The 432,542-nt window shown below is 69.8% G+C and carries 412 protein-coding genes, 5 tRNA genes and 2 pseudogenes (1 of these 419 only partly in view); 243 read left to right on the top strand and 176 right to left on the bottom strand.

Going from position 1 to position 432,542, the window contains the following annotated elements; translation table 11 throughout:
* From DEU35_RS17030 to DEU35_RS05530, 9 genes are all read right to left on the bottom strand, one after another.
* On the bottom strand, positions 1-393 hold a 393-nt coding region (locus tag DEU35_RS17030; protein ID WP_116238821.1), incomplete at its 3' end, for a hypothetical protein.
* Between the two features lie 39 nt (positions 394-432).
* Positions 433-717 (bottom strand): WXG100 family type VII secretion target, encoded by a 285-nt coding sequence (locus DEU35_RS17025; protein WP_170210745.1) that lies wholly within the window; start codon positions 715-717, stop codon positions 433-435.
* On the bottom strand, positions 714-1,097 hold the full coding sequence (locus DEU35_RS17020) for a hypothetical protein (RefSeq protein WP_220340839.1): 384 nt from the start codon (positions 1,095-1,097) through the stop codon (positions 714-716). The genes DEU35_RS17025 and DEU35_RS17020 overlap by 4 nt, the downstream gene beginning before the upstream one ends.
* A 101-nt stretch (positions 1,098-1,198) precedes the next feature.
* On the bottom strand, positions 1,199-2,467 hold the full coding sequence (locus DEU35_RS05555) for a putative T7SS-secreted protein (protein WP_116238820.1): 1,269 nt from the start codon (positions 2,465-2,467) through the stop codon (positions 1,199-1,201).
* On the bottom strand, positions 2,464-2,745 hold the full coding sequence (locus DEU35_RS05550; RefSeq protein ID WP_116238819.1) for a hypothetical protein: 282 nt from the start codon (positions 2,743-2,745) through the stop codon (positions 2,464-2,466). Before DEU35_RS05550 ends, DEU35_RS05555 begins: the two co-directional genes overlap by 4 nt.
* Positions 2,746-2,895: 150 nt before the next feature.
* Positions 2,896-4,080 (bottom strand): FAD-dependent urate hydroxylase HpxO, encoded by a 1,185-nt coding sequence (gene hpxO / locus DEU35_RS05545; RefSeq protein ID WP_116238818.1) that lies wholly within the window; start codon positions 4,078-4,080, stop codon positions 2,896-2,898.
* Between the two features lie 8 nt (positions 4,081-4,088).
* Positions 4,089-4,409: a hydroxyisourate hydrolase gene (gene uraH, locus DEU35_RS05540; protein ID WP_103207010.1), complete on the bottom strand. Its 321-nt coding sequence runs from the start codon at positions 4,407-4,409 to the stop codon at positions 4,089-4,091.
* Positions 4,406-4,933: a 2-oxo-4-hydroxy-4-carboxy-5-ureidoimidazoline decarboxylase gene (gene uraD, locus DEU35_RS05535; protein ID WP_103207009.1), complete on the bottom strand. Its 528-nt coding sequence runs from the start codon at positions 4,931-4,933 to the stop codon at positions 4,406-4,408. The genes uraH and uraD overlap by 4 nt, the downstream gene beginning before the upstream one ends.
* 196 nt (positions 4,934-5,129) lie before the next feature.
* The gene (locus DEU35_RS05530; RefSeq protein WP_103207008.1) at positions 5,130-5,759 is read right to left on the bottom strand and encodes a helix-turn-helix domain-containing protein; all 630 of its coding nucleotides are present in this window, start codon (positions 5,757-5,759) and stop codon (positions 5,130-5,132) included.
* 160 nt (positions 5,760-5,919) lie between these two features.
* On the opposite strand from DEU35_RS05530, the gene DEU35_RS05525 reads away from it, so the two are divergent.
* The 7 genes from DEU35_RS05525 (at position 5,920) to DEU35_RS05495 (ending at position 15,601) form a co-directional block, all read left to right on the top strand.
* Positions 5,920-7,593: an NCS1 family nucleobase:cation symporter-1 gene (locus tag DEU35_RS05525; protein ID WP_181904577.1), complete on the top strand. Its 1,674-nt coding sequence runs from the start codon at positions 5,920-5,922 to the stop codon at positions 7,591-7,593.
* Positions 7,590-8,429, top strand: a complete 840-nt coding sequence (locus DEU35_RS05520; protein WP_116238817.1) for an aspartate/glutamate racemase family protein — start codon at positions 7,590-7,592, stop codon at positions 8,427-8,429. The genes DEU35_RS05525 and DEU35_RS05520 overlap by 4 nt, the downstream gene beginning before the upstream one ends.
* Before the next feature lie 51 nt (positions 8,430-8,480).
* A complete protein-coding gene (gene allB, locus DEU35_RS05515; RefSeq protein ID WP_116238920.1) occupies positions 8,481-9,815 on the top strand; it encodes an allantoinase AllB in 1,335 nt (444 codons plus the stop codon).
* Between the two features lie 44 nt (positions 9,816-9,859).
* Complete coding sequence (locus DEU35_RS05510; protein ID WP_181904582.1) at positions 9,860-11,014, top strand: acetamidase/formamidase family protein; 1,155 nt, start codon at positions 9,860-9,862, stop codon at positions 11,012-11,014.
* A gap of 241 nt (positions 11,015-11,255) precedes the next feature.
* Positions 11,256-12,893 (top strand): AtzH-like domain-containing protein, encoded by a 1,638-nt coding sequence (locus tag DEU35_RS05505; RefSeq protein ID WP_258873337.1) that lies wholly within the window; start codon positions 11,256-11,258, stop codon positions 12,891-12,893.
* Between the two features lie 175 nt (positions 12,894-13,068).
* Positions 13,069-14,301: an alanine--glyoxylate aminotransferase family protein gene (locus DEU35_RS05500; protein ID WP_116238816.1), complete on the top strand. Its 1,233-nt coding sequence runs from the start codon at positions 13,069-13,071 to the stop codon at positions 14,299-14,301.
* 16 nt (positions 14,302-14,317) lie between these two features.
* Positions 14,318-15,601: an allantoate amidohydrolase gene (locus DEU35_RS05495; protein ID WP_116238815.1), complete on the top strand. Its 1,284-nt coding sequence runs from the start codon at positions 14,318-14,320 to the stop codon at positions 15,599-15,601.
* A gap of 160 nt (positions 15,602-15,761) precedes the next feature.
* Here DEU35_RS05495 and DEU35_RS05490 read toward each other — a convergent pair whose 3' ends face one another.
* The 3 genes from DEU35_RS05490 to DEU35_RS05480 form a co-directional block, all read right to left on the bottom strand.
* Entirely contained in the window at positions 15,762-17,168 is a 1,407-nt protein-coding gene (locus tag DEU35_RS05490; protein WP_116238814.1) for a hypothetical protein, read from the bottom strand.
* Positions 17,165-17,683 (bottom strand): MarR family winged helix-turn-helix transcriptional regulator, encoded by a 519-nt coding sequence (locus tag DEU35_RS05485; RefSeq protein WP_103207002.1) that lies wholly within the window; start codon positions 17,681-17,683, stop codon positions 17,165-17,167. Before DEU35_RS05485 ends, DEU35_RS05490 begins: the two co-directional genes overlap by 4 nt.
* A 173-nt stretch (positions 17,684-17,856) precedes the next feature.
* Entirely contained in the window at positions 17,857-18,663 is an 807-nt protein-coding gene (locus DEU35_RS05480) for an isocitrate lyase/phosphoenolpyruvate mutase family protein (protein WP_116238813.1), read from the bottom strand.
* 374 nt (positions 18,664-19,037) lie between these two features.
* On the opposite strand from DEU35_RS05480, the gene DEU35_RS05475 reads away from it, so the two are divergent.
* Positions 19,038-19,895, top strand: a complete 858-nt coding sequence (locus tag DEU35_RS05475) for a PhzF family phenazine biosynthesis protein (RefSeq protein ID WP_116238812.1) — start codon at positions 19,038-19,040, stop codon at positions 19,893-19,895.
* Positions 19,896-19,969: 74 nt separating this feature from the next.
* On the opposite strand, the gene DEU35_RS05470 is transcribed toward DEU35_RS05475, so the two are convergent.
* From DEU35_RS05470 to DEU35_RS05455, 4 genes are read right to left on the bottom strand one after another with little or no spacing between them, the layout of a single operon-like run.
* Positions 19,970-20,326, bottom strand: a complete 357-nt coding sequence (locus DEU35_RS05470; RefSeq protein ID WP_116238811.1) for a DUF6188 family protein — start codon at positions 20,324-20,326, stop codon at positions 19,970-19,972.
* Positions 20,327-20,336: 10 nt separating this feature from the next.
* Positions 20,337-23,141 (bottom strand): molybdopterin-dependent oxidoreductase, encoded by a 2,805-nt coding sequence (locus tag DEU35_RS05465; RefSeq protein ID WP_116238810.1) that lies wholly within the window; start codon positions 23,139-23,141, stop codon positions 20,337-20,339.
* Positions 23,138-23,971, bottom strand: coding sequence for an FAD binding domain-containing protein (locus tag DEU35_RS05460; RefSeq protein ID WP_116238809.1), 834 nt, complete (start codon positions 23,969-23,971; stop codon positions 23,138-23,140). The genes DEU35_RS05465 and DEU35_RS05460 overlap by 4 nt, the downstream gene beginning before the upstream one ends.
* Before the next feature lie 3 nt (positions 23,972-23,974).
* Positions 23,975-24,589, bottom strand: a complete 615-nt coding sequence (locus DEU35_RS05455) for a pyridoxal 5'-phosphate synthase (protein WP_116238808.1) — start codon at positions 24,587-24,589, stop codon at positions 23,975-23,977.
* Between the two features lie 111 nt (positions 24,590-24,700).
* On the opposite strand from DEU35_RS05455, the gene DEU35_RS17515 reads away from it, so the two are divergent.
* Positions 24,701-25,723, top strand: a complete 1,023-nt coding sequence (locus DEU35_RS17515) for a methylenetetrahydrofolate reductase C-terminal domain-containing protein (RefSeq protein WP_116238807.1) — start codon at positions 24,701-24,703, stop codon at positions 25,721-25,723.
* A 145-nt stretch (positions 25,724-25,868) separates the two neighbouring features.
* On the opposite strand, the gene DEU35_RS05445 is transcribed toward DEU35_RS17515, so the two are convergent.
* Together DEU35_RS05445 and DEU35_RS05440 are read right to left on the bottom strand one after the other, a co-directional pair.
* Complete coding sequence (locus DEU35_RS05445) at positions 25,869-26,576, bottom strand: SDR family NAD(P)-dependent oxidoreductase (protein ID WP_103206995.1); 708 nt, start codon at positions 26,574-26,576, stop codon at positions 25,869-25,871.
* Between the two features lie 130 nt (positions 26,577-26,706).
* Entirely contained in the window at positions 26,707-27,213 is a 507-nt protein-coding gene (locus DEU35_RS05440; RefSeq protein WP_116238806.1) for a hypothetical protein, read from the bottom strand.
* A 195-nt stretch (positions 27,214-27,408) separates the two neighbouring features.
* On the opposite strand from DEU35_RS05440, the gene DEU35_RS05435 reads away from it, so the two are divergent.
* Positions 27,409-28,359, top strand: a complete 951-nt coding sequence (locus DEU35_RS05435) for an alpha/beta hydrolase (protein ID WP_170210731.1) — start codon at positions 27,409-27,411, stop codon at positions 28,357-28,359.
* Between the two features lie 64 nt (positions 28,360-28,423).
* On the opposite strand, the gene DEU35_RS05430 is transcribed toward DEU35_RS05435, so the two are convergent.
* The 4 genes from DEU35_RS05430 to DEU35_RS05415 form a co-directional block, all read right to left on the bottom strand.
* The gene (locus DEU35_RS05430) at positions 28,424-29,758 is read right to left on the bottom strand and encodes an MFS transporter (protein WP_103206993.1); all 1,335 of its coding nucleotides are present in this window, start codon (positions 29,756-29,758) and stop codon (positions 28,424-28,426) included.
* Between the two features lie 386 nt (positions 29,759-30,144).
* A complete protein-coding gene (locus DEU35_RS05425; protein WP_103206992.1) occupies positions 30,145-30,822 on the bottom strand; it encodes a GntR family transcriptional regulator in 678 nt (225 codons plus the stop codon).
* An 82-nt stretch (positions 30,823-30,904) separates the two neighbouring features.
* On the bottom strand, positions 30,905-31,381 hold the full coding sequence (locus DEU35_RS05420) for a ribose-5-phosphate isomerase (RefSeq protein ID WP_116238804.1): 477 nt from the start codon (positions 31,379-31,381) through the stop codon (positions 30,905-30,907).
* On the bottom strand, positions 31,378-33,141 hold the full coding sequence (locus tag DEU35_RS05415; RefSeq protein ID WP_116238803.1) for a dihydroxyacetone kinase family protein: 1,764 nt from the start codon (positions 33,139-33,141) through the stop codon (positions 31,378-31,380). The genes DEU35_RS05420 and DEU35_RS05415 overlap by 4 nt, the downstream gene beginning before the upstream one ends.
* Before the next feature lie 112 nt (positions 33,142-33,253).
* On the opposite strand from DEU35_RS05415, the gene DEU35_RS05410 reads away from it, so the two are divergent.
* The 4 genes from DEU35_RS05410 to DEU35_RS05395 all read left to right on the top strand — a co-directional run bounded on the left by DEU35_RS05410 (position 33,254) and on the right by DEU35_RS05395 (position 37,714).
* Positions 33,254-34,102: a sugar phosphate isomerase/epimerase gene (locus DEU35_RS05410; protein ID WP_103206989.1), complete on the top strand. Its 849-nt coding sequence runs from the start codon at positions 33,254-33,256 to the stop codon at positions 34,100-34,102.
* Between the two features lie 32 nt (positions 34,103-34,134).
* Positions 34,135-34,893 (top strand): SDR family NAD(P)-dependent oxidoreductase, encoded by a 759-nt coding sequence (locus tag DEU35_RS05405; protein ID WP_103207141.1) that lies wholly within the window; start codon positions 34,135-34,137, stop codon positions 34,891-34,893.
* Positions 34,894-35,209: 316 nt separating this feature from the next.
* Positions 35,210-36,586 carry an amidohydrolase family protein gene (locus DEU35_RS05400; RefSeq protein WP_116238802.1) on the top strand — a complete coding sequence of 459 codons (1,377 nt, stop codon included), beginning with the start codon at positions 35,210-35,212 and terminating at the stop codon, positions 36,584-36,586.
* Between the two features lie 333 nt (positions 36,587-36,919).
* Positions 36,920-37,714 (top strand): alpha/beta fold hydrolase, encoded by a 795-nt coding sequence (locus DEU35_RS05395; RefSeq protein ID WP_116238801.1) that lies wholly within the window; start codon positions 36,920-36,922, stop codon positions 37,712-37,714.
* Between the two features lie 233 nt (positions 37,715-37,947).
* On the opposite strand, the gene DEU35_RS05390 is transcribed toward DEU35_RS05395, so the two are convergent.
* The 7 genes from DEU35_RS05390 to DEU35_RS05360 form a co-directional block, all read right to left on the bottom strand.
* Positions 37,948-39,162: an MFS transporter gene (locus DEU35_RS05390; protein ID WP_116238800.1), complete on the bottom strand. Its 1,215-nt coding sequence runs from the start codon at positions 39,160-39,162 to the stop codon at positions 37,948-37,950.
* A gap of 127 nt (positions 39,163-39,289) precedes the next feature.
* On the bottom strand, positions 39,290-40,069 hold the full coding sequence (locus tag DEU35_RS05385) for a creatininase family protein (RefSeq protein ID WP_116238799.1): 780 nt from the start codon (positions 40,067-40,069) through the stop codon (positions 39,290-39,292).
* Positions 40,066-41,397 (bottom strand): FAD-binding oxidoreductase, encoded by a 1,332-nt coding sequence (locus DEU35_RS05380; RefSeq protein ID WP_116238798.1) that lies wholly within the window; start codon positions 41,395-41,397, stop codon positions 40,066-40,068. Before DEU35_RS05380 ends, DEU35_RS05385 begins: the two co-directional genes overlap by 4 nt.
* 90 nt (positions 41,398-41,487) lie before the next feature.
* Positions 41,488-42,666, bottom strand: coding sequence for a nitrate ABC transporter substrate-binding protein (locus DEU35_RS05375; RefSeq protein ID WP_103206983.1), 1,179 nt, complete (start codon positions 42,664-42,666; stop codon positions 41,488-41,490).
* A 119-nt stretch (positions 42,667-42,785) separates the two neighbouring features.
* Complete coding sequence (locus tag DEU35_RS05370) at positions 42,786-43,676, bottom strand: ABC transporter permease (RefSeq protein ID WP_103206982.1); 891 nt, start codon at positions 43,674-43,676, stop codon at positions 42,786-42,788.
* Positions 43,673-44,449 (bottom strand): ABC transporter ATP-binding protein, encoded by a 777-nt coding sequence (locus DEU35_RS05365; RefSeq protein ID WP_180993396.1) that lies wholly within the window; start codon positions 44,447-44,449, stop codon positions 43,673-43,675. The genes DEU35_RS05370 and DEU35_RS05365 overlap by 4 nt, the downstream gene beginning before the upstream one ends.
* Positions 44,446-45,705 (bottom strand): amidohydrolase family protein, encoded by a 1,260-nt coding sequence (locus DEU35_RS05360; protein WP_116238917.1) that lies wholly within the window; start codon positions 45,703-45,705, stop codon positions 44,446-44,448. Before DEU35_RS05360 ends, DEU35_RS05365 begins: the two co-directional genes overlap by 4 nt.
* Before the next feature lie 378 nt (positions 45,706-46,083).
* Between DEU35_RS05360 and DEU35_RS05355 the strand changes: the two genes are divergently transcribed.
* A complete protein-coding gene (locus DEU35_RS05355; RefSeq protein ID WP_116238797.1) occupies positions 46,084-47,325 on the top strand; it encodes an MFS transporter in 1,242 nt (413 codons plus the stop codon).
* Between the two features lie 20 nt (positions 47,326-47,345).
* Here the strand turns inward: DEU35_RS05355 and DEU35_RS05350 are convergent, their stop codons facing one another.
* From DEU35_RS05350 to DEU35_RS05335, 4 genes are read right to left on the bottom strand one after another with little or no spacing between them, the layout of a single operon-like run.
* Positions 47,346-48,281, bottom strand: a complete 936-nt coding sequence (locus DEU35_RS05350) for a PDR/VanB family oxidoreductase (RefSeq protein WP_258873335.1) — start codon at positions 48,279-48,281, stop codon at positions 47,346-47,348.
* Positions 48,282-48,289: 8 nt separating this feature from the next.
* Positions 48,290-48,916, bottom strand: a complete 627-nt coding sequence (locus DEU35_RS05345; RefSeq protein ID WP_116238795.1) for a helix-turn-helix domain-containing protein — start codon at positions 48,914-48,916, stop codon at positions 48,290-48,292.
* Complete coding sequence (locus DEU35_RS05340; protein ID WP_116238794.1) at positions 48,913-50,211, bottom strand: amidohydrolase family protein; 1,299 nt, start codon at positions 50,209-50,211, stop codon at positions 48,913-48,915. Before DEU35_RS05340 ends, DEU35_RS05345 begins: the two co-directional genes overlap by 4 nt.
* Positions 50,208-51,176 (bottom strand): XdhC family protein, encoded by a 969-nt coding sequence (locus tag DEU35_RS05335; RefSeq protein WP_116238793.1) that lies wholly within the window; start codon positions 51,174-51,176, stop codon positions 50,208-50,210. The genes DEU35_RS05340 and DEU35_RS05335 overlap by 4 nt, the downstream gene beginning before the upstream one ends.
* Before the next feature lie 51 nt (positions 51,177-51,227).
* Between DEU35_RS05335 and DEU35_RS05330 the strand changes: the two genes are divergently transcribed.
* The 5 genes from DEU35_RS05330 to DEU35_RS05310 all read left to right on the top strand — a co-directional run bounded on the left by DEU35_RS05330 (position 51,228) and on the right by DEU35_RS05310 (position 57,346).
* Positions 51,228-51,797, top strand: coding sequence for an NTP transferase domain-containing protein (locus DEU35_RS05330; protein ID WP_116238916.1), 570 nt, complete (start codon positions 51,228-51,230; stop codon positions 51,795-51,797).
* Positions 51,798-52,012: 215 nt separating this feature from the next.
* Positions 52,013-53,134, top strand: coding sequence for a multiple monosaccharide ABC transporter substrate-binding protein (gene chvE, locus DEU35_RS05325; protein WP_116238792.1), 1,122 nt, complete (start codon positions 52,013-52,015; stop codon positions 53,132-53,134).
* Between the two features lie 109 nt (positions 53,135-53,243).
* A complete protein-coding gene (gene mmsA / locus DEU35_RS05320; protein ID WP_103206975.1) occupies positions 53,244-54,773 on the top strand; it encodes a multiple monosaccharide ABC transporter ATP-binding protein in 1,530 nt (509 codons plus the stop codon).
* Between the two features lie 5 nt (positions 54,774-54,778).
* The gene (gene mmsB / locus DEU35_RS05315) at positions 54,779-55,999 is read left to right on the top strand and encodes a multiple monosaccharide ABC transporter permease (protein ID WP_103206974.1); all 1,221 of its coding nucleotides are present in this window, start codon (positions 54,779-54,781) and stop codon (positions 55,997-55,999) included.
* A gap of 135 nt (positions 56,000-56,134) precedes the next feature.
* The gene (locus DEU35_RS05310; RefSeq protein ID WP_103206973.1) at positions 56,135-57,346 is read left to right on the top strand and encodes an ROK family protein; all 1,212 of its coding nucleotides are present in this window, start codon (positions 56,135-56,137) and stop codon (positions 57,344-57,346) included.
* Between the two features lie 209 nt (positions 57,347-57,555).
* On the opposite strand, the gene DEU35_RS05305 is transcribed toward DEU35_RS05310, so the two are convergent.
* The 6 genes from DEU35_RS05305 to purS all read right to left on the bottom strand — a co-directional run bounded on the left by DEU35_RS05305 (position 57,556) and on the right by purS (position 62,297).
* On the bottom strand, positions 57,556-58,485 hold the full coding sequence (locus DEU35_RS05305) for a 2-hydroxyacid dehydrogenase (RefSeq protein ID WP_258873333.1): 930 nt from the start codon (positions 58,483-58,485) through the stop codon (positions 57,556-57,558).
* Positions 58,482-59,960, bottom strand: a complete 1,479-nt coding sequence (locus DEU35_RS05300; protein WP_116238791.1) for an FAD-dependent oxidoreductase — start codon at positions 59,958-59,960, stop codon at positions 58,482-58,484. The genes DEU35_RS05305 and DEU35_RS05300 overlap by 4 nt, the downstream gene beginning before the upstream one ends.
* Positions 59,957-60,451, bottom strand: a complete 495-nt coding sequence (locus tag DEU35_RS05295; RefSeq protein ID WP_103206971.1) for an ureidoglycolate lyase — start codon at positions 60,449-60,451, stop codon at positions 59,957-59,959. The genes DEU35_RS05300 and DEU35_RS05295 overlap by 4 nt, the downstream gene beginning before the upstream one ends.
* Positions 60,452-60,552: 101 nt before the next feature.
* Positions 60,553-61,257 carry a GntR family transcriptional regulator gene (locus DEU35_RS17395; RefSeq protein ID WP_116238790.1) on the bottom strand — a complete coding sequence of 235 codons (705 nt, stop codon included), beginning with the start codon at positions 61,255-61,257 and terminating at the stop codon, positions 60,553-60,555.
* A gap of 87 nt (positions 61,258-61,344) precedes the next feature.
* The gene (gene purQ, locus DEU35_RS05285) at positions 61,345-62,052 is read right to left on the bottom strand and encodes a phosphoribosylformylglycinamidine synthase subunit PurQ (protein ID WP_103206969.1); all 708 of its coding nucleotides are present in this window, start codon (positions 62,050-62,052) and stop codon (positions 61,345-61,347) included.
* Positions 62,049-62,297, bottom strand: a complete 249-nt coding sequence (purS, locus tag DEU35_RS05280) for a phosphoribosylformylglycinamidine synthase subunit PurS (RefSeq protein WP_056225673.1) — start codon at positions 62,295-62,297, stop codon at positions 62,049-62,051. Before purS ends, purQ begins: the two co-directional genes overlap by 4 nt.
* 234 nt (positions 62,298-62,531) lie before the next feature.
* On the opposite strand from purS, the gene DEU35_RS05275 reads away from it, so the two are divergent.
* The 5 genes from DEU35_RS05275 (at position 62,532) to DEU35_RS05255 (ending at position 68,624) form a co-directional block, all read left to right on the top strand.
* Positions 62,532-63,806, top strand: coding sequence for an ABC transporter substrate-binding protein (locus DEU35_RS05275; protein WP_103206968.1), 1,275 nt, complete (start codon positions 62,532-62,534; stop codon positions 63,804-63,806).
* Between the two features lie 79 nt (positions 63,807-63,885).
* A complete protein-coding gene (locus tag DEU35_RS05270) occupies positions 63,886-65,007 on the top strand; it encodes a carbohydrate ABC transporter permease (RefSeq protein ID WP_181904575.1) in 1,122 nt (373 codons plus the stop codon).
* Positions 65,004-65,909, top strand: a complete 906-nt coding sequence (locus DEU35_RS05265; RefSeq protein WP_116238789.1) for a carbohydrate ABC transporter permease — start codon at positions 65,004-65,006, stop codon at positions 65,907-65,909. Before DEU35_RS05270 ends, DEU35_RS05265 begins: the two co-directional genes overlap by 4 nt.
* 29 nt (positions 65,910-65,938) lie before the next feature.
* The gene (locus DEU35_RS05260) at positions 65,939-67,393 is read left to right on the top strand and encodes a glycoside hydrolase family 1 protein (protein WP_116238788.1); all 1,455 of its coding nucleotides are present in this window, start codon (positions 65,939-65,941) and stop codon (positions 67,391-67,393) included.
* A gap of 217 nt (positions 67,394-67,610) precedes the next feature.
* On the top strand, positions 67,611-68,624 hold the full coding sequence (locus DEU35_RS05255; RefSeq protein ID WP_103206965.1) for a LacI family DNA-binding transcriptional regulator: 1,014 nt from the start codon (positions 67,611-67,613) through the stop codon (positions 68,622-68,624).
* A 6-nt stretch (positions 68,625-68,630) separates the two neighbouring features.
* Here DEU35_RS05255 and DEU35_RS05250 read toward each other — a convergent pair whose 3' ends face one another.
* Positions 68,631-69,716: a sensor histidine kinase gene (locus tag DEU35_RS05250; RefSeq protein WP_116238787.1), complete on the bottom strand. Its 1,086-nt coding sequence runs from the start codon at positions 69,714-69,716 to the stop codon at positions 68,631-68,633.
* Positions 69,713-70,387 (bottom strand): response regulator transcription factor, encoded by a 675-nt coding sequence (locus DEU35_RS05245; RefSeq protein WP_103206963.1) that lies wholly within the window; start codon positions 70,385-70,387, stop codon positions 69,713-69,715. The genes DEU35_RS05250 and DEU35_RS05245 overlap by 4 nt, the downstream gene beginning before the upstream one ends.
* Before the next feature lie 154 nt (positions 70,388-70,541).
* Between DEU35_RS05245 and DEU35_RS05240 the strand changes: the two genes are divergently transcribed.
* The 3 genes from DEU35_RS05240 to DEU35_RS05230 all read left to right on the top strand — a co-directional run bounded on the left by DEU35_RS05240 (position 70,542) and on the right by DEU35_RS05230 (position 75,228).
* A complete protein-coding gene (locus tag DEU35_RS05240) occupies positions 70,542-71,750 on the top strand; it encodes a cation:proton antiporter (protein ID WP_258873331.1) in 1,209 nt (402 codons plus the stop codon).
* A gap of 97 nt (positions 71,751-71,847) precedes the next feature.
* The gene (locus DEU35_RS05235) at positions 71,848-74,412 is read left to right on the top strand and encodes a bifunctional lysylphosphatidylglycerol flippase/synthetase MprF (protein WP_181904574.1); all 2,565 of its coding nucleotides are present in this window, start codon (positions 71,848-71,850) and stop codon (positions 74,410-74,412) included.
* A 270-nt stretch (positions 74,413-74,682) separates the two neighbouring features.
* Positions 74,683-75,228: a hypothetical protein gene (locus DEU35_RS05230; protein WP_116238784.1), complete on the top strand. Its 546-nt coding sequence runs from the start codon at positions 74,683-74,685 to the stop codon at positions 75,226-75,228.
* An 86-nt stretch (positions 75,229-75,314) separates the two neighbouring features.
* Here the strand turns inward: DEU35_RS05230 and DEU35_RS17010 are convergent, their stop codons facing one another.
* From DEU35_RS17010 to DEU35_RS05215, 4 genes are all read right to left on the bottom strand, one after another.
* Positions 75,315-75,473, bottom strand: a complete 159-nt coding sequence (locus tag DEU35_RS17010) for a hypothetical protein (RefSeq protein ID WP_181904572.1) — start codon at positions 75,471-75,473, stop codon at positions 75,315-75,317.
* 99 nt (positions 75,474-75,572) lie between these two features.
* Positions 75,573-76,907, bottom strand: a complete 1,335-nt coding sequence (gene nhaA / locus DEU35_RS05225; protein ID WP_116238783.1) for a Na+/H+ antiporter NhaA — start codon at positions 76,905-76,907, stop codon at positions 75,573-75,575.
* Positions 76,908-77,058: 151 nt separating this feature from the next.
* On the bottom strand, positions 77,059-78,396 hold the full coding sequence (locus DEU35_RS05220) for a uracil-xanthine permease family protein (RefSeq protein WP_116238782.1): 1,338 nt from the start codon (positions 78,394-78,396) through the stop codon (positions 77,059-77,061).
* A gap of 122 nt (positions 78,397-78,518) precedes the next feature.
* Entirely contained in the window at positions 78,519-79,451 is a 933-nt protein-coding gene (locus DEU35_RS05215; RefSeq protein WP_116238781.1) for a phosphoribosylaminoimidazolesuccinocarboxamide synthase, read from the bottom strand.
* Positions 79,452-79,562: 111 nt separating this feature from the next.
* On the opposite strand from DEU35_RS05215, the gene DEU35_RS05210 reads away from it, so the two are divergent.
* From DEU35_RS05210 to DEU35_RS05200, 3 genes are all read left to right on the top strand, one after another.
* Complete coding sequence (locus tag DEU35_RS05210) at positions 79,563-81,329, top strand: BCCT family transporter (protein WP_116238780.1); 1,767 nt, start codon at positions 79,563-79,565, stop codon at positions 81,327-81,329.
* A 207-nt stretch (positions 81,330-81,536) separates the two neighbouring features.
* On the top strand, positions 81,537-82,160 hold the full coding sequence (locus DEU35_RS05205; RefSeq protein WP_103206955.1) for a PadR family transcriptional regulator: 624 nt from the start codon (positions 81,537-81,539) through the stop codon (positions 82,158-82,160).
* Positions 82,157-83,707 carry an MFS transporter gene (locus DEU35_RS05200; RefSeq protein WP_116238779.1) on the top strand — a complete coding sequence of 517 codons (1,551 nt, stop codon included), beginning with the start codon at positions 82,157-82,159 and terminating at the stop codon, positions 83,705-83,707. Before DEU35_RS05205 ends, DEU35_RS05200 begins: the two co-directional genes overlap by 4 nt.
* A gap of 163 nt (positions 83,708-83,870) precedes the next feature.
* On the opposite strand, the gene DEU35_RS05195 is transcribed toward DEU35_RS05200, so the two are convergent.
* Both DEU35_RS05195 and DEU35_RS05190 read right to left on the bottom strand, forming a co-directional pair.
* Positions 83,871-84,182, bottom strand: coding sequence for a hypothetical protein (locus tag DEU35_RS05195; protein WP_116238778.1), 312 nt, complete (start codon positions 84,180-84,182; stop codon positions 83,871-83,873).
* Positions 84,183-84,337: 155 nt separating this feature from the next.
* A complete protein-coding gene (locus DEU35_RS05190; RefSeq protein ID WP_116238777.1) occupies positions 84,338-84,694 on the bottom strand; it encodes a hypothetical protein in 357 nt (118 codons plus the stop codon).
* A 115-nt stretch (positions 84,695-84,809) separates the two neighbouring features.
* Between DEU35_RS05190 and DEU35_RS05185 the strand changes: the two genes are divergently transcribed.
* The gene (locus tag DEU35_RS05185; RefSeq protein WP_220340838.1) at positions 84,810-86,030 is read left to right on the top strand and encodes an ice-binding family protein; all 1,221 of its coding nucleotides are present in this window, start codon (positions 84,810-84,812) and stop codon (positions 86,028-86,030) included.
* 132 nt (positions 86,031-86,162) lie between these two features.
* Here the strand turns inward: DEU35_RS05185 and DEU35_RS05180 are convergent, their stop codons facing one another.
* The 3 genes from DEU35_RS05180 to purD all read right to left on the bottom strand — a co-directional run bounded on the left by DEU35_RS05180 (position 86,163) and on the right by purD (position 88,660).
* Positions 86,163-86,675 carry a GNAT family N-acetyltransferase gene (locus DEU35_RS05180; RefSeq protein ID WP_181904570.1) on the bottom strand — a complete coding sequence of 171 codons (513 nt, stop codon included), beginning with the start codon at positions 86,673-86,675 and terminating at the stop codon, positions 86,163-86,165.
* Positions 86,672-87,262 (bottom strand): class I SAM-dependent methyltransferase, encoded by a 591-nt coding sequence (locus DEU35_RS05175; RefSeq protein WP_116238774.1) that lies wholly within the window; start codon positions 87,260-87,262, stop codon positions 86,672-86,674. The genes DEU35_RS05180 and DEU35_RS05175 overlap by 4 nt, the downstream gene beginning before the upstream one ends.
* A gap of 126 nt (positions 87,263-87,388) precedes the next feature.
* The gene (gene purD, locus DEU35_RS05170; protein WP_103206949.1) at positions 87,389-88,660 is read right to left on the bottom strand and encodes a phosphoribosylamine--glycine ligase; all 1,272 of its coding nucleotides are present in this window, start codon (positions 88,658-88,660) and stop codon (positions 87,389-87,391) included.
* Positions 88,661-88,844: 184 nt separating this feature from the next.
* On the opposite strand from purD, the gene DEU35_RS05165 reads away from it, so the two are divergent.
* Positions 88,845-89,201, top strand: a complete 357-nt coding sequence (locus DEU35_RS05165) for a sterol carrier family protein (RefSeq protein WP_103206948.1) — start codon at positions 88,845-88,847, stop codon at positions 89,199-89,201.
* 130 nt (positions 89,202-89,331) lie between these two features.
* Here the strand turns inward: DEU35_RS05165 and DEU35_RS05160 are convergent, their stop codons facing one another.
* The 6 genes from DEU35_RS05160 to DEU35_RS05135 form a co-directional block, all read right to left on the bottom strand.
* Positions 89,332-90,264 carry a sugar kinase gene (locus tag DEU35_RS05160; RefSeq protein ID WP_116238773.1) on the bottom strand — a complete coding sequence of 311 codons (933 nt, stop codon included), beginning with the start codon at positions 90,262-90,264 and terminating at the stop codon, positions 89,332-89,334.
* Positions 90,261-90,911, bottom strand: a complete 651-nt coding sequence (locus tag DEU35_RS05155) for a bifunctional 4-hydroxy-2-oxoglutarate aldolase/2-dehydro-3-deoxy-phosphogluconate aldolase (protein WP_116238772.1) — start codon at positions 90,909-90,911, stop codon at positions 90,261-90,263. Before DEU35_RS05155 ends, DEU35_RS05160 begins: the two co-directional genes overlap by 4 nt.
* Positions 90,901-92,127, bottom strand: coding sequence for a D-mannonate dehydratase ManD (manD, locus tag DEU35_RS05150; protein WP_103206945.1), 1,227 nt, complete (start codon positions 92,125-92,127; stop codon positions 90,901-90,903). Before manD ends, DEU35_RS05155 begins: the two co-directional genes overlap by 11 nt.
* A gap of 201 nt (positions 92,128-92,328) precedes the next feature.
* The gene (locus tag DEU35_RS05145) at positions 92,329-93,729 is read right to left on the bottom strand and encodes an MFS transporter (RefSeq protein WP_103206944.1); all 1,401 of its coding nucleotides are present in this window, start codon (positions 93,727-93,729) and stop codon (positions 92,329-92,331) included.
* Between the two features lie 35 nt (positions 93,730-93,764).
* Entirely contained in the window at positions 93,765-94,769 is a 1,005-nt protein-coding gene (locus tag DEU35_RS05140; RefSeq protein WP_116238771.1) for an L-idonate 5-dehydrogenase, read from the bottom strand.
* Between the two features lie 42 nt (positions 94,770-94,811).
* Positions 94,812-96,299: a mannitol dehydrogenase family protein gene (locus DEU35_RS05135; protein WP_116238770.1), complete on the bottom strand. Its 1,488-nt coding sequence runs from the start codon at positions 96,297-96,299 to the stop codon at positions 94,812-94,814.
* Between the two features lie 146 nt (positions 96,300-96,445).
* Between DEU35_RS05135 and DEU35_RS05130 the strand changes: the two genes are divergently transcribed.
* Both DEU35_RS05130 and DEU35_RS05125 read left to right on the top strand, forming a co-directional pair.
* Positions 96,446-97,408 carry a LacI family DNA-binding transcriptional regulator gene (locus DEU35_RS05130; protein ID WP_103206941.1) on the top strand — a complete coding sequence of 321 codons (963 nt, stop codon included), beginning with the start codon at positions 96,446-96,448 and terminating at the stop codon, positions 97,406-97,408.
* A gap of 64 nt (positions 97,409-97,472) precedes the next feature.
* Entirely contained in the window at positions 97,473-97,808 is a 336-nt protein-coding gene (locus tag DEU35_RS05125; protein ID WP_116238769.1) for a potassium transporter Trk, read from the top strand.
* Positions 97,809-97,823: 15 nt separating this feature from the next.
* On the opposite strand, the gene DEU35_RS05120 is transcribed toward DEU35_RS05125, so the two are convergent.
* Positions 97,824-98,435, bottom strand: a complete 612-nt coding sequence (locus DEU35_RS05120; protein WP_116238768.1) for a zinc-binding alcohol dehydrogenase — start codon at positions 98,433-98,435, stop codon at positions 97,824-97,826.
* Positions 98,436-98,708: 273 nt separating this feature from the next.
* Here DEU35_RS05120 and DEU35_RS05115 point away from each other — a divergent pair, with 273 nt between their 5' ends.
* The 4 genes from DEU35_RS05115 (at position 98,709) to DEU35_RS05100 (ending at position 103,576) form a co-directional block, all read left to right on the top strand.
* The gene (locus DEU35_RS05115; RefSeq protein WP_116238767.1) at positions 98,709-99,560 is read left to right on the top strand and encodes an endonuclease domain-containing protein; all 852 of its coding nucleotides are present in this window, start codon (positions 98,709-98,711) and stop codon (positions 99,558-99,560) included.
* Between the two features lie 177 nt (positions 99,561-99,737).
* The gene (gene purM / locus DEU35_RS05110; RefSeq protein WP_116238766.1) at positions 99,738-100,880 is read left to right on the top strand and encodes a phosphoribosylformylglycinamidine cyclo-ligase; all 1,143 of its coding nucleotides are present in this window, start codon (positions 99,738-99,740) and stop codon (positions 100,878-100,880) included.
* Positions 100,881-100,886: 6 nt separating this feature from the next.
* Positions 100,887-102,362, top strand: coding sequence for an amidophosphoribosyltransferase (purF, locus tag DEU35_RS05105; protein WP_103206936.1), 1,476 nt, complete (start codon positions 100,887-100,889; stop codon positions 102,360-102,362).
* On the top strand, positions 102,359-103,576 hold the full coding sequence (locus DEU35_RS05100; RefSeq protein WP_116238765.1) for a CynX/NimT family MFS transporter: 1,218 nt from the start codon (positions 102,359-102,361) through the stop codon (positions 103,574-103,576). Before purF ends, DEU35_RS05100 begins: the two co-directional genes overlap by 4 nt.
* Positions 103,577-103,609: 33 nt before the next feature.
* On the opposite strand, the gene DEU35_RS05095 is transcribed toward DEU35_RS05100, so the two are convergent.
* The 3 genes from DEU35_RS05095 to DEU35_RS05085 form a co-directional block, all read right to left on the bottom strand.
* On the bottom strand, positions 103,610-104,362 hold the full coding sequence (locus tag DEU35_RS05095) for a L,D-transpeptidase family protein (protein WP_116238764.1): 753 nt from the start codon (positions 104,360-104,362) through the stop codon (positions 103,610-103,612).
* 82 nt (positions 104,363-104,444) lie between these two features.
* The gene (locus tag DEU35_RS05090; RefSeq protein ID WP_116238763.1) at positions 104,445-105,221 is read right to left on the bottom strand and encodes a hypothetical protein; all 777 of its coding nucleotides are present in this window, start codon (positions 105,219-105,221) and stop codon (positions 104,445-104,447) included.
* Between the two features lie 263 nt (positions 105,222-105,484).
* Positions 105,485-105,667 carry a DUF3073 domain-containing protein gene (locus DEU35_RS05085; RefSeq protein WP_056225789.1) on the bottom strand — a complete coding sequence of 61 codons (183 nt, stop codon included), beginning with the start codon at positions 105,665-105,667 and terminating at the stop codon, positions 105,485-105,487.
* A gap of 160 nt (positions 105,668-105,827) precedes the next feature.
* Between DEU35_RS05085 and DEU35_RS05080 the strand changes: the two genes are divergently transcribed.
* Positions 105,828-106,343: a universal stress protein gene (locus tag DEU35_RS05080; RefSeq protein ID WP_103206932.1), complete on the top strand. Its 516-nt coding sequence runs from the start codon at positions 105,828-105,830 to the stop codon at positions 106,341-106,343.
* Positions 106,344-106,347: 4 nt separating this feature from the next.
* Here DEU35_RS05080 and DEU35_RS05075 read toward each other — a convergent pair whose 3' ends face one another.
* On the bottom strand, positions 106,348-106,953 hold the full coding sequence (locus DEU35_RS05075) for a PadR family transcriptional regulator (RefSeq protein WP_103206931.1): 606 nt from the start codon (positions 106,951-106,953) through the stop codon (positions 106,348-106,350).
* A complete protein-coding gene (locus DEU35_RS05070) occupies positions 106,953-107,798 on the bottom strand; it encodes a DUF4097 family beta strand repeat-containing protein (RefSeq protein ID WP_103206930.1) in 846 nt (281 codons plus the stop codon). Before DEU35_RS05070 ends, DEU35_RS05075 begins: the two co-directional genes overlap by 1 nt.
* Positions 107,799-108,044: 246 nt before the next feature.
* Here DEU35_RS05070 and DEU35_RS05065 point away from each other — a divergent pair, with 246 nt between their 5' ends.
* A complete protein-coding gene (locus DEU35_RS05065) occupies positions 108,045-108,314 on the top strand; it encodes a Rho termination factor N-terminal domain-containing protein (protein ID WP_103206929.1) in 270 nt (89 codons plus the stop codon).
* A 4-nt stretch (positions 108,315-108,318) separates the two neighbouring features.
* Complete coding sequence (locus DEU35_RS05060) at positions 108,319-109,284, top strand: DNA topoisomerase IB (RefSeq protein WP_116238762.1); 966 nt, start codon at positions 108,319-108,321, stop codon at positions 109,282-109,284.
* On the opposite strand, the gene DEU35_RS05055 is transcribed toward DEU35_RS05060, so the two are convergent.
* Both DEU35_RS05055 and DEU35_RS05050 read right to left on the bottom strand, forming a co-directional pair.
* Positions 109,268-110,254: a cation diffusion facilitator family transporter gene (locus DEU35_RS05055; RefSeq protein WP_116238761.1), complete on the bottom strand. Its 987-nt coding sequence runs from the start codon at positions 110,252-110,254 to the stop codon at positions 109,268-109,270. The genes DEU35_RS05060 and DEU35_RS05055 overlap by 17 nt on opposite strands.
* Positions 110,251-110,742 (bottom strand): transporter substrate-binding domain-containing protein, encoded by a 492-nt coding sequence (locus DEU35_RS05050; protein WP_115916062.1) that lies wholly within the window; start codon positions 110,740-110,742, stop codon positions 110,251-110,253. Before DEU35_RS05050 ends, DEU35_RS05055 begins: the two co-directional genes overlap by 4 nt.
* 98 nt (positions 110,743-110,840) lie before the next feature.
* On the opposite strand from DEU35_RS05050, the gene DEU35_RS05045 reads away from it, so the two are divergent.
* Both DEU35_RS05045 and DEU35_RS05040 read left to right on the top strand, forming a co-directional pair.
* Positions 110,841-111,911, top strand: coding sequence for a LacI family DNA-binding transcriptional regulator (locus DEU35_RS05045; protein WP_116238760.1), 1,071 nt, complete (start codon positions 110,841-110,843; stop codon positions 111,909-111,911).
* Positions 111,912-112,016: 105 nt separating this feature from the next.
* Positions 112,017-112,673: a heme utilization protein gene (locus DEU35_RS05040; RefSeq protein ID WP_116238759.1), complete on the top strand. Its 657-nt coding sequence runs from the start codon at positions 112,017-112,019 to the stop codon at positions 112,671-112,673.
* A gap of 49 nt (positions 112,674-112,722) precedes the next feature.
* On the opposite strand, the gene DEU35_RS05035 is transcribed toward DEU35_RS05040, so the two are convergent.
* A complete protein-coding gene (locus DEU35_RS05035) occupies positions 112,723-113,559 on the bottom strand; it encodes an inositol monophosphatase family protein (RefSeq protein ID WP_116238758.1) in 837 nt (278 codons plus the stop codon).
* Between the two features lie 160 nt (positions 113,560-113,719).
* Here DEU35_RS05035 and DEU35_RS05030 point away from each other — a divergent pair, with 160 nt between their 5' ends.
* From DEU35_RS05030 to DEU35_RS04995, 8 genes are all read left to right on the top strand, one after another.
* Positions 113,720-114,664 (top strand): carbohydrate ABC transporter permease, encoded by a 945-nt coding sequence (locus tag DEU35_RS05030; RefSeq protein ID WP_116238757.1) that lies wholly within the window; start codon positions 113,720-113,722, stop codon positions 114,662-114,664.
* A complete protein-coding gene (locus DEU35_RS05025) occupies positions 114,664-115,500 on the top strand; it encodes a carbohydrate ABC transporter permease (protein ID WP_115916057.1) in 837 nt (278 codons plus the stop codon). The genes DEU35_RS05030 and DEU35_RS05025 overlap by 1 nt, the downstream gene beginning before the upstream one ends.
* 26 nt (positions 115,501-115,526) lie before the next feature.
* Positions 115,527-116,873: an extracellular solute-binding protein gene (locus tag DEU35_RS05020; protein WP_116238756.1), complete on the top strand. Its 1,347-nt coding sequence runs from the start codon at positions 115,527-115,529 to the stop codon at positions 116,871-116,873.
* A gap of 85 nt (positions 116,874-116,958) precedes the next feature.
* Complete coding sequence (locus tag DEU35_RS05015; protein ID WP_116238755.1) at positions 116,959-118,014, top strand: hypothetical protein; 1,056 nt, start codon at positions 116,959-116,961, stop codon at positions 118,012-118,014.
* A gap of 47 nt (positions 118,015-118,061) precedes the next feature.
* Positions 118,062-118,427 carry a CrcB family protein gene (locus tag DEU35_RS05010; protein ID WP_074696312.1) on the top strand — a complete coding sequence of 122 codons (366 nt, stop codon included), beginning with the start codon at positions 118,062-118,064 and terminating at the stop codon, positions 118,425-118,427.
* Positions 118,428-118,517: 90 nt separating this feature from the next.
* Complete coding sequence (locus DEU35_RS05005) at positions 118,518-119,447, top strand: carbohydrate kinase family protein (RefSeq protein WP_116238754.1); 930 nt, start codon at positions 118,518-118,520, stop codon at positions 119,445-119,447.
* A gap of 23 nt (positions 119,448-119,470) precedes the next feature.
* A complete protein-coding gene (locus DEU35_RS05000; RefSeq protein ID WP_116238914.1) occupies positions 119,471-120,091 on the top strand; it encodes a class II aldolase/adducin family protein in 621 nt (206 codons plus the stop codon).
* A gap of 1 nt (position 120,092) precedes the next feature.
* Positions 120,093-121,559, top strand: coding sequence for an aldehyde dehydrogenase family protein (locus tag DEU35_RS04995; protein WP_103206920.1), 1,467 nt, complete (start codon positions 120,093-120,095; stop codon positions 121,557-121,559).
* Between the two features lie 45 nt (positions 121,560-121,604).
* On the opposite strand, the gene DEU35_RS04990 is transcribed toward DEU35_RS04995, so the two are convergent.
* From DEU35_RS04990 to DEU35_RS04980, 3 genes are all read right to left on the bottom strand, one after another.
* Positions 121,605-122,927, bottom strand: coding sequence for an MFS transporter (locus DEU35_RS04990; protein ID WP_258873328.1), 1,323 nt, complete (start codon positions 122,925-122,927; stop codon positions 121,605-121,607).
* On the bottom strand, positions 122,879-123,949 hold the full coding sequence (locus DEU35_RS04985) for an alpha/beta hydrolase (protein WP_116238753.1): 1,071 nt from the start codon (positions 123,947-123,949) through the stop codon (positions 122,879-122,881). The genes DEU35_RS04990 and DEU35_RS04985 overlap by 49 nt, the downstream gene beginning before the upstream one ends.
* 143 nt (positions 123,950-124,092) lie before the next feature.
* Positions 124,093-124,728 carry a TetR/AcrR family transcriptional regulator gene (locus DEU35_RS04980; RefSeq protein ID WP_218026333.1) on the bottom strand — a complete coding sequence of 212 codons (636 nt, stop codon included), beginning with the start codon at positions 124,726-124,728 and terminating at the stop codon, positions 124,093-124,095.
* 56 nt (positions 124,729-124,784) lie between these two features.
* Here DEU35_RS04980 and DEU35_RS04975 point away from each other — a divergent pair, with 56 nt between their 5' ends.
* The 6 genes from DEU35_RS04975 (at position 124,785) to DEU35_RS04950 (ending at position 131,487) form a co-directional block, all read left to right on the top strand.
* Positions 124,785-126,206, top strand: coding sequence for an FAD-dependent oxidoreductase (locus DEU35_RS04975; RefSeq protein ID WP_116238752.1), 1,422 nt, complete (start codon positions 124,785-124,787; stop codon positions 126,204-126,206).
* Positions 126,203-126,646, top strand: coding sequence for a hypothetical protein (locus DEU35_RS04970; RefSeq protein WP_115916050.1), 444 nt, complete (start codon positions 126,203-126,205; stop codon positions 126,644-126,646). The genes DEU35_RS04975 and DEU35_RS04970 overlap by 4 nt, the downstream gene beginning before the upstream one ends.
* A gap of 3 nt (positions 126,647-126,649) precedes the next feature.
* A complete protein-coding gene (locus DEU35_RS04965; protein WP_116238751.1) occupies positions 126,650-127,546 on the top strand; it encodes an alpha/beta hydrolase fold domain-containing protein in 897 nt (298 codons plus the stop codon).
* A gap of 61 nt (positions 127,547-127,607) precedes the next feature.
* Positions 127,608-127,832, top strand: coding sequence for a hypothetical protein (locus DEU35_RS04960; protein ID WP_103206914.1), 225 nt, complete (start codon positions 127,608-127,610; stop codon positions 127,830-127,832).
* A 35-nt stretch (positions 127,833-127,867) separates the two neighbouring features.
* Positions 127,868-128,230 carry a fluoride efflux transporter CrcB gene (gene crcB, locus DEU35_RS04955; protein WP_103206913.1) on the top strand — a complete coding sequence of 121 codons (363 nt, stop codon included), beginning with the start codon at positions 127,868-127,870 and terminating at the stop codon, positions 128,228-128,230.
* Positions 128,231-128,325: 95 nt separating this feature from the next.
* A complete protein-coding gene (locus tag DEU35_RS04950) occupies positions 128,326-131,487 on the top strand; it encodes an efflux RND transporter permease subunit (protein WP_116238750.1) in 3,162 nt (1,053 codons plus the stop codon).
* A 319-nt stretch (positions 131,488-131,806) separates the two neighbouring features.
* On the opposite strand, the pseudogene DEU35_RS17390 reads toward DEU35_RS04950, so the two are convergent.
* From DEU35_RS17390 to DEU35_RS04940, 3 genes and pseudogenes are all read right to left on the bottom strand, one after another.
* Positions 131,807-132,430, bottom strand: a pseudogene (locus tag DEU35_RS17390) (DUF998 domain-containing protein); the annotation flags it as partial.
* A gap of 241 nt (positions 132,431-132,671) precedes the next feature.
* On the bottom strand, positions 132,672-133,577 hold the full coding sequence (locus DEU35_RS04945; protein WP_103206911.1) for an aldose 1-epimerase family protein: 906 nt from the start codon (positions 133,575-133,577) through the stop codon (positions 132,672-132,674).
* On the bottom strand, positions 133,574-134,206 hold the full coding sequence (locus DEU35_RS04940) for an antibiotic biosynthesis monooxygenase (protein WP_056225826.1): 633 nt from the start codon (positions 134,204-134,206) through the stop codon (positions 133,574-133,576). The genes DEU35_RS04945 and DEU35_RS04940 overlap by 4 nt, the downstream gene beginning before the upstream one ends.
* Before the next feature lie 401 nt (positions 134,207-134,607).
* Between DEU35_RS04940 and DEU35_RS04935 the strand changes: the two genes are divergently transcribed.
* Entirely contained in the window at positions 134,608-136,740 is a 2,133-nt protein-coding gene (locus DEU35_RS04935) for a DEAD/DEAH box helicase (protein ID WP_116238749.1), read from the top strand.
* Positions 136,741-136,812: 72 nt separating this feature from the next.
* Here DEU35_RS04935 and DEU35_RS04930 read toward each other — a convergent pair whose 3' ends face one another.
* A complete protein-coding gene (locus tag DEU35_RS04930) occupies positions 136,813-138,948 on the bottom strand; it encodes an intein-containing Rv2578c family radical SAM protein (RefSeq protein ID WP_180993389.1) in 2,136 nt (711 codons plus the stop codon).
* Between the two features lie 131 nt (positions 138,949-139,079).
* On the opposite strand from DEU35_RS04930, the gene DEU35_RS04925 reads away from it, so the two are divergent.
* The gene (locus tag DEU35_RS04925; protein ID WP_147301826.1) at positions 139,080-140,201 is read left to right on the top strand and encodes a D-alanyl-D-alanine carboxypeptidase family protein; all 1,122 of its coding nucleotides are present in this window, start codon (positions 139,080-139,082) and stop codon (positions 140,199-140,201) included.
* 261 nt (positions 140,202-140,462) lie between these two features.
* The gene (locus DEU35_RS04920) at positions 140,463-144,035 is read left to right on the top strand and encodes a S8 family serine peptidase (RefSeq protein ID WP_181904569.1); all 3,573 of its coding nucleotides are present in this window, start codon (positions 140,463-140,465) and stop codon (positions 144,033-144,035) included.
* 58 nt (positions 144,036-144,093) lie between these two features.
* Here DEU35_RS04920 and DEU35_RS04915 read toward each other — a convergent pair whose 3' ends face one another.
* Genes DEU35_RS04915 through DEU35_RS04905 form a run of 3 tightly spaced genes read right to left on the bottom strand, consistent with a single transcriptional unit; the run spans position 144,094 to position 146,060 of the window.
* Complete coding sequence (locus tag DEU35_RS04915) at positions 144,094-145,116, bottom strand: pirin family protein (protein ID WP_116238746.1); 1,023 nt, start codon at positions 145,114-145,116, stop codon at positions 144,094-144,096.
* Positions 145,113-145,523 carry a GNAT family N-acetyltransferase gene (locus tag DEU35_RS04910; protein WP_396652080.1) on the bottom strand — a complete coding sequence of 137 codons (411 nt, stop codon included), beginning with the start codon at positions 145,521-145,523 and terminating at the stop codon, positions 145,113-145,115. The genes DEU35_RS04915 and DEU35_RS04910 overlap by 4 nt, the downstream gene beginning before the upstream one ends.
* 15 nt (positions 145,524-145,538) lie before the next feature.
* Entirely contained in the window at positions 145,539-146,060 is a 522-nt protein-coding gene (locus DEU35_RS04905; protein WP_103206905.1) for a CGNR zinc finger domain-containing protein, read from the bottom strand.
* A gap of 25 nt (positions 146,061-146,085) precedes the next feature.
* Here DEU35_RS04905 and DEU35_RS04900 point away from each other — a divergent pair, with 25 nt between their 5' ends.
* A complete protein-coding gene (locus DEU35_RS04900; protein ID WP_116238745.1) occupies positions 146,086-146,280 on the top strand; it encodes a hypothetical protein in 195 nt (64 codons plus the stop codon).
* A 52-nt stretch (positions 146,281-146,332) separates the two neighbouring features.
* The gene (locus tag DEU35_RS04895) at positions 146,333-147,691 is read left to right on the top strand and encodes an FHA domain-containing protein (protein WP_116238744.1); all 1,359 of its coding nucleotides are present in this window, start codon (positions 146,333-146,335) and stop codon (positions 147,689-147,691) included.
* 114 nt (positions 147,692-147,805) lie between these two features.
* On the opposite strand, the gene DEU35_RS04890 is transcribed toward DEU35_RS04895, so the two are convergent.
* The 10 genes from DEU35_RS04890 to DEU35_RS04845 form a co-directional block, all read right to left on the bottom strand.
* Positions 147,806-149,134: a S8 family serine peptidase gene (locus DEU35_RS04890; RefSeq protein ID WP_116238743.1), complete on the bottom strand. Its 1,329-nt coding sequence runs from the start codon at positions 149,132-149,134 to the stop codon at positions 147,806-147,808.
* On the bottom strand, positions 149,131-150,459 hold the full coding sequence (gene eccB / locus DEU35_RS04885) for a type VII secretion protein EccB (RefSeq protein WP_103206901.1): 1,329 nt from the start codon (positions 150,457-150,459) through the stop codon (positions 149,131-149,133). The genes DEU35_RS04890 and eccB overlap by 4 nt, the downstream gene beginning before the upstream one ends.
* Before the next feature lie 3 nt (positions 150,460-150,462).
* Positions 150,463-151,797 carry a type VII secretion integral membrane protein EccD gene (gene eccD, locus DEU35_RS04880; RefSeq protein ID WP_103206900.1) on the bottom strand — a complete coding sequence of 445 codons (1,335 nt, stop codon included), beginning with the start codon at positions 151,795-151,797 and terminating at the stop codon, positions 150,463-150,465.
* A 77-nt stretch (positions 151,798-151,874) separates the two neighbouring features.
* Positions 151,875-152,162 carry a WXG100 family type VII secretion target gene (locus tag DEU35_RS04875; protein ID WP_103206899.1) on the bottom strand — a complete coding sequence of 96 codons (288 nt, stop codon included), beginning with the start codon at positions 152,160-152,162 and terminating at the stop codon, positions 151,875-151,877.
* On the bottom strand, positions 152,159-152,479 hold the full coding sequence (locus DEU35_RS04870) for a WXG100 family type VII secretion target (RefSeq protein ID WP_116238742.1): 321 nt from the start codon (positions 152,477-152,479) through the stop codon (positions 152,159-152,161). Before DEU35_RS04870 ends, DEU35_RS04875 begins: the two co-directional genes overlap by 4 nt.
* Before the next feature lie 45 nt (positions 152,480-152,524).
* Complete coding sequence (locus DEU35_RS04865; RefSeq protein ID WP_141376494.1) at positions 152,525-153,568, bottom strand: hypothetical protein; 1,044 nt, start codon at positions 153,566-153,568, stop codon at positions 152,525-152,527.
* Between the two features lie 356 nt (positions 153,569-153,924).
* On the bottom strand, positions 153,925-155,229 hold the full coding sequence (locus DEU35_RS04860) for a S8 family serine peptidase (protein ID WP_180993387.1): 1,305 nt from the start codon (positions 155,227-155,229) through the stop codon (positions 153,925-153,927).
* The gene (locus DEU35_RS04855; RefSeq protein WP_116238739.1) at positions 155,226-155,621 is read right to left on the bottom strand and encodes a hypothetical protein; all 396 of its coding nucleotides are present in this window, start codon (positions 155,619-155,621) and stop codon (positions 155,226-155,228) included. Before DEU35_RS04855 ends, DEU35_RS04860 begins: the two co-directional genes overlap by 4 nt.
* Positions 155,622-155,747: 126 nt before the next feature.
* Positions 155,748-156,026: a WXG100 family type VII secretion target gene (locus DEU35_RS04850; protein ID WP_103207114.1), complete on the bottom strand. Its 279-nt coding sequence runs from the start codon at positions 156,024-156,026 to the stop codon at positions 155,748-155,750.
* Positions 156,027-156,064: 38 nt separating this feature from the next.
* Complete coding sequence (locus tag DEU35_RS04845; protein WP_055831852.1) at positions 156,065-156,376, bottom strand: WXG100 family type VII secretion target; 312 nt, start codon at positions 156,374-156,376, stop codon at positions 156,065-156,067.
* Positions 156,377-156,667: 291 nt separating this feature from the next.
* Between DEU35_RS04845 and DEU35_RS04840 the strand changes: the two genes are divergently transcribed.
* From DEU35_RS04840 to DEU35_RS04800, 8 genes are all read left to right on the top strand, one after another.
* On the top strand, positions 156,668-158,032 hold the full coding sequence (locus tag DEU35_RS04840) for a hypothetical protein (protein WP_146035519.1): 1,365 nt from the start codon (positions 156,668-156,670) through the stop codon (positions 158,030-158,032).
* Positions 158,029-159,036 carry an RDD family protein gene (locus DEU35_RS17300; RefSeq protein ID WP_116238738.1) on the top strand — a complete coding sequence of 336 codons (1,008 nt, stop codon included), beginning with the start codon at positions 158,029-158,031 and terminating at the stop codon, positions 159,034-159,036. The genes DEU35_RS04840 and DEU35_RS17300 overlap by 4 nt, the downstream gene beginning before the upstream one ends.
* Before the next feature lie 47 nt (positions 159,037-159,083).
* The gene (gene eccCa, locus DEU35_RS04830; RefSeq protein ID WP_258027875.1) at positions 159,084-163,037 is read left to right on the top strand and encodes a type VII secretion protein EccCa; all 3,954 of its coding nucleotides are present in this window, start codon (positions 159,084-159,086) and stop codon (positions 163,035-163,037) included.
* Positions 163,038-163,132: 95 nt separating this feature from the next.
* Positions 163,133-165,172 (top strand): DNA helicase RecQ, encoded by a 2,040-nt coding sequence (gene recQ, locus DEU35_RS04825; RefSeq protein ID WP_396652079.1) that lies wholly within the window; start codon positions 163,133-163,135, stop codon positions 165,170-165,172.
* 375 nt (positions 165,173-165,547) lie between these two features.
* Entirely contained in the window at positions 165,548-167,650 is a 2,103-nt protein-coding gene (locus DEU35_RS04820) for an acyl-CoA dehydrogenase (RefSeq protein WP_103206893.1), read from the top strand.
* A 97-nt stretch (positions 167,651-167,747) separates the two neighbouring features.
* On the top strand, positions 167,748-168,323 hold the full coding sequence (locus tag DEU35_RS04815) for a DNA-3-methyladenine glycosylase I (RefSeq protein ID WP_116238736.1): 576 nt from the start codon (positions 167,748-167,750) through the stop codon (positions 168,321-168,323).
* A gap of 220 nt (positions 168,324-168,543) precedes the next feature.
* Complete coding sequence (locus DEU35_RS04810; protein ID WP_103206891.1) at positions 168,544-170,091, top strand: DEAD/DEAH box helicase; 1,548 nt, start codon at positions 168,544-168,546, stop codon at positions 170,089-170,091.
* A gap of 266 nt (positions 170,092-170,357) precedes the next feature.
* The gene (locus DEU35_RS04800; protein WP_103206889.1) at positions 170,358-170,750 is read left to right on the top strand and encodes a nuclear transport factor 2 family protein; all 393 of its coding nucleotides are present in this window, start codon (positions 170,358-170,360) and stop codon (positions 170,748-170,750) included.
* A 34-nt stretch (positions 170,751-170,784) separates the two neighbouring features.
* On the opposite strand, the gene DEU35_RS04795 is transcribed toward DEU35_RS04800, so the two are convergent.
* The 8 genes from DEU35_RS04795 to DEU35_RS04760 form a co-directional block, all read right to left on the bottom strand.
* Positions 170,785-171,261: a dehydrogenase gene (locus tag DEU35_RS04795; protein WP_103206888.1), complete on the bottom strand. Its 477-nt coding sequence runs from the start codon at positions 171,259-171,261 to the stop codon at positions 170,785-170,787.
* Positions 171,262-171,488: 227 nt separating this feature from the next.
* Positions 171,489-172,241, bottom strand: a complete 753-nt coding sequence (locus DEU35_RS04790) for an SDR family NAD(P)-dependent oxidoreductase (RefSeq protein ID WP_103206887.1) — start codon at positions 172,239-172,241, stop codon at positions 171,489-171,491.
* Positions 172,242-172,334: 93 nt separating this feature from the next.
* A complete protein-coding gene (locus DEU35_RS04785; RefSeq protein ID WP_116238735.1) occupies positions 172,335-174,092 on the bottom strand; it encodes a sodium:proton antiporter in 1,758 nt (585 codons plus the stop codon).
* A 62-nt stretch (positions 174,093-174,154) separates the two neighbouring features.
* The gene (locus DEU35_RS04780) at positions 174,155-175,408 is read right to left on the bottom strand and encodes a kynureninase (protein WP_103207109.1); all 1,254 of its coding nucleotides are present in this window, start codon (positions 175,406-175,408) and stop codon (positions 174,155-174,157) included.
* A 22-nt stretch (positions 175,409-175,430) separates the two neighbouring features.
* Positions 175,431-176,369 carry a hypothetical protein gene (locus tag DEU35_RS04775; protein ID WP_116238734.1) on the bottom strand — a complete coding sequence of 313 codons (939 nt, stop codon included), beginning with the start codon at positions 176,367-176,369 and terminating at the stop codon, positions 175,431-175,433.
* A 10-nt stretch (positions 176,370-176,379) separates the two neighbouring features.
* Positions 176,380-176,637, bottom strand: a complete 258-nt coding sequence (locus DEU35_RS04770; protein ID WP_103206884.1) for a glutaredoxin domain-containing protein — start codon at positions 176,635-176,637, stop codon at positions 176,380-176,382.
* A gap of 41 nt (positions 176,638-176,678) precedes the next feature.
* The gene (locus tag DEU35_RS04765) at positions 176,679-177,806 is read right to left on the bottom strand and encodes a glycosyltransferase family 2 protein (RefSeq protein WP_103206883.1); all 1,128 of its coding nucleotides are present in this window, start codon (positions 177,804-177,806) and stop codon (positions 176,679-176,681) included.
* Between the two features lie 174 nt (positions 177,807-177,980).
* Positions 177,981-179,135 carry a polysaccharide deacetylase family protein gene (locus DEU35_RS04760; RefSeq protein WP_116238733.1) on the bottom strand — a complete coding sequence of 385 codons (1,155 nt, stop codon included), beginning with the start codon at positions 179,133-179,135 and terminating at the stop codon, positions 177,981-177,983.
* A 107-nt stretch (positions 179,136-179,242) separates the two neighbouring features.
* Here DEU35_RS04760 and DEU35_RS04755 point away from each other — a divergent pair, with 107 nt between their 5' ends.
* From DEU35_RS04755 to DEU35_RS04745, 3 genes are all read left to right on the top strand, one after another.
* Complete coding sequence (locus DEU35_RS04755; protein ID WP_116238732.1) at positions 179,243-180,199, top strand: Gfo/Idh/MocA family protein; 957 nt, start codon at positions 179,243-179,245, stop codon at positions 180,197-180,199.
* A 41-nt stretch (positions 180,200-180,240) separates the two neighbouring features.
* Entirely contained in the window at positions 180,241-181,434 is a 1,194-nt protein-coding gene (chrA, locus tag DEU35_RS04750; RefSeq protein ID WP_116238731.1) for a chromate efflux transporter, read from the top strand.
* A gap of 103 nt (positions 181,435-181,537) precedes the next feature.
* Complete coding sequence (locus tag DEU35_RS04745; protein ID WP_116238730.1) at positions 181,538-183,121, top strand: AMP-binding protein; 1,584 nt, start codon at positions 181,538-181,540, stop codon at positions 183,119-183,121.
* Positions 183,122-183,192: 71 nt separating this feature from the next.
* On the opposite strand, the gene DEU35_RS04740 is transcribed toward DEU35_RS04745, so the two are convergent.
* From DEU35_RS04740 to DEU35_RS04725, 4 genes are all read right to left on the bottom strand, one after another.
* Positions 183,193-185,199: an MDR family MFS transporter gene (locus tag DEU35_RS04740; protein ID WP_258873325.1), complete on the bottom strand. Its 2,007-nt coding sequence runs from the start codon at positions 185,197-185,199 to the stop codon at positions 183,193-183,195.
* Between the two features lie 417 nt (positions 185,200-185,616).
* Positions 185,617-185,689 (bottom strand) — tRNA-Phe (locus tag DEU35_RS04735).
* Positions 185,690-185,753: 64 nt separating this feature from the next.
* Positions 185,754-185,827: transfer RNA gene (locus tag DEU35_RS04730), tRNA-Asp, on the bottom strand.
* A 30-nt stretch (positions 185,828-185,857) separates the two neighbouring features.
* Positions 185,858-185,930, bottom strand: a tRNA-Glu gene (locus tag DEU35_RS04725).
* 213 nt (positions 185,931-186,143) lie between these two features.
* On the opposite strand from DEU35_RS04725, the gene DEU35_RS04720 reads away from it, so the two are divergent.
* The gene (locus DEU35_RS04720) at positions 186,144-187,586 is read left to right on the top strand and encodes a M23 family metallopeptidase (RefSeq protein WP_116238728.1); all 1,443 of its coding nucleotides are present in this window, start codon (positions 186,144-186,146) and stop codon (positions 187,584-187,586) included.
* A gap of 60 nt (positions 187,587-187,646) precedes the next feature.
* Here DEU35_RS04720 and DEU35_RS04715 read toward each other — a convergent pair whose 3' ends face one another.
* Positions 187,647-188,180, bottom strand: a complete 534-nt coding sequence (locus tag DEU35_RS04715) for an inorganic diphosphatase (protein ID WP_103206876.1) — start codon at positions 188,178-188,180, stop codon at positions 187,647-187,649.
* A gap of 90 nt (positions 188,181-188,270) precedes the next feature.
* Between DEU35_RS04715 and tilS the strand changes: the two genes are divergently transcribed.
* From tilS to lysS, 13 genes are all read left to right on the top strand, one after another.
* On the top strand, positions 188,271-189,269 hold the full coding sequence (gene tilS / locus DEU35_RS04710) for a tRNA lysidine(34) synthetase TilS (protein WP_116238727.1): 999 nt from the start codon (positions 188,271-188,273) through the stop codon (positions 189,267-189,269).
* Between the two features lie 23 nt (positions 189,270-189,292).
* Complete coding sequence (gene hpt, locus DEU35_RS04705) at positions 189,293-189,844, top strand: hypoxanthine phosphoribosyltransferase (protein ID WP_103206874.1); 552 nt, start codon at positions 189,293-189,295, stop codon at positions 189,842-189,844.
* Between the two features lie 139 nt (positions 189,845-189,983).
* On the top strand, positions 189,984-191,987 hold the full coding sequence (gene ftsH, locus DEU35_RS04700; protein ID WP_103206873.1) for an ATP-dependent zinc metalloprotease FtsH: 2,004 nt from the start codon (positions 189,984-189,986) through the stop codon (positions 191,985-191,987).
* A gap of 6 nt (positions 191,988-191,993) precedes the next feature.
* Positions 191,994-192,581 (top strand): GTP cyclohydrolase I, encoded by a 588-nt coding sequence (folE, locus tag DEU35_RS04695; RefSeq protein WP_116238726.1) that lies wholly within the window; start codon positions 191,994-191,996, stop codon positions 192,579-192,581.
* A complete protein-coding gene (gene folP / locus DEU35_RS04690; protein WP_116238725.1) occupies positions 192,578-193,369 on the top strand; it encodes a dihydropteroate synthase in 792 nt (263 codons plus the stop codon). The genes folE and folP overlap by 4 nt, the downstream gene beginning before the upstream one ends.
* A complete protein-coding gene (gene folB, locus DEU35_RS17005; protein ID WP_103206870.1) occupies positions 193,369-193,734 on the top strand; it encodes a dihydroneopterin aldolase in 366 nt (121 codons plus the stop codon). The genes folP and folB overlap by 1 nt, the downstream gene beginning before the upstream one ends.
* Complete coding sequence (gene folK / locus DEU35_RS17000) at positions 193,731-194,258, top strand: 2-amino-4-hydroxy-6-hydroxymethyldihydropteridine diphosphokinase (RefSeq protein ID WP_103206869.1); 528 nt, start codon at positions 193,731-193,733, stop codon at positions 194,256-194,258. Before folB ends, folK begins: the two co-directional genes overlap by 4 nt.
* Entirely contained in the window at positions 194,255-194,740 is a 486-nt protein-coding gene (locus DEU35_RS04680) for a DUF3180 domain-containing protein (RefSeq protein ID WP_103206868.1), read from the top strand. The genes folK and DEU35_RS04680 overlap by 4 nt, the downstream gene beginning before the upstream one ends.
* Positions 194,741-194,924: 184 nt before the next feature.
* Positions 194,925-195,425 (top strand): PH domain-containing protein, encoded by a 501-nt coding sequence (locus DEU35_RS04675; protein WP_371861603.1) that lies wholly within the window; start codon positions 194,925-194,927, stop codon positions 195,423-195,425.
* A gap of 56 nt (positions 195,426-195,481) precedes the next feature.
* Positions 195,482-197,005 (top strand): PH domain-containing protein, encoded by a 1,524-nt coding sequence (locus tag DEU35_RS04670; RefSeq protein WP_116238911.1) that lies wholly within the window; start codon positions 195,482-195,484, stop codon positions 197,003-197,005.
* Positions 197,002-197,724: a DUF2520 domain-containing protein gene (locus tag DEU35_RS04665; RefSeq protein ID WP_103207102.1), complete on the top strand. Its 723-nt coding sequence runs from the start codon at positions 197,002-197,004 to the stop codon at positions 197,722-197,724. Before DEU35_RS04670 ends, DEU35_RS04665 begins: the two co-directional genes overlap by 4 nt.
* Positions 197,721-198,575, top strand: a complete 855-nt coding sequence (gene panC, locus DEU35_RS04660; RefSeq protein WP_103206867.1) for a pantoate--beta-alanine ligase — start codon at positions 197,721-197,723, stop codon at positions 198,573-198,575. The genes DEU35_RS04665 and panC overlap by 4 nt, the downstream gene beginning before the upstream one ends.
* Before the next feature lie 78 nt (positions 198,576-198,653).
* Positions 198,654-200,174, top strand: a complete 1,521-nt coding sequence (gene lysS, locus DEU35_RS04655) for a lysine--tRNA ligase (protein WP_103206866.1) — start codon at positions 198,654-198,656, stop codon at positions 200,172-200,174.
* Here lysS and DEU35_RS04650 read toward each other — a convergent pair.
* Entirely contained in the window at positions 200,125-201,288 is a 1,164-nt protein-coding gene (locus DEU35_RS04650; RefSeq protein ID WP_116238723.1) for a DUF4192 family protein, read from the bottom strand. The genes lysS and DEU35_RS04650 overlap by 50 nt on opposite strands.
* A gap of 134 nt (positions 201,289-201,422) precedes the next feature.
* On the opposite strand from DEU35_RS04650, the gene DEU35_RS04645 reads away from it, so the two are divergent.
* From DEU35_RS04645 to DEU35_RS04635, 3 genes are all read left to right on the top strand, one after another.
* Positions 201,423-201,620 carry a hypothetical protein gene (locus DEU35_RS04645; RefSeq protein ID WP_103206864.1) on the top strand — a complete coding sequence of 66 codons (198 nt, stop codon included), beginning with the start codon at positions 201,423-201,425 and terminating at the stop codon, positions 201,618-201,620.
* 64 nt (positions 201,621-201,684) lie between these two features.
* Positions 201,685-203,151, top strand: coding sequence for a cardiolipin synthase (gene cls / locus DEU35_RS04640; RefSeq protein ID WP_103206863.1), 1,467 nt, complete (start codon positions 201,685-201,687; stop codon positions 203,149-203,151).
* Positions 203,152-203,225: 74 nt separating this feature from the next.
* On the top strand, positions 203,226-203,948 hold the full coding sequence (locus tag DEU35_RS04635; RefSeq protein WP_147301825.1) for a hypothetical protein: 723 nt from the start codon (positions 203,226-203,228) through the stop codon (positions 203,946-203,948).
* Positions 203,949-203,969: 21 nt separating this feature from the next.
* Here the strand turns inward: DEU35_RS04635 and DEU35_RS04630 are convergent, their stop codons facing one another.
* Together DEU35_RS04630 and DEU35_RS04625 are read right to left on the bottom strand one after the other, a co-directional pair.
* Positions 203,970-204,203: a helix-turn-helix transcriptional regulator gene (locus tag DEU35_RS04630; RefSeq protein ID WP_116238721.1), complete on the bottom strand. Its 234-nt coding sequence runs from the start codon at positions 204,201-204,203 to the stop codon at positions 203,970-203,972.
* Entirely contained in the window at positions 204,200-204,826 is a 627-nt protein-coding gene (locus tag DEU35_RS04625; protein WP_116238720.1) for a hypothetical protein, read from the bottom strand. Before DEU35_RS04625 ends, DEU35_RS04630 begins: the two co-directional genes overlap by 4 nt.
* Positions 204,827-205,016: 190 nt before the next feature.
* Here DEU35_RS04625 and DEU35_RS04620 point away from each other — a divergent pair, with 190 nt between their 5' ends.
* On the top strand, positions 205,017-207,542 hold the full coding sequence (locus DEU35_RS04620) for an ATP-dependent Clp protease ATP-binding subunit (RefSeq protein WP_116238719.1): 2,526 nt from the start codon (positions 205,017-205,019) through the stop codon (positions 207,540-207,542).
* A gap of 67 nt (positions 207,543-207,609) precedes the next feature.
* Here DEU35_RS04620 and poxB read toward each other — a convergent pair whose 3' ends face one another.
* Positions 207,610-209,334: a ubiquinone-dependent pyruvate dehydrogenase gene (poxB, locus tag DEU35_RS04615; protein WP_116238718.1), complete on the bottom strand. Its 1,725-nt coding sequence runs from the start codon at positions 209,332-209,334 to the stop codon at positions 207,610-207,612.
* Between the two features lie 184 nt (positions 209,335-209,518).
* Here poxB and DEU35_RS04610 point away from each other — a divergent pair, with 184 nt between their 5' ends.
* On the top strand, positions 209,519-210,028 hold the full coding sequence (locus tag DEU35_RS04610; RefSeq protein ID WP_103206857.1) for an amino-acid N-acetyltransferase: 510 nt from the start codon (positions 209,519-209,521) through the stop codon (positions 210,026-210,028).
* Between the two features lie 60 nt (positions 210,029-210,088).
* Positions 210,089-210,763: a hypothetical protein gene (locus DEU35_RS04605; protein ID WP_174799656.1), complete on the top strand. Its 675-nt coding sequence runs from the start codon at positions 210,089-210,091 to the stop codon at positions 210,761-210,763.
* Positions 210,764-210,815: 52 nt separating this feature from the next.
* Here DEU35_RS04605 and DEU35_RS04600 read toward each other — a convergent pair whose 3' ends face one another.
* Positions 210,816-212,354, bottom strand: coding sequence for an amino acid permease (locus tag DEU35_RS04600; RefSeq protein WP_103206856.1), 1,539 nt, complete (start codon positions 212,352-212,354; stop codon positions 210,816-210,818).
* 146 nt (positions 212,355-212,500) lie between these two features.
* Between DEU35_RS04600 and DEU35_RS04595 the strand changes: the two genes are divergently transcribed.
* The 6 genes from DEU35_RS04595 (at position 212,501) to DEU35_RS04570 (ending at position 218,386) form a co-directional block, all read left to right on the top strand.
* A complete protein-coding gene (locus DEU35_RS04595) occupies positions 212,501-213,856 on the top strand; it encodes a glutamine synthetase family protein (RefSeq protein WP_116238717.1) in 1,356 nt (451 codons plus the stop codon).
* Positions 213,857-213,875: 19 nt separating this feature from the next.
* The gene (locus tag DEU35_RS04590) at positions 213,876-214,652 is read left to right on the top strand and encodes a gamma-glutamyl-gamma-aminobutyrate hydrolase family protein (RefSeq protein ID WP_371861600.1); all 777 of its coding nucleotides are present in this window, start codon (positions 213,876-213,878) and stop codon (positions 214,650-214,652) included.
* Positions 214,649-216,004 (top strand): aldehyde dehydrogenase, encoded by a 1,356-nt coding sequence (locus DEU35_RS04585; protein WP_116238715.1) that lies wholly within the window; start codon positions 214,649-214,651, stop codon positions 216,002-216,004. Before DEU35_RS04590 ends, DEU35_RS04585 begins: the two co-directional genes overlap by 4 nt.
* A gap of 118 nt (positions 216,005-216,122) precedes the next feature.
* On the top strand, positions 216,123-216,902 hold the full coding sequence (locus DEU35_RS04580) for a 3-oxoacyl-ACP reductase (protein WP_103206852.1): 780 nt from the start codon (positions 216,123-216,125) through the stop codon (positions 216,900-216,902).
* Between the two features lie 25 nt (positions 216,903-216,927).
* On the top strand, positions 216,928-217,644 hold the full coding sequence (locus tag DEU35_RS04575) for a FadR/GntR family transcriptional regulator (protein WP_103206851.1): 717 nt from the start codon (positions 216,928-216,930) through the stop codon (positions 217,642-217,644).
* A 331-nt stretch (positions 217,645-217,975) separates the two neighbouring features.
* Positions 217,976-218,386 (top strand): dehydrogenase, encoded by a 411-nt coding sequence (locus DEU35_RS04570; RefSeq protein WP_103206850.1) that lies wholly within the window; start codon positions 217,976-217,978, stop codon positions 218,384-218,386.
* Positions 218,387-219,073: 687 nt separating this feature from the next.
* Here the strand turns inward: DEU35_RS04570 and radA are convergent.
* Both radA and DEU35_RS04560 read right to left on the bottom strand, forming a co-directional pair.
* The gene (gene radA, locus DEU35_RS04565; protein ID WP_103206849.1) at positions 219,074-220,441 is read right to left on the bottom strand and encodes a DNA repair protein RadA; all 1,368 of its coding nucleotides are present in this window, start codon (positions 220,439-220,441) and stop codon (positions 219,074-219,076) included.
* Between the two features lie 257 nt (positions 220,442-220,698).
* Positions 220,699-221,652: an L-lactate dehydrogenase gene (locus DEU35_RS04560; protein ID WP_103207099.1), complete on the bottom strand. Its 954-nt coding sequence runs from the start codon at positions 221,650-221,652 to the stop codon at positions 220,699-220,701.
* A gap of 314 nt (positions 221,653-221,966) precedes the next feature.
* On the opposite strand from DEU35_RS04560, the gene DEU35_RS04555 reads away from it, so the two are divergent.
* The 4 genes from DEU35_RS04555 to DEU35_RS04540 all read left to right on the top strand — a co-directional run bounded on the left by DEU35_RS04555 (position 221,967) and on the right by DEU35_RS04540 (position 225,532).
* Positions 221,967-222,056: transfer RNA gene (locus DEU35_RS04555), tRNA-Ser, on the top strand.
* 1,027 nt (positions 222,057-223,083) lie between these two features.
* Positions 223,084-223,428: a hypothetical protein gene (locus DEU35_RS04550; RefSeq protein WP_116238714.1), complete on the top strand. Its 345-nt coding sequence runs from the start codon at positions 223,084-223,086 to the stop codon at positions 223,426-223,428.
* Positions 223,429-223,662: 234 nt separating this feature from the next.
* Positions 223,663-224,208, top strand: a complete 546-nt coding sequence (locus tag DEU35_RS04545) for a hypothetical protein (protein ID WP_116238713.1) — start codon at positions 223,663-223,665, stop codon at positions 224,206-224,208.
* A 43-nt stretch (positions 224,209-224,251) separates the two neighbouring features.
* Positions 224,252-225,532, top strand: a complete 1,281-nt coding sequence (locus DEU35_RS04540) for an MFS transporter (RefSeq protein WP_116238712.1) — start codon at positions 224,252-224,254, stop codon at positions 225,530-225,532.
* A gap of 26 nt (positions 225,533-225,558) precedes the next feature.
* Here DEU35_RS04540 and DEU35_RS04535 read toward each other — a convergent pair whose 3' ends face one another.
* The 3 genes and pseudogenes from DEU35_RS04535 to DEU35_RS04525 all read right to left on the bottom strand — a co-directional run.
* On the bottom strand, positions 225,559-226,584 hold the full coding sequence (locus DEU35_RS04535; protein WP_246078053.1) for an agmatine/peptidylarginine deiminase: 1,026 nt from the start codon (positions 226,582-226,584) through the stop codon (positions 225,559-225,561).
* 27 nt (positions 226,585-226,611) lie between these two features.
* Positions 226,612-229,485, bottom strand: coding sequence for an aminotransferase (locus DEU35_RS04530; protein WP_258873321.1), 2,874 nt, complete (start codon positions 229,483-229,485; stop codon positions 226,612-226,614).
* Positions 229,486-229,844: 359 nt separating this feature from the next.
* Positions 229,845-231,518 (bottom strand): annotated as a pseudogene (locus tag DEU35_RS04525) (amidase); the annotation flags it as partial.
* Between the two features lie 28 nt (positions 231,519-231,546).
* Between DEU35_RS04525 and DEU35_RS04520 the strand changes: the two are divergent.
* From DEU35_RS04520 to DEU35_RS04510, 3 genes are all read left to right on the top strand, one after another.
* Positions 231,547-232,227 (top strand): TetR/AcrR family transcriptional regulator, encoded by a 681-nt coding sequence (locus DEU35_RS04520; RefSeq protein ID WP_170210643.1) that lies wholly within the window; start codon positions 231,547-231,549, stop codon positions 232,225-232,227.
* A gap of 69 nt (positions 232,228-232,296) precedes the next feature.
* Entirely contained in the window at positions 232,297-232,977 is a 681-nt protein-coding gene (locus DEU35_RS04515) for a phosphatase PAP2 family protein (RefSeq protein ID WP_116238709.1), read from the top strand.
* A gap of 16 nt (positions 232,978-232,993) precedes the next feature.
* Positions 232,994-233,797 (top strand): DUF1206 domain-containing protein, encoded by an 804-nt coding sequence (locus tag DEU35_RS04510; RefSeq protein ID WP_116238708.1) that lies wholly within the window; start codon positions 232,994-232,996, stop codon positions 233,795-233,797.
* Positions 233,798-233,806: 9 nt separating this feature from the next.
* Here the strand turns inward: DEU35_RS04510 and DEU35_RS04505 are convergent, their stop codons facing one another.
* Positions 233,807-234,613, bottom strand: a complete 807-nt coding sequence (locus DEU35_RS04505; RefSeq protein WP_103206840.1) for a DeoR/GlpR family DNA-binding transcription regulator — start codon at positions 234,611-234,613, stop codon at positions 233,807-233,809.
* A 233-nt stretch (positions 234,614-234,846) separates the two neighbouring features.
* Here DEU35_RS04505 and DEU35_RS04500 point away from each other — a divergent pair, with 233 nt between their 5' ends.
* The 5 genes from DEU35_RS04500 to DEU35_RS04480 all read left to right on the top strand — a co-directional run bounded on the left by DEU35_RS04500 (position 234,847) and on the right by DEU35_RS04480 (position 240,181).
* Complete coding sequence (locus tag DEU35_RS04500; protein WP_103206839.1) at positions 234,847-236,139, top strand: sugar ABC transporter substrate-binding protein; 1,293 nt, start codon at positions 234,847-234,849, stop codon at positions 236,137-236,139.
* A 73-nt stretch (positions 236,140-236,212) separates the two neighbouring features.
* The gene (locus DEU35_RS04495) at positions 236,213-237,142 is read left to right on the top strand and encodes a carbohydrate ABC transporter permease (protein ID WP_103206838.1); all 930 of its coding nucleotides are present in this window, start codon (positions 236,213-236,215) and stop codon (positions 237,140-237,142) included.
* Between the two features lie 2 nt (positions 237,143-237,144).
* Positions 237,145-238,017 carry a carbohydrate ABC transporter permease gene (locus tag DEU35_RS04490; RefSeq protein WP_116238707.1) on the top strand — a complete coding sequence of 291 codons (873 nt, stop codon included), beginning with the start codon at positions 237,145-237,147 and terminating at the stop codon, positions 238,015-238,017.
* 35 nt (positions 238,018-238,052) lie between these two features.
* Positions 238,053-238,916, top strand: coding sequence for a ketose-bisphosphate aldolase (locus DEU35_RS04485; RefSeq protein WP_103206836.1), 864 nt, complete (start codon positions 238,053-238,055; stop codon positions 238,914-238,916).
* 20 nt (positions 238,917-238,936) lie between these two features.
* A complete protein-coding gene (locus DEU35_RS04480; protein ID WP_116238706.1) occupies positions 238,937-240,181 on the top strand; it encodes an ADP-dependent glucokinase/phosphofructokinase in 1,245 nt (414 codons plus the stop codon).
* A gap of 21 nt (positions 240,182-240,202) precedes the next feature.
* Here DEU35_RS04480 and DEU35_RS04475 read toward each other — a convergent pair whose 3' ends face one another.
* Positions 240,203-241,306 carry an FUSC family protein gene (locus tag DEU35_RS04475; RefSeq protein WP_116238705.1) on the bottom strand — a complete coding sequence of 368 codons (1,104 nt, stop codon included), beginning with the start codon at positions 241,304-241,306 and terminating at the stop codon, positions 240,203-240,205.
* 98 nt (positions 241,307-241,404) lie between these two features.
* The gene (locus DEU35_RS04470; protein WP_116238704.1) at positions 241,405-242,370 is read right to left on the bottom strand and encodes an alpha/beta fold hydrolase; all 966 of its coding nucleotides are present in this window, start codon (positions 242,368-242,370) and stop codon (positions 241,405-241,407) included.
* Between the two features lie 78 nt (positions 242,371-242,448).
* On the opposite strand from DEU35_RS04470, the gene DEU35_RS04465 reads away from it, so the two are divergent.
* Positions 242,449-242,688: a DUF3072 domain-containing protein gene (locus DEU35_RS04465; protein WP_115915964.1), complete on the top strand. Its 240-nt coding sequence runs from the start codon at positions 242,449-242,451 to the stop codon at positions 242,686-242,688.
* A 27-nt stretch (positions 242,689-242,715) separates the two neighbouring features.
* Here DEU35_RS04465 and DEU35_RS04460 read toward each other — a convergent pair whose 3' ends face one another.
* Positions 242,716-243,204, bottom strand: coding sequence for a MarR family winged helix-turn-helix transcriptional regulator (locus DEU35_RS04460; protein ID WP_103206831.1), 489 nt, complete (start codon positions 243,202-243,204; stop codon positions 242,716-242,718).
* A 135-nt stretch (positions 243,205-243,339) separates the two neighbouring features.
* Here DEU35_RS04460 and DEU35_RS04455 point away from each other — a divergent pair, with 135 nt between their 5' ends.
* Together DEU35_RS04455 and DEU35_RS04450 are read left to right on the top strand one after the other, a co-directional pair.
* Positions 243,340-243,867 (top strand): MarR family winged helix-turn-helix transcriptional regulator, encoded by a 528-nt coding sequence (locus tag DEU35_RS04455; protein ID WP_103206830.1) that lies wholly within the window; start codon positions 243,340-243,342, stop codon positions 243,865-243,867.
* 67 nt (positions 243,868-243,934) lie between these two features.
* A complete protein-coding gene (locus tag DEU35_RS04450) occupies positions 243,935-244,204 on the top strand; it encodes a three-helix bundle dimerization domain-containing protein (RefSeq protein ID WP_116238703.1) in 270 nt (89 codons plus the stop codon).
* A 1-nt stretch (position 244,205) separates the two neighbouring features.
* On the opposite strand, the gene DEU35_RS04445 is transcribed toward DEU35_RS04450, so the two are convergent.
* Positions 244,206-244,517 carry a hypothetical protein gene (locus DEU35_RS04445; RefSeq protein WP_116238702.1) on the bottom strand — a complete coding sequence of 104 codons (312 nt, stop codon included), beginning with the start codon at positions 244,515-244,517 and terminating at the stop codon, positions 244,206-244,208.
* A gap of 112 nt (positions 244,518-244,629) precedes the next feature.
* On the opposite strand from DEU35_RS04445, the gene DEU35_RS04440 reads away from it, so the two are divergent.
* Positions 244,630-244,947, top strand: coding sequence for a hypothetical protein (locus DEU35_RS04440; protein WP_056226105.1), 318 nt, complete (start codon positions 244,630-244,632; stop codon positions 244,945-244,947).
* A gap of 3 nt (positions 244,948-244,950) precedes the next feature.
* Here DEU35_RS04440 and DEU35_RS04435 read toward each other — a convergent pair whose 3' ends face one another.
* On the bottom strand, positions 244,951-245,277 hold the full coding sequence (locus DEU35_RS04435) for a hypothetical protein (RefSeq protein WP_103206827.1): 327 nt from the start codon (positions 245,275-245,277) through the stop codon (positions 244,951-244,953).
* A 118-nt stretch (positions 245,278-245,395) separates the two neighbouring features.
* On the opposite strand from DEU35_RS04435, the gene DEU35_RS16995 reads away from it, so the two are divergent.
* The 8 genes from DEU35_RS16995 to DEU35_RS04400 all read left to right on the top strand — a co-directional run bounded on the left by DEU35_RS16995 (position 245,396) and on the right by DEU35_RS04400 (position 254,483).
* Positions 245,396-245,539 (top strand): hypothetical protein, encoded by a 144-nt coding sequence (locus tag DEU35_RS16995; RefSeq protein ID WP_170210644.1) that lies wholly within the window; start codon positions 245,396-245,398, stop codon positions 245,537-245,539.
* A gap of 43 nt (positions 245,540-245,582) precedes the next feature.
* On the top strand, positions 245,583-246,260 hold the full coding sequence (locus DEU35_RS04430; protein WP_103206826.1) for a GTP pyrophosphokinase family protein: 678 nt from the start codon (positions 245,583-245,585) through the stop codon (positions 246,258-246,260).
* Positions 246,261-246,281: 21 nt separating this feature from the next.
* On the top strand, positions 246,282-247,136 hold the full coding sequence (locus DEU35_RS04425; RefSeq protein ID WP_103207097.1) for a transposase: 855 nt from the start codon (positions 246,282-246,284) through the stop codon (positions 247,134-247,136).
* Positions 247,133-247,621: a glutaminase gene (locus DEU35_RS04420; protein ID WP_116238701.1), complete on the top strand. Its 489-nt coding sequence runs from the start codon at positions 247,133-247,135 to the stop codon at positions 247,619-247,621. The genes DEU35_RS04425 and DEU35_RS04420 overlap by 4 nt, the downstream gene beginning before the upstream one ends.
* A gap of 81 nt (positions 247,622-247,702) precedes the next feature.
* Positions 247,703-249,925 carry a glycogen debranching protein GlgX gene (gene glgX, locus DEU35_RS04415; RefSeq protein ID WP_258027870.1) on the top strand — a complete coding sequence of 741 codons (2,223 nt, stop codon included), beginning with the start codon at positions 247,703-247,705 and terminating at the stop codon, positions 249,923-249,925.
* Between the two features lie 5 nt (positions 249,926-249,930).
* Positions 249,931-252,336, top strand: a complete 2,406-nt coding sequence (gene treY, locus DEU35_RS04410; protein ID WP_116238700.1) for a malto-oligosyltrehalose synthase — start codon at positions 249,931-249,933, stop codon at positions 252,334-252,336.
* A gap of 92 nt (positions 252,337-252,428) precedes the next feature.
* Complete coding sequence (treZ, locus tag DEU35_RS04405; RefSeq protein ID WP_116238699.1) at positions 252,429-254,180, top strand: malto-oligosyltrehalose trehalohydrolase; 1,752 nt, start codon at positions 252,429-252,431, stop codon at positions 254,178-254,180.
* A 117-nt stretch (positions 254,181-254,297) separates the two neighbouring features.
* Positions 254,298-254,483, top strand: a complete 186-nt coding sequence (locus tag DEU35_RS04400; protein WP_103206822.1) for a hypothetical protein — start codon at positions 254,298-254,300, stop codon at positions 254,481-254,483.
* Between the two features lie 12 nt (positions 254,484-254,495).
* Here DEU35_RS04400 and DEU35_RS04395 read toward each other — a convergent pair whose 3' ends face one another.
* The 4 genes from DEU35_RS04395 to DEU35_RS04380 form a co-directional block, all read right to left on the bottom strand.
* Entirely contained in the window at positions 254,496-255,542 is a 1,047-nt protein-coding gene (locus DEU35_RS04395) for a sodium:calcium antiporter (protein WP_116238697.1), read from the bottom strand.
* Positions 255,543-255,612: 70 nt separating this feature from the next.
* On the bottom strand, positions 255,613-256,428 hold the full coding sequence (locus DEU35_RS04390; RefSeq protein WP_103206820.1) for a TspO/MBR family protein: 816 nt from the start codon (positions 256,426-256,428) through the stop codon (positions 255,613-255,615).
* Positions 256,429-256,538: 110 nt separating this feature from the next.
* Positions 256,539-257,267, bottom strand: coding sequence for a glutamine amidotransferase-related protein (locus DEU35_RS04385; protein WP_103206819.1), 729 nt, complete (start codon positions 257,265-257,267; stop codon positions 256,539-256,541).
* 75 nt (positions 257,268-257,342) lie between these two features.
* Positions 257,343-257,933, bottom strand: a complete 591-nt coding sequence (locus tag DEU35_RS04380) for a LysR substrate-binding domain-containing protein (protein ID WP_246078059.1) — start codon at positions 257,931-257,933, stop codon at positions 257,343-257,345.
* Positions 257,934-258,103: 170 nt separating this feature from the next.
* Between DEU35_RS04380 and DEU35_RS04375 the strand changes: the two genes are divergently transcribed.
* Complete coding sequence (locus tag DEU35_RS04375; protein WP_116238696.1) at positions 258,104-258,493, top strand: DUF1304 domain-containing protein; 390 nt, start codon at positions 258,104-258,106, stop codon at positions 258,491-258,493.
* Positions 258,494-258,566: 73 nt separating this feature from the next.
* Here the strand turns inward: DEU35_RS04375 and DEU35_RS04370 are convergent, their stop codons facing one another.
* The 5 genes from DEU35_RS04370 to DEU35_RS04350 form a co-directional block, all read right to left on the bottom strand.
* On the bottom strand, positions 258,567-258,974 hold the full coding sequence (locus tag DEU35_RS04370) for a transferase (protein WP_103207095.1): 408 nt from the start codon (positions 258,972-258,974) through the stop codon (positions 258,567-258,569).
* A gap of 305 nt (positions 258,975-259,279) precedes the next feature.
* Positions 259,280-260,056, bottom strand: a complete 777-nt coding sequence (locus DEU35_RS04365) for a DNA-formamidopyrimidine glycosylase family protein (protein WP_116238695.1) — start codon at positions 260,054-260,056, stop codon at positions 259,280-259,282.
* Positions 260,049-264,731 (bottom strand): ATP-dependent helicase, encoded by a 4,683-nt coding sequence (locus DEU35_RS04360; protein ID WP_116238694.1) that lies wholly within the window; start codon positions 264,729-264,731, stop codon positions 260,049-260,051. The genes DEU35_RS04365 and DEU35_RS04360 overlap by 8 nt, the downstream gene beginning before the upstream one ends.
* A gap of 117 nt (positions 264,732-264,848) precedes the next feature.
* Positions 264,849-266,444 carry an ABC-F family ATP-binding cassette domain-containing protein gene (locus DEU35_RS04355; protein ID WP_116238693.1) on the bottom strand — a complete coding sequence of 532 codons (1,596 nt, stop codon included), beginning with the start codon at positions 266,442-266,444 and terminating at the stop codon, positions 264,849-264,851.
* A gap of 201 nt (positions 266,445-266,645) precedes the next feature.
* Positions 266,646-267,311: an alpha/beta hydrolase gene (locus DEU35_RS04350; protein ID WP_116238692.1), complete on the bottom strand. Its 666-nt coding sequence runs from the start codon at positions 267,309-267,311 to the stop codon at positions 266,646-266,648.
* 355 nt (positions 267,312-267,666) lie between these two features.
* Between DEU35_RS04350 and DEU35_RS04345 the strand changes: the two genes are divergently transcribed.
* Together DEU35_RS04345 and DEU35_RS04340 are read left to right on the top strand one after the other, a co-directional pair.
* On the top strand, positions 267,667-268,281 hold the full coding sequence (locus DEU35_RS04345) for an NUDIX hydrolase family protein (protein WP_103206812.1): 615 nt from the start codon (positions 267,667-267,669) through the stop codon (positions 268,279-268,281).
* Between the two features lie 80 nt (positions 268,282-268,361).
* On the top strand, positions 268,362-270,284 hold the full coding sequence (locus DEU35_RS04340; protein WP_116238691.1) for a M3 family metallopeptidase: 1,923 nt from the start codon (positions 268,362-268,364) through the stop codon (positions 270,282-270,284).
* A gap of 61 nt (positions 270,285-270,345) precedes the next feature.
* On the opposite strand, the gene DEU35_RS04335 is transcribed toward DEU35_RS04340, so the two are convergent.
* Positions 270,346-271,413 (bottom strand): low specificity L-threonine aldolase, encoded by a 1,068-nt coding sequence (locus DEU35_RS04335; protein WP_116238690.1) that lies wholly within the window; start codon positions 271,411-271,413, stop codon positions 270,346-270,348.
* Between the two features lie 127 nt (positions 271,414-271,540).
* On the opposite strand from DEU35_RS04335, the gene DEU35_RS04330 reads away from it, so the two are divergent.
* Together DEU35_RS04330 and DEU35_RS04325 are read left to right on the top strand one after the other, a co-directional pair.
* Entirely contained in the window at positions 271,541-274,717 is a 3,177-nt protein-coding gene (locus tag DEU35_RS04330; protein WP_258873357.1) for a DEAD/DEAH box helicase, read from the top strand.
* 96 nt (positions 274,718-274,813) lie between these two features.
* Entirely contained in the window at positions 274,814-276,187 is a 1,374-nt protein-coding gene (locus tag DEU35_RS04325; protein WP_116238689.1) for an MFS transporter, read from the top strand.
* Here DEU35_RS04325 and DEU35_RS04320 read toward each other — a convergent pair.
* Both DEU35_RS04320 and DEU35_RS04315 read right to left on the bottom strand, forming a co-directional pair.
* A complete protein-coding gene (locus DEU35_RS04320) occupies positions 276,184-276,888 on the bottom strand; it encodes an SDR family oxidoreductase (protein WP_258873319.1) in 705 nt (234 codons plus the stop codon). The genes DEU35_RS04325 and DEU35_RS04320 overlap by 4 nt on opposite strands.
* Positions 276,889-276,905: 17 nt before the next feature.
* Positions 276,906-278,303, bottom strand: coding sequence for a DUF6421 family protein (locus tag DEU35_RS04315; protein WP_116238687.1), 1,398 nt, complete (start codon positions 278,301-278,303; stop codon positions 276,906-276,908).
* 109 nt (positions 278,304-278,412) lie between these two features.
* Between DEU35_RS04315 and DEU35_RS04310 the strand changes: the two genes are divergently transcribed.
* The 3 genes from DEU35_RS04310 (at position 278,413) to DEU35_RS04300 (ending at position 280,885) form a co-directional block, all read left to right on the top strand.
* Positions 278,413-278,901: an Lrp/AsnC family transcriptional regulator gene (locus tag DEU35_RS04310; RefSeq protein ID WP_103206806.1), complete on the top strand. Its 489-nt coding sequence runs from the start codon at positions 278,413-278,415 to the stop codon at positions 278,899-278,901.
* Between the two features lie 99 nt (positions 278,902-279,000).
* Positions 279,001-280,170 (top strand): sensor histidine kinase, encoded by a 1,170-nt coding sequence (locus tag DEU35_RS04305; protein ID WP_258873318.1) that lies wholly within the window; start codon positions 279,001-279,003, stop codon positions 280,168-280,170.
* A 64-nt stretch (positions 280,171-280,234) separates the two neighbouring features.
* Entirely contained in the window at positions 280,235-280,885 is a 651-nt protein-coding gene (locus DEU35_RS04300; RefSeq protein WP_103206804.1) for a response regulator transcription factor, read from the top strand.
* Between the two features lie 11 nt (positions 280,886-280,896).
* On the opposite strand, the gene DEU35_RS04295 is transcribed toward DEU35_RS04300, so the two are convergent.
* On the bottom strand, positions 280,897-281,397 hold the full coding sequence (locus DEU35_RS04295) for a hypothetical protein (RefSeq protein WP_116238685.1): 501 nt from the start codon (positions 281,395-281,397) through the stop codon (positions 280,897-280,899).
* Positions 281,398-281,478: 81 nt separating this feature from the next.
* Between DEU35_RS04295 and DEU35_RS04290 the strand changes: the two genes are divergently transcribed.
* The gene (locus tag DEU35_RS04290; RefSeq protein ID WP_103206802.1) at positions 281,479-282,093 is read left to right on the top strand and encodes a 2-phosphosulfolactate phosphatase; all 615 of its coding nucleotides are present in this window, start codon (positions 281,479-281,481) and stop codon (positions 282,091-282,093) included.
* A 6-nt stretch (positions 282,094-282,099) separates the two neighbouring features.
* On the opposite strand, the gene DEU35_RS04285 is transcribed toward DEU35_RS04290, so the two are convergent.
* The 3 genes from DEU35_RS04285 to DEU35_RS04275 all read right to left on the bottom strand — a co-directional run bounded on the left by DEU35_RS04285 (position 282,100) and on the right by DEU35_RS04275 (position 284,107).
* Positions 282,100-282,588, bottom strand: a complete 489-nt coding sequence (locus tag DEU35_RS04285) for a SprT-like domain-containing protein (RefSeq protein WP_103206801.1) — start codon at positions 282,586-282,588, stop codon at positions 282,100-282,102.
* Positions 282,589-282,618: 30 nt separating this feature from the next.
* Positions 282,619-283,146: a tetratricopeptide repeat protein gene (locus tag DEU35_RS04280; RefSeq protein ID WP_103206800.1), complete on the bottom strand. Its 528-nt coding sequence runs from the start codon at positions 283,144-283,146 to the stop codon at positions 282,619-282,621.
* Between the two features lie 94 nt (positions 283,147-283,240).
* Entirely contained in the window at positions 283,241-284,107 is an 867-nt protein-coding gene (locus DEU35_RS04275) for a spermidine synthase (protein WP_103206799.1), read from the bottom strand.
* Positions 284,108-284,149: 42 nt separating this feature from the next.
* Between DEU35_RS04275 and pxpA the strand changes: the two genes are divergently transcribed.
* The 5 genes from pxpA (at position 284,150) to DEU35_RS04250 (ending at position 294,945) form a co-directional block, all read left to right on the top strand.
* Positions 284,150-284,902, top strand: a complete 753-nt coding sequence (gene pxpA / locus DEU35_RS04270) for a 5-oxoprolinase subunit PxpA (protein ID WP_116238684.1) — start codon at positions 284,150-284,152, stop codon at positions 284,900-284,902.
* A complete protein-coding gene (locus DEU35_RS04265; RefSeq protein WP_258873317.1) occupies positions 284,896-286,503 on the top strand; it encodes an urea amidolyase family protein in 1,608 nt (535 codons plus the stop codon). The genes pxpA and DEU35_RS04265 overlap by 7 nt, the downstream gene beginning before the upstream one ends.
* A gap of 272 nt (positions 286,504-286,775) precedes the next feature.
* Positions 286,776-290,273 (top strand): DNA-directed RNA polymerase subunit beta, encoded by a 3,498-nt coding sequence (locus DEU35_RS04260; RefSeq protein ID WP_116238683.1) that lies wholly within the window; start codon positions 286,776-286,778, stop codon positions 290,271-290,273.
* 56 nt (positions 290,274-290,329) lie between these two features.
* Positions 290,330-294,205 carry a DNA-directed RNA polymerase subunit beta' gene (rpoC, locus tag DEU35_RS04255; RefSeq protein WP_103206796.1) on the top strand — a complete coding sequence of 1,292 codons (3,876 nt, stop codon included), beginning with the start codon at positions 290,330-290,332 and terminating at the stop codon, positions 294,203-294,205.
* Positions 294,206-294,345: 140 nt separating this feature from the next.
* The gene (locus DEU35_RS04250; RefSeq protein WP_116238682.1) at positions 294,346-294,945 is read left to right on the top strand and encodes a hypothetical protein; all 600 of its coding nucleotides are present in this window, start codon (positions 294,346-294,348) and stop codon (positions 294,943-294,945) included.
* 22 nt (positions 294,946-294,967) lie between these two features.
* Here the strand turns inward: DEU35_RS04250 and DEU35_RS04245 are convergent, their stop codons facing one another.
* Positions 294,968-295,555, bottom strand: a complete 588-nt coding sequence (locus tag DEU35_RS04245; protein ID WP_103206794.1) for a hypothetical protein — start codon at positions 295,553-295,555, stop codon at positions 294,968-294,970.
* A gap of 119 nt (positions 295,556-295,674) precedes the next feature.
* On the opposite strand from DEU35_RS04245, the gene DEU35_RS04240 reads away from it, so the two are divergent.
* The 49 genes from DEU35_RS04240 to DEU35_RS04000 all read left to right on the top strand — a co-directional run bounded on the left by DEU35_RS04240 (position 295,675) and on the right by DEU35_RS04000 (position 337,531).
* Positions 295,675-296,754 (top strand): ABC transporter, encoded by a 1,080-nt coding sequence (locus DEU35_RS04240; RefSeq protein ID WP_103206793.1) that lies wholly within the window; start codon positions 295,675-295,677, stop codon positions 296,752-296,754.
* Positions 296,755-296,764: 10 nt separating this feature from the next.
* A complete protein-coding gene (locus DEU35_RS04235) occupies positions 296,765-297,247 on the top strand; it encodes a hypothetical protein (RefSeq protein WP_103206792.1) in 483 nt (160 codons plus the stop codon).
* 67 nt (positions 297,248-297,314) lie between these two features.
* Positions 297,315-297,977 carry a spermidine/putrescine ABC transporter substrate-binding protein gene (locus DEU35_RS04230; RefSeq protein ID WP_103206791.1) on the top strand — a complete coding sequence of 221 codons (663 nt, stop codon included), beginning with the start codon at positions 297,315-297,317 and terminating at the stop codon, positions 297,975-297,977.
* A 102-nt stretch (positions 297,978-298,079) separates the two neighbouring features.
* Positions 298,080-299,216 carry a serine/threonine-protein kinase gene (locus DEU35_RS04225; protein ID WP_103206790.1) on the top strand — a complete coding sequence of 379 codons (1,137 nt, stop codon included), beginning with the start codon at positions 298,080-298,082 and terminating at the stop codon, positions 299,214-299,216.
* A 14-nt stretch (positions 299,217-299,230) separates the two neighbouring features.
* On the top strand, positions 299,231-305,167 hold the full coding sequence (locus DEU35_RS04220) for an Ig-like domain-containing protein (protein WP_258873315.1): 5,937 nt from the start codon (positions 299,231-299,233) through the stop codon (positions 305,165-305,167).
* 49 nt (positions 305,168-305,216) lie between these two features.
* A complete protein-coding gene (locus tag DEU35_RS04215; RefSeq protein ID WP_103206788.1) occupies positions 305,217-306,182 on the top strand; it encodes a MoxR family ATPase in 966 nt (321 codons plus the stop codon).
* A 46-nt stretch (positions 306,183-306,228) separates the two neighbouring features.
* The gene (locus DEU35_RS04210) at positions 306,229-307,605 is read left to right on the top strand and encodes a DUF58 domain-containing protein (protein ID WP_258873314.1); all 1,377 of its coding nucleotides are present in this window, start codon (positions 306,229-306,231) and stop codon (positions 307,603-307,605) included.
* Entirely contained in the window at positions 307,602-310,112 is a 2,511-nt protein-coding gene (locus DEU35_RS04205) for a transglutaminase domain-containing protein (protein WP_103206787.1), read from the top strand. Before DEU35_RS04210 ends, DEU35_RS04205 begins: the two co-directional genes overlap by 4 nt.
* A complete protein-coding gene (locus tag DEU35_RS04200; protein ID WP_103206786.1) occupies positions 310,109-311,680 on the top strand; it encodes a DUF5684 domain-containing protein in 1,572 nt (523 codons plus the stop codon). Before DEU35_RS04205 ends, DEU35_RS04200 begins: the two co-directional genes overlap by 4 nt.
* Entirely contained in the window at positions 311,677-312,624 is a 948-nt protein-coding gene (locus DEU35_RS04195) for a hypothetical protein (RefSeq protein ID WP_116238680.1), read from the top strand. Before DEU35_RS04200 ends, DEU35_RS04195 begins: the two co-directional genes overlap by 4 nt.
* A 354-nt stretch (positions 312,625-312,978) precedes the next feature.
* A complete protein-coding gene (gene rpsL / locus DEU35_RS04190) occupies positions 312,979-313,347 on the top strand; it encodes a 30S ribosomal protein S12 (RefSeq protein ID WP_013584051.1) in 369 nt (122 codons plus the stop codon).
* Between the two features lie 5 nt (positions 313,348-313,352).
* The gene (gene rpsG / locus DEU35_RS04185) at positions 313,353-313,823 is read left to right on the top strand and encodes a 30S ribosomal protein S7 (protein WP_013584050.1); all 471 of its coding nucleotides are present in this window, start codon (positions 313,353-313,355) and stop codon (positions 313,821-313,823) included.
* Between the two features lie 86 nt (positions 313,824-313,909).
* Positions 313,910-316,024 carry an elongation factor G gene (gene fusA / locus DEU35_RS04180; protein WP_056226235.1) on the top strand — a complete coding sequence of 705 codons (2,115 nt, stop codon included), beginning with the start codon at positions 313,910-313,912 and terminating at the stop codon, positions 316,022-316,024.
* 161 nt (positions 316,025-316,185) lie between these two features.
* Positions 316,186-317,379, top strand: coding sequence for an elongation factor Tu (gene tuf / locus DEU35_RS04175; RefSeq protein WP_056226238.1), 1,194 nt, complete (start codon positions 316,186-316,188; stop codon positions 317,377-317,379).
* 177 nt (positions 317,380-317,556) lie between these two features.
* Positions 317,557-317,772 carry a hypothetical protein gene (locus DEU35_RS04170; protein WP_103206784.1) on the top strand — a complete coding sequence of 72 codons (216 nt, stop codon included), beginning with the start codon at positions 317,557-317,559 and terminating at the stop codon, positions 317,770-317,772.
* Positions 317,773-318,215: 443 nt separating this feature from the next.
* Positions 318,216-318,524, top strand: a complete 309-nt coding sequence (gene rpsJ, locus DEU35_RS04165; protein WP_013584016.1) for a 30S ribosomal protein S10 — start codon at positions 318,216-318,218, stop codon at positions 318,522-318,524.
* A gap of 8 nt (positions 318,525-318,532) precedes the next feature.
* A complete protein-coding gene (gene rplC, locus DEU35_RS04160; protein WP_056226244.1) occupies positions 318,533-319,192 on the top strand; it encodes a 50S ribosomal protein L3 in 660 nt (219 codons plus the stop codon).
* 2 nt (positions 319,193-319,194) lie between these two features.
* Positions 319,195-319,857 (top strand): 50S ribosomal protein L4, encoded by a 663-nt coding sequence (gene rplD, locus DEU35_RS04155; RefSeq protein WP_103206783.1) that lies wholly within the window; start codon positions 319,195-319,197, stop codon positions 319,855-319,857.
* A complete protein-coding gene (rplW, locus tag DEU35_RS04150; RefSeq protein ID WP_056226248.1) occupies positions 319,854-320,153 on the top strand; it encodes a 50S ribosomal protein L23 in 300 nt (99 codons plus the stop codon). The genes rplD and rplW overlap by 4 nt, the downstream gene beginning before the upstream one ends.
* A gap of 24 nt (positions 320,154-320,177) precedes the next feature.
* Positions 320,178-321,017 (top strand): 50S ribosomal protein L2, encoded by an 840-nt coding sequence (rplB, locus tag DEU35_RS04145; RefSeq protein WP_013584012.1) that lies wholly within the window; start codon positions 320,178-320,180, stop codon positions 321,015-321,017.
* 12 nt (positions 321,018-321,029) lie between these two features.
* The gene (rpsS, locus tag DEU35_RS04140; protein WP_013584011.1) at positions 321,030-321,311 is read left to right on the top strand and encodes a 30S ribosomal protein S19; all 282 of its coding nucleotides are present in this window, start codon (positions 321,030-321,032) and stop codon (positions 321,309-321,311) included.
* A gap of 22 nt (positions 321,312-321,333) precedes the next feature.
* Positions 321,334-321,732 (top strand): 50S ribosomal protein L22, encoded by a 399-nt coding sequence (rplV, locus tag DEU35_RS04135; RefSeq protein WP_013584010.1) that lies wholly within the window; start codon positions 321,334-321,336, stop codon positions 321,730-321,732.
* Positions 321,732-322,490, top strand: a complete 759-nt coding sequence (gene rpsC, locus DEU35_RS04130) for a 30S ribosomal protein S3 (protein ID WP_013584009.1) — start codon at positions 321,732-321,734, stop codon at positions 322,488-322,490. The genes rplV and rpsC overlap by 1 nt, the downstream gene beginning before the upstream one ends.
* Positions 322,490-322,909, top strand: coding sequence for a 50S ribosomal protein L16 (gene rplP / locus DEU35_RS04125; protein WP_056226254.1), 420 nt, complete (start codon positions 322,490-322,492; stop codon positions 322,907-322,909). Before rpsC ends, rplP begins: the two co-directional genes overlap by 1 nt.
* Positions 322,909-323,220 carry a 50S ribosomal protein L29 gene (rpmC, locus tag DEU35_RS04120; protein ID WP_103206782.1) on the top strand — a complete coding sequence of 104 codons (312 nt, stop codon included), beginning with the start codon at positions 322,909-322,911 and terminating at the stop codon, positions 323,218-323,220. The genes rplP and rpmC overlap by 1 nt, the downstream gene beginning before the upstream one ends.
* A complete protein-coding gene (gene rpsQ, locus DEU35_RS04115; RefSeq protein ID WP_103206781.1) occupies positions 323,220-323,546 on the top strand; it encodes a 30S ribosomal protein S17 in 327 nt (108 codons plus the stop codon). The genes rpmC and rpsQ overlap by 1 nt, the downstream gene beginning before the upstream one ends.
* Positions 323,547-323,581: 35 nt before the next feature.
* On the top strand, positions 323,582-323,950 hold the full coding sequence (gene rplN / locus DEU35_RS04110) for a 50S ribosomal protein L14 (RefSeq protein ID WP_013584005.1): 369 nt from the start codon (positions 323,582-323,584) through the stop codon (positions 323,948-323,950).
* 2 nt (positions 323,951-323,952) lie between these two features.
* Complete coding sequence (rplX, locus tag DEU35_RS04105; protein WP_094736303.1) at positions 323,953-324,312, top strand: 50S ribosomal protein L24; 360 nt, start codon at positions 323,953-323,955, stop codon at positions 324,310-324,312.
* Between the two features lie 2 nt (positions 324,313-324,314).
* Positions 324,315-324,905 (top strand): 50S ribosomal protein L5, encoded by a 591-nt coding sequence (gene rplE / locus DEU35_RS04100; RefSeq protein ID WP_103206780.1) that lies wholly within the window; start codon positions 324,315-324,317, stop codon positions 324,903-324,905.
* A gap of 93 nt (positions 324,906-324,998) precedes the next feature.
* Positions 324,999-325,397 carry a 30S ribosomal protein S8 gene (gene rpsH, locus DEU35_RS04095; protein WP_094736305.1) on the top strand — a complete coding sequence of 133 codons (399 nt, stop codon included), beginning with the start codon at positions 324,999-325,001 and terminating at the stop codon, positions 325,395-325,397.
* Positions 325,398-325,403: 6 nt separating this feature from the next.
* Positions 325,404-325,940, top strand: a complete 537-nt coding sequence (gene rplF / locus DEU35_RS04090) for a 50S ribosomal protein L6 (RefSeq protein ID WP_103206779.1) — start codon at positions 325,404-325,406, stop codon at positions 325,938-325,940.
* 2 nt (positions 325,941-325,942) lie between these two features.
* Complete coding sequence (gene rplR, locus DEU35_RS04085) at positions 325,943-326,302, top strand: 50S ribosomal protein L18 (protein ID WP_103206778.1); 360 nt, start codon at positions 325,943-325,945, stop codon at positions 326,300-326,302.
* Positions 326,299-326,979 (top strand): 30S ribosomal protein S5, encoded by a 681-nt coding sequence (gene rpsE, locus DEU35_RS04080; protein WP_056226274.1) that lies wholly within the window; start codon positions 326,299-326,301, stop codon positions 326,977-326,979. The genes rplR and rpsE overlap by 4 nt, the downstream gene beginning before the upstream one ends.
* Positions 326,979-327,164 carry a 50S ribosomal protein L30 gene (rpmD, locus tag DEU35_RS04075; protein WP_013583998.1) on the top strand — a complete coding sequence of 62 codons (186 nt, stop codon included), beginning with the start codon at positions 326,979-326,981 and terminating at the stop codon, positions 327,162-327,164. Before rpsE ends, rpmD begins: the two co-directional genes overlap by 1 nt.
* Positions 327,164-327,697 (top strand): 50S ribosomal protein L15, encoded by a 534-nt coding sequence (rplO, locus tag DEU35_RS04070; RefSeq protein WP_103206777.1) that lies wholly within the window; start codon positions 327,164-327,166, stop codon positions 327,695-327,697. The genes rpmD and rplO overlap by 1 nt, the downstream gene beginning before the upstream one ends.
* Positions 327,698-327,806: 109 nt before the next feature.
* The gene (secY, locus tag DEU35_RS04065) at positions 327,807-329,129 is read left to right on the top strand and encodes a preprotein translocase subunit SecY (RefSeq protein WP_056226277.1); all 1,323 of its coding nucleotides are present in this window, start codon (positions 327,807-327,809) and stop codon (positions 329,127-329,129) included.
* A complete protein-coding gene (locus tag DEU35_RS04060; protein ID WP_103206776.1) occupies positions 329,126-329,722 on the top strand; it encodes an adenylate kinase in 597 nt (198 codons plus the stop codon). The genes secY and DEU35_RS04060 overlap by 4 nt, the downstream gene beginning before the upstream one ends.
* A 1-nt stretch (position 329,723) precedes the next feature.
* Positions 329,724-330,563 carry a type I methionyl aminopeptidase gene (gene map, locus DEU35_RS04055; protein WP_116238679.1) on the top strand — a complete coding sequence of 280 codons (840 nt, stop codon included), beginning with the start codon at positions 329,724-329,726 and terminating at the stop codon, positions 330,561-330,563.
* The gene (locus tag DEU35_RS04050) at positions 330,563-331,264 is read left to right on the top strand and encodes a thioredoxin domain-containing protein (RefSeq protein WP_174799612.1); all 702 of its coding nucleotides are present in this window, start codon (positions 330,563-330,565) and stop codon (positions 331,262-331,264) included. The genes map and DEU35_RS04050 overlap by 1 nt, the downstream gene beginning before the upstream one ends.
* A gap of 49 nt (positions 331,265-331,313) precedes the next feature.
* A complete protein-coding gene (locus DEU35_RS16800) occupies positions 331,314-331,607 on the top strand; it encodes a hypothetical protein (protein ID WP_141375035.1) in 294 nt (97 codons plus the stop codon).
* A 239-nt stretch (positions 331,608-331,846) separates the two neighbouring features.
* Positions 331,847-332,068 carry a translation initiation factor IF-1 gene (gene infA, locus DEU35_RS04040; protein WP_013583992.1) on the top strand — a complete coding sequence of 74 codons (222 nt, stop codon included), beginning with the start codon at positions 331,847-331,849 and terminating at the stop codon, positions 332,066-332,068.
* A 59-nt stretch (positions 332,069-332,127) separates the two neighbouring features.
* Entirely contained in the window at positions 332,128-332,244 is a 117-nt protein-coding gene (gene rpmJ, locus DEU35_RS04035) for a 50S ribosomal protein L36 (protein ID WP_005050492.1), read from the top strand.
* Positions 332,245-332,386: 142 nt separating this feature from the next.
* Positions 332,387-332,761, top strand: coding sequence for a 30S ribosomal protein S13 (gene rpsM, locus DEU35_RS04030; protein ID WP_056226287.1), 375 nt, complete (start codon positions 332,387-332,389; stop codon positions 332,759-332,761).
* Between the two features lie 34 nt (positions 332,762-332,795).
* Entirely contained in the window at positions 332,796-333,194 is a 399-nt protein-coding gene (rpsK, locus tag DEU35_RS04025) for a 30S ribosomal protein S11 (RefSeq protein WP_013583990.1), read from the top strand.
* Between the two features lie 190 nt (positions 333,195-333,384).
* Positions 333,385-334,374, top strand: a complete 990-nt coding sequence (locus DEU35_RS04020) for a DNA-directed RNA polymerase subunit alpha (RefSeq protein WP_056226291.1) — start codon at positions 333,385-333,387, stop codon at positions 334,372-334,374.
* A 41-nt stretch (positions 334,375-334,415) separates the two neighbouring features.
* A complete protein-coding gene (rplQ, locus tag DEU35_RS04015) occupies positions 334,416-334,976 on the top strand; it encodes a 50S ribosomal protein L17 (RefSeq protein WP_116238677.1) in 561 nt (186 codons plus the stop codon).
* A gap of 88 nt (positions 334,977-335,064) precedes the next feature.
* Positions 335,065-335,922: a tRNA pseudouridine(38-40) synthase TruA gene (truA, locus tag DEU35_RS04010; protein WP_103206772.1), complete on the top strand. Its 858-nt coding sequence runs from the start codon at positions 335,065-335,067 to the stop codon at positions 335,920-335,922.
* 67 nt (positions 335,923-335,989) lie between these two features.
* Positions 335,990-336,682: an endonuclease/exonuclease/phosphatase family protein gene (locus tag DEU35_RS04005; RefSeq protein WP_103206771.1), complete on the top strand. Its 693-nt coding sequence runs from the start codon at positions 335,990-335,992 to the stop codon at positions 336,680-336,682.
* 219 nt (positions 336,683-336,901) lie between these two features.
* Positions 336,902-337,531, top strand: a complete 630-nt coding sequence (locus DEU35_RS04000; RefSeq protein WP_103206770.1) for a hypothetical protein — start codon at positions 336,902-336,904, stop codon at positions 337,529-337,531.
* On the opposite strand, the gene DEU35_RS03995 is transcribed toward DEU35_RS04000, so the two are convergent.
* Complete coding sequence (locus DEU35_RS03995) at positions 337,532-338,647, bottom strand: hypothetical protein (RefSeq protein ID WP_103206769.1); 1,116 nt, start codon at positions 338,645-338,647, stop codon at positions 337,532-337,534.
* Positions 338,647-340,314: a cell wall metabolism sensor histidine kinase WalK gene (locus DEU35_RS03990; RefSeq protein ID WP_258027866.1), complete on the bottom strand. Its 1,668-nt coding sequence runs from the start codon at positions 340,312-340,314 to the stop codon at positions 338,647-338,649. The genes DEU35_RS03995 and DEU35_RS03990 overlap by 1 nt, the downstream gene beginning before the upstream one ends.
* Positions 340,315-340,488: 174 nt before the next feature.
* On the opposite strand from DEU35_RS03990, the gene DEU35_RS03985 reads away from it, so the two are divergent.
* Positions 340,489-341,292 carry a fructose 1,6-bisphosphatase gene (locus tag DEU35_RS03985; protein ID WP_103206767.1) on the top strand — a complete coding sequence of 268 codons (804 nt, stop codon included), beginning with the start codon at positions 340,489-340,491 and terminating at the stop codon, positions 341,290-341,292.
* 16 nt (positions 341,293-341,308) lie between these two features.
* Here DEU35_RS03985 and DEU35_RS03980 read toward each other — a convergent pair whose 3' ends face one another.
* The gene (locus tag DEU35_RS03980) at positions 341,309-342,388 is read right to left on the bottom strand and encodes a hypothetical protein (protein WP_103206766.1); all 1,080 of its coding nucleotides are present in this window, start codon (positions 342,386-342,388) and stop codon (positions 341,309-341,311) included.
* Between the two features lie 145 nt (positions 342,389-342,533).
* Here DEU35_RS03980 and DEU35_RS03975 point away from each other — a divergent pair, with 145 nt between their 5' ends.
* Complete coding sequence (locus DEU35_RS03975) at positions 342,534-344,003, top strand: glycosyltransferase (protein WP_103206765.1); 1,470 nt, start codon at positions 342,534-342,536, stop codon at positions 344,001-344,003.
* Between the two features lie 91 nt (positions 344,004-344,094).
* Here DEU35_RS03975 and DEU35_RS03970 read toward each other — a convergent pair whose 3' ends face one another.
* Both DEU35_RS03970 and DEU35_RS03965 read right to left on the bottom strand, forming a co-directional pair.
* Positions 344,095-345,027, bottom strand: coding sequence for a response regulator transcription factor (locus DEU35_RS03970; protein ID WP_174799613.1), 933 nt, complete (start codon positions 345,025-345,027; stop codon positions 344,095-344,097).
* 121 nt (positions 345,028-345,148) lie between these two features.
* Positions 345,149-346,174 carry a glycoside hydrolase family 6 protein gene (locus tag DEU35_RS03965; RefSeq protein ID WP_116238676.1) on the bottom strand — a complete coding sequence of 342 codons (1,026 nt, stop codon included), beginning with the start codon at positions 346,172-346,174 and terminating at the stop codon, positions 345,149-345,151.
* A gap of 75 nt (positions 346,175-346,249) precedes the next feature.
* Here DEU35_RS03965 and DEU35_RS03960 point away from each other — a divergent pair, with 75 nt between their 5' ends.
* The gene (locus DEU35_RS03960) at positions 346,250-346,570 is read left to right on the top strand and encodes an ATP-dependent DNA ligase (protein ID WP_103206763.1); all 321 of its coding nucleotides are present in this window, start codon (positions 346,250-346,252) and stop codon (positions 346,568-346,570) included.
* A 6-nt stretch (positions 346,571-346,576) separates the two neighbouring features.
* Here DEU35_RS03960 and DEU35_RS03955 read toward each other — a convergent pair whose 3' ends face one another.
* Complete coding sequence (locus tag DEU35_RS03955; RefSeq protein WP_103206762.1) at positions 346,577-347,032, bottom strand: MarR family transcriptional regulator; 456 nt, start codon at positions 347,030-347,032, stop codon at positions 346,577-346,579.
* A gap of 189 nt (positions 347,033-347,221) precedes the next feature.
* Between DEU35_RS03955 and DEU35_RS03950 the strand changes: the two genes are divergently transcribed.
* Positions 347,222-347,548 (top strand): hypothetical protein, encoded by a 327-nt coding sequence (locus DEU35_RS03950; protein WP_103206761.1) that lies wholly within the window; start codon positions 347,222-347,224, stop codon positions 347,546-347,548.
* Positions 347,549-347,559: 11 nt separating this feature from the next.
* Here DEU35_RS03950 and DEU35_RS03945 read toward each other — a convergent pair whose 3' ends face one another.
* The gene (locus DEU35_RS03945) at positions 347,560-347,853 is read right to left on the bottom strand and encodes a hypothetical protein (RefSeq protein ID WP_116238675.1); all 294 of its coding nucleotides are present in this window, start codon (positions 347,851-347,853) and stop codon (positions 347,560-347,562) included.
* A gap of 167 nt (positions 347,854-348,020) precedes the next feature.
* Between DEU35_RS03945 and DEU35_RS03940 the strand changes: the two genes are divergently transcribed.
* From DEU35_RS03940 to DEU35_RS03920, 5 genes are all read left to right on the top strand, one after another.
* Positions 348,021-348,398, top strand: coding sequence for a hypothetical protein (locus DEU35_RS03940; protein ID WP_103206759.1), 378 nt, complete (start codon positions 348,021-348,023; stop codon positions 348,396-348,398).
* A gap of 7 nt (positions 348,399-348,405) precedes the next feature.
* Positions 348,406-348,948, top strand: a complete 543-nt coding sequence (locus DEU35_RS03935) for a 2'-5' RNA ligase family protein (RefSeq protein WP_116238674.1) — start codon at positions 348,406-348,408, stop codon at positions 348,946-348,948.
* On the top strand, positions 348,942-349,319 hold the full coding sequence (locus tag DEU35_RS03930) for a PPOX class F420-dependent oxidoreductase (RefSeq protein ID WP_103206757.1): 378 nt from the start codon (positions 348,942-348,944) through the stop codon (positions 349,317-349,319). The genes DEU35_RS03935 and DEU35_RS03930 overlap by 7 nt, the downstream gene beginning before the upstream one ends.
* Positions 349,320-349,580: 261 nt before the next feature.
* Positions 349,581-350,072, top strand: coding sequence for an FBP domain-containing protein (locus tag DEU35_RS03925; RefSeq protein ID WP_116238673.1), 492 nt, complete (start codon positions 349,581-349,583; stop codon positions 350,070-350,072).
* Positions 350,073-350,586: 514 nt separating this feature from the next.
* Entirely contained in the window at positions 350,587-351,492 is a 906-nt protein-coding gene (locus tag DEU35_RS03920; RefSeq protein ID WP_116238672.1) for a helix-turn-helix domain-containing protein, read from the top strand.
* 33 nt (positions 351,493-351,525) lie between these two features.
* On the opposite strand, the gene DEU35_RS03915 is transcribed toward DEU35_RS03920, so the two are convergent.
* The 3 genes from DEU35_RS03915 to DEU35_RS03905 all read right to left on the bottom strand — a co-directional run bounded on the left by DEU35_RS03915 (position 351,526) and on the right by DEU35_RS03905 (position 354,437).
* On the bottom strand, positions 351,526-352,491 hold the full coding sequence (locus DEU35_RS03915) for an LLM class F420-dependent oxidoreductase (RefSeq protein WP_116238671.1): 966 nt from the start codon (positions 352,489-352,491) through the stop codon (positions 351,526-351,528).
* Positions 352,492-352,606: 115 nt separating this feature from the next.
* Entirely contained in the window at positions 352,607-353,629 is a 1,023-nt protein-coding gene (locus DEU35_RS03910; RefSeq protein WP_116238670.1) for a TerC family protein, read from the bottom strand.
* Between the two features lie 238 nt (positions 353,630-353,867).
* Positions 353,868-354,437, bottom strand: coding sequence for a TetR/AcrR family transcriptional regulator (locus tag DEU35_RS03905; protein ID WP_116238669.1), 570 nt, complete (start codon positions 354,435-354,437; stop codon positions 353,868-353,870).
* 120 nt (positions 354,438-354,557) lie between these two features.
* Here DEU35_RS03905 and DEU35_RS03900 point away from each other — a divergent pair, with 120 nt between their 5' ends.
* Positions 354,558-357,167, top strand: coding sequence for an MMPL family transporter (locus DEU35_RS03900; RefSeq protein WP_116238668.1), 2,610 nt, complete (start codon positions 354,558-354,560; stop codon positions 357,165-357,167).
* 89 nt (positions 357,168-357,256) lie between these two features.
* Positions 357,257-357,448, top strand: a complete 192-nt coding sequence (locus DEU35_RS03895; RefSeq protein ID WP_103206750.1) for a hypothetical protein — start codon at positions 357,257-357,259, stop codon at positions 357,446-357,448.
* Positions 357,449-357,660: 212 nt separating this feature from the next.
* Here DEU35_RS03895 and DEU35_RS03890 read toward each other — a convergent pair whose 3' ends face one another.
* Complete coding sequence (locus DEU35_RS03890) at positions 357,661-357,903, bottom strand: hypothetical protein (protein ID WP_103206749.1); 243 nt, start codon at positions 357,901-357,903, stop codon at positions 357,661-357,663.
* Positions 357,904-358,014: 111 nt separating this feature from the next.
* Between DEU35_RS03890 and DEU35_RS03885 the strand changes: the two genes are divergently transcribed.
* On the top strand, positions 358,015-358,719 hold the full coding sequence (locus DEU35_RS03885; protein WP_181904567.1) for a triacylglycerol lipase: 705 nt from the start codon (positions 358,015-358,017) through the stop codon (positions 358,717-358,719).
* 9 nt (positions 358,720-358,728) lie between these two features.
* Here the strand turns inward: DEU35_RS03885 and DEU35_RS03880 are convergent, their stop codons facing one another.
* Positions 358,729-360,585, bottom strand: a complete 1,857-nt coding sequence (locus DEU35_RS03880) for a DUF2207 family protein (protein ID WP_181904566.1) — start codon at positions 360,583-360,585, stop codon at positions 358,729-358,731.
* A 78-nt stretch (positions 360,586-360,663) separates the two neighbouring features.
* Entirely contained in the window at positions 360,664-361,254 is a 591-nt protein-coding gene (locus DEU35_RS03875) for a MarR family winged helix-turn-helix transcriptional regulator (protein WP_116238666.1), read from the bottom strand.
* A gap of 80 nt (positions 361,255-361,334) precedes the next feature.
* Between DEU35_RS03875 and DEU35_RS03870 the strand changes: the two genes are divergently transcribed.
* Together DEU35_RS03870 and DEU35_RS03865 are read left to right on the top strand one after the other, a co-directional pair.
* Complete coding sequence (locus DEU35_RS03870) at positions 361,335-361,712, top strand: hypothetical protein (protein ID WP_116238665.1); 378 nt, start codon at positions 361,335-361,337, stop codon at positions 361,710-361,712.
* Positions 361,709-362,014, top strand: a complete 306-nt coding sequence (locus DEU35_RS03865; protein ID WP_103206745.1) for a hypothetical protein — start codon at positions 361,709-361,711, stop codon at positions 362,012-362,014. The genes DEU35_RS03870 and DEU35_RS03865 overlap by 4 nt, the downstream gene beginning before the upstream one ends.
* A 69-nt stretch (positions 362,015-362,083) precedes the next feature.
* Here DEU35_RS03865 and DEU35_RS03860 read toward each other — a convergent pair whose 3' ends face one another.
* Positions 362,084-362,311: a hypothetical protein gene (locus DEU35_RS03860; RefSeq protein ID WP_116238664.1), complete on the bottom strand. Its 228-nt coding sequence runs from the start codon at positions 362,309-362,311 to the stop codon at positions 362,084-362,086.
* Between the two features lie 413 nt (positions 362,312-362,724).
* Between DEU35_RS03860 and DEU35_RS03855 the strand changes: the two genes are divergently transcribed.
* Positions 362,725-363,405, top strand: coding sequence for a DUF998 domain-containing protein (locus DEU35_RS03855; protein ID WP_116238663.1), 681 nt, complete (start codon positions 362,725-362,727; stop codon positions 363,403-363,405).
* Positions 363,406-363,415: 10 nt separating this feature from the next.
* Positions 363,416-363,631: a hypothetical protein gene (locus DEU35_RS03850; RefSeq protein ID WP_116238662.1), complete on the top strand. Its 216-nt coding sequence runs from the start codon at positions 363,416-363,418 to the stop codon at positions 363,629-363,631.
* Here the strand turns inward: DEU35_RS03850 and DEU35_RS17385 are convergent.
* Entirely contained in the window at positions 363,606-366,077 is a 2,472-nt protein-coding gene (locus DEU35_RS17385; protein WP_116238661.1) for a LuxR C-terminal-related transcriptional regulator, read from the bottom strand. The two genes, DEU35_RS03850 and DEU35_RS17385, sit on opposite strands and share 26 nt — an antisense overlap.
* A 624-nt stretch (positions 366,078-366,701) precedes the next feature.
* Between DEU35_RS17385 and DEU35_RS03840 the strand changes: the two genes are divergently transcribed.
* Together DEU35_RS03840 and DEU35_RS03835 are read left to right on the top strand one after the other, a co-directional pair.
* Positions 366,702-366,977 carry a helix-turn-helix domain-containing protein gene (locus DEU35_RS03840; RefSeq protein WP_103206740.1) on the top strand — a complete coding sequence of 92 codons (276 nt, stop codon included), beginning with the start codon at positions 366,702-366,704 and terminating at the stop codon, positions 366,975-366,977.
* Between the two features lie 89 nt (positions 366,978-367,066).
* Complete coding sequence (locus DEU35_RS03835; RefSeq protein ID WP_116238660.1) at positions 367,067-367,420, top strand: hypothetical protein; 354 nt, start codon at positions 367,067-367,069, stop codon at positions 367,418-367,420.
* A 234-nt stretch (positions 367,421-367,654) separates the two neighbouring features.
* On the opposite strand, the gene DEU35_RS03830 is transcribed toward DEU35_RS03835, so the two are convergent.
* The 5 genes from DEU35_RS03830 to DEU35_RS03810 form a co-directional block, all read right to left on the bottom strand.
* Complete coding sequence (locus DEU35_RS03830) at positions 367,655-368,089, bottom strand: VanZ family protein (protein ID WP_103206738.1); 435 nt, start codon at positions 368,087-368,089, stop codon at positions 367,655-367,657.
* A gap of 60 nt (positions 368,090-368,149) precedes the next feature.
* Positions 368,150-370,156 (bottom strand): AarF/ABC1/UbiB kinase family protein, encoded by a 2,007-nt coding sequence (locus DEU35_RS03825; RefSeq protein WP_116238659.1) that lies wholly within the window; start codon positions 370,154-370,156, stop codon positions 368,150-368,152.
* Between the two features lie 278 nt (positions 370,157-370,434).
* Positions 370,435-370,659, bottom strand: a complete 225-nt coding sequence (locus DEU35_RS03820) for a hypothetical protein (protein ID WP_103207088.1) — start codon at positions 370,657-370,659, stop codon at positions 370,435-370,437.
* 194 nt (positions 370,660-370,853) lie between these two features.
* Positions 370,854-372,179, bottom strand: coding sequence for a UDP-glucose/GDP-mannose dehydrogenase family protein (locus tag DEU35_RS03815; RefSeq protein ID WP_103206736.1), 1,326 nt, complete (start codon positions 372,177-372,179; stop codon positions 370,854-370,856).
* Between the two features lie 76 nt (positions 372,180-372,255).
* On the bottom strand, positions 372,256-373,731 hold the full coding sequence (locus tag DEU35_RS03810; protein ID WP_103206735.1) for a sugar transferase: 1,476 nt from the start codon (positions 373,729-373,731) through the stop codon (positions 372,256-372,258).
* Between the two features lie 377 nt (positions 373,732-374,108).
* Here DEU35_RS03810 and DEU35_RS03805 point away from each other — a divergent pair, with 377 nt between their 5' ends.
* Positions 374,109-375,182 (top strand): PIG-L family deacetylase, encoded by a 1,074-nt coding sequence (locus DEU35_RS03805; protein ID WP_116238658.1) that lies wholly within the window; start codon positions 374,109-374,111, stop codon positions 375,180-375,182.
* 55 nt (positions 375,183-375,237) lie between these two features.
* On the opposite strand, the gene DEU35_RS03800 is transcribed toward DEU35_RS03805, so the two are convergent.
* Together DEU35_RS03800 and DEU35_RS03795 are read right to left on the bottom strand one after the other, a co-directional pair.
* Entirely contained in the window at positions 375,238-375,762 is a 525-nt protein-coding gene (locus DEU35_RS03800; RefSeq protein WP_103206733.1) for a YbhB/YbcL family Raf kinase inhibitor-like protein, read from the bottom strand.
* A gap of 70 nt (positions 375,763-375,832) precedes the next feature.
* A complete protein-coding gene (locus tag DEU35_RS03795) occupies positions 375,833-376,114 on the bottom strand; it encodes a hypothetical protein (RefSeq protein WP_103206732.1) in 282 nt (93 codons plus the stop codon).
* Between the two features lie 252 nt (positions 376,115-376,366).
* On the opposite strand from DEU35_RS03795, the gene DEU35_RS03790 reads away from it, so the two are divergent.
* Positions 376,367-377,437 carry a PIG-L family deacetylase gene (locus DEU35_RS03790; protein WP_170210569.1) on the top strand — a complete coding sequence of 357 codons (1,071 nt, stop codon included), beginning with the start codon at positions 376,367-376,369 and terminating at the stop codon, positions 377,435-377,437.
* Positions 377,438-377,453: 16 nt separating this feature from the next.
* On the opposite strand, the gene DEU35_RS03785 is transcribed toward DEU35_RS03790, so the two are convergent.
* The 3 genes from DEU35_RS03785 to DEU35_RS03775 all read right to left on the bottom strand — a co-directional run bounded on the left by DEU35_RS03785 (position 377,454) and on the right by DEU35_RS03775 (position 379,144).
* Positions 377,454-378,101 (bottom strand): response regulator transcription factor, encoded by a 648-nt coding sequence (locus DEU35_RS03785; RefSeq protein WP_103206730.1) that lies wholly within the window; start codon positions 378,099-378,101, stop codon positions 377,454-377,456.
* A 111-nt stretch (positions 378,102-378,212) separates the two neighbouring features.
* Positions 378,213-378,632: an organic hydroperoxide resistance protein gene (locus DEU35_RS03780; protein ID WP_103206729.1), complete on the bottom strand. Its 420-nt coding sequence runs from the start codon at positions 378,630-378,632 to the stop codon at positions 378,213-378,215.
* A 35-nt stretch (positions 378,633-378,667) separates the two neighbouring features.
* A complete protein-coding gene (locus DEU35_RS03775; protein WP_103206728.1) occupies positions 378,668-379,144 on the bottom strand; it encodes a MarR family winged helix-turn-helix transcriptional regulator in 477 nt (158 codons plus the stop codon).
* Positions 379,145-379,261: 117 nt separating this feature from the next.
* Between DEU35_RS03775 and DEU35_RS16990 the strand changes: the two genes are divergently transcribed.
* The gene (locus DEU35_RS16990; RefSeq protein WP_181904565.1) at positions 379,262-379,399 is read left to right on the top strand and encodes a hypothetical protein; all 138 of its coding nucleotides are present in this window, start codon (positions 379,262-379,264) and stop codon (positions 379,397-379,399) included.
* 59 nt (positions 379,400-379,458) lie between these two features.
* On the opposite strand, the gene DEU35_RS03770 is transcribed toward DEU35_RS16990, so the two are convergent.
* Positions 379,459-379,941, bottom strand: coding sequence for a PepSY domain-containing protein (locus DEU35_RS03770; RefSeq protein WP_116238657.1), 483 nt, complete (start codon positions 379,939-379,941; stop codon positions 379,459-379,461).
* Between the two features lie 141 nt (positions 379,942-380,082).
* Between DEU35_RS03770 and DEU35_RS03765 the strand changes: the two genes are divergently transcribed.
* The 4 genes from DEU35_RS03765 (at position 380,083) to glmM (ending at position 383,565) form a co-directional block, all read left to right on the top strand.
* Positions 380,083-380,919: an alpha/beta fold hydrolase gene (locus tag DEU35_RS03765; protein ID WP_103206726.1), complete on the top strand. Its 837-nt coding sequence runs from the start codon at positions 380,083-380,085 to the stop codon at positions 380,917-380,919.
* 334 nt (positions 380,920-381,253) lie between these two features.
* Positions 381,254-381,700 carry a 50S ribosomal protein L13 gene (rplM, locus tag DEU35_RS03760; RefSeq protein WP_094734663.1) on the top strand — a complete coding sequence of 149 codons (447 nt, stop codon included), beginning with the start codon at positions 381,254-381,256 and terminating at the stop codon, positions 381,698-381,700.
* 24 nt (positions 381,701-381,724) lie between these two features.
* Complete coding sequence (gene rpsI, locus DEU35_RS03755) at positions 381,725-382,195, top strand: 30S ribosomal protein S9 (RefSeq protein ID WP_058597862.1); 471 nt, start codon at positions 381,725-381,727, stop codon at positions 382,193-382,195.
* 14 nt (positions 382,196-382,209) lie between these two features.
* Positions 382,210-383,565 carry a phosphoglucosamine mutase gene (glmM, locus tag DEU35_RS03750; protein ID WP_116238656.1) on the top strand — a complete coding sequence of 452 codons (1,356 nt, stop codon included), beginning with the start codon at positions 382,210-382,212 and terminating at the stop codon, positions 383,563-383,565.
* Between the two features lie 105 nt (positions 383,566-383,670).
* On the opposite strand, the gene DEU35_RS03745 is transcribed toward glmM, so the two are convergent.
* Positions 383,671-384,600 carry a Ppx/GppA phosphatase family protein gene (locus DEU35_RS03745; protein WP_116238904.1) on the bottom strand — a complete coding sequence of 310 codons (930 nt, stop codon included), beginning with the start codon at positions 384,598-384,600 and terminating at the stop codon, positions 383,671-383,673.
* A 69-nt stretch (positions 384,601-384,669) separates the two neighbouring features.
* Between DEU35_RS03745 and coaA the strand changes: the two genes are divergently transcribed.
* The 8 genes from coaA to tsaE all read left to right on the top strand — a co-directional run bounded on the left by coaA (position 384,670) and on the right by tsaE (position 395,626).
* A complete protein-coding gene (gene coaA / locus DEU35_RS03740) occupies positions 384,670-385,623 on the top strand; it encodes a type I pantothenate kinase (protein WP_103206723.1) in 954 nt (317 codons plus the stop codon).
* Between the two features lie 363 nt (positions 385,624-385,986).
* Complete coding sequence (locus tag DEU35_RS03735; RefSeq protein WP_116238655.1) at positions 385,987-389,790, top strand: choice-of-anchor G family protein; 3,804 nt, start codon at positions 385,987-385,989, stop codon at positions 389,788-389,790.
* Between the two features lie 80 nt (positions 389,791-389,870).
* Positions 389,871-390,602, top strand: coding sequence for a DUF5819 family protein (locus DEU35_RS03730; protein ID WP_103206722.1), 732 nt, complete (start codon positions 389,871-389,873; stop codon positions 390,600-390,602).
* On the top strand, positions 390,599-391,636 hold the full coding sequence (locus DEU35_RS03725; protein ID WP_116238654.1) for an HTTM domain-containing protein: 1,038 nt from the start codon (positions 390,599-390,601) through the stop codon (positions 391,634-391,636). Before DEU35_RS03730 ends, DEU35_RS03725 begins: the two co-directional genes overlap by 4 nt.
* Before the next feature lie 10 nt (positions 391,637-391,646).
* The gene (glmS, locus tag DEU35_RS03720; RefSeq protein ID WP_103206720.1) at positions 391,647-393,497 is read left to right on the top strand and encodes a glutamine--fructose-6-phosphate transaminase (isomerizing); all 1,851 of its coding nucleotides are present in this window, start codon (positions 391,647-391,649) and stop codon (positions 393,495-393,497) included.
* Between the two features lie 103 nt (positions 393,498-393,600).
* On the top strand, positions 393,601-394,008 hold the full coding sequence (locus DEU35_RS03715) for a holo-ACP synthase (RefSeq protein ID WP_103206719.1): 408 nt from the start codon (positions 393,601-393,603) through the stop codon (positions 394,006-394,008).
* Entirely contained in the window at positions 394,005-395,126 is a 1,122-nt protein-coding gene (gene alr, locus DEU35_RS03710; protein ID WP_181904564.1) for an alanine racemase, read from the top strand. The genes DEU35_RS03715 and alr overlap by 4 nt, the downstream gene beginning before the upstream one ends.
* Positions 395,123-395,626 carry a tRNA (adenosine(37)-N6)-threonylcarbamoyltransferase complex ATPase subunit type 1 TsaE gene (tsaE, locus tag DEU35_RS03705; protein ID WP_371861576.1) on the top strand — a complete coding sequence of 168 codons (504 nt, stop codon included), beginning with the start codon at positions 395,123-395,125 and terminating at the stop codon, positions 395,624-395,626. The genes alr and tsaE overlap by 4 nt, the downstream gene beginning before the upstream one ends.
* Here the strand turns inward: tsaE and DEU35_RS03700 are convergent.
* Positions 395,604-396,572: an alpha/beta fold hydrolase gene (locus DEU35_RS03700; RefSeq protein ID WP_103206718.1), complete on the bottom strand. Its 969-nt coding sequence runs from the start codon at positions 396,570-396,572 to the stop codon at positions 395,604-395,606. The genes tsaE and DEU35_RS03700 overlap by 23 nt on opposite strands.
* A 65-nt stretch (positions 396,573-396,637) precedes the next feature.
* On the opposite strand from DEU35_RS03700, the gene tsaB reads away from it, so the two are divergent.
* The 4 genes from tsaB to DEU35_RS03680 are packed head-to-tail and all read left to right on the top strand — an operon-like array spanning position 396,638 to position 399,436.
* Positions 396,638-397,270, top strand: a complete 633-nt coding sequence (gene tsaB / locus DEU35_RS03695; protein WP_103206717.1) for a tRNA (adenosine(37)-N6)-threonylcarbamoyltransferase complex dimerization subunit type 1 TsaB — start codon at positions 396,638-396,640, stop codon at positions 397,268-397,270.
* The gene (rimI, locus tag DEU35_RS03690) at positions 397,270-397,875 is read left to right on the top strand and encodes a ribosomal protein S18-alanine N-acetyltransferase (protein ID WP_116238653.1); all 606 of its coding nucleotides are present in this window, start codon (positions 397,270-397,272) and stop codon (positions 397,873-397,875) included. Before tsaB ends, rimI begins: the two co-directional genes overlap by 1 nt.
* Entirely contained in the window at positions 397,875-398,975 is a 1,101-nt protein-coding gene (gene tsaD / locus DEU35_RS03685; RefSeq protein ID WP_116238652.1) for a tRNA (adenosine(37)-N6)-threonylcarbamoyltransferase complex transferase subunit TsaD, read from the top strand. Before rimI ends, tsaD begins: the two co-directional genes overlap by 1 nt.
* On the top strand, positions 398,972-399,436 hold the full coding sequence (locus DEU35_RS03680) for a hypothetical protein (protein WP_103206714.1): 465 nt from the start codon (positions 398,972-398,974) through the stop codon (positions 399,434-399,436). The genes tsaD and DEU35_RS03680 overlap by 4 nt, the downstream gene beginning before the upstream one ends.
* Positions 399,437-399,445: 9 nt before the next feature.
* Here DEU35_RS03680 and DEU35_RS03675 read toward each other — a convergent pair whose 3' ends face one another.
* A complete protein-coding gene (locus DEU35_RS03675; protein ID WP_116238651.1) occupies positions 399,446-400,633 on the bottom strand; it encodes a class I SAM-dependent methyltransferase in 1,188 nt (395 codons plus the stop codon).
* Positions 400,634-400,765: 132 nt separating this feature from the next.
* Here DEU35_RS03675 and groES point away from each other — a divergent pair, with 132 nt between their 5' ends.
* The 3 genes from groES (at position 400,766) to DEU35_RS03660 (ending at position 403,658) form a co-directional block, all read left to right on the top strand.
* A complete protein-coding gene (gene groES, locus DEU35_RS03670) occupies positions 400,766-401,062 on the top strand; it encodes a co-chaperone GroES (protein WP_039394204.1) in 297 nt (98 codons plus the stop codon).
* A 138-nt stretch (positions 401,063-401,200) separates the two neighbouring features.
* A complete protein-coding gene (gene rarD, locus DEU35_RS03665) occupies positions 401,201-402,142 on the top strand; it encodes an EamA family transporter RarD (RefSeq protein WP_174799616.1) in 942 nt (313 codons plus the stop codon).
* Positions 402,143-402,308: 166 nt separating this feature from the next.
* On the top strand, positions 402,309-403,658 hold the full coding sequence (locus DEU35_RS03660; RefSeq protein WP_116238650.1) for an ABC transporter substrate-binding protein: 1,350 nt from the start codon (positions 402,309-402,311) through the stop codon (positions 403,656-403,658).
* A gap of 543 nt (positions 403,659-404,201) precedes the next feature.
* On the opposite strand, the gene DEU35_RS03655 is transcribed toward DEU35_RS03660, so the two are convergent.
* From DEU35_RS03655 to DEU35_RS03640, 4 genes are read right to left on the bottom strand one after another with little or no spacing between them, the layout of a single operon-like run.
* Positions 404,202-404,924, bottom strand: a complete 723-nt coding sequence (locus DEU35_RS03655) for an ABC transporter ATP-binding protein (RefSeq protein WP_056226465.1) — start codon at positions 404,922-404,924, stop codon at positions 404,202-404,204.
* Positions 404,921-405,871 carry an ABC transporter ATP-binding protein gene (locus tag DEU35_RS03650; RefSeq protein WP_258873356.1) on the bottom strand — a complete coding sequence of 317 codons (951 nt, stop codon included), beginning with the start codon at positions 405,869-405,871 and terminating at the stop codon, positions 404,921-404,923. The genes DEU35_RS03655 and DEU35_RS03650 overlap by 4 nt, the downstream gene beginning before the upstream one ends.
* A 37-nt stretch (positions 405,872-405,908) precedes the next feature.
* Positions 405,909-406,892 (bottom strand): branched-chain amino acid ABC transporter permease, encoded by a 984-nt coding sequence (locus DEU35_RS03645; protein ID WP_103206710.1) that lies wholly within the window; start codon positions 406,890-406,892, stop codon positions 405,909-405,911.
* A gap of 7 nt (positions 406,893-406,899) precedes the next feature.
* Positions 406,900-408,216 carry a branched-chain amino acid ABC transporter permease gene (locus DEU35_RS03640; RefSeq protein WP_378712785.1) on the bottom strand — a complete coding sequence of 439 codons (1,317 nt, stop codon included), beginning with the start codon at positions 408,214-408,216 and terminating at the stop codon, positions 406,900-406,902.
* A 319-nt stretch (positions 408,217-408,535) separates the two neighbouring features.
* On the opposite strand from DEU35_RS03640, the gene guaB reads away from it, so the two are divergent.
* The 7 genes from guaB to DEU35_RS03605 all read left to right on the top strand — a co-directional run bounded on the left by guaB (position 408,536) and on the right by DEU35_RS03605 (position 417,828).
* On the top strand, positions 408,536-410,038 hold the full coding sequence (gene guaB, locus DEU35_RS03635) for an IMP dehydrogenase (RefSeq protein WP_116238648.1): 1,503 nt from the start codon (positions 408,536-408,538) through the stop codon (positions 410,036-410,038).
* A gap of 214 nt (positions 410,039-410,252) precedes the next feature.
* On the top strand, positions 410,253-411,941 hold the full coding sequence (locus tag DEU35_RS03630; protein WP_103206707.1) for an ABC-F family ATP-binding cassette domain-containing protein: 1,689 nt from the start codon (positions 410,253-410,255) through the stop codon (positions 411,939-411,941).
* 113 nt (positions 411,942-412,054) lie between these two features.
* Complete coding sequence (locus DEU35_RS03625) at positions 412,055-413,170, top strand: GuaB3 family IMP dehydrogenase-related protein (RefSeq protein ID WP_103206706.1); 1,116 nt, start codon at positions 412,055-412,057, stop codon at positions 413,168-413,170.
* A gap of 13 nt (positions 413,171-413,183) precedes the next feature.
* Entirely contained in the window at positions 413,184-414,053 is an 870-nt protein-coding gene (locus DEU35_RS03620) for an SURF1 family protein (protein ID WP_116238647.1), read from the top strand.
* 10 nt (positions 414,054-414,063) lie between these two features.
* Positions 414,064-414,585: a DUF3817 domain-containing protein gene (locus DEU35_RS03615; protein ID WP_056226492.1), complete on the top strand. Its 522-nt coding sequence runs from the start codon at positions 414,064-414,066 to the stop codon at positions 414,583-414,585.
* On the top strand, positions 414,582-416,162 hold the full coding sequence (gene guaA, locus DEU35_RS03610) for a glutamine-hydrolyzing GMP synthase (protein ID WP_103206704.1): 1,581 nt from the start codon (positions 414,582-414,584) through the stop codon (positions 416,160-416,162). Before DEU35_RS03615 ends, guaA begins: the two co-directional genes overlap by 4 nt.
* 298 nt (positions 416,163-416,460) lie before the next feature.
* Positions 416,461-417,828, top strand: a complete 1,368-nt coding sequence (locus DEU35_RS03605; RefSeq protein ID WP_116238646.1) for a glycosyltransferase — start codon at positions 416,461-416,463, stop codon at positions 417,826-417,828.
* Positions 417,829-418,031: 203 nt separating this feature from the next.
* Here DEU35_RS03605 and DEU35_RS03595 read toward each other — a convergent pair whose 3' ends face one another.
* Positions 418,032-418,745: an MBL fold metallo-hydrolase gene (locus tag DEU35_RS03595; RefSeq protein WP_116238645.1), complete on the bottom strand. Its 714-nt coding sequence runs from the start codon at positions 418,743-418,745 to the stop codon at positions 418,032-418,034.
* 69 nt (positions 418,746-418,814) lie between these two features.
* Between DEU35_RS03595 and DEU35_RS03590 the strand changes: the two genes are divergently transcribed.
* Entirely contained in the window at positions 418,815-419,372 is a 558-nt protein-coding gene (locus DEU35_RS03590; RefSeq protein ID WP_116238644.1) for a TetR/AcrR family transcriptional regulator, read from the top strand.
* On the opposite strand, the gene ligD is transcribed toward DEU35_RS03590, so the two are convergent.
* Positions 419,339-420,568: a non-homologous end-joining DNA ligase gene (gene ligD, locus DEU35_RS03585; protein WP_116238643.1), complete on the bottom strand. Its 1,230-nt coding sequence runs from the start codon at positions 420,566-420,568 to the stop codon at positions 419,339-419,341. The two genes, DEU35_RS03590 and ligD, sit on opposite strands and share 34 nt — an antisense overlap.
* 243 nt (positions 420,569-420,811) lie before the next feature.
* Positions 420,812-421,681, bottom strand: a complete 870-nt coding sequence (locus DEU35_RS03580) for a Bax inhibitor-1/YccA family protein (protein WP_103206699.1) — start codon at positions 421,679-421,681, stop codon at positions 420,812-420,814.
* Between the two features lie 142 nt (positions 421,682-421,823).
* Between DEU35_RS03580 and DEU35_RS03575 the strand changes: the two genes are divergently transcribed.
* The 4 genes from DEU35_RS03575 (at position 421,824) to DEU35_RS03560 (ending at position 426,170) form a co-directional block, all read left to right on the top strand.
* Positions 421,824-422,816 (top strand): glycerophosphodiester phosphodiesterase family protein, encoded by a 993-nt coding sequence (locus DEU35_RS03575; protein WP_116238642.1) that lies wholly within the window; start codon positions 421,824-421,826, stop codon positions 422,814-422,816.
* Between the two features lie 140 nt (positions 422,817-422,956).
* Positions 422,957-423,886 (top strand): NAD(P)/FAD-dependent oxidoreductase, encoded by a 930-nt coding sequence (locus DEU35_RS03570; RefSeq protein WP_116238641.1) that lies wholly within the window; start codon positions 422,957-422,959, stop codon positions 423,884-423,886.
* A gap of 131 nt (positions 423,887-424,017) precedes the next feature.
* Positions 424,018-425,085, top strand: a complete 1,068-nt coding sequence (locus DEU35_RS03565) for an ABC transporter ATP-binding protein (RefSeq protein WP_116238640.1) — start codon at positions 424,018-424,020, stop codon at positions 425,083-425,085.
* Complete coding sequence (locus DEU35_RS03560; protein ID WP_103207084.1) at positions 425,082-426,170, top strand: ABC transporter permease; 1,089 nt, start codon at positions 425,082-425,084, stop codon at positions 426,168-426,170. Before DEU35_RS03565 ends, DEU35_RS03560 begins: the two co-directional genes overlap by 4 nt.
* Positions 426,171-426,299: 129 nt before the next feature.
* On the opposite strand, the gene DEU35_RS03555 is transcribed toward DEU35_RS03560, so the two are convergent.
* Positions 426,300-426,509 carry a hypothetical protein gene (locus DEU35_RS03555; protein ID WP_116238639.1) on the bottom strand — a complete coding sequence of 70 codons (210 nt, stop codon included), beginning with the start codon at positions 426,507-426,509 and terminating at the stop codon, positions 426,300-426,302.
* 49 nt (positions 426,510-426,558) lie between these two features.
* A complete protein-coding gene (locus tag DEU35_RS03550; protein WP_116238638.1) occupies positions 426,559-427,554 on the bottom strand; it encodes a GTP-binding protein in 996 nt (331 codons plus the stop codon).
* Positions 427,555-427,633: 79 nt separating this feature from the next.
* On the opposite strand from DEU35_RS03550, the gene ykgO reads away from it, so the two are divergent.
* From ykgO to DEU35_RS03535, 3 genes are all read left to right on the top strand, one after another.
* Positions 427,634-427,756, top strand: a complete 123-nt coding sequence (gene ykgO, locus DEU35_RS03545) for a type B 50S ribosomal protein L36 (RefSeq protein ID WP_056226526.1) — start codon at positions 427,634-427,636, stop codon at positions 427,754-427,756.
* A gap of 91 nt (positions 427,757-427,847) precedes the next feature.
* Positions 427,848-428,156, top strand: coding sequence for a helix-turn-helix transcriptional regulator (locus DEU35_RS03540; RefSeq protein WP_103206693.1), 309 nt, complete (start codon positions 427,848-427,850; stop codon positions 428,154-428,156).
* Positions 428,153-428,449: a hypothetical protein gene (locus DEU35_RS03535; protein ID WP_103206692.1), complete on the top strand. Its 297-nt coding sequence runs from the start codon at positions 428,153-428,155 to the stop codon at positions 428,447-428,449. Before DEU35_RS03540 ends, DEU35_RS03535 begins: the two co-directional genes overlap by 4 nt.
* A gap of 89 nt (positions 428,450-428,538) precedes the next feature.
* Here the strand turns inward: DEU35_RS03535 and DEU35_RS03530 are convergent, their stop codons facing one another.
* Both DEU35_RS03530 and DEU35_RS03525 read right to left on the bottom strand, forming a co-directional pair.
* Positions 428,539-428,763, bottom strand: a complete 225-nt coding sequence (locus tag DEU35_RS03530; protein WP_103206691.1) for an RNA-binding S4 domain-containing protein — start codon at positions 428,761-428,763, stop codon at positions 428,539-428,541.
* 19 nt (positions 428,764-428,782) lie between these two features.
* Entirely contained in the window at positions 428,783-429,529 is a 747-nt protein-coding gene (locus DEU35_RS03525; protein WP_220340835.1) for a DUF2071 domain-containing protein, read from the bottom strand.
* 66 nt (positions 429,530-429,595) lie between these two features.
* Here DEU35_RS03525 and DEU35_RS03520 point away from each other — a divergent pair, with 66 nt between their 5' ends.
* Entirely contained in the window at positions 429,596-429,934 is a 339-nt protein-coding gene (locus DEU35_RS03520) for a metalloregulator ArsR/SmtB family transcription factor (protein ID WP_103206690.1), read from the top strand.
* A gap of 10 nt (positions 429,935-429,944) precedes the next feature.
* Here the strand turns inward: DEU35_RS03520 and DEU35_RS03515 are convergent, their stop codons facing one another.
* The 5 genes from DEU35_RS03515 to DEU35_RS03500 all read right to left on the bottom strand — a co-directional run.
* The gene (locus DEU35_RS03515) at positions 429,945-430,172 is read right to left on the bottom strand and encodes a toxin-antitoxin system, antitoxin component domain protein (protein ID WP_146035516.1); all 228 of its coding nucleotides are present in this window, start codon (positions 430,170-430,172) and stop codon (positions 429,945-429,947) included.
* Between the two features lie 185 nt (positions 430,173-430,357).
* A complete protein-coding gene (locus tag DEU35_RS03510) occupies positions 430,358-430,828 on the bottom strand; it encodes a helix-turn-helix domain-containing protein (RefSeq protein ID WP_218026306.1) in 471 nt (156 codons plus the stop codon).
* A 55-nt stretch (positions 430,829-430,883) separates the two neighbouring features.
* Positions 430,884-430,956: transfer RNA gene (locus DEU35_RS16985), tRNA-Met, on the bottom strand.
* Positions 430,957-431,049: 93 nt separating this feature from the next.
* Complete coding sequence (locus DEU35_RS03505) at positions 431,050-431,751, bottom strand: GntR family transcriptional regulator (protein ID WP_103206688.1); 702 nt, start codon at positions 431,749-431,751, stop codon at positions 431,050-431,052.
* Positions 431,732-432,542 carry the 3' portion of a DMT family transporter gene (locus DEU35_RS03500; protein WP_116238637.1) on the bottom strand. Its footprint extends 95 nt past the window's final position, so the window shows 811 of its 906 coding nt (coding positions 96-906); the start codon falls outside the window, past its right edge — the gene reads right to left on this strand; its stop codon occupies positions 431,732-431,734. Before DEU35_RS03500 ends, DEU35_RS03505 begins: the two co-directional genes overlap by 20 nt.

The raw sequence follows: 432,542 nt of genomic DNA, 5'->3' as shown, positions 1-432,542 counted from the left end.
ATCGGTCGCTTCGTCGAGTGCGAAGACCTCGTCGGGATACACGGTGGCCTTCCGTGTGCCGTCGAAGAAGGGGATGTCGACGGAGGGCTCTCCGGAGTGGTCACCGCCGTGGCCGACGATGTAATGCCGGTCTTGACCGTCGTCGTCGATCTTGTGCCATTCAATCGTCATCGCGTCGGAGGTGCCGGCGCATTGCAGGTACCGAGACTTCTCGCCTTCGTGGATGTGATGCGCGAAGTGAATGCCTTCGGGAATGGCGCCGAGTATGAATGTGGACCTCTCCCCCGGCCGGAGGAGGCCAAGAAGATGGGCGACTTGATCACGCGGGCCGCGAAAGTCGGAGCCGAATTCCATGGAGCTGCCATCCATCGTGTAGTAATAGCGCTGGGCCACTGCATCCTCCCTCTCACTATTGCTGACGTTGATGTGGACTCAGGTCCAGAGGCGAGTTACCAGCGCCTCAGCGGTCTCGAATGCCGAGCGCGCCGCATCCATCCCCGACGCCGCGTCAGCCAAACTCGTGTTCATGCGCTCGAGAGCGTCCGACCACTGTCGCTGGGCCGCGTCGTAGGCGTTTCTCGCGTCTCCTGTCCATTCGGCTCGGCCTGCGGCGACGGCGGCATCGAGGTCGTCGAGATGTCGCTCGATGGACACGGTTGCGTCGCGGAGCGCATCGATGAGCTCTGCATGGCGGTCGCCGTCGAAACGGATGGTCACGGCTGCGGTTTCGGCCAGGCGAGGTCGTACCAGCGCAACTCGTACGCGGACGGGATCTCGCCGGTCTCGTAGTAGTGGAAGAAGATGTCGGTCGCTTCGTCGAGTGCGAAGACCTCGTCGGGATACACGGTGGCCTTCCGTGTGCCGTCGAAGAAGGGGATGTCGACGGAGGGCTCTCCGGAGTGGTCGCCGCCGTGGCCGACGATGTAATGCCGGTCTTGACCGTCGTCGTCGATCTTGTGCCATTCAATCGTCATCGCGTCGGAGGTGCCGGCGCACTGCAAGAAGACCGGGCTTCCGCCCTCATGGAGGTAGTCGACAAAGTTTTTGGCATCGGGAATTGGCGCGAGCATCAGGGTGGACCGTTTGCCGGATTGCATCAGGGTGAGCAAGTTTTCCAGCAACTCTCGGGCTGGTCGTATTCGCGGCTTGAGCTCAGTCGAACGAGAGCCATCGACCGTGTAATAGTGCCGCTTTACCGTCATGGTACAACCGATATCAGCACGTCGGTGATTGTCATTTTCTGCCCCCTGATCGTAACGGTTGCAGGGTTGTCGGGGGAGATGGAATCATCGAACGATTTCTGGTTCTCTGCGTTCTTCATGTATTTCTCGTAACCCGTTCCACTCTTCACCTCGATGGCTGTATAAGTGCCGTCGTCGTTTTTTACATATCCGTCGAAGTAGCGTTGCTGGGTGGAGCCCTCGATCGAAGACCGAGCCCTCTGGCGCTCCACCGGGACCTTCAGTTCAGCTTCGACTTCATCGAGACCGATTTTTTCCTTATCTACCCACGGCTTGTTCGTTTGCCCATGCGCAAACTGCCCGTAGTCGTCACGGCCATCTCCTCGATCGGCCCCATGCTGCTTCTCCATCAGCATGACACCCGCGCTGCCGGTTGCCTCACCGGCCAGCTTCGAGGCGCCCGCGGCCGCCAACGCGCCGCCGGTCCCCGCGACGGCGACGCCACCGACGACCGCGGCCCCGCCCGGAACGCTTCCCACCCCGGTCGCGGCCAGCCCTCCACCACCGAGAGCTGTCGCGCCGCCGCCGATCATCATCGCCCCGCCACCCAGGAGAGCGAGGAGTGCGTCTGGATTGCGCAAGATGGCATTACCGACCGAGGCGGTACCGTTCACCAGGTTCGCCAGGGTGTCCCAGTGAATCTGGCCTTGCACGACGAGCGCTCCCAAGAAGAGCGCGCCGGCCCCTTCCCACGTGAGTGCTTCCGGCGGCGTGATCGCGGTCACCGCATGTGCGGCGGTGTCGCCCGCGTCTCGGACCTCGGACCGGGCATAGGCGAGCAAACTTTGCGCGTCACTTCGAGTTGCTGCGCCGGCGTCTGTGTAGAAGGGGACGATGCCTGTCGCGCCCGCCTGGCGTTCCGCCTGCCGGTAGCTCTCGACCCCTGCGGCCGTTTGCGCCTGCGCAACCTGCCACATGGCGATGGCATCGCCCGCCTTCTGCTGTGCCCACCCGAGTACGGTTGCGTATTCGTCTAGCGCGTCGGCTGCCGTGGTCAGTGACTCCCCCAGCTGTTGCCATTGCGTCCCCACGTCGGGGAGACGGGCAGCGAAGCCGTCCGCGGCTGCCCCTTCCCAGCCCTCCGGCGAGGGAAGGCTCGTTAGCTGAGCGGCGATGTCCCCCGCAGTACGTGCATTCTCTCGCCACCGCGATACGAATTCGTCCAGACCGCTCACCGACCCGGGGATGAGGTCGACCGGGTCGGACGTCTGCCCGAGTTCGCTCACCTCTCGACCGTCCCGCCGGGCACCACGAGGTCTTGATCGGTGCTCTCGTACAGGTCGGCACTCTGCCGGAGCCGCTCGACGAGGTGACCGAGGTCCTCGATCGCGCTTCTCCACGCTTCAGCCGTGTCGACCGCAAGAAGCGAGATAGCCTTCGCCGCGGCGGCGTGGCCGATATCGGCCGGACACGTCTCGACGAATGAACCCGCGGAGTCGCGCACACCCTCGATGTGCGCGGCGGTCGAGCGCAGAGCCTCAGGATCGACGGAGAATCTTGGCACGAGAGCCCCCTCTCGCCGACGAGGGTAATGCTTTGATGGCGCGAGCGCTGTTTTCCTTCGACTTCTCCTAGGAGGATTCACCCGGGTGAAACGTGAGTTCCCCGCACTCGCCCGGGATCGTTCCCTGTGGCAGCGGGGAGCCGGCGGTCCTCAGCGCATCACACTCGCGCCGAGCTCGACCGGACTGCCCTCGATGTTGCCGACGATCCCGCGGATCACGCCCGTGCCGTCTTCGCGGCGCAGGCCGTCGTACCAGGCCTGGGTCGCGGCGACGTCGAAGGCGTGGGTCTCGTGGGCGCGCTTGCGGGCGCGCAGCACGAGGTCGCCCGCGCGTTCGGTGCGGATGCGTTCGTAGCGCTTGAGCGAATCCTCGACGCCGAGGGTCGACGTGGCGAACACGATGCCGAGCGCGAAGCTGTCTTCGAGCGCCGAGCACGCGCCCTGCCCGATGTCGGGGGCGGTGTTGTGCGCCGCGTCGCCGAGGATCGCCACGCGGCCCCGCACCCACGTGTCGAAGGGGTCGATGTCCCAGATCTCCACGCGGTTGAGCGACTCGTCGGGGTCGATGCCGTCGAGCAGTGCCCGCACGCCCGGTGCGCCCCACGACCCGAAGGCGTGCTCCAGCGCCGCCATGCGGTCTTCGACCACGCCCGAGGGCCCGGGCACATCGACGAAGAAGTAGAAGCGGTCGCCCGCGACGGGCATCACGGCGCAGCGCTTTCCGTCGCCCACGTACGTCGTCCACTGGTCGAGCGGCCCGATCCGCTCGTCGGCCGCCACCAGGCCGTTGTAGTTCACGTACCCCGAGTAGGAGCGCTCGGGACGGATGCCGGTGGGCTCGGTGACGTAATCCCGCACGAGCGACCGGGCGCCGTCGGCTCCGATCAACAGCTCGGCGAAGTCGGTGGAGCCGTCGGCGAACGTGGCGGTCACGATGCCGTCGGCCTCGTAGACCCCGGTCAGCTGTTTGCCGAGGTGGATGTTGTCGGAGCCGACGGCATCCATCATCAGCTGCTGCAGGTCGGCGCGGGCGACGGGGTACGGGCGCTGGCCGGTCTGTTCGGTGACCGGGGCGAGACTGAAGCGGCACATCTCGTCGCCGGTGTGGCCGTCGTAGTAGGCCATGTCGTCCATGCGCCCGCCGAGGGCGGCGACCTGCGGGCCGAGACCGAGCCAGTTGAGCACCTTCACGCCGTTCGACCACAGTGACAGTGCGGCCCCGACCGGTCGATTCTCGCGCATGCGGTCGTAGACGACGACCTCGTGGCCGAGTTTCTGCAGGGCGAGGGCGGCGGAGGTTCCGCCGACTCCGGCTCCGATGACGATGACCTTCATGACGCTCCTCAGCTGCCGCGGTAGGTCGAGTAGGCGAAGGGGCTCAGCAGAAGCGGCACGTGCAGGTGCTGCTCGCCCGAGACGGTGAAGGCGACGGTGACCACGGGGTGGAACGACGGCACGTCGAGCCCACGGAAGTACGCGCCCGTCGCGAAGGTCAGCGAATAGTCGCCGTCGTCGAGCCGGTCGGGGCCGAGGGCCAGGCGCCCGTCGGCGTCGGTGGCCCCCTCCGCGACCGCCGTGCCGTCGAGACGGGCCAGCGTCACTGTAACGCCGGGCGCGGGCGTGCCAGCTGTGGCATCCAGGATGTGGGTGGTGACGTGGGTCATTCGGCGTCCTCGGGTTCGGCGGGAGCGTCGTCGGCGAAGGTGGTCCGCAGGCGCAGCAGCGCGATCTCGGCGAGCTGGCGGGTGGCCTCGATCGTCTCGGCGTCGGGGTCGTTGCCGAGCCGGCGCTCGAGCTCGGCGCGCATCTCGCTCGGCGTTCGTCCGGCGGCGCGGATGAGGAAGACGCGACCGAAGCGCTCCTCGTACGCGGCGTTGCCCGCGGCGATCGCGGCGACGTCGTCATCGGCGGCGGACGCCATCGAGCCCTGTTCGCGACGGGATGCCGCAGCCTCGGCGCCCTCGCCCGACACTCTCGCGCCGATACGGGGGTGGGCGTGGAGCGCTGCCTCGAGGTCGGCAGGCGACCACGCGGCGGCGAGGTCTCCGGCGTAGGCGGCGAGGGCGTCGACGCTCGCGTAGGGGCGGCCCGTGACGACGGCGTCGACCCAGCCCGGAACGTCGGCCCAGACGCGGGCGACGGAGACTGCTTCGGCATCGTCGGCGGCGTTGAAGTCGGAGAGGTGCATACGCGCCACGCTAGGCGGTGCGCGTTACGCGGCTGTAGCGGGATGTGTCGGCGATGTTGCTGTGGGCAACATCCCGGGCGGGGTTCGCGGTCATGAGAACAGGGGATGTCATGAGAACAGGCCGTTGCAGCCTGTCCTGATTGTCTTTCCTGTTCTGGTGACGCGAGACGCCGGGGGTGGCGAGCCGCGCCCTGCGTCAGGCGTGCACGATCAGCCAGTGGGCCACGGCGTCCGTGTCGCCGGTGTTGTGCAGGCGGTGGGGGACCGAGCAGGGGTAGCTGATGGCATCGCCGGCGCGCAGGATCACGCGCTCGGCCTCGAAGTCGATGGTCAGCTCGCCCGCGACGACCGTGCCGACCTCGTACCCCTCGTGGTGGAACAGTCCGTCGGCGCCGTGCGCGGCCGCTCCGGGCGGGTAGATCGACTCGAAGTAGTCGACGCCGGGAGAGGACCCCGGGGTGAGTCGGCGGAACGACACCCCGCTGTCGAGCACGATGTCGGGCGACTGGCCCGCGCGCTGCAGGGTGAATCCCGAGGGGCCGGCGGGTTCGACGGAACGACCGGATGCCGGGTCGAAGGCCGCGACGAGCGGAACGCCGAGGGCATCGGTGATGGCGATGAGGCGCGAGACGCTCGGCTGCATCACGCCGCGCTCGATCTGCGAGACGGCGCTGGGGGAGATGCCGAGGGTCTTCGCGAGGGCGCGTGCCGACATGCCGCGCGCCTGCCGCAGGTCGCGGATGCGGGTGCCGACGGAGGTCGTGGCCTCGGATTCGTGGGCGGCGGCGGCAGTCTCGACGGCGTCGGCGAGGGATGGCTGCGGCATGCCCCGAGTCTAAGGATCGCCGAGGGTGTGAAGGAGCGACTTCACATGCTCGTTACAAACGGGAAACAGCCGCGGTGATGTGAACCAATAACTTCACATCAGAGCTCCACTCCGGCCGCGGACTCCACGTCGTGGCATCCATCGTCCTGAGAGGATTGACATGACTTCGACCCCGCTCACCGGCCCCCACGATCTCGTGGAGGCCGCCGGCCACCCCCACGGGGGTGGCAACATGAAGCCCCACTACGACGATCGTCTCGCCAACGAAGACCTCGCGCCCCTGCGGAAGCAGAAGTGGTCGAGCTACAACATCTTCGCGTTCTGGATGAGCGACGTGCACTCGGTCGGCGGTTACGTCACCGCCGGTTCGCTCTTCGCGCTCGGTCTTCAGTCGTGGCAGGTTTTCGTCGCCCTCATCGCGGGCATCGTCATCGTGCAGGTCTTCGCGAACATGGTCGCCAAGCCCAGTCAGAAGACGGGCGTGCCCTACCCCGTCATCAACCGCGTGGTCTTCGGCATCCGGGGTGCGAACATCCCCGCGATCATCCGCGGCCTCATCGCCATCGCCTGGTACGGGGTGCAGACGTTCCTCGCGGCGGAGTCGCTCAACATCATCTTCCTGAAGTTCATCCCGGGCTCCGCGGCCCTGCTCGACGTCTCGTTCGCGGGCCTGTCGGCGCTCGGCTGGATCTCGTACGCGATCCTCTGGGTCGCGCAGTTCCTCCTCTTCTGGAACGGCATGGAGGTCATCCGCCGCTTCATCGACTGGGCCGGCCCCGCCGTCTACGTCGTGATGATCATCCTCGCCGTCTACCTCGTGTCGCAGGCCGGCGTCCAGAACATCTCCTTCACGCTCTCGACGACCCAGCTCGACTTCTGGGCGTCCATCCCGGTCATGTTCGCCGCCATCGCCCTCGTCGTGTCGTATTTCTCCGGCCCGATGCTGAACTTCGGCGACTTCGCCCGCTACGGCAAGAGCTTCGAGGCGGTCAAGAAGGGCAACTTCTGGGGTCTGCCGATCAATTTCATGTTCTTCTCGCTGCTGACCGTCATCACCGCGTCGGCCACCGTGCCGGTGTTCGGTGCGCTCATCACCGACCCGATCAAGACGGTCGAGCAGATCGACACCCCCTTCGCGATCCTGCTCGGCGGCCTGACCTTCGTCACGGCCACGGTCGGCATCAACATCGTCGCCAACTTCATCTCGCCCGCCTTCGACTTCTCCAACGTCGCCCCGAAGAAGATCTCGTGGCGCGCGGGCGGCATGATCGCCGCCGTCGGATCGACCTTCCTCATGCCCTGGAACTGGTACTCCAACGCCGACGCCATCCACTACTCGCTCGGTGTGCTGGGCGCGCTGATCGGCCCGCTGTTCGGCATCCTGATCGCCGGCTACTACATCGCCGCTCGCCAGCGGGTGAAGGTCGACGCGATGTTCACGATGGACACCCAGGGGCCCTACTGGTACCGCAACGGCTTCAACCCGAACGCGGTCAAGGCCGTCGTCTTCGCGGGTGTTCCGACGGTCGCGATCGCGATCTTCCCGAAGCTCTTCGCCGACCTGGGCCTGTTCGACATCGCCGCCATCAGCGACTACAGCTGGTTCATCGGCTGCGGTCTCGGCTACGTGCTGTTCCTGTTCTTCGAGCGTCTCGACCCCCGCATCCCGACGTTCGACGGCGAGACCGAGGGAATCTCCGACGGCACCGTCGACGGAGCCGCCGCCACGGCGGCATCCGAGCCGTCGGCCGTTTCGGCTCCGGTCGCCGTCGTGGCGAACACGGTTCCGGATGCCGCGGCCCCCGGTGCGACTTCTCGCGAGGCGCTCGCGTGAGGATCCTGCTCATCAACCCCAACACCTCCCGGGCGATGACCGCGAAGATCGCGGACGCCGCCCGGGGGGTGGCGGGACCCGGGGTGATCGTCGATGCCGTGTGCCCGAGCGTCGGGGCGGCGGCGATCGAAAGCCACACCGACGAGATCGCGGCGGCCACCGCCGTGGTCGAGCTGATCGCGGCGGACCGCGACGGATCCGACCCCGCAGACGCGTACGTGATCGCCTGCTTCGGCGACCCGGGGCTCGACGCGGCGCGCGAGCTGGTCGACGTGCCGGTGGTGGGCATCGCCGAGGCGGCGATGCACCTGGCAGCGGTGTCGGGGCGGCACTTCGGGGTGGTCACGACGCTCAGCCGGACGCTGGGGCGTGCGCACGACCTCGTGTCGCGGTACGGCATGGAGCGGGCGTGCGTCTCGCTCGCCGCGACGGGGATTCCCGTGCTCGACCTCGAGGACACCGACTCGCCCGCCGTGGAGACCATCGCGCGGTATAGCGCCGACGCGGCCGCCGGGGGCGCCGACGTCATCGTGCTCGGGTGCGCAGGCATGGCCGATCTCTGCATCGAGCTCACGGCACGCGTGGGTATTCCGGTCGTCGACGGGGTCGCGGCGGCGGTGGGCATGGCATCCGGGATGGTGCGCATGGGGCTCGGTACGAGCAAGCGCGACGAGTACGCACGGCCGCCGCGGGCCTTCGCCGGTGGCCTCGGAGTGCTGGGCGAGCGCGATGTGTCGCCGCACCCGTCGGCCGGTGGCCCCGGGGTGACTTCTGACGCGCCGGGGGCAGCGACACCGCCCCGCGCCGCCGTCGTCACCTCGAAGGTGTTCGCATGAATGTTGATGACGGTTACATCGGCGAAACGCGAGGCGCTTAGCGTGAACGGCATGAGCACCCGGATCGCCGCCCGCCGCGTCTTCGTCGACGGGGCTTTCGCGCCCGCCACGGTCGTCATCGACGACGGGGTGATCGACGCCCTCGAGCCGTTCGACGCCTCCGCCGACACGGTCCTCCCCGCCGACGCGGTGCTGCTGCCCGGGCTCGTCGATTCGCATGTGCATCTCGACGAGCCCGGCCGCACCGAGTGGGAGGGCTTCGCCACGGGCACCGCCGCGGCGGCCGCGGGAGGCGTCACCACGATCGTCGACATGCCGCTGAACAGCCTCCCCGTGACCACGACCGTCGAGGCACTGGATGCCAAGCGCCGGGCCGCCGCAGGAAAGCTCGCCGTCGATGTCGCGTACTGGGGCGGCGCGGTCCCCGAGAACCTCGGGTCGCTCCGTGCTCTCGCCGACGCCGGGGTCGTGGGCTTCAAGTGCTTCCTCTCTCCCAGCGGGATCGACGAGTTCGGCCATCTCGATGCCGAGCAGCTCGAGCGGTGCCTCGCCGAGCTCGCCGAGTTCGACGGGCTTCTGATCGTTCATGCCGAAGACCCCGCACATCTGCACGCCGACGGCCCTCTGGGGCAGCGCTACAGCGACTTCGAGGCCAGTCGCCCGCCGATGAGCGAGCGCGCCGCGATCCTCCGCGTCATCGACGCCGCCCGCCGCACGGGCGCCCGGGCGCACATCGTGCACGTGTCCGACGGGGGAGCGCTCGACGCCGTCCGCGCGGCGAAGGCCGAGGGCGTCCGCCTCACCGTCGAGACGTGCCCGCACTACCTCACGCTCGACGCGTCGGCGGTGCCGGACGGCGCGGGAGCGTTCAAATGCTGCCCGCCCATCCGCGGCGGCGCCAACCGCGACCTGCTCTGGGCGGGTGTCGTCGACGGCACGATCGAGGCGATCGTCAGCGACCACTCACCCGCAACCGTCGAGTTGAAGGGCAACCCCGACTTCGGTCTCGCGTGGGGCGGGATCGCGGGACTGCAGACCGGCTTGTCGGCCGTGCACACCACGGCCCGCGAGCGGGGACTCGCGTTCGAGTCGTTGCTGCCCCTGATGACGACCGGACCCGCGCGCATCGCGGGCCTCGAGGGGCTGGGCGTCATCGCCCCCGGCGCTCCCGCGCACCTGATGGCGTTCGCTCCTGACGAGGAGTTCACGGTGGATGCCGCGGCCCTCGAGTACCGCAACCCCGTCTCGCCCTGGCACGGTCAGACCCTCACGGGGGTCGTCCGCGAGACGTGGCTGCGCGGCGAGCCGGTCTACCGTCGCGGGGCCGCGGTGACCGAGCGTGAGGGGCGCGAGATCCTGCGCACGGCGACGGCGGTACAGGCGTGAGCGCCGCCACGGCGCCCGAGCCCGGCGCCCTGACCACGGCGGGGATTCCCGGGGGGACCCGTGTCCCCGCCGTGCCGATCCTGCAGCCCGGTGAGGGCCCCATCCCCGCCGCCCACTACCTCCCCGCCGCGCCCGACACCGTGCTGTGGGGACGCCTCCCCTGCGCGACCGACGCCCCCGTGCTCGAGATCTCCTCGGGCGAGAGCGTGACGATCGACACCGTGAGCCACGAGGGCATCCTCGACGACCAGGGCAAAGACCCCGCCGCGTACTTCGCCGCGCACGGTGTCGCCGCCGACGACGTGCTCGTCGACGCGATCGAGATCGCGGCATCCGTGGCTCGAGATCCCTTCGCCGACGGACCGCACGTCGTCGTCGGCCCGGTGCACGTGAAAGACGCGCATCCCGGCGACCTGCTCAAGATCACGGTCGAGTCGTTCGTCCCGCGCGTTCCGTACGGCGTGATCTCGAACCGGCACGGCAAGGGCGCCCTCGTCGGCGAGCTGCCCCGAGGCGAGCACAACGTCAGCGTGTTCGCCGCGGTCGCCGAGCGCGACGGCATCCTGCACGGCACGCTTCCCCTCGTCGAGGGAGGGGATGCCGTGGTGTCGTTCCCGCTCGCGCCGTTCCTCGGCACGATGGGGGTGGCCGTCGCCGGCGACGAGCGTCCGCACTCCGTCCCGCCGGGCCCCCACGGCGGCAACATCGACATCAACCTTCTCGTCGAGGGCGCGACCCTCTTCCTCCCCGTGCAGGTCGAGGGGGCGCTCGCCTACATCGGCGACCCGCACTTCGCCCAGGGCGACGGCGAGGTCGCGCTCACCGCGCTCGAGGCATCGCTGCGAGCGACCCTGCGGTTCGAGGTCATCCCCGCCGACGCCGCCCGCGCCGCTTTCGGTGAGGTCACCGGCCCGTTGGTGCGGACCCCCGACTACCTCGTGCCGACCGGGATGGACCCCGACCTCGACGCCGCGATGCGCGCCTGCGTGCGTTCGTCGCTCGCGCTGCTCGGTGGCCGATGGGGCATGGACGAGCACCTCGCCTACGCGTACCTGTCGGCGGCGACCGACTTCGACATCTCGCAGGTCGTCGACATCGTCTCGGGCGTGCACGCGCGCATCCGCGAAGCCGACTTCGTGGGTGTTCCGGCCGTGGAGCCCGAGGCATTGGCATCCGCTCCCGAAGGAGACGCCGCATGAGCCCCGTCCTCGCCGCCGCCCTGGCCCGCGCCGAGGCCGCTGACGCCGACTTGGCCTTCGACGCCCATGTCGCGCGCGCGCCGCGGGACGTCGACGCCGCGGGCCCGCCGTTCAGGCGGGGCGCCCCAGAGTCGGCTCCCTCCGGTCGAGTGTCCAAAACACCCGGACGATTTTCCTGGGTGTCCGGGTTTCTTGGACACTCAACGCAGCTGAGAGGCGGGCGACGCTCGTGACGGATGCCATGACTCCGCCGACCGAGACCGCCGCCGCCGGGTCGGTGCCGACCGGCCCCGCGCCCGAAGCTTCCGACACGGCGCCGATCCCCGCCGACCTCCGCGCTGCGTTCGACGCGTACGAGCGCGCGATCGTCGCGAACGACCTCGACGCGCTCGACGCCTTCTTCGCGCCCGGGCCCGACACCCTGCGCGGCGACCCGGCGGGACTGCTCGTCGGGCACGACGCGATCAGCGGGTTCCGCTCGCTGCGCGGAGGCGTGCCCCCGCGCGACATCGCCGAGGTGCACTACCGGCCGCTCTCGCCGGATGCCGCCCTGCTCATGTCGGTCTCGCGCTTCCACGGCGGAGGCCGCGGCCTGCAGACGCAGGTGTGGCAACGCCTCGACGGTCGGTGGCTCATCACCGCCGCTCACGTCGCGCCGCGCACGCCCCCGCTCGACAGGACCATCTGGCGCAGCGTCGGCGACCCCTTCCAGCAGGGCGCATGGGAGGGGCCGCTCGCGGGCCTGACCGTCGCCGTGAAAGACCTGTTCGCGATCGCCGGCTTCCGCATCGGCGCGGGCAACCCGACGTACCTCGAGCAAGCGCGACCCGAGAAGGCCACTGCCCCCGCCGTCGCCGACCTCCTGCGCGCCGGGGCGTCGCTGCGCGGGATCGCCCGCACCGACGAGTTCGCCTACTCGATCGCCGGAGACAATGTGCACTACGGCACCCCGCCCAACGGCGCGGTGGTGGGTGCTCTTCCCGGCGGATCGTCGAGCGGACCGGCATCCGCCGTCGCCCTCGGCCATGCCGATATCGGTCTCGCCACCGACACGGCCGGCTCGATCCGCGTGCCCGCGTCGTACCAGGGGCTCTGGGGCTTGCGCACGACCCACGACCTCGTGCCCCGGCAGGGCATGCTCCCCCTCGCGCAATCGTTCGACACGATCGGCTGGCTCACGCGCGACGGCGAGACGCTGCAGCGCGTCGCCGACTGGTGCCTGAGCTACGACGGCTCGTCCTCGACCGAGAACGTCCAGGGTGCCTCCGGGGAAGATCTCCCCTGGCGCTTCCTCGTGCCCGAGGAGATCCTCGCGTGCGTGGAGCCCGCGACCCGCGAGGCGTTCTCGCGGTTGCTCGCCGGGCTGTCGGCATCCGACGATCCGCCGCCGTTCCGCGCCGTGTCGAGTGGAGACCTGGATGCCGCGTTCACGGCGTTCCGCACGGTGCAGGGCGCCGAGGCGTGGCGCAACGACGGCGAGTGGCTGCGGGCGCACCCCGGGGCCGTGGGCCCCGCCGTGGCGGAGCGCTTCGAGATCGCCTCGCGCATCACCGCGGCCGACGAAGCCGCCGCGCGCGAACACCTCGAGCCGATCGCCGCGCATTTCGCCGAACTGGTCGACGGGGCCGTCCTGATCTTCCCGACCGTGCCCGGCCCCGCGCCGCAGCGCACCGCCGACGTCGACGCCGTGCGGGCCGCAACCCTGCGGATGACCGCGCCCGCTGCGATCGCGGGTCTTCCCGCTGTGTCGGTGCCGCTGCTCACCGTCGATGGCGCCCCGGTCGGGGTCTGTCTCGTCTCTCGGGCCGGTACCGATATCGCCCTCGTGCGCCTGGCCCGGCGCCTCGCCGAGGCCGCCGGCGCGGGGGTCGCCCAGTGAGTCGCGTCGTCCCGTCGTCGGGCCGTGCGAGACTCCTGACTTTCTCCCCCGTGGCGGCGGTGGCCCTCCCCGGGGTGGTGGCTGCCGTCGGTTCTTCAGGAGTTCGGCCCGCTCCGCCGCTCCCACCGTCTCGTCCCGCCCGCCCGAAGTCCCTGTCCCGCACCACGGAGTCCTGATGTCCCACCTCCCCGGCCCGATCGATCCGCCCGCCCGCCTGCTGATGGGCCCCGGCCCGATCTCGGCGTACCCCAGCGTGCTGCGCGCGATGGGGGCGCCGCTCGTCGGCCAGTACGACCCGTTCATGACGGCGACGATGACCGAGACGCAGGAGCTGTACCGCCAGGTCTGGGGCACGACGAACGACGCGACGTTGCTCATCGACGGCACGAGTCGCGCGGGCATCGAGGCCGCGATGGTCTCGCTCATCCGCCCCGGCGATCGCGTGCTCGTGCCCGTGTTCGGCCGCTTCGGCCACCTGCTGGCCGAGATCGCCGAGCGCGCTCTCGCCGAGGTCCACACGATCGAGGTGCCGTGGGGACAGGTCTTCCCGGTGTCGACGATCCGCGAGGCCGTCGAGCGGGTGAAGCCCCACCTCGTCGCGTGCGTGCAGGGCGACACCTCGACCACCATGCTTCAGCCGCTCGACGAGATCGGCGAGATCTGCCGCACGCACGGCGCGCTGTTCTACACCGACGCCACCGCTTCGCTCGGCGGCAACCCGTTCGAGATGGACGCCTGGGGCCTGGACGCCGCGACCGCGGGACTGCAGAAGTGCCTCGGCGGTCCCTCGGGCTCGGCGCCGCTGAGCCTCTCCGACCGCGCCGTCGAGGTGGTGCGCTCGCGCGCCCGGGTCGAGGCCGGAATCCGGGAGGAGGGCGATGCCGTGGCATCCGACTTCATCCGCTCGAACTACTTCGACCTCGCGATGATCCTCGACTATTGGGGACCCCGGCGCCTGAACCACCACACCGAGGCCACCACGATGCTCTACGGCGCGCGCCAGTGCGCCCGCGTGCTGCTTCTCGAGGGCCGGGATGCCGTGATCGAGCGCCACCGGCTGCACGGCGACGCGATGCTCGCCGGCGTCGAAGGCCTCGGGCTCACCGTCTTCGGCGACGTGGCCCACAAGATGACCAACGTGGTGGCGGTGGAGATCCCGGATGCCGTGGTCGGCGACGCCGTGCGCAGCGAGCTGCTCAGCGACTTCGGCATCGAGATCGGCACCTCGTTCGGTCCGCTCCACGGCCGCGTCTGGCGCATCGGCACGATGGGCTACAACGCCCGCACCGACGCCGTGCTGACCACCCTCGCCGCTCTCGAGACGGTGCTGCGGCGCCACGGTGCGGCGGTGCCGGCCAGCGGGGGCGTCGAGGCGGCCCAGGGCGTCTACGCGGCGGCTCGCTCGTGAGGCCGGGAGTTCGCGCGTGAGCACCGCCACCCGCCTGCAGGTCGCCCCCGATCTCATCGCGTCGGCCGCCCGCCGCGTCATGGGTCGCTGCGAAGAGCTGGCCCGCGTCACCTCGACGCCCGGGAGTATCACGCGCGTCTACCTCTCGCCCGAGCACGCCCGCGTGAACCGCCTTGCCGCCGAATGGATGCGCGAGCTCGGCATGACCACGCGCCAGGACGCGGCGGGCAACCAGATCGGACGCCTCGCCCCCGCCGGAGCCCCCGATGCGCCGGCGCTGCTGATGGGCTCGCACCTCGACACCGTCCCGGACGCCGGACGCTTCGACGGCATCGTCGGGGTGCTGATGGCGCTCGAGGTCGTGCGACTGATCCGCCGGGTCGACGCCGAGGGAACGGCATCCAGCCCCTTCCCCTTCGCGCTCGAGGTCGTCGCCTTCAGCGACGAAGAGGGCGCGCGCTTCGGCAAGGCCCTGCTGGGGTCGTCGGCCGTGGCCGGGCAGTGGGACGCGTCCTGGTGGGAGTTGACGGATGCCGACGGCTCGACGCTGCGCGAAGCCTTCCGCGAGTTCGGGCTCGATCCCGGCCGCGTGGGCGAGGCCGCTCGCCGCCCCGAGCAGCTCGTCGGGTATCTCGAGGCGCACATCGAGCAGGGACCGGAACTGCACCGCAGCGGGCAGGCGCTCGCCGCGGTGTCATCGATCGCGTCGGCCAGACGGTTCCAGCTCGTGGTCGAGGGGGAGGCCCGCCACGCCGGCGGCACGCCCTACGACATGCGCCGCGATGCCCTCCTCGGCGCGAGCGAGGCCGCCCTCGCGGTCGAACGCATCTGCCGGGGTGAGCACCACATCGTGGGTACCGTAGGCCAGCTCGAGGCCTTCCCCGGAGCCGTCAACGTCGTGCCGGGCGAGGCGCACTTCTCTCTCGACCTGCGCGGAGAGTTCGACGACTCCCGCGACCACGCGTGGGACGAGATCGCGCGCGAACTCGACGCCATCATGGGCCGTCGCGGGCTCCGCTGGACCGCGCGCGAGGTGCACAGCGCCCCGGCCGTGTTCTGCGCACCCCTGTTGCAGGACGTGGTGCGGGCGGGCATCGGCGGCGAAGCACCGACCCTCTTCAGCCGTGCGGGCCATGACGCGATGTCGATCGGCGCGATCACCGAGGTCGGCATGCTGTTCCTTCGCAACCCCGACGGCATCAGCCATCACCCCGACGAAGCCGTGGCCGGAGCGGATGTGGCGGCGGGGATCCGCGCGCTGGCCGAGGCGGTGCTGCACCTGGGGGCCGAGCGGCGCTGAGTTCCTCGTCGATCAGCGAGATGCCCGGGCAGTCGACATCGGTATCGCTCTTCGCCGTGACCGTGCCGTGCGGTGAGCAAGATCGACCGTCGTGGTCACCTGGCTGTACCTTCGCGGTGCGTTTGTGGTGCGAAACCGAACGGTTTCGCACCACCGTGCGTCAGGCCTTGATGAGGTGTCGCAGTGCTCGGGCTGCGGCGACGAGCTTGTTGAGCTTGTTCGGCAGTTTGACTTTGCCGAAGCTGTCGCTGGCGACCGGGCCGGCGAGGTGGTTTTGCAGGCGGCGGAAGCTGTCGATCTGGCGTGTCAGTAGGTCGATGTCCACGACGTCTTCGTTGGTTTCCGCGAGGAGGTAGAGGGGGCCGGTGACGAGGGCGATCGCGGGGATGCGGTGGTCGTAGAGCGGTTCGCCTTCGCCGAGGTGGATGAGGGCGCCGGGCTTGACGGGGTGGCCGGTCGGGTCGACGCCGTTCCACGTCGCACGGGCCAGATCCGCGAGTTCCTTGGTGGTGGCGTAGAGCAGTTCGGGTTCGAGTTTCCCGGTGGGGCCGTAGGTGCCGGTGGCGGGGTCGACGTCGTAGTGCTTCGCGCCGAGGTGTTCGATCGCCAGGCCAGCGACGGCGTGTAGCGGACTCCCGGTTGACCACATCTCTGGGTGCGCGTCCAGCCAGGCGGTGGTGGCTTGGCCGTGGGAGGTGACGGCGGGGATGCGGAGGTGTCCGGCGGTGTAGATGAACACGATGGTGCGGTTGTGGGGCGCTGCTGCGGCGTCACGCGCGAGGGTGAGTAGTCCGATGTGGCCGTTCTCTTCGACGGCGTTGCCGCCGTCGCTGTGGGTGACTACCAGGATTGCTTCGTGGGCGTCGCTCCCGGAGCCGGGGGAGACAGCCCAGAGGGTGTCCATCGTGGCGCCGGGCACTCGCTCGGCGGCGAGGACGACTGTGGCGGTGGCGCCGGCTTCGGCCGCGGCGACGAGCGCGTCGGCTTCGGACTCGGGAGCCCACACGGCCGGGATGCCCTGGTAGTCACGGGTGAACGGCAGGTACTGGGCGTGCGCGGCCCCATCGGGTAGGTCACGCCAGACAGCGATCACCGCTCGCACCCCGGCTGCGCACGCCTTCGCCAGATCGGTGCCGCCAAGCTCTGACCCGACAACGGGGTTGGCGATCGAATCGAACGGATAGGTGCCGTCCCACGTGTCGACCAAGAGGGAGGAGGGGACGTCGATGTTGCGCATCTCCACCACGGCGATCTTCCCCGCAGCGTTCGCCCACTTCTTGCGTCGTCCGCGGAGGAGGACGAGGGGCGCCGTGACGCCCTCCGGGGGTGTCTCGCCGGAGTAGGGCCACGCCGAGGAGAGTTTCACCGCGCGGCCGGCGACGGTGAGCGCGACGTTTTCCGGGGACACGTCCCAGCGTTCGAAGGAGTGCGGGTCACGGTGCACCTGGTAGCCCAGGTCGGTGAGGTCTTGAGCGACGTCTTCGATGAGCGCGCGGTGCGCGCTAGTGGCGGAGTTGCGCGGGCCGAGTTCGTGCAGTCGACGGATCCGTGCGGCGTAGTCAGTCATGAGACCTCCCGAACGTGAGCGCTCGGGAGAACGAGGGGTGGTGTGACATGCGCGAGGGCGTTGTTCAGTGCGGGTAGGTCGATGCCGCGCGCGGCGAGCTGAGCGGCACCATCGGTAGACGCTTGGGCAATGCGGGGCGCGACCGCCTCCGCCGCCTCGAGGCCGGCGGGGGTGAGGCGGACGAGCACGCGGCGCCTGTTCGCCTCGTCAGGGCGCCGCTCGACAAGTCCGCGGTTTTCGAGGTGGCGCACCCGGTGGGTTACCGACCCCGCCGTGATGAAGAGCTGTGCCTGAAGGTCGCCCATCGCGATGTCCACCGGCGAATACCTCCACAGCACGAACAGAACGTCCCACTCCCAAAGGTCCAGCTCACTCCCCGCCAACACCACTGCCGAGTAGGCGGCGAGGGTGCGGTGCGCGAGAAACAGTCGCCGGTTCAACTCCAACGCCGACAAGTCCGCGTCGGGGAACCGAGCACCCCAGGCCTTCAAAACCTCATCCATGGCGTCTGTCATGACACCTCCAAAACTTTTATATCAAAATGTCGCGTACGGCATGCGCATTGCTTTCCTCACGTCATCTGTACGGGGCAGGTGTGCTGCAGTACCGATCGGTTTCACGCCTCCGCGGGACCGTCGACGGGGCGCCGCACATTGGCGGGCCCGCCAGGCGCGAGTCGCTAGCCTCGTTAGATCAGCGAGTTCAGCTCGCCGTAAGCGACGGCCGGGGCCAAGGGCCCATACGTGCCAGCAGTCAGCAGCTCGGTAGCGGCCGATCGAGCAATCTCGTACGCGGCCTGTGCCATGCCCGAGCCGACGCTCACGCGGGCCACTCCGAGTTCCGAGAGCTGCGCGGTGTTCGGGGAGCCGGGACCTACCATCACGTTCAGCGGGCCGTTGATCGCCTCAGCCAGCGCCCTGATCGTGTCGGCGTCGCCAACTCCGGGTACGAAGACACCATCTGCTCCTGCTTCGAGGTACCGGTGCGCTCGGTGGAGGGTCTCAACGAGGCGCTGCTCCGGCGTGACCAGGCCGGCGAGGTACACGTCCGTCCGCGCGTTGATGAACATCGGCACCCCGGCGCGATCCGCTGTGCGTCGAGCCGCGCCGATACGAGCTATCAGCTCTGCTGGGGGCAGTGCGCCGTCCTCGATGTTGATGCCGACCGCACCGGCCTCGAGAACGGCGTCGACCGTCTGCTCCACGCCGTCTGCGTCATCGGCGTAGCCGGCTTCGATGTCAGCGGTGACCGGCACGGTGACCGCGCTTGCGATCCGAGCGAGTGCCGCGATGGCCTCCTCGCGCCCGAGCGCGTTACCGTCCGCATGACCGAGTGACCATGCGACACCTGCGCTGGTGGTAGCGATGGCTGGCGCACCCGCGCTCTCGACGAGTCGGGCGCTTGCTACGTCCCAGGCGTTGGCGAGAAGGAGCGGGTGTGCGGGGTTCTGGTGCAGCATGTGGAAGGCGGCGGCCTGCGTGGTTCTGTCGTTCATCTGCTCAGTTCATCCGAGCCGCGGTCCCGTTTCTGGCGGATATCGGACGACGCGGTCAGCGTTACAGCGGTCTCGATAGCCGATCGCCAGACGAGACGTCCGGCTGTGCCTCGTGACCGTGGTCAGCGATGGAGCTCGACGCCATCATGGGTCGTCGCGCGTTCCGCCGGACGGCCCGCGAGGTGCACAGCGCCCCGAGGCCGTGCTGCACCTGGGGGCCGAGCCGCGCTGAGTTCCGCGTCGAGCGTGATTCCCGGGCGGTCGCGACCGCTGTCGTAGCCCGCCCGTGCGCATGCCGCGCGGGCGCCCGGTTCAGGCCACGAGAACGCGGGTGGCCCCCTCGGTCACCGGGCGCCCTGCGGAAGAATCGAGTCATGACCCCCACCCCTGGCATCCTCGAACTCCTCGCTTTCGCCGCCGAGCCCGGCGGCGGCAACCCCGCGGGTGTCGTCCTGGATGCCGTGGGCCTCAGCGACGAGGAGATGCAGCGGATCGCGGCCGACCTGGGGCACCCCGAGACCGCGTTCGTCGGCGCCCGTGAGGGGCGCCGCGTCGCCGTGCGCTACTTCTCGCCCGATGACGAGGTTCCGTTCTGCGGGCATGCGACGGTCGCGACCGCCGTCGCGCTCGCCGAGGCCGAGGGGCCGGGGTCGTTCGTCTTCGACACGGCCGCGGGGGTCGTCGAGGTGACGACCGAGCGCGGAGCAGAGGGGCGTGTGACGGCCGGATTCACGAGCGTCGAGCCGTACGTCGTCGACCTCGAAGCAGACGTCGCCGACCGCCTGCTCGGTCTTCTCGGGCTCTCTCACGCGGACCTCGACGAGCGCATGCCGCTGGCCCAATCGTTCGCGGGCAACCTGCACCCGGTCGTCGCGGTGCGGGAGCAGCACACGTTCGATTCCTTCACGTTCGCGCCCGCACCCGTGCGCGCTCTGCTCGACGAGCGCGGATGGAAGGGCACGATCATCGTCGTCCATGTCGACGCTGCGATCGCCGACGGCGTGGTGATCGAGGCGAGGAATCTCTTCCCGGTGGCCGACATCACCGAGGACCCCGCGACGGGCTCCGCGGCGGCGTCGCTCGGCGCGTATCTGCGCGACCGCGTCGGCCTCCCGGCTCCGTTCGGATTCAGCGTCCGGCAGGGCCGACACATCGGTCGACCGAGCGTGCTGGACGTCGAGGTTCCGGGATCCGGTGGCATCGTCGTGCGGGGCTCGGCGACGCCCCTCTGAGCCGCGCCGGCGGGTCGTGCCCCTGCCGGGAACCGGAGGGCTCGGCGGGGCGACCCCGCAGACGCGACCAGCGATCACATGATCCAGATGCGCTCGCCGTGGTGCACGTCGAAGCACTCGTACGGGCCGAGGTCGTCGATCGCCCGCACGATCGTGCCGTTCTCGAACGTCAACGCGAGGCTCGAGGGCGCGTCGACCCGCACCGCCGTCACGGTCAGCGCGAGCAGGTCGAGCAGCGGCGCCGCGAGAGCGCGGGAGTCTTCGGCGGATCTCTCGTCGCCGCCCGGGACGGTCACGGCGAGCGGCCCCTCGACGTCGAGGCCCACGCCTTCGTCGAAGAACAGCGACACCTTGTAGCGGCCGAAGGTCACGGCATCCAGCCGTCGCCCCTCGAAGAAATCGAACGTCTCGTCCGCGGGAATGCCGTACACAGCGGTCAGCCTAGGCGGCGTCACCGCCGGCCAGCCGCCACACGCGGTCGCGCGAGAACGGCAGCTCGTACCCGCGTCGCCCGAGCGCGCGCGACACGGCGTTGCCGATCGCGGCTCCCACGGGGTTGTACGGCGACTCGCTCATCGACTTCGCGCCGAACGGACCCAGGGTGTCGTCGGTCTCGGCGAAGTACACCTCGGTGTCGGGCACGTCGGCGAACTGCGGCACGCGGTACGTGCGGAACACCGGGTTCTGCACGACGCCGTCCTCGAGGTGGACCTCTTCGTAGAGCGCCCCACCGAGGGCCTGGGCCACGCCGCCCTCGATCTGCCCGCGGCACTGCGCAGGGTTGATGACGACTCCGGCATCCGCCGACTGAATGGACTGCAGCACCTTCACCGTCCCCGTCTCGGGGTCGACCGCGACGCGCACGGCGTGCACGTTGAACGCGAGCGAACGGAAATCGCCGAACTCCGCGCCGTCCGCGGTGAGCTCTCCCGCGCCCCCGGCCTCGACGATCCGCGCCCACGAGACGACCTCACCTCCGGATCGGATTCCGGATGCCACGATCTCGGCCTCCGCGGCATTGCTCTGCGTGAGGTCGGCGGCGAGGGCGAGCATCCGCCGCTTCAGCGCGAGGCAGGCGCCGTAGAGCGCCTTGCCGGCGACCACCGTTCCCGCCGAGGCGAACGCTCCGGTGTCGTGGCGCACCGCGTCGGTGTCGGCGGCCCATAGCTCGAGCCGCTCCGGGGCCGCGTCGAGCACGGTCGCGGCGATCTGCCGGTGCACGGTCGAGGTGCCGTTGCCGAACTCCGCCGTACCCACGCGCAGCAGGTACGTGCCGTCGGGGCGCAGGGTCGCGCTCGTGTGGGCGATGTGCCCGCGTGGCGCCATGGTCGCGATCATCGCGGCGGCCATGCCCTCGCCGACGAGCCAGCCCGCCGGGGCCTCGGCGCCGTTGCCGCGCCGCAGCGCCTCCTGCGCGAGGTCGAGGCACTGGTCGAGACCGTAGCTGCCCCAGATGAGATCTTCCTCGTGGGGCTCCTCGCCGTCGTCGGGGTGCAGGGAGTCGCCCTCTCGGACGGCGTTGATGCGGCGCAGGTCGAAGGGGTCGATGTCGAGCGCTTCCGCGAGGGCGTCCATCGCGGACTCGACCGCGAAGACCACCTGCCCGAGCCCGTACCCGCGGAACGCTCCCGACGGCGGGTTGTTCGTGTAGACCGCCTCGGCGTCGATCCACTTCACCGGAACCCGGTACAGCGTCGTCGATTCGGCGCACGAGTGGAAGAGCACGCCGATGGCATGGTTGCCGTAGGCCCCGGTGTCGCTCAGCACGTCGATCTTCATCGCGGTGAGGGTGCCGTCGGCATCCGCTCCCAGCGTCGTCTTCACGCGCATCGGATGCCGGAGCGACGCCCGTACGAACTGATCGGTGCGCGAGAACTCGTAGGCGACGGGCCTGCCGAGCTTGAGCACGGCGAGGGCGGTGAGGTCTTCGGTGAACAGCTCCTGCTTGCCGCCGAAGCCGCCGCCGACGCGCGTCGCGTACACGCGGACGCGATCGCGCTCCAGGCCGAACACGTGCGCGAGTTCGTCGCGCGCGAGGAACGGCACCTGGGTCGACGAGCGGATCACCAGGCGCCCCTCGTCGTCGAGCCAGCCGATGGCGCCGTGCGTCTCGAGGGCCGCGTGCGTGACGCGCGACGACCTCCACTCGCCGGTCACGGTGGTGTGGCTGGCATCCAGGGCGGCCTCGATGTCGCCGCCGTGGCCCACGTGGAACCCGGCCACGACGTTGCGGCCGGCCTCCATCACGCGTTCGTCGGGTGTGCGTTCGGGATGCAGCAGGGGAGCACCGGGCTGACGCGCCTGCTCGGGGTCGAAGACCGCGGGCAGCACCTCGTACTCGACGGCGATCGCTCGGCATCCGGCATCCGCGGCTTCCGCCGTATCCGCCACGACCGCCACGACCCGCTGGCCCACGTGCCGCACGACGTCGTCGAGCATGCGCGTGTCGTCGGGGTCGTCGGTGCGGTGCTCGTGCCGGCCGGTCGAGTACCGCACGTCGGGGACGTCTTCGTGGGTGAACACGGCCACGACCCCGGGTACCGCGAGGGCATCCGCGGTGTCGATCGAGACCACGCGGGCGTGCGCGTGCGGCGAGGTCACGACGCGCAGCACGAGCGCCGGACCGCCGGGCACGGGCTCGTCGAAGGTGAACGGTTCGCGGCCCTGGACGATGCGCCGCGCGGCCTCGGGAACGGTGGAGGCGCCGACGCGTCCTGCCGGGGTCGCGGGTCCGGATGCCACCTTCTCGTCGTGACCGTCGCAGGAAGCGCCGCACGAGGAGTCGGGGGTTCGTGCGCCCGTCTCGCGCACCGGCCCGAGCACCGACGCCCGGATCGCCTCGCGGATCGGGCGGTACCCGGTGCAGCGGCAGAGGTTGCCCTTCATGCGGCGGTCGAGGTCGGGCAGGTCGTCGGCGGTGAGGGTGGATGCCGTGACGCTCATGCCCGGCGTGCAGAACCCGCACTGGAAGCCGAAGCCTGCCGCCAGGGCCTCTTGCACCGGGTGCAGCTCGTCGCCGGGGGCGAGGCCCGCGGCGGTGGTGATCGCGCGGCCCTCGAGCCGCATCGCGGGGATGATGCACGAGTGGGTGGGGGTCCCGTCGAGCAGCACCGAGCACGCGCCGCAGTCGCCGGCGTCGCAGCCCTTCTTCACCTCGACGTGGCCGGCCTCGCGCAGCAGCGTGCGGGCGCTCTGACCGGGACGGGGATCGACCTCGACCGGGGCGCCGTTGACCTCGAACCTCACGCGACGCCTTCCTGCAGCTCACGCGCGAACCGCGCGCGCAGTCGTTCGGCGAGCACGACGCTCACGCCCCGGCGCCAGTCCGCGCTCCCCAGGGGGTCGGTGTAGAAATCGCTCGCGGCGGCCACGGCATCCCGGAGCTCTCCCGCCCCGGGCACCTGCGGAAAGCGCAGCACGCGGGGCCGGCGCACCGCCGCCGTCACGACGAAGACGGCGGTGCCGTCGGGGTCGACGCGGGCCGTGACGACGGCCCCTGACCGGCCGAGCTCCGCGAGCGCGATCTTCTGCAGGCCGACTCGTGCCGTGAGCGCATGCAGCGGGATGTCGAGGGCGCGCACGACCTCGCCGGGCGCGAGGGAGGTCGCCGCGTTGTCGACGACGAGCTCCGCCACGGCCATCCGGCGCTCGCCGCCGTCGGGCGTCCAGATCAGGGCCGTGGCATCCAGGGTCGACAGGAGCGCGATCATGGCTCCGGCCGCGAACGCCTGGCAGACGTTGCCGCCGACGGTGGCGGTGTTCCAGATCTTGAACGAGGCCAGCAGGGCGTCGGCGCAGGGGCGCGCCAGGGCGAGCGAGGTCCAGGCCGGAGGGGCCTCGCGTTCGACCCACGCGAGGAGCCGTGCGATGGTGCACGTGGCGCTGATGCGCAGGCCGTCGTCGGTGACCTCGAGGTCGCGCCAGTCCAGGGTCGTGAGGTCGACGAACCCCGTGGTGCCGGGCTGGGGCTCGCTCATGATCCAGGTGCCGCCGGCGAGCACGACCTCGCCGGGCGCGAGAGCGAGATCGGCGCGCGTGCGCGCGGCGCGGTACGAGGTGACGGTCGTGATGTCCATGTCTCAGCCCGCCAGGATCCGGCCCGACCAGCGGCCGTCGGCGAGCGTGTAGTGCTGGCGCGTGCTCTGACCGATCGGGTCGCCGCGCCAGAACGTCAGCGTCACCGGGCGCAGCCGGAACCCGACCCACCGCTCGGGCGGGTCGAGCGCGGGGTGGGCGTCGGAGAACTCCGCCCACAGGTGGTGCCGCGCCTCGACCGGAAGGTGGGCGTTCTCGTGCGTGTTCAGCCATGCGAGCAGCTGCAGGTAACGGGATCGCTCCCGGTAGACGGCCGCCGCCTCGGCGGCGCTCACCTGCTCGACGATTCCGCGCACGACGAGCTGGCGGCCGACCTCGGGCCACGCCACGGCCATCGCCGCGACCGGGTTGGCGGCGATCTCGGCGACCTTCGTGCTCGCCGAGTCGGTGTGGAAGTAGACGCCCGTGGCATCCCGGTCGCTGATCAACACGTGCCGGAGCGAAGGGATGCCGTCGAGCCCGACGGTCGAGAGAGCGGCGAGGGGGCGCAGTTCCCCCTCGTGGGGCGGGAGCCACTGCTGGACGAGCTCCAGCGGATCGTCGACGAGCGCGTCGATGTCGTCGACGTCGGAACCGAACGTGGTGCCGGCCGTGATCATGGCCACCTCCGGGGGAGCTGCTGCGGGTATCGACGAGCGTAGGCAGCGCGCGTTTCGGCGATGTTGCCGCCATGAACATTCGTCGAAACACGCGCTCCCTACACTCCGGTCATGACCGTGCTGCCCCTGATCGACGCGTGCCCGAAGCGCATGGAGTACGGACCCTGCGGCGGGGTCGGCTTCGACGGATCGTGCGAGATCGACGCTGCCCATCGCTGCGCCTTCCTCGACCGGCCGACCGTCGCGTGGACGGGCGTCGATCGGTCCGAGCGTCCGGCCCCGGCGCCCCGCACGGCCGCTGCCGAGGCCACCCTCGCCGCCCTCGGCACCCGCCCCTGGGTGGTGGCCGACCTTCCTGCCCGCGCGCTCAGCGTCGCCTCGATCGACGCGTGCGCGGACGTGCTCTCGGGACCGGTGGATGCCGTTCTCGCCGGCGACGCGGGAAGCGCGCGGGTGCAGTTCCCTCCGGCGTATCGCGCGCATCTGCTGCAGCGGCGCGGCCTGCGCGTGTGGACCGGCCTGAACATGCGCGACCGCAACCGGGTGGCGATCGAGGGGGAGCTCGCCGCCCTCGCGGTCGAGGGGGTGGCGGGTGTGCACTGCGTCACCGGCGACCACACCCGCACCGGCCACCGGCCCGATGCCGCCCCCGTCTTCGACCTCGACTCCACCGAGGCCGCCGCCCTCGCCCGTGCCTCAGGTCACGTCGTCTCGGTCGCCGCCTCTCCCGCCGCGCCGCCCGTCGAGCGCCGCGCCGCTCGCCTGCGCGAGAAGCTGCGCGCCGGCGCCGACGTCTGCTTCGTGAACCACGCCGGCGGGGCGGCGCCCGTGCGCCGGTTCATCGACGAGGTGGGCGAGGGCGTCCGCTTCATCCCCTGCGTCCCCGTCGTGGTCGACCACGCGTCGGCCGACCTGCTGGAGTCGTTCACCACGCTGGTGCTGCCCGAGGGGTTCCTCGATCGCGTACGGTCCGCCCGCGACCCGCGCGCGGAGGGGATCGCCCTGGCCGTCGCGCTCGCCGAGGAGATGCTCGCGCTGCCCGGCGTCGTCGGGGTCAACCTGTCGGGCGGGCGTGACGGCGCCGAGGAATCGTTCGCCGAGGCGATGGCGGAGGTGGCGCGGCGGCTGCGATGACGGCCCGACCGTGGGTCGCGGCGGGCCATACTCCTGAGATTCCGCCGGTCGGGTGCCGCGGCGCGCCGATTCCCCGCGGCTCGAGCCGGCGCGGCTGACGTTTCTCAGGAGTTCCGCCCGGCTCGGGCGCGGCCACGCGCCCGCGTCAGTGCATGATCATGCCGCCCGTGACGTTGATCGCCTGGCCGGTGAGATAGCCGCCCGCGGGCGACGCGAGGAAGTGCGTCACCCCCGCCACGTCCTCGGGCGCGCCCAGTCGCCCGAGCGGCGACTTCGCGCTCCATGTGCGCACGTCGTCGTCGGAGCGGGTGTCGGCGCCCATGTCGGTGAGCACGTATCCGGGGCACACGGCGTTGACGCGCACACCGTGGCATCCCCACTCCTGTGCCCCCGCGCGCGTGAGCGCGACGACCGCGGCCTTCGATGCGGCGTAATGTCCCTCGCCGCCGCCGCCCTGTTTGGCGGCCATGCTCGCGATGTTGACGATCGAGCCGGCGCGCGCCTCGAGCATGACCGGCGCGACGGCCTGCATCGTCACCAGCGTCGCGCGGGCGTTGATGTCGAGCACGAGGTCCCAGTCGTCGACGGTGATGTCGAGGAGCGAGACGTGCTGGAACACCCCGGCGCAGTTGACGAGCACATCGATCCCCCCGAGCGCGGCGATCGCCTCACCCACCGCGCGGCGGGTGTCGAGGGGATCTCGCAGGTCGACGGAGAAGAAGAGGGATGCCGGCTCAGCGGCGGGAGCGCGACGATCGAGAACCGCGACCCGCGCACCGTCCGTCACGAACCTCTCCACGATCGCGGCGCCGATACCGCCGGATCCTCCCGTGACGATCACGCGCTGAGACATGAGGCTCCTTCCGGGGGGCGTCGGGTCGCCCTCGGCCGCACGGTACGCCCGTCGGTGATCGAGACGACGACGCCGCTGTTTCGGCGACGTAACGGGGCGGGCGGTGAGCGACGTCGTCGGGAGCCACCGCTCAGCGCGCGGTCGACGCCGCGAGCAGACCCCAGACGAGGGCCGCGTCGACCTCGATCCGCGCATCGGTCCCGCGCGAGCGCCACGCGTCGCGGTCGAAGACGTAGGCGCGCTCGACCTCGAGCACATAGAGCCGTTTGCGCGGGATGCCGGCGATCGCGGCGACCTCCGCCGCAAGGCCGGAGGCATCGACCGCATCGCGCGGCAGCCGTGCCGAGAGGACGTCGTGCACCGCTGCCCCGCCCACCTCGCGCGCGCGGAAGGCGAACTGCACCCCGTCGGCGTCGGAGACATCCGCCGAGGAGTCGTACACGACCCCCGACGCCACTCCCGCGGAGACGATCGCGCGCGCGTGCCGCGACTCTCGATCGGATTCGACGTAGAGGCCGCCCGGCAGCAGCCGGTACTGCGCGGCGGCGGTCCATGGCCCTTCGGCGTCGGCCGTTCCGATCACGACGAAGCGCTCCGCGGCGAGGATCCCGGCGGCGCGCTGTTCCGGCGAAGGCATGACGCCATCGTGCGGGAGCTGGACGACGCCCGTGTTTCGGCGGCGTGAAAGATGGTCGTCCGCGCCGGGTCGGCGGCATCCCTCGCTCTACGCTCGACTCACCGCCGCCCGCCGCCTTCCCGTCGAGTGTCCAGAATACGCCGCCACGGAAGAGCCCGCGCGGCGTGTTCTGGACACTTCGACAGAAGGGCACCCGTGGCCGACGCCGTGCACCCCGCGATCACCGACCTCGCCGTGCGCGCTCATCTCGAGCGCCTCGCCGCCCGGGCGGGCACGATCCCCTCCGGAGCGACGGATGCCGAGGGCGACGACGCCGCGCGCCTCTCGGAGCTGCGGGCGAACCCGTCGTGGGTCCGCGTGCCCGACGACGACAGCCTCGAATCGATCGACCTCGAGGCCGAGGGCCTGGCCCTGCGCCTGTACCGCCCGCGCGCCGAACACCGCGGAACCCTGGTGTTCGCCCACGGCGGCGGATGGGTCGCCGGAAACCTCGACAACAACGACGCCCTGTGCCGCGCGCTCGCGGTCGCCACCGGCACGCAGGTGCTCAGCGTCGACTACCGCCTCGCGCCCGAGCATCCCTTCCCGGCCGGCCTCGACGACCTCGACCGCGCGCTGCGCTTCGCCGCGACGGGGGCGGACGGACTCATCGACCCCGCGCTCCTCGGCGTCGCCGGGCACAGCGCGGGCGGCAACCTCGCGGCCGCGCTCGCATTGCGTGCGCGGGATGGCCGGGCTCCCGGCATCCGGTGTCAGGTGCTGCTGTGCCCGGTGCTCGACGCGCCCGATCCGACCCGTCCGAGCTATCGCGCCCACACCGACGACCTGCCGCTGACCGCGCGCGGCATGCAGTGGTACTGGGGGCTGTACGTCCCGGATGCCGTGGGCGCCGTGCCCGTCGGGGCGGCCCCGCTGCGTGCCCCCGACGTGGCCGGATCCGCACCCGCCGTGATCGTCGCCGCGGCGGTGGACCCGCTGTCGGACGAGGCGGAGGAGTACGCGGAACGACTCTTGGCCTCCGACGTCCCGACGACGTTCGTGCGCCGCGAGGGCGTGCCGCACCTCTTCCTGGTGTTCCCCTCGACGCCCGCGCGCGACGAGGTGCTCGCGCAGATCGGGCCGGCCGTGCGGGCGGCGTTCGTGTGACCCCCGGAGACGCCGGATGCCACGAACCCGGCGGGGTCCGTGGCATCCGGCGTCTCGAAGGGGGTCAGGCTCCGACGAGCTCGCGCTTGGCCTCCGCCTCGGCGACGTCGTCGGCCTCTCGGCGGCGGCGGCCGTTCGTCTCGGGAGTGAGGACGGCGGCGATGAGGCCGACCAGGCCGTAGAAGCTGAAGAGCACCGCCGGGCCCACCCACCCGAAGGCCTGGAAGAGGCTCACGGCCCAGAAGGCCGTGAAGCCCGACACGACCGCGGAGAGCTGATAGGCCAGCGAGGCACCCGAGGATCGCGTGCCGGTGTTGAACAGCTCGGGGAACCAGGACGCCTGCGTTCCGGCGAGGGAGTTCTGGCAGATCGCGAAGCTAAAGACGAACACCGCGACGATGAGCGGGAACACCCCGGTATTGGCGAGGAGGAACAGGGGGATGCCGGACAGCAGGATCATCGTCGTGCCGAAGACGTAGACGGGCTTGCGGCCGATGCGATCGGTGAGCCATCCCCAGAACAGTGTCGCGGGGAAGCCGACGAGTGCGGCGACGACGATCGCGAGGATGGTCTGCGACGGGTCGGCGAGCTGGTTGCTCTTGAGGTAGGACGACATGTAGGTGATGGCGATCGCGTACCCGGCGGTCTCGGCGATGCGCATGCAGAAGGCGCGCAGCAGGTTCTGCCAGTCGGAGCGCAGGACGCTGAGGAGGGGGTTCTTCTCGATCTTGCCCTCCTCCTTGATCTCCTCGAATTCGGGCGACTCCTCCACCTTCAAGCGGATGTAGAGACCGGCGAACACCAGCAGGGCGGAGAGCAGGAAGGGCGTGCGCCACTTCCAGTCGTCGGGCAGTCCCGAGCTGGCGAAGAACGCCAGGTTGGCCAGCAGTAGCCCCAGCGGGAAGCCCGCCTGCGGCAGAGCGCCGAACGCACCCTTGCGGCGCCAGGGGGCGTGCTCGTACGTCATGAGGATCGCGCCGCCCCACTCGGCGCCGAACGCGAGGCCCTGGATGATGCGGGTCACCACGAGCAGGATGGGAGCGGCGACACCGACCGTGGCGTAGGTGGGCAGGATGCCGATTGCGAACGTCGCGAGGCCCATGATGAGAAGCGAGGCGATCAGCACCGGCTTGCGGCCGATCTTGTCGCCGAGGTAGCCGCCGATGATGCCGCCGATGGGGCGGGCGGCGAAGCCGACGCCGAGCGTCGCGAACGACAGCAGGGTGCCCGTAAGGGGATCGGCGTCGGGGAAGAACGCCGTTCCGAAGTACAGGGCTGCGGCGGTGCCGTAACCGATGAAGTCGTAGTTCTCGATGGTCGTGCCGACGGTGCTGCCGGCGGCAACGCGCCAGCGGTGGGGAGTGCCGAGCACCGGGGTCGACGTCGTGGCCTGTGCCATGGGTCTTCCTATCTTCTTCGATAGCCTCCGCGTGCTCCATCGATGGAGACCGGCGGGCTGAACGCTCTGGGTTCGATTGTTAACAATGCAACAGTAGGACCCTGGGCGCAACACCTCAACGGACATTTTTTCCGGATGCCACTGTCCGCGGTCGCCGCGGGCGGGTGGCCGTGTGCCGTCGTGCGGAGTCGGGTGCCGCCGCATCCGTTCCGGGCGGCTGTGCGCGGCGTGTCGCCCGCGCGCTCCGCTGGACGGCGTGCCGCAGAGACGCCCGAGGGCCCCGCCCCGCCGGATGCCGCGCACCGCACTCCGCAGGACGGCGGGCCGACGAGGGGCAGGGGTTATCGCTTCGACGATCGGGCGGTCGTCGGGTCAGCGCGAGGGAATCAGGCCTCGACGCGGTCGAGCAGGCGCTCGACGGCGGCATCCATGTGTCCGCGCAGGAACCGACGCGCGGCGTCGGGGTCGCCCTCGACGAGGATGTCGACGAGGGGCATGTGCCGGTCGATCGACATGTTCGCCACCGCCACGTCGAGTCCGCCGCTGGTCAGCGCCGCGCGGGCGAGCCCGGCGACCCGCTGCCACGACTGCAGCAGCGTGGCATTGCCGCTCAGCTCGCACAGCGTCTCGTGGAAGGCGAGGTCGGCGCGCACGCGCGCGGCGAACTCCTCGGCGGCGTTCAGCGTGTCGAGGCGCTCACGCAGCACGGCCGCCGCGTCGGAACGGTCGTCGAAGGCGCAGATCTCCTCGCACGCGAGCGACTCGAGCGCGTAGCGCACGTCGAAGATCTCGCGGATGTCGGCGGCCGACACCACCCGCACCGACAGGCGTCCGCGCGAATCGGCGGCGAGCAGGCCCTCCTGCTGCAGGTGGCGCAGAGCCTCGCGCAGCGTGCCGCGAGACACTCCGAGCGAGTCAGCCAGCTCGATCTCGCCCAGGTGCGTGCCGGGGGCCAGCTCACCCGACGACACTGCGTCGCGCAGTCGCGTGAGGATCTGCTCGCGCAGCGTGTTGCGGCTCACACTGCCGAGACCGCGCAGCGCGCTCGAGGGGGAGGTCGGCATGGAGACCAACCTAGTCGCCGCTGCCGCGAGGGGCGTCACCAGGCGCCCGCCGCCCGCAGCCGGGACCGACGGGCGCGGCTCCTCACGCGGCTCCGGGTGCTTCGTACCCGCAGATCGCCGCGACCTTCTCGGCCGACGCCGACGACGGGTCGAAGCGGTACGTGAGCCACTCCCGCACGAGACGGCGCGCGAGCTCGAGTCCGATCACGCGCTGGCCCATGCACAGCACCTGCGCGTCGTTGGAGAGCACGGCGCGCTCGACCGAGAACGAGTCGTGCGCGGTGACGGCCCGGATGCCGGGCACCTTGTTCGCCGCGATCGCGACGCCCAGGCCCGTGCCGCAGATGAGCAGCGCGCGGTCGGCGCGGCCGTCGGCGACCATGCGGGCCGCGTCCACCGCGATGTGCGGATACGCGGTGTGGCCGTCGGCATCCACTCCCACGTCGACGACGTCGACGACGAGGTCGGATGCCGCGAGGTCGGCCTTGAGGGCCTCTTTGTAGTCGTAGCCGGCGTCGTCGCAGCCGATGATGAGGCGGAGGGGTTCGAGCGCGGTCATGAGTGTCCTTCCAGGATGAGCGGGAGCGCCGGGGTGGAGTCCCCGAGCGCGAGGTCGGTGAGGGCGGCGACGGCCAGCGCGAGCGAGACGGCGCCCGCGTCGGGGGTGCCGACGCTGCGTTCGGCGAGGGGACGGGCGCGGCCGAGGCGCGGCGTGAGGGCGGCGGTGGCGCCGGCCGCCGTGATCGCGGTGGCGCGGGCGGAGCGGAGGGTCGCGGCATCCGCGGGTCCGTCCGAGAGGGCCTCGGACCAGGGCAGCAGCACGTCGACCATGGTCTTGTCGCCGAGGGTCGCGCCGCCGGTTCCGGTGATGGCGTCGCCCCCGGCCCGCAGGGCCGTGATGAGGCGCGCGGTATCGGCGGACTCGGTGTCGCCGAGAGACGCGCCGACGGCACGCAGGGCTCCCCCCCACAGGGCTCCCGACGTGCCGCCGGCGACGTCCGACCAGGCGGTGCCGGCGCGGGCGAGCAGGGTTCCGGCCCCGGCTCCGCGCTCGGCGGCGGCTCGCGCGGCGTCGAGCGCCGCGCGAGTTCCGCGCTCCATGCCGATCCCGTGATCGCCGTCTCCGGCGACCGCGTCGATCCGCCCGAGCTCCACGGCATGGGTGGCCATCGTGGTGTGCAGCGTCTCGAGGGCGAGCAGCACCCCCGCGGCCAGGTTCTGGGCCTCGGGGGTCCCGGGCTCGATCTCCGCGCCCGAGACGACGGCGCGTCGGCGCAACTCGTCGCGGGCGTCGGCGTCCAGCTGCGCGGCGGGCCGGGCGCTGCCCTTGCGGTAGCCGGGCGTGAGGCTGGGCGAGGTCCACCGGCGCTCGAGCTCGTCGTCGAGCCAGACGAGCGTGAGCGAGATGCCCGCCATGTCGAGGCTCGTGCACAGCTCGCCGATGTCGGGGCTCACGACGGTGACGCCCGCGGCATCCAGCAGCTGCGACACGCGGCGCCACACGACGAAGAGCTCTTCGTACTTGACCGTGCCGAGACCGTTGAGCAGCGCGGTGACGCGCTGGCCGCGGGCCCGGTCGACGCCGTCGGGGAGCTCGTCGAGAAGCCGGTCGACGAGCATCGCGGCGAGGTCGTCGGCCGAGGCGATCGGCACGTCGTTCACGCCCGGTTCGCCGTGGATGCCGAGCCCCAGCGACATCATCCCCTCGGGGACGCGGAAGAGCGGCCCGTCGGCGCCGGGCAGCGTGCAGCCGTCGAAGGCGACGCCGAAGGTGCGCGTGCGGCCGTTCGCGTGGCGCCCCGCCGCGACGACCTCGTCGAGGGGGAGACCCTCGTCGGCGGCCGCGCCGAGCACCTTGAAGACGACGAGGTCGCCGGCGATGCCGCGACGCTTGTCGATCTGGTCGCGGGGGGCGCTGGCGACGTCGTCGGTGACGAGCACGATGCGCGCGTCGATCCCCTCGTCTGCGAGGCGCGTAGCCGCTTCGCCGAAGTGCAGGACGTCGCCGGCGTAGTTGCCGAAGGTGAAGATCACGCCCTGCCCGCGATCGGCGGCGCGGCCGACCGCGACCGCCTGCGAGGCCGAGGGTGAGGAGAAGATGTTGCCCACGACGGCGCCGTGCGCGAGGCCCGTGCCGACGAGGCCGCAGAACGCGGGGTAGTGGCCCGAGCCGCCGCCGGCGAGGACGGCGACGCTGTCGTAGGCGGTGCTGCGCACGACGCCGCCGGGCACGGGGGCGACCATGTCGGGGTAGGCGGCGGCGAATCCCTCGAGCATCTCGGCGGGGAAATCGGCCGGGTCATTGAACAGTCGGGTCATCGTCGACCTCCGGTGAGGAGCGGTGGAACACGTCCAGTGTTTGAATGTTAACAATAGAACAGATAGTGTCATCGTCAAGCCCGGATGGGCGTCACACTCGAGGAGGAGAACCGTGGCCGTCATCGACCCCCGCATCACGTGCTCGACCATCACGCTGCGCCACCTGCCACTCGCAGAGGCGCTCGCCGAGATCCGCGCCCGCGGCTTCGAGGGCATCGACCTCGGTGCCCTCCCCGGCGTCTGCGACCACGTGCCCTTCGAGCTGGACGAGGCGGCCGTGACCGCCGTGGCCGCCACCGTCGTGGCATCCGGTCTCCGCGTCCGGTCGGTGAACGCCGACGTGGGCGATCTCAACCACCCGGACTCCGGCGGGTCGGCCGCCCGCCGCGCCGCGCACGTCGACCGGCTGCTCGACCTGTGCGTCGCGATCGGGTCCGATGCGCTCGTGCTCCCCAACGGCGCGCAGGAGCACACCCCCGTCGTCGACCTCGACGCCGACCTCGACCTCGTCGCCGCGCGTCTCGTCGAGATCTCCGCGACCGCCCGCGCCCGCGGCGTCGAGCTGTGGGTCGAGGCACCGCACTTCTTCCGCCTCGCGTACGACCTCGACCGCGCGGGTGCCTTGCTCTCGCGTCTGCCCGCCGGGATCGGCGTCGTGCTCGACACCAGCCACATCGTCGCGGGAGGCGGCGATCCCCGCGACTTCCTCGACGCGCACGCCGCGCGCACGCGCCACGTGCACCTGCGCGACGCCGAGCCCGGGTACATCCATCACTCGATCGGCCGCGGACGGGTGGACTTCGCCGACCTCGCCGCCGCGCTCGCCGAGGTCGGCTACACCGGTGACCTCGCGCTCGAGCTCGAGACGCGCGATACCGCCGACGCCGATCGGGCGGATGCCGCCCGTGCCGCGGCCGAACACCTCAGCGCCCTGCTCGCCGCAGCGATCGTCCCCGTGTGACCAACGCCACCCGTTTCGAAGGAGAACACCCCATGTCCCAGCCCACCACCGCCGTCGTCACCGGCGCCGGCTCGCCCCGCGGTATCGGCCGCGCCACCGCTCGCGCGCTCGCCGCGACCGGCGCTCCCGTCGCCGTCATCGATCTGGATGCCGCCGCGGCCGAGGCCGTCGCTGCGGAACTCCGCGAGGAGTTCGGCGTCGAGGCGTTCGGCTACGGCGCCGACGTCACCGACGAGGCCGCGGTCGACGCTGTGGTCGCGCGCATCGAGAACGACCTCCCGCCCGTGGCATCCCTCGCCAACATCGCCGGGATCACCTCGCCCACGCGCTTCCTGCAGACGACGTTGGCCGAGTGGAACCGCGTCATGTCGATCAACGCCACGGGCACGTACGTCGTGACCAAGCGCATCGCCGCGGGCATGGCCGAACGGGGGTACGGCCGCATCGTCAACATGTCGTCGGTGTCGGCCATCCGCGGTGGCGGCGTCTTCGGCGGCGTGCCCTACTCGGCCGCGAAGGCCGCGATCCTCGGCTTCACCCGCGCCGTCGCGCGCGAGCTGGGACCGTCGGGTGTCACCGTGAACGCCGTCACCCCCGGCGTGGTGGCCACCGACATCCGCGCGGGTGCGACGAACGACGAACTCGAGGCGAAGCTCGCCGCCGACGTGCCGCTCGGACGTCAGGCGACGGCGGAAGACATCGCGAACCTCTTCGAGTTCCTGATGAGCGACCGGTCGGCCTACATCACCGGTGCGACCTACGACATCAACGGCGGCTCGCACATCTCCTGAGCCGCCCTGCCACGACGCCGCGCCCGCCCCTCGGGGCGGACGCGGCGTTCAGCGTGTGGGCGGTGCGCCGTCGCGCTCCGCCGGCACTCCGGTGCGCGCGGTCGGTCAGCCCGGGCCCACGCACTGCGCATGAGGGGGACGACGCTCTGCTCTGGCGCTGTGTTCGAGCACCCTCGTCCCACTTGTGGCGGGTTGAGGGGCGCTCCGTCGGCCATCTGTGGGACATACACCGGCGTAAAGGGGACGAGGGTCCCCGCAAACAGCCCGCCCCACGCCCGGAACACCGCAGAAACACGCCATTGTTACCGTCATCAACATGTCGCTCCTGGTCACGAACGCGCGTCTCATCACGGTCCCTGCGGGCACCGACGACCCCGGCTACATCGAGCGCGGCTACATGCTCGTCGAGTCCGGTCGCATCACCGCCATCGGCTCCGGCGACCCCGCCCCCGGGGTGACCGCCGACGAGACGCTCGACGTCGACGGCAAGTTCGTCGCCCCGGGGTTCGTGTCCTCCCACAGCCACCTCTTCACGAGCGGCTCGCGCGGACTCGGCGTCGACCAGACCCTCTACGGCTGGTGCACCTCGATGTTCAGCGTGCTCAACAACGCCTCTCCCGACCAGATCTACTGGGCGACGCTGCACGGCTCACTCGACTTCCTCGCCAACGGCGTGACCACCGCGTACAACTTCACCGACCCGCTCCTGCCGTGGGAGCCGATGGTCGACGGCAAGCGCGCCGACGGCGGCGGCATCCTGCGCGAGCATGCCTGGCACACCCGGCAGGCGGATGGATGCCTCGACGCCGGGCTCCGCTTCGTCGACTCGATCGCCCTGGATGCCACCGTCGGCACCGACGACGAGATCTTCGCCCGCTTCGAAGCCTCGCTCGACCACGTGCTGGCGATGAACCCCGATATCGCGCTCGGCGCCTCGATCATGGGCCAGGTCCAGTGGTCGACCCGGCCCGACGCCGCCGAGATCGAGGTCGCCGTCATGGACCGCTTCGGCGTGACCAACCAGGCGCACTTCCTCGAGACCTACGAGGCGATCGAGCACCAGCAGACGAAGTTCCAGCTGTACAAGAACGCCGGCGCCCTGCGCCCGGGCATGATGTTCGGCCACTTCATCCAGACGACGCCCGAGATCATCGCGGATGCCGCGGCGGGAGGCGCCAGCATGTCGTGGCAGCCCGCGTCGAACGGGCGTCTGGCCTCGGGTATCGCGCACGTACCCGAGATGCTCGAGCAGGGGATGAAGGTCGGTATGGGCCTCGACGACCAGGCCTGCACCGACGTCGCCGACCCGTGGCAGAACATGCGTATGGGCATGTTCATGCAGCGCGCCCGCACCCACGACCCGCTGTCGATGATGCCCGAGCGGGTCCTGCGTCTGCACACCCTCGGGGGCGCGGAGATCATGGGCGTCGACGACCGCGTCGGCAGCCTCGAGGTCGGCAAGTTCGCCGACTTCGTGGTCGTGGATCCGCGCAAGCCCGATGTGGGACCACTGTGGAACCCGGTCCGTAGCTACGTCCTCGCGTGCGGGCTGCGCAACCTGCAGCAGGTGTACGTCGGCGGCAAGCTCGTCAACGACCGGGGCGTCTCGACGAACCCGCTTGCCGAAGAGGCCACGCGCGTGCTGCACGAGGAGCTGCCCGCTCTGGCCGAGGAGTTCGGCGTCATCCTTTAGCCTGCGCCGACTCGCGCTGGCTCGTGCCGGTCCGCGACGGGCCGCCTCGCCGCGACGAACCATGCCGGCCGGGCCCCGACCGCGGCCGTCGGGCTCCGGCATCCGGGGTCTCTCTCGCCCACCCCGTCGAGTGTCTAGAACACGCCGCAGGGCGCGGGGCCCACCCCGCGCATCCTGGACACTCAACGCTCCGCCGCACACTGAGTGTCCGAAACACCCGGACGCGATGCCGCGGTCGTCCGGGTTTCTTGGACACTCGACGTCCCGCTCACTCGGCGTCTCGCGGGCCGCGCGCCCCTCGCGCTCGCGCGGGGGCCGTGCGAGCCTGGACGCATGCGCCGACGCATCGCGGGTCTCGACGTCCACACCTCGCTCGACGACCTCGCCGGCCGCGACGTCCTCCTCTGGCACCACGGCTCCCCGCAGACCGGTGCCATTCTCGCGCCGGTGCAGGCCGTCGCCGATGCTCACGGCCTCGCCGTCGTCTCCGTCGCGCGCCCCGCCTACGCCGGGTCGCCCCGTCACCCCGGCCGGACCGTCGCCGACGTCGCCACGGGCCTCGTTCCCGTGCTCGACGCTCTGGGGGTGGCATCCGTCGTCTCGGTGGGTGCCTCCGGCGGCGGACCGCATGCCCTCGCGTGTGCAGCGGCCATGCCCGGTCTCATCCGCGCGGTCGTCACCTTCGCGAGCCCCGCACCGTTCTCGGGCGGCGACTCCTGGTTCGAGCGCATGCGCGCCCCGGGCGGGCTGTGGGCCGCGGTCGAGGGCGAGGCGGCCCGCCGCCGGTTCGCCGAGACCGACGCGTTCGATGCGGAGCAGTTCGTGGATGTCGACTTCGCGGCGCTCGAAGGGGAGTGGGTCTCGCTCGGAGTCGATGCCGCCGCCGCGGAGGCGGAGGGCCCCGACGGGCTCATCGACGATGACCTCGCGTTCACGCGGCCGTGGGGCTTCGATCTCGCCGGGGTGTCGGCATCCGTCCTGCTGGTGCAGGGGGAGCGCGACCGCGTCATCCCTCCCGCTCACGCACGCAGGTTGAAGGCGGCCCTCCCTCACGCGACGCTCGACCTGCACCCCGCCGACGGTCACGTCTCGGTGCTGCGGCACCTGGGCGCCGCCCTCCGCCGTTGAGTGTCCAGGACACGCCGCTCCCGGGCGGACCGGAACGGCGTGTCTTGGACACTCGACAGTGTGTGCGGCGTCGTTGAGTGTCCGAAACACCCGGACGCGATGCCGCAGTCTTCCGGGTTTCTTGGACACTCAACCAACTCGACGCTCAACGTCGCGCTCGCCGAGCGTTCCGCTCACTCGGGAATCCGATCATCGGGCGGCCCGCGGGGCGGGCGCCCCACTCCCCGGGGGCGTCAGCGACGCCGCGCCACCCGCAGCAGCCCTTCGCCCGTTGCCGCGATCGCCGCGGCCATCGCCAGCGACACCGCGATGGTGACGAGGGCGGCCGCCGGGCCCGTGGCATCCAGAGCCGCCCCGGCGATCACCCCGCCGATCGGAACACCGAGCGACATCGCGGCCGTCGGGTAGGCGAGGGTCTCGGTCACACGGCCCTCGGGAGCACGGGCCGAGGCGACCAGGATGCCGCTGACCATCACCGGCGAAACCGCCAGCCCGAGGAGCAGGATGACGCCGAAGAGCACCGCCACCGACCCCTGCGCGAACGGCAGGCCGACCGCGACGACGCCGGCCAGCGTCGCGAAGACGATGAACCGTGCGGCGGCGGACAGTTTCCAGGCCCGCGCGCCGGTGATCACCGAGCCGATCGCGATCGCTACGGCCAACGCGCTGAACGCCGGGCCCGCGAGCCACGGCCGCTCACGCAGTTCGGCCCAGCCGACCAGGCTCACGTCGAACGACCCGAAGACGCCGCCGAGGGCGACGCAGGCGATCGCGATCGGGACGACCTCCGCGGGCGGGAGCACCAGCCCGCGCCGGGGGTCGCGCGGGGCGGGCGCGGGTTGCGTGCCCCGCTGTGCCGCGAGCCACACCCCGCCGATGACCCCCAGCCCGAGCGACCCGAGCATCGCCACGGCCGGATCGATCGCGGCGGCGACCGCGGTGATGGCGGGCGGTCCGGCGATGAAGACCATCTGGTCGGCGATCGTCTCGAGCGCCAGGGCGGCATTGCGCTGCGACGGAGGGGCGAGCACCGTCCACCGCGCCCGTACGGCCGAGGTGAGGTCGGGCGTCGACGCCCCCGTGATGAAGGCGGCGACGAGCCACGTCCAGAAGGGCGCCCCCGTCAGCACAAGGGCGAGGAACCCGGATGCCGCGAGCACGAGGCATCCGAGGGACGCCAGGATCACGCGCGACTGGCCGTGCCGATCCATGCGCGACGACCACAGCGGGGCCGCGATCGCCATGCCCCCGACCAGTGGTGCCACGACGAGCCCGGCCGAGGCGAAACTGCCGGTCGCGGCCGAGACGAGCAGGATGATGCCGAGCGAGAGGGTCGCTCGGGGGAAGCGCGCGAGGATTCCGGCGGCGACGAAGCTGCGCGCTCCGGGCAGACGCAGCACCTGGCCGTAGGCGCGGAGGCCCTGGCCGGTCTCCGCCGCGACGCTCACTCGCGCACCGCCGAGCCCGCGGCATCCCCTATCGCGTCCGCGTCGGCCGGTTCACCCAACCGACAGGATGGGCCAGACGCCGCAGATCCGGCGCCGAAACGCCGGATCTGCGGTACGGGGAACAGATTCACGCGGTGTAGTCGAATCGGCTGATCTCCTCGAGCGCTTCGACGACGAACGACACGCTGTCCTCGAACAGCTCCGCGCCGTGAGCGGCGTTCGCGCCGGTCGGGTCGCCGAGCACTCCCGTCGGCCCGAAGTCGTTCGAGAGCCACCCGAAGGTCACGGGCTTGCCGTTGAAGCCGATGTGACGGAAGTCGCCGATGTGCGCCGGCACGGTCGCTTCGAATTTCGACGCGTCGACGAGCTCGGGCCTCAGATGCATGATCATGCTCGTCTCGCCGTGGCCGGCGTGAATGCCCGTGCCGTGCTCGTTCGGTCCGCCGTCGGTGCCGTCGAAGGAGGGCACGCGCGCGGCCGGCATGAAGAACGTGCGCAGCCCGAATCGACGGCGCAGCTCGCGGTTGGCGACGTTGAGCAGGGCCACGTTCCCGCCGTGGCCGTTGAGGAACACGAGGGTCCGTGCACGGGTCGTGAGGATCGACCGGCCGATGTCGACGATGGTCTGCAGCATCGTCTCGGGGGTGAGCCACAGCGTGCCCGGTGCCCAGGAGTGCTCGTCGGACTTCGTGATCGACAGGGTCGGCAGCTGCCAGACGTCGAGGCCCATGGCCGCAGCCCGCGCGACGGCGGCCGTCGCGGAGGCCTCGGCGACGATGGCATCCGTCGCCAACGGCAGGTGCGGTCCGTGGTGCTCGATCGCGCCCGTCGGCAGCACGACGATGGAGTCCTCGGTCAGTGTCTCGGCGGCGGCGGGGCCGCTCAGCTCGGCCAGCAGACGGGTCATGAGATGATCGCTCCCTTGCGCGCTCCGGTGTAGTCGGGGTTGAGCTTGCCGGGGTTCAGCAAGCCGTTCGGGTCGGTGACGGCGGCGGTCTCGGCGGTCTGCTCGACATTGAAGTCGACGTTCCACTGATGCGGATTATGCACGCCGACGCCGATCGCGTTGAGCTCGGCGATGCCGCGGTAGACGTCCTCTTCACTCACGTAGGGCGCGGCGAGCATGCCGATGGGGAACGCCTTCGTCGACTCGATGTGGAGCTTGCCGCCCGCGAACACCGACTCGACGGCCTCGATGTCGTCGGCCAGGGGAGCGCCGGCGACCTCGAGGTGGAACACCTCGTGCTCCTGGCTCTTCTGGTACCACTCGATCGGGTGGTTGTAGCTGAGCATCGACAGGCGGATGCTGGCCTGCGGGCCCTCGCGGACCGCCTCGACGCGGCCGCCCGCGCCCTCGATGATCGCGGTCACGGTGTCGACCTGGGTGGCATCCAGGATCACCCGAAGACTGGAACGCCCCTCGGGAATGGCCTCGTCGGCGGGGAGGGATGCCGAGATCTCGGGCCCGTCTCCCGACACCAAACGCGGCGAGGGGTCGAGATTGCCGATGGTCTGCACGACCGAGAGCGTCCCGCCGAAATCGGGGAAGCTCGCCCACAGCCCGCGCCATTCACGGAGCGGCTCGAGGCGGACGGTCGCGCGCACGATGACGCCGGCCGTGCCGTAGTTGTGCACGTACTTCTGCGCCTCGTCGCCCTCGACGTGGTGGATCTCGGCGCTGCCGTCGGCGTGCACGACGTCGAGAGCTGCGACAAACCCGCGGTCGTTGGAGCCGTGCTCGATCGACCCGGTGCCGCCGGAGCCGCCCGAGAGGAATCCGCCGATGGTCGACTGCGCGGTCGAGGGGTACATCCACAGGGCCTGGCCGCTCGCCCACGCGGCCTGCTCGAGCATGACCATCGGGGTGCCGGCCTCGGCGGTGATGAAGCCGTCGCCGACCTCGACGATCGCCTTCGCCCGCGTGGTGTCGATGACCAGGCCGCCCTGCATCGGGATGCCCTGACCGTAGTTTCCGGTGCCCTTGCCGCGGACGGTGATCGGAACACCGTGACGGGATGCCGCGGCGACGGCCGTGGCGATCTGCTCGGCGTCGGCGGCGAACACGACGAGGTCGGCGAGACCGAGGGGAAGCTTGGCGGCGATGATCGGCGACATCGGGGAGCCGTCGATGCTGGCGCGCTCGCGGACGCGGGGTTCGGTGCTGACGGACGCGGGGCCGAGCAGCTCGAGGAGTTCGTCTTCGAGGGAGAGGACGCGGGTGGAGGTGTCGCTCATGGGGTGTCTCCGGGTAGAACGAGGTGCGGGTGTGGGGGAGTCCGGACCGACCACGGCCCGGCCCGCGCGAGGCGGACCGGGCCGGAGCGATCAGAACGAGATGCTCTTGTCGATGAACTCGTTCGTGTAGAGGTCGCCGACGGTGTAGCCGGACGCCGGCGGGGTGCCGAGGTCGGTGTAGACCTTGCTCGCCTTGGTGAAGAAGTCCTCGAAGCGGCCGTCGTCGAAGTTGCCGTAGGTGGAGTCGGTGCCGTTGCCGACCAGGCCGAGCTCCTTCTGCGTCTTCACGGAGTAGTCGGCCACGCCCTGCGTGTAGGTCCAGCCGGTGGCGTACTCGTCGACGAGCTTGAGGATGAGGTCGTTCGCCGCGGACGGGTCCTTGTAGTACGCGACGCCCGCCTTCTGCAGCACGGGGACGAGCTTCGACAGGCACGGGGCCAGTTCGTCGAACTTGTCGGCCTTGACCGACACCGACGACTGGTAGGTCTGCCATCCGGCGTCGTGGATGAGCGCGAACTTGACGGGCTTGCCCCAGGCCGAGACCTCGTTCTGGTACACGTACGGTTCGGCCGACGCGAAGCCCTGCTGCATGTCCTTACCGCCCGCGGCGACGAAGTTCGACGGCGTGCCGTCGTACGAGCCGTCGAGGATGTCGGGTGAGGCGAGTCCCGCGCTCTTGAGGTACTCGATGTACGCCGAGCCGTCGAAGTAGCGCCATACGCCCTTGTTCTTCTCGAGCGCGGGCTTGATGTCCTGGATGGTCTGGACGTCGGGGTAGGTCGCCGGGTCCCACATGACCATCGTCGGGCTGATGTCGAGCGGGGCGAAGACGGCCTTGGTCGGGGTGGTGCTCGAGAGCTGGATCGCCTCGTCGGTGCTGACGTAGCCGAGGGTGATCGAGTCGTCCTGGTACATCTGGGCCGACACGGTCTGGAAGCCGATCGCGGGGCCGCCGGCACGGATCTCGAGGTTGACGCCGGTGTACTCGCCGTCGGACATCAGCGGGCCGGTGACCGCCTTGGTGTTGGCGTCGACCGTGTAGTTGTCCTTGATCATCTCGTAGAGGTGACCGTGCTCGGCCTCGGGGTTCCAGTCCGTCTGGATGACGACGGTGGAGGGGCAGTCGGCCGAGAGATCGACCGAGCCGATCTGCATATCGGCAGACGAAGGAGCGGTTTCCGCGGCACTGCCGGCGCAGGAGCTGAGAGTGAGGGCGATCGCGACGGCGCCGGTGACGGCGGTGCCGCGGAGGAGGGTGGAGCGCTGCATGCTGGTTCGCTTTCTGTGACGGGTGGAGCTCTCGGGTGCGGGTGTTTCGGGTACGCCGGATGCCGCCCCCGTGCGTTCGCGCGGGAGGAGCCGTGGCATCCGGAGGTCGGAGAGTCGGGTCAGAGGGTGCTGTCGTACCAGCGCCCCACGGCCACCTTCGACAGCCAGCCGAAGAAGGCGAAGATCGCGACTCCCAGGAGGCAGGCCGCGAGGATCGCCGCGAACAGCTCGGCGCTCTGCAGACGCGACTGGTAGTTGGCGATCAGCGAACCGATGCCCGGCTCGCCGCGACGGAAGAAGTAGTCACCGACGATCGCGCCGATGACCGAGAGCCCGGCCGAGGTGCGCATTCCCACGAAGATCGAGGGCAGCGCGGCGGGCAGGGTGAGCTTGGTGAGGACCGTCCACTTGTCGGCCTTCTGCAGGCGGAACAGCTCGCGCTGCGACTTGTCGACCGACTGCAGGCCGAACAGCGTGTTCGACACCATCGGGAACAGCGAGATCAGCACGCAGACGATGACGCGGGCGAGGAACTCGTAGCCGAACCAGAAGCCGACCAGCGGCACGAGCGCGAGGATCGGGATGCACTGCAGCACCACCGCGTAGGCGTAGGTGGAGCGCTCGACCCAGCGGGCGAGCGACATCGCGATGGCCCAGCCGATGCCGATGATCATCGCGATCCCGAGGCCCGCGAGGGCGACGCCGGTGGTGCGGAACAGGGCGACCCAGATGTCGCTGCTCACCTGCGGGTCGAAGAAGCCCGAGGTGAACATCTCGTGCGGCATGGGCATGAGGAAGCCCTTACCCGAGGCGCTGAGCGTGATCGAGATCGCGTACCAGATGCCCAGCAGCACGACGAGGACGCCGAGCGGGGGGCCGAGCAGGGCGGCCCGCGCACCGAACCCGCGGCGGGCCTTCGCCGCGCGGGGGCGGGGCGGCTCGATGGGCGGAGTGGATGCCGCGGACTCGGCCGTGTCGGAGACGACGGGCTCTGCGGAGGTGGTGCTCATGAGTGTCCTTCCCGGAGGGCGTGGGAGACCTCGCCGACGAGCTTCGCGAATTCGCCCGTGTAGCGGATCTCGGGATCGCGGGGCATGTCGAAGGGGACCTCGAAGGTGTCGACGAGGTGGCCGGGGCGACCCGACATCACGACGACCTTGGTGGAGAGGTAGACGGCCTCGGAGACCGAGTGGGTGATGAACAGTCCGCCGAACTTCTGCGCGACGAAGATCTTCAGCAGTTCGTCGTTCAGGCGTTCCCGGGTGATCTCGTCGAGGGCGCCGAACGGCTCGTCGAACAGGAACAGCTCGGGGTCGAGGGTCAGCGACCGCGCGAGCGAGGTGCGCATCTTCATGCCGCCCGACATCTGCTTGGGCAGGTGCTTCTCGAAGCCGTTGAGGCCGACGAGGTCGATGGCCCACTGCGCCTTCGGTGCGCGTACGCGCTTGGGCTGCCAGTTGAGCTCGGCGAGCAGTTCGACGTTGGAGCGCACGTCGCGCCAGGGCAGCAGGGTCGCGTCTTGGAAGACGTAGCCGATGCGGTCGGTGGCCACGGTGGCGGTGCCTTCGCTCGCGGTCTCGAGACCCGAGGCGATGCGCAGGAGGGTCGACTTTCCGCAGCCGGAAGGGCCGACCACGCTGACGAACTCGCCGCGCTGAACGGTGAGGTCGACGCCGGAGAGGGCGGTGGTGCCGTTGGGGAACGTCATGGCGACGTTTCGGAAGTCCAGCAGCGGCGCGGTGGGATCCGCGACGGATGCCGGGGCGGGAGAGGCCAGGGTCACGGGGCGCTCACTTTCCGTTCGGGGGCGGGGAGGAGGGTGGCAAGAGCGGTCTGGGTCGAGACGGTGGTGCGGCTGACGAGCCGGCCGCGGTGCAGCACGACGCGATCGGCGCTGGCGAAGGCCACGGCGTCGCCGAGAGAGTCCGCTTTCACCGCCACGAGGTCGGCGCGGGCTCCGGCGACGGGCCCGGCGACCGGCAGTCCCATCACGTCGCGGGCGCCGACGGTGACGGCGTCCACGGCATCCGCGGGGGCGAGGTGGCCCGCGCTGACGAGCAGCGAAGCGGTCTCGAGGTGGTCGCAGCGACCCACCGGATTGAAGGGGTCGCGCACGTTGTCGGCACCCGCCGCGACGCGCACGCCGGCGTCTTTGAGCCGGCCGATCGGCGCGATCCCGCGCGGGACGGCGTGATCGGTTCCCCATCCCTGCAGGTACAGGTTGGTGATGGGGAGGGCGATGATGCCGATGTCGGCGGCGCGCACCTCGGCCGCGAGGCTCTCGAGAGCGGTCGCGGGCATCATGCTCAGGCGCACGCAGTGCCCCGCGGTGCGGGGGCGGTGCCAGCCGGTGACGGCCCGCGCGTACGCGGCGAGGGTATCCGCCCCGGCGAGGCTCTCGTCGGTGTGCAGGTCGAGTCCGACATCGCGGCGCCGAGCGAGCGCGATCAGACGCTCGAGGTCGGCGATCGGGTCGTCGGCGAGGTGCGGAGCCCCGCCCACGAGATCGATCCCGGCGTCGAGAGCGGCCTCGAACACCTCGTCGGGCACGGTGGGCCCGCCGAGGGCGACGAGCTCGAGGTCCATGATCCCCTCGAGCTCCGCGCGCAGCCGGACCAGAGCGCGCACGCCGGTCAGGGCGTCCTCGCCGCGCAGCAGATCCACGTGGGTGCGGATCGAGGTGATCCCGGATGCCAGCATCCGCAGCGCCGTGGCACGAGCGCGCTCGAGCGTGTCGTCTTCGTCGAGGGTCGCGGCGAACGCGTGCCAGCTCTCGATCGCGCTCTCGAGGTCGCCGAACGGGGGGTCGATGGCATCCCAGGACTGGGACTTGTCGAGGTGCGCGTGCGGCTCCGCGCCCGCGGCCGTGACGAGGTAACCGTCGAGGTCGAGGATCTCGCCGTCGGTCTCGGGGAGGGGACTGCCGGCCGGCACCACCGCGAGCACCTCGTCGCCATCGATCGCGATGTCGACGAGCGCGCCCGAGGCGAGGCGCACACCGCGCAGAGCGGCGATGGAGACGGGTGGAGCGGCAGACACGAGGGCCTCCGGAGGAGTCGAGAAGACAAGCGTCGGGACGGGAGCCACGGCAACGGGGCGAGCCGCTCGAGGCGGCTGCGTCAGTGTTGGTGTGACCAACATCCGGCGATGTTCCGATGCTAGGAACCACGCGTTTCCGCTGTATTTCCCCCGCGTGACCCTCTCGACAAAGTTGTCCGACAGGCGGCGGTATCCGCGCGCGTGCGTGCGACGAGAACAGGGGATGTCGCGAGGACAGGCCGATTTCGGCTCGATCGGCCTGCTCTCGTCTCCTCTCCTGCTCTCGTCACCGTCGTCGCCACCGCGCGTTCGCGAGCGCGCCGGCGCGGATGACAGGATCGTTCCGGCGCTGGACGCCCCGACCCCCCGGAGATCGCCGTGCTCGTCACCCCCGCCCCGCCCCGTGCCGCCCGCACGCCGGTGCTGCTCGGCACGCAGCTGATGTTCAACGTCGGCTTCTTCGCGGTCGTCCCCTTCCTCGCCCTCGTGCTCACCGCCGACTTCGGGCTGACCGCCGCCGCGGTGGGCCTCATCCTGGGGGTGCGGACCTTCGCGCAGCAGGGCATGTTCCTCGTCGGAGGGGTGCTCGCCGACCGCTTCGGCGCGCGCCGCACGATCCTCACGGGATGTGCGGTGCGCGTGCTCGGCTTCGCCACCCTCGCCCTGTCGCTGCTCACGCCTGCTCCGCAGCTCGCCCTTTTCATCGCGGGGACCGTGCTGACGGGCCTGGGCGGCGCGCTCTTCTCGCCGGGAGTCAACATCCTCGTGGCGGATGCCGAGCAGCGCCGCGCCCCGGCCGCGGGACACCGCGCCTCGCTGTTCGCATGGCTGAGTGTCGCGGGGGAGTTCGGGGCGGTGCTCGGCCCCCTCGTGGGTGCCGCCCTGCTGGGGTGGGGCTTCGTCGTCGTCGCGCTCGCCGGGGCGGCCCTCTTCGTGCTGATCGCGGTGTTCCTCGCGATCTCCCTACCGCGCCGGACGCCCGCGTCGACCGAGCGCGGGATCCACGGACGCTGGTGGTCCCTCCGCGATCGTCGCTTCGTCGCGTTCTCGGCCCTCCATGCGGCGGACCTGCTCGCCTTCAACCAGCTCTATCTCGCGCTCCCCCTCCAGCTCGCGCGCGCCGAGGCCGGCCCCGCGGTGGTCGCGGCGATGTTCGCGTGGGTCTCGGCCCTGACCCTCGTGCTGCAGCTGCCGGTCTCGCGCTGGTGTCATCGCGTGGGCGCGGCCCGCGCCCTGCGGGTCGGCTACGGGCTCTCGGCCGCGGGCTTCGTCGTGGTCGCCGCGAGTGCCGTTGTGCCTCTCGACGGCCCCGTGCTCATCGCCGCGGTGTTCGCCGCCGCCGGGCTCGTCATCGTCGGGCACCTCACGACGAACCCCACCGCGCAGGGCCTCGTTCCCCGCTTCGCCGGGGCGCTGCCGACGGGATCGTTCTTCGGTCTGCTGTCGACGTGCGGGGGTATCGCCGTGCTCGTCGGCAACGTCGCGGTCGGCGCCCTGCTCGGCTGGACCGCCGTCCCCGCGGCGGCGTGGGTGCTGCTCGCCGTTCCGCTCGTGGTCGCCGCCGTGTGGGCGCCTCGGGTCACGGCCTCCGCGGGTTCGGCCGACTCACTCTCGCGCTGACGACGCGCCATCGAGAGTCGTCACAGCTCGAGCGTGATCCGCGGGCAGGCCGCGCGCGAGACGCACGGCATCATCGAGCGGTTGGCATCCTGCTCCTCGGGGGAGAGCACGGAGTCGCGGTGCTCGATGTCGCCGTCGACGACGGCCACTTCGCACGTTCCGCAGGTGCCGACGCGGCAGCTCCAGGGCACGACGATGCCCTGCTCCTCGATCACGTCGAGCACCGAGCGCTCCGGAGGCACCGTCACCGTCAGCCCCGACATCATCAGGTCGACCTTGAACGGCTCGGTCCAGACGGGCGGGCCGAGCACTTTCGCCTCGAACCGCTCGACGTGCAGGCTTCCACGCGGCCACACCGACATCGTGGCATCCAGGGCCTCGAGGAGGCGGGCGGGTCCGCACGCGTAGACGACCGTGCGAGCCACCGGTGTGCCGAGCCGATCGGGCAGATCGAGTCGTCGTCCCTCGTCGGCCGCGAACACCTCGACGCGGGAGCCGTGCTGCGCCTCGAGCTCGCTGACGAAGGCCATCGTCGTGCGCGATCGCCCGACGTAGAGCAGCGTCCACTCGGCCCCGGCCGCCGCGGCGGCCTCGATCATCGGCACGATCGGCGTGATGCCGATCCCGCCGGCGACGAACACGTACGACCGTCCCGCGGTGGGCGCGAACAGGAAGTGGTTCGCGGGGCCGCGCACGCGCAGAGTCGACCCGACCCGGGCGTTCTCGTGCAGCCACACCGATCCTTCGCGCTCGCGGAGGACCCCGATGCGCCACGTGCCGCGTTCGGTCGGCGAGCCGCAGAGCGAGTACTGCCGTTCGATTCCGCCGGGCAGGACCACGTCGATGTGCGCTCCGGGCGACCAGTGCGGCAGCGTCCCCGTCGCGCGCTCGAGGTCGAGCACGACGACGCCGTCCGCGGCATCCCGGCGCTCTCGGACAACCGCGTCGAATGTCACTCCCGCACTCACGCGTCCTCCTGTTCGACCGCGTCGTCGGCGCCGCCGCCGTGCACGAGCTCTTTCACGATGAGCAACCGGTACACGGAGCCGTCGGGCGAGTACCAGCGGTGCGGTGTGCCCGACCGGCAGTACACCGAGTCGCCGACCCGCAGGGTGCGCTCGCCGAAGCCGCCGAACGAGATGACGATCGAGCCCTCGAGAACCGTGAGGAACTCGTCCTCTTCGTGCACGTAGTGATCGCCAGGAGTCGGATTCGACCCCGTGAACTCGAGGGGCTCGAACCGCCGCGGGCCCTCGGCCAGCAGCCGGGCGGTTCCCTCGGCATAGGGACCGATGACCCCCTCGTCGGCGGCCACGAACGAGGGCTCGGCGTCGTGGTCGGCGCGCGGCGGCTCCGACCCCGCGAGCAGCTCGACTCGGCTGGTGCCCAGCGCCCGGGCGAGCCGTTCGAGGCTCGCCATGCTCGGGCGCGCGAGACCGCGCTCCAATTGGCTGAGGAAAGGGTGCGACAGGGTCGCGGCCTCGGCGAGCTGGGTGAGGGTCAGCCCGCGCGCCTTGCGCAGCCCACGCAAGTGAGCGCCCAAGCGTTCGTCGCTGCTGGGGGTATCCATCACGGGGGCCATGGTGGTCATCGTTTCACCCTCTCGAACAATCGGGCGACGACCTCGCGTTCGTCGGCGCGGATCAGTCGGCCCTGATCGACGACGACGTGTCCGGCCACGAGGACGGTCCGCGGACGTCGGCCGGGTGCGGCCCACAGCAGTCCCGCCACGGGGTCGGCCACGCCGGCGTCGGCGACACCGGAGACGTCCCACAGGCACAGGTCCGCAGCCGACCCGGGGGTCAGACGCCCGAGCTCGGGGCGCCCGAGCCCGTCGGCCGATCCGGCGGTCGCCATCGTCAGGACGTCGGATGCCGGCAGCTGCGGCCCGACCAGCGCCGACACCTGCAGGGCAAGGCGCGCGTCGGCGAGCAGGTGCCCCGCGTCGTTGCTGCCCCCGCCGCTCGTACCGAGGCCGACGGCGACACCCGCGTCGAGCAGGCGCCGCACCGGCGCGACACCCCAGCCCATGGGCACGTCGCACCCGGGAGCATGGGTGGCCGAGACCCCGGATGCCGCGACTCGCGCGATCTCGTCGTCGGACACGTCGCACAGGTGGGCGAGGGTCACGTCGGGGGCGAGCCACCCCCACTCCTCGAGCAGATCGAGGGGGCGCTTCCCGTAGCGCGAGACGGCGATCTCGACGTCCACCACCTCGTTGGCCTGCGTGCGTCGGCGCAGGCCGTGGCGCTGGGCCACCTCGCCGAGCAGCGCGAACGTCTCGCGCGGGTCGCTGTGCACGCCGGCCGGTCCCACGGCGACCTGCAGCATCCCGTCGGCCGAGACACCGCCCGCGCGATTCGGGACGAGGGCCGAGACGATGTCCTCCGCCGATGCCGCCGCGGTCTGCGGGTCGTCGCGCGCCGCGCCGCGCACGAAGACGAGTCGCGCGCCGAGATCGGCCGCGGCGGTCGCCGCCGCGCGGGCCATCCCGACGGTGTCGGCGTCGGCGGGCCAGGTCAGGTGGTGGTCGGCGACGGTGGTCACCCCGCACAGCAGCGCTTCGGCGAGACCCGCTCGAGCGGCGAGACCGGTCAGTTCCGGGTCGACCCCCGCCGCGGTGTAGGCCGCCGCCATGGCGGGGAGCCATTCGCGCATCGGGATGCCGCGCGTGCCCGGCAGCGTGCGGAAGGCGGTCTGCAGCAGGTGGTGGTGGGCGTTGACCAATCCGGGCGTGACGACGCAGCCGGTGGCGTCGATGATCTCGGCGTCCGTCGTGTCGGCGCTCTCGACGACGACCCCGTCGGCGATCGTGACGTCTCCCTCGCGCACGCGCCCGGAGCCGTCGATCACCGCGATCGCGCCGCGGACGATGGTGACGCTCATGCGCTCCTCACAGCGCACGAGTCCCCGCCACTCGCGATCGCGTGCAGGCGGGGTCCGGCGGCCTCGCGCAGCGGTCGAGCGTCGGCGGCGTTCCGGGATGCCACGATCTCGGCGATCACCGACAGGGCCGTCTCCTCGGGGGAGCGGCCCCCGAGGTCGAGACCCAGAGGGGAGTGCAGGCGCGAGAGCTCGGCATCCGTCACTCCGGCGGCGCGCAGGAGCGCGGCTCGACGCGAGACGGTGGCGCGAGCGCCCATCGCTCCGACGAAACCGACCGGCAGGCGCAGCGCCGAGCGGATCGCGGGAACGTCGAGACGCTCGTCGTGGGTGAGCACGCACACGGCCGTGCGTGCGTCGGGGGAGGGGAGGGTATCGAGCACCTCGTGGGGTGCTCCGACGACCAGCTCGGCCGCGTCGGGGAAGCGGTCGCGGGTCACGAGGAGGGCCCAGTCGTCGCAGACGGTCACCGCGAAACCGGCGGCGGCTCCCAGTCGGCAGAGGGCGGCCGCGTGCTCGCCCGCGCCGAGGATGATCAGCCGCGGGGGAGCCGGTCGATGCAGCACGAGAGGCTCGTCCCCGCCGAGGTCGAGGCGCAGCGTCGCATCGCGACGGTCTCGGGCCGCCTCCAGGGCGGGGCGGTGCGCGTCTTCGACGCGATACGCGACGACGTCGACCGCGCCGCCGCACGCCAGACCGGCGGCGATCGGCGCGATCGCGTCGTCGGCGCCGAAACCGAAGCGCGCGCGACGGATGGTGCCGGTGCGCAGGACATCGAGACCGAGCATGACCGCGTCGTTCTCGACGCAGCCGCCCGAGATCGATCCGATCACCCGGGCATCTCTCGTGACGGCGAGGGTCGCGCCCACGCCGCGGGGTGCACTGCGCACGACCGCGGTGACCGTGACGGCCGCCACGGGCACGCTCGCGTCGAGCAGCGGCACCAGGTCGGGGGCCAGTTCGAGCATGGATGCGACCGTAATCGGGGCGTGTTTCGCGCACGCTACGCTGTCGTGACCATGCCCGCAGTCCCGCTCGGAACCGTGTCGGGCCTCGTCCTGGCCGCCGGGGCGGGGCGGCGGTTCGGTGGGCCCAAGGCCCTCGCGCGCACTCCCGCCGGCACGCCGTGGATCGCGCTCGCCACCCGAGCACTGAGCGAGGGCGGATGCCACGACGTCACGGTCGTCCTCGGCGCCGAGGCGGACGCGGCGAGCGCCTTCGTCCCCACCGGCGTCTATATCGTGCGAGCCGAGGATTGGGCGACGGGGGTCGCCGCCTCGCTGCGCGCGGGGCTGGGGGCGATGGCATCCGGTCCGTCGATCTCGGTCGTGGTGCTGCCCGTCGACACTCCCGACGTTCCTCGCGCTGCCGTCGCGAGGGTTGCGCGTCGAGCGAGCGCGGACGCTCTCGTGCAGGCGACCTACGGCGGGGCACCCGGTCACCCGGTGCTTCTCGGCCGCGATCACTGGGGGCCGGTGGCGGCCTCGATCCGGGGCGACATCGGCGCGCGCCCGTACCTCATCGCGCAGGACGCGCAGCTCGTCGAGTGCGGTGACCTGTGGTCTGGCGTCGACCACGACGAGCGCTGAGGGGCGCTCGCGCGCGACGTGTCACGGTCCGGTCACGGGCGCGGATGAATTTTGACGCGGCTATAGACAAAACCCCCTCCGGTGGATATTTTTTCGGAGCCGTCATAATTCGACGGACCAGAGTGCCGGGAACGAAGACGTACCCGATCCGACGCCGGGGAGGGCGCGGGTACGGATCGAAGGGTCCCTGCTGTTCAGAGAGGAACGCAGATCACATGCTGAAGAAAATCCTGACCGGTGCGGCCATCGCCGCACTCGCCGTGGGCCTCGGAGCGTGCAGCTCCACGCGCCCCGCGGACGGCGGTGGAGACGCCGCAGGTGGCGGATCGACCGAATGCAACGTCGGCATCGCCATGCCCACCCGCAGCCTCGAGCGTTGGATCAACGACGGCGAGCAGCTGCAGAAGAAGCTCCAGGATGCCGGGTGCACCGTCGACCTGCAGTACGCCGACAACAAGACCGACCAGCAGATCAGCCAGATCCAGAACCAGCTGTCGGGTGGCGCGAAGATCCTCGTCATCGCCGCGATCGACGGTTCGACCCTGGGCCCGGTGCTGCAGGAGGCCAAGTCGCAGAACGCCAAGGTCATCGCGTACGACCGTCTCATCAACGGCAGCGAGAACGTCGACTACTACGCCACGTTCGACAACTACAAAGTCGGAACGCTTCAGGGCCAGTACATCGAGTCGAAGCTGGGCCTGAAGGACGGCAAGGGCCCGTTCAACCTGGAGCCCTTCGCCGGAAGCCCCGACGACAACAACGCGAAGTTCTTCTTCGCCGGCGCGTGGGACGTGCTCAAGCCCTACGTCGACAAGGGTCAGCTGGTCGTCCCCAGCGGCAAGTCGCCCGCCAACGACGACGCCTGGGCGTCGATCGGCATCCAGGGCTGGGCGTCCGACAAGGCGCAGTCCGAGATGGACAACCGTCTCTCGTCGTTCTACGGCAACGGCAAGAAGGTCAACGTGGTGCTCTCGCCCAACGACAGCCTCGCCATCGGTATCGAGGCGTCGCTGAAGTCGGCCGGATACACCCCCGGCGCCGACTACCCGATCATCACGGGTCAGGATGCCGACAAGGCCAACGTCAAGGCGATCCTCGACGGTGCGCAGGCGATGACGGTCTGGAAGGACACCCGTGCCCTCGGTGACCGGGTCTTCACGATGATCCAGGAGCTGAAGGACGGCAAGGAGGTCGAGGTCAACGACACCAAGACCTACGACAACGGCAAGAAGGTCGTCCCCTCGTACCTGCTGACCCCCGAGGTGGTCACCAAGGACGACGTGCAGTCGAAGCTCATCGACTCGGGCTTCCTGAAGGCGTCCGACGTCGGACTCTGATCCACCCGGCGGCGGGGCGGGTTCGCCCGCCCCGCCGCTCCCCGTGCCGCCCCCCGGGCGGCGGAGCCGAAATGCCGCCCCACCGGCGGCGGAGGGACAAGCACACACCATGACCGAACCGATCCTGCGTATGTCGGGGATCTCGAAGTCGTTCAACGGGGTTCCCGCCCTGGCCGATGTGTCGATCGACGTCTACCGCGGCGAGGTCCACGCCATCTGCGGTGAGAACGGCGCCGGAAAGTCGACGCTGATGAAGGTGCTCAGCGGGGTCTATCCCGCCGGCAGCTTCGAGGGCGGCATCACCCTCGAGGGCGAGCAGATGGCCTTTCGCTCCATTAACGACAGCGAGGCCGCCGGCATCGTCATCATCCACCAGGAGTTGGCGCTCAGCCCGTACCTCTCGATCGCCGAGAACATCTTCCTCGGCAACGAGAAGTCGCGTCGTGGCGTCATCGACTGGAACGCGACCAACTCCGCGGCGGCCGAGCTGCTCAAGCGGGTGGGGCTGCGCGAGAACCCCGCGACGAAGATCTTCGAGCTCGGCGTCGGCAAGCAGCAGCTCGTCGAGATCGCCAAGGCCCTCGCGAAAGAGGTGAAGCTCCTCATCCTCGACGAGCCCACCGCCGCCTTGAACGACGACGACTCCGCCCACCTGCTCGATCTGATCGACCAGCTGCGCACGCAGGGCATCACCTGCATCATCATCAGCCACAAGCTCAAAGAGGTGCTGCGCATCTCGGATCGCATCACCATCATCCGCGACGGCCGCACGATCGAGACGATGCACCGCTCCGACGCCGACACCGACGAGGGCCGGATCATCCGCGCCATGGTCGGCCGCGATCTGAACAGCCTCTTCCCGCCGCGCGAGCCCGACATCGGCGAAGAGCTCTTCCGCGTCGAGAACTGGACCGTCCACCACCCCGTCGACACCGAGCGCGTGGTCATCGACGACGCCTCCTTCATGGTGCGCGCCGGGGAGATCGTCGGTTTCGCGGGCCTCATGGGCGCCGGTCGCACCGAACTCGCGATGAGCATCTTCGGGCGCATGTACGGCACCGGCATCTCCGGCGAGGTGTACAAGAACGGGCAGCAGATCGACGTCCGCACGGTGGATGCTGCGATCAAGCACGGCATCGCCTACGCCACCGAGGACCGCAAGAAATACGGTCTCAACCTCATCGGCGACATCCAGGTCAACGTCTCGGCCTCCGCTCTCGCCCGCCTCGCCCGCCTCGGTGTGGTCGACCGGTACCGCGAGTACAAGGTCGCCGATTCGTACCGCTACAAGATGAACATCAAGGCGCCCAGCGTCGCCGCGATCACGGGACGCCTCTCGGGCGGCAACCAGCAGAAGGTCGTGCTGTCGAAGTGGATGTTCACCGGGCCCGACGTGCTGATCCTCGACGAGCCCACCCGCGGCATCGACGTCGGGGCCAAGTACGAGATCTACGGCATCATCAACGAACTCGCGGCCCAGGGGAAGGCCGTCATCGTCATCTCGTCGGAGCTGCCCGAGGTCATCGGCCTCTCCGACCGCATCTACACGATCTCCGAGGGGCGCATCACGGCCGAGGTCAGCCGCGACGACGCCACGCAGGAGAACCTCATGCGGCACATGACCGCCGGAAGGAACTGACAGCAATGGCCACCGCATCCACCCAGACGGTCGAGGCACCGACGCAGCCGGGACCGCGACGTCGCGGCATCCTGTCGCGCATCAACTTCCGACAGTTCGGCATCCTCGCCGCTCTCGTCATCATCATCGTGCTCTTCCAGGTGCTCACCGGCGGTCGCCTGCTGATGCCCGGAAACGTCAACAACCTCATCCAGCAGAACGCCTACGTGCTGATCCTCGCGATCGGCATGGTGATGGTCATCATCGCCGGCCATATCGACCTGTCGGTCGGATCGGTCGTGGCCATGGTGGGCGCGATCGCGGCGATCGCGATGAACCAATGGGGTCTGCCCTGGTTCGTCGCCGTCCTGCTCTCGCTCGTCGTCGGCGCTGTCGTCGGTGCGTGGCAGGGCTTCTGGGTCGCGTTCGTGGGCATCCCCGCGTTCATCGTCACCCTGGCGGGCATGCTGCTGTTCCGCGGTCTCACGCTCGTCCTGCTCACCGGCGGCACCATCAGCGGCCTCCCCGACGGCTTCACGGCGATCGGCGCCGGCTGGCTGCCGCCGTTCCTCGGCTACCTCGGCAACTGGGACGCGCTGACCCTTGCGCTCGGCGCCATCGCCAGCGTGCTGCTCGTCGTGCAGCAGCTGCGCACCCGCGCGACGCTGCGCCGCCTCGAGCTGCCGCGCGAGGTCGCCTGGTCGTTCTGGGCGAAGAACGTCGTCGCAGTCGTCGCGATCATGGCCACCGCCTTCACGATCGCCGCCTACAACGGCACCCCCATCGTGCTGATCATCCTGGCGGTCCTTGTGCTGGCGTACACGTTCGTGCTCAACCGCACCACATTCGGTCGCCACATCTACGCCATGGGCGGCAACCTCTTCGCGGCCGTGATGAGCGGTGTCAAGACGAAGTGGGTCAACTTCTTCATCTTCGTCAACATGGGTGCCCTCGCGGGTCTCGCCGCCGTGGTCAGCACTGCGCGTGCCGGTGGTGCGGTGGCCTCGGCCGGTCAGAACTACGAGCTCGATGCGATCGCTGCGGTGTTCATCGGTGGTGCGGCCGTCCAGGGCGGTATCGGAACGGTCGTCGGCGCGGTCGTCGGTGGTCTGGTCATGGGCGTGCTGAACATGGGTCTGTCGATCCTCAGCGTCGACGCCGCGTGGCAGATGGCCATCAAGGGCATCGTGCTGCTCCTCGCCGTCGCGTTCGACATCTTCAACAAGCGGCGCAACGGCGGTGCGTGACCGGATGGGGAGCCCGGTCACCCGGCCGGCTCCCCATCCCGGCCGCTCCGGCCGTCGGCCGCGTCGCGTCGCCGTGCGTCGGCCGCGTGAACACTCCGGTCCCCTCGATGGGATGATGGGGGAGGTGCGCCTCTCATGACCCCTGCCGTGTTCGAGCCCGCAACCCCGCTCGCGCCGCCGGCTGGCCGTACGACGAACGACCTGATCCGTCAGCAGAACCTCTCGTCCGTCCTGTCGCTCCTCCACTCCCGGGGAGCGCTCTCACGCGCCCAATTGGGCGCCACGACCGGCCTCAACCGCTCCACGGTCACGGGTCTCGTCATGGAATTGACCGAGCTCGGCCTCGTCCGCGAGGCGCCCAGCGGGGAGCGCACCGGCAAGGTCGGTCGACCGACTCTCGACCTCGAACCCGAAGACCACGTCGCCGCCCTGAGCGTCCGCGCCGAACCGCACGCGGTGACCGTGGCCCTGGTCGGCCTCGGCGGGGTGGTGCACGCCCGTCTGCGTCACGACACCGCCACTGCGCCGGCGCCGAAACGGTTCGTCCAGATCGTCGCCTCGTCGGTCGAGGCGATGCGCGCCGACATCGACCGCCACTACCGCGTGGTCGGGGCCGGGCTGGCGGTCCCCGGACTCGTCAACGCCAACGGTTCCGTCCTCGTCTCGCCCACCCTCGGGTGGAAGCGCGATCCCGTCGCGGCGCGTCTGAGCGACGAGCTCGGGATGCCGGTGGCCGCCGGCAACGACGCCAGCATCGGCGCCCTCGCGGAGTCGCGGTTCGGCGTGGGCGTGGGCGTCGGCAACCTGCTCTACCTCGGCGGCGCGATGCACAGCATCGGCGGCGGTCTCATCATCGACGGCACCCTGCTGCGCGGGACGTCGGGTTACGCCGGGGAGCTCGGCCACACCGTCGTCGACCCGCGCGGACGCCCGTGCGTGTGCGGACGCCGCGGGTGCCTCGAGGCCGAGGTCAGCCTCGACCTGATCGAACCGCTGCTGGGGCGCCGCAAGCTCGACGAGGACGAACTCGATGTCGAGCTCGGCGTCGCCCGCAATCCCCGCGTGATGACCGAGGTGACGCGCCAGGTCGAGATGCTCTCGCTCGCCCTGACGAACTTCGTCAACGCCTTCGCCCCTGAGACGGTCGTGCTCTCGGGGTATCTCGGCGCGCTGCTGTCGGTCAGCCGCGAGCGTCTCGCCGACGCCGTGCGCGTGCATCCGCTGGGCGCCGAGGGCCGCACGATCCGTCTCGAACGCGCCCACCTGCGCTCGCGCCTCATGCTCGTGGGCCCCGCGGAACTGGCCTTCAGCGACCTGTTGGCCAACCCCGCCGGCTTCCGCGGCTGACCCCGCTCCCCCGCACGCAGCGCGCGTTGCGGGCCGCAGCGTCCGAATGCCCGCGTCCTCCCGTGAGTGTCCAAAACACCCGGACGAATTTCTGCGGCGTCCGGGTTTCTTGGACACTCGACGCTGGTGGCGCGGGCGCACGCTGCGTGCGGTCGCTCGTTGAGCGCGGCGACGGGACGTCGACGACGTTTCAGCGACGAGGGAGGCGGTCAGCCCCCGATCACCACATTCAGCGGCTCCTCGCCGCGGTGCAGGCGTTCGATCTGCTGACGCACCAAGCGTGCGATGCGGGGGCGCATGGCATCCGTCGTCCCTCCGACGTGCGGCGCGATGAGCACGCCGTCGAGGCTCCACAGCGGGTGGCCCTGGGGGAGAGGTTCGGGGTCGGTGACGTCGAGGGCGGCGCGGATCCGGCCGCGGCGGACGTGATCGACGAGGGCATCGGTGTCGATGAGCGGGCCGCGGCCGACGTTCACGACGAGCGCTCCGTCGGGCAGGGCCGAGAGGGCGCGGTCGTCGATGACGTGGCGGGTCGCGTCACCGCCCGGGAGGGACGCGATGACGATGTCGGTCTCGGCGAGCACCTCGTACAGCTTGCCGAGGGGGAACACCTCGACCTCGTCTTGCAGACGACCGTGCGAGGCGACGGCGCGCAGCTCCACCTCGAAGGGCTTCAGGCGTGCGGCGATCGCACGACCGACCCCGCCGAAGCCGAGCAGGGTCACCCGAGCGTCGGCCAGGCCGGGAGCACCGCCGCCGGTCCACTCGCCGCGGTCCTGCGCGCGCACGACCTCGGGCAGCCGTCGCTGGGCCGCCAACGCCAGGGCGACGGCGAGCTCGGAGGTGGCCGTCTCGTGCACGCTCGAAGCGTTCGCGAACACGATCCCCTCGGGCAGGCGCCCCTCGACGTTGTCATACCCGATCGACTGGCCCTGGACGAGTCCGACCTCGATCTCGGAGAGGCGCTCGATGACGTTGTCCATCGACATGTACGGGGGCACGACCATGTCGAAACGGTCGTGCGGTGCCGGTCCCGTCATGTCCCACACCACCACCTCGACGCCGTCGGGCAGCTCGTTCAGGTCGGCGCGGAGTTCGTCGGTGGGCACGGACACGAGGAGGGGGGTCGAGGTCGTCACCGCAGAGACGCTACCCCCGCCGTCTCGGTGGGCGTGGGAGGTTGCGCCCGGCGCCCGATGTGCACACCGACCGGCACGTCGTACGCGAGATATTCGCGCAGCAGGGCGTCGGCGTCGCGCTCGAACAACCGCCGCGACAGGGCGGCGGCGAGCTTCGTGGCCCCGCCGACGAGGCCGGGGATCTGGTGGCTGAGCATCCCCTGGCTCAGGCGTGCGCCGTGGTTGAACATGTGGATCCGAGAGAGGGCCGAGGCCTCCGGCGTGCTCCGGCTGACGAGACCGAAGTCGTCGTCGAGATACGGGAATGCCGCGAGACCGGGGTTCTGCGCCGTGGACGCGGGGTCGAGCCGGTCGCTCCACAGGACGGCATCCGCGGCGACGTTCGCCAGCTCGGGGCGCCGCGCGAGCTCTGAGACGATCCCGGTCGCCGCCAGCACGACGTCGTAGTGATGGATGCCGTGCGGCGTCGTCACGGCGATCTCGCTGCCCGTCCACTCCACGCTCTGCCACGGCGACGAGGTGAGGAAGCGGAAGGAGTCGAAGGCGTGGGCGCGCCAGAGGGCGTTCTGCGTGGCCGGTTGGTCGACCGCCGACAGGTGCACGTTGAAGGCCCACTTCTGCTGGTCGGTGAACGAGCCGTAGTTCTCGATGAGGCCGGCGAACTCCATCCAGCGGTAGGGGCTCACCTGCGGCATCGCCGGTCGACGCATGTGCACGTCGACACTCGCCGCTCCGTGCTCGAGAGCGGTCGCGGCGTTGTCGAACGCTCCCGTGCCCGCGCCCAGGATGCCGATGCGCAGCCCCGCGAGCACCTCGAAGTCGATGGCGTCGTGCGTGTGGTGTACGCGCTCGGCGGGAAGGTCGCGCAGGAGGGCGGGGATGTGTCGACCACCGGCCCCCTCGATGCCCGTGGCGAGCACGACGTGCTGCGCGGGCAGCATCCACTCGCCGTCGGGCCCGTCGAGGTGCATCTGGATCGGACCGTCCGCCGTGGTCGGTGCGAGCGACCGCACGCGGGTGGAGGGCACCACCGTCAGGGCGGAGACTTCTCGGTACCACCGCAGGAAGCCCTGCCACGCAATCGTGGGGAAGTACTCGATCGCCTCCCACGCGTCGATGCCGTACACGGCCTCGAACCAGGCCCGCGGGCTCACGGCGGGAGTGCCCCAGGTGGGCCATGCGATGTCTTTCGGAGTGCGCAGCGTGTGCATGCGCGCGTAGGTGGTCCAGGGGCCCGCCGCATCGGCGGGGGCGGCGTCGATCACCACGACGTCGTCGATCCCACGGCGTCGGAGGCCGCGGGCCAGAACGAGTCCGGCTTGCCCCGCGCCCACGATCACCACGGGACGGATGCCGTCCCGCGCACCGACCCACGAGCGTCCGTCGCCCGCGCTGAGGGCGCTCTGGTGCGCGGCCTCGCGTTCGAGGGCCGCGAGGCGGGCGTCGGAATCGGGGAGCGGGGTGAGCACGCTCACTCCCCGTCGATCACGACGCGAACGCCGAGGGTGTCGTCGAAGCGGTGGTTGTGGTGGTCGGTGACGTTGGTGTCGTCGAGCTCGAGGTTGACGAAGTCCATGCTCGGCTCGGCGAAGAAGGGGCCCGCGTGCCAGGTGCCCTTGCGCATCGTGATGGCCGTTCGCGGCGGGATGCGGAAGGCGCGGAGATCGTCGAGCGCCGGGGCCTCGATACCGGGGGCGGCGACGGCGATCGTCCACTCGACGTCTCCGACGGCCATGAGCGTCTGCGTGGTCTCGAGGTGGCGGGTCACGCGCACGAACTCCGGCGTCTTGTCGTCGAGGTGCATGAGGTAGAAGCGCGGGATGCCGTTCGACACGTCGAGCACGGCTTCCTCCGCGGTGAAAGGAGTGCCGTCCTCCATCGGCGTCAGGACGACGCCGAAGGGGTCGAACGACGCGGGGGTCACGGTTTCGGCGGTGAGGCGGTGGACGGTGAGGGTGTCGGACATGGCGGCTCGCTTTCGTCGGCTGATCCGACCGTACACTTGTCCAACAAGCAACGATTCAACTTGTCCGACATGTTCACCGCGCTGTTACGCCCGCGAAACGCTCACGACCGCACCCGGCGGATCAGGGCGTTGCGCAGTCCCTCCGGCGCGGGCAGCTGCACCTCTCGCGACCAGTACCCGATCGCGTCGTCGGCACCGTATCCGCAGTAGGTCATCTCGATGACCGGCGTGCCCGGCGAGCTCGACAGAAGCCGTGACCTCTCGGCATCCAGCCCGATCGCCTCCATCCACACGGTCTCCCACGCGACTCGTACGCCGTTGGCGGCTTCGGCGAGATCGAAGACGGGGCGGTGCGCGTCGAGCGTGGCGTCGCGCTGCAGGGGGACGAGGTCTTCCGCCAGGGCGTAGGGCGCTCTGTCGGCGCGCCACATCTTCACGGTGCGCAGGACCGGGGTGCCGTCGGGCAGGTCGTCGAAGCGGTGCGAGCCGGGGGTCAGCTCGAGGCGATCGGACGACACGAGCTCGAGCGACGGCTCATAACCGGCGGAGCGGATCGAGAGGGAGTGGTCGAACTGCTGGTCGATCCGTCGGCCCACCCCCGCGAGGCGACGGTTCGGAGTGGTTCGCGCGCCCTGCGTGCGGTGCACGTATCCGCGCTCTTCGAGGCGCACCAGCGCTTCGCGCACCGAGTTGCGGCTCGCGCCGAGCATCTCGGCGAGGCGCGGCTCGGAGGGCAGCGCCGCTGCCTCGCTGCTCCACAGGGCAAGGATGCCCTCGATGATCGGATCGGGATCGGGTACGCGCACGGACTCATCTTCCCCGATGGATACCGGGACGATCGCCCCGGTGGGGCAGGGGAGTCGCGAACGGTCCGAACGAAACCGCGGGCGGGGTCAGGCGGCGGCGCCCACGACGGCGGCGATGGCCGACGTGAAGAAGCCCAGACCGTCGACGCCCGAGCGCATCGCCGCCGCGGTGCCCGGGCCGAAGCCCGGCTCGACCGCGTGCTCGGGGTGCGGCATGAGGCCCACGACGTTGCCGCGCTCGTTGGTCAGGCCGGCGATGTCGTCGAGCGAGCCGTTGGGGTTGACTCCGACGTACCGGAAGGTCACGAGGCCCTCGCCGTTCACGCGCGCCAGGGTCTCGGCATCCGCGATGTATCCGCCGTCGGCGTTCTTCAGCGGGATGACGATCTCGTCGCCCTCGGCGAAGTCGCTGGTCCAGGCGGTCGAGGCGTTCTCGACGCGCAGGCGCTGGTCACGGCGGATGAATTGCTGGTGGGCGTTGCGGATCAGACCGCCGGGCAGCAGGTGCGCCTCGACCAGCATCTGGAAGCCGTTGCAGATGCCGAGCACGGGCATGCCCTTGCCGGCCGCGTCTTTGACCTCGGCCATGATCGGCGCGAACGCGGCGATCGCTCCGGCGCGCAGGTAGTCGCCGTAGCTGAAGCCACCGGGCAGGACGAGGGCGTCGACGCCCTTCAGATCGTGCTCGCCGTGCCACAGGGCGACGGGCTCACCGCCCGCGAGGCGGATCGCGCGCTGCGCGTCGCGGTCGTCGAGGGAGCCGGGGAACGTGATGACCCCGATGCGAGCGGTCACTCGACGACCTCGATGTTCACGACGTCTTCGATGACGGCGTTCGAGAGCATCTCGTCGGCGAGCTCACGGGCTCGCGCGAGCGTGGCCTCGTCGACCTCGCCCTCGACGGTGAGTTCGAAACGCTTGCCGATGCGCACGTCCGAGAAGCGGTGCTCGCCCAGACGCGACAGGGCGCCGGCGACGGCCTTTCCCTGCGGGTCGAGGAGCTCGGCCTTGGGCATGACGTCGACGACGATGGTGGGCACTGCAGCTCCAAGAGTCGGGTGGCGTTGTGAAGGCCAGTCTACGCGAGCCGTCGACGGCGCCCGCTACGGCCGACCGGGCCGAGCGAGCAGGACTTCATAACGATCTCACAGCGTCCTCTTGACCGCATGGGAGCGATCCCATAGCGTCGTCCCCGATCGGTGAGAGCGCTCCCACGCGATGTCGCAGGGAGCCTCCCAGAGCGCCGGTCAGCACCCACCACAAAGGAGTGATCTGTGAAAACTCGTGCCCTGCGCCGGGTGGCTCTTGTCGCCGCCGTCGCATCGACTTCCGCCCTCGTCCTCGCCGGCTGCTCCGGTGCCGGGGGCTCCGCCTCGGGCGGCGACGGCGAGGTGACCCTCACCGTCGCCACCTTCAACGACTTCGGGTACACCGACGCGCTCCTGCAGGAGTACATGGACGCCCACCCGAACGTGAAGATCGTGCACAACAAGGCCGCGACCAGCAACGAGGCCCGCGAGAACTACTTCCAGAAGCTGGGCAAGACCGGCCTCGCCGACATCGAAGCCATCGAGGTCGACTGGCTGCCCGAGGTCATGGAGTACGCCGACCTGCTGGCCCCCGTGCCCGACGACCTTAAGAGCCGCTGGCTCGACTACAAGGTCGAGGCCGCCACCAGCCCGGAGGGCAAGCTCGTCGGCTACGGCACCGACATCGGGCCCGAGGGCGTCTGCTACCGCTCCGACCTCTTCGCCGCGGCGGGTCTTCCCACCGACCGGGCCGAGGTCGCCACGATGCTCCAGGGCGACTGGTCGACCTATTTCGCCGCGGGCGACACCTACGTCGCCGCGACCGGCAAGGCCTTCTTCGACTCCGCCGGCGGCACCTACCAAGGAGCGATCAACCAGGTCGAGGCCGCGTACGAGAACCCCGACAACGGCGAGATCACCGCCACGAGCAACCCCGACGTCAAGAAGATCTACGACCAGGTGCTGAAGGCCAGCGCCACGCAGTCGGCGCACCTCGGCCAGTGGTCGGACGACTGGTTCGCGGGGCTCTCGAACGGCGCCTTCGCCACGATGCTCTGCCCGGGCTGGATGCTCGGCGTCATCGAGGGCAACGCCCCCGAGGTGAAGGGGTGGGACATCGCCAACGTCTTCCCCGGCGGCGCCGGCAACTGGGGCGGCTCGTACCTGACCGTGCCCGGCAACGGCAAGAACGTCGAGGCCGCTCAGGAGCTCGCCGACTGGCTGACCGACCCCGAGACCCAGGTCACGGCGTTCGAGAACGCGGGCACCTTCCCGAGCCAGACCGATGCCCTCAAGGCGGACGCGCTGCTCAGCAACACGAACGCGTACTTCAACAACGCCCCCGTGGGCGAGATGCTCTCCGAGCGCGCGCAGGCCGTGAAGGTCTCGCCCTACAAGGGGACGTTCTACTTCCAGATCAACGACGCCATGCAGAAGGCGCTCACGCGAGTGGAAGACGGAACGCAGGACGCCGCGACCTCCTGGAAGCAGTGGGCGACCGAGGTCGACGCCCTGTCCTGACCCGCAGCGAACGGATGCCGGGGCTCTGTTCCGCGGGCCCCGGCATCCGTCCCGCTCGTCTCGAGGAGGAGACATCATCGTGACCAGCACACTCGAACGGCCCACGCGGCCGGCGCAGCCCCGGGTCGGGGAGCGCCAGCCGCGGCGCCTCGGCTTCGGTCGGCGCCGCAGCGCGTGGGACCTGAAGCTCTCGCCGTACCTCTACATCTCGCCGTTCTTCATCCTGTTCGCGATCACGGGTCTGTTCCCCATCGCCTACACGGCGGTGATCTCGTTCATGGACTGGGATCTCGTTCGCAACTCGGGCGAGTTCATCGGCTTCGACCAGTACGCGTGGGTGCTCTCGCAGCCCAAGTTCTGGATCGCCCTGCGCAACACCTTCAGCATCTTCCTGCTCTCGAGCGTCCCGCAGCTCATCCTCGCGATCTTCATCGCCGCCATGCTCGACCAGAACATCCGCGCCAAGACGTTCTGGCGCATGAGCGTGCTGGTGCCCTACGTGATGGCCCCCGTCGCCGTCGCCCTCATCTTCAGCAACATGTTCGGCGACCAGTACGGCGTCGTGAACACCACCCTGCAGAACCTCGGCATCCCGGCTGTGCCGTGGCACTCCGACGCCTTCGCGAGCCACATCGCGATCGCGACGATGGTCAACTTCCGCTGGACCGGCTACAACACCCTCATCCTGCTCGCGGCGATGCAGGCCATCCCGCGCGAGTACTACGAGGCCGCGACCGTCGACGGCGCCGGCAAGATCCGCCAGTTCTTCTCGATCACGCTGCCGAGCCTCAAACCGACCCTCGTCTTCGTGATCATCACCGCCACGATCGGGGGTCTGCAGATCTTCGACGAGCCGCGCATGTACGACCAGTACGGCACGGGCGGCGCAGACAACCAGTGGCTCACCGTGACCCTCTGGTTGTACAACGTCGGCTGGGGCGAGTGGAACTTCGGCCGCGCCGCGGCACTCGCGTGGATCCTCTTCCTGCTCATCCTCGCCATCGGCGCGATCAACCTTTTCATCACGCGCTCGCTCGTGCGCGACGACGGTGGCCGCGGCAACGCGCGCTTTCGCCGAGATGCCCGCGCGCAGGCGCGAGCGGCGAAGGCTCGACTGAGGGCGGATGCCGAGACCCCGGCGACCGCGCGGGACACCGACGCGCCCCGAGGCGGCGCCGCACGACAGGAGACCAGCCGATGACCGCCGTAGGCGCCACCCCCCTCCCGGTCGTCGAGCCCGACGTACCCGGTCCCGTCCGCCGCCGCTCGGGCCCCGTACGCGGCTCCCGCCCCGGCTGGGTCGTCTACGCCGCCCTCGGCGCGGTGCTGCTGGCGAGCCTGTTCCCCTTCTACTGGTCGCTGCTGATCGGTTCGGGCGACTCCTCGACCATCCGCAACGCCAACCGGTCATGGATCCCCGGCGGCAACTTCTTCGCCAATGCGGCGTCCGTCATCGGCGACCCCGCGGTCAACTTCTGGCCGGCGCTCGTGAACTCGATCATCAGTTCCGGCTTGATCGCGGCATCCGTCGTCTTCTTCTCGACCCTCGCGGGCTGGGCGTTCGCGAAGCTGAGGTTCCGCGGCGGTCCCTGGCTGCTCGTCTTCGTCGTGGCGACGATGGCCGTGCCGACGCAGCTGGGCGTCGTGCCGCTGTACATCCTCTTCAGCGAGCTCGGGTGGACGGGGCAGCTCGGTGCCATCATCATCCCGGCTCTGACGAGCGCCTTCGGTGTCTTCTGGATGACGCAGTACCTGCGGCAGTCCGTGCCGGACGAGCTGATCGAAGCCGCGCGCGTCGACGGTGCGAGCTCGTTCCGCACGTTCCTCACCGTGGGCGTTCCCGCCGCCCGCCCCGCCGCCGCGATGCTCGGTCTGTTCACCTTCGTGAGTGCGTGGAACAACTTCTTCTGGCCGTTCATCGTGCTCGATCGTCAGAACCCTACGCTGCCGGTGGCCCTGTCGCTCCTGCAGTCCAACTACTTCGTCGACTACTCGATCGTCCTCGCGGGCGTGCTGCTGTCGACGATCCCGCTGCTGCTGCTGTTCGTCTTCGCGGGCAAGCAGCTGGTCAGTGGCATCATGCAAGGGGCGGTCAAGGGATGACCCTCGCGCCCACGGAAGGAACCCGAACCATGTCCCACACCCGCTCGTTCCCCGACGGCTTCCTCTTCGGTGCCGCCACCGCGGCCTATCAGATCGAGGGGGCGGCCTTCGAAGACGGTCGCACGGCCTCGATCTGGGACGCGTTCAGCCGCGTGCCCGACGCCGTGATCAACGCCGACAACGGCGATGTCGCGTGCGACCACTACCACCGCTATGCCGACGACGTGCACCTCATGAAGAAGCTCGGGCTGCAGACCTACCGCTTCTCGACGTCGTGGTCGCGCGTCCGCCCCGACGGCGGTGCCCTCAACGCGAAGGGCGTCGACTTCTACAAGCGCCTCGTCGACGAGCTGCTGGATGCCGGCATCCTGCCCTGGCTCACCCTGTATCACTGGGACCTCCCGCAGGCGCTGCAGGACACCGGCGGCTGGACCGTGCGCTCGACGAGCGAGAAGTTCACCGAGTACGCGCTCGACATGCACGACGCGCTCGGCGACCGCGTGAACGTGTGGACCACGCTCAACGAGCCGTGGTGCTCGTCGTTCCTCAGCTACACCGCGGGCATCCACGCACCCGGGCACTACTCCCAGGCCGAGGGCATGCTCGCCGCACACCACCTGCTGCTGGGACACGGTCAGACCGTTCGCGAGCTCCGTGCGCGCGATTCCTCGCTGAACCTCGGGCTCACGCTCAACCTCACGGTGGCGGATGCCGTCGACCCGACGAACCCCGCCGATCTCGACGCCGCGCGCCGCGTCGACGGGCAGTTCAACCGGTGGTTCCTCGACCCGGTGTTCCGCGGCGAGTACCCGGCCGACATCATCGCGGACTTCCGCGAGACGGATGCCGAGGCCGTGTCCCGCTGGCAGGAGGCCGTGCGGCCCGGCGACCTCGACATCATCTCGACGCCGATCGACTCCCTGGGCGTGAACTACTACCACGGCGAGTTCGTCGGCGGCACGCCGCCCGAGATCGAGCCTCCCGCGGGTGACGCCCCCACGGTGCGGCCCGTCGGCAAACCGTTCCCCGCGCACGAGAACCTGTACTGGCACGACCGTGGCCTGCGCCGGACGAACATGCACTGGGAGGTGCAGCCCGAGGGGCTCACGCGTCTGCTCGAGCGCGTCAGCGAGGACTACTCGGCTGAGGCCGAGGTCGCCCTCTACGTCACCGAGAACGGCGCCTCGTACGACGACGAACTGAGCACCGTCGGCGATGAGTCGCGCGTGCACGACGGCGAACGCGTGGAGTTCGTCGAAGCGCACCTCGGAGCGGTCCTGGATGCCGTCGACAAGGGCGTCGATGTGCGCGGCTATTTCTACTGGTCGCTGATGGACAACTTCGAGTGGGCCTGGGGCTACGAGAAGCGCTTCGGCATCGTCTACGTCGACTACGCCACGCAGGAACGCACGATCAAGGACTCGGGGCTCGCGTACGCCCGGGTCATCGCGGATCGCGCGCTGGAGCCGGTCGTCGCCCACTGAGGTCGACAGCGAAGGCCCGATCGCATGCGATGTGCGGTCGGGCCTTCGTCGTCCGGTGAGGGTGGGGTGCGGGGGCCGTCGACGGGCGGACGTCGCGGGGATCTGATCCGGATGCCGATGCGGTCGGCGCCCTCCCCGCAGTACGCTCGCAACAGCGCACAACGCGCCTGGCCACCCGAAGCGCGGTGCGATGCCGCCGTCCCGAAGGAGGGGAGCGATGGATCTCACATCCGTTCGGGGTGCCGCCACGATCGAAGAGGTCGCGGCGCGTGCCGGAGTCTCGCGATCGACGGTGTCCCGCGTCGTCAACGGCTCCACCGCCGTCTCGCCCTCCGCCCTCGAGGCCGTGCGCCGCGCCATCGACGAGTTGCAGTACGTCCCCAACCGCGCGGCACGCTCTCTCGCCAGTCGTCAGACCCGAGCGATCGCCCTGGTGATCCCCGAACAGACCGATCGCTTCTTCGGCGACCCGTTCTTCGCCTCGATCGTCGCGGGCATCGGCGAGGTCATCGGCGAGTCCGACTACATCATGAACATGCTCATCGCGAGCGACGACGCGAGCGCCAAGGCGCTCGGATACCTCCGAGGCGGGAGCGTCGACGGGGCGATCGTCGCCTCGCACCACACGAGCGACACCTTTCTCGATCGGGTCGCTGATGTCGTGCCCGTGGTCTACGGCGGACGACCCGCACGCGTCCGCGCGGACGACTACTACGTCGACGTCGACAACGTCGAGGGCGGCCGCGTCGCCACCGCCTACCTGCTCGCCCGAGGTCACCGACGCGTCGCCACGGTGTCGGGGCCGTCCGACATGCCCGCGGGCATCGACCGCCTTCACGGCTTCCGCAACGCCATGGCCGAGGCGGGGCTGGAGCCCGCGGCCGTCGAGAACGGGGACTTCACCGAGATGGGCGGCGCTCTCGCGATGAACCGCATCCTCTCGAGCGGGGTCACCCCCGAGGCCGTCTTCGTTGCGAGCGACCTCATGGCCCGCGGCGTCTATACGGTGCTCCGCGACAAGGGCCTCGAGCCGGGGCGCGACGTCGCCGTCATGGGCTTCGACGACTCGGCGGTGTCCACCGCCCTCACGCCGTCGCTGACGACGGTCCGGCAACCGTCGCTGACGCAGGGCCGGCACATGGCATCCGTTCTTCTCGACATCCTCGCCGGGCGTCCCGCCGCCCACGCGACGATCCTGCCGATCGAGGTCGTGGAGCGCGACTCGGCGTGAGGCTGGTCAGGGACCGGCCGGCAGCCGCAGGTCGATCTCGTAGCCGCCGTCGGCGAGAGGGCCGGCGCGGAACGATCCGCCGAGCATGTGTGCGCGTTCCGAGAGTCCGAGGTGACCGAGGCGCGCCGTCGGTGCGGGATCGGGGCGCGGGGCCGGGGAGGCGGCGTTGCGCAGGATCACCTGCACGCCGCCGGTGTCGGTGCTCGTCGCGGTCACGGTGACGTGCGATCCGGGGGCGTGCTTGCGCACGTTCGTGAGCCCCTCCTGGATCGTGCGGTAGACCGCGCGCTGGGTCGCGGGCGGGAGCCCCTCGCGCAGGTCGATGCGGGCATCGACCTCGAGGTCTGCCGGGTGCAGGATCTCGTCGAGGTGTCGCAGGGTCGGCTGCGGGCCGAGGGGTGCGGCTTCCGGTCCGTCGGCGCGGAGGACGAGGAGCATCTGGCGCAGCTCGGCGAGAGTCGTGGAGGCGAGGGTGCGGATCGTGTCGGCCGTCTCGACGACCTCGGGATCGTCGGCGCGGACCATCAGAGCTCCCGCCTGCACGGTGATGAGGCTCACCTGGTGGGAGACGACGTCGTGCATCTCCCGCGCGAGGTGGGCGCGCTCCGCCGCGACGGCCTCGCGCGCGACGCGGCGGTTCTCGTCGGCGCGGGCGAGGCGCAGTTCGTCGAGGCTCGCCGACAGCCTGCTCTGATTGCGCCGGAGGCGGCCGAGCGCCACCGCACCTCCCGAGGTCATCGTCGCGTAGACGATGGCGAGCACGTGGTCGTTGACCGAGGTGAAGGTGTCCCACGACAGACCGAGGCCCAGGAAGGTGACGGCGGTCGCGACGACGAGCCAGACCATCCCTGTCGCCGCGCTCGCGACGGTGTACAGGGCGATCACCGAGGCGATCGGCCCGCCGGTGAGGAACAGAGCAGGAAGCGCCAGCGCGAGCGACAGCAGGGGGATCCTCCGGCGCAGCAGCAGGCCCGCGGCCCCGACGAGCGTCAGCACCAGTTCGAGCAGGTCGGTCGTGTACAACCCCAGCACGCCGTCGAGCGCGGCGACCGCGACGAGCCCCAGATCGATCAGCACATCGCGGCGCTTCATCGCGCGTCCTGGTCGCGCAGCAGCCCCGCGCGCTCCGCGACGAGGGCCGCCTGCACGCGCCCCTCGACGCCGAGCTTGCCGAGGATCGTACTGATGTGCGCCTTCACGGTGGCCGGGCTCAGGAACATCGCGGCACCGATCTGGATGTTCGAAAGTCCTCGCCCCAGCTGCACGAGGATCTCGCGCTCGCGCGAGCTGAGCGCGTCCACCAGATCGGTGTCGGCCGCAGGCTCCGGGCGCAGGTACCCGGCCACCACCGCGCGGCTGACGGTGGGTGAGAACACCACCCCGCCGCCGTGGAGGGTGCGCACGAGCTGGGGCAGCTGACGCGGGTCGGTGTCTTTCACGAGGAATCCCGCTGCGCCCGCATCGAGGGCCGACGCGATGTGATCGTCGGAGTCGAAGGTCGTCAGGATCGCCACCGTCATGTCCCACCCCGCCCGGCGGATGTCGCGCAGCACCTCGAGGCCGTTGCGTCCCGGCATCCGGATATCGAGGAGCACCACGTCGGGGCGCGCCTCGGCGAGCACCTCCATCGCCTGGACCCCGTCGGCGGTCGCCACGACCTCGATGTCGTCGGCGGCGCTCAGGATGTGCGAGAAGCCGGAGCGGATGAGCGCTTCGTCGTCGATGACGGCGACACGGATGATCGGGGAGGCGAAGGATGCCATGCGACCAGGCTAGGGACTCCGGGCGCCGTCGAGGCAGGGGGGCGACGCCGATCTACCCGACCGGACGCGATCGGTACCCGTTCAGCCCCGGGGTCGGGGCATGCCCGTCGAACAGACTGGCTCCCGTCCCGTTCTCGATCCAGGAGCTCCCACCGTGTCCGTTCCCCTGCTCATCGTCGGCCTCTCCCTGCTCGTCTGGGCGCTGTGGAGCCGCGTGTTCCGCAAGGTCACGGTCAACGGGCCGATCGTGATGACCGCGCTCGGTCTGCTCGGCGGCGCACTGCTGCCCGTGCAGGGCGAGCTGTTCCTCGAGTCCAAGGCCACGCTCTTCTTCGCGGAGATCGTGCTGGCGTACCTGCTCTTCGTCGATGCGCTGGAGGTGCGGGGCTCGTTCGGCTCGCACTTCACCGGGGTGCCGGCGCGGCTGCTCGGGATCGGCCTGCCGCTGTCGCTGATCCTCGTGCTGGCGGTCGGTCTGATCCTGCCGTTGGGGTTGTCGGTCGCGGTGATCCTCGCGATCGCCTGCATCTCGGTGCCCGCCGACTTCTCGCCCGAGACCTCGATCGTGCGCGACGACCGCGTCCCCGCACGGGTGCGGCGGTGGCTCAACGTCGAGAGCGGGTACAACGACGGCCTGGTCTCGCCGCTCCTGCTCGGCGCGATCGCCTTCGCCTCGGCGGGGACGACGAGCGACGCCGGACGGGCGTTCGCGGTGGCCGCCCCCGCGGGGCTCATCGCGATCCTGGTCGGCGCTGCCACCGGGGCTGCGATCGGGGGAGCGATGCGCTTCGCCGACGGGCGGGGATGGACCGAGGCGCAGAGCATGCGCATCGCCTTCGTCGCGACGCCGCTCATCGTGTTCGGTCTCGCGGTCGCCCTGCAGGGCAACGGGTTCGTCGCCGTGTTCGTCGCGGGCGTCGCCGTGCGTCTCGTGCGCGGCGCGAGCGGCATCCCCTCCGTCGAGATCTCCCTGCTCGACGATCTCTCGTGGCTGCTCAATCTGCTGCTGTGGCTGGCCTTCGGCTTCGCCTCGATCGTGCTGCTCAGCGAGACCTACGACTGGTGGCCTGCGATCGTCCTCGCTCTCGTGGCCCTGACGGTGGGGCGGTTCCTCCCCGTTCTTCTCGCCCTGATCGGCACCGAGACGACCCGCAAGGAACGGTTCTTCGTCGCCGCGATGGGACCCCGGGGCGCGGCATCCATCGTCTTCGGTCTCATCGCCGCGAACGCCCTGCCGGGGGAGGAGGGGTTCCTCGTGCTGGCGGCGACCTGCATGGTCGTGCTCGGCAGCGTCGTGCTGCACGGCATCGCGGGGCCGCTGCTGGTGCGCCGGTTCTGGCCCGCGCGAGTGACCGCTGCGTGACCGGTCGAACCACCCGATCGGCCCGTGGACGGGGCCGACCGGCTGATGCGCCGTGCGGAGGTCTCTCGCGAACATGGACGGGATGCCGGTGGTCGGCATGAGCACGCACGCTCGGGGAGGACCGATGGTCGCGGTGATGGACACGGTGCAGGCGGCGACTGAGGTGACGCCGGCGCCGCAGCCGAAGCGTCGCGCTCCGCGGTGGGACATCCCGGGGCTCGTGCGCCGTCGTACCGGCACGCTCGGGGTGACGCTGGCGATCCTCGTGGTCAGCTCCATCACGATCGCGACGCAGAGCACGTTCGAGGCCGGTCTGTTCGACCTGCGCGACATGCTGCTCGCCCTGGTACGGGTCGACGACCCGCTCGTGCTCGCAGTCACGGTGCTGCTGACGCTGGTGACGTGCGGTCTGGCGGAGGGACTCTTGGGCACGCGACGTCTGCTCGCGGCGTTCGTGGGCGGCGGTCTCGTCGTCTGCGCGATCGGCGAGGGCATCGGCCTGTTCGAGGACAACGTCATCCCCGAGGTCTCGCTGAACGTCACCCCCGACACGGGGGCGCCGCCCATCGCGGCTCTGCTGTGCGTCGCTATCGCCGCGAGCTGCTTCGCCTCGCCGCTGTGGCGCCGTCGCATCCGCATCGGCGGCGTCGTCCTCGCGGTGACGATGTTCCTCTACGCCGCCTCGGCGTCCGACCTCTACACGCTCATCGCCCTGCCCGTCGGGATGGCGGCCGGCCTCGTGCTCGGCGGAACGCGGGCCGTCGGGATCCCCCGTAGTTCCCTGCATGAAAAGCGTGTGCTGCTCGCCGCGATCACCGCGATCACCGCGATCGGGCCGGTCGTCGCCACCCTGTGGGGCTCGGGGGCCGGGGTGCTGTCGGTGTACAGCTGGTTGTCCTACGACCCGCTGAACGTCGCCGACGGCGTCGTCTGCGCGATCGGTTCGACGAACGCGCCGTGCCCGCCGCTCGCGTCGGTCTACGCCGAGCTTCAGCCCGCGTCGGGGTGGATCGCGGCCCTCCCGCAACTCGTGCTGCTGATCGCTGCGTGGGGGATTCTGCGCGGGCGACGCGGGGCCCTGCACCTCGCCGTGGGGGTGAACGCGCTCACGTTCGTGGCGATGAGCATCCTGCTCCTGCTGAGCGAGACCGACACGCTCGAGCAGCTCGCGACCGTCCGTGCCGCGTACGCCGTCGCCGACGTGTGGCAGACGATCGTGGGCATGGTCGTCGGTGCGGCTCTTCCCCTGGCGGTCGCCGTCCTGCTCGTGCGCTTCCGCAGTGCCGCGCAGATCCGGTCGACGCCCGGGGTGCGCCGAGCCTACGTGTGCACGGTCGCGGTCGCGGCGGTGGGCTCACTGACGCTGGCGCTCGTCGGCATCCTGATGACGTCCGCCGAATTCCGTCCGTGGCCGAACGTGACCACCGTGCTCGCCACGCTGCCGCTGCGCCTCGTGCCGCCCTCGCTGCTGCCGCCCGAAGCGCTGGTGTTCGTCCCGATGACCGGCGCCGCGCAAGCCGCGTGGTACCTGCCCCCGCTGCTGTTCTGGTTGACCGTCGTCGCCGCCACCGCCCGCTTCATCTCGCGCTCGGGTGCCGCCGCAGCCGCACCCGATCACGAGCGCGCGCGGGCGCTGCTCTCGGCGGGCTCCGGCGACACCCTGGGGCACATGACTCTCTGGGAGGGCAACGTCTACTGGTTCGCTGCCGACGCGGAGGCCGCGATCGCCTACCGCGTGCGCGGCGGGTTCGCGGTGACGCTCGGCGGTGCCTTCGGTCCCGACCGGGACAACGCTTCCGTCGGCGCGGAATTCGCCGCGTTCTGCGAGGAGCAGGGATGGACGCCGGTCTTCTACAGCGTCGACGACGCCGAGCGCGAGCGGCTCGCCCCGCTGGGCTGGTCGTCGCTGCAGGTCGCCGAGGAGGCGTTCCTCGACCCGCGCTCGTGGACTCCCGCCGGCAAGAAGCGGCAAGACGTACGAACGGCCACCAACCGGGCACAGCGCGAGGGGCTGACCTCGCGCTGGGCCACGTGGAGCGAGCTGTCGTTCTTCGATCGCGGCCAGATCCGCGACATCTCCGAGGCCTGGGTGTCGGACAAGACCATTCCCGAGATGGGCTTCACCCTCGGTTCGACCGACGAGCTCGACGACCCCGAGGTGCGCCTGCTCGTCGCCCGCGACGGATCGGGTCGCATCATGGCGTTCACGAGCTGGATCCCCATCCACCGCGACGGCGCGATCGCGGGGTACGCCCTCGACGTCATGCGGCGACGGGACGACGCGATGCCCGGGGTCATGGAGTTCCTCATCGGTCAGGCCGTGGAGCGACTCCGCGACGACGAGATGACCGTGATGAGTCTGTCGGGCTCGCCCCTCGCGCGGCACTCCACCGGTGACGACGTCGACCGCGGTGCCCTGGACCGCGGCCTCGATGTCATCAGTGCGCTCCTCGAGCCCGCGTACGGCTTCCGGTCGCTCGCGAACTTCAAGAAGAAGTTCCAGCCTGACTTCGCCCCCCTGTGGATGATCTACCCGGATGCCACGCAGATCCCCGCCATCGCGATCGCCCTGGTCCGCTGCTACATCCCCGGCCTCACCCTGCGCTCGGCCGCCACGCTCGCCGCGCAGCTGCGGCGGCCGCGCGAGGCCGCTTCGCGTTGACGCGTTCTCCCTCGTCACAAGAGCAGCGGGATGCCGCGAGAACATGCTGTCATCTCGTGAATCGCCCTGTTCTCGGCGCGCGGCCTGTTCTCGTGACGCCGCGCCGCGGGGTCACGTCGGGGGTGAGGCGACGCGCGAGCGGCGATACATTGAGGGCGGAATGAGCGGGCGGCGCGGGGGTGCCGCCGCTTCTCGGAAGGGGGACTCACCGTGCGGAGAGCATTGATACCGGCCGGAGGGCGCGCGCCGATCAAAGGGGCGTTCGCCGCAGTGCTCGCCGTGACGATCGCCGTCATCCTGTCGGGCTGCTTCATGATTCCCCTCGTCGACGGGCGATCCCCGTTCGACGACCCCTTCGGCTCGAGCGAGAGGGACATCGAGAACGCGATCTCCCCGATTCAGGCGGCGCTCGACGACAGCGGTGCCGGTGGTGACCGCTGGCACCTGGTGGCCGAGTCCGCGAGCGAGAACTGCGAGGGCCCGTGCAATCTCTACGTCGCGGTGCGGGTCGAGCCCGTCAACGTCGATGATCCCGACCGATGGGTGCCCGAGGAGGTGCTGCGCGAGACGCTGATCGCCGTGGTTCCGGTCGCGGAGAGGCAGCGCGTGGATGTCGCCGTGGTCTCCGGGTATCGGAAGAACGAGTACGGAGGCCTGGTCAGCGCTGAGCTTTCGACCGCTGTCGAGTCGCTCTTCGGTGAACGAGTGCGTAGCGACGAGTTCTCTGCCACCTCGGACGAGAGCTACGGCGATGCGGAGGTGCACGCGTTCACCCGGACGCACACGAACGTCCTCGCGAGCATGGGCCTGGGCTGACCGGCTCCGTCGACGTCGGCCACGCCCACTCGGCGGTGTCGGGCGATGCCCTGAGCTCGGGCGCTCGCCTCGATCGCGTCGCGCAGTTATGCAACCGCGCACGGACGCACGCGGCCGCGGTGGGCGGTGAAGTGCTGGTCGGTGACGTCCATGCTCCCGACGTGCACGTTCGTCTGCCACGAGATCGGGTAGAGCGCCGATAGGGCTGCGACCCCATGTCGCGTGAGGGCCACGTCGCCGGTCACGAGAACAGGAGATGTCACGAGGACAGGCCGTTCCGGCGGAAATCGTCCTGTTCCGGTCGCGAAGCCTGTTCTCGTGACGTCGTCCGGTGCGCGCTCCGCTCAGCGGGCTTCGGTCTGCGGCCGCTGGTACACGTCGGGGACGTCGTCGCCATCGGCATCCACCTCTTCGTCCTGCGCGAGCTGCTTGTAGCGGCGGTTACGCACCAGCAGCACGGCGGAGGCGAGGACGGATGCCAGGAGCGAGGCTGCCATGATCGCGATCTTCGCGTCGTCGGTGTGTGGGGAGCCCTCGGGGAAGCTCAGCTCGGCGATCAACAGCGACACGGTGAACCCGATGCCGGCGAGCAGGCCGACCCCGGCGAGGTCGATCCATTTCAGCGCCGGGTCGAGCCGCACCTTCGTCACGAGGGTCAGGATGCGCACGCCGAGCAGGATGCCGATCGGCTTACCGAGAACGAGACCGGCGACGACGCCGATGGTCACGGGGTCGGTGAGCGCCCGCATGATGCCCTCGCCCCCGCCGACGGCGACACCCGCGGCGAAGAACGCGAAGATCGGCACCGCGATGCCGCTCGACAGCGGCCGGAAGCGGTGCTCGAACTGTTCGGCGAGGTCCATGCCGTGGTGCTCGGGCTGACGGCGCGAGGCGGCCACGGGGATGGTGAAGGCGAGGGCGACCCCGGCGATCGTGGCGTGCACGCCCGACGCGTGCAGGAGGGCCCACGCGGCGAAGCCGATCGGCAGCAGCACGATCCACGCGCCCCACGCGTGGCGCGAGAACCAGGCTCGCGCCCGGTGCGCGATCGCACCGTAGATCGCGACGAGCACCGCGAACACGGCCAGGGGCAGCAACGAGATGTCGCTGGTGTAGAAGATCGCGATGATCGCGATCGCGATGAGGTCGTCGACGACCGCGAGGGTCAGCAGGAAGATGCGCAGGGGCCCGGGCAGGTGCGAGCCGACGAGGGCCAGCACGGCGACGGCGAACGCGATGTCGGTCGCGGTGGGGATCGCCCACCCGGCCAGCAGGCTGGGCTGCGTGTGCACGATCGCGACGTAGATGAGGGCCGGAACGGCGACGCCCGCGAACGCCGCCGTGACCGGGACGATCGCGGTGCCGAAGCGGCGCAGGCTGCCGCTGACGATCTCGCGCTTGAGCTCGAGGCCGACCATGAAGAAGAACACCGCGAGCAGGCCGTCGGCCGCCCACGTCCCCAGGCTCAGGTCGAGATGCCACGGCTCGTAGCCGAAGCGGAAGTCGCGCAGCGCGAAATACGCCTCGGAAGCGGGGGAGTTCGCCCAGATGATCGCGATGATCGCGGCGACCACCAGCAGCATGCCGCCGACCGATTCGCGGCGGAGCAGCGTCGTGACGCGGTGGACTTCGGCGTACCCGGGCCAGTGCGGCGCACGGGTGGTGTCGTTCTTCGTCATGGGGGTCCTCAGGGGTCGATCGACAGATCGTCGACCAGACTTCCCGACACGCCTCTCCCAGTTTAGACGGCTCGACCCCGGGCGACCGACGAACGGCCGGTCGCCCGAGCGCGTCAGGCCGACCCTTCAGCGCGCGGCGGCTCGCCGCGCGTCAGCTCGGGTCGCCGCCCAGCGGGCCCATCGCGGGAATCGGTCCGCCGTCGTCGGCGCCGGTCTTGCGCGCCCGGGCGATGGCGTTGCCGAGGTGATAGATCACCAGCGCCGCGACGGAACCCAGCACGATCGGGCCGAGCTGGAAGTCACCCCACTGCATGGTGAAGCCGGCGATCGCGAGCACCAGGGCCACGGCGCCGGTGTACTGGTTCACCGGGCGCGAGAAGTCGACGCGGTTGTCGACCCAGATCTTGATGCCGATGATGCCGATCAGGCCGTAGAGAGCGGTGGTGACCCCGCCCAGGACGCCCGCCGGGATCGTGTTGAACACGGCGCCGATCTTGGGAGACAGGCTCAGCACGATCGCGGTGAGACCGGCGACCCAGTAGACGGCGGTCGAGTAGACGCGGGTCGCGGCCATGACGCCGATGTTCTCGCCGTAGGTGGTGGTTCCCGAACCGCCGAAGGTGCCGGCGAGGGTGGTGGCGACACCGTCGGCGATGAGGGCGCGGCCGGTTGAGCGGTTGGCGGTGGCATCCGTCATCGCCGCCACACCGCGCACGTGGCCGACGTTCTCGGCCACGAGCACGAGCACCACGGGAAGGAACATGGCGATCACCGACCAGGTCGCGGGGGTCGTGAAGTCGGCGATCTGGAAGGTCGGCAGGCCCGCCCAGGGAGCCGCCGCGACGGCGTCGAAATCGATCAGCTTCTCACCCGTGCCGGCCTGGATGAGCACCGTGGCAACGTAGCCCACGATGACGCCGAGGAAGATCGAGATCCGCCCGAGGAAGCCGCGGAACAGCACACTGAACACGATGACGGCGACGAGCGTGATCGTGCCGGGCAGGGGCTGCACCTTGAAGTTCGACCAGGCGACCGGTGCGAGATTGAAGCCGATCAGTGCCACGATCGCCCCGGCGACCACCGGCGGCATGACCGTGTCGACCCAGCCGAGCCCGACGAACTGCACGATGAAGCCGATCACGGCGAGCAGCACGCCGACGGCCACGATGCCCGCCAGCGCCGAGCCGGTGCCCGCGGTGGTCGTCGCGGCCGTGATCGGCGCGATGAACGCGAACGACGAGCCCAGATAGCTGGGGAGGCGGTTCTTCGTGACGAGCAGGAACAGCAGCGTGCCGACACCCGAGAACAGCAGCGTCGTCGACACCGGGAACCCGGTGAGCACCGGCACGAGGAAGGTCGCGCCGAACATCGCGATCACGTGCTGGAGCCCGATCGCGATCGTGGCGCCCCAGTTCAAGCGTTCGCCGGGGGCGACGACGGCCCCGGGTTCGACGGTGCGTCCGTTGCCGTGCAGCTTCCAGCGGAACATGTGTCTCCTCAGGTGGGGGTGGATGCCGAGATCACACGCTGTCGCTGAGAACACGCCTCGTGGCATGTGGTCTCGGCGAGGTCACGTGATCTAGGCGACGTAGCGCGCGGGAGGCGAGCAGATCAGCTCCCGGTCAGCAGGCGCAGCAGGGTGGCGTAGCGCTCGCGGGTGCGCTCGACGATCTCGGCGGGCAGGGCCGGTGGCTCGCCCTGCTTGTCCCAGTTCTCCGCCAGCCAGTTGCGCACGATCTGCTTGTCGAAGCTCGCCATGCGCTCGGCGGGTGTCGTTCCGGTGCGCCAGGCCTCGGCATCCCAGTAGCGGGACGAGTCCGAGGTGAGCACCTCGTCGGCCAGGGTCAGCACGCCGTCGGCGTCATAGCCGAACTCGAACTTCGTGTCGGCGAGGATCAGTCCGCGGGCCTCGGCTGTCTCGGATGCGCGTCGGTAGATCTCGAGCGAGAGATCGCGCAGGGCCGAAGCCGTCTCGGCCCCGACGAGCTCGACCGAGCGTTCGAAGGTGATGTTCTCGTCGTGTTCGCCCATCGGCGCCTTGAACGCGGGAGTGTAGAGCGGCTCCGGCAGACGGTCGCCGTCGTTCAGGCCCTCGGGGAGAGGGATGCCGCACACCGTGCCCTCGGCCCGGTACTCCGCCCAGCCCGAGCCGGTGAGGTAGCCGCGCACGACGCACTCGATCGGTTGCATGTCGAGGGACCGGACGAGCATCGAGCGCCCCTGCACGGCATCCGGGATGAGGGCGACGGCCTCGTCGCCCACCAGAGCGTGGTCGGCGGCGAGGTGGTTCGGGATCGAGCGGCCCCCGTCGGCGCCCGCGAGCTGATCGAACCACCACAGGCTCAGCGTGGTGAGCAGCTCGCCCTTGTCCGGGATGCCGGGAGACAGCACGCGGTCGAAAGCGCTCACGCGGTCGCTGGCGACGACGAGCAGGAGCGCGGGGGCCTCGCCCTCGGCGGTGTCGGCCGGCACGTAGAGGTCGCGGACCTTGCCGGAGTAGATGTGGCGGAAGCCGGGGAGCTCGAGCGGGGGAGCGGTGGTCACCCGCTCATTATTGCGGGTGCGCGCGCCCCGCACCGGCGCGGATTGTGTCACAACGCTCGCTCGCGCGCCTGCCCCCCGGACGCGGCCACCCTCCTGACTACGCTCGGTGGAATGACCGAGGCAGCCCCCGATACCGCGGTGAGAATCGACCCGCACGCCGGTAGCCGGCATACGACCATCCGCGGGTGGGTGTTCTGGCCCGCAGCCGGCATCGCCCTGGCCTTCATCGCTTTCGCGCTGATCTTCCCGTCCGCGGCCGAAGCGACCTTCACCGCGGTGCAGACGACCATCGTGTCCACGTTCAACTGGTACTACGTGCTGATCGCCGCGTTCTTCGTCGTCTTCGCCCTCACCATGGGCTTCAGTCGGTTCGGCACGATCAAGTTGGGCCAGGACGACGACGAACCCGAGTTCTCGACCATCTCGTGGTTCTCTCTCCTGTTCGCCGCCGGCATGGGTATCGGCCTCGTCTTCTACGGGGTGAGCGAGCCGCTCAGCCACTTCGTCTCTCCCCGCCCCGGCGTGGAGGGCACTCCCGCCGAACTCGCGCAGCAGGCGATGTCGCAGACCTTCCTGCACTGGGGCGTGCACGCGTGGTCGATCTACGTCGTGCTCGGTCTCGCGCTCGCGTATGCCTTCCACCGCCGTCGCCGCCCCCGCACGATCCGCTGGGCTCTCGAGCCGATCCTCGGTGCGCGCCTGGTTCAGGGCGGGTGGGGCAACGCGATCGACGTCGCCGCCCTCGTGGGCACGCTCTTCGGTGTCGCCACCTCGCTCGGGCTGGGCGTCATCCAGATCAGCGCGGGCCTCGACTTTCTCGGCGTCGTGCCGCCCACCATCATTAGCCAGGCCATCATCATCGGCATCATCACCGGGTTCGTGCTCTTCTCGCTGCTCTCGGGCGTGGGCAAGGGCATGAAGTGGCTGTCGAACATCAACCTCGTGCTCGCGGGCGTGCTCATGCTGTTCCTGCTGTTCGCCGGCCCGACGGAGTTCCTGCTGCGCGACGTGGTGCAATCGATCGGCAATTACATCCAGAGCTTCGTGGGCTTGTCCTTCACGGTCAGCGCGTATGCGGGTGACGGCGGCGTCGCCTGGCAGGGCGCGTGGACGGCGTTCTACTGGGGCTGGTGGATCTCGTGGGCGCCCTTCGTCGGGATCTTCATCGCGCGCATCTCGCGCGGTCGTACCGTGCGGGAGTTCGTGGTCGGCGTGATCCTCGTGCCGACGCTCGTCGGCATCCTGTGGTTCACCGTCCTCGGCGGCACCGCGATCTACGGCGAGCTGACGGGCACCGCGTCGTACACCGGGCCCGACGGGTCGGTGGACGTGTCGACCGCGTTGTTCCAGATGCTCGAGAACGTCCCGGCCTCCGGGGTCCTGATCGTCGGCTTCCTCATCCTGATCGCGGTGTTCTTCGTGACCTCCGCGGACTCGGGCGCGCTGGTGATGAGCATGATCGCCACCGGCGGCGAGGAGGAGCCCAAGAAGTGGGTGCGCGTGTTCTTCGCCCTGGCCACCGCGGTGATCGCATTCGCTCTCCTGATCGCGGGCGGGCTGCAGGCGCTGCAGACCGCGGCGATCAGCATCGCTCTGCCCTTCAGCGTCGTGCTGCTGGCCATCTGTTGGGCCACGGTCGTCGCGTTCCGACGCGAGATGAAGGCCTACGACAAGGCCGAGCGCGCTCAGTTGCGTGATTCGATCGGTGAGCACTACGGCCTCGAGGTCGAAGAACCGAACCAGCGCGGCATCTTCGGCATCCCCGTGCGGTGGCGTCAGCGGCGTGCGGTGGCGGCACAGGCCGAGGCGCGCGAGGTGGCTCTCGCCGATGCGGAAAGCAGCCCCGAATCGGTCGGAAGCGACCCCGCGAAGGCCTGACCCCCGGCATCCCTCACCGCTGCGAAGCACGCCGCGCCCCGAATCGGGCGCGGCGTGCTCGCGTCGAGTGTGCACGACGCGCCGCGACGATTCGCGCGCCAACGGTGTGTGCTCGACACGCGACGTTCATCTTCGCGCGTTGGCGCGGGGCGAGGAATGAGCGTATAGTCCACGTGGACTAGTCGAAACGGACCATGAGGAGGACGGATGCCGGAGGCCAGCCATCTCACCCCCGTCGCCGTCATGATCCTGGCCACGCTCCGCGAGGCTGACATGCACACGTACGAGCTCGTGCGCCTGCTGAAGGAACGCCGGGACGACCGCCTCGTGCCCCTGCAGAAGGGCACGATCTATCACACGGTCGCGCGCCTCGAACGCGACGGTCTCCTCGCGGAGGTCGGCGTCGATCGCGACGGCAACCGTCCCGAGCGCACCACCTACACGATCCTGGATGCCGGCCATCGGGCCGTCGAAGAATGGGTGCGCGCCGAACTCCCGCGAATCGACAGACCGGGCGAATTCCGGGTCGCCCTCTCCGAAGCCCACAACCTCGGGCGCGCCGAGGTCATCGGTCTGCTCGACGCGCGCCGCGCCCGGCTCGTCGCCTCCGTCGAGGAACATCACGACGGTCTCAGCGTCGCGGCCGAGCGCGAGACCCCCGAACAATTCCTCGTCGAGCTGCGGCGTCAATCCGCTCTGCTCGACGCCGAACTCGCGTGGCAGGACTCCCTGCGTGCGCGCCTCGCCGATCGCTCCCTCCCCTGGGGCATCGCCGAGATCCCCGAACACATCAAGAAGAAGCACCGCGTCTCAAAGGAGACCACAGCATGACCGACTCTCGCGCCGCCTCCGCGGCATCCACCCGTACCGGGTCCCACCAGACCCACGAACGCAGCCCCTGGCCCGCCCTCTGGGCGCTGGTCATCGGGTTCTTCATGATCCTCGTCGACACCACGATCGTCTCGGTCGCGAACCCCGCCATCAAGGCAGCCCTCGACGCGAACACCAACAACCTCGACAACGTCGTGTGGGTCACCAGCGCCTACCTGCTGACGTACGCCGTGCCGCTTCTGATCACCGGTCGCCTCGGTGACCGCTTCGGCCCCAAGAACATCTACCTCATCGGTCTGGCGCTGTTCACCCTCGCCTCGCTGGCCTGCGGCCTCGCGCCCTCGCTCGAGGTGCTGATCGCCGCCCGGGCCGTGCAGGGCCTGGGGGCGGCGATGATGACGCCGCAGACCATGGCCGTCATCACCCGCACCTTCCCGCCGCAGAACCGCGGCGCGGCGATGGGTCTGTGGGGTGCCACCGCCGGTGTCGCCACGCTGGTCGGCCCCCTCGCCGGTGGACTGCTGGTGGACGGCCTCGGCTGGGAGTGGATCTTCTTCATCAACATCCCCGTCGGCATCATCGGCTTCGTCGCCGCCGTCATCCTCGTGCCGCAGCTGCCGCGCACCGCGCACAAGTTCGACATCCTCGGCGTCGTGCTGAGCGCCGTCGGTCTGTTCCTCATCGTGTTCGGTCTGCAAGAGGGCGAGCACTACTCGTGGGCCGCGTGGATCTGGGCGATGGTCGCCGCGGGCGTCGCCGTCATGGCGGTGTTCGTCTGGACGCAGGCGCGCAGCACGGGGGAGCCGCTCGTTCCCCTCGACCTCTTCCGCGACCGCAACTTCTCGATCGCGAACCTGGCGATCGCGGCCGTCGGCTTCACCGTGACGAGCATGGCTCTGCCGCAGATGTTCTACCTGCAGCTCGCCCGCGGCCTGACGCCGACCGAGTCGGCGCTGCTGCTCGTGCCGCTGGCGATCCTGTCGGGCGTGCTCGCTCCCTTCGCGGGCAAGTTGCTCGACCGCACCGACCCGCGCTTCCTGCTCGTGCCCGGTCTGCTGCTGGTGGGCGGATCGCTCGGCCTCTACGTCGCGCTGATCCTGAACGACGCGCCGATCTGGATGTTCCTCATCCCCTCGGTGTTCATGGGCATCGGAAACGCCGGCATGTGGGGCCCGCTCGCGACGACTGCCACGCGCAACCTCCCGCCGCGCCAGGCGGGCGCCGGCGCCGGCATCTACAACACGACCCGCACCGTCGGATCGGTCATCGGCTCGGCATCCATCGCCGCCTTCATGCAGGCGCGCCTCGAGGCGAATCTGCCGGGTGCCGCGGACGCATCTGCGAGTTTCGGCGGCGGAGCGCTTCCTCCGCAGGTCGTCACCGGCTTCTCTCAGGCGATGGGGCAGTCGCTCGCGCTGCCCATCATCGTGATCGGGCTCGGCCTCGTGGCGGTGCTGTTCATGCGCCGTCCGTCGGTGATCCGCCCGCACGGTGCTCCGCGCGACGCGGCTCCGGCCCAGGCCGCTCCGGCTGCCGCGGGCGAGTAACCCGCCGAACGCCGCCGTCCCTGCCGAGGGGCGGCGGCGTTCGCCGTTTCCGTGTCGACGGGAGGAGATTCGGCGAGCGGAGGAGGGATGCCGCGGACTCCATCCTCCGCAGCGCGAATGTCCTCCGTTCCACGTGCGAGGCGGACGGCGGTGCAGAAGTGTCCTACGGACGCCCGGCCCGGATCGCCGCGACGACCCGTTGCGCGTCGGACGCCTCGGCGCCGAAGAACCGCGGCTGAGCCGACTCGATGCGAATGAGGCCGCGGGAGTACTCCTGCTCGAGGAAGACATTCGTCACCCGGCGCAGCTCCACCGTCCAAGTGTCGGTCGTCGAGGCGAAGACGACGCGGGTGGGAGTGACCGCGAGCAGCCCTCCGCGGGCCGGAGGCGACGACTCGGCTTCGACCGTGAGCAGGGGCACCTCTTCGGGCAACAGCGCCGCAGCGAGACGTTCGCGTGCGTTCTCGCGCCGCATTCGATCACCTCACGAAGGTTCGCGGTGCGTGAGCATCGCCGTTCGAAGCCTATGTCGCGACACCCGGCCGACGCGGAAATGGGGGGTGCGCCGGCCGGGCGGCTCGGGGATCCGCGAGGCGGAACACTGTGGAGACGGGTCGACCGACGGATTCGTCACGCGGGATCGTCAAGCGGGCGCAGGACCGCGGGGCTCGAGAACGTCGCCACCGTCGCGCCCACCGCTCCACTCCGACGCCCGATGGGCCTCTCGACTCGCGCCGCGCGGATGTGCGTCTCGACGTCGTCGAAGCGAGCGGCATCCGCCCCGCGTCCGAGCCCGGTACCGGGGACGAGGAGTGTCCCGCCCACGGGCGGGAAGCCGTGACGCTCGGAGAACCGCTGTGCGCGCTCGTCGACCCCGAAGGCGAGGAAATGCGCCGCGTCGTCGCCGATCGTGGCGCGCAGGGGGCCCGACCCGTGCTCCTGTCCCTGATCCCGCGTGCGAGAGTCAAACTGGCAATCGGTCGCCAATGTCTGCGCATTCGCCTATGACGGACCTGAGAGGCGCATACTTCGAAGACCGGAGATCATGTGCATGTCGTCGACGTTCGCCCTGTGGCTCTTCGTCATCAGACAGGGGCCTCTCATGGCCACGTCCCGTTTTCTCCGACCTCTTACCCTCGTCGTCACGGGTGTCGGTCTCGCCGCGGTCATGGGGGCCGCAGCGATGTCCCCCGCCTCGGCGGCGACCGTGATCGACGGCCCGGTCGATCTCGGCACCGCCAGCACCTACGGCGTGCTCGGGGCCAGCGCCGTCACCAATACCGGCCCCACGCTCGTCAACGGTGACCTGGGGCTCTCCCCGGGAACGTCCATCACCGGCTTCGGCGGTTTGCCGGACGGCGTCGTGAACGGCACCGTTCACCAGACCGATGCCGCGGCGGCGCAGGCGCAGCAGGACGCTCTCACGGCATACGGCACCGCCGCCTCACTGACGCCGACTCGCACCGGCCTCGAGGAGCTCAACGGGCTGTCTCTGTCGCCCGGCGTGTACTCCGGCGGCGCTCTCGCCCTGGCCGACGCGGGCGCTCTGACCCTCGCCGGGGACGCGAACTCGGTGTGGGTCTTCCAAGCGGCATCCACTCTCACGATCGGCTCGGGCAGTCGCATCACGATCACCGGTGGTGCGAGCTCGTGCAACGTGTTCTGGCAGGTGGGCAGTTCGGCCTCCGTCGGCACCGCCGCGCAGTTCCAGGGCACCGTCGTCGCCCAGCTGTCCGTCACGGCGACCACCGGCGCGACCGTCCAGGGCCGCCTCATCGCTCAGAGCGGTGCGGTGACACTCGACGACAACACGATCACCGCCTCCACCGGCTGCCCTCCTCCGGGCACGGTGTCGGAGACGACCGCTCCGACCATCACGTCGCCGCCGCCGGGCAACGCCATCGTCGGTGAGGGCTACACCTCGACCATCACCGCCACGGGAAACCCCGCGCCGACCGTCACCGTGACCGGGTTGCCCGACGGCCTCGTCTTCGACAGCGGCACCGGAGTCATTTCGGGGACGCCCACGACGCCCGGCGATTACGCGGTGGTCATCACCGCGTCGAACGGCACCGCACCCGACGCGACGCAGAACGTGAACCTCGTCGTCGGCCAGCCCGCTCCCGCGCCGAGCCTCTCGCCGTCGGCGTCGACCCCGCCGACCGGCAGCGCGACCCCGCCCCCGGGCATTCGCGCCGACACTCCCGGCGGGCTCGCCGTCACCGGTACCGATCCGACGATGGCGCTGAACCTCGCCGGCGGATTACTCGTCGCCGGTCTCGTCGCCGTCGTCATCTCCCGACGCCGCGCACGTCGCTCCTGACCCGCTGATCACGAACGCGAGGCCGGTGCACCCCGAGGGGCGCCGGCCTCGCGTGTCTCGTGCCGAGAGAGGGCGACGGCTGAGCGTCGTGCATCGCCCCGCATGCCGAGCCGCGGGGTCGGCGCGTGGCCCTCATGCCTGCCCGGGCGCGGCAATCACTCGACCCGGCCGAACCCACCGCCGCTCCGTGAGCCCGGTGCCGGGGTCGAGGAGCGTCCCGCCCACGGACGCGAAGCCGTGATGCGCGTAGAACCGTTGCGCACGCTCGTTGACCTCGAAGACGAGGAGATGCGCCGCGTCGTCGCCGATCGCGGCGTGCAGCAGGCGCGATCCCAGCCCCGCGCCCTGCGCGTCGCGGCGCAGGTAGAGCGTGTGCAGTTCGCGCGGCGGTAACCCAGCGCGCGGTGAATCCTCGACGGAGGTACTCGCCACTCCGACGATCGCGCTCGCCGCCCAGGCGATCGTCACGGTCCGAGACCCGGAACGGATTCGTTCTGTCCACCGGTCGACGCGACTGCTGGCCGGGACGTCGAGCAGAGCGTCGTCGATCAGCCCGCGATAGGTCTGCTGCCACGCGAGGGTCTGGAACGCGGCGACGGCGGGCGCATCCTCGACGCGGGCCGTCGCGAGGCGGGCGATGATCACGCCCGCCGCTCGCAGAGCAGAGCCCCCACCGGCCGGCCTCCGCGCGTCTCGCGCGTGTGCGTCTCGACGACGTCGAAGCCCGCGGCATCCGCTCTGCGCCCCAGCTCCGCCGCGGGCCAGCGGTACGCCCGGACGACGGCGTGGTCGAATGCTTCGACCCCCGCGCCGACGAAGAAACCGAGCAGCAGTCGGCCGCCCGGACTCAGCGTTCGCGCGAACTCCCGCAGCGGCACGTCGACGCGCGCGGGTTCATGGTGGATCGTCGAGAACCACGACAGGATCCCGCCGAACTCCCCGTCGGCGGCTTCCAGGCCGTCGATCGTGTCGACATCGAACCGGATGCCGGCATGCACCGCCCGCGCGTGCGCGACGAACCGCGGGGAGAGGTCGACACCCCGCACGTCGAGGCCCTGCCCGGCGAGGTGCGCCGTCCAGTGCCCCGGTCCGCATCCGGCGTCGAGCAGCGGACCCGTGACCGAGGCGGCCCAGGCGTCGACGATGCTGCGGTCGACCGGGTGCACGGCATCCATCGATCCGAGGGCCGCGATGTATTCGTCGGCGCGGGCGTCGTACGCGGTCGAACTCATCGCTCGAGGCTACGGGGTGATCTTCACCGCTGGCGGGAGGAGATACGGGGAACGGAGGAGGGATGCCGCGGACTCGGCCCTCCGCTCCCGTGATCTCCTCCGCTCCCGCAGCGCGCGGGGCGAATCTCAGGCCTGCGCCACCCGCGCGGCGATGTCGGTGCGGTACTGCCCGCCCTCGAGGCCGATGCGCTCGAGTCCGGCGTAGGCCGCCTCGCGCGCCTCGCCGAACGTCGAGCCGGTGGCGACGACGCTGAGCACACGCCCACCGGTCGCAACGAGGTCACCGTCACGTCGTGCCGTGGCGGCGTGGGCGACGTGGACACCGTCGACCTCTTCGGCCTCGTCGATCCCGGTCAGCACACGACCGGTGAGGGGGGCCTCGGGATAGCCCTCGCTCGCGAGCACGACGGTGACCGCGGTCGCCTCGGCGAATGCGGGACGCGGCTGATCCTCGAGCGTGCCCGAAGCCGCCGCCAGCAGAAGGCGGGACAGGGGATCGATGAGGCGGGGGAGCACCACCTGGGTCTCGGGGTCGCCGAAGCGGGCGTTGAACTCGATGACCTTCACGCCCTGCTCGGTGAGGATGAGCCCGGCGTAGAGCAGCCCGATGAACGGGGTGCCCTCGGCATCCATCTGCCGGATGACGGGCTCGGCGATGTCGCGGGTGACCTGCGCGACGAACTCGTCCTCTCCGCCGAAGCGCTCCGTCAGCCACGGCAGCGGGGAGTACGCGCCCATGCCGCCGGTGTTGGGGCCCTCGTCGCCGTCGCGCAGACGCTTGAAGTCCTGGGCGGGGCTGAGCGGGGCGACGTGGTCGCCGTCGCTGAGGAAGAACAGCGAGACCTCGGGGCCCGAGAGGAACTCCTCGATCAGCACCGCGCCGCTGGGCAGGTAGCTCTCGGCGTGGGCGAGAGCCGCAGCGCGGTCGGAGGTCACGATGACGCCCTTGCCCGCCGCCAGACCGTCGGCCTTGACGACATGGGGGGCGCCGAACCGGTCGAGGGCGGCCTCGACGGTGGCGACGTCGTGCGCGCGCACCGATCCGCCGGTGGGGACGCCCGCGGCATCCATGATCCGCTTGGCGTACGTCTTCGAGCCCTCGAGCTGGGCTGCGGCCTTGCCCGGGCCGAACACCGGGATGCCGTGGGCGCGCAGCGGGTCGGCGACTCCGGCGACCAGGGGTGCCTCGGGGCCGACGACGACGAGGTCGATGGCCTCGCTCTTCGCGAAGGTCAGGACCGCGGTGGGATCCATCGGGTCGAGGTCGACCAGGTGCGCTTCGCGAGCGATGCCCGCGTTGCCGGGGGCGGCGAAGATCGCGTGCGACTCCTCTTCGGCGCGCAGGGCGAGGATGATGGCGTGCTCGCGCGCGCCCGAACCGAGGACCAGGATTCTCACGCGGCCAGCCTACCGAGCGCGGGGGTCGCGCTTTTCGCGCCGCCGCGCGCAAGCGCGCATCCTCAGCCGACTGCACGACCCCCGTTCTCTGCGGCGGGATGCCGACGAGGGTGCGCGATCGCTGAGGTCCTTCGCGAGCAGCGAGACGCCGATCCCGCGTCGACCCGCGGGTAGCGTGGATGCCATGCCTCCCCGCCGTATCGAGACCGGAGACGGCCGCGCCGCCCTCGCCGCCGTCGCCGCCGGAGACGCCCCGCGCCCCGCGACCGCCACAGCCGTGCGGTATCTGCTGCAACTGCTGGTCGAGAAGGCCCCCGGCAACTCGGTCGAGATGCGCGTGCCGCCGTTCGGCGCGGTCCAGGTGATCGAGGGCCCGAGGCACACGCGCGGGACGCCTCCGAACGTGGTCGAGACCGACGCCGCGACCTGGATCGCCGTCGCCACGGGCGAGGAGCACTGGGCGGATGCCGTGACCGCCGGCCGCATCGTCGCCTCGGGCGTCCGCGCCGACCTCAGCGCGCTGCTGCCGCTGCGGCCGTAGGCGGGGGTGCCGCCGGGCGCTCAGCCAGATCACGTGATCTCGGCCACAGCACACGCCATGTGCCGCGATCTCGACGAGATCACGTGACCTCGCCGGCCGCGCCCCCGCCGCCCCGCCCCCGCGCCCCGCGTCAGCGCCGGACGGGATCCCCGCCGCCGGCCAGGAACCGCTCCAGGTCGCGTCGGGTGGGGGCAGCCTCCCAGTCGCCCGGCACGAGACAGGCCATGGCCCCGCACGCGGTGGCGCGGACGAGCGCCGCGGCGATGTCGAGACCGTCGAGGTGGGCACTGAGGTACCCCGAGACGAAGGCGTCGCCCGCACCGACGGTGTCCAACGGGTCGATGGCGAAACCCGGGGCTTCGGTGGAGCCGTCGGCGGTGAAGACGGCCGCACCGTCGGGACCGCGCTTGACCACCACGTGCGCCACTCCCGCATCGAGGAGCGACTCCGCGGCATCCGGGGTCATCAGCGCGAACTCCTCGGTCCCGCCGAACACGATGGTCGCGCGCTCGGCGATCTCGCGCAGGATGGGGCCCGCGACGGCGGGGCTCGCGAGGGCCGAGCGGTAGTTCACGTCGAAGCTCACCGTGACGCCGGCGCCGCTGGCGCGCTCGACGGCCGTGAGCACCGTGGCGCGTGCGGTGTCGGAGAGCAGCGGTGTGATGCCGGTCACGTGCAGCAGGTCCGCTTCTTCGATCCACTCCGGGGGGACATCGCTCGGCGAGAGGCGTGAGCCGGCCGAACCGCGGCGGTAGTAGTGCACGGCGGTGGATGCCGCCGACGGACGCTCCTTGAGCATGAGGCCCGTCGGTGCTCCGCCGTCGACGATCGCGCGCACGTCGAGGCCCTCGGCGCGCAGCTCCCGCGCGATGCGCTCGCCCAGGGGATCGTCGCCGACGCGGCCCAGCCACGAGACGTCGACCCCCAGCCGGCGCAGGCCGACGGCGACGTTGCTCTCCGCCCCGCCGATGCCCAGGGCGAGCCCCGCGGCGTGGCGAAGCGAGCCGATCTCGGTGGTGCGGGCGAGCGCCATCGTCTCGCCGAGCGTGACGACGCGGGTCACGCGGACTGTCCCTCGGGGCGTTCGGAACCCGCGCACACCGCGACGAACCGCTCGGCCCGGTCGCGCAGCGCGCCCAGGTCGCCGCCACGGAAGGCGTCACCGAGCAGGGGCCCGCCCACGCTGACCGCCACGGCCCCCGCCGCGAGCCAGGCGGCCGCGGAGTCGGCATCCACTCCTCCCGAGGGCACGACGGCGATGTCGGGGAACGGCCCGCGCAGGTCTTTCAGGTAGCCGGGGCCGACCTGACCGGCCGGGAACACCTTCACGGCCGAGGCGCCCGCCGACCAGGACGCGAACAGCTCGGTCGGGGTGAGACCGCCGGGGATGATCGGTATGCCGGCATCCACCGCCCGCTCCACGAGCGCGGAGGAGGTGATCGGCGTCACGACGTAGTCGGCGCCCACCTCGATCGCGCGCTCCAGCTGTTCGAGGGTCGTGACCGTGCCGATACCGAGATCGCCGTCGAACGACGATCGCAGTGAGGCGAACGCGTCGAAGGTGCCGGGGGTCGTCAGTGTCAGCTCGACGCTCTGCACCCCGCCCTCGGCGAGGGCATCGAGCACCGCACCGTAGTCCGCGGCGGCCGACGCCCGCGCGACCACGACGAGCTTCGACGAGAAAGTGCGCGAGGGCAGCTCACCAGTCATGGACGGTCCCATCGAGCAGGCGGTTCACGGGCAGGTACGCCTTCGTGTACTCGAAGGCGCTCGCGGCCTCTTCGTCGAGCTCGACGCCGAGGCCGGGCTGATCGCCCGGGTGCAGGAAGCCCCGGTCGAAGGTGAACGACGTCTGGAACACCTCGAGCGTCTGCTCGTTGTGCGGCATGTACTCCTGGATGCCGAAGTTGTGGATCGCCAGGTCGAGGTGGAGCGCGGCGGCCATGCCGACGGGCGAGATGTCGGTCGGGCCGTGGATGCCGGAGCGGATGCCGTAGATGGCGGCGAAGTCGAGGATCTTCTTCATCGCCGTGATACCGCCGGTGTGGGTCACGGCGGAGCGCACGTAGTCGATCAGGCGTTCGGTGATGAGCGTCTGATAGTCGTACACGGTGTTGAAGACCTCGCCGATCGCGAGCGGGGTGGTGGAGTGCTGTCGGATGAGTCGCAGTGCCGCCTGGTCCTCGCCCGGGGTGGCGTCTTCGAGCCAGAACAGGTCGTAGGGCTCGATGTCCTTCGCGAAGCGCGCGGCCTCGATGGGGGTCATGCGGTGGTGGCCGTCGTGCAAGAGGCGCAGGTCGGTGCCGAACTCCTCCCGGATCTGCGCGAAAACGCCGGGCATGTGGGTGAGGTACTGGCGGGTGTCCCACTGCTCCTCGGCCGGGCGGTCGCCCGAGCGCTTGGCCGGTTCGTAGTCGTAGCGCACACCCGGACCGGCGGCCGAGACACCGTAGATCTGCCCCAGGCCGGGGACGCCGGTCTGCACGCGGACGGCGGTGAAGCCGAGTTCGCGATACCCGGTGATCGCGTTGGAGAGGGCCGCGAAGTCGGTGCCCGAGGCGTGCGCGTAGACCCGCACGCCGTCGCGACTGGCTCCGCCGAGCAGCTGGTACAGCGGCATCCCGGCCTTCTTCGCCTTGATGTCCCACAGGGCCATGTCGACGGCGGCGATCGCGGCCATCGTCACGGGCCCACGGCGCCAGTACGCGCCCCGGTAGAGGTACTGCCAGGTGTCTTCGATGCGGTCCTCGTCGCGCCCGATGAGCATCGAGGCGAGGTGGTCGGAGAGGTACGACGCCACCGACAGCTCGCGGCCGTTGAGCGTGGCGTCGCCCCAGCCGACGATGCCGTCGCTGGTGGTGACCTTGAGAGTGACGAAGTTGCGGCCGGGGCTGGTGACGATGACGTCGACGGAGGCGATGCTCATACGGGGTCTTTCTTGTCGAAGCGGGAGGCGGGGCGGGGGTGCGTCGCGTGGCCGGGTGGGGCGATCGAAGTGGCCCCGGGGCGTCTCGGATGACCCCGGGGCCACGCACGATGGCGGATCGCACTCACCGACGAAGCGGGATGCCGGGCGGACTCGCCGTCACGAGCCCGCCCGGGGTGCGGGGCGAAGCGCCCCGCGGGTTCACATCGCGGGACGGGGATCGCGCAGATCGCGCCCGGTCCACTCGGGGGCGACGATCGCGGCGACCAGTGCCGAGGCGGTGAAGACGCCCATGAGCACCATGACCGGCACGATGCTGCCGGTGGCCGCGGCCACCCACGCGGCGGCGACGACCGGACCGATGCCCGTGGCGACGATGGCCGCGATCTCGCGGACGACGGCGGTGAGCGTGTAGCGGTTGCGTGCGCCGAAGATCTCGGGGATCGAGATGTTCTCCATCGAGGCCAGCCCCAGCACCGAGATGTTGTGGATGAGTGCGTATCCGACGAAGATCGCTCCCACTTCGCGCGAGTTGATCAGCAGCAGCGTCGGAACGATGAGCAGCAGCGACAGCGCCGACATCACGATGTACATCCGGCGACGGCCGAACCTGTCGCCGAGGAAACCGACGAGGGGGATCGTGATGAACCCGATCAGCGACGAGACGATGACGATCTCGGGACCGACCTCTTTCGAGATCGCGAGGGTGATCGTGATGAACGAGATGAGGTAGGTCTGCACGATGCCGGAGTTTCCGGCCTGACCGAAGCGCAGCAGGAACGACACGAGGACGGCCTTCAGCGGCTTCTTCTGCAGCGACTCGAGGGTGCGGATGTCGTTCGTCTCGGTGGCGACCTTGTGCAGCTCGGCGCGCGAGAGCGCCTTTCCGTCGACGACGTCGGTGCGCTCCTCGAAGACGGGGCTCTCCTTGAGGTTGAAACGCACCCACAGGGCGAAGAGCATGATGACGGCGCTGCCGATGAAGGGGATGCGCCAGCCCCACGCGATGACGTCGCTCTCCATCATCACGGCGAGCAGGATCGCCCAGATGCCCGAGGCGAAGAGCGTTCCGCAGTTGGTGCCGAGCGCGACGAGCGAGGCGACGATTCCGCGACGGTTGTCGGGCGCGTATTCGGCGAGCATGACGCCCGCGCCCGAGATCTCCGCTCCCGCACCGAAGCCCTGCGCGAGGCGGAGGACCACCAGCAGGATCGGGGCGAGGATGCCGACCTGCTCGTACGTGGGCAGCACGCCGATGAGCGTGGTCGCCGCGCCCATCAGCAGGATCGTGTAGAACAGCACCTGCTTGCGGCCGATCTTGTCGCCGATACGGGCGAAGAAGAACGCACCGACCGGGCGGGCCACGTATCCCACGCCGTAGGTCGCCATCGCCAGCACGACCGCCATGGCCGCGTCGCCGCCGGCGAAGAAGATCTGGCTGAAGACGAGGGCGGCGGCCAGCGAGTAGAGCTGGAAGTCCATGAACTCCAGCGCGGTGCCGAGCCAGCCCGACACCGCGGCGCGGGCGAGGTCGCCGACGGATCGTTTGGCGACGGGCGGCGGCGTCGAGGCGTCGACGCCGGGGGCGGAAGAGCTGCTCATCGGATTACTCCTTCGTAGTGATGATGTGTCGGGTGTCAGAGGGAGAGAAGGACCTTGGCGGATGCAGAGGAGTCCCGCGCCGTGGCGAGCGCGCTCGCGGCGTCGGAGGCGGGGACGACGTGCGAGACGACCGCGTCGAGGGCGGTGCTGGAGGCCAGCAGGGCGATCGCGTCGTCGATTTCGGTCGAGAAGCGGAACGCGCCGCGCAGGGTCAGCTCTTTGCCGAGCATCGGCGCGAGGTTCACGCCGATCTCGGCGTCGGGGAGCATGCCGACCTGGACGACGGTGCCCGCTCGGCGGGCGGCACGGACGGCCTGGGTCAGGGCCACGCCGACACCGGAGCACTCGAAGACCACGTCGACGGACTCGGGATCGATCGCGTCGGTGCCCACGAGGAAGGTCTCGGTCGCGCCGAGCTCCCGGGCACGTTCCAGGGGCTCGGGCCGCACGTCGCTCGCACCGACGACCGAGGCTCCCGCGTGGACGGCGGCCGCGATCGTGAGCAGCCCGATGGGACCGGCGCCGATGACGAGGGCGCGCTTTCCGGTGAGGTCTCCCGCGAGGCCCACCGCGTGGAGGGCGACCGCGAGGGGCTCGGCGAGCGCGGCGCGCTGGAGCGGCAGTCCCTCGGCGAGCACCCGGATCATGTGCTCTTCGACGACGAGGAGCTCGGCGGCCCCGCCCTGGCGGTGGGGGAACCCTGCGGCACTGCCCAGGTAGTCGCCGCCCGCGCGCAGGTGCGGACGCTCTTCGAGGCCGGGCGTCGACGGGCCGAAACGCGCGGGGTGGACCGTCACGGGCGTCCCGGGGGCGAGTCGTCCCGAGGGGTCGAGATCGACGACCGCCGAGAGCTCGTGTCCGGGGGTCAAGGGTTCCCGGACGGCGTACTCGCCGTTCTTGCCGTGGAAGTAGTAGTGCAGGTCGGATCCGCAGATTCCGACATAGCGCACGCGGAGGCGCACTTCGCCCTCGCCGGGTTCGGGGTCCGGTCGGTCTTCCCAGCGGATCTCCTCCGCAGCGTGGATCGCGAGAAGCTTCATCGCGTCTCCTTCGTGTCGAAGCGCCCGAGGGGCGCCGGGTGGTCAGTGGGTGGTCGGTGCCAGAGCGTCGGATGCCGACAGGCTGTCGGCGATGGCGCGGTCGACGCCGCGCGTGACGATCGTGTCGAGGAGGTCGCCGACGCGGTCGACGAAGGCGGTGCGGTGGGCGAGCTCTTCGCCGAAGAGCTGCAGGTCGACGATCGCCCGAGCGGCGAGGTCGCGTCCATCGCGGGTGGCGACGGCGGTCAGCCGTTCGCGCGCCGGGTCGGTCATCGCGGCCGCGTGCGGGCCCGGGTCGAATCCCGCGGGAGGGGCGACGCAGGCGAGGTAGGCCGCCACGGTGAGGGCGATGAGGTGGGGGAAGACGCCGTTCTCGAGCGCGTGGAGCACAGGTCCGGGGATGCGCTGTCCGAGCTTGACCGAACCGTCCGAACCCACCTGGCTGGTGCGGTGTCCGAGGGCGCTGTTGCCCCAGCGCGAGAACAGGTCGCGTTCGTACTGTGCGATGTCGACGCCCGCCGGTGCCGTCACCGAGGGCTCGTACTCCTGGCGCAGGATGGCCGCTGCGGCGGACTCCACGTCGGGCAAAGAGATGGCATCCGGGATGGTCGCTGCCCCGCGCAACGCACCCAGGTACGCGATGAGGGAGTGCGTGCCGTTGAGCAGCCGCACCTTCAGCTGCTCGAAGGCGCCCACCTCGTCGGTGAAGACGGCGCCGCCGGCCTCCCAGGCGGGACGTCCCCCGGCGAAGCGGTCTTCGATCGCCCACATCGTGAACGGCTCGGCGGGCACGGGGATGTCGTCGCGCGCGCCCAGCAGGGCGGTGACGCGCTCGGTGAGCTCCGGCGTCGTCGAGGGGACGATGCGGTCGACCATGCTCGAGGGGAAGGTCACGGCCCGGTCGAGGTAGGCGAGGACGTCGGCGCCCTCGGCATCCGGAAGCTCCCGCACGAAGTCGCGCACGAGCTTCTCGGTGTGCGATCCGTTCGAGAGCAGGTTGTCGCAGCTGAGGATCGAGATCGGCGCACCGCCCGCGGCGGCGCGGCGCTGGAGCCCGCGAGCGAGCTGCCCGGTGGTCGAGCGCGGGTCGCCCCCGCGCAGATCGCTCGCCACGATCGGGTCGGTGACGTCGAGGTGCTGGGTGGCGTTGGAGTAGCTGTAGCCGTTCTCGGTGACGGTCAGCGTCGCGATGCGGATCCGCGGATCGGCGAGGTCGTCCACGACCCGGGCCGGCTCGTCGGCGGCGACGTACGAGTCGGTGTGCACGCCGGGGACGACCAGCGACGTGCCCTCGGGTGAGATCGTGGCGACGGCGTACAGGTGGTCTTGGGCGTGCAGAGCGTCGACGACACGGTGCGAGCGCGAGGCGACCCCGACGATGCCCCAGTCCCCGCCTTCGGCACGCAGGGCGGCCGCGGTGTAGACCGCTTGGTGGGCGCGGTGGAAGCTTCCGAGGCCCAGGTGCAGGATGCCGGCTCCGCCCGGGGTGACGGTCGCGTTCGCGGTGCCGCGCTGCAGCCGTGCGCTCATGAGCGGGTTCCCGACGGCGCGGCGGTGGTCGACCGGGGGAGATCGTCGATGATCAGCATGTAAGCAGTTTTCAAGCTTTGTACAAACTTGTCAAGTGTTTACATCGACGGATGCGCGATGATGGAACGTCACGGACAGGGGTGAACATGGCGGCGAATCTCACCGAGGTGGCCAAGCACGCGGGCGTCTCGATCGCGACCGCGTCGCGCGCGTTCGGCGAGCCCGATCGCCTGGCCCCCGCCACCCTCGACCGCGTTCGCCGCGCCGCCGTCGAGCTGGGGTACACGGCGCCGCAGGCGACCGTCGCCACCCGCACGATCGCGGTGATCGTCCCGGATGCCGCCAACCCCGTATACGCGACGCTGCTCAAGGCCATCCAGGCGCAGGCGTGGCACGGTCGTCACCGCATCGTGCTGTTCGACGCCGACGAGGATCTCCGCCGCGAGCGCGAGAGCATCGAACTCGCCGCGCGCACCGACGGAGTCCTCCTCTGCTCACCGCGCCTTCCCGAGCGCGACGTTCTCGCACTCGTCGGCGACACTCCGCACGTCGTCGTCAACCGTGTGCTCGACGGAGCGGTCTGCGTCGTCATGGACGCGGAGCGCGGACCCGTCCAGGCTGTCGAGCATCTCTCCGCGCTCGGTCACTCCCACATCGCCTACGCCTCGGGCCCGCACGGCTCGTGGGCGGACGAGCAGCGCGCCGGTGCCGTCGAGCGGGCCTGCCGGCGCTTCGGCATCCGGCTCTCGCGCCTCAGCCACAACGCCGCATCGATTCAGGGTGGTCGAGCGGCCTCGGCGGCCGCCGTCGCGACCGGGGCCACCGCCGTGATCGCGTACAACGACCTCGTGGCTCTGGGCCTCGAGGCCGGGATGGCCGAGCTCGGGCGCGCGTGCCCCGACGACGTCAGCATCGTCGGGATCGACGACATCGACCTCGCCGGTGCGGTCACGCCCAGCCTGACGACGGTGCGCATGCCCATCGCCCGCTCCGGAGCGCTCGCCGTCGACCTGCTGCTGCAGTCCATGGCCGGGTCGGCGCCGATCGCCGACACCGTGCTCCCCTCCGAGCTCATCGTCCGCCGGTCCACCGCTCCGCCCGCCGGCTGATCCGGTATCTCGACGCCCGCGCATTCCCGCCCCGCCGATCCGCCAGCGGTGGGACAATGGTCGTATGGCCGAGCAGCCCGCCCCCGAACGACCGTCTTCCTCGAGCGAAGAGCGACAGACGCTGACGGTTCGTCGCGCCCCGAAGTACGGCGTGTTCCTGGGGGCCGGGGCGTTCGCCGGCATCCTGATCGCCCTTCTGCTCACCGTCTTCATCGACGGTTCCGACATCAGCCCGTACACGCAGGTCGTCTACTCGCAGATGCAGGTCTTCGGGTTCACGGCCCTGATCTTCGTCGTGCTGGGCGTCGCGGTGGGGGCGATCGTCGCCCTGATCTTCGAGCGCACCGTCGGCGGTCGTACTCGCCAGGTCACCGTCGAGCACGAGCAGCACGGCATCTGACGCGCAGCTCGTCGATCAGGCCAGTTCGGCGATGATCGGGTGGATCGCGGTGTCGAAGGCTGCGACGTCGCCGCGCAGGCCGTCGGTCACCGCCACGGTGAGCGAGCCGATCCACCACACGCCTCGCTGAGCCAGCGGAAGCACCTGCACGTTCAGCTCGAACGAGTGAGCGCGTCGCCCCACGGCCCGCTCGTGCGCGGCGATCGCGCTCGCATACGCGCGGTACGAGACCCCGGGCCGGGCGGCGGCCTCGCGCGTATAGCGATCGTTCGCGAGCCGCGCGAAGTCGACGGCGTCGTCGGCGTGCGCGCCGATGGCTGCGCGCAGGGTCTCCGAGCCCTCGACCGGCAGGGTGACGAGCGTCTCGAAACCGTCGATCAGTTCGAGGGGCACGGGCGAGGGGTGCGCCTGGGGCTCCACCGTCATCGCCCAGTACTCGCGCCACTCGCGTTCGAGCTGCGCGTGCGCGGCATCCGTCCGCTCATCCACCCACGGGGGCGGCACGCGCCGCAGGGCGGGTAGCTCGTCGGGAGACCGGATGCCGAGGACCTGGCGCAGGTAGAGCGCGACGAGCACCGATTGCGCCGCGTCCTCGCGGATCACCCACTCCGGCTGACCGCCCGTCATGGCGCCATTGTAGGGAGCGGGAGCGACGTGGGGGTGGGTCTTGCGTCGGGCCGGGGGTGCGTCGCGGGTGGCCCGGTGCGCGTGCCGCGGGAGGGTCGCGGGAGGAGAACTCCGGACGGGAGGATGCCAGGCGCCCGGTCCGTCCTCCCGTCGCTGAATCTCCTCCCGTCGTCAGCCCCGGTGCGCGTGCTCGTGCTTCCTCCACATCCCCGTTGTCCACAGCGCGTCGCGCGATCCGCCGATCGCACGTCGCCGACCGGGCACGATGGCGCGATGGTCGATTCCGCGCTCCGCCTCGATGGGCTCGTCACTCGCCTTCGTGCTCTCGGCGGGCTGGCGGCCTCCGCCCGTGTGCAACGGGAGGGTTTCTCCGCCGGTACCGTCGGGGCGGCCGTTCGCGCGGGCGCCGTTCTCCGTATCCGTCGCCGGTGGCTCGCGCTGCCCGAAGCCGACGCGTTCCTCGTCGCGGCGGCACGCAGCGGTGTGGTGCTGACGTGCAGCACGGCCGCCCACCGGCTGGGGCTGTGGGTGCTGAAACACGAGGAGGTGCATGTCGCCGCCCCTCCCCACGCGGGTCGCATCACGGTGGCAGAGGGCACTCGCGTGCACCGGTGCACGCCGCTGATGCCGCGGCATCCCGAGGATCTCATCGATGGTGTCGTCAACATCCTGGGCGTCGTCAGCAGATGCCTGCCGACGGAGCAGGCCCTCGCCGTCTGGGACTCGGCGCTGAACAAGAAGCTCGTGACGCTGGACGAGATGCGGCGGTACCGGCTGACAGGCCGAGGCAGGGCGCTCGCGGACCTCGCCACTCCTCTCGCCGACTCGGGTCTGGAGACCTTCCTCATCGTCCGGCTGCGATGGCTGGGGGAGCGCCTCACGCCGCAAGCGTGGATCCTCGGTCATCGCGTCGATCTGCTGATCGGAGAACGACTTGTGGTTCAGGTCGACGGTGCTCACCACGTGGGCGCACAGAGAGAGGCCGACATCCGGCACGACGCTCGGCTGATGCTCAACGGCTATCACGTCATCCGCGTCGGCTACCGGCAGGTGGTCGCGGACTGGCCCTCCGTGCAGCAGCTCGTCGTCCACGCCATCGCGCAGGGGCTGCATCGAACTCGCTGAGGTGCCGCGGGCGGGGCGTCGGGAGGAGAACCCGCGAAGGGAGGGCGGGTGCGCGTCTCGAGGTCCTCCCGTCACGGAATCTCCTCCCTTCCCCCGCCCAGGGACGCTCCCCTGTGTTCTGAAAGGGTCACGCGGGGTGCGGTGCCCGCGCGTGTCCGCCCCGGGTAGTCTGTTGCGGTGGCTTCCGCTCCCCACGAAAACCCATACTCCGCCGCAGGCGTCGATACCGCCGCCGGAGATCTCGCCGTCGAACTGATGAAGTCGGCCGTGCGTCGTACGCACGGGCCCGAGGTGCTCGGTGGGGTGGGCGGTTTCGCCGGTCTCTTCGACGCCTCCGCGCTCCGCGACTACGCGCGCCCCCTGCTCGCGACCAGCACCGACGGTGTCGGTACGAAGGTCGCGATCGCGCAGGCCATCGACAAGCACGACACCATCGGTGAAGACCTCGTCGGCATGGTCGTCGACGACATCGTCGTGGTCGGTGCACGTCCCCTCTTCATGACCGACTACATCGCGTGCGGCAAGGTCGTGCCCCCGCGCATCGCCGACATCGTCGCGGGCATCGCGCGCGGTTGCGCCATGACCGGCACCGCGCTCGTCGGCGGCGAGACCGCCGAGCACCCGGGTCTGCTCGGCATCGACGACTACGACGTCGCGGGAGCGGCGACCGGTGTCGTCGAGGCCGATCGCGTGCTCGGTGCCGACCGCGTCCGCGCGGGAGACGTGGTGCTGGCCCTCGCCTCGAGCGGCCTGCACTCCAACGGCTACTCGCTCGTGCGCCACATCATCACCGGCGCGGGGATCGCCTACGGCGCGGCCTCCGCGGAGCTCGGTAGCACGTGGGGCGAAGCGCTGCTCGAGCCCACGCGCCTGTACACCTCGCCGCTGCTGCGTCTGCTCGACGACGCAGCGGTGGGCAGTGGCATCCACTCGCTCAGCCACGTGACGGGCGGCGGTATCGCCGCGAACCTCGCGCGCGTGCTCCCGCAGCAGAGCTGGGTCGATGTGGACCGTTCGACGTGGAGCCCCGCGCCGGTGTTCCGCGTCCTCGCCGACATGGGTGGACTCGAGCTCACGGCGACCGAGGGCACGTGGAACCTCGGCATCGGCTTCCTCGCCATCGTCTCGCCCGAGATCGCGGATGCCGCGACCGCCGCGCTGCAGGCCGATGGCATCGCCACCTGGCAGGTCGGCGTCGTCCGCGAGGGCGCTCGCCCCGAGGGCGAGTACGAACAGGGAGCGAAGGGCGTCGACGGAGGGGCCGTGCGCCTGGTCGGAACCTACGCGGATGCCGGGCACCCGGCGAACGGAGCGGTCTGACACCCCATGTGCGGCATCGTCGGCATGGCCGGGCAGGGCCCGGTCAATCAGGAGATCTACGACGCGCTCCTGCTCCTCCAGCACCGAGGGCAGGACTCCACGGGCATGGCCACGGCCGAGTCCAGCGGCGTCTTCCACATCCACAAGGCCCGCGGACAGGTGCGCGAGGCCTTCCGCACGCGCGACATGCGCGCCCTGCTCGGCGACATCGGTCTGGGCCACGTGCGCTACGCCACCAAGGGCACCGCGTCGAACGAAGAAGAGGCGCAGCCCTTCTACGTCAACGCGCCCTACGGCATCGTGCTCGTGCACAACGGCAACCTCACGAACACGCGCGAGCTGACGACCGAGCTGTTCCATAAGGATCGCCGCCACCTCAACACCAGCAGCGACACCGAGCTGCTCGTGAACATCCTCGGCTCCGAGCTGCAGTCCGAGATCACCGGCCCCGACCTCGACCCCGCGCAGGTCTTCCGCGCGGTCGGCCGCGTGCACGAGCGGGTCGAGGGCTCGTACGCGTCGATCGCCCTCATCGCGGGCTATGGCCTGCTCGCGTTCCGCGACCCGTTCGGCATCCGCCCGCTCATCCTCGGCAAGCGTCCCGCGCCCGAGGTGCCTGGGGGAGAGCCCCGCGACGAGTACATCGTGGCGTCCGAGTCGCTCGTGCTCGAGAACGCCGGCTTCGAGATCGTGCGCGACGTCGAGCCGGGCGAGGCCGTGTTCATCACCCTCGACGGCACGCTTCACGCGCAGCAGTGCGCGAAGAGCACCGTGCTTGCGCCCTGCTCGTTCGAGTACGTCTACCTCGCCCGTCCCGACTCGGTCATGAACGGCGTCTCGGTGTACGAGACGCGCCTGCGCATGGGCGAGCGTCTGGCCGACACCGTCGCGAAGTACACGCCCGCGGGGGCCATCGACGTGGTCATGCCGATCCCCGACTCCGCCCGTCCTGCCGCGATGCAGGTGGCCCGCAAGCTGGGCATCGAGTACCGCGAGGGCTTCTACAAGAACCGCTACGTCGGCCGGACGTTCATCATGCCGGGACAGGCGGTGCGCAAGAAGAGCGTGCGTCAGAAGCTCAACGCCATGTCGACCGAGTTCCAGGGCAAGAACGTGCTGCTGGTCGACGATTCGATCGTGCGCGGCACGACGAGCCGCGAGATCATCCAGATGGCTCGGGATGCCGGAGCCAAGAGCGTCACGTTCGCCTCGGCCGCCCCGCCGGTGCGCTATCCCCACGTGTACGGCATCAACATGCCCTCGCGTCACGAGCTCGTCGCGCACGGCCGTACGATCCCCGAGATCGCGGAAGAGCTCGGCTGCGACTACCTCGTGTACCAGGAGGTCGACGACCTCAAGGCGGCCATCATGGAGGGCACCGACCTGGTCGACCTCGACATGAGCTGCTTCGACGGGCGTTACGTCACGGGCACCGTGTCGGACGAGTACCTCGCCTGGGTCGAGGGCAGCCAGGAGTCTTGACCCGCCGTCGGGCGGGAACCATCGCGCTCGCCGCGGCGGCGATCGTGCTGCTCGCGCTCACGCTGCGGATCGCGGTCGCGTCGCTCTCTCCGCTGCTGACGCGCATCGGCGAGGACTTCCCCCTCCCCGCGGCCGTCGTGGGACTGATCGGCATGGCACCGCCGGTGGCGTTCGCGCTCGCCGGCATGGTCACCCCGGCGATCGAGCGTCGTCTCGGCCTCGAGCGTTCCGTGCTGATCGCTGCGGTCACCGCCGCGGCGATGCTCGGCCTCCGCGCGGCCGCGGTCGACGCGTGGTCGCTGCTGGGCGCGACGGCGGGGGTGTTCGCCGCGGTGGGCGTGGCGAACGTCCTGATCCCGACCGTGGTGAAGAAGTACTTTCCCGAGCGCATCGGTCTCATGACGACCGTCTACAGCACGGCGATGGCGGTCGCCACCTTCACGCCCCCGCTCGTGGCCGTGCCCCTGGCCGACGCGGTGGGGTGGCGCGGTTCGTTCGTGACCTGGGCCGTCGTGGCCCTCGCCGCTGTCGCGCCGTGGGTCGCATTGAGCCTGCGGGCGCGGGTGTCGCGGCGCGATGCGGTCGACGAGCCGCGCGCCGACGTGCTGGCGCGGATCGTGCGCGTGCCGCAGACGTGGGCGCTCGTCGTCACGTTCGGCGTCAACTCCTCGGTCGCCTACGCCATGTTCGCGTGGATGCCGCCCCTGCTCATCGACGTCGCCGGAGTGGATGCCGCGGAAGCCGGTGGACTGCTCGCCCTCTTCTCGTTCATGGGGCTGCCGGTGTCGCTCCTCGTCCCCCTGCTCGTGTCTCGACGGGGCCGCACGACCCCGTTCTACGTGGTTGCCGTCGGGGGCGGGCTGGCGGGGGTCATCGGGTTGCTGGTGGCCCCTTCGGCGGCGACGGTGCTGTGGGTGGTGCTGGTCGGCACCCCGCCGCTGATGTTCCCGCTGGCGCTGGTGCTGTTCGGGCTGCGTACCCGCTCGCACGAGACCACAGTCGCGCTCAGCGGCTTCGTGCAGAGCGTGGGGTACGGGTTCGCCGCGCTCATGCCCCTGGCGATCGGGGTGACCCACGAGCTCACCGGTGGATGGACCGCGGGGCTCGTGCTGATCGGCGTCGCGCTGGTGCTCGTCGTGCCGGCTGCGATCGTCATGAGGCGCCGCGAGAGCGTCGAAGAGGCGTGGGAACGCCGCACGGGGCTCCGCTGGTAGAGGAATGTTCGCCCCGGTCGGCGGGATCCGTCGTCATCGGATGGTGACGGGGGTGCCCAGCGGCAGGAGGCTCGCGAGTTCGGTGATGTCGGTGTTGGAGAGCCGGATGCAGCCGTGGCTGGCTGATCGGCCGATGCTGTCGGCATCGTCGGTGCCGTGCAGACCGATCTGGCCGGGACCGCCGCCGAAGCTCGAGAGCACGTCGGAGAACGCCGACAAGCCGAAGGCGTAGGGGCCGTATCCCTCGTTGGTGGGCTGGAGCAGCTCGGTGAGAAAGAACGCGCCGTGCGGGGTCGGGGTCCCGCCGGTACCGGTGGCGGCGCGGAAAGTCTTCACCGGGTGGCCATTCTTCAGCAGCGTCAGGGTGTTGTCCTCGGTGGAGGCGTCGAGGCTGTACTCAAGGCTGTGCTGAAGAACGGCATCGGCCTTGACCCATCCCGTGCTGCCGTTGGGGCGTTGAGCGAGGTGCACCTGCAGCCAGTCTCCCCGTGTGGCGGCCACGAGAAGCGTCAGGGGCGCGCCGGACTCCTGCGGGTTCCGCAGGGTGGCTGTCACGCTGCCGCCGGGCTCATCGTAGACGTCGAGTGTCGCGCCCGTCGCCGTGGCCGAGGTGGCGGTCGCCGCCGGGGTGCTCGCCGCCGGCGTCGAATCGGCTGTCGGCTGCGTCTCGGCGATTGCGGAGGGGGCCGCGTCCGGCGTCGCGGCGGGAGAGCATCCGGCGAGCAGGAGGCTGGACAGGAGCGCCACGGCTCCGACGCTGACGGATGCGGTCGTGCGGCTGAGCACCGGGAACTCCTCAGGGTGGGTGGAAACGGGAACGCCGGGCCGGAACGAACGTCCCGGCCCGGCGTCGGACAAGCCTTATCGATCAGCCGGTGAAGGTCGCGGCACGCTTGACCGGGGTCGCCGGGCCCGCAACGGGCACGGGAGCCGGGGTCGTGGCATCCGCGGTCACTGTGAAGCTGACCGGCGCGGCCTGGATGGCGCCCGCTTCGGTGGATGCGCTGAGGTTGTAGGTGCCCGCGTTGGCGTAGTTGGTGCCGACTTCGGGAACGTAGTGAAGAGTGACGGTGCCGGTCGCGTCGGCGACGGCATCGGGACCGGCCTGGTCGCCCGTACCGGGTGTCGAGATGCCGAAAGCGACCGTGGCGCCCGGTGTGAAACCGGCGAAGGTCGCGGTGACACCGTTCTTCAGATAATCCGACAGCGGCTGGGTGGTCGGCGTTACCGACGACGCGGGCGGGGCGACGACGGTGATCTCAGTGAAGGCCCCCGAGTTGTCTGCTGGGTGCGTGACGGCAATTCTGTGCGCGCCGGTTGAAAGGCCGGCGGGGATACGTGCCGTGCCTTTGTATTGGCCGCTGCCGTCCGCTTCCACGGCGCTGCCCGTGACGGGATACGTCGTCAGCGGGGTGATGTCGTCGATGGTGAACTCCAGGCTGCCGCCCTCCGGGAATCCCGAGGCGGTGAGCGTGATCGTGCCGCCGGGGGTCACCGTTGCGGAGCTGGAAGCGAGCCCCGGGTCGGGGCGGGCCTGGGCGGAAACCGCTCCTCCGAGCGTCAGGAGCGCCGTCAGCAAACCGGCGATGAGGATCGAGGCGGAGCGCTCACGTCGCGAACGCGTGCGAGGTGTAGTCGTCGACATGGGAGTGTCCCTGTTCTGTGCAGTGGCGGCACCCGATGGAAGGGTGGATGCCATCAACGGGAAGAGCACCCCGATTGCAGAGCAGTCGGAGCACCCTCCGCATCATAGCGACAGGAGGGTGTCAAACCCACGAAATGGAATGAAGCGGTACAAAACGGTTTGCAGATCGATCTGCACCTCGAACAGGCCGCCCCCTCGTGGGAGTGGCGACCACAGGGCCGTGGTGCGCGGTTTCGCGCGGTACGGAAACGAGCGGGAAGGCGTCAGGCCTTCTCGTTGTCGTATTCGTCGCTGTACTGGTCGGCCCACTTGTCGACGTACGCGTCTTCACCCGGAGCGGGTGCACCCAGTTCGCGCTCGAGAGCGGAGTAGTTCACCGAATAGGTGTCGTACTTCAGCTCACGGGCGATCTTGGTGTTCTTCGCCTTCTGACGGCCACGCCCCATGCGAGACCCCCTCACGATCGACGTCGAGGGCCGACTGTGGGCCCTGCGTATTGCGGTTCCGGACCGAGCCGGTAAGAGTAACAGCCAGGATATCACGGCACCTTCCGGCCGAGCCGTCGAGCGGCGGCCGCCGGGGGTGCCGTCGTCGAGAGGAGCCGTCATGTCCGATCAGCCCCGCCCGCGTACCGGTCGCGGAAAGGTGATCGCGGGCGTCGTGCCCGGTCAGTCCGCCAGGATCGTGCGCGAGGCGGCCCACTATGCAGCCCTTGCGCGCGCGGAGCTCGTCGTCGCTCACGTCGACACCACCCGTTTCGTGGCCTTCGAGGATCCCGACGGCTATGTGCACTCGTCCACCGTCGACGTGGCGGGGGACGCCGCGAAGGCCGCTCTCGACGAGGTGCGCCGCATGACGGCCGAGGCTCTGGCCGGAAGCACCGTCACGTGGACGGCACGCCAGATCATCGGAGATCCGGCGCTGGCCCTGATTCAGCTCGCCGACGAGATCGACGCGTCGCTCATCGTCGTCGGGACGCGCAAGCGCGGCCTGGGTGAATCCCTGCGCGAGTTCCTCACCGGCTCCGTAGCCGCGCGCCTGAGCCACCGGCAGCGCCGACCGGTTCTCGTCGTCCCGCAGGGAGAACCGGTCGGCGCCGAGGAGGAGCTGCCGTGGGAGTGACGCTCTAGGTGCGCATCGCCCGCGCGACCGCTTCGGTGGCGTGGAGCAGCGCGGCCTCGATGTCGTCGACTCCGGATGCCGCGAGCTCCCCGCCGCGCGCCACGTGCGAGCGCAGTTCGGAGCGCACGCGCCCGCGGAACTCGTTGATCGCGGCATCGGCGCGAGAGAGCTGTTCGCGGCTGCGGGACCGCGCGTCGTCCGCCGGAGTCGCCTGGGCGTGCTCGCGCTCCTCCCGAGAGGCAGCGGCGAGGTCGGCGCGGAGGCTGCGCATGGCGTCGCGCACACTGCCACGCACCTCATCGGCGATCAGTCGCACGCTGTCGGCGAGCCCGGCCTGAATGCCCTCGAGGTCGCTCGTGCGTGCCGCGACTTCGGCGCGGCCGGCATCCGTGATCTCGTAGACGGTCTTGCGGCCGTCGACGGTCTTGGTGACCAACCCCTCGTCCTCGAGCTTCGAGAGCCGGGGGTAGATGGTGCCGGCTGATGGGGAGTAGGTGCCGCCCGTTCGCTCCGAGAGGGCCTGCATGAGGTCGTACCCGTGGCGCGGGGCCTCCTCGAGCAGGCTGAGGATGTACAGGCGCAGATCGCCGTGCGAGAAGACGGGGCTCATCACCACTCCTCCTCTCCGGCGAGTTCCTCGGGACGCAGGCCCGAGATGCCGCGGCGCAGCACGGTGATCTCGCCCGAGACGGTATTGGCGCGCACGTCGACGAACGAGCCCGCGAGGGCGCCCGTCGACCCGGTGTAATTGGTGGGTCCCTTGCCGGAGCGCACCTGGCCGTCGATCTGAACGCGGCCGCTCACCGATCGCGAGACGTAGTTGGCGGGGAGCGACCGGTCGAGGCGGATCGTCGCCGTGCCGCTGACGGAGTTGAGCGAGATCGCCTGGGTCGCGCCCGTCGAGTCGACGAGCATGGCACCCGACACGGTGTCGATCGATGCCTTCGTGATGCGGCCGGTGGCCGCGACGTCACCCGAGACGCTGTTCGCGCTGAGGGCGCCTTCGAGTTCGCGCACCTGCACATCCCCCGATACGGCGTTGAGGTCGATGTCGCCGCGGAGGCCGTCGACGATGATGTCGCCCGACACGGTGTTGAGCCGCACATCGGTGCGCAGACCCGAGACGAGAGCGCTCGCGCTGACGACGCCGAGGGTGAGGGCGACCGTGCGCGGTACGGCGACACTGACCTCGGCCTTAGGGCCGCCCGAGCCGAAGTTGCGGAACACCTCGAGAAAGTTGTCCCACCGCAGCTGTGGGTGGTCGATCTCGAGACGGCCGTCGACCATCTCGATCCGCAGGTCTTTGACGGTGACGCCGTGCACCTCGATGCGGGCATCGGGCTCGTCGTGCGCGATGACGTCGACCTGTCCGCCGACGAGGCCGACCTTCAGCTCACGCAGCGAATCGATGTCGATGACGCGCGTCTCGCCGGGGTGGACGATCCATTTCTCCATGGCGGGTTCTCCTCACTCGCGATATATCGCGTTAGAGGGAGTATCGCGATATATCGCGAGTTCGTCAACCCCGGGAGGTGGGGTTCGTACGGCCGAACCGCACGCGTGGCTCGGTGTCGCCGTGTCGTCGATGGCTCACGCGACGGCGGGGGCGACGAGCGCCGGTCGCCACCGAGCGTTGTCAATCCCTCCCTCGACGCGATGCGCGGTCGTAGCGTCGGGATTCCCCGACGGAAGGAGAAGGTCGTGCCGCAAGGGCAAGGTTCCCGCAGTCTGAAAGACCCCGACCTGTACGAGGAACTGCGTAAGCAGGGCGACTCGAAAGAGAAGGCCGCGCGCATCTCGAACGCCGCCGCCGCTCAGGGGCGCGAGAAGGTCGGAGAGAAGGGCGGTCACGCCGAGAACTACGAAGACCGCACTGTCGCCGAGCTGAGGAGTCGCGCGAAGGAGCTCGGTCTGACCGGCTACTCCGGCAAGAAGAAGGCGGAGCTCATCGACATGCTCCGCACCCACTGACGCGATGGCCCGACTCGTCCGCGTCCGCCCCTACGAAGACCCCGGTTACCGCCGGGTGCGCTCCGGTTCGGGGTTTCGTTTCGTCGATCACACGGGTGCGTCCGTCCCCGAGCGCGACGCCGAGCGTGCCCGGGGTCTGGTCATCCCTCCCGCGTGGCGCGAGGTGTGGATCGCACGCGAGCCGAACGCGCATATCCAGGCCGTCGGAACGGACGAAGCCGGACGCCGCCAGTACACCTACCACGCGGACTGGTCGAAGCGTCGGGACAGGGGCAAGTTCGCCCGGGCGCTCCAGCTCGCCGAGTCGCTGCCCCGAGCGCGATCGCGGGTGACGCAGTCGCTCCGCCGGGCCGAAGCGGATCGCGAACGAGTGCTGGCGGTGTCGTTCCGCTTCCTCGACCTCGTCGCTCCGCGCGTCGGCAATGCCCGTTACTTCGTCACCAACGGCAGTCGGGGCCTCACGACCCTGCAGAGACGGGATGCCACGGTCGAGGGTGACCTGATCCGCCTGTCGTTCCCCGCGAAGAGCGGCAAGCGCGCCGAGCTCTCGCTGCGCGATGCGGAGTTGGCATCCATCGTCGACGAGCTCGCCCGGGGGCGATCGCGTGCCGCGCTACTGAGCTACACGCGCGGGCGCCGGCGCGTTCCGCTCACTCCCGGCGACGTGAACGGCTATGTGCGCTCGCTCACGGGCGGGCCGTTCAGTGCCAAGGACTTCCGGACGCTGCGCGGCACGATCCTCGCGGCCGAGTCGCTCGCCATGGTGGGTGCCACGGGCGGGAAGAACGAGCGCAAGAGGGCGGAGGTCGCGGCGGTCCGCGCCACGGCCGAAGCGCTGGGCAACACCCCCGCGGTCGCGAAGGCGAGCTATATCGATCCGCGCGTGTTCTCGCTGTACCGCAGGGGGCGCACGATGGATCTGGGCGGGTCGAAGGATGCCGCCATCAGGCGGCTCATCCTGGGTGAGTGACCGGCTCGACGACCGAGGGCAGCTCCGGCACGGGGACGATCACCACGTCCTGCACCTTCCAGTCCAGGGCGACACAGCCTTCGCGCGCGCGCTCGATGTCATCGAGCGACAGGCGCGTTTTGCGCGGCACGACGAAGGCCTCGATGTGGAACACATGGCCCTGATCGCGCACGCGCGTCCCCGCCGCCGACACCCAGGGGAGTCCCGCGAGGTACTGATCGACCCGCTCGGCCAGCGGGTGGGGGCGCTTGTCGTCGAAGGTCGTCGCGCGCGCATCCATGAGATCGACGACGGCCGCGCGCAGGTTGCTCACGCCGTCGTGCACGATGCTGAGCGAGATGAAGATGGCGGCCGCGGCATCCATCCACCACAGGCCTATCCCGATACCCAGCACTCCCACGATGGTTCCGGCGGAGGTCATCCAATCGGCCTTGTTCATGTCGGCGTCGGCGTAGAGCACCTTGTCGTGCAGCTCGCGGGCGAGACCGATCTTGAGCCGACCGACGATGACGGGCGGGATCGCGGTCACGGCCATCACCGCGATCATGAGCCACCCGAGCCACATCGTCACCCCGAAGATCTCGACGGTTCCGATGGTGGGATGCTCCGCGGTGACCAAGCCGATACCGGAGTCGACGATGAGGAAAGCCCCCATGCCGGTCAACGCGACGGCCGCGACGAGGTGGCCGACGGCCACGGAACGGTGAAAGCCGTAGGGGTGGCGGCGGGTGGGGCGGCGTCGCGCGAGACGCACGGCGACGAGGAAGGCGAGGGGCGGGATGAACGACAACAGGTCTTCGGCCCACGCCGCCTTCATCGCCTGCGAATTGCCTAGAACGAGGAACACGAGCGTGGCCGTGATGACGAGGAAGCCGATCGTGACCCACTCGAGCCGGACGGCTCGGTGGAGCGCATCTGCCTGCCGATCGGGCAGCCGCGTCTGGCCGAAGCGGACTTCTTCGCCGCTCACGGTGCGATCCCCCGGGCCTCGGCCTCGTCGATGAGGAAGGTCTCGAGCCTCGACACGAAGGCGTTCTCACCGAGCGGCACGAGCATGACGAGCTTCACTGTCGACCCGTCCTCGAGCGGCGCCTCGGCGTAGGGGCGGGTCACGCCGGCCTTGCTCGTCCACGGCGTCTTCTCGGTGAGGCCCCCGGCGACGACGTCGAGGTCGCCCTCCTCGAGGCCGCGCACGAGCGACTCCTCCGAACCCACCGTCCACTCGACGTCGGCGTCGAGCGATCGCGCGAACGCCGTCAGGGCGTCGATCTCGATCCCGGTCGGTTCGCCCTCGTCCCCTCGCACCCACTCGCCGTTGGGGGAGACCCCCGCCCGCAGCACGCCGCCCTCGACCGCGTCGAGCGTTCCGTCGGGATCGGAGGGGATCCGGATGCCGCAGCCCGCGAGCATCAGCACGGTGACCGCCGCAGCAATCGTGGCCGGCAGCAGCTTTCGCATGGCTCTCCCTTCGTCGCCGGAATCCTGTCCGCAACGGCCCGTCGTCGTCGCGGGGGTTGCGAAGTGGGCACGGGGGGCTCTACCGATAGCGTGAGGGCGTGCGAGACAAGACCCCCGATGTCGATCGCCGATCGGCCCGTGCCGCTACGCCCCGCCAGGCCGGAGCCGCCCCCACCATCCACGATGTGGCGGCGGCCGCGGGGGTGTCGAAGTCGGTGGTCTCGCGGGCGCTCTCCGGGGCGTCCGGGGTCGCCGCGCACACCGTCGACCGCGTCCGGCGGGCGGCGACGGAGCTCGGTTACGTCGCCAACGCGCACGCGCGGGGGATGTCGGCTCACCGGAGCCACACCCTCGGCGTCTTCGTCCGTGACGCCGCGACGCCGTTCTACGGTCACCTGCTGACCGCGTTCCAGGAGCAGGCGGCTGCTCGCGGGTACCGGGTCGTCACCGCGACCGGGGCGGGATCCTTTTCCGTGGACGACGAGCGCCGCGCCCTCGAGACACTCGTCGCGCTGCGGGTGGAGGGACTGATCGTCTGCAGCGGCGCGCTCCCCGTCGAGGACATCACGCCCTTCGCGCGGCGTATCCCCGCGGTCGTCGCGGGGCGCCCGGAGGAGGACCCGACGATCAGCAGCGTGTACTGCGACGAGGTGGGCGGTGGTCGCGCCCTCGCCGATCACGTGGCCGACCTCGGGCATCGCAGGGTCGCGGTGATGACCTTCACCCCGGTCTCGTCGATCACCCAGTCGCGGCGCACGCACGCGATGGCCGAGCGCCTGCGGGAGCGCGGCGTCGACGTCGTCACTCTGAGCGGTGACGATGCCGGACCGGGCTTCGACGGGGCCGACGCGATCGTCGCGGGCGTCCTCGGGGCCGGCGGGGTCACCGCCTTCATGGCGCCGAGCGACGCGTGGGCGGTGGCGGCCCTCGAGGCGCTGCGCGTGCGCGGGGTCGCCGTGCCCTCGGAGATGTCGGTGACGGGTTACGACGGCGTCACGCCGTTCATGACGTCACTGCTGGGTCTGACGTCGTGGCGCCAGCCGCTGCGGACGATCGGCCGACTGTCGGTCGACGCGGTCGTCGATCAGATCGATGGACTCGCCACCACGGTGACGCACCACGCGATCGACGGAGAACTGGTCCCCGGGCGTACGGCCGCCGCCCTCTGACGTCGTCACCGTCCGTTCACCCACCGGATGCCGTGACGTCGACCGTCGCGCGACCGTTCCGCGGAGAATAGGGAACGTTCCCTATCGGCATCACGGAGAGTCCGCATGAACGACCACATCGCCCACAAGCTGCCCCGAGACGACAGCGATCCCTTCCGCTACGGCATCTACCTGCGTCCCGACGCGAAGACCTGCCGCGCGGTGACCACGGTGACCGACCAACTGCGCGCGCAGTACGGCTTGCTCTCCGCGGGCGCGTTCCCCCCGCACGCCACCCTCGTGGGCAGTCAGCCGTTCGGATTCTCGGAGCCCGCTGTCGTCGACGCGCTCACCGAGCTGCTCGACGGTCGCCCGGCCCTCACCGTGCACAACGCCGGCGTCCGCGCGCAGGGTCGGGGCTACGTCTACGACGTGAGTGAGAACCCCGACGGCTCGGTGAACGACGACCTGGTGAGTCTGGCTCGCGACATCGAGGCGACGGTCGCCCCGTTCCGTGCGCCGATGAACAACCCCCTGCCCAACGACTTCGTCCCGGAGCTCTACCGCGGACACCTCTCGCTCGCGTCGCACGACCTGTACGTGCGTCCCGACCTGTACGAAGAGGTGGGGGAGTTCATCCGAGAGCTCGACGTTCCCGTCCCCGGCGGCTTCCCGGGAGGCACGGTGGTGATGTACCGCACCTCGAGTCCCGATTGGTCGGGACGCTGGTGGCAGACGATGACGTGGGAGCACGTGCGCACCTGGAATCTCGCCGGGGCGTAGGCCGCTCGGACGTGTCCGGATGCCGCACGGTCGCGGCATCCGGACGCTCTCACTGCCCGGCCGGCATCCACTGCCCGGACAGGGCGCGCAGGCGTCGAATGAGCACTCCGTGCTCTCCGCCCGCTCCCTCCGCGACGTAGTCGAGGCTCTCCTGGGCGCGAGCGACCTCGACGCCGGAGCGGAAGCCCGTGTACGTGCCACCGGCCCGTTCGAGGATGTGGGCTCCGGCGGCCACGTCCCAGGGGTGGGTATCGAAGCCCATCGTGGCGTCCGCCCATCCGGCCGCGACGTGCGCGAGGTTCAGTGCCCCGCTGCCGGTGCTGTGGTGGTGCTGGTACGTGCGCGTGATCTCGGCGAGCAGGTCGAAGGCGCCCTCGCCCAGGAGGTCGACGTCGTGCTGTCCGGGAAAGCTCGTGAGCAGGGTGGAGAGTTCGGCGGGGCCGGACGCCGATCGCATCGGGACCCCGTTCACGTGGGCGTGCTCCCTGCCGGCCGAGAACATGTTGTCTGCGACGGGGTCGAACACGACGCCCGCGACGACCTCGCCGTCGAGCTCGGCGGCGATCGAGATGCACCAGTAGGCGAGACCGCGCGCGAAGTTGGCGGTGCCGTCGATCGGGTCGATGATCCATCGCAGGGGTGCGTCGCCCGAGCTGCCGGTCTCTTCGCCCAGGATCACCGAGTCGGGTGCGCCGTCCTGGAGGATCCCGGCGATGGTGGCCTCGGCCGCTCTGTCGTGGATCGTCACGACGTCGTGCACGTCGCGCTTGAACGACACGCTCATGTCGGAGCGGAACGCGGCGAGCAGTGCCGGCGCGGCGGATCTCGCGGCCCTCTCGGCCAGGGCGCGAAGGTCGTCGGGGGAGGGGGAGGGGTGCGTGGTCATGGTTCTCCTCGGGGGTCAGGGGGATTGATTCAGGTGCTCGTGAACGCCGCGTGAACGCTCGGCGACCGCTCGCCGGTCGCCTTGACCTCGTCTCTCGCGGTGTCGCAGAGTGAGTCCGTCATCAAAAAAGGGAACGTTCCCTATGACGGAAAGGTAGCCGATGTCGCTCTCGACACTCGACCGCCGGCCGACGCTCGCCGACCGTCGTCGGCCGGCTTCGACCCTGGCCTGGCGGCGCGCCGACCGACGCGTGGGTGCCGCTCTGATGGTTCCGGCGCTCGCGGTCTTCGCCGTCTTCGTCTTCTTTCCCCTCGGCCGGGTCGTCTGGCTCAGCACCCAGGGAACCGACATCTTCGGCCAGGCCGCCGGGTTCGTGGGGACGAAGAACTTCGCGACGATCTTCACCGATCCCCAGTTCGGCGACACGCTGTGGCGGACGGCCGTGTTCTGCGTCGCGGTCGTGGTCGGTCGCATCGTCGTCGGGCTGCTCATCGTCATCCCGTTGACGGCGAAGCTCCGCGGCATCCGCGTCTTCCGCGCCCTGCTGACCTCGCCCCTCGTGGCCTCGGTCTCGGTGGCCTCGGTCGCCTTCGCCGCGATGCTCGCTCCGGCCGGCGGGCTGGTCAACTCCGTGATCGCGCGCTTCGGGGGCACGCCGGTGCCGTGGCTGACCAGCACCCAGTGGGCCATGCCGAGCGTGATCGCCGTCACCGTGTGGGGATCTCTCGGATTCACCGTGCTGCTGCTGCTCGGGGCCTTCGGCGCGATCGATCCCGACGTGATCGAGGCGGCCCACCTCGACGGGGCGGGTCCCCTCCGCACGCTCTGGTCGATCTCTCTGCCGCTGATCACGCCGACCCTGTTCTTCATCGTGGTCACCGGTGCCGTCGAGGCGCTCACGACGTTCGGGCAGATCCAGATCCTCACCGGCGGCGGCCCGGCGAACTCGACGACGACGCTGGTCTACACGATCTATCAGGCGGCGTTCGGGGCGGGGAGCGCCAACTTCGGCATCGCCGCGGCAGTGGGCGTCGTGCTGTTCCTGCTCGTGCTCGGCCTCTCGCTCGTCCAGTTCGGCGTCCTCGAGAAGCGAGTGAACTACTGATGGCGCGGCCGCTGTCCGTCCGCGCGCGTCTGCGGAGCACCCTTCTCTACGTCTGGCTCGTCGTGGCGGTGATCGTGGTGTGCTTCCCGCTCTACTACGTCTTCGAGGGCGCGCTCACGCCGACCGCCTGGCTCGACGAGGGCCTCGAGGGTCTTCTGCCCATCCACCTGACGCTCGACAATGTGATCCGCGCCACCCAGGTCATCCCGCTCGGACACCAGTTCCTCAACAGCGTCGTGGTGACGCTGGTGCAGACCTTCTTCCAGGTCGCGATCGGCATCGCCACCGCCTACGCTCTCGTCTTCTGCGGGCTGCGGGGCACGCGTGCCCTCTTCCTGCTGATCCTGTCGAGCATGATGGTGCCGGGCGAGACGATCCTCATCGCGAACTATCTGACGATCTCGTCGTGGCGGCTGATCGACACCCTGCCGGCGGTGTTCCTGCCGTTCCTCGCCTCGGCGCTGAGCATCTTCCTGTTCCGGCAGGCGTTCCTCAGCTTCCCGGGGGAGCTGCGCGACGCCGCCCTCCTCGACGGTGCGGGGCACGTCCGCTTCATCCGGTCGATGCTGCTGCCGATCGTGCAGCCGACGCTCATCTCGGTGACCCTCGTGAGCGCGACCGCCGCGTGGAACGGGTTCTTCTGGCCGTTGCTGGTGACCAACTCGCCCGAGAACCGCACGGTGCAGGTCGGTATCGCCCAGCTCTCCAGTGCCGAGGCGGCCGACGTCGGCGTCGTGCTCGCCGGCGCGGCCATGGTCACCCTTCCGGTTCTCGTCCTCGTGCTGCTCGCGCAGCGCTTCCTCGCCGGCGGGATCACCGCCGGCGCTCTCAAATAAGACCCGACAGAAAGAAACCCGAGCCCATGTCTCTGCGCCCCCGCACCACGATCGCGGCGACTGCCGCGGGAGCCGTCCTCCTCCTCGCCCTCGCCGGGTGCACGGCATCCGGATCCTCCCCCGGAGCCGAGTCCGGCCCCGTGACCCTGCAGTTCTGGCACGAGATGAGCGGACCGGCGGCCACCGAGCTCGACGCCCTCGTGTCGCAGTTCAACAGCGATCACGACGGCGAGATCACCGTCGAGTCCTCGTTCCAGGGGTCGTACGCCGACGCCCAGACGAAGTACACCGCCGCCGTGCAGTCGGGCACGACGCCCGACGTGCTGATGATGAACGACATCTCGACGGGCTTCATGGTCGATTCGAAGAAGACCGTCCCCCTGTCGACCTTCACCGCGACCGACACCTCGTTCTCTCTCGACAGCTTCCCCCCGGCGGTCAGCGCGTACTACGGCGACGGCGCGGGCGGGCTCGCCGCCATGCCGTTCGCGGTGTCGCAGCCGGTGATGTACCTCGACCGCGACCTCGTGACACGCTCGGGGCTGAACCCCGACTCCCCGCCGCGCACGCTCGCCGAGGTGGCCTCGTGGGCCGAGAGGATCCACGCGGCGACGGGTGCCTCGGGCCTGACGATGAACATGTCGGACTCGTGGATGATCGAGCAGATGTCGGCCGCGGGCGGGGTGGACTTCTGCACCCCCGACAACGGTCGCGGCTCCGACCGCGTCAGCGGACTGCAGCTCACCTCGCCGACGCAGGTGGGCTTCATGCAGCGACTGCAGAAGCTGTTCCAGGACGGCTCGATGCTCAACCCCGGCACCGACAACAGCGCGATGGTCTCCGCCTTCGCGAGCGGCAAGGTGGGCATCATGCTCACCTCGACGGGCGCCTACACGACGGCCGATCCGAAGAAGACCGCGTCGACGGTCGCTGCCTTCCCTTCCACCGCCGAGTCCGACGACGCGGGTGTGGTCATCGGCGGCAACGCGCTCTGGATCTCGGGTGACGGACACTCCGACGCGCAGCAGCGGGCGGCCTATGCCTTCGTGAGCTTCCTGCACTCGGCCGAGGTGCAGGCGGCGTGGGCGAATGCCACCGGGTACCTCGCATCGAACACGGGGGCGGCCTCCACCGCGGCCGGCGCGGCCTCGCTCGCCGACCCGAACGTCAAGGCCATGGTCGACCAGCTCGCGAACACGCCGGCGTCGAACGCCGCGGCGGGCTGCCGCACGGGCGCTTTCCCCTCGCTGCGATCGACCGTCATCGGGGCGTTCACCCAGGTCGCCGAGGGTGCCGACGTGACCTCGACCATGTCGGATGCCGAGACGAAGGCGGCGTCGCAGATCACCGCGTACAACACGGCGGCGGGCTGAGCCGGGAGCTTCCGCTCGCGCTCCCGGTCTGTCAAGGCGGCCGGGAGCGCGGGCGGTCGCGACGACGGGCTGAGAGGATCGACACGTGACGGACGACCTCTCGCCCTCGGACGCGTCCCGCCGGTCTCGCCGGAGGGCCGGTGTCGGTGACCCGGACGCATCCCCCACGCGCCTCTACGCCCTGCTGACTCCGGAGGCCCGTGACCTGTACGAGCTGGTTCCCGGCGCGCAGGAGCTGTTCCGACCGACCGCGGCCTCGTCCTCAGTGCTGCGGCGAGGGCTCCGGCAGGACGACGCGTTCCGCAACCTGCTCCGGGCGGCGATGCAGGAAACGGCGGAGCCGCGCGGGTGGCAACGCCACGAATGGTCCGACGAGGAGGTCGCTCGCGCGGCCGAGGACCCGCAGCTGCTCGCGGCAGCCCGGGCGATGTCGAAACGGAACGCACGGGTCGACTGGCGCGCGACGTGGAAGAAGCGCCGCCAGCGGGAGACGGCGGTGCTGGCCGTCTTCACGTACTCGCTGATGGCCATCCCCGCAGCCCTCCTGCTCAACATGGCGTGGCTCGCGGGCGTGGGCGTCGTGGGCGTGCTCGCCGTGGTGGGGTATCTGCTCGTCCGTCGGCGGGCCGAGAACCGGCCGGCCCCCGCTCCTCATCCGCTCCCCGCCCTCAGCGATCCCCCCACGGGCGACGGCGTGCCTCGACCTCTCTTCGTCGTCGAGCGCGCCCCCTCGCAGCATCTGATCGCGCGCGGCACCGGTCTCGTCTTCCTGGCGGGCGCCGTCGTCCTCGCGATCGGGGAGATCATCGAGGGCGGTCCGCTCGCCGCTGTCGGGGTGACCGTGTGGCTGGGCACCCTCGGTGTTCTCGGCGCGATCATCTTCCTCTGGGCGCTGTCCGCCGGGCGCGCGCGCATCGTCGGCTTCGACGATCACCTGGTCGTCCGCCCGGGACTCCGCCGGTCGCGGGTGGTTGCGGCATCCGAGATCGCGGAACTCTCGCTGCTGTCGGGCGGTCGGCTTCGGGGCGCGGACGCGCGGGGTCGCCGATTGTTCGAGGCGATGAGCGTGTACGACGACTTCCCCGACCTCGTGGCGTGGCTCGAGGCCAAGACGCCGCGGCGGTGGGCCGACATCGGATGACGCCGCTGAGGTGCGTCGGGCCGCGGGCGTAAGGTGGCGCGGTGAGCATGTGGCGGGATGTGGGCCTCGTCGCCGTCGGCGGCGCGATCGGTACGGCCGTACGCGCCGGTCTCACCCTGGCGCTCGGCGAAGACCTGGGCCCGGCCCTCGTGCCGCTGATCAACGTCGTCGGGGCGTTCGCGATCGGCATCCTGTACGGCTGGAGAGCACGGATGCCGGAATCCTCGCGTGCGCAGCGCGTGCAGCTGTTCATCGGGACCGGCATCCTGGGCGGGTTCACCACCTACAGCTCGCTCGCCGTCGAGTCGGCCGACCTCGGCCTGCTCTGGTGGGGGGTGGCGACGGTCGTCGTCGGGACGGCGGCGGCCTGGGGCGGCGTGCTGCTCGGCCGTGGCGGACGGGCTTCGCGCTGACGCTTGTCGAACCCGGCGAGAAAATGGTACAAATGTGCCACTTACCGTCGTGGGTTCGCCGCGCCGGTCACCCGACCCGGAGGTTCGACGATGAACGCCGCCCCCTCGATCGTCACGCTCGGAGCCCACGTGCTCGACACGATCGTCCAGCCCGTCGATGAGATCCCCGAGGGGCAGGGCTCGCTCCTCGTCGACGAGATCGTGATGTCCGCAGCGGGACCCGCCGGCGGCACCGCGCTCGTGCTCAACAAGCTCGGCGCGCGCGTGGTCACGAGCGGGGCCGTGGGCGACGACGTCGCCGGACGCGTGCTGGTCGGCCTGCTCGGCGACGCCGGCATCGACGTGTCGAACCTGCGCACCGACGAACTGCCGACCTCGGCATCCGTCCTCCCCATCCGCTCCGACGGGTCGCGACCGGCGCTCCACGTGGTCGGGGCCAACGCGCTCGCCGCCGACGTCGTGCCCTGGGACGCGCTCGCCGCCGCCGACCACGTCCACGTCGGAGCGCCCGAGCTGCTCGGTCCCGAGAACGTCATCGAGATCCTGGAGTACGCCCGTCGGCACGGAGCGACGACGTCGCTCGACTTCCTCATCGGCGGCGACCCCGCGTTCTACGCGCTCATCGAGCCCCTGCTCGCGCACACCGACTACGTGCTCCCCAACGCCGAGCAGGCCATGGGCTGGACCGGCGCCGACGACCTGCCCGCCGCCGCCCGCGCCCTGCACGCGGCGGGAGCAGCGGTCGTCGCGTGCACCAACGGCGGCGACGACATCGTGGTGGTCGACGGCGGCGACCTCGAGTTCGTCCCCATCGTGCCCGCGGAACCGGTCGACACCAGCGGCGGCGGAGACGCCTTCTCGGCCGGCTTCGTCTTCGCCAAACTCCGCGGGTGGTCCTCGCGCGACGCCGCGCGCTTCGGATCGGCCACCGCCGCACAGGTCGTCGCCGGCGTGGGTACCGATCACGGCGCGTACGACGCGGCATCCATCGATGCTCTGCTCTCGGCGGGAGTGCTGTGATCGCGAGCGGTGTGCGAGAAGCCGTGGCGGACGCCTGCCGTTCTCTCGCCGCGCAGGGCCTGGTCAAGGGGACCGCGGGCAACGTCAGCGTGCGCGTGGACGGGGGCATCGCGATCACGGCGACCGGAGTGGTCTTCGCCGAAGCGGTCGCCGACGACGTCGTGATCGTCGACGACGACAAGAGGGTCGTCGAGGGGGCGCTCGCCCCGAGCTCCGAGCTCGACCTGCACCGCGCGGCCTACGCCGACGAGGCCGTCGGGGCCGTCGTGCACACGCACGCCCCCGCGGCGATCGCCCTCTCACTCGTCTCTGACCGACTGCCCTGCGTGCACTACCAACAGCTCGTCCTCGGCGGCGAGATCGAGGTGGTGCCCTTCTCGGTCTTCGGCTCGGCCGAGCTCGCCGCGGCCACGGGCGGCGCCCTCGCCGCAGCCAATGCCGCGATTCTCGCCCACCACGGCGCCGTCACCACGGGCCGAGACCTCGCCGACGCGGTGACGAACACCGCCCTGCTCGAGTGGGCGTGCGACATCTACCTGCGCGCGCGAGCGGTGGCGGTGCCCGCCGAACTCAGCCCCGAGCAGCAGGCCGCGGTGCTCACCGCCGCGGTCTCGACCGGGTACGGACAGAAGCACGGAGCGTGACATGGATGCCGTGACCACCGACACCTTCGACTCGCTGAGCCCTCTCGATGGGCGCGTCGTCGACACCTTCCCGGTGCGGGGCCCCGCCGAGGTGGTGTCGGCGGTGGACCGCGCGCGGCGCGCGGCGCGCGAGTGGCGGTCCCTCGGTTTCGAGGGGCGGCGGCGCGCGCTGCAGGCCTGGCGGCGCGACATCGTGGCGCACCTCGACGACCTCATCGCCGTGGTGCGCGCCGAGACCGGCAAGCCCCGTGGCGACGCCCGGCTCGAGATCATGCTCGCCCTCGACCACCTGGCCTGGGCGGCGACCCACGCGCGCCCGGTCCTGCGTCGGCGTCGCGTGGGCGCGGGCGTGCTGATGCTCAACCAGTCGGCGAGCGTCGGCTACACCCCGTACGGCGTGGTCGGGGTCATCGGCCCGTGGAACTACCCGGTCTTCACGCCCATGGGCTCGATCGCGTACGCGCTCGCCGCGGGCAACGCCGTGGTGTTCAAGCCCAGCGAGTACACCCCCGGCGTGGGCGTGTGGCTGCAGCGCTCCTTCGTGCGCGCGGGCGGGTCGGCCGATGTCTTCGCCGTGGTGACCGGTCTCGGGCCCACCGGCGCCGCCCTCTGTCGCGCGGGTGTCGACAAGGTGGCCTTCACCGGATCGACCGCGACGGGCAAGGCCGTCATGGCCGCGTGCGCCGAGAGCCTCACCCCGGTCGTGATCGAGGCGGGCGGCAAAGACGCCCTCCTCGTCGACGAGGACGCCGATCTCGCGGCCGCGGCCGAGGCGGCCGTCTGGGGCGCGTACTCGAACGCGGGTCAGACCTGCATCGGCATCGAGCGCGTCTACGCGCACGCGAAGATCTACGACCGCTTCGTCGAGGCCGTCGCCGAGCGCACGCGCGAGCTCCGCGCCGGCGCCGACGACGCCGCGACGCTCGGTCCGCTCACCATGCCGCGCCAGGCCGACGTGGTCCGGGCGCACGTCGCCGACGCGCTCGCGCGGGGCGCGACGGCGCGCGTCGGATCGACCCCGGCGCCCGGGGTCACCCTGCAACCCGTCCTCCTCACCGACGTCGACGAGGAGGCGGACGCCGTGCGCGAAGAGACCTTCGGCCCGACCCTGGTCGTCAACCGCGTGGCATCCATGGACGAGGCCGTCGAGAAGGCCAACGCCGTGCGGTACGGACTGTCGGGCTCGGTGTTCTCTCGGAGGCGGGGGAGCGAGCTCGCCCTGCGCCTGCGCGGAGGCATGATCGCGATCAACTCGGTCATCTCGTTCGCCGCGGTCCCCGCCCTCCCCTTCGGCGGGGTGGGCGATTCCGGGTTCGGACGCATCCACGGGGCGGACGGCCTGCGTGAGTTCGCGTACCCGAAGGCGCTGACCCGTCAGCGCTTCCCGCTGCTGACGTTGACCACGATGCGGCGCACCGCGAAGGTCGACCGTCTCGTCGAGCGCATCATCCGGCTGCTCTACGGCTGAGCCGGAACGGCGCGGATGCCGCGGGCTCCCGGCATCCGTCGACGATCACCGCACCGACCGCACCCGCATGATGATGACCGAGCCGAGCAGGCCTGCCAGCCCGCTCGCGAGGAACAGCCCCGAGAACCCGCCGAACAGCACCACGGCACCGGCCCCGAGCAGGGGACCGAACGCCTGCGGGCCGGCGAGGGCGATGTTCATGATCCCGACGTCCTTGCCGCGCGTCTCGGCCGAGGGCAGCACCTGCGTGGCGAGGGCCTGGTCGACGGCGAAGAAACAGCCCTGACCGAGCCCGAGCAGCACGGCGCCGATCACCGCGGTCGACTCGGCCGGGGCGATGGCGAGCAGCAGGGCCGAGACGGCTTGGGCGACCCCCGAGGCGAGGACGAACACGCGACGGCGCTGAACCACGTCGCTGAGTTTGCCGAGGGCGACGGATGCCACGATCGTCACGACCATGTAGATCACCGTCGTGAAGACGAGGAAGCCGGTCGGGTCGGCCACCCTCAGCGCGAAGGTGAAGAAGTACAGCAGCATCGTCGTGGCGATCGCGTTGCCGAGGTTGATGAGCACACGGCTCGCGACGGTCCACGCGAAGTCGGGGTGACGCCGGGGGTCGACCCAGATCGACGAGAGGATCGTGCGGACGGTGAGCGGACCCAGCAGCGCCGCCTCGGACGTCGTCAGCGGAACGTCGCGCAGAACGAGCAGGAACGGCACGGCCAGGCCTACGCAGCACACGGCCAGCGCGAGGTAGCCCGAAGCCGTCGTGGTGAACACCGCGGTGACCAGCACGATCCCCAGCAGGATGCCGATCGCGTTCGGTGCCGAGATCCAGCCCGACACGAGCCCCCGCTGCCCCGCGGGCACGCGGTCGGCCATGACGGCGGTGAGGGCGGCGGAGGCCATGCAGAAGCCCATCATCACCGCGGTCCACATCGTCACCGTGCCGAGCGACTCGGTCTGGACGCCGAGCAGCGCGAGACCGACGGCCGCGAGCACGACACCGCCGAAGATCCAGGGGCGACGGCGTCCGAACCGAGACCGGGTCCGGTCGCTCAGCGCACCGACGATCGGGTAGGCGATGACCACGAACGTCCCCGCCACGGCGCTGACCAGGCCGTAGGTGACGAGCGAGACGAGCCAGTCGTCCGAGGCGTGCTGCGCGGCGATCTGCAGGGGCAGCAGCACCTGCACCGGGACGAGCTGCGCCATCCACAGTCCGAGCCACACTCCGGCGAAGGCCGCGATCCAGCCCGCACGAACGGGGCGGGTGGGTTCGGCGTAGGCGGTGAGGGTGGCGGGCGTCGCGTCAGCGGTCACCGGATGCCGCCCGTCCGCGTCGCCGCGAGCGTCGTCACGGCCCACCGGCCGGCATCCGCCACGGCGTCGCGCGCGTCGCGCAGCGCTCCGCAGGCGTTGAAAAACCCGTGGATCTGGCCGGTGTGGGTCACGAGGTGCGTGGCGACGCCGGCGGCCTCGAGACGCTCGGCGTAGGCGACGCCCTCGTCGCGGAGCACGTCGAAACCCGACACCGCGACGTACGCCGGGGCCAGGCCCGAGAGGTCCTCGGCCCGCAGGGGCGATACCAGCGGATCATCGGCGCTTCCGCCGCCGCTCAGGTAGTGCGCGGCGTACCAGTCCATCTGCGCCTCCGTGAGGAAGAAGCCGTCGGCGAACAGCTCGTACGAGCGGTGCTTGCGCGAGAGGTCGGTGACGGGACAGAACAGGATCTGGAACGCCGGTGCGCCCTCGGCATCGTCGCGCGTGACCGACGCCACGACCGCCGAGAGGTTGCCGCCCGCGCTCTCGCCGCCGACACCGACCGCGTCAGCGGTCGCGCCGAACCGCGAGGCGTTGTCGCGGACCCACCGGAAGGCGTCGACGCTGTCGTGGAGCCCCGCCGGGAACGGCGCTTCGGGGGCCAGCCGGTAGCCGACCGACACCACCGTCATGCCCGAGGTCTTCGCGAGGGTGCGGCACATGGCATCCGCGCTGTCGACCGATCCGAGTACCCAGCCGCCGCCGTGGAAGGAGACGATGATCCCGGATGCCGCACGGTCGAGGTCCGCGCGGTACACGCGTCCCGGAACCCGCCCGGCGCGCGTGGGGATCTCGATGTCGTCCCTCTGCGCGAGTTTCGTCGTCCCGGCGAACGTCCACGCCTCGATCTCGATGTGCGCGCGGGCCTCGTCGAGGGGGAGCCGCTCGAAGTGCGCGCCGGGCGCGTCATTCATCACGCGCAGAGACGTCTGCACGGCGGGGTGCAGGGTGTTGCCGTCGATCACGACGGGGCGGCCGTTCACCGCGCGGAGGGCCGCGGGCGGAAGCGACCCGAGGGCGCGCGCGCCCCAGCGGAGCAGGTGGTCCTGGGGACGGGGACGGAGCATCGCGGAACCCTTCTGTCGATCACGGCAATGGGATCGACTATCGGGTCACTTTATTGCACACGCGTACCGTTTTGTGTGACAAAGATGTGAATTCAACTCCACGAGGAGGCGACGGGCGCAAGAAACCTGTACGTTTGTGCCAACTAAGCGGGGGAGTGATCCCCCTCGCCCAGCGAAGAGGTCGCGGCGAGGGTCACGAACCCCACGATGGCGGCACGCAGGGCGTGCGCCAGCGACTGAAACTGGACCTCCTCGGAACGGGCGATGCGATGCAGGGCGAAACCGTCGATCAGGGCGACGACCGCAGCGGCGGCGTGCGGATCGGTCACGCCGTTCGTCTGCAGCACGGCCGCCGCGAGCGCCCGCGTCTCGTCGAGGATCTTCTCGACGTGAACACGCAGGGCCGGATGACGCGAGGCGAAGAGGTAGATCTCGAACTGCGCGACCGTGTGGTCCTGCGATTGGCTGCGCACGATCTCGACGAACTCGTCGATCGCCGCACCGGGGCTGTTCGCGCCCGAGACGAGGACGGATCGGAACTGCTCGAGCCGCTCGAGCTCGGCCGCCATCGCGTGCGCCACGGCCTCGCCGATCATGTCGTCGAGCGAGTCGAAGAAGTACGTCGTCGACGAGTGCGGCACCCCCGCCGCGGCGGCCACCGACCTGTGCGTGACGGCCGCGATGCCCCCCTCGGCGATGATCGCGATCGTGGCGTCCAGCAGCAGCTCGCGACGCGCGCGACCGCGCGCCCGCATCGGCCGGCTCGTCGTCTCGCTCACGCTGTCCTCCTCGCCGACCGGGGTGGTCGGTGTCGCCTTCGGAACGGAGTAAGCCTATGACCGCCTCCCCGCCCTCTGCGGACCGGGTCCCGGCCCCCGACGTCGACGTGGTCGTGGTCGGCGCAGGTCTCTCGGGCCTGACTGCCGCTCACCGGCTTCGCCAGTTCGGCGCGACGGTGGCGGTGTTCGAAGCGGCGCCCCGCGTGGGCGGACGCGTGTCGTCGGCAGAGGTGGCGGGGGTGCACGTCGACCTCGGCGGCACGTTCGTCGGCCCCGGTCAGGATCGCATCCTGGCTCTCGCCGACGAAGTGGGCGTCTCGCGCTATCGGACCCACGCCGCGGGTCGCAACGTCCTTCGGTGGCGCGGCGAGCACCGGCGCTATCGCGGCACGGTGCCCCCGGTCGGCGCGAGCCTGCTCGACGTGGGGCGGATCCAACTCACTCTCGACCGCCTGGCGCGCACCGTCCCCCGGGGGAACCCCGCCGCCGCCCCGCAGGCCGCGAACCTGGATGCCGAGAGCCTCGGCTCGTGGCTGCGCCGCTCGCACGCCTCTCCCGCGGCGCGAGAGCTCATCGCGATCGCCGGCCGGACGACGTGGGGGTGCGAGCCCGACGAGATCTCGTTCCTGCACGCTCTGCACTACATCCACCAGGCGGGTGGACTGTCGTCGATGCTCGACACCGAGGGCGGCGCGCAGGAGGAGCACTTCGTCGAGGGCTCGCACGCGATCGCCGTGCGTCTCGCCGACGCGCTCGGGCCGGCTCTGCGGGTGAGCGCTCCGGTGCGGCGCATCGAGACCGCCGCCGCGGGGGTGCGTGTGTCGACGGCCGACGCGACGGTGACCGCCCGCGCCGTCGTCGTCGCGGTGCCACCGGCGCTGCGCGGCAGGATCGACTTCGCGCCGGCCCTTCCCCCCTCTCACGCCCAGATGGCCCAGCGCTGGCCGGCCGGGGTGCTGTCGAAGGCCTACGCCGTGTACGAGCGGCCGTTCTGGCGCGACCACGACCTGTCGGGGCAGGGGCTCTCTGACACCGGCCCGGTCTTCATCACGTTCGACGCCGGTCCCGCTCGCGCCGACGCCCCCGGCGTGCTCCTCGGCTTCATCGGCGGGGTCTACGCCCGTGAGTGGGACGAGCTGGCACCCGCCGAGCGCACAGCGCGGGCGCTGTCGTCCTTCGCCGACCTGTTCGGCCCCCGGGCGCTAAATGCCATCGGCTACATCGACCAGCGCTGGGGCGCCGAGCCCTGGGTCGGCGGTGGCCCCACCGCTGCCCCGGGGCCGGGAGTGGTCGTGCCCTATGCCGGTGCCCTGGCCACCCCCGTCGGGTCGATCCTCTGGGCCGGTACCGAGACCGCCGATCGCTGGACGGGATTCATGGACGGCGCCGTCCGCGCCGGTGAGCGTGCGGCGCTCCAGGCCCGCGGCATCCTGACCTCCTCCTCGACCGCCCACGAACAGACGGGAGTCGCCCGATGACCTGGCGCCGCGAGTACACGCACCTCACCACCGCCACCGCCGACGCGGTGTGGAAGAGGTGGACCACCCCCGAGGACTGGGCCGTCGACGATCCCGACCTGCGCGAGGCCACCTTCCCCGTGCCCCCGCGCGTCGGCGACTCCGGCCGCGTGGTCAACCACGGAACCCCCGCGCAGCGCTTCACCTTCACCGAGCTGCAGCCGGGGGCCGTGATGAACTTCCGCATCGGGTTGCCGGGGGCGGTGCTGTCGTTCCCGCACCGCATGCGCCAGACGCCGAACGGGCTGTCGGTGACGCACGCCGTCGAGATCTCCGGTCCTCTCTCGCTGGTGTTCGGCCCCCTCGTGGGGCGCAAGATCGCCGCGGGTCTGCCGGCCGTCGTCCGCTTGGTGACGACGAACGCGCTCGCCGACATGGCCGCCGACGCGCGCGGGGAGTAGCCGGTGTCGCTGTCGATGACGCTCACGACCGCGGCGATGTGGGTGAGCGCTCGGCCGATCCGCCTCGCGCTGGCTCGTGACGACTATCTCGAGACGCTCGACCCGGGCCGCCGTCCGGCCGATCCGCCGGAGCGCCTGCGACGCTCGGGCCGTGTCGTCGTCTCGCGTGAGGGCGGGCTGCCCGTCTCCCGCTACGAGCCGGCGGCGCGCACCGCGGGCCTCGAGCTGATGTACCTGCCCGGTGGGGGACTGGTGAATCCCCTCGTCGCCGAGCACTGGTGGATCGTCGAGCGTCTCGCGCGGGCGACCGGGGCGGCGATCACGGTGGTCTGCTACCCCCTGGCGCCCGAGCATCGGGCCGACGACACCCTCGCCGTGATCGACGCGCAGTACGAACGTCTTGCCGCACGGGCGGGGACCTCCCGCCTCCTCGTGGCGGGCGACTCGGCCGGAGGGGCCGTGGCGGTGGGGCTCGCCCTGCGCGCCGCGCGTCGACCGGACGCGCTCGTGCTGTTCTCGCCGTGGCTCGATCTCGCTCTCACCGACCCGGGGATCGCGCGTCGGGTGCCGCGGGATCCCTCGCTACGCGTTCCCGGCCTTCGAGCGGGCGCGCAGGCGTGGGTGGGCGATCGGGGGCTCGACGACCCGGAGCTCAATCCCGCGCGGATGGAGCTTGCCGGGCTGCCGCCGACCCTCGTGTTCCAGGGGGGTCGCGACATCTTCTTCGACGACGCCGTCGCCTTCGCTCGACGGGCGCGCGCCGAGCGGGCGTCGGTGCGTCTGGTGACCGCTCGGGCGGGGTTCCACGTCTACGTCGGGGCGTTCTGGACGCCCGAGGCGCGCGCGGCCTACGCGCTCGTGGGGGCTTTCTCGCTCGATCCCGAGCGATCGATGACATAACGGGACACATGTGCAACAATCTGCCGAGGGCGCGACGGTGCGCCCCGTTCAAGGAGGACCGATGACCGCTCGCTACGACCTGGCAAAGATCAAGCTCGGCAAGCTCATGACCGACCCCGATGCCGAGGGCATCATCCTCGACGTCATCCCCGACCTCACAGCGAGCCCCACCTACCTCGTGGCCCGCACGCTCACCGCGAGCGCCGCGCTCAAGCTCGCCGAAGCGCAGATCGGCGCCGAGAAGGCATCCGAACTGCGTCGTCGCGTCGAGGCGCTCGAGGCGTGAGGGGCCCGCACGGCGAGGGGTAGATTGGCGGCGTGATGCCGCTCATCTTCCTCGCCGTGGCCCTCGCCGGCGGCGTGGGGGCGGCGCTGCGCTATCTGCTCGATGTGGCTGTGCGGCGCCGCACGGGGGAGCAGTTCCCCTGGGGCATCCTGGTCGTGAATCTCACCGGGGCACTCGTGCTCGGCATCCTGACCCCCCTTCCCGCCGACGAGTCATGGCGGTGGATCCTCGGGACGGGCCTGCTCGGCGGATACACGACCTTCAGCGCGGTGGCCGTGACCACGGCGCTGCTCGCCGAAGAGGGGCGCTCCCGCGCGGCGGTGTCGTACGCGGTGGTGTCGTTCGTCGGGTCCGTCGTCGCGGCGGCACTGGGTCTGTCGCTCGGATCGGCGCTCTGAGGCAGCCGCCCGCCGGGCGGTCCGAGGGGTGGGCGCGCATGGGATACTGAGCTTCGATACATTCCTGTATCGGACTTACCCGGAGGGTCCCCCCCGTGTCGTACCTGGCCGTCCTGAGCCTGAAGAACCGCGCCCTCATCGCCCTCGTCACGATCGTCGCGGCGATCTTCGGCGGGCTCGCGCTCACCAGCCTCAAGCAGGAGCTCATCCCCTCGATCGAGTTCCCGCAGCTCGCCGTCGTCACGACCTACCCGGGCGCCTCGCCCGAAGTCGTCGAGACCGACGTGTCGACGCCCATCGAGAACGCGATCCGCGGCGTGGAGGGGCTCGAATCCACCACCGCGACGAGCACGACGAACTCCTCGATCGTCTCGGCCAAGTTCACCTACGGCACCGACCTCGCGGGGGCGCAACAGAAGATCCTCGCCGCGATCGCGCGCATCAAAGACCAGCTGCCCGACTCCGCCGACACCACCGTCGCCTCGGCCAGCATCGACGACTTCCCCGTCATCCAGCTCGCCGTCACGGGATTCACCGACGCCGAGGCGACGCAGTCGATCCTCCAGACGAGCGTGGTCCCCGACCTCGAGGACGTCGCGGGGGTCAACGGCGCACAGATCGTGGGCGGCACCGCCCAGCGCGTGACGATCACCCCCGACACCGCCAAGCTCGCCGAGCGCGGCTTCAGTCAGCAGGCGATCACCGACGCCCTCGACGCCAACGGCGTGCTCTTCCCCGGCGGTTCGCTCACCGAGGGCGGTCAGACGTTGACCGTGCAGACCGGGTCGAAGCTGACCAGCGTCGACGAGATCTCCGCGCTGCCGCTCGTGCCCACCGACGCCGCTCAGTTCCAGGCGGGGCAGACGAAGATCAGCGATGTCGCCACGGTCGCCCTCGAGCCCGACCCCGTGACCACGCTGTCGCGTGTCGACGGGCAGCCGGCCCTGACCATCGCCGTCACCAAGCTCCCCGCGGCCAACACCGTCGACGTCTCGCGCGGGGTGCTCGCGGCGCTGCCGGGGCTCGAATCGCAGCTCGGTCAGGGCGCGAAATTCACCGTCGTCTTCGACCAGGCGCCGTTCGTGCAGCAGTCGATCGAGGCCCTCGCGCAGGAGGGGCTCCTCGGTCTGGTCTTCGCGGTCGTGGTGATCCTCGTCTTCCTCATGTCGGTGCGCTCGACGCTCGTGACGGCGATCTCGATCCCCACCAGCGTCCTCATCACCTTCGTGGGGCTCCAGGCCTTCGGGTACTCGCTGAACATCCTGACCCTCGGCGCGCTCACGATCGCGATCGGCCGCGTCGTCGACGACTCGATCGTGGTGATCGAGAACATCAAGCGCCATTACGTCGGTGACGCCGACAAGATCCCCACGATCGTGCGCGCCGTGCGCGAGGTGGCGGCCGCCATCACGGCATCCACCATCACCTCCGTCGCGGTGTTCCTCCCGATCGCGTTCGTCGGGGACGTGACGGGAGAGCTCTTCCGACCGTTCTCGCTGACCGTGACGATCGCCATGGCGGCCTCGCTGCTCGTGTCGCTCACGATCGTGCCCGTGCTGGCGTCGTGGTTCCTGAAGCCCGGGAAGGTCATCCGCGATGCCGAGGGCAATCCGATCGACCCCGAGTCGCCGACCGCGCCGCCCTCGCGCCTCCAGAAGGCCTACGTCCCGGTCCTGCGTTGGACGCTGAAGCACTCGTGGGTCACCCTCACCCTGGCCGTGCTCGTGCTCGGCGGAACGCTCGCGTCCGTCCCCCTGCTCAAGACCGACTTCCTCGGCGACTCCGGCCAGAACACCTTCACGGTGACGCAGAAGATCGGCTCCGCCCCGAGCCTGGATGCCGAGGACGCGGCGGCGCAGAAGGTCGAAGCCGCCCTGCTCGCCACCGACGGCGTCCAGACCGTGCAGACGTCGATCGGGTCGAGCGGTTCCGCGCTGCGCGACGCGTTCTCGGGCGGAGGATCGGGCATCACCTACTCGATCACCTCGGAATCGGGCGTCGACCAGGTCGAGCTCCGCGACCGCGTGCGCACCGCGCTGGAGGCGCTGCCCGATGCGGGCGACATCCAGGTCGCAGCCTCGGGCGGGGGGCTCGGCTCGGCCGGCATCACCATCGACGTCACCGCCGCCGACGGGCAGTCGCTGCAGCAGGCGAGCGACGCCGTGGTGGCGGGGCTCCAGGGGAGAGACGGCATCGGCCAGGTCACCAGCAGCCTCTCGGCATCCCTTCCCTTCATCTCCGTGCGCGTCGACCGCGACGCCGCCTCGGAGCGCGGGCTGTCGGAGCGTGCGGTGGGCGCCCTCGTCTCCGCAACGCAGCAGCCGCGGCAGGCGGGCACCGTCGAGATCGACGGGCGCGGCGTGACCGTCTACGTCGCCACGGCCAACCCGCCGAAGACGATCGACGATCTGCGCGCCCTCGAGATCCCGAGCGCCCGCGGTACCGTGCGCCTCGACGAGATCGCCACGGTCGAGCAGAGCCAGACTCCGCCGTCGATCTCGACCTCACGGGGATTGCGGACGGCCACGATCACCGTGACCCCCACGACCGACGACCTCGGCCGTTCCTCCTCGACCGTCAGCGCGGCCCTCGCCGACACGGCCCTGCCCCAGGGGGCCACCGCCAAGGTGGGCGGTTCGGTCACCGACCAGGCAGATGCGTTCAGCCAGCTCGGCCTCGCCCTGCTCGCGGCGATCCTCATCGTCTATGTCGTGATGGTGGCGACCTTCAAGTCGCTGCGCCAGCCGCTCGAGCTGCTGGTGTCGGTGCCGTTCGCGGCCACGGGAGCGATCGTCATGCTGCTCATCACGGGCGTGCCGCTCGGCGTCGCCGGCATGATCGGCGCCCTGATGCTCGTCGGCATCGTCGTGACCAACGCGATCGTGCTCATCGACCTCGTGAACCAGTACCGAGCCCGTGGCCTGAGCGTTTTCGAGGCCACGGTGGTCGGCGGCGCGCGACGGCTCCGACCGATCCTCATGACGGCTCTCGCGGCGATCTTCGCGCTCGTGCCGATGGCGCTCGGAATCACCGGCCACGGCGGCTTCATCTCGCAGCCGCTCGCGGTCGTCGTGATCGGCGGACTCGTGTCGTCGACCCTGCTGACGCTCCTCGTGCTGCCGACGCTCTACAACCTCATCGAGGGAGCGAGCGAGCGGCGCCGCGAGCGGCGGGCGGTGCGAGCGGCAGAGCACGTCGAGTCGACGGCCGAGGAGGGGCACCCGCTGAGTCGCCGAGAGCTGCGCGAGAAGCACTGACGCGGAACGGGCGGGATGCCGACACCCGGCGTCCCGTCCCTCTCGCGATGCTCATCCCGAGGTGTCGGCGGTCACCGGTCGGGGTGAGCGTCGATGCGCCATCGGGGCGGAGCGACGAGCCCTCGACGGAATGACCGGGTGCGACGCGCGGGGCGTGCTGCGCCGCCGAGCGGACGGGCCGACGGGTGGCCGTCGGCCGGGCGAGCGGAAGGCGACGGCGTCGACGGGAGGCGTGGTGCGCCGCGACGGGAGTCTGTGATGTCGGCTTCGACGTGGCGGCCGTCGCCGCCGACGCGAGGATCTGGGTGAACATGCCCGACCAGGCGAACATCGCCGCGCACGAGATGGTCTCGAACAGCGCCAGGTTGATGGTCGCCGAGACGAACAGCGTGATCGAGACGATCAGCCAGACTGTCGCGATCCCCGTGCCGATCGCCATCCGCTTGCCGAGGCGATGGAAGAGGAACGGCGCGCTCAGCAGCAGGGCGAGGAACCCCAGGACCATCGAGCCCGCGACCTTGTCGTGCAGGTCTTTGTCGGTGTTCAGGGGAATGCAGCCCACGAGAGCGAGATTGACGCCCACGACATTCAGGCAGATGAAAGCCACTGTCGCGGCGCCGCGACGGACGGGGCCGCGACCCACACGTCGCACATCCCGCCGGACACGGAAGGCGAAGACGACGACGATCATTCCGCTGACTTTGAGGGTCGTGTTGAAGAATGCGCTCGACAGATCGCCGAAGATCCCCAGCTGGCTGAAGTGCAGCTGCCACCACAGCGGGTCGCTCGTCGTTGCGATCGACAGCAGCAGTCCGCTGACCAGGACGATCAGGGCCGCCCCGCCGACGTGCAACGTCGGGATCGCGTCGAGGCGGCGCGCGAGGGTGCCCAGGCGCGGCACCGGGAGCGAAAAGGGGACAGCGGAGCGGAGCACGGTGCTCATGTGGGGGATCTTTCCTCAGGACGGAACGAGGATCCCCCCACACCGCGGGACCCTCGGCCCCCGTCGGCTCATTCGGGCAATGAGCCAGGAGAAAGCTTGGTCTTTTGCCTCCCCCGGCCTTGACGGAAACCGTCAGGGCACATGGTATCGTTCGCGCCGCCTTTTCAGGAAAGGGCTTGTCTGGGAAATTCCCAGGTCATATGGCCAATTTCTTGTCCCCCATTTGGGGGACAAGGCCGCCTCACGCGCGGTAGGAAATGCCCCATTCCCTGGTCATTTTCGCGCCCGGTTCGAGTCGCTCCAGGTCCGTTCCGGTCGCGAAAGCGTTCGCCGGAGCCGTCATCGGCTCGATCGCCACCGCGAGGGACTGCCCGGGGTAGCGGTCGGTCGTGAACACCTGTGCCCAGCGGAACCCGTCGTCCTGCCACAGCTGCACGCGCCGACCGTCGGGAGCGGTGAGGGTGTGGTGCGCCCGGCCGTCGGCATCCCGCTCCAATCCGCGGTAGCCGTTGTCGAGTGAGGCATCGCCGAGACGGCGACCCTCGCGCAGGTCGGTGGCGGCGTCGACGGGCACCTCGTCGACGGGGATGTTGCGGTCGTCGAGGACGAGTGTGGTCGTGCCGGTCGATCGCACCACCAGATCCTCCGTCGGCACGCCGCCGATCTGGAGGTAGGGGTGCACGCCCAGGGCGACGGGGGCGGCCTTCGCCCCGACGTTCTCAACGGTGTGGGTCACGTGCAGACCGTCGGCGCGGAGGGCATACACGACCCGCGTGCGCAGGTGGAAGGGGTAGCCGGTCTGCGGCACAACGTCGGCACCGAGCACGAGCTGCTCGTCACTGTGCTCGAGGGCCTGGTAGGTCCCGAATCGCAGCAGTCCGTGGCTGGCGTTGCCGAACTTCGGCTCGCTGAGCGCGAGCTGCAGGTCTTCGCCGTCGAAGGAGTACTTGCCGTCGCGGATGCGGTTCGGCCACGGGACGAGGACGACTCCGGATGCCGCGGGCGTGGGCAGGTCGTCGGGGTAGCGCGGCACGAGGTCGACGCCGTCGACCGTCAGCGCGCGAAGCGCGGCACCCACCTGGGCGATCTCGGCGGAGGAGTGTTCGCCGCGGAGGTGGAAGCGGGATCCGGTGGGGTCGGCGGTCATGACGTGGCCTTTCGCGATCGGCGCGGGCGCTGCAGCCAGGGCTGCAGCATGCGGGTGACCCACGGGAGGACCGCGTAGGTCATGACGGGGGTGAGCATGAGGGTGGTGGCGAGCACGCGCAGCACGAGGGGGATCTCGGCGAACCCGGGAACGAAGCCCAGCAGCCACGATGCCGCCAGGTTCGTCGGGAAGAACCCGACCCAGATCGTCACGGCCTGCTTCCACCGCGGCGGAGCCGCCGGCACCGGCTGTTGGATCGGTTGGGTGCCGGCCTCCGTCACCGTCGCCGCCTCGAGGATCGAGCCGTGCGGGGCGTCGAACCAGCCCTCGATGCCGGTGCGTCGCTCACTGCGCTCTTCGCGTGCGAAGGGGCGGCCCGAGTCGAGCCACCACTGGCGCTGTGTGGAACTCTCCCACTCCTCGAGGGTCGTGATGTCGCGGAAGCGGTACAGCATGTACCAGAGGTCGCTGTCTTCTCCCGCGCGCACCCACCCCGAACCGAGGAAGCCCGGGAACGCGGTCGCGAGATCGGTGCCGGCCTGCATCCAGGAGGTCGCCTCGGCGGTGCGCGTCGGGTCGATGCGCCGCTCGATCGCCACCGTGATGGGGTGGGCGTCGGTATCTGCCATGCGTCCATCTTCCGTCACGGCGACCCTGGGTCCTTCTCCGTGGAACCCGTCCCGCTCTCGACCGCCTCTGTCCCTCTCTCGACGAACCTCGTCCCACTTTCGGCGGGGTGATGTCCCAGGTATGGCTGTCTGATGCGCCGCGAAAGCGCCATAAGTGGGACACGGGTCATCGGAGGGGCATGGATGCCATTCCCAGGCGTGACGTGTAGCGTTGTGCGGTCGGCTCTGGACACCGTGCATGATGCGCGGATGGGTTTGTGAGTCCAAGGGGCCGATGGACAGGACGCGATCGCGGCCTCGACCATCTCTAGTGAATGGCCCCCGGCCGACGGAAGTCCGGGTATCGCACCGCCACGAGCGGCGCCGCTGTTTCGCGCAAACAGAACCCAGGAAGTTTTCCCATGCCCAAGAACAAGAAGCCCGCCGGCGGCCGCGCCGCCAAGAACTTCGAGCCCCGTTACGGCGCTCAGACCTCGTTCCAGGACCGCAAGCGCCGCCCCGGCGCCGAGGCACCCGCGAAGCCCGGGAGCAAGAGCCCGAGCCACCGCGGCTACCGGCCCGAGACGGAGACCACCCCCAGCAAGGGTCGCTGGAACGCCTCCGACCGTGCTGGCCGTTCCCAGGCCCGCGACATCCGCACCTCGGCGCGCGACGATCGTCCCGCACGTTCGTTCGACGACCGCCCCGCGCGTTCGTTCGATCGGAACGATCGTCCGGTTCGTTCGTTCGATCGTGACGAGCGTCCGCGTCGTGATGCCGGTGAGCGTCCGGCGCGTTCGTTCGATCGGAACGATCGTCCGGTTCGTTCGTTCGATCGTGATGAGCGTCCCCGTCGTGACGCCGGTGAGCGTCCTGCGCGTTCGTTCGACCGCACCGATCGTCCGGCGCGTTCGTTCGATCGTGACGAGCGTCCGCGTCGTGATGCCGGTGAGCGTCCGGTTCGTTCGTTCGACCGTAGTGACCGTCCCGCGCGTTCGTTCGACCGCACCGATCGTCCGGCGCGTTCGTTCGATCGTGACGAGCGTCCGCGTCGTGATGCCGGTGACCGTCCGGTTCGTTCGTTCGACCGCAGTGACCGTCCGGCGCGTTCGTTCGATCGTGACGAGCGTCCCCGTCGTGATGCCGGTGAGCGTCCGGCGCGCTCCTTCGACCGCAGTGACCGTCCCACCCGTTCGTTCGACCGCAGCGACCGTCCGGCGCGCTCCTTCGATGACCGCCCGCGCCGCAACGACGGCTCGAGCCGCAGCGATTGGAACAACACTCCGCAGCGCTCGGCCGAGCACGAGCAGCGCGTCGACGTGGTGCACGAGCGCCTGCAGGCCGAGGCCGTGGATGCCGCGACCGTGACCGGCGCCGGTTTCGCCGAGCTCGGTCTGGGCGACAACCTCGTCCGCGCCCTCGCCGGTCTCGGTGCCGCGAGCCCCTTCCCGATCCAGGCGGCCACGGTCGCTCCGATCCTCGAGGGACGCGACGTCCTCGCCCGCGGCCGCACCGGCTCGGGTAAGACCATCGCCTTCGGTGCGCCGCTCGTCGAGAGCATCCTGCGCTCGCAGGCGGGCCAGCGTCGCGAGTTCGCTCGCGCTCCGAAGGCGATCATCCTGGCCCCGACGCGCGAGCTCGCGCTGCAGATCGATCGCACCGTGCAGGTGCTCGCGCGCAGCGTCGGCCTGTTCACCACCCAGATCTACGGCGGCGTGCCCCAGGCGCGCCAGGTCGGTGCGCTCAAGAAGGGCGTCGATATCGTCATCGGCACCCCCGGCCGCATCGAAGATCTGCTGAATCAGGGCAAGCTCGACCTCTCGCAGGTGCAGGTCGCCGTCCTCGACGAGGCCGACCACATGTGCGAGCTCGGCTTCCTCGAGCCCGTGCAGCGCATCCTCCGCGCGACCAGAAAAGACAGCCAGAAGCTTCTCTTCTCGGCCACGCTCGACCGCGAGGTCGCGGCCCTCGTCGACGAGTTCCTCGTCGAGCCGGCCGTCTACGAGGTCGCCGGTGAGGACCAGGACTCGAGCACCATCGAGCACCGTGTCCTCGTCATCGAGCACCGTGACAAGGCGCAGATCCTCGACTCGCTCGTCGATCGCGAGGGCAAGACGCTCGTCTTCGCCCGCACTCGCGCGTACGCCGAGATGCTCGCCGAGCAGTTCGACGACGCCGGCATCGCCGCCGTGGCGCTGCACGGCGACCTGAATCAGCAGAAGCGCACGCGCAACCTCGAGAAGCTCACCTCGGGTCGCGTCAACGTGCTCGTCGCCACCGACGTCGCCGCCCGCGGCATCCACGTCGACGACATCGACCTGGTCATCCAGGCCGACGCCCCCGACGAGTACAAGACGTACCTGCATCGCTCGGGTCGCACCGGTCGCGCGGGTCGTGCGGGCACCGTGGTCACCCTGATCACGCGCCAGCGCCGCCGTCGTATGACCGAGCTGCTCGATCGCGCCGAGATCCAGGCCCCCTTCGAAGAGACCGCGCTCGGCGACGACGTGCTCGAGGAGCTGTCGGGCCGTCAGCTGTCGAACGTCGACGCGTAGATCCCTCACGCAAAGCCCTCGTCGCCTCCGCGACGGGGGCTTTGCGCGTTTCCCGCGGCGAGAATCGGCAGGTCAGAACAGGGTCGGCTCGCTCGCAGGCGCGACGCGGGGGCGACCGGATGCCGGGACCCCGGTGCGGTGAACGGGTCCGAGGCTGCTGACAGGCGGTGTGCGGGCGGCCAACCCCGGCTGCGGGCGGCCGCGCGGGTGATCGTCTTCGTCCCACCCGTCGAGGCGGTGCATGCGCAGCAGCGGTCGCATGCGCTTGCCGAGCCACGTGCGATAGGCCTTCGGCGCCGAGGTGGAGACTCCCGGGTAGAGCCCGCGGTACGACGACATGAGGTTCGGGTGCTCGCGTTCGAGCCACTCGAAGAACCACTGCTTCGCGCCGGGGCGCAGGTGTAGTGCCCCGTATACGACACGCGCCGCACCGGCCTCGCGAATGCGCGCCAGAGCGTCGTCGAGAGCGGAGACCGAGTCGGTGAGGTGCGGCATGATCGGCATGAGGAACACCGTCACCCGGAATCCCGCGGCGGTCGCCGCGCGCACGGTTTCGAGCCGGGCTTCGGCACTGGGAGTGCCCGGTTCGATCGAGTGCTGGAGGGCGTCGTCGAAGACGGCGATCGACATCGCCAGCGTGACCTTAACCTGCTGCGAGGCCTCGGCGAGGAGAGGGAGGTCCCGTCGAAGCAGCGTGCCCTTGGTGAGGATCGAGAAAGGTGTGCCGTTGTCGGTGAGGGCCCCGACAATGTCCGGCATGAGGCGGTACCGACCCTCCGCACGCTGATAGGGATCGGTGTTCGTCCCGAGCATCACGGGTTCCCGCGCCCACGACCCCCGGCGCAACTCGGTGCGTAGCACGTCGGCCACGTTCACCTTCACCACGATCTGCGAGTCGAAGTCGGCCCCGTAATCCAGGTCGAGGTACTCGTGAGTTTTTCGAGCGAAGCAGTTGTGGCTGATGACGCCGTTCGCGACGAAGTCCTCGGTGTCCGTCGTAATGTCGATCATGTCGATGTCGTAGCCGATGTCCTCGACGTTCACGACTCTCAGGTCCGCGCTGGTCTTGACCGCTGTCCCGCAGACATCGAGTTTGCGCGTGATGGACGGTCGGGCGGTATCGAAGAATCGCTGTCTCGAGGTGAGCCCTCCGCGAAGGCGGATACTCGACACACCGTTCGGGCGAGCGGGTTCGCGAACAGCGTCGAAGCGGAATGCGGCGAAAGCCTCTTCGGTCAGCGAGAGAAGTTCCTCGTTCGCGTTGCTTATTCGCACGATCCCGCGCGAACACGAGCCCTCCGCGTCGAAGATGCCCCCGAGGAAGCCCGCCATCCACTCCCGGCTTCGCAAGCGCGGTATCGCGATGTAGTCCTCGAGACGCGCGACATCGTGCATTTTTGCCGTGTGAAGAGCCGTCATGGGTCGGCGATGCGCGGGCACGGAGAAGGGGCGGACCATCGTGACGATGCCGATCTGCTCGAGAAGCTCCTTTGCGAGATCGAGCGCCTCCCGATCGGCCAGGGCGAGGCGGAATCGGTGGATCTCGCGGGCTCGATTCCCGTCGTCGTAGGTCTTGTGAAAGATCATCGCGTCACCGCGCACCATGCCGGTCAGATACCCTTGGCGCCAGTCCGGACCCGACGCCTCCACGGAGGTGTGGGCACCCGTTCCGAAACCCTGCAGACGGTTCGACACGGTGAGATGAGGGCGCTGTCGGCCCGCGACGGGGGAATCGGTGACGTGCTTCCAGCCGCGCTCCGTCAGGAACCGGTGGTCTGCGCTGCCCTCGATCTCGGTACCATCCGCGAGGGTGACGCGATGGAGGCGTTTGCGAGTGGTCCACTTCGCGCGAACGGTTGTTCGCACGTAATGGCGGTATCGCGATCCCCGCTCGGTGCCGATGACCTCGTCTCCGACGCGGATATCCGACAGGGGGACCTGTCGGCCGTCCGCTTTCAAGATGAGGGTGTCCGGGGAGAGGCAGTACGAGCACGCGTGACTGCAGCCTCGGTAGGGATTCACGGTCCAGTCGAACGGCATGGCCGAGGCGCCAGGGACGCGATTCAGTGCGCTTTTGCAGAGCACCTCGTGGAACGTCATCCCGGCGAACTCCGGGGTCGTCACCGAGCGGACGAGGCCGTCCATTCGTTCCATGCCCGGGAGCGCGGCTGTGTCGTCGACGCCCAGCTGCTGCCCCTGCCATCTCATGAGAATAGTCGAACACATGTTCTAGGAAATGGCAACGCCGCGGCCACGAGAATCGTCAACGTGAACGAGTTTCGCCGAGCCCGCCGTCACCCGGGTCGACCGCTCAGAATGCGCGCGCGAGAATGGAGTCGATGACCAGCCACGATCCCGAGACTTCGCCACGCCGCGCCGCGCGCGCCGAGGCCGAGAGGCTCGCGACCGCGGCGCTCACCCTCCCCGCCGTGTTCGACGAGCGCGCCCCCGCCGAGCAGGCTCCGACCCGCGCCCGGCGTCGTGGCCGGATCGGCGCGTTCGATGCCGCCGCGCCCGGGCCGCGCGGCATCCGTCGATTCTCCCCGGTGCTGCTGCGGCGGCGTCTGGTCGTGGTGGTCGCGGCCGTGATCGTCGTCGCCGGGTGCGCGGTGGCGATCGGCGCCGCCGCCTCCGGCGGAGTGCCCGGCCCGGCGTCCGACGCCGTCGACCATCTCTCCGGCCCTCCGCCCGTCGCCGACGACGGGATACCCGTTCCGCAGCTCGCCGCCGTCGCCGCGACAGCGACTCCCTGCGACGACCCCGCCTTCACCGCCGCCCTGGCGTCGGGTGACGATGCGGCCACCATCGCGGCGGCCGGTGGCGGTCAGGCGTTCCGTGCCGCCGTGGCATCCGGGATCGCCCCCTGCGTCTCGCTCTCGGACCCGAACCGTGAGTGGCTCGTCGTCAACAAGCAGCGCCCCTACGACCCGGTGGACTACCAGCCGGGCGACCTCGTCATGCCCGCGAACGTACGTGCCCTCGAGGACTCCGCGGTCCGCGCCCCGGCCGCGGCCGCCCTCACCTCGCTCGTGAAGGCCGCCTCCGACGCCGGAGTCGGCGAGATCGGCTACCTCAGCGCCTACCGTTCGTACACGACGCAGAAGTCCACCTACGCGGGACGAGTCGCCGTGGGGGGCGTCGCCGAGGCTGATCGAGAGAGCGCGCGCCCGGGGTTCAGCGAGCACCAGTCCGGGATGGCCGTCGACATCGTCCCCTGCAACGGCTCCTGCCGCACGCTCGACGACGTCGCCGGGTCGCCGCAGGGCGCGTGGGTGCGCGAGCACGCCTGGGAGTACGGCTTCATCACCCGCTACGCTGAGGGACGCGAGAGTGTCAGCGGCTACGAGCCCGAGGCGTGGCATCTGCGCTACATCGGTCCCGAGCTCGCCCGCGCCTACCACGAGGGCGGCTTCACGACCCTCGAGGAGTTCTTCGGACTGCCTGCCGCGCCGACCTACTGACGCGTCGTCGGGTCGCGGCCCCCGCCCGCGGTGCCGGTCCGACGACCCGCTGACCGGGGTGACAGGGGTGGCGGACCCCGACTCTCAGAGACCGGATGCGAGCGCTCGTGCCCCGCGGGAAGGACGGCTCGGGATGCCGACGTCTTCGAATGTCGTCCAAACTGAACGTTGGTGATGAAAGCGCTCTGAGTTATGTTTGTGCAACGCGCGCCACCGCTGCCGCGCAGATCGCTCAATTCATCCCCCCGTTTGGAGCGCACGATGGGTCGAACCCTGCGTTCGGTCGCGGCCATTTCCCTGGCCGGACTGTTCACCGTTGCCGGAGCCACAGCCGTTCAGGCTGCCGACGTGGGCGAGGGGGTGACGCCTCCCACACCCATCGAATCCGCGACGGGCCGTTACATCGTGGTCCTCGACGAGGCCCCCGTCGCCACGTACGAGGGCGGCGAGCCGGGCCTCGACGCCACGAAGTCCGACGAGGCGCGGCTCGACGCCGACTCCCCGCAGGCGCGGAAGTACTCCGCCTTCCTCGAGGAGCGGCAGCAGAACGTCGCCGAGGAGGCGGGTGTTCGTCCCGATGCCACCTACACGATCGCCGTCAACGGCTTCAGTGCGAGCATGGACCCGAACCAGGCCGCCAAGCTCGCCGCGACCAAGGGTGTGCAGAAGGTCGTGCCCGACGAGATCCGCCACCCGGTCGCCGTCCCCTCGACCGAGTTCCTCGGCCTCGAGGGTGACGACGGCGTCTGGCAGAAGATCGGTGGCATCGGTTCGGCCGGCGAGGGCGTCGTCGTCGGTGTCGTCGACACCGGCATCGCGCCCGAGAACCCCGCCTTCGCGGGCGAGCAGCTCGGCACCACGGCCGGCTCGGAGCCCTATCTCGACGGCAACGACGTCGTCTTCCGCAAGGGCGACGGCACCGACTTCCGCTCCACCCGCGTGGCAGAGGGCAACGGGTGGTCGCTCTCGGACTACTCGACCAAGCTCGTCGGCGCCCGGTACTTCGACCAGGGTGCCGCCGCCACGGGCTTCACCTTCGAGGCGGACTACCGCTCGCCCCGCGACGGCGACGCGCACGGCTCCCACACCGCCAGCACGGCCGCGGGAAACAACGGAGTCGACGCGAGCGTCGAGGGCATCGACTTCGGCGCCATCTCGGGTGTCGCCCCGGCCGCCAAGGTTGCCGCGTACAAGGCCTGCTGGGCGGGTCCCGACCCCCTCGTCACCACGGACGACGTCTGCGCCCTGAGCGACCTGCTCGGCGCGATCAACGCCGCGGTGTCCGACGGCGTCGACGTCATCAACTACTCGATCGGCGGAGGCGCGGCCACCACCACGCTCTCCCTCGAGGACCAGGCGTTCTTCAACGCCGCTGCGGCCGGTGTCTTCGTGTCGGTCTCGGCCGGCAACTCCGGCCCCGGCGCGTCGACCGCCGACCACGCCTCGCCCTGGTACACGACGGTCGCGGCATCCACGATCCCCACCTACGAGGGAACCGTGGAACTGCCCGACGGCTTCCAGGCCGCGGGTGCCACGGTGTCGGTCCGCGAGGGCCAGGACGTGACGGCTCCCGTGGTCTACGCGGGCGATATCGCGGCATCCGGAGCCGATCCCGCGGGCGCCGCGTTGTGCCTCATCGGATCGCTCGACGCCGCGAAGGCGGCCGGCAAGATCGTCGTGTGCGACCGAGGGCAGAACGCGCGCATCGAGAAGTCGCAGGCGGTGAAGGACGCCGGCGGCGTGGGCATGATCCTCGTCAACGTCACTCCCGCCTCGGTCGACAACGACTTCCATTCGGTGCCCACCGTGCACATCGACGCCCGGTATCGCGACGCCCTGCTCGCCTACGTGCGCGGCACGGCCGATGCCACGGCGACCCTCGTCGGCGAGAACGTGACGGGTCAGACGACGCCGACGCCGCAGGTCGCCGGCTTCTCGAGCCGCGGCCCCATGCTCGCCGACGGCAGCGACATCCTGAAGCCCGACGTGTCGGCCCCCGGCGTGGCGATCCTCGCCGCCGCTGCCAACGCCCCCGGCGCCGCTCCGACCTTCGAGTTCCTCTCGGGCACCTCGATGTCGTCGCCGCACGTCGCCGGTCTCGGCGCGCTGTACCTGGGTGAGCGGCCGCTCGCGACGCCCGCCGAGGTCAAGTCCGCGATGATGACCACCGCGTACGACACCGTCGACGCCGAGGGAGCTCCCGCTCAGGACCCCTTCGCGCAGGGCGCCGGGCACGTGGACCCCACGAAGTACTTCGATCCGGGCCTGCTGTACCTCAACGGTCCCGCGGACTGGGCGGCCTTCCTCCAGGGCAAGGGCCTCGAGGACTTCGGCGTCGCCCCGATCGACGGCAGCGACCTCAATCTCGCGTCGATCTCGATCGGCTCGCTCGCGAAGCCGCAGACCGTCACCCGCACGGTCACCTCGACCCGGGCCGGAACGTTCTCGGCTTCGGTGAATGTGCCCGGAGTGGATGCCACGGTCGAGCCGTCGACGCTCGAGTTCGGTGCGGCCGGGGAGCAGAAGACGTTCACGGTGACCTTCTCGCGCACCGATGCCGCGGCCGAGCAGTGGACGAGCGGCTTCCTCACCTGGACCGGCGACGGCACGCAGGTGCGCTCGCCCATCGCCATCCGTCCCGCGACCGCCGAGGCTCCGGCAGAGGTCTCGGGAACGGGCCTGGCGGGCTCGACGAAGATCGAGATCCTCCCGGGTGTCGGCGGCGAGCTGCCTCTGACGGTGTCGGGGCTTGCCGCTCAGACGTTGCTGACCGATTCGGACAACCCCGTCGAGGGCCACAGCGGAAACCAGGATTCCGGTGACGCCGACGGATACGTGCGGTGGACCGTCGAGGTGCCCGAGGGGACGACCCTCTCGCGCTTCGACCTGAACTCGTCGGATGACACCGGGAGCGATCTCGACCTGTTCGTCTCGCGGGTGGTCAGCCCCGACGACCTGCGGTACTACGAGCGCTTCACCTCTGCGACGGCCTCGGCCGACGAGCGGGTGACGCTGCCGAACCCCACCCCCGGCACGTATCTGATCGAGGCGAACATCTACTCGTTCACGGGGCCCTTCACCTGGGACATGACGTACGCCAACGTCACCCCCGGCGGTGAGGGACAACTGACGGCCACGCCGAATCCGCTTCCGGTGCAGCAGGGTGAGGCCGTCTCGTACGACCTGTCGTGGCAGGGGCTCGCTCCGCGAACGCAGTACCTCGGCGTCGTACGGTACGGCGACTCCGACGTGCAGACGGTGCTGACCGTCGACTCGGGCGAAGCCGCGCCGGCGATCGTGGACGCGCCGACGATCTCGGGCACCGCGAAGCTCGGGCGCACCCTCACGGCGACCCCCGGCACGTGGAACCCGGCCGACGTCACCACGACGTACCAGTGGCTGCGCGACGGCGAGCCGGTGAACGGCGCCACCTCGGCGTCGTACCGCGTGCAGCGCGCCGACCTCGGCCGCGTGCTCACCGTACGGGTCACGGCGACCTCGCCCGCCAACGGACTGACGGCGACCGCCGACAGCGTCGGGGTGCCGGTCGTGGTCGGTTCGTTCACGACGGTCACCGTCGACCCCTGGGTCGGTCGTACCGGCGACGCGTACACGCTGACCGTCAAGGTGCGTCCGCTCAGCGGTCCCGCGCCCCAGGGCGACGTGACCGTCACCGTGGCGGGCAAGGACTACGTCGCGACCCTGCAGGACGGGAAGGCGACCATCGCCCTCGACCCGCAGACGCGCGGGGTCAAGCTCGTGAAGGCGGTCTACGGCGGCAGCGCGACGGTCGAGTCGTCGCGCGCGAGCAGCGCGTTCATCGTGCTGCGCTAGTCATCGATCGACGCGGCGGCGCCCGGGCTTCGGCTCGGGCGCCGCTGTGCGTGATGGATCAGCCGCGGCGCCGACGCGGCGTGAGCTTCACGGCCGGCAGCGGCGGGACCGGGATGCGCTCGGGCCCGTGGTCGATCACGGGACCGAAACGGGCCGTCTGCCCCTCCCAGGCTTCGCGCGCTTCGACGATCTCGTCGTGCGAGCGGCCCACGAAGTTCCACCACATGACGATGTCGGCCTCGAACGGCTCCCCGCCCACCAGGAACATACGCGCGCCGTCGTCGCTGCGCAGCTCGAGGTGGTCGCGCCCCTTTCCGAGGTACAGCAGTCGAGTGTGATCGACGGATGCCGCGGGCCCCGCCTCCGGCGCAGATCCCGGGCGTCTCGCCGCGTCGGCGTCGACGGCATCCATCCCCGTCACCACCTTGACGGTGCCCGTCATCCCGTAGACCGCGTACTCCCAGTCGGGGCGGAGGGGGACGCGCACGGCGACTCCGGCGGGCAGGCGCAGCTCGGCCCCGACGAGGGGGGTGTGCACGGTCGCGGGCGAGGCGACGTCGCCGAGCCGGCCCATCACGACGACGGCGTCGGCCCCGTCGCCGAGATCGAGCACGGGAAGGTCTTCGTGCCGCTCGAACGCGGGTGCGCCGTGACGACGGGAATCGGGGAGCGCCACCCAGAGCTGCAGGGCGTCCAGCGGGATCGGCCCCTCGCCCACCGAATACTCGGAGTGAGCGATGCCCGCGCCGCTCGTCATGAGGTTCAGGGCGCCCGGGCGCACGACGACGTCGCTGCCCACGGCATCCCGGTGTCTGACCTCGCCGATGATCGGCCACGTCACCGTCTGCAATCCGATGTGCGGGTGCGGCTCGACGCGCATGAGGGTGTCCTGCGGCCCGAAGCGATCGAGGAAGCACCACGCGCCGACCATCGGCAGCGCGCGGTGGGGGAGGGTGCGGTGCACCTCCATACCGCGCACGCCGCCCAGGGGCACCTCTCGCGCCGCCACCACGAGCGCCCGCGGGCCGTCGCAGTCGACCGGTCCCTCGGTCTCGGGAGGCGAAACGTCGAGCCGGGTCACGAGGGTTCGCCGGGTCCTGCCGAGTCGGCAGCGTCGTCGTCGTTCGGCCACTCGACGACCAGGCCGGGCACGTCGTGCTCGCGCAGGTAGTGCGCGACGAAGGGGCACGAGGGGATGACGCTGCCGCCGCGTCGGGCCAGGTCGGAGAGCGCTTCGCTGGCGAGGGCGGACCCGAGGCCGCGACCCTTGAACGCCGGGTCGATCTCGGTGTGGGGGAGCACGGTGCGGTCGTCGTCGATCGCGCGGAACTCGAGGAAGCCGCCGAGCTCGTCGCCCACGCGGATCTCGTAGCGGCGGGCGTCGTCGTTTCGGGTTACGGTCAGTTCGTCGGCCATGGGGGGTCTCCTGTCGTCGGTACCCACAGCAACGTAGGTGGGGGTGCGGGTGTTCCGCCATCCCCGTGGCATCCCGGATGCCGTTTGCTAGGCGGTCTCGCGAGCGCGGTGCCGCCTCACGGCGGCGCGGTTGGCGCAGCGGACCGAGCAGTAGCGCTGGCGGCCGTTGCGTGTCACGTCGACGACGACGTTCGCGCAGGGCTCGGCGGCGCAGCGGCCGAGGCGGTTCATCCCGCGCGTGACGAGGTGCAGCGAGGTGCCGACCGAGATCACCGCGGCGAGCACGCGCGGGAGTGCCTCGTCGCTGTCGCGGTAGTGCAGGTGCCACCCTTCCCCGTCGTGGTCGGTGAGGCGCGGGTAGGCGGTCACCGCCGCCATCTGGGCGTTGAGCAGGGCCGCGCGCGCGTCGGGATCGGTCTCGTCGACGACGTGCAGCCAGTCGTCGATGACGGCGCGGGTGCGCTCGTGATCGTCGGATGCCACGGGGAAGGTCATCGTCATGCCCATCTCGATCGTGCGGCGCTCGATGCCGTCTCGATCGGCGGGCCAGTCGTTCGCGAGCGACGCGGCGAGGAGAACCGCGTACTCCCCGTAAGGGTTGAGATGCATAACGGCATTACATCACGCTGGATCCATGACCGCTTCGCGCACGATTCCCCTGGCCCCCTCGGCATCCGTCCACGAACACGCGTGGATGACGGAATCGGTGCACCTCACGAGCGACGGGCGCGTGCGGTACGTGCGATGCGCCGGCTGTTCCGTACGACGCGTGGACGTCGACGCGGTCGCGGCTGCTCCGCCGACGGCACTGACGCGCGAAATCGGCTGACGCGGCGCCGCACCGCACGGTAGCGTCGAAGCAGACTGCTGACGGGGGACGCATGCTTGTTCTGAGCCTCATCGCGGCGATCGCGTGCGCGATCCTCGTGCCGGTGATCGCGCTGCACGTCTGGTACGCCATCGGGCTGTCGCGCGTCTTCGCCACGCACGGGGGTGAGCCCTGGCGCGCCTGGATCCCGCTGGTCAACGAGGCCGAGCTGTTCCGCCTGGGGCGGCTGGACCCGGTCCGCGCCGTCCTGCTCGTGGTCCCCGGCGTCAACATCTACGGTCTCGTGCTCAAGGCCACCGCCGCTCACCGCATCGGCCAGACCGCGGGGCGCGGGGCCGGTACGACCGCCCTCGCGGTGATCTTCCCGCCCGTGTGGGCGACGATCCTCTCGGCACGCCCGCGAACGGATGCCGCGCCTGCCGGCGATGTCGCCGATGAGCGTCCGATCGTTCTGAGTGAGACGGCATCCGGTCCGATCACCACCATCCCCGGCGCGAGCGCGGCCGAGGTCGCGACCGCCGGACGGCGACGGTCGACCGCCGTCGTGGCGGAGCCGGTCGCGGTGCCCGTGCTGCCCGGACCTGTCGATATCGACGAAGACTTCGAGCACACGTCGATCCATCCGTCGAGGCGTCGGTCGGTGGCGGCGGAAGACGCGGAAGCCGCGGATTCGGACATCGTTCCGGGGGTCGCCGCGCAGACGCCTGCCCCGGCGCCGACGGCCGACGCGGAGCCGGCCCTGACCCGGACGCCGGCGATGCCCATCGCGGCCGCGGCCCTCGACACGGAGGCGGCGGGGGTCGCGACTCCTCCGCCGGACCCGGCGGCGTCGGTTCCGACCACAGGGACCGCACCTGCGGCGGCACCTGCTCCGGTGCCGCCGGCTCCCGCGGCGCCCTTCCCGACCGGTGCCGCTCAGGCCGCGACCACGTCGTCGGCTCCGGTTACCGGGCCTGACGACACCGGCTTCGACCGCGTGGCCGAGACCACGGACACCACGGCCGCCCCTCAGCCTGACGGTGCCGCCGCTGCGGCTCCCCTCGACGAGCTGACGCAGACCGCCCGCCCGCGCTCGCGTCGGCGCGGCGAGTGGACCCTCGCCCTACCCGACGGAGGCCGCGTGGCGCTGACCAGTCGCACGGTGGTTCTGGGCCGCAAGCCGGGGAACGGGGAAGACGCGGTGCAGTACGTCGCGGTCGTCGATGACACCCGGACGATGTCGAAGCAGCACGCGCGACTCGAGTGGACGGTCACCGGCTGGAGCATCACCGACCTCGACTCGACCAATGGAGTGACCCTCATCCACGACGACGGGCGCACCGAGCGGGTTCCGGCGGGTGCGTCCGCGATCGCGACCTCGCGCTTCCGGCTCGGCGACGCGAGCATCGAGTTGCGCCCGGCGACCGTCTGACGTCGATCGGCGATGGACTGATGCCGTCGAGTTCCTCCTGGTTCGCGCCCCGGAGGGCTCGCGGCCGGTTCGTGCCGGCCGTGCTCGCGGCCGGTGGGCTCTTCCCGCCGCCGGCTATTCCTGCTCTTCGGGCCCGTAGAGCCCGCGGCCCGTGGGGGCGGCGCGCCGTGGAGTCGCCTCTTCGCGGCGACGGCTGACGTAGATCGCGAGAGCACCGATCGCGCCGAGCGCGATGAGTCCGGCCACGCCGACGCCCGTCGCGGTCGCGATGGCCGCGGCATCCGGTCCCGGCCCGATGACGACCGAGACCGCCTCGGGGGTCGCGGTGGGCGAGGCGGAGGGGCTGGCGGCGACGAAGGGGCTCTTGGGACCTCGCAGACCCGTCCCGGGAACCATCACGATCGCGTCGTAAGGCTGAACGACACCCCATCCGGAGATGTTGGAGCGCGTGTCGGGCTGCGCGCGGACGGCGGTCGCCTCGAGCCGGTACGCCCACTGGGCGGGGGTCTCGGTGGGGTGCGCGGATGCCACGAGCGCCGCCGCGGCCGACACGTAGGCCGTGGCCCAGCTCGTCGCGGGCTCGTCGGCCCCGACGACGCAATCGCCGCCCAGGGGCCATGACGAGGCGACCGCCTGACCGGGGGCGGAAAGGCTCACGTGGGGGCCGTGGATGCTCGCCTTCGTGACGACACCGCCCGACCCGACGGCGGCGACCCCGATGACACCGGAGAAGCCCGCGGGGTAACGCGCACCGTCCTTGTCGTCCTGCTCGGGGGAGTCGTTGTTCGAGCGGTTTCCCGAGCTGGCGACGACGAGGCTCCCGCGTTGCTGCGCGTAGGCCACGGCATCCGCGAGGGAAGCGTTCTTCTCGCTCGTGCTGATCGAGACATTGATGATCTGCGCACCCCGGTCGGCGGCGTAGCGGATGCCCTCGGCCAACCGTTCGGTGTTCGGACCGAACCCCGCCTCGACGAGTTGCTTCTCGATACCGGCGTAGACGCGCACGGGCAGGATCTTCGCGTCGGGTGCCATGCCCTGGATTCCCGAGCCGGAGATCAGCTGGGCGGCGATCTGACCGGCGATCACGGTGCCGTGCGCGTAGTTGTCGGTGCGTCCCGACGCATCGGTACCGTCGGGGACGAGGTTGACTCCGGGCAGCACCGCGGCCTCGAGATGCGGGTTCACCGCGACCCCCGAATCGACGACGGCGACGGTCACGCCTGCCCCACGAGTGAGGGGCCAGGCCGACGAGCTCTGCAGCGACGCGAGCGCGGTGGGCGCGTCGGGGATGCGCGTCGAGGCAGTGCACTGGCTCTGCGTCGTCGCCGCCAGCACGCCGGTCGTGGGACCGACGGCGGACGCGGGTGACGGGATGCCGACCAGCAGGACCCCCGCCGCGGCAGCGAGGGCTGCCAGGCGAGCGGCGCGGGAGCGAAGGGTCACTTCGTCTCCGGCGTCTGCTGCGCGGCGCTCTCGCTCAGGGAGGGGCCGGTGCGCAGGAGGGCGGTCCACCCGTCGGGGATCGAGCCGACGTCGTTCGTGGAATAGCCGAGCCGCGCGATGGTGTCGTCGGTCGCGCCCGGAAGCGGGAACGCCGTGCCCGTGGCATCCACCAGTGTCAGGATGCTCGTGTTGTCGGCGCCTCGTCCGCCGGCGCGCACGAGAGCCCCGTGGCTGGGATCGACCCGGATGCCGGTGGTGACGGCGGTCGAGGTCGGTTGCGTGGCCAGGGTCGTCGTGGCCTGGCCTTCGCCGGCGGTGAGTACGGCGCAGGGACGCTGGCCCGAGGGGACGGTTTCGAAGCCGACCCGGGGCCACTCGTCGCCGAGGCCCTGCGTCGCGGTGGGGAGGCTGCGGATCTCGTCCGCGGTCACCTCGGTCACCTTGCCCTTGAGGGCTTCGCCGCTGCCCAGTTGGTACAGCTGCCACGCCAGGGGCGAGAGGGACTCGAGCACCCCGCCGGTCTGCACGAGGAAGCGCTCGTCTTCGGCGGCGCCGGCCTGCCGGATGACTTGGCCGACGCGCAGCGAGGTGTTCGTGACGGGCTGCCCGTAGTTCTGCAGTGTGATCGGGGTGAGCGCCGTACCGGCCGTGAACAGATCGAGCCACGATGCCGGCACGGTCACGGGGGAGAGCGAGGAGATCCCCGCGGCGCGCAGCACGGCGTCGGCGACTTCGCTCGAGACGGCGAAGCTCCGACCGCCCTGCACCACGTGGAGGATGCCGTCGACCGACACGACGACCGCGCGGTCCGTGGCGGGAGTAGGGGCCGCGGCCGCGGAGATGCGGACGTCGAGACCGGCGTCGTCGGAGACGCAGGCGCTCCAGCCGGTGTTGATCAGCCCGGATACGGGGGGCAGCTCGTCGGGAGCGCCGGTGATGCCGAGGGTGTCGCCGACGGGGGTACCGCCGAGGGTCGAGGAGTCGGTGGAGATCACGCCGTACTCGTTCGCCGGGAGCAGCAGACGGGCGCTGGCCGTGTTGATCACGGGGTGCAGCACACCGTCGACGGTGACGAAGCGGGCACCGGTGTCGGACACGAGGACGAGCTTGCCGTTCTCCCAGCCCGTCGGCAGACCGGGGCGGATGAGCCCGTAGAAGACGCCGACGAGCACCACGATCACGGTGAGGGCAATGGCGGCGATGACCGCGCGCAACGGCGAGCTCGGCTGCAGCTCTTTACCGCCGGGGGCGCCGCTGACGAATGCGGTGAGCAGGCGGCGGCGCGAGAAGTTCTGCGCCTCGATCAGGTCGCCCTTGGTGGCCATGCGTCAGGCCAGACCGGACGAGATGACCGCGAGGGGCAGGAGCGCTGCCAAAACGAGCAGCTCGGCCGTGTCGGCGAGGCGGATCAGCCGCAGGCGCGTCTTGGGGGCGAGCAACGTGACCGTGACGACGCAGACGGTGGCGATGGCCAGGACGACGAGGATGCCCACACGCAGACCCGGCTGGGCGAGCGAGGCCACGACCCCGGCCACGACGAGACCGATGATGCCCGTGGCCATGACGGTGAGCACGCCGGAGCGGGCGAAGGTCTGGCGCGAGGGGAACATCATGCCCGCGAACGCGAGGGCGCACACGAGAGCGCCGGTGGCGTTCTGCGCGGCGACGAGAGGAGTCGCCACCAGGATGGCGGCGGCCAGGGCCAGGCGCAGTCCCATCAGGACGCGCTTGCCCTGTGCCACGCGGGCGGCCACGTCGTCGGCGTCGATCGGCTGCGGGTCGGCGAACATCTCGGCGTCGCTCTGGGGCGACACCACGCGAAGACGCGTGGTGCCGATGGCCAGCCAGGGCAGTGCCCCCGCGAGCGTGGCGACGACGCCGACCATGAGGGTCCAGACGGCGGGGGCGGGGAAGAATGCGGCGAGCGTACCGGTGACGCCCAACGCTCCACCGGCCACGAGGGGCGCGAGCTGCAGCTCGGCCCGCTCCCGAGTGAGGGCGAGCGAGACACCCGCGACGACGAAGGCTCCGCCGCCGGCGGCGGCCATCGGCAATCCCCACATGTCGAGAGAGGCGGGCATGGCGATGAAGCCGGCGACGGCGGCGAAGAGGGATGCCGCCATCCCCAGGCCCTGGCCTGCCTCGCGCTGGCCGAGTCGTGAGACGACCGCGGAGACGACGAGCAGCACGACGGCTCCGCCGCCCGCGACGAGAGCGCCGAAGGGGAGGGCGCGACCGGCCGCGAGCAGGAGGACGGCGCACACGCCGAGCAGCGCGAGGCTGACCGCGAGGGCTGTGCGCGCGTTGTCGCGGGTGGTCCAGGGACGGTTCTGCTGGCTGGTGGCGTCGATGACGGCCTCGACGATGTCGTCGTAGACGCGCGGCTGGGCGACGAGACCTCCGCGCACGAGGGTCAGCACTTCGCCGTCGACGATGCCCTGCGCCGCGGCACCGCGAGACGGGTCGACGCTGGTGCCGTCCGAGCGCTGGAGCGCGTATCCCGCCGAGGTCATCGACGGATCGAGCACGCCGAGGGACCGGGCGAAGCCCGGGAGGAACTCGATCACCGGCACTTGCGCCGGAATCGCGATGTCGAGCCTGCGTCCCTCGCTCTGCACCGACAACCGCAGCAGCGCTCGTGTCGCATTCATGACGTCAGCCATCTGCGGCCCCCTCTTTCCGGACCGAAGCCCCCTGCGGTCAGACCCCGAAATCCTATCGGTGGGTCAGGGGTCGGATGTCAGTGGAAACGCGCCGCCGACGCGCGATCGGCGCTGACGTAGTCGTCGGCGATCGAGTCGGTGGCGTTCGAGATGCGTTGGAGCACGTCGCGCATCTGCTCGAGTGTGGCGCTCCACTGCTGCTGGGCGTTGTTGTACGCCGCCTGCGCGGCGCCCTCCCACTGTCCCCGCAGGCGAGCGACCTCGCTGTCGAGACCGCCCAGGGTCGCGTCGATACGCGCACTCTCTGATCGGAGCCGAGCAGCCGCAGCGTGCAGCGACTCGGGCGTGACACGGAAGTCGCTCACGACTGGCCTCCCAGCATCGTTCCGAGACCGTGGATGGTCGTGCGGTGGTCTTCTTCGACGGCTTCCTGGTCGCGTGCCGTGGCCTGCAGCGCGGCGCTGAGGGTGATGAGCACGTCGTTCAGCTTCCGCGCGCCCGCCGTCCACTCCTCGACGAGGATGCCGTACGAGCTCGCCGCGTCCCCCGACCAGTTGCCGCGCAGCTCGTCGAGTTCCGCGAGCACCCGCCTGGTGCTGTCGGCGATGTCGGCGTGCGCGCCGTTCACCACCTCGGAGCCCCGGGCAAGGGCTCCCTCTTCCGCGGAAATGCGGTCAGACATGTCGTGTTCTCCTGTCGGAACCGTTCAGTGTGTCGAAGGACGAGATCACTCGTCGCGTCCGCCGGCTTGTGCGTTCTCGGACCGGGGGCCGATCTCCTCATCGTCCTCCATGCGGGGGGCGATGGGGCCACCGAGGCCGCGCGATGCCTCGTCGCGCCGGTCGGAGCGCGAGCCGGGCCCGCCCATTCCGCCGACGCCGCGGCTGCCGGCACCGGCTCCTGCGCCGCGGGCTCCGCCACCGGCGGCTCCGCCGCCAGCCGCGCCGCCGCCACCCGCGCCGCCAGCGCGCATACCGGCACCCTTGGCCGTCGATGCCGCGGGTGCGCCGCCGCCGGCGGCACCGCCCATTCCGCCGACGCCGCGGGTTCCGAGGCCGGAGCCGGCTGCGGCGGTCTTGCCGAGCAGGCCGCCCGAGCGACCGGCTGCGCCGGATGCTGCCGTGCCGCCCGCACCGCTGAACAGGCTGCCTCCGGGGGCGCCCGCGCCACGCGCGATGCTGCCGAGTGCGGCCGCGCCGCCACCGCCTGCGATCAGGCCCGCGCCGAGACCCGAGCCGATGCCCGCTCCCGCGCCGCCGGAACCGCCGAGCGAACCGCCTCCGGGTGCCGAGGGAATGACCCCGGGCAAGTTCGGGGTGCCGATGATCGAGCCGTCCGGAGTCGGCTCGGGCTTGATGGTGTCGAGGTCGATGATGGGGGTGTTGCCGTGGATCGGGCCGTCAGGTCGTGGCCCGATGACCCCCGGCTGTGGCATCGCGTTGTACTCGGGCTGCGAGTTGCCGCCGTCGTTGCCACCGGGGGTCGCGACTGGGGACGTGTCCCAGTCGGGGTACTGCTCGAAACTGCGTCCACCGGAGCGTCCGCCGCCTCCACCCCCGCCCCCACCGGTACCGCCTCCGGTTGGCTCGACGGTGTCAGTTTCGGAGAAGGTGAAGTTGAGTGGTGGGGGGTCGCTGACCTGGACGGCATCCATCTCGTCGGAGAAACCCTCCATAGCGGAGCGCGCGGCGGCCTCCCGTTGATCGGACAGATAGCCGTTGATCAGCCCGACGGCCCCCTCACCCGCGAGGAAGGAGATCGGCCCCAGCATGAGAGTCGCGCCGGTAGCAGCGCCACGGACCGCAGCTTCCTGACCCCCGGAGAGCGAGCCGGAGGGGAGTGTGTCGAGCGCATCTCGCGCGCGTGATCGAACGTCGTTGGCTTGATCAAGCCGCTGAGCGAGCTCGTCCTCGACGTAGGTGACTTGCTGAGCGATCTGTCTCGCAGCGGCACTGAATCTCGCCTGAGCGGCAGATCCGGCCTCTCCTGTGATGCCGGGGTCGCTTGCGACGCGGTTCAGAACCTCCCGCAATGCGTTCAAGCTGTTGACGAGTGAGCCTCGCGTGGGAACGTCCCACGGCTGGCCTCCCTCGGCGAAGTTCGTCAAACGCTGTTCCCAGGTACCGGTCACGGCGATGTCCCCTTTCTCGCCTTACGGCGTTGAGTGACGATGATGAGCACGGTGATGACCGCCGCGATGAGGACAAGGGCCACGATCCCGATGACGGCCCACATCACGAGGGATGAGAAATCGAAACCGCTGGTCGGGCTGTCATCGGCGTATTGGTCGAAGCTTCGGCCTCGATCCGGAGCCACATATCCGTTCGTCCTAGCTGCCGCGATCTGATCGGCTGTCGGAAACCCTGCGCTCTTATTCATGAGAGGTGTCTCATCGGGGAACGTCGTCGGGTCGACGGCGAGCAGGGTCGGGAGCCACGCCGCTCCGTAGCCGAAACCGTCTTCCGTCCGAGAGGGCTCGTGTCGTTCGCCGTTCGTCGTTGCGAGCATCGCCTGGATCAGTTGATTTCCCGTGCTCTCCGGAAACTTCTGAGCCGCGAGCGCAAGCATGCCTGCGACTATGGGAGATGCATTCGACGACCCGGTGGCCGTCGCTGATCCGTCCCACCCGGATTCGGTCCCGATCTCTGGGAACCGGTCGCCCCCGGCGACCACGGTCGTTTGTGGAATGATCCAGGGTGATCCGTCCGCGCTGGTCTGTAGGGCTCCGTCCGGTCCGATCGCAGATACGGCGACGACCCCATTCAGCGAGTCTCCGCCATCGGTGATCGGTGCGCCGAGCAAGTCAGCGGCGCTGGGATTGGCCGTCGCAGAAACAAGTGCCACTCCCCGGGCGATGGCGTACGCGATAGCAGGTGCGTCCGCTTCGTGCCGCTCCATGCCTACCGCCGTGTAAACGATCTTCGCGCCGTCATCGACCGCGAGCTTGACGCCATAGCCCCACGCGGTCATATCCGTCTCGGTCGCTGAATCTGGGTAGCACGGGCGATCGTCCGGGCCGTACCCATAGAAAGTGACCTCAGCGTCGGGAGCGATCCCGCGAACTCCCCCGGATCCTGTGCCGTTGCCGATGAGCAAAGCTGTCATTGTCGTGCCGTGACGTGTGCCCTTGTCGGGGTTGGTAGACGTCATCGAAGGGTGGTCCTTGCATACCGGCTTGTCCGAGATGCGCAAATTCTGCCCTTCAAACACCGGAAGGGACGGGTTGATCTGCTCTTCCAGCACGGCCACCTTCACGCCGCGGCCGGTGATGCCCTCCGAATGTGCGGCATCAACGCCGTACTTGTCCCACCAGAAGTCGAGGCCGGTCGTCCCTGAGGTCGTCGCCGCCGAAGCCGGGGACGCAGCGCTCAGAGATATGAACCCGGCGACGAGGAGAACTGCTCCGAACGTTCGGAGCGGATGCCGCTTCACTGCAGGCCAAGGGCGCCGCGCACGCCGGCCTGCCCCCCGGCAGAGGCACCCGGCGAGACGCCCGCCGGAGGTGCTGTCGATGCCGCGTCGATGATCGCCGTGACCTGTTGTGCGTCGCTCGCGTTCATCTCATCCCGCTCCTCCAACGTCTGAACGGCCTGCGAGAGGGCAGCTGCGTTCTGCGCGATGTATTGCCTCACCTCTTCGACGCGTGCACCGAGTGTCTCGGCACGGGTGCGGAGAAGCTGCGTGAACTGGGAGGCCGCAGGCTCGGTTCCATTGCCGTCGACGACGCCGATGATGGTCGCTGCGGGGAGCTCGTCGCTTGTTTGAACGACTTTGCTCACGTTCGCGCGAACGAACTCGCTGTCGAGCCGAATGACGGAGCCCATACTTCACTCATTTCTTCACGCGCGTGCGGCGAGCACGCGACGATGTTGCCGCGCGGAAAACTTGCGGCGGCCCGAACGGGCCGCAAGAGCCGGCGGCCGCCTCAGCGACCGCCGGCTCGAGACGACTCAGACGAAGCGGCCGGCGGCGGACTTGTCGGTCGAGGTGTAGCCCTGGGCGATTTCGTCGGTCTTGCCGGCGATCTGCTGCAGGAGCTCGTTCAGGCGGGTGATGGACTGGGTCCACTGGGCCTGAGCCTGGTCGTACGCGGTCTGGGCGTCACCATCCCACGAGGAGCGGAGGGCGTTGACCTGCGACTCGAGCTCGTCGAGGCGGGTGCGGATGCCGGAGGCACCGTTGCGGATCTGACCCGAGAGCGCGATGACCTGCTCGGGACGAACGGACATGGACTGCATGAGAGTTCCTTCTTTCGTGTCGAGCGGGGTCAGCCGAGCAGGGAGCCCAGGTTGCCGATGGTCTGCTGGTGCGACTCTTCCGACGCGGCCTGGTCGCGTTCGGTGCCGCGGAGGGCGTCCTCGAGCGTGACGAGCACGTTGTTGAGCTTGGTGGTTTCCTCGTTCCAACGCTGCATGAGCTGCGTGTACGAGCCGGCCGCGGCGCCGGTCCAGAAACCGGCCACCTGGTCGAGCTCGGTGCGAACCTTGCGCACCTGCTCGTCGATGCCCGACTTCGCGGTGTTGACCGCTTCGGCCCCTCGACGAAGCGCACCCTCCTGGGCTGCGATGAGATCTGCCACTGTGTCTCCTCGATGTTCCTCCGGGCGCGCCCGGGCGTTGCGGATCGAATACGCGCACGGGGATAGATGACCCGCACACGGCGTCGATGGAGGAACCGGAGCCCCCCACCGGACTTCGAACTTACGTAAAGCATCCCCCCGGTTCAAGCCTCTTGCGCAATTTGAAAGATGACAAAACTCTCATCTTTATCCCCGGTGAACCGTGGAAAGGCGAACACGGCTCCGTGCGGGACGGATACGCTGGTGCGGTTGCGGCCCGTGGGCCGGAGAGCGCGAGAACGAGGGGGACCGTTGAGCGCAGAGGTGGTGCAGGGGCGTCGTGTGGCGCTCATCGATGGCGAATCGCGGTTCGACCTGGTCGTTCCTCTTCGCGCCCGCGTCGACGACGTGCTGCGCGCAGCCGGTTCCGACACCGCCCGCGGCACTCGTGTGGTGGGGATCTCCGGCCGCGAGATCGACCGGGCGACCGCCATGACCTCGCTCGACGACGGCGTCATCCTCGTCCTGGTCGACCCCGGCGCCTCGTTGCCCGACGCCGTCGCCCGCGCCGCTGCGGCTCCGAACGCCACACGAGTCTCGGCCGTGTGGTGGGTGCTCGCGGCGGGGGGCGGCATCCTGGCTCTGCTTCGTCTGGTCGGCGGTGACGGCCTGCCCCCCTCTGTGCGGGGGGCCGTTGCCGTGCTGGCCCTGGTCGCCGCTCTCGTCGCGGGCGCGGTGTTCGCCCTGCGCGCCCGGGCGCGCACGGCGATCCTTGCCCCCGTCGTGGGCGTCGTCGCGCTGGCCTTCGGCGGTGGTGTCGCCGTGGTCCCCGGGCTTCCCGCCGCCGCTCCCCTCGTCGCCGTCTTCACGGGTCTGCTCGCCGCGGCCGTCGTCGCGGGAGTGATCGGGGTGCTCGGTGCCACCGAGACGCTGCGCGCGCAGAGCCGTACCGCGACGATCGTGCTGGCGGTCCTCGCCGCCGTCTGGGGGTTGTCGCTGCTGATGCACCTCGACCCGTCCGCGCCCGCGGCCGTGACGCTCGGCCTCGTGCCCGTCGCCCAGCGCGTGCTGCAGTCGAGCCTCGTCGACGTGGCCCCCGGCACCTTCATCGACTACGGCCGCTTCCAGAGCACGCGCTGGACGGTCCGGCAGAACCTCCCCGATGAGGTCCGCACGATCGAAGCCGACGACGCCGACGCGCTGGTCGAACGATCCACCGCCCGCCTCACGATCGGGGTGGTTCTGTTGATCGCCGCCGGGGCCGCCAGCGCGTTCACGGCGCTGCCGACATTCGACACCGACAATCCGGTCGTGCTCGGCGGGCGCATCGCTCTGGCGACGACGGTCGTTCTCGCCCTCCTCCTCAGCTCTCGCCGCAGCACGGTGCCGTTCCTGCGGTGGGTGGAACGCCTGGGGGCTGCCGCCGTGGTGGTCGCCGTCCTGATGGCGCTGCTGCCGAGGGTGTCGCCCGACATGCTGGTCGTCTTCGCCGGCATCCTCCTGGTGGTCGGTCTCGGATCCGCCCTGCTGGTCGTTCCGGTGGGTCGCGGACTGCGTTCTCTGGGCTGGTCGCGCACCGGCGACATCTTCGAGGCGCTGGCCACGGCGTTGTCTCTTCCGGCGGGCATGCTCGCGGCCGGAGCGGTGGAGATCGCTCGTGCGATGATGGCGACATGACGCAGCTGACGCCGTTCGGCGCGCCCGCGACGGTGGGGGTGCGCGTAGGAGCCTTCAGTGTCGACGCGGCCCTCGTGGTCATCGTCTCGGTCGCGGCATCCCTTCTCGCCTCTCCCGTGCTGGGGGCGGCGGTCGCCGCCGAGGCCCTGCTCGGTCTGTGGATCCTGCAGGCGCGACGCGGACTCACCCCCGGTGCGCTGCTCTTCGGTCTGCGCACCGCGCGGGTGGAAGCGCCCGTCGTCCCGGGGGCCGGACGCGCATTCGTCCGGGGCCTGCTCGTCGTGATGGGAGGCGTCGTCCTCCTCGCCGGCGCGTGGGTCGTCGTCGCCTCGGCGGCATTCGACAAGTCGGGCCGTCGGCGCTCCTGGGCCGATCGCGCCGCGGGAACCGTTCTGCTAGCGGTTCCTCGCGGAAAGCAGGCTCCGGATGCCGATGAGCCCCGTGTCCTGTCCGAGCCCACGGTCCAACGCACCGGTGCTTCGCGCGAACCCCTGCGGATGGACGCCTCGGCGGCGGCCCTGCCTCTCGCTCCGGCATGGGACGCCCCCATCATCGCCATCGAGGCTCCCAGTGTCGCCGGGGAGCGCCCCGCGACCGTCGCACCCGAACCCTCGGCTCCGGCGCCGACCGCTCCCGCGCGCACCCCGGGCGTTGGCCGTGCGCAACTGCTCGTCGTCTTCGACACCGGTCAGCGCGAACAGTTCGACCTTCCCGCAGCCGTCAACTTCGGTCGCGCCCCCGTCGCGGATCAACCGAACGACGTGCTCATCTCGGTCGACGACCCCGATCGCCTCATCTCCAAGACCCACCTGCGTCTCGAGCACGACGGCGAGACCGCGTGGGTCACCGACGCCGGATCCACCAACGGATCGGAGCTGATCGACGACGACGGCACCGTCCACGTGCTGCGCCCCGGTTCCCGCACCCTGCTCGAGGAGGGCACCCGCGTGCGCCTCAGCGAACGCGTCTTCACCCTGAGTCGTCTGATCGGAGGTCCGGTGTGAGCACGGGTCCGCGCATCGCCCCGCCGTCCTTGCCCAACGGGCGGATCGTGCTCCAGCCGCCACCCGAACTCGTGCCGAACGAGGGGGGCAGCGGCATCCTGACCTCCCTCCTGCCGATGCTCGGCAGCGTGGGCGCCATCGTGATGGTGACCATCTCGAACAGCGGGCCGACGGGCTTTCTCATCGGTGGCATGTTCCTGCTGTCGTCCCTCGGCTTCGTGGCGGTCAACGGATGGCGTCAGCGTGCGCAGCGCAACGCGCAGGTGCTCGGCAACCGCCGTGAGTACCTCGCCTACCTGTCCGACCTCCGCGACACGGTGCGCGTCGCGGCTCGCAAACAGCGCCGACACGGCGGATGGATCATGCCGGCTCCGGCCGCTCTGCCCTTCATCGCCGAAGAGCGCTCGCGCGTGTGGGAGCGTCAGCCCGGTGACGAGACGTTCCTGCTCGCCCGCATCGGCGTGACCGACCAGCCGCTCAGCCTCACGCTCGAGGCGCCCGAGCTCCCGCCGCTGGCCCAGCTCGACCCGGTCGCCGCGTCGGCCGCGCACCGCTTCATGCTCACCCACGAGATGCAGCGCGACCTTCCGCTGGGCTTTCCCCTCGGCGACTACTCGCGCATCGAGCTCGTGGGCTCCGACGAAGACGCGGTCCGCAGCCTTGCGCGCTCGCTGGTGGCCTCCGCGGCCACCCTGCACGACCCCGAAGACGTCATCATCGCGATCCTCGCCGGTCCCGCGCAGATGCCCGCGTGGGACTGGGCCAAGTGGCTCCCGCACGCGATGTCGTCGCGCGTGCAGGACCGACTCGGGCCCGCGCGCATGATCTCGGCATCCCTCGACGAACTCGTCGACATGCTGCCCCCGCAGCTCTCCACGCGTCCGCGTTTCACCCCGGGCGGCGGGGTGACCCCGCACGTGGTGCTGATCGTCGACGGCGTCGAGACCCCCACCAACAGTCCGCTCGTCGGTCTCGAGGGCGCGCAGGGCGTGACCGTGATCGACCTTCCCCCGCGGTGGGACGAACTCGACGACCCGCACGTGGCGCGCGTCGCGCTCGCCGAGGCGCCCGTGGTCGCGCGGGGGCGTCGCGCCGAGTCGAAGCCCGTCGTCGCCCCGGCGGAGTTCATCGACGGCGCGGGCCGGGCCCAGACCTTCCTTCCGGATGCCATGACCATCGCCGAGGCCGAGGCCACCGCCCGACGGCTCATGCCGCTGCGGCCGGCGCCCATGGTCGTCGTCGATGCGCCGACGACGCAGGGCCAGCTGGAGCTCACCGAGCTCCTGGGGCTGCCCGACGTCCGGACCGTGAACTTCGACCAGGCGTGGACGCGCCGTCTCGAGCGCGACCGCCTGCGCGTGCCGATCGGCCAGGAGCCCTCGGGCACGCCCCTCGTCCTCGACCTGAAGGAGTCCGCGTCGCAGGGCATGGGCCCGCACGGCGTGATGGTCGGCGCGACCGGTTCGGGAAAGTCCGAGGTGCTGCGCACGCTCGTGCTGGCCCTCGCCATGACGCACTCTCCGGAACAGCTCAACTTCGTGCTCGTCGACTTCAAGGGTGGTGCGACCTTCGCCGGTATGGCCGAGATGCCGCACGTCTCGGCGGTCATCACCAACCTCGGCAGCGAGCTGGCTCTCGTCGACCGCTTCCAGGACGCCCTCCAGGGAGAGGTGGTGCGTCGCCAGGAGCTGCTGCGCGCCGCGGGCAACTTCGCGAACGTCGGCGAGTACGAGACCGCGCGTCTCGGCGGTCGATCGGATCTCGCTCCTCTCCCGGCTCTGCTCGTCGTCGTCGACGAGTTCTCCGAGCTGCTGACGGCCAAGCCCGAGTTCGTGGACAGCTTCCTCAACATCGGTCGCGTCGGTCGATCGCTGCACGTGCACCTGCTGCTGGCATCCCAGCGTCTCGAAGAGGGCAAGCTGCGCGGTCTCGACACGTACCTGTCGTACCGGATCGGTCTGCGCACCTTCTCGGCCGCCGAGTCGCGCACGATCATCGGCACGCCCGACGCGTACACGCTCCCGCAGGAGCCCGGAGTCGGCTTCCTCAAGAGCGACACCGAGAACCTCGTGCAATTCCGCGCGGCGTACGTGTCGGGTCGGCCGAAGGGCAATGCCCGCTTGAGTGTGGACGATCCGGAGTCCGGAGCGACCGGGCCCGCGCGCGTCGAGGTCTTCACCGCTCTCGCTCAACCCGACGTCGATCCGGTCGAAGAGAATACGGATGCCACTCCCGCGGCGATCGCGACTCCGGCCACCGACAAGCGCTCCACCTTCCAGATCGCCGTCGACCGCATGAAGGACCGCGGCCCCGAAGCGCACCAGGTGTGGCTGCCGCCGCTCGCCGACCCCGCCCCGCTCGACGAGCTCATGCCCGACCTCGCCGAGGACCCGGCGCTCGGACTCGTCTCGCGTCGCTGGCGCGCAGCGGGCGCTCTGACCGTGCCGATCGGCGTGGTCGACATCCCCCTCGAGCAGCGCCGCGACCACCTCACGGTGTCGCTCGGCGGTGCCGCCGGTCACGTCGCGATCGTCGGTTCGCCCCTGAGCGGCAAGTCGACCCTCGCGCGCACGCTGGTCTCGGCTCTGGCGCTGACGGGAACCCCGCAGGAGTTCCAGTTCTTCGTGCTCGACTTCGGCGGCGGCGGCTTCACCGCGATGCAGCAGCACCCGCACATCTCGGGTGTGGCCACGCGCACCGAGCCCGAGGCCGTCCGCCGTGCGATCGCCGAGGTCGAGGCCGTGCTCGATGCGCGCGAGCAGTATTTCCGCCGCAATGCCGTCGACTCGATCGAGACCTATCGCTCGCGACGCCGCGAGGGGCGTCTCGACGACGGCTTCGGCGACGTGTTCCTCATCGTCGACGGCTGGTCGACCCTGCGGTCGGAGTTCGAGCCGCTCGAGGCGCGAGTGCAGACGATCGCCGCTCGAGGCCTCAGCTTCGGCGTACACGTCGTCGTCACCGCGAACCGGTGGCTCGAGATCCGTGCGAACCTCAAGGACCTCATCCAAACGCGCCTCGAGCTCCGCCTGGGCGACCCCACAGACTCCGACGTCGATCGCAAGCAGGCGGCCAACGTCCCGGTCGGCCAGCCCGGCCGCGGTCTCGCCGTGTCCAAGCTGCAGATGCTCACGTCGGTTCCGCGGATCGACGGGTCGGACGATCCCTCGACCATCGCGGACGGCGTCGCCGACATGATCGGCAGGATCGCGAACGCCTGGCACGGGGAGCCGGGCCCGAAGCTGCGACTGCTGCCCGAGAACATCTCGCTCGACGAGGTGCGCGCTCTCGCCGAGCCCGGTGACCGACGCATGCTGCTCGGCATCGAGGAAGCTCAGCTGTCGCCCTTCGGCATCGATCCCCGCGTCGAACCGCACCTGTTCGTCTACGGCGACTCGGGGATGGGCAAGTCGTCGTTCCTGCGCGGTGTGGCCAAAGAGATCCAGCGGCTGTACACGCCCGCTGAGGCGAAGATCTTCGTCGTCGACTACCGCCGCGCTCTGCTCGGCGAGATCCCCGACGAGTACCTCGGCGCGTACCTCACCTCGCACGACCTGGCCACGGGTGGGATGAACGACCTGTCGCAGTACTTCTCGACGCGTATCCCCGGGCCCGATGTCACGCCGACGCAGCTGCGCGAGCGCAGCTGGTGGAAGGGCGCCGAGGGCTTCATCCTCGTCGACGACTACGACCTCGTCGCCACGAGCCAGGGGAACCCGATCGCCGTGCTGCAGCCCCTGCTGGCGCAGGCCGGCGACCTGGGGCTGCACGTCATCCTGACCCGTCGGTCGGGTGGCGCGAGCCGCGCGGCGTACGACCCGATCATTCAGCGCTTCACCGACCTGGGTGTCACCGGCATCCTGCTCGGCGGAAACCCCGAAGAGGGCGCGCTCATCGGTCGCGTGAAGCCCGAGCGCGCGGCTCCCGGTCGTGCCCAGATCGTCAGCCGTGAGCAGGGTCTTCTCGCCTCGCAGCTGGTGTTCTCCCCGCCGTCGCACTGATCCGGCGTTCCTCCCCAGGAACGTGTCCCGCCCCGGCATCCCCCGACGGATGCCGGGGCGGTGTGCGTGTCGGTGGCCCGGGTTACCGTTGAGGGGTGACTTACCCCGGCGCCGCATCCGAGTCGTACGCCGACGCGCCGCCCGAGCCGTACGACCTGCCCGAAGATCCCTACGCCGGCGTGGACTGGGATCCCGACCAGTTCGCACCTCCCGAAGACGTCGATGCGCCGCCGCCGCCCGTCGACCCGTCTTCGCCGTTCGCCCGCGCCGCGACCGTCACCGGCACGGCGCGAGAGCTCCCGGCCGTCCGCGACTTCACGAGGCGCGACCCGCGAGACGTCCTGCACGAGGTCTACGGCTACGACGCGTTCCGCGGCGACCAGGCCGAGATCGTGCAGCACGTCGTCGGCGGTGGCGACGCCGTCGTGCTCATGCCGACCGGCGGCGGCAAGAGCGTCACGTACCAGGTGCCCGCGCTCGTGCGACCCGGTACCGGCCTGGTGGTCAGCCCGCTGATCGCGCTCATGCACGACCAGGTCGAGGCCCTGATCGCCAACGGCGTGCGCGCGGGCTATCTCAACTCGACCCAGGCGCCCGCCGAACGGCAGGCCGTCGAGCAGGCCTATCTCGCCGGAGAGCTCGACCTGCTGTACGTCGCACCCGAGCGTCTGAACGGCGCACAGACCCTCGCGTTCCTCGCGCGCGGTCGACTCAGCGTCATCGCCATCGACGAAGCGCACTGCGTGTCGCAGTGGGGTCACGACTTCCGGCCCGACTACCTCGCCCTCGGCGACCTCGCCGACCGCTTCCCCGACGTCCCGCGCATGGCACTGACGGCGACAGCCACCCCGGCCACCGCCCAAGAGATCGTCGAGCGTCTGCGTCTGCGCGACGCCCGCGGGTTCGTCGCCAGCTTCGACCGCCCGAACATCCAGTACCGCATCGATGCCAAGGTCGACCCGCGTCGGCAGCTCGTGCAGTTCATCCGATCGCAGCCCGAGGGCTCTGCGGGAATCGTGTACGCCCTGAGTCGAAAGAGCGTCGAGCAGACGGCGGCCTATCTCAGCTCGCAGGGCCTCGACGCCCTGCCGTACCACGCGGGTCTCGACGCCTCAGTGCGCGCGGCGAACCAGTCGCGGTTCCTTCGCGACGACGGCGTCATCATGGTCGCCACGATCGCCTTCGGTATGGGCATCGACAAGCCCGACGTGCGCTTCGTCGCGCACATCGATCTGCCGAAGTCCGTCGAGGGCTACTACCAGGAGACCGGCCGCGCCGGCCGTGACGGAGACCCGTCGACCGTGTGGATGGCCTACGGCCTCGGCGACGTCGTGCAGCAGCGCCGCATGATCGACCAGTCGCCCGGCGACCGCTCCTACAAGATGCGGCTCGGGCAACACCTCGACGCCATGCTGGCCCTGTGCGAGACGGTCGGATGCCGTCGGCAGAACCTCCTCGACTACTTCGGGCAGCGATCCGAGCCGTGCGGCAACTGCGACACGTGCCTCACCCCGCCCGACACGTGGGACGGCCTCGTCGCGGCGCAGAAGCTGCTGTCCACGATCGTGCGCCTGCAGCGCGAGAGGGGTCAGGCTTTCGGCGCCGGTCACCTGATCGACATCCTCCGCGGCGCGAAGACCGAGCGCATCGCCCAGCAGGGCCACGACCGGCTCAGTACCTACGGGCTCGGGGCCGACCTGTCCGACCAGGACTGGCGGAGTGTGATCCGACAGCTCCTGGCGCGCGGGATCATCGTCGCGCAGGGCGACTACGGCACCCTCGCCCTCAGCGAGGCGTCCGCGGGCGTCCTGCGCGGCGAGACCCCGGTGCCGCTGCGTCGCGATGCCCTGGGCCGCACCGGCAGCAGCGGCGGCTCGAGCCGCGCGCGCAAGAGCAGCGCCGACGACGTGGCCCCGGGCGACCGCGACCTGTTCGAGGCGCTGCGCGCGTGGCGGGCCGAGAAGGCCCGCGAGCAGGGGGTCCCGGCGTACATCGTCTTCGGCGACGCCACGCTGCGGGCGATCGCGGCCGCACGTCCGAGCTCCGTCGGCGACCTCGACGGCATCACCGGCATCGGCGCCAAAAAGCGCGAAGCATACGGTGACGGCATCCTGACCGTGGTCGCCGCGAACTGACGGCGCCGCGCGCGGGTGGTCTGGACGCCCCGTGCCCGGAGGTCCGGACCCCGCCGCGATCGCGCGCCTTCGCGCGGAGCCTGCTCCCGCCGCGAGCTATCGCGAAACAGCATCTCGCCGACAAACCGGCGACACCTCGCCACCGACTCGTCAGCGAGATGCAGTCTTGGGGCGACCGCGCGGCCCGGGCGCGCGGTACGCGCCGACCCCACGGCGTCCGCCGCGCTCAGCCCGCTCACGGGAATGTTGACCACCCACAACGACCCGGCGAAACGGGACGCGGGGTCGTTGTGGACATGTCACAGGGTGTTTGGGTCCACGTTGTGGGAGACCTACCGTAGGAACCGTCCTTTGCAACGTCGAAAGGTGCCGAAGATGACCGACGCCGCCGTCCGTCCCACCACGCCCGCCACGAGCACGCGTACTCCTGTCGGAGGCGCACCCACCGCGCCGCACACCGCCGCCGAAGCGGCGGAGGGCCGCATCGACACCGAGCGTGTCACCGACCTGCTGCTCGGCACCTGGGGCGACACCCGCCGCCAGGCGCGGGAGATGATCAAGGACCCCGCGCTGTGGCGCGATGACAGCCTGGGCATGGACGCGCACCGAGAGCGCACCCTCAGCCAGCTCCACCTGCTCGTCCAGAACAAGGCGGTCCACCGCGCCTTCCCCAAGCGCCTGGGGGGCGAAGAGAACAACGGCGCCAACATCGCCGGTTTCGAAGAACTCGTCGCGGCCGACCCCAGCTTGCAGATCAAGTCCGGCGTGCAGTGGGGCCTGTTCGGCTCGGCCGTTCTTCAGCTGGGCACCCGTGAGCACCACGACAAGTGGCTGCCCGGCATCATGAGCCTCGAGATCCCCGGCGCTTTCGCGATGACCGAGACCGGACACGGCTCCGACGTGTCGGCCATCGGAACGACCGCGACCTACGACCCCGAGACCGAGGAGTTCGTCATCCACACGCCGTTCCGCGGCGCGTGGAAGGACTACCTCGGCAACGCCGCCGTGCACGGCAAGGCAGCGACCGTGTTCGCGCAGCTCATCACGAAGGGCGTGAACCACGGTGTGCACTGCTTCTACGTGCCCCTGCGTGACGACGAGGGGAACTTCCTCCCCGGCATCGGCGGAGAGGACGACGGCCTCAAGGGCGGTCTGAACGGCATCGACAACGGTCGGCTGCACTTCGACCAGGTCCGTGTGCCCCGCACGAACCTCCTCAACCGCTACGGCGACGTGGCTGCCGACGGCACGTACTCCAGCGACATCGCCAGCCCCGGCCGCCGCTTCTTCACGATGCTCGGCACGCTCGTCCAGGGTCGTGTCTCGCTCGACGGAGCCGCCGCGTGGGCCTCGGCCATCGGCCTGATCATCGCCGTCACCTACGGCAACCAACGCCGCCAGTTCGACTCGGGCAACGGCACCCCCGAGGTCACCCTGCTCGACTACGGCAAGCATCAGCGTCGGCTCCTGCCTCGTCTGGCGACGACCTACGCCGAGATCTTCGCGCACGACGAATTCCTGCAGAAGTTCGACGGCGTCTTCAGCGGCCGCCTCGACACGGATGCCGACCGCGAAGACCTCGAGACCCTCGCCGCAGCGCTCAAGCCCCTGTCGACCTGGCACGCCCTCGACACCCTGCAGGAGTCGCGCGAAGCGTGCGGCGGCCAGGGCTTCCTCTTCGAGAACCGTCTCGTGGGCCTGCGCGCCGACCTCGACATCTACGTCACCTTCGAAGGGGACAACAACATCCTGCTGCAGCTCGTCGGCAAGCGACTGCTCGCCGACTACGCCAAGCAGTTCAAGGGCAAGGATGCCAAGCAGCTCGCCGCCTTCGCGGTCGGACAGACCGCCGGGAAGCTCTTCCACGGCGCCGGAATGCGTCAGCTCGGTCAGGCCGTCAGCGATTTCGGCTCGACGGCGCGCTCCGTCGAGAAGGGCCTCCGAGCCGAGCAGCAGCATGAGCTGCTCGCCGGTCGCGTGCAGCAGATGATCGCCGACATCGCCGGGCGTCTGCGCCCGGCATCCAAGCTCTCCCGAGAAGACGCGGCGGCGTTGTTCAACGAGAATCAGGCGCAGCTGATCGAGGCCGCGCGTGCCCACGGCGAGCTGTTGCAGTGGGAGGCGTTCACCGACGCCATCAACCGCATCGACGATCGCGACACGCTCACGGTGCTGACCTGGCTGCGCGATCTGTTCGGTCTGCAGCTCATCGAGAAGCACCTCGCGTGGTACCTGATCAACGGACGCCTCTCGACGCAGCGCGGCGCAGCAGTGTCGAGCTACATCGACCGCCTCTGCGCGCGGCTCCGCCCGCACGCGCAGGACCTGGTCGACGCGTTCGGATACGGGCCCGAGCACATCCGCGCCTCCATCGCGTCGGGTGTCGAAGACGATCGTCAGAACGAAGCCGCGGCGTACTACGCCGCTCAGAAGGCCGCGGGCACCGCTCCTACCCCGGAGAAGAAGCCCGCCCGGTGACGCGCGAGGCGGGCGGCGGAAGGAGGGGGGCGCCGCCGTCCGCTTCGCGTTCCGACGCGCGAGCAGCGATGTCGGAGGTCCGCTCTAGCCTGGGGGCATGAGCGACCTTTCGATCGGTGACGACGGCACGGCTCGCTGCGCGTGGGCCGGTGCCGACGCCGAGTACCAGCGGTACCACGACGAAGAGTGGGGCACCGCCTTGCACGGGGACCGTCGGCTGTTCGAGAAGATGAGCCTCGAGGGCTTCCAGGCGGGTCTCGCCTGGATCACGATCCTGCGCAAGCGCCCGCGTTTCCGCGAGGTCTTCCTCGACTTCGAGCCCCGGGCGGTGGCCGGGTTCGGCATCGACGACGTCGAGCGCCTGATGCAGGATGCCGGCATCGTCCGCAACCGCGCCAAGATCGAGGCCGTGATCGGCAACGCCGCCCTGGTCGCCGAGATGGGCGAGGGCGAGCTCGACGCCCTGCTGTGGTCGTTCGCGCCGGTGGATCATGCACCGCCCGCGACCTTCGCCGAAGTCCCCGCCCTGACGCCGGAATCCACCGCGATGAGTAAAGAGCTGCGTCGTCGCGGTTTCCGGTTCGTCGGTCCCACCACGATGTACGCGCTCATGCAGTCCTCGGGCATGGTCGACGATCACGTCGCCGGGTGCTGGCGCGCGGCTGGCTCGTGACCCCTTCGACGGGGGCGGATGTGCGGTGGGCCGCCGCACACGGGTAGAGTGGGGTGCGGAGCCATTGGCTCCCAGCGTCGTCGAACGCACCGGCCCCTTCTTCTCGGGCCTTTGACCTTCACGGCGAACGGATGCGCCACCCGGTGCCTTCGCCCATTGCAGCCGCAGCTTCGCGGCATCCCGAACCGCCGTGCGCGCGTGCGCCGCGGCTGGAGTATTCATGACGTCCCAGACTTTCGCCGACCTCGGCGTGCCCGCCCCCCTCGTCGACGTTCTCGCCTCGCAGGGTAAGAACGACGCCTTCCCCATTCAGGCCGACACCCTGCCCGACACCCTCGCCGGGCGCGACGTGCTCGGCCGCGGCAAGACCGGCTCGGGCAAGACCCTCGCCTTCTCGCTCCCGCTCGTCGCGCGTCTCGCCGGCAAGAACGACCGTCGCCGCGGACGCAAGCCCCGCGCGCTCGTTCTCGCTCCCACCCGTGAGCTCGCCAACCAGATCGACGAGGTCATCAAGCCTCTCGCGGCCGCGTACGGCCTGGTCACCACCACCGTCTACGGCGGCGTGAACCAGAAGCGCCAGGTCGATGCGTTCCACGGCGGGGTCGACATCCTCGTCGCGTGCCCCGGCCGCCTCGAAGACCTGATCGGCCAGGGGTACGCGAGCCTCGACGACGTCGAGATCACCGTGCTCGACGAGGCCGACCACATGGCCGACCTCGGCTTCCTGCCCGGCGTCACCCGCCTGCTCGCCCGCACGCCCGCCGACGGACAGCGCATGCTGTTCTCGGCGACGCTCGACAACGGCGTGGACAAGCTCGTCAAGCGCTTCCTGCGCAACGAGGTCCTCCACTCGGTCGACGAAGCGCACTCGCACGTCGCGGCCATGACCCACCACGTCTTCGCCCCGGCCGACGCCGACGCGAAGAAGGACCTCGTCCAGACGCTCGCCTCGGGCACCGCGCGTCGCATCCTCTTCATGCGCACCAAGCACCAGGCCAAGAAGCTCGCCAAGGCGCTCACCGCCGCCGGCATCCCTTCGGTCGATCTGCACGGCAACCTCTCGCAGCCGCAGCGTGACCGCAACCTCGCGGCCTTCGGTGACGGCCGCGCCAAGGTGCTCGTCGCGACCGATGTCGCCGCCCGCGGCGTGCACGTCGACGGCGTCGAGCTGGTCGTGCACGTCGATCCGCCCGTGGAGCACAAGGCGTACCTGCACCGCTCGGGCCGGACCGCCCGCGCCGGCACCGCCGGCGACGTCGTGACGATCATGCTGCCCGAGCAGCGTCGCGACACCCTCGACATCCTGCGCAAGGCCAAGATCTCGGCCACGCCCACGGCCGTGACGCCGACCTCTCCCGAGGTCGTCGCCCTGGTCGGCGAGGTCGCTCCGTACGTCAAGCCCGAGCCGGTCATCGCGCAGCCCCAGGGCGGTGGACGCTCGCAGGGCGCAAACGCCCAGCGCAAGCGCGCCGAGCGCGCCCAGGGTGCAGACGCCGCGTCCGCGGGCGGCGGACGTCGTCGTCGCGGCCGGGGCGCCGGCGGTCCCTCGGCCGATGCCCCCGCCGCCGGGGGCCACGCATCCCAGGGCGGCCGCAGCCAGGGCCAGCGCTCCGGTGCCGGTCGCGGCCAGGGCGCCGGTGGCGGGCAGCGCGCCGGAGCGGGCGCCTCGCGTTCGCAGGGCGCGGGCCGCTCGGCATCCGGAACCCCGACGACCGGCATGGTCGTCGGAGCACGCAGCCCCCGCACGAATCGTCGCGCCCAGGGCTGATCACGTCACGAGGCCCCCGCAGATCCGTCTGCGGGGGCCTCGTCGTTTCTCTCCTCGTTCACGGGGTCCCGTCGGCGCACGCGGACGGGATCATCGACCCCGGTCCCGGTGCGGGCCGCGACGGCGGTACGGTCGTTTTCGCGGGTACTCCGGCCGACCTGGTCGCGGCGGGCTCGACGGTGACCGCCGAGCATCCTGTGCGGTACGTCGGGTCGTGACGTCATCGCCGGGACCTGCGAACGCTGTGAAGAAAGGAACCGCCCCAGATGACTCCCGGTGAACTCGTCGATCGCTATCTCGCCGCTCTGCAGAACGCCGACCTCGAGGCGGTGTTGGCGCTGTTCGCGCCGCAGGCCCGAGTGAACTCGCCGCTGTACGGGACGCTCGCACCCGAGAACTTCTACCCCGTCCTCTTCGCCGACACGCAATCGTCGAAGCTCACGCTGCGCAGCGTGATGAGAGATCTTTCGGGCGCGCCGATCCTCAGCTTCTGGTTCCGGTTCGACTGGGTGCTGGCCGACGGTTCCCCCGCGCCGTTCACGGTCGTCGATGTGGCTGAACTCGCCCCCGACGGACGCATCGAGACGCTGCACATCGTCTACGACACCGCCGAGGTGCGCCAGACGTTCGACGCGGGGCGCGTCAGCGATCCCTCCTGATCACCGCCCACCCCATCGGGCGGAGACGGCGGCCTCAGCCGCGCGGCGGAAGGGTCGCGTCGTGCAGGTGGCGATCGCCGTGAGAGAGGACTTTGACCATCACGCCGCGTCGACGAAGGTCCGCGACGGCACGCGTCTCGTCCTCGCGCGTCAGGCCGAGAGCGTGCACGCTCGCGACGACGAGAACGTCACCGCGCGTCAGCGTTCCGAAGAACCGGTCGAGTCTCTTCGACCATCCCTCGAGGGTCTCGGGCGCGGGGTGACGGAAGCCCTCGATCGGCACGCCGAAGCGGGTGAGATCGTCGCGCTGCTGCTTGACGGTCTCCATGTCGGGGCGCGAGACCACGAGGCCGACCAGCCGCGAACCGGCGGGGCGTGCACGCCACCAGTCGCGGTCGCTCTGCAGCTCGGTGAAGCACTTCGGGCACTCCGCCGCTGCGTGCGCGAGCGGCACGGGACTCGTCCCGGCGGCATCCGCGGATGACGGCATCGTCGGGATCGGATCGCTCATGGAAACCTCCGCGTCCATTCTGCCGCACGACCCTGCGAATCGGCCCGTCCCTGCCCCGAGACGCCATGTCCCGTTCTTGTCGCTGTATGTCCCGGATTGTGCGGCTCAGCGTGCCTCCAGGCGACACAAAGTGGGACACGGGTTCGGCCGAGCGTGTGGCACGTGGCCGCGGGCAGACGCACCGCGGGCCCGCCGCGACGCGCACGACGGGTCCGCAGGCGACCGCCTCAGTGAGCCGAGTAGCCGCCGTCCACGAGGTGGTAGCTGCCGGAGATGAACGAGGCGTCGTCGCTCAGGAGGAACAGCGTGAGCGCCGCCACCTCGGCGTCGGTGCCGAGACGGCCCGTGGCGTGCTCTCTCTCGAGGTGGGTCAACGCCTCGGGCGACAGGCTCGAGCGCACCAGCGGGGTGTCGATGAACCCCGGGCCGACGGCGTTCGTGCGGACGCCCTGGGCGGTGTACTCCAGCGCCGCGACCTTCGTCAGTCCCACGAGGGCGTGCTTGCTCGCGACGTAGGCTGCGTTCTGCGCGATGCCCACGGAACCCAGCACGGATGCCATGTTGACGATCGCCCCTCCTCCGGAAGCGACGATCGCGGGAAGCTGGAACTTCAAGCCGTAGAAGACACCGTCGAGGTCGACGGCGCGCACGCGGTCCCAGGCCTCGACGTCGTAGTCGCCGATGTTCTGGGGAGCGGCACCGATGCCGGCGTTGTTCACGGCGAGGTGCAGTCCGCCGTATGTCTTCTTGGCGAACTCGACGGCCGACTCGGAGTCCTGCCATTTCGCGGTGTTCTGCGCGAAGGCCGAGGCGGTCCCGCCCACGACGGTGATTTCCTGGGCGACGCGCTCCGCGGCATCCAGGTTGATGTCGGTGACGACCACCGACGCGCCTTCTGCGCCGAGCTGCCGCGCGATGGCGGCTCCGATTCCGCTCCCGCCGCCGGTGACGAGGGCGACTTTCCGATCGAACCTGCTCATGGGTACTTCTCTCCCGCCGTCGAGTCACCACGGCTCTCGCGATGACCGCATGCGCGTGAACGGAAACCGTCAGGCGGGCCGCGGTATTCCGCCTCAGCCGTCGGCGCCATCGTCGATGCGTAGTTCGAGGCTCAGTTGGTCGGCGTCCAGCTCGGCGAGGGCGTGCCGGAGTGCCGCGGTGCTGAAGCGTCCGTCGCGGCTCAGGTCATCGAGTCGCGTGCGCATCGCCTCGATCGAGGCGAGTCGGAGCTCGAGCAGATCCCGCACTCGCGCGGTCGCGTCGTCGTCCTCGTTCGGAGGCTGCACGAGGCGTGCGCCCGCCCGCTCGATCAGGTCGGCGGGGAAGGGCTCGCCGTTCTGTCGGGCGAGCGCGCCCGACTGCACCGCCGAGATCGCGGCATCCCGGAGCTCCGCGCTCAGGGCGCGCTGCTCGTCTCGCGACGGCCCCTCGCCGCCCTCGCCGCTGAGACCCACGGTCCGGACCACCGCCGATAGCGTCAGCCCCTGCGCGACGAGGCTGAATAGCGCCACGAGGAAGGCGACGAAGATCAGTAGGGGGCGCTGGATGTTCGGGTCCTCGGGGAGAGTCTGCGCCGCGGCCAGAGTGACCACGCCCCTCATACCCGCCCACACGATCACCGTGCCGTGGCGCGCGGTCAACGGGGAGTCGCGGTAGTAGTCGAGATCCGCCATCGTACGTGCGATGCGCGAGCGCATCCATCCGATGCGGCGCTCGGTCCGTGCGGGGTCGGCGCCGCGCTCGCCGAACTGCTCCGGTGCCTCGCGGTAGGCCTCTTCGAAGCGGTCGAGGCGCTGCTGCGCCCCCTCGATCCGATCCTGGTGCCGGGGGTGACGGCGGCTGCGCCGGGCCTGGAGCCCGATCAGGCCCGTCACGTAGAGTGCGCGCACGAGCAGCACGATCCCCAGGGCCGACAGCGCCAGCCAGGTGCCGTGCCAGAGGCCCTCGTGCTCTCTGAGGTTGGCGACGACGATGTCCTTCAGCTCGAGACCGAAGACGAGGAAGACGCCGCCTTCGAGGATCAACTCGACCGTGCGCCAGTTCAGGCGATCGCTGATGCGCTGCTCGGGCGTGAACCGCCGCGCGGCTCCCTGGCCCGTGACGATGCCCGCGACCACCGCCGCGACCAGGCCCGACCCGCCCAGGTGCTCGGTCGGCAGATAGGCCAGGAACGGGATCGTGAAGCTCAGCGCGGTGTTCGCGGCGGAGTTCGACACGCGTTCGCGCACGCGCAGGTTCACCCACCCGATCGCCGCGCCGAGCACGAGCGCGATGACGACGGCCCAGGCGAAGTCGGCGAGGGCGTCGCCGAACGCGAAACCGGATGCCACGGCCGCCACGGCCGTGCGCAGCAGGACGAGCGCGGTGGCGTCGTTCAGCAGGCTCTCGCCCTCGAGCATCGTCACCACGCGCGGCGAGATGCCCAGGCGCTTGGCGATCGAGGTGGCCACGGCATCCGTGGGACTGAGGATGGCCCCCAGGGCGATGGACAGGGCGAGACCGAGACCGGGGATGACGGCCCAGAAGAAGAGTCCGAGAACGAGCGAGCTGAACACGACGAGCACCACCGAGAGTCCGGCGATGGGGGCGAAATCGCGGCGGAACTCGATGGCGGGCAGCTGCACCGCCGCCGAGTAGAGCAGGGGCGGGAGCACCCCGACCAGGATGACCTCCGGGTTCACCGAGAAGGGCGCGACGAACGGCAGCAGGCTCACTCCCGCGCCGATCGCGAGAAGGACGAGGGGGCCCGCGACGTTGAAGCGCGGCCCGATCACCGTGGCGAGAGCGACGACCACCACCCCGGAGAGGACGAGGAGGAGGGGATCGATCATCCTTCGAGGCTAGCCCTCCGTGCGCCGCGGTCCCGATCGATGAGACAGCACCCCGCTGAACCTCAGCTCTCGGCGCGCACCGCCTCGGCCACGGCTCGCATGCCGGTCAGGGTTTCGGAGAAGCTCGTCGACAGCGGCGAGAGACCGATGCGCAGCCCGTGCGGATCGCGGTAGTCGGGAATGACGTCGCCCTTCCACAGGCGAGCCGTCACGGCCCGCATCGCCGGGTGCGAGAGCGTCACGTGCCCCCCGCGTTCGGCCGCGTCGCGCGGCGACGCGAGGCGCACGCCGAGCGGACTCAGGATGCCGTCGGCCACCCGCACCGCGAACTCGGTGAGTGCGACCGATTTCGCGCGCACGGCGCCGATACCGGCGTCGTCGAGGAGATCGAGAGTGTCCTGCATGGCGATCATGGCGAGCACCGGAGGGGTGCCCGAGAGGAAGCGGCGCATGCCGTCGGCGGGTCGGTACAACGGGCCCATCGAGAAGACGTCGGCGGCACCCATCCACCCCTGCACCGGCTGGGTGAGTGCGGCGTGGTGACGCGCGGCGACGTACGCGAAGGCGGGGGACCCGGGCCCGCCGTTGAGGTACTTGTACGTGCAGCCGACGGCGAGATCGGCGCCCCACGCGTCGAGCTCGACCGGAACCGAACCCGCCGAGTGGCAGAGGTCCCAGAGCACGAGCGCGCCGGCGCGGTGCGCGACGGCGGTGAGCTCGGCACCGTCGGCGAGAAAGCCCGAGCGGTACGAGACGTGGCTCAGCAGCACCACTGCGGTGCGGGGACCGACGGCGGCGCGGAGCAGGTCGGCATCCACTCCCCGTGTCGTATCGACGTCGATCCAGACCACGCGCGCTCCGCGCTCGGCGGCGATCCCTTCGACGAGGTAGCGATCGGTGGGGAAGTCGTCGCGTCCGACGACGATCTCGACACGCTCCGGGTCACGGGCCGTCTGCGCGTCGAGGGCCGCGCGCAGCATCTTGTACAAGAGCACGGTGGTCGAGTCGCCGATGACCGTCTGACCGGATGCCGCGCCCAGCGCCAGTGCCCCGATCCGATCGCCGATGACGAACGGCAGCTCCATCCACGCTTCGTCCCACCCGCGGATGAGGCGCCCGCCCCACTCCTCCGTGACGAAGCGCGCGAGGCGCTCGGCGGTGGCGCGCGGCGGTCGGCCCAGCGAGTTGCCGTCGAAGTAGACCAGCGAGCTGTCGCTGCCGACGAACGCGTCGCGGTGAGGTGCCAGGGCGTCGGCGGCGTCGAGCCGCTGCGCCTCGGCCTCGAACGAGTGGTGGGGGAGTTCGAGTCGGTCCACGGAGCCGAAGTCGGGGGAGGGGTCAGTCGACACGGGTCAGCTCCTCGGTCGGGACGACGGTCGCGTGGCTCAGCCACGTCGCGACCTCGTCGTCGTCGGTGGGGGTATCGCCGGCGACGAAGGTCGATACGGCGTCGAGGGGGGTCGTGCGGGGCCACGGGTCGGTGAGCGCGGCCACGAGGGCGTCGCCGCGCACGCCCGCGGCGGTCAGTGCCAGAAGCTCGCGCCGGTTCACGCCGACGGGGAGGGAGCCGTTGCCCAGATCGGTCCCGTAGAGCACGCGCCCACCCCGCGCGGCGAACGCGCGGAGGTTGGCGATCGCCCGCTCGCGGTCGGCGCCGCGGTGGATGTCGAGCGTCGAGATCCAGGCCTGTCCCGCAGCGACGGCTCGAGCCAGCGTCCGCCGCGAGACGGGAGCGTCGAACGGCGTGTGCGCGAGCACCGAGACGCCGGCCGCGATCGCGCGGTCCACCTGACCCGGTCCCTGCGCGTGCGCGACGACGGGAAGACCCCGCTCGGTGGCCGAGGCGACCACGGCCGCGAGAGCCTCGTCGGTGAGCACGGGCCCGGCGTCGGCATGGAGCGCGACCTTGATGACCTTGGCTCCGGCATCCGCCTGCTCGTCGACGGCTGTCCGGGCTCCGTCGTGGACCCCCGGATGCCGTGAGGCGTCGGTCACGAACCGCACGACGGACCGTGGCGCCCAGGAGCGGCCGTCGGGATACCCGCCGGGGACGGTGAGGAAGGCGCCGGCGAACGCGATGCGGGGGAGGCCCTCGGGCCGGCGAGCGAGAGCGGCGGGATCGCCGCCGAGGTCGACGACGGCGGCGATCCCTCGCCGAGCAAGAGACCCGGAGTCGATCAGATGCAGGTGCACGTGGTGATCGACGAACGCGGGCAACGCGCTCCCCGCCTCGGCGGTGAGCGCGCGGCGCACGGGCCACGCGGCGGAGAGAGTCACGCCGACGCGATCAGATCAGCGACAGCTCGCGGAGTTTGCTCTCGACGTCGGCGTTCGACGGCTCGACGTGGTGGCTGGAGTCGGGGTAGACGACCACGGGAATGCTGGTGCGTCCCGAGATCTCCTTCGCGACGTCGGCGGCAGAGGGGTCGGCCACGAGGTCGATGTACTCGTAGTCGATGCCGAGCTCGTCGAGCTGCTTCTTGGTGCGGATGCAATCGCGGCACCAGTCGGCGCCGAACATACGGATGGGTGCGTCGGAGGACATGCGTCCAGCGTACGCCGCGGGGCGGTGAGCGGCGCCGCGAGTCAGGCCGTGACTTCGTCTTCGAGGGGCTCGATGGCGCGCACGGCCTTGCCGACGCGGCTCTTCTTGGGTGCGTAGACCACCAGCGCGTGGAAGACGAAGCGCACCACGAAGGCGGCGATCAGCGTGAGCGCCGCGGCGATGACGCTGGGCATGTGCGCCTGGCTGACCAGGACCCAGATCACCGGGATGCGGATGATCGCCTCGACGCCGTTGAAGGTGAACGACTTGATGAAGCGGTGCCGCATGAGCCCCGACTCGGCGCGCATGTCGGCGAACACGAGGTACTCGAGCGCGATGAAGTTCGCGACGATCGTCACGATGCTGGCGATCACGGCGGCGATCAGGTACTGCACGCCGAACGCCTGCAGGGCCCACATGATCGCGAGGTTGGCCAGGGCGCCGAGGCCGCCGACGACGGCGAACGCCGACATGCGGCCGAAACGCAGCATGGTGAGCTGCACGAGGAAGCGCATGCCCTGACTGAACGAGGCCTTCGACTCACCGGCGAAGCGGGGCGCGAACGAGAAGGGGACCTCGACGACGCGCATCTGCTTGCGGGCCAGGATCTCGAGCAGGATCTTGAAACCGCGCGGCTGCAGCGTCTCGATCTCGAGTGTGCGGCGGTCGACGAGGAAGAAGCCCGTCATCGGATCGGTGCAGTTGTTGAGCTTGCGCGGGAACATCGCCTTGGTCAGCAGCGTCGACGCGCGCGATACCGCGGTGCGCACCGCGTTGGCGAGCCCGTCGGAGGTGCCCCCGGCGACGTACCGCGAGGCGACGACGACATCGGCGTCGCCCACCTCGGCGCGCGCGAGCATGTCGGCGATGACCTCGGGCGGGTGCTGCAGGTCGCCGTCCATGACGACGCAGAAATCGGACTCCGCCGCGCGGATACCCTCGACCACCGCGCCGCCGAGGCCGCCCACGGGGTTGTCACGGTGGATCAGGCGGACGGGGATGTCGGATGCTGCCGCGACCGCTCGGATGACGTCGGGGGTGTCGTCGGTCGAGTCGTCGACGAAGATGACCTCGATGGTGCGACCGAGCAGCGCGTGGGTCGTTCGTCGGACGAGCTCGGCGACGTTCGGACCTTCGTTGAAGGTCGGAACGATGACGGAAAGGTCCATAGATGCTCGCGTTTTCTCGGTGAGACAGAAGTGAACAGCGCAGACCGGCCGACGCGTGCCCAGTCTGAAAGTCTGGCGTACTTACCTGGGAGATCACGGATGCCTCCCTCAGTGCGCCCTAGGAAAGCGCCCGTGACGGGGACATTTCCGATGGCGCTCTCCGTCATCCGAGGGTCAACCGATCTCTTTTACGAGATCGTCGACCGTCATTCCGTAATTCATTCGGATGACAGGCAGTGCGAGTTTATCGGTACCGATGCGCACGTACCCGTGCTCGATGGTGCGACCGAGTTCGAAACCAGCGCGACGCAGCCCTTCCTTCGTCGTGTCGTTGTAGTGGCCGAAGGGGTAGGCCACGACTTCCTTCGCGCCGAGGACCTGCGCCGACCGATTCAGGTCGGCGGCGATCGTGTCGGCGTCGTCGTTGACCATCCGCCCCTTGCCGTTGGCGCCGGCGCGGTGCATGTCGTGGGTGTGCGAGCGCTGGAGCACGAAGGGATTGGGCGGGCCCTCGGAGCGCGCCGAAGTGATCACGAACGAGGTGGTGAGCAGCTTCCGGTCGTTGACGATGGGGGCGGCCATCTCGAGCCACGTGCTGTCGGCGTCGTCGTCGGTGATGATCACCGAGTGCTTCGGCAGGTAGAGCTTCCCGTCGATGAAGGCGCTCAGCTCGTCCCACGTCGGCAGGTAGAACCTCGACTGCTGGATGTGCGCCATCTGCGCGTCGAAGTCGCCCACGTAGGCGTAGTTCAGCCGCAACCAGTTGTCTTCGCCCTTCGGGTTCCGCGTGAACTGGTGGTACATGAGGATCGGGATTCCGGCGGCCTCTGCCGTGTTCGCTTCGGGAGTCGTCCACCCCGCGTGGAGCGTCCGCTGCCGATCGGTGCACGTCACGAGGTCGGCGCCGTTCAGCCGTGCCGTCTGCGTCATCGCGGCGGCGTCGGCCGCCGCGTCGTACCACCCGGCGAAGACGCGCCCCTCGGCGCGGGGGATCGGGAGGTTCTGGTAGCGCACCCCCTGCGTCTGCAGCTGCGGATCGAGGGCGATCCCGTCTCCCGCGAACGACACCGCGCACGACTGAGGATCGGTCGAGGTGGCCAGCAGGGCCTGGGCGGGGGTGAGGGGGGTGGGCGTCGGCGTCGGGGTCTCCGAAGGTGTCGCGCTCGCGACGGCCTCGTCGGTGGCGGGGGGCGCTTCGGGGCCGAGGGTCAGGGCGACGGCGCAGATGCCGGCTCCGACCAGGGCGACGGCGATGACCGCGCTGATCACGCGCTTTCGGCGAAGGCGGCGGGAGGCACGGCGGCGGTGCTCGGCTCGGGTGGTGTTCATGGTGCCTCGGGCTCGGACGGGTGAGTCGGCGCGATCCTATCGACGCGGACGGTCGCCTCCGTGAACGACGGTGCTTTCCGGCGCGGCGCTCGCGGGATGATGAAGGCATGATTCGCATCGGCATCGTCGGGACCAGTTCCATCTCCGAGCGCTTCGCGGAGGCGGTCGCCGCGGTCGAGGGTGTCGAGGTTTCGCGGGTGGCCTCTCGCGACGAAGCGCGCGCGAGAGCCTTCGCCGACACGATCGGGGCGCCCCGAACCGCCGTCGGCCTCACGGCGCTCCTCGCAGCCCCCGACGTCGATGCCGTCTACCTGGCCAGTCCCAACGCGCTGCACGCGGAGCAGGTGCGAGAAGCGGTGGATGCCGGCATCCCCGTGCTCGTCGAGAAGCCCGCCGTTCTGTCGGCGGGGGAGTGGGAGGTCGCGGTGTCGCACGCTCGCGAGCGCGGCGTCGTTCTGCTCGAAGCGATGCGCTCGGGGTACGACCCGGGACTGCACGCGGTTCGCCGGCTACTGCCGCGCCTGGGAACGCTCCGCCGCGTCTCGTTCCGGTACGAGAAGCGGTCGGCGCGCTACGACCACGTGCTCGCGGGAGAGCAGACGAACATCTTCGATCCCGCCCTGGGCGGAAGCGCGCTCCGTGACCTCGGGGTGTATCCACTGCACGCTCTGGTGCGGCTCTTCGGCGCCCCGCGCTCGATCGACGGCGTCCGGGTCGGCATCGCCTCGGGAACGGACGGGCTCGGGAGCGCGCTCGCCGCCTACGACGGCTTCATCGCCGACATCGCGTGGTCGAAGATCACCGACACCGCCCTGCCGAGCGAGATGCAGGGGGAGGAGGCGTCGCTGTCTATCGACGCGATCGACGCGCCCCGACGCTTGACCCTGACCCCGCGCGAGGGCGATGTCGAGCGGATCGAGGTCGAGGCGCCGGCCACCCCGATGGTGGGCGAGGTCGAACGGTTCCGTGACGCCGTGGCCGGGGCCGACATCTCGGACGATCAGCGTCTCACCGGCCTCACCCTGCGGCTGGTGGACGAGATCCTGGGGTCTGCGTCGGTGTGACCATTCACCCGCCGTTTCCGCGGCGGGGTCAGGATGAGCGAATGCGACGATCCGGCCGAGTGAGCGAGGTGTTCCTCGCGTTCCTGCGCCTCGGCGTCACCTCGTTCGGTGGGCCGGTCGCGCACCTCGGCTACTTCCGCGACGACCTCGTCGTGCGGCGGAAGTGGATGGACGACCGCGCCTACGCCGACCTGGTCGCGCTCTGCCAGTTCCTCCCCGGCCCCGCGTCGAGCCAGGTGGGCTTCGCGATGGGCCTTCATCGCGCCGGGGCTCTCGGAGCGCTGGCCGCTTTCGTCGCCTTCACCCTGCCCTCGGCCGTCCTTCTCGTCGCGTTCGCCGGGGGAGCGGCGCTGCTCGGCGGACCGGTCGCCGGGGGCATGATCGCGGGGCTGCAGATCGTGGCGGTGGCGATCGTCGCGCAGGCGGTGTGGGGCATGGCGCGCACCCTCACCCCCGATGCGCCGCGTGCGGGCATCGCGGTCGCGGGCCTCGCCCTCGCGCTGCTGCTTCCCGGAGCGCCGGGGCAGCTCGGTGCCCTCGCCCTCGGTCTGCTGTCCGGGCTCGTCCTGCTGCGCGGCGCGCCCGCGGCGTCCTCGCCCGCGCTGCCGTCTTTCGGCGTTCCCCGGGCTGTCGCCGTGACGTGCCTCGTCCTGTTCGCGGTCGGGCTGCTGGGGCTTCCGGTCCTCGCGGCGGCCACGGGGTCGGACACGGCCGCGCTCGTCGATGCCTTCTTCCGCTCCGGCGCCCTCGTCTTCGGGGGTGGTCACGTCGTGCTTCCCCTGCTGCAGGCCGGGGTCGTCGAGACCGGCTGGGTGTCACCCCCGGCGTTTCTCGCCGGCTACGGCGCAGCTCAAGCGGTGCCCGGCCCGCTCTTCACCTTCTCGGCCTATCTGGGTGCGGTGTCGTCCGTGGGCCCCGGCGGCCTCACCGGTGCGGCGATCGCCCTCTTCGCGATCTTCCTGCCCGGCTTCCTCGTGCTCGTCGGCGTGCTGCCTTTCTGGGATGCGGTGCGCGACCGGCCTCGCGTGCGAGCGGCGATGCGCGGCGCGGGGGCGGCGGTCGTCGGCATCCTGGGGGCTGCTCTCTACACGCCCGTCTTCACGACGGCGGTCACCGGCCCCGGGCCCGTGGTGCTCGCGGTGGTCGGTTTCGTCCTGCTCACGGCGTTCCGTGTTCCCGCGTGGGCGGTGGTGCTCGTCGGCGCGGCCGGAGGTGTGGCGCTCGCCGTCACCTGAGCGGCCGCCGAGAGCCGGTCCCGTCCGGGATGACACCGCGTCCCACGGATGCCAGGATGAGCCCACGGCACCGTCGCCGCGGCAGTTTTCGAGGGAGAGAACCGTGTTCCAGAGCCCGTACCCGAGCATCGAGATCCCCGACCAGAGCATCTACGACTATCTTTTCGGTTCCCTCGCGGAGTCCGACCTCGGTCGCATCGCGCTCATCGACCCCGCCACCGGAGCCGAGACCTCGTACCGCGCCCTGCGCGCGCAGGTCGACGCCTTCGCCGGAGCCCTGGCCGCTCGGGGCGCCGACACCGAGACGGTGGTCGCGATGCTCTGCCCCAACGTTCCCGCCTTCGCGACCGTGTTCCACGGCATCCTGCGTGCGGGATCCATCATCACCACGATCAACTCCCTCTACACGGCGAACGAGATCGAGAAGCAGCTGACGGATGCCGCGGCCACCTGGCTCGTGACCGTGTCGCCGCTGCTGCCGCAGGCCCATCAGGCCGCGCGAGCCGTCGGCATCCCGGACGACCGGGTGATCGTCCTCGACGGCGCCGAGGGCCACCCCGACCTTCGCTCGCTGCTCGGCGAGGGGCGCACCCCGCCCGAGGTGGACTTCGACCCCGCGACCCACATCGCCGTGCTGCCGTACTCGTCGGGGACGACCGGCGTGCCCAAGGGCGTCATGCTCTCGCACCGCAACCTCGTCGCCAACGTGCACCAGTGCCGGCCGGTCATCGAGATCGGCCGCGACGACCGGGTGCTCGCCGTGCTGCCGTTCTTCCACATCTACGGTATGACGGTGCTGCTGAACCTGGCGCTTCGTCAACGCGCGACGCTCGTCACGATGCCGCGGTTCGATCTCGTGGAATTCCTCCGCACCGTGCAGGACCACCGCTGCACCTTCCTCTTCATCGCCCCGCCCATCGCCGTCGCCCTCGCGAAGCATCCGGCAGTCGACCAGTTCGACCTCTCCCGCGTCCACAGCGTGTTCTCGGGGGCGGCCCCTCTCGACGGCGAGACGGCCGAGACCGCCGGTCGACGGATCGGCGCCCGCTTCTACCAGGGCTACGGCATGAGCGAGTTGAGCCCCGTCTCGCACGCGATCCCCGCGGGCTCCGACATGCCCGTCAGCTCGGTGGGGGTGCTCATCCCGGGCTGCGACGCGCGGCTCGTCGATCCCGAGACCGGCGCCGACCTCGACGAGCACGGCGACGACGGCTTCACCGCCCCCGGGGAGATCTGGGTTCGCGGGCCCAACGTGATGCTCGGGTATCTGAACCGCCCCGACGCGACCGCCGAGACCCTCGACGACGAGGGGTTTCTGCACACCGGCGACATCGGCGTGCACCACGTCGACGGCTACTTCACCATCGTCGACCGCTTGAAAGAGCTCATCAAGTACCACGGCTACCAGATCGCGCCCGCAGAGCTCGAGGCGCTGCTGCTCTCGCACCCGAAGATCCAGGATGCCGCGGTCATCGGCGTGCGCGGCGACGACGGCGAGGAGATCCCCAAGGCGTTCGTCGTGGCGGCTCCCGACTCGGGCCTGAGCGCTGACGACGTGATGGCCTTCGTGGCGGGAGAGGTCGCGCCGCACAAGAAGGTGCGCCGCGTCGAGTTCATCGACGTGATCCCCAAGTCGACGTCGGGCAAGATCCTGCGCAAAGACCTGCGCGCACGCGAAGCCGCCTGAGCCGGCGGGCCGCGCGGGTACGAAAGAAGGGCGGGGCGTCTTCAGACGACCCGCCCTTCTTCGCTGCTCCCTTACGGGGCGATGAGCGCTCCGGTCTGAGCGGCGGCCTCTTCGGCGCGCTTGTCTTCGTCGTCCTTGCCGCGGCGCTCGTCGGCGGCCTCCTGAAGGGCCGACTTCGCCCGCAGCGGCGGGGTGCGGAAGAACAGCGAGAGCACGAAGGCCAGCAGCACGACGCCCATCGCGGTCCAGTAGACCGTCGTCGCCGAGGAGTTGAAGCCGACGAGGAACGGCTTGGTCAGGCGCGCGTCGGCACCGACCAGGAACGAGGTGTCGTCGAGCGTCGAGCCGCCGACCGACGTGTTCTCATCGCCGGCGGCGAACTGATCCTCGATCGTCGTGGCCGCCGTGTCCACGAAGGCCGCGCGCTGCGTGGCATCCGAGAAGTCCAGGGTGACCGTGCCGTCCGCGCTGACGCGCGCGACCGGCACCTGCTGCTGGATCTGCGTCGTCGCGGCGGCGACGGCCTGAGCGACGGCGGCCTGGGTGGCGGCCGCCTGCGCCGACGCCGGGATGCGACCGGCGGAGACCTGCTGCGCGACGGCCTGGGTCGCGGCATCCTGAGCCTGCTGCACACCCGCCTGCAGCTGCGACGTCGTACCGTCGACGATCTTCGACACGATCGGGGTGTAGATGCTCGACATGATCTTCTCGTTCGCCGGAGCCGAGGCGACCGTCGGGTCGAGAGCGGCGTCGAGGGCGTCGGTGAGCGTGGCGCGGTCGGCGAACGAGCCGGTGATGTTCGACGGCATGAGCGTGAACAGCAGCGACAGCAGCACGGCGGTGCCGAGCGTTCCACCGATCTGACGGAAGAACGTCGAGCCGCTCGTCGCCACACCCATGTCGCGCAGACCCACCGAGTTCTGGCTGGCGATCGTGAGCGTCTGCATGAGCTGCCCGAGGCCGAGGCCGATGACGAGCATCGCGATCGCGACGTGCCAGTACGGGCTGTCGTACTTCAAGAAGGTCAGCAGGAAGAAGCCCACCGACATCAGCGCCGTACCCAGGATCGGGAACATGCGATAGCGGCCGGTGCGGGCGATGATCTGGCCGCTCGCGATCGAGGCGATCATGAGGCCGAGGATCATCGGCAGCATCTCGAACCCGCTCTGCGTGGGCGAGGAGCCGAGCACGAGCTGCAGATACAACGGCAGCGTCAGCATCGCGCCGAACATGCCGAAGCCCACGAGCACCCCGATGATCGTGGCCATCGAGAACGTGGGGGAGCGGAAGAGCTTGAGCGGGATGAGCGCGTCGTCCTTCATCAGGGTCTCGGCGATGACGAAGGCCAGGATGCCGAGAGCACCGACGACGTAGCAGGCGATCGCGATCGGCGAGCCCCAGCCCCATTCGCGGCCCTGTTCGGCCACGAGCAGGAGCGGGACGAGGGCGACGATGACGGTCGTGGCGCCCCACCAGTCGATGCGCACCGAGTGACGCGGCTGCTTCGGGATGTGCAGGAACCGCCAGACGATCGCCAATGCGACGATGCCGATCGGCACGTTGATGAGGAACACCCAGCGCCATCCGGTGATGAACAGGATCTGGCTGGCGCCCGCGAACAGTCCGCCGACGAGGGGGCCGATGACGCTGGAGATGCCGAAGACGGCGAGGAAGTATCCCTGGTACTTCGCGCGTTCGCGCGGGGCCAGGATGTCGCCCATGATCGCGAGCGGCATCGACATCAGGCCGCCGGCACCGAGGCCCTGGATGGCACGGAAGGCCGCGAGCTCGACCATCGAGGTCGAGAAGCTCGCGAGCACCGAACCGATGATGAAGATCAGGATCGCGATGAGGAACAGGGGGCGCCGACCGAAGATGTCGGAGAGCTTGCCGTAGATGGGCGTCGAGATCGTCGACACGATCAGATAGGCCGTGGTGACCCACGCCTGCAGGCTCAGGCCCTGCAGGTCGTCGCCGATCGTGCGGATCGAGGTGCCGACGACGGTCTGGTCGAGGGCGGAAAGGAACATCCCGGCCATGAGGCCGAAGATCACGAACATGATCATGCGGTGCGTCATGACCGTGTCGGTCGCGGTCGTATGGGCGCGTCTGGTTCGAGTGATGTCTGACATCGGAGGCCTCTTCAGGAGAAGGCCTGGCGGACGGCTCGGGGTGGCTCAGTCGGGCGCCAGGTGTTTGCTAAAAGTCAACTAATAGTAGCGCCGTCCGACGATGACCGAAACCACCCACGACTGTGCGAACCCTATGCGGCCGTCCATCGCCGGCGCCAGCGGTGTCGTCGCGAGAACGGGGGAAGCCGCTGGAACAGCGCGTTGTCGCGCGGAACGGCCTCGTCTCAGCACGCCGCCTGTTTTCGGCGCAGCGCGCGACGCTGGCTCACGAGGCGGCGGAGCGCCGCGAAAGGGGGATGCCGACGCAGAGCGGCATCCGGGAACGAAAAAGTCCCCCATGAGTAGAAGCCTCATGAGGGACCGTGGCTCCGACGGGCGTCGATCCCGTGACCTCACGATTTTCAGTCGTGCGCTCTACCAACTGAGCTACAGAGCCGAGCGACATGTCTGCCGCTTCCTAGACAAAAGGCCTCCTCGAAAGAAGGCCCGTCGCTATGGAGCGACCCTGACGGGACTTGAACCCGCGACCTCCGCCGTGACAGGGCGGCACGCTAACCAACTGCGCTACAGGGCCATGCATTTTCAATTGTACTTCACCGGAGAGTGACCCCAACGGGATTCGAACCCGTGCTACCGCCGTGAAAGGGCGGCGTCCTAGGCCGCTAAACGATGGGGCCGAATGAGCCTGAAACCTTGCAGTTTCATCCTCGCTTGCCGACGACCGAGCCTACTTCACAACCGTCGAGATTGCCAATTCGGGGCGTGGCGTCCCGCGCCCGCGCGTGTCGGCGGCGCAAACTAGGCCGCGACAGCGGGAACTCGCTCTGTTGTACGTGTGACTCGTGTTGCTACTGTTAGCCGAGTTGCGACCCGGTGAGATGAGGTAGCCCGTGACGCTCGTACCCCCTGATCAGACCGACGACTGCGGCTGCGCCCCCACGGCCAGCGAGCAGCGGCGTTTGTGGCCCACCTTCGATAGGCGCAGCGCCCTGAAGTACGGCGCCCTCGGTGCCGTCGCTCTGGGAGCCTTCGGTGCGGCGACGGCCGGCTTCAGTTCCCCCGCCGTGGCCGCCGACTATCCCTCGTGGGACGACGTGCAGGCCGCCAAGGCGAACGAGGCCGCGAAGGCCGGCGAGATCTCGCGCATCCAGGGGCTGATCCAGGGCTTGCAGTCCGAGGTCGCTCGGACGCAGGCCGAGGTGCAGGCCCGGTCCGATGAGTACTACGCCGCGCAGCAGGCCTACCAGGACGCCGACTACCGCGCTCAGCTCATCCAGCAGCAGGCGGACGCCGAAGCCGCGAAGGCGACGGACGCCGCCAGCAAGGCCGGCAAGGTCGCCGCCCAGCTGTACCGCTCGGGCGGTGACGACACCTCGCTCAACCTCTTCTTCTCCGGCTCCGCGGCATCCGCCGACGATCTGCTGGCCAAGCTCGGCACGATGGACAAGCTCCTCGAGCGCAACAAGTCGGTGTACTCCGCCGCGGTGGCCGCTCGCGACAGCGCGAAGAACCTCAGCAATCAGGCCAACGACGCGCGCGCCGAGCGCGATCGCCTGCGGAAGATCGCCGAAGACAAGATGGCCGCGGCGCAGCAGGCGGCCCAAGCCGCTCAGGAAGCCCTCGCCGCTCAGCAGGCCAATCAGGCCGTTCTCGAGGCGCAGCTCGCGGCCCTTCAGGACACCACGGCCAAGACGGTGGCCGACTACCAGGCCGGTGTAGAGGCCGAGCGCAAGGCGCGCGAAGAGCGCGAGCGCAAGGCCCGTGAAGAGGCCGCAGCTCGAGACGCCGCCGAGCGTGCCCGACGCGAGCAGGAAGCCGCCAACAACAACAACAACAGCGGCGGCGGTGGAGGCGGTGGCGGCGGCGGTAACAGCGGCGGCGGTGGTGGCGGCGGCGGCGGAAGCGTCGGCGGATCCGGCTGGGCTCGACCCTCGTCGGCCTACACCTCGTCGGGGTACGGCCCCCGCTCGGGGCAGTGCAACTCGAGCTACTGCGCGAGCACCTGGCACCTCGGCCTCGACTTCGGCGCCAGCTGCTGGTCGCCCATCTACGCGGCAGCGGCCGGTCGCGTCACCTACGCCGGCGTCAACGGCGGTTTCGGCAACTACATCCGCATCGCTCACGACGACGGCTCGGGCACCGGGTACGGCCACATCGTCAACGGCGGTATCTACGTCTCGTACGGTCAGCGCGTCGAGGCCGGTCAGCAGATCGCCGCGACGGGTCAGACCGGCAACTCCTTCGGCTGCCACCTGCACTTCGAGGTCTACCCGCCGTGGGGCGGGACCACCGACCCCGCGCCCTGGCTGCGCTGGCGCGGCGTCGACGTCTGATCAGGCGCACGAGAAAACCCCCGGTCCGAGGACCGGGGGTTTTCTCGTGGGGGTAGCTGTTCAGAGCGTGTTGGGAGCCTCGCCCGAGCCCTGCGTCTTGGTCTGCGCGTCGTGCTCGTCGAAGCGCGTGAAGGCCTCGGCCACGAGGCGCTCGGCTTCGGCGGCATCCGCCCACTCGTCGACCTTGACCCACTTGTTGGGCTCGAGGTCCTTGTAGTGCTCGAAGAAGTGCGAGATCTCCTTCTTGGTCCACTCGTCGATGTCGGCGACGTCCTGGATGTGGTCCCAACGCGGGTCCTTCGCGAGGACGGCCACGACCTTGTCGTCGCCGCCGGCCTCGTCGCTCATCTTGAGCACGCCGACGGGGCGCACCTTGGCGAGGATGCCGGGGTGGAGGTCGCGGTCGAGCAGCACGAGCACGTCGAGCGGGTCGCCGTCTTCGCCGAGGGTGTTCTCGAAGAAACCGTAGTTGGCGGGGTAGCCGAACACCGTGTAGAGGATGCGGTCGAGGTAGACGCGGCCAGTGCCGTGGTCGACTTCGTACTTCACGCGGCTGCCGCGGGGGATCTCGATGACGGCGTCGTACGCGCCCATACTCGTGCTCCTTAGATCTGTGGATTTCCGCGGCCCAGCCTAGCCGGGAGCGACCACGGTGCCGCGTCGGGTCGCCGCTACCGTGGAGGCATGGATCACCGCCCGGGACTTGACCCGTCCGTCGCCGAGGTGCGCAGGGCGGTGCGTTCCGCCTTGGAGCGTGCCGACGGCCCCGTCGCGGTGGCGCTCTCCGGTGGTCCGGACTCCCTGGCCCTCGCGGCGGCGACCGCCTTCGAAGCCGCGCGTGCCGGCATCCGGGCCGAGGCCGTCGTGATCGATCACGGTCTGCAGGAGGGATCGGATGCCGTGGCGGCGGCCGCCGCCGAGAAGGCGCGTGCTCTCGGTCTCGGCGCCCGCGTCGTCCGCGTCGAGGTCGGTTCGACCGACGGCCCCGAGGCGGCGGCTCGAGCGGCACGGTATGCGGGTCTCGCGGCGGCGGCCGTCGAGATCGGGGCCGACGTCGTCCTGCTCGGACATACGCTCGACGACCAGGCCGAGACCGTCCTGCTCGGTCTCGCGCGTGGTTCCGGAGGGCTCAGCCTCGCGGGCATGCCCGCTGAGAGACGGGATGCCACGGGCCCGATCTGGGTGCGCCCCCTGCTCGCCGTGCGCCGGCACACCACCGTCGCGGCCTGCGCCGCGCAGGGTCTTGACCCGTGGAACGACCCGCACAATGCCGACCCCGCGTACTCGCGCGTGCGCGTGCGCAACAGGGTGATGCCGGTGCTCGAGACCGAGCTCGGACCGGGGGTGGCAGAGGCCCTCGCCCGCACCGCAGAACAGCTGCGGGAAGACGCCGAAGCGTTCCAGGACATGATCGACGAGACCATCGAGGACATCGTCGAGCACGCCGAGGCGGGGATCTCGATCTCGGTCGCCGCGCTCGCGGCGAACCCGGCGGCCGTGCGCAACCGGATCGTCCGTTACGTCGTCGACAGTGAGTTCGGCGTCTCCCTGTCCCGCGCGCAGACCCTCGAGATCGCCCGGCTGGCGACCGATTGGAAGGGGCAGGGGCCCATCGACCTGCCCGGATGCCTCGCCCGTCGCGTCGGGGCGCGTATCGAGGTCGTCGCGCGCACGGCATCCTGATTCCGCCGACGTAGACTTTCCCAATGCGCGCGGCCGACATCTCCGACGACATCAGCGAAGTCCTCCTCACCGAGGAGCAGATCCACGAGAAGCTCGCGGAACTCGCGACACAGGTGGCTGCCGACTACGAGGGCCGCGAGGTCGTCCTCGTGGGCGTGTTGAAGGGCGCGGTCATGGTCATGGCCGACTTCGCGCGCCACCTCCCCATCCACGTGTCGATGGACTGGATGGCCGTGTCGTCGTACGGCGCGAGCACCCGCTCGAGCGGTGTGGTGCAGATCCGCAAAGACCTCGACACCGACATCACGGGCAAGCACGTGCTGATCGTCGAGGACATCATCGACTCCGGCCTCACCCTCAGCTGGTTGCTCGAGAACTTCGCCTCGCGCGGCGCCGAATCCGTCGAGGTGCTGGCACTGCTGCGCAAACCCGAAGCCATGAAGGTCGAGGTCGATTGCCGGTACGTCGGTTTCGACATCCCCAACGACTTCGTCATCGGCTACGGACTCGACTACGCCGAGCGCTACCGCAATCTTCGCGACGTCGCCGTGCTCGCGCCCCACGTCTACTCCTGACGTTCCCACGGCGCCGGGAGGCCGCGTCCCGAGCCTTGTACGCCCATGACGAACGCACAGGCCCGGCATAGTCCGTGGGCGTTAGCCTGTTGCGACCGCGTTTCTGCGGAGGACCACGAAAGGGCTGGGCTCGCCCACCATGAATTTCAAGAAGATCACGCGAAATCCGATCATCTACGTTCTGCTGGTCGGTCTGCTCCTCGTCATCGGTTTCTCCCTCATCTCCAACTTGAGCGGTGCCCGCCAGGTCTCCACCAAGGAGGGGCTGGACCTGCTCAAGGGCGGCACCGTGAGCCAGGTCGTGACGAACGATCCCGACCAGCGCGTCGACCTGAAGCTGTCGCAGCCCTTCGAGGGCGCCAACGACGTGCAGTTCTACTTCAGCCAGGCGCGCGCGAACGAGGTCGCCAGCGCGATCGATGCGGCGAACCCCTCCGACGGCTTCAACGACGTGGTGCCCAAGCCCGGTTGGTTCGACAGCATCCTCGGGCTGATGCTGCCCCTCGTGCTCCTCGGTCTGCTGTTCTGGTGGCTGCTCTCCAGCGCCCAGGGCGGTGGCAGCAAGGTCATGCAGTTCGGCAAGTCGCGGGCCAAGCTCGTGACCAAAGAGACTCCCACCGTCACGTTCCAGGACGTCGCGGGTTCGGACGAGGCGATCGAAGAGCTCGATGAGATCAAAGAGTTCCTCAAGGATCCGAAGAAGTTCGAGGAGGTCGGCGCCCGCATTCCGAAGGGTGTGCTGCTGTACGGCCCTCCCGGAACCGGTAAGACCCTTCTCGCCCGCGCCGTCGCCGGCGAGGCCGGAGTGCCGTTCTACTCGATCTCGGGCTCGGACTTCGTCGAGATGTTCGTCGGTGTCGGCGCGAGCCGCGTCCGCGACCTCTTCAACCAGGCCAAGGAGAGTTCTCCGGCCATCATCTTCATCGACGAGATCGACGCCGTCGGTCGTCACCGTGGTGCCGGTATGGGCGGCGGTCACGACGAGCGCGAGCAGACGCTGAACCAGATGCTCGTCGAGATGGACGGCTTCGACCCCAAGGTCAACGTCATCGTCATCGCGGCGACGAACCGCCCCGACATCCTCGACCCCGCCCTGCTGCGTCCGGGCCGCTTCGACCGCCAGATCGGCGTCGACGCTCCCGACCTGAAGGGCCGCCAGCGCATCCTCGAGGTGCACGGTCGCGGCAAGCCCCTCTCCGATTCGGTCGACCTCGAGGTCGTGGCCCGGAAGACGCCCGGCTTCACCGGCGCCGACCTCGCCAACGTGCTGAACGAGGCCGCCCTGCTGACCGCCCGCTCGAACGCGCAGCTCATCGACAATCGCGCCCTCGACGAGGCCATCGACCGCGTGATCGCAGGTCCCCAGCGCCGTACCCGCGTGATGAAGGACAAAGAGAAGCTCATCACCGCGTACCACGAGGGCGGTCACGCCCTGGCCGCCGCCGCGATGAACCACACCGACCCCGTGACCAAGGTCACGATCCTTCCCCGCGGCAAAGCCCTCGGCTACACGATGGTGCTTCCCCTCGACGACAAGTACTCGGTCACCCGCAACGAGCTGCAGGACCAGCTCACGTACGCGATGGGCGGCCGTGTGGCCGAGGAGATCGTCTTCCACGACCCCACCACGGGCGCGTCGAACGACATCGAGAAGGCCACGAGCATCGCCCGCAAGATGGTCACCGAGTACGGCATGACCAACGAGGTGGGCCCGGTCAAGCTCGGCGGCTCGTCGGGAGAGGTCTTCATGGGCCGCGACATGGGTCACGGCCGAGACTTCTCGGAGCGCATCGCGGAGCGCGTCGACGCCCAGGTGCGCGCGCTCATCGAGCAGGCGCACAACGAGGCCTACCAGGTCATCAACGACAACCGCGAAGTGCTCGATCGACTGGCGCTGGCGCTGCTCGAGAAGGAGACCCTCGACCACAACGAGCTGGCCGAGATCTTCACCGACGTCAAGCGCCTGACGCCGCGGCCGCAGTGGTTGTCGTCGGGGGACCGGCCGGTGTCGAACCAGCCGCCCATCGAGGTGCCCCGTCGTCAGCAGCCCGCCGGCATCGCGGCATCCACCGAGGCGGAATCGCAGGCCGCGACGAAGGCGCAGCCCCGTCCGAGCGGACAGACGCGCCCGGCTACCGCCTGAGGATCCGTGGCCGTCGATCGTGAACGCGTCGCCGTCCTGGTGCGAGAGCTCCTGGAGGCGATCGGGGAGGACCCCGATCGCCCCGGGCTCCGCCAGACTCCGACGCGCGTCGCCGACTCCTGGGCCGAATTCTTCGGTGGAGTGAATCAGGATGCCCGCGCCCCGCTGCAGCACACCATCTCGGTGTCGCGCGGGCCGGCGCCCGACACCCTCCCCTCGGGAGCCGTGATGCTGCGTGACATCGCCTTCCGGTCGATGTGCGAGCACCACCTGCTGCCGTTCCGCGGCCGCGCCCACGTCGCCTACCTCCCGGGTGAGGAAGTGGTCGGGCTCGGGGCGCTGCCGCGCGTCATCGACATCCTCGCCGCCCGCCCGCAGGTGCAGGAGCGTCTGGGAGAACAGGTCGCCGACGCGATCGCCTCGGCGCTCGATGCGCGCGGCGTGCTCGTCGTCCTGGATGCCGTGCACGAGTGCGTCACGATGCGCGGGGGTCGACAACTCGACGCCTCGACCGTGACGATCGCCGCTCGCGGGGCGTACGGCGACCCCGCCGCCCGGGCCGAGCTCGTGGCGCTGATCGGGGCGCGCGCGTGACCCTCGTCATGGGGATCGTCAACGTCACCCCCGACTCCTTCAGCGACGGCGGACGCTACCTCGATCCCGACGTCGCCCTCGCCCATGCCCGGCTCCTCCGCGAGCAGGGCGCCGAGATCCTCGACGTCGGCGGGGAATCGACTCGGCCGGGTGCCGAGCGGGTCGCGCCGCGCGTGGAGCAGCAGCGCGTGCTGCCGGTGGTCGAGGCCCTGGCATCCGAAGGCTCGTTCGTGAGCATCGACACGATGAACGCCGCCACGGCGGTCACCGCGGTGCGGGCCGGGGCGCGCCTCGTGAACGACGTTTCGGGTGGGCTCGCCGACCCCGACATGCTCGCCGCCGTCGCTGAGACCGAGGCGGATTTCGCCCTGGGTCACTGGCGCGGGCCGTCGACCGAGATGTACGCGCGCGCCGACTATGCGGACGTCGCGCGAGAAGTCACCTCCGAACTCGCCGAGCGGGTCGAGGCGGCTCTGTCGGCGGGGATCGACCGATCGCGATTGGTCGTCGACCCCGGTATCGGCTTCAGTAAGCGCGGGGCGCAGAACTGGCAGACGCTGCGCGCGCTGCCCGAGATCGCGGGGCTCGGGCTCCGTGTGCTCGTGGGTACGAGCCGGAAGAGGTTCCTCGCGGAGGCGCTCGGCGAGGACGCCGACCTCGCCCGCCGCGATCTCGCGACCGCCGTCACGAGCGCTCTGTGCGCTCGTGCGGGCGCGTGGGCCGTGCGCGTGCACGATGTACCGACCACCCGCGACGCGCTCGCCGTCGCCCGCGCTTGGGAGGCCTGATGGATGCCGATCGGATCACGCTGACGGGGGTGCGCGCCGTGGGGCACCACGGTGTCTACCCCGACGAGAAGCGCGACGGGCAGGAGTTCGTGGTCGACGCGACTCTCTTCCTGTCGCTGCGACGGGCGGCGGAGACCGACGATGTCGTCGACACGGTGCACTACGGCGAACTCGCCGAGCGCCTCGTCGAGATCGTCGAGGGCGACCCGGTCGACCTGCTCGAGACGCTGGCCCAGCGGTTGGCCGACGCGGTCCTCGCCGACGAGCGGGTGGATGCCGTCACGATCACCGTGCACAAGCCGCAGGCGCCCATCACGGTGCCCTTCGGCGACGTGGCCGTGACCATCTCGAGGTCGCGGTCGTGAGCGTGCGGTTGGCGCACGGCATCGACGCGGCTCCGCGGCCCGCGCCCGTGCACGCCGTCGTCGCGCTGGGGGCCAACCTCGGGTCGCGGCACGAGACCCTTGCCGCCGCGGTCGACGAACTGCGGCGGTTAACTCTCACCACCGATGTCCGCGTGTCCGCCTCGATCGAGACGGTGGCCGTGACGCTGCAGGGCGAAGACGCCGACGCCCCGCGGTACCTGAACGCGGTGGCGGTCCTCGAGACGCGTCTGTCGCCGGGGGAGCTGCTCGCGTCGCTCCACCGGATCGAGGCGCGGCACGGTCGAGTGCGCCGCGAGCGCTGGGGCGACCGCACCCTCGATCTCGATCTGATCACCTACGGCGACGAACGCATCGACCGCGACGATCTCGTCGTTCCGCACCCCCGCGCACACGAGCGGGAGTTCGTGCTCGCGCCGTGGCTCGACGTGGACCCGGATGCCGAGATCCCCGGCCGCGGACGCGTCGCCGACCTGCTCGAGAAGCTGCGCGGAGGCGTCCGATGAAGCGCACAGGAGCCGGCATCCTCACGATCGCCGTCGTCGTCGGCCTCGTCGTCGGGTTCCTGCTCGACACGTCGCTCACGGCGATGGGGCGGTCGACATTCGTCCCCGCGGCGAGTCTGCCCACGATCCTCGCGCTGCTCGCCGCGGTGATCGTCGTGCTCGCCATCCCGGTGTTCCGGGCGACGCGGGGCCGGAACACCCGGCCGATCGATCCGTTCCGGGCGGTGCGCGTCGCGATGCTGGCGAAAGCGTCGTCCCTTCTCGGCGCGGCCGCGGCCGGATTCGCGGCCGGGTTGATCGCGTTCCTGGTGACCCGCCCCGTGGTGCCCTCGATAGGCTCGATGGGATCGATCATCGCGACACTCGTTTGCGCCGTCATCCTCGTCGTCGCGGGACTCGTGGCCGAGCAGCTCTGCACCATCCGGAAGGACGACGATGACGACGCCCCAGGGAACACCCCCGCAGGACCCGTGGGGATCTGACGTTCCGCAGACGCAGGCGGGGGTCTCGGAGGGGATCGAGGCCGAGCGATCTCGTGCTCCTCGTGCGGATACGGACCCCTCCGACGCCCGCCCGGCCGACGCTCGCTCCGCCGACGCCCGACGACCCGCCGAGGGCGATCCAGCGGCCGACGAGGCCGTCCTCGGCGTGGGCACGTACGATCGCATCCTCGAACCGCGCTCGGAGCGCCGCCTGCCCCTCGGAGAGGGCACGTGGCATCAGCTGGCCCGTGCATACGTGCGGGTGCAGCTGATCTCGCAGGGGGCCGTGTTCGTCCTGGTGCTGGCGGCCGCCGTCGTCGTGCAGGCGCTCACGGGATTCTCGTGGCTGTGGATCCCCGCGGGGGTCATCCTGCTGGTCACCGCGATCGGGCTCGTCATCACCCCGCGCCAGGCGCGCTCCTTCGGCTACCAGCTGCGCCGCGACGACCTCGTGTTCCGTCGAGGAATCCTCTGGCAGCGGGTGGTCGCGGTCCCGTACGGCCGCATGCAGCTCGTCGACATCACCCACGGCCCTCTCGACCGGGGCTTCGGCATCGCCCAGCTCAAGCTCGTGACCGCTGCGGCGTCGACGGGTGTGACCATCCCCGGTCTCACCCAGGAGGCGGCCGAACGGCTGCGCGACACTCTCGTGGCCGTCGCCGAGACCCGCCGGACCGGACTGTGACCGATCCGGACACGGCGGGCTCGCCTCTCGGATCGCAGCCTCGGCAGCGGACGGTCGTGCGTTCGCCCTACAGCGACGGGGAATGGCATCGGCTCCATCCGTTGACGCCGTTGCTGCGGGGTGGACTGACGCTCGTCGTGATCGTCGGCGTCATCGTGGCGAACCTGCGCGAGCGTCTCGTCGAATGGGTCTTCCCGGTGTTCACCGATCTGCCCCCGGGGGAGCTTCCCCCCGACCCGGTCGATTTCCTCCTCGCGAACAACCTGATCCTCATCGCGGCGGCTGCGGCTCTCGTCGTGCTCATCGTGCTGCTGGTGCTGTTCCGGCTGTCGTGGCGGTTCCACACCCTGCGCGTCAGCGAGGACGACGTCGAGGTGCGCTCGGGCGTGCTGTTCCGCACGCACCGCCGCGCGCCGCTCGATCGCGTGCAGGGGGTCAACCTGACACGTCCGATGGTCGCCCGCCTCCTCGGGCTCGCGAAGCTGGAGGTGGTCGGCGCGGGACTCGATGCCAACGTCAAGCTGGAGTACCTCTCTGGCAAGGATGCCGAGGCCATCCGCGGCGATATCCTCCGTCTCGCGTCGGGCCGGCGTCTCGCCGAAGGTCGAGCGGAACCCGGTGGCCGCGCTTCCTTCGCTCGACAGGCGGCGGCGGCCGTGGGCTCGGGCTTGCAGGGAATCGTGGACGGGGAGGACCTCTCCGACGCCGAGCCGGAGAGCATCGTCCGCATTCCGTTCGGCCGGCTCGTGGCATCCCGTGTCCTGAGTGGATCGAGCCTCATCCTCATCGCCCTCGTCGTGGGAATCGTCGTCGCGGCGTCGGTGTCGACCCTGTGGCTGCTGTTCACGGTCGTTCCGATGTTCCTCGCGTTCGGGGCGTACTACGTGCGGTCGATCGCCCGTGGCCTGCGGTACTCCATCGCTCCGACCGTCGACGGCGTGCGTGTGACCTTCGGCCTGTTCACGACCGTGTCGGAGGTCGTGCCGCCCGGTCGCGTGCACGCGATCGAGGTGCGGCAGCCCCTGATGTGGCGTCCCTTCGGATGGTGGACGATCTCGGTCAACCGCCTCTCGGGGCGGTCCTCGACCGACACGAGCAACGATCAGCTGGCGGCGGTGCTGCCGATCGGCACGCGCGCCGACGTCGAACGCGTTCTGCGGATCCTCGCCCCCGGCCTGTCGGCCGACGAATGGACTCTCGTGTTCCGCGACGGCATCCTGGGTCCGATGGACGACGATTCCTACGTGACGACCCCGAAACGCGCTCGATGGCTGCGACCGCTGTCGTGGCGCCGCAACGGAGCGCTGTTGACGGCCGATGCGCTGCTCCTGCGCCGCGGGTGGGTCTGGCGTTCGCTGAGCCTGATTCCCCTCGCGCGGCTGCAGTCGATCGGCCTGCACCAGGGACCCCTCGCCCGCGCGACGGGGACCGCCACCCTCATCGCCCACGTGATCGCGGGCACCGTGCAGACATCTGTCGGTGTCCTCGACCGTGACGACGCGCTGGGGTTGTTCGAGCGCACGGCTCGAGCTGGAATCGATGCGGCGGCCGTCGACCGCACCCACCGGTGGGCCGGATGAGCGCCGGACGTGACGGACGCCTCGGCGTCGGGGTGATCGGGGCCGGCCGCGTCGGGCCGGTCATCGCGGCGGCCTTGGCGGGAGCAGGGCACGCCCTGACGGGGATCACGTCGGGTTCCGACGACGATCGCGTCGAGGCGATCCTGCCGGGCCTCCCGGTGCTGACCTCCGACGAAGTCGTCCGACGCAGCGAGCTGGTGGTCGTGGCCGTGCCGCACGACCAGCTGCCGGGTCTGGTCTCGGGTCTCGCCGAGGTCGGCGCGTGGCAGCCGGGCCAGCTGGTGCTGCACACCGACGCCGCGTACGGGGCGCGGGTGCTGGATCCCGCCGCCCGGAGCGGTGCCATTCCGCTGGCCATCCATCCCGCCATGGCCTTCACAGGAGTGTCGTCGATCGATCTGCGCCAACTGGCGCAGTCGTATGCCGCCGTCACAGCCCCCGCCCCGGTGCTGCCGATCGCGCAGGCGCTCGCCGTCGAACTCGGGTGCGAACCGATCGTGGTCGCCGAGGACGATCGGGCGACGTATGCGGAGGCCATCGCGACGGCGACGGAGTTCTCGCGTTCGATCGTGCGCCAGTCGTCCGCTCTGCTGGATCGCATCGGGATCGAGAATCCCGGCGCGTACCTGTCGGCGCTCGTCCGGTCGAGCGTCGACCAGGCTCTCATCGAGGGCGGGCGCCGCGACGACCTCGGCGGCACCGCTACGATCGACGGATGATCCGCACCCTCGAGGATCTGCGCACCCGACTCGGCGAGATCCGAGGCGCAGATCGATCGGACGCCGGCCCGCGCGTCGCCCTGGTATCCACCCTCGGCGCGCTGCACGACGGCCACGTCGATCTCATTCGCGAAGCCCGCGACCTCGCCGACGTGGTCGTGGTGTCGACCTTCGTCAATCCGCTGCGCTTCCGCACGGCCGACGACACGGCGGCCTACCCTCGCTCGCCGGAATCCGATGCGCGGGTGCTCGCGGACCTCGGCGTGGACGCCGTCTTCGCCCCCACGGTCGAGGAGTTCTTGCCGGCGGGTACGGCCACGACGCGTGTCTCGGCGGGCGATATCGGCCTGCGCTACGAGGGTCGTGTTCGTCCGTTCTACTTCGACGGGGTCCTCACCGTCGAGGCGAAGCTCTACCATCTCGTGCGCCCCGACGTCGCGATCTACGGGGAGCGCGACCTCCAGCGCATTTTCCTCGTGCGCCGGATGGTGCGCGATCTCGATTTCCCGATCGAGATCGCGACGGTGCCGACCGTGCGTACCGACGACGGTCTGCCCGTGTCGAGCCGCGTGGCCCTGCTCGATGCCGTCGATCGTCGCGCGGCCGCGGCCCTTCCGCGCGCGCTGGAGGCGGCGGCATCCAACTCCGACCTCGGCGTCGACTCGTGCATCGCGGCGGCCCAGTCGGCGCTCATGGGGGAGCCGCGGATCACGCTGGAATACCTGAGCGTGGTCGATCCGGAGACCTTCCTGCCGGTGGACGACGGGCACCGCGGTCGCGCGTTCGCGCTCATCGCCGCCACCGTGGGCGGCCACCGCTTCATCGACAACGCCGAGATCTCGCTGCGCTGACGACCGCCGCTCGGGTGGCGGCTCCGGGGCGGTCGAGGACGACGAATACACTGGGGGAGACCCCGAGGAGCCTTCCTGATGACCGACGCGCCCGCGAACGACGCCGCCGAACCGACCGAAGACGAAGTCTTCGAGCAGAAGGCGGTGCGCCTGGCCAAGCGCGAGCGCCTGCTCGCGGAACGTTCCGACTCCGCGGGCGGTCCGTACCCGGTCGCGGTCCCCGTCACGACGACGATCCCCGAGCTGCGCGCGCGCTTCGGAGAGCTCGAAGCAGGCGCCGAGACCGGTGAGACGGCCGGGGTCGCCGGTCGCGTGGTGTTCAGCCGCAACACCGGCAAGCTCTGCTTCGCGTCCCTGCAGTCGGGCGACGGCAGCCGCATCCAGGCCATGGTCTCGCTCGCGAGCGTGGGCGAGGAGTCGCTGCAGGCATGGAAGGAGCTCGTCGACCTCGGAGACCACGTCTTCGTCTCGGGCGAGGTCATCTCGAGCCGCCGCGGCGAGCTGTCGATCATGGTCTCCGAGTGGACGATCGCGGCCAAGGCCGTGCTGCCCCTGCCGAACCTCCACACGGAGCTCAGCGAGGAGAGCCGCGTCCGCAGCCGCTTCCTCGACCTGATCGTGCGCGACCGCGCTCGCGAGACCGTCCTGGCCCGCGCCACGGTGAATGCGAGCCTGCGCCGCACCTTCACCAAGCGCGGTTTCGTCGAGGTCGAGACCCCGATGCTGCAGGTGCAGCACGGCGGTGCGAGCGCGCGTCCCTTCACGACGCACTCGAACGCCTTCGACACCGAGCTGTTCCTGCGCATCGCGCCCGAGCTCTACCTCAAGCGCGCCGTGGTGGGCGGTATCGACCGGGTCTACGAGATCAACCGCAACTTTCGCAACGAGGGTGCCGATACGACGCACAGCCCCGAGTTCGCGATGCTCGAGGCGTACCAGGCCTACACCGATTACAACGGCATCGCCGATCTGACCCAGACCCTGATCCAGGACGCCGCCGTCGCCGTGGCCGGTTCGACCACGGTCACGTGGGCTGACGGCACCGAGTACGACCTGGGCGGCGAGTGGGACCGCATCTCGATGTACGACTCGCTGTCCGCCGCGTCCGGTCGTCACATCACCCCCGAGACTGCGCTGGACGAGCTGCGAGCCCTCGGCGACGAGGCCGGCGTCGACGCCCCGCCCCAGGACACCCATGGCAAGTGGGTCGAAGAGCTGTGGGAGCACTTCGTCAAGGGCGGTCTGACGCGCCCGACCTTCGTCATGGACTTCCCCGTCGATACCAGCCCCCTGGTCCGCGAACACCGCTCGATCGCGGGCGTCGTCGAGAAGTGGGACCTCTACGTGCGCGGCTTCGAGCTCGCGACCGGCTACTCCGAGCTCGTCGACCCCGTGATCCAGCGTCACCGCTTCACCGAGCAGGCCAAGCTCGCCGCTCGGGGCGACGTCGAAGCCATGCCGATCGACGAGGAGTTCCTCCGCGCCCTCGAGCACGGTATGCCCCCCACGGGCGGTATGGGTATGGGCATCGACCGTCTGCTCATGGCGATCACCGGCCTGGGTATTCGGGAGACGATCCTGTTCCCGCTGGTGAAGTAGGACGCTCGAACACCCACTCCGGTAGACGCCCGGCGTCGATGATGTCGAGGACGATGGCGCTGAGGCCGTGGTCCGCGTCGATCTCGAGGGCCGTCTCGGCGTAGACGGCGGCGTGGGAGGAGCGTCCCGTCGCCCAGGCGAGCCAGGCGCACGCCGACAGCGCACCGGGGCGACGCTCACGGGGGAGGGCCGCGGCCACGAACCGGCAGAGTTCGAGCGCGCGGCGAAGACGGTCGGGGTCGGGGCGAGCCCCTTCTCCCCACATCGGCCGCGCGAGATCCTCGGGGAACGGCGTCCCGCGGCGATACGCGGTCTGGGCGTGAAGAGTGGCGTCGCCGGTGGCGAGGTCGGCCGCCCACTGCATGAGAGCCACGTCGCGCAGCGAGGGGCGGTCGAGGCAGAAGGCGACGGCGGCGAGTTGCGCGGCGTCCAACTGAGCCGGCGCGGACGCCAGCGCGTCTTCGAGCAGGACGGGCGGATCCGCCACCGCTGCGGCGGCCGGATCGACTGCGGCGGCACGTTCGCGCCGGGGGAGCGCGCGACGATCGTGCGCGCCGTCGAGCACGCGCTCGATTCTGCGGAGCGCGGCGAGCACGCCTCGCGAGAGAGCGGAATCGATCCGCGGCAGTTCGGCCGCGGTGAACTGATCGGCGACGAGACCGGACCCGGGCTCGCCCTGCGGCGGCGCGGTGACCTCGGAGAGCGGATGCGGTGTCGACGACGAGGGGGACAGGTAGCTGTCCCACCCGTCCGGGCCGACGACGAGGGCGTCGACCACGCGGAGCCCGCAGATGTCCGCCCGGGCGATGGCGGCGTCGACGAGCGCCCGGTGCGGCAGGGCTGCCGGGCCCGCGACGTCGTCGTCGGTATAGACGACGAGAGCCACGGCATCCGTTCGCGCGACTTTGCAGGCCATACCGATGATCGTGGACGCGATGCTCTCGACCGAGGCAGACGCTCCGGCGGGGGGCAGATCGACGCGCATCGCGCCGAGTGAGCGGGACTCGGTGAAGGGCACGAGCACGAGACTCCGGCTCGGGGTGCATTCGAGCAGGCGCGGGACGAGGGCGAGGAACGATGCGGACGAGGTGACGGAGACGACGGTGGGTGCCATGGGTCGAGGGTGTCGAACAGGACCGTCCTCCCGCGGGGCTCGATAGCTCGATCGTGGAGGAATCCTGGCATCCGTCACCTGGGGAGGAACCTCCTCAGACCGCGCGCTCCGTCAGCGCGGGTATCCTCGACATCATGGACGAGACCTGGACCGCGATGTTGTGGGCGATTCTGCCGACCCTCGTGGTGTCAGTGGTCTTCTTCTTCATCCTCCGCAACGTCATCCGGATGGATCGCACCGAGCGCAAGGCCTACGCCCGCATCGAAGCGGAGGAGCGCGCCAAGCGCGGTCTTCCCCCGGTCGCGCGCACGGGCGAGGGCCCCGCGGCCTGACACCCCTTCGGTCTCTGTCGGAGGCCGTCGCTACGCTGGGTCCACAACCCGTCCAGGAGGACCCGTGCTCAACGCCACGTTCGACGCGAGCTGGCTCGTCATCACGCTCTTCGTCGTCGACCTGGTGGTGCGCATCGCCGCGATCATCATCGTGCCGCGCAACCGGCGGCCGACCGCGGCGATGGCGTGGTTGCTCGCGATCTACTTCATCCCGTTCGTCGGCGTCTTCCTCTTCCTGCTGATCGGCAACCCCCGGCTGCCGCGCAAGCGCCGTCGCAAGCAGACCGCGATCAACGAGTACATCCACGACACGAGCGCCTCGCTCGAGTTCGGCACCCTCCGCCCCAACGCCCCTCAGTGGTTCCGTGCGCTCGTCCAGCTCAACCGCAACCTGGGTGCCATGCCGATCGCCGGAGACAACGCCGCCACCCTGATCGCCGATTATCAGCAGAGCCTGGATGCCATGGCCGAGGCCATCCGGCAGGCTCAGCGCTACGTCCACGTCGAGTTCTACATCCTGCAGACCGACGCCTCGACCGACAACTTCTTCCGTGCCCTCGAAGAAGCCGCGGAGCGCGGCGTCGTGGTGCGCGTGCTGCTCGATCACTGGGCGAACCGTGGCAAGCCGTTCTACAAGCAGACGCTTCGTCGCCTCGACGCGATGGGAGCCCACTGGCACCTGATGCTGCCCGTGCAGCCGCTGCGCGGTCGCTACCAGCGTCCCGACCTCCGCAATCACCGCAAGCTCCTCGTGATCGACGGTGACGTCGCCTACATGGGATCGCAGAACGTCACCGACTCGTCGTACAACCTGCGCAAGAACATCCGACGCGGTCTGCACTGGGTCGACTTGATGGTGCGCGTCGAAGGACCCGTCGTCGCGAGCATCAATGCGGTCTTCCTCTCCGACTGGTACAGCGAGACCGACGAGACCCTCCGCGACGAGATCGACCTGTTCAGCGTCACCTCCGGCCCGGGCGATCTCGACTGCCAGGTCGTGCCCTCGGGGCCCGGGTTCGATTTTCAGAACAACCTGAAGCTGTTCCTCGGCCTGCTCTTCGCGGCCAAGGAGCGCATCATCATCGTCAGCCCCTACTTCGTTCCCGACGAGGCCTTGCTGCTCGCGATCACGACCGCCTGCCAGCGCGGCGTGCACGTCGAGCTCTTCGTCTCCGAAGAGGGTGACCAGGCGATGGTGTACCACGCGCAACGCAGCTACTACGAGGCCCTGCTGCATGCCGGCGTCACGATCTGGATGTACCGCAAGCCCTACATCCTTCACAGCAAGAGCGTCACGATCGACGACGAGGTCGCCGTGATCGGCTCGAGCAACATGGACATGCGGTCGTTCGGTCTGAACCTCGAGGTGTCGCTCCTCGTTCGCGGCGAGGAATTCGTCCGCGACATGCGCGCTATCGAGGGCGCGTATCGCACCCTGAGTCGACAGCTGACGATCGAGGAGTGGCGCCGTCAACCGCTGCGCTCGACGATCCTCGACAACCTGGCCCGCCTCACCTCCGCGCTCCAGTGACGCGCCGCGGCATTCGCCGCCGGTACCCAGGATTCTCCGACATCATGGGGCAGAACTCGCCCCCGGAGGTTCTGATGTCGCAACACCGTTTGGCCCTGCTCGGAATGATCGGCGCCGCTCTCGTCACCGCCGGCGCTCTCGCCGGATGCGCCACCGGCCCGTCTGCGCCCCTGATGCCGGGTTCGAGCCCGGATGCCACCGCCTCGACGCCCTCCGCCGAGGTCGGGGCCGCGTGGGTCGACGGTGGCCGCTCGATCGCGGTGGTCACGAACGGGAGTTCCTCGTGCCCGCCGGTCGTGACCGGCCAGCCGAACCTCGCCGGCACCACCCTCGCGGTGGAGCTCTCCCCGTCTGCGCAGCAGGAGTGCACCCGCGACATGGCGCCGCGGGCCACGTTGGTCGCTCTGCCCGCGGGTGTCGACCCGGGTCAGGATCTCGCCGTCACCGTGACGGGCGTCGCGCAGGGGGAGGCCAGGCTCGCGGGGCTCGCGCCAGCGCCTGCCGCCACGGGTGAATTCTCCCCGTCCGCAGGCTGGGTGAACGACTCCCTCGTCGCCATCGTCACCTACGGCAGCTCCACGTGCGTCCCCTCTGTCGAGGCGGTCACCACCGCGGGCTCCGATGTCGCCGTCCAGTTCGCGACACCGCCGGCCGATCAGATCTGCACGATGGACATCGCGCCGCGGGTGACCCTCGCCGACATCGGCCGCGAGGCCGGGTCGGGCGCGGTGTCGCTCGTGCTCTCCGGCGGTGGTGTCGACGCGGGCGCGCCCATCCCCGTGCTCGGCGCGCGATGACCTCGACGGCCGGACCCGGCGTCAGCGATCTCTGACGAGCAGGTCGCCCACCTCGCACTCCAGCACGCGGCAGATGGCGGACAACGTCGAATAGCGGATCGCTCGGGCGCGGTCGTTCTTCAGCACCGACAGGTTCACCACCGAGACCCCGACGAGTTCGCTGAGGCGCGTCAGCGTCATGCCCCGCGCCTCGAGAAGCTCGTCGAGGCGACAGTGGATGCCGGTGGGCTCGTCATCCGTGGCGGCCGGGGTCATACGAGGCCCTCGGTGTCGCGCTGGAGACGGTCGCCGACCGCGAACACGGTGCCGGCGAGGGCGACGACGAACGCGACGGCGAAGATGGCGAAGACGTCGACCGTGCCGACGACCGCTCGGTCGTAGGTCCCTGCGGACACCAGGGCGAGTGCGCCGTTGACGGCCATGTTGTGGAAGAAGGGCACGAAGTACATCCCCGCGATGGCGACGAGGCCGGCTGCGGTCACGAGCGCCGTGTGCGCCCGGGAGAAGATGCGCCCCCGCAAGATGCCGAAGCACAGGACGAGCAGCAGCGTCACCACCGTCACCATGGCCGCTGCGAACACCGCGTGGCTGATGACGAGCGCCGCGAGCGAGGCGGGCTGGAGAGACGCGACGGTCACCGAGGCGGAATCGAGCTGGACCGTCACCGCCGAGCCGCCGGGGCCGAGCGGCGCCTGCGCATCGGTCGCGGCGAAGGGGGCGAGGAGCGTGATGTCGCGATTCGGGAGAACCCGAGCGATGTCGGTGATCGCCTGCACGACGGCCGCCACGGCGATCGCGACGCCGCCGATCAGGAACAGGACGAAGCCGGCGGTATCGCCGCGGGACAGGACCCGGGACGTGGGGCGGGGGGAAGCCATGATCGCTCCTTATCGATGATCGTTATTATCGGTTGTCGATAACATAACGATGATCGATGGGTCCCGCAAGAGCGAGCGATGTGGCGGTATGCCCACGGCGAACACGGGGCTCTGGCATCCGGCCGCTGGTTACTCTCGATGTACGGCGCGCGGAGGCGTGCCTGTCAGCCCATTTTTGGAGGGACTGAGGATGTTCGAAAGATTCACCGATCGTGCTCGTCGTGTGGTGGTGCTCGCCCAAGAAGAGGCGAAGATGCTGAACCACAACTACATCGGCACGGAGCACATCCTTCTGGGCCTCATCCACGAGGGTGAGGGCGTGGCTGCCAAGGCGCTCGAGTCGCTGGGCATCTCGCTCGATGCCGTCCGCGAGCAGGTGCAGGACATCATCGGCCAGGGGCAGCAGCAGCCGACCGGCCACATTCCGTTCACGCCGCGTGCGAAGAAGGTCCTCGAGCTGTCGTTGCGCGAAGCGCTGCAGCTCGGACACAACTACATCGGAACCGAGCACATCCTGCTCGGTCTCATCCGTGAGGGCGAGGGTGTCGCCGCCCAGGTCCTCGTCAAGCTCGGTGCCGACCTGAACAAGGTGCGCCAGCAGGTCATTCAGTTGCTCTCGGGCTACCAGGGCAAGGAGCCCGCGGGCGTCGCCTCGGGTGCCGGCGAGCAGACCCAGGGCGCGGCCCAGGGCGGGTCGGCCGTTCTCGACCAGTTCGGACGCAACCTCACGCAGGCCGCGCGCGACAACAAGCTCGACCCTGTCATCGGGCGCGAGAAGGAGATCGAGCGCGTGATGCAGATCCTGTCGCGCCGTTCGAAGAACAACCCGGTCCTCATCGGCGAGCCCGGCGTCGGCAAGACCGCCGTCGTCGAGGGTCTCGCGCAGGCCATCGTCAAGGGCGATGTGCCCGAGACCCTGAAGGACAAGCAGGTCTACTCGCTCGATCTCGGCTCGCTCATCGCCGGTTCCCGCTACCGCGGTGACTTCGAGGAGCGCCTCAAGAAGGTCACCAAAGAGATCCGCACGCGCGGCGACATCATCGTCTTCATCGACGAGATCCACACCCTCGTGGGCGCGGGCGCCGCAGAGGGCGCGATCGACGCGGCATCCATCCTCAAGCCGCTCCTCGCGCGCGGTGAGCTCCAGACCATCGGTGCCACCACGCTCGACGAGTACCGCAAGCACTTCGAGAAGGACGCCGCTCTCGAGCGCCGCTTCCAGCCGATCCAGGTGGCCGAGCCGAGCCTTCCCCACGCGATCAACATCCTGAAGGGGCTGCGCGACCGCTACGAGGCGCACCACAAGGTGCAGATCACCGACGGCGCGATCGTCGCCGCGGCGAACCTGGCCGATCGCTACATCAGCGACCGGTTCCTCCCCGACAAGGCCATCGACCTGATCGACGAGGCCGGCGCTCGACTGCGTCTGTCGATCCTGTCGAGCCCGCCGGAGCTGCGCGAGTTCGATGAGAAGATCGCCAAGGTCCGGGAGCAGAAGGAGCAGGCCTCCGAAGACCAGGACTTCGAGAAGGCCGCCGCGCTGCGCGACGAGGAGAAGTCGCTCCTCGCGGAGCGTCTGCGTCTCGAGAAGCAGTGGCGCTCGGGTGACGTCGCCTCCCACGCGGTCGTCGACGAGGGTCTGATCGCCGAGGTGCTCGCCCAGGCGACCGGCATCCCGGTGTTCAAGCTCACCGAAGAAGAGTCCAGCCGCCTCATGTTCATGGAGAAGGCCCTGCACCAGCGGGTCATCGGACAGGAAGAGGCGATCGCCGCTCTGTCGCGCACGATCCGTCGTCAGCGCGCGGGCCTCAAGGACCCCAAGCGTCCCTCGGGCTCGTTCATCTTCGCCGGCCCCACGGGCGTCGGAAAGACCGAGCTCGCCAAGGCGCTCGCCGAGTTCCTCTTCGACGACGAGGGCGCGCTGATCTCGCTCGACATGTCGGAGTTCGGCGAGAAGCACACCGTCTCGCGTCTGTTCGGTGCCCCTCCCGGGTTCGTCGGATTCGAAGAGGGCGGCCAGCTCACCGAGAAGGTGCGCCGCAAGCCGTTCTCGGTCGTGCTCTTCGACGAGATCGAGAAGGCCCACCCCGACATCTTCAACTCGCTGTTGCAGATCCTCGAAGAGGGTCGTCTGACCGACGGTCAGGGCCGTGTCATCGACTTCAAGAACACCGTGATCATCATGACGACGAACCTCGGCTCGTCGGCGATCGCCGGTGGTCCGGTCGGCTTCCAGGTCGAGGGCAGCGCGCAGACCTCGTACGAGCGGATGAAGGGCAAGGTCGACGAGGAGCTCAAGCGCCACTTCAAGCCCGAGTTCCTCAACCGTGTCGACGACGTCATCGTGTTCCCGCAGCTGAACAAGGACGAGCTCCGTCAGATCGTCGGTCTGTTCGTCAAGCGCCTCGCCGACCGTCTGCTCGACCGAGACATGACCGTCGAGCTGTCGGACGACGCGAAGGACAAGCTCATCGAGATCGGGTTCGACCCGACGCTCGGAGCGCGCCCCCTGCGTCGCGCCATGCAGCGCGAGGTCGAGGACCGACTCAGCGAGAAGATCCTGCACGGCGAACTCGAGTCGGGCGACCACGTGAAGGTCGGCGTCGAGAACGGTCAGTTCTCGTTCGAGACCAGCCCGCGCGGCGAGAAGGTCGCGATCGGCGTCGGAACGGCGGGCGAGATCACCGCCACCCCCGACACCCTCGCCGGCAGCTGACACCGCGAGGAAGGAGGGGCCCGGATGCCATGGCATCCGGGCCCCTTCTCTGTTCGGTCCAGCGGCGTCAGAACAGCTGGCCCGCGTTGGTCGCGGCGAGGTCGATGAGCTCATCGCCCCGGCCGGACAGGATCGTCCGAATCGCGTAGAGGGTGAAGCCCTTGGCCTGTTCGAGGGTCACGGACGGGGGCATCGACAGCTCCTGCCGAGCCGTCGTCACCGACACGAGGGCCGGACCGGGGTGAGCGAGAGCCGCGGCGAGCGAGGTCTCGAGGTCAGTCGACTCGTCGACGCGGAACGACCGGATGCCGATCGCCTCGGCGACCGCCGCGAAGTCGGGGTTTCGCAGATCGGTGCCGTAGGTGACGAAGCCGGCGGCCTTCATCTCGAGCTCGACGAAGTTGAGCGAGGAGTTGTCGAAGACGACGGTCTTCACGGGGAGGTCGTTCTGGACGATCGTGATCAATTCGCCGAGCAGCATCGCCAGACCGCCGTCGCCGGCCAGAGCCACGATCTGCCGGTCGGGGAAGGCCGCTTGCGCGCCGATCGCATGCGATAGGGCGTTCGCCATGGTCCCGTGCGCGAACGACCCGATGAGCCGGCGTTCTCTCGTCATGGTGAGGTAGCGCGACGCCCACACCACGGGAGAGCCCACGTCCGGGATGAAGACCGCGTCGTCGTCGGCGAGACGGTCGAGCGTCCGTGCGACGAACTGGGGGTGCAGCGGCTTGCCGGCGGCGCTCGGCACCGCGAGATCGTCGAGCTTGGACCGGGTGGTCCGGTAGTGCGAACGCGCGTCGTCGGCGTGCCGCGTCGATCGTCCCTCGTTCAGCAGCGGAAGGAGTGCGCGGGCGGTGTCGCGCACGGTGCCGACCAGGCCGATGTCGATCGGGTGCCGGCGTCCGAGCTGCTCGCCCCGGATATCGACCTGGATGTGCTTCGCGCGGCTCGGGTAGAACTGCTGGTACGGGAAGTCCGTTCCGAGCATGAGGACGACATCGGCATCCTCCATCGCCCGGTACCCCGACGAGAATCCGAGCAGGCCGGTCATTCCGACGTCGAACGGGTTCTCCCACTCGATGTGCTCCTTGCCGCGCAGGGCGTGCACGATCGGGGCCTGCAGGCGGCGAGCCAGCTCGACCACCTCGTCGTGCGCGTCCGCGACGCCCGCGCCGGCCAGGATCGTCACCTTCTCGGCCGCGTTCAGCACATCGGCGGTGCGCCGCAGCTCGTCGTCGGAGGGGGTGATGCGGGGAGTCGTGCGCGCGATCGTCGCGACGCGGTCGTTCCGGGCTTTTGCCAGCAGTACGTCGCCCGGGATGACGAGCACGGCGACGCCGCGCTTCTCGATTGCTTCACGCATCGCGATCTCGAGCAGCCGAGGCATCTGCACGGGGTCGGCGACGTACTCGACGTACACCGAGCACTCGCGGAACAGCTCCTGCGGATGCGTCTCTTGGAAGTACGTCGACCCGATCTCTGCGGTCGGGATGTGGGCGGCGATCGCGAGGACCGGCACCCTCGAGCGGTTCGCGTCATAGAGACCGTTGATGAGGTGCAGGTTGCCGGGTCCGCAGCTTCCGGCGCAGACGGTCAGCTCTCCCGTCAGCTCCGCCTCGGCCGAGGCGGCGAAGGCCGCGGCCTCCTCGTGTCGCACGTGCATCCAGCGGATGTCGCCGTCTCGGCGGATGGCGTCGGTGAACCCGTTGAGCGAGTCGCCGGGAAGGCCGTAGACGCGCTGCACGCCGTGGTGGCGGAGGACGGAGACGATGTTTTCGGCAACGGTAGGCACGAAGCAGTCCTTTCATCGGAGAGGGGGACGAATCGCGCGACCGCTCGTGACGATCGCGCGTCACCACGGATCACGCTACTCCCGTGGTTGTGGACGTGGTCTGCCGCGGCTTCGACCCGACTATGCGTCGAACGGTCCTGACGCCCCCGCAGGGATGCCGAGCCGAGCGGCGTACGCTGGGAAGATGACTTCGCCCGCGCCGTTCGTCGTCCGCCCCGCCGGAACCGCCGACGTGCGACGCATCCACGAGCTCCTCGAACCGTTCGTGCAGAAGCGCATTCTGCTGGGCAAAGACCTGGTGGTCCTCTATGGCTCGGTGCAGCAGTTCGTCGTCGCCGAGGCCGACGGTGTGGTCATCGGGTGCGGCGCACTGCACGTGATGTGGGAGGACCTGGGCGAGATCCGCACGCTCATCGTCCACGACGAGTGGCTGCACCACGGCGTCGGCCGCGCCATCGTCGAGACGCTCGAGGAGCGAGCGCGGGCGCTCGGCGTCTCGCGGCTGTTCTGCCTGACGTTCGAGGTCGACTTCTTCACTCGCCGCGGCTTCGCCGAGATCGGCGAGCAGGTGGTGGACCCCGACGTCTACTCGCAGCTCGTGCGCAGCCCCGACGAGGGGGTCGCGGAGTTCCTCGACCTCGCCCACGTCAAGCCGAACACCCTGGGCAACACGCGGATGCTGAAGCACCTATGAGCCTGCGCTCCTGAGCGTGCCGTGGCGCGGGCGCACAGCCGCGCCGCCTACCCTGGAACCATGACCGATGCCCCCCGTAGGCGGAGGCAGTCCCCGGCGGTCTACCGTCGTCGTCGTCTCGCCGCAGGGCTTCTCGCTCTGCTGGTGATCGGCCTCGTCGTGTGGCTCGTGGCGGCTCCCCCGTGGCGTGCCGCTCCCACCGCCGAGACGACTTCCGATCCCGCCGCGAGCACTCCCTCCGCTGCTGCGGCGACGACCGCGCCGGCGGCGTCCGAGACTCCCTCCGCCGCGCCGTCCGCTTCGCCCACTCCGACCGCGCCCGCGGGGCCCGTCGAGTGCACGGCGGCCGACATCTCGGTTGCGGCGCTGTCGGACAAGAGCGAGTACGGGCAGGGCGAGAACCCGCAACTGTCGATCAAGCTCACCAACACCAGCGCGAACCCGTGCACGATGAACGTCGGCACGAGCGCCCAGTCGTTCACCGTGACGAGCGGGTCGGACGTGTGGTGGCGGTCGACCGACTGCCAGGCCGAGCCCAGCGACATGGAGGTGACGCTGGCCGCCGGTCAGGTCGTCACGAGCTCCGCCCCGTTGACCTGGGACCGCACGCGCTCCTCGGTGAACTCCTGCGGGGGAGAACGGCCGTACGCCCCCGGTGGGGGAGCGACCTATCACCTGAGCGTGTCCATCGGCGGCATCCCGTCGTCGGGGACGGCGTCGTTCATTCTGCGCTGAACATCACGAGGGGGGGATGCCGGTCGGCATCCACCCCTCGTCGTTCCCGGATTCAGGCGCCGGCGTTCTTCCCGAACACCTCGCCCTCCATGGCGTCGTAGCCCTCTTTCTGGGGGTCGCCGTGCAAGCCGCCGGACAGGGCGTACTCCTCTTCGGGGGAGAGGACGAGTCGATGGCGACCGTAGACCGCGAAGGCGACGAAGATCACGGCGTAGACGACGATGATCGCCACGATCGCGAGCAGATAGGTCGGGTTGAAGAGAAGGCCGAAGAAGACGATCGCGGCGATGACGGCGGCCGAGTAGGCCCCGAACAATCCCCACGGGCTCTTGTAGGGGCGCACCGCATTCGGGAACTTCCGTCGCAGGATGATGAACGACACCATCTGCAGGAAGTAGGCCAGCACCGCGCCCCAGACGGCGATGTTGAGCACGATCGCTCCCGCGGGGCTGGCGTCGCCGCCGGCCGCCTGCACCACGACGAGAGCGACGAAGCCGAGCGCAGCGCCGAACACGAGGGCGACCCAGGGTGTCTTGCGTGCGCCCGTGAGCGACAACCAGCGCGGGTAGTATCCGGCGCGCGACAGCGAGTACATGTTGCGGCCGTAGGCGAACATGATGCCCATCAGCGAGGCCAGGAGCCCGACGAGCGCGAGGAGCGACAGGAGGGCCGCGGCCTGGTCTCCGACCATCGCGCGGAAACCGTCGAGCAGGGGTTCGAGCGAGCTGCCGGTGGCGTCGGCGCCCAGCACGCCGGTGTTGAGGAACAGCACGATGAGACCGGTGACGATGAGCGTGCCGCGGGCCCAGAGCCCCGCGCGGGGGATGTCGCGGGCGGGGTCGTGCGACTCCTCTGCCGCGAGGGGGAGCTCCTCGATGCCGAGGAAGAACCACATCGCGAACGGGAGCGCCAGCAGGATCGATCCGACCCCGAAGGGTAGGAACTCGGTGTTCCCGTCCGTGGGGGCGATGTTCCAGAGCGATCCCCAGTCGAACGCGCCGGTCAGGAGCGACATCGCACCGAAGACGACGATGATGCCGATCGAGATGATCGAGACGACGATCGCGAACCCGAAGGAGATGTTCGCGCCGGCGGCGTTGAGAGCGATGAACAGCGCGTAGAGGATGATCCACCAGACGAAAGAGGGGAGGCTCACGCCGGTCAGCAGCTCGAGCGCCGAGTCGGCATACTGCCCCGAGAAGTAGACGACGACAGCGGTGGTCGCGACGTATTCGATGGTCTCGGCGAGACCCGTCGCGAGGCCGCCCCACGGTCCCATCGCCGACCGGGCGAACGAGTAGGCGCCGCCCGTGTGCGGCATGGCGGCGGCCATCTCTCCGATCGAGAAGGTGAGGCCGTAGTACATCACCACCAGGATGACGAAGGCGATGAGCATGCCGCCGAATCCGGCGAAGCCGATGCCGAAGTTCCAGCCCGAGAAGTCGCCCGAGATGACGGCGGCGACGGCGAGACCCCACAGGCCCCAGACACCCGCCGAGCGTTTCAGCGTGCGTTTCTCGAAGTACGAGGCGTCGGTGGCCGTATAGGTGGCTCCGGCGACCTTTTTGCGGGAGTTGCTCGAGGTGGACATGTGGCCTCCAGACGGATGCGGACAGGCTTCGGGGTCGCCTTGCGGGAAATCATGGCCTTCTATTGGTCGACCTGTCTACCTTTGGCGTGTAAGTTCCTCGTTACGTCCTTCGCACGAGGTGACGTGACCACCGCGAGAGGGAGACCATGGCGGGCAATCTCAGCAGCGAAGACCTGGATGCCGCGATCGAGGCGGGAGAGATCGACACGGTCGTCGTCGCCTTCCCCGACGCGCAGGGCCGGCTCGTCGGCAAGCGCGTCGCCGCGCGGTTCTGGCGCGACGAAGTCCGCGGCCACGGCGCGGAGGCGTGCAACTACCTGCTCTCGGTCGATGTCGACCTCAACACCGTCGACGGGTACGCCATGTCGAGCTGGGAGAAGGGCTACGGCGACATGCTGCTCGTGCCCGACCTCGACACCCTGCGCACGATCCCCTGGCAGCCCGGGACCGCGCTCGTCTTCGCCGACCTCGCGTGGGGAGATCGCGCGCACGTCGCACAGTCGCCCCGCGGCATCCTGACCGCGCAGCGCGCTCGTCTCGCCGAGCGCGGACTCACCGCCTACGCCGGAACGGAGTTGGAGTTCATCGTCTTCGACGACTCGTTCCGCGACGCGTGGGCCAAGGGCTACACGGGGCTGACCCCCTCGACCGACTACAACGTCGACTACAACCTGCTCGCGACGACCCGGCTCGAGCCGCTGCTGCGCGACATCCGCCTCGGCATGGACGGCGCCGGCATGTACTGCGAGGGCGTGAAGGGCGAGTGCAATTTCGGTCAGCAGGAGATCGCGTTCCGCTACGCCGAGGCTCTCGAGACGGCTGACAACCACACCCTGTACAAGAACGGCGCGAAAGAGATCGCCGATCGGCACGGCAAGTCGCTGACCTTCATGGCCAAGTTCAACGAGCGTGAGGGCAACAGCTGCCACATCCACCTCTCCGTGCGCGGCGATGACGGATCGGCGGTGATGGCCGGCGACGGGGAGTACGGATTCAGTCCCCTGATGGGCCACTGGATCGCCGGCATCCTGGCCACCCTGCGCGAATTCACGCTGCTGTACGCCCCCACGATCAACTCCTACAAGCGCTACGCGAAGGGGTCGTTCGCCCCCACCGGGGTGGCCTGGGGCGTTGACAACCGCACGTGCGCCCTGCGCGTCGTCGGCCACGGCTCGTCGCTGCGCGTCGAGAACCGCGTGCCCGGGGGAGACGTGAACCCCTACCTCGCGATCTCGGCGATCATCGCGGGGGGCCTGTACGGCATCGAGAACGAGCTCGAACTGCCCGACCCGCTCAGCGGCAACGCGTACGCGGCCGGTGTCGACACCCTTCCGACGACCCTCCGGGAAGCCGCTCGGCTGTTCTCGGAGTCGGCGATCGCCCGCTCGGCCTTCGGCGACGAGGTCGTCGAGCACTACCTCAACCAGGCGCGCATCGAGGTCGAGGCCTACGACGCCGCCGTGACCGATTGGGAGCGGGTGCGTGGTTTCGAGCGCCTCTGATTCGAGCAGGACCCCCGTCGTGGGGCTGACCACGTACCTGGAGCGCGCGAAGCAGGGCGTGTGGGATGTCCGCGCCTCGTTCCTGCCGCAGCAGTACTTCGATGCCGTCACGGCCTCGGGCGCGAGCGCCGTGCTGCTGCCGCCCCAGCCGCGACCCGAGCAGGCCGCGGCGGCGGTGCTCGACGGGCTCGACGGGCTGATCCTCACGGGCGGCCTCGACGTGCAGCCCGAGCTGTACGGGGCGGAGCGTCACCCGCTCACCGACCCCGCTCGCGCCGACCGGGACGCGTGGGAGATCGCGCTCCTCGCGGGGGCGCGCGAGCGCGGCATCCCGGTGTTCGGTATCTGCCGGGGGCTGCAGCTCATCAACGTCGCGAGGGGCGGCACCCTGCACCAGCATCTGCCCGAAGCACTCGGCACGGAGCGCTACCGCATCGGCGGGGGCGTGTTCGCCGAGAACACGGTCGAGGTGGATGCCGGCACCCGGCTCGCCGGCCTGGTCGGTGCCGGTCCGCTCACGGTCCACAGCTACCACCACCAGGGCGTCGACCGGGTCGGCGACGGGCTTCGCGTGACCGCTCGCACCGACGACGGCCTTGTGCAGGCCGTCGAGACAGAGGGCGACGACTACCTGGTCGCCGTGCAGTGGCATCCCGAAGAGAACGCCGAGGATCGCCGACTGTTCCTGGGCCTGGTCGCTGCCGCCGCGGTGTACCGAGCGTCGCGTGCCGCCGCCCCCTCGTCCGAGCCCGCAGGCCCGGTCACCACCTCCGAGCGCCAGGGAGTTCCCGCATGAGCACCTTCACCGTCATCGACCCCTCGACAGGGTCGCCGATCACGACGCTCGAACGCGCCGAGGTCGAGCACGTGGATGCCGCCGTCGCGAGCGCCGTGCGCGCGCAACGCGCGTGGGCAGCCCTGGCTCCAGTCGCCCGCGCCGACGCCCTGCGCGCGTTCGCCCGGGTCGTCGAGTCGCACGTCGACGAGCTCGCGGCTCTCGAAGTGAAGAACTCGGGCCACCCGATCGGCTCGGCCCGCTGGGAGGCGCAGCACGTCGCGCAAGTGCTCAACTACTACGCCGGGGCGCCGGAACGCTTGATCGGGTCGCAGATCCCGGTCGCCGGCGGACTCGATGTGACCTACCACGAGCCCTACGGGGTGGTCGGGATCATCGTGCCGTGGAACTTCCCCATGACGATCGCGGCGTGGGGCTTCGCCCCGGCGCTCGCCGCGGGCAACGCCGTCGTGCTCAAGCCCGCCGAGCTGACCCCGCTCACCGCGCTCCGCCTGGGCGAACTCGCTCTCGAGGCGGGGCTGCCGGACGGGTTGTTCCAGGTGGTCGTCGGCTCGGGCTCGGTCGTGGGCCAGCGCTTCGTCTCGCACCCCGACGTGCACAAGGTCGTGTTCACCGGGTCGACCGAGGTCGGCACCGAGGTCGCCGCGGGCTGCGCGCGGATGCTCAAGCCCGTGACGCTCGAACTGGGCGGCAAGAGCGCGAACATCGTGTTCGCCGACGCCGATCTCGAGAAGGCCGCCGCGGGCGTCCCCGGCTCGGTGTTCGACAACGCCGGTCAGGACTGCTGCGCGCGAAGCCGTCTGCTGGTGCAGCGGAGCGTCTTCGACCGCTTCATCGAGATGCTCGAACCGGCCGTCGCCGCCTGGAAGGTCGGCGACCCCGCGAGTGAGGACACCCAGATGGGACCGCTCATCTCGGCATCCCATCGCTCTTGCGTCCAGGGCTTCCTCGACGGCGTCGACGTCGCGTTCCGCGGCTCGGCTCCCGAGGGTGACGGCTTCTGGTTCGCCCCCGCCGTCGTGCTCGCGCAGCCCGGAGACCGCATCGCGCGCGACGAAGTCTTCGGCCCGGTGCTCGCCGTGCTGCCGTTCGACGACGAAGCGGATGCCATCCGCCTCGCCAACGACACCGCGTACGGTCTCGCGGGGTCGATCTGGACCGAGAACCTGGGCCGCGGCATTCGGATCTCGCGCGCAGTGCGCAGCGGAGTGCTGTCGGTGAACTCGCACTCGTCGGTGCGCTACGCCACCCCCTTCGGCGGCATGAAGGCCTCCGGTCTCGGACGGGAGCTGGGACCGGATGCCGCCGAGCACTTCACCGAGGTGAAGAACGTGTTCTACGCCACCGAGTGACCCCTGCCCTTCACCCCTTGTCCCACTTGTGACGCTCCTTGTCCCACTTATGGCTGCTTCAGCGGCTCTGAACCAGCCATAAGCGGGACAAGGGTCAGCTCGAAAGGAACCACCGCCCATGACCATCGACCTCACTCAGCGTCTGCGCGATCGCGTCGCCATCGTCACCGGAGGGGCCAGCGGCATCGGCCTCGCCACCGCCCGTCGCTTCGCGGCCGAGGGCGCCCGGGTCGTGATCGCCGACCTCGACGAGACCACCGGCACGGCTGCCGCCACCGAGGTGGGAGGCGTCTTCCGGCAGGTGAACGTCGCCGACGAAGCGTCCGTGAACGCGCTGTTCGACGGCGTCGCCGCCGACCTCGGCAGCGTCGACATCGCCTTCAACAATGCCGGCATCTCGCCCGCCGACGACGACTCGATCGAGACGACCGAGCTGCCCGCCTGGGACCGAGTGCAGGACGTCAACCTCAAGAGCGTGTACCTCTGCTCGCGCGCTGCCCTGCGACACATGGTGCCCGCGGGAAAGGGGTCGATCATCAACACCGCATCGTTCGTGGCCCTGCTGGGCTCGGCCACCTCGCAGATCTCGTACACCGCGTCGAAGGGCGGCGTGCTCGCGATGACCCGCGAGCTCGGCGTGCAGTTCGCGCGCCAGGGGATCCGCGTCAACGCCCTCTGCCCGGGACCGGTGAACACTCCGCTGCTGCAGGAGCTGTTCGCGAAGGACCCCGAGCGCGCGCAGCGCCGATTGGTGCACGTGCCGATGGGTCGGTTCGCGGAGCCGGAGGAGATGGCCGCGAGCGTGGCGTTCTTGGCATCCGACGACGCGTCCTTCATCACGGCCACGGCGTTCGTGGTCGACGGGGGCATCACCAACGCTTACGTCACGCCCCTGTGAACCGGTGACGTGACAGGCTGAGGGTGTGACAGACGCGCCGCTCGACGACCTGCGCCGGGCCGTGTACCGCCCCGTGCGCAGCGGCAACGCGCTCGAGGACACCACGGCGCGCATCGTGCAGACGGTGCGGCTCGGCCTCGTGGCGCCGGGGGAGTCGCTTCCCGCGGAGCGCGAGCTCGCGGCGCTGTACGGGGTGAGCCGGGACACGGTCCGCGAGGCGCTGAAAGAGCTGTCGGATGCCGGGTGGCTCGAGACGCGGCGGGGTCGCTACGGCGGGACCTTCGTCGTCGATCCCGTGCCCCGGCCCTCGACGCCGGCGGTCGTCTCGGCCGCCGAGCTCTCCGACGTCATCGCTCTACGCGGCGTCCTCGAACCGGGGGCGGCGTGGGCGGCGGCGGCGCGGTCGCTGTCGGCCGAGGAGCGGGACGTGCTGTGGGCGCGGCACGAAGCGGCCGCGCTCGCCGAGGGAGAGGACTACCGCCGACTCGACACGCTCCTGCACCTGACGATCGCGGAGTTCGCCGGCATCCCGTCTCTCGTTCCCCTCGTCGCCGACAACCGCGCGCGCGTGAACGCCTGGCTCGACACGTTCCCCCTGCTGCCGCGCAACATCGAGCACTCGACCTCGCAGCATGCCGCGGTGGTCTCGGCGATCCTCGCCGGGAGACCGGATGCCGCCCACGCGGCGATGCGCGACCACCTCGCCGGGTCGGAGGCGCTGCTGCGGGGATTCCTGGCCTAGGGACTCGTGGGGGTTCGCAGCTTTGGAGCTTCGAGGTCGAGGGTCGCAGCGCGCGAGGTGCGGTGGGAAGTTGTGGGGCGCCGCGAGGTCAGGGAGGCGGCGCGGGGCGCGGGAGGTGCGGTGGGAGGTTGTGGGGCGCCGCGAGGTCACGGAGGCGGCGCGGGGGAGCGCGGGGATGACGCGGCGGTGCCGGGTGGAGGAGCTTCCGCGGGCGGAGGATGCAGCCCGGGCGTTCGATCCTCCGGTCGGCGATTCTCCTCCCGTCGGAAGCGCCGCGGGCGTGTTCGGCGCAGCGCGGGCGTGCGCGACGCCGCGCGGATAGGCTCGGAGGATGGCGGCAGGAAAGAAGCGCAAGGGGAAGAAGCTCGACGTGGACTTCAAGAACACCGCCTTGACCGACGCCCTGCAGACGCAGGATATGGCGGCGATCGCCTTCGCTCTCCGTCACGGACCGACGGTCGTGCCGCTGATGACGCCGGGCGATGCCGACGACCCGCTCAGCGTCGGCGAGGTCTGGACCTACCGCGATCCGAACACCGGCCAGCTCGCCCTGCTGCTGTTCAGTGATGCGGCGCACAAGCCCGAGACGCTGCCGCCGCACGTGGCCCTGCAGTCGCCGCAGTGGCTGCGCGCGTTCCTCGGAACGCATCGGGATGCCATCACCACGGTGTTCATCGACATTGCGGGGCCGCACCCGATCCAGGCTTCACCGGCTGACCTGATCGCCGCGCTGGACGCCTGAGCTCTCCCTCGGTGCCGCGGGTTCGGTGCCGCTGGTTCGGTGCCCGGGGGCCGGCGCCCGGGGTCCGGCGCCTGGGTTCGACGCCGGGGTTCGACGCCGGGGTTCGACCCCCGGGGTTCGGCGCCCTGGGTTCGGCGCCCGGGGTCCGGCACCTGCGCCCGGCGCCCGGCGCCCGGCGTTCGGGTCCCGGGGTCCGCCGCCCTGGGCTCGACGTCCGGGGACCGGCGCCCGGAATCCAACGCCCTGGGTCCGCCGCCCGGGGACCGACGCCCGGGGTCTTCCCCCGGCGCGGGGGCGGTGGGGTGTCGCGCTGCCCGTTGAGTGTCCAGAACACCCGGAGCATTCTGAATTTCGTCCGGGTGTTGTGGACACTCGAGCGTCGGATGGGGCGGGGGCGTGTGGGCGAGCGACCGGGCGGGTGAGAGGCGGAACTCGCGCGGGTGAAGGGCTCGTGCAAGACTCGGGGACATGGAGTACCTGATCGTCGGTGCCGTATGCGCCGCAGGACTTGTCATCCCCGCCGTTCTCGGGATGACGTCGCCGCACCGCCGCCGCCGGTCTTCTCCTCCCGGCCGTTGACGATCGCACGGGAGCGGTGTCCCGTGGGGCCACCGGTTCCTGAGAACTCGCGACCGCTCGATCTCACCGCATCGGTCTGCTGGAGGCGCTTTATGCTCCGGGTGCGTCTCAGAACCCGGGTTCGCTGTCGTCGCGGGGCAAGCCGCGCACCTGCAACTCGTTGAGGGCCTGCGCGAGTTTTCGCGACGAGGCGTCGAGGACGGTGTGATAGCCGAGCCGCTTCGCCTCTGACGCGCGCTGAGCGGCCTGCGTGACGTTGCGGATCTCGCCCGTGAGGGTGAGCTCGCCGATCGCCGCGAGGCGCTTCGACACCTTGCGGTTCTTCACCGCGTTGGCCACCGCGATCGCGATCGCGAGGTCGGCCGCGGGTTCGACCAGGCGCACCCCGCCGACGGTGGAGACGTAGACGTCGCGATCCGAGAGCGTCAGGCCCATTCGGCTCTCGAGCACGGCGAGCACCATCGCGACGCGCGAGGAATCGACGCCGTTGACGATGCGGCGCGGGTTGGGCGCCGTCTGCCGCACGGCGAGGGCCTGGATCTCGACGGGCAGAGCGCGCCGCCCCTCCATCGCGATCGTGACGCACGTGCCGGGTTCGGGCTCACCGTGGCCGAGGAACAGCGCGCTCGGGTCGGCGACCTCGGCGATACCCGTGCCCGTCATGTCGAAGCAGCCGACCTCGTCGGTGGGGCCGAAGCGGTTCTTGAGTGCTCGCACGAAGCGGAGCGAGGTCTGCCGGTCGCCCTCGAAGTGGCAGACGACGTCGACCAGGTGCTCGAGGATGCGGGGCCCCGCGATCGACCCGTCTTTCGTGACGTGGCCGACGAGGATGACGGGGAGGCCTCGTTCTTTCGCCACACGGATGAGGGCGGACGCCACCTCGCGCACCTGGGCGGGCTGACCCGCCGCGCCGTCGCTGTGGGCCGACGACACCGTTTGCACGGAGTCGACGATGAGCAGTCCCGGCTCGACCTGGTCGATGTGCCCGAGGATCGTGGCGAGATCGGTCTCGGCCGCGAGGAAGAGCTCGTCGTGCAGGGCCCCGGTGCGCTCGGCGCGCAGCCGTACCTGCGCCGCAGACTCCTCTCCGCTGGCGTAGAGCACGCGCCGACCCGCGCGGGCGCTCTGGGCGGCGACCTCGAGCAGCAGCGTGGACTTGCCGACGCCCGGCTCCCCACTCAGAAGGATTGCCGCGCCCGGCACGATGCCGCCGCCCAGCACCCGGTCGAACTCGCCCACTCCGCTCGTGCGGCGTGGGGCGTCTTGCGTGTCGATCTCGGTGATCCGGCGCGCGGCGCGGGCGGCCCCGGGAGCGACGGGCGTGATCGACCGCACGATCCCGGTCTGTTCCGCGGCCTCGACGACCGTGCCCCACGACTGGCACTCGCCGCAGCGCCCGACCCACTTCAGCGTCGTCCACCCGCACTCGGTGCAGCGGTACGGGGCAGGGGCTGCAGCGGGACGTCGGGATGCCATGTGCTCAGGCTACGCGGGGCCTCCGACATCGCCGCGCCGGGCCGCGGCATGCGGTGGTCGCATGTCCGGCCGGGGTCCCGGCATCCGGGATCTGCCCCGCCGGTGCGCAGCCCGAGGCCACGCATAAACGCGATCCACGCGCATAAACACGTGCAGAACGCGTTTATGCGACTCGATCGCGTTTATGCGTGAGACGGAGGCGATCGACGCACGTACGCCGGGTGGGCGCGCGCTGAACCCACGGGGTCGACCGGTGGTCAGTCGCGGAGCGACCCCGCGACGGTTGTCAGAGCGTCGGCGGAGCGGCGCAGCAGCGTCAGCTCGGCGTCGGAGAACGGCGTGCCCGGGAGGGGAACCGCTCCGCGCGCCGAGACGATCGAGGGCACCGACAGGGCCATGCCGTCGACGCCGTGGAAGCCCTGCAGCACCGTACTGACCGGCAGGATCGCGTGCTCGTCGCGCAGGATGGCCTCGACGATCCGGGCGCTCGACAGGCCGATCGCGTAGTTGGTCGCGCCCTTGCCCTTGATGACCTTGTACGCGGCGTCGCGGACGTCGACGGCGATCGCGTCCAGTTGCTCGCGATCGAAGCGTGTGCCGTCGGGGAGATCGAACTCGGTGATCGGCACGGAGCCGATCGTGGCCGTCGACCACAGCGGAAACTCGGTGTCGCCGTGCTCGCCGACGATCCAGGCGTGCACGCTCGAGGTGGCGACCCCGGCGCGCTGCGCGAGTTTCCAGCGCAGGCGCGAGGTGTCGAGCACGGTGCCCGAGGCGAAGATGCGGCGGCTGGGCAGGCCCGTGGCCTCTTGAGCCAGGACCGTGAGCACGTCGCACGGGTTGGTCACGATCACGTAGATCGCGTGCGGGGCGACGTCGAGCAGCTTCGGCATCATGTCGCGGATGATCGCGGCGTTGGTCGCGGCGAGCTCGGTGCGCGTCTGGCCCGGGTTCTGCTTCGCGCCCGCCGTGATGACGACGACGTGCGAGCCCGCGGCCACCGAGACGTCGCTTCCGCCCGTGATATCGCTCGAACCGGTGAACTGCGTGCCGTGGGCCAGATCGAGCACCTCGGCCTCCACCTTCTCGGCCGCGATGTCGTAGAGCGCGACATGCCGCGCCGACCCGCGGATCAGGGCGGCGTACGCGACGCTCGCGCCCACGCTCCCGGCCCCGACGACCGTCAGCTTCGAGTTCTCGATCACGCTCATGGCTCGATCCTGGCAGCGGGGGAGGGCGGCTTCCAGCGTGGTCGTTCGACGGTGGACGAACGGATGCCAGGGGTCGAGGGCTGCGCCACGCGCGACGTGCGAGGGCGCGGGGCCGGCGGGTTGCGGCGCTCCCGTGCGGTCGCAGTGGTGCGTGCCGAACTCCGGAGTCTTCGGACACCGGCGACCGCGCGTGGCGGTGTCGCGGGAGAGCGACGCCGTTTCTCCGGACTGCGGCGATACCTCCCCGATCCCATCCGGCCATCGACCAGGCAGCCGATTCGCGGCATCCTGAAGTGTGTCGTAAGCTATTCGGCGGTGACGTGTCCGAGCGGCCGAAGGTGCAACACTCGAAATGTTGTGTAGGTTCACCCCTACCGTGGGTTCAAATCCCACCGTCACCGCCACCACGAAGGCCCCGAATCCCGCGGAAGCGCGGGGGTTCGGGGCCTTCGCTTCGTCATAGGGCTGACCAGCGGTGACGCGGCGGTAACCGTTTCACTTCTCAGGGCGCGATTCGACAACGGCGCGCTGAGCTGCAACCGGCACGTCCGGGCGTGCGACTCGATCCGCCCGAAGCTGGTGCGTCATGCGGTGCTCCGGGAAGACGCGAAGATGGCGGCTCCGAGGGGGCACGCCGTTCTCGGGAGGGGGCTTCTTCGAAGCGGACCGTCACTCGTCGACGAAATGGATGGCCAGATCACCGGGGATAATTGGCGCAGATGCTGCCGCACCGCAGCCCTGAGCCCCGCGTCCCGTAGCGATTCCACCTCATCGATCTCCCGATCATCTTCCCGCGCTCGCCGGCGGACAGCGGCCGGTGGGAACGGCGACGCCCTCGCACGTGTCCCCCAAATGGGGGACAAGGGTGATAGCTTTGACGACGGCTTCACCGTCCGGACCTGCCCCCAATGCACCCCATCCGGGCGGTGAGGTCTCGAACGAAGACGTGGGCGCGGCGCGATCCCGCGCGTGGGTCGACATCGCCGCGGGAACGCGCGTGACGCGACAGCCGTGGTGTGCGGGACGACTCCCCATCTCGGTCGTCACCTCCCGCGCCGACGACCTCGGTCCGAGCCGTCGCCCCGCGGGGCGAATCGCGCCAGTGGTTCGATGCGCCACCACACGTCTCATCGTGGTGTCCACGGGATGGGCGGGCCGCGCCACCGCCGCGGCACGCAGGGGGGGCGTGTTCCGCGGGTTCACCGTCAGGGTATTCTCGAGAGGCGGTCTGCGACCTCCTCGCCGGGACGGGACGCGACAGGCCACCCTTCGGAGAACCACCCCGCCAGGAGAACAGATGGACCGGCTCGTCTATCAAGAGCGACGCATCTCCGACACCGAAAACCGGATGCCCTCGCCCCTTCGCTTCATCGAACGAGTGATGGACGACGCCAGCGGTGCCCGTGGGCTCCCTCTTGGTCCGGCCGGCGTATGACCGATCCTCAACGCCCGACGCAGGCGACGATCGCCGAGTGGGCCGCGCGCTTCGTGGCCAGGGGCGTTCCTGCGCTCGGCGAACCGCTCGTGCTTCCCCAGGACGATGACGAGAACGGCGACGCGTTCATCGTCCTCATCCACCTGCGGCACGCGCCCGCTGCCATCTACCTCCAGCTCGACGAAAGCGGGCGGTGGGTGGCCACCCTCACCGAGCGCCCCAGCGATCTCACGGGCACGTCCCTCGACCTCATCGCCCTCGGCGCCGAAGTCGAAGCGGCGGGTCAGCTGTGCGCCTACCTGCAGGAACGGACCGACGATCTCGCGGCGCCGCCCGCCTGATCGTCGGACCGCGTCGCTGCGCTGCGGGCCTTACCGATACCGCTGATCCTGTCGCGCGCCCGGGCAGGCGGCCGCGGTGCCTCGCGCGGACGCAAACGGAGCGCGTCGACGGCAGCTCGTTACGGAGCCGTGCCGACGACCCGATAGTAGGGCTGGACCCTCCGCGTCACCCCGATGGTGCGCGAAGCCGCTGACCCGCGACGTCCACGCCCCCGTTCCGATCGGAGCTGCAGCATGACCGTCCCCGCCGCCCACGAGTACCGCACCTACCCCGTCGTGACTCTTCCGGTGTTCGACCTCCGAACGGGGGATGTGGTGGTCGGTACGGATTCCGAGGTCGTCGGGATCGATGCCGAGAGCCCGTGGACGCGCCGCATCTCCGAGCGGCATCCCTCGGGGCAGATCACCCGATTCGCCTACGACTGCGCGGACGAGCTCACGGTGTATCGAAAGCCGCCAGCCGAATCCGCCGCCGACTCGGGCGCGGAGAGCGCTCCCGGCACGAGGACCGGGCGCCCCGCCGGCATCCGCTGCCCGCACTGCGGGAACGTGAGCGCCTTCGCGGTCCAGCTCACCGTGAACGTGGTGCTCGACGGCGACCTCGACGTCATCGGCTCCCCGCAGGCCTCGTCCGATCAGTGTTCCGCCCGCCTCACCGGCCCCGGGGACGGGTTCCGCGGAGACGAGCCCGTGCAGTGCCAGCAAGACCGAGGCGGGTGCGGACACCGAGGCAGCGTCGAGCAGTTCCGCGTCCGCGCGGAGGATTCCGCCGTCGAGTAGCCGGCCACGGAGGAGTCCGCCCCGGCCTGGATACGCTCGACCGATGGACGAGGACGCGCCGCCGACAAAGAAGCCGCGGGAGATCCTCCGCCATCCGGCTTTCGCGTTCTTCTGGACCGCGACGACGCTCCGCGCGTTCGGGTCGACGATCGCCGGGGTCGCCTTCCAGGTGCTCATCGTCACGGTGATCGCGGCGACGCCGGCACAGGTCGGCATCCTGAACGCCCTCAGCGTCGTTCCGTACCTGTTCCTCGGCCTGGTCGTGGGCGCGTGGATGGACCGTGGAAGACGGCAGCGGACGCTGGTGGTCACGACGATCGGGCGGGCGCTGGTGCTCGCCGTCGTCCCCATCCTCGTGCTGACGGGCGTGCTCGATTTCTGGTCGGTGGCGGCGATCACCCTCGCGCTCGGCGTGCTCACCCTGTTCGGGGACTCCGCAGCGCAGCCGCTGCTCCCGCGGCTCGTGCCGAGATCGTCGCTCCCGGCAGCGAATGCGCGGCTCGGCCAGAGCCAGACCGTGGCTCAGACGGCGGGGCCGGCGATCGGCGGTGCCCTTCTCGCGATCGTCGGGGCGCCGATCCTGTTCGTGATCGACGCCGTCATCGCCGCGATCGCCGCGGTGCTGCAGTCGCGGATCTCGGTGTCCGAGGCGAAGGCGCCGCCGCGGGCCGCCGGCCGGCACGTGGGGCATGAGATCGCGCAGGGCATGCGCTACACCTATCGGCATCCGAGGCTGCGTCCGCTCGCGATCTCGATCCACGTGTGGTTCCTCGGCAACAGCATCGTGGCGACGGCATTCGTCGTCTTCGCGCTGCGCGAGCTCGCCCTGCCCGCGTGGGCGTACGGGGTTGCCCTGGCGCTCGGGGGAGTCGGCGGTTTCGTGGGGGCGGTGGTCGCCCCGGTCCTCGGCGTCCGGCTGGGAGCGGGCCGGGCGATCCTGCTCGGACGCGTCCTCGTCGTGCTGCCCTGGGCCGTTCTGGCCTTCGTCCCGCTCAGGCCCGACAGCGGCATCGGGGTGATCCTCGCCGTCGTCGCGGCCGCGCAGTTCGTCTACGGCCTCGCGATGGGGATCGAGGATACGAACGACATCTCTTACCGACAGTCCGTCGCGCCGGATCGCATCCAGGGTCGGATGAACTCGACCATCCGCACCGTGAACCGCAGTGTCTTCTTCGTCGGCGCATTGCTGGCGGGCGTGCTCATGACCTCGCTCGGCCTTCCGGTGACGCTCGGGATCGGTGCGGGGCTGTTCGTCCTCGCCGCGCTGGTCATCGCCCTCTCACCGCTGCGCAGAGCGCGCCACGATAGCTCTTCGCGCAGCTGAGAACCGCGCACGCGCGCTCGGGCGGATCACACCCGCGGCTGCTGCTGCGTGATGCAGTGGATGCCGCCCCCGCGGTCGAAGATGGGGCGCGAGTCGACCGTGATCACGCGACGACCCGGGTAGGCCTGGGCGATGATCTCGCGCGCCCGCGCGTCGGCTGCGTCGTCGCCGAAGCCGCACAACACGACCCCGTCGTTGGTGACGAGGTGGTTGATGTAACTCCAGTCGAGCCACCCCTCGTCATCACGCAGAGCGGAAGGAGCGGGGATGCCGGTGATGGCGACGCTGCGGCCCCGCTCGGCGAACGCGGTCTCGAGCTCGCTCCGTACGAGGCGCGACACCTCGAAGTCGGGGTGGGAGGCGTCCGTCTGCTCGTGGATGAGGACGTGCTCGGGCGAGGCGAAGGTGGCGACGATGTCGACGTGCCCGTTGGTGCCGAGGTCGTCGTAATCGCGGGTCAGGCCGCGCGAGAGCCAGATGGCATCCGTCGCTCCGATCGTTCGGGCCATTTCGGCCTCGACGCGGGTGCGGTCGGCGAAGGGGTTGCGACGGGGGTCGAGCTGCACGGTCTCGGTGAGAAGGACCGTGCCGGTGCCGTCGACGTGGAGCCCGCCGCCCTCGGCGACGAGGAGAGAGTCGACGCGCTCGGCTCCCGCGTGCTCGGCGACGACGCGGGCGATACCGGCGGACTTCTGCCATTCGGCCCAGTCGGGTGCGCCCCATCCGTTGAAGATCCAATCGACGGCGCCGAGGACGCCCGGGCGGTCGGGGTCGACGACGAAGGTGGGCCCCACGTCGCGCATCCAGAACTCGTCGAGCGGGGCTTCGACGATCTCGATGTCGGCGGAGAGCATGCGTCGGGCCCGAGCCATCTCGGTGGGGTCGACGACCATCGTCACCGGCTCGAACTGTTGCACGGCGTGCGCGACGTCGGTCCAGGCCCGGTAACCCTGCTCGCGGAATTCCGCGCCCACTCCGAGGGTGATGCCTTCGCGGGGGAACGCCATCCAGGTGCGCTCGTGCGGGGCGGATTCTGCGGGCATGCGCCACATGGCGTGCTCCTTCCGGGGTCGGGTGGGTCAGTAACCGGTGGTGAGGACGCGATCGAGGGCATCGACGAAGACGTCGACCGAGGCGCGCGTGACGACAAGGGGCGGTTTGATCTTCAGCACGTTCTGGTGATCGCCGGTGGGTTGCATGATCACGCCGAGTTCGAGCAAGCGATCGCAGATCGCCGCGGTCTCGGTGGTCGCGGGTTCGAGCGTCTCGCGGTCGCGCACGAACTCGACGCCCAGATACAGTCCCGAGCCGTGCACGGTGCCCATGAGGTCGTGCTTCTTCCCGAGCTCTTCGAGGCGTCGCTTGAGGTGTGCGCCGACGACCCGCGCGTTCTCTTGCAGACCCTCCTGCTCGATCACGTCGAGCACGGCCATGCCGATCACCGACGACACGGGCGAGCCGCCGGTGGACGAGAAGAAGTACCCGCCGGTGCGATAGCGGTCGGCGATCTCGCGCCGCGTGACCACTGCGCCGAGCGGGTGGCCGCCGCCGATGGACTTCGCCACCGCGACGATGTCGGGCACGGCTCCCTGCTGCTGGAAGCCCCAGAACCATTCACCGAGGCGGCCGTAGCCGACCTGCACCTCGTCGGCGATCGCGAGACCCCCGTGGCGGCGGATCGCGGCGTAGACCGCGCCGAGGTATCCCTCGGGCAGGGCCACCCCGCCGGCGTTGCCGAAGTAGGTCTCGGCGATCATGCCCGCCGGAGGGCGACCGGATGCCGCGAGCTCGTCGATGACCGCGACGGCTTCGGGCGCGTACTTCTCGGCATCCGCCCCCCGGTGCTTCCCCCGGTAGGAGTTCGCCGCGTCGACGGTGTGCACCCAGTCGGGCCGCGTGCTCAGCGCATAAGGGTTGTCGGCGATCGAGGTCGATACGGCATCGCTGGCGTAGGTCCAGCCGTGGTACGCCTCGCGCATCGCGACGATGTCGGGGCGGCCGGTCGCCGCCATCGCGAGGCGGATCGCGAGATCGGTCGCCTCGGATCCGGAGTTGACGAAGAACACGGTGTCGAAGCCCTCGGGCAGGGTCGCGGCGATCCGATCGGCGTAGTCGGTGATCGCTCGGTAATGGAACCGCGAGTTCGTGTTCAGCAGGTGCATCTGCCGGGAGCCCGCCTCGACCACGCGCGGATGGGCGTGGCCGACCGAGGCGACGTTGTTGACCATGTCGAGGTAGACGCGACCGTTCACGTCGATCAGGTGTTCGCGCCACCCGCGCTCGATGCGCGGGGGAGCGGCGTAGTAGTGCTCCTGCACCTCGGCGAGCACCTCGTGGCGGCGTGCGAGCACGTCGTCGTCGACGGGAGTTTCGGCGGGGACGCCGATCGCGGCCCCGGGATCGCCGGCCACCTCGCGCCACGCGGCCGCGAGGGCGGGGGTGGTGCGCGCGGGCGGGATCGCTCCGTCGATCGCGCGGCGCAAGACCAACCGGGTGCGAGCGGGCAGGACCCCGGATGCCGCCGCGGCAGCGCCCGTGATCGTCACGGTCTCGTCGGCCGAGGTCCAGACCAGATCCTCCCCCTCGCGGCGGATGTCGCCGGGGGCGAGCGGGGTCGGCTCGGCGAGCCACACGGTCACCCCGGTCGGCAGCGACGCCGCGGTCGAGGGGAAGGGGGCGCTCGTCCCGGTGAGCTGGGCAGTCCAGGCCGGAAGCGTCACCATCGCCGCTCCCGCATCGAGAGCGTCGAGCGCGGCGTTGTCGAGCGTTCCCGCGTCGAGCCAGGCGCCGCCGTCGTTCAGGGGCGACTCGGTCGTCGCGTCGAGCTCGACGAACGGGACCTCGGGCAGCAGAGGGGCGGCACCCCACGCGCGGGGGTTCGCCGCCGGGCGGCCGAGAGCGGCCCGCGTCGCGGCGGTGATCACGGGCAGTGGCACGGATGCCGCCTGCTCGAGGATGCGGAACTCGCGGTCGAGCGCGACGCTGGCGTACGCGTTCTCGTCGTCGAGGCGCACCTGCGCCCGGCCGCTGAGCACGAGGACCGCCCCGCGGAGGACGACCAGCGGCCAGAGAGCCGTGATCTCGTCATCGGTGAGGTCGCGCACCCGGTCGAAGGCGCGGATGGCGGGCAGGGCGCTCTCGGGCGTCGCGTCGTCGTGATGCAGGATCGACGAGACGGTCACGGCGATCTCGCCCACACGCCACGACACGCACACGTCTCCGAAGTCGATGACCGCGTCGGGCACCGTCTCGCCGGGGGCGCGCAGCACGTTGTCGTCGGTGACGTCGAAGTGTCCGGCCTGGACGGGGAGGGCGTCCCGCACGGTGGCGAGGGCGGCGCGGGCCGCGTCGGCGGCACGCTGGACGATGTCTCGCACCTCGGCATCCGGTTCGAGGGGGAGGAGGGTGTCGATGACGCGCCCGGCGTGGCGGAGATCCCATTGCAGCACCCGGCCGCTCGCGGGGTGGGTGAAATCGGCGAGCGAGAGGCTCACGGCCCCCGAGAGGGCGCCCATCCGCTCGACGACCGCGGGGGAGAGGTAGCCCGAGCCCATGAGCGTGCGTCCGTCGATGTTCTCGATCACCCGCGCGTGGATGCGCCCCTGGCTCGACTCCCACCACGTCGACATCGCACCGTGCGGTCCCTCGACGATGCGGGGGATGCGCAGGTGAGGGGTGCGCTCGGCCACGAGGGCCGCCGCGGCGTCCTGCATCTCGATCTCGGCCTCGCTGAACACGGGATTGCTGAGCTTGAGCACTCCCAGGGGCTCGGAGGAGCCGCGACGGAACACGCGGAAGTTCTGATCCTGCTGACTGCCGAGTCCGCGCACGTCGATGTCGACGCCGAACGTATCGGCGAACAGCCGCCGCACCTCGTCGTCGGAAAGCGTCGGGGTGGGCAGGTCGACCTGGCTGAAGTAGTCGAAGACGGGGGTCGGAGCGGTCTCGGTCACGGTGGTTTCCTCGGGTGATTCGGGTGTCACAGGGGAGAGTCGGATACCGTGGCGACGGCGCCGGCGACGGCCCCACCGGCATCGCGCACGACGACGACGACCAAGGGGCCGTAGGGGGCGACCCATTCGCTCACGGGCTCGCCGGACGGCTCGGGGGAGACCTCGGCGCTCACCCGGCCGTTCTCGAGTCGCGCGGGAACGCGCGCGCCGTCCACGAAGAGGGCGTGATCGACCGCGATGCCTCCGCTGACGGTGGCTGAGACGGTGACGCGCTCGCCGTCGTGTACGACCTCGTCGACGGTGACCGACAGGGAGCCCTCGGCCGCGGGGCGGGGCTCGGCGAACACCGCCTCATCCGGCAGGGCGGGGGTGCGCGGGGGCGTTGTGCGGCGCTCGCCGAGCGCGGTGATCGCCTGGGCCAGCTGCACGAGGCGGGCGTCGCTGTAGGCGGGACCGGCGAGGGTCAGGCCCACCGGCATCCGGGTGTCGGCCATGGTGCCCATCGGAACCGTGACGGTGGGGATGCCGAGGTGACGCGGCACGAGGTTGCCGTTCGAGACCCAGACGCCGTTGCGCCAGGCGAGGTCCGCCGAGGCGGGATTCACGTCGGCGTCGGCGGGGCCGACGTCGGACTGCGTGGGGAAGATGACGGCATCGAAGCCCTCGGCATCCATCCACTCCTCGACGTCGACGCGGCGCGTGTGCTCGAGCCCGCGGAGGCCGTTCTCGAGGCTTGCCACGTCGCGCCAGTCGGGCTCCCATTCCTGCGCGCGCGCGACGTAGTCGCCGATGTCGTACGCGATGTCGTAGTGCCAGACGCCGTAGCGGTCGGGAAGGGCTCCGGGCGGGTGGGGGAAGATCAGGGCCGCTTCGGCATCGGCGAGACGGGGCAGCTTCGCGTCGCCGTTGGTGCGGAGGAACGTGTCCATCGCCCAGACCGCCAGATCGCCGACCTCGTCGTCGAGGAAAGCGCGCGTGACGAATCCGCGGTCGACGAAGTCCTCGTCGCCTTCGTGCAGTTTCTCGTAACGGTCGACCGCGGGGAAGTCCGTCTCGACGACCTCGGCGCCGGCGGCCTCGAGGTCGGCGCGCAGGTCGTTCCACAAGGCCATCACGCTGTCGCGCGTGACGATGGGCGAGGCGTTGTCGGGGTCGCCGTTGACGTAGATGCGCGGCACGGCGAGACGCAGACCCTCGAGCGGCAGCGGCTCGAGCGCGGCGAACGACTCGGGGCGCACCTGTGACGGGAGCGGGAGGTCGATGAACGGCTGCGTGCGCCAGAGGTCGCCCTCGGTCTCGGCGTCGTCGGCGACCACCGCGTCGAGGACGTGCTGCAGGTCGCCGACCGACCTCGTATGCGGCACCACGACGTCCATCGTCGGCACGAGGGGCCAGTTGCCGCGCACCGAGATCACGCCGCGCGAGGGCGTGTATGCCACGAGGGCGTTGTGCGAGGCGGGAGCCCGGCCCGACGACCACGTCTCTTCGCCGAGCCCGAACGCGCAGAAGCTGGCCGCGGTGGCGGTGCCCGATCCGTTGGAGGAGCCGGAACCGAAGGCGGATGCCAGGTAGTCGCCGTTGTAGGGCGATTCGGCGCGGCCGTAGACGCCGCGCTGCATGCCACCGGCGGCCATGGGCGGCATGTTCGTGAGCCCCAGGAACACGGCGCCGGCTTCGCGCAGGCGCTCGATGGCGAAGGCGTCGTCGCCGGCGATCAGGTCGCGGAAGGCGGGGGACCCGGAAGCCACGGGCAGGCCCTCGACGCGGTAGCTGTCCTTCGCGGTGAAGGGGATGCCGTCGAGGGGCCCGAGCGTGCGACCCCGCGCGCGGCGCAGGTCGGAGGCGCGTGCGGCGGTGAACGCGCGGGGGTCGAGCACGGGCACGCTGTTGAGGCGGATGCCGGAGCGGTCGTAGGCCGCGATGCGATTGAGGTAGCGGGCCACGAGCTCGACGCTGGTGAGGTCGCCGGCGTCGAGTGCTGCGCGCAGGCTGTCGATGTCGGCGTCGACGACGGTGAGGGCCTCGGTGGTCATGGCGGTAAACATACACCGTTTGTTTTACGTGTGCGAGAGTGGACTCGGAGCCCGCGCCCGTAGGCTCCCGTCGACCGGGGAGGCCGCCATCGCCAGACCGCACACGCCGCTCCTGAGCCGCGATCTGATCGCGCGAACCGCCCTCGCCCTGGTCGACCGCCACGGACCCGACGGGGCGAGCATCCGCCGCGTCGCCGCACGCCTCGGGGTCAACCCCGCGTCTTTGTACAACCATGTCCCCAACCGCGCGGCCATGGTCGAGGACGTCCGCGCCCTCGTGTCGGCGCCCATCGACTCGCAGCCGCTGCGGGAGCTGCCCTGGGAAGACGCGCTCCGCGCCTGGGGACGCTCGTACCGTCGCGCCTTCGCCCGGCATGCCCGTGTCGTTCCGCTGCTGATGACGGAGCGCGCGTCGGCCCCCGTCCTCCTCGCGCAGTACGAGGACTTCGCGGCGGCCGCCGAGGCCGCCGGGTGGACGCTGCGCGATGTCATCCCGCTGCTGACCGCCTTCGAGTCCTTCATCCTCGGCAGCGTCCTCGACATGTCGGGGCCCGCCGTGGTGTTCGACCCCACGGGCCAGGAGGAGGCGTTCCCGCGCTTCTCGGCGGCTTTCGACACCCTCGCCGACGAAGACCCGGAGGACCCCGTGGCCACCCGCGCCTTCGAGCTCGGGCTCGACATGCTGATCGCCTCCGCACGGCCCCGCTGACGCCGAACCCGCATTCGGGCGCAGGGCAAGTCCTGGCTCGAGGAAATCCCGACCTGGGACGATTCCGGGATGGATGCCACCACGGACGAGCCCGCGATCCTCCCTGACCGGCCGAGGTCCGACGCGCGCCGTCCGGTCGCCCTGGTCGTGGGCGTCGTCGCGACCGTGCTCTTCGTGGCGCTGCGACTGGCCGTCGATCTCGACGGGGGAGCGCCGCTGGCGTTCGACCAGTGGTGGGACGACGCGATGGCCACGCTCGCCGACCCAATCGCGGTCATCGTCGCGTGGATTCCCGCCATCGTGGGCGGCACGATCGGAATGATCGTCATCGGCATCACGACCGCCGTCGTCTTCATCCTGGTCAAGCGCCCGTGGGATGCGCTGAACGTCGCGGCATCCATCGCCCTGGTCGTGCTCATCGGCGCGCCCCTCGCCGCGGTCATCGCACGAGCCCGACCGATGGATTCGCTGGCCGAGACTCAGGCGACCTCGTTCCCCTCGGGCCACACCGCCGTCGCGACGACGATCGCGGTGACACTCGCGCTGATCCTCCGCCGCGGGTGGATCTGGGCGGCAGGCGCCGTCTGGGTGCTGCTGATGATGTGGAGCCGCACCTACCTGCACGCGCACTGGCTCAGCGACGTGACAGCGGGTTTTCTCGAGGGAGTGGCGGTGGCCACCCTCGTGTGGGCGCTGGTGGAGGTGTGGCGTGTGCGCCGCGCGCAACGCCTGGTGGCGGCGTCCGGCTGAGCGCTAGGGTTCCCGGATGACCAGCGCCTCCGCCGCCGCCGACAAAGCCCAGGATTCGACCGCCTTCCGCGTCGCCGCACGCGTCGGCTACGTGGTCCTCGGGCTTCTGCACCTGTTGATCGGGGTGATCGCGGTGTCTCTTGCGACCGGCAGCGGCGGCGACAGCGCCGATCAGAGCGGAGCGCTGCAACAGGTGGCCGAGGCTCCGGCGGGCAAGGTACTGCTCTGGGTCGTCGTCGTCGGGCTCGTCGCGCTTGCCGTCTGGCAGGTCGCGGATGCCGTCGCCGAGCGCGACCCCGACGAGAAGACGCGCTGGGCGCACCGCGCGAAATACGTGGGAACGGCCGTCGCGTACGGGGCGATCGCCGTCACCGGCTTCACGATCGTCTCGGGCGGACACTCGGACTCCTCGCAGTCGTCGCGCACTCTCAGCGCGCAGCTTCTCGCCATGCCCGGGGGCATCGTGCTCCTGGTCGTCGTCGGTCTGGCGGTGGCGGTGATCGGCGTCGCCTTCGTCGTGCGCGGTGTCACGAAGGCCTTCATGAAGAACCTGTCGAGCCCGGGCGGGACGGCGGGGCGTGGCATCCGGACCTTCGGGATGATCGGTTACGTCGCCAAGGGGATCGCGGTGGGCGTCGCCGGGATCCTCTTCATCGTCGCGGCCTTCTCGCACGATCCGAACGCGGCCGGCGGTATCGACTCGGCGCTGCGCTCGCTCGCGAGCCTGCCGTTCGGGCAGGTCGTCCTGTGGCTCGTGGGCGCGGGGCTCGTCGTGTACGGGCTCTTCTGCTTCGCCCGGGCCCGGTACGCCCGCATGTGAGCGCGCTGATCAGGGGGTGACGACGGTCACGCCGGCTTCGGCGAGGGCGGCGGACAGCTCGGGTGACGGCTCGGCGTCGGTGATGAGGTAGTCGGCCTTCTCGAGGGGGCCCACCTGGGCGAACAAGCGTCGGTCGAGCTTCGAGGAGTCGGCCAGGATCGCGGTGCGATCCGCGCGCTGGATCATCTCGCTCATCATGGTCGCGTCGCCGAGGTTGCTGGTCGAGAAGCCGGAGCCGTCGACCGCGCCGACCGCGATGAGGGCGTAGTCGCAGCGGATGTCGACCTCGGGGGTGTGCGAGTTCATCGCCAGGGTCACCGGGCCGGTCGTGGCCTGGGTGATGGTGCGGACCGCGCCGCCGAAGATGTACAGATCGCGGAAGACGCTGGGAGAGATCTCGGCGGGGATGCGCAGGTTGTTCGTCGCGATCGTGAGGTTCCGGTGATTGCGCAGGGCTCGGGCGACCGCCAGCGTCGTGGTGCCGGCGTTGAGCATGAGCACGGATCCGTCTTCGATGAGCTCGACCGCGAGCGCTGCGATGCGCTCTTTCTCGGAGATCTGCATCTGCAGGCGCACGTCGAGGCCGCGGTCGCGGCCGGGGACCGACATCGCGCTCACGGCACCGCCGTGGGTGCGCACGACGATCCCTTCGCGATCCAACTGATCGAGGTCGCGGCGGACCGTGTCGATCGAGACGCCGAAATGCGAGGCGAGGTCGACGACGGTCACCTGGCCCGACTCGGCGACGTAGGCGGCGAGCTCGGCCTTGCGGCCCGCCGGGAGGCGTCGCTTGACCGTGGCGGGGGATGCGTCCATGCCGTCATCTCTAGCACAGCGCCGCACACCGTTCCGCAGAATCTGTGCAAAAACGGCAGAGAACAGCATGAATGCCGTCCTCTATGCAGCGATTCCCGCCGAATCGTGCGGCATTTATCACGAATCTGCATCGACGCCTTGCGAACCCCGGCAGATGAGCGCATACTCATGCTGAAAGACGCAAGAAAGCGCAGAACAGCGCGAAATGCGGCAGATCTCAACGAGGAGAAACGATGGACAACAGCGGGCGCCGGCGTCGGAACGCCATCAAGCTCGTCGGTGTCGCAGCAGCGGCCACGACCCTCCTGGCGATGGCGGGGTGCTCGTCGAACAGCTCGGGCACGTCCTCCGACGGGAACGTCACGATCGAGTTCGCCCAATGGTGGGAGCCCGAACTCGGCGACGGACAGTTCCGCGGGCTCATGGACGAGTTCGAGAAGGAGAATCCCGGCATCACGGTCGATCTGGTGAGCGGCCCCTACGCCTCCACCAAGGAGCAGCTCTTCGCCGGGGCGGCCTCCGGCACCATGCCCGACGTCGTCGGTCTGGACGGAGCGTGGGTCAGCGACTTCGCCAAGCAGGGCGTGATCGCCGACCTGTCGAAGCTGATGAGCGACTCCGGCTACGACGACAGCCAGCTCGCCAGCCAGATCAAGGTCGACGGCAGCACCTACATGATCCCCGTGGTCAATTTCGTCTACCCCATGTTCACCAACGACGGGCTCCTCTCGCAGGCCGGGGTCAGCTCTCCGCCCTCGACCCGCACGGAGTTCGCCGATGCGGCCAAGAAGATCACGGCGCTCGGCGGAGACGTGTCGGGTTGGGTGCTCCCGCTCTCGCTCGAGGCTCCCAACGGCGTGCAGAACGACGTCATGTCGTGGGTGTGGGCCTCGGGCGGTTCGATGCTGAAGGACGGCCAGCCCGATCTGACCAACACGGACGTCGCCTCGGCCACCGACTACATCCAGCAGCTCTGGAAGGACGGCGTGATCGCCCCCGGCTCCTTCACCATGAAGGAGCAGGACAAGGTCGAGGAGTTCACCAACGGACGCGTCGGCATGATGATCGACTCGCTCGCGCACATCAACCTGATCCGCCAGTCGAACCCCGACCTGAAATTCTCGATCTCGGCGATCCCCGCGAAGGACGGGTTCACCGGTGAGCGCGGCATCCCCTACGCCTCGTGGGGCATCGGTGTGGCCGAGAACTCTCAGCACAAGGACGCGGCCTTCAAACTCGTGCAGTTCCTCATGGGCAAAGACGTCAACAGCGAGCTGTCGACGATGGCGAAGGCGTTCCCCGGCAACACCGAGAGCGTGCCGACATTCGTCGCGGACGACGAGCTGTTCAAGACGGCGTTCGACATCTACAAGAAGGGCTACCCGGCGAACGAGTTCACGGGTCTCCCCGTCGCCGAGGAGCTCATGCGCCAGTTCGGCACCCAGTTCCAGTCGGCCCTCGACGGCCAGCAGTCGATGAGCGACGCGCTCACGAAGACGCAGGACGAATGGACGTCGGAGTTCTGATCCGACCCCGCACCGGGATGCCGCACCGCCACCGCTCGCGGTGCGGCATCCCGCTCAGCGAAAGCCGCACATCATGACCATGCGCACTCTCACACCCCCCGATACCGAGGTGATCGTCACCGGACGACCCGCCTCCCGCCGCACCCGGCAGCTGCGCAAGGCCGGCGAGGCCTACGCGTTCCTGTCTCCGACGCTGATCCTGCTCTTCGTCCTGATGATCGTCCCGATCGTCATGGTGATCGGGTACTCGTTCCAGGACAACGTCATCCTCAACAAGAGCCCCGAGGTCGTGGGCCTCGACAACTACGTCGCGATCCTCACCGATTCGGGCTTCTGGAAGGCGACGGGCAACACCCTCTTCTTCACCCTCACGAGCGTCGCCGCGCACCTCGTGCTCGGACTCTCATTCGCCCTCCTGCTCAACAGCCGGCTCATCGGCGCGGTCCCTCGGGCCATCTTCCGCGGGCTCTACGTGCTCCCGTGGCTGTTCACGGTCGCCGTCATCGCCGTGCTGTGGCGCATGCTGCTCGCCCCGAACGGCATCGTCAACTTCCTCCTCAACACGAACATCGAGTGGCTCGCCTCGCCGCAACTGGCGCTGGGCACGGTCACCTTCATCAATATCTGGGCCGGTTACCCGTTCTTTATGGTGAGCCTGCTCGCCGGTCTCCAGGGGATCCCGAGCGACCTCTACGAGGCCGCGACCGTCGACGGTGCCAGCCCCGTGCAGCGCTTCTGGAACGTCACCGTCCCTCAGCTGCGTCCCATCATCGTGAGCCTGCTGCTGCTCGACCTCATCTGGACCTCGCAGCAGTTCGCCCTCATCTGGCTGACCACGGGCGGCGGTCCCATCGACGTCACCGAGATGCTCAGCACCTTCACCTACAAGCTCGCATTCGCGAAGTACGACTTCTCGATGGCCTCCACCTCGGCGGTGCTGGTCCTGGCGATGTCGATGATCATCGCGGTGCTCTACGTCCGCCACCAGAAGGCGAGGGACTGACCATGGCCTCGACCACGACCGCGCGCCCGCGCGCCACCAGCGCGATCGCGCGCCGCCGGCTCGCCAAGACCGGCGTACTCATCGGCCTGTTGATCGGCGCGGTCTTCGCCGCCGGTCCCGTGCTGTGGATGCTCTCGAGTTCGTTCAAGTCGAACACGCAGATCTTCGAGCTCCCCCCGCGCCTCATCACCGACACCTTCTCGTTCGACGCGTACATCTCGATCTTCACCAATCCCGAGACGGTGCGCTTCTTCATCAACAGCTATGTCGTGGCGGGGGCCGTGACGATCCTGACGCTGCTCGTCGCGATCCAGGCGGCGTACGCCTTCAGCCGATTCGAGTTCCGCGGCAAGCGCGTCGTCAACGTCATCATCGTCAGCGTCCAGGCGGTCCCGCCGATCACGCTGCTGATCCCGTACTTCGGTCTGATGGTGGGGCTCGGCCTCTACAACACCTATCCGGGCCTCATCTTCACGTACATGGTGTTCACGCTGCCCTACGCGATCATCATGATGACCGGGTACTTCAACACCCTGCCGAAGGAACTCGACGAGGCCGTCCGGGTCGACGGCGCCGGCTCCTTCACCGCCCTGTGGCGGGTGCTCGTGCCCATCTCCATCCCCGGGATCGTCTCGGTGGGCATCTATACGTTCATGATCGCGTGGAACGAGTTCCTCTTCGCCCTCACCCTCACGCGCACCATCGACATGCGCACCGTGCCGATCGGCATCCAGCTGCTCATGGGCCAGCACTCCTACGAGTGGAACCAGATCATGGCGATGAGCATCCTCGGCTCGATCCCGGTGCTGCTGCTCTTCCTCTTCTTCCAACGCTTCTTCATCAGCGGCCTCACGGCCGGCTCGGTGAAGAGCTGACTCCCGCACACCCAACCCCGAACAAGGAGAAATCCGTGCTCTACACCGGCAAGTCCATCCTCGACGTGGCGAACGCCCACCGTTTCGCCATCCCGGCTTTCAACATCAGCGATTGGGCGATGTTCACCGGGATCATGGACATCAGCGAGGAGAAGAACGCTCCGGTCATCATCGCGATCCACCCCGACGAGGTCTCGCACATCACCACCGACCTCCTCCCCGCGATGCACGCCCGCGCGCACCGCTCGAGCGTTCCCGTCGCCATCCACTGGGACCACGGCGGAACGTACGAGCAGATCGTCCAGGCGATCCAGGCCGGCTTCACCTCGGTCATGATCGACGCCTCGCTCGAGCCCTTCGAGCAGAACGTCGCCCTGACGCGGAAGGTCGTCGAGGCCGCTCACGCGGTCGGCGTGCAGGTCGAGGGCGAGCTCGGCACCATCGGCGCGAACGACAGCTACGGCGAGTCCGGTGCCGCCGAGATCATCTACACCAACGTCGACGACGCCGTGCGCTTCGTCGAGCAGACCGGGGTCGACAGCCTCGCCATCGCCATCGGCACCTCGCACGGGCTCTACCCCGCCGAGAAGAACCCCGAGCTGCGCCACGACCTGCTCGAGCAGATCAAGGCGGCGGTCGGCATCCCGCTCGTGCTGCACGGCGGGTCGAGCAACCCCGACGGCGAGCTGAGCCGCGCGGTCGAGCTGGGCGTGAACAAGATCAACATCTCGAGCGACATCAAGGTGGCCTACCACGACCGCATGCGCGAGGTGCTCGGCACCGACCGCCGTCTGCGCGAGCCCAATGCGATCCAGCCCGAGTGCATCGCGGCGATGAAGGTCACGGCCGCCGAGAAGATCGACCTGTTCGGCGCAGCCGGCAAGGCCGACCTGTACTGAGCGGAACGGAGACCAGCGTCATGGGGCAAGACCTCGTCCTCGGACTCGGCGGGACCGTCGACTACGAGATCCGGTGGGATGCCGCGGTGCTCGAGGCCCTGGCCGCGGAGCACGGCATCCGTCTCGACGAGTTGACCACCACGACGCCCATCATCGACGAGCGCGCGCTCGTCGTGACGGTGCTCGCCTTCCTCGCCACGGGTGGGGGAGGCGAGCGCTTCGTGCTGACCTCGGACATCGTGGAACGCTTCGCCGCGCACTTCGACAAGGCCGTCACCCTGGGCGGCACGGGGGTGCGGGCGGGGATCGCCCTCGACCGCATCGGCGTTCCCACGGTGCAGCACCTCGTCAGCATCGACGACACCGTTCGGCGGCTCCTCCCGGCGTCGATGAGGATCGTCTCGTCGGCGACCCGCGACACCCTCGACCCGCACCTGATCGTGCAGTACCCCGAGGGTGCGACCGTGCGGGTCGTCGACGGGGCGGTGACCGCTCCGGCATCCAACCGACTCATCTTCGCCAACGACGCGCCCAACCGCGAGATGGCGATCGCCGACGGACTCGGCGACGCTCTCGAGGGGGCTGCGGCGTTCCTCGTCTCGGGCTTCAACACGATGCAGGATGCCGACCTGCTCGAGGCCCGGCTCGACGACCTGGCCGCGGCCATGCAGCGCCTTCCCGCCGACGCTCTCGTCTACTACGAGGACGCGGGCTTCTACCGCCGTGAGTTCTCGGCGCACGTACGCAGGCGTCTGCTCGAGCGCGTCGACGTGTACGGCATGAACGAAGACGAACTCCAGGAGTACCTGGGGCGGTCCGTCGACCTGCTCTCGCCCGACGACGTCGGGGCGGCGCTCGCCGAGGCGCACCACCTCATCCCGGCGCGGGCGCTGATCGTGCACACGAAGTACTGGGCGCTCGCCGTCGGTCCCTCGGCCGCCCGGCACGCGGCTGGACTCGAGAGCGCCGTGCGCACCGCCGCGACGCGCTACCGGCTCGGCGACGCGTGCACCGCCGCCGACCTCGACGTCACGGCGGGTCTCGGTCGCCACCCCGGGGGAACCGCGGTCGTCGCTGCGCTCCGACGAAGCGGTCGGGCGGTCGGCGTGCCCGCGTATCTCATCGATACCGCCGACCCCACGACGATCGGCCTGGGCGACACGTTCGTCGGTGGATTCCTCGCCGCGGTTCCGGCCGCTGCGCGGTATGCGACGGCGGCGGCTCTGGATCGCGCTCTCGACGCGGTGGGGGGACGGCCGGGCTGAGGCGCTACGGCCCCGACACCTTCATCGCGCCGCCGTGTCGGCATCCGGGTCCGAGAACGGTCCGCACGCGGCGATCACGCGGCGCAGGCTCACCGCGGCCTCCCACGCGTCGAGGGGCTCCTCGTGCGCGTCGAGCGACCGCAGGCTCCCGGTGTAGCGGGTCAGGGACTCTTCCGCCTCGCGCAGCTGATCGGTGGTCGCCACGGGCTCGGGGGGCGTCGTGACCAGTCGCGAGACCGCGTCGATCGCGTCGGCGAGGAGGCGTCGCGCCTCGGCAGGCAGGCGGGCGTCGACGTCGGGGCCGGCGGTGAGTCGCGCCAACGCAGCGGCCAGTTCTCTGGTCGCGTCCGCCGTGCCGGTCAGGGCGTCCAGACGGCGCCGACCGAGGTCGCGCGGAGTCTTCGCGCGGCGGCCGCGCGGGTTGTAGCGGCGGCTCTCGTCGGCGAGGTCGACCTCTTCGCGGACCTCGACGAGGGTGCCCTCGAGGGCTGCGGTCGCCCGGTCGGCGGCCTCCGGGTCGAAGGCGCGACCCGCGATCGACGACGACATGGCCCGCAGCGCCTGGCCCAGGGCGTCGCGGAGCTGACTCAGCCGACCATCGGCCTTCTCCACCCGCAGCGGTGGCACGACCAGCAGGTTCACCACGACCCCCACCACGACGCCGAAGGCCATCGTCACGAGGTACGACACCGAGTACCCGTCGGGGTCGGCGCCGCCCAGCAGCAGCACGAACAGCCCCGCGATCGCCACCCAGTCCCGCCCGACGCCGAGGGCGCGAACGCCCGCGAGCAGTACGCCGATCAGGATGACGGCCGCCACGGCGACGATGCGGGGCAGGCCGGTGGCCACGACGGCGAGGCTGACGAGACCCAGGCCGATTCCGAGCGCGAGACCGACCACGGCCTGCGCACCGCTCGAGGCGGAGCGCGCGACGGTGGGGTACATGCTCACGAGCACGCCGAGCGGTGCGTAGTACGAGTATTCGCTCTGCGCGAGAGGGACGAGAGGGGCGAGATACCAGGCCAGGGCCGCAGCTGCGGCGGTCTTGGCCGCGAGCAGCAGTCGGTCGGCGGTGATCGCGTCGGACCACCATCGCCGAGGATCCAGGGCGGCGGGGGCGATCATGGGCGGGGGGCGCTCGGGCGAGTCGACACCCTCCCATGCTCGGCGTCGCCGCCCGGGCCGTCGCGGGGGTTGCCCCCACGGGGTCGCCGGGTTAGGGCTCAGCGTCCGGGGCGATACGCGTCCCACAGAACGCGCGCGTGGCGAGCCTTCGCGCGCTCGACACCGTCCTCGTCGTGGCGGGCGGCGCTGATCCACTCCGCAAGGCGACTGGCGATGGCCCCCAGCACCATACTCAGGTCGGCGTGCGCGGCGGGGGGTACCGCGGCCTCGGCCGCCGGCATCCGTCCCTTCGGTGCGAGTTCGTCGTCGACGTGCTGCCGCACGAGGCGAGCGACCCCGACGGCGTGACTGTTGACGACGCAGTGTGCGGCGCCCTCGATCTCCCATCGCCGAGCCGTGCGGGCGCGGGCGACGAGGCGCGAGTGCAGGCGGCGGGGAGAGGGGCGGTCGTACTCGCCTCGGATGAGCAGCAGCGTCGCTCGTCCCTCGCCGATGCGGTCCGAGATGCGATAGCGCAGCATGTGCGGTAGCGCCTCGAAGAAATAGAGGAACCCGCACAGCAGGTAGGCCGACACCGCGAGCAGCGCGATGTGGATCGATTCCCGCGCGGTCGACTGGACGAATCTGACGCCCTGTACGAGAGCCGTGGACTCGGCCTCGTCGACGACCGGGCTCACCAGCACCGCGTGCGAGAGGCCGGGCCGCCGAGCCAGCACCTCGGTGACCACCTGCGTCCCCATCGAGTGCCCGATCAGCACGGGATCGTCGAGTCGGTAGTGGTCGAGCACCCCTTCGACCTGGTCGGCGAAGAAGGCGGCGGTGGGGGACTGCCCGGATGCCGGCACCCCGCCGAATCCCGGAAGATCGAGGGCGTACACCTCGCCCTCCTCGGCGAGCAGGGGCGCGAGGAACTCGAAGTACGTCGAGGCGACGCCGATGCCGGCGATGAGCACGAACGACCGCCCGGTGCCCGCGTTCGTCGACACGCGCGTCACGCGCGTGCGGGAGGAGCCTTGTCGATACGTCTGAACGTCGACGTCGGCGGGACGCGAAGTTTCGGGCATCGACCCAGGATGCCGTACGTGCCTGGACGACCTGTCAATCCCGGTGCCGGTGTCGCAGGCTCCGCTTAGCCTTCGAGCATGAGCGATACCTCCCGTGAAGAAGAGACCTTGGGTGCCGTCCGCGAAGGCGACAACCCCGCCGAAAAGGATCCGTCCGACTGGGTGACCGGTGACGAGCCGATGACCGCCCCGCAGCGCAGTTACCTCGACACGCTCGCGCGCGAGGCAGGCGAGGAGATCCCTGCCGACCTGACCAAGGCGGAGGCCTCGGAGCAGATCGACCGCCTCCAGAACGAGACCGGTCGCGCAACCGAGTGACCCTCGAGGCGTCCCACCGCCTGCTCGTCAGGACGTGTGGGACGTCTCTGCGTCTGCGGAGATCGCGTCGATGTCCTGCTGTTCTCCGCGGGCGATGTCGTCGAGGAAGTCGGCGACGATGCGTCGCTCCGCGGGACCGAGGCGCTGAGCCGCTGCGGCGGCCGAGACGCTTCGCACCGAGAGGATGCGTCGTGCGGGCGAATCGGCGCTGATCGTCTCACGAACCACGATGGATCGGCGATCGCCCGGGTACGGCTCTCGTTCGACCCATCCGGCGTCGGCGAGTCTGTCGATGAGCGCGGTGGTCGCCGCAGACGAGATGCCCAGCATCGACGCCAGGATCCTCGGCGTCACGGGTTCGTCGTCGGGGGAGCGCTGCAGCAGGAACCGCAGCACCTTGGCGTCGTTGGGGCCGATGCCGAGGGAGTACAGCGCGTGCCGCTCGGAGGCGACACCGGAGTCGGTGAGGTCGTTGAGAGCCTTGACCACGTCGTCGGCGGACGTCGCGTCGTTCATCTCTCCTCCTCAGGTGTCTCGATGCCCTAGTGTCTTCGATGCCGATCAAATAGGTAACCGTTGGATCTCCATCGTACCCGTCCCTCACGCGAACCGGCAGGGGGCTGGACGCGGACCGTGGCGTAGGATGCCCAGGTGGAGACAGGGCCCGAGTCGAGCTACTGGTACGGCGCGAGTGACGAGGATCGTCGCCGCCGTGCGGTCGAGGTCCTCCAGGCCTTCCGCGTCTACCGCGCTGCCGAAGTCGCGATGCGTCGGCGTACGCGCGAATCGATGTCGATGGGCGAGAACGAGCTGCTCGTCCTGCGCTACCTCATCCGGGCCGCCGGGCAGAACCGCCAGGTGTCGCCGAGCGAGCTCACTCGGTACCTGGGCGTGTCCACGGCCTCGACGACGGCCATCGTCGACCGTCTCGAGAAGACCGGCCACGTCACGCGTGTTCCGCACCCCACCGATCGGCGGAGCATTTTCATCGTCGCGACCGCCGCGAGCGATGAAGAAGTGCGCGCGACTCTCGGATCGATGCACGCTCGCATGATGGCGGCTGTCGTCGACATGAGCCCCGAAGAGAGCGCGGCGGTGATCGCCTGCCTGGGCCGGCTGCAAGATGCCGTCGACCAGGTCGATGCGCACCCGGTCGAGGCCGGGGTCGAACGCAACTAGGTAGGTAGCCCGCCTTCTTACCGTCGAAGCATTAGGCGGCTCATTCCCGGCGTGAAAGCATGGGGACATGGATGACCAGGTGCGCGGTGCGGCCTCGGTCGCGCCCGCCGCGACGGGACCTCGCGCCGAGATCGTGCACGAGATCGACGGGGTCGAAGTGACCTCGTTCCGCGCCGTGGTGGCGCGCCTGCGGGCGGAGTACCCCCTCGAGGATCCGATCCACGTCGAGGCCGTCGTGCTCCGCGAGTGGGAGGCCTTCTCTGCCGGTCGGCCCCTCGTGGTGCCCACCCCGGTCGAAGAGGGCGCGCGCGAGATCCTCGAACAGGCCGTCGCCTGAGTTACGGGCCGGACGGCTCCGGTTCGTCGACGAGCAGCAGGCCGCCGGACGAGTTCGCCGAGGTCGCGAGCGCTTCGATCCATGCGCGGCTCAGGAGCGCGGGCTCCGGTTCGTCGAAGACGAAGCGCAACGGAATCGAGGGGTGCAGCCAGACGGTGCTGCGCCCCACTTCTTGGTCGGGCCCGTGCGTCCACGACAGGGTGAAGCTTTCGCCGCGGCGCAGTTTGGTCGCGATGACGACCTTGACGTGCGCCAGAGCACGGTCCTCGATCTCGATCGGCGTCGCGATGTCGCCGTAGTAGAGCGTTCCCACACACGTACGTTAGCCGTGCATCGAACCACCCTCGGCGGGGGTTGATCCGAGCGCGGTGACGTGGCATCCAGGAAAGCGGCTCGACGTGCGTTCCTCGGATAGGCTCGGACGCATGGGCAGATTCATCTACGACACCGTTGCCAACGCGGTCGACATCGATGACCGCACGCTTGCGCACCTGCGCATCGTCGTGATGAACAAGCTTCGACGCTCCGAGTCGTTCATGTTCGACGTCGAGGTCGGCGACGGCAGCGGTCGCCGCAGTTTCTGGATGCACCCCTCGGTGCCGATCCAGTTCCACTTCTACGGCAGCCGTCAGCCTCGTATCAACCGCGTCTGGGTCGAAGACCTGATGCTCGCGGCATCCGGCCCCAACGGCCTGGCGATCACGCCGGAGCCGAGCGAGGACGCCCTCGTCGAAGAGGGCTGAGCGCTAGCTTCTCTCGGCCTCGGCCGTCGGAGAGATGTCCTCGGGGACGAGCATGATGCCGCCCGAGGAGTTCGCGGAGTCGGCCAACCGCTCGATCCACTCCCGGCTGAGCGTGGTCGGTTCGCTGTTGTCGAAGACGAAACGCAGGGGAATCGCCGGGTGCAGCCAGAGGGTGCTGCGTCCGCGCTCCTCGTCGTCGCGGTGCCGCCACGACAGCGTGAAGCTCTCGCCGCGGCGCAGTTTCGTCGAGATGACGACTTTGAGGTGGGCCAGGGCGCGGTCCTCGATGTGGACGGTCGTCCCGCTGCCACCGTAGTGAATGGTCCCCATGATGCCCACGATACGCCAGACCCCGCCGCCGATACGCGGCGAGATGCCAGGTGTCAAGACCGCCGGGCGTGGCGGCGGCGCCTGGCACAGTAGCCATATTTCACGGAAGGAGGGCGCCGTGACCAATCCCCCCGGTCCTCGGCATCCCGAATCGTGGAACGACCCGGACGACCTTCCGGACGTGTTCCAGGGCTTGATCGGAATCGACGTCATCGACGGCGAGCTGGTTCCCCGAGCGACGGCCGAACCACCCCGAGCGTGATGCTCCCAGCGGCCTCGTAGTCGGGTTCGCTACGGTCGAGACCATGCCGGACCCGCTGGAAGAACAGCAGATCACCGTCTCGAGCGCGGCTTTGAGGGCGATGCGCGACGAGTTCCAACGCTTCCTCATGGAGTACCGCTTCGGGCTGGCCGAGGTCGAGACCAAGATCTCGATCCTGCGCGAAGAGTTCCAGGAGATGCACGCGTACAACCCGATCGAGCACGTCTCGAGCCGCGTGAAGTCGCCGGACAGCCTGGTCGACAAGGTTCGTCGCAAGGGCATCGAGACCGACTTCGATTCGATCCGCGCCGGCATCACCGACATCGCCGGCATCCGCGTCACGTGCAGTTTCATCGACGACGCGTACCGGCTCTCCAACCTGTTGACGCGTCAGGACGACATCACCGTGCGCGACGTCAAGGACTACATCGCCCACCCGAAGGCGAACGGCTACAAGAGCCTGCACGTGATCGTGGAGGTGCCGGTCTTCCTGTCGACCGGTCGCGTCGACGTGCCGGTAGAGGTGCAGTTCCGCACGATCGCCATGGACTTCTGGGCGAGTCTCGAACACAAGATCTACTACAAGTACGACCGTCTGGTTCCCGACGATCTGCTCGCCGAGCTCAAGGACGCGGCGGACACCGCCGCCGAGCTCGATACCCGCATGGAGCGGCTGCACCGCGAGATCCGCGGCGCGCACCCCGGAGTGGTCTCGCTCTGACGCGGGCGACACAATGGGGTGATGAGCGACGACGACGCCCGCGTGGACGAGGTCGCCGCCGAACTCCTCCTCGTGCCCCCCTCGCGCTTCACCGCGGCCCGCAACGAACGCGCTGCGGCCGAGAGCAGAACTGTCGGGCGACGAGTCGCGAAACTGCGCAAACCCACGGTCGCAGCCTGGGCGGTGAACCTCCTCGTGCGCGACGGGCGACTCGGCGAGGCCGTCGACCTCTCGCGCGCCCTACGTGAGGCGCAGGACGATCTGGATGCCGCGGAGCTCGGGCGGCTGGGGCGTCAGCGCCGGGAGCTGGTCGCGGCCCTCGCCCGCCGGGCGGGGGAGCTCTCCGCCGCGGCGGGGGTCCCGCTGAGCGGGGCGATGTCGGACGCCGTCGAGAAGACCGTGAACGCCGCGGTGGTCGACGCCACGGCCGCGGCCGCCGTCCTGACGGGACGCCTCATCTCGGCGATCGACCTCGCCGAGCTGCGGGACGGGGCGCTCGGAGAGGCCGTCGCCGGCTCCGTCCCGGACGGCATCCCGCAGGCCGCGCCCTCCCCCGACGATCTCGCCTCCCGTCGAGCGCGCAAGGACGCGGAACGGGTCGTACGGGAGGCGCAGCGCGTGAAGGCCGACGCCGACCGCGAGTATGCCGCCGCCGATCGGCGTGTGGACGCAGCGCGCGAGTCCGCGACCCGCGCCCGCGAGCGTGCAGAGGGTCTTCGCGCCGACCTGGAGCGCGCGGAGAAGAGCGCTGCCGAAGCGGACGCCGCGCTCACCCGGCGCACGACCGAGCGGACCCGCGCTCGCGCTGCCGTGCGGACGGCGGTCGAGGCCGTCGAGCGGGCCGAAGTCGCGCGTGACGAAGGATCCGACCGATGAGCGACTCCTCTCTCTCCGCGATCCTCGACCACGCCCGCGCACGCCTGTCCGACGTTCCGCGCGAGAGGCTCGGCGAGCTGCAGGAGGGCCGACGGCTCCTCGGCATCCCGAGGGCTGCTCGGATCTCGTCGCGCGGAACGGCCTGGCACCTGGGCGTCCTCCTGCTGACCGAGGACGCCCTTCTCGCGACGGGCGACATCGTGCGCTCGCGTCCGGAGGTTCGACGCGGATTCGCGGCGGAGTCACAGCGCCGCCGCGCGGAGCTCTCGGCCGCGGCGGCGAGGGGCGGCGTGCCGGAGGGCGAGACCGTGCACATTGGATGGCAGGCCATCGACATCGCCAGGGTCGGCGCCGCATCGACACCCGTGGCCGTTCGCGACGGGGAGCTCCTCGTCCGATGGAGTGCGGCCGGAGCATTCATGCCATTGGGCCGGTACGTCGATGAGCGCATCGAGCTTCTGCGGCATCCACCGGAGCGGGCGTAGACACCGGCGCGCATAGTCGGGGGTGGAGCGGCTGTCAACAGCCGTGATCGCGGCAGTACCCGGAAACGACGCTGGTCTATCGTGAGCGACGTGCAGCAGGTATGGCCAGGATCCAGTTATCCCCTCGGGGCCACTTACGACGGTAACGGGACGAACTTCGCCCTGTTCAGTGAAGGAGCGGAAAAGGTCGAGCTCTGCCTCTTCGAGGAGGACGGAACGGAGACGTGCTTCGAGCTGATCGACGTCGATGCGTTCGTCTGGCACGCGTACCTTCCCAACGTCCAGCCCGGACAGCGGTACGGCTATCGCGTGCACGGCGAGTACGACCCCGCCAACGGCAAGCGCTTCAATCCCGCCAAACTCCTCCTCGATCCCTACGCCAAGGCCGTCGAGGGTCAGGTCGAGTGGGGGCAGCCCGTCTTCAGCTACGAGTTCGGCGACCCCGATTCGTTCAATGACGAGGATTCCGCCGCCCACATGATGAAGGGCGTGGTGATCAACCCGTTCTTCGACTGGTCGGGCGACCGGCAGCCCAAGATCCCCTACGCCGAGTCGTTCATCTACGAGGCGCACGTGCGCGGCCTCACTCAGCTCCACCCCGACGTCCCCGAGGAACTGCGCGGCACCTATGCCGGCATCGCCCACCCCGCGGTCATCGAGCACCTGCAGAAGCTCGGCATCACCGCCATCGAACTCATGCCCGTCCACCAGTTCGTCAACGACTCCACCCTCGAAGAGAAGGGGTTGTCGAACTACTGGGGCTACAACACGATCGCCTTCCTCGCTCCGCAGAACACCTACTCCTCGACCGGCGACCACGGTCAGCAGGTGCAGGAGTTCAAGGCCATGGTCAAGGCTCTGCACGCGGCGGGTATCGAGGTCATCCTCGACGTGGTCTACAACCACACGGCCGAGGGCAACCACATGGGCCCGACCCTCTCGATGCGCGGCATCGACAACGAGGCGTACTACCGCCTCGAAGACGATGACAAGCGCTATTACACGGACTACACCGGCACAGGCAACAGCTTGAACGTGGGCAACCCCCACACGCTGCAGCTCATCATGGACTCGCTGCGCTACTGGGTGCTCGAGATGCACGTCGACGGCTTCCGTTTCGACCTCGCCTCGACCCTCGCCCGCGAGTTCTACGAGGTCGACCGCCTGGCGGCCTTCTTCGAGCTGGTGCAGCAGGACCCGATCGTCTCGCAGGTCAAGCTCATCGCCGAGCCGTGGGACGTCGGTCCCGGCGGCTACCAGGTCGGCAACTTCCCGCCCCAGTGGACCGAGTGGAACGGCAAGTACCGCGACACCGTGCGCGACTTCTGGCGCGGTGAGCCGCAGGCTCTGGGCGAGTTCGCTTCGCGCCTGACCGGCTCGGCCGACCTGTACGAGCACTCGGGGCGCTTCCCCGTGGCATCCATCAACTTCGTCACCGCGCACGACGGATTCACGCTTCGCGACCTGGTGTCGTACAACGAGAAGCACAACGACGCCAACGGCGAAGACAACAACGACGGCGAGTCGCACAACCGGTCGAGCAACATGGGCGTCGAGGGGCCCACCGATGACCCCGAGGTGCTCAAGCGCCGAGCGCAGCAGCAGCGCAACTTCATCGCGACGCTGCTGCTCAGCCAGGGCGTGCCGATGCTGCTGCACGGCGACGAGCTCGGCCGCACGCAGGGCGGCAACAACAACGGCTACGCGCAGGACAACGAGATCACGTGGGTGGACTGGTCGAGCATCGACACCCCCCTGGTCGAGTTCACCGCGGCTCTGGCTCGCCTGCGCAAGCAGCACCCGACCTTCCGCCGCAGCCGGTTCTTCGACGGCCGCCCCGTGAAGATGGAGGAAGGGGCGCCGATCCCCGACGTGGTGTGGCTGCGTCCCGACGGCTCGCTCATGCAGCCCGAGGACTGGGACAACGGCTTCGGTCTGGCGGTGGGGGTCTTCCTCAACGGTCAGGGCATCCGCGAGCGCGACCGCCGCGGCGAGTCGATCAGCGACGACCACTTCCTCGTGCTGTTCAACGCCGGCGACGACAGGGTCGACTTCCGCCTCCCCGACTTCGAGTACGCCCCCAAGTGGGACGCCTACGTCGACACCGCGGGCGAGCGCGCGAACACCGAGCCGCTCGACCCGGGGCAGACGCTGCCGCTCGAGCCGAAGTCGCTCATCGTGCTGCGCGAGCACCACCTGCCCGAACCGGAGATCGACCACTCGGTCGCGGCCTCCCTCACGGCGCAGATCCAGGTGATCGGGACCGACGACATGCCCGGCCAGGCACCCAAGCCGGAGCTCTGAGTCCCATGCGGCTTCCGCTCTCGACCTATCGCCTGCAGATCCGCGAATCGTTCACCCTCGACGACGCCACCGAGGTCACGGAGTATCTCCGTGACCTCGGGGTCTCGTGGGCGTATCTTTCGCCGATCCTCGAGGCCACACCCGGGTCCGACCACGGCTACGACGTGGTCGATGTCACGCGCGTCGACCCCGCGCGCGGCGGCGCCGAGGGGCTCTCGCGCTTCGTCGATGCCGCTCGCGCCGCGGAGCTCGGCATCCTCGTCGACATCGTGCCCAACCACATGGGCGTCTCGGAGCCGCGCGCGAACGCGTGGTGGTGGGACGTTTTGCGCCAGGGCCGCGCCTCGGCGCACGCCGCGGCGTTCGACATCGATTGGGAGTTCGGTCACGGCAGGCTGCGCGTTCCGATCCTCGGCGCGGACCTGACCGACGAGATCGGCGAGATCACGTACGACCCGACACCGGCCGACGACGCCCCCGACGGGCTGATCCGCTACTACGACCACGTCTTCCCCGTCGCGCCGGGAACAGGGACGGATGCCGCGGCGTCGGGCTCGAGCGAGGCCGTCGCCGCTCTGCTCGACGCGCAGAACTTCGAGCTACGGTTCTGGCAGGACGAGGCGGCCGACCTCAACTACCGCCGTTTCTTCGCCGTGACGACCCTGGCGGGCGTCCGCGTCGAGCTGCCCGAGGTGTTCGACGCCACGCACGCCGAGATCCTGCGCTGGGTGCGCGAGGGCCTCGCCGACGGCCTGCGCGTGGATCACCCCGACGGGCTCGTCGACCCCGGCGGGTACCTCGACCGGCTCGCCGTCGCTCTCGAAGAGGCGGGCGAGGGCGAGGTGGGCTACGTGCTCGGCGAGAAGATCCTCGAGCACGGTGAAGCGCTGCCCTCGTGGTGGAAGACCGCGGGGACGACCGGCTACGACGCTCTCGCCGAAATCGACCGCGTCCTCACCGACCCCGCGGGTGAGTCCGCTCTCGACGCTCTCGACGCGCGGCTGCGCTCCGACAGCGACCTTCCCGCCCTCACCGGCTGGCACGATCTCATCCACGACACGAAGCGCAAGATCGCCGACTCCATCCAGGTCTCGGAGATCCGCCGCCTCGTGCGCGGGCTCCCCGCGGTGCTGCGCGAAGAGTTCGAGGTCGAGGTCCTGCAGGACGCTCTGGCCGAGATCCTCGCGTGCTTCCCGGTGTACCGCTCCTACCTCCCCGCCGGCCGCGCTCACCTCGACGCCGCCGCGGGCGACGCCGAGGTGCGTCGTCCCGAGCTGGGCGACGTGATCGAGAAGCTCGTCCCGGTGCTCGCCGACACGAGCCTCGAGGTCGCCTGGCGTTTCCAGCAGACGACCGGCCCCGTGATGGCCAAGGGCGTCGAGGACACGGCGTTCTACCGTTACACGCGGTTGGGTTCGCTCACCGAGGTGGGCGGCGATCCGGGGGAGTTCTCCCTCGACGTGGCGGGCTTCCACACCGCGCAGGCCCTGCGCCACGCATCGTGGCCCACCGCCATGACCACGTTGTCGACGCACGACACCAAGCGCGGAGAGGACACGCGCGCCCGGATCGCGGTGCTGGCCGAGATCCCGGAGACCTGGGCCGCGCGACTCGAGGAGTTCCGCGGCATCGCCTCGACCGGTCATGGTCCTTTCGACGCGCTGCTCTGGCAGGCGATCGTGGGGGCGTGGCCGGCATCCGCCTCCACGCCCGAGGGCCTGAAGGTCTACCGCGAGCGGCTGCACGCGTACGCCGAGAAGGCGGCGCGCGAGGCGAGCGAGATCACCGGCTGGTGGGAGCAGGACGAGGCCTTCGAGGAGCGCATGCACGCGGTCGTCGACGCGGCCACCGGGCCCGCCGCCGAGCGCGTACGCGCCTTCGTCGACGAGATCTCGCCCGCGGGCTGGTCGAACGGCCTCTCGGCCAAGCTTCTGCAGATCATGGGTCCGGGCGTCCCCGACGTCTACCAGGGCTCCGAGCTGTGGGAGCAGTCGCTCGTCGACCCCGACAACCGTCGCGCGGTGGACTTCGCCGAGCGTCGTCGCCTTCTCGCGTCGATCGACGCTCCGGGGGCTCGTCCTCCGGCGGTGGATGCCACGGGGGCGGCCAAGCTGCTCGTGACCTCGCGCGCCCTGCGTCTTCGTCGGGAGCACCCGCTCGAGATCTACCGTCCGCTGGAGGCGGCCGGTGCGGCTGCCGACCACGTCGTCGCCTTCGACCGCGGCGGAGTGTTCGCGGTCGCGACGCGCCTGCCCCACGGACTGATGGCCGCGGGCGGCTGGCGCGACACGGTGGTGCTGCTGCCGGACACGCCTGTCATCGACGTGCTGACCGGTCGCTCGTTCGCGGGGGGCGCCGTGTCGGTGGCCGACCTGCTCGCGGTCTACCCGGTGGCCCTGCTGATCTTCTGACCCCCGCCTCCCGCCGCGTGAGGGGCCACTCCTTGTCGCCTCACGCGGCGCGGGGCGACACTTTTTGACCCCTCACGCGGAAGGAAACCCCCATGAGCATCGAGGTTTGGGCGCCGAAAGCCTCGCGGGTGCGGGTGCGCCGGCTGAACGACAGCGGCGACACGGTCGTCGAAGACATCGAGATGGAAAGCGCCGCCGACGGCTGGTGGACGGCGCCCGTCGACCTCGCCGATGGCGAGCGGTACGGCTTCGTGCTCGGCGACGGCGACGACCTGCGCCCCGACCCGCGTTCGCGGCGTCAGCCCGGCGGCGTGCACGAGGCGTCGGCCTGGTTCGACCCCTCGGTGTACGCCTGGAACGACGCCGCGTGGACGGGCAGGCAGCTCGCCGGCGGGCTGATCTACGAGCTGCACCTCGGCACCTTCACCCCCGAGGGCACCCTGGATGCCGCGATCGGCCGCCTCGACCACCTCGTCGACCTGGGTGTGACGCATGTCGAGCTGCTGCCGGTGAACGGCTTCAACGGCACGTGGAACTGGGGCTACGACGGGGTGCTCTGGTACACCGTGCACGAGGCCTACGGCGGGCCCGAGGCGTACCAGCGTTTCGTCGACGCCGCGCATGCGGCCGGTCTCGCCGTCATCCAGGACGTCGTCTACAACCACCTCGGTCCCTCGGGCAACTACCTGCCCGAGTTCGGCGAATACCTCCGCGAGGGCAGCCGCAACACGTGGGGCGACTCGGTCAACCTCGACGAAGACGCCGTGCGCGCCTACATCGTCGAGAACGCCCTGATGTGGATGAGCGACTACCACGTCGACGGCCTGCGCCTGGATGCCGTGCACGCACTGCTCGACCACCGCGACCCGCACGTGCTGCAGGAGATCGCCGAACGCACCGACGCCCTGTCGGCTCATCGCGGCATCCCGCTCACCACCATCGCCGAGAGCGACATGAACGACCCGAAGCTGATCCTCCCGCGCGAGGCCGGGGGGTACGGCCTGACCGCGCAGTGGTCGGACGACTGGCATCACACCGCGCACGTGGCCCTGACCGGGGAGACGATCGGCTACTACGAGGATTTCGCCGATCTCGATGCCTTCCGGAAGGTCAGCGAGGGCGGGTTCTTCCACGACGGCACGTACTCGTCCTTCCGCGAGGAGGAGCACGGGAAGCCCATCCCCGAGGACGTGCCGAACTGGCGTCTCGTGACCTTCGCCCAGGACCACGACCAGATCGGCAACCGTGCCGCAGGCGATCGTCTGTCGCAGACACTCGGCTACGACCGACTGGCCGCCGCCGCCGTTCTCACGCTGACCGCGCCCGGCACGCCGATGCTGTTCATGGGCGAGGAGTGGGGCGCCACGACCCCGTGGCAGTTCTTCACCTCGCACCCCGAGCCCGAGCTCGGCAAGGCCACGGCGGAAGGGCGCATCGCCGAGTTCGAGAAGATGGGCTGGGACGAGTCCACCGTCCCCGACCCGCAGGACCCTTCGACCTTCGAGAACTCGAAGCTCGACTGGGACGAGGTCGGCGATGGCGACCACGCCCAACTCCTCGCTCTGTACCGGGAGCTCGCGAAGCTGCGGCGCGAGCGGCCGGAGCTGACCGACCCCTCGCGGGAGGGCCTGTCGGCGAACGCACGAGAAGCCCGGGGCGGGCGCGTGTACGAACTCCGGCGTCGCGACCTCGTCGTGATCGTCAACCTCTCGGAGGTCGAGTCCTCGACGTCGGTGGCATCCGGCGCTCGCGTGCTGCTGGCGACGGCAGAGGGGGTCGTGTTCGACGGCTCCGAGGTGACGGTGCCGGCCGGGGCGAGCGCCATCGTCGGCCCCGCTCTCTGACGCTGCGCCGGACGGCCCCGCCCTCGCACGGGGCGGGGCCGTCTGTCGTTCCCGCGCGGGGTTGACGGCTCCGACGGCGGATGCGAGCGTGGGGTGTACCTCACGAAGGAGCGGAACATGGATGCCGGACTCGTCGCTGCCCTGTCCACCACTGGTCTCGTGGCGATCGCCGCCGCCGTGGTCATCCTCGCCGCGGTCCGACGCTCTGGCGGAGGATGGGGGACTCCCCGTCACCGTCCCGACAGCGAACTCGGCCGCGCTCGTGAGCAGATCCAGCGGCAGATCGACCTCGGCCGCTCCTAATCCGCCGCCGGGTCAGCCGGACACGGCGAACAGGCCCGCGATGCCGAGCGCGTAGAGAACGAGCACGACGAACGAGTCCACGCCCATCCCGATGATCCGTCGCTGCGGGCGGAAGATCAGCCCGACCACGTACACGAGCGTGAGCAGGGCTGCCAGTGCCGTCAGGTAGATGTCGGCGCCGTCGGCCCGCGGGAGGACCGCGGATCCCGAGATGACGGTCGCGAGCAGGAACAGCACGGGCAAGAAGGCGTTGCCGCCGAAGATGTCGCTGATCGCGAGGTTGTCGTCGCCCTGCTTGATCGCCTCAAGGCCCGTCGAGATCTCGGGGAGCGATGTCGCGAGGGCGAGAACGGTGGCGCCGAACAGCACCCCGGACAGGCCGATCTGCGACGACGCCGCATCTCCCGCGCGTTCGAGGACGACACCGGCCACCAGCGTCGCGAGAGCGGAGACCGAGAAGATGATCGCCGCCTTCGTCGTGCTCATCTTCGTGCCGCTGTCCGCCTTCGACGGCTTCGGGCTCGCGTTCGGAGCATGACCGTCCTCGTTCCAGGGCAGGTGCTTTCCGGCGCGCTGCACCAGGATCAGCCCGACGACCCACAGGGCGGCGATGAGGACGACGTCGGGGGTCAGCCGCAGCACCTCGAGTCCGTCCGGCAGCTGGCTTCCGGCGATCACCACGGCCAGCACGGCCACCACGACCAGTCCCTCGAGAACGAGAGTGAGCGACGCCGCGCGGTAAGTGAGCGGCTTCACCCCGCGCCCCCGCTTGCCGAAGGCGTCGAGGATGACGAGCACCACGGTCTGCAGGGCGATTCCACCGAGGATGTTGCCGACGGCCACCTCGAGGTTTCCCGAGACCGCGGCCGACACGGTGATGGCGATCTCGGGGAGATTGGTCGCCACGGCCAGCACGAGCAGACCACCCAGCGCGCTCCCCAGGTGCAGGCGCGCGTCGAGGACGTCGGTGGCCCTGGACAGGTGGATTCCCGCCACCCACACCACGGCGGCGGCGGCGACGAAGACGACGACGAGCAGGGCGAAGGGGAGGGAGTCCACGCACTGATTGAACTCCCGGAACCCTCGGCATCCGCCCCTCTTGCGGGACGGATGCCGAGGGCCTAGGCGGTCAGTCGACGCTCGGGCGGATGAGGCGCAGCACGTTGACGATCACCGGCGGCAGCAGCACGACCGCGGCGACGATCAGTGCGGTGACGCCGATCGGCGCGCTCTGGGGCTCGCCCGTGAAACGCTCGACGGCCAGCCAGCTGAGACCCCAGGCCAGGGCGAGTGCGGGAGTGAGGCGCCACGAGCTCCGCCACGCGATCGCCAGGCCGATGAGAGCCACCACGATGAGGACGGCGATGCCGATGGCATCCGCGGCGTTCTCCCACTCCTTCGGCACGATGGTCGTCAGCCAGGCGGCCGTGTTGGCGACGGTGGCGAGGGTGACCCAGCCGAGGTGGAGGCCCGTGACGGCGTCGATGAGGACGGAGTCGACGACGCCGCCGCGCGGCTCGCGGGTCGAGACGGCGACGCGAAAGGTCCAGCCGAGGGCGGCGAGCAGGAGCGCGATGACCACGACCGTGAGGAACAGCGTGCCGAAGCGGGCCGCGACGAGCCAGAGACCGTTGAGGGTCATCGTCAGGGCGACGAGCCAGCCGAGGGCACGCTGGCGCGGGCTGGTGCGTTGGCCCGGGAGGGCCTGCCAGATCGCGTACGAGATCAGGCCGAGGTAGATGATCGACCAGATCGAGAAGGCGGGACCTGCGGGCGCGAGATACGAGCCGTCGGTGTTGAGCGCGCCGCCCTGCTGATCCTGCACGGCGGAGTTGCCGAAGGCGCCGGCGCCGATCACGGCGGCGATGAGCATGAACGACACCGCGGAGAGGACGACGATTTGACGAGCGAGGTCGCTGCCCCGCCGCTGAGCTGCTGTGTTCATACCCGGAATACTAGAAAAGCTAGCTAAATGAGCGGGTTGGGCTTGACATCGCGCGACGAACATCCGTCGACGGCGCGCCGTCGAGTGCGCTCTTCATCGGGGCGGCGGGCTCAGGCGGCGACGGCGCGCGCGGCGAAGGAGCGCAGAAGGCGTGTGGGCTGCTCGACGGAGGCGGTGCGCACGTGCGCCGAGACCTCGTCGAACGCGTCGGCGTCGAAGTATCCCGCGTCGCGGTAGACGACCATGCGCGCGACGAACGCGTCGGTCGTGGGCTCGGGATGAAACTGCGTGGCCCACAGCCCGGATCCGGCGCGATAGGCCTGCACGGGGCACGCATCGTTCTCGGCCAGCAGGGTCGCGCCCGGGGGAACGGTCGCCGTGCCCTCCTTATGAGCGGTGAGCGCCTCGAAGCGGGGTTCCAGGATGCCGAACAGCTCATCGTCGCGCCCCGCCTCGGTCAGCGCGATATCGGCGGGTCCCGTGCCCTCGGGATGCAGCAGACTCACCCGCCCGCCGAGAAGGCGCGTGACGACCCCGATCCCGAAGCACGTGAAAAGTGCGTTCGTACGACCCTCGATGGCCGCACCGGCGACACGCTCGAGGTCGCGCTCGAGGCGGCGCTGCTCATCGCTCTTGTGGGGATCGGTGACGTTGAAAGGGCTTCCGCCGACGACCACCGCGGCGTATCGGTCCAGATCCGCGGGGAGCGGCTCGCGGACGAGATCGTGGTGCACGAGATCGTCGTCGCGCACTCCCAGACCGTCGCGGAACGAGGCCCATTCGGCCACGGCCGCCTCACGCTGCGGGCGGACGCAGACGTAGAGCAGGGAACCGGTCATCCCGAAATTCTACGCGGGCGCCTTCTCGTGCGGTCAGGGGGTGACACGGAGTGAAACGTGGGTGCGCCGGCCCCCTCAGCGCGAGGATCGCGCGGTGCGACCGCGCACGATACCCACGAAGACCTCGACATCGGGGGTCGTGCGATCGCGGAGCCACGCGAGCGCAACGGTCGATCGCGGACCGTCCCGCAGGACGCGGTACTCGACGTCGCGACGTTGGTGAGCCCGCGCGAGCGACATCGGCACGATCACGACACCGACCCCCGCGGCCACCGTCGCGATGGCTTCGGCGGTATCCGCCGGAGTGGCGAACGCCGGGGCGACGGCATCCGGTATCGACAGGTGGAAGACGTCGTCGGCGGCGGCGATGACGACCTCGCCCCGCAGGTCGGAGAGCTCGAGCTCGTCCGCGGCCGTCAGATGGGAGTCGGCCGACATCACCACGACGGGCTCCTCCTCGTAGAGGGGGATCACGTGCACGTCGTCGGACTCCTCGACGGGCAGCCGAACGAGAGCCGCATCGACGTCGTCGAGCGCCTCGAGCTGGGTCGCGACGACGAGCTCCCGCAACTCGAGAGGGACATGCGGCATCCGCTCGCGCCACAGGCCGATCCACTTTCCGGGGGTCGCCCCGGGGATGGCCCCGAGCACGAAGTCGCGCGGCACCTCGCGTGGCGGGGCCGCTCGCTCCGCCGGAGGCTTCGGCTTCGTCGTGCGCGCCCGCCCCGACGCGGCGGGCTTTGCACCGCCCGCACGCCGAGGTGCGCCACTGCGCCCGCGGGACCCACTGCCTTTCGCCATGGCTCCAGGCTAACCGCGGCACTAACGTGGGATGCATGATCGGCATCCTGGCACTCGTCTTCGCGGGACTCGCGGCCCTCCTGCACGTATACATCTTCGTGCTCGAGAGCGTGCGTTGGACACAGCCGAAGACATGGAAGGTGTTCGGGATCGCCGATCAGCAGACGGCGGATGCCACACGCCCGATGGCGTACAACCAGGGCTTCTACAACCTGTTCCTCGCGGTCGGCGCGATCGTCGGCATCGTCTTCTGGGTGGTGAACGGCATCGGCGACGTCGCGGGTCGCACCCTGTTGATCTTCTCGCTCGGCTCGATGCTCGCCGCTGCCCTCGTGCTCATCACCTCGGGGGCGAAGTACCTGCGTCCGGCCAGCATCCAGGGCACGCTGCCCTTGATCGGACTGATTCTGGCGATCTTCGCCTGACGCCGCGCGGCGACGCGAAAACCCGCACGCTCCGAAGAGTCGTGCGGGTCGTGGATGCCGCGGCGAACGCGCGTCAGGCTGCCAGCCGCAGTCCCCGACGGTCGGTCGCCACGGCCTCGCCGTCATTGATGATCTCGTCGTCGCCGATGAGCGAGCCCATCGCGATGCGCGCGTTGTGGCCGACCTGCGTGCGGACGCCGATGTGAGCGCCGGCGCCGATGACCGCCCCCGCGCAGATGTGCGCGTGCGGCTCGATGTGCGCCTCCGGGCCGATCACGGCGTCTGATTCGATCCAGGCACCGCGGCCGACACGAACACCCGCGGCGATCTGCACGCCGGGCTCGACGTAGGCGCCGTTCTCGACCAGCGCCGACGGGTGGACCTTCGCGCCGTGCGCGACGAGTCCGCGACCGTTGACGTGCTTGCGGTAACGCAGCGTCTCGCCGTGGTCGTTTTCGATGTCGATGTAGTTCTTTCCCACGATCCCCTCCGGTCGGTCATCGGGTTGAGCCGACATGTATCACAACGGGTCGGGAACGGTGTTCATTCCCTCGAATGCTTCTTCGTCGCCGGTACCGTGATCGGTTTCCTCGATGTCGAGGAAAGGGCGACGCGCGGGGTGCGACGTGGAGTCGTCCCCCTGTTCTCGCACGCTCGGAAGAAGGAGCCGGACGGGTTGACACGGGGCGCGAAGAGGGTCCGTCCTCTGCGGTGTCCCGCGTGGTCCCCCGCGGAGCAGCGGTTCGCGCGAGAGCTCCGGCCTCCGTCGGCCGCGTGCGCGCCGTGTCAGCCGGGCTGGCAGGTGGGGCACCAGTACACGTTGCGCTCACTCGTGGCGGAAGCGCCGAGGGACGTCGCGCGGATGGGCGTCCCGCAGCGGCGGCACGGGGCCCCCTCTCGCCCGTAGACCCAGAACCGACGCCCGGGCCGGCTGTCACCGGTGAAGGTGCGTTCGGGGCGCGGAAGGTTGACGCGAATCATCCGCTCGCCGAGCGCGATGGTCGCCTGAGCGTCGATATCGGTGGCGGGAGTGGTCGGAGCGATGCCTCGGACGAAGAGCAGCTCGTTCGCGTAGACGTTGCCGAAGCCGGCGACATTGCGTTGGTCGAGCAACGCGACGTGCGCTGCTCTCTCGTCGGCGGAGACGCGGCGGACGGCTTCGGCTTCGTCCCAGTCGTCGGCGAGGAGGTCGGGGCCCAGGTGCCCGATCACGGTGTGCTCGTCGCTCGTGCGCAGGACCTCGACCATGGCCAGATCGAAGCCGACGGCGTCGGCGCCCGCGACGCCGACGATCGCGCGCGCCTTGAACGCCTGGCGTCGCCAGCGTTCACCCGGACGGTAGACGTCCCACCGGCCCTCCATCTTCAGATGCGAGTGCAGGGTGTAGCCGCCGATGCGGTGCAGGAGGTGCTTGCCCCGGGCGGCGACCTCGTGCACCGTCTCGCCGCGCAGGTCGGCGGTGGCGCTCCCCGGCACGCGGATGTCGAACCGTGTGACCACCTTGCCGGCGAGAGCCGCCGACAGCTTCGCGGCGGCACGGTAGACGGTATCGCCTTCAGGCACGGGCGGCCTCGCGCAGGGTGTCGCCGGCGGTGAGTTTGCGAAGCGTCAGACCCTTGGGTGATTCGACGAACCCGCCCTCGCGAAGAGCACGGCCCACCGCGGTGCCGTAGACGAACTCGCCGTTGACCTGCTCGACGGTGAGGGTCTCGAGACGCCTCTTCTTGGCCGTCTCGGCGAGGTGGCGCGCCGCCGCCTGCAGCACCGCCTCGTCGTCGGTGAACGCGAGTGCGCTGCGACCGCCACGTTCGAGGTAGAGCGTGAGTTCACCGTCGACGAGCACGACGAGTCCGCCGGCCTTGCGGCCCGGCCGATGCGTGACTCCCTCGATCGCGGGCCAGCCGAGCGCGGCGCCGTAGGGGTTGGCGGGGTCGGTGGCGGCGAGCGTCACCGTGCGCAGGGGCGGCGGGTCGGCGACCGCCGCGAATTCGCGCAGCCGGTCCACGGTCGCCGAGGCCGCGAACTGTGCGGCGCCGAGCTTCTCGATCACGTACCCGCGTCGGCAGTGGCCGGCCTCTTCGAAGCCGGCGAGGATGCGGTACACCTGGGCGAAGCCGCCCGGCACGCCCTCGGACTGCACGGCGCCACGCGTGACGACGCCGTACCGGTCGAGAAGGAGGCTCGCCGTGGCCGTCGCACGGGTGGCGGGGTCCTGTTCGCGCTCGGGGAGGAGCGACCATCGTCCGCCCAGGGAGGGCGGACGCGGTGTCGAGGAAGAGCGTGGCATGGTGGCGCCGCGGTACATCCGAGCGCGAGGTGCGCGACGGGCGACACGGTGCGACTGGCCACCGCCGCTCAGCAGGGTGCGGACCGGGGCGAAGGTGTCGTTGGTGACCCGGCCCGCCCAGGTCAGCGCCCACAGGGCGTCGTTGACGGACTGCTCGTTCTCGGCACCGGCGAGCTGTTTCAGCTGCGTGGCGAAGTAGGCGCCTCCGCCCTCGAGAGCGGCGATGATGCGCGCCTCGAGAGAATCGGGCGCGGGATCGTCGGTGTCTTCGGGGTCTTGCAGGGTGAACGGCGCCGCCTCGGCCGGGTGCAGAGCGATCCATCCGTCGCGACCGGGAAGGGTGCCATGGCCCGACCAGACCACTTCTCCGGTGGCGGTGAGTTCATCGAGCAGCGCCGGGGAGTAGTCGAGCACCCGGGACGGCAGGACGAGCGATTCCCACGCGCTCGCCGGAATGGGAACGCCCGCGAGCTGCTCGATCACGGCGAGCACCCCGTCGATGCCCTCGAGCGGACGGCCCACGTGCTGCCACACGGGAAGGAACCGCGCGTACGCGGCCGGAGGGACCGGCTCGACGCTGCCGCGGATGGCCGCCAGTGAGCGCATGCGCAGACGGCGGAGAACCTCGACGTCGCACCATTCCGTCTCGTCGCCGCGGCTGCCGCCCGACGCCTCGGGAAGGAAGAACCCGCTCGCGAGGCGCCCCTGAGACTCCAGGCGCTGCAGCGTGAGCCGTGCGACCGCCACGCCGACGCCCAGGCGTTCGGCCACGGCATCGGTCGCGAACGGCGCGTGCGTGCGGGCGAAGCGGGCGACGAGATCGCCGAGGGGATCGGGGAAGGGTTCGAGGAACGCGTGGGGGATCCCGACGGGGAGAGCGGCGCCCAGAGCGTCGCGCAGGCGACCGGCGTCTTCGATTCCGGCCGTTCGTGAGATACCCGCGATGGTCACACGAATCGCGCGTCGGTCGTCGACGAGGGCGGCGAGGTGCTGCTCGGCGTCGACCAGCGCGTCGCCGTCGGTGTCGAGCCTCGCCGCCACCTCGGTCGCGTCGAGGGGTCCGAGGATGCGCAGCAGGTCGGCCACTCCCTCGACGCCGCGGGCTCGGCGGTCGGGATCCAGGCGCTGAGCTTCGCGCTCGAACTGGGCGATGACGTCGGGGTCGAGCAACTCGCGCATCTCGACCTTGCCCAAGAGCTCGCTGAGCAGTGCAGGGTCGACCGACAGCGCCGCCGCTCGACGCTCGGCGAGCGGCGAGTCGCCCTCGTACATGAAGGCGCCGACGTAACCGAACAGCAGATCCCGCGCGTACGGCGACGGCTGCGACGTCGTGATCTCGACGAGGCGGATCTTGCGCTCTCCGATCTGCCGCGTGAGGCGCAGAAGAGCGGGGAGGTCGTAGACGTCTTGGAGGACCTCGCGGAGCGTCTCGAGGATGATCGGGAACGCCGGATGCCGTTTGGCGACCTCGAGCAGTTGCGCCGAGCGCTGGCGCTGCTGCCAGAGCGGAGAGCGGCGGTTGGGATTCAGCCGGGGAAGGAGCAGGGCGCGCGCGGCGCATTCCCGGAAGCGTGAAGCGAACAGCGAGGAGCCGCCCACCTCGTCGGTGACGATCTGCTCGAGCTCGTCGGGTTCGAAGACGAAGAGGTCGGCTCCGGGCGGCTCCGCCGCCGCATCCGGAACCCGAGCGATGATTCCGTCGTCGCTCGCGACCGCCGCGCCCTCGACACCGAGACGTTCGCGGATGCGCGCGTTGACCGCGAGCGCCCACGGCGAGTGCACCTGCATGCCGTACGGGGAGTGCAGGATGATGCGCCAGTCGCCGACCTCGTCGCGGCTGCGCTCGACGGTGAGGGTGCGGTCGGTCGGGAGGGTTCCCGTCGCTTCGCGCTGCTCGGCGAGGTACGCGAGAAGGTTGGTGATGGCGTTGTCGTCCAGGCCGGATTCGCGCAGGCGCTCCTCGGCCGTGCCGCGGTCGGCGGCGGCGAGGTCGCGGGAGAACTTGCCGAGGGCCTCGCCCAGTTCGGCGGGGCGTCCGATGCCGTCGCCGTGCCAGAACGGCAGCTTGCCGGGCTGCCCGAAGGCGGGCAGCACGTTGACACGGTCGTGAGTGATCTCGACGATGCGCCAGCTGGTGGTACCGAGCGTGAAGACGTCGTTGACGCGGGACTCGTACACCATTTCTTCGTCGAGCTCACCGACGCGGGCGTTCTGCGATTCTCCCGCCACGAAGACACCGAACAGACCGCGATCGGGGATGGTGCCGCCGCTGGTGACCGCGACACGCTGTGCGCCCGGCCGCCCGGTCAGCGTGCCCGCGTCGCGATCCCACACCAGACGCGGCCGCAGCTCGGCGAACTCGTCGGAGGGATAGCGACCGGCCAGCAGGTCGAGGGTGGCCTCGTAGGCGGATCGCGGAAGCGAACGGAACGGCGCGCTGCGCTTGACCGTCTCGAACCACTCCTCGACGTCGATGGACCCGAGGGCCGAGGCGGCGACGGTCTGCTGGGCGAGGATGTCGAGGGGATTCTGCGGCACCGAGATGGCCTCGATACGCCCCGCCAACATGCGCTCGGTGACGACGGCGGTGTGCAGGACGTCACTGCGGTGCTTGGGGAAGAGCGCGGCTCGGCTGACCTCGCCGACCTGGTGGCCGGCGCGGCCGACGCGCTGCAGACCGGATGCCGCGCTGGGCGGCGACTCCACCTGGATGACCAGGTCGACCGACCCCATGTCGATACCGAGCTCGAGGCTGCTCGTGGCGACGACGCAGCGCAGGGTGCCAGACTTCAGCTCGTCTTCGACCTGAGCGCGCTGCTCCTTGGACACGGAGCCGTGGTGGGCCTTCGCAAGGATGGCGGCGACACCCGCAGAAGAACCCGCCTGCGCCATCGTGGCCGCGGGCACCGTGGGTTCGGGGACGTCGATGCCCTGCCGTTCGGCGTAGATCTCGTTCAGGCGACCCGTGAGGCGCTCGGCGAGGCGGCGCGAGTTGGCGAAGACGATGGTCGAGCGTCGCTCGAGGATGCGGTCGACGATCGCCTCTTCGACGTGCGGCCACACCGAGCCCGACACCTCGGTGCTCTCGGGGCGGTCGGAGAACCATTCGCCGTCACCCGCCTCGTCGGGGGCAGGAGACCCCGGTGGAGGAGGCGGATTGAGCATGTCGTCGACCGGGACCACGACGGAGAGGTCGAAGGCCTTGGTGGCCTTGGGAGCGACGATGTCGACCGGCTGCGCGCCGCCCAGGAACCGGGCCACCTCGTCGATCGGCCGGACCGTCGCCGAGAGGCCGATGCGCTGTGCGGGCTTGTCGAGCAGGGCGTCGAGACGCTCGAGGCTCACCGCCAGGTGAGCACCGCGCTTGGTCGCCGCGACAGCGTGCACCTCGTCGATGATGACGGTGTGCACGCCGCGCAGGGTCTCGGCCGCCTGGCTCGTGAGCATGAGGTACAGCGACTCGGGCGTCGTGATGAGGATGTCGGGCGGGGCCGTTACGAGCTTGCGGCGGTCGCTCGAGCTCGTGTCTCCCGAGCGCACTCCCACGGTCACCGAGGGCACCTCGATGCCGAGGCGGCGAGCGGACTGACCGATACCGACGAGGGGCGAGCGGAGGTTGCGCTCCACGTCGACGCCGAGAGCCTTCAGCGGAGAGATGTAGAGGATGCGGGTGTCGGTGGGGATCGCCTTGGGGGCTTTCGGCGCCGAACGCCGGCCGCGCGGCGAGGGAGCGGCATCCGGGACCTGGGGGCCCTTCTCGCGGAACACCCGGTCGATCGCGAAGAGGAACGCCGACAGCGTCTTGCCCGAACCGGTCGGGGCGACCACGAGGGCGTTGCGGCCCGACGAGACGGACTCCCAGGCCCCCTTCTGCGCGTTGGTGGGCGCCGAGAAGGCGCCACGGAACCAGTCCTGCGTCGCAGGACCGAATCTCTCCAGCACGTCGGCCATGCCGACATCCTCTCCCGGACCTCCGACATCGGGTCGGGGTTGACGTTCGCCCGCCGCGGAACGTCCTCGTCGTACGTGGTTTCCGTCGGCCGGTCCGACTGCCGAGAGATCGGGCGATCATTCGGGGAGCTCTCGCAGCCGTCCCTCTCGCAGCTCGAGCCGCAGATCGAGATCGAGTCGCGACAGGAACGCGTCGTCGTGACTGACCACCACCACAGCGCCCCGGTAGGCGCGCACCGCGGCGACCACCGCGTCGACGGTGTCGAGGTCGAGGTTGTTCGTCGGTTCGTCGAGCACGAGCAGCTGGGGCGGCGGGTCGGCCAGCAGCAGTCGGGCCAACGCCACGCGGAACCTCTCGCCCCCCGACAGCGACGACACCGCCCGCGTCACCGTGTCTCCCCGCAGGAGGAACCGTGCCAAGCGGTCGCGCACCTCTCCGGAAGGCGCGGCGGGTGACGCAGCCCGGACGTTCTCGAGCGCGGACGCGTCATCGTCGAGGCCGTCGAGGCGCTGGGGCAGGTAGCCGACCCGGTCCACGTACACGCGGCCATGGAGGGATGCCGGGTCATCGGTGCCGTGGACGAGGCGCTCGAGCAGTGTTGTCTTGCCGGCCCCGTTGGGGCCGACGAGGGCGAGGCGTTCGCGTCCCGTGACGATCCACTCGCGCTCGCCGTCCCCCACCGCGAGGACCCGACGCGCGGCGGCGTTGTCCGGATCGGGCAGGTCGACGCGCACCACGTCGTCGTCGCGAACGCGTGCGGAGGCCTCCGTGAGGGCCGAGCGCGCTGAATCCTCCTTTCCCTGCATCTGCGTGCGCAGACGCCCCGCGCTGATCTGTGCGGCGTTCGCGCGCATCCCCGCGAACATCTTGGGAACGCGTTTCTCGATCTCGGCCTTGTGCGCGACGCGGGTGCGGGTGGCGAGCTTGTCCTGCGCCTGGATGCGATCGCGCCGCTCGCGGCGGAACGCCTGGGCGGCGTCGCGTTCGGCGCGCAGGGCGGCCTCCTGCTCCGCGTCTCGATGCGCTCGCCACGCGCTGTACGGTCCGCCGACGACGCTCAGGGAGTGGGCGTACAGCTCGGCGGTGGCATCCATCAGCTCGAGAAGGCCGATGTCGTGGCTGACGACGACGAGCGCGCCCGGCCAGGAGCGCACGAGCTCGCCGACGCGCGCACGCGCCTCGCGGTCGAGGTCGTTCGTGGGCTCGTCGAGCAGAGTCACGGCCGCACGGGAGGAGCGCAGGCCGAGGAGCGCGGCGAGCACGGCCTCGCCGCCCGACAACTGCCCGACCGTCCAATCGAGCGCTTGCGCCGGAAGGCCCGCGTCGGCCAGCAGTGCCTCCGCTCTCGCTTCGACGTCCCAGTCGTCGCCGACGGCGTCGAAATGTCGCGGATCGACGTCGCCGGCCTCGATGGCGCGCAGCGCACGGAGGGGCTCCTCCACTCCGAGGAGGGAGGCGACGGAACGGGCGGGGTCGACGGCGAGGCGTTGCGGCAGGATCGCAACCGGTCCGGAGGTCGACACCTGCCCGGACGTGGGGGCGATCAGCCCGGCGGCGACGCGCAGCAACGTCGACTTGCCGGCGCCGTTGCGGCCGACAAGGCCCGTGCGGCCGACACCGATCGAGCCCGACACGTCGTCGAGCGCGACGCTGCCGTCCGGCCAGACCAGGCGGACACGGTCGAAAAGGAGGGAGGAACGAGGGGAGGACACGAGAGGACTCCGATGGCGCGGGATGCGCGGACACCGGACCCGTCCGCGTCAGCGGAGGGCGGCCGAGGAAACGGCGGGTCGACGGGTCAGCGCGCGGACAGGGGCGCGGAAGCGTCGACGTTCTTCACCGGAGGAGACCTCGTTCTCGGGGGCGGGGGAGTGACCACGATAGTCGACGGGCGTCCCCTGCGGTACCCCGCCTCAGGTGACGGCGGCCCCGACCTGGTCGGCCAGACGCGCGTCGAGGAACGCCCGAACGTCGTCGAGTTCGTCTTGCGAGATGGAGTGGGTCAGCCCGGGGTACACGCGTCCGCTCAGTTCGCTGTGACCGGGCAGCCACTGCGACGTGAGGTCGACCAACGGTGCGGGTATGACGTCGTCGGCTGCGCCGCGGCCCCAGAACACCGGTGGCCGGCGCTGAGCGAGAACGGCATCGCCCGGGAGCTCGCCGCCCGCCGCGTAGCCGGCGAGGACGACGGCGAAAGACACCGCGTCGGGATCGACGCGCAGGGTCTGCAGCGCGACAGCGCCGCCCTGAGAGAACCCGAGCAGGCCCACGCGCGCCGAGCCGACGGCATCCTGCACCCAGGCGAGAACCGCCTGAGCGGCGAGCGTGACGGCCGCCGGGTCGCGCCCGTCGAGTCCCTCGATCGGGTACCACGAGGCGCCGGGAGTGGGCCACGGCGGCGCGAGCGGAGCCCGCACGCTCGCGACGACGAAGGAATCGGGCAGATACGGCACCAGGCCGAACAGGTCGTGTTCGTCTGACCCGTAGCCGTGCAGCAGCACCAGCACCGGCCGGTCGCCCCGCTCGGCAGGCGACACGGACCACCGCACGACGGACGGATCGAGGGAGGGGTGGCTCATATCGCCATTGTTGCAAAGGCCTCCGACATCGCGGCGGGATCGGACCGCGGCGCTCTCCGCCGGGTGCGGTGCGGGTGCGGTGCGGGAGCGGGTGCGAGTGCGGGAGGGGAGGAGATTCCGGGAGCGGAGGGTTCTCCGCCGCACGTGGATCCTCCCGAGACCGGATTTCCTCCCGAGAGCAGGGGTCATCGCGGCGAGGCGGAGGGGAGGGAATACCGGGAGCGGAGGATTCGCGACCGCGCAGGACCTCCGAGGACTGAATCTCCTCCCGCGAGCGGCGGAGAACACGACCGGCACGTGGACCGTCCGCGCGGGACACGCGGCACGCGGGGCGGACGGTTGATATACAGGGAGCATGCCCGTGCGCACTCCCGATCCCGAACCCGACGACAACGGCGACGAGCGCGAGTCGCTCTCGGCGTCTTTCTCCGGCGCGCAGAAGGGTCCGAACCCGAACCCGGGCTGGCTCAGCGAGGTCGAGCTCGCCGAGGCGCGACGCCGTCTTCCCATGCTCTACGTCGAAGCCCTACCCGTTCGCACCGACGGCATGGGCGCGGTGACCCAGGTCGGCATCCTGCTCCGGGCCACGCCCCTCGGCGAGATGACCCGCACGCTCGTCTCGGGCCGGGTCCGCTACGGCGAGACCGTGCGCGACGCGCTGTTCCGTCACCTCGAGAACGACCTCGGCCCCATGGCCTTCCCGCTGCTGCCGCCCTCGCCGACGCCGTTCACGGTGGCGGAGTACTTCCCGCTTCCCGGTGTCAGCGCCTTCCACGACGACCGGCAGCATGCCGTCGCCCTCGCCTTCGTGGTCCCGGTGACCGGTACCTGCGAGCCGCGTCAAGATGCGCTCGAGGTCACGTGGCTGTCTCCCGAGGAGGCGGCATCCGATGCCCTCTCCGACGAGATGGAGGGCGGCCGCGGCACGCTCATCCGTCAAGCGCTGGCCTCGGTGGGTGCACTGCGCTGAGGCTCCTTCCCCGTGGGGTCGATAGCGGATTCATCCCCCGCACCGTTGCCGCTGTCGGTGGCCCTGTCTAGGGTCGAGGAATGGCGCATCCTTCCCCGGAACCCCTGTCCCTCCCGCACGATCTCGACGGGTGGAAGAGCTTCGCGGCCGATCGTCCCGCCGAACGCCTCCAGCGTGTGGCGGCGATCGACGCGCGACTCGTCGACGAACCCGAGCTGTCTCTGCAGGAGCGCCTCGCCCTGTGGAACGAGGCCGACATCGCGCTCGCCGAGGCCGCGGCTCCCTCGCACCTGATCAGCGAATCGCACCCGGATGCCGAGGTGCGCGACGCCGCCGAGAAGCAGGCGCAGGCCGTCGACGCGGTGCAGTCGCGGCGCGTTCTCGACCGAGGGCTGTGGGAGGTCTTCGCGGATGCCGACCCGTCGGGCCTCGCGCCCGATGAGCGGCGCTTCCTCGAGCAGGTGCGTCGCGACTTCCGTCGGGGCGGCGTGAATCTCCCCGATGCCGAGCGCGAGCGCGTCCGCGCACTCACCGATCGCGACACCGAGCTCTCGCTGGTCTTCTCTCGCAATATCCGGGAGGGCCGGCGAGAGGTGCGCGTCCCCGCGGCGTCGCTCGACGGCCTGCCCGCGGATTTCCTCGCCGAACACCCCTCCGACGCCGAGGGGATGGTCACCCTCACGACCGAGTACACCGACCTCATGCCGGTTCGGGAATACGCGCGGAATCGCTGGGTCCGGCACGAGCTCATGGGGGCGTACAACGACCTCGCGTGGCCGGTGAACGAGCCCGTCCTCGCCGAGCTGCTCGCGGTGCGCGCGGAGCGGGCCACCCTCCTGGGTTACGGCGACTGGGCCGATTACGAGACCGAGACGCGCATGATCGGTTCGAGCGCGGCCGTGCGCGCGTTCCTCGATCGCGTCGCCGACGCGGTCGCCCCGGCGGCGGCCGACGAATACGATCGCGTGCTCGCGCGCCTGCGTCGCGACGACCCCGACGCCGACGCGGTGACGATCGCCGACTTCTGGTACGTCCTCGGCGCCCTCAAGCGCGAAGAATACGACGTCGACGCGCAGCTCGTCCGGTCGTACTTCCGCTTCGATCGCGTGCTCGAGGGCGTGCTCAACACCACCGGACGCCTGCTCGACGTGCGGTACATCCCGGTCGACGCGCCCTCGTGGCACGATGACGTCCGCACCTACGACGTGGTCCGCGGCGACGATCGACTCGGGCGCATCCACCTCGACCTGCACCCGCGCGACGGCAAGTACAACCACGCGGCGTGCTTCGGGCTGGCCCCGGGCATCGCCGGTCGGTCGATGCCCGAGTCCGTGCTGCTCTGCAACTTCTCGCGAGGACTTGTGGAGCACGACGAGGTCGTGACCTTCTTCCACGAGTTCGGTCACCTCGTGCACGACATCCTCGGCGGTCACCAGAGGTGGGCGCGTTGGACGGGCGTCGCGACCGAGTGGGACTTCGTCGAGGCCCCGAGCCAGCTCCTCGAAGAGTGGGCGTGGGATGCCGAGGCGCTTGCGTCCTTCGCCGTGAACGACGCCGGGGAGCCGATCCCCGCCGATCTCGTCGCCCGCATGCGCACTGCCGACGCCTTCGGCCGGGGCCTCGAGGTCACGCGTCAGCTCGGCCACGCGACGACCTCGTATCGTCTGCACGTGGACCGGCCGGACGACCTCGCCACCGCCGTCGACGGGTACTACCGGGCCGCCAGCCCGATCGCCCCTCTCGAGGGGGCGCACTCGTACGCCGGTTTCGGTCATCTCACCGGGTACGGCGCGTGCTACTACACGTATCAGTGGAGTCTCGTGATCGCCCGCGACCTTCTCTCCGCGTTCGGCGACGACCTGTTCGACGTCGAGACGGCCACCCGCTACCGGCGCGAGATCCTCGAGCCCGGCGGAACGCGCGACGCCCGCGACCTCGTGAAGTCGTTCCTCGGTCGTGAGTCGACGTTCGACGCGTACCGCGACTGGCTCGCCGGAGCCTGACGACGACGAAGGGCCGCGGCATCCCGATCCGGATACCGCGGCCCTCTCGACCCGCGCAGGGTCAGGCGGTCGTCTCTCGTGCGATCGCGGCGACGAACGCGTCGATGTCGGCCTCGGTCGTGTCGAACGAGCACATCCATCGCACCTCGCGGCGCAGCTCGTCCCAGTCGTAGAAGCGGAAGGTCTGTCGAAGCCGGTCGGCGACCCCGGCGGGCAGCGTCGCGAAGACGCCGTTCGCCTGGGTGGGCTGGGTGAACTCGACGCCGTGGATCGACCCGTCCACGAGACCGGTCTCGATGCCGGCGCGCAGGCGCTGCGCCATGGCGTTGGAGTGCCGGGCGTTGCGCAGCCACAGGTCGTTCTCGAGCAACGCGACCAGCTGTGCCGAGACGAAGCGCATCTTGCTGGACAGCTGCATGTCGAGCTTGCGCAGGTAGGTCAGGCCGGTGGACGCCTCGGGATCGAGCACGACGATGGCCTCGCCGATCATGGCGCCGTTCTTGGTGCCGCCGAAGCTCAGGACATCGACGCCCGCATCGCGGGTGAAGGCGCGCAAGGGCACGTCGAGGGCGGCGGCGGCGTTGGCGATGCGCGCACCGTCCATGTGCAGGCGCATGCCGTGTCCGTGGGCGTGGGTCGCGAGCTCGCGGATCTCCTCGACGCTGTAGAGAGTCCCGAGTTCCGTCGACTGGGTGATCGAGACGACCAGCGGCTGTGCGCGGTGTTCATCCCCCCAGCCCCAGGCCTCGCGGTCGACGAGTTCGGGGGTGAGCTTCCCATCGTCGGTGGGAACGGTGAGCAGTTTGATCCCACCCACCCGCTCGGGCGCTCCGCCCTCATCGACGTTGATGTGAGCGGTGGATGCCGAGATCACGGCGCCCCAACGGGGGAGCATCGACTGCAGCCCCACGACGTTGGCGCCCGTGCCGTTGAACACCGGGTAGGCCTCGACCCCCTCGCCGAGGAGCGAGACGAACAGCTCCTGTAGGCGGGCGGTGTAGACGTCCTCGCCGTAGGCGACCTGGTGGCCGTCGTTGGCGGCGGCGATCGCGGCGAGCACGTCGGGGTGGATTCCGGAGTAGTTGTCGGAGGCGAATCCGCGCACCGAGGAGTCGTGGAGGGTGGTCACTGTTCCAGCGTAACGACCGCCGGACGCGCCCCCTCCTCCCCCGCGAGGGATCTTCGCGCTTCGTCCCCTTTCCACCCCCGCCCGGCGCTCGGGTGTCGGTGGGGGCGGGGAGAATGGCGGAGTGCACATGGACCCCGAGGCGCTCAGCATCGCCGGTGAGATCTTCTCTCCGGCGGCCATGGCGCGCGCCGACCGGCTCCTCGTCTACGGCTCGGTCGAGGTCGGCGACGTCACGACGTCCGACGGTGTTCTCGTCGTGTCGGCGCAGTCGTTCGGCTCGGCGGGGTACGAGCACCTCGAACTGCGCGTGCCCGCCGATCTCACGCGCGTCTCGGGCTGGTGCTCCTGCGGGCGCGGTCCCGAGTGCGAGCACTCGTGCGCGGCGGCGGTGCTGCTCTTCGACCGCGTGATCTCGGCGGGTCGCCCCCCGCGTCCCGAGTGGCAGCGCACCCTCGACGAATTGCTGACGGTCACCGCGGGGGGCCACGACGAGCCCCCGGTCGATCTGTGCCTGTTCCTCGCCATCCGCCGGGGCGGGGGCCACGGCCGCAGCACCGCCCTGACGCTAACGGCACGGCCCGGCATGAGGGGTACGCGCAGCACGTGGATCAAGGGGCGCGCGGGCTGGTCGGGGCTGCCTCTGCTGTCCGCGGATCCGCGCGCACGTGCAGCGCTCGACAGCCTGGGTCGCCTCGGTCGCTCCGGTAACGGAGCCTTCCTCTCCGACGAGTGGATGCCGCTCTCCGCCGTCCCCCCGCACTCGCTCTGGATGCAGCTCGAGGCCGTCGTCGCCGCGGGGGTGCCGCTCGTGGCGGCTTCTGGGGCGCACCACCCCGTGCAGATCCTCGAGGGGGCGATGACCGCCGCGGTCGCCGTCGACCGCCGCGGCTCGGCCCTCCACGTCCGCGGGATCGTCGAGGGGCTCGCCGACGAAGTCGTCTCCCTGCCGTCGTGGGTGGTGGGTGATCCCGCCGTAGCGGTGGCCTTCGTGGCGGACCGAGACGGTGACGACGAACGCTTCACCCTTGCGCGGCTCGCGACCCCGGTGACCGGTGCCGTCCGCGGGCTGCTGGCGCGTACGGGCGCGCTCGCGATCGACGGGGGGTCCGACACCTTCCTCCGCGAGTACCTGCCGCGTCTGCAGCTCGAGGCGCCCGTGGTGTCGCCGAAGGGCACGATCGACCTGCCGCCGCCGCCGCGTCCCGTCCTGGAGCTCTCCGTCGACCACCGGGCCGGGCGCGCTTGCGTCGCCGTGCGGTGGGATCGGTCGTCGACCAACGGGCGGCGCGACGAGGCGCACGAGGTGTTCACCTGGGAGGCCGTGGCGGCCATCGCGACCGAGCTGCGCATCGAGCTCCCGCAGCCATTCCCCGCGGGCTCCACTCCGCCGCGCCTCTGGGCTCCCGCGGAGGCGGCGATCTTCGTCGTCGAGGCGATGCCGCGCCTGCAGGCTCTCGAGAACGTCCGGGTGACCGTGGCCGACGAGGCCGTGCCCTACCGCGCCGCTGCCGAACCGGCCTCCGTCGAGCTGCGTACCGGCGACGACGATGGCAGCGACTGGTTCGACCTGCACGCGCGTGTCACCGTGGGCGACACCGAGGTCGACTTCTCCGAGCTCTACACCGCGCTCGTCGTCGGCGATCGTGCCCTCTTCCTGCCAGACGGCTCCTATGTCCGGCTCGACACCCCCGCCTTCGACCGATTGCGCGCCGTCATCGACGAGGCGCGAACGCTCGCCGACCGCCCTGACGGTGAGCTGAAGCTCAACCGCTACAACGTCGGCCTCTGGGAGGACCTGTCCGACCTGGGGCTGCTCGCGGCGCAGGAGGCCGAGTGGTGGCTTCGCGTCCGCGGCCTCACCGACGAAGCTGCCATCGCCCCCGTGCCGTCCCCCGAGGGACTGCGCGCCACGCTGCGCGATTATCAGCGCGCGGGCCTGGATTGGCTGCACTTCCTCCGCACGCAGGGTCTCGGGGGAGTCCTCGCCGATGACATGGGGCTCGGCAAGACCGTGCAGACGATCGCGATGATGGAGGTCGCCCGAGAGGCCGATCCCCGGATGGCGCCGTTCCTGATCGTGGCACCGACGAGTGTGGTCGGCAACTGGGCGCGCGAATGCGCCGCCTTCGCCCCGGGGCTCCGGGTGGTCACTGTCACCTCCACACAGTCGAGGCGTTCGACCCCCGTCGCCGAGGCGGCCGACGGCGCACACGTCGTGGTGACCAGTTACGCCCTGTTCCGCCTGGAGCAGGCGCAGTACGCCGAGGTCGAATGGTCGGGACTCGTGCTCGACGAGGCCCAGCAGATCAAGAACCCCTCGTCGCGCGGCTACCGTGCTGCTCGGGCGCTGTCGGTGCCTTTCACCCTCGTCATCACGGGCACGCCGATGGAGAACAATCTCCTCGAGCTCTGGGCTCTCATCTCGCTCGTCGCCCCGGGCCTCCTGGGTACCCGCGAGTCGTTCACCGCGATGTACCGAACCCCCATCGAGAAGCACTCGGACGGTGCGCGTCTCGACCTCCTCCGCCGACGCATCCGGCCGTTCCTGCTCCGGCGCACGAAAGAGCTCGTCGCCGCAGAGCTGCCCTCGAAGCAGGAGACCGTGGTCGAGGTGACCCTGCATCCGACCCATCGCACGCTGTACGACCGACGCTTCCATCGCGAGCGCCAACGGCTCCTCGGTCTGCTCGACGATGCAGACGGGAACCGCTTCGCGATCTTCCGTTCCCTGACGATGCTGCGCCAGCTCGCTCTCGACCCCGCGCTCGTCGATGAGGGGGAGGCTCCCTCCGCCAAACTCGACGCCCTGGTAGAACTCGTGACCGAGGCCGCCGCCGAGGGGCACCGCGTCCTCGTCCTGAGCCAGTTCACGCGCTTCCTCCGCTCCGCTCGCGACAGGTGCACCGAGGCGGGCCTGCCGTCCTGCTACCTCGACGGCGCCACCACGCACCGGCAGGCCGAGATCGACCGCTTCCGCCAGGGCGACGATCCCGCGTTCTTCATCTCTCTGAAGGCCGGCGGGGTCGGCCTCAACCTGGTCGAGGCCGACTACGTGGTGCTGCTCGACCCGTGGTGGAATCCAGCGGTCGAAGACCAGGCGATCGACCGCGCGCACCGCATCGGGCAGACCCGGCCCGTGATCGTGTACCGCCTCGTCGCGGCCGACACCATCGAAGAGAAAGTCGTCACCCTGCGCGAGACGAAAGCCGAGCTCTTCTCCCGTGTGCTCGACGGGGGCGAGGGAGAGGCCTTCGGTGGAGCGACCCGCCTGACGGCGGCCGACATCCGGAGCCTCATCGACTGACGCCCGCCCTCGACCTGGATCGCCCCGGAGCCTCGCGGGCACCGCCCGCCCGATCCGCCTCTGGCCAATGTCGGACCCCCGGTCTACCGTGGCGCTATGTCCGAGGTCCCGGTTCCCGCTGCCACGCCCGCCGCGGTCGCGTCTGCCGGGCGCCGCACCTTCCTGGCGGTGCTCGTCAACACGGCCGCGGCCAACGTGACGACGAGCTTCCTGTGGTTCGCCCTCACGTTCTGGGTCTACCTCGAGACCCGCTCCGTCCTCGCCACCGGCATCGTTGGCGGTGCGTACATGCTGCTGCTCGCCGTGTTCGCGATGGTGTTCGGCTCGCTCGTCGACCGCCATCGCAAACACCGGGTCATGGTGGTCTCCGGCTTCGTGACGCTCGTGGCATTCCTGCTGGCCGGAGCGCTCTGGCTGGCGTTCCCCGAGGCCGCGCTCCTCGACCTCGGCGGACCGTGGTTCTGGCTCTTCGCGGGCGTCATCCTCGCCGGGGCCGTGGTCGAGAACCTGCGCAACATCGCCCTGTCGACGACGGTGACGCTTCTCGTTCCCGTCGAGCGTCACGCCAACGCGAATGGTCTGGTCGGCACGGTGCAGGGGCTTGCGTTCGTCGTGACGAGCGTGTTCAGCGGACTGTCGGTCGGGTTCCTGGGCATGGGGTGGACGCTGGCCATCGCCCTGGTGCTGACCGCGCTCGCCCTCGCGCACCTGTCGACGATCCGCATCCCCGAGCAACGCCCCGCGGTCGGGGAGGGTGCCGGTCCCGTCGTCGACCTCCGGGGGGCGATCCGAGCAGTGCGCCGCGCCCCCGGCCTCTTCGCCCTGATCGTCTTCTCGACGTTCAACAACCTCATCGGCGGCGTCTACATGGCGCTCATGGACCCCTACGGTCTCGAGATGTTCGACGTGAAGGTCTGGGGGATCGTCCTCGGGGTCACCGCGACCGGCTTCATCATCGGCGGCGGCCTGGTCGCGAAGTTCGGACTCGGTAAGAACCCCATCCGCACCATGCTCTGGATCGTCATCGCGATGGGGGTGCTGGGTGCGGTGTTCACCCTCCGCGAATGGTGGTGGCTCTATGCACTCGGCATCTGGGTGTACATGGCCCTCATCCCTCCGGTCGAGGCGGCCGAGCAGACGGTCATCCAGAAGGTCGTCCCCTTCGAGACCCAGGGGCGCGTCTTCGGTTTCGCCGCCGCGTTCGAATCGGCCGCGGCGCCGGTGACCTCGTTCCTCATCGCGCCGATCGCGCAGTTCGTGGTCATCCCGTACATGGACGCCCAGAGCGGCCGCTCGACGTGGGGCTGGCTGCTCGGCGAAGGAGAATCCCGCGGCATCGCGCTGGTCTTCGCCGTCGCAGGTGTCGTGATGGTGATCGCGGCGGCGCTGGCTTTCCTCACGCGCTCGTATCGCACGCTCTCCCGGCAGTACCGGACGTCCGAGGTCGACGTCGAGGCGGGGTCGGCCTAAGCGCTCGCGCCGATCTCGATGACGACGTCGTTGACGTCCGCGGCGTCGTCGTCCCACAGAGCGACGACGGCGGATGCCAACGCCTCCTCGAGGCCGTCGAGGCTCCGCACCCGGAAGATGACGCCGGCGGCCGACAGGTCGTGCCCCGCATCGCGCGCGGACTTCGCGTACCCCTGCGCGACGGCTCGCGTCCACGCTTCGCTCGCGGCTTTCACCGCGGCGTAGTTCGCGCCACCGGCGAGGGGTCGCGCGACGGCGGTCGACGAGACGATCGCGAGACGCCCGGCATCCGAGGCGCGGAGGTCGTCGTCGAAACTGCGGCTGACGTTCCGCAGCGCCGTGAACGACCTCAGCAGCGCGGCGAAGTCCTCGTCGCTCTGCCCGGCGAGCCCCCCTCCACCGCGCCAGCCGCCGACGAGGTGGACCACGCCGTCGACGTTCCCGTGCGCGGAATGCACGCGGTCCCGCAGAGCCGACACGGCGGCCGGTTCGGTCAGGTCGCACTCCTCGATCGCGGTCCCGGGCGCGGAGTCGGCGGCGTCCCGCAGACGACCGGCATCCGAGCCGACGATGACCACTCGCCCCCCGGCCGCGACGAGAGCGCGCGCGCAGGCCCGGCCGGCCGCACTCGTTCCGCCCGCGAGAAGGACGAGCCTCCCGCGCACGAGTCTCTGCGGCTCGACCGCGGATTCGGTGATCACCTCGCTCATCGCCGGCGTCAGTCGGTCCCGCGGATGCCCTCGGTCGACGCGATCACCGGTCGCATCTTCTTCTCCAGCGCCTCGAAGAACATCGACAGCGGGAATTCGTCGTCGAGCACCGCGTCGGTGTACCCCTTCGGCAGACCCGCGAGCACCTCGTCTGACAACCCGCGGGCCCACACCGAGGCGGGGTGGGCCGTGACGACCGAGCTCACGAGGTCGTAGGCGGCGAGCCAGTGGGCGACCTTGGGGCGATCGATCGAGCGCCAGTACAGCTCGTCGATGGCGTCGGCGAGGGCGATGACCGCGGCGGACACGTCGGCCCAGTCGAAGGCGAGGGACGTGTCGGTCCAGTGCAGCACGCGGCGCTGATGCAGCCACGCGAACAGCAGCTGTCCGCCGAGGCCGTCGTAGTTGCGCACGCGCGAGCCGGTGATCGCGAAGCGGAAGATGCGGTCGAAGATCACGGCGTACTGCACGAGCTCGGCGTGTTCGAGCATCGCCGTCTCTGCGGCGTCGAGGTCGTCGCGGGCGGCGAGGCGCGCCTGGAGCGACACGCACTCGCGGAACGCGGTGAGATCGCACCGCAGTTCCTCGAGCGAGTACAGGAAGAACGGCATCCGCTGTTTGATCATGAACGGGTCAAACGGCAGGTCGCCGCGCATGTGCGTGCGGTCGTGGATGAGGTCCCACATGACGAAGGTGCGCTCGGCGAGGTCCTGATCGTCGAGCAGGCGCGCGGCGGCGGCGGGGAGCTCGAGCTTCGTGATCTCCGCGGCGGTGCGGGTGACGCGGCGGTAGCGCGCGGCCTCGCGGTCCTGGAAGATCGCGCCCCACGTGAAGGTGGGGATCTCGCGCATCGCGACGGTCTCGGGGAACAGCACGGCCGAGTTGGTGTCGTATCCCGAGGTGAAGTCGATCAGACGCAGCGAGACGAACAGGCGGTTGGTGTACTCGGTCTCCAGTCGGGCGATGAACTCCGGCCAGATCGCTTCGACGAGCACGGCCTCGACGTGCCGGTTGCTCGAGCCGTTCTGCGTGTACATCGGGAAGACCACGAGATGCCGGATGCCGTCGACGCGATGCTCTTGCGGCTGGAAGGCGACCAGGGAGTCCAGGAAGTCGGGAACGCCGAGACCGTCGTCGCGCCAGCGACGGAAGTCGAGAACGGATGCCGCGAGGTAAGCCTGATCGTGCGGGAAGAGGGGCGCGAGGGCCTCGATCGCGCTCGTTATGTTCTCGATCAGCGGCGCGGCTACGGCGGTGTCCTCGATGGACCCGTCCTTGATCTGCAGGTCCTGGAGAGCGGCGGCGGCGTTCTTGAGCTGGGCCCACGCGGGGGTCTGCTCCACCGTCTCGACGCCGTGACCGGCGATCAGATCGTCGGCGGCACGGGTGGGCGTGGCGATGGTCATGGCATCCTCCGTTCATCAGGTGTAAATATTCCTGCTGAACATGGATACTAACGGAAATCTTACGGATTACGCCAGAGTGCTTCCGGAGCCCGCTGGTACTGTCGAGCCCATGACAGAGGCTTCCTCCCGCGCCCCTCGCCTCGAGGACTCCGTCGACGCGGCGATCGTCCGTGAGATCTCTCTCGACGCGCGCGCCACGCTGTCCCACCTCTCTGAGCGCGTCGGCCTCTCGGTCTCGGCCGTCCAGTCCCGGCTGCGCCGGCTCGAGGCCCGGGGAATCGTGAAGGGCTACCGCCCGATCCTCGACGCCGAGGCATTGGGGCGGCCGCTCGCGGCATTCGTCGAGATCACGCCACTCGACCCGGCGCAGCCCGACAACGCTCCCGAACTGCTCGCTCACCTGACGCCGATCGAAGCCTGCCACTCCATCGCGGGCGAGGCGGCGTACATGCTCTTCGTCCGTGTGCCGACGCCGCGCGACCTCGAGGAGCTCATCCGTGACATCCGCGCCGCGGCCCAGGTGAACACCCGCACGACCGTGGTTCTTCAGACCTTCTTCGAGGCGCGTCCGATCGAGCCGGCCGATTTCCCGGCCTGACCCCCACCTCGAGGCGCCGTCCGGACTGCGCACGACGACTGACCCGGATACATCCCCGGACGGATGCCGAGCCCCCGTCTCCCGCGTAGCGTGGCCGTGATGTTCGCTCTCCGCCCGCTCACCCGCTATCAGCTGGTCACCGACCTCGGCATCGCGGTGGTCTTCTTCCTGCTGTCGATCGCCATCGAGTTCGTCGCGAGCGCCACCCCGGTCGACGGCGTCTCGGCGTTCTTCGTCGCCCTCGCCTTTGCGAGCGCCGTGGGATTGCGGCGCCTGCACCCGGGTCTCGCCCTCTGGATCGCGTGGGCGGCCGCCCTCGTGCAGATGGGCTTCGGCCGGCAGCCGTCTCCCTCCGACCTCGCCATCTTCGCGGTGCTGTACACGACGGCCGCCTACGGTACGCGTCGCGTGTTCTGGTTCGGATTCGGCTCGGCGATCGTCGGAGCGGCCCTGGTGCCCATCTACCTCGTGGGTCGTGGGTTGCAGGCGCCGCCGAACGGCAACGACTGGTTCGCGGTCATCGCCCTGTTCCTCGCCGCGGGCTTCGCCCTCCTGCTGGCCTGGGTCTCGGGCGCCCTCGTCCGCACCGCCATGCGGGCGTCGGCGAACAGCCGCGCCCAGCGCGCCGCCGAGGCCGAGACGATCGCCGAGCAGGAGCGCGTGCGCATCGCCCGCGACATGCACGACGTCGTGGCCCACTCCCTGGCGGTCGTCATCGCGCAGGCCGACGGCGCCCGCTACGCCGCGGCATCCGATCCCCGGGCCACCTCCGAGGCGCTCACGACGATCTCGTCGACCGCGCGCGCGGCCCTCGCCGACGTACGGCTGCTCCTCACGCAGCTCCGGCATTCCCAGGCCGAGGGGCCGCAGCCCACCCTCGCCGACCTCGAGGTCCTGTTCCAGCGCATGCGCGCGGCGGGCGTCGACCTCGAGGTCGCGGTCGACCCGCTGCCGCCCGGCGAGCCTCCGGCGGCCATCCAGCTCGCGGTGTACCGCATCATGCAGGAGGCGCTGACGAACGCCCTGCGCCACGGCGTCGACCCCCGCGTGCGCGTCCATCTGGCCTGGTGGCCCGACCGCGTCGTGGTCTCGGTGCGAAATGCCCGCGCCACGGCATCCGTCCCCGCTCTCCCCAGCACCGCCCCCGGCGGTCACGGCCTCATCGGCATGCGCGAGCGCGCGCAGCTCGTCGGGGGACACCTGACGGCGGGACCCGAGTACGGCGAATTCGTCGTCCGCGCCACCCTTCCGATCGGCGCGCCGCTGTGAGCGCGCGTCGGACCGAGCAGAGTGGATGCCGAGCCACCCCCGACCCGCGAGAGGAGCCGTCGTCATGACCGCCCCCGTCCGCATCGTCCTCGTCGACGATCAAGCCCTGTTCCGCGCCGGCATCCGGATGGTGATCGATTCCCAGCCCGACCTCGAAGTGGTGGGGGAGGCCTCGGACGGACGCGAGGGCATCGAGGTCGTCCGTGCCACGCGCCCCGACCTCGTGCTCATGGATGTGCGCATGCCGGTCATGGACGGGCTCGCGGCGACCGCCGAGATCCTGCGCGAGCCCGACGCTCCGCGCGTGGTGGTGCTGACGACGTTCGACCTCGACGAGGCTGCGGCCAGGGCCATCCAGGGTGGGGCGAGCGGCTTCCTCCTGAAGGACTCCGAGCCCGAATTCCTCCTGTCGGCGGTGCGCACCGTCCACGCGGGTTCCGCGGTCATCGCCGCCGAAGCCACGCGAGAGCTCTTCGCACACATCGCCGACGGCGGCGCGGGGGAGCCGGTGCCGCCCTCCTATGGCGCGCTCACCGATCGCGAGCGGGAGATCTTCACCCTCGCGGCCGCGGGACTCAGCAACGCCGAGATCGCCGAGCGCGAGTTCCTGTCCGAGGCCACGGTGAAGACGCACATCAGTCGCATCCTGACCAAACTCGCCCTGCGCGATCGCGTACAGCTCGTCGTCTTCGCCTACCGGCACGGCCTCGCCTGAGGCGCCGCGGGTCAGTCGGCGTCGGCTTCGGGGTCGTGCGCCCACGTGGGGGCGAGGGCCCTGATGCGCAGCGCCCGCCACTGCCAGGTCGCCCAGAGCGCCGGCCACATCGCGGGAGCCGCGGCCCCGCCGATCGTCAGGCGCTCGCGCCAGAGTGTGCGTCCCGGCTCGCCGGGGGCCTCCGACACCGCCATCTGGTGATCCCACACGTCGAGGACCGAGAGCGGCCCGGTCAGGGGCACGCCCCAGTCGCGGAAGACGCGCACGCGCCCGTGCTCGTCGGTCGTCTCGCGGTCGGCGACCGAGATCAGCTGACGCCCGACCGGCAGCAGCCCCGCGACGCTCATCTGCACGGGCACGTCGTCGCCCGACGCGAACGAGGTCGGCATCTCGCCGAGGGCCTCGACCTCGAGCAGGGGGCCGTACAGCTCCGCCACCGCGCGCGGGGAGTGCAGGGCGCGCCAGGCGGCATCCGGGTCGCAGTCGATGACGAACTTCAGCAGGATGCGCATGAGTCGATCGTGCCCGATCCCGATGATCCGTGCGCCCGGCTTGACGCGGGGCGTCGGTTCCGGGCGTTTTACGATCGAGGGATGCCGTCTTCTCCCGCCCTCGCTCAGTCCGACTACCAGGTGCGTCTGGACTGGGGTCGCTCGGGGCTGGAGCGCCTGGCCCCGGCCCCCGTCGTGATCGTCGTGCAGACGCTGGGGCTGTCGCTGCGCGCGCTGGACGCGACCGAGAGCGGCGAGACCATGATCCTCGAGGGCGACCCGACCGCGGAGCTCGCGCTCGCCGCCGGTCGCGAGGGCGCTCACGTCGTCGTCGGCGGGCTGCGCAACGCCGCCGCCGTGGCCGCCCACGTCCTCGAGGTGCAGCGCACGCGCGGCGAGCGCACCGGCATCTCGATCATCGCCGCCGGTTCTCCCGATGCCGACGGCCTCCGCTTCGCGGTCGAGGATCTTCTCGGAGCGGGCGCCGTGGTCGCCGCTCTCGGCGACCTGGGGATCGACCACGCCTCTCCCGATGCCGCGGTGGCGGGCGAGGGGTTCCGGGCTCTCGCGGGCGCCGCGCGGCACCTGCTGACGGCCAGCGGAACCGGACGCGCGCTCGCCGCCGTCGGGGCACGCGAGGCGGTGCTGTCGGCGGCCGCGCGTGATGCGGCATCCGTCGTCCCGATCGTCCGCGACGGCTCCATCGTCACCGCCTGAGCCCCTCTATCGGGGCGTCGATGCCGCCAGACGCGTCGCACGGGTGATGTCGCGATGCACCCACGACAGGGCGAAGCGCGGGTCGAACGACGGCGCGCATTTCGCGCACGAGGTGGGTCGGGTGGCGCGACGGTGCCGGTACGCCACGTGCCCCGCCGGGCACGTGCCCACCCAGGGGGCCAGTTCGTTCGCGGTCTCCCCGGCGTGGGTCGTGCCGCCGACGTAGCCGAGCTCGCGCGCCGTGCGCTTCCAGACCGGACCGTGACCGGCCGCCGCCCCCGCGACGGCGTGCGCGACCTCGTGCAGGAGCGTCTGATGGTTGGTGTCGTCGTCGTAGCGCGCAGACAGGTAGCGCGAGACGCTGATGCGCTTGCGGCCGTAGTCGCACAGGCCCGCGCGCCGCTTGGCGTTGTCGAAGGCGAACGTCCACGACTCATCGAGGTGCAGGGCGATCAACGCCTCGGCCCAGATGCGTACACGCTGCAGGTCGGACATGAGCGGAAGCCTAGGAGGGACCCCCGACACTCAGCTGGCGACGACCTCGCGCGTGCGCCGACGTTCCGCGGCGTCGATCGCGAGCAGGGTCGACTCGAGCTGGGCATCGGTGGCACCCGCGTTCTGACGCAGGAACAGCGCCTGCTTGAAGTCGCGGCGCGCGGCGTCGTAGTCGCCCTCGTCGTAATGCACTTTGCCGCGGTGCTGGAGCGCGAAGGCGGCGATGCTCGCCCAGCCCTGACCCTCGGCCTCCTCGGCGCACATCGTGAGTTCTTGCTCAGCGGCGGCGTAGGCCCCGCGGCACTGCATGATCGTGGCGTGCAGAATCCGCGCGCGCAGCAGATCGCGACGGGTGCCGGCCATGCGGGCGACGCGCACCGACTGCTCCGAGACGGCGAGCGCCTCGTCGAAGCGATCGAGCACCTTGAGGAGCCAGACCCGCTCGAGCAGGGCGTGGAGGCTGCGCTGGGAGCCGATCTCCTCGAGACGCTCCGCGCACTCGCGGGAGTCGGTGACCTCGCGCAAGGTGTCGGGGTCGTACCCGTGGATGTAGCTCACCTTCGCTCCTCTCGTTCCGGCAGGACTTCCAGTCTGCGCCGCCCGGGCGTCGAGCGTCGCAGCGCCACGCGGTCGTGGGGTGAAGACGCGGCGATCATCTCTCGAAGAGGGATGCCGAGGGCTTCGGCGATGCGGTCGCGTCGGCGTCGGTGGCCGCCCTCGCCCCGCGCATGAACTCCTCGATCTCGGCGCCCTGGGCGACCTTCGCCGGGTGGGGCCCGGCCGCCATGAGGCGTGGGAGCCACTCGATCGGCAGCGGGGCGGCGGACGCGGCGACGACGAGGTTGCCGAATCGGCGCCCCTTGAGTACCTGCACCTCGGCGAGGACGATGACCTCGGGCAGTACCTCGCGGATCGTGGCGACCTGACGGCGGGCGAAGGCTAGCCCCGGTCCGTCCGAGACGTTGACCAGCAGCACGCCGTCGGCCGCGAGCATCGCCGCCGCCTCCCGATAGAACTCCACGGTCGTCAGGTGGGCCGGGGTCTGGGCGCCGGAGTAGACGTCGCTGACGAGCAGATCGACCGCGCCGGAGAGCCCCGCCGGCAGCTTGGAGAGCCCCGCCCGCGCGTCGCCGATGCGCACACGCACCGAGGCGCCGCGCGGCAGTGGCAGGTTCTCACGCACGAGATCCCACAGTGCCGGTTCGAGCTCGATGACCTGCTGGCGTGAGCCCGGTCGGGTCGCCTCGACGTAGCGCGGCAGGGTGAGCGCGCCCGCGCCGAGGTGGACCGCGGTGAGAGGCTGTCCCGGCATCCGGAGACGATCGATCACGGCGCCCATGCGCGCCACGTACTCGAAGTGCAGGTGCGTCGGATCGTCGAGGTCGACGTGCGACTGGGGCGTGCCGTCGACCACGAGCTCCCACCCCGAGACGAACCCCGAGGGCGAGATGCGCGCGAGGGCGCCGTCCGACAACCGCGCGGTGGGGGCGTCGTCGGGTTCGATGCGCATGCGGGCCATGTCCCCCACGCTAGGCCCTCCGGGCGGCGGTACCGTGGCCGCATGCGGGTGGATCTCAACGCCGACCTGGGCGAGACCGTCGACGGGATGCCGACGGCCGACGACGACGCCATGTTCGCGGTGATCTCGAGCGCGAACGTGGCCTGCGGCGGGCACGCGGGGGATGCCGCCTCGATGCGCGCCTCGGTCGAGAGGGCGATCCGCTTCGGGGTCGCCGTCGGCGCCCACCCCTCGTACGACGACCGCGAGAACTTCGGTCGCGTCGCCCGCTCGCCCGAGCCCGGCGAGCTCCGCGCGAGCGTGACGGCTCAACTGTCCGCTCTCGTCGCGGCCGGCGCCGATCTGCGCTACGTGAAACCGCACGGGGCGCTCTACCACGTGGTCACCGCCGACCCCCGCCAGGCCGAGGCGGTCGCGTCAGCGGTGGCGGATCAGTCCAGTTGGCTCGGGCGCGCTCTGCCGATCCTCGGACTATCCGGCGCGATCGCCGAGGCGGCGGCATGCGCGGGACTTCCCTTCGTGCAGGAAGCGTTTCTCGACCGGGGGTACACGGCGCGGGGCGGCCTGGTTCCGCGCGGCGAACCGGGCGACCTCGTCCGCGACCCCGAGACGGTCGCCGACCGCGCCCTGCGACTCGTCCACGACGGAGAGGTCGACACCGTCGACGGAGCGCGCGTGTGCGTCGACGCCGCCTCGTTGTGTCTGCACGGAGACACCCCGGCCGCCGTCGCCATGGCGCGCGCGGTGCGCTCAGCCCTCGACGGGGCCGGCATCGAGGTGCGCGCACCGTGGTGACGCTGCCGGATGCGGCGGTCGTCCTGCGGTCGATGGGGGAGCGGGCCGTACTCGCCGAGGTCGCCGACCTCGCTGCCGTCGTCCGCCTGCACGCGGCGCTCGCCGCGGACCCGCCCGGTGGGATCGACGATCTCGTCCCCGCCGCCCGGACCGTTCTGGTGTGCTTCGACCCCGCGCGGATCGCCGCAGCATCCGTTCGCTCGTGGATCCGCTCGGCGGCCGAGAGGCCCACCGACGACCCGGAACCCGGACTGCTCGTGGAAGTCCCCCTGCGCTACGACGGCGTCGATCTCGACGACACGGCCGCACTCCTCGGCATCCCCGCCGCCGATCTCGTCTCGCGCCACGCGGCGGCGGAATGGTCGGTCGCTTTCACCGGCTTCGCGCCGGGGTTCGCCTACCTCGTGAGCGCGCACTGGCCCTTCGACGTGCCCCGACTCGACCAGCCGCGGACGCGGGTGCCCGCGGGCGCGGTCGGGCTCGCCGCCGGCTTCACGGGCGCGTATCCCCGCGAGACCCCGGGTGGCTGGCGCCTGATCGCCTCGACCGATGCGGTTCTCTTCGATCCGGATGCCACCCACCCGGTGCTGCTGCCCCCTCGAGCCCGCGTGCGGTTCGTCCCCGAGCGATCGCGGGTCGAGGTGCCGAGGGCCCCGGACGCGCCGGCTGCTCCCCGGGGCGCGACGAGGGATGCCGTCGACTCTCCGCCGGCGCCGGCGCCGGCGACCCTCGCCCGAGACGGCGGTCGCCCTGCGCTGCGGATTCTCGACCCGGGCGCCGCGACCACCTTGCAAGACCTGGGTCGCCCGCACCGCGCCGCCCTCGGGGTCGCCCGCTCGGGAGCACTCGACCGCGTCGCGCTGCGCACCGCCAACCGGCTGGTGGGCAACGACGAGGGGGCGGCGGGGCTCGAGATCCTGCTCGGCGGCTGGCATGCCCGCGCCGAGACGGACACGTGGGTGTGCGTGACCGGGGCGCTCCTCGAGGTGCGGGTCGACGAGGTTCCGGTCGATCTCTACGCACCCCTTCTCGTCCCTGCCGGAAGCGAGCTGTCCATCGGGGTCGCGCGGCTGGGTCTGCGCAGCTACCTGGCCGTCCGCGGCGGCGTCGAGGGGGCCGCGGTGATGCACTCGCGCGCCCGCGACTCGCTCGCGGGTCTCGGCCCCGCCCCGCTGCGCACCGGGGACCTCGTGCGGGCCGGGGTGCCGGCATCCGCCATTCCCTCCGTCGACGTCTTCCCCTGGACCGTTCCGCCCTCGACGATCGACGTCGCTCTCGCCGAGGGCCCGCGCGCCGACTGGTTCGCCCCGCGCGCCCTGGCGACGCTCTTCGCCGAGCCCTGGACCGTCTCGGCCGACCTCGACCGCGTCGGCATCCGTCTCGACGGCCCCGTCCTCGAACGGATCCGCCCCGGGGAACTGCCGAGCGAGGGAATGACGCCCGGAGCGCTGCAGGTTCCCCCGCACGGCCGGCCGGTCGTGCTGCTCGCCGACGGGCCCGTGACCGGCGGGTACCCGGTGATCGCGGTGGCGACGGAGGCCGGGACCTCGGCGCTCGCTCAGGCGCGGCCGGGCGATACCGTGCGCTTCCGGCGCGCCTGACGGGGACGCCGAGGGGAACATCGAACGAGCGCACGCGGTTATACCGCAGGTCCGAGAACGCGTCAAGAATCGGACTGGACACGGCGAGTCCTCCCACGTATGCTTGGACTTTGCGCTCCTCGATTCCCCCTGCCCTCATATGGTGGTCGGCTGAGCCTGTCCGTCCCCGCTTCACCGCGGTGTGCGACGTGCAGGTTATCGGGGCAGGAACGCACTCCACCTGACGACAAGGAATCACGAGCCCCTCGCCCGGGCTTCTGGAGGTTATTCCCTTGGCTGCTGCGAGCAACGCATCCACCACCACCACCCCGAAGAGCGGACGCGGCGCATCTCGCCTCTCGTTCGCGAAGATCTCCGACAAGCTGACCGTTCCCGATCTGCTCGCGCTGCAGACCGAGTCGTTCGACTGGCTCGTCGGTAACGACGCATGGAAGGCGCGTGTCGCCGAGGCTCAGGCCGCCGGTCGTACCGACGTCCCCGAGATCAGCGGACTCGAGGAGATCTTCGAGGAGATCTCGCCGATCGAGGACCTGAGCGAGACCATGCAGCTCTCGTTCACCAACCCCTACCTCGAGCCCGAGAAGTACTCGATCGAAGAGTGCAAGGAGCGCGGCAAGACCTACGCCGCCCCGCTGTACGTCGAGGCCGAGTTCATGAACCACCAGACCGGTGAGATCAAGACCCAGACGGTCTTCATGGGCGACTTCCCGCTCCAGACCAACAAGGGCACGTTCATCATCAACGGCACCGAGCGTGTCGTCGTGTCGCAGCTCGTGCGTTCGCCCGGTGTCTACTTCGACAAGACGCCCGACAAGACCTCCGACAAGGACATCGTGTCGGCGCGCGTCATCCCCTCGCGCGGTGCCTGGCTCGAGTTCGAGATCGACAAGCGCGATCAGGTCGGCGTGCGCATCGACCGCAAGCGCAAGCAGTCCGTCACCGTCTTCCTCAAGGCCCTCGGCCTGACCAGCGAGGACATCCTCGCGGAGTTCTCCGGCTTCGACTCCATCGAAGAGACGCTGTCCAAGGACACGATCCTCACGAAGGAAGACGCCCTCCGCGACATCTACCGCAAGCTCCGTCCGGGCGAGCAGGTCGCCGCCGAGGCCGCCCGTGCGCTGCTCGACAACTTCTACTTCAACTCGAAGCGCTACGACCTCGCCAAGGTGGGTCGTTACAAGATCAACCAGAAGCTCGGTCTCGACAAGCCGCTGAGCGACTCGGTGCTGACGGTCGACGACATCGTCGCCACGATCAAGTACCTCGTCCGCCTGCACCGCGGCGACGTCACCTTCGACGGCGTCCGTGGCGGCAAAGCCGCCGAGATCCGTCTCGACACCGACGACATCGACAACTTCGGCAACCGCCGCATCCGTGCAGTCGGCGAACTGATCCAGAACCAGGTCCGCACCGGTCTGTCCCGTATGGAGCGCGTCGTCCGCGAGCGCATGACCACGCAGGACATCGAGGCGATCACGCCCCAGACCCTGATCAACGTGCGCCCCGTCGTCGCCGCGATCAAGGAGTTCTTCGGCACCTCGCAGCTGTCGCAGTTCATGGACCAGAACAACCCGCTCGCGGGTCTGACCCGCAAGCGCCGTCTGTCGGCTTTGGGTCCCGGCGGTCTGTCGCGTGAGCGCGCCGGCGTCGAGGTCCGTGACGTCCACCCCTCGCACTACGGCCGCATGTGCCCGATCGAGACGCCGGAAGGCCCGAACATCGGCCTGATCGGTTCGCTCGCCTCGTTCGCCCGCATCAACGCGTTCGGCTTCATCGAGACGCCGTACCGTCGCGTCGTCGACGGCCGCGTGACCGACCAGATCGACTACCTCACGGCCAGCGAAGAGAGCGACCACATCGTCGCTCAGGCCGGTGTCGCGCTCCAGGCCGACGGCCACTTCGTGGAAGACCGCATCCTGGCCCGCCGTGGTCAGGGTGGCGAGGTCGACCTCTTCCCGAACGACGAGATCGGCTACATGGACGTCTCGCCGCGCCAGATGGTGTCGGTGGCGACCTCGCTCATCCCGTTCCTCGAGCACGACGACGCCAACCGCGCCCTCATGGGTGCGAACATGCAGCGTCAGGCCGTGCCGCTCGTGCGCAGCGAGTCGCCCGTCGTCGGTACCGGTATGGAGGGCTTCGCGGCCATCGATGCCGGTGACGTGGTCACCGCCGAGAAGTCCGGTGTCGTCCTGGAGGTCTCGGCTGACGTCGTGACGATCCAGCTCGACGAGGGCGGCACGCAGGACTACTTCCTGCGCAAGTTCGACCGTTCGAACCAGGGCACCTCGTACAACCAGCGCGTGGTCGTCTCGGCCGGTGAGCGCATCGAGGCCGGCGAGGTCATCGCCGACGGTCCCGCGACCGAGAACGGCGAGCTCGCCCTCGGCAAGAACCTCCTCGTGGCGTTCATGACCTGGGAAGGCCACAACTTCGAGGACGCGATCATCCTCAGCCAGGACCTCGTGAAGGACGACACGCTGTCGTCGATCCACATCGAGGAGTACGAGGTCGACGCGCGCGACACGAAGCTCGGCAAGGAGGAGATCACCCGTGACCTCCCCAACGTCAGCCCCGACCTGCTGAAGGACCTCGACGACCGCGGCATCATCCGCATCGGTGCCGAGGTTCGTCCCGGCGACATCCTCGTCGGCAAGGTCACGCCCAAGGGCGAGACCGAGCTGAGCGCCGAGGAGCGCCTGCTCCGCGCGATCTTCAACGAGAAGAGCCGCGAAGTCCGCGACACCTCGCTGAAGGTGCCCCACGGCGAGCAGGGCACGATCATCGCCGTCAAGGAGTTCAACGCCGAAGACGGCGACGACGAGCTCGGCTCGGGCGTCAACCGTCGCGTCGTGGTCTACATCGCCCAGAAGCGCAAGATCACCGAGGGCGACAAGCTCGCCGGCCGCCACGGCAACAAGGGTGTCATCGCCAAGATCCTCCCGATCGAGGACATGCCCTTCCTGTCCGACGGCACGCCGGTCGACATCATCCTCAACCCGCTCGGTATCCCCGGTCGAATGAACTTCGGTCAGGTTCTGGAGCTCCACCTCGGCTGGATCGCCCAGCAGGGCTGGAAGGTCGAGGGCACCCCCGAATGGGCCGCCAACCTCCCCGAGGTCGCCCGCGAGGCCGCCCCCGGTACGAAGGTCGCCACCCCGGTGTTCGACGGCGCGTTCGAGGCCGAGATCGCGGGTCTGCTCGACTCGACGATCCCGAACCGCGACGGCGACCGTCTGGTCGACTCCACGGGTAAGACGCTGCTGTTCGACGGTCGCTCCGGCGAGCCGTTCCCGGCGCCCATCTCGGTCGGCTACATGTACATCCTGAAGCTGCACCACCTCGTCGACGACAAGATCCACGCGCGTTCGACGGGGCCGTACTCGATGATCACCCAGCAGCCGCTCGGTGGTAAGGCGCAGTTCGGTGGTCAGCGCTTCGGCGAGATGGAAGTGTGGGCGCTCGAGGCCTACGGTGCCGCGTACGCGCTGCAGGAGCTCCTCACGATCAAGTCCGACGACATCCTCGGCCGCGTCAAGGTGTACGAGGCCATCGTCAAGGGCGAGAACATCCAGGAGCCCGGCATCCCCGAGTCGTTCAAGGTGCTCATGAAGGAGATGCAGTCGCTCTGCCTGAACGTCGAGGTCCTCTCGGCCGACGGCACCGCGGTGAATCTCCGCGACACGGATGACGACGCCTTCCGCGCCGCGGAAGAGCTCGGCATCAACATCTCCAGCCGCTTCGAGTCCTCGTCGATCGACGAGATCTGAGCTTCCAGCTCAGCGACCCAGCTCAGATTTCAGAGAATTCCGACACAGGAGAACCAGTGCTCGAATCAACCACTTTCGATCAGATCCGTATCGGTCTGGCCACCGCCGACGACATCCGTCGTTGGTCCTTCGGTGAGGTCAAGAAGCCCGAGACGATCAACTACCGCACGCTGAAGCCCGAGAAGGACGGCCTCTTCGGCGAGCAGATCTTCGGGCCCTCCCGCGACTGGGAGTGCGCCTGCGGCAAGTACAAGCGCGTGCGCTTCAAGGGCATCGTCTGCGAGCGCTGCGGCGTCGAGGTCACCAAGTCCTCCGTCCGTCGCGAGCGCATGGGCCACATCGAGCTCGCCGCGCCCGTCACGCACATCTGGTACTTCAAGGGCGTGCCCTCGCGCCTCGGCTACCTGCTGGACATGGCGCCGAAGGACCTCGAGAAGGTCATCTACTTCGCCGCCTACATGGTCATCTCGGTCGACGAGGATGCTCGTCACCGCGACCTGGCCACGCAGGAGAACAACATCCGTCTCGAGCTGAAGACGCTCGGCGACCGTCGCGATGCCCGCATCGCCGCTCGCCTCGCCAAGCTCGAGGAGGAGCTCGCCGCCCTCGAGGCGGAGGGCGCCAAGGCCGACCAGAAGAAGAAGGTCAAGGACGCCGCCGAGAAGGAGATGACCTCGGCGCGCAAGAACGCCGACGAGCAGATCGCCAAGCTCGAGCGCGTGTGGGAGGACTTCCGCACGCTCGAGGTCGGCGCCCTGAAGCCCGAGGACGACGTGTTCCACGAGCTCCAGGACCGCTTCGGTCAGTACTTCGAGGCCCACATGGGTGCCGAGTCGATCAAGCGTCGTCTCGAGGCCTTCGACCTGCAGGCCGAGGCCGACAGCCTCCACCTGCAGATCTCCGAGGGCAAGGGTCAGCGCAAGATCCGCGCGATCAAGCGCCTCAAGGTCGTCAACTCGTTCCTGCAGACCGGCATGAGCCCGGCCTCGATGGTGCTCGACGTCGTCCCGGTGATCCCGCCGGAGCTTCGTCCCATGGTCCAGCTCGACGGTGGCCGCTTCGCGACCAGCGACCTGAACGACCTCTACCGTCGCGTGATCAACCGCAACAACCGCCTCCGTCGCCTGATCGACCTCGGTGCCCCCGAGATCATCGTCAACAACGAGAAGCGCATGCTGCAGGAGGCCGTCGACGCGCTGTTCGACAACGGCCGCCGTGGTCGCCCCGTCACCGGTACCGGCAACCGCGCCCTGAAGTCCCTGAGCGACATGCTCAAGGGAAAGCAGGGTCGCTTCCGCCAGAACCTGCTCGGAAAGCGCGTCGACTACTCGGGCCGTTCCGTCATCATCGTCGGACCCCAGCTCAAGCTCCACCAGTGCGGTCTGCCCAAGCAGATGGCTCTCGAGCTGTTCAAGCCGTTCGTGATCAAGCGCCTGATCGACCTCGGTCACTCGCAGAACATCAAGGCCGCCAAGCGCGCCGTCGAGCGCTACCGTCCCGAGGTCTGGGACGTGCTCGAAGAGATCATCCGCGAGCGCCCCGTGCTGCTGAACCGTGCACCCACCCTGCACCGTCTCGGCATCCAGGCGTTCGAGCCCCAGCTCGTCGAGGGCAAGGCCATCCAGCTGCACCCGCTCGTGTGCGCGGCGTTCAACGCCGACTTCGACGGTGACCAGATGGCCGTCCACCTGCCCCTGTCGGTCGAGGCTCAGGCCGAGGCGCGCGTGCTCATGCTCGCCTCGAACAACATCCTCAAGCCGTCGGACGGCCGCCCGGTCACCCTGCCCTCGCAGGACATGATCATCGGTCTGCACCACCTCACCACCCTCAAGGAGGGTGCCGTGGGCGAGGGCCGTGCATTCGGTTCGGTGGGCGAGGCGATCCTGGCCAAGGACGAGGGCACCCTCGACCTGCAGGCCAAGGCGCGCATCCGCATCCCCGGCCTGACGTTCCTCGAGGGCCAGGCTCCCGAGGGCTACGACAAGCACGGTCTCGTCGACGCCTCGCTCGGTCAGGCGATCTTCAACGACACCCTCCCCAAGGGCTACCCGTTCGTTCGCGAACAGGCCGACAAGGGCAAGCTGTCGCAGATCGTCAACAAGCTGGCCGAGGAGTACCCCAAGGTCGAGGTCGCGGCATCGCTCGACCGGATCAAGGACGCCGGCTTCTACTGGGCCACCCGTTCGGGTGTCACCGTGGCGCTGAGCGACATCCTCACCCCGCCGAACAAGGCGGAGATCGTGGCCGGCTACGAGAAGCAGGCCGCGAAGGTGCAGGGCCAGTACGAGAAGGGTCTCACCACCGACGCCGAGCGTCGTCAGGAGCTCATCAAGATCTGGACCGAGGCCACCGACGAGGTCCAGAAGGCGATGCGGGACAACTTCCCCGCCGACAACACCATCAACCGCATGGTCTCGTCGGGCGCCCGTGGTAACTGGCTGCAGATCCGCAACATCGCGGGTATGCGAGGCCTGGTGAACAACCCCAAGGGTGAGATCATCCCGCGTCCGATCATCTCCTCGTACCGCGAGGGACTGTCGGTCGCCGAGTACTTCATCGCGACGCACGGTGCCCGTAAGGGTCTGGCCGACACGGCCCTCCGTACGGCCGACTCGGGGTACCTGACGCGTCGTCTGGTCGACGTCTCGCAGGATGTCATCATCCGCGAGGAGGACTGCGGCACGTCGAAGGGCCTCGAGCTCCCGATCGCCGCCGCCGACTCGACCGGTTCGCTGGTCAAGGACGCCAACGTCGAGAACTCGGTGTTCGCTCGTACGCTCGCCACGGCGGTCGTCGACGCGCAGGGCACCGTGCTGGCCGAGGCCGGCGACGACGTGGGCGACGTGCTCATCGACAAGCTGGTCGCCGGTGGCGTCGAGACCATCAAGGTCCGCTCGGTCCTGACGTGCGACTCGGCTGTCGGTGTCTGCGCGAAGTGCTACGGCCGTTCGCTCGCCACCGGCAAGATCGTCGACATCGGCGAGGCCGTCGGCATCATCGCGGCCCAGTCGATCGGTGAGCCCGGTACCCAGCTGACGATGCGTACCTTCCACACCGGTGGTTCCGCTTCGGCAGACGACATCACGCAGGGTCTTCCCCGCGTGCAGGAGCTGTTCGAGGCCCGCACCCCCAAGGGCGCGTCGCCGATCGCCGAGGCCGATGGCCGCATCACGATCGACGAGACCGACAAGGCCAAGAAGGTCATCCTCACGCCCGACAACGGCGACGAGCCGGTGGTCTACCCCGTCCTGAAGCGCGCGACGCTCCTGGTCGAGGACGGGCAGCACGTCGTGGTCGGTCAGCCGATCCTCGTCGGAACGCTCGACCCCAAGGAGGTCATGCGCGTGCAGGGTGCCCGCGAGGTGCAGAAGTACCTCGTCAACGGCGTCCAGGGCGTGTACCGCTCGCAGGGTGTGCCGATCCACGACAAGCACATCGAGGTCATCGTCCGACAGATGCTCCGCAAGGTCACCGTCGTCGATCACGCCGACACCGATCTGCTCCCGGGTGAGCTGGTGGACTTCAAGCGCTACCAGGCCATCAACCGCGAGGCCGTCGGTGAGGGCAAGCGTCCCGCGTCGGGTCGTCCCGAGCTGATGGGTATCACGAAGGCGTCGCTCGCGACGGAGTCGTGGCTGTCGGCCGCGTCGTTCCAGGAGACCACCCGCGTCCTGACGCAGGCGGCCATGGAGGGCAAGAGCGACCCGCTCGTCGGCCTCAAGGAGAACGTCATCATCGGAAAGCTCATCCCCGCCGGAACCGGACTTGCGAAGTACCGCAACGTCACGGTCGAGGCGACGGAAGAGGCGAAGAGCGAGCGGTACCCCAACCGCATCTTCGCCTCGGACGGCGCGTACAGCGACGCCGACCTGAGCTACGTCGACTTCGACAGCTTCTCGACGGACGACTTCACGCCCGGTACGTACAACTGATCGACGGGATGCCACGCCCCGGTGCGGCATCCCGATCCCCGAAGGCCCCCGGCTCGCGCCGGGGGCCTTCGTCGTGCTCGCGGCGTGTCGGGTGAGGGGTCCGAGGCGTCGCTGCGCCTACCGTTGTGGTGGAGGAACGGATGGCCCGTATCGGGGGACGCAGTCTGTGGCTGGCTTGGCCGGCGGGTCTGCTGTGTGCGGCTGCCGTGACGGCCTTGGCGGTGATCGCCGCTCCGGGCGTGCCGATGGCGGTCGGCTTCGTCGGCGATACGCTGCGAGCCGCGACCGGCAGGCACGTGGTCGCCGAGACGGCGCCACCCGCACCCGCCTCGGACTGTCGACACCTGTACTCCCAGCCTCTCTGGTCGTCGCTGGTGTGGTCGCCGCAGGCGCTGCTGTCGCAGCGCCATACGCCGCCGGCGTCGACGCCCGAGGCCGTGGCAGCGGCAGCCCCCGCGGTCGTGGTCACGTGTCACTGGCGGGGGGAGGCCGGCCGATCCATCGAGACCACCGTCTCGACCGTCTCTCCCGACGGTGCCGCGGCGGTCGCCGCGACGCTCACGGCGCAGGGCTTCGCGTGCTCCACGGCGACCGACACGACGCACTGCGAACGAGCCGCGGGCGACCTCCTCGAGATCCACGACCTCCGCGCGGACCGCTGGGTGTCGTCGACGCTCTCGGGCTGGATGCCGGACGACTACGCCGCGATCGTGGCATCCCACGCCTTCTTCGGCGAGTGACGCGGCCCGGAGCGACGTGCGCTCAGCCGCCGAACACGGCGGCGATGATGCTCGCGGTATAGCCGGTCGGCGCGAGGTTGGAGTACTGCGTGTCGATGAGCACGCCGTCGCGCCAGTACAGCGTGCGGCCGTCGTTGACGGGGTAGGTCGGGTTGATCCAGGTCTTCTCGCAGCGTGTGCCGGCGTCGGGGGTGTAGCAACTGAAACCCTGCGTATCGACCAGGCCGTTGAGCATGTCGAGGGCCGGGCCGCGGTCCATGCGCGAGATGTGGGTGACGAGACCGCTGGTGTCGGCGGCAGGGTCGCGCCAGATGCAGATCAGCGACCCGTCGGACTGGACGCCCGACGCCCCGACTGCGGGATCGTTCAGGGGCGTGGTGCCCAGTTGCGACAGGACGTCGGCGGAGAGCATGGCGCGACAGTCGGCGGGGATCCGAACCGCGGGCGCCGTCTGCGTGATCGTGGGGATCGGGGTCGGACTCTCGGATACGACGGACGTCGACGGGGCGGGGGCGGCTTCCTCGGCGACGGGCGCGCACGCCGTCAGAGCGACGAGAGCGGCGACGGCGAAAACCGCTCCGACGGCCGGGCGGAGCAGGCGACGGGGCATGGGAACACCCTAAGCCGCCCCACCGACACGGTCGAGAAGGACATCCGACGGCACGCCTGCGCGATGCCGCGCGACACCCGGGTTAGCCTTGCGCCGCAAGCACCGCGTGAGGAGACCCCATGAGCGACAACAAGTCGTACGGCGACCCCGTCGCTGAACCCAAGGACTCGTACGGCGACCCCGTCGTCGAGCCGAAGGACGAAGCGCAGGATGTCGTCGGCCGAGCCCACGAGGGTCTCGCCGACGCCGAGGCCGCTCGTCGTGACGCGGTCGACCCCGCCGCCGCCGAGGCCGCGTGGGACGAGCGCGAGGCGCACGAGCACGAGTCGGCGACGTCGCAGACGCCGCGCAGCGAGCACACCGCGCCGGTCGTGCACGACGCGTCCCCCGTCGCGCCGCAGAGCAGCTCGGCATCCGCGGGTTCGGTCGATCTCGACGACGAAGACGCCCGATGGGCCGCGTACGCCGCGTCCGCCGAGCCGGCGCGCGATGACGTCCGCCACGACGAGACCTCGCGTTCCGACGACGCGCACACCACCGTCTACCCCGCCGGAGCCGCCGCCGGAGCCGGTGCCGCCGCGGCGGCGACCGCTCCCGTCGCCGACGAACCCACGCGCGTCGTGGGCGGGGCGCAGCCGATCTTCGTGCAGGCCCCCGAAGCTCCCCGTCCGCGGAACAACCGCGGCGCGGCCGGAGCGATCGGCCTGCTCGCCGCCCTGGTCTTCGCGGCTCTCTATCTCGCGGCCACCCTGGGTCTGGGGCTGCTCACCGGCTCCGTCCAGTCTGAGGACCTCGGTCAGGCGGCTCTCTCGGCCCTCACCACCTGGGGCCTCTGGGTTCCGACCGTGGCCTTCTACTTCGGCTTCTGGTTCCTCGGCGCGCTCATCAACCGCGGCCGCTGGGGGCACTGGGTCGTGTGGGGCCTGGTCGTCGGCGTGGTGGCGTGGGCCGGGCATCTGCTCGGCGTGCTCTTCGCCGCCCCCTTCTGGATGATCACCGCCCGCCAATCGTTCGAGCTGTTGCAGGACAACGTCCTCGCACCCCTCGCCATCGTGGCGTTCATCCTGGGTCGCGAGCTCACCATCTGGTTCGGATCCTGGGTAGCCGCGCGCGGTCGCCGCATCAGCGAGATCAACGCCGAAGCCCAGCGCGAGTACGAGCGCACTCTGGAGGCCGGTCCTCAGCTCTCGCAGCGCTGAACCGGAGTCCATGACGAACGAGCAGCGACCGGCGGGGGTTTCCCCGCCGGTCGCCGTCGTCTTCGCGGCCGTGGTCTTCATCGCCCTCTCGATCGGGGGTCTCGGGGTGGTGAGTCTCCTCGTCGACGCCGATGTCATCCCCGTCCGCGGTCTGGGGGCGATCCCGGGCGTGACCGGTCAGCTCTTCGCCCTGGGAGCCTTCGCCGCGACCCTGCGGTGGGGTCTTCGCGCCGATCCGCCGGGCTTTCTCCTCTCCGTCCCCTGCGCGATCGCCGCCTATCTGGGCGAAGTGCTCGGCATCGTCGTCGGCGCCCTCGTCAGCGGCGCCGACCCGGCCCGCGGCGTCGCTGCGGCGAGCAGCGTCGCGCTGGGGTTCCCCGGTCCCGTCGTCGCCGCCGCCGCGCTGCTCGCGGGACTCTTCGGCATCCTGCTCGTCCGCACCCGGACGCGCGGCCCGCGCTGGCGGTGGGAAGACGATGAAGACGACCTCTGACGCGATCGTGACGCGCGGATTCGTGCGCATCCGCGTGTTCCCGGGCGTGTCGGGCTAGCGTAGGGGCGTGGAGCGGTCGCTCGAGAGCCAGGTCGGTCAGGCGGTGGACGCCTGGCTCCGCTGGCTGCCCCGGTGGGAGCCCGCGAACCATCGAGGACGCGTCGCGCCATGCCGTCGATGCTTCGGTTCCCCGGTGCTGTCAGCCGCGGGCCTCGGGTCTGACGTGCCGCACGGGGTGCAGCACGGCCTGTCTACGCGCGTGAAGACCATCGTCGACCACGCGGTCGCCGAGTACACCTCCCGCAACCTCCCCATGCTCCAAGCCGAGCTCGACCACCAGTCCGAGCGCAACCGGCGGCGTTCGTACCGTCCCGCTGAGGGCCTCGAGCCCGAATTCGACGGGATGCCGTTGGACCCCGACCCCGAGCCCGGATCGCCCTTCCTCTTCACGCTGTCGGGCCTCGCCGCGGAGGAGGACGCAGCCCTCCCCGCACTTCCCCCTCTGTCGGATGCCGCGAAGGCGGCACTGCGACAGGAGGTCGGCCTCGCCGACGATTACGCGAACATGATCGGTCGCGAGGTGTGCACGATCCTGCTGCGCCACCGCCTGCGCATTCAGGCCGCGGTGGCCGAATTCGTGGAGCCGCAGATCGCCGCTCTGCTCGACGATCTCACTCGGTCTCTCGATGCGCCCTTCGATCCGCGCGACGCGGAGCCGCCGGCATCCTGAAGCTCTGTGCACAACGGCACGGCGTCGCGTTGTGCTTTTGTTAGCATCAACGAGTTGTCCGCTTATCGAGTCGCGGAACAGACGCACGGGGGAGGGGGCTCGATGCCGCAGCGCCTGCCGTCTTCGCCGCCCATCCTGCCCGGGCTCGCGTACATCCGGCCGTTGGGGTCGGGCGGCTTCGCCGACGTCTTCCTGTACGGGCAGGACATGCCGCGTCGCGACGTCGCGGTCAAGGTCCTCCCGAGCGATGTGCGCGACGCCGACCTGCTGCGCATGTTCAACGCCGAGGCAGACGTCCTCGCGCACCTGTCCGCTCACCCGTCGATCGTCACCGTCTACCAGGCCGGAATCTCCGCCGACGGGCGGCCCTACATCGTCATGGAGTTCTGCCCGGGCTCTCTCGCGCAGAGGTACCGCGTCGAGCGCATCCCCGTAGCCGAGGTGCTGTCCATCGGCGTCCGTATGTCGGGAGCCCTCGAATCCGCGCACCACGCCGGGCTCATCCACCGAGACGTCAAGCCCAGCAACATCCTCGTGACGACGTTCGGCGCGCCCGTGCTGGCCGACTTCGGCATCTCGTCTTCGCTCGTCCGTCAGGGAGCCGACGAGATGCTCGCCATGTCGGTCCCGTGGAGCGCGCCCGAGGTCATCGCCGAGCAGACCGCGGGCACGGTGTCGAGCGAGGTGTGGAGCCTGGGCGCCACGATCTACTCGCTGCTCGCCGGGCAGAGCCCGTTCGAGCGGCGCGAGAAGGGGCAGAACTCGCGCGAGCAGCTCCGCCGCCGCATCGCCCGCGCCACCTACACCGACATCTCCCGGAGTGACGTGCCGGCCTCGCTGCAGGCGGTGCTCGCGAAGTCCATGTCGCGCAATCCGGCCGACCGCTACGCCAGCGCACGCGAGTTCGGCGAGGCCCTGCAGGCGGTGCAGATCGAGGCGGGTATGCCGGCGACGCCGCTCGAGGTGCCCGCCGCCGAGTGGGCGCCCGCCGCTCGATCGATCGATTTCGCCGACGGCACGCTGCGCGGTCCCGCACGGTCGCGCATCGAGCGCGACGGGGCGCGGAAGCTCCGCGGGACGTCCGGCATGGCGGGCTATGTGCGTGACGAGGACACCGACATCGCCACGCCGGTGTCGAGCGGATCCAAGGTGCTGCCGTGGATTCTGGCATCCGCCACACTCGTGACCGCCGGAGCCGTCGTCGTAGCCGCGCTGTTCGCGACGGGGGTGCTCCGATGAGGCGGAGGAACATCGTGGGCCTGGCCTCCACCCTGGCCGCGGGTGCCCTGGTCATCACCGCGAGCATCGTGTGGCCCGGCCTCGACGCCCAGCAGACCCCCGAGGTCGACACGTCGGTGTGGGCGCTCCAGACCGGCGACGGCCAGCGCTACGCGCGCGTCAACACCACCGTCGGCGAGCTCGACACCGTGCGCACGGCCGGCAACCCCAGCCAGGTCGTCCAGAGCGGCGACGGCGCCTACCTCTTCACCGACAGCTTCAGCAAGCTCACCCGCATCAACGAGGCACAGCCCGTCGATCTCTCCGACGACCAGCTCGAGGCAGCTCCCGATACACCGCCGGGCACGACGTCCGTGGCCACGGCGGGCGACTACGCCGTCTATCGCACCGACACGGGCACGCTCTTCGCGAGCAGGTTGAGCCAGGCGGGCCAGAAGCCGACCGAGCTCGACCCCTTCGGCACCTCCACGGACGAGAACGCTCCCTCTTACACCGCGGATGCCATCGCCCTCGATGCTCGCGGCATGCTCTTCGCGTACTCCTCCGCCGACGGCTCCGTCATCCGGTACGACATCGAGGCCGACGAGCTGCGCGGGCGCGACGCCCTCGACGCGGACGTGGCCGCCCCCGTGCTCTCCGCCGCAGGCGACACCTGGGTCCTCGTCGATGCCGACGCCGGACGCGTGTGGGTGCGCGGGGAGGACCCCGTCACGATCGAGGCGGCGGATCAGCTCGTCGTCGCCGACGCCGACGCCGAGGCACGTGCCGTGTACGTCGCCGACGACCAGTCGCTCTGGAGCATCCCCGCCGATGGGTCCGAGCCGCGGCGCGAGATGGGCGGAGGCGGCAACGTGCTCGGTCAGCCTGCGCGCCCCCTCTCGCATCAGGGAGTCGCCTACGCCGCGTGGCTGCTCCCCGGAGACGCGCGCGGAACACTCTGGCGCTCCGACCAGGGCGAGACGAACCTCGACTACGGCGGGGCGACCATGCCCGACCAGCGTCGACCGGTCTTCGTGGCCACCGACCACGCGGTGATCCTCAACGAGACGCGCACGGGCTGGGTCTGGACGGTCCCCGACGGGACGCTCGTCGCCTCGAGTCAGAACTGGTCGCTCGACGATCGCACCGAGCAGACGGCGGTCCAGAGCGAAGAGAAACTGAGCGTGGTGCTCGACCCCAAGCCGCCGATCGCCGAGCCCGACGCCTTCGGCGTACGACCCGGACGGCTCACGACACTGCCGGTGCTCCTGAACGATCACGACCCCAACGAGGACGTCCTCAGCATCATCGCCGAGAGCGTCACGGGCCTCGATCCGGGTTTCGGCAGCCTCACCGTCACCGATTCCGGCCAGCGCCTGGCCGTTCGGGTGGCTCCGGGAGCGACGGGTAGCGCGACGTTCTCGTACTCGGTCACCGACGGCACTGCTGCCGACGGGCTGAACTCCGCTCCGGCGACCGTCACGCTCACGGTCTCGCCCGCGCAGACCAATGCGGCGCCCGTCTGGTGCGGCGTCGACAAGTGCCTGCAGCCGTGGCCGACCCCCGAGGTCGCGCGCGGCGGCACGATCACCGTTCCGGTGCTGCCCGGCTGGGTGGACCCCGACGGCGACCCCCTGCTGCTGCTCTCGGTCGACAATCCCGGCGGCGTCGGTACGGTCGCCGCGACCCCCGGCGGGGACGTGGTCTACCAGCACGCCGACGACGGCTCCGGCGGCGAGCAGAACATCCAGCTCGACGTCACGGTCGCCGATACCGAGGGCGCGAAGACGACGAAGCCGCTCGTGATCCGGGTGGCACCCGATCCCACGCTCGCGGTGCAGTCGTTCGCGAAGATCGACACCGTCGGATCCTCCGTCGCCGTCGACGTCGGACCGCACGTCACCGGCACGGCCGGAAACGTCAGCCTCACCTCGGTGCGGGTCCTCGACGATGCGGCGGCCACGGCCACCGTGGTCGGCGGCAGCACGACCTTCGACTTCGCGGCGAACCAGCCCGGCGTGTACCGCGTGGACTTCACCGTGAACGGCGGGGGCCGCGACGCGACGGGCACCGCGCGGATCACGCTGCTTCCCGCCGACGCGCCCGCCCAGCTCGCGACCTCTCCCGTCGTGGCGTTCGTGCGGCCCCAGGAAGACGCCACGCTCGACGTGTTCAGCGCCGTGTCCAACCCGACCGGCCGCGTGCTGCTGCTCAGCGACGTGGCGGCGACGGCCCAAGAGGGTGCGTCGCTCACGGTGGACACCGTGGGTCAGAACGACCTGCGCGTGTCGGGGAGCACGGCCGACGGCTCGGCCGGGCTGCTCGGAACCGTCGCCTACACGGTGAGCGACGGGACCAACGACGAGGGTTCTCGCGTGACCGGTGAGGCGACGGTGTACCTTCTGCCGCCCGCTCCCGAGATCGCCCCGATCGCGGTCGACGACAACGTCACGGTCCGCGTCGGCGCCCAGATCGACATCCCCGTCCTCGACAACGACATCTCACCGGCGGGAGGTCGCCCGACCCTCGACCCCTCGAGCGTGCAGACCCAACCCGCGAGTGACGCCCTCGCCTTCACCTCCGGGGGCGTGCTCCGCTACCTCGCCCCCACGACGCCGGGATCGTACGAAGTCACATACCGCGTCTACACGACCGGTACCCCCGCGCTCTGGGACGAAGCGACGGTGCACATCACCGTCCTGGGCGGAGAGGCCAACCGCGCGCCCCTGCCCGACACCCTCGAGGGCCGAGTGCTCAGTGGCGGCACCACCTCGATCGACTTCCACGGCTTCGGCGTCGATCCCGACGGCGACGCCGTCACACTCGACCGGATCGTCGCGCAGCCCAACAGAGGCACGGCATCCATCTCCGCGGACGGCTCGAGCATCCTGTACTCCTCGGTGCCCGGCGATCGCGGTCAGGTCTCGTTCCGCTATCGCGTGTCCGATTCGTCCGGCGCGACGGGGGAAGGCACCGTTCGCATCGGTGTGCTGGACGCCGAGGCGAACCCCAGCCCGATCACCTTCACCGACTACGTGCAGGTGCAGGCCGGCGTCGATCGCACGATCCGCGTCAGCCCGTTGGCCAACGACATCGACCCCACGCAGGGACGTCTCACCCTCACCGGTGTGCGCCCCGACCTGCCCGAGAAACTGGTCGACGAGAGCGACAACCCCGAGTACGCGCGCCTGAAGGGCTTCATCGATTCGGTGTCCGACACCGGGGTCGTCATCGAGGCCGGCGAGCAGCCGGGAACCATGTCGTTCCTCTACGACGTGGCATCCGACTCGGGAAACACCGGCCGAGGGCTCATCGTCGTCAAGGTCGTGCGCGAGAACGTCCCCGACTACCCGGTCGTCACCGACACCGTGCTGACCGTCGAGAACCGCGACGACTTCACGACCGGTGTCGACGTGCTCGCGGGTAAGGCCACCTGGTCCGGCGGCGAGGTCGGCGACCTCGACGTGTCGCTGTGGGGTCAGCCCTCCGACGTCACCCTCAGCGGCCGTCAGATCTCGGGCGCCCTGCCGGCCACTCGTCGTGTCATCCCGTTCGCCATCACCGGCCGTGTGGGCGACACGGACGTGACCACCTATGCGTTCCTGCGCGTCCCCGGCGATGACGACCTCAGCCTCTCCCTGCGCCCGGGCGCCGCGCAGCGCGTCGACGAGCTGGCCTCGGTCGACTTCGACATGGCCAACCTCGTCGCGCTCCCGCGCCGCGCCGCGCTCGAGGTGGGGACCGACGTGTCCGCGACGGGTGTCCGTGCCGAAGGACGCTGCTCCGTGTCCGGGACGACCGTCCGCTACGACGCCGGGGCCGGGTCCCCGTACACCGACGCGTGTCAGGTGCCGGTGCGTATCGCGGGCACCGAGGAGTGGACGGTGGTCTCCGTGCCCATCGGCATCGTCGCCCGTGATCCCCAGCCCGAGCTCAAGCCCGCCGCGCTGACGGTCGGCCCCGGGGAGACCGCCACGTTCGACCTGCGCAACATGACCAGCTGGCAGCTCGGCCGCGAGGACTGGAACGGCATCCGCTACGCCCTCGACTACGGCGGATCCGCCTTCAGCGTTTCTGTCGACGGCTCCATCGTCACGGTCACCGGCAACGACCGCTCGGTCCCGGGTACCGAGAACGCCGCGATCATCTCGGTCACCAGCCACAACGCCGTCGCGCCGGCTCGACTCGTGTTGCGCGTCGGCGCGGCCCCGTCCACCCTTCCCCAGGGCGGAACGACCTCGAGGCAGTGCTCTCAGGCCAGCGGAACCAGCTGCCCGATCGATGTGATCGGAACCAGCGGCGAGGTGAACCCGCTGCCGCGCACTCCCCTCGAGGTCGTCGACGTGCGCCCGACCGCGGCGTGCGCGGGAGTCACCTTCGGCGTGGCATCGACCTCGAGCATCGTCGCCTCGTGGAGCGACGATGCTCCCGGTGCGACCTGCAGCGCGAGCGTCACGCTCCGCGACGCGCAGGGGCGCACCACGGCCTCGACGCGCGACGCCCGCGTCGTGCTCGATCTGCTCGGATTCCCCCGCCCGCCCGGAAGCGTCCGGCAGACGGCCTACGCCGACGGCTCCGTCACGCTGCGCGTCGACCCGGGCGAGGCGCGACGCGCCTACCCCGCCATCTCGGGTTTCACGGTGCGCTACAACGGTACTGTCGTGGGCCAGTGCGGCGCAGACGGCAGCTGCCCGCCGATCTCGGCGCCCAACGGCGAGCAGCGCGAGTACGTCGTGAACGCGGTGAACAGCGTGGGCGAATCGAAGATGGCCGTGCGCACCACCGGATGGGCGTACCGGCCCCCGAACGCTCCGCAGGGAATGGACTTCACGCCCACGCAGACCGGGGGAGAGGGGAACCTCGCCGACCTCGTCATCAAGGGCGTCGACAGCGCCGAGACCGGCACGCTCGAGATCGCGAGCGCCGCGGGCGACAAGATCCAGGTGAGCGTCGGACGCAACCAGGACGTCGTGCAGGTGGCCCGGTTCCGCGTCGGCTCGAACGCGTCGACCGCGGTCACCGTCACACCGATCTCGCGGTTCACCGTGCCCCCGGGGCTCGGCGGCGCGACGGCCGGAAACGTCTACTCCGGCACGGCGCACGGCGTCGGTGCACCGACCAACCCCGACCTGACGCTGACTTCGACGTCGAACGGCAACGGCACCTCGACGGTGGATGCGCGCGCGACCGCGCAGCAGAACGGATCGGATTCCGAGGTGCGCTTCGACATCGTCCGGAAGGGTCTGCCCTGCATTCCCCGTAGCGGGGGCGACACGCGCCAGTTCACGGCCCTCGGCGACGGCGAGACCTACAGCTTCACCATGTGCGCCGAGTCGTGGTTCAACGGCCGCTCGTATGGCTCGGTGAGTCTGGACAAGCAGGTCGATGCCCAGCAGAGCAAGGCGGCGCCGAAGGGGTACACCTTCCGCGTCGGGTCGAAGGCCGACGTCGGGAACGACAACACCGCGCGCTGGAGTATCGATCGCATCAACGATGGCGATCCGCCTCCGCGCTACAACGACACGAAGTTCGTCAACTGGGGTCCCGGCAACAAGACCTACGATCGCGATCCCGAGATCCAGGTCTACTTCCAGCACCAGCTCTGGGGAACGCAGTCCGAGTACGCGCCCGTGAAACCCGCGAACGGCAGCGCGCCCTACCAGGTCCAGGCCTCGTGGAAGGTCGCGAGCTGCGAGGGCGGCAAGACGCTCAGCGCCAGTGGTTCGTCGAGCAACGACAAGGCCAAGATCACCTTCAACTACGACAACGCGCGCTACTTCGACAAGGACGGCAAGCAGCTGCCGCGAGCCGAGGGCGCAGCCGCAACGGCCGTCCCGGTGGGCACCACTCGCGTCGATCGCATCCGCGTCACCGTCGACTGGTCGAGCCAGGGCTGGAACCTCGACTCGGCATCCGACGACTTCGGCGACCAGTGCAAGCCCGGCACACCGACCTCGAACCCCTCGTCCTGAGCCCTCCCGGCATCCCCTTTCCCGCCCTCGCCCACCGAAGGATTTCGACATGACGATCACCCAGGAGCAGGCCACCTGGTTCTCCCAGACCTTCTCGCAGATCGCCGACAACGTCGAGCGCGCGGTCCTCGGCAAGCGGCACGTGGTCGAGCTGGTGCTCACCGCCATGCTCAGCGACGGCCACGTCCTGCTCGAGGACGTCCCGGGTACCGGCAAGACCTCGCTCGCCCGCGCCGTTGCGTCGTCCGTCCAGGGAACGAACACGCGCATCCAGTTCACGCCCGATCTGCTTCCCGGCGACATCACCGGTATCACCGTCTACGACCAGAAGACGGGCACCTTCGAGTTCCACACCGGCCCGATCTTCGCCAACATCGTCCTCGCCGACGAGATCAACCGCGCGAGCCCCAAGACGCAGTCGGCTCTGCTCGAGGTCATGGAAGAGGGCAAGGTCACCATCGACGGCGTCTCGCGAGAGGTCGGTGTGCCCTTCCTCGTGCTGGCCACGCAGAACCCCGTCGAGCAGGCCGGAACCTACCGCCTCCCCGAGGCCCAGCTCGACCGCTTCCTGCTCCGCACCTCGCTCGGCTACCCCGACCACGCGGCGACCGTCCGCATCCTCGACGGCGCGCCCGTGGCAACGGCAGAATTGCGCGCGATCATCACGCCCCAGGCCCTCGTCGGCATGGCCGACCTCGCGGCATCCGTGTACGTCGATGCCCTCGTCCTCGACTACATCGCCCGCCTCGTGGATGCCACCCGCACGGCCGACGAGGTCCGCCTCGGCGTGAGCATCCGCGGGGCTCTCGCCCTCACGCGGGCCACTCGCGCTCGTGCGGCGTCCCAGGGCCGGACGTACGCGACCCCCGACGATGTCAAGGCACTGGCCGTCGCCGTGCTCGCGCACCGCCTCATCCTGCATCCCGAGGCCGAGTTCGACGGTGTCACCCAGGAGGCCGTCATCGGCCAGGTCCTGCTCGACACCCAGCCGCCCTCGCAGCGCGAGAGCGCCTGACGGTGGTCCGTCCCGCGGCAGCCGCACCCCGCTCCGGGGGTGAGTCGTGCCCGATCTGAATCTGACCGAGTCGCGTCTCACGCGGACCTCCGCGGGAACCATGGCGACCGGTTCGCGCACCTCCGTCACCTCGACCTCGGTCCGTCGGCAGCGTCGCATCGTGCGCGCGGTGGTCCGCGTCGCCGAGTGGTGGCGGATCACGACCGAGGCGGTCTCCGCCGCGGTGCGCTGGGCCGGCAGAACGGTGCGCCCCGCGGGGGCGGTGGTCGTGGTCGCCGCGACGATCGGTCTGCTCTTCGGCGTGCTGTTCGGGTGGGTCGAATGGATGGTCGCCGGTTGCGCGGCCCTGCTGCTGCTGCTCATGAGCGTGCCCTTCCTGTTCGGCGCTCGGGCGTACGAGGTCGATCTGGCTCTCGAGCACGAGCGCGTGACGGCGGGCAACGGTGTGACGGGCGAGATCGTCGTGCGCAACGAGAGCGCGAGACCCGCCCTGCCCGGTCGCCTCGACATCCCCGTGGGTCGCGGTCTCGTGGAGTTCGGGGTGCCGTTCCTCCGTCCCGGCCAGCGCTCCACCGAGCCCCTCGAGATCCCGCCGCTCCCGCGCGGCGTCGTCCGCGTCGGCCCCGTGACCACGGTGCGCAGCGATCCCGTGGGACTTCTGCGGCGGGAGCACGCCTTCGACGACGTCCACGACCTGTTCGTCCACCCGCGCACCGTGGGGCTGCCCTCCACCAGCGCCGGTCTGGTGCGCGACCTCGAGGGCAACGCCACGCGACGTCTCGTCGACGCGGACATGTCCTTCCACGCGATCCGCGAGTATGCCCCGGGAGACTCGCGTCGTCAGGTGCACTGGAAGTCGACGGCCAAGACGGGCCGGCTCATGGTCCGGCAATACGAGGAATCGCGGCGCTCGCGCATGGCCGTCGTGCTCGCCGCGGCGACTCAGGAGTACACCGATGCCGACGAGTACGAGCTCGCCGTCTCAGCCGCGGCTTCCCTGGGCCTGCGCGCTGTCCGCGACGCCCGCGACATCGACATCGTGACCGGGTCGGAGATCCCGCGCGTCGTGAAGGGGCGCCTCCGAGCGATCCGTCACATACCTGTCGCCGCACCGCGCACGATGCTCGACGGCTTCAGCTCCATCGACCGGCACGAGAACACGATGCCCGTCGAGGACGTCTGCCGTCTGGCATCCGAGGCGAACGAACGTCTGTCCATCGCTTTCGTGGTCGTCGGCGCGGCCGTGCCCCTGACCCGCCTCCGTCAAGCGGCCCTCGCCTTCCCCGCCGACACTTCTGTCGCCGCCGTCATCTGCGACGAGCGCGCCCACCCGAGGATGCAGAACATCGCCGGTCTGACGGTATTGACGATCGGAACCCTCGACGACCTCTCCGGTCTCCTCGTCCGCGGAGCGACCTCATGAGCGATCGCCGCAGCTCGCGCGCCGCACCTCGCCGCCGCGCGACGGATCTCCCGCGCTACGCGGCCGCCGCCGCCTACGCGGTGGTCTCTGTCGTCCTCGCCGCCCTCGCCGCGTGGCCGATCTACGCGTCATGGTCTTTCCTCCTGCTCGTGATCGTCGCGGCCGTGGTCGCCGGTGTCGTCGTGGGCGTGGTCTCGTGGCGCCGGTGGAGCGGCTGGACCCTGGCCGCGGGGCTGCTGGGGGCGTTCGCCGTGCTCGCGGTTCCGCTGGCCGTCCCCTCCCGTCTGACGTCGCCCCTCGACGTCCTCCGCGGCCTCGGCGAATCGTTCGCCGGCGTCATCGTCGCGTGGAAGGACCTGGTCACCGTCGATCTGCCGGTCGGGGCGTACCGCAACCTGCTGATCCCCGCGCTCGTCGTCTTCCTGGTGGGCACGGCTCTGACGTCGGCTCTCGCCATCCGCGGCGACCGCTGGGCGCCGTTCGCGGTGGTCGGCGGTCTCGGCATGACCGGTTTCGGGTTGTTCTTCGGCCGCTCGTCGACGAGCGCGCCCCTGTCGGTGGGGCCGGTCGACCTTCCCGCGCCGGTGGAGACCGCGATCGGGCTCAGCGCTCTGCTCGCAGCGGTGCTCTGGCTGGCGTGGCGGGCGCAGGACGAACGCGGGCGCGCTCTCCGTCGCGCGAGCGAGGTCTCGACCGTTCCCGTCGGACCGGGGCGGTCGCGGGCGGATCGACGTCGTCTGGCGCTCGGTGCGGGCATGCTTCTCGTCGCTGTGGCCCTCACCGTCGCGGTGGTGCCCGCTGCGGCTCGGAACGCCGACCGCCAGGTGCTCAGATCGGCCGCAGGACCCGAGCGGCTGATCGCCGAGGCCGTGAGCCCGCTCTCGCAGTACCGATCGATGTTCTCGGACGCGCGGTCCGACGACGTTCTCTTCCGCATCAGCGGCACAGGGACAGAACCCGACCGCATCCGGATCGCCACCCTCGACACCTACGACGGCGAGATCTTCCGCGCGTCGGGCAACGAAGGGTCCGGCTTCGTGCGCCTGCCGTCGACGCGGGATGCGGGGGAGGGCCGCCCCGTTGAAGCCGACGTCGAGATCGTCGATCTCGGGGGCATCTGGATGCCGACGGCCGGCAGCCTCGCTTCGGCGACGTTCGAGGGGGATCGACGTGGAATCCTCGCCGACCGCTTCTATTACAGTTCGGATGCCGAGGCGGGTGTGCAGACCGCCGACGGTGGACTCGTCGCGGGGGATCGCTACCGAATCGACGCCGTCGAACCCGCCTCCGACGATCTGGCCTCGCTGACCCCGCCCGGTGCGGGAGACGGTGTCGCGGGCGGCGACAACCTTCGACGCTGGGTCCAGGAGCATGCCACCGGCAACGACGGGGCCGCACTGCAGAGCCTCGTTCAGATGCTCCGCCAGCGCGGATATCTCAGTCACAGCTTGGCGCCGGAGGGCGGGCCGATCCCGAAGTGGGCCGCCGCCCTGCAGGGATACCAGCTGCAGCCCAGCGCCTCCGGTCACTCGCTGGCCCGCATAGACCGTATGTTCGAGCGGTTGCTCGAACGAGAGGACGACCCGCGTGCCGCGGCCTCGGGCAACTTCGTCGCGGCCGTCGGAGACGATGAGCAGTTCGCCGTCGCCACGGCTCTGATCGCGCACGAGCTCGGCTTCCCCGCCCGCGTGGTGGTGGGGACGCGGTTGGTGTCGACCGATCCGAAGCTCGCCACGTGCGAGGCGGGGGAGTGTCGAGCGAGCGATCTGACGGCGTGGACCGAGGTGCAGGGTTCCGACGGGCGTTGGGCCCCCATCGACGTGACCCCCCAATGGGAGCAGTCGCCGAGCCTCGAGGTCACCCAGCAGCAGGATCCCGAGAACGTCACCGAGGTCCGCCCCGATACGGTCGAGGAGGTCGTCCCGCCCGAGCCCGTGCAGGAGGACAATTCGACCGACAACGAACCGCGCACCGACGACGGGGTCGACCTCGCCTGGTTGTGGGCGAGCCTTCGTATCGCGGGCATCTCGCTGCTGATCCTGCTCGTCGTTCTCGGCCCTTTCCTCGCCGTCGTCGTGGCCAAGGCTCTGCGCCGGAGGGGACGTCGTCGTGACGCGGATCCCCGTTCGGCGATCGCCGGCGGCTGGGACGAGTACGTCGACGCCGGTATCGACGCGGGACGCACCGTACCGCGCGCGCCCACCCGACGTGAGGTGGCCGAGGCCTTCGCCACCCCGTCCGGCACCGTCCTCGCGGCGGGAGCCGATCGCGCCGTCTTCTCGTCCGAGAACGTCGACCCCGACGAGGTGGAGGACTTCTGGCGCATCGTCGACGAAGAACGCCGTACGTTGAGTCGTCAGCGGGGCTTCTGGCGGCGCCTGCGTGCGGCCGTATCGTTGAGATCGTTCCTGCGGTTCCTCGCCCCACGCCCCTCGAGGCGGGGGTCGCCGCACCGCGACGAGAGGGGGAAGCGCTCCACCGCCCTGGTGGACCGCGATACGACATGACCGATTCGACCATGGTGGTTCTCGGGGCGACGTCGTTCGCTCTCGTCGTCGTGCTGTACGTCTGGCTCGCGCTCGCCCTCTCGGCTCTTTTCCGCAAGATCGGAGAGCCGGGCTGGAAGGCCTGGGTGCCGGTCCTGAACGTGGCGACCGTGCTCAAGGTCGGTGGCTTCTCTCCCTGGCTGGTCCTGCTCAATCTCGTGCCGATCTTCGGTCTCCTCGCCTTCATCGCCGTGTTCGTCGTCGCGATCCACCGCATCAACACCGGCTTCGGCGTCGGGGCCGGACTCACGGTCCTGGGGGCGCTCTTCCCGGTCGTCTGGGCCAGCATCCTGGGCTTCGGCTCCGCCCGCTGGCACGGGGAGCGTCGCACTCAGCGTCCGGACGAGAACTCCGCCCCCGTCCGTCGCGGCAAGGACTTCGAGGGCCCCTACGTGCCGCTCATCGGAGGGTGGACTCCGGAGCAGGCCCCGCAGTCTTCGCCCCCGGATGCCGCGGCCCCGCCCGCCCCGCCCGCCCCGCCCGCGCCCGTGTCCGCGCCGGTCGCCGTCCCGTTCGCCGCTCCGTCGACCCCCCTCGCGGATGCTGTTCCCTCGGTGAACGGATGGGCTCCTCCGGTACACGTCCCGATGGCCGAAGGCGACCGTCCTCGGGTCGAGGACGAACGCCGCTCCGAGCCGCGGGAGGTCGCGCCCGCCACCTCGGTCTTCGACGTGCTCGACGCCCTGCGCGACGGTTCGCCGGAGGACGACCACCGTCCTGAGCCTGCCCCGCCGGCTCCGGCGGAGTCCTCGCGACGCCACGTTCTCGACGCGCCCCCCGCCGACGCTTCCGCACCGACCTGGGCGCCTCCCGTCGCCGTGCCCCCGGCCGCTCCCGAGGCGCAGCCGGCGTCCGTCGAGGAGGTCGAGGAGGAATCCGACGTCGTCGCTCCCTGGGCGAACCCCCCGCGTCGCACCACGGCAGACGCCATTCCGGCTCCCATCGCGGACGTACCGCTCACGCGGCCCGCGCCCGACGCCGTTCCCGCTCCCCGCCCTTCGGTGGCCGCGGCCACGGACGATTTCCCCGAGCTGTCCGAGGCGGTCTCCGCGGTGGCGGAGGCTCCGGATGCCGGCTCCCCGCGTTCCGCCCGCACCTCGGTGTCCGCGCTCTACACGCAACCCGAGGTTCCCTCGGTCTCGGCCGATGAGGACTTCGACGCTCTCGACCGGACCGTCGTCACCCGACGAAAGCGCATCCCCTGGGCGCTCGTGCCGCCGAGCGGGACGCCGGTGGACCTCACCTCGGCGGTCGTCATCCTCGGGCGCCGGCCCGGTCCGGATTCTGCGTATCCGGACGCGCAGCTCGTCGCGATCTCGGACGAGACGCGAACGGTCTCGAAGACCCACGCACGACTCGAACTCCGCGGTGACACCTGGTATGTCACCGACCTGCACTCGACGAACGGCGTGCTGTTCGCCACCCTCATGGGCACCGAGGTCGAGGCCCCTCCCGGCGAGGAGATCGAAGCCGGTGAACGCTTCTTCCTCGGTGACGCGGAGGTGCGCCTCTCACGGAGCGACGCGTGAGCGGTCCGTACGACCGCGCCGACGATCCCGAGGAGGTCACCCTCTGGGCGGGTCGGCTGCGGGCGTGGCCCACTCCGCCCGCCGCTGGAGACGACGAGATCGTCGACGAGACGATCCTGTCGCGCCGCGAGGCCCCGGAAGACGAGACCGCGCGCGGCGCGGCCGACGTTCCCGCGGACGAGACGGTGATCTCCCGTCGTTCGGCTCCGGACGACGACACGGTCCGTTCCCGGACCGATGTTCCCGTGGATGAGACGGTGATCTCCCGTCGTTCCGCTCCGGACGACGACACGGTCCGTTCGCATGTCGCGGCTCCCGACGACGCGATCGTGATCTCTTCGGACGGCGCACCTGACGACGCGACCATCGTGTCCCAACCGGCCCCCCGCGCCGCTCCCGAGGCGATCGGCTCCGTCGACGACGAGGTGGGCACGACCGCTCCTCGCGGCGTGGCCGCTTCTCTTCCGGTGGCCTCGCCCGCCGCTCCTGCCCCCGGCCTCGACGAGGCAACGCGACGACCTCCCCACGCCGGGGCGGGCGCCGCCGATCTCGACGACGTCACCCGCCGTCGATCTTCCGCGGAACCCGGCATCGACGGGGCCACACGCGCGCGCGCTGTTCCGCAGGTCGACGACGACACCGCCTCGGGATCCCGCCGTCGTCGCCGCGAGGCCGCCTCGGCCGCATCCGATCCCCTCGTCGAGGGGGCCGTCCGCGACGCGCGCGTACCGGCGGCTCTTGCTCGCCAGTCCTACGGCCCGCGCCGGGAAGGACCCGTGCGTGTCGAGCGTGCGCCCGCCGTCCGCGTCCCCTCGTCCGGCGACGCCGCGACGGTGCGCCCCCGGGCGCGCGCGGGTGCGGCCCGCGTCGTCGTTCTCGCATCCGTGATCGTCGTCGTGCTCGTCGCCTCGGTGATCGGGGCTGCGCTGCTGCTGACCGGCTGAGGTTCACGGCATCCGGAAGACTCCCAGCGACCGGACCCGTTCACGTTTGCCCGTGTCCCAGGGAACGCGTATCATTGGCCGGGTGTGCGTTCACGCGCGCCGTGCGCCATGCCTTCGGGTGGGTCGTTCGGATCAACGCTCGCACCATCTCAGGGATCGGCCTGCGAACAGGTCGCCCCCACGGCATATCCACCACGAATCGCGCTAGATCATTCTGTCGCGCGGTGGATCACACGTGAGCCCGACACGTCACGAATCGCAAGATGAGCGACATGGCGGGGGAGACACGACGCTGTCACCGTGCAGCACCCTGGGCGTCACCGCGAGGAACGCCCAGCCAATCAAGGAGAGAACGTGCCAACCATTCAGCAGTTGGTTCGCAAGGGCCGCTCGCCGAAGGTCTCGAAGACCAAGGCTCCCGCGCTGAAGTCGAACCCCCAGCAGGCCGGCGTGTGCACCCGCGTGTACACCACGACCCCCAAGAAGCCGAACTCGGCGATGCGCAAGGTCGCCCGTGTCAAGCTGCGCAACGGCACCGAGGTCACCGCCTACATCCCCGGTGAGGGCCACAACCTGCAGGAGCACTCGCTCGTGCTCGTCCGCGGTGGTCGCGTCAAGGACCTCCCCGGCGTCCGTTACAAGATCGTCCGCGGTGCGCTCGACACCCAGGCTGTCAAGAACCGTAAGCAGGCTCGTAGCCGCTACGGCGCGAAGAAGGGCTGAGAAACATGCCTCGTAAGGGTCCTGCCCCGAAGCGTCCCGTCGTCAACGACCCGGTTTACGGCGCTCCCGTCGTCACCCAGCTGGTCAACAAGATCCTCGTCGACGGCAAGAAGTCCATCGCCGAGTCGATCGTCTACGACGCCCTCAAGGGTGTCGAGGCGAAGAACAGCCAGGACGCCGTCGCCACGCTGAAGAAGGCGCTCGACAACGTCCGTCCCACCCTCGAGGTCAAGAGCCGCCGCGTCGGTGGCTCGACCTACCAGGTTCCCGTCGAGGTCAAGCCGCACCGCGCGAACACCCTCGCGCTGCGCTGGCTCGTGAGCTATGCCAAGGGTCGTCGTGAGAAGACGATGACCGAGCGTCTGCAGAACGAGATCCTCGACGCCTCGAACGGCCTCGGTGCCGCGGTCAAGCGCCGCGAGGACACCCACAAGATGGCCGAGTCGAACCGCGCCTTCGCGCACTACCGCTGGTAAAACCCGCGGAGGGTTCGTGACCGACCCCGGTCGCGGACCCTCCGATGGGCCCGGCATCAACCTCCCAACAGGTAAGGAAGACACCCGTGGCACAAGACGTGCTCACCGACCTTCACAAGGTCCGCAACATCGGCATCATGGCTCACATCGATGCCGGCAAGACCACGACGACCGAGCGCATCCTGTTCTACACGGGCGTCAACCACAAGATCGGCGAGACGCACGATGGTGCGGCGACGACCGACTGGATGGAGCAGGAGCAGGAGCGTGGCATCACGATCACCTCCGCTGCCGTCACCTGCTTCTGGGACAAGAACCAGATCAACATCATCGACACCCCCGGCCACGTCGACTTCACGGTCGAGGTCGAGCGCTCGCTGCGCGTGCTCGATGGCGCTGTCGCCGTCTTCGACGGCAAGGAGGGCGTCGAGCCCCAGTCCGAGACCGTGTGGCGTCAGGCTGACAAGTACGACGTCCCCCGCATCTGCTTCGTCAACAAGATGGACAAGCTGGGCGCCGACTTCTACTTCACGGTCGACACGATCGTCAACCGCCTGAAGGCGAAGCCGCTGGTCATCCAGCTGCCGATCGGTGCCGAGAACGACTTCGTCGGCGTCATCGACCTCGTCGAGATGCGCGCCCTGGTGTGGCCCGGCGATGCCAAGGGTGACGTGACCATGGGCGCGAAGTACGAGATCCAGGAGATCCCGGCCGACCTCGCCGACAAGGCTGCCGAGTACCGTCAGCAGCTGCTCGAGACCGTCGCCGAGTCCGACGACGCCCTCCTCGAGAAGTTCTTCGGCGGTGAGGAGCTCACGGTCGCCGAGATCAAGGGCGCCATCCGCAAGATGACCATCAACTCGGAGCTCTACCCCGTGCTCTGCGGTTCGGCGTTCAAGAACCGCGGCGTGCAGCCCATGCTCGACGCGGTCGTGGACTACCTCCCCTCGCCCCTGGACGTGCCCGCCATCGAGGCGCACGACCCCAAGGACGAAGAGATCGTCATCGAGCGCCACGCCGACCGCGAGGAGCCCTTTGCCGCTCTCGCGTTCAAGATCGTGACGCACCCGTTCTTCGGGCGCCTCACCTACATCCGCGTGTACTCGGGTCACCTCGACTCCGGTGCCCAGGTCGTCAACGCGACCAAGGGCAAGAAGGAGCGCATCGGGAAGATCTTCCAGATGCACGCCAACAAGGAGATGCCGGTCGACTCCGTCACCGCCGGCCACATCTACGCGGTCATCGGTCTGAAGGACACCACCACCGGTGACACCCTGTGCGACCCGGCCAACCAGGTCGTCCTCGAGTCGATGACCTTCCCCGAGCCGGTCATCGAGGTCGCCATCGAGCCCAAGACCAAGGCCGACCAGGAGAAGCTGGGTGTCGCCATCCAGAAGCTCGCCGAAGAGGACCCGACGTTCCGCGTCGAGCAGAACTCCGAGACCGGTCAGACCGTCATCAAGGGCATGGGCGAGCTCCACCTCGACATCCTGGTCGACCGCATGAAGCGCGAGTTCAAGGTCGAGGCCAACGTCGGAAAGCCCCAGGTGGCGTACCGCGAGACCATCCGCAAGTCGGTCGAGCGTCACGACTACACCCACAAGAAGCAGACCGGTGGTTCGGGCCAGTTCGCGAAGATCCAGTTCGCGATCGAGCCCCTCGAGGTCACGGCCGACAAGACCTACGAGTTCGAGAACAAGGTCACCGGTGGTCGCATCCCGCGCGAGTACATCTCGCCGACCGACCAGGGCTTCCAGGACGCCATGAACGTCGGCGTGCTCGCCGGCTACCCCATGGTGGGCGTCAAGGCGATCCTCCTCGACGGTGCCTCGCACGACGTCGACTCCTCGGAAATGGCGTTCAAGATCGCCGGCTCCATGGGCTTCAAGGAGGCCGTCCGCAAGGCGAACCCCACGATCCTCGAGCCCATCATGGCCGTCGAGGTGCGTACTCCCGAGGAGTACATGGGCGACGTCATCGGCGACCTGAACTCGCGTCGTGGCCAGATCCAGTCGATGGAAGACGCTGCCGGCGTCAAGGTCGTCCGGGCCAACGTGCCGCTGTCCGAGATGTTCGGCTACATCGGCGACCTGCGCTCGAAGACCTCGGGTCGCGCCGTCTACTCGATGGAGTTCGACAGCTACGCCGATGTCCCGAAGGCCGTCGCCGACGAGATCATCCAGAAGAACAAGGGCGAGTAACACCGCTCTCACGGATGCCGGGAACCCCGGGTTCTGCTCGGGTTCCCGGCATCCGCTCAAACTGAATACCGACTCTCTAGTAATCTGAGAACCATCCCCGCGAAGAACCGGTCGCAATCCAGTGCCCGAGACCTCGCAACCAACGTCCTGAGGAGGACCCAGTGGCTAAGGCCAAGTTCGAGCGGACCAAGCCGCACGTGAACATCGGAACGATCGGTCACGTCGACCACGGCAAGACCACGCTCACCGCTGCCATCTCGAAGGTGCTCGCCGACAAGTTCCCGTCGGCCACCAACGTTCAGCGTGACTTCGCGTCGATCGACTCGGCGCCGGAAGAGCGTCAGCGCGGTATCACGATCAACATCTCGCACGTCGAGTACGAGACCCCGAAGCGTCACTACGCTCACGTCGACGCGCCCGGTCACGCCGACTACATCAAGAACATGATCACCGGTGCCGCTCAGATGGACGGCGCGATCCTCGTGGTCGCCGCCACCGACGGCCCGATGGCTCAGACCCGTGAGCACGTTCTGCTCGCCAAGCAGGTCGGCGTTCCCTACCTGCTGGTCGCGCTGAACAAGAGCGACATGGTCGACGACGAGGAGATCCTGGAGCTCGTCGAGCTCGAGGTTCGCGAGCTCCTGTCGTCGCAGGACTTCGACGGCGACAACGCCCCCGTCGTTCGCGTCTCGGGCCTCAAGGCTCTCGAGGGCGACGAGCAGTGGGTCAACGCCATCGTCGAGCTCATGGAAGCCGTCGACGAGTCGATCCCCGACCCGGTGCGTGACAAGGACAAGCCCTTCCTCATGCCCATCGAGGACGTCTTCACGATCACCGGTCGTGGCACGGTCGTCACCGGCCGCGCCGAGCGCGGTACCCTCGCGATCAACTCCGAGGTCGAGATCGTCGGCATCCGCCCGACGCAGAAGACCACGGTCACGGGTATCGAGATGTTCCACAAGCAGCTCGACGAGGCCTGGGCCGGCGAGAACTGTGGTCTGCTCCTGCGCGGCACCAAGCGTGACGACGTCGAGCGCGGCCAGGTCGTCGTGAAGCCCGGTTCGGTCACCCCGCACACCAACTTCGAGGGCACGGCGTACATCCTGTCCAAGGAAGAGGGCGGCCGCCACAACCCGTTCTTCACGAACTACCGTCCGCAGTTCTACTTCCGCACCACCGACGTGACCGGCGTCATCACGCTGCCCGAGGGCACCGAGATGGTCATGCCCGGTGACACCACCGAGATGTCGGTCGAGCTCATCCAGCCGATCGCCATGGAAGAGGGCCTCGGCTACGCGATCCGTGAGGGTGGCCGCACCGTCGGTGCCGGTACCGTCACCAAGATCCTCAAGTAAGTCCTTCCAGACTTCACTCGGCACAGGCCGGGCCTTCGGGCCCGGCCTTTGTCGTCCCCGGATGTGCTCTACACCACTCGCACTCGATGCCCGCGGGGGTTTCGGTTGTCGCTACCCACGGTCAAGATCGAACCGGGGTCGGCGTGCCAGCCGACCGAGTCTGCGAAGGAGATGCACATGGGAGTGGACGACATCATCGCCAAGGGCAAGAAGCTCCTCGACGAGAACCGCGACAAGATCGAAGAGGCGCTCAAGAGCGAGAAGGCCGAAGAGGTCAGCGACAAGGTGCTCGACGGAGCGGCCGACGCGATCAAGAAGATCGTTCCGGAGGAACATCACGCGAAGGTCGACGAGACGCGCGCGAACGTCGACAAGCACATCGGTAACGCCTGACGAACCCAGGCTGGAGTGGCGCCGTCCCCGATGATCCGGGGCGGCGCCGCTGTCGTTGGGCGAGCGGTTTGCTGTGCATCGGCCGGGCGCGACACGCCCGGGTTTGCGACTCGCCCGAGCGGTACGTAGACTAGTCCAGTTCCACATTCCGGTGCGTGCTCGGCGCGCGCCAGGATCACTGTCAGGGCAGTGCACAGGCGGCGCGAGAGCGCAGGGTCCTGGGCCGCGGGCAGCAGAACATTACACCGAAACCCCTTCATCCCTCTGTGGGATTCGCGCGCGTGCGTGCGAGGGGCGGGCCGGATGCCAAGTCCTCCGGTTTGACAGCTGAACAGGGTGCAGCATCTCTCGCGAGAGCGAGGGGAAGTGCCAGGGCGCGAGAGCGCCACCGTGCGTCCAATGCCCCAGGTCGGGTAAGACGCGAGAAAGAGAGAGAGCAGACAATGGCGGGACAGAAGATCCGCATTCGCCTGAAGTCGTACGACCACGCTGGGCTCGACTCGTCGGCCCGCAAGATCGTCGACACCGTGACCCGTGCCGGCGCCACCGTGGTGGGCCCGGTTCCCCTGCCGACCGAGAAGAACGTCGTGTGCGTCATCCGGTCGCCCCACAAGTACAAGGACAGCCGCGAGCACTTCGAGATGCGCACCCACAAGCGCCTCATCGACATCATCGACCCGACGCCCAAGGCCGTCGACTCGCTGATGCGCCTCGACCTTCCTGCCGATGTCAACATCGAGATCAAGCTCTGAGGTTCGACATGGCTGACATCAACTCCAAGATCTCCAAGGGCCTCCTCGGCACCAAGCTCGGCATGACCCAGGTGTGGGACGAGAACGGCAAGCTCGTTCCCGTCACCGTCATCGAGGTCGCTCCGAACGTCGTGACCCAGCTGCGCTCGCTTGAGAAGGACGGCTACAACGCTGTTCAGATCGGCTACGGCCAGATCGACCCCCGCAAGGTGAACAAGCCCCTGACGGCTCACTTCGACGCCGCGGGTGTCACCCCGCGCCGCCACCTCACCGAGGTGCGCACGGCCGACGCCGCGGACTACGCGCTGGGCCAGGAGCTCACCGTCGACGGTCTGTTCGAAGCCGGCCAGCTGGTCGACGTCGTCGGTACCAGCAAGGGCAAGGGCACCGCCGGTGTCATGAAGCGCCACAACTTCAAGGGTGTGTCCGCTTCCCACGGTGCGCACCGCAACCACCGCAAGCCCGGCTCCATCGGCGCGTCGTCGACTCCGAGCCGCGTCTTCAAGGGCATGCGCATGGCCGGCCGTATGGGTGGCGAGCGCGTGACCGTCCTCAACCTCACGGTGCACGCCGTCGACGCCGAGAAGGGACTCATGCTCGTCAAGGGCGCCGTCCCCGGTGCTCGTGGCCGCATCGTCTACGTCCGCAACGCAGTGAAGGGTGCCTGATCATGGCTGACTCGACTCTCGCGCTCGACGTCGTGAAGGCCGACGGCAAGAAGGCCGGCTCTGTCGAGCTGCCCGCCGCGCTCTTCGACGTCAAGACGAACATCCCGCTCATCCACCAGGTCGTCGTGGCGCAGCGTGCCGCGGCTCGCCAGGGAACGCATTCGACCAAGCGTCGTGGCGAGGTCTCGGGCGCCGGCCGCAAGCCCTTCAAGCAGAAGGGTACGGGTAACGCCCGCCAGGGCTCGATCCGTGCGCCGCACATGACCGGTGGTGGCATCGTCCACGGGCCCAAGCCCCGTGACTACAGCCAGCGCACCCCCAAGAAGATGATCGCGGCTGCCCTCCTGGGCGCGCTCAGCGACCGTGCTCGTGGGCAGCGTCTGCACATCGTCGACAGCTTCGCCATCGAGGGTGCGCCCTCGACCAAGGCCGCCGCTGCCGCGCTGAAGGCCTTCGGCGCCGTCAAGAACGTCCTCGTGGTCATTGATCGCGACGACGAGCTGACGATCAAGAGCGTGCGCAACCTCGCGTACGTCCACGTGCTGACCGTCGGGCAGCTGAACACCTACGACGTGATCGTCTCCGACGACATCGTCTTCACCAAGGCCGCCTACGACGCCTTCGTCGCGTCGAAGTCGGGCGCCACCGAGGAGGTCTCGGCATGACCACCGTCAACAAGGACCCGCGCGACATCATCCTGAAGCCGGTCGTCTCCGAGAAGAGCTACTCGCTCATCGACGAGGGCAAGTACACCTTCCTGGTGGACCCCCGTTCGTCGAAGACCGAGATCAAGCTCGCGATCGAGAAGATCTTCGGCGTCAAGGTTGCTTCGGTCAACACGATCAACCGCGTGGGCAAGGCCCGTCGCACCCGTTTCGGCATCGGCAAGCGCAAGGACACCAAGCGCGCCATCGTCTCGCTGAAGTCGGGCACCATCGACATCTTCACGTCTGTCGGCTGACGGTCGGGATAGAGGACAAGAACAATGGCTATTCGCAAGTACAAGCCCACGACCCCCGGTCGCCGCGGCTCGTCGGTGGCCGACTTCGCCGAGATCACCCGATCGACGCCCGAGAAGTCGCTGCTGCGCCCGCTGTCGAAGACCGGTGGCCGCAACAACCAGGGCCGCATCACGACCCGTCACATCGGTGGCGGACACAAGCGTCAGTACCGTCTGATCGACTTCCGTCGTAACGACAAGGACGGCATCGACGCCAAGGTCGCCCACATCGAGTACGACCCCAACCGCACCGCGCGCATCGCGCTGCTGCACTACGCAGATGGCGAGAAGCGTTACATCCTCGCTCCCGCGAAGCTGTCGCAGGGCGACGTGGTCGAGTCGGGTGCCGGCGCTGACATCAAGCCCGGCAACAACCTGCCGCTGCGCAACATCCCCACCGGTACCGTGATCCACGCGATCGAGCTGCGTCCCGGAGGAGGTGCGAAGATGGCCCGTTCGGCCGGCGCCTCCGTGCGTCTGGTCGCGAAGGACGGCCCTTACGCACAGCTGCGTCTGCCCTCGGGCGAGATCCGCAACGTCGACGTGCGCTGCCGCGCCACGATCGGCGAGGTCGGCAACGCCGAGCAGTCGAACATCAACTGGGGCAAGGCCGGCCGCATGCGCTGGAAGGGCGTCCGCCCGACCGTGCGTGGTGTCGCCATGAACCCGGTCGACCACCCGCACGGTGGTGGTGAGGGTAAGACCTCCGGTGGTCGCCACCCTGTGTCGCCGTGGGGCAAGGCCGAAGGCCGCACCCGCCACGCGAACAAGGAGAGCGACAAGCTCATCGTCCGCCGTCGCACCGCCGGCAAGAAGCGCAAGTAGGAGTAGAGGAAGATGCCTCGCAGCCTTAAGAAGGGCCCCTTCGTCGACGAGCACCTGCTTCGCAAGGTCGTCTCGCAGAACGAAGCCGGTTCGAAGAACGTCATCAAGACCTGGTCGCGCCGTTCGATGATCATCCCCGCCATGCTGGGACACACCATCGCCGTGCACGACGGACGCAAGCACATCCCCGTGTTCGTGACCGAGACCATGGTCGGCCACAAGCTGGGCGAGTTCTCGCCCACCCGCACCTTCCGCGGCCACGTGAAGGACGACAAGAAGGGCCGTCGCCGCTAAGGCGACCGAGGAGGAGAGAGAAATGGTGGAGTCCATCGCACGTGTGCGACACATCCGCGTGACCCCTCAGAAGGCTCGTCGCGTCGTCGCCCTCATCAAGGGCAAGCAGGCCGAAGAGGCCCTCGCGATCCTGAAGTTCGCGCCCCAGGGCGCGAGCGAGCCGATCTACAAGCTCGTCGCCTCGGCCATCGCGAACGCTCGCGTCACGGCCGACAAGACGAACGAGTACCTGGACGACGCAGACCTGTACGTGAAGAACGCGTACGTCGACGAGGGCACGACGCTCAAGCGTTTCCAGCCCCGCGCTCAGGGTCGTGCCTTCCAGATCAAGAAGCGCACGAGCCACATCACGGTCGTGCTCGCGACGCCCGAGACCGCTGAGGCGGCTCCGGCGCGCGCCAACAAGAAGGCGAGCAAGTAATGGGACAGAAAGTCAACCCGTACGGCTTCCGCCTCGGCATCACGACTGACCACGTGTCGCGGTGGTTCTCGGACTCGACGAAGGCCGGTCAGCGCTACGCAGACTACCTCGCCGAGGACATCAAGATCCGTCGCCTGCTGACCACGTCGCTCGACCGCGCCGGCGTCAGTAACATCGAGATCGAGCGCACGCGTGACCGCGTCCGCGTCGACATTCACACCGCCCGTCCGGGCATCGTGATCGGTCGCCGCGGCGCCGAGGCCGAGCGCATCCGTGCCGACCTCGAGAAGCTCACCGGTAAGCAGATCCAGCTGAACATCCTCGAGGTCAAGAACCCCGAGGCCGACGCTCAGCTGGTGGCTCAGGGTGTCGCCGAGCAGCTCACGGCTCGCGTGGCTTTCCGCCGCGCCATGCGCAAGGGTCTCCAGGGCGCGCAGCGTGCCGGCGCAAAGGGTGTTCGCATCCAGGTGTCGGGCCGCCTCGGCGGCGCCGAGATGAGCCGCTCCGAGTTCTACCGCGAAGGCCGTGTGCCCCTGCACACCCTGCGCGCGAACATCGACTACGGCTTCTACGAGGCCAAGACCACCTTCGGCCGCATCGGCGTGAAGGTCTGGATCTACAAGGGCGACCTCACCAACAAGGAGCTCGCCCGCGAGCAGGCCAACGCGCCCAAGTCGCGCGGTCGTGACGACCGCGGTGGCGACCGTCGTCGTGGCCCTCGCAACGAGGCCCCCGTGGCAGAAGGAGCGTCGGCGTAATGCTCATCCCCCGCAAGGTCAAGTACCGCAAGCAGCACCACCCCGGACGCTCGGGCCAGGCCACCGGTGGCACCCAGGTGTCGTTCGGTGAGTTCGGGATCCAGGCGCTGACCCCCGCGTACGTGACGAACCGTCAGATCGAGTCCGCTCGTATCGCCATGACGCGTCACATCAAGCGCGGCGGAAAGGTGTGGATCAACATCTACCCCGACCGCCCCCTCACCAAGAAGCCCGCTGAAACCCGCATGGGTTCCGGTAAGGGTTCGCCGGAGTGGTGGGTCGCCAACGTCAAGCCGGGCCGCGTCCTCTTCGAGGTCGCGGGAGTCGACGAGCAGCTTGCTCGTGAGGCCCTGACCCGAGCAATTCACAAGCTGCCCCTGAAGGCACGCATCATCAAGCGCGAGGAGGGCGACGCGTAATGGCGATCGGCACCAAGCAGCTCGCCCCGAGCGAGCTCGACACGTTCGAAGACCAGCGCCTCGTCGAGGAGCTGCGTAAGGCCAAGGAAGAGCTGTTCAACCTGCGCTTCCAGTCGGCCACCGGCCAGCTCGACAGCCACGGACGCATCCGTGCAGTCAAGCGCGACATCGCGCGTCTGTACACGGTGATCCGTGAGCGCGAGCTCGGCATCCGCGCCACCCCGGCCCCGGTCGAGGCGACCAAGGCGAAGAAGAGCAAGGCGAAGAAGGCGGACTCCGCTGACGACGCCGCGAAGGAAGAGGCGGAGTAATGGCTACCGCGAAGAAGGCCGAGGCGCAGGTCGTCGGTCACGAGCACTCCGAGAACGACGTTCGCGACGAGAACGCCCGCGGTTACCGCAAGGCGCGTCGTGGATACGTCGTCAGCGACAAGATGGACAAGACCATCGTCGTCGAGGTCGAGGACCGTGTGAAGCACCCGCTCTACGGCAAGGTCATCCGCCGCACGTCGAAGGTCAAGGCTCACGACGAGTCCAACTCGGCGGGCATCGGCGACCTCGTCGTCATCAACGAGACCCGTCCGCTCAGCGCCACCAAGCGCTGGCGCCTGGTCGAGATCCTCGAGAAGGCCAAGTAAGCCTCGCGGCTTACTTGGAACCCAAGGAGTAAACAGTGATTCAGAACGAATCCCGGCTGAAGGTCGCCGACAACACCGGCGCCAAGGAGCTGCTCACCATCCGCGTGCTCGGTGGCTCCAACCGCCGTTACGCCGGCCTGGGCGACGTCATCGTCGCCACGGTCAAGGACGCGATCCCGGGTGGAAACGTCAAGAAGGGCGACGTGGTCAAGGCCGTCGTCGTCCGTGTCGTCAAGCAGACCCGCCGTCCCGACGGCTCGTACATCAAGTTCGACGAGAACGCCGCCGTGATCCTGAAGAACGACGGGGAGCCCCGCGGCACCCGCATCTTCGGACCGGTCGGTCGTGAGCTTCGCGACAAGAAGTTCATGAAGATCGTCTCGCTCGCCCCGGAGGTCATCTGATCATGGCGAAAATCAAAAAGGGCGACCTGGTTCAGGTCATCTCGGGTGCCAAGCCCGAGCGTGGCGGCGACCGCGGGAAGCAGGGTAAGGTCCTCGAGGTCCTGACCGAGCAGAACCGCGTCATCGTCGAGGGCGTGAACTACGTCACCAAGCACAACCGCGTGGGCCAGTCTCAGCGCGGCACCAAGACCGGTGGCATCGAGACCTTCGAGGCCCCGATCCACATCTCCAACGTCGCGCTCGTCGACCCCTCGACCAAGAAGCCGACCCGCGTCGGTCACCGCGTCGAGGAGCAGGTGAAGGACGGCGTCAAGCGCACCGTCCGCGTGCGCTTCGCGAAGAAGTCAGGCAAGGACCTCTGAACATGAGCACCTCGACTGCCGCGGTGGCTGGCAAGATCCAGCCCCGCCTCAAGCAGAAGTACAACGCCGAGATCAAGAAGGCGCTGCAGGACGAATTCGGCTACGCGAACGTCATGCAGATCCCCGGTCTGGTCAAGGTGGTCGTGAACACCGGTGTCGGCGAGGCTGCTCGCGACAGCAAGGTGATCGATGGCGCGGTCGAAGACCTCACCAAGATCACCGGTCAGAAGCCCATCGTCACGAAGGCCCGCAAGTCCATCGCGCAGTTCAAGCTGCGTGAGGGCCAGGCCATCGGCGCGCACGTCACCCTCCGCGGTGACCGTGCGTGGGAGTTCGTGGACCGCCTGGTCAACCTCGCCCTGCCCCGCATCCGCGACTTCCGCGGTTTGTCGGCCAAGCAGTTCGACGGCAACGGCAACTACACCTTCGGTCTCCAGGAGCAGTCCGTGTTCCACGAGATCGACCAGGACCGCATCGACCGCGTGCGTGGTTTCGACATCACGATCGTCACCACCGCGAAGACCGACGACGAGGGCCGTTCGCTGCTGCGTCAGCTCGGGTTCCCGTTCCAGTCGGCCGACGCGCAAGCCTGACACCCAGGGCCCCCGGGGTTTCCGGGGGCCCTTCATCGAAGGTCGACTGTCGCGTAACGGCAGCCGAAACCTCATGATCGAAAGAAGCAACACATGACGATGACAGACCCGGTCGCAGACATGCTGACCCGTCTGCGCAACGCGAACTCGGCGCACCACGACTCCGTGTCGATGCCGAGCTCGAAGCTCAAGACGAACATCGCCGCCATCCTCAAGCAGGAGGGTTACATCGCCGACTGGAACGTCGAAGACGCTCGCGTCGGCCAGACCCTCAACATGACGCTGAAGTACGGCCCGAACCGCGAGCGGTCGATCGCCGGCATCAAGCGCGTGTCGAAGCCCGGCCTCCGCGTGTACGCGAAGTCGACCGAGGTCCCCACGGTCCTCGGTGGCCTCGGCGTCGCCATCCTGTCCACCTCCTCCGGTCTCCTCACCGACCGTCAGGCCGAGCAGAAGGGCGTCGGCGGGGAAGTCCTCGCCTACGTGTGGTGATTTGACATGTCGCGTATTGGACGTCTTCCCATCGACATCCCCGCCGGCGTCACCGTTTCGGTGAACGGCCGGGAGGTCTCCGTCAAGGGCCCCAAGGGCGAGCTCGCGCTCACCGTGGCACAGCCCCTCGAGGTCGCGGTCGAAGAGAACCAGGTTCTCGTCACCCGGCCCGACGACGAGCGCGAGTCGCGGTCGCTCCACGGCCTGACCCGCACGCTCATCAACAACAACATCATCGGTGTCACCCAGGGCTACACCAAGGGCCTCGAGGTCGTCGGCACGGGTTACCGCGTGGCGCAGAAGGGGAGCTCGGTCGAGTTCGCCCTCGGCTTCTCGCACCCCGTCCTCATCGACCCGCCCGCCGGGATCACCCTCACGGTCGAAGGCAACAACAAGCTCACCGTGAGCGGCATCGACAAGCAGGCCGTCGGCGAGGCCGCAGCCAACATCCGCAAGATCCGTAAGCCCGAGCCCTACAAGGGCAAGGGTGTGCGGTACGCGGGCGAGGTCGTGCGCCGCAAGGCCGGAAAGAGTGGTAAGTAGCCATGGCTGTCAAGACAAAGTCCGTCGCTCGCTCGCGTCGTCACCTGCGTCTTCGCAAGAAGATCGTCGGCACCGAGCTGCGCCCCCGTCTCGTGGTGACGCGTTCCGCCCGCCACGTGTTCGTCCAGGTCGTGGACGACAGCAAGGGCCACACCGTGGCCTCCGCCTCCACCCTCGAGACCGACCTGCGCGGCTTCGACGGTGACAAGACCGCCAAGGCCCGCAAGGTCGGCGAGATCGTCGCCGAGCGTGCGAAGGCCGCTGGCGTGTCCGACGTCGTGTTCGACCGCGGCGGTAACCGTTACGCCGGTCGCGTCGCCGCGATCGCCGACGGAGCTCGCGAAGGAGGGCTGAACCTGTGAGTGACAACAAGGAGACCGAAGTGACCGAGCAGACTGCACCGGCTGAGGGTGCGGCTGCGGCTCAGGCCCCCGCCGAGCGTGAGCGTGAGCCGCGTCGCGGTGGTCGCGAGCGCAACACCAACCAGCGCGACCGTGGTTCGCGCGACCGCAACGAGAGCCAGTTCCTCGAGCGCGTCGTGACGATCAACCGCGTGTCGAAGGTGGTCAAGGGTGGCCGTCGCTTCAGCTTCACGGCGCTCGTCGTCGTGGGCGATGGCAACGGCGTCGTGGGCGTCGGTTACGGCAAGGCCCGCGAAGTCCCCCTCGCGATCTCCAAGGGTGTCGAAGAGGCCAAGCGCAACTTCTTCCGCGTCCCCCGCTCGGGCTCGACCATTCCCCACCCCGTCCAGGGTGAGGCCGCTGCCGGTGTGGTGCTCCTGCGCCCCGCCGCCGCCGGTACCGGTGTCATCGCCGGCGGTCCCGTCCGCGCCGTCCTCGAGTGCGCAGGCATCCACGATGTCCTCTCGAAGTCGCTCGGTTCGTCGAACACGATCAACATCGTGCACGCGACCGTCGAGGCGCTGAAGTCGCTCGAGGAGCCCCGCGCCGTGGCCGCCCGCCGTGGCCTGGAGTTCGACCAGGTCGCCCCGGCCCGCCTCGTGCGCGCTGAGGCGGCTGCTCAGAAGGTAGGTGCCTGATGGCCGAGCGTCTGAAGGTCACGCAGATCAAGTCCAAGGTGAGCGAGAAGCAGAACCAGCGTGACACGCTGCGCTCGCTCGGTCTCAAGCGGATCGGCGACTCGGTCGTCCGTCCGGACGACGCGCAGACGCGCGGTTACGTCAAGACCGTCGCCCACCTCGTCAAGGTTGAGGAGATCGACTAATGGCTGCCAAGAAGGACGAGACCGCCACGGTCGACGCCCCGAAGAAGGCATCGGCCCGTAAGACGGCCGAGAAGAACGAAGCCCCCGCGGCGCGCCCCGGTGTGCTCAAGGTCCACCACCTGCGTCCCGTCCCGGGCGCTCGCACCGCGAAGACCCGTGTGGGTCGCGGTGAGGGCTCGAAGGGTAAGACGGCCGGTCGCGGTACCAAGGGAACCAAGGCCCGTTACCAGGTCCGTGTCGGCTTCGAGGGTGGGCAGATGCCGCTGCACATGCGCACCCCGAAGCTCCGCGGCTTCAAGAACCCGTTCCGCGTCGAGTACCAGGTCGTGAACCTGGACAAGCTCGGCGAGCTCTACCCGCAGGGTGGCGACGTGACCGTCGCCGACCTGGTGGCCAAGGGCGCCGTCCGCAAGAACGAGAAGGTCAAGGTGCTCGGCACCGGCGACATCTCGGTCGCGCTGACCGTCTCGGTCGACAAGGTCTCCGGCTCGGCTGAGCAGAAGATCGTCGCCGCCGGCGGCTCCGTCAACTGACGCCCGACCCTGGAGGGGCCGGCGGCCTTACGGCCGTCGGCCCCTTCTGGGTTAGTCTGATTTGGTGTGCGCCCTGTCGCATGCCGAGATCGTTCTGGAGGATTCTCCCTTGTTCAGCGCCATCGCGCGGGTTTTCCGCACGCCCGACCTGAGGCGGAAGATCGCCTTCACGCTGGGCATCATCGCCATCTACCGGCTGGGTGCCCACGTGCCGACGCCCTTCGTCGACTTCCCGAACGTTCAGCAGTGCCTGAACCAATCGGGCGGTACCGAGGGCCTGCTGTCCCTGGTCAACCTGTTCTCCGGTGGCGCTCTGCTGCAGCTATCGATCTTCGCCCTCGGTGTCATGCCGTACATCACGGCGACCATCATCGTGCAGCTGCTGCGCGTCGTGATCCCGCACTTCGAGACCCTTTACAAAGAGGGTCAAGCGGGCCAGGCGAAGCTCACGCAGTACACCCGCTACCTGACCATCGCGCTCGCGCTCCTCCAGTCGACGACTCTCGTCACGGTCGCTCGCTCGGGTCAGCTCTTCGGCTCGGCTGGCGTGCCCGAGTGCCAGCAGCTCCTCACGAACGACATCTGGTGGGCGCAGCTGCTCATGATCATCACCATGACCGCCGGTACCGGCCTGGTCATGTGGTTCGCCGAGCTCGTCACCGAGCGCGGTGTCGGCAACGGCATGTCGATCCTCATCTTCACCTCGATCGCCGCGACCTTCCCCGGCGCCATGATCTCGATCCTCAACGCCCGCGGCGTCGAGGTCTTCCTCCTGGTGCTCGCCGTGAGCATCGTGATCGTCGCCCTCGTCGTCTTCGTCGAGCAGTCCCAACGACGTATCCCCGTGCAGTACGCCAAGCGGATGGTCGGTCGTCGTACTTACGGCGGCACCAACACGTACATCCCGATCAAGGTCAACATGGCCGGCGTCGTGCCCGTCATCTTCGCCTCGTCGCTGCTGTACATTCCCGCGCTCATCGCGCAGTTCAACCAGCCGCAGGCCGGTCAAGAGCCGGCGCCGTGGGTCACGTGGATCTCGCAGTACCTGACGCGCGGCGACCACCCGCTGTACATGCTCGTCTACTTCCTGCTCATCATCGGGTTCGCCTACTTCTACGTCGCGATCACCTTCAACCCGGTCGACGTCGCAGACAACATGAAGAAGTACGGCGGGTTCATCCCGGGCATCCGTGCTGGTCGTCCCACCGCCGAGTACCTCGACTACGTGCTCACGCGCATCACATTGCCGGGCTCGATCTACCTCGGCCTGATCGCGCTTCTTCCGCTGGTGGCGCTGGCCACCGTGGGCGCGAACCAGAACTTCCCGTTCGGCGGAGCCTCGATCCTCATCATCGTCGGTGTCGGTCTCGAGACGGTGAAGCAGATCGACGCGCAGCTTCAGCAGCGCCATTACGAAGGGCTGCTGCGATGACCGCTCGGCTTCTGATCGTCGGGCCGCAGGGATCCGGCAAGGGAACGCAGGGCGTCCGCGTCGGCGAAGCTCTCGGCATCCCGGTGGTCTCCACGGGAGACGTGTTCCGTGCCAACGTGAAAGACGGTACGGAGCTCGGTCTCCAGGTGACGTCGATCATCGACGCAGGAGACCTCGTCCCCGATGAGCTCACCAGTGCGGTCGTCCGCGACCGTCTCGGGCAGGCGGATGCCGCTGAGGGCTTCCTGCTCGACGGGTACCCGCGGAACCTCGCGCAGGTGCTGCATCTCGACGAGTTCCTCGAGGGGCGCGAGGAGTCGCTCGACGCGGTGATCGCCCTCGTCGTCCCGCGCGAGGAATCGCTCTCACGCCTCACGGCGCGCGCCGCGGAGCAGGGGCGCGCGGACGACACCGAAGAGGCCATCGCCACGCGCTTGGGCATCTACGAGCGGGAGACGGCTCCGATCCTCGACGTGTACGGCACCCGCGGCATTGTCGACGAGATCGATGGCGTCGGCAGCCTCGACGAGGTCACGGCCCGAATCTTCGCGGCTCTCGAAGCGCGCGGTATCACCGCGACCCCGGCCTCCTGACGTGGGTCTGCGTTCCTCGATCTACAAGAAGCCCGCACAATTGCGGTCGATGATCGAACCCGGGTTGATCACCGCGGACGCCTTGGATGCCGTGCGCGCGCTGATCGCGCCGGGGGTGACGACGCTCGAGCTCGATGCGGCGGCTTCGGCGCTCATCACGGCGCGCGGAGCGGTATCGAATTTCCAGATGGTCCGCGGGTACCGCCACACGGTCTGCGCGTCGGTGAACGAGCAGGTGGTTCATGGCATCCCGAATGATCGCCCTCTGCAGGCGGGGGACATCCTGTCGATCGATGCGGGAGCAGAGTTCCGCGGATGGAACGGCGATTCCGCCTTCACGGTGATCGTCCCCGGCGATGCTCCCGAGGAGCTCGTCGCTCCTCGCCGTCGCCTGTCGGAGGTGACCGAGGGCTCGCTCTGGGCCGGTATCGCGGCGCTCAGTCGAGCGAGCCACCTCTCCGAGGTCGGAGCCGCCATCGAGCAGTACATCGACGACAACGCACCCGTGGGTGGCTACGGCATCCTGCGCGACTACGTGGGCCACGGTATCGGCCGCAAGATGCACGAGTCGCCGAGCATCTTCAATTACGCCGTGGCCGATCGCGGCCCCGAGGTGCGCCCCGGCCTGGCCGTCGCGATCGAGCCGATGGTCGTCATCGGCGATCAGGAGACATTCACCGAAGACGACGGGTGGACCGTCTCGACGGTGGACGGCTCAGCCGGCTCCCACTGGGAACATAGTGTCGCCGTGCATGATGGGGGCATCTGGGTCCTCACCGCGCACGACGGCGGTGCCGAGAAACTGGCGCCGTTCGGTGTGGTGCCGAAGGAGATCGATTGATGATGATGGCCGCTGCGCGGAAGACCACCAACTGGTTCGCGATCGGGGTGACCGCCGCCGCCCTGGTGGTGGTCCTCATCGTCGGGGGAGTGGTGTGGTTCGCCAACAGCCAGGCCACCTCGCCGGGTACGCTGCCGCAGGCCTCCGCCGTCAACACCGAGACCGGCGCGATCTCCGTCGGCACGGGACAGAAGACGGTGGACACCTACATCGACTTCATGTGCCCTATTTGCAATCAGTTCGAGCAGAGTTACGGCCCCACTCTCGATCAGCTCGCCGAGAGCGGCGAGATCACCCTCAACGTGCACCCCATCGCGATCCTGGACTCCAGGTCCCAGGGAACGCAGTACTCCACGCGGTCCGCGAACGCTGCTTACTGCGTCGCGGTCGACAATTCCGCGAACATCCCGGCATTCGTGAAGGCCCTGTACGCCCAGCAGCCGACCGAGAACACCGCGGGCCTCGACAATGAGACCCTCGCGAAGATCGCCACCGCTTCGGGGGCCTCGAGTGGCGTCGCCTCCTGCATCACGGACGGGACCTATGCGAAGTTCGTGACGGCCATGACCGAGAAGACCCCGCTGCAGCCCGGGTCGAGTCGCCCCGCCACGCCCACGATCGTCGTCGACGGGAAGACGCTGAACAACCAGCAGGATCTCACCGGCGACCCCCAGAAGGACATCGTCCAGCGTCTGGGATAGGTGCGTTCGTGGCGTTGTGCTCGCCACCTCGCGCCAATAGGGTCCGATTATGATCCGAAAAAAACTCTCAGCGGTGGCGGTTGCGACAGCGGTTCTGGCCGCGGGCCTGGTCGGATTCGGAGCGAGCCCCGCGTTCGCGGCCGGCGGGTGCTCCTCCTTGACCCGTGACAATCAGAACATCACGGGTTCGTGCCATGGGTCGGTGGAGATCTCCTGGACCTGCTCGAGCGACCTCTTCAACACCTTGAACAAGAAGGTCATGAACACCGGTGCGGGCCTCTCTTTCACGTTCAAGGCCTGTAACCAGGGTGTGCCCAGAGGTATCGGCATCAGGTCGCTCTGAGCTCCCCTCATCATCTTCAGCGGCCGCCCGCGCATGCGGGCGGCCGCTGAACTTCGCCGGCCACGCGCGCGTTTGACGCGGTCGTCCCCGACGGCCGAGGCGACGCGGTGCGAGTTGTAGAACACTCGGCTACCACGTATGCTTGATCTTTGGTGCGTTGCGCCTTCATTGGCGTGTCGACGTATCGAATCCCCATCCACCGCAGACCGGCCGGTCTGCAACTGAGCGTGAGCGAGTTTATGGCGAAGAAAGACGGTGTCATCGAGATCGAGGGCACGGTGTCCGAAGCACTGCCCAACGCGATGTTCCGTGTCGAGCTGACGAACGGGCACAAGGTGCTCGCGACCATCTCGGGCAAGATGCGGCAGAACTACATCCGCATCATCCCGGAGGACCGCGTCGTCGTCGAACTGAGCCCGTACGACCTCACTCGCGGTCGTATCGTCTACCGCTACCGCTGAGTCCGGCCGAGAAGTAACGACCGCAACCGCGAGTCGAAGACAGCGAAATCAGGAACATCATGAAGGTCAATCCCTCCGTCAAGCCCATCTGCGACCACTGCAAGGTGATCCGTCGCCACGGGCGCGTGATGGTGATCTGCAAGAGCAACCCGCGCCACAAGCAGCGCCAGGGCTGAGCTTCGAGCTCGACACCTTTCCAACTGAATACACAACGGCAGGATCAGATCCCACTCGCTCGTGCGAACGGGGGACACCTCGGGTCGGAGGCCCGAGCACCGATCCTGCTCCACACCTCCAGCACACTCTGAGGAGAGCCGCATGGCACGTCTTGCCGGCGTCGACATCCCGCGCGATAAGCGCGTGGTGATCGCACTTACTTACATCTACGGCGTGGGTCGCACCCGCTCCGTCGAGATCCTGAACGCAACGGACATCAGCCAGGACATCCGCGTCAAGGACCTCACCGACGACCAGCTGGTTGCTCTGCGCGACCACATCGAAGGCACCTACAAGGTGGAGGGTGACCTCCGTCGCGAGGTCGCCGCCGACATCCGCCGCAAGGTCGAGATCGGTTCCTACGAGGGCCTGCGCCACCGCCGCGGCCTCCCCGTGCGCGGACAGCGTACGAAGACGAACGCGCGTACCCGCAAGGGTCCCAAGCGCACGGTCGCCGGCAAGAAGAAGGCGCGCTAGGCCTCCGCCGGCGCAGGATTCAGGAGAACCGCACATGGCACAGGCCAAGTCTGCCGCGCGCAAGCCGCGCCGCAAGGAGAAGAAGAACATCGCCGTGGGTCAGGCCCACATCAAGTCGACGTTCAACAACACGATCGTTTCGATCACCGACCCCTCGGGCGCCGTCATCAGCTGGGCCTCGTCCGGCGGTGTCGGATTCAAGGGTTCGCGCAAGTCGACGCCCTACGCCGCAGGCATGGCCGCGGAGTCGGCCGCTCGCCAGGCGCAGGAGCACGGCGTCAAGAAGGTCGACGTCTTCGTGAAGGGTCCGGGTTCGGGTCGTGAGACCGCGATCCGCTCGCTGACCGCGGCCGGCCTCGAGGTCGGCTCGATCCAGGACGTGACGCCCCAGGCCCACAACGGCTGCCGTCCGCCCAAGCGTCGCCGCGTCTGACGCGTTCCGTTCCCGGGGAGTGCTCGCCACTCCCCGGGAACGCCGCGCTCACGCGCGACCTCAGACTTCCGGATGCCGTGACGCCCTCCCGACGCCATCGTCGGGTCCCGTGGCATCCCGCGAGTACAACTCAATACCTCACCCCATTACACGTGTCATATAGCGGGCACGTGATCGAAAGGAACACATAGTGCTCATCGCACAGCGTCCCACTCTGACCGAGGAGAAGATCGGGGAGTTCCGCAGCCGTTTCGTCATCGAGCCGCTGGAGCCCGGTTTCGGTTACACGATCGGCAACGCGCTGCGTCGCAGCCTCCTGTCGTCGATCCCCGGCGCGGCCGTCACGAGCATCCGCATCGACGGCGTCCTCCACGAGTTCAGCACGATCCCGGGCGTGAAGGAAGACGTCACCGAGATCATCTTGAACATCAAGCAGCTGGTCGTCTCGAGCGAGCGCGACGAGCCCATCACGGCGTATCTGCGCAAGACCGGCGCCGGTGAGGTCACCGCCGCCGACATCTCCGCTCCGGCGGGTGTCGAGGTGCACAACCCCGAGCTGGTCATCGCCACGCTGAACGACACGGCGAAGTTCGAGCTCGAGCTCACCATCGAGCGTGGCCGCGGCTACGTCTCGGCGACCCAGAACCGCAACGAGTACGCCGAGGCCGGTCAGATCCCGATCGACTCGATCTACTCGCCCGTGCTCAAGGTCAGCTACCGCGTCGACGCCACCCGTGCCGGTGAGCGCACCGACTTCGACAAGCTCGTCCTCGACGTCGAGTCGAAGGCCTCGATCGCCCCGCGCGACGCCGTGGCCTCGGCTGGTCGCACCCTCGTCGAGCTCTTCGGCCTGGCCCGTGAGCTGAACGTCGAGGCCGAGGGCATCGAGATCGGCCCCGCGCCGGTCGAGACCGTCCTCTCCAACGAGCTGTCGATGCCGATCGAGGATCTCGATCTGTCGGTCCGCTCGTACAACTGCCTCAAGCGCGAGGGCATCAACACCGTTTCGGAGCTGGTCGCCCTTTCCGAGACGCAGCTGATGAACATCCGCAACTTCGGTCAGAAGTCGGTCGACGAGGTGCGCGACAAGCTCACCTCCCTCGGCCTGTCGCTCAAGGACTCGGTGCCCGGTTTCGACGGCGCCCAGTTCTACAGCGGCTACGACGAAGAAACCGTCTGACCCTGTCGGACCCGACCGAACCTCTCCTGGAGTAATACGACATGCCCAAGCCCACGAAGGGTCCCCGCCTCGGAGGCGGCCCGGCCCACGAGCGTCTGCTTCTCGCGAACCTCGCGGCAGCTCTCTACACGCACAAGTCCATCAAGACGACCGAGACCAAGGCCAAGCGCCTGCGTCCGCTCGCCGAACGCCTCATCACCTTCGCCAAGCGTGGCGACCTCCACGCGCGTCGTCGCGTGCTGAGCGTCATCGGCGACAAAGAGGTCGTTCACACCCTCTTCACCGAGATCGCGCCGCTGGTGGCCGAGCGTGACGGCGGCTACACCCGCATCACGAAGGTCGGCAACCGCAAGGGCGACAACGCCCCCATGGCCGTGATCGAGCTCGTTCTCGAGCCCGTCACGAAGAAGGCGTCCCACAAGGCTGCTGCGGCTCCCGCCGCCGCTGCTGCGCCGGCCGCCGACGAGCCCGTCGCGGATGAGCCCGCTGCCGAGGAGACCTCCACGGACGAGGCCGCCGACGCCGGAGCCGAGTCGCCCGAGGAAGGCGCCGCCGCTGAGGCCGCTGCCGACGACGCCGTCCAGGACGACGCCAAGGCCTGAGTCTCCTGACTCGCACGAAGCCCCCACCCGGTTCGGGTGGGGGCTTCGTCGTCCTCCGCGGGGGACGCTCGCTCGTAGGCTTGACCTCGTGCGCATCCGACTCGACATCGCCTACGACGGCTCGCAGTTCCGCGGATGGGCCCGACAACCCGGGCTACGCACCGTGCAGGGTGAGCTGGAGAACGCTCTCGCACGCATCATCGGCGGCGATCCACGACTCGTGGTGGCCGGGCGAACCGACGCGGGAGTGCACGCGTCGGGTCAGGTCGCGCACCTCGACCTCGACCCAGACCAGGTCGCCCGTTTGCCGCGGCGTCGTCGGGACAACGATGAAGCCGACGCCATCGCAGCCCTCGCCGGTCGCGTCCGCGGGGTCCTCGGAGCATACGCCGACGTGACGGTTTCGCGGACCTCGCGCGCTCCCGCGGGCTTCGACGCGAGGTTCTCGGCCGTCTGGCGGCGGTACAGCTACCGCCTCGCCGATGCCACGACCGCGTACGACCCCCTCGACAGGAAGCGGACGACGTCCGTTCGAAGCATCCTCGACGTGGAAGCGATGGATGCCGCGGCCTCCCGCCTCATCGGGCTCCACGACTTCGCCGCCTACTGCAAGGCCCGCGAAGAGGCGACCACGATCCGCACGCTGCTCGAGTACGACTGGCGTCGGGACGACACCGGAGTCCTGATCGCGAACGTCCGAGCCGATGCGTTCTGCCACAGCATGGTGCGCGCTCTCGTCGGGGCCTGCGTCGCGGTGGGGGAAGGCCGCATCGGGATCGACGACGTGGTCGCGATTCGCGAGGCACGCATGCGGATCCCCGAGACGAAGGTCCTGGCCGCACGCGGGTTGGTCCTCGCGGAGGTGGGCTACCCGGCGGACGGTCTGCTCGCGGCTCGTGCGGAGCAGACGCGCAACCGCAGGGATGCCGAGGACCCGGCATCCTGATCTCTTCTCCCGCCCTCCGTACAACCCTCAGTGAGCCTCGTGCGAGCGCCCGTATGCTGTCAACGCCATGAAGGTCATCTCGTACAACCTCAACAAACACCGGGCGGCCGGCGAGCTCGTCGATCTCGTCGAGAAGCACGAGGCTGACGTGCTCTGTCTGCAGGAATGCGACAGCACGGACATCCCCGAGCGCATCGGCGGTCTTCGGCTGGCGGAGGCCACGCAGCGCAACCGTTTGGGGCTGGCTCTTTACTACCGCGAGAACACCTTCCGCGCGGAGGACGTCCGAGCGATCGGCCTGAAGAAGTCGTTGCACGACCGCGTGCTGAAGCCCGCTGAAGAGCGCATGCTCGGCGTACGACTGCGTGATATCGACAACGGGCGCGATGTCATCGTCGCGTCCTTTCACGCGGCACCGCTGACGGCGCTCAACTCTCTGCGTCGCCATCAGATCCGTACGGCGCTGTCGGAGCTGCAGAACCTCGGGCCGGGTCTGCCAGCGCTCATGGTGGGCGACTACAACTACCCGGTCTTCAAAGAGAATCTCGGACAGAAGGTCCGCGACCAGGGATACGAGCTGACGCTCAGCGATACCCGCACGTACACGCGTTATCGGTTCTTCCGGGGACACTACGATTTCGCGACATCGATCGGGTTCGACATCGCGCACATCAAGACGTTGCCCCAGGGGCTCAGCGACCACCTGCCCATCCTCATCACCGCTGAGGTGACACAGGGGCACGGGTCCAGCCTCGTCTGAAGGCTGAGCGGTGCCTCGTGGCGCGGCGCGAACCTCGATCCCGACCGCGGCGGCAGCTCCGAGCACGCCGTTGAACGACGTTTCCGCGCGCGCAGCGGGTGCGGCGGAACGCGTCGTACGGGCGGGGGCGGCAGATCACGCGGCCACCTCAGGGGTGCAGACCCGCCGCCCGCGTCTTCCCGCCACCTACACTGGGTGAAACGATCCGAGGGAGGATTCATGGCGCTCGCAGAGCATCGCGGCAGGGTGGTCATCGGCGTTGCCATGGCTGTTTCGGCCCTTCTCGGTCTCACCGGCTGCGGAGCGCCGCCGTGGGCCCAGGGCGGCGCTCAAGCCCCCGAGTCGCCCTCGCCGTCGGCCACAGCGACCGCGGCTCCACAGCCCGTTCGCAACGATCTGTCGAGCGGCTCCACGCAGCGCTCGCTGACGGCCGGCTCCGTGGCCGCCACGGTGAACTACTGGTCTACCCTCGCTATGGATCGCTGGACGGCCACGGCCCTCAAGCCCGTGAACCTGTCGATGGAGACGACGGTGACGCCCAACGACGGACAGAAGGTGTACCTGCAGCGGGCCACGATGACAGCGGTCCCGGGAAACGCCTCGCAGTCTTTCTCCGCGCTCACTCCGCAGAGCGATCAGACAGACGCGCCCGGCTATCTCGTGCTCTCGCCGTACAGCTACTCGCAGACCTTCAACGTCGGTGAGGTGCCCGCTGAGGCGACTTTCGTCACGCTCCAGTTCACCTACGAGTTCCTCGTCCAGACCACCCCGACATCCACCGAGTTCGCGAAGCAGACCGCGAGCGACACACTCACCGTCGCGATCGCGGGCGGGGGAGAGGCCGGTTGATCAGGCGCGGACGCGCTCCCAGCAATCGCCGCCTCGTCGGGTGGCCTCACAGGCCGCGGCATCCGCGTCGACGATGAGAGCGTTCAAGTCGTAATCGGCCGCTTTCGCCGGCACCCATCCGATGCTCGCCGAGAGTTGGATATCGATGTAGGCCGACACATCGAGCTCGGTGATCTGTCGGAGAAGGGTGCGCACGAGCTCGCGCAGCACCGAGTCGGGGCGTGAGACGACGACGACCACTCGTCCTCGGATCTCGCGACCCAGGTCAGCTTCGGCCGGAAAAGTATCGGCGACGAGCGATTCGAACTGCCCCACGAGACGGAGCCAGCCGCTTTCCCCGGCGGCGCTGCGCAGCTGGGCGGGATCGTCGAGCCGGACCGTCAGGACGGCCCACGACTCCTCCTGTGCGCGTCGGGCTCGAGCCAGGCGGTCCGTCGCGGTGACGACGAAGTGGGGCCAGCTCGATGCCGCGCGACGTCCGCTGGGTGACACCGAGGTGAAGTACAGCAGGGACACGGTCGCGCAGACGAGGAAGACCAGCATGCCGAGCCCGTTGAGCACACGGGGAAGCGCGAGGTCGCCCAGTGCGGTCGGGGCGGCGAGTCCGGAGACGAGAGTGCCGACCCCGAGCGCGACGAAGATGGCACAGACGACCGTGAGAGGCAGCGCCAGCCTTTCGAGGCGGTCGGCCGCGCGGCGGAGCTCCCAGACCGTGAGCCCGGCGAACACGGAGGAGGCGACGAAAGCCAGGCGGAAGACGAGCCCGTATGCGCTCGTATCGGTGACGAGAACGAAGATCAGGGCGGTGGCCAGCGCCTGGATCGCGCTCACCCAGGGGAGGGCGCGCACGCCGCGGCGGGCACGGAAGCCCGACCAGATCAGAGCGGGTGCGCCGAGCATCAGACCGAGACCCGCACGGCGGACCGACTCCTCGTTCAGCATCGCACCGGTCACCGATACCCAGGTGCTCGTCATTGCCAGCACGAACGCGAGGGACCACAGGAGGGCCGATCGCGAGGGGCGGTGCAGGAAACCCAGTCCGATGATCATGACCGTGCCGAGGGTGGCGATCGTAGCCTGAGCCAGCCCCAGATTCGAGAGGACGTCGGACGGCATCACGACGCTCCGGCGTCGACGCGGGCGGGAAGGATGACCGTCACGGTGGTGCCGGTGCCCAACTCGCTCTCGAGGTAGAGAGAACCCCCCTGATCCTCGATGATGCTGCGGATGATGCCCATACCGAGGCCGGTGCCCGGGGTGGGGCTCTCACGGACGGACTGTGCGCGGAAGTAGGGGTCGAAGACGCGCTCGAGGTCGTCGGGATGGATGCCGATGCCGGTGTCGGCGAAGTGGAGGATGACATCGTCCGGGGAGACGTCGCCGGAGATGCGGATCGTGCCTCCCGCGGGTGTGTACTTGATCGCGTTGCTCAAGATGTTGTCGAACGCCTGCCGTAGCCGGAATGCGTCCCCGACCACCTCGGCGGTGTCGGGCAGGTCGTCCACCACGCTCACCCTGCGCGCCGCCGCGGCGGGACGGAACGACGCCAGCGACGAGGCGATGATGCGGCTGGCGTCGGCGGCGACGGGGGAGGAGGTCTCGCGGAACACCCCCCTCGAGGTCGCGAGGATCTCGGAGATGAGCTTCTGCATACGCTCGCCGGCGCCGGCGATCACCTCGAGCTGCTCGCGTACCTTCGGCGGCAGGTTCGGGTCGTCGAGTGCGAGATCGGCATGGCCGATGATCGCGGTCAGCGGGTTCCGCAGCTCGTGAGACACGGTCGCCGCGAGGCGCTCGCGTGCGCGTTCGGACTCGATCAGCGCCGTGATGTCGTGAACGATGAGCAGCGTGCTCTCGGGCTCGTCGGAGGAGATGAGCCGGCGCGTCGACGCGGAAAGGGCGTGCCACTCGCCATGGGGATCGAAGAGCCAGACGCGCTCGTCGTCGAATTGCTCCCCCCGCGATGCCCGCGCGAAGGGGCGCTCGGCCTCGGGGAGCGGTTCGCCGCGCAACGTCGCGTACTCGACCGCCGCGCCCGGACGCTGCGGCTCGTCGCGTTCGACCCCGTACAACGCGACGTACGTGTCGTTCAGCGCCAGCACTTCGCCGTCCACGGAGAGACGTGCGATGCCGGTGTCGAGCCCATTCAGCATCTGCGATACGCGGCGTTCCTGGCCGGACACGCGCTGGAGGGTCCCCTGGAGCCGGCTCGCTTGGCGACGCAGCAGCTGCTTGAAGGCCCGTGTCTGTCGCGCCGAGAGGAAGGAGGTGATGGCGATGAACGTCAGAGAGAGCAGAACGACGATCAGCCGGAGGGCGGTCACCGGCCCGGAGGCGTTCACCGTGGCATCCACCACGATGATCACGCCCACCGTGCTGAGCGCAGAGATGAGGTAGACGAGCGTGAAGTGCGTCGCGATCCAGATGATGGGGAAGACCCAGAAGAAGCTGAAGCGCAGATCGGTGCCGTAGCTCAGGAGCCCGATGCCGACGATGTCGCCGAACGGGATGACGGCGACCGCTGAACGGGGGATCTTCTGCCAGGGTACGACCATCGCCAGCGCCGTCAGCGCGATGATGACACCCACGCCGGAGGAGAAAGGCCACAGGGAGAAAAGCGCGGGCTCGAGGGCCTGGACGAGCAGGACCGTGATGACCACGCTCGCCCCGAGAACGAGTTGCAGCAGCCACACCGACCGGGTGCGACTGCCCGGATTGGTCGCGTCGTCGTCGGGGATGCCCCCCGGAGGAACCGCCGGAGGGACGCTCCTCATGGATGCCATTCTCCGAGTGTATAGAGAGTGGTGTAGTCTGCTGCGCGCCATCCTGTCTCTGCTCGCCGCGCGTGGTCTCCGATCGCGTCGCCCGGTCAGACTCCCCCTGAGGCCTGCATCCTGCAGCGTGATGGTCGATCATCGACCTCTTGCGCCTTCCGCGCCTTTCCTCAGGAGACACCTGTGAGCAAGCTCTCTCGCCGCCGTGCGCGCGCCGCAGCCGCGACCCTCGCCCTCGCCATCGTCGCGCCGGCCGTGCTCTCGGGATGCAGCCAGATCACCGATGTGCTCGGCGCGTTCCCCGGACAAGCGGGGAGCAATCAGTCCGTCGTCGTGGCGACGCCGGCGCCGCAGGCCTCGGCGGGGACGAAACCCTTCGACTCGCAGTTCACCTACGACGGATCGGTCCGACTGACGTCGCAGGTCGCCGACGGGCTCGAGCTGCGGCTCGACGTCTGGGCGGTCGATCCGAAGCGCACGATGGAGTGGACCGCGACCAACGAGAAGCAACTCGGCTTCGCTGTCAACATCGTCGACGACCGTGTCGACGAGAAGGCCGTTCTCGCCCAGAAGCGTCGCGTCTACGTCTCGTCGATCTCCATCACCTCCCAGACCGCGCAGACCAGCGGACAGGTGTCGAGCCCGTTCCAGTTCAGCGCCGATCCGCGGACGCTGGTTCCTTCGGACACCCTGCGCTCCGACCGAGGGCTCCTGCTGAACAGCTTCCAGGGCGGACTCCTCGTTCCGACCACGTCGATCCGGCAGCTGCCGGCGGACACCTACGGCATCACGCTGGAGTTCGCACTGAACGTCGCCGTCGAGGGCACGGCGAACACCGACACGTCGTTCAGCCAGCAGACGGTGTACCAGTACCTCCCTATCGCGATCTTCGCCGACGAGGGCCAGTCCACGAGCGGTCAGAGCACGGGGACATCGAGCACGACCGGCCGCGCTCCGGGCTGGGGTCAGACAACGAACCAGGGCTGAACCGCTCCCGGCGGACTCAGTCGTTCCGCGGCTGGCCCAGACGGTGCCGCGACCGCCGGCTCTCCATGAGCCAGGAGAGGTCGTCGACGTCGCGAAGAAGATGGTGCTCGAAAGAAAGGTCGGGCACGTCGTCGTAGTCGATCGAGGGCATGCGCCGGGCGAACGCGCGTCGGAGCGATTCCTCGACGTCCGTCGCGTCGGTCGTCACGGGAGCGACGGCGAAGACCGTGTCTCGGGCCGGCATCCCCGTGACGACATCGGTGAGGGCATCCGAGGCGGCGTCGGCCACGGTGCGCAGCATCGTGTCGGCGCGCTCGCCGCTGTGCGCGGCGCGGATCAGGTCGAGCTCGGGCACCCGCACGAGCGTCGCGCGGACGATCGAGTGCTCGGCGAGCAGGCGGGACGTCTCGCGGCGTAGGGCGCCCCGGTCGTGCGCTCGCGTGCCGGGCGCCGGGTCGTCGTCGAGCTGGCGTCCGATCCACACCGCGCTGACCGAGACCAGAGTGATCGCCACAGCGCTGACCGCGGCCGTCGCCTCGGCGGAGACCGGACCCTGCCGAAGAAGCGGCGCCAGGCCGAACGCGGCGACGACGGCGAGACGAGCGAGGTTGTAGACGGCGTAAAGACTCAGGGTCCAGGAGAGCAGACGCGCCCCGCCCAGCTGCCCTACGGGAGGGCGTGCGCACTCCAGCGCGCACAGTGCCGAGAACATCACCAGACCGGCCGTCTTCAGCAGGGTCGCATCATCGAGGGGCACGAGGAAGGTGAGGCCGAACAGGAGGATTCCGCCGGCCCCCGTGCTGATGGCGCCGATCGCGCGCCGACCGTTGAGCCGCCGCACCCCCGCCCAGAGAAGGCCGACGGCCATGATGTTGGTGGCGTTCCCCGCGGCTGCCGCGGCCACGGAATCCCAGGCGGTCTCCATGACGTTCATCGCTCCGCAGAGCAGGGCGGCAATGGCGGACAAGCCGAAGTAGCGGACCATGTCGGCGCGCGCTCCACCGCGATCGTCTTCCGGGCGGCCGTGCGCCAAGAACAGCATGGTGAGGGCTACGCCCGCGGCGGCGATGGATGCCAGCAGGGCGAGGACGATCACGGACGGTCGTCTCCTTCGAATGTCCGCCGCAATCTTGAGGAAATCTTGCGGGGACGGTGGTCGTTTTACAGCGGTCGTCTTGCGGCGAACCTACCAGAGTAGGTCTCGGCCGATACGCCGCGAGAACCGACAGGAAGACAACGCCATGACCGATGCGCGCAGCTTCACCTCCCACGCCCGGGACTTCGACATGCACCCGGGCGCACTCGGGACAGCAGGCGAGCACGGGTTCGCCGACGACTTCGCCGCCGTGCTCGAGAACACTTCGGTGCACCGCTCCACCATCGGCTGCGTCATTCCGGCGTACAACGAGGAGGAGTCGATCGCTGACGTGATCGAGGCCCTGCTCGCGCAGACTCGCGTGCCGGACGTCATCCACGTCGTCGTCAACAACACCTCCGACGCGACGGTGAAGATCGCCTCCGAGTACAGCGGGCCGCACGAACTGCACACCGAGCTCGGCGAGCAGTTCACCGAGGTCTTCGTCCACGACATCGGCAAGAACCCCGACAAGAAGGTCGGCGCGCTCAACTACGGCTACTCGCTCGTCGAGGGTTACGACTACCTCCTCGGCGTCGACGGCGACACCATCGCCGACAGCAAGGCCGTCGAGTACCTCGAGACGGAGGCGATCTCGGACTCCCGCATCGGGGGGATCTCGGCGATCTACACGATCGACGACAAGCCCATCAAAGGCCTGGTCGCACGGTTCCTCACGGCGGGTCAGCGCACGCAGTTCGCGGCCTTCAACCTGCAGAACATGCTGCGGGGCCGCAACATGGCCGTCCTGGGCGGGCAGTTCTCGATCTTCTCGACCAACGCCCTGCGCGACGCGATGAAGCAGAACCACCAGAGCACCCCGTGGGTCAAGGACTCCGAGGTGGAGGACTCGCTGCTGTCGCTCCAGATCAAGAGCGCCGGTTACCTGACCAAGATCAGCCCGTACGCTCGAGCCGACGTGGGTGGCATGACGACGTTGTCGGGCTACGACGCTCAGCAGGTGAAGTGGACGTACGGGGCCATCGAGCTCATGTGGCCCGGGCAGCGCGGCGACACCAAGGGGCAGCCGTTCCACCCGAACCTCCGCCTGCGGTGGTTCGAGAACTTCGGCATGCTCACGAACCTCTTCGTCCGCGTGGCCTTCCTGACCCTTCTCGCCGGTTCGCTAACGATCCACGCCTTCGTCTTCTCGCCGCTGTGGCTGATCCCCCCGGTGATCGCCATGCTGCTGAACCTCCGCATCGCCCGCACGATGAAGAATGTCGACCGCACGGACGTCCTGTTCGCGGTGCTCTTCTTCCCCGCGGAGATCTTCATGTGGATCCGCATCAGCCATTTCGTCCGCTCGTGGACCCGCTTCCTCTCGCGCAAGAAGGTCGACAACTGGGCGATGCAGGCCAAGGCCGAGCGCGGTGGTGGTCTCGGACACTGGACGCCGATGGTCGTCCTGATCGCCGTCGCCATCGCCCTCGCGGTGATCTGGGTCATGGTCGGGCCGATGGTGCAGTCGTCGATCCTGTGGATCGGCTGGCCCATCGTCGGTGTCGTGACCGTCCTCCAGACGCTCCTCATGTTCTCCAAGCTCGTCCGTCGCCACCACGGCTTCAAGGTCTGACGGACACCCGTTCTGATACGCCCGAACGCATCAGAAAATACGGATGCCTCGGCCCTGGGGAGGGTCGAGGCATCCGTCATGTCTGCCGGTCTTACGGAGTCGCGAGCAACTCCGAGGTCAGCCGGTACCCGACTCCACGCACCGTTTCGATGTAGCGCGGGTTGGCGGGGTTGTCGCCCAGCTTGCGACGCAGGTTCGTCATGTGCGCTTCGATCGCGCGCTTGTCGGCTTCTCCGACGAAGTAGCTCGTCACGTACGACTCGCCGCGGAGGACCAGCGTGAGATCGGCCTTGCTGCGTACACGCCGCTTGGACTCCATCAGGGTCGCAAGAAGGTCGAACTCCGTCCGCGTGAGCTCCAGCTCCTCACCGTCGACACGCACGAGGCGACTGTCGGGATCGAGCAGCAGATCACGATGGGTCACCCAGGTGCCGCCGGTGGGCGTCAGCTCTCCGGGCGAGGAGCGCGGGACGATCTCGCCACCCGGGGCCGACTCGCGAGGCTCAGGGCCCTGGGAGGACGGCACGATGACCGCTGCCGCGTTCGACGCGGGCGACGTAACGGGTGTCTCGGGCCGCCCGGCGGGGAAGGACGGGCCCACACTGTCCTGGCGCGGGGCGGAGGACACCGCGGAATCCGCGGCACGGGGGCGGCGAAGCAGCGCTTCGATGCGCGCGCGCAGCTCGCGAGGACGAAAAGGCTTCACGACGTATTCATCTGCGCCGGCGCCGAGGCCGAGGACGACATCGGCCTCTTCTTCGAGACCGGTCAGCATGATGATGTACGTGTCGCTCTGCTGACGAATCCGACGCGCCGCTTCGAAGCCGTCGATGCCCGGCATGTTCACGTCGAGCGTCGTGATCAGCGGTTGATAGGCGATCACCGCTCGAACCCCGTCGATGCCGTTTCCGACGGAGACGGTGGAGAATCCTGCGGACTCGAGCACCTCGACCAGCAGGTGGCGGATGTCGGGATCGTCTTCCACGATCACGGCCGTTTTCAGCATCTCTGTGCTGTCGCTCATGTCACCCACTCTTCCGGCTTCGCACGGGACCGTGCCCGCGTTCTCCCCCGAGTCGCGGCGTCGCAGTTCGACGAGCGCAATTTTGACACAGATCTCGGCCGCGTCGCGGTCGACTCGGAGGTCAACGCTGCTCGCGTGTCAGTTCCGCTGCCGCGGCCGGCCACCAGATGCCCGCAGCGGGTCCGCCGTTGCACTCGCCGTCGCTCTCGCCGGCAGGCTTGATCCACAGGTTCGTGTCGACGACGCCATCTCCGTACGAGCCGCCGGGGCTGCCCACGAGGCGGCCGGAAGGGTTGCACCATTCCGAGCCCGCCGGCCCCGCGCCGTTGCGCGAGGTGTCGATGACGGCGTGAGTGCCCCCGAGAAGATCCGAGAGAGCATGCGCGTAGGCGAACTCGGCGGCGGTGTCCTGATAGTTCGACACGTTCAGGGCGACGCCGCGCACCTCGGGCAAGATTCCCATCGCCTGAATGAGCCCCGCCATCTCCGCAGCGGGATGCCACGCGGAGTGGCCCCCGTCGATGTAGATCCACGTGTTGGTGCCGCTGATGTTCTCGACGGCGTTCTTCAGGTATCCGGCGCGATCGCCGACAGACCCGCACGAGGAGGACAGTGCGATGCTGTCGGGCTCGAGCACCACGATCTTCTGGACGTCCGACGCGTTGCGCAGCGCATCGCCGATGCGCTTCGTCCATTGCGCGTAGGACGCAGGGTCGAGGCCTCCGGCCGAATGGTTCCCACAGTCGCGATCGGGAAGTCCGTAGACGGCGACCGAGAGTGATGCCTTCTGGTCGCGAGCCTCCGCCGCGAGGTGTGCGATGCGGTCCCACACCTCGTCGACGGGATCGATCTCGGGAGTGAGCCAGTAGGTGGTGGGCTGCGTGGAGAGCCACTGTGCCGCGGCGATCTCGTCGGAATCGCCCGCTCCCGAGCGAGCGGCCTGTGCGGCTTTCGACTCGTCCGGCGCGACGATGCGGGTGTCGACCGCCGGGGGCTTGGCCGACAGGGTCTGGAAGAGGGTGGTCACGAGGCTTCCGACCACGCCGATCCCCGCGATGAGCGCGACGGTGACGACGAGCGCGCCGACGACGAGAAGCCCGCGGGGGAACCGTCGTCGAGGCCGTCTCGGCCGGGGTGATCTCGCCACGTTCGGAACTCTAGTCGAGGTGAAACCCACGAGGGGCGAGGTAGTTAACCGGGTGAAGCGATATAGACTGCTGTCGTGGGAAAACTGGTTTATAACACTGCGGGTCACTCGTTCGACATCGAGGATCGGACTCTTTCCCACCTTCGCATGGTCTTCATGAACAAGCTGCGCAGGGGCGAGTCGTTCATGTTCCACTTCCCGATGGGTGATGGCAGCGGCACGCGTACGCTCTGGATCTCGCCGTCGATCCCGCTCGTCTTCCACTTCTACGGAAGTCGTGCCCCGCAGCTCAACCGTCGGTGGATCGAGGATCTCATGGATGAGGCCAGTTCCCCGCAGGGGCTCAGCGTCACGGTCGAGCCCGAGCCGGAGTCGATCTCCGTGGCGAGCGCCTAAGTCCGCTCAGGCGCACTCGGCGTCGACGACCTCGCGGACACGGTCCAGGAACGCGGTGATCTGATCTGCCGCGTCGCCCGGAAGCCCCAGGGCGAACTCGCGGATGCGGGCGGTCACGGGGTCGATGGCATCCGGGTCGGTGTCGCGGTCGAACGGCACGACGAACTTGCTCCGACGATCCGACGGGTTGGCGACGAAGTCGATGAGGCCGCCCGCGCGAAGGCGATCGAGCATCCCCGTCACCGACGCCGTGGAGATGCCCAGTGATTGCGCGATCTCGGTCGGAGTCAGGGTTGCCCCGGCATCCGCCCGCTCGAGGATCAGCCTCATCGCCGCCCGTGCGTTCTCGCTGGGGCCGCAGTCGGACTGCCGGCGGCGAGCGAGCCGCGCCTCCGCCAGACGGAGCCTCTCGACCGCGCGCGCTGCCGTCATCGCCTGGTCGATTCCGGTCTCGAGTGTCATAGGGCCTCCTCGGGTTGAGCCCCCGTCTAGGCATTGTAGTGAGGCGGTTGAGGTTCCCGTCGACCGTCCTTTTCCGGCTCGGGTGCAACAATTCCGGGCCCAGCAGGGGCTTGCACCTCTTGTCCCCTCGCCGCGACGACTGAGACCTCGTATGATGGCCCGACCGGCGCACCGGGAAAGGAGAGGCCGATGGGCTCACTGTTCTACGGGTCTTCTCCGACTCCGATCCGCGTTCCCGACCGCGTCCTCGCCCACGTCAAGGTGGTCATCGCTACGAAGCTGCGGCGGGGTGAGAGCTTCACGTTGTCGTGGAGGCACCCCTCCGGCGAACCGACGGGCCGCAGCACGCTATGGATCCAGCCGTCTATTCCCCTGAGGTTCGTTTTCGGTTCGGCGGAACCCGAGGCTCTCGACCCGGCCCTCCTTCATTCGCTCGCGACTTCGGCCAACTCCTCGGGCGGCCTGACGATCGATCTCGACGACCACGCCGTGCCCTCCGTTTCGGAGGCCCACTGACCACCGCCCCGTCAGAGGTGGGCGGCAGCGTGCCGATGCGCGATCGACGACATCCATTCCCTCCCCGGGCACGGGGGAGCCGATCGTCCGCGCATGCGTTCCCACGCTTCGACGTAGATGTTCTCGAGAAGTGTGTCGGCGGTCGACGCGACCCCCGTCATCGACAGCAGCACCGCGTAGATCTGCGGAGCCGTCGCATCGTAGAACTCCCCGAAGGCGTCGCAGTCGCCCACCGCAGCGCGCACGAGCAGGGCATCCAGATCCTGCTCTTCGCTCGCGCGAGTGGCGCTGTCTGTCATGGTCACCGTGCACCTCATCTGTATCTGTGGACAGTCAACCGTCGGGAGACGTCGGCGACCTGGGGTTGCGTAATCAGGACGTATGCCGTAGCCAGGCTCCACGGTCACGGCTACCCGCGGTCGGCATCGCGACATCCGGCGACGGCGACAGGGAAGCGTCATAGGGTGAAACCATGAAAAGTGTCGTGCGCGGGGCTCTCGCCCTGGCGATGTTGTTCGCCGGTATCTCCCACCTGACCTTCGCGCGGCGCGACTTTCAGGCACAGGTCCCCGATGTCCTGGTGGAGAAAGGTCCCCTCGATCGCGACGCCGTGGTCGTGGCATCCGGGGTCGTCGAGGCCGCCTTCGGGCTTTCGCTCCTCGTTCTGCCCAAGGAGCGTCGTCGCATCGGCGCGGCTCTCGCTGCGTTCTTCGTCGCCATCTTCCCCGGCAACATCGACCAGTGGCGAAAGGGGCGCTCGGCCTTCGGATTGGACACCGACCAGAAGCGCCTTGGCCGACTCTTCTTCCAACCGCTGCTGGTGGCGGCCGCGTGGTGGTCGACACGTTGACCCGTCGATGACGGACGCCGTCAGCCTGGACCTCGTCTTCGACGACGAGACGAATGCCGCGGTGCGTGCGGAGTGGGACGCCCTGCTCGCCGCTGACCTGCCGAGTCAGGCCCGTCACCGGGGTGAGAGCAACCGCCCTCACGCGACGCTGCTCGTCCGCTCCTCGCTGGCCCCGTTCGATGTCGCAGACCTGTGCGGTTTCCTCCCCCTCTCGCTCACGCTCGGCGCGCCGCTTCTCTTCGGCGCGGGGCGGCATCGGGTCATCGCGCGCTCGGTCGTTCCCACGGCAGCGGTACTCGCTCTGCATGCGCGCCTTCACGAACTCGCCGGGCCGGGCGCCGACGTCGACCGCACGGTGCCCGGCGCGTGGACACCGCACGTCACTCTGGCTCGCCGGGTCCCGCTGGACCGCATCGGTGAGGCGCTGGACGCTCTCGGACACCACGGCGGGGGAGACCTCGAGGCGCGAGCCGTCGCGATTCGTCGTTGGGATGCCGCGACCAAGACGGTGACCGACCTCGTCGGACGTGGCACGCTGGAACAGTGCTGACCGACGACGCCCTCTCCTTCCTCCGCGAGTACCACCTGGCCACCCTGTCGACCGTGGGACGTTCGGGTCGCGTGCACGCGGTACCTGTCGGGTTCACCTACGAGGACGGCGTCGTCCGTGTGATCGGCTCGCGCGGAACGCAGAAGTTCGTCAACGCCGAGCGCAGCGGCCGCGCCTCGATCTGCTCGGTCGACGGCGCGCAGTGGATCAGCTTCGAAGGCCCGGCGCGAGTGAGCGATGATCCGGAGGCCGTGGCGCACGCGGTCGAGCTGTACGCGGCGCGCTATCGCCAGCCGCGTCCGAACCCGGACCGCGTCGTTCTGGAGATGACCGTCGAGAAGATTCTGGGTTCGGCTTCCTTCCGCGGGTGACCGGCGTATCCTGAGGGGATGTCCCCCGTCACCTCGTCGATGCCCTCCGGGCGTGAGGGGGTCGTCGGCGCGTGGAGCGCCGACGGCACAGGCGCCGTGCACGCCGTCTTCCTCGCCGGGTGACCGGCGCGGGCGCTCCGCCTCTTGCGGGATCGCCCACCGCGCCCCTCCTTTTCGTGACGGGCGTATCGCCGCGCGATCTCATCGCGCGCTGGTCGCCGCACCGGCTCGAACGATGCGGCTCATCGACGGGACTTCCCCATGCACGCTCTCTCTCCATCCGCCCTCCGCTCCAGTTTCGTCAACGTCTCGCTTCGCGAACGCAGCTCGATCGTGATTCCCGCCGACCTCGAGGCCACCACGTGGGATCGTCTCGACTACTTCGGTTGGCGCGACGCCAAGACCCCGCTGCTCGGCTTCGTCGTCGCCGAGATCGACGGGGGTCCCGTCGGCCTGCAGCTCCGGCAGACCGAGCAGCCCACGCGCACGCGACCGCAGTGCTCGTGGTGCTCCGATGTGACCCTGCCCAATGACGTCGTCTTCTTCTCCGCACGCCGCGCGGGCAAAGCGGGACGGGCGGGGAACACCGTCGGCACCCTGGTGTGCGCGCGGTTCGAGTGCTCCCGCAACGCGCGTCGTCTGGATCCGCCCGCGTATCTCGGCCATGATGCGGCCGCGGCTCGCGACCGCCGCGTGGAGGCGCTCCGCACCCACGTCGACACCTTCTTCCGGGACATACGCGACGGCGCGTGATCGACACCGGCCGGCGTCGATGAGCCGCCGGTCCGCGGGGTGGGTTCGCGCACGGAGCGCGGGCGCGGCAAGAATCCGGCGGTGGCATTGCGAACGTGCGGCCGTGCCATACCGCGAAGGCGGGTCCCGGCCTCCGTGCGCCTGTCGACGAGGCTCCGCGGGAGCCGCGTCGGTGTCGTCGATGTCGATGACGTGATCGTCGTTCATCTCGGTGTCGGCCGTGCGTCCGGCGAAGATGCCGCGTTCTCTCCGACGGCGATGACGAAGCCTGCCGCGTAGCGGCACGTCTCGCCGCGAGGCGGGCGTCGGACGCGATAATGTTCAGTGTCTCCCCCGGACATGAGTCGACGTATCTGCGTCGGAGGGGGAGAACGGTGTCGGCAGAATCGCTCGGTGCGGCAAGAGGACGTCTTTCGGGCCGCCTTCGGTCCGCCGTCGGGGGGACGGGCGCCCGGGGCGCGCTCTCCGTCGGTGACGGGGGTCACGGCTCGGCAGCTCGTGCCCAGGCGGATTCATGACTCATATGACGATCGACGACCGCCTGGATGCCGTGCTGAACACGCTCGCGGACCGTGTGCGTGAGCTGCGGCGGGAGCGTGACCTCACCGTTGTCGCCCTGTCGTTCGAAGCGGGGATCTCGGAGTCCCGCGTCCGCGCGATCGAATCGGGGCGGACGACGGCATCGCTCGCGACGCTCGTCGCACTCGCGGAGACCTTCGGAATCGAACTCGCGGAGCTCTTCGCCGAGACCACGCACGGCGGGGGAGACCGCGACTCGTCGGGCCGTCACGTCGCACCGAGGGAAGAGACGTGGGGCGGGGAGCTCCCGCCCGCGCCGTGGATGTCGGACACCACCGCAGCCTCTACACCGAGCCGATACGTGGTTCCCAGTGAGGTGGTGTGGGGAGGTGAACTCCCCGCCGCCCCCTGGGCGACGCCGAAGGCGGATCAGGAGCCTTCGGAGCCGACGGGTCTTCCGGAGCCGATCGCGTCGGCGTCGGCCCCGAACCGGTCGACGGAGAAGACCTGGGAGGGTCCGCTTCCGGCGGCACCGTGGAGTGTCGAAGCGGCAACCGTGGCCGTCACCGGCTCGAATGCACCGGCCAACGGCCGCCGGACGGCGTCACCGTCCGCGGTCGCGGGACGTCAGGAATCTGCGTCGGTGCGACATCGGGACGGTGCCGCGCGTCTCGCGCTCGTCACCTCCGACGCTCCGACGCGGTCGCGGGAGCCGCGCACCTTCTCCGATCTGCGCGAAGGAGTTCTCGAGGGACGGGAGTTCAGTTCTCTCCGGGAGTTCGCGATTGCCGCCGTCGCGGAGGCAGGGTACTCGTCCCTCACCGTCGCGCGGATCTTCCGACTGCCGGTCTGGAAGCTCGAGCGATGGATCGCCGAGAAGGGGTACATGGGTCGGCGGTGAGGTCGGGGTGCGCGGAAAGCGCACCCCGACACCTCAGAGAGCGCGGAGCTTCTCGAGCAGGGGAGCGGCGATCTCGTCGACGAACCGCTGCTGCTGCGCGTCGCCCACCTGGACGATGGCGATGTCGGTGAAGCCGGCGTCGATGAACGGGCGCACGCTCTCGGCGAGTTCGTCGAGGTCGGGGCCGCACGCGATGGACTCCGCGACGTCCTCCGGACGGACGAACTGCGATGCGCCGGCGAATCCTGCCGGCGTGGGCAGGTCCGCGTTCACGGCCCAGCCGCCCGCGAACCAGCGGAACTGGTCGTGGGCGCGCGCGATCGCGGCATCCTTGTCAGGGTCCCAGCTGATGGGGATCTGACCGATCTTGCGGGACTCGCCCTCATGGTGCTCGTTCCAGCCCTGGACCAGGTCGCCGTCGGGCTCGGTGGTGATCAGGTGGTCGCCGAGAGGGGCGAAGCGCTCGATCGAGTGCTCGCCGGAGACGGCGACCCCGATCGGGACGCCACCCTCGGGGGCATCCCATACGCGTGCCGAGTCGACGCGGAAGTATTCTCCGTCGTACGTGACGAGATCTCCTGTGTGCAGAGCGCGGATGATCTCGATCGCTTCGACGAGCATGTCCTGGCGTGCATGGACGGCCGGCCAGCCCTCGCCCACCACGTGCTCGTTCAGGTTCTCGCCCGACCCGAGCCCGAGGGTGAAACGGCCGTCGGACAGGAGCTGCAGAGTCGCCGCCTTCTGCGCGACGACGGCGGGGTGGTATCGGACCGTGGGGCACGTGACGTAGGTCATCAATTCGACCTCGGTGGTGGCCTGCGCAACCGCCCCGAGCACGGTCCAGGCGTAGGGAGCATGCCCCTGGCTGGTCAGCCACGGGGAGTAGTGGTCGCTCGAGACGAGGAAGTCGTAGCCGGCGCGCTCAGCGCCGACGGCGTAGTCGACGAGGGCTTTGGGGCCGCTCTGCTCGGTCATGAGGGTGTAGCCGAATCGCGTCATGTCGGCCACGGTAAGGCGGCGATCGCGCTCGTCCGCCGGGGTTGCGTTCGCCGCGGGGATGCGGCAGGGACCACGAAGGGCCCACGACGGAGGTCGTGGGCCCTTCGTGGAGAGCTCAGTCCTCGGGAGCGTGGATGACCTTCTCTCCGTCGAACGTCTCCCGCTCCTTCTTCCTATCGTCGTTGCGGGTCTTGCGGAGGCTGAGGAACGTCGCGACCGCGACCGTCCCCCCGATGAACAGCAGCGAGAACCAGATGGGGATCTCGGGCACCCACAGCAGCGGCTCACCACCGTTGATGAAGGGCAGCTCGTTGACGTGGAGGGCGTGGAAGACGAGCTTCACGCCGATGAACGCCAGGATCACGGCCAGGCCCTGCGCGAGATAGACCAGGCGCTCCAGCAGGCCGCCGATGAGGAAGTACAGCTGACGCAGGCCCATGAGTGCGAAGGCGTTGGCGGTGAAGACGATGTAGGCCTCGTTCGTCAGGCCGTAGATGGCGGGGATCGAGTCGACGGCGAAGACGAGGTCGATGAAGCCGATCGCGATGATGACCAGCAGCATCGGGGTGACGAAGCGCTTTCCGTTCTTGCGCACGGTGAGCTTGTCGTCGTTGTACTCCTCGGTGACGGGGAGGATGCGGCGCACGAACGTCATGAACCTGCCGTTTGCGGGGTCGCTCTCGCCGTGCGAGAACGCCTGACGGTAGGCGAGGAAGAGCAGGAGAGCGCCGAAGATGTAGAAGATCCACGAGAAGTTCTCGATGAGGGCCGCGCCCACAGCGATGAACGCGCCGCGCATGATCAAGGCGATGACGATGCCGATCATCAGCACCTTCTGCTGGTAGATCTTGGGCACGGCGAACCCGGTCATGATGATCAGGAACACGAAGAGGTTGTCGATCGACAGGGCCTTCTCGGTCAGATACCCGGCGAAGTACTCACCGCCGTAGGTCCAGCCGGAGAAGACGCCGATCCCGACGCCGAACAGCAACGCCAGGCCGATGTAGAAAGCCGACCAGCGCGCAGACTCGGCGATCGAGGGCTCGTGGGGCTTACGGACGTGCGCGAAGAATTCGAACACGAAGAACGCGACGGTGATCGCGATCGTGATGATCCAGATCAGAGGGGTGACGCCCATGGCGACCTCCAAGGGAAATAGGTGTACGACGAGACACCAAGGTCTCCTCCACCCGACGAGATGGGCCGACGTCCCGGGCTCACGATGGCGTGATCCGTATTGACGAGAACGTCGCGGCGGGAGTACTCCCCTTGCTGGGTGCGATTCTACGGCATGGGACCGCGCGCGCTCGGCCTGGACATCGCCTCCGGCCCCGTGCTAATCGAAAGCGCCCGGATGCCGTGACCCGGGCGGCCTCTCAGCGCGGGGGAGCGCCGCCCACGATCGCGTCGACGAGGGTGAGCATGTCGTCGCCGTCGAACTCCTCGCGACTCAGCGCCCGCAGGATCACCGCCCCGAGGAGCGCGTCGGCCGCGGCATGGAGCCGCGGGCCCGTCACTCCGCCCATGGCCCGCGACAGGCTTTCGACGAGGGGAGCCGCGAGGATCTCGGCCCGGAGTCGCCGACCGGTCTCGGCGCTGCCCGCCGCGGCCGCGACGAGAGAACGCAGGAGCCCTTCTCCGTCGGGACTCGCCCGCAGGGTGAAAAGGTCGGTCAACCACACAGCGAGGTCGGTCCGGGGGTCGCCCGTGTCAGGCAGCTCTCGCTGCCCTCCGAGCAGGCGCCCCTCGAGGATCGCCTCGGCGATGACGTCGCCCTTGCTCGTCCACCAGCGATAGATGGTCTGTTTGCCGACGCCCGCGCGCCGGGCGATCCCCTCGATGGTGAGGTGGTCGTAACCGCGCTCGGCGAAGAGCGTCACGGCCGCGTCGAGGATCGCCAGGCGTGCCGCTTCGCTGCGGACGGGTCCACTGCGCGGAAGGGTCATGACTCACATTCTGGACGATCCGGGCCAATAACGAGACGAGACGGTGCGTGTTATCTTTGGGCTGACTGGTCGGAGCCGACGGTGCTCCCTCGCGCGCACCGCACGAGAGGAACACCCCGCATGGCCGAACTGCTGCACCGCCTCGGAACGTTTGCGGCCCGCCGCGCGTGGACGGTCATCGTCGCGTGGGCCGTCATCCTCGGCATCGTCGTGGGCAGCTTCCTCATCGGCTTCAAGGGACTCAGCTCGAGCTTCGACATTCCGGGAACGGCATCCGGGGACGTGATTTCCGAACTGCAGGGGGAGCTCCCCGATTTCGCCGGAGCATCCGGAGCGGTGGTGTTCCGCACCGACGACGGCTCGGCTCTCACCGACGAGCAGAAGACCGAGATCTCGGCCCTGGTGGCCTCGGCGGGCGACCTGCCCGACGTGGCCCGCGTCACCGATCCGTTCACCGCCCAGCAGCAGCTCGAGGATCAGCGCCAGCAGGTCGTCGACGGTCGGCAGAAGCTCGACGAGGCCCGCGCTCAAGCGGAGTCGGGTCAGCAGCAGCTGAACGCGGGGAAGGCTCAGCTCGAGGCCGGACAGCAGCAGCTCGACCAGGGCAAGGCGCGGATCGAAGCGGCACCACTGCCCTCAGCTCAGAAGCAGACCCAGCTCTCCGCCCTCGACGCGCAGCAGCAGCAGATCAACGAGCAACGCTCGGCTCTCGAACAGCAGCAGACGCAGCTGACCGAGGGACTCGCCCAGATCGACGCGCAGCAGACGCAGCTCGATGACGGCTCGGAGCTGCTCGGCTTCGCGGATGCCATCCGACTGGTGTCGGAGGACGGATCGACGGCGATCGTCAACGTCTCGTTCGACAAGCCCCGACTCGAACTCACCGAGGCGTCGAAGGAAGCGGTCGTCGAGCACTTCACCGCCGACCCGGTCCCCGGTGTCGGCGTGGCGTTCAACACCGAGATCTCGCAGGGCGTACCCGAGATCTTCGGGGTCGGCGAAGTCGTGGGCGTCGCCATCGCCGGCATCGTCCTCGTCGTCGTGCTGGGGTCGCTGCTCGCGGCCTCGTTCCCGATCGCCACCGCCATCATCGGTGTCGCCATCGGCGCCATGGCGACGCTGTCGTTCTCGGGTGTGATCCAGATGGCATCCGTCACCCCGTTCCTCGGCGTGATGCTGGGCCTCGCCGTCGGCATCGACTACTCGCTCTTCATCCTCTACCGCCACCGCAAGCAGCTTCTGTCGGGGGCGGATGTGCGCGAATCGATCGGCCTCGCGAACGGAACGGCGGGCAACGCCGTCGTCTTCGCCGGGTCCACGGTCATCGTCGCGTTGCTGGCGCTGAACATCACCGGCATCCCGTTCCTCGGTCTGATGGGAACCGCGGGCGCGGTGAGCGTCCTCGTGGCGGTGCTGATCGCCGTGTCGCTGACTCCCGCCCTGCTCGGGCTCGCCGGTATGCGCATCCTCAGTCGCAAGGCGCGCGCTCGGGCGGCCGCCGCGTCGGACGCCGCCGAGCACTCGCGCCGTGCGGCCCGCACGGAGCTCGTCGAGGCCCAGGAGCATCCGCGTCGCGCCGCTCGCGCCGAGACCGGCCCGGTCGCGACCACCGGCCGAGCCGTGCGCCCCATGTCGACCGTGCGCGCCGTCGTGACGATGCTCGTGGCGACCGTGGTGCTGCTGGTGATCGCGATCCCCGCCCTGTCGATGCGCCTGGGACTGCCCGACGGTGGCAGCGAGGCGGAGGATTCCACCGGCTACAAGGCCTTCACCTGGAGCGAAGAAGCCTTCGGAGCCGGATCGAACGCTCCGCTCCTCGTGACGGCGGCGTTGCCCACGGGTACCGCCGAGGCTGACGTGCAGGGACTTCAGCTCGACGTGGCGCGCGAACTGTTCTCCCAGGACGACGTGGTCGCCGTGGCTCCCGTCGCGGTGTCCGAGGACCGCACGCTCGCCGCCTTCCAGGTCATCCCCGCCGAGGGCCCGAACGCGGTGTCGACCGACCGGCTGGTGCGCGACCTGCGGTCGCTGCCCCCGGTCGACGGCGACATCGAGCTCGGCGTCGCGGGAGCGGCGGCCATCAACATCGACATCTCCGAGGGGCTGGCCGACGTTCTGCCGATCTACCTCGTGGTCGTCGTCGGCCTGTCTTTCCTGATCATGATCATGGTCTTCCGCTCCCTGCTCGTGCCCCTGATCGCCACCCTCGGCTTCGTGTTGTCTTTGTTCGCGACCTATGGAGCGGTCACCGCGGTCTTCCAGTGGGGATGGCTGGGAGGGCTGTTCGGTGTGCACAACCCGGGACCGATCCTGAGCTTCCTGCCGGTGATCCTCGTCGGCATCCTGTTCGGTCTCGCGATGGACTACCAGCTCTTCCTGACGACCGGCATGCGCGAGGCGTGGGCGCACGGCGCGGCGCCGCGGCTGGCCGTGGCGCAGGGTTTCCGCGCGGGTCGGACGGTGGTGATCGCGGCGGCGATCATCATGATCTCGGTGTTCTCGGGCTTCATCACCTCGGAAGCCGTCATCATCAAGTCGTTCGGTCTGGGACTCGGTCTCGGCGTGCTCTTCGACGCGTTCATCGTGCGCATGCTGCTGATGCCGGCGATCATGCACGTTCTCGGCGGCGCCGCGTGGTGGCTGCCGCGCTGGCTCGACCGCATCGTGCCGAACGTCGACGTCGAAGGGGCGGCCCTCGAGCGTCGCCACCCGGGACACCACGGCGCGTGATCACCCACGGCCGGGGGAGCGCAAGCCCCGGCCGACGTCGCCGTCGAGGCCGCATCATGCGGGTACCACCCTTTCCGAGGAGGACGACGATGACTGAACGCGAAGAGACCCAGGACGCCCCCGTCATGGACGGCGCCACCGATGCCGGTGCGGCAGAGAAGAAGGAGGGCGCGCAGCAGCAGCGCGCCGCCGACGCCGCGGTCCACGAGGACGACGACCCCGCGCAGCACGAACTCGAGGACGACATCCGCAGCATTCGTGGGTACGGCGAGGACCGCTGAACGACACGACGACTCCCGCCCGGAGCCCCATGTGGGGGACGGGCTCGACGGGCGGGAGCCGTCGGGGACGCCGAGAGCGGCGTCGTCCGCACCGGCGATGCCGGGGCCGGGTACCGAAAGAGTACGCCGCTCCCGGTGAGCTGACGCGTGCTCTCAGCCGATGCGAAGGCGGCCCCGCGCATTCTCGCGGGACCGCCTTCCGCCTGCGTGCATCACGAGTCCGTGGGGATCTCGCCCGCCGCGATCGCGTCCGCGTAGGTGCGGATGTCCGGTCCGGGCTCGTAGTCGATGAAGCGGTCTTTGATTCGTGCGTTGATCTGCGCGAATGCCTCGTCCGACGAGATCCCGTCGCTGTCACGGGCGATCGCGACGACGGCCTCGCGCAGCACCGCGTCGGCGTCGTCGAGGATCTTCTGGCGGGCGGGCTCGTTCCAGCGGATGTCTGAGATGTCCATGGCGACACGGTACGGTCGGCTCCGATCCGTCGATCCCGGGGTTGCATCGCACGGGTCGATGTGCGCGGCAACCCGCCTTCCTCGCTTCCGTCGGCACGGCACGATGGAGCGATGTCGAAGGATGCCGTGAACACCGTGCGGCAGAGGATCCGTACCGGTCTGCGCGACGCCGCGTGGTGGGCACGCGACTATCTCTACGCCGCTCGCGCCCAGGTGCGGTCTGCGCGAGGACGGGACGCGCCCGATGTCCTCGCCGACGGCGAGGGCACGCCGATCGTCCTGCTCCCGGGGATCTACGAGACCTGGCGTTTTCTCGAGCCGCTCGCGCGAGCCCTGCACGCGCGCGGTCACCCCGTGCACGTCGTGACGGAGCTCGGCGGCAACCGCCGACCGATCGCCGAATCCGCCGAGCGGGTCGCCGCCCTGCTGATCTCGCGAGGCCTGGACGACGTGGTGATCCTCGCCCACAGCAAGGGCGGCCTCATCGGCAAGCACGTGATGGCGTTCAGCCCGGCCGGCGAGCGCGTCCGCGCGATGGTCGCGGTCGCCACCCCGTTCGGAGGGTCTCGCTACAGCCGACTCATGCCGACGCCTTCGCTGCGCGCCTTCGCCTCGGCAGACGCGACCATCAGGGCGCTCGCCGCGTCGGCTGCGGCGAACACGCGCATCGTCTCGGTGTTCGGCGTGTTCGATCCGCACATTCCCGAGGGCAGCGAGCTCGCCGGTGCCCGGAACGTCGTCCTCGCCAGCGGGGGGCACTTCCGCGTGTTGGACGACCCGCGAGTCGTCGCCGAGGTGATCCGCGTCGCGGAGTGACCGTCGGGTTCAGCGGCCCCCGCCGCCCCCGCCGCCCATCCCCCCGCCGGAGAACCCGCCGCCGAACGAGCCTCCCGAGAAACTTCCCGCCCCGCTGGTCGTGACGGCGACCGGCGTGCTCGCGCTGTGCAGCGAGCCGAGGGTGGTCGCGAACGCCACCGCGGAGAAGCCGTCCCCGCCCGCGTACCAGGGCAGATCTGCTCCCGTCTCGCGGACGCGGGTGTCGAGAGCCTCTGCCCACTCCTTCTCCACGCCCCAGACGACGGCCCAGGGAAGGAGTCGCTCGTACAGGTGCAGCACCTGCCTCGGATCGCCCGGGTCCACGGGGGTTCGCTCGGCGCCCCGCGGGCTCTGCAGCACCCGCATGCGGTCGGCCTCGGCGAGCTGCAGGTAGTCGCGCAAGCCTCGGAGATGATCGCGCGCCGGGGCGCCGGCATCCGTGATCCGATCCCGATACCGCAGAACGACGAAAGCCAGGATTCCGAGCACCACCGTCGCGGGGATCGCGACGATCTGCCACCAGACCGGTGCCGTGCCGGCCGCGGCGAGGATCAGCGCCACCACTGAGACGACGAAGGCGAAGACGGCCACCGTTGCGGCGAGGATCGATCTCCCCGGCTTCTGCTTCTCGGTCCACCCGCGCGTGCGCAGTTCGGCCGAGGCCGAGGCCGGAAGCTTCTGCAGTGCCTTCGCGACGTCCTGTCTATCGGGGCCGAGTCTGACGCGCTGCCCGGGATGCGGGGCGTCGCCGAAGACGGCGCGGATGATCGCGGCGTGGAGCGCGGGTGCCCCGGCTGCCCGGGAGAACTCGAGTTCGAGAGCCCCGCGGTCTCCCGGGCTCTCGACGATACGGAGGTGCCCGGCGACGGCCGCGTCGAGAAGAGCGGCGGGGATGCCGGCACCCCGGCGCTGCACCAGTTCGGCGCCCTGGACGACGTCGAGGCCCTCAGGCGGCCCGTACTCGGGGACGATGACCCCGCGTCCCGGAGCGTCCCGACCGCGCCGCCGGGCGGCGAACGCGGCTCCGACGCCGACGACGCCGAGCCCGACTGCGGCGATCGACGCGCCGGCGAGGAGGGGTGCGGCGTCGACGGAGAACTGCTCGAGAGGGGTCCGCACGACCTCGCCGGGAACGAAGGTGCCGCGGACGAAGCCGACGGCGATCGTGACGTTCTCCCTCGTCGAGAGCGAGCGCTCGCCGGCCGAGAAGACGGCGGATCCGTCGGGCTGCCCGGTCTCGGTGATGTCGCACCGCTGGTCCGAGCCCTGTCGGCCGACGTAGCACGATGCAGCGCCGTCCTTCAGAGCGAGGGCGAGCGCCGGATCGACCGTCAATCGCACCGATACCGCGCCGAACGGCTGATCCCACTGCGTCCCGTTCACGTCGCGGTAGAACTCGTCGGCATCCGTGTCCGCGAAGGAGCGGATCGTGTCTCGCTGGATGTAGGAGATGACATAGGTCTGGACGCCGCGGACGTAGGAGTCGTCTCCGGTCAGGACGCGCACTTCGCGCCTGTCCCGCTCGACCTCGTACGGAACGGTGGTGCCGGAGGCGTCGGTCACCGAGATGATCCGCGTCTGCAGGGGGACGCCGTCGTAATCGTCGGGGATCGCGCGGACGATCCCTCGGTTCTGGTCCTTCTCGGGGAACCGCGCCACCAGTGTTTCGGTCACCGCGAGCTCGGCGTGGCCGTCATCCGCGCGAGACAGCGTCATCTCTGCATCGAAGGAGTCGAAGGTGAACTCGCTCGTGTCCGCGGAGGCGGCGTGCGGCGCGCCGATCACGATGAGCAGCGTGATCGCAACGATGAGCGCCGCGGCCCACGCGCGCCGGATGCGCAGGGCGGAGGAGGCGAGGTCGTGCATCATCCGACGGTAGCGCCCGGGGCTCGGGGCGACTCCCCCCTACGACGGATTCCGTCCCGCCGGAGGCGGGAGCGGCCCTCAGGCAGCGTTCGGCGGAGAGGCCGCCTCGGGTCGGCGGGCACCGGCGGCATCCGCCCGCGTGCCGACCAGCGCGCAGCACGAGCGTCCCGCTGCGTCGCACACATCGGCGACGGCACAGCGCATGCGCTGGAGGAAGGCCGTGACCGCGACCGTTTCGCTCTCGGTCATCCCGCGAGTGGCCTGCATCATGCGCGCGTGCATCGACGCGAGCGTGCCCCGCATCTCTTCGTCCGCATGCGGGGTGGTGGACACGAGAACCTTCCTCCGGTCCGAGGGATGGCGACGGCGCTCGAGATGGCCGGATCGCTCGAGTCGGTCGAGGAGAGCGGTCATGGATGCCGTGGAAACTCCGAGGTGGCGCGCGAGGTCGACCGGGGTGATGTCGCGACCGGTTCCGCTGGCCCTCGTGAGGAACCGCAGGACGAGCAGCTCGTTCTCGCCCATCGCCATGGACCTCTGCGTGCGTCGGCGCATCGCCATTTCGGCCGAACGGTATGCGCGCATCGCCTCCATGACCCGCGCTCCGCGTTCGTCGTCGGCGTTCTCGCTGTACCAATACGACGGAGGTGCCGTGTTCTCGATCGGCATCGTTCTCCTAATATCTCGCTTGCCTATTCGCTAGTCTAACTAGTAAGTTGATCAACGAACAACGATCAGAGGGGTACATCATGGCGAAGCTCTACTACGGCACGACAACCGAGCCGATCCGCATCGACGACCGCATGCTGGCGCACGTCAAGGTCGTTGTGGCAACCAAACTCCGCCGAGGCGAGAGCTTCACGATGTCGTGGGTGCACGGCGAGGACGAGCCGACCGGTCGTTCGACCATCTGGTTGCAGCCCTCGATCCCTCTTCGGTTCGTCTTCGATTCGGAGCAGCCGGAGTCGCTCGACCAGAACCTGCTGAAGCGCTTGGCCAACGACGCCAACTCCTCGCGCGGTCTCAGCCTCGATATCGCGCTCGACGAGGCCGCTGCGAACACCGTTCCGCCGCGGACCGCGACGGCGAAGGCCACGTCGACGCGCTCCTTCGTCCGCGCGGCGTGATCCGGTCTGCTCCCCGCCCCGACCTCGGCGCGATCGTGTGGTCGCGCCTCGACGACGATCTCTCAGTCGCCACGCGTGACGGAGACTTCGCCGGGTATATTGACCGCCGCTCGACCGGGGCCTTCTTCGTCTTCGACCGCGACGCGCGACACGTCGGCACCTTCGCCCAGATCGGGGCGGCGCGCGCCGCGCTCGGCGAATCCGTGCGGCCCGTACGCACTCCTCTTCCTCGCCGGAGTCCGTCTTCGGCTCTCTCCCAGCTCGCGGCTCACGCCGCCCACATCTTAAGAAAGCGGACATGAAGACGCTTCCGACGTGGGACGTCCCCACCGAACCGATCTCGATCCTCAGCCCGGAAGAGATCGCCGCTCTCAGCGCTCGCTGACGTCCTCGTCTCCGTGATCGGGGGGAGCCTGAGCTGAGGGTTCTCGCCGGATTCGCAGGACGGCGAGTGCGAAGACGAACGCGCCGACGGCTGCGAAGACCAGCTTGGGTTCGTTCGGCGAATCAGCCGGGAAGAAGAGGGTGGGGGCGGCCAGCAGGATCATCGCGATGACGCACAGCGCCAGACCGATCGGGCGTGGTGACCGCGAACTCATCGCACCCCTCCCCGACGCAGACCTGTCGACAGCCTAGGCGAGTCGCGTCCGCGGCGGTCGTACCGGTTGCGAGCGCCCGTGTCCCCCCACCATCTGAGACCCGTCGCGGCCGATGAGCGTGACGGCTGCGACGACGGGTGCCTCCGTGTGCTCTCCGCAGGCCCCGCTACCCCGTCCGATGCGCCAGCGTGAAGAGGAAGAGGTGCGGGCAGAGAACCAGCGACCGACGGTGCGGCCCCCCGGCTCGCAGTCGACGCGGTTCTCTCCCCGCGAGGAACAGCCTCCGCCTTCCCGACGGTCGGCGTCGACCTGAGCCCCCGAATATCACCCTCTGTCGGCACACAGATCACCTCGGATGTCGAGCGGGCGCTGGCGAGACGATAGGGTGGCCGAGCCCGCAGCAGGAGGAGCCGATGATCGAGACCGTCGAGCGGCCCATCACGCGGCCAGCCCGGACACGTCGCGCACTCGCCGTCCACACGGCGACGATCGGCGGCCTCGCGGCGTTCCTCAGCGCGACGCTCATTTGGATCTGCCGCCTGTGGGAGCCGGGGGTGCAGTATGTGAGTCAGCTCGGCGCGACGGCGGTGCCGACCGCGCCCGTCTTCAATACGGCTCTGCTTCTGCTCGCGATCGCCGCCGTCCTCGTCGATCGGTCGCTCGTGTCCCGGGGTGCGGAATATGTCGTCGGGTGGTCCGTCGCCACGACACTTCTCGTGTGCGGCTTGTGCTTCGCCGTGGCATCCGTCGTCACATGCTCACCCGGATGCCCCATCCCCTTCACCGAGGGAGCTCTTCCGCAGGATCTCATCCACATCTCCTTCGCCGTCCTCGGGTTCGTCTTGGCGATCGTCGCGATGGGACAGGTTGCCGTCGTTCGGCGGCGCCCGTGGATGCGCGCGGCTTCGGTCGTCACGCTCGTCGCCGTCGGTGTCACATCGTTCAGCGGCGCGATGATCGCCCTGCTCCGTGGGGACACCGCGGTCGGCGGGAATCTCGAGTTCACTGCGGCCACCCTCGCTATCGCGTGGTTCGGGGTGTTCGGCTTGCAGGTCGCCGCGGACGAGCGGCGAATCCGCCGGAACGCGCATTAGCGTTACTACCGTGACCTTCCCGCGACTGCTTCGTATCCTCGGGTGGCTGGCGCCCGTCGCCGCTCTCGCGGTCATCCTCGCGGTCCTCCGGGGAGGGGGCGTACCGCTGACGCTTCCCGGCGTTCTGATCGTCGTCGTCCTGCTCGGTGTCGCGCGTCTGATGATCGGGCGATCGCGCCGTCGCCGGCGCGATCGTTCGATCACGCGTCCGGGTCGCTCTCGATGAGCCCCCAGGCGTGGGCTGCGCGGATCGCACTCGACCGATCCGACACCTCGAGCTTGCGATAGAGACTCTGCAGTTGTGTCTTGACGGTGTTCGGTGAAACGACGAGAGCTCGCGCGATGTCGGCGATCGTCGATGTCGGAGTGAGTTGACTCAGCACCACCCGTTCCCGCTTGGTGAGGTGCGGCACGCTCACCGACGCCACGAAGAACGACGCCCTCGTCTCGACCTGCTCGCGCGACGAAGGAGAGAGGATCCTCGTGACCAGCGCGCGATCTTCCGGCGCCACGGCGCTCCACGGGCTCCACAGATCGTGCCGGAGGCTCAGCGCCTCGGCGCGCTGAGCCGCGGGGCGGTGCGAGGCCACGCCGTTCAGCCGCGCATCCGCCACGACGCTCACGACCAGGCTCTCGAGCGCAGCGCGAGGGGAGGGCTCGTGGTGAAGCCCCCACTTGACGCTCAGGACGAAAGCGTCGTGTGCTCGCCCCGCGTACAGCTGGGAGAGGGCGAGAGCGGGAGCGGCGACGGGGGACAGTGCGGACGCCCCCTCGAGCAGGGCGAGAGCCTCTCGAGGCTGCCGTAACGCGATCAGCACCTTGGCACGCGTCATCAGGAGCTGGGTCGACTGATAGTGCGACGGTGGTGTGCTGCGGCTCCGTGTCATCCAGGTGCGCAGAACCCCCAGCGCATCGGATGCGGCGCCCGAGAGCAGGAGAGACAGGACGTGGGTTGAGGCCGCGAAAGGCCACAATTCCCGAGCCCCCGCGGTGGCGGGCACAGCGTCGAGGAGGGCGCGAGCTTCCCTCGCCTCCCCCGCTTCGAGCAGCGCCCACGCGGATGCCAGTCGGAGGCCTTCTCCCCAGGGGGACGTCACCCAGCTGTCGGAGCAGTTCGCGACCACGATGGAACGCGCCGTCCGGACGTCGCCCTCGAGCAGGGCGATGACGGCCAGCGCCCCGCGCGCACGGAGCTGGCGGGCGGGCGGCGCGGTCCGCTCGGACAGCGACATGGACGCGCTCGCGTCCCGAAGCCGGCCCATCGCGAGGAACGTCATCGCGACCTGGTACCACCCCTCGGCCGTCGTGCCGGGTTCGAGGTCTTTTGCGCGACGCAGGGCGTCGGCCAGGGTTGCCGACGCGTCGGAGGCGAGGGCGAACCGCCCCGCGGCGCGGAGAAGGCTCACGCGCACGATGAGGGCGTGGATGTTCCCGGCGGTGACGCTCTTGACCTCGGGAAGCCGGTTGAGGGCGGAGATGACGAGCGCCGGTGTCTGCGGCGACTCCGCGGTGTCGGGATCGAGGGCGAGCAGCGCCTCGACGACCACCGGTGCGTCCACGGCGCTCGACCGGAGCTGACCGACCAAGCACGAGAAGCCGTCAGTGTGACGGGCCCAGATCTCCGGCCCCGACGTGCTGAGGACCCTGGCCAGGGTCGTCCACTGCCGCGCGTCCGCTGCGAGCTGAGCCGCGAGGAAGGGCTCACCTCCCGACACGAGACGGTCGAGCAGCCGCAACCGGGTCGCAGACACGAGGGCAGGCTGCCGAGCGGTGATCTCGGCGAGCCAACGCTCGCGAACGGGCTCGGCGAGGACGACACGGGTTGCGCTGGGCCAGACGAACCCCGCGCTCTGGAGCTGGTCGAGGAGGTCGCGCGTCGCACCTGTCGTCGAGTCGACGCCGAGAGCATCCGCGATGGACTCGGTGACGTACGGGGCGACGGCGAGGAGGCGAACGTCGTCGGTCACAGGCCTGGACAGACGCTCCTCCATGTCGTGCGTGAGCGCGGAGCCCGCATACGACGCCGCGGCGACGGCATCGTCGCGCGTTCGCAGGGGGAGACCCTCCAGGCGGAGTCGGGCGCTCGCCAGCTGGACGAGAGCGGGCCACCCGTGAGTGAGCTCGGAGAGCTCGTCGACGGCGATCTCGGTCGATTCGACCCCGTTCAGGGCCAGAACGGATGCCACCTCCTCACGAGTCATGAGCAGGTCGCACGCGGGGAGTACCTGTACATCGAATTCCAAGGCGATGAGCGGGCTCTCGAGGCCGGTCGGCTGGCGGGTGGCGACCACGATGCGAAGGCCGTCGTCGTCGCGCAGAAGACGAAGGAGGTGGTCGCTCGTGAGTCCGCGTCCCTCGACGTGATTGTCGATCAGCAGTACGTGCGAGGCGGGGCCGTCCGCGAAGGCCTCGGCGATGCGGGGGAGGGTGTCCGGTGAGGTGAGAGCGCCGTCGATGAACAGAACGCCGCGCTCGGGATCCGACTCGAGCATGGCGGCGAACTGACGTAGAAGCGAGGTCTTGCCGACGCCGGTCGGCCCTCGGAGCAGAACGACATCACCACCTAACGCCGCTTCGAGGCGATCCAGTGCCTCGGGGCGCGGCGCCCAGAAGCGGCTCGCGCGACGAGCGGCTCGAACGCCGGCGGGAACGGCATCCACATCGATCAACATCTAGACCTCCATTGGGACAGGACCGCCGCCCCTTCGGGCGGGGCGACGGTCGACGTGGCGCCGTGACGCCCCATCGAGATGATCTTGCGGGTGAGAGGAGGCGCCGCGAGGCGAAGACGGCCTCTTTCATCCCCCGTCTCACCCCCGTCTCACCCTCTCCGCATCACCCTCTGGGGGTGGCTCGTCTCTTGTCCGTCCGCCGCACGGTGTGCGATACGGAGCAGCGTCAGGGGTGAACCGCTGCCGGGGCTGGGGTGATTCGGCGCGCGAGGCGGAAGGGGCGACGAGTCTGTCGTCCGCCCCTTCGGGGAGGACGTTCGTACGCACCGCTCAGGTGAACGAGGCGCGGGACTCCCGGACGTCAAACGGGTGCTCCGTTCCGGGTGGGGCGTGGGGGCGGGGGCAACCGGGCGAAAAATCGCGGGCGCGGTCCCTGTCGTCGGGCGTCGTTCTCGCCGACCGTCCGAGACCTCGATGGCGCGAAAACGAATTGATCGTCCGGCATCTCACCCGACGGTCCGCTCGGTTCACCCCTCCGAATCGCTGCCGTCGTCCGCATCACCATCGAGCGGTAGGCATGTTTGCATGTTCATGTGAGCGTTGACGTCCGATCAAGCTGGTCTCATGAACGACGCGCCCGACCCCTGGACAGAGTTCGCTCGCGAGTTGGGCGTTCGCATGCTCCGCGCCCGCGCCGAGAAGCGGATGTCCCAGGAGCAGATCGCTCACGCGGCGGGCCTCGCGACCTTCACCTACCGGAAGCTCGAGAAGGGCGAGTCCAACCCCGGGACCGCCGCGAACCCGCGTCTACGGACTCTCGTCGCGCTCGCCGAGGTGCTCGAGATCCCGCTTCGCGATCTGATCCCCACCCCGCCGAAGGGCCTGCCTCCCGGTCGATGACGGCGGTGTCGGAGGTTCGCGATGTAATGCGTTCGTGCCCACCGGTGTTCGGGTCGCCGCTAGCTGCGACCCCGAGAGAAAGGTGACGCATGACGTCAGGGACTCGCCACGAACGGACGACGGACGCCCGGAGGTGTGTCTTCCGCTGGTGCGTCACCGAGCACGGGTCGACCGTTCACCACGATGACGAAGATCACCGCAGCGCCGGTATCGGACTTCTCGCGCGTGTGCGCGACGCCGCGGACCACGGCCGCGGCATCTCCACCGATGTCGAGATCGGCCTGCTGCGGCGAATCAGCGACCTCGAGACCTGGGTCGTCGTCGAGACCGGGATCGGCGCATCCGTTTCCCTCCCGATCCACGCGGCCCGCGCGCTCGTGGCCTGCATCCAGAACGATGCCGAGGTCATCGCTCTGCTCGCGCCCGAGCGCGAGATCGACTGACGCCCTCTGCGCCCCGGTTCGCGTCCCACCGGGGCCGGCGAACGTGTCCCCGAATCTCGGGCTGCAGTCGGCGCCGTGCGGCGGGGCAGGACGGGGCGTCCCCACGGGGAGTCCAGCGGGAGCGGTTTCCGCTGTCATAGGGCAGACCTCGCCGAGACCGACATCGGAACCGACGAGGGCATCGTCGTCGCGGTGTCGATCATCCGCATGGCGGTGACGACGGCAGGAGCGCGTTCAGCGACGCCTTCGGGTTCGCCGGTGGAGGAGGATGCGTCGGGTCGCGGTCATCGCGAAAGCACCGACGAGTCCACCCACGGCGTTGGCGACGACATCGGCAGCGCTGCTCGTGCGCCCGGGGAGGAAGAGTCCCTGGACGATCTCGACGAGTAGCGGAACGAGCCAGGCGATGCCGACAACCCGCCACGGATGTCCGTGCAGGAGCGCCCCCAGAACGATGCCGAACGGGATGAAAAGAACGATGTTGAGGCCGAAATCCATCGTCCGGGGGTTCACCGCGGGGAGGAGGTCGTACAACACCGCGTAGGCCGCACCCGCATTGCGGTCGAGATGATCGGGCCAGAGCACGATGATGCCCAGGGCGGCGAGGTAGGCAGCCGCCACCGCTGTCGCGACGCGCCGACGGCGGGACGGTGAGCGGGGATCGGGCACGGACCACTGTAGACACGGGTTGCCGTGTGCCGGAGAACGATCTTTGCGGGCGGTCCGGCTTCAGCCGCGACGACCGAAGGTTCGTCGCACGATGCGGAGGAGGCCGAGGAATCCGAAGAGTCCGACCACCGCGCCGAGGACGGCGAACAACGTGATGGACCCGCCGAGGACGGGGCCGCCCCCCGCGATCACCAAGACGACGGCGATGACCACCGCGGCGATCGAGACGAGGGTGGAGGCGATCTCTCCCGTGGCCCGGCTGAGAATCCCGCTGACGTCCTCCCCGTCGGCACTTCGGAGAGTGATTCCGATGGAGCCCTTCTCCACGCCGGTGAGCAGGGCGTCGAGACGGCGCGGTATCTGCTCGAGGCGAGCGAGGGCGATGACCGCTTGGGCTTGAGCGTCGGTGGCCATGCGTGTCACCGACACGGTCCGTCGCAGCAGGCTGGGCATGAGGGGAAGCGCTCGCCCGACCATGTCGAAGTCGTCGACGATGACCCGGAGGCAGCCTTCGAGAGTGGCGAAACTGCGGAAGGCGGAAGCGAGCTCCCCCGGTAGGGCGATGTGGTGCTGGCGGATCACATCGACCATCCGCGTGAAGATCGAGCCGTGACCGCTCGTGCGCAGATGCTCCGTGGTCAGGACGACGCCGATGTCGTGTCGGAAAGCCTCGAGATCGACGTCTTCGGGTGCGTCGACGATGAGCAGGAGCGCATCCGTGGCGGCGACGTCGTTCTCGCTGAGAGCGGCGAGGAGGAAGGCCGTCATGTGCTGGCGTCGACTCCTCTCGATGATTCCGACTGCGCCGAAATCGATGAGGCCGAGAGTGCCGTCCTTCTTGAGCAGGACGTTGCCCGGGTGAAGGTCGGCGTGGAAGACCCCGAAGACCAGGATCTGCTCGAGGACCGTTGCCATGAGCGTGTTCGCCAGGCGATCGCGCTGGCCCGGCTCCAGTCCGGCGATGCGGGTCGCGGAATCGCTCAGAGCCGTTCCGTCGACAAGCCCCATCGTGAGCACCCGCTGGCCGGAGGCGTCGGGGAAAACGTCGGGAACGGTGACGAGGCCGCGTCGGGCGGGCTCGGCGCGATCGATCAGTTCCAGTGTCGACGCGATCATGTGGGTGTTCCGCGCCTCGATGCGATAGTCGAGCTCCTCGAGAAGGGTGGCCGTGAACCCGCGGGCGACCGATTCGATCCGGAGGTCGCGACCGACGCGCGTGCGCGCCTCGGCTCGATGTGCGAGACGTCCGATGATGTCGGCATCCGCCTCTACCTGCGCGCGGGCGGCGGGCCGCTGCACCTTGATGACGACGGCCGTACCGTCGAGCAGTCGAGCCCGGTGCACCTGCGCGACCGAGGCGGCGGCGAGGGGATGGGGATCGACCTCGGCGAACACGGTGTCGATGGGGCGCCCCAGATCGCCCTCGATGACCGAGCGCACGGTATCCCAGGGGAGGGTCGTCGCGTTGGTCTGCAGAGAGGCGAGGGCGCTCAGGTACGGCTCCGGTACGAGGTCTCGTCGGGCGGAGAGCACTTGGCCCAGCTTGACGAAGCTGACCCCGGCGTCGTTCAGGGTCGCGACGACGGCCCGGGCGCGTTCCTCGGAGGTGCTGAGCTGTTCTTCGACGCGGGCGCGTCCGCCGTGGAAGAGCCAGCCGACGCCATGACGCGAGGCGATGGCCAAGATCTCCAGGTACCGTCGGGTCCGTTTGCGTTGCCGCAGTGCCGCACGGACCACATCGATGGGATTGGGCAGCGGGCGGGTCGGGAAAATCGCCTCGCTCGCGACGAGCGCGGCGACGCCGAGGGCGAACACCCATGCGAGCGAGAGGGTGATCAACCCCGCCCAGATCCAGGCGTCTTCGGGGGGAATGGCCGTGGAGACGTCGGGGAAACCCGTCTGTCGCAGGGTCCACCCGGCCGACGGCACCCCCAGAAGGAAGACCAGGAGCCCCACGACGATGCTCCGCGGCCAGCCGACCGCGGTTCCGAGGACGCGACGCGCGACGAACCCGACAAGCACCGCCGACACGACGGCGGAGATCGAGATCAGGATGCTGGCCACCACGTGGTCAGCGTAGCCGGGTGCGGCTCACGAGATCCGTACGAGGGAGCACCGCGGACAGCGCCACCACGCCGCTGTCCGCCCCGGTCGAGGTTCGACCACGCCACCGCAGGCCGTGCAGGGCGAGGAGAACCCTGCGAGGAGATCCTCGTCGAGGAGGTCCGGGTGTTCGCGAAGAGCTGGCGTGATCATGAGGTATTTTTACATGCGCATGCGTGGTGGTGAGACATGTGCACAGTGAGAAACGCGCCCAGACAGTTCCGTACGCCGGTCCTCCGGAGCTACGCCCGCAGGTCGTGCAGCGTCTTCTTCGCGCGCTTCTTCGCGGCGGCGGCAGACTTGTTCGCGGCCTTGCGGCGGCGCTTGCGAGCGCGCGGGTCGTTCCACAGACGCACGATCTGGTGACCTACCGACTCGCGATTCTTGACCTGGACACGCGGGGCGCGAGTGCCGATCGCGTAGGCGAGCAGAGCGACGGCGCCGATCACGATGATCTTGTTGCGCATGGCATCCTCCTTGTCGAGGAGGACCTCGAAGGATCCGCGGCCAAGGGGACGCGGCGTGAGGTCCTCCACTACTCAGACGCGTGGTGAGGGGCGTTCGTCACGGGCGATTCGTGATGAATCGACATCGCAGTCGGTGCTGATCGCAGAGGGTCGTACCGGAGGGTGTCGTGCGGGGGCGTCGGTTCGCCGTCGCGTCAGGGGCGTCCCATCCCGTGATAAGTCCACCCGGCGGCGCGCCAGGCTGCCGGATCCAGGCAGTTGCGACCGTCGATCACGACGCGTCCGCGAGCCAGCGAGGCCGCGTGCTCGGGGCTGAGGTGCCGACGGTATTCGTCCCACTCGGTCACGACGATGATCGCGTCCGCGTCGCGGAGCGTGGAGTCGAGGTCGCTGTCGTAGGTGAGCTGGGGATGCAGCCGGCGCGCGTTGTCGATCGCCGCGGGATCGGTGAGGGTGACCAGGGCGCCCAGACCCTGGAGCCGAACCGCCACGTCGAGTGCGGGGGAGTCGCGGACATCGTCGCTGTGCGGTTTGAAGGCCGCGCCGAGCACGGCGATCTTCTTCTCGAAGACACTGCCTCCCAGGGCGCCCATGGTCATCTCGACCGCCCGGTCGCGGCGGCGGAGATTGATGGCATCCACTTCTCGGAGGAAGGCGACCGATTCGCCTCGTCCGAGTTCCTCGGCGCGAGCGGAGAAGGCGCGGATGTCCTTGGGGAGGCACCCGCCGCCGAAGCCGATGCCGGCGCCGAGGAATCGTCGTCCGATACGGGCGTCGTGGCCGATGGCGTCGGCCAGAGTGGTCACATCGGCGCCGGTCACCTCCGCGATCTCGGCCATGGCGTTGATGAAGCTGATCTTCGTGGCGAGGAAGGCGTTCGCGGCGACCTTGACGAGTTCGGCCGTGGCGTAATCGGTGACGATGAAGGGCGTGCCCTTGGCGATCGACGGGTGGTAGACCTCGCGGAGGATGCCGGCCGTGCGTTCGCCGTCGTCCGTCGGAGCGCCATCCTCGGACGGGACGCCGGCGACCAGGCGATCGGGGTCGATGGTGTCCTTGACCGCCCACCCCTCGCGGAGGAACTCCGGGTTCCACACGAGGGTGGCGCCGTGCGCGGCCACGCGGGGCGCCAGGCGGGCGGCCGTGCCGACCGGGACGGTCGACTTGCCCGCGACGACGTCCCCCGGGGCGAGGAAGGGCAGGAGAGCGTCGACGGCCGCGTCGACGTAGGTCAGGTCGGCGGCGTATCCGCCCGCCTGCTGCGGGGTGCCGACGCCGATGAAATGCACGGCGGCTCCGCGGGCCGCGGACATCTCGGTCGTGAAGGTCAGCCGACCCGAGGCGATGCCGTCCGTCAGGATCTCCTGCAGGCCGGGCTCGAAGAAGGGCGCTTCGCCCTGCGAGAGCGCCCTGACCTTCCGCTCGTCGACGTCGATCCCGACCACTTCGTGCCCGATCGAGGCCATCGCCGCCGCGTGAACGGCTCCCAGATATCCGCAACCCACAACAGACAGACGCACGATCAGAGCCTTTCAGATTTCCGGACGGCAGGCCGACCGGTCTGGCGGTGGACGCTGCGGTGCAGCGGGGTCAGCGTCACGCCGCGGTTTCGCCGGGGGCGAGCGCTGCACGGGCCGTCTTGCCGAGGATGACGAAATCGCCCAGCAGGGTCCAGTTTTCCACGTAGGACAGATCGAGCCGAACCGAATCCTCCCAGGAGAGGGAGGAGCGGCCGCTGACCTGCCACAAACCGGTGATGCCGGGCTTGGCGAGGAAGCGTCGGTGGACGTGGTCGGCGTAGACAGCCACCTCGGAAGGCAAGGGGGGTCGCGGCCCGACGAGGGACATCGAACCGCCGATGACGTTGAAGAGCTGGGGGAGCTCGTCGAGGCTGAACTTGCGCATGACGCGTCCGATCGGCGTGACCCGCGGATCGTTCTTCATCTTGAACAGCACCTCGTTGCCCGAATCGCGGTGTTGCGCGGCTAGCTGGGCGCGCAGCTCCTCGGCGTTGACGACCATCGAGCGGAACTTGAACATGGTGAACTCGCGACCGCGGAAGCCCACGCGGGTCTGTCGGAACAAGACAGGTCCCTCGCTCGACAGGCGCACCGCGATGGCCAGGAAGAGCAGGATCGGGCTGAGGAGCACGACACCGACGCTCGCCGCGAGAAGGTCGACGGATCTCTTCAGGAAGCTCTGCCCCCTCGAGAACTTGGGCGTCTCCACGTGGATGAGGGGCAGACCCGCGACGGGCCTGGTGTGCAAGCGCGGGCCGGCGATGTCGACGATGCTCGGGGCCAGGACGAGATGCTGGCGGCCGGCCTCCAGGCTCCATGAGATCTCCTTCACCTTCTCGGCGGGGAGCTCATCGGCGCTGGTGATGGCGACCGTGTCGGCGCCGGTCGCCTGCAATGCCCGCGTCACGTCGCCGACGTGGCCCATCACGGGGATGGAGGTGCCGGGGATGGTGTCAGCGGTCTTCCCGTTCGGCACGCAGGCGCCGACGACGCGGTATCCCGCACTGGGGTTGCGGGCGAACTCGCGAGCGAGCTGCGTCACGGAGGGCAGCGACCCGACCAGGAGCACATGGGCGGAGTATCGTCCGCGGGAACGCTGGACCACGAGCCATTGCCGCCACATCCAGCGGGTGAAGCAGAGGACCAGGATGCCGAGCGGCAGGCTCACCAGAAGATACCCCCGCGCGAGGTCGATCTGGGCGAGGAAAGCGATGATGGCCACGGTTCCGAACAGTCGGAAGCTGGCGTCGGCGATGCGGACGTACTCCGCCGAACCCGTGCCGATCACGCGGTCGCTGCGTGACTCGACGAAGGCGAGCGACCACATCCACGTGACGATGAGGATCGCCGAGAAGGCCCAATACGACAGGTCGCTGATGCGACTGTCGCGGCCCGCGGCGAGCTGGGCGTTTCCCAGTCCGAACCAGAGGAGCTGGGTGCCGTAGACGACCCAGACGAGGGCGGCGAAGTCGGTCAGCACGAGGTTGCGTCGATAGAGGCCTCGCCACGGATCGCGAACGCGCGCAGGGGGCGGGGAGGAGGCCGGCGGCATCGGTGGTTCAGCGGGGAGGGACCGCTCCGGCGTCGATGGGCCGAGCGCGGCGGCGGTTCCGCCCGGGTCGGCGTCTGATGAAGACCCGCCGGGGCGCAGGCCGGACATCGCCATGTGTGCCCCTCTCGCCTTTCCCACGCGCGCGTGGGAACCCTCCCGCGAACAGTAACAGGCAATGTTCACCCGTCAACTCACCCTGCTTTTCTTGTCATACGCAGGAGACGTGAACGTTCGTTGTCCGAGTGCGCTACGACCGGCGACAGGTTGGTGGTGCGGCAGGCGGTCCCCTACACTCGGGCGCGGATCAGCCGTGCCCGGCTGCCTCGAGATCGTGCCGAACGGCGGGGTCGCCACTGCTGGCCGCACGGAAGGTTCCGATGTCCCGCGCCTCGTCGCCGCCGCTTCGCCCCCGCCGCGGGCAGGCCGGTCTGATCGCGGCGATCGCGATCGCTGCGCTGGTGGTCGCCGCGGTAGCCGGTGTGTTCGCGTTCGCGCTGTTGCGCCCCGAGCCTGCGTCGAGCTCGCCGCCCGCGCCGTCCCCCGAGACGACGACAACGATGCCCGCGGCCTCTCCGACAGTCTCACAGACCCCCACGCCGCCGCCGGCGCCTCCGGTCTCGCCGGCCGCGCAGACCTGCGACGGGTCGTCGACCCTGATGACCGTCTGGGCGCACCCCGACGACGACATCATCTTCGCCAATCCGACCATCTCGGATGCGATCGCCGCCGGTCGGTGCGTACGCACCGTGTTCGTCACGGCGGGTGATGCCGGCAAGGGGATGGACTATGTGCGGGCGCGGGAGCTCGGCATCCTGCGCGCATACAACGCCATGCGTGGCAAGGACGGCGAGTGGGATGCCACGGACATCGCACTCGATACCGGCGTGCACGTGCGGCGACTGACGCCGAAGGACGACCCGCATCTGTCGGTCCTGTACCTGCGCCTGCCGGACGGGAACATCACCGGCGCCGGTTTCGACGCCACCGCGCACGCGACCCTCAGCAAGCTCTACGACGGAACCGAGGGATCGCTCGTCCCCGTCGATGGGGGGCCGGCCGTGACCCGGGATCAGCTCGTGGGCTCGGTCCGGGAGCTGGCCTCCGCCTTCACTCCGGAGAGCACCCTCACCCACATCCCCCGGGGCAGCGTCTTCGCTCCGGGGGACCACCCCGACCACTCGGCCGTCGGAACACTGGTCCGTGATGCGTTGACGTCGGATGCAGCCGTGGGGCCCGGCATCCGGTACTTCGTGGGATACCCCTCCGAGAACCTGCCGCGCAACCTCGAGGGAGCGGTCCTCGACTCCAAGGTGGACACCTACCGCATCTACACGCAGCAGGACCAGGTGATCCGCTGCGCCGATCGCACCGCGTGCCTCAAGACCCGCAAGTTCGGCGAGTGGCTCCAACGGTCCTACGCCAAGACCGAGGCCGAGCTTCAGATGGGCTGAGCCGCGCGCATTCGGCGGCCCGGGCCTCCGCTGCGTTCCGTCGGTAGACGAGGCGTCAGTGCTGGTAGGTGCCGTGGAGGATCGCCCGTCCGAGCGTTGTGAACGCCAGATTGAACGACACCACAGCGGGGGAGGCGTCGGCGTCGACGCCGAGCGACGGCTCGCTCACGGCGTGCACGACGAAGAAGTAACGGTGGGGTTGATCGCCCTGCGGGGGCGCGGCGCCGAGGAATCCGGCCGTGCCGCCGTCGTTGCGGACGTGGAAGGCGTCGCCCGGGAGATCGCCGGAGGCGGCTCCGGATGCCAATTCGCGGACGTCCGCCGGAACGTCGACGAGCACCCAGTGCCAGAAGCCGCTCGGGGTGGGGGCGTCGGGGTCGAAGCCCGTGATCACGAACGACTTGGTGCCCTCGGGGACGTTCGACCAGGAGAGATGCGGGGACGTATTGCCCTTGTCGGCGACCTGGGCGTCTGCGAGGGGGTGTCCGTCGGTGACGTCGTCGCTGACCACGTCGAAGGACGGTGCGGACGGAAGGAGCGGGTACGGATCGGGCGTCTGCGGACGGGAGAGATCGGCCATGAACGGAATGCTAGGACGGCGCGGTCATCCGGCGGCAGGTCTTGCATCCACCCGCGCCGGAGGATATCGGTCAGCGGCTGAGGTCGAGGAGCGAGAGGGCTGTCTCCCAGCAGCCCTCGGGAGCGGGGAGCCCGTAGTCGTTCTCGACGACGGTGCGCAGTTCGGCGGCCAGGTCGTCGACGGAGGGCTGCGCGTCGAGGGCGTCGAGAATGGGCAGAATGAGGTCGTCGTACTCGTCGTCGGGCCATCCGTGCCCGATGTGGTGGACTCCGATCGGATCCCACTCGTTGAGGACAGCGCGGATGCGCAGTGCGACGGGCGACAGTGACCGCGGCGGTGTGGACGTCTGCATAGGGGGAGTGTGGTCAGCTTCGTTAGGTGCGCGCTGAGCATCGCCGATGCGTCCGGTGCGTGATGCACATCTGCACCGCGGTGGCGTGGGAGCGTGATCCGCCGATCGGTCTCACCCCACCCCGCCGGGTGGCGGGGCTGCGGGGTTTCGGGCTCGGATAGGGCAACCATCGCGATAACGTCGAAGGGCGCCCGAGGGCGAGGGGAAACCCGCAATCCGTCGCCGGGGGGCGAAGTACAGGACGGAGTCGCCGTGAGGGACATCGACGAGCCTTCGGGCGCCGAACAGGCACCCGACGAATCGGCGTCGCCGCGCCGGTCCGGGATATCCCGGAGAGCGCTGGTGTTCGGCGGCGTCGCCGTGGGCGGACTCGCCGCGCTCGGTGGTGGCGCCCTCGTCTACCGCCAGATCCGGCGCTCGGCGCCCCCGGAAGGAACCTGGGTCAAGCTCAGTCCCATCGTTCCCGTCCCCGATGCCTCCCCGCGGGCTCCGTCCCCCGCTCTCGAGGAGCCGGGGGAAGACACGACCGTCGCGGTCTGGGCTCATGCCGACGACGACATCATCTTCGCCAATCCCCATCTCGCGGGGATCATCGGCTCCGGGGCGACCCTGCGCACGGTCTTCGTCACCGCGGGCGACGCGGGACGGGGCCTCGGCTACGCGCAGCAGCGCGAGGCCGGCATCCGGGCCGCGTACGACGAGATGCGCGGCAGCACGCAGCCCTGGAACACCTCCCAGCTGACGCTGCGAAGCGGCGCACGGGTCACACGCTTCGTGCCCGCCGACGATCCGCGGCTGTCGATCACCGTGCTCCGATTGCCGGACGGGAACCTCAGCGGGAAGGGGTTCCCGACGACGGGCGAGGCCGGTCTCACCCAGCTCATCAACGGCACGGTGCCCGCTCTCGCGCCGATCGATGACGGCCCGACGCTCGACGCGCGTCGTCTTTCGGAGACCATCGCCGAGCTGATCCACGCCGGTCGTCCCGATCGCATCACGACCAACATCCCGCACGAGAGCGCCTTCGCGCGGGGGGATCACCCCGATCACTCGTGCGTCGGATCGCTCGTCCGAGCGGTGGCACCGGTCGTGGGGATCGCACCCGAGGCTGTCACGTACTACATCGGTTATCCCTCGCAGCACGAGCCCATCAACGTCGAGGGAGAGGCCCTCGATGAGAAGGTCGACGTCTACGCGACCTACGCGGCGCAGGATCCCGTCGTCACCTGCGACAGCGCGGCGGCCTGCCTCGCGCAGCCCGGCTTCGGGCAGTGGCTGCGCCGCTCCTACGGCAAGGCGGAGGGGGAGCTCCGGTTGACCTGAGCCTCCCGCTCGGCGGTCAGCGTCGATCGGCCGGCGAGCCGGCGCGTTGCGCGATCAGGGCGGCCTCGACCCGCGACGACACCGACAGCTTGTTGAGGATCGAGCTGACGTGATCTTTGACGGTGGCGGAGCTGAGGTGCAGCCGGCGTCCGATCTCGGCGTTCGAGTCGCCCGTGGGCAGGTATCCGAGCACGTCGCGCTCGCGGTCGGTGAGAAGAGCGACGCGACGCGAGGCGTCGAGGTCGGGTCTCCCGGCGTAACCCTCCACGAGGGCGCGCGAAACCTCCGGGGAGAGGACGACCCCACCCGCGACGAGAGAACGGACCATCGCCGCGAGGTGCGCGGGATCGGTGTCCTTGACGAGGAATCCCGAGGCGCCGTCCCGCAGGGCGCGGGTGATGGACTCGTCGGCCGCGAACGTCGTCAGGATGCCGACCACCGGCCGTTCCGCGTCATCGCGGAGGGCCGCGAGGATGTCGAGGCCGCCGACTCCCGGCATCCGGATGTCGAGGAGGACGAGGTCAGGGCGAAGCGCGCGGATGACGGCGAGCGCATCGGGTCCATCCACGGCGGCGACCACCTCGATGTCATCGGCCGCGTTCAGGATGAAGGAGAAACCGGAGCGGACGAGCGCCTCATCGTCGACGACAACCACCCGGATCACGACTGTCACTGTACGCCGAGACGACGAAACCGCCCCGGCGGAGCGGGGCGGCAAGCCGGGACGAGGCGCGATACGTGGGGCTCAGCGCCTCGCCCCGGGGTTCAGGGGAGGTCAGTCCTCCGAAACGGTGACGGTGACCTCGATGTTGCCGCGCGTCGCGTTGGAGTAGGGGCAGACCTGATGCGCCTCGTCGGCGAGCTGCTGGGCGAGATCGTGCTCGATGCCGGGCAGGACGACCTCGAGAAGCACGGCGAGCTGGTAGCCGCCCTGACCGTTGGGGCCGATGTGGACGCGGCCGCCGACCGAGGAGTCTTCGATCGTGACCTTGCGCGCGCGGGCGACGGAGTGCAGAGCGCTGTGGAAGCAGGCGGCGTAACCGGCGGCGAAGAGCTGTTCGGGGTTGGTGCCGGCGCCGGAGCCGCCGAGCTCCTTGGGGGGAGCGACGTCGAGGTCGAGGTAGGTGCCGGCCGTGACGTGACCGAGGCGGCCCTGGCCGGTGGAGACGGCTTCGGCGGTGTAGAGAACGTCCATGGTGTTCCTTTCTGGGGACGGTGGGGAGGCGATCGTCAGGCCGTGTGGCGCGTCGCGTGGGCGTCGCGCGCGTCGTCGGGATGGTCGCGCAGGTCTTTCATGGCTTCGGTGAGATGGCGCAGGGCGTCGATCAGTTCGCGAGCGCTGGCGGCGTCGGTGAGGCCGGAGCCCGCGGCGATGCACTGCGGAACGTGGGCCAACTCGGTGCGCAGCCTCACGCCGCGCTCGGTGAGGGCGACGGTGACCACGCGCTCGTCGTCGGGCCGACGCGTTCGGGTGAGGTACCCCGCGTTCTCCATGCGGGCGAGCATGGGGGAGAGAGTGCCGGAGTCGAGCTGAAGGGCTTCTCCGAGGCTGCCGACGGTCTGCTCGCCGTCGTTCCACAGGGTGACGAGCGCGATGTACTGCGGATACGTGAGGTTCCACGGTTCCAGGAGTGCGCGATACGCCTGCGTGGTCGTGCGATTGGCGGCGTAGAGCGCGAAGCACACGAGCTGGTCGACGGCGGGCATGAATAAACTGTTGCACACAATTTAATTGTGCACAACTGATTCGCGTGCAGCTTCCGTGCACCGGGGCGACGATGTCAAGCCCTGCCATCCCCCCACGTGACATCGGAGCATGGGCGCATGATCGGCCGAAGCGACGTGAGCGCCTCCTCAGCCTCGGGGTTCCTCCCCGAGGGCGGGCGGGACCTGCTCGCCATCAATGGGCACCACTTCGAACTCGGTGCGTCGGCCGCGCCCCTCTTCGGCGATCTCGCCTGAACGCGGCGACGTCGCGCCCGGGGGAGCCGCTCGGTGGTTCGTCGTCCGCGGCGTTCTGCTCAGCCGACACTGCCGTCGGTCGCCGACACGCGTACCGTGACACCTCCGGTGAGGTCGATGCTCCACGTCGTCGCGGTGCCGTCGCGCTGGAGCTCGGCCTCTTCGACGGCGCCGCCCGTGCCCTGGGCTGCGGCGATGCGCACGGCGTCCGCCAGGGTGGTCCCGGCAGCGTCGAGCGCCGACCGGTCTTCGGCGTCGAGGGTGCCGCCGTCGGTGGAGGAGCGCACCTCCCCGCCGTCCGAGCTCACGCGAACCTCGACCTCTCGGCCGCCCGAACCGACATGCACCTCCCACGCCCCGTCGTCCGCCTCGAGCTGGAATGCGCGCCCGCCGGCGGCGGATTCAGCCGTGGTGATCGCCCGAACGGCTTCCCGATCATTGGTCGGGGTATCGCTCGCGGGGGTCAGGGGGGCGCAAGCGGCCAGGGTGAAGACACTCGCGGCGAGCAGCATGACGGCGGCGGACGAACGACTCGGGCTCATGGGGGAAGGGTAACCAGGCGCTCCGCATCGCCAAGAGGTGTTGCGCGACGGCCGCGACCTGTGCGCAACGCGTTTTACCAAGCGGGCCGCGGCGCGTCAACAGCCCCCGCACACTCAGCTTGGGCCCGAACGATGGCGGGTATGAGCGAGATCATTGCCCACCACGGACTTCTGACCGACATCGACCTTCATGTCGACGACACGGGCGGCACGGGTCGCCCCGTCGTCCTCATCCACGGCTGGCCCCTCTCGGGCGAGTCCTGGGCCCACCAGGTCCCGGCCCTGGAGGCCGCCGGCTACCGGGTCGTGACGTACGACCGTCGCGGTTTCGGGCGCAGCGACAAGCCGCGCACCGGCTACGAGTACGACACATTCAGCAACGACCTGGAGGCCGTGCTCGAAGCGCTCGACCTGCGCGACGTCACGCTCGTCGGCTTCTCGATGGGCGGGGGCGAGGTCGCGCGCTACCTGACGCGCCACGGGGCCGACCGCGTGCACAGCGTCGTCTTTGCGGCCGCCGTGCCGCCGTACCTCGCCCAGACCGACGACAACCCCGAGGGCCCGCTCGACGACGCGACGGCGAACGGCATGAAGCAAGGGCTGAAGGACGACGAGAAGGCGTTCTACCACCAGTTCACGACCGACTTCTTCTCCGTCGACGGCACGCTCGCCGTCTCGGAGGCCGACCGGGCCGAGGCCGAGCGTCTCGCGAATCAGGCCGACCACCACGCCGCCCTGAAGTCGATGGAGGCCTTTGCGACCACCGACTTCCGCGAGGATCTCCCGAACGTCACGGTGCCCACCCTCGTCATCCACGGTGACAGCGACACGACCGTGCCCTTCGAGGGTTCGGGCAAGCGCACCCATGAGGCGATCGCCGGCAGCGAGCTGCACGTCGTCGCGGGGGCGCCCCACGGCGTCAATGTCAGTCACGCCGACGAGTTCAACCGTGTGCTGATCGACTTCCTGAAGCGCTGACCCGCCGCCGCGCGTCCCTCTCTCGCCCGCACCCGCGGAGGACGCGACGGATGCCGAGATGCCCCGCCACCCGACCGGTGGCGGGGCATCCGTCTTTTCGTGGACGTGGACGGTTCGGGGTGTACGGTGGGCGCGCTCGGGCCTGGGGGGAGGGGCGACGTTTGGCCGTGGCATCCGGATGGCGTAGTCTTGATCTTTGGTGCCCGCCTCTCTGCGAGCGGGTTACCCGAACGTGAGCCCTCCACCGGCCCTGTTCTCCCGTCATCGGCGGGGCAACGGACCACCGGAGCGGGATTCACGAACTCCTCCGTTCGATCAAGAAAGCAGCACTACTGTGACGCGCACTTTCACCCCCAAGGCCGCTGAGGTCACGCGCGAGTGGGTCGTTATCGACGCCACCGACGTCGTTCTCGGCCGCCTGGCCTCGCACGCGGCGGTTCTCCTCCGCGGCAAGCACAAGGCGACCTTCGCCAACCACATCGACTCTGGTGACTTCGTCATCGTGATCAACGCCGAAAAGGTCGCGCTCACGGGTCAGAAGCTCACGCAGAAGAAGGCCTACCGCCACTCGGGCTTCCCGGGCGGACTGAAGTCCGTCACCTACGACGAACTCCTCGAGAAGAACCCTGTCCGCGCGGTCGAGAAGGCCATCCGCGGCATGCTGCCCAAGAACAGCCTCGGCGCGGCGCAGCTCAAGAAGCTCAAGGTGTACCGCGGCGCCGAGCACCCCCACGGTGCTCAGCAGCCCACGGCATACACCTTCGACCAGGTCGCCCAGTAAGCGCCGCCGGATAAGGACGAAACAGTGTCGAACATCGACTCCAGCAACTACAGCACCGAGACGCCGGCCGAGCAGTCGGTCGTCGCCGCCGAGCGCCCCGTGCTCTCGGTTCCCGGCGCAGCCGTGGGCCGTCGCAAGCAGGCCATCGCCCGCGTGCGCCTCGTTCCCGGTTCGGGCACGATCACGGTCAACGGCCGCACGATCGAGGACTACTTCCCCAACAAGCTGCACCAGCAGCTGATCAACGACCCGTTCACGGTGCTCGAGCTCGCGGGCTCGTACGACGTGATCGCGCGCATCTCCGGTGGCGGCCCCTCGGGTCAGGCCGGCGCGCTGCGTCTGGGTATCGCCCGCGCGCTCAACGAGATCGACGCCGAGAACAACCGCCCGACCCTGAAGAAGGCCGGCTTCCTCTCGCGCGACGCTCGCGTCAAGGAGCGCAAGAAGGCCGGTCTCAAGAAGGCCCGCAAGGCGCCTCAGTACTCCAAGCGCTGAGTTCGATCCTCCGTATGCCTCTCTTCGGCACGGACGGGGTGCGGGGGCTGGCCAACGGCCTCCTCACCGCCGAACTCGCGCTGCACCTGGCCCAGGCGACCGCTGTCGTCCTGGGCCAGGGCCGTTCTGCGGAGGCGCGAAAGGCCGAGGGTCGTCGCCTCACGGCCGTCGTCGCCCGCGACCCGCGCGTCTCGGGAGAGTTCCTCTCGGCCGCGGTCGCCGCAGGACTGGCCTCCTCGGGCGTCGATGTGCTCGACGCGGGAGTCATCCCCACTCCCGCCACCGCGTTCCTCATCGCCGACCGCGACGCCGACTTCGGTGTGATGGTGTCGGCGTCGCACAACCCCGCTCCCGACAACGGCATCAAGATCTTCGCCCGCGGCGGCACCAAGTTGCCCGACATCGTCGAGCAGCGCATCGAGAGCGCCCTCGACTGGGACCGGCTCCAGCCCACGGGCGCCGGGGTCGGCCGCATCCGTCGCTTCGCCGACGCCGAGGATCGCTACGTGTTGCACCTCCTCGGGTCGCTGCCGCACCGCCTCGACGGGATCCATGTCGTCCTCGACTGCGCTCACGGCGCGGCGGCTGGCGTGTCGCCCGAGACCTTCAAAGACGCGGGCGCCCAGGTCACGGTCATCGGAGCCGAGCCCGACGGCCTGAACATCAACGACGGCGTGGGCTCGACGCACCTCGACGTGCTCGCTGAGGCCGTCGTGCGCCTCGGCGCCGACGTCGGCATCGCCCACGATGGGGACGCCGACCGCTGCCTCGCCGTGGATGCTCAGGGCAACATCGTCGACGGCGACCAGATCATGGCGATCCTCGCGGTCGCGATGAAGGATCGTGGTGCCCTCGCCGATGACACGCTCGTGGCGACGGTCATGAGCAACCTCGGACTCCACCGGGCGATGGAAGCCCACGGCATCCGGGTGCTCCAGACCGGTGTGGGGGACCGTTACGTGCTCGAGGCCATGAATGAGGGGGGCTACTCCCTCGGCGGTGAGCAGTCCGGACACGTCATCATGAGCGAGTTCGCCACGACCGGTGACGGACTGTTGACCGGTCTTCACCTCGTGGCCGAGATGGCCCGCCAGAACAAGACGCTGGCCGAGCTCGCCTCGATCATGACCGTCTATCCGCAGGTGCTCGTGAACGTGCGCGGCGTGGATCGCGACGGCGTGAGTGATGAGGGCGTGCAGGAAGCCGTGGCCGCGTCGACGGCCGAACTCGGCGATTCCGGTCGCGTGCTGCTGCGCGCGTCGGGCACCGAGCCGCTCGTGCGCGTGATGGTCGAGGCCGCATCCGAAGAGGATGCCCGCGCTCACGCGGATCGCCTCGCCGACGTCGTGCGGGAGCGTCTCGCGCTCTGACATCGCGACGGGGCGGGACGGGCCTCGAGCCCGCCCGCCCCGTCCTCGTTCGCAGGCAGCCCTGCGCCGGTGCTCAACACTCCCACTGACGGGATGCTGCGGTGATCAGTACTCGAGCGACTCGATGTAGCGCAGCAGGACGCCCTCGCGCAGGGCCCAGGGTGAGACCTCGAGCTCTTCGACGTCGAGGGCCTTCATCGCACGCTCGACGACGATCGCGGCGGCCACGATCTGGAACGTGCGGTCGGCGGTGATTCCGGGCAGGGCCTCGCGCGCGTCGGCGGGGATGCGTGCGAGTCGTGGGATCCAGTCCTTGAGCTCCTTACGCGGGAGGACCATCCGGTCGATGCCCGACCACCCCGGCACGGGGTAGCCCGCCAGTTTGGCGAGCGAGCGGATCGCCTTGGACGACCCCACCACGTGATCGGGACGCGGGAGCGCGGCGAAGCGTTCGGCGACCGGGGCGAGGACGGACGCCGCGTGCTGACGCATCGCGTCGATCTCGTCGTCGCTCGGAGGGTCGTGGGGGAGGAACCGCACCGTCGAACGTCCCGCGCCGAGCGGCACGGATTCGGCGAGATCGGGGAGCTCGTCGGCGCCCCCCGCGATCTCGAGGGAGCCGCCGCCGATGTCGAAGAGCAGGATCTGTCCCGCTGACCACCCGAACCAGCGACGGACCGCGAGGTAGGTGAACCGGGCTTCGGTCTCACCTCCCAGCACCTGGAGAGGCTGTCCGAGAACTTCTTCGATGAGGGCGATGACCTCTTCGCCGTTGGTCGCATCCCGCACCGCGGAGGTCGCCGTCGCGAGGAGCTCGTCGACCCTCTCGGCCCGGGCGCGATCGCGCGCCGCGGTCACGGCATCCACCAACCCCTGCACCCCCTCTGCGGAGATCGACCCGTCCGGAAGGAGGTAGCGCATGAGTCGGAGTACGGAGCGGTGCGAGGTGGTGGCGGTCGGGCGTCCTCCCGCCCGGGCGTTCGCGACGAGCAGGTGGACGGTGTTCGAACCGATGTCGAGGACTCCCAGGCGCACGGTCCGAGCGTAGTGGCCGCGCTGCGACGCTCGGGGGCCGCGGGGGAGAGGGGCGGGTAGCATGAGCGAGTGTCCGCCGCTGAGACCGCAGCTCCCGCGCCGTCGCTGAGCCCTTACCGTCAGATCGATCGCGACGATTGGGCTCGTCTGGCCGGCGGGCTGGAGCAGCCGCTGACCGAGAACGAGATCGTGCAGCTGCGCGGCATCGGCGACCGACTGGACCCTCGCGAGGTCGCCGAGGTCTACCTGCCGCTGAGTCGTCTGCTGAGTCTGTATGCGCGGGCGACGCGTCGACTCGGCGCCGACACGAGCACCTTCTTGGGCGAGCCGGACGCGACGACTCCGTTCGTCATCGGAGTAGCGGGATCGGTGGCGGTGGGCAAGTCGACGATCGCGCGGCTGCTGCGCGAGCTGATGAGCCGCTGGCCCGACACCCCCCGAGTGGAGCTGGTGACCACCGACGGCTTCCTCTACTCGAACGCCGAGCTCGAACGGCGCGGCCTCATGGACCGCAAGGGCTTTCCTGAGTCATACGACCGTCGAGCGCTCGTGGAGTTCCTCAGCGAGGTGAAGTCGGGAGCAGAAGAAGCGCGGGCTCCCTTCTACTCGCACGTGCGGTACGACATCATGCCGGACGCGCACGTCACGGTGCATCGTCCCGACGTCGTCATCGTCGAGGGGCTGAACGTGCTGCAGCCGCCGCCCTCGCCGAACGAGGTCGCGGTGAGTGACCTGTTCGACTTCTCGATCTACGTCGATGCGGACGCGGCGCACATCGAGCGCTGGTACGTCGATCGCTTCCTCGCCCTGCGCGACAACGCCTTCACCAATCCGACCTCGTTCTTCAAGGTGTTCGCCGATATCAGCGACGAAGAGGCCGTCGAGCGCGCGCTCGGCTACTGGCGCGAGATCAACCTGCCGAACCTCGAAGAGAACGTGCTGCCCACGCGCCACCGCGCCAAGCTCGTCCTGCAGAAGGGTGCGGACCACACCGTCGAGACGGTGCTGCTGCGCAAGCTCTGAGCATTCCGACGCCGGTGCGGCCGCAGTAGTGGCTCGGTAGTGCCAGGGGCTACCGGCATCCGCGTGTTCTCGCGGTTCTTCGAGCCCGCCGTGCGGGTGAGCCGCACCGCTCCCGTATCTGATGACGAGCGCGCGGAGGTCCGCAGTACTGGGTGTTCGGACCCGTAGCGATCCCCGTAGCCCGGCATGTTCTCAGCGTTCTCATAGCGCTTTTAAATGATCCGTACGGCTGTCGGAAGGCCGCAGAGGGCGCTGCACACGCGCGTCCCGAGCACCAGGTACAGGAGTGTTTCTATGGATCGCGCGAATCAGGGGACGTCCGGGTCATCGCCCGGGCGGGCCGGGTCACGGAGAAGGAGCGCGGTGTGGACGCGCTCGCGGATCGGACGGGCGTCGGTCAAGACGGCCGCGGCGGTGGGGGCCGCCTCTCTCAGCTTGTTCGGCGGCGTCACCGCCGCGAACGCCGCCCCCGGTGACGTCTCCAACGCCTCGGGGACCTTCCTCGGCGGGTCGATCCTGAGCCTCATCGACCTTGACGACGTGGTCCTGCTCGAAGGGGCCACGGCCACCAACGGGGGCACCGAGGAGACGGTGACCGACTACAACACGCTCGACCTGACCGCGGTGGGCGTCGTGAACGTCACCGCTCCGGGCGGCGTGCAGGTGCCGATCGACCTCGGCTCGCTCGGCGTCGTCGGCCAGTATGCCAGCGCCGACCCCGACGGCTCCTCGGTGGGGGCGTCCGGTGCCGTCGGCTCGGGCGGCATCATCGGTACGGGCGCTCCGGCAACCGGCCCGTTGAGTCTCAGCCTCGGCGGCGCCGTCGACACGCTCGCGGGATCCGTGGCCGCTGAACTGGTCGACGAGATCACCGGACTCGACCTCACGCTGGGTGCCGTGTCGGCACGGGCAGCGCAGGACGCGCCCGCCGACGCGACCAGCAGCTACACCATCGCGGGCGGACAGCTCGTCATCGACAGCGCCACCCTCTCTGCGCTGACCGCAGAGCTGAACACCGCGGTCGGGGGACTGCAGGCCTCGCTCGACAACGTGGACGGCCTCGTCAACGGTGGCGTCGCGAGCGTCCTGGGGGCACTCGGGGTTCAGGCCAACCTGTCGGTGGGCACGACCAGCCTCACCGGCGCGATCAGCGGCCTGCTGACCGGGCAGATCACCTCCGACGAGTACCCGGGCGTCGTCATCGACCTGGGCACGGGCGAGATCATCGTCGACCTTGACGAGATCGGCCGCCTGAACAACCTTCCCGCAGGGGCAGAACTCCTCGGTGCGCAGACGCTGCCGTACATCCAAGATGCCGTCGTGGATGCCGTCACGGGCCTCACCGATCGCATCGACACGGCCGTCCTCAACGCCGTGCGCGGCATCTCGGTCACCGGGGGGGTCGTCATCCCGCCGATCCTCATCACCCCGCAGGTTCCTGTGCTGAGCGTGAACACCACGATCGGCCAACTGCTCGATGGGGACACCTCCGGCATCGTCGTGCTCGGCGGGATCACGCTCCCCGTGGGACTCGGCGCCGTCGCCGGCGCGATCCTCGCACCCGTGCAGGCCATCGTCGCCAATGTCGGTGCCGCGGTCGACGTCGTGGTCACCCCGGTGACGACCGTCCTCTCGCCCGCGCTGGGGACGGTTCTGCCGGCAGTCGCCAGCGTCACGGTCAACAACCAGTCGACGAGCGCCGAGGGTGTCTTCTCGATCACGGGAGCTATCATCACGGTGCTGCCCGGTTCGATCGCGACGACCATCGAACTGGCCAACGCCACGGTCGGCCCCAACGCACTCGACGACAACGCCGACGTGTCGATCACGACGCCCGAGACCGGCGATGAGTTCGTCGTTCCCGGACCGGACGACGTGTCGGATGTGACGGTCACCGGAACCGGCGAGCCCGACGCGGTCATCACCGTCTCGATCCCCGGTCAGGAGGACCAGGTCGTCACGGTGACTCCGCAGGGGACGTGGACGGCGGTCTTCACGGATCTGCCCGTCGGCGACTACACCGCCACGGCCACACAGGACGCCGACGGCACCACCGCGACGGTCGACTTCTCGGTCGTCGAGGCGCCCGATGTGGTCATCACCGCTCCGACACCCGACCAGATCTTCGTGGTCCCCGGGGTCGACGTCACGACCGACGTGACCGTCACCGGAACCGGTTTCCCGGGCTCGAACGTCGACGTCGAAATCGGCGGGACGATCCAGACGGTCCCGGTGGGACCGGAGGGAACCTGGACCGCGACGTTCACCGACCTGCCGATCGGCGACTACAGCATCACCGCGACCCAGGAGTTCGATGGATCGACCGACACGGTGGACTTCTCGATCGCCGAGACGCCCGACGTCGTGATCGAGGAGCCGGTCGACGGCACCGAGATCGCCATCGGCCAGATCGACGGCGTCGCCACGGTGACCGTCTCGGGAACTGCCTCGCCGGACGCGACCGTCACGGTCGAGCTCGACAACGGCGCCACGGAGACCACCACCGCGGCCGCCGACGGCACGTGGAGCGTGGATTTCGCCGATCTGCCCATCGCCGACTACACGGCGACGGCGACCCAGGATGCCGACGACTCGGTGGACACCGTCTCGTTCAGCGTCGTGCTCGCCGAGGCCGTGGAGATCACGGCGCCGATCGCCGGCACGGAGTACGAGGTCGGCGAGCCGGACGCGACGCGCTCGGTGACCGTGACCGGTACCGGCCAGGCCGGTGCCGAGGTCACCGTCTCGGTCCCGACTCTCGGTGCGCAGACGACGACCGTCACCAGCGCAGGTCTCTGGTCGGTCGTCTTCGCGGACGTCCCCGTGGGCGACTTCTCGGTGACGGCGGTGCAGGACATCGACGGCTCGATCGCCACGACGTCGTTCTCGGTGACCGCGGTCGCCGCGGATGCCGACGCTGACGTGCTCGATGCGGATGTCCTGGACATCGACGCGGATGCTGACGTGCTCGATGCGGACGCTGACGTGCTCGATATCGACGCGGATGCCGATGTGCTCGACGCGGATGCTGACGTGCTGGACATCGACGCCGACGCTGACGTTCTCGACGCCGACGCCGATGTGCTCGATATCGACGCGGATGCCGATGTGCTCGACGCGGACGCCGACGTGCTGGACATCGACGCCGACGTGGCCGACATCGACATCGTCGACGCGGATGCCGATGTGCTCGATGCGGACGCCGACGTGCTGGACATCGACGCCGACGTGGCCGACATCGACATCGTCGACGCGGATGCCGATGTGCTCGATGCGGACGCCGACGTGCTGGACATCGACGCCGACGTGGCCGACATCGACATCGTCGACGCGGACGCCGATGTGCTCGATGCGGACGCCGATGTGCTCGATATCGACGCGGATGCCGATGTGCTCGACGCGGACGCCGACGTGCTGGACATCGATGCCGACGTGGCCGACATCGACATCGTCGACGCGGACGCCGACGTGCTCGACGCCGACGCCGACGCGCTGGATATCGACGCGGACGTGCTGGATATCGACGCTGACGTTCTCGATGCCGACGCTGACGTGCTCGACGCGGATGCCGACGTGCTGGACATCGACGCCGACGCCGACGCCGACGCCGACGTTCTCGATGCGGACGCGACGGATGCGGACGCGACGGATGCGGACGCGACGGATGCTGACGCGACGGATGCTGACGCGACCGATGCCGACGCGACCGACGGTGACGTCACCGTACAGGCCCGTGCCGACGTCCTCCTTCCGCAGATCGTTCGGGGGATCGGCGTCAGCCAGACCGTGGTCGTCCAGGGCTTCCAGCCCGGGGAGACGGTCTCGGCGACGGTGAACTCCACGCCGTTCGAGCTCGCCCCGGTCACCGCTGATGCAGAAGGCTCGGCGCGCATGACCTTCGAGGTCGGTGCCGACTTCGAACTCGGCGCCCACCGGGTGGAGGTACGCGGTTCGGTCACGGGTGAACTCCCGACCGAGCGGGAGAACACCGCCTTCACCGTGACGGCGCAGCCCGCCGCCGCGGGGAACGGCGGGGGCTCGTCCCTCCCGGCCACCGGCGTGGACCTGAACGGACCTCTCGTCGGCGGCCTCGCAGCAGCACTGATCGTGGCCGGTGCGACTCTGTGGACCCTGCGTCGACGGAGCACCAGCGGAGAGCAGCGCTGACGATGACCACCACGGCGGAGGAAGCACCCGCATCGGGGGTGTCGGACGGGCCTTCCTCCGCCCGGCGGTCGGGTGGGGTCATGGCGGCGGTCGCCGCCGCCATGACCCTGGCCATCGTCCTCGGCTACGCCTTCGTGGCAGTGTCGTTCACCATCCCTTCGAGCCCGACGCGTCCCGCCGTGTCGGCAGCCTTCTCTCCGTACTTCACGCAGCGGTGGAACGTGTTCGCGCCGAACATCATGAAGGTCAACCGCTCGCTCCAGATCCAGGTGCAGTGGCGCGAGGACGGCGAGCTCCAGCGCAGCGAGTGGGTCGACGTCACCGACGCGGAGTTCTCCGCGGCGCGCGGCATCCCGACGCCGTCTCGGATTTCGAAGAACAGCTTCAACGCCGCCCAGGCCTACCTGACGCGGTATCAGGCGCTCAGCGCGGAGCAGCGGGACCGGGTGCGCGATACCTTCATCCGTCGCGTCAACGATGGGGCGTTCGCGCCGATGGATCCGTCGGCCCTGCTCGAAGAGATCGACGGTCTCGGGGGCAGTCGTGCGGCGTTGGTGAGCTACCTGAGGTACGACTACATGCTCGTCCGTTTCGCCTCCGCCTTCGGCAGCGCGTACTTCGATCGCGATGTCGAGCGCGTCCGGTGGCGTATCGAGCACGATCGGCCGAACGACTTCCTGCATCGCTTCGATGCGGAGCGGCAGACGGAACCGTCGTACACGACATTCGGGTGGCGACAGCCGGCGGTCGCTCCGTCCGACGAGGTGCAGGCCATCTACGACGAGGTCATCGAGAGGTACACGGGACGATGAGCCGAGCGGCATCCGTCGACGAGGAACGACCCGTCGAGACCCTGAGCCTGCGGAAGCGATTCGCCCCCGCGACGCTATGGCCCCGCCTGCAGGACTGGCTGACCGCGCGGAAGCACTCCACGATCGGGTTCTCGGTCCTGCGTGTGCTGTTCGGCGTCTCGATGCTGATCGTGCTCGTTCCGAGCTACGCCGACCGCCACTATCTCTGGGGTGCGGGAGCCTGGTGGGTCGACCCCGAGGCCGACCGCCGGGGGTGGTGGGAACCGTTGCGCCTGCTGTTCCCCAAAGACAACGCGCTCGTCTTCGACCTCTCGTTCCACGTGCTGCTCGCGCTCGCGGTCCTGTTCGTGGTGGGCTTCCAGACGCGGTGGGTGACTCCGGTGCTGCTGGTGTTCTGGGTGGGGCTGTCGACGAACAGCACGCTGCTCGGCAACGGCGGCGACACGCTCATGAGGATCGTGCTCTTCTTCGTCGTCTTCGCCGACCTCAGCCGGCATCTCTCGGTCGATGCGTGGATCCGACGGCGCCGCGGCATCCGCCCCTCGCATCGTGCCGGACGGATGCCGACCTGGGTGCCGCCGTGGCTGGGTATCTGGACCCATAACACGGTGCTCATCCTCTGCGTGTTCCAGATCCTGCTCGTCTACCTCGTCTCGAGTTTGCTGAAGTTCCAGGGCGAGGAATGGCTGAACGGGACGGCGATCTACTACGCGCTGAGCATCGAACAGTTCCACGTGCTCCCCGCGCTCAGCCAGCTCGCGTGGCAGTCGGCGCCGGTCGTGGCGCTGGCGACCTGGGCGGCGCTGTGGGTGCAGATGCTGTTCCCCGTGCTCATCCTGTGGAAGCCGACGCGCTACGCCGCGGTGCTGGTGATCACGGGGATGCACCTGAGCATCGCAATCCTGCTCGGGCTCTGGCCCTTCTCGCTCGCGATGATCGCGCTCGACCTCCTGCTGGTCCGGGACGGGTCGTGGAATCGCCTGGGCGCGCGGCTCGGGGCGCTGCGGAGGGGTTTGCTCAGCCCCGCCACGTAGACTCGAACCCATGTGCGGAATCATCGGTTATGTGGGTCCTCGGCAGAGCCAGGACATCCTTCTGGCGGGTCTGTCGCGTCTGGAGTACCGGGGGTACGACTCCGCCGGCATCGCCGTGATCGACGGCGACGGACAGCTCGACATGCGCAAGCGCGCGGGGAAGCTCGCCGTTCTGCGTGACGACCTCGAGTCCACGCCCATGCCGAACGGCACCACCGGCATCGGCCACACCCGCTGGGCGACGCACGGCGGCCCCACCGACGCCAACGCCCACCCGCACCTGGCCGACGACGACAAGCTCGCCGTCATCCACAACGGCATCATCGAGAACTTCGCCGAGCTCAAGAGCGAGCTCGTCGGCGACGGTTTCGCGTTCCGCAGCGAGACCGACACCGAGGTCGCCGCGGTCATGATCGGCCGCGAGTACGCGCGAACCAAGGATCTGGTGCAGGCGTTCCGCTCGGTCGTCTCGCGCCTCGAGGGGGCCTACACGCTCCTCGCCATGCACGAGGACCACCCCGGCCTGGTCGTGGGAGCGCGTCGCAACTCCCCGCTCGTGATCGGTCTCGGCGAGGGCGAGAACTTCCTCGGCTCCGATGTCGCCGCCTTCGTGGAGCACACGCGCAACGCGCTGGCGATCGGCCAGGACGAGATCGTGGCCATCACCCCCGAGGGCGTCGAGGTCACCGACTTCTCGGGCGCCCCCGTCGAGGTCGAGGCCTTCGAGGTCACCTGGGACGCCTCGGCCGCCGAGAAGGGCGGCTGGTCGTCGTTCATGGCCAAGGAGGTCTCCGAAGAGCCCGAGGCCGTCGCGAACACCATCCGCGGCCGCATCCACGAGGGCCGCGTCGAGATTCCCGAACTCGACGGCATGGACGACTTCCTCGCCGACATCGATCGCATCCTCGTCATCGCCTGCGGTACCGCCGCCTATGCCGGCATGGTCGGCAAGTACGCCCTCGAGACCTGGACACGCGTTCCGGTCGACGTCGAACTGGCGCACGAGTTCCGCTATCGCAACCCCGTGCTCACCCCTCGCACGCTGGTCGTCTCGATCAGCCAGTCGGGCGAGACCATGGACACCCTCATGGCTGTCAAGTACGCCCGTTCGCGCGGCGCGAAGACCCTGTCGATCTGCAACACCCAGGGTGCGACGATCCCGCGCGAGTCCGATGCGATCGTCTACACGCACGCCGGCCCCGAGGTCGCCGTCGCCTCGACGAAGGCGTTCGTCGCCCAGATCACCGCCCTGTACCTGCTGGCTCTGCACGTGGGTCGTGTGCGCGGCGCGGTCGACCCCATGGTCGCCGTCGAGGCCGTCACCGAGCTCGAAGCCGTGCCCGGCAAGATCGCCCGCGTGCTCGAGACCGAGCAGGCCCGCATCGAGCAGCTCGCGCACTGGATGGCCGACACCCGTTCGGTGCTGTTCCTCGGACGCAACGTCGGATACCCGATCGCGCTCGAGGGGGCGCTCAAGCTCAAGGAGCTGGCCTACATCCACGCCGAGGGCTTCGCGGCCGGCGAGCTCAAGCACGGCCCCATCGCGCTGATCGAACCCGGTCAGCCGGTCTTCGTCGTCGTTCCCAGTCCGCGCGGCTCGGGCGAGATGCACAAGAAGGTCGTCTCGAACATCGAGGAGATCCGCGCCCGCGGCGCTCGCGTCATCGCGATCGCCGAGGAGGGCGACGTCGCGGTGCTCCCCGCTGCCGACGAGGTCCTGCGCATCCCACTGGCCGCGCCCCTGTTCGAGCCGCTCCTTGCCGTGGTGCCGCTGCACATCTTCGCGATGGGCCTGGCCGAGGCGAAGGGCCTCGACGTGGACCAGCCGCGCAACCTCGCCAAGTCGGTGACGGTCGAGTAGGTCTCGCATCGAAGGGGCCGGATGCCGTGGCATCCGGCCCCTTCGTCGTCTCGGTGTCGGCGAGCACCGGCAGAATAAGAGGGATGCCAGGAGGGGAGCGCGCATGATCGTCGGTATCGGCGTCGACCTCGTCGACGTTCCGCGGTTCGAGGAGCACGTGCGGCGCACCCCTCGGCTGGTTCCCCGCCTGTTCTCGGTGGGCGAGCGCACGCTGAAGCCCCGCTCCCTCGCGGCGCGCTATGCGGCGAAGGAAGCCCTGATCAAGGCGCTCGGCGGCTCCGACGGCGTGCACTGGACCGACATCGAGGTCACGTCGGAGCCGTCGGGGCGACCGGTCTTCTCGCTCAGCGGCGAGACGGCCGCCACGGTCGCTCGGCGGGGGATCACGGCCCTGCACCTGTCGATGTCGCACGATGCGGGGCTCGCCACGGCGTATGTCGTCGCCGAGTCCCTTCCCGGCACTGAGGTGCCGGCATCCGCGATCCCGCCCCTCCGAGAGGACGACGCATGACGATGGCACCGGGAGTGCTGCGCGAGGCGGCGGTCGACGTCGACGCGATCACCGAGAACGTGCGCCACCTGCGCGCGCTGACAGGGTCCGAGATCATCGCGGTCGTCAAGGCCGCGGGCTACGGACACGGGGCGCACCGTGCCGCCGTCGCGGCGCTTCGCGGGGGTGCGACGCGCATCGGCGTGTCCGACATCGATGAGGCGCTGGCCCTGCGGCGTGCCGGCATCACCGCGCCGCTCTTCGCGTGGTTGCACGCCCCGGGCGCGTCGTTCGCCGAGGCCGTGCGCGAGGAGATCGAGCTCGGTATCTCCGACATCGACCAGCTCTTTCGTGCGGCTGAGGCCGCCCACGGCGAGCAGTCCGCGGCCGTGCACCTGAAGATCGAGACCGGGCTGTCGCGTAACGGGATCGCCCCCGCCGACTGGCGCACGGTGTTCTCCGAGGCCGCGCGTCTCGAACGCATCGGTCGGCTGCGCGTGGTCGGGCTGTTCTCGCACCTGTCGAACACGAGCGAGGCCGACGACCGTGCCGCTCTCGCCCGGTTCGAAGAGGGAGTGGTGCTCGCGGCATCCGTCGGCCTCACTCCGCCGCTGCGGCACATCGCGGCCACGAACGCGGCGATCGCGCTGCCGGAGGCCCGGCTCGGGTGCGTGCGGATCGGTATCGGTCTCTACGGCATCTCCCCCTTCGGCGACCGCTCGTCGGCCGACCTGGGCCTGCGTCCGGCGATGACCCTGCGTGGCGCGGTCGCGGCGGTCCGGCGGGTCCCCGCGGGCACGGGGGTGTCGTACGGGTACGACTACCGCACCGAGCGTGAGACGACGCTCGCGCTGATCCCGCTCGGTTACGCCGACGGTGTGCCGCGGCAGGCGTCGGGCCGGGGACCCGTCTCGATCAACGGCCGTCGGTTCCGCGTCGCCGGACGGATCGCCATGGATCAATTCGTCGTCGACGTGGGCGACCACCCGGTCGCCGTGGGGGATGAGGCCGTCCTCTTCGGCGACCCGACTCTGGGTGTGCCCTCGGCGCGCGACTGGGCGGACGCCGCCGACACCATCGACTACGAGATCGTCACGCGCGTGGGTGCCCGCGTGCCCCGACGGGAGGTTCGCGCGTGAGTGTTCCCGACGCACTGCTCGGCGAGCGGGTCATCGACGGCCCGAGCGACATGGAAGAACTGGGCCGGCGGATCGGTCGCGATCTCGCCCCCGGCGACGTGGTCGTGCTGACCGGGCCCCTCGGCGCGGGCAAGACGACCCTGACCCGGGGAATCGGCGAGGGGCTCCGCATCCGCGGGCCCGTCCAGAGCCCCACCTTCGTGATCGCCCGCACGCACCCGTCGCTCGTCGGGGGAACGCCGCTCGTGCACGTCGACGCCTATCGTCTGGGGGCCGCGGTCGAGCTCGACGACCTCGACATCGACGTGGCGGGCTCTGCCGTGATCGTGGAGTGGGGGCGCGGCGTCGCCGAGTACCTCGCCGACGCGTGGTGGGAGATCGAGATCGACCGACAGGTCGGGGGACGCGGGGTCGACAACGCCTGCGGCGAGATCGCCGTGCACACCGTCGAGCTCGACGCCGACGCGCCGCGGAGGGTCACGATCTCGCGTCGCCCCTGAACCCCGCGCGACGGGCGAGAGGCGTGCGGGGGCGTTCTGCTCCCGCACGGATCGCGGGAGCACGGTCCGCCGCCCATACCGCGCGGAGGGCCCGGAGGGTCTCGACCGGCTGCTCGACGTGGGCGAAGTGCCCGCTGTCGTCGAGGACGCGGTCGTCGTAGTCGTGGATCAGGCGTTCCCACTCGCGGGCGTCGCGCTCGGCGACGAAGACGTCGTGCGCTCCGCGCACGCAGCGCACCGGGCATGCGATGCGGCGCCACACGCCGTCGTCGTGTGCGCGCGAGAGCCTGGCTGCCGCCAGAAAGGCTGCGGGGCGGATCTCGTCGGCGAGATCGTCGGTCACCGACCGGTCGATGTTCTGCGGATGCCGGAACAGAGGACGTGCCAGCCGGTGCAGGGCTCCTGTGCGGCGCAGCAGCTGCAGCAGCGGACGGGCGAGGGGGCCGAGGCCGCGCAGCACCCGCATCGCGAGCATCATCCCCGCCAGCCACGGCAGTCGCCGCGCGCTGCGCACGGGATGCCGGGCGATCGCTCGTGCCCCGGCACCGCTGGGCGAGACCACCCCCGCGGCGACGGTCTCGCGGGGGAAGCGCGCGGCGACGTCCAGAGCGATCACGCCGCCGAGGGAGTGCCCGACGACGCGCCACCGCGGATAGCCGAGCGCGCGGGCGACGGCCGCGACCGCCACGGCCATTTCGGCCGGCTCCGGCACGGGCCCCGGCGTCTCGCCCCAGCCCGGCAGATCGATCGCGACGATGTCGGACAGGGGCAGGCGCAGGCCGTCGGATGCCGCGATCATCGGAATCCAGGTGCGCCAGGAGCCCGCCGCCCCGTGCAGCAGGACGGTGGCCACGGGGCTTCCCGAACGTCGACCCGCGTGGACGACGAGCGGCGCCGCCCCGGTGGGGACGACGACGCGGCGCAGGCCGAGGGTGCTGGCATCCATGCCCCCTCTTCGGAGCGGAGGGCGGAGTCGGATGCCGCCGAGGAGCGGCCGGATACGCTGGAAGCGTGATTCTCGGCATCGACACGTCCCTCGGCACCGCCGTCGCCGCGATCGCCCGCGACGGGGAGGTGCTCGCCGACGAGCACAGCTCCAACCCGCTCGGCCACGCCGAGGTGATCGGCGACCTGCTGCGCCGGGCCACGGTCGCGACGCCCGCGCCCACGCACGTCGCGATCGGCATGGGGCCCGGCCCCTTCACCGGGTTGCGCGTGGGCATCGCCACCGCTCGCGTGTACGCACTCGGACGAGGCGTCCCGGTGGTCCCCGTGCCCAGCCACGACGGCATCGCCCTGGGACTCCTCCTTTCCGATGCCCTGACGGGAACGGACACGGGCCGCTTCGCCGTCGTCACCGACGCGCGGCGCAAGGAGTTCGCCTACAGCGTCTACGAGGGCATCGACGACGACGGCCTTCCCCTGCGGGTATCGGAGGCGCAGCTGTGCCCCCGTGACGACCTCGACTCTCGCCTCGACGCCGCGGGCGCCCGCCGCTACGACGCCACCACGGTGTCGGCGGCGATGATCGCGCTCGCCGCGGCGCGCGCCCTCGATGCCGACCGCACGCTCGCGGGTTCCGAGCCGCTGTACCTGCGCAGCCCCGACGTGGTCGCCGCGCACGCGCCGAAGAGGGTGAGCTGATGGTGACGCGCACGGCCACCGTCGATGACCTCGACGCCATCATGGCCCTCGAGCGCGCGTCATTCCCGACCGACGCGTGGAGTCCCGCGATGATGCGCGAAGAGCTCGCCTCGCCGCACGGCTGGTACGTCGTCGTCGAAGAGACGGGGCGGCTCGTCGGCTACGCGGGTCTGCGCGCGGTGCGCGGTGCTCGGGATGCCGACATCCAGACGATCGCCATCGCCGAGGCCGCGCGCGGCCGGGGGCGGGGGCGCGCCCTGCTGACGGCGCTGCTGGAGGAGGCGGTGCGCCGAGAGGTGCACGACGTGTTCCTCGAGGTGCGCGCCGACAATCCGACGGCACAGGAGCTGTACCTGTCGGAGGGGTTCGCCGAGGTCGGTCGCCGCCCCCGCTACTACCAGCCCGACGACGTCGACGCGATCGTCATGCGGCTCGACCTGCGCGGTTGGTCCGCGCGGCGTGCCGAGGCCGCGGATGGGGCGGCGCCCCGTGCCGCAGAATCGGACCGATCCCACGGAATCGGATCAGAGGCGTCGACCGATCCGCGTCCGGTGCACTCGTCCGAATCCGTGACATCCTCCACCTCCGGAAAGGGTTGGTGCTGATGGACGCGCCCCTCGTACTCGGTATCGAGACCAGCTGCGACGAGACCGGCATCGGCATCGTCCGCGGCCGACAGCTGCTCAGCAACACGATCGCCTCCAGCATGGACGAGCACGCCCGCTACGGCGGCGTCGTACCCGAGGTCGCCGCGCGAGCCCACCTCGAGGCGCTCCACCCCTCGATCGACGCGGCTCTCGCCGAAGCCGGCGTCACCCTGGCCGATCTCGACGCCGTGGCGGTGACGAGCGGTCCCGGCCTGGCCGGCGCGCTGATGGTCGGCGTGGGCGCGGCGAAGGGGCTCGCTGTCGCCCTCGACAAGCCCCTCTACGCGGTCAACCACTTGGTCGGACACATCGCCGCCGACATCCTCGACGCCGACGCGGGGGAGATCGAATACCCCACCGTCGCCCTGCTCGTCAGCGGCGGGCACACCTCCCTCTTACTGGTGCGCGACCTGACGAGCGACGTCGAGCTCCTCGGCGAGACGATGGATGACGCCGCGGGCGAGGCCTTCGACAAGGTCGCACGCCTGCTCGCGCTCCCGTACCCCGGCGGTCCTGAGATCGATCGGGCCGCGGCCGAGGGCGACCCCACCGCGATCCGCTTCCCGCGCGGGCTCTCACGGGCGTCCGACATGGCATCCCACCGCTACGACTTCTCGTTCTCGGGCCTGAAGACAGCCGTGGCGCGCTGGGTCGAGCAGCACGAGGCCGCGGGTGAACCGGTCCCGGTCGCCGATGTCGCCGCCTCGTTCCGTGAGGCCGTCGTCGACGTGCTCGTGACCAAGGCCCTCGACGCGTGTGCGCGTCACGGCGTTCCGCGTCTGCTGCTCGGCGGCGGCGTCGTCGCCAACAAGCGTCTGCGCGACGTCGCCCTCGAGCGCGCCGCGGCTGCGGGTGTGGCCGTGCGCATTCCGCCGCTGCGCCTGTGCACCGACAACGGCGCCATGATCGCCGCTCTCGCCGCCGAGCTCATCTCGTCGGGCCGTCGCCCCTCGACCCTCGCCTTCGGGGCGGATTCGACGCTCCCCGTGACCGAGATCCAGGTGGCGGAGGATCCGGATGCCGACATCCCGGTCCCGCGCGCAGGGACGACCCCGTGACCGACGCGCAGCCACCCACCCGGCGCGCGCGCAAGGCGGACGTCGGCCCCGCGGTCGACCTCCCTCCCGTGCCGCCCCTGCCCGACGACGTCCGGACAGCGGGCTCCGAGATGACGGCCCGCGAGATCGACGAGGATGTCGACGGCCGCCTGCCGACCGCCCAGCTCGAAATGGCGGCGTTCGGCGATCACCTGATCCCCTATGCCCCGCCCGTGCCCCCGACGCCGCCGTCCGTCGCGCCGTGGGCGCTCGGCGTGGCGATCATCGCGCTCGCGGCGGCGGTGTTCACCGGCTGGCTGCTTCCCATCGGGGTGATCGGTGCGGTCCTCGCCATCGTCTCGCTCCGGCGGGCGCATGACAGCCGTCGGGCCGCCGTCTGGGCGCTCGCGCTGTCTCTGCTCTCGGTCTCGTTCAGTGCCGGCTGGTTGATCTGGGGCTTCTCGCAGCTCGCCGTCGGGTGACCGGCGTCGTCAGACGCGATCGGCCAGCAGCGCGAGACGCTTCGACCCCACGCGCGTGAGGAGGAGTGTGGCCGAGGCATCGCCGCGCAGAGAGAGCTTCTTGCGCAGCACCGCCGGGTCGACATCGACCCCGCGCTTCTTGATCTCCAACGTCCCGATCCCTCGTGCGCGCAACGCCTGGGCGAGCTTCTTCGGGTCGGCCGGCAGTTGCTCGCGCACGCGGAACGACGAGACGAACGGGCTCGTCAACGCGGCGTCCGAGGTGAGGTAGGCGATGCCGGGTGCGAGCATGCCGGCATCCAGGGCTCGTCCGACCTCGCCGATGAGACGCGCGCGGATGACGGCGCCGTCGGGCTCGTGGACGAATTCGCCGAGCTCGCGTTCGTCGACATCGGGGCTGTCGGACGGCGCGGTGAGCTCCCAGGCGTCGTTCCCGCGCACGACGAGCGCGGCGCGGCGGATCCCCTCGCGGGCGAGGGAGCCGGCCCAGAGCACGAGCTCGATGGTCGAGCCGTCGGCGCTGATCCACTGCGCCTCGACATCGTCGGGGATCTGCGTGCGGTCGAAGCCCGGCCCGAGCTTCACGCCGCCGGGCGTTGTTCTCAGCAGCTCGAAGACCCACTCGAGCGAGGGCGACCACTCGGCCGAAGACACCTGGCGCGTCTCGGCGTGACCCGCCGTGCGTCGCGCGGGGTCGAGCCACACGGCATCCGTCCCGCTCAGGTCCACGTCCTCGGCGCGGGCGTGCTGCACCGTCGCCGCGTCGCCGAAGGGGGCGAGATTGTAGGCCGCGAGGGCCGCGGTCACCTCGTCGGCGTCGACGGCGTGCACCCGGATGCCGAGACCCGCCATCCCGAGGGCGTCCCCGCCGATTCCGCACCCGAGGTCGGCCACGCTGTCGATCCCCGCGGCGCGGAAGCGGCCGGCGTGACGGGCGGCGATGGACAGGCGGGTCGCCTGCTCGAGCCCCGCGCGAGTGAAGAGCATGCGTTCGGCGAAGGGCCCGAACTTCGCGGTCGCGCGCACCCGCAACCGGGCCTGCCCGACGACGGCCGCGACGAGGTCGGGGGAGTGGCCTGCGGCCCGCAGCCGCGAGACCGAGCGAGCGACCTCGTCCGTCGAGTCGAGGGCGCCCACCTCGTCGAGGAGGCGCAGGCCCTCGGGCGTGAGCAGTGCGGTCAGCTCGCTGGTATCCACCGATTCAGCCTAGGCGGGGGTTCTTGCTGGCACTCGCGTTGCGTGAGTGCCAACGCTTCTCTACACTCGAATTAGCACTCTCCCCGCGTGAGTGCTGACAAGTCTTCTGTAACGAGAAAGAAGAGGTAGACCGTGTCGGTTTCCATCAAGCCGCTCGAGGACCGCATCGTCATCAAGCAGGTCGAGGCTGAGCAGACCACCGCGAGTGGTCTCGTCATCCCCGACACTGCCAAGGAGAAGCCGCAGGAGGGCGAGGTCGTCGCTGTCGGCCCCGGCCGCATCGACGACAACGGCAACCGTGTCCCCCTCGACGTCGCCGTCGGCGACCGCGTGCTCTACAGCAAGTACGGCGGCACCGAGGTCAAGTTCGGCGCCGACGAGTACCTCGTGCTCTCGGCTCGCGACGTCCTGGCGGTCGTCGTCCGCTGATCGAGTGAGATCGTTCGAAGGCCCCGGATGCCACGGCATCCGGGGCCTTCGTCGTCCCCGGTGCGGGCACGCCCGATGTGGCACGAAAAGCGCGATGGTCGGCGTCTCGGGACCCGGGCGGAGCCCTAGGCTGGGTCGGTGACCCGTGCTCCTTCCGCTCTGACCGGCGGGAGCACCCGCGGAGCGGTGTACGCCCTCGGTGCGTACCTGCTCTGGGGCGTCCTGCCCCTGTACTTCCTGCAACTCACGCCCACCGGCCCCTTCGAGGTGGTGGCGTGGCGCATCATCCTCGCGTTCGTGTTCTGCCTGCTTCTGTTGACGGTGCTGCGCATGTGGCGGCCGTTCCTGGCGATCGTGCGGCAGCCACGGCTGATGGGGCTCACCGCGCTGGCGGGCGTGCTCATCTACGTCAACTGGCAGACCTATCTGTACGGGGCCCTGACGAACCACGTCATCGAGACGAGCCTCGGCTACTTCATCAATCCGATCGTGACGGTGCTGCTCGGCGTCATCGTGCTCCGCGAGCGGCTGCGCGTCGTACCGTGGATCGCCATCGGCCTCGCCGTCGTCGCGGTCGCCGTCATCGTCATCGGATACGGGGCATTTCCCTGGATCGCCCTGACGCTGGCCTTCTCGTTCGGTTTCTATGGCCTGGTGAAGAAGCAGATCGGACCGGCGGTGGATGCCGTGAGCGGACTCACCCTCGAATCGCTGTGGCTCCTGCCGGTCGCGGCGATCCAGCTGGTGTTCGTCGCGAGTCTCAGCGGCATCACCCTCGGTACAGCGGGAACGCTGCACACCGTGCTGCTGCTGCTCGCGGGAGCCGTCACCGCCGTGCCTCTGCTGTTGTTCGCCTCGGGGGCGCGGCGCGTGCCGTTGACCGTCATCGGCCTGCTGCAGTTCGTGGCGCCCATCATCCAGTTCGGGATCGGCGTCTGGGTTCTGCACGAGCCCATGACCCTCGAGCGATGGATCGGATTCGCGCTCGTGTGGGTGGCGCTCGCGATTCTCAGCATCGACTCCGTCGTCGCTTCCCGGCGTCATCGCCGGGTCCCCGCGGATGTCGTCGAGCCCGTCTGAGTTCTTTCACTTCGTTTCTCGGCCGCAATTGCCGTAGGAAAGTAACGATTAGGTCGCGTAATCGACCGTTAACACATTGCAACATCGCCGCGACAAGTGCGCCATTAGGTTTGTCACAATCCGAGCGGGTTATCCGCGCGGTTCCACCTCACCAAGGAGCACCCATATGAGTGTCCTCTCCCGTTCGCGTGCGGCGAAGATCATCGGCGGCTTCGCCGTGGTCGGCGTCTCCGCGCTCGTCCTCGCCGGTTGTACCGATACCAGCACTCCGTCCGACTCCGGCAACGCCGCCGGTGGAGGCGACTTCCCGATCGACTGCAACGCCGCCGAACCCGCCTCGTACACGCCCGAGTACTCGTCGACCTCGACCGGCCCCGCCAAAGACCTCACCTACAACATCGGTACGGCTCTGCCCGTCACGGGCAACCTTGCCTTCCTCGGCCCGCCCGAGATCGCCGGCACCGAGCTCGCGGCGGCCGACATCAACGCCGCCAACAAGGGCGTCAACATCAACCTCATCCAGGGCGACTCTGGTGACACCGACAACAAGGCCTACGAGACCGAGATCCCGCGCCTGCTGGGAGCCGGTGCAACGGCGATCGTCGGTGCGGCGTCGTCGGGCACCTCGCTGCAGTTCATCGACCAGGTCATCGCGGCGAACGCCGTGCAGATCTCGCCGGCCAACACCTCGGCCGCCTTCACCGGCTACAACGACAAGGGCCTGTACTGGCGGACTGCTCCCTCGGACGTGCTCCAGGGCGAGGTTCTCGGCAACCTGATCGCCTCCGAGGGCAACGAGACCCTCGGCATGATCGTGCTGAACGACTCGTACGGCACCGGCCTCGCGTGCTTCACCAAGAAGGCGTTCGAGGGCGCGGGCGGCTCCGTCGTGGCCACCAGCCTCTACAACACCGGTGACACGAACTTCTCGGCGCAGATCGAAGACGTCCTGGCCCAGAAGCCCGACGCGATCGCCCTGATCACGTTCGACGAGGTCTCGACGATCATCCCCGACCTGACGGCCAGCTTCGCGAAGGACAAGCTGTTCTTCGTCGACGGCAACCTGAAGAACTTCGGCACGCAGTTCCCGAACGGCACCCTCACCGGCGCCAAGGGCACGTACCCGAGCGTCGACCCCGACTCTACGGCGACCTTCCGCAGCACGCTGGAGTCGTTCTGGAGCGGCAAGGGCAACCCTAAGCTCGAGGACTTCACCTACGCCCCCGAGTCGTACGACTCGGTCGTCCTCCTCGCCCTCGCGGCGCTGAAGGCGGGCTCGGCGGCCGGTCCCGACGTGGCCGCCAACATGCAGGCGGTCTCGGGCGGCAAGGGCGGCGGCACGAAGTGCACCACCTACGCCGCGTGCGCCGACATCATCAACGGCGGCGGCGAAGCGGACTACGACGGCGTCTCGGGCCCGATCACGTTCAACGACGTGGGCGACCCGACGCAGGCCACCATCGGTGTCTTCGAGTACGGCGACGACAACAACTACAGCTGGCTCCGCGCCGGTTGATCGGTTCTCTCTGAAAGGCCCCGGGACCTTGGTCCCGGGGCCTTTTCTCGTGCGCGGGGTGCCTGGCCGCGACAGGAGCCAAGGGATGTGCCCGGCCTATTCGCCACTCGTGGATCACCGTGAACCTCGAACGATGTGCCGGGCGTGGCCACGGCATCCGGGATGCTCTGACACCCCGAACGGCAGGGGCACCTCTCTCGATCTGCGGCGGAGAGGGAGACGGGGGCGGTTCCGTCTGCGCGTAGGCGCGGGGCGGATGCCGGGTGCCCGGGCCGTGCGGTCGACGGGCCGCGGCTCTCGCTGCGGGCCGTGGCGCGTGGGGGAGCGCGACCCATGGCATCCCCTCGGCCCCTGACGCCCGCGCGGGCAGGGCGTCACAGCGGGTCGAGTGTCCAGGACACGCCGCACGCGGGCCCGGGAGCGGCCTGTCGCGGACACTCGACGAGGGTGTGGAGCGATGGGGAGCCGGGCTGGCGCACCTCGGGCGTCACGCAGAAGGCCCGAGCCCCGGAGGGGACTCGGGCCTATCGGCGGGAGCGCGGCTCAGGTGCCGAGCGTTCCCAGGTACAGACCGATCACGGCCGGGTCGTCCATCAGCTCGCGACCGGTACCGGTGTAGGCGTCGCGACCCTGATCGAGCACGTAGCCGCGGTCGCAGATCTGCAGGCAGCGGCGGGCGTTCTGCTCGACCATGATGCAGGTGACGCCGGCCTTGTTGATCTCGGAGACGCGGATGAAGGCCTCGTCCTGACGCACCGGCGAGAGCCCTGCCGACGGTTCGTCGAGCAGCAGCACCTTCGGGTCCATCATGAGCGCGCGGCCCATGGCGACCATCTGGCGCTCGCCACCCGACAGCGATCCCGCCCGCTGCTTCAGGCGCTTGGCGAGGTCGGGGAAGATGCTCGTGACGAAGTCGACGCGCTCGTTGAACCCCTTCGGTCGCTGGTAGAGACCCATCTGCAGGTTTTCGGCGATCGTCAGGCTCGGGAACACGTTGTTCGTCTGGGGGACGAACCCGACGCCCTTCGCGACGAGCTTGTTCGCCCGCAGTCCCGTGATCTCTTCGCCCTGCAGGAGGACGGAGCCCGAGCGCACCTTGACCTGACCGAAGATCGCCTTGAGCATCGTCGACTTGCCGGCGCCGTTGGGGCCGATGATGCCGATCAGCTCGCCGGGGGCGGCGGTGAGGTTGGCGCCGTTGAGGATGTTCACGCCCGGCAGGTAGCCGGCGTGAACGTCGCGGAGCTCGACAACGTTGGCGGTCATCGACCGTCCTCCTTCTCGTGCGACGACTCGTTGTCGATCGCGGCGTCGACCTGCTGAGCGGTCTCGAGCAGCTCGGCGGCAGCGGCAGAGTCGACCGTCCCCTCGTGGCGACCCGTGACGACGCCGAGGTCGACGTCCTGGTGGGCTCCGAGGTAGGCGTCGATCACGGCCTGGTCTTTCATGACGGTGTCGGGCGGTCCCTCGGCGACGATCCTGCCCTCGGCCATGACCACGACCCAGTCGGCGATGTGGCGGACCATGTGCATGTCGTGCTCGACGAAGAGCACGGTCATCCCCAGGTCCTTCAGGTCGAGGATGTGGTCGAGCAGCGACTGCGTCAGCGCCGGGTTGACCCCGGCCATCGGCTCGTCGAGCATGACCAGCGTCGGGTCGCTCATGAGCGCTCGCGCCATCTCGAGGAGCTTGCGCTGACCGCCCGAGAGCGAGGCGGCGAAGTCCGTCTCCTTGGAGTCGAGCTTGAACCGCTTGAGCAGATCGCGCGCCTTCTCGTCGTTGGCGGTCTCCTGCTTGCGCCAGACGAAGGGGAGGATGCTCGAGAGCAGGCTCTCGCCCTTCTGCTTCGTCGCACCGAGCTTCATGTTCTCGAGCACGGTGAGAAGACCCAGCGCCTTGGTGAGCTGGAACGTGCGCACCTGACCCATGCGGGCCGCCTTGAACGCGGGGATGCCGGCGAGGTTGCGCCCGTCGAACGACCACTGGCCGCTGTTGGGCTTGTCGAAGCCGGTGAGGAGGTTGAACAGCGTCGTCTTGCCGGCACCGTTGGGCCCGATCAACGCCGTGATGGCGTTGCGGGGGATCTCGAGGTGCTTCACGTCGACGGCGGTGTTGCCGCCGAAGTCTCGGCGGACGTTGTCGGCGATGATGATCGGATCGACCTTGGCGACGCCGGGGGCGATCTCGCCCTTGTGCAGCCCGGTCGCCTTCACCCGCGGCGCGGAGGCGCTGGGTGCGACCGGCGTGGACTCATCGGACAAAGGTCATCTCCTTCTTGCTGCCCAGGATGCCCTGGGGGCGGAAGATCACGAGCAGCATGAGCGCGACGCCGACGATCACGAAGACGAGCATCTGGGACTGGTCGGCGGTGAGGAACGGCAGCAGTCCGATGGAGGACAGCGCCGGCAGGAGGTTCGACAGGAACGCCCGTACGACCCAGAACAGAACAGCGCCGAGCACCGGGCCGAAGATCGTCGCAGCGCCACCGAGGAGCAGTGCCGTGTAGACGAAGAACGTCTGCGAGGTGACGTACACGTTCGGGTTCACGTTCGTGTCCATCGCCGTGATGATGCCGCCCGCGGCGATGATCACACCACCGATGACGAGTGCTTGCATCTTGAAGGCGAAGACGTTCTTGCCGAGCGCACGCACGGCGTCTTCGTCCTCGCGGATGCCGCGGATGACACGGCCCCAGGGGCTGCGCATGAGCATCCAGACGAGCAGCACCGCAACCGCGACCGCGACCAGACCGAGGAGGATGACGTACCAGCGGTTCGCGTTGTACGTCCACGGGCCGAAGCCGTAGTCGCCCGCGGGCAGCGGGTTGTTCTCGCCTCGCCAGCCCGACTGGAAGTTGAACAGACCGTCGGCCGAGCCCGTGACGCCACGGAAGGTCGAGGTGAGGAACACCAGCCGAAGGATCTCGGCGGCCGCGATCGTGACGATGGCGAGGTAGTCGCCTCGAAGTCGCAGCGTCGGGATGCCCATGATGAGCGCGAACACGACGGCCGCGGCGAAACCGATCAGGGCGGCGAGCGGCCATGCGAGGCCGAACGTCAGGATCGAGATCGCGAAGCCGTAGGCGCCGATGGCCATGAAGCCGGCGACGCCCATGTTGAGAAGACCGGCGAAGCCGAAGTGCATCGACAGGCCGATGGCCGCGAGGGCGTATCCGAACGTGGCCGGCGCGAGGATCTGCGAGGCCGTGTTCGAGAGGATCTGCAGGAAGTCCATGGTTTACCTACCCGATTCGCTCTCGGCGACCGAGGATGCCCTGCGGTCGGAAGAGGAGGATGACGATGAGCACGACGAGGGCGCCCACATACTTCATGTCGGAGGGGATCCACAGCGTGGATACCTCGACGAGGAGCCCGACCACGATCGAGCCGATGAGGGCTCCGAACGCGGTACCGAGCCCGCCGAGCACGACGGCGGCGAACATGAGCAGCAGGATGCCGGAACCCATGTCCCAGCGGATGCCGGGGCGGAAGTAGGCCCACAGGACACCCGCGAGGCCGGCCAGCGCCGACGACAGGATCCAGACCATGCGCACGACGTTGTCGACGTCGATGCCGCTGGCGGCGGCGAGCGAGGGGTTGTCCGACACGGCGCGGGTGGCCCGGCCGAGTCGCGTGCGGGTCAGGAACCAGGCGAAGGCCGCGATGACGACGATCGAGATGCCCATGCTCGTGAGGTCGGTGACGCTGATGCGGATCGACCCGAGGCCCGGGATGATGTCGCTCGAGGCCCCCGGGAGCTGCTGCGTCCCACCGCCGATGAAGATCTGGAAGATGTAGCGCAGCGCCAGCGACAGACCGATCGAGACGATCATGAGCTGGACGATGCCCAGCCCCTTCCGTCGAAGAGGCCTCCAGATGCCGGCATCCATCGCGAGTCCGAAGACTCCCGAGAGGATGACCGCGAGCGGGATCGCGATCCAGATCGACCATCCGGTGCCCGCGCTCAAGAACAGCGCTGCAATGGCACCGAAGGTCACCATTTCACCGTGGGCGAAGTTGGACAGGCCCGTCGTGCCGAACACGAGCGAGAGTCCGATGGCGGCGAGGGCCAGCATGAGGCCGAAGTTCAGCCCGTTCACGGTGCGCGAGAGCAGCTGGTCCATGAAGCCGACCGTCTGTCGTTCCGCGGCGCCGAGGGTGAAGTTGCTCGAGACGGTGCTGGAGCTGCCGAACTGCACCTGCCGCTCGAACTCCTGTCCGTCCGGAACGGTCACGCCCGAGGGCAGCGAGTTCCGGTCGAGGTCCACCGTCCAGGATCCCTCCTTGGTGGGGACCTTGATCGTCGCGCGACCGCGCTCGTCTGTCGTGGCTTCACCCGTGAAGGATCCGTCCGTGGCGGTCACCTTCGCTTGCGCGACGGGCTCGCCTTCGGAGCGCACGTTCACCGTGATCGAGTAGGGAAGATCCTCATCGTTGACGGCTGCCGTCGATGCCGGGGCGAACCCGAGCACCAGGGCGGCAGCGAAGAGTCCTGACAACAGCGTCAGGATCGAGCGTCGACGGCGAGGCATCCGTGGGGATGCTTGCCGAGTGGTCACGAAACCTCCTGGTCGTTCGACGACGTGGACCGTCGCCGCCCGGACACCGTAGTCCGGGTTTATTGCCGCGTTGTTTCCATTGCAGCAGTCGATGCGAGAACGATACCCGGACACGATCAATTCGCTGTGCGTTGCGCATTCCCGGCTAATCCGCGAGTGCGGAATAGGGGTAGTCGCGGTAGCCCGTCGTGGGGTATATCGCGCGGGCGGGGAAGAAAAGACGCCTCTCCGGCGCTTACACTTTCAGGCGGAGCGCCTCGCACGCGCTCCGGCCGACGACGTCCCTTTTCGAGCAGGCGCCGCGCGCGCAGGAGGATTCATGGAGCAGCACGACCCGTTCGGTTTCATCGGACTGACTTACGACGACGTGTTGCTGCTTCCGGGCCACACCGACGTCATCCCGAGCGAGGCCGACACGTCGTCGCGTCTGAGCCGCCGCATCACGGTGGCCACGCCCCTGCTCTCGAGCGCGATGGACACCGTCACCGAGGCCCGCATGGCGATCGCCATCGCGCGTCAGGGCGGCATCGGCATCGTGCACCGCAATCTGTCGATCGACGACCAGGCCGGCATCGTCGACCAGGTCAAGCGCAGCGAGTCGGGCATGGTCTCGAACCCCATCACGACGAACCCGGATGCCACGGTGGCCGAGGTCGACGCGATGTGCGCGCAGTACCGCATCTCGGGTCTGCCCGTGGTCGACCCCGACGGCGTGCTCGTGGGCATCATCACGAACCGCGACATGCGCTTCGTCTCGGGTTTCGAGCGACAGACGACCAAAGTGAAGGACGTCATGACGAAGGACGGCCTGATCACCGGGCACGTCGGCATCCACGCCAACGACGTCATCGCGACCTTCGCGAAGCACCGCGTCGAGAAGCTCCCCCTCGTCGACGACGACGGCAAGCTCGCCGGCCTCATCACGATCAAGGACTTCGACAAGAGCGAGAAGTACCCCCTCGCCACCAAGGACGACCAGGGGCGACTGCGCGTGGGCGCTGCCATCGGTTTCTTCGGTGACGCGTGGCAGCGTGCCGAGGCCCTGCGCGACGCGGGCGTCGACGTCCTCGTCGTCGACACGGCGAACGGGCAGTCGGCCGGGGTCATCGACATCGTGAGCCGTCTCAAGGCAGACTCCTCGTTCGATCACATCGACGTCATCGGTGGCAACGTCGCGACCCGCGAGGGCGCCCAGGCGCTCATCGACGCGGGAGTGGATGCCGTCAAGGTCGGCGTCGGTCCGGGCTCGATCTGCACCACGCGCGTGGTCGCGGGCGTCGGCGTGCCGCAGGTCACCGCGATCTACGAGGCCGCGCAAGCCGCGATCCCCGCGGGGGTGCCCGTGATCGCCGACGGCGGTCTGCAGTACTCGGGCGACATCGCGAAGGCTCTCGTCGCGGGCGCCGACACCGTCATGCTCGGCTCACTCCTCGCCGGTACCGACGAATCGCCGGGCGAGATCGTCTTCCAGGGCGGCAAGCAGTTCAAGCAGTACCGCGGCATGGGCTCGCTCGGTGCGCTGCAGACGCGCGGCAAGAAGACCTCGTACTCGAAGGACCGCTACTTCCAGGCCGACGTGCCCAGCGACGACAAGCTCATCCCCGAGGGCATCGAGGGTCAGGTCCCGTACCGCGGGCCGGTCGCCGCAGTGGCGTACCAGCTCATCGGGGGCCTTCGCCAGTCGATGTTCTACGTCGGTGCACGCACCGTCGAGGAACTCAAGTCCAAGGGCAAGTTCGTCCGCATCACCTCGGCGGGACTCAAGGAGTCGCACCCGCACGACGTGCAGATCGTCGTCGAGGCGCCGAACTACAAGAAGTAAGCGATCCGCACGAACCCGCCGGGCAGGCGACTGCCCGGCCCGTTCGTCGTTCCGTCGCGACGTCGTGGCGCCCCCGGAGCCCGGGTGGTCGCCTGGCACACGGCATCCGGATGCCGATAAGCTGGCCGGCTCGCCAGCTGCGGGCCGACGGGGGACTGCCGCGGGCATCCGTACGTCGCCTCCGCCGCCACGAGCGGCCGACCCGGAACTCGCCATGGGATACCTCGACCTCGCCGCCCTCTCATTCACGCTGCCCGACGGCAGGCCCCTGCTCGACGAGGTGACGTTCCGCGTCGGTGAGGGGGTGACGACCGCTCTGGTCGGGCCGAATGGCGCGGGGAAGACGACGTTGCTGCGCATCATCCGCGGTGACGAGAAGGCGCACGGCGGTGTCGTGTCGATGGGCGGCTCGCTCGGCGTGATGGACCAGTTCGTCGGGCACGGGCGCGACGGAGAGAGCGTCCACGACCTCCTGGTGTCGGTGTCGCCCACCCGCATCCGACGTGCGGCGCTCGAGCTCGAGGCGTCCGAGAACGCCCTCATCGAGCGCGACGACCTCGACACCCAACTGCGGTACGCCTCGGCGCTCGCCGACTACGCCGACGCGGGCGGCTACGAGCACGAGACGGTCTGGGACACCTGCACGACGGCCGCCCTCGGGCTGCCGTACGAGCGGGCGCGGTTCCGCGACCTGTCCACGCTGTCGGGCGGCGAGCAGAAGAGGCTCGCCCTCGAGGCCCTGCTGCGCGGACCCGACGACGTGCTCCTGCTCGATGAGCCCGACAACTACCTCGACGTGCCCGGCAAGCGCTGGCTCGAGGAGCAGCTGCGGGCGACGTCCAAGACCGTGCTGCTCGTCTCGCACGACCGCGAACTGCTCGCCCGCGCCGCCGACCGCATCGTCACCCTCGAGACGGGAGCCGCGGGCAGCACCGCGTGGGTGCACGGCGGGGGATTCGGCACGTACGGAGCCGCGCGAGAGGACCGCATGGCCCGCCTCGAGGAGCTGCGTCGCCGCTGGGACGAGGAACACGAGAAGCTGCGCGCGCTGGTCGCCCGCATGAAGGTGGCCGCGGCCGCTAACGACGGCTTCGCCTCGCGCTACCAGGCGGCGGTGACGCGCCTGTCGAAGTTCGAGCAGGCGGGGCCGCCCGAGGAGCGCCCGCCCGAGCAGGATCTGCAGCTGCGCCTGCGCGGGGCGCGCACGGGCAAACGCGCGGTGGTGGCGGAGCGGCTCGAGCTGTCGGGCCTGATGAAGCCGTTCGACCTCGAGGTGTGGTTCGGTGACCGCGTCGCCGTGCTCGGCTCGAACGGGTCGGGTAAATCCCACTTCCTCCGTCTGCTCGCCGGGGGCGGCACCGACCCCGACGTGCGTCTCGGGCACGTCACCACCGTGGGCGCCGGGCTCGATCGGGTCGCCCACTCCGGTCGCGCCATCCTGGGCGCCCGGGTCGTCCCCGGGTGGTTCGCCCAGACGCATCGGCATCCGGAGTTCGTCGGGAGGACCCTCTTGGACCTGCTTCATCGCGGTGACGACAACCGGGCGGGGATGCCGAGGGATGCCGCGAGCTCGGCGCTCGATCGCTACGGCCTCATCGCGCAGGCCTCGCAGGCGTTCGACACGTTGAGCGGCGGTCAGCAGGCGCGGTTCCAGGTGCTGCTGCTGGAGCTCTCGGGTACGACGCTTCTTCTGCTCGACGAGCCGACGGACAACCTCGACCTCGCCTCGGCCGAGGCGCTGGAGGACGCGCTGTCGCGGTTCGAGGGCACCGTGCTCGCCGTCACGCACGACAGGTGGTTCGCGCGGTCGTTCGACCGGTTCATCGTGTTCGGCTCGGACGGAGAGGTGTACGAGGCGGCGGAGCCCGTGTGGGACGAGAAGCGGGTCGTGCGGGCGCGGTGACGCGCCGGATGGGCGGGACTGTCCTCCGCGGTCGATCCGACGGTGCCGTCGCCCGGCGGTCCGACGCGGCCGACGGCGATGTCGGAGGGCGCGGGTAGTCTGGTCGGGTGACCATGGAGATCGATCTCGGCCGCGCCAAGCGCGCCCGCCGCGCGTACACCTTCGACGACATCGCCGTCGTGCCGTCGCGGCGCACGCGCAACCCCGAAGACGTCTCGACCGCGTGGACGATCGACGCGTTCCCGTTCGAGATCCCGGTGCTCGGTGCGCCCATGGACTCCGTGGTCAGCCCGCGCACGGCGATCGAGCTCGGGCGTCTGGGTGGGCTCGGCGTCCTCGACCTCGAGGGCTTGTGGACGCGGTACGACGACCCCGAGCCGCTGCTGGCCGAGATCGCGACGCTGCCCGAGGCCGACGCCACGCGCCGCATGCAGCAGCTGTACTCCGAGCCGATCAAGCCCGAGCTCGTGCGCGACCGCCTCGCCGAGGTGCGCGCCGCGGGCGTCACCGTCGCCGGTGCCCTCACCCCGCAGCGCACGAACGACCTGTACGAGACCGTCGTCGCCGCCGGCGTCGACCTCTTCGTCATCCGCGGCACCACCGTGTCGGCGGAGCACGTGTCGAAGGTGGCCGAGCCGCTCAATCTGAAGAAGTTCATCTACGACCTCGACGTCCCCGTCATCGTGGGCGGGGCCGCCACCTACACGGCGGCCCTCCACCTCATGCGCACCGGTGCCGCGGGCGTGCTGGTCGGCTTCGGCGGCGGCGCCGCCTCGACGACGCGCGCAACGCTCGGACTCCACGCGCCCATGGCCACGGCCGTGGCCGACGTGGCCGGGGCCCGACGCGACTACCTCGACGAGTCGGGCGGACGCTACGTGCACGTCATCGCCGACGGCGGCGTGGGCACCTCGGGTGACATCGTGAAGGCCCTCGCCATGGGTGCCGACGCCGTCATGCTCGGGGTCGCGCTCGCGCGCGCGACCGATGCGCCGGGTCGCGGTTTCCACTGGGGTCCCGAGGCGCACCACCCCAAGCTGCCGCGCGGTCGTCGCGTCGAGGTCGACCGCGTGGGTCCGCTCGAGCAGGTGCTCTACGGCCCCGCTCCGGTCGCCGACGGTACGGCCAACCTCATCGGCGCCCTCAAGAAGTCGATGGCGACCACCGGATACTCCGACCTCAAGGAGTTCCAGCGCGTCGAGGTCGTCGTCGCCCCCTACGGGCACTGATTCCGAAAGCCCCATGACCTCCACCCCCACGACCGAGCCGGCTCCGCCGCAGCTCTTTCCGCCGACGCTGCGGGAGGTCATGCTGCGACCGCGTTGGATCGCGCTCCTCGCGTTCTCCCTCGTCGTCGCGGGTGTGCTCGCCTGGCTCGGGCAGTGGCAGCTCGGGCGCGCGGTCGACACCTCTCCTCCCGAGCCGGGGCTGACCGAGGTCGTGCAACCTCTCGCCGACGTCGTCAAGCCGGGCGACTACCTGCCGGAACCTCTCGTCGGTCAGCGGGTCGAGACGAGCGGCACGTGGGTGGCATCCGACTTCATCGTCGTGTCGTCGCGCTTCAACAACGACGTGCAGGGCTACTGGGTGACCGGTCAGCTGCGTGTCTCCGGAACGACCACACCGACCTCGATCGCCGTCGCGACCGGGTGGACGAGCAGCCTCGATCAGGCCAACGCCGCCGCCGACGAGCTGCGCGCCCAGGCCGAAGCGGACCCGGCGGCGGTCGTGGACGTGACGGGACGTCTCATCTCCGACGAAGGGGCGTCGATACCGCCGGCCAACGCCGACCCCCTGACGCTCGTGAAGATGTCGCCCGCCATGCTGCTGGGACGGTGGCACGACACGCAGGGCCTCGACGTGTATCGGCAGTACATCGCGTCGCAGACGGCGATCGGCCCGCTCGACGCCATCGCCTCCCCGGCACCTGACGAACGCTCACGGGTCAACTGGCTGAACATCTTCTACGCCGCCGAGTGGGCCATCTTCGCGGGCTTCGCGCTGTACCTCTGGTACCGCCTCGCGCGCGACGCGTGGGAGAAAGAAGTCGAAGATCTCGAGGACGAACAGTCCGAGGCCCTCGCGGCGGGCGCCGCGGAATCCCGCGACTAGACTGGCCTCCATGCCCCGCGCCCCCAAGCTCGCCTCGTTCCCGGCGATCCGCGGAGCCCTGAAGTTCTACCAGATCTGCTCGATCATCACGGGTGTCGGCCTGCTCCTGCTGGTCGCCGAGATGATCCTGAAGTACACGCCCATTCACGTGGAGCTGTTCCTCGGCGGATCCGGTGGCTTCCTGTGGTTCGCGGATGCCGTGCCCGGCCCCGACTGCCAGTGGTTCTCGCTCTTCGTTCCGGGCGGTAACGGGTGTTCGATCCTGTCGACCGGCGACGGCGTGAACATCTCGCTGGCGATCCTGGTGGTCCACGGCTGGTTCTACGTCGTCTACCTCATCTCGTGCTTCCGCGTGTGGAGCCTCATGCGGTGGCCGTTCCGTCGGTTCGTCTTCCTCGCCCTCGGTGGTGTGGTGCCGTTCCTCTCCTTCATCCTCGAGGTGCGCACCGCCCGTCGCGTGCGCGCCTACCTCGCCGAGCGTGAGGCCGCGAAGGCCTCCGCTCCCGTTCCCGCCCCGGAAGGCAACCGGTGACCGAACAGACCGAAACGTCCCAGCGCCCCGTCCTCGTCGTCGACTTCGGCGCCCAGTACGCCCAACTGATCGCGCGCCGCGTGCGCGAGGCCGGGGTGTACAGCGAGATCGTTCCGCACACCGCGTCGGCGCAAGAAATCGCCTCGAAGAACCCCGTCGGCATCATCCTGTCGGGTGGCCCCTCGTCGGTGTACGAAGAGGGAGCGCCCAGCCTCGATTCCGGCGTCTTCGACCTCGACGTCCCGACCCTCGGCATCTGCTACGGCTTCCAGGTCATGGCCAAGGCGCTCGGCGGAGAGGTGGCGAACACCGGCCTCCGCGAGTACGGGGCGACGGATGCCACGGTCGTCACCGAGGGCACGCTGCTCGAGGGCCAGCCCGCCGAGCAGAACGTGTGGATGAGCCACGGCGACCAGGTGTCGCGCGCTCCCGAGGGCTTCGAGGTCCTCGCCCGCACCGCCCACACCCCGGTCGCGGCCTTCGCGAACGACGCCCGCCGCATGTACGGCGTGCAGTGGCACCCCGAGGTCAAGCACTCCGACCACGGCCAGCACGTGCTCGAGAACTTCCTGCACAAGGCCGCGGGCCTCCCCGCCGACTGGAACAGCGGCAACGTCATCGCCGAGCAGGTCGAGCGCATCCGCCAGCAGGTGGGTTCGGGCCGCGTCATCTCGGCGCTGTCGGGCGGCGTCGACTCCGCCGTCTCGACCGCTCTCGTCCACGAGGCCGTCGGCGACCAGTTGATCGCCGTGTTCGTCGACCACGGTCTGCTCCGCCAGGGCGAGCGCGAACAGGTCGAGAACGACTACGTCGCCTCGACGGGCGTCAAGCTCATCACCGTCGACGCGCGCGAGACGTTCCTGAACGCCCTCGCCGGTGTCAGCGACCCCGAGCAGAAGCGCAAGATCATCGGCCGCGAGTTCATCCGCGCGTTCGAGAAGGTGCAGGCCGACCTCGTCGCCGAGGCTGCGGCCGAGGGCGAGCAGGTGCGCTTCCTCGTGCAGGGGACCCTTTACCCCGACGTCGTCGAGTCGGGCGGCGGAGCGGGAACGGCGAACATCAAGAGCCACCACAACGTCGGCGGTCTGCCCGAAGACCTGCAGTTCGAGCTCGTCGAGCCGTTGCGCACCCTCTTCAAAGACGAGGTGCGCGCCATCGGTCGCGAACTCGGCCTGCCCGAAGCCATCGTCGGCCGCCAGCCCTTTCCGGGGCCCGGTCTTGGCATCCGCATCGTGGGCGAGGTCACCGCTGACCGTCTCGAGATCCTGCGTGAGGCCGACGCCATCGCGCGCGCCGAGCTGACCAAGGCGGGCCTCGACAACGAGATCTGGCAGTGCCCCGTCGTGCTGCTCGCCGACGTGCGCTCGGTCGGCGTGCAGGGCGACGGCCGCACCTACGGTCACCCCATCGTGCTGCGCCCCGTCTCGAGCGAAGACGCGATGACCGCCGACTGGACGCGGCTGCCCTACGACGTGCTGTCGAAGATCTCGAACCGCATCACCAACGAGGTGCGCGACGTGAACCGCGTGGTGCTCGACGTGACGTCGAAGCCGCCGGGGACGATCGAGTGGGAGTGAGCGTCTAGCCCGCTCCCGCGCCGACGTCGTCGGCCGGCTCCGGGGCGCTGCCTTCGGGTCGAGAGCGGGGCCCCTACCCCGATCGACCCGAAGACGGTGCCCCTTCGCCGTTCGGCGACGGCGGTGCGCTGTCTGTGGGCGGAGGGGATGCACAGCCGGGCCCCTGCCCCGATCGACTCGGGAGGGCGTGTCACTTGGCCTCGCGTTCGCGGCTGCGCGCGTGCGCCGCCGCTTCCGACGGGGCTGCCGCGCCTCCGGCGTGCCGCGGGGGACGCGGCGGGTGGGGGAGGATGGGGGCGTGACTTCCGGCGACTTCCCCGACGCGTGGTACCTCATCCTGTCGAGCCGGCTGATTCCCGACCTCGACGGCGGGTACACGATCGCCACTCTTGCGCGGGCGCGACAGATGGCCCAGGCCGGCGCGGAACCGCTCCTACTGACTGTCGACCCCGGTGACGCCGACGCCCACTCCGCGCAGCGCGCGATCTTCGTCGATCGTGGGGTGGCCTCGGCATCCGGGATCTTCCGCAACCTCTTCGACGACGCCGTCGACGCCGACGGGGGAGCCGCCGCGTGGCTGCGCGACGCGGCGCACGCGGGCGACGCCGACCCGGCGCTGGAGTACCGCCTCGTGGCCGGGGGAGCGGTCGATCTCCCCGTGGTGATCGACCCCGACTGGCACCTGGCGACGGCGCCGGTCGTGATCCGGGATGCCGCGGGCGGAGCCGTCGGCGTGATCGACGGATTCGGGGCGCTGTACCGCGCGTGGCTGACCCACCTGGCCGATCGCCTCCGCGCCCAGGACGACCGGCCGATCGTCGTCATCTGCGAGTCGCGGCAGCTCGGCGAGCTCATCGCGGGGTGGGGCGACGACGACGTGCGGATCGTGCACGCGGTGCACACGATCCACCTCGAACCGCCGTTCCACGCCGATTCCGACCTCAACCCGCTGTGGACGCGCTGGTTCGAGATCGCACCGCGCTTCGACGCCGTGCTCTGGCCGACTGCCTATCAGCGCGACGACGTGCGCGCGCGCTTCGGCGCCGCCGCGAACGACGTGGTCGCACCGCACGGGGTGGAGGCTCCGGATGCCGTGGTGCCGGCGTCGCAGCGGGAGCGCGGCCTCGTCGTGGTGCTGGGGCGGCTCGCTCCGGGCAAGCGTCTCGATCGCGCGATCGAGGCGTTCGCCCGCGTTCTCGGCGACGTGCCGGACGCACGGCTGGAGCTCTGGGGAGAGGGAGCGCAGCGCGGGCGGCTCGAGGCGCTCGTCGCGGAACTGGGCCTCGAGCACGCCGTCTCGCTTCCGGGCCTCACCGCCGAGCCGGGTGCCGTGCTCGACCGGGCGGCGGTATACCTGACGACCTCCGGCTTCGAGGGGCAGGGGCTCGCGCTCGCCGAAGCGCTCGCGCACGGAACCCCCGCGGTGGCGTGGGACATCCGGTACGGCCCGCGCGACATGCTCGCGTCGGGTGGCGGCATCCTGGTGCCCGATGGTGATGAGGACGCCTTGGTCGACGCGCTGCGCCGGGTGCTCACCGATGACCCTTTGCGGGAGCGTCTCGCGGACGAGGCGCGGGAGGCGGCGGATGCCGTGAGCCCGGCGCGCGCGATGCGCACGCTCGCCGCTGTCGTTCGAGAGGCGCTCGGCCGGCCGCGGAGGCGCTGACGCCGGGCACCCGCGACAGGCGCGCGCGACCTGGCGCACTGCGTTCCCCGCATCGGCCGGAGAGCAGCGGTACGCCGGGCCGCACCCAGTCGGCATTCATGCCCCCGATTCGAACGAGTGAGGCGAGCGCTTCGGCCGGGTCGTCGGTGAAGGGCGGCGCGTACGCTCCGACCGACACCGTCCGAGCCGCGTCGGCGTCCGCGTCAGCCGCGCGCGACCTTCCGCACCGCGTCCGCGGCCTCCGCCGGAGAACCCCGGAACGCCGGGCCGTGGCCGGGCAGGACCCAGTCGGCATCCAGTCCCGCGATGCGATCGAGCGAGGCAAGGGCCTCGGCCGGGTCGTCGGTGAACGGAGCGGGTCCGGGGCCGGTGCGCCCGGTCAGAACGTGGCGCGTCGTGAGGGCGTCGCCGACGAACACGGCGCGCACCGCGGGGGAGAAGACCGCGACGCTGCCCGGCGAGTGACCGGGCATGCCGACGATGTGGGGACTGCCGGGCAGGTCGAGGGTCTCGCCATCGGCGACCTCGCGTACTTCCGTCAGCCACTGCGGGCGCATGCCCTTGCGGATGCCGAAGGCGGCGAAGCGCAGCAGAGGGCCGAGGCGGAAGGGACCCATCGCACTCTTGGGCTTGTCGCCGCCCCGGGCGCGATCGGCGTCGGCCGCGTGCACGAAGACGGGCACGCCGCGCTCGCGGCGGAGGCGCTCGGCGAAGCCCACGTGGTCGCTGTCACCGTGGGTGAGGATGACGCCGCGGATGTCGTCGAGGGTTCGGCCGAGGCCGTCCAGTTCGTGGCGTAGGTCGGCGTACATGCCGGGGAGTCCGGCGTCGACGAGGGTGATGCCGTCGGGGGCGACGACGAGGTACGAGGCGACGATGTCGTTGCCGATGCGGTGGAGCGATGGAGCGAGTCTCACGGGATGCCTTTCTGGATGGCTACGAACATTAGCCATGATAGCTTATAAGCGTAGCCATGAGGAGGGTCCGTGCCCACACCGGAGAGAACGTCGCTCGACGAGATCGTCGAGGCGGCCGCGCGACTGCTCGAAGAGGGCGGACCCAGCGTCGTGACGATGCAGGCCGTCGCCCAGGCGGTCGGGGTCAAGGCTCCGTCGCTGTACAAGAGGGTGCGCGACCGCGAGGCCCTGCTCGGACTCGTCGGGGCAGCCGCGGCCGACGACCTGACGGTGCGGCTCGAGACGGCATCCGCAGACCTCGACGATCTGCTGGTCGCCTTCCGCGCGTTCGGGCACGACAGGCCGGAGGCGTTCCGTCTGTTGTTCACGACGGTGGTGGATGCCGACCGCCTCGCCGCCACGAGCGCGCCGGTGCTGCGCGCGACGACGTCGGCGGTGGGTGAGGTGCACGCGCTCGACGCCGCTCGGCTGTTGACGGCGTGGGCCACCGGGTTCGTCACGATGGAGCTCGCGGGGGCCTTCCGCCTCGGCGGCGACCTCGACGAGGCGTACCGCTACGGTCGGCGCCACCTGGTCGCCTCGCTCACGCGAGATCAGGGAGCTGAGCGGCCGGCCCAGGGGTCGTAGTCGGCGATCAGATTCTCCTGCGCCGGGCGCTCGGCATCCGGCACGTGCTGGAGGTTCACGCGCACGCGGTACCAGAGTGAACTCGACCCGCGCATACCGTCGACGAGCACGTCGGCGGGGTGGAGCTCAGATGCCGCGTCGGGATGCCGCTGCTTCCAGGTCTCGAGGGCGTCGAGCGCCTCGGTCTTGGTCTTCGTCCGCGCGACCTCGATGAGCGGCATGGTCGAGGCTCGGCGACCCGAACCGTCGGAGCCGCGCGGGGGTTTCTCGGCGGGGCCGAGCTCTTTCGCCAGGGCGAGGAGTGCATCGAGCGAGCCCGCCGCGTCGTCGATGCCGGCATGGGGATCGCCCACGCTGCGGAAGCGCTCGGGCACGGTGAGAACGGTGAATTCCCCGGGGCGACGGTCGCGCACCTCGTCCCAGGTGAGCGGCGTCGACACGCGAGCGTCGGGAAGTGCGCGGATCGAGTACGCCGAGGCGACCGTGCGGTCCTTGGCATTCTGGTTGAAGTCGACGAAGACGCTCTCGCCGCGCTCCTCCTTCCACCAGCGGGCGGTCGCGAGACCCGGCGCACGGTTCTCGACCTCGCGGGCGAGGGTCTCGGCGGCCAGGCGGACGTCGGCGTAGGACCACTCCGGACGGATGCGCACGAGGATGTGCAGCCCCCGGGACCCAGAGGTCTTCGGCCATCCGGCGAGCCCGTGATCCTCCAGCACCTCGCGGGCGATGAACGCGACGTCCACGATCTGGGCCCAGTCGACCCCGGGCATCGGATCGAGGTCGACGCGGAGCTCGTCGGGATGATCGAGGTCTTCGGCGCGCACGGGATGCGGGTTGAGGTCGAGGCAGCCGAGGTTGACGACCCACGCCAGTCCCGCGGCATCCCGGATCACCGTCTCTTCGGCCGAGGTGCCCGAGGCGTAGTGCAGGGTGGCGGTGTCGATGAAGGCGGGGTGGTTCTCGGGGACGCGCTTCTGGAAGAAGGGCTCATGATCGAGACCCTTCGAGAAGCGCTTGAGCACCATCGGACGACCGCCCGCTCCGCGCAGGGCGCCCTCGGCGACGGCGAGGTAGTACCGGACGAGGTCGAGTTTGGTGAGGCCGGGCTCGGGGAAGACGACGCGGTCGGGGCTCGTGACACGCACTTCGTGGCCGTCGACGTCGAGGATCTCGGGCGGGGTCTTCGCGGGGCTCATGGCGTGAGGCTAGCGCCGCGGCATTCGGGATTCGAACCCCTTGCGGGCGGGGGGCCGGGGCGTTGCGGGGTGTTGAGCGTCCAGGACACCCGGACGGTTTCTCGAGGGGTCCGGGTGTTTCGGACACTCAATGGTGGTGGGCGTGTGGGGGAGTGAGGGAGAGGAGGGGGGAGCCCGGATGCCGGCACTCTACGACGAAGGGCCGCCCCGAAACGGGACGGCCCTTCTCGCGAGAACGCGACGTCAGTTGTTGCCGCGGAGGATCGCGATCATGCGCAGGATCTCGACGTACAGCCACACGACGGTGACCATGATGCCGAAGGCGCCGACCCAGCCGTAGACCCGGGCGGCACCGTTACGGACGCCGCGCTGGATCTGGTCGAAGTCGAGCACCAGCGAGTACGCGGCCATGATGACCACGAAGACGCCGATGACGAGACCGAGCGGGATACCCGCGATCTTCATGCTGTACAGGCCGAAGGCACCGCCCGCGATGGGGACGTTGAACAGCATCAGGCCCAGGTTGAGCAGGGCGAAGACCATGTAGCCGACCATGGCGATCATGAAGATCTTGGTGGCGCGGGCCGAGGCGCGGATCTTGCCGCTTGCGAACAGGGCGAGGGTCACACCGACGACCGAGAGGGTGCCCAGCGTCGCCTGCAGGACGATGCCCGGGAAGATGAACTCGAAGAAGGCCGAGATGCCACCCACGAACAGACCCTCGAACGCCGCGTAGGCGATGAAGACGGGAACGGAGGGCTTCTTCTTGAACGTCGCGACCATCGCCAGCACGAAGCCGACCAGGCCACCGACGATCATCGGGGCGGCGCTGGGGTTCGGGTTGGCGACGCTGACGCCGGCCATCGACCAGATCCAGCCGACGACGGCCGTGACGACGAGGATGCCGAACAGGGCGAGGGTTTTCATGACGGTGTCTTCGACCGTCATGCGACCGGTCTCGACGGCGCTCGCCGACGGGGCGGCGTACGCGCCTTCGATCGAGGCGGCGGCGGCGGGATCGACGGCCGGGGGCGGGCTGTAGCGCGTGTTAGCGCCACCGGCTCGAGGGTCCTGGAACGCCGGGTTGTTGAATGCCGGGTTGTTGAGGGCCACGGGAACTCACACTCCAAAGATGGTGATCACAGCACCGTGCTGTCAGACAACACTAGCCGAGCAGGGCGGCAGATTCCTTGTGCTGACTGGGATTCTGCTCTGAGCGCACCCCGCGTTCACTCGCGGTCGTTAGCGTGTCGAGGTGCCCCTCGTCATCGGTCATCGCGGTGCCCCCGGGTACCTGCCAGAGCACTCGCGCAGTTCGTATCTGCGGGCGATCGCGGAGGGGGTGGATGCCGTTGAGCCCGACGTCGTCCCCTCGAAGGACGGCGTGCTGGTCGTGCGGCACGAGAACGAGATCTCCGGCACCACGGACGTGTCGACGCGACCGGAGTTCGCCGAGCGGCGCACCTCGAAGATCGTCGACGGGGAGCGGCTGACCGGCTGGTTCGTCGAGGACTTCACGTGGGAGGAGCTGCGGACGCTGCAGTGCCGCGAGCGGATCCCCGCGCTCCGTCCCGACAGTGCGGCCCACGACGACACCGAACCGGTGCTGCGCCTTCGCGACGTCCTCGACCTCGCCCGGCAGAGCGGGGTGGGCGTGGTGCTCGAGATCAAGCACGCGGCGTCCTTCGCCCGGCTCGGGTTCGACCTGGCCGAGCTCGTCGACGTCGAGCTGCGCGCGGCGAGATGGCGGGATGCCGAGGACGCCCTCGTCATCGAGTCGTTCGAGCCCCTGGTCCTGGCGCGGCTGCGAGAACGCGGCATCCGGATCCCGCTCGTGCAGCTGATCGAGGCGCAGGGGGCGCCGTGGGACTTGCGGGAGCGCGACGGGGCCGAGGCCACCTCCTACGCGTCGATGCTGACCGCGGCCGGACTCGATGCCCTCGCGGCGGAGGTGCAGGGGATCAGCCCCGACAAGCGGGTCGTGCTCGCGCCCGACGAGCGGGGAGCGGCCCGCGGCCCGGCGCCTGTCGTGCGCGAGGCCCAGGAGCGGGGTCTGCGGGTGTTCGCGTGGACCTGTCGGCCCGAGAACACCTTTCTTCTACCCGAGTACCGCGTCCCCGGTGGCGACGCCGCGTTCGGTGACTGGCGACGCGAGTGGGCCGTGCTGCGCGACGCCGAGCTCGACGGGGTGTTCGTGGATCATCCCGATCTGGGCGTCGAGTTCTTCCGGGCGGTACGGAACTCCTGAGTTTCGGCGCGCGTGGCGGTCGGGTCGGTCCTCGGGCGGGCGGAGACGCAGCGATTCTCAGGAGTTCGGCCCGCGCAACGCCGCCACCCGGCCCGCGCAACCCCGACGCCCGGCGCGCGCGCAGCCGACAGGATGGCCGCATGACGATGGACGTGACGGTGGTCGGCGGCGGGATCTCGGGGCTCGCGTGCGCGCGGGCGGTTCAGGATGCCGGTCGCTCGGTGCGAGTGCTCGATCGCGGGCGCCGGGTGGGCGGACGTCTGTCGAGCCGCATGATCGACGGTCGACCCGTCGACCTCGGGGCCTCGTACTTCGTGGTCGGCGAGGCCGAAGGGTTCGCGCACGTCGTCGCCGACTGGGAGGAGCGGGGTCTTGCGCGCCCGTGGACCGACACGTTCCAGGTGATCGACGCCGACGGCGGGTGGACGCCGAAGCCCGGACCGATGCGGTGGGCCGCTCCCGCCGGGCTGCGTTCGCTCGCCCTCGACCTGGCCGAGGGGCTCGACGTCTCGTCGGAGCGCGTCGTCGAGAGCGTGGCGCCTTTCCGGGTCGACGGCGACGATGCGGGCGAGGTCGTCCTGGCGATGCCGGCTCCGCAGGCCGCGCGGCTGACCGGCGAGGCGCCGGGCGGCGCTCAGCAGTGGGACCCGGTGATCGCCGTCGTCCTGCGGTGGGATCAGCGGCGGTGGGATGCCGACCTGCACGGCGCCTTCGCCGACGGCGACGCCGACGTGTCGTTTGTCGCCGACGACGGCGACCGCCGCGATGACGATGCTCCCGTGCTCGTCGTCCACACCACGGCCGACCGCGCCCGACAGCACCTCGACGACCCCGAGGCGGCCATCGCCCCGGTGCTCGCGGCGACCCGGCGGCTGCTGCGCATCGACGTCGAGCCGGTGTCGACGCGCGTGCATCGCTGGACCTTCGCCCGGCCCGCCGAGACAACCGGGCAGCCGTTCTTCCGCTCGCCGGGGCTCTCCGCCTGCGGGGACGCGTGGGGCGACAGCGCCGCCGTCCGCACCGCGTGGACCTCGGGCGACGCGTTGGGGCGGGCGCTCGCGGCATCCTGAAGCGCATCGGGGACACGCGCGGGCAGCGACCGAGCGACAAACCCTGATGAACCTCGCCATCGTCGGGGTGCGACGGCCGCTCGACGACGAGAGCCCTCGGCGGTGTCGGAGGCTCCCTCTATGGTGAGGCTATGGATGCCGGTATCGACGTCGCGGGAGTCAAACGGTCCTTCGGGGCGGTGCACGCGGTGCAGCAGGTGACGTTCAGGGCTCTGCCCGGTCGGGTCACCGGACTCGTCGGGCCCAACGGTTCGGGCAAGACGACGCTCATGCTCATGCTCGCGTCGCTCCTGAGACCCGACGAGGGCGAGCTGCGCATCGGTGACATCGACCCCGTGTCCGACCCCGCCGGCGCGCGTCGTCTTCTGGGGTGGATGCCGGATTCCCTCGGCGCCTGGCCGAGTCTCACCTCGCGCGAGGTGCTGGTGGCGACCGCGCAGCTCTACGACCTTTCGCGCGAGGGCGCGCGGGCCCGGGCCGAACACCTGCTCGAGCTCGTCGACCTCGGCGCGCTCGCCGCCTCTCCCGCCCGGGTGCTGTCACGCGGGCAGAAGCAGAGACTGGCGTTGGCTCGTGCTCTGGTGCACGACCCCCGGGTGCTGCTGCTCGACGAGCCCGCCTCGGGCCTCGACCCTCAGGCGCGTATCGCGTTGCGCGTGCTGCTGCGACGGCTGGCGGGTGAGGGACGCACGATCCTCATCTCGAGTCACGTGCTGTCCGAGCTCGAAGAGGTCGTCGACGACGCCGTGTTCCTGGTCGACGGGCGGACCGTCGGCACCGATCGCGTCGCCGCGGCGGCGACCCGCGTGCGGGTGTGGCGTGTGCGCGTCGCCGCCGATGCCGCGCGTTCCGCAGAGGCCGTGCGTCTCGATGTCGCGGCCGCCCTGGGCCGGACGGACGAGGAGGTGCGAATCGATCGTCGCGACATCCTCGTGCCGTTCTCCGACGAAGCGGGCGCGGTCGTGGGTCTGCGGGCGCTCGTGGGTGCGGGGCTCCCGGTGGCGGAGTTCGCTCCGGCGGTGGGTGATCTCGAACACGCGTTCCTCGATCTGAAGACCGGACCCGCGCCGAAGAAAACCGACGTCTCCGATGGTTCGACGGCCGACGCCGCGGAAGCGGGAGTATCCCCGCCGCACGGCTCGTGGGCACCGCCGGCCGCCGCCGACGCCGACCGTACCGACGACGGGAGCACCTCGTGAACCTGCATCGCCTGCGCACGATCATCGGCATCGAGCTGCGTCAGCGCGTGCGCTCCGTCGGCTGGTACGTGCTGCTCGGGATCTTCGCGGTCATCCTCATCGCGCTGCTGAGCCTCTCGTTCGCCGCGTTCTCGCTCACGACGGGCGGCAGCGAATGGTTCTTCTCGCTCGTCATCATGCTCGTGCTGCTGCTCACGCTGCTGGTCTCGCCGACCCTGAGCGGCAGCGCGGTGAACGGTGATCGTGATGCGGCGACCCTCGCTCCCGTCCAGGTCACTCTCGTCACGACGACGGAGATCGTGATCGGCAAATTCCTCGCCGCGTGGATCTCGGGCCTGGCGTTCCTGGTCGTGGCTCTACCGTTCCTCGTCGTCGCGACGCTCGCCGGAGAGCTCAACCCCGGTGCGATCGTGACGTCGCTCGGCATCCTGATCATCGAGGTCGGCGTCGTCGCAGCGATCGGGGTGGGGCTGAGCGCGGTGATCGCCCGGCCCATCTTCTCCGTCGCGTCAACGTATCTGCTGGTGGCGGCGTTGACGGTGGGGACGCTCATCGCCTTCGGGCTCGGGGGTGCGGCTCTGCGCACCCAGACGACGACGATCAGCCGCGAGGTCGATTGGAACGCCATCCCTGCCGGGTGCGACCCCGGCGCCCCGGTGCGCTCGACGGATTGCCCGAGTTACGACCAGTTGCCGTGCGTCGAGTCCCGCACCCTCTCGGAGCAGCCGCGTTTCGATCGCGTGTGGTGGATCCTCGCGGCGAACCCCTTCGTGATCCTCGCCGACGCGACTCCGCCGACGTACGTCGACGGCTACCCGACCGACCTGTTCTCGCAGATCGCCTCCGGCGTCCGTCTGGCGCAGATCACTCCCGACGTGACCACGTCGTTCGACGGATGTGCTCAATCGCGCGGGTGGAGCGTCGATGCCTATCCGAGCACCGAGCAGCGAGTCGCGGGCACCGCGCCGAGCTGGTTCGTCGGGCTGTTCGTCCAGTTGCTGCTGGCAGGCGGCCTGCTCGCGTGGGGCGTCGCCCGCACGCGCACGCCCGCGAAGAGGCTGCCGCCGGGGACGCGCATCGCCTAGCGCGGGCCGTGGGCCGTCGTCGCCCGCCGGCCGTGCCGCCGGTCATGGTTCGCGGTAGCCGTGTCTGCGCGCATGGGGAGGGGCGCCCTCCTGGATCAGGATGGGCGCCCCTCCGGTTCGCTGCGAGGCTCAGGCGTGGCCTTCGGCCGCCGGGAACCCGGGATCGTCGGCGGGGGCTGCATCGCCCTCGAGGGCGTCACCGGTGTGGTCGTCGAGGTCCACGTGCTCCTCGGCTTCGGCGGCGTCTTCGCGGACCTCGTCGGTGACGGCGTCGGTGGGGGCGGCCGAGTCGGCGCGGGCATCGTCGGAGTGGCGGGAGGGGATGTCAGAAGTGCTCATGCGCTCACGTTCCTCCTCCGGTGCGGCGCGGGCGACCGGCTTGACACGGTCAGTCGGTGGCATCCGGAATCGACGAACCCACCGCAGGCCACGCGGGCAGCGGGTCGTCGAACGCCAGCCACGCCGAGGGTCCGGCGGCGAGCTCGTCGTCGGTGAGGGCGGCGTGGTCGAGCACGTGCGCGAGCTTCGGCGCCGAGAGGTCGAGGCCCGTGAAGACGATCTCCTGCCCCATGCCCATGCGGCCGTCGTCGGTGCCGAGCGGCTCGATCCACATCGCCGACCCGACGTGCTCCCACCGCGCCAGGATGCCGGGGCGCGACGCCAGGCGGCAGAAGCCCGCCGAGCGCACCAGGCGTCCGGCGGCGCCCGCGTCCAGCCGGTCGAGCGCCGCTGAGAGACGCGCGGGGTGGAAGGGCCGCAGCTGCTCGTAGCGGAGCGTCATCACGCGGTTGTCGCGCATGTAGGGGTCGTGTTCGCCGTTGAGGGCGCGCACCCACCCGGCTCGCTCGAGGATCTCGCCCTCGTACGTCGCCGCCGAGCGCAGATCGCTGACCGGATCGCGCGACAGCCGCACGATCGCCGCCGGGTTCAGGTGCGAGGCCAGCGCCATCTGCACCGCGAGGGCCGCCGTGGGAACCTGCTCCCAGTTCACCCACACGATTCGCGTCGCGAGCTCCAGCGCGAGCGCGGCTTGTCGTGCCCGCGCGCCGACGTCACCGCGGGTGTCACCGTGATTCGCGGATGCCGACAGGGGGGCGTCGTCGAGGAGGTCGCCGATCATGTGACGGGCGTCGACGACGCACACCGCTTCGATCTCGGATCCGCCGCGCGCCGCGATCGCGTGGATGAGGTCGACGTCGGTACCGAGATCGACGACGGACGCGGTGTCGTCCGCCCGCGGCCGGGGAAGGGGGAGGGTGTGAGACACGCGGAGGTCGGCGTAGCGCAGCAGATGGAGGGGCCGCGTCAGGGCGACGGCGGTCCGCTCCGCGTAGGTGCGGCGCTCGGGGGCGCACACGCCCATGATGGCGATCGTGCGGGGCATGGCATCCACCTCTCATTTGTCAGGGGAGTGCACACACTCTAGCTTGTTATTGATAATGCTTATCAACAAGGAGGATGCCATGAAGGTCCGAGCGTCGATCAAGTCCCTCAAGAAGCAGCCCGGCGCGCAGGTCGTGCGTCGGCGCGGCAAGGTGTTCGTCATCAACAAGCTCAACCCGAGGTTCAAGGGGCGCCAGGGATGACGGCCGAGCCTCGGCGATAACGGAAACGAGAACCGTTCCCGAATAGGTGAACACATTGCAATCCGTGCATGTGTGTGGTGTTCTAACTGATGTGGACACGATCGCGGGGCTCGACGAAGCCGCCGAGCTGTTTAAGGTTCTCGGCAACGAGTCGCGTCTGGCGCTCGTCTGGCTGCTGAGCCGCGAACCGCTCACGGTCGGCGCGCTCGCGGAGCGCGCCGGACTCTCGCAGCCGCTGGTGTCGCAGCACCTGCGGACCCTGCGGCAGTCGGGGCTCGTCAGCTCGGAACGCGAGGGCAAAGAGATCCGCTACGCCCTCGCCGACCAGCACGTCGCTCATGTCGTGCTCGATGCGATCGCCCACGTCACCGAACCGAACGACCAGGGGAACGAACAATGAGCACCGCTGAGACCCACGCCGAGCACACCGTCGACGAGCACGCCCACGGCGACGACTGCGGCCACCAGAAGATCGAGCACGGCGACCACGTCGACTACGTGCACGGCACCCACCACCACGCCCTTCACGGCGACCACTACGACGAGCACGAGTCGAAGGCCGAGCACGGCGTCGACGAGCACCGCCACGGCGATGACTGCGGTCACGAGAAGGTCGAGCACGACGATCACGCCGACTACGTGCACGACGGCCACCGTCACGCGCTGCACGCCGATCACTACGACGAGCACTGAGCTCGAGCGGCATCCTGTGTCACGAGCTCAGGATGTCTCGAGGCCCGCTTCCCCCTCCGGGGTGGCGGGCCTCTCGCATTGCGTCGGGGTCAGGCGTGCACGCGGAAAGAGCGCCCCTCGAACGTCACGACATCGCCCACCTGCAGCTGGCGCCCGCGTCGGCGGTCGACCTCGCCGTTGACCTCGACGTAGCCGTCGATGATCGCCTCTTTCACGTCTCCGCCGGAGTCGAGGATGCCGGCGAACTTCATGAACGGGCCGAGGCGGATGCCCTCACTGCCGATGGGCACATCCTGGGGCGCGGGGGAGGTCATGCTTCCAGTCTCGCAGGAGTCACGCGGTCGGCGCGGGTTCGGAAACGCTGCTCCACCGCGTCGGAACGTCGCGCATGAGGAGGGCGTGGTCGAACTCGGCGGTGCCGGCGGGAAGGGCCTCGAAGAAGGTCGACGAGAGGTCGATGACGGCGAGCGGCTCGACGCGCCAGGCGTCGGTGTCGAGCCGGAGCCCCTCGAGCATTCCCGAGCGCGTGGGCGACCAACCGACGGCATCCTTCTGGAAGAACGCCGACGAGTCCTCGAGGCTCTCGAAGAGGCGGCTGTGGAACGGGATGCCGGGACCCCGGCGGCCCGCGACGCGAACGCGCAGGTCGCTCGCGTCGACGCGGACCGCGAGGTCGTCGCGCGTGGCGTCGAAGGTGACCTCGGCGGGGGAGTGCGTGCCGGGGAAGACGCGGCCGCCGACGAGCCGCACGAGGCGGGAGGAACTGTGGCGCCGCGGGATGTAGACGCCGGTTCGCGGGCCGTCGGTGGTATCCCACTCGACCGCGATGCGGTGCGCGGCGTTGCGGCTGCGATGCCCGATGGCGGGCGCGAACCACGCGGGGCGGACGGCGGTGAGGTGGATCAGGCAGACGCCCGCGACGGCGCTGCCGGCGACGAGTTGAGGACGCAGGCTTCGGGGGAGCAGGGACCGGGTGACGTCGGGGTCGACGCGGTAGTTGACGAGGACGCGATGGGCGATCGTCGCGGCCATCGCCGGCACCGGGGTCGTGCCGCCTTCGGTGCTCGTCTGGGTGGTCATGGCGCCTCCTTCGCTATTTAGCGAAGAAGCTACACGCAATTTAGCTACAGTGCTAGATTGAATGCCGTGACCGACGCCGCATCCGACATCTTCGCCGCTCTCGCGCACCCGACGCGGCGCCAGATCCTGCAGGATCTCAAGAACGGTGAGATGGCCGCGGGCGAGATCGCCGCGCGGTTCGACGCGAGCGGGCCGACCATCTCGCGGCACCTCGGCGTGCTGCGCCAGGCCGGTCTCGTCACGGAGCGGCGCGATGCGAATCGCATCCTGTACTCGCTCGTCGGGGAACGGCTGGCGCTGTCGGTGGGCGACTTCCTATCGACGGTGTGCCCGGAGCAGATCGTGCTGCGCGAGGTGCGCAAGCGCCGGCCGGCCGTGCGCGGAGCGGTATCGGCTGAGGTGTAGTCGTGTGGGATCAGTCGGACGGGGGCTTCTCGCCGGCGCGCCGCCAGTCGGCGATGTACGGGGGGAGCTCGGTCGTCAGGGTCACCCAGAGGCGCTCATCATTCATCGCGCGATAGCCCGAGTGGGATGCGATATTGCGCATCGTCCGCAGGGCCGCGACGACCTCGGCGGGCGTGTTCGTGACGAACGGAGCGAACTCGTCGGTCTCGAAGAGCGCGGCGGCCCGGATAATCGCCATCGAGCCGGACGCGTACGAGGGGGAGGTGCGCTGGAAAGCGCTCCTCCCGCTCCCCACGGCATGGCTCAGGAACGCTTCGATGGCGTCGACGCTCTCGAGGAAGTTCGCCCGAGCATGGTCTGTGAGGGGAGGCTCTGTTCGTGGTGCCCGCGTGAAGCGCTTCGCCGGTTGTGGATCGGAAGCCCTCACAGGGCCGCCATCGCCGTCGAGTCGAGGAAAGCGGGACGCTGCTCATCGTCGACGATCACATCGACGGCGAACCCCGTGAGCTCTTCGACCGCGCTCGTGAAGGCGGCGATGTCGAAATACCCACGGCCGCCGTCGATGCGAGCGAGAAGGTCGATGTCCGACGTGAAATGGTCGGCGCCCGTCGCGATCGAGCCGAATACGCGGATGTCATGGAGTCCGTGCCGTCGTCCTGCCTCGACGATGGCCTCGGCGTTGTCTTCGAGGGCCAGGCTGGGTCGGTAGTCGGCGGCTCGAAGGAGCCGCTCGAGGGCGTCTTCGCTGGGGTTCCTCGTGCCGTTCTCTATGGCGGCGACATTCGGCTGGCTCATCCCGGCGGCGCGTGCCAGGTCGGCCTGCGACATGCCCCGGTCGAGTCGCGCGGCCCGAATGACGTGCGGGGCGCGGCTTCGATCGACGTGTCGGATCACGGGTATACCTCCGCGATATATCGTACCGACTCGGGTGCTGACCGGTCAGGCGTCGACGCGACGGCGGGAGTCGAACCCGCCACGCCTTCGGTTATGAGCCGAGGCCCGGGACCGCCCGGATCGCCGCGATGTGACCCCACGCTAACCCCGCGTGCGGCAGGGGCGAAGGGCCGTTGCGCGGCGTGACGCGATGTGTCGCCGTGTGGCATGTGCCCGGCTTGTCAGCCACGGCGCCCGTCGATGATCGCCCGCGTCGAGTGCTCGAGGTGCGCGCGCACGACCCGCTCCGGATCCTGCAGCGCGTGCTCGACGTACGCGCGGTGCTCCTGCGTCAGTGCCCCGGGTGCGTATGCCGGTCGCACGTGAGTGAGGAGCAGGCGCATCTCGCCGTCGAGACGGCGGTACTCCTCGGCGATGCGCGGCGATCCGGATGCGTCCACGAGCGCGAGGTGGACGCGTGCGTGGGCATCGAGCGTGGCGAGCCAGTCGCCCGCGGCCTCGGCTGTGGCCAGGTCACCGAGCGCGGCGTCGATACCGGGGGGACGGATGCCGCGTTCGCGCACGATCCGCAGGGCCTCGGTCTCGAGGGCGCATCGCAACTGCTGCAGAGCGATCAGGGCGTCGTCGTCGAGCAGCGAGACGCGGACCCCGCGGTAGGGCTCGGCGGTGGCGAGCCGCTCGGCGGTGAGTGTCGCCAGGGCCGTGCGTGCGGTGTGCCGTGAGACGCCGTGCGCCGCGCTGAGCTCCTCCTCGCGCAACGCAGTGCCGGGCGCGAGTTCGCCCGACAGGATTCCGGCGCGCACGCTGTCGGCGACCGCGTCGGCGGTGCGGGGGCCGGGGGTGGAGTTCGCCGAGCGGTGCGGGGCTGCACCGCCCGTGTCCGCTGCGGCGCCTTCGTTTCCGTCAGGCGTGGGCCGTGGCATCCGCAACCTCCTCACGACGACGAGACGGGACCGACACCACGGCGAGGCCCACCGCGATGAGGGCCAGGCCGATTCCGCTGACGAGCGTGAGCTGCTCGCGCAGCACGAACAGCCCGAGCAGGGTGGCGGCGAGGGGCTCGGCGAGGGTCAGCGTCGACACGGTGACGGCGCTCAGCCGCGCCAGGCCCCACCCGAAGAGCAGGTACGCGATCGCCGTCGTCACGACCCCGAGCCACAGGGCGAGTGCGAGGCCGTTCGGGGTGAGCAGCCATGACGTTCCGGCGAGAAGGAGCACGGGCAGGCTCGCGGCGGCGGCGACGCCGAACACTGCCCCCATGACGCGCGTGGAGGTCCACCCCCTCTCGATCAGCGCCTTGCCGCACACCGTATAGAGGGCGTACGACATTCCCGCGCCCGCCGAGGCGAGCAGGCCCGCCGGGGCGAGCGCGGTCGCGCCGCCGGTCACGCCCGAGACGAGAACGACACCGAGGAGGGCGATGGCGGTCGCGACCATCCACCGCGGTGACGGGGCGCGGCGGAGGCGGATGGCATCCACGATCCCGGTCGCAATCGGTGCGGACCCGAGGGCGACGACCGTGCCGATCGCGACGCCGTTCTCGCGCGTGCCGAGGAAGAACAACGGTTGGTAGGCGAGGACTCCGGCCGCTCCGATGGCGATGAGTGCCGACGTCGACGTTCGAGAGCCGCGGTGCGGCCGCACGGGCGCGCGTTGCGCCAGGGCGAGAAGGCCCAGGATGCCACCACCCACCACGATCCGTGCCGCCCCGACC

Source organism: Microbacterium sp. AG157, from assembly GCF_003385695.1.
In the GTDB taxonomy this organism is placed as follows: domain Bacteria; phylum Actinomycetota; class Actinomycetes; order Actinomycetales; family Microbacteriaceae; genus Microbacterium; species Microbacterium testaceum.
Note: the sequence above shows the minus strand (reverse complement) of the source record. Positions and strands in the feature narration are given on the sequence as shown.

What these genes read in the sequence shown, in the direction of transcription:
- DEU35_RS17020 (WP_220340839.1), bottom strand. Translation starts at nt 1,097, where the DNA reads ATGCAATCCGGCAAACGGTCCACCCTGATGCTCGCGCCAATTCCCGAT.
- hpxO (WP_116238818.1), bottom strand. Translation starts at nt 4,080, where the DNA reads ATGAAGGTCATCGTCATCGGAGCCGGAGTCGGCGGAACCTCCGCCGCC.
- uraH (WP_103207010.1), bottom strand. Translation starts at nt 4,409, where the DNA reads ATGACCCACGTCACCACCCACATCCTGGATGCCACAGCTGGCACGCCC.
- uraD (WP_103207009.1), bottom strand. Translation starts at nt 4,933, where the DNA reads ATGCACCTCTCCGACTTCAACGCCGCCGACGATGCCGAAGCAGTCTCC.
- DEU35_RS05530 (WP_103207008.1), bottom strand. Translation starts at nt 5,759, where the DNA reads ATGCCGCAGCCATCCCTCGCCGACGCCGTCGAGACTGCCGCCGCCGCC.
- DEU35_RS05525 (WP_181904577.1), top strand. Translation starts at nt 5,920, where the DNA reads ATGACTTCGACCCCGCTCACCGGCCCCCACGATCTCGTGGAGGCCGCC.
- allB (WP_116238920.1), top strand. Translation starts at nt 8,481, where the DNA reads ATGAGCACCCGGATCGCCGCCCGCCGCGTCTTCGTCGACGGGGCTTTC.
- DEU35_RS05505 (WP_258873337.1), top strand. Translation starts at nt 11,256, where the DNA reads ATGACTCCGCCGACCGAGACCGCCGCCGCCGGGTCGGTGCCGACCGGC.
- DEU35_RS05500 (WP_116238816.1), top strand. Translation starts at nt 13,069, where the DNA reads ATGTCCCACCTCCCCGGCCCGATCGATCCGCCCGCCCGCCTGCTGATG.
- DEU35_RS05490 (WP_116238814.1), bottom strand. Translation starts at nt 17,168, where the DNA reads ATGACTGACTACGCCGCACGGATCCGTCGACTGCACGAACTCGGCCCG.
- DEU35_RS05485 (WP_103207002.1), bottom strand. Translation starts at nt 17,683, where the DNA reads ATGACAGACGCCATGGATGAGGTTTTGAAGGCCTGGGGTGCTCGGTTC.
- DEU35_RS05480 (WP_116238813.1), bottom strand. Translation starts at nt 18,663, where the DNA reads ATGAACGACAGAACCACGCAGGCCGCCGCCTTCCACATGCTGCACCAG.
- DEU35_RS05475 (WP_116238812.1), top strand. Translation starts at nt 19,038, where the DNA reads ATGACCCCCACCCCTGGCATCCTCGAACTCCTCGCTTTCGCCGCCGAG.
- DEU35_RS05460 (WP_116238809.1), bottom strand. Translation starts at nt 23,971, where the DNA reads ATGGACATCACGACCGTCACCTCGTACCGCGCCGCGCGCACGCGCGCC.
- DEU35_RS05455 (WP_116238808.1), bottom strand. Translation starts at nt 24,589, where the DNA reads ATGATCACGGCCGGCACCACGTTCGGTTCCGACGTCGACGACATCGAC.
- DEU35_RS17515 (WP_116238807.1), top strand. Translation starts at nt 24,701, where the DNA reads ATGACCGTGCTGCCCCTGATCGACGCGTGCCCGAAGCGCATGGAGTAC.
- DEU35_RS05445 (WP_103206995.1), bottom strand. Translation starts at nt 26,576, where the DNA reads ATGTCTCAGCGCGTGATCGTCACGGGAGGATCCGGCGGTATCGGCGCC.
- DEU35_RS05440 (WP_116238806.1), bottom strand. Translation starts at nt 27,213, where the DNA reads ATGCCTTCGCCGGAACAGCGCGCCGCCGGGATCCTCGCCGCGGAGCGC.
- DEU35_RS05430 (WP_103206993.1), bottom strand. Translation starts at nt 29,758, where the DNA reads ATGGCACAGGCCACGACGTCGACCCCGGTGCTCGGCACTCCCCACCGC.
- DEU35_RS05425 (WP_103206992.1), bottom strand. Translation starts at nt 30,822, where the DNA reads ATGCCGACCTCCCCCTCGAGCGCGCTGCGCGGTCTCGGCAGTGTGAGC.
- DEU35_RS05420 (WP_116238804.1), bottom strand. Translation starts at nt 31,381, where the DNA reads ATGACCGCGCTCGAACCCCTCCGCCTCATCATCGGCTGCGACGACGCC.
- DEU35_RS05415 (WP_116238803.1), bottom strand. Translation starts at nt 33,141, where the DNA reads ATGACCCGACTGTTCAATGACCCGGCCGATTTCCCCGCCGAGATGCTC.
- DEU35_RS05405 (WP_103207141.1), top strand. Translation starts at nt 34,135, where the DNA reads ATGTCCCAGCCCACCACCGCCGTCGTCACCGGCGCCGGCTCGCCCCGC.
- DEU35_RS05400 (WP_116238802.1), top strand. Translation starts at nt 35,210, where the DNA reads ATGTCGCTCCTGGTCACGAACGCGCGTCTCATCACGGTCCCTGCGGGC.
- DEU35_RS05395 (WP_116238801.1), top strand. Translation starts at nt 36,920, where the DNA reads ATGCGCCGACGCATCGCGGGTCTCGACGTCCACACCTCGCTCGACGAC.
- DEU35_RS05385 (WP_116238799.1), bottom strand. Translation starts at nt 40,069, where the DNA reads ATGACCCGTCTGCTGGCCGAGCTGAGCGGCCCCGCCGCCGCCGAGACA.
- DEU35_RS05380 (WP_116238798.1), bottom strand. Translation starts at nt 41,397, where the DNA reads ATGAGCGACACCTCCACCCGCGTCCTCTCCCTCGAAGACGAACTCCTC.
- DEU35_RS05375 (WP_103206983.1), bottom strand. Translation starts at nt 42,666, where the DNA reads ATGCAGCGCTCCACCCTCCTCCGCGGCACCGCCGTCACCGGCGCCGTC.
- DEU35_RS05370 (WP_103206982.1), bottom strand. Translation starts at nt 43,676, where the DNA reads ATGAGCACCACCTCCGCAGAGCCCGTCGTCTCCGACACGGCCGAGTCC.
- DEU35_RS05345 (WP_116238795.1), bottom strand. Translation starts at nt 48,916, where the DNA reads ATGACCACCATGGCCCCCGTGATGGATACCCCCAGCAGCGACGAACGC.
- DEU35_RS05340 (WP_116238794.1), bottom strand. Translation starts at nt 50,211, where the DNA reads ATGAGCGTCACCATCGTCCGCGGCGCGATCGCGGTGATCGACGGCTCC.
- DEU35_RS05335 (WP_116238793.1), bottom strand. Translation starts at nt 51,176, where the DNA reads ATGCTCGAACTGGCCCCCGACCTGGTGCCGCTGCTCGACGCGAGCGTG.
- DEU35_RS05330 (WP_116238916.1), top strand. Translation starts at nt 51,228, where the DNA reads ATGCCCGCAGTCCCGCTCGGAACCGTGTCGGGCCTCGTCCTGGCCGCC.
- chvE (WP_116238792.1), top strand. Translation starts at nt 52,013, where the DNA reads ATGCTGAAGAAAATCCTGACCGGTGCGGCCATCGCCGCACTCGCCGTG.
- mmsA (WP_103206975.1), top strand. Translation starts at nt 53,244, where the DNA reads ATGACCGAACCGATCCTGCGTATGTCGGGGATCTCGAAGTCGTTCAAC.
- mmsB (WP_103206974.1), top strand. Translation starts at nt 54,779, where the DNA reads ATGGCCACCGCATCCACCCAGACGGTCGAGGCACCGACGCAGCCGGGA.
- DEU35_RS05310 (WP_103206973.1), top strand. Translation starts at nt 56,135, where the DNA reads ATGACCCCTGCCGTGTTCGAGCCCGCAACCCCGCTCGCGCCGCCGGCT.
- DEU35_RS05295 (WP_103206971.1), bottom strand. Translation starts at nt 60,451, where the DNA reads ATGTCCGACACCCTCACCGTCCACCGCCTCACCGCCGAAACCGTGACC.
- DEU35_RS05265 (WP_116238789.1), top strand. Translation starts at nt 65,004, where the DNA reads ATGACCGCCGTAGGCGCCACCCCCCTCCCGGTCGTCGAGCCCGACGTA.
- DEU35_RS05260 (WP_116238788.1), top strand. Translation starts at nt 65,939, where the DNA reads ATGTCCCACACCCGCTCGTTCCCCGACGGCTTCCTCTTCGGTGCCGCC.
- DEU35_RS05255 (WP_103206965.1), top strand. Translation starts at nt 67,611, where the DNA reads ATGGATCTCACATCCGTTCGGGGTGCCGCCACGATCGAAGAGGTCGCG.
- DEU35_RS05250 (WP_116238787.1), bottom strand. Translation starts at nt 69,716, where the DNA reads ATGAAGCGCCGCGATGTGCTGATCGATCTGGGGCTCGTCGCGGTCGCC.
- DEU35_RS05245 (WP_103206963.1), bottom strand. Translation starts at nt 70,387, where the DNA reads ATGGCATCCTTCGCCTCCCCGATCATCCGTGTCGCCGTCATCGACGAC.
- DEU35_RS05235 (WP_181904574.1), top strand. Translation starts at nt 71,848, where the DNA reads ATGAGCACGCACGCTCGGGGAGGACCGATGGTCGCGGTGATGGACACG.
- nhaA (WP_116238783.1), bottom strand. Translation starts at nt 76,907, where the DNA reads ATGACGAAGAACGACACCACCCGTGCGCCGCACTGGCCCGGGTACGCC.
- DEU35_RS05220 (WP_116238782.1), bottom strand. Translation starts at nt 78,396, where the DNA reads ATGTTCCGCTGGAAGCTGCACGGCAACGGACGCACCGTCGAACCCGGG.
- DEU35_RS05210 (WP_116238780.1), top strand. Translation starts at nt 79,563, where the DNA reads ATGACCGAGGCAGCCCCCGATACCGCGGTGAGAATCGACCCGCACGCC.
- DEU35_RS05205 (WP_103206955.1), top strand. Translation starts at nt 81,537, where the DNA reads ATGCCGGAGGCCAGCCATCTCACCCCCGTCGCCGTCATGATCCTGGCC.
- DEU35_RS05200 (WP_116238779.1), top strand. Translation starts at nt 82,157, where the DNA reads ATGACCGACTCTCGCGCCGCCTCCGCGGCATCCACCCGTACCGGGTCC.
- DEU35_RS05195 (WP_116238778.1), bottom strand. Translation starts at nt 84,182, where the DNA reads ATGCGGCGCGAGAACGCACGCGAACGTCTCGCTGCGGCGCTGTTGCCC.
- DEU35_RS05185 (WP_220340838.1), top strand. Translation starts at nt 84,810, where the DNA reads ATGGCCACGTCCCGTTTTCTCCGACCTCTTACCCTCGTCGTCACGGGT.
- DEU35_RS05175 (WP_116238774.1), bottom strand. Translation starts at nt 87,262, where the DNA reads ATGAGTTCGACCGCGTACGACGCCCGCGCCGACGAATACATCGCGGCC.
- DEU35_RS05165 (WP_103206948.1), top strand. Translation starts at nt 88,845, where the DNA reads ATGCCTCCCCGCCGTATCGAGACCGGAGACGGCCGCGCCGCCCTCGCC.
- DEU35_RS05155 (WP_116238772.1), bottom strand. Translation starts at nt 90,911, where the DNA reads ATGACTGGTGAGCTGCCCTCGCGCACTTTCTCGTCGAAGCTCGTCGTG.
- manD (WP_103206945.1), bottom strand. Translation starts at nt 92,127, where the DNA reads ATGAGCATCGCCTCCGTCGACGTCATCGTCACCAGCCCCGGCCGCAAC.
- DEU35_RS05145 (WP_103206944.1), bottom strand. Translation starts at nt 93,729, where the DNA reads ATGAGCAGCTCTTCCGCCCCCGGCGTCGACGCCTCGACGCCGCCGCCC.
- DEU35_RS05140 (WP_116238771.1), bottom strand. Translation starts at nt 94,769, where the DNA reads ATGAAGCTTCTCGCGATCCACGCTGCGGAGGAGATCCGCTGGGAAGAC.
- DEU35_RS05135 (WP_116238770.1), bottom strand. Translation starts at nt 96,299, where the DNA reads ATGAGCGCACGGCTGCAGCGCGGCACCGCGAACGCGACCGTCACCCCG.
- DEU35_RS05130 (WP_103206941.1), top strand. Translation starts at nt 96,446, where the DNA reads ATGGCGGCGAATCTCACCGAGGTGGCCAAGCACGCGGGCGTCTCGATC.
- DEU35_RS05125 (WP_116238769.1), top strand. Translation starts at nt 97,473, where the DNA reads ATGGCCGAGCAGCCCGCCCCCGAACGACCGTCTTCCTCGAGCGAAGAG.
- DEU35_RS05120 (WP_116238768.1), bottom strand. Translation starts at nt 98,435, where the DNA reads ATGACGGGCGGTCAGCCGGAGTGGGTGATCCGCGAGGACGCGGCGCAA.
- DEU35_RS05115 (WP_116238767.1), top strand. Translation starts at nt 98,709, where the DNA reads ATGGTCGATTCCGCGCTCCGCCTCGATGGGCTCGTCACTCGCCTTCGT.
- purF (WP_103206936.1), top strand. Translation starts at nt 100,887, where the DNA reads ATGTGCGGCATCGTCGGCATGGCCGGGCAGGGCCCGGTCAATCAGGAG.
- DEU35_RS05090 (WP_116238763.1), bottom strand. Translation starts at nt 105,221, where the DNA reads ATGTCGACGACTACACCTCGCACGCGTTCGCGACGTGAGCGCTCCGCC.
- DEU35_RS05085 (WP_056225789.1), bottom strand. Translation starts at nt 105,667, where the DNA reads ATGGGGCGTGGCCGTCAGAAGGCGAAGAACACCAAGATCGCCCGTGAG.
- DEU35_RS05080 (WP_103206932.1), top strand. Translation starts at nt 105,828, where the DNA reads ATGTCCGATCAGCCCCGCCCGCGTACCGGTCGCGGAAAGGTGATCGCG.
- DEU35_RS05075 (WP_103206931.1), bottom strand. Translation starts at nt 106,953, where the DNA reads ATGAGCCCCGTCTTCTCGCACGGCGATCTGCGCCTGTACATCCTCAGC.
- DEU35_RS05070 (WP_103206930.1), bottom strand. Translation starts at nt 107,798, where the DNA reads ATGGAGAAATGGATCGTCCACCCCGGCGAGACGCGCGTCATCGACATC.
- DEU35_RS05060 (WP_116238762.1), top strand. Translation starts at nt 108,319, where the DNA reads ATGGCCCGACTCGTCCGCGTCCGCCCCTACGAAGACCCCGGTTACCGC.
- DEU35_RS05050 (WP_115916062.1), bottom strand. Translation starts at nt 110,742, where the DNA reads ATGCGAAAGCTGCTGCCGGCCACGATTGCTGCGGCGGTCACCGTGCTG.
- DEU35_RS05040 (WP_116238759.1), top strand. Translation starts at nt 112,017, where the DNA reads ATGAACGACCACATCGCCCACAAGCTGCCCCGAGACGACAGCGATCCC.
- DEU35_RS05035 (WP_116238758.1), bottom strand. Translation starts at nt 113,559, where the DNA reads ATGACCACGCACCCCTCCCCCTCCCCCGACGACCTTCGCGCCCTGGCC.
- DEU35_RS05030 (WP_116238757.1), top strand. Translation starts at nt 113,720, where the DNA reads ATGTCGCTCTCGACACTCGACCGCCGGCCGACGCTCGCCGACCGTCGT.
- DEU35_RS05025 (WP_115916057.1), top strand. Translation starts at nt 114,664, where the DNA reads ATGGCGCGGCCGCTGTCCGTCCGCGCGCGTCTGCGGAGCACCCTTCTC.
- DEU35_RS05020 (WP_116238756.1), top strand. Translation starts at nt 115,527, where the DNA reads ATGTCTCTGCGCCCCCGCACCACGATCGCGGCGACTGCCGCGGGAGCC.
- DEU35_RS05010 (WP_074696312.1), top strand. Translation starts at nt 118,062, where the DNA reads ATGTGGCGGGATGTGGGCCTCGTCGCCGTCGGCGGCGCGATCGGTACG.
- DEU35_RS05005 (WP_116238754.1), top strand. Translation starts at nt 118,518, where the DNA reads ATGAACGCCGCCCCCTCGATCGTCACGCTCGGAGCCCACGTGCTCGAC.
- DEU35_RS04995 (WP_103206920.1), top strand. Translation starts at nt 120,093, where the DNA reads ATGGATGCCGTGACCACCGACACCTTCGACTCGCTGAGCCCTCTCGAT.
- DEU35_RS04985 (WP_116238753.1), bottom strand. Translation starts at nt 123,949, where the DNA reads ATGCTCCGTCCCCGTCCCCAGGACCACCTGCTCCGCTGGGGCGCGCGC.
- DEU35_RS04975 (WP_116238752.1), top strand. Translation starts at nt 124,785, where the DNA reads ATGACCGCCTCCCCGCCCTCTGCGGACCGGGTCCCGGCCCCCGACGTC.
- DEU35_RS04970 (WP_115916050.1), top strand. Translation starts at nt 126,203, where the DNA reads ATGACCTGGCGCCGCGAGTACACGCACCTCACCACCGCCACCGCCGAC.
- DEU35_RS04960 (WP_103206914.1), top strand. Translation starts at nt 127,608, where the DNA reads ATGACCGCTCGCTACGACCTGGCAAAGATCAAGCTCGGCAAGCTCATG.
- crcB (WP_103206913.1), top strand. Translation starts at nt 127,868, where the DNA reads ATGCCGCTCATCTTCCTCGCCGTGGCCCTCGCCGGCGGCGTGGGGGCG.
- DEU35_RS04945 (WP_103206911.1), bottom strand. Translation starts at nt 133,577, where the DNA reads ATGACCGCCGACCCCACCGGATCCCGCTTCCACCTCCGCGGCGAACAC.
- DEU35_RS04940 (WP_056225826.1), bottom strand. Translation starts at nt 134,206, where the DNA reads ATGGCAGATACCGACGCCCACCCCATCACGGTGGCGATCGAGCGGCGC.
- DEU35_RS04935 (WP_116238749.1), top strand. Translation starts at nt 134,608, where the DNA reads ATGCCCAAGAACAAGAAGCCCGCCGGCGGCCGCGCCGCCAAGAACTTC.
- DEU35_RS04930 (WP_180993389.1), bottom strand. Translation starts at nt 138,948, where the DNA reads ATGAGATGGCAGGGGCAGCAGCTGGGCGTCGACGACACAGCCGCGCTC.
- DEU35_RS04925 (WP_147301826.1), top strand. Translation starts at nt 139,080, where the DNA reads ATGACCAGCCACGATCCCGAGACTTCGCCACGCCGCGCCGCGCGCGCC.
- DEU35_RS04920 (WP_181904569.1), top strand. Translation starts at nt 140,463, where the DNA reads ATGGGTCGAACCCTGCGTTCGGTCGCGGCCATTTCCCTGGCCGGACTG.
- DEU35_RS04910 (WP_396652080.1), bottom strand. Translation starts at nt 145,523, where the DNA reads ATGCCACGGGGATGGCGGAACACCCGCACCCCCACCTACGTTGCTGTG.
- DEU35_RS04905 (WP_103206905.1), bottom strand. Translation starts at nt 146,060, where the DNA reads ATGCATCTCAACCCTTACGGGGAGTACGCGGTTCTCCTCGCCGCGTCG.
- DEU35_RS04900 (WP_116238745.1), top strand. Translation starts at nt 146,086, where the DNA reads ATGACCGCTTCGCGCACGATTCCCCTGGCCCCCTCGGCATCCGTCCAC.
- DEU35_RS04895 (WP_116238744.1), top strand. Translation starts at nt 146,333, where the DNA reads ATGCTTGTTCTGAGCCTCATCGCGGCGATCGCGTGCGCGATCCTCGTG.
- eccB (WP_103206901.1), bottom strand. Translation starts at nt 150,459, where the DNA reads ATGGCCACCAAGGGCGACCTGATCGAGGCGCAGAACTTCTCGCGCCGC.
- eccD (WP_103206900.1), bottom strand. Translation starts at nt 151,797, where the DNA reads ATGGCTGACGTCATGAATGCGACACGAGCGCTGCTGCGGTTGTCGGTG.
- DEU35_RS04870 (WP_116238742.1), bottom strand. Translation starts at nt 152,479, where the DNA reads ATGTCTGACCGCATTTCCGCGGAAGAGGGAGCCCTTGCCCGGGGCTCC.
- DEU35_RS04865 (WP_141376494.1), bottom strand. Translation starts at nt 153,568, where the DNA reads ATGCTGGGGCCGATCTCCTTCCTCGCGGGTGAGGGGGCCGTCGGGCTG.
- DEU35_RS04855 (WP_116238739.1), bottom strand. Translation starts at nt 155,621, where the DNA reads ATGGGCTCCGTCATTCGGCTCGACAGCGAGTTCGTTCGCGCGAACGTG.
- DEU35_RS04850 (WP_103207114.1), bottom strand. Translation starts at nt 156,026, where the DNA reads ATGTCCGTTCGTCCCGAGCAGGTCATCGCGCTCTCGGGTCAGATCCGC.
- DEU35_RS17300 (WP_116238738.1), top strand. Translation starts at nt 158,029, where the DNA reads ATGACGCAGCTGACGCCGTTCGGCGCGCCCGCGACGGTGGGGGTGCGC.
- DEU35_RS04820 (WP_103206893.1), top strand. Translation starts at nt 165,548, where the DNA reads ATGACCGACGCCGCCGTCCGTCCCACCACGCCCGCCACGAGCACGCGT.
- DEU35_RS04815 (WP_116238736.1), top strand. Translation starts at nt 167,748, where the DNA reads ATGAGCGACCTTTCGATCGGTGACGACGGCACGGCTCGCTGCGCGTGG.
- DEU35_RS04810 (WP_103206891.1), top strand. Translation starts at nt 168,544, where the DNA reads ATGACGTCCCAGACTTTCGCCGACCTCGGCGTGCCCGCCCCCCTCGTC.
- DEU35_RS04800 (WP_103206889.1), top strand. Translation starts at nt 170,358, where the DNA reads ATGACTCCCGGTGAACTCGTCGATCGCTATCTCGCCGCTCTGCAGAAC.
- DEU35_RS04795 (WP_103206888.1), bottom strand. Translation starts at nt 171,261, where the DNA reads ATGAGCGATCCGATCCCGACGATGCCGTCATCCGCGGATGCCGCCGGG.
- DEU35_RS04790 (WP_103206887.1), bottom strand. Translation starts at nt 172,241, where the DNA reads ATGAGCAGGTTCGATCGGAAAGTCGCCCTCGTCACCGGCGGCGGGAGC.
- DEU35_RS04785 (WP_116238735.1), bottom strand. Translation starts at nt 174,092, where the DNA reads ATGATCGATCCCCTCCTCCTCGTCCTCTCCGGGGTGGTGGTCGTCGCT.
- DEU35_RS04770 (WP_103206884.1), bottom strand. Translation starts at nt 176,637, where the DNA reads ATGTCCTCCGACGCACCCATCCGTATGTTCGGCGCCGACTGGTGCCGC.
- DEU35_RS04765 (WP_103206883.1), bottom strand. Translation starts at nt 177,806, where the DNA reads ATGGACCTTTCCGTCATCGTTCCGACCTTCAACGAAGGTCCGAACGTC.
- DEU35_RS04760 (WP_116238733.1), bottom strand. Translation starts at nt 179,135, where the DNA reads ATGAACACCACCCGAGCCGAGCACCGCCGCCGTGCCTCCCGCCGCCTT.
- DEU35_RS04755 (WP_116238732.1), top strand. Translation starts at nt 179,243, where the DNA reads ATGATTCGCATCGGCATCGTCGGGACCAGTTCCATCTCCGAGCGCTTC.
- chrA (WP_116238731.1), top strand. Translation starts at nt 180,241, where the DNA reads ATGCGACGATCCGGCCGAGTGAGCGAGGTGTTCCTCGCGTTCCTGCGC.
- DEU35_RS04740 (WP_258873325.1), bottom strand. Translation starts at nt 185,199, where the DNA reads ATGACGCACCGCATGATCATGTTCGTGATCTTCGGCCTCATGGCCGGG.
- DEU35_RS04715 (WP_103206876.1), bottom strand. Translation starts at nt 188,180, where the DNA reads ATGGGCGCGTACGACGCCGTCATCGAGATCCCCCGCGGCAGCCGCGTG.
- tilS (WP_116238727.1), top strand. Translation starts at nt 188,271, where the DNA reads ATGGATCACCGCCCGGGACTTGACCCGTCCGTCGCCGAGGTGCGCAGG.
- hpt (WP_103206874.1), top strand. Translation starts at nt 189,293, where the DNA reads ATGCGCGCGGCCGACATCTCCGACGACATCAGCGAAGTCCTCCTCACC.
- ftsH (WP_103206873.1), top strand. Translation starts at nt 189,984, where the DNA reads ATGAATTTCAAGAAGATCACGCGAAATCCGATCATCTACGTTCTGCTG.
- folB (WP_103206870.1), top strand. Translation starts at nt 193,369, where the DNA reads ATGGATGCCGATCGGATCACGCTGACGGGGGTGCGCGCCGTGGGGCAC.
- DEU35_RS04680 (WP_103206868.1), top strand. Translation starts at nt 194,255, where the DNA reads ATGAAGCGCACAGGAGCCGGCATCCTCACGATCGCCGTCGTCGTCGGC.
- DEU35_RS04665 (WP_103207102.1), top strand. Translation starts at nt 197,002, where the DNA reads ATGAGCGCCGGACGTGACGGACGCCTCGGCGTCGGGGTGATCGGGGCC.
- panC (WP_103206867.1), top strand. Translation starts at nt 197,721, where the DNA reads ATGATCCGCACCCTCGAGGATCTGCGCACCCGACTCGGCGAGATCCGA.
- lysS (WP_103206866.1), top strand. Translation starts at nt 198,654, where the DNA reads ATGACCGACGCGCCCGCGAACGACGCCGCCGAACCGACCGAAGACGAA.
- DEU35_RS04650 (WP_116238723.1), bottom strand. Translation starts at nt 201,288, where the DNA reads ATGGCACCCACCGTCGTCTCCGTCACCTCGTCCGCATCGTTCCTCGCC.
- DEU35_RS04645 (WP_103206864.1), top strand. Translation starts at nt 201,423, where the DNA reads ATGGACGAGACCTGGACCGCGATGTTGTGGGCGATTCTGCCGACCCTC.
- DEU35_RS04635 (WP_147301825.1), top strand. Translation starts at nt 203,226, where the DNA reads ATGTCGCAACACCGTTTGGCCCTGCTCGGAATGATCGGCGCCGCTCTC.
- DEU35_RS04630 (WP_116238721.1), bottom strand. Translation starts at nt 204,203, where the DNA reads ATGACCCCGGCCGCCACGGATGACGAGCCCACCGGCATCCACTGTCGC.
- DEU35_RS04625 (WP_116238720.1), bottom strand. Translation starts at nt 204,826, where the DNA reads ATGGCTTCCCCCCGCCCCACGTCCCGGGTCCTGTCCCGCGGCGATACC.
- DEU35_RS04620 (WP_116238719.1), top strand. Translation starts at nt 205,017, where the DNA reads ATGTTCGAAAGATTCACCGATCGTGCTCGTCGTGTGGTGGTGCTCGCC.
- DEU35_RS04610 (WP_103206857.1), top strand. Translation starts at nt 209,519, where the DNA reads ATGACTTCGCCCGCGCCGTTCGTCGTCCGCCCCGCCGGAACCGCCGAC.
- DEU35_RS04605 (WP_174799656.1), top strand. Translation starts at nt 210,089, where the DNA reads ATGACCGATGCCCCCCGTAGGCGGAGGCAGTCCCCGGCGGTCTACCGT.
- DEU35_RS04600 (WP_103206856.1), bottom strand. Translation starts at nt 212,354, where the DNA reads ATGTCCACCTCGAGCAACTCCCGCAAAAAGGTCGCCGGAGCCACCTAT.
- DEU35_RS04595 (WP_116238717.1), top strand. Translation starts at nt 212,501, where the DNA reads ATGGCGGGCAATCTCAGCAGCGAAGACCTGGATGCCGCGATCGAGGCG.
- DEU35_RS04585 (WP_116238715.1), top strand. Translation starts at nt 214,649, where the DNA reads ATGAGCACCTTCACCGTCATCGACCCCTCGACAGGGTCGCCGATCACG.
- DEU35_RS04580 (WP_103206852.1), top strand. Translation starts at nt 216,123, where the DNA reads ATGACCATCGACCTCACTCAGCGTCTGCGCGATCGCGTCGCCATCGTC.
- DEU35_RS04570 (WP_103206850.1), top strand. Translation starts at nt 217,976, where the DNA reads ATGGCGGCAGGAAAGAAGCGCAAGGGGAAGAAGCTCGACGTGGACTTC.
- radA (WP_103206849.1), bottom strand. Translation starts at nt 220,441, where the DNA reads ATGGCATCCCGACGTCCCGCTGCAGCCCCTGCCCCGTACCGCTGCACC.
- DEU35_RS04560 (WP_103207099.1), bottom strand. Translation starts at nt 221,652, where the DNA reads ATGAGCGTGATCGAGAACTCGAAGCTGACGGTCGTCGGGGCCGGGAGC.
- DEU35_RS04550 (WP_116238714.1), top strand. Translation starts at nt 223,084, where the DNA reads ATGACCGATCCTCAACGCCCGACGCAGGCGACGATCGCCGAGTGGGCC.
- DEU35_RS04545 (WP_116238713.1), top strand. Translation starts at nt 223,663, where the DNA reads ATGACCGTCCCCGCCGCCCACGAGTACCGCACCTACCCCGTCGTGACT.
- DEU35_RS04540 (WP_116238712.1), top strand. Translation starts at nt 224,252, where the DNA reads ATGGACGAGGACGCGCCGCCGACAAAGAAGCCGCGGGAGATCCTCCGC.
- DEU35_RS04535 (WP_246078053.1), bottom strand. Translation starts at nt 226,584, where the DNA reads ATGTGGCGCATGCCCGCAGAATCCGCCCCGCACGAGCGCACCTGGATG.
- DEU35_RS04515 (WP_116238709.1), top strand. Translation starts at nt 232,297, where the DNA reads ATGGATGCCACCACGGACGAGCCCGCGATCCTCCCTGACCGGCCGAGG.
- DEU35_RS04510 (WP_116238708.1), top strand. Translation starts at nt 232,994, where the DNA reads ATGACCAGCGCCTCCGCCGCCGCCGACAAAGCCCAGGATTCGACCGCC.
- DEU35_RS04505 (WP_103206840.1), bottom strand. Translation starts at nt 234,613, where the DNA reads ATGGACGCATCCCCCGCCACGGTCAAGCGACGCCTCCCGGCGGGCCGC.
- DEU35_RS04500 (WP_103206839.1), top strand. Translation starts at nt 234,847, where the DNA reads ATGGACAACAGCGGGCGCCGGCGTCGGAACGCCATCAAGCTCGTCGGT.
- DEU35_RS04495 (WP_103206838.1), top strand. Translation starts at nt 236,213, where the DNA reads ATGACCATGCGCACTCTCACACCCCCCGATACCGAGGTGATCGTCACC.
- DEU35_RS04490 (WP_116238707.1), top strand. Translation starts at nt 237,145, where the DNA reads ATGGCCTCGACCACGACCGCGCGCCCGCGCGCCACCAGCGCGATCGCG.
- DEU35_RS04480 (WP_116238706.1), top strand. Translation starts at nt 238,937, where the DNA reads ATGGGGCAAGACCTCGTCCTCGGACTCGGCGGGACCGTCGACTACGAG.
- DEU35_RS04475 (WP_116238705.1), bottom strand. Translation starts at nt 241,306, where the DNA reads ATGATCGCCCCCGCCGCCCTGGATCCTCGGCGATGGTGGTCCGACGCG.
- DEU35_RS04470 (WP_116238704.1), bottom strand. Translation starts at nt 242,370, where the DNA reads ATGCCCGAAACTTCGCGTCCCGCCGACGTCGACGTTCAGACGTATCGA.
- DEU35_RS04465 (WP_115915964.1), top strand. Translation starts at nt 242,449, where the DNA reads ATGAGCGATACCTCCCGTGAAGAAGAGACCTTGGGTGCCGTCCGCGAA.
- DEU35_RS04460 (WP_103206831.1), bottom strand. Translation starts at nt 243,204, where the DNA reads ATGAACGACGCGACGTCCGCCGACGACGTGGTCAAGGCTCTCAACGAC.
- DEU35_RS04450 (WP_116238703.1), top strand. Translation starts at nt 243,935, where the DNA reads ATGGATGACCAGGTGCGCGGTGCGGCCTCGGTCGCGCCCGCCGCGACG.
- DEU35_RS04440 (WP_056226105.1), top strand. Translation starts at nt 244,630, where the DNA reads ATGGGCAGATTCATCTACGACACCGTTGCCAACGCGGTCGACATCGAT.
- DEU35_RS04435 (WP_103206827.1), bottom strand. Translation starts at nt 245,277, where the DNA reads ATGGGGACCATTCACTACGGTGGCAGCGGGACGACCGTCCACATCGAG.
- DEU35_RS04430 (WP_103206826.1), top strand. Translation starts at nt 245,583, where the DNA reads ATGCCGGACCCGCTGGAAGAACAGCAGATCACCGTCTCGAGCGCGGCT.
- DEU35_RS04425 (WP_103207097.1), top strand. Translation starts at nt 246,282, where the DNA reads ATGAGCGACGACGACGCCCGCGTGGACGAGGTCGCCGCCGAACTCCTC.
- DEU35_RS04420 (WP_116238701.1), top strand. Translation starts at nt 247,133, where the DNA reads ATGAGCGACTCCTCTCTCTCCGCGATCCTCGACCACGCCCGCGCACGC.
- treY (WP_116238700.1), top strand. Translation starts at nt 249,931, where the DNA reads ATGCGGCTTCCGCTCTCGACCTATCGCCTGCAGATCCGCGAATCGTTC.
- treZ (WP_116238699.1), top strand. Translation starts at nt 252,429, where the DNA reads ATGAGCATCGAGGTTTGGGCGCCGAAAGCCTCGCGGGTGCGGGTGCGC.
- DEU35_RS04400 (WP_103206822.1), top strand. Translation starts at nt 254,298, where the DNA reads ATGGATGCCGGACTCGTCGCTGCCCTGTCCACCACTGGTCTCGTGGCG.
- DEU35_RS04390 (WP_103206820.1), bottom strand. Translation starts at nt 256,428, where the DNA reads ATGAACACAGCAGCTCAGCGGCGGGGCAGCGACCTCGCTCGTCAAATC.
- DEU35_RS04385 (WP_103206819.1), bottom strand. Translation starts at nt 257,267, where the DNA reads ATGACCGGTTCCCTGCTCTACGTCTGCGTCCGCCCGCAGCGTGAGGCG.
- DEU35_RS04375 (WP_116238696.1), top strand. Translation starts at nt 258,104, where the DNA reads ATGATCGGCATCCTGGCACTCGTCTTCGCGGGACTCGCGGCCCTCCTG.
- DEU35_RS04360 (WP_116238694.1), bottom strand. Translation starts at nt 264,731, where the DNA reads ATGGCCGACGTGCTGGAGAGATTCGGTCCTGCGACGCAGGACTGGTTC.
- DEU35_RS04350 (WP_116238692.1), bottom strand. Translation starts at nt 267,311, where the DNA reads ATGAGCCACCCCTCCCTCGATCCGTCCGTCGTGCGGTGGTCCGTGTCG.
- DEU35_RS04345 (WP_103206812.1), top strand. Translation starts at nt 267,667, where the DNA reads ATGCCCGTGCGCACTCCCGATCCCGAACCCGACGACAACGGCGACGAG.
- DEU35_RS04340 (WP_116238691.1), top strand. Translation starts at nt 268,362, where the DNA reads ATGGCGCATCCTTCCCCGGAACCCCTGTCCCTCCCGCACGATCTCGAC.
- DEU35_RS04330 (WP_258873357.1), top strand. Translation starts at nt 271,541, where the DNA reads ATGGACCCCGAGGCGCTCAGCATCGCCGGTGAGATCTTCTCTCCGGCG.
- DEU35_RS04325 (WP_116238689.1), top strand. Translation starts at nt 274,814, where the DNA reads ATGTCCGAGGTCCCGGTTCCCGCTGCCACGCCCGCCGCGGTCGCGTCT.
- DEU35_RS04315 (WP_116238687.1), bottom strand. Translation starts at nt 278,303, where the DNA reads ATGACCATCGCCACGCCCACCCGTGCCGCCGACGATCTGATCGCCGGT.
- DEU35_RS04310 (WP_103206806.1), top strand. Translation starts at nt 278,413, where the DNA reads ATGACAGAGGCTTCCTCCCGCGCCCCTCGCCTCGAGGACTCCGTCGAC.
- DEU35_RS04305 (WP_258873318.1), top strand. Translation starts at nt 279,001, where the DNA reads ATGTTCGCTCTCCGCCCGCTCACCCGCTATCAGCTGGTCACCGACCTC.
- DEU35_RS04300 (WP_103206804.1), top strand. Translation starts at nt 280,235, where the DNA reads ATGACCGCCCCCGTCCGCATCGTCCTCGTCGACGATCAAGCCCTGTTC.
- DEU35_RS04295 (WP_116238685.1), bottom strand. Translation starts at nt 281,397, where the DNA reads ATGCGCATCCTGCTGAAGTTCGTCATCGACTGCGACCCGGATGCCGCC.
- DEU35_RS04290 (WP_103206802.1), top strand. Translation starts at nt 281,479, where the DNA reads ATGCCGTCTTCTCCCGCCCTCGCTCAGTCCGACTACCAGGTGCGTCTG.
- DEU35_RS04285 (WP_103206801.1), bottom strand. Translation starts at nt 282,588, where the DNA reads ATGTCCGACCTGCAGCGTGTACGCATCTGGGCCGAGGCGTTGATCGCC.
- DEU35_RS04275 (WP_103206799.1), bottom strand. Translation starts at nt 284,107, where the DNA reads ATGGCCCGCATGCGCATCGAACCCGACGACGCCCCCACCGCGCGGTTG.
- pxpA (WP_116238684.1), top strand. Translation starts at nt 284,150, where the DNA reads ATGCGGGTGGATCTCAACGCCGACCTGGGCGAGACCGTCGACGGGATG.
- DEU35_RS04250 (WP_116238682.1), top strand. Translation starts at nt 294,346, where the DNA reads ATGGCCCGTATCGGGGGACGCAGTCTGTGGCTGGCTTGGCCGGCGGGT.
- DEU35_RS04245 (WP_103206794.1), bottom strand. Translation starts at nt 295,555, where the DNA reads ATGCCCCGTCGCCTGCTCCGCCCGGCCGTCGGAGCGGTTTTCGCCGTC.
- DEU35_RS04240 (WP_103206793.1), top strand. Translation starts at nt 295,675, where the DNA reads ATGAGCGACAACAAGTCGTACGGCGACCCCGTCGCTGAACCCAAGGAC.
- DEU35_RS04235 (WP_103206792.1), top strand. Translation starts at nt 296,765, where the DNA reads ATGACGAACGAGCAGCGACCGGCGGGGGTTTCCCCGCCGGTCGCCGTC.
- DEU35_RS04225 (WP_103206790.1), top strand. Translation starts at nt 298,080, where the DNA reads ATGCCGCAGCGCCTGCCGTCTTCGCCGCCCATCCTGCCCGGGCTCGCG.
- DEU35_RS04215 (WP_103206788.1), top strand. Translation starts at nt 305,217, where the DNA reads ATGACGATCACCCAGGAGCAGGCCACCTGGTTCTCCCAGACCTTCTCG.
- DEU35_RS04205 (WP_103206787.1), top strand. Translation starts at nt 307,602, where the DNA reads ATGAGCGATCGCCGCAGCTCGCGCGCCGCACCTCGCCGCCGCGCGACG.
- DEU35_RS04200 (WP_103206786.1), top strand. Translation starts at nt 310,109, where the DNA reads ATGACCGATTCGACCATGGTGGTTCTCGGGGCGACGTCGTTCGCTCTC.
- rpsG (WP_013584050.1), top strand. Translation starts at nt 313,353, where the DNA reads ATGCCTCGTAAGGGTCCTGCCCCGAAGCGTCCCGTCGTCAACGACCCG.
- DEU35_RS04170 (WP_103206784.1), top strand. Translation starts at nt 317,557, where the DNA reads ATGGGAGTGGACGACATCATCGCCAAGGGCAAGAAGCTCCTCGACGAG.
- rpsJ (WP_013584016.1), top strand. Translation starts at nt 318,216, where the DNA reads ATGGCGGGACAGAAGATCCGCATTCGCCTGAAGTCGTACGACCACGCT.
- rplC (WP_056226244.1), top strand. Translation starts at nt 318,533, where the DNA reads ATGGCTGACATCAACTCCAAGATCTCCAAGGGCCTCCTCGGCACCAAG.
- rplD (WP_103206783.1), top strand. Translation starts at nt 319,195, where the DNA reads ATGGCTGACTCGACTCTCGCGCTCGACGTCGTGAAGGCCGACGGCAAG.
- rplW (WP_056226248.1), top strand. Translation starts at nt 319,854, where the DNA reads ATGACCACCGTCAACAAGGACCCGCGCGACATCATCCTGAAGCCGGTC.
- rplB (WP_013584012.1), top strand. Translation starts at nt 320,178, where the DNA reads ATGGCTATTCGCAAGTACAAGCCCACGACCCCCGGTCGCCGCGGCTCG.
- rpsS (WP_013584011.1), top strand. Translation starts at nt 321,030, where the DNA reads ATGCCTCGCAGCCTTAAGAAGGGCCCCTTCGTCGACGAGCACCTGCTT.
- rplV (WP_013584010.1), top strand. Translation starts at nt 321,334, where the DNA reads ATGGTGGAGTCCATCGCACGTGTGCGACACATCCGCGTGACCCCTCAG.
- rpsC (WP_013584009.1), top strand. Translation starts at nt 321,732, where the DNA reads ATGGGACAGAAAGTCAACCCGTACGGCTTCCGCCTCGGCATCACGACT.
- rplP (WP_056226254.1), top strand. Translation starts at nt 322,490, where the DNA reads ATGCTCATCCCCCGCAAGGTCAAGTACCGCAAGCAGCACCACCCCGGA.
- rpmC (WP_103206782.1), top strand. Translation starts at nt 322,909, where the DNA reads ATGGCGATCGGCACCAAGCAGCTCGCCCCGAGCGAGCTCGACACGTTC.
- rpsQ (WP_103206781.1), top strand. Translation starts at nt 323,220, where the DNA reads ATGGCTACCGCGAAGAAGGCCGAGGCGCAGGTCGTCGGTCACGAGCAC.
- rplX (WP_094736303.1), top strand. Translation starts at nt 323,953, where the DNA reads ATGGCGAAAATCAAAAAGGGCGACCTGGTTCAGGTCATCTCGGGTGCC.
- rplE (WP_103206780.1), top strand. Translation starts at nt 324,315, where the DNA reads ATGAGCACCTCGACTGCCGCGGTGGCTGGCAAGATCCAGCCCCGCCTC.
- rpsH (WP_094736305.1), top strand. Translation starts at nt 324,999, where the DNA reads ATGACGATGACAGACCCGGTCGCAGACATGCTGACCCGTCTGCGCAAC.
- rplF (WP_103206779.1), top strand. Translation starts at nt 325,404, where the DNA reads ATGTCGCGTATTGGACGTCTTCCCATCGACATCCCCGCCGGCGTCACC.
- rplR (WP_103206778.1), top strand. Translation starts at nt 325,943, where the DNA reads ATGGCTGTCAAGACAAAGTCCGTCGCTCGCTCGCGTCGTCACCTGCGT.
- rpmD (WP_013583998.1), top strand. Translation starts at nt 326,979, where the DNA reads ATGGCCGAGCGTCTGAAGGTCACGCAGATCAAGTCCAAGGTGAGCGAG.
- rplO (WP_103206777.1), top strand. Translation starts at nt 327,164, where the DNA reads ATGGCTGCCAAGAAGGACGAGACCGCCACGGTCGACGCCCCGAAGAAG.
- DEU35_RS04060 (WP_103206776.1), top strand. Translation starts at nt 329,126, where the DNA reads ATGACCGCTCGGCTTCTGATCGTCGGGCCGCAGGGATCCGGCAAGGGA.
- DEU35_RS04050 (WP_174799612.1), top strand. Translation starts at nt 330,563, where the DNA reads ATGATGATGGCCGCTGCGCGGAAGACCACCAACTGGTTCGCGATCGGG.
- DEU35_RS16800 (WP_141375035.1), top strand. Translation starts at nt 331,314, where the DNA reads ATGATCCGAAAAAAACTCTCAGCGGTGGCGGTTGCGACAGCGGTTCTG.
- infA (WP_013583992.1), top strand. Translation starts at nt 331,847, where the DNA reads ATGGCGAAGAAAGACGGTGTCATCGAGATCGAGGGCACGGTGTCCGAA.
- rpmJ (WP_005050492.1), top strand. Translation starts at nt 332,128, where the DNA reads ATGAAGGTCAATCCCTCCGTCAAGCCCATCTGCGACCACTGCAAGGTG.
- rpsM (WP_056226287.1), top strand. Translation starts at nt 332,387, where the DNA reads ATGGCACGTCTTGCCGGCGTCGACATCCCGCGCGATAAGCGCGTGGTG.
- rpsK (WP_013583990.1), top strand. Translation starts at nt 332,796, where the DNA reads ATGGCACAGGCCAAGTCTGCCGCGCGCAAGCCGCGCCGCAAGGAGAAG.
- rplQ (WP_116238677.1), top strand. Translation starts at nt 334,416, where the DNA reads ATGCCCAAGCCCACGAAGGGTCCCCGCCTCGGAGGCGGCCCGGCCCAC.
- DEU35_RS04005 (WP_103206771.1), top strand. Translation starts at nt 335,990, where the DNA reads ATGAAGGTCATCTCGTACAACCTCAACAAACACCGGGCGGCCGGCGAG.
- DEU35_RS04000 (WP_103206770.1), top strand. Translation starts at nt 336,902, where the DNA reads ATGGCGCTCGCAGAGCATCGCGGCAGGGTGGTCATCGGCGTTGCCATG.
- DEU35_RS03995 (WP_103206769.1), bottom strand. Translation starts at nt 338,647, where the DNA reads ATGCCGTCCGACGTCCTCTCGAATCTGGGGCTGGCTCAGGCTACGATC.
- DEU35_RS03990 (WP_258027866.1), bottom strand. Translation starts at nt 340,314, where the DNA reads ATGGCATCCATGAGGAGCGTCCCTCCGGCGGTTCCTCCGGGGGGCATC.
- DEU35_RS03975 (WP_103206765.1), top strand. Translation starts at nt 342,534, where the DNA reads ATGACCGATGCGCGCAGCTTCACCTCCCACGCCCGGGACTTCGACATG.
- DEU35_RS03970 (WP_174799613.1), bottom strand. Translation starts at nt 345,027, where the DNA reads ATGAGCGACAGCACAGAGATGCTGAAAACGGCCGTGATCGTGGAAGAC.
- DEU35_RS03955 (WP_103206762.1), bottom strand. Translation starts at nt 347,032, where the DNA reads ATGACACTCGAGACCGGAATCGACCAGGCGATGACGGCAGCGCGCGCG.
- DEU35_RS03950 (WP_103206761.1), top strand. Translation starts at nt 347,222, where the DNA reads ATGGGCTCACTGTTCTACGGGTCTTCTCCGACTCCGATCCGCGTTCCC.
- DEU35_RS03940 (WP_103206759.1), top strand. Translation starts at nt 348,021, where the DNA reads ATGAAAAGTGTCGTGCGCGGGGCTCTCGCCCTGGCGATGTTGTTCGCC.
- DEU35_RS03935 (WP_116238674.1), top strand. Translation starts at nt 348,406, where the DNA reads ATGACGGACGCCGTCAGCCTGGACCTCGTCTTCGACGACGAGACGAAT.
- DEU35_RS03925 (WP_116238673.1), top strand. Translation starts at nt 349,581, where the DNA reads ATGCACGCTCTCTCTCCATCCGCCCTCCGCTCCAGTTTCGTCAACGTC.
- DEU35_RS03920 (WP_116238672.1), top strand. Translation starts at nt 350,587, where the DNA reads ATGACTCATATGACGATCGACGACCGCCTGGATGCCGTGCTGAACACG.
- DEU35_RS03915 (WP_116238671.1), bottom strand. Translation starts at nt 352,491, where the DNA reads ATGACGCGATTCGGCTACACCCTCATGACCGAGCAGAGCGGCCCCAAA.
- DEU35_RS03910 (WP_116238670.1), bottom strand. Translation starts at nt 353,629, where the DNA reads ATGGGCGTCACCCCTCTGATCTGGATCATCACGATCGCGATCACCGTC.
- DEU35_RS03905 (WP_116238669.1), bottom strand. Translation starts at nt 354,437, where the DNA reads ATGACCCTTCCGCGCAGTGGACCCGTCCGCAGCGAAGCGGCACGCCTG.
- DEU35_RS03900 (WP_116238668.1), top strand. Translation starts at nt 354,558, where the DNA reads ATGGCCGAACTGCTGCACCGCCTCGGAACGTTTGCGGCCCGCCGCGCG.
- DEU35_RS03895 (WP_103206750.1), top strand. Translation starts at nt 357,257, where the DNA reads ATGACTGAACGCGAAGAGACCCAGGACGCCCCCGTCATGGACGGCGCC.
- DEU35_RS03890 (WP_103206749.1), bottom strand. Translation starts at nt 357,903, where the DNA reads ATGGACATCTCAGACATCCGCTGGAACGAGCCCGCCCGCCAGAAGATC.
- DEU35_RS03885 (WP_181904567.1), top strand. Translation starts at nt 358,015, where the DNA reads ATGTCGAAGGATGCCGTGAACACCGTGCGGCAGAGGATCCGTACCGGT.
- DEU35_RS03880 (WP_181904566.1), bottom strand. Translation starts at nt 360,585, where the DNA reads ATGCACGACCTCGCCTCCTCCGCCCTGCGCATCCGGCGCGCGTGGGCC.
- DEU35_RS03875 (WP_116238666.1), bottom strand. Translation starts at nt 361,254, where the DNA reads ATGCCGATCGAGAACACGGCACCTCCGTCGTATTGGTACAGCGAGAAC.
- DEU35_RS03870 (WP_116238665.1), top strand. Translation starts at nt 361,335, where the DNA reads ATGGCGAAGCTCTACTACGGCACGACAACCGAGCCGATCCGCATCGAC.
- DEU35_RS03860 (WP_116238664.1), bottom strand. Translation starts at nt 362,311, where the DNA reads ATGAGTTCGCGGTCACCACGCCCGATCGGTCTGGCGCTGTGCGTCATC.
- DEU35_RS03855 (WP_116238663.1), top strand. Translation starts at nt 362,725, where the DNA reads ATGATCGAGACCGTCGAGCGGCCCATCACGCGGCCAGCCCGGACACGT.
- DEU35_RS17385 (WP_116238661.1), bottom strand. Translation starts at nt 366,077, where the DNA reads ATGTTGATCGATGTGGATGCCGTTCCCGCCGGCGTTCGAGCCGCTCGT.
- DEU35_RS03840 (WP_103206740.1), top strand. Translation starts at nt 366,702, where the DNA reads ATGAACGACGCGCCCGACCCCTGGACAGAGTTCGCTCGCGAGTTGGGC.
- DEU35_RS03835 (WP_116238660.1), top strand. Translation starts at nt 367,067, where the DNA reads ATGACGTCAGGGACTCGCCACGAACGGACGACGGACGCCCGGAGGTGT.
- DEU35_RS03820 (WP_103207088.1), bottom strand. Translation starts at nt 370,659, where the DNA reads ATGCGCAACAAGATCATCGTGATCGGCGCCGTCGCTCTGCTCGCCTAC.
- DEU35_RS03810 (WP_103206735.1), bottom strand. Translation starts at nt 373,731, where the DNA reads ATGCCGCCGGCCTCCTCCCCGCCCCCTGCGCGCGTTCGCGATCCGTGG.
- DEU35_RS03805 (WP_116238658.1), top strand. Translation starts at nt 374,109, where the DNA reads ATGTCCCGCGCCTCGTCGCCGCCGCTTCGCCCCCGCCGCGGGCAGGCC.
- DEU35_RS03800 (WP_103206733.1), bottom strand. Translation starts at nt 375,762, where the DNA reads ATGGCCGATCTCTCCCGTCCGCAGACGCCCGATCCGTACCCGCTCCTT.
- DEU35_RS03795 (WP_103206732.1), bottom strand. Translation starts at nt 376,114, where the DNA reads ATGCAGACGTCCACACCGCCGCGGTCACTGTCGCCCGTCGCACTGCGC.
- DEU35_RS03780 (WP_103206729.1), bottom strand. Translation starts at nt 378,632, where the DNA reads ATGGACGTTCTCTACACCGCCGAAGCCGTCTCCACCGGCCAGGGCCGC.
- DEU35_RS03775 (WP_103206728.1), bottom strand. Translation starts at nt 379,144, where the DNA reads ATGCCCGCCGTCGACCAGCTCGTGTGCTTCGCGCTCTACGCCGCCAAT.
- DEU35_RS16990 (WP_181904565.1), top strand. Translation starts at nt 379,262, where the DNA reads ATGATCGGCCGAAGCGACGTGAGCGCCTCCTCAGCCTCGGGGTTCCTC.
- DEU35_RS03770 (WP_116238657.1), bottom strand. Translation starts at nt 379,941, where the DNA reads ATGAGCCCGAGTCGTTCGTCCGCCGCCGTCATGCTGCTCGCCGCGAGT.
- DEU35_RS03765 (WP_103206726.1), top strand. Translation starts at nt 380,083, where the DNA reads ATGAGCGAGATCATTGCCCACCACGGACTTCTGACCGACATCGACCTT.
- glmM (WP_116238656.1), top strand. Translation starts at nt 382,210, where the DNA reads ATGCCTCTCTTCGGCACGGACGGGGTGCGGGGGCTGGCCAACGGCCTC.
- DEU35_RS03730 (WP_103206722.1), top strand. Translation starts at nt 389,871, where the DNA reads ATGGCGGCGGTCGCCGCCGCCATGACCCTGGCCATCGTCCTCGGCTAC.
- DEU35_RS03725 (WP_116238654.1), top strand. Translation starts at nt 390,599, where the DNA reads ATGAGCCGAGCGGCATCCGTCGACGAGGAACGACCCGTCGAGACCCTG.
- glmS (WP_103206720.1), top strand. Translation starts at nt 391,647, where the DNA reads ATGTGCGGAATCATCGGTTATGTGGGTCCTCGGCAGAGCCAGGACATC.
- DEU35_RS03715 (WP_103206719.1), top strand. Translation starts at nt 393,601, where the DNA reads ATGATCGTCGGTATCGGCGTCGACCTCGTCGACGTTCCGCGGTTCGAG.
- alr (WP_181904564.1), top strand. Translation starts at nt 394,005, where the DNA reads ATGACGATGGCACCGGGAGTGCTGCGCGAGGCGGCGGTCGACGTCGAC.
- DEU35_RS03700 (WP_103206718.1), bottom strand. Translation starts at nt 396,572, where the DNA reads ATGGATGCCAGCACCCTCGGCCTGCGCCGCGTCGTCGTCCCCACCGGG.
- rimI (WP_116238653.1), top strand. Translation starts at nt 397,270, where the DNA reads ATGGTGACGCGCACGGCCACCGTCGATGACCTCGACGCCATCATGGCC.
- tsaD (WP_116238652.1), top strand. Translation starts at nt 397,875, where the DNA reads ATGGACGCGCCCCTCGTACTCGGTATCGAGACCAGCTGCGACGAGACC.
- DEU35_RS03660 (WP_116238650.1), top strand. Translation starts at nt 402,309, where the DNA reads ATGAGTGTCCTCTCCCGTTCGCGTGCGGCGAAGATCATCGGCGGCTTC.
- DEU35_RS03655 (WP_056226465.1), bottom strand. Translation starts at nt 404,924, where the DNA reads ATGACCGCCAACGTTGTCGAGCTCCGCGACGTTCACGCCGGCTACCTG.
- DEU35_RS03645 (WP_103206710.1), bottom strand. Translation starts at nt 406,892, where the DNA reads ATGGACTTCCTGCAGATCCTCTCGAACACGGCCTCGCAGATCCTCGCG.
- guaB (WP_116238648.1), top strand. Translation starts at nt 408,536, where the DNA reads ATGGAGCAGCACGACCCGTTCGGTTTCATCGGACTGACTTACGACGAC.
- DEU35_RS03630 (WP_103206707.1), top strand. Translation starts at nt 410,253, where the DNA reads ATGGGATACCTCGACCTCGCCGCCCTCTCATTCACGCTGCCCGACGGC.
- DEU35_RS03625 (WP_103206706.1), top strand. Translation starts at nt 412,055, where the DNA reads ATGGAGATCGATCTCGGCCGCGCCAAGCGCGCCCGCCGCGCGTACACC.
- DEU35_RS03620 (WP_116238647.1), top strand. Translation starts at nt 413,184, where the DNA reads ATGACCTCCACCCCCACGACCGAGCCGGCTCCGCCGCAGCTCTTTCCG.
- DEU35_RS03615 (WP_056226492.1), top strand. Translation starts at nt 414,064, where the DNA reads ATGCCCCGCGCCCCCAAGCTCGCCTCGTTCCCGGCGATCCGCGGAGCC.
- ligD (WP_116238643.1), bottom strand. Translation starts at nt 420,568, where the DNA reads ATGAGCCCCGCGAAGACCCCGCCCGAGATCCTCGACGTCGACGGCCAC.
- DEU35_RS03570 (WP_116238641.1), top strand. Translation starts at nt 422,957, where the DNA reads ATGACGATGGACGTGACGGTGGTCGGCGGCGGGATCTCGGGGCTCGCG.
- DEU35_RS03565 (WP_116238640.1), top strand. Translation starts at nt 424,018, where the DNA reads ATGGATGCCGGTATCGACGTCGCGGGAGTCAAACGGTCCTTCGGGGCG.
- DEU35_RS03555 (WP_116238639.1), bottom strand. Translation starts at nt 426,509, where the DNA reads ATGAGCACTTCTGACATCCCCTCCCGCCACTCCGACGATGCCCGCGCC.
- DEU35_RS03550 (WP_116238638.1), bottom strand. Translation starts at nt 427,554, where the DNA reads ATGCCCCGCACGATCGCCATCATGGGCGTGTGCGCCCCCGAGCGCCGC.
- ykgO (WP_056226526.1), top strand. Translation starts at nt 427,634, where the DNA reads ATGAAGGTCCGAGCGTCGATCAAGTCCCTCAAGAAGCAGCCCGGCGCG.
- DEU35_RS03535 (WP_103206692.1), top strand. Translation starts at nt 428,153, where the DNA reads ATGAGCACCGCTGAGACCCACGCCGAGCACACCGTCGACGAGCACGCC.
- DEU35_RS03530 (WP_103206691.1), bottom strand. Translation starts at nt 428,763, where the DNA reads ATGACCTCCCCCGCGCCCCAGGATGTGCCCATCGGCAGTGAGGGCATC.
- DEU35_RS03525 (WP_220340835.1), bottom strand. Translation starts at nt 429,529, where the DNA reads ATGACCACCCAGACGAGCACCGAAGGCGGCACGACCCCGGTGCCGGCG.
- DEU35_RS03515 (WP_146035516.1), bottom strand. Translation starts at nt 430,172, where the DNA reads ATGGCGATTATCCGGGCCGCCGCGCTCTTCGAGACCGACGAGTTCGCT.
- DEU35_RS03505 (WP_103206688.1), bottom strand. Translation starts at nt 431,751, where the DNA reads ATGCCACGGCCCACGCCTGACGGAAACGAAGGCGCCGCAGCGGACACG.